The organism is Streptomyces sp. NPDC103540 (assembly GCF_055584445.1).
Genome location: NZ_JBVJMA010000003.1, coordinates 279684 through 619773, shown reverse-complemented (window position 1 = coordinate 619773; position 340090 = coordinate 279684). Strand labels below are relative to the sequence as shown.

Here is a 340090-nt window from a genome sequence, read left to right as displayed (position 1 = left end):
GTGTCGTCACGACGGAAACCACCACGGTCACCACCGCGGTCGTCACGACGGTCACCACCGGAACGGAAACCACCCGACGGACGGTCGTCGCGACGGAAACCACCACGGTCGCCACCACGGTCGTCACGGCTGAAGCCACCCGACGGACGGTCGTCACGACGGAAACCACCACGGTCACCACCGCGGTCGTCACGACGGTCACCACCGGAACGGAAACCACCCGACGGACGGTCGTCGCGACGGAACCCACCACGGTCGCCGCCACGGTCGTCACGGCGGTTGTCGCGACGCTCGTAGTTGCCGCGGTCGTCACGGCGCTCGAAGGTGCGCTCCTGGACGACGGGCTCGGCCGCGACGGCGGCGGCGAGCTCGGCCTCGGCGGCCTCCACGACCTCGGCGACGGCGGCCTCCGGGTCCTCGCCGCGCTCACGGGCGGAGCGGGCGACGAGGCGGTCGGCCTCCTCGCGCAGCTCGGCGGCGCGACGGGTCGCGCGCTCCAGCTGCTTGGTGAGGTCGGCGACGTCGCGCTCGGCCTGCTTGGCGGCGTTGTTCGCCGAGTCGGCCTGGACCTCGGTGAGCGAACGCGCACCGGTGATCTCGGCGACCTCCGGGTCGAAGGCGCCGGCGCCCTGGACGATGTGGCGCGAGGCGTCGACGCCCGCGTCCTCCATCAGGCGGAAGATCTGGCGGCGCTGGTGCGGCAGGGCCAGGGAGACCACGACGCCCGACTTGCCGGCGCGGGCGGTACGGCCCGAGCGGTGCAGGTAGTCCTTGTGGTCGCCGGCCGGGTCCACGTTCAGGACCAGGTCGATGCCGTCGACGTGGATGCCGCGGGCGGCGACGTCGGTGGCGACGAGCGCGTTGACGTAGCCGTCCTTGAAGTCCGCGAGGACGCGGGTACGGGCGCCCTGGGTCATGCCGCCGTGCAGCGCGTCGGCCTTCACGCCGGCCTCGACGAGCTGCTCGGCGATGCGGTCGGCGCCCAGCTGGGTGCGGACGAAGATGATGGTGCGGCCCTTGCGGGCGGCGATGGCGGCCGTGACGGGCGCCTTGTCCTTCGGCTTCACGACGAGGACGTGGTGCGTCATGGTCGTGACGTTGCCCTGGGCGCTGTCGACCTCGTGGCTGACCGGGTTGGTCAGGTAACGCTTGACCAGCGTGCCGATCTCGTTCTCCATGGTCGCGGAGAAGAGCATGCGCTGACCGCCGGCCGGGACCTGGTCGAGCAGCTCGGTGACCTCGGGCAGGAAGCCCAGGTCGGCCATCTGGTCGGCCTCGTCGAGGACGGCGACCTCGACGTTCTCCAGGGAGCAGGCGCCGCGGTTGATGATGTCGCGCAGGCGGCCCGGGGTGGCGACGAGGATGTCGACGCCGCGCTCCAGGGCGTAGATCTGGTTGCCCATGGACGTACCGCCGCAGACGACCTTCATCTTCAGGCCGAGCACGTCGCCGTAGGGCTGGAGGGCGTCCGCGACCTGCATCGCGAGCTCGCGGGTCGGGGTGAGGATGACCGCGCGGGGCTTCTTCTTGTCGGTGTGGCCGCCGGCGAGGCGCGCCAGGGTCGGCAGACCGAAGGAGAGGGTCTTGCCGGAGCCGGTGCGGCCGCGGCCGAGGATGTCCTTGCCGGCCAGGGCGTCCGGGATGGTCGCCGCCTGGATCGGGAAGGGGGTGGTGACGCCGTTCTGCGCGAGCTTGCGCACGACGCCCTCGGGCAGACCGAGGTCCGCGAAGGTCACCGTGGGCTCGGCGTCGGCGTCGCCGTCTTCGTCGTTCGCGTCGCCGGAGACATCGGCCTCGAGGGCCTCGATGATCTCGTCCGCCTCGATGGCCTCCATGGCCTCGGTGACCGCGAGGGTCTCGGCGTCGACGATGTCGTTGGTGTCGTTCTCGGGCATGACGGAACGGTCAGAACTGGAAATGGACATGCGAAATGCGAAACCTTCCGGAGTCTCGGCACGCGCCCAAACTCCGTGAATCGCAAATCGACCGCCTCAATGCGGTCAGCCACGGCTAGGGAGAGTACGCGCCACACGGCGCTCTTCGGATTCGGCGCCGGGCAATGGGATCAAACGATCTATAACCATACGCACCCTCCTGGGGGTCTGGCAAGTTCCACTCGGCCAAACCCCCCTGAGCTGCGCAAACGTTCCGCCCACGAGGGCGGGGCCGGCGGGAGGAACCGGCACGAACCCGTCCGGACTAGACGGTCGCCCCCTGCCCGGCGGTCGGTTCCGGGCCCGGCGGAGTCGGCTCGGGCGGAGTGGGTTCCGTCACAGCCGGGGTCGGCTCCACCACCGGCGGAGTGGTGGCCGAGCCTCCGGATCCACCCGATCCGGATCCCGAGCCCGCGCCCCCGCCGGAACCCGACCCGGACCCCGAGCCCGATCCCGACCCGGAGCCCGAACCGGACCCCGACCCCGAGCCGGAACCCGAGCCGCCGGACCCCGAACCTCCACCGGAACCCGAGCCGCCACCGGACGGCGCCTGCCCCTGCCCGCCGGCCCCGCCGCCGGGGCCCGCCGAGGGCGAGGGCTGCCCGGGCCTGCCCACCGGGGCGCCGGGGCTGGGAGAGGCCCCGGTCGCGCCGGAGGCCCGGCCCGGCTCACCGGCCTTGCCCTCCTGGTTGCCCGTCGCGTCCTTGAGCCCCTGCCCGTTGCCGTGGATCCCCGAGCCGCGCCCGACGGCCGCTCCGCCACCCGCGGCGGCCCCCTTGCCGCCCGCCGAACTCGCCGGCGCCGGCTTCGCGGCGTCCTCGCCGACGCTCATGCAGCCCGCGGTGGCCGCGACCGCGAGGGCGGAGACGGCGAGTCTGAGGGAAGCGGACAAAGGGCGCACGGGGTACCTCCGGGGACACGGCGGCGGGGTCCGCGATGGGCGGGTCAATGAGCCCAACTCCCTTTACCCCGTAAGAGACACGCCCTTACCCGAACAGCTGCCGCGCCACCCGCGCACCGAGGTGCACGGCTCCCAGCCCGACCAGCACCGACGCCAGCACGTTCGCCGCGGCGAGGAAACCCCGACCGCGCTCGGCCAGCCGCAGGGTCTCGTAGGAGAACGTCGAGTACGTGCTCAGCGCCCCGCACAGGCCGGTGCCGATCAGCAGGCCCGCCGTAGAGGGGCCCCCGGCGCCCGCGCCGCCCGCCAGGCCGGCCCCGGCCAGGCCCCCCAGCAGCAGGCAGGCGAAGGCGTTCACCGTGAAGGTCCCCCAGGGGAAGAGGGAGTCGGCGCGGGCCTGCACCGCCCGGTCGGTCAGGTAGCGCAGCGGGGCCCCGACCGCCGCCCCGGCGAGCACCAGCAGCCAGTTCACCGCGGACCGCCCCCGCCGGCTCCCGGCGCCGGACCGGCCGGGGGCGCCGACCCGACCGCCCGGCGGGTCAGCGTCGCCGCCGCCCATACGGCGCCCAGCGCGCCGACGACGGTGAGCGCGGCGTAGGCCAGGGCGCGGCCCGCCGCGCCGTCGTCGAGCAGCCGCGAGAAGTCGAGCGCGTAGGCGGAGAAGGTGGTGAAGCCGCCGAGCACCCCGGTCCCGGCGAAGGGGCGCACCAGGGGGTGGGCCCGCCGGTCGCCCTCGGCGACCAGCACCATGAGCACGCCGATGAGCGCGCAGCCGACGACGTTGATCCACAGGGTCGTCCACGGGAAGGCCCCGGGGCCCTCCGCGGGCCACAGCAGCCCCGCCCCGTAGCGGGCGGCGGCGCCCACCGCGCCGCCCGCCGCGACGGCGGCGAGCACCGGGGCGCGCGGCTCGGCGCGCTGCGCGGGCACGCACAGGTCGACGTCGGGGTCGACGGGTCCCTCGGTGGGCCCCTCGGCGGGTCCCTCGGCGGGTACCTCCGGGGGGCCTTCCACCGGCCCCTCCGCGGGCCCGCCGGACGGGCCGGGGCTCACCCGTAGCCCAGCGCGTGCAGCCGCTCGTCGTCGATGCCGAAGTGGTGGGCGATCTCGTGCACCACCGTCACCTCCGTCTCGGCGACCACGCTCTCCCGGTCCTCGCACATCCGCAACGTGGGGTTCCGGTAGATCGTGATGCGGTCCGGGAGGACGCCGGCGTACCACTCGCCGCGTTCGGTGAGCGGAGTCCCCTCGTACAGCCCGAGCAGCTCGGGGTCGTCGGCCGGGGGTTCGTCCTCGACGAACACCGCGACGTTGTCCATCAGCCGCGTGAGCTCCGGCGGGATCCGGTCCAGGGCCTCTGCGACGAGCTCCTCGAACTCCTCGCGCGTCATCTCCAGCACCCGGCCATTGTCGCTCCGGGGGAAACCGTTTTGGCGATACCTCCTCCGATCCCATATGCTTCTCACGTCCCCGACGCGCTGAAAAGTGCCCGGCGGGCCTTTAGCCCTCATCGTCTAGTGGCCCAGGACGCCGCCCTTTCAAGGCGGTAGCACGGGTTCGAATCCCGTTGGGGGTACGCAACACCATGTGCAAGACTTGCTCTTGCACAAACCAGGTCCTGTGGAGCAGTTGGTTAGCTCGCCACCCTGTCAAGGTGGAGGTCGCGGGTTCAAGTCCCGTCAGGATCGCTGAGGCTGGAAACAGTCTCGTGGCTGGGTAGCTCAGTTGGTACGAGCGATCGCCTGAAAAGCGATAGGTCGCCGGTTCGACCCCGGCCCCAGCCACAAAAGGAAGGCCCCGTCCATCGGACGGGGCCTTCCGCGTTCACCCGCCCGCTTCGGTCCCCCGCTCGGCGCGGACCGCGCGCCGCCACCGGCCCAGGCCGAAGGCCAGGGCGCCGGCGGCGATCAGGGCGAGCAGCGCCCAGTCCGGTACGGCGTCCGCGAAGGAGCCCACCCAGCGCTCGACGGCGTACGAGTCGTCCACGTCCAGCAGGCCCGGCAGGGCGCTCGCTCCGTCGTACGCCAGGAACAGCGCGCCCAGGGTGATGAAGAAGAGCCCGGACAGCAGCGAGGTGGTGTGCAGTTCGAGGCGGCCCAGGCGCAGCGGGCGGCCGCGCAGCCAGCGCCTGCGGCCCAGGTCGAAGCGCTCCCACAGCAGGGCCAGGACGAACAGCGGTACGGCCATGCCCAGGGCGTACGCCGCGAGCAGCAGGCCGCCGTAGACGGGGCTCCCGCTGACCGCCGCGACCGTGAGGACGCTGCCTAGGATCGGGCCCGCGCAGAAGCCGGCGAGGCCGTAGACGGCGCCGAGGGCGTACACGGACAGGGCGGTGGTCGGGCGGATCCGGCCGGAGGCCTCGGACAGGCGGCGGGAGGCGAAGCCGAGGCCGAGGATCTGGGCGAGGCCGAGGGCGATGATCAGCCAGCCGCCGACGAGGACGAGGGCCTCGCGGTTGCCGTGGAAGAAGCGGCCCGCGTACGAGCCCGCCGCGCCCAGGGGCACGAGGGTGGTGGCGAGGCCCGCGTAGAAGATCCCGGTACGGGCCAGGAGGCGGGAGCGGGAGTCGATCGAGTACGCGAAGAAGGCGGGCAGCAGCAGGGCGCTGCACGGGCTGAGCAGGGCGAGGAGGCCGCCCATGAGGGCGGCGAGGTAGCCGATGCCGGTCACGGGCGGGCCGCCCCCTTCGCGCCGGCCTCGGCCTTCGCGCGCTCGATGGCGGCGGTGAAGGTCTCCAGGGGCTGGGCGCCGGCGACGGGGCGGCCGTCCACGAGGAAGGAGGGGGTGGAGCGGACGCCGATGCGGTAGCCCTCGTCCTGGTCCTTCTTGAGGGCGGCGGTGGCGGCCTCGCCGGTGAGGTCGGCCTTGAACCGCTCCAGGTCGGGGACGCCGGCCTGGCGGGCGAGTTCGACGAGGCGTTCCTCGCCGAAGCCCTTCTCCTTGGCTCCCTCGGCGTACGCGGCTTCGTGGAAGGCGCTGAACCTGTCCTGCTGCCCGGCCGCCCAGGCGGCCTTGGCGGCGGCCTCGGACTCGGCGCCGAAGATCGGGAAGTTGCGCCACTCGATGCGCAGGGTGCCGTCCTCGACGTACTTCCTCACCAGTGCGGGTTCGGTGTCGCGGGCGAACTTGGCGCAGTAGCCGCAGCGGAAGTCGGAGTACTCGATGAGGACGACGGGGGCGTCGGCGCGGCCCACGGCGAGCTTGTCGCCCGCTTCGCGGCGGGCGAGGGCCTTCAGCTCGGCGGCGGGGCCGCTGTCGGACCCGGCGGCGGCCGAGGAACCGGCGGAGGTGTCGGTGCGCCGCTCTTCGGGGGCGGTGGCCTGCCAGGAGACGAGGCCGAGGGTGACGGCGGCGAGCGCGACCCCGGCGGAGACGAGCAGGGGCTTGCGGGTGGAGGAGGGCATGCGGGGGCTCCGGTGCTGTGGAGGAGGGAAGAGGGGTACGGCGGTGCGGGGCCGTACTCCTAGACCCGCAGCACGGACAGCTCCAGGGGGCCGGGCGCGGGACGTACGGGTCCGCGTACGAGGACCCGTACGGGCTGCGTCGGCTGCGGGCGCTGCGCCTCGGGGGCGGGGCGGGCGGCCGGGAGCGGCGCGTGGTCGTGGCCGGCGCGGGGCGGGACGGCGGGGGTGTGGTCGCGGGCGGGGGAGCCGGGTGCGCAGGCGGGCCCCTGCCCGACGCCCGCGAAGGCCGGCGCGAAGCCGAAGCCCGGCGCGGGAGCCGGGGTGGAGGCGGGGGCCGGGGTGGAGCCGGGGCTCGGCGCGGCGGCCGGGACCCGAGGGGCCTTGGGGGCCCGCGCGACCTCCGGGACCCCCGAGGCCCGCGCGACCTCCGGGACGTCCCTGGTCTCGACGGCCACCGGGAGCACCGGGGCCACCGGGAACGCCACGTCCCTCGGGGCCGGTGCGACCACCGTGGCCGGTGCGGCCACCGGGAACACCGCGGCCACCGTGGCCAGAGCGGCCGGTGCGGCCACTGGGGCCGGTGCGGCCGCTGGGGCGCGGGGGGCGGCGCTCGGGGGCAGCGTGCCCAGCAGCACCGCGAGGACGGCCGCCAGTAGGCAGCACACGGAGCGGCGGCGGGACAAGGTGGGCTGCCTCTCACTGGCGCATCGGGGGGACTCGTCCCGAAATGGTACGGGGAGGGACACAAATGCGTTCGCCACCCACAGCACCCAGGTGAGATCCTCGATCAGGTATGTCTACTTCCTTCGCCGCCCTGCAGACGCTTCTCGGTGAGATCTCCCTCCGTGACGCGCACCGCCTCGGCCGCCGCCTCGAAGGCGCCCGCCGCATCCGCAAGCCCGAGGCCAAGCAGGCCGTGCTCGACGAGATCGCAGCGGAGGCCGAGAAGGCCGCCGCGCGACTGGCCGGCCGTGCCTCGCGGATGCCGGAGGTCACGTATCCCGAGAACCTGCCCGTCAGCCAGAAGAAGGACGAGATCGCCGAGGCGATACGCGACCACCAGGTCGTGATCGTCGCGGGCGAGACCGGCTCCGGCAAGACCACGCAGATCCCCAAGATCTGCATGGAGCTGGGGCGCGGTGTCCGGGGCATGATCGGGCACACCCAGCCCCGCCGGATCGCGGCCCGCACCGTCGCGGAGCGGATCGCGGAGGAGCTGAAGTCGGAGATCGGCCAGACGGTCGGCTGGAAGGTCCGGTTCACCGACCAGGTGGACCAGGACGCGACCTTCGTGAAGCTGATGACGGACGGCATCCTGCTCGCCGAGATCCAGACGGACCGCGAGCTGCGCGCCTACGACACGATCATCATCGACGAGGCGCACGAGCGGTCGCTGAACATCGACTTCCTGCTGGGCTACCTGGCGACGCTGCTGCCCAAGCGCCCGGACCTGAAGGTGGTCATCACCTCCGCGACGATCGACCCGGAGCGCTTCTCCCGGCATTTCGGGGACGCCCCGATCGTCGAGGTCAGCGGCCGGACGTATCCGGTGGAGGTGCGCTACCGGCCGCTGCTGGAGGAGGACTCCGAGGAGAGCGACCGCGACCAGATCACGGCGATCTGCGACGCCGTCGACGAGCTCCAGGGCGAGGGCGCCGGCGACATCCTGGTCTTCCTCTCCGGCGAGCGGGAGATCCGGGACACCGCGGACGCGCTGGAGAAGAGGAAACTGCGCTTCACCGAGGTGCTCCCCCTGTACGCGCGGCTCTCCCACGCCGAGCAGCACCGGGTGTTCCAGCAGCACACGGGTCGGCGGATCGTGCTGGCGACGAACGTCGCCGAGACCTCCCTGACCGTCCCGGGCATCAAGTACGTGATCGACCCGGGCACGGCCCGCATCTCCCGCTACAGCCACCGCACGAAGGTGCAGCGGCTGCCGATCGAGCGGATCAGCCAGGCCAGCGCCAACCAGCGCAAGGGCCGCTGTGGTCGTACGAGCGACGGCATCTGCATCCGGCTGTACTCCGAGGACGACTTCAACGCCCGTCCGGAGTTCACGGACGCGGAGATCCTGCGGACGAACCTGGCCTCCGTCATCCTCCAGATGACCGCCGCGGGGCTGGGGGAGATCGAGAAGTTCCCCTTCATCGACCCGCCGGACCACCGCAACATCCGCGACGGCGTGCAGCTGCTCCAGGAGCTGGGCGCGCTGGACCCGTCCGAGAAGGACCACCGCAAGCGGCTCACCCCGATGGGACGGCAGCTGTCGCAGCTGCCGGTGGACCCCCGGCTGGCCCGCATGGTGGTGGAGGCGGACAAGAACAACTGCGTGCGCGAGGTCATGGTCATCGCGGCGGCGCTGTCCATCCAGGACCCGCGCGAGCGGCCCTCGGACAAGCAGACGCAGGCCGACCAGAACCACGCCCGCTTCAAGGACGAGACCAGCGACTTCCTGTCGTTCCTGAACATGTGGCGCTACGTCCGCGAGCAGCAGAAGGAGCGGGGTTCCTCCTCCTTCCGCCGGATGTGCAAGCAGGAGTACCTGAACTTCCTGCGGATCCGCGAGTGGCAGGACATCTACTCGCAGCTGCGCACGGTCGCCAAGACCATGGGCATCCACGTCAACGAGGCCGACGGCGCCGAGCAGAACATCCACGTCTCGCTGCTGGCCGGTCTGCTGTCGCACATCGGTCTGAAGGACACCGACAAGAACGAGTACCTCGGTGCCCGGTCGGCGAAGTTCGCGATCTTCCCGGGTTCCTCGCTGTTCAAGAAGCAGCCGAAGTTCCTGATGTCGGCCGAGCTGGTGGAGACCTCGCGGCTGTGGGCGCGGGTGAACGCCAAGGTGGAGCCCGAGTGGGTGGAGCCGCTCGCCCAGCACCTGATCAAGCGCACGTACAGCGAGCCGCACTGGGAGAAGGACCAGGCGGCCGTGATGGCGTACGAGAAGGTGACCCTGTACGGGGTGCCGATCGTCGCCCAGCGGAAGATCAACTACGGGCGGATCGACCCGGAGGTGTCGCGGGAGCTGTTCATCCGCAACGCCCTGGTCGAGGGCGACTGGCGTACGCACCACAAGTTCTACGCCGACAACCGCAAGCTCCTGACCGAGGTCGAGGAGCTGGAGAACCGGGCCCGGCGCCGGGACATCGTGGTCGACGACGAGACCCTCTTCGACTTCTACGACCAGCGCATCCCGGAACACGTCGTGTCGGGGGCGCACTTCGACTCCTGGTGGAAGCACAAGAAGCGCGAGGAGCCCGAACTCCTCGACTTCGAGCGCGAGATGCTGCTCACCGAGAAGGCGGCCGGGGTCACCAAGGCCGACTACCCGGACAGCTGGCGCCAGGGGCAGCTGAAGTTCCGGGTGACCTACCAGTTCGAGCCGGGCACGGACGCGGACGGCGTGACCGTGCACGTCCCGCTCCAGGTGCTGAACCAGGTCACCGACGAGGGCTTCGACTGGCAGATCCCGGGCCTGCGGGAAGAAGTGGTGACGGAGCTGATCCGTTCGCTGCCCAAGCCGATCCGCCGGCACTACGTACCCGCCCCGAACTACGCGACCCGCTTCCTGGCGACGTCCCACCCGCTCCAGGAGCCGCTGACGGTGACGCTCGCCCGCGAGCTGCACCGAATGGTCGGGGTCCCGGTGACGGCCGAGGACTTCGACACCACCCGGATCCCCGAACACCTGAAGATCACCTTCCGGATCGTCGACGAGCGGCGCCGGACGCTCGCCGAGGACAAGGACCTGGAGAGCCTGCGGCTGTCGCTGAAGCCGAAGGCCCGCCAGGCCCTGTCCAAGGCCGCCGCGGCCACCGCCGAGCGCTCGGGCGGGGAGTCGTTGGAGCGCACGGGGCTGACGGACTGGACCATCGGCTCACTGACGAAGGTCTTCGAGACCCGGCGCGCCGGCCAGCCCGTGAAGGCCTACCCGGCGCTGGTGGACGAGGGGACGAGCGTCTCCGTACGCCTCTTCGACACGGAGGTCGAGCAGCAGCGGGCGATGTGGCTGGGCACGCGCAGGCTGATCCTCCTCAACATCCCGGTGAACCCGGCGAAGTTCGCCTCGGACAAGCTCACCAACCAGCAGAAGCTGGCCCTGTCGCGGAACCCGCACGGTTCCATCCAGGCCCTCTTCGACGACTGCGCGACGGCCGCGACCGACCGGCTGATCGCCGACCACGGCGGGCCGGCCTGGGACGAGGCGGGCTTCCGTCGGCTCTACGAGGCGGTGCGCGCCGACCTGGTGGACACGACGGTGCGGACGGTGGGCCAGGTCCAGCAGGTGCTGGCCGCCTGGCAGGCCTGCGAGCGGCGGCTGAAGGCGACCAACAGCCTGGCGCTGATGGCGAACGTCGCGGACGTGAAGCAGCAGCTGGCGGCGCTGATGCCGGCGGGCTTCGTGACGCTGACCGGACTGCGCCGGCTGCCGGACCTGATGCGGTACCTGGTGGCCGCCGACCGGCGCCTCCAGCAGATGCCGACGGGCGCCCAGCGGGACACGACGCGCATGCAGAAGGTCCACGAGATGCGGGACGAGTACCTGTGGCTGCTGGAGCAGTTGCCGCAGGGGCGGCCGGTGCCGGAGACGGTGACGGACATCCGCTGGATGATCGAGGAACTGCGGGTCAGCTACTTCGCGCACGCGCTCGGGACGGCGTACCCGATCTCCGACAAGCGGATCGTGAAGGCGGTGGACGCGGCGGCGCCGTGATCCGGTTCGACTGCACCCCCTGAGCTGGGGTACAGTCTGATTCGCAGCCGCCGAGCGGCCGCAAATCAAGGACCTGTGGAGCAGTTGGTTAGCTCGCCACCCTGTCAAGGTGGAGGTCGCGGGTTCAAGTCCCGTCAGGTTCGCAGAAACGTCAGGGCCCGCATCCACCAGGGATGCGGGCCCTGACGCGTTGTCGGACGTCACCGGACGTCACCGGACGTCGCCGGACGTCACCGAGCACCGGGGCCGGCGCGGGGCTTCCCCGTCGGGCGGCCCGGGGCTCCGTCGGGCGACGCCGGCGGCGACCCGACCCGATCATGATCACCGGCGGATGCGGCGAGGGCCCTGAAGGGGCCCCAGGGGGCCTGTCGCGCCGGCCACCCATCAGAGGTGCCCCGTCCGACCGTTCGGCCCCCAGCGGGCCGCCGGCGGGGCCGGGGCCCGGGGTGGTCCCGTACCGGGAAAATCCCCCGTTCGCACGAGTCGCTCTGCACCGAGCCATCCCCTTACGGGGTGCAATGCCGGATGTACAAGAGTTATCAGCTGTGACGGGAGTCACCACACGAGTTTTTGAGATGCGCACGTTTATCGGACTCATACGCCCGCTCGATTTAATATGTGCAATGGCACCCTGCCCGGCGACCTCCGCGCGGCACCCCTGCGGGCCCCCGTCCGGGCATAAAAAAAGATCGCGCTGGACCCGGCGGAGTCCAGCGCGATCGAACGGCAATGAGCCTGTTGGGGCAGGACCAGCCGTTTGAAGCCTTTGGGTTTCATCGGATTGGGGGACCCGCTTCGAACCCGTTTAAAACTGTGGTGCTACGCGACCTCAGGCCTCGCTGCGCTGCTGCGGAATTCCCGCGAGCAGTGCGCGAACCTCGGCCTCGCGGTAACGGCGGTGTCCACCCAGGGTGCGGATGGACGTGAGCTTGCCAGCCTTGGCCCAGCGGGTGACCGTCTTCGGGTCCACGCGGAACATCGTGGCAACCTCAGCCGGGGTCAGCAGCGGCTCGGCATCAGGGGTGCGAGCGGTCATGAGCGGCCTCCTCGGGAGAACCGAACCATCTCGGTTCTTTCCTCTAAATTCTGCACCTTGGCCCACGTTGCCCGAAATGGACATACGCAGGCCGAGTCGGTTATAGGACGAACGGCTTGTCCTCGGCACTACAACTACACCATCCGTCCAGCCTCGACGGCCAAACCGATGGAATTGCCCTCCGAGGTGTTCATCAGCGGCGGAAGCCGATGGACCGTCCCATAACGGACAGTCACCCCACTGTAACGATCAGTCACAGAGCGATCAGGAGTCGTCAGACCCCCCATAGAGTGCAATACCGAGCATTCCGCCCTTAGTTGGACGGAAGGAACCCTCCCCGGACTCCTTGTCCTATTTTGGCACGAGGGTAGGGGAAGGGCGCAAGGGTGTAGATAGTGCGGTCCGTCACGCTTGGGCCAATGGCCCGTATCGGGACGTAGGTCCTGGAACTAAGACCCCAATGTCGCGATCAGGCCTCTGATCTGCGCTTTATGGCTGTTGTGAAGATACGGCCGATACGGGCGATACGCTCCGTGCCCGCTCCGTCACCCGTCTCCATCCGTCCCCACCCCGCCCGCAAGGACATCCGTACGGGTGCCCGCGGGTGTCGTGTGGACCGCGTCCGGGCCGTCGCCCGGGCCGCGTCCCGGACCACGGCCCTAGTTCGCGAACAGTCTCTCCCGAACCGCCCGCCAACGGAGCGCCAGATCGGCATGGATTTCCGCGGCCTTTTCGACGTCGCCCGCGCGCAGGGCCTCCAGCGCGCGCCCCAGGTCACGTGCCGAGCGGTCCGCCGCGAGACCGTCAGCCGGCAGCGCGTGCGGCAGCCCCCCGTAGTCCAGTTCGACCATCGAGCGCGGATGGAACTCCTCCAGCCAGCTGCCGACCTCCACCAGCCCCTCCGCCATCGCCCCGTACCCCTCCGCCGCCCGCAGCGTGCGCAGGCCCCGCGCCAGCCGGCGCCGGGCCTGGACCATCGGCGTGCGGTAGCGCAGCCGTTCGCCCGGCAGGTACTCCCGCTCGTCGTCCGCCACCAGCACGAACCAGCGCAACGGCACCTGCCACACCGCCGTGCGGATCCACGGCCGCGCGTCGGGATGGCCCTCCCGCCACCGCTCGTACTCCTCGTGCGCCCGCCGCCGGACCGTCGGCGGCAGCGCCGCGTCCAACACCGGGCGCGGGAACTCCGCCACCAGCTCCCGCAGCGCCAGCCACCCGCGCAGCCGGGTCCGCCACGGACACACCACCAGGGTCCCGTTCAGCCGCGCCGTGAAGGCGTCGGCGCTCTCCCGCTCCGGGACCCCCACCACGGGGACCCGGACCAAGTCGGAGAGCGAACGGCGCAGTTCGTCCTGGGCCGTCGGGCTCGCCCCGCGCCGGGCGTAGTCCGCCCAGTGGGTGCGCTCCGGCTCGGCGAAGGCAGCGAGCGGCTCGTAGACGCGCAGGTAGGAGGCGTACGGGACATTCGGCGCGGGCCGCGCCGAAGCCGGTCGCCGCTCGGGGGATGCGTTCACCCCCACCTCCTCCCCACCCCGGGGCCTCCGTTCACCTCCCCGGGGCCCCGACACGCCGCGGATCGGGGCCCGTGACACGGGAGTGTTCCGATCCCCGGACAGGGGTCACCGGCGCGCCCCTCAGGTCTTACCCTGCTTCCAGCGCGCCCTCCCCCCACCCGCAGGGCGGGCGTCATTCCGCCGCATCTCTTCCATGGGAGTCACCACCGTGACCGAAATGACCGACGGCGTCCTGCACACCCTGTTCCGCACGGAACAGGGCGGCCACGAGCAAGTCGTGCTGTGCCAGGACCGCGCCACCGGCCTGAAGGCCGTCATCGCCATCCACTCCACCGCCCTGGGCCCGGCCCTCGGCGGCACGCGCTTCCACGCGTACGCCTCCGACGAGGAGGCCGTCCTCGACGCGCTGAACCTCGCGCGCGGCATGTCGTACAAGAACGCGCTCGCCGGCCTCGACCTCGGCGGCGGCAAGGCCGTGATCATCGGCGACCCGGGCGTGCTGAAGTCCGAGGAACTGCTGCTGGCCTACGGCCGGTTCGTGGAGTCCCTCGGCGGCCGCTACGTCACCGCCTGCGACGTCGGCACCTACGTGGCGGACATGGACGTCGTCGCCCGCGAGACCCGCTGGGCCACCGGCCGCTCGCCCGAGAACGGCGGCGCCGGCGACTCCTCGGTCCTCACCGCGTTCGGCGTGTTCCAGGGCATGCGCGCCAGCGCCCAGCACCTGTGGGGCGACCCGACGCTGCGCGGCCGCAAGGTCGGCGTCGCTGGCGTCGGCAAGGTCGGCAAGCACCTGGTGCGCCACCTCCTGGAGGACGGCGCCGAGGTCGTGATCACGGACGTCCGCGAGGAGTCCGTCCGCGAGATCATCGAGCTCAACCCCGACGCGAAGATCGGCTCCGTCGCCGACACCGAGGCCCTGATCCGCGTGGAGGGCCTCGACATCTACGCCCCCTGCGCGCTCGGCGGCGCCCTGAACGACGACTCGGTGCCGGTGCTGACCGCGAAGGTGGTCTGCGGCGCGGCCAACAACCAGCTCGCCCACCCGGGTGTGGAGAAGGACCTCGCCGACCGCGGGATCCTCTACGCCCCCGACTACGTCGTGAACGCGGGCGGTGTCATCCAGGTCGCCGACGAGCTGCACGGCTTCGACTTCGACCGCTGCAAGGTCAAGGCGTCGAAGATCTTCGACACCACGCTGGCCATATTCGCACGTGCGAAGGCCGACGGGATCCCGCCGGCCGCCGCGGCCGACCGGATCGCCGAGCAGCGGATGGCGGACGCGCTCGCCGCCCGCGCCGCGGCGCGCAAGGCCTAGCCTCCGGGGACCCGCCGGGGTGCGGCGAGACGGAACTCACTGCGCTTCGGCGGGTCGCGGGCCAGGAAAGCGTTAAAATCGCAGCTGACCAGCGAGTACGGGGTGTCCCGCTGGTTCTGTGACGAGGCGCGTCATGCGGGCGGCGTACCGTATGGCCACGGAAGCAGGTACCGTTAAACCCCTACGGACGGTCTCTCCACGGAGAGCCCGCTCCGAACCATGAACGCGTGTCAGACTCTGGGGCCGTCGAGCCCCGTCACCGAGGGGGTCGAGCCATGGGGCGCGGCCGGGCCAAGGCCAAGCAGACAAAGGTCGCCCGCCAGCTGAAGTACAACAGCGGCGGGACTGACCTCTCGCGTCTGGCCAATGAGCTGGGCGCATCGCCGACGGAGCCGCTGCCTATCAGCGCGCCGGTCGAAGTCGATGACGATCTGGACGACGACGACGACCCGTACGCCAAGTACGCGGATCTCTACAACGATGACGACGACGACGAGGACGAAGAGTCCGGTCCGTCGGCGCACCGCCGCGGGGCTTGACGCGCAGTCTCTGCACGCCGTCCGCACAGCTGACACTCTTCACAGCTGACATAACGCCGAAACCCGGTCCGGGGCCTCGCCCCGGACCGGGTTTCAGTGCTGCTCAGACCGCGTAGGAACCGGTCAGGGTCGCGCCCTCGGCGTGGTCGCCCCGGTCGAGGATCTCGCCGGCGACCCAGGCGTCGACGCCCCGGTCGGCCAGGGCGGTCAGGGCCACGTCCACCGAGTCCTGCGGGACGACGGCCATCATGCCGACACCCATGTTCAGGGTCTTCTCCAGCTCCAGGCGCTCCACCGAGCCGGCCTTGCCGACCAGGTCGAAGACGGCTCCGGGAGTCCACGTGGAACGGTCGACCGTGGCGTGCAGGTGGTCCGGGATGACCCGGGCCAGGTTCGCCGCCAGGCCACCGCCGGTGATGTGCGAGTACGCGTGGACCTCGGTCGTCCGGGTGAGGGCGAGGCAGTCCAGGGAGTAGATCTTGGTGGGCTCCAGCAGCTCCTCGCCGAGGGTCCGGCCGAGCTCCTCGACGTGGCTGTCGAGGGACATCCCGGCCCGGTCGAAGAGGACGTGCCGGACGAGCGAGTACCCGTTCGAGTGAAGGCCCGAGGAAGCCATCGCGATGACGGCGTCACCCGTACGGATGCGATCGGCGCCCAGCAGGGCGTCGTACTCGACGACGCCCGTGCCCGCGCCCGCGACGTCGAAGTCGTCCGGGCCCAGCAGGCCCGGGTGTTCGGCCGTCTCGCCGCCCACCAGGGCGCAGCCGGCGAGGACGCAGCCCTCGGCGATGCCCTTGACGATGGCGGCGACGCGCTCCGGGTGGACCTTGCCGACGCAGATGTAGTCCGTCATGAAGAGCGGCTCGGCCCCGCAGACGACGATGTCGTCCATGACCATCGCGACGAGGTCGTGGCCGATCGTGTCGTACACGCCCATCTGGCGGGCGATGTCCACCTTGGTGCCGACCCCGTCGGTGGCCGAGGCCAGCAGGGGGCGCTCGTAGCGCTTGAGGGCGGAGGCGTCGAAGAGGCCGGCGAAACCGCCGAGGCCGCCGAGGACCTCGGGACGCCGCGTCTTCTTCACCCACTCCTTCATCAGCTCGACGGCGCGGTCGCCCGCTTCGATGTCCACGCCTGCGGCTGCGTAGCTGGCACCGGTGGTCTTCTCTGTCATGACAGGGAGAGCTTTCGTGTCGTTACTGCGGGTGATGCAGGGCCCCGGGAAAAGCTTCGAAGACGGGGCCCGGCGCAGGTGGAGCGGCGATCAGGGGCGGCGGAGCGCGTCGGCGGCGTCGGTACCGCCCGCGAGCTCGGTCTCCAGGAGCTGCTTGCCGAGGAGCTGCGGGTCGGGCAGTTCCATCGGGTACTCGCCGTCGAAGCAGGCACGGCAGAGGTTCGGCTTCTGGATGGTGGTCGCCTCGATCATCGCGTCGAGCGAGATGTACGAGAGCGAGTCCGCCCCCAGCGACGTGGCGATCTCGTCGACCGTCATGCCGTTGGCGATCAGCTCGGCCCGGGTGGCGAAGTCGATGCCGAAGAAGCACGGCCACTTCACCGGCGGGGAGGAGATCCGGATGTGGACCTCGGCCGCACCGGCCTCGCGGAGCATCTTGACGAGCGCGCGCTGGGTGTTGCCGCGGACGATCGAGTCGTCGACGACCACCAGGCGCTTGCCCCGGATGACTTCCTTGAGGGGGTTGAGCTTGAGACGGATGCCGAGCTGGCGGATCGTCTGCGAGGGCTGGATGAAGGTCCGGCCGACGTAGGCGTTCTTGACCAGGCCGGAGCCGTACGGGATGCCGCTGGCCTCGGCGTAGCCGACGGCGGCGGGCGTACCCGATTCCGGCGTCGCTATCACCAGGTCGGCGTCGACCGGGGCCTCCTTGGCGAGGCGCCGGCCCATCTCGACGCGCGAGAGGTAGACGTTGCGTCCGGCGATGTCCGTGTCCGGGCGGGCCAGGTACACGTACTCGAAGACGCAGCCCTTCGGCTTCGCTTCCGCGAATCGCGAGGTGCGCAGGCCGTTCTCGTCGATCGCGATGAGCTCGCCCGGTTCGACCTCGCGGACGAAGCTGGCGCCGCAGATGTCGAGGGCGGCGGTCTCGCTCGCGACCACCCAGCCGCGCTCCAGGCGGCCGAGGACCAGCGGGCGGATGCCCTGCGGGTCACGGGCGGTGTACAGGGTTCCCTCGTCCATGAAGACCAGGGAGAAGGCGCCCTTGACCTGCGGGAGGACCTTGGCGGCCGACTCCTCGATGGTCAGGGGCTTCCCGTCGTCGTCCGTCTGGCCGGCCAGGAGGGCGGTGACCAGGTCGGTGTCGTTGGTGGCCGCCACCTGGGTGGCGCGGCCGTCCTGACGGGGCAGGTCGGCGACCATCTCGGCGAGCTCGGCGGTGTTCACCAGGTTGCCGTTGTGACCCAGGGCGATCGAGCCGTGGGCGGTCGCCCGGAAGGTGGGCTGAGCGTTCTCCCAGACGGAGGCTCCGGTGGTCGAGTAGCGGGCGTGACCGACCGCGATATGACCTTGGAGCGAGCCGAGAGAGGTTTCGTCGAAGACCTGGGAAACGAGGCCCATGTCCTTGAAGACGAGGATCTGGGAACCGTTGCTCACAGCGATGCCCGCGGACTCTTGTCCACGGTGCTGTAGCGCATACAGTCCGAAGTAGGTGAGCTTGGCGACCTCTTCACCCGGAGCCCAGACACCGAAGACGCCGCAAGCGTCCTGGGGGCCCTTCTCGCCGGGGAGCAGGTCGTGGTTGAGTCGTCCATCACCACGAGGCACGCCACCGAGTGTAGGCGAGATCGACCACTGGTCCGAATTGGGGACGGCCGGGAAAAGTCACAGTGCGGACAGTCCGGCTACCCGTGCGGAGGGTTACCGGAAAGGCCGTCTCGGCATCCGGAATGCACCGGTTGACAGGGGCCTGTGGGTTCGTACAGGCTTCCGGCTCATGCAGCCCCTCGGTGACCGAGCCGTCACCCTCGTCGAGCGCCGACACGTGGACCTGGTCCGTGTCGCGAGCGCCATCTGTCGTCGCTGCCCCGCTTAAGCGCAACTCTTCTTCCCCTTTTCACATTTCCGCTCCGCCGTGCCCCGCTCCGCCGTGCCGCGCGCCTCCGTGCGCCCCGCCCGGGGCGGGCGGCGAGCCGCGCCTTGGAGTACCTGTGTCTTCACACGAGAGCAAGCTGTCCCGTCGTGCCTTCGGGGGTGCCGTGGGAGCCACCGCGGCCGTCGCCGCGGCGGGCCTGGGAGCGGCCCCGGCCCATGCCGCCGACGCCCGGGAGAACACCTCCCCGGCGGCCCCCGAGGAGCGCGAGTTCCGGGCCTCGCGGGGGCGCTCGTCGCGCCGTCCGAACATCCTGTTCATCCTCGGCGACGACCTCGGCTGGGCCGACCTCTCCTCGTACGGGTCCCCGCACATCAAGACCCCGAACCTGGACCGGCTGGCCCGCCAGGGGGTCCGCTTCACCGACGCCTACTCGGGCTCCGCGACCTGCTCCCCGACCCGCTTCAGCCTCTACACCGGGCGCTACCCGGCCCGCACCAAGGGCGGTCTCGCGGAGCCGATAGCCGACAAGTCGGTGGGTCTGGAGCCGACCCACCCGACGCTGGCCTCGCTGCTGAAGGACGCCGGGTACTCCACCGCGCTCATCGGCAAGTGGCACGCGGGATACCTGCCCGACTACAGCCCGACCAGGTCGGGTTGGGAGGAGTTCTTCGGGAACTTCGGCGGGGCCCTGGAGTACTACTCCAAGTTGGGCCTCGGCGGCGAGTACGACCTCTACGAGGGGGACGCCGAGTACAAGGACCTGCGCTACTACACGCGGATCATCACGGAGCGGGCGAGCGAGTACGTCTCCCGGGACCACCGCGGCAAGCCGTGGTTGCTGAACCTCAACTTCACCACCCCGCACTGGCCGTGGATCGCCGAGGGCGACACCGCGGAGAGCGCCGAGATCGTCCGGCGGATCAAGGCGGGCGACGGACGGGCGCTGTGGCACCAGGACGGCGGCTCGGTGGAGAAGTACAAGCAGATGGTCGAGGACCTGGACCGGTCGGTCGGCGAGGTCCTGAAGGCCCTGAAGCGCTCCGGCCAGGAGGACGACACGATCGTGGTGTTCTCCAGCGACAACGGCGGCGAGCGGTTCTCGTACAACTGGCCGCTGTCGGGCAACAAGGCCTCCCTCCAGGAGGGCGGCATCCGCGTCCCGAACATCCTGCGCTGGCCGGCGCGGGTCGACGGCGGCCAGGTCAGCCGGGTGCCGGTGTTCAGCCCCGACTGGACGGCGACGCTGCTGGAGCTGGCCGGTACCCGCCCGCACCGCGCGTACCCGCTGGACGGCACGAGCCTGGCCGGGTACCTGCTGCGGGGCGAGAGGCCCGCCGAGCGGGACCTCTTCTGGCGGGTGCGCGGGGAGCGGGCGCTGCGCCGGGGCGACTGGAAGTACTACCGCGGCAAGTCGGGCCGTGACCAGCTGTTCAACCTGGCGAAGGACCAGCGGGAGCAGGCCGACAAGGCGGCGGTGGACCCGACCCGGCTGGCCGAGCTGCGGGCGTCCTGGGAGAGGACCGACCGCGGCCTGCTGCCCTACCCGGGCTGACGGGGCCGCGGCCGGGGCGGGTCGCCGCTGGGGGGCGCCGCTACTCGACCGCCGAGGTCGCCTTCGCCGTGAGGCCCGTACCGTCCTGGGCGGTGAGCGCGAGGGTCCCGCCCTGGATCCGCACGGTGAGCGGGCCGGCGGCGAACAGCTTCGTCAGCGCGCGTTCGACCTCGCCCGTCGGCCCCTCGCAGGCCATCCGGGTCGAGGTGACCGGCCCGAAGGTGACGGTGGAGCCGGCGGGGGCCGCGGGGTCGGAGAGGGTGACCGGAGCGGTGAACCGGTTGCAGCCGAGGTTGCCGCTCGCCCCGCCGTCGGCGGCGAGGGCGAAGCGGGCCTTCGCCGCCGCCTCGGCGGGTACGGAGGCGGCCGTCCCGCCGCTGACCAGGGAGTCGACGACCCACTGGGTGGCGGTGAGCGGGGCGTCGGGGTCCCGGGGGCGCGCGGTCAGGGCGATCGTGCTCCCGTCGGCGGTCTTCAGGGTGAGCCGGTCGGGGCCGCGGTCGATGGTGAGCCGGCCCTTGAACAGCCGGGCGAACGCGGTCTCGAAGTCCGTGTTCTCGCAGGCCATGGTGGTGCTCGCGCCGGGCGTGACCGTCACGGCGGAGGTGTCCGTGAAGGCCACCTCGGCCGTGAAGCCGTTGCAGCCGTAGTTGCCCTTGGCCTCGGTCGCCCCGATGTCGACGCGGGCGGCGGGCGGCGCGTGCAGGGTGCGGTCCCCGGTGGTCAGGGACTCGACGGCCCAGTGGCCCTGGGGGTCGGGGAGGGGTGCGCTCCCGCCGTCCTCGGACCGGGCGCAGCCGGTGAGGGCGAGGGCGAGGACGAGGGCCGAAGCCCATCCGGTCGACAGGTGCCTGAGGGTACGCATGCCCCTGGGACGGGGCGGACGGCCGGACGGTTCCCCGCGCCCGGGTCGTCGTCAGCCCATCAGCGGCAGCAGTGCGGACAGATCGGCCCGTTCGCCGCTCGCCCGTACGAGGGCCCCGTCGAGGGCGGTCGCCCAGTCGGTCCGGCCCGTGGCGAGGCGGATCCAGGTCAGCGGATCGGTCTCCACCACGTTCGGCGGGGTGCCGCGGGTGTGGCGGGGGCCCTCCACGCACTGGACCACCGCGAAGGGCGGGACGCGGACCTCGACCGAACCACCGGGTGCCTTCACGGCGAGGGCGTCGGCGAGGAGCCGGGTGCAGGCGGCCAGGGCCTGCCGGTCGAGCGGGACGTCCAGTCCGGGCACGGCCCGGTTCAGGTCGTCGGTGTGGACGATCAGTTCGACTGTCCGGGTGACCAGGAAGTCGGCGAGGGTCATGTCGCCGATCCACAGGTCCAGCACCCGGCTGCCCGGGTTCGTCGCCAACCCCTCGGCCAGGGCGGTCGAGGCCTGCTCGTAGAGCTCGGGCAGCGGGGCGCCCGTCAGGGTCTCGCGGGCCGCCTCGCTGATCCTCCCGGCGAGGGAGGCGGTGGCGAAGGGCCACTCGACGGCGGCCAGCTCGGGCACGGCGGCGGGGGGCTTGGCCAGGCCGCGGGCCAGGGAATCGGCGATCCACGCGAGGTGCGCGGCGAGTTCGGCGACGCTCCACTCCCCGAGGCCCGAGGGCCGCGCGAGCTGTTCGGGGGTCAGGTCGCGCACCGCGACGGCGACGTGCCCGAACTGCGCGGTGACGGCCGCGCGGATCTTCGCCGGGTCGTAGCTGCGCGGCTTCTTCTTGGCAGGCGGCATGCCCCGACCCTACTCGCGCTCGGGCCACCCGCGGCGGTACGGCCGAACCCCCGGCCGGAAGGCTTCGGGCCGGGGGTTCGGGCGCGTACGGAAAGGGCGTACGAGGAGGGCGTACGGGAAGGCGTACGGCCTCCCCGTGCGGCCTCCCCGTACGGTCGGCGATCAGACCAGCAGGGCCGGGATCGTCGCCTCGTGGGCCTCGCGGAGCTCGGCCAGCGGGATGGTGAACTCGCCCTGGACCTCGATCTCCTCGCCGTCCACCACACCGATGCGGGCCACGGGCAGGCCGCGGGCGCCGCACATGTCGGTGAAGCGGAGCTCCTCGCTGCGCGGGACGGCCACGACGGCGCGGCCCGCGGACTCGGAGAACAGGAAGGTGAAGGCGTCCAGGCCCTCGGGGACCACGACCCGCGCACCGTTGCCGCCCTTGAGGCAGGACTCGGTGAGCGCCTGGATCAGGCCGCCGTCGGACAGGTCGTGCGCGGCGTCGATCATGCCGTCGCGCGAGGCGGAGATCAGGATCTCGCCGAGGAGCTTCTCGCGGCCCAGGTCCACCTTGGGCGGCAGGCCGCCGAGGTGGTTGTGGACGACCTGCGACCAGGCGGAGCCGCCGAACTCCTCGGCGGTGTCGCCGAGCAGGTACAGCAGCTGGCCGGCCTCCGCGAACGCCATCGGCGTGCGGCGGTTGACGTCGTCGATCACGCCGAGCACGGCCACGACCGGGGTCGGGTGGATCGCCACGTCGCCGGTCTGGTTGTACAGCGAGACGTTGCCGCCGGTGACCGGGGTGCCCAGCTCCAGGCAGCCGTCCGCCAGACCGCGGGTGGCCTCGGCGAACTGCCACATGACGTCCGGGTCCTCGGGGGAGCCGAAGTTCAGGCAGTTGGAGATCGCCAGGGGCTTCGCGCCGGTCGCGGCGACGTTGCGGTAGGACTCCGCCAGGGCCAGCTGGGCGCCCGCGTACGGGTCGAGCTTGGCGTAGCGGCCGTTGCCGTCGGTGGCCATGGCCACGCCGAGGTTGGACTCCTCGTCGATGCGGACCATGCCCGCGTCCTCGGGCTGCGACAGCACGGTGTTGCCCTGCACGAAGCGGTCGTACTGGTCGGTGACCCAGGACTTGGAGGCCTGGTTCGGGGAGGAGACCAGGGCCAGGACCTGCGCGCGCAGTTCCTCGGCGGTCCGCGGGCGGGCCAGCGCGCCGGCGTCGTCGGCCTGGAGGGCGTCCTGCCAGGAGGGGCGGGCGTAGGGGCGCTCGTAGACCGGGCCCTCGTGGGCCACGGTGCCCGGGGGCACGTCCACGATCTGCTCGCCGTGCCAGAAGATCTCCAGGCGCTCGCCGTCGGTCACCTCACCGATGACGGTGGCGATGACGTCCCACTTCTCGCAGATCTCCATGAACCGCTCGACGTACTGCGGCTCGACGATCGCGCACATGCGCTCCTGCGACTCGCTCATGAGGATCTCCTCGGGCGAGAGCGTCGCGTCGCGCAGCGGCACGGTGTCGAGCTCGACGCGCATGCCGCCGGAGCCGGCGGAGGCCAGCTCGGAGGTGGCGCAGGAGAGCCCGGCGCCGCCGAGGTCCTGGATGCCCGCGACCAGCTTCTCCTTGAAGATCTCCAGGGTGCACTCGATGAGGAGCTTCTCCTGGAAGGGGTCGCCGACCTGGACGGCGGGGCGCTTCTTGGGCTTGCCCGTGCCATCGGCACCGTCGGACGCGGCGTCGAAGGTCTCGGACGCGAGGACCGAGACGCCGCCGATGCCGTCGCCGCCGGTGCGGGCGCCGTAGAGGATGACCTTGTTGCCGGGGCCGGAGGCCTTGGCGAGGTGGATGTCCTCGTGCTTCATGACGCCGATGCAGCCGGCGTTGACCAGGGGGTTGCCCTGGTAGCACTCGTCGAAGACGACCTCGCCGCCGATGTTGGCCAGGCCCAGGCAGTTGCCGTAGCCGCCGATGCCCGCGACGACGCCCGGCAGGACGCGCTTGGTGTCGGGGTGGTCGGCGGCGCCGAAGCGCAGCGGGTCGACGACGGCGACCGGGCGGGCGCCCATCGCGAGGATGTCGCGGACGATGCCGCCGATGCCGGTGGCCGCGCCCTGGTAGGGCTCGATGTAGCTGGGGTGGTTGTGCGACTCCACCTTGAAGGTGACCGCGTAGCCCTGGCCGACGTCGACGACGCCGGCGTTCTCGCCGATCCCGACGAGCATGGCGTCGTTCTGCGGGACCTTCTCGCCGAACTGGCGCAGGTGGACCTTGCTGCTCTTGTAGGAGCAGTGCTCGGACCACATGACCGAGTACATGGCGAGCTCGGCGCCGGTCGGGCGGCGGCCGAGGATCTCGCGGATCCGGGCGTACTCGTCCTCCTTGAGGCCGAGTTCCTTCCAGGGCTGGGAGGCGTCCGGGGTTTCGGTGGCGTTCTTGACCGTGTCGAGGCTCATGCGGAGACCAGCTTCTTCAGGACCGACGTGAAGAACGGGAGGCCGTCGGTGCGGCCCGTCCCGATCAGCGGCTCGACCGCGTGCTCGGGGTGCGGCATGAGGCCGACGACGTTGCCCGCGGCGTTGGTGATGCCGGCGATGTCGCGCAGCGAACCGTTCGGGTTGACGTCGAGGTACCGGAAGGCCACGCGGCCCTCGGCCTCCAGTTCGTCGAGCGTGCGCTCGTCGGCGACGTAGCGGCCGTCCATGTTCTTGAGCGGTACGGAGATCTCCTGGCCGGCGGTGTAGTCGCCGGTCCACGCGGTCTCCGCGTTCTCCACCCGCAGCTTCTGGTCGCGGCAGATGAAGTGGAGGTGGTTGTTGCGGAGCATCGCCCCCGGCAGCAGGTGGGCCTCGGTGAGGACCTGGAAGCCGTTGCAGATGCCGAGGACGGGCATGCCGGCCCTGGCCTGCTCGATGATGGTCTCCATCACCGGCGAGAAGCGGGAGATGGCCCCGGCGCGCAGGTAGTCCCCGTAGGAGAAGCCGCCCGCGAGGACGACCGCGTCGACCTGGTGCAGGTCCTTGTCGCGGTGCCAGAGCGAGACCGGCTCGGCCCCCGCGAGGCGGACGGCGCGCAGCGAGTCACGGTCGTCGAGCGTTCCGGGGAACGTGACGACTCCGATGCGTGTGGTCACCGTCAGGCCTCGACCTTCACGGTGAAGTCTTCGATGACGGTGTTGGCGAGGAACGTTTCGGCCATCTTGTGGATGCGGTCGAGGGCGGCCTGGTCGACCGGTCCCTCCACCTCCAGTTCGAAACGCTTCCCCTGGCGGACGTCGGCGATCCCTTCGAAGCCCAGGCGCGGCAGTGCACGCTGCACCGCCTGGCCCTGGGGGTCGAGGATCTCCGGCTTGAGCATGACGTCGACTACGACGCGTGCCACTGGCACTCCCGATGAGGTGGTTGGTGCGAAGGCGGTTCCCTCAGCGTACCCGGCCAAAATTTCTACGCGGGTAGATATCGGATGGCCTCGCGAGAGCGGCGGTTTCGGCTTCACCAACGCTTCGCAAAATCCGCCGGAAAACCGCGCGCCCGGGATTGCGGCGGGACACGCGGGGATAATTAACTGGGCTTCGCAATTCAATGAGAATCGCGGTACAAAGGAATCAGCCGGGATTCCGACGGTTTGACGGATTCCCCCGAAACATCCACACAGGCGACATCACCGCACGTCAGCGGGCGGCGACGGCGCACGAAGGGACCGATATCCGTGGCGCAGCGCGTAGTAGTCACGATCTCCGACGACATCGATGGCGGAGAAGCGGCGGAAACGGTCACGTTCGCCCTCGACGGTAAGTCGTACGAGATCGACCTCAATGCGGCCAACGCAAAGAAACTGCGGAAGGGCCTCGCGCCCTTCGTGGCCGCCGGGCGCCGGCAGTCCCGTTCGGGCAAGGCCTTCAAGCACACCGCGGTGGCCCCCGACCCGGCGGTGGTCCGGGCCTGGGCGCGGGCGAACCAGCAGGACGTGCCCCCGCGCGGCCGCATCCCGAAGCGGGTCTACGAGGCCTACGACGAAGCCCACTGAGGGCGACCCGGGGGCAAGCCGGGGGCGGACCGAGGGTGGACCGGGGACGGACCGGGGACGGATTTGCCATCCACCCCCAGGGATCGGCTAGTGTGTGGATCACGCCGAGGGGCCAAGCCGAAAGGCCGAAGCCCCCGAGTCGTGCGGGTGTAGTTCAGTAGCAGAACACCCCCCTTCCAGGGGGGAGGCGCAGTGTGCAATCCCTGTCACCCGCTCTGCACGCTTTACCGATCACGGTTGTGGATCAGGTAGAGTGATGCTCGCATCGCGAGGACATTCGTGTCCGAGCAGCATGCGGACGTAGCTCAGTTGGTAGAGCACCACCTTGCCAAGGTGGATGTCGCGCGTTCGAGTCGCGTCGTCCGCTCAGAGAACGAAGGCCCCGATCGGAATCCGATCGGGGCCTTCTTCTTTCCCCCGTTCCTCCCGTTCCTCCCCTTCCTCCCCTTCCTTCCTCCCTTTTCGCGACGCGCGGCTTTTGTGGTCCGCGTCACACGCGATGACAAATGTCATGGGGGGTCATGACAGCGCGCACTGCTCCGGCCCTCCGGCCGACGCGAGGCTTGTGCCATGACCGACACCGAGACCCCCGCCACGACCGGCGCCGACGCCGGGACCGAGACGTCGACCACGACCGACACCGCGACCGACGTCGCGACCGACACCGTGATCCGGGCCGAAGGGCTGCGCCGCGCCTACAGCGGCGGCTTCGAAGCCGTCCGCGGCGTCTCCTTCTCCGTGCGCCGCGGCGAGGTCTTCGCCCTGCTCGGCACCAACGGCGCCGGCAAGACCTCGACGGTCGAGCTGCTGGAGGGCCTGGCCGCGCCGACCGGCGGGCGGGTCCGCGTCTTCGGCCTCGACCCCCACGCCCGACGCGACAGCGTCCGGCCGCGCACCGGGGTCATGCTCCAGGAGGGCGGGTTCCCCTCGGACCTGTCGGTCGCCGAAACCGTCCGCATGTGGGGCGGGCTCACCACCGGCGCCCGCCCGGCGGCCGAGGCGCTGGAGCTCGTCGGGCTGACCGCGCGGGCCGGCGTACGCGTCAAGCAGCTGTCCGGCGGCGAACGGCGGCGCCTGGACCTGGCCCTGGCCCTGCTCGGACGGCCCGAGGTGCTGTTCCTGGACGAGCCCACCACCGGCATGGACCCCGAGGGCCGGCGCGACACCTGGGACCTCGTACGGGAACTGCGGGAGCGGGGCACCACCGTCCTGCTGACCACGCACTACCTGGAGGAGGCCGAGGCCCTCGCGGACCGGCTGGCGATCCTGCACGAGGGGGAGATCGTCCTGACGGGCACCCCCTCCGAGGTCACCGCCACCCACCCGGCCCGGATCCGCTTCGTCCTGCCCGCCGCGGTGCCCGCGAGCCGGCTCCCGCTGGAGCTGCGCGCCGCCGCCGACGGCCCGCGCGTGGAGATCCGTACCGAACGCCTCCAGGACGACCTCGGACGCCTGCTGCGCTGGGCCCACGACGCCGGCGTGGAACTGTCCGGTCTCGACGCCCGCTCCGCCTCCCTCGAAGAGGCCTTCCTCGACATCGCCCAGGGCCGTCGCGCCCACGACGACACCACGGTGGGGACCCGATGAACGCACCGACCCTCAACCCCGGCCGGCTGGCCGCCCTCGGCCGCAGCGAGCTGACGCTCCTCGTCCGCAACCGCGCCACCCTCGGCGTCGCCCTGATGATGCCCGCGGCGATGGTGGTCGTCCTGCGCTCCTCCGTCCCCGGGGACAGCGCCGCCGCGCTCGCCGAGGCCACCCTGACCGGCGGGATCGGCATGATCCTGATCCTCGTCGTCTACATGAACCTGGTCTCCGCCTACGTCGCCCGCCGCGAGGAGCTGGTCCTCAAGCGGCTGCGCACCGGCGAGGCCCGCGACCTGGAGATCCTCACCGGAACCGCGCTGCCGGCCGCGTTCATCGCCGCCGCGCAGATCCTCGTCCTCTCGGTGGGCGGCGCGGCCGTACTGGGCGCCCCGATGCCCGCCAACCCGCTCGTGGTGGCCTTGGCCGTGGTCGCCGCCGTGCCGATGCTCGCCGGACTGGCCGCCGTGACCAGCGCCTTCACCCGCAACGTGGAGAGCGCGGGGCTCACCACGCTGCCGCTGTTCCTGCTCACGGCCATGGGCTCGGGGATGTTCGTACCGGTCGACAAGATGCCCGACGCCCTCGCCTCGGCCTGCGAACTGCTGCCGCTCAGCGGTGTGATGGCCTTCGTACGGGCCGGCTGGTCCGGGGACGCGGCCGGCGCGGACCTCACGGTCGCCGCCCTCACCACACTGGCCTGGATCATGGTCACCGTGTTTGCTGTCCGGAAGTGGTTCCGCTGGGAACCGCGCCGCTAGGCCGCCGCGTTCGACGCGTCGGGGCTTGGGCAAGAGGAACAACCGGGGGGACGTGGAACCGTGTCGAAGCTGACCGGGTGGTGGAAGAACCGCAGCAGCGCGGGGAAGGTCGAGCTGTACACGCGCTGGTCCTTCCACTTCTTCGTGCTCATAGAGATCGGCTCCTTCGGGCTGATGGCCTTCGTGCCCCCGGAGAACGACACCTCGCCGCCCGTGGCGAGCGCCGTCTTCCTGATGGTCCTCGTGCACGGCCTGCTCTTCGGGGTCCTCTCCTCGAAGGCACTGGGCTGGGTCTCCGGCCGCCGTGCGCGGCCCGGGCGGCTCGCGGTGGTCGTCACCCTCGTCACCGTCGTCACCGCCGTGACCTTCCTGGTGCTGCGCCGCCTCGACCGGCTCGACGAGTCCGCGGCGCCCGCCCTGGTGACCGGGGTGGTCTCCTTCGGCTGCGGGGCCCTCGTCCTGGCGCTGGAACGCGTGCGCCACATGCGGTACGTGCCCGTGGCCGCGGCGATCGGCGTCGCGGGGACCGCGGCCGTGCTGGGCCTGCCCGTGACCGAGATCATCGGCTACTTCGTCTCCATCCTGATCACGACCGCCTTCCTCGCCTTCACCTGCGGATTCTCCGGGTGGCTGCTGAGGACGGTCTACGAACTCGACCACGCCCGGGAGCTCCAGGCCCGGCTGGCCGTCGCCGAGGAACGGCTGCGCTTCGGGCGGGACCTGCACGACGTCATGGGCCGCAACCTCGCGGTGATCGCCCTCAAGAGCGAGCTGGCGGTGCAACTGGCCCGACGCGAACGCCCGGAGGCGGTGGACCAGATGATCGAGGTGCAGCGGATCGCCCGGGAGTCCCAGCGGGAGGTGCGCGACGTGGTCCGCGGCTACCGGGAGGCCGACCTCGCGGTGGAGTTGGAGGGCGCGCGCGGTGTGCTGAGCGCCGCCGGGATGGACTGCCGGGTGGAGTTCCGTACGGACGCGGTGCGGACGCTGCCGTCCGAGGTGCAGTCGGCGCTCGGCTGGGTGGTGCGCGAGGCCACCACGAACGTACTGCGGCACGGGGACGCCCGGAGCTGCCTGATCCGGGTGACGGCCGGCGAGCCCAGGGGCTGCGTGACCCTGCTGGTCGAGAACGACGGGGTGCCCGACACCCCGGCCGGATCCCCCGGGTCCGGGCTCGCGGGGCTGCGGGAACGCCTCGCGGCGGTGGAGGGAACCCTGACGGCGGGGCCGGCCGAGGGCGGCCGGTTCCGGCTGCGGGCCGAAGTGACGGGACGGCGCGTGCGCACGATGGAGGTGGGGGCGTGAACCCCGTACGAGTACTGCTGGCGGACGACGAACACCTGATCCGGGGCGCGCTGGCCGCGCTGCTGGCGCTGGAGGACGACCTGGTCGTCGTCGCCGAGGCGGCCTCGGGTCCCGAGGCCCTGGCCATGGCACGGGCCCACCGGCCCGACGTGGCGGTGCTGGACCTCCAGATGCCGGGGGCGGACGGTGTGAGCGTCGCCACATCGCTGCGGGCCGAACTCCCGGACTGCAAGGCCATGATCGTGACCAGTCACGGTCGCCCCGGCCACCTGAAGCGGGCCCTCGCGGCCGGCGTACGGGCCTTCGCGCCGAAGACGGTCTCGGCGCAGCGGCTCGCCGAGCTGATCCGGACCGTGCACGCCGGAGGGCGGTACGTGGACCCGGAGTTGGCGGCCGACGCCATCAGCGCCGGGGACTCCCCGCTCACCGCGCGGGAGGCCGAGGTGCTGGAGCTCGCGGCGGACGGGGCGCCCATCGCGGAGATCGCGGAACGGGCCTCGCTCTCGCAGGGGACGGTGCGCAACTACCTGTCCTCGGCGGCGACGAAGCTGGGCGCCGAGAACCGGCACACGGCAGTGCGTCTCGCACGGTCCCGAGGTTGGGTATAGTGGTTCTCGCGCTACGGCGCACCTGCGGACATAGCTCAGTTGGTAGAGCACCACCTTGCCAAGGTGGATGTCGCGCGTTCGAGTCGCGTTGTCCGCTCAGCGAGAGAAGCCCCCCGGTCCTGGACCGGGGGGCTTCTTCGTTTCCGCGACCGGTTCCCCTCGCGGGGCGTCGCCGCCGGCCGGGAGGTGGTCCCGGCCGGCGGTGGGGCGGTTCAGCTCCAGGTCTGGCCGGTGAGGCGCTCGTAGGCCTCCACGTACTTGGCGCGGGTCCGCTCGACGACGTCCCGCGGCAGCGGGGGCGGCGGGAGTTCGCCCTTCGAGTCCCAGCCGGAGGCCGGGGAGGCCAGCCAGTCGCGGACGTACTGCTTGTCGAAGGAGGGCTGCGCGTGGCCCGGCTCCCACAGGTCGGCCGGCCAGAAGCGGGAGGAGTCCGGGGTGAGGACCTCGTCGGCGGCGACCAGGGCGCCGTCGGCGTCGAAGCCGAACTCGAACTTGGTGTCCGCCAGGATGATGCCGCGCTCACGGGCGATGTCACGGGCCCGGGAGTACACGGCGAGGGTGGTCTGGCGCAGGAGCGCCGCCGTCTCGGCGCCGGTGGTGCGCGCGACCTCCTCGTAGGAGACGTTCTCGTCGTGGTCCCCGACCTCCGCCTTCGCGGCCGGGGTGAAGATCGGCGCGGGCAGTTCGGAGCCGTCGACCAGCCCCTCCGGCAGGGCGAGGCCGCAGACCGTACGGGTCTTGCGGTACTCGGCGAGGCCGGAGCCGGTCAGGTAGCCGCGCGCGACGCACTCGACCGGGACCATGTCGAGGGCCTTGCACACGAGCGTGCGCCCGGCCCAGTCGGCGGGGGCACCGGCGGGCAGCTCCGTGGACAGGACGTGGTGGGGGACCAGGTCCGCGAGCTGGTCGAACCACCACAGGGAGAGCTGGGTGAGGATGCGGCCCTTGTCCGGGATCTCGGTGGGCAGCACCCAGTCGGCGGCGGAGATGCGGTCGCTGGCGACCATGACGAGCCGGCCGTCCTCGTCGCGGTAGAGGTCGCGGACCTTGCCGGTGTGGAGGTGGACGAGGCCGGGCACCTGGACCGGCTCGGGCTTTTCGACGAATCCGGGCACGGGGTCTCCCTGTGGTTCTGTACGAGCGCACGCCCATTCTCCCCCACCGGGTGCCGTGCCCGACCCGTGGGGGTGTCCGGGCGGGGCGGGGCTCAGTCCCGCTTGCAGATCCGGTCGAGGAGGTTCGCGGTGGCCCGCCGGACGCGTTCGTCCACGTGCCCGGGGCGGTCGAGGGCCGGCGACCAGGCGAAGGTGCCGGAGGCGAAGACGAGGGCGCCGCTGGGGGCGCGGTAGAGGGAGGTCTCCTGGTGGCGCCTGACCCCCTCGCCGTCGAGGTACGGGGAGTGCGCGAGCAGGATCCGGTCCTGGTGCGGCGGCAGCTGGGTGCGCGGGAAGTAGCGGTCGGCCTCGCCGGCGACGAGGCCGTCCAGCTCGTCGTTCTCGGCGGCGCCGGTGGAGTCCCACAGCCAGTGCGTGGCGTTGCGCACGACCAGCGGGGCCGGCTCGGGAACGCGCCCGGCGTACTGGATGCCGAGCAACTGCTGCTCGGGGCGGTCGATCTCGCGCCACAGGGTGGGGCGGCCGGGGCCGCGGCGTTTTCGGCAGGTGAGGAGGCGGTCGGGGACCCCGGAGGGGGAGGGGGCCAGTTCGACCTGCCAGTACATGGTGTTGGCGGAGAGGAAGACGAGCGAGGTGCCGTGGTCGCGGGCCCGCTCGACGGTGCGGCGCATCGGGACCGACCAGTACTCGTCGTGGCCCGGGAAGACCAGGCCCCGGTAGCGGGTCGGGTCGACGCGGCCGGCGTGGAGGTCGCGGGTGTCGGCGTAGGCGAGGTCGTAGCCGTAGCGCTCGGCCCAGCGGATGAAGTCGTAGGCGTGGCCGACGTGCAGCGGCAGGCCGGCGCCCGCGTAGGGGCGGTCGAAGGAGACGGTGATGGCGGCGTCCCGTTCGCCGAGGAGGCGGCCCTCCTCGTCCCACGCGTGGTAGAGGCTGGCGCCGGTGCGGCCGTCCTCGGGATAGAGGTTGTAGGCCTGCCAGGTGACGTCGGGGAGCAGGAGCAGCAGGTCGGCGGGGTGCTCGTCGCGCACCGTGAAGGGGATGTGCGAGCGGTAGCCGTCGGCGGTGGTGAGGACGGCCACGTAGGCGCCGACGGACCAGTACGAGGGCACCTGGAGCCGCCAGGACTGCCACCAGTGGTGGCAGGAGACGGTCCGGTCGGCGGTGAGCGGGGGCGGCTGGACGATGCCGGAAAGCCGGGGGCTCGTGGTGATCTTGGAGGCGCCGTCGCCGCCGTAGTGGCCGATGCGGTAGACGTCGACCGAGAACTGCTGGGGCGGGTCGACCGTGATGTGGAAGTCGATCGCCTCGCCGGGGGTGACGGCCCCGGTGGAGGTGAACCCCTTGATCTGGCGGTGCACGTCGTCGGCGGTGCGGGGGCCGCCCCCCGAGCCGCCCGGGGAGCCGTGGGTGCGCGGCAGGGTGCCGGGGGTGGCGGTCGGGTCCACGTACCAGGGCACGACCTGGCCGGTGTCGCCGAAATACAGCTCGCTGCCCCGGAACCAGGGCAGGGGGCCCTGGCCGAAGGGGTCGTTCACCGCGTGCGCGAGCGCACCTGACTCCCACCGCCGGATCTGGTCCGCACCCATACCGCTCCCCTCCCTCGCTCCCCCGAACGCGTTTTCGTCGTCTTGGTGCGCGGCGGGTTTCGGACACCTCCGTGCGACCGATCCCAGCACATCACATAACGCACGCAGTCCGTCACCGTTCGTCGCGAATTGACGTGAACGGAAGGCGGGCCACCGCTTGGCCCCGGGCACGCGAGGCCTCGACCCCGGGCCTCGCCCCTCGGCCTCGCCCCGGCCTGCCGGGACGCGGGCCGGACGGTTCAGACGAGGCGGACCGGCTTCTCCGGGCGCACCCCGACCTCGGCCAGCCACTCCCGCAGCGGCCCCGGGTCCCCGTCCTCGACGAGGGCCAGCACGTGCGGCGCGAGGTCCGAGCGGCGCTCGCCGCCGACCAGCAGGACCGGACCGTCGAGCCAGTCCAGGCCCGGGCCGGCGCCCGCGTAGTCCACCGCCGCGCAGCAGACCAGGGCGGTCACGTGGTCGGCCAGCAGGTCCCGGCCGCTGCGCGGGGGCTGGAGCGGGAAGAGCGGCATCGTGTCGGCCCCCCGGGCCCGGTCCGCCGCCACGCGGGAATCGGCGGCGCGTTCCTCCCGGGCCAGGTCCCCGCTGAGGCGTCCGGCGAGGGCCTCGCCGGCGAGGCAGTCCCCGGCCGGATCGGTGAGGTAACCGAGCACCCGCTCCAGGGTGGGGCCGCCGAGCCCGCCGGGTCCTTCGGTGGGCGGGGAGAGGGAGACCCGCGCCGCCCGATCGGCCCGATCGGCCCGATCGGCCCGGGCCGGGGGCGCGGTGGCGGTGGGCGCGGTGGCCGGGGGCGCCGCCGTCGGGGTGCCGGGGACGGCGAGGGCGTCCAGGGCGGCGTGCAGTCGGGCCGCCTCCGTACGCCACTTGCGGTCGACGACCTCCTGCGGATACTCCGCCCAGTCCACCGGGGACCAGTCCGGCCCGGTCTCGGCGGGGCCCCCGTGGAAGAGCCGCGCGGCCAACAGGGAGGCCGCCTCGTCGAGCACCCCGGGCTGCTCCAGCAGGTCGCAGGCCGGGCGCTCGCCCAGGCGCGTGGTGAATCCGTCGGCCAGGCGGTCCCGGCGGGACAGCTCGGTCAGCGCGGAGACCACCCCGGCGTCGAGGTGCGCGGGCCAGCGGCCCATCCGCCAGGCGGGCAGCGCGACCCGGGTCAGCAGCCGGTCCCAGCCCGCGTAGGCGAGGCCGACCTGCTCCTGGGCCGTGATGCGCAGCGCGTAGTCCACGTCGTGGGCGCGGTCCGAGGCGGCGGCGGCGACGCCGCGCTCCATCTCGGCGGCGTCCGTCCGGCACAGCCTCAGCAGCAGCCGGGCGGGTCCGGCGATCCAGCCGAGGCCGGGGCGCCCGCCGATGTCCACGGCCGCGTCGAGTCCGCGGACGAAGCCGCGCGCGTCGGCTATGTCGGGGTGCGCCGAGGGGCCGGTGCCGGCGATCACGGGCGCGAGGACCGCCCGGAGCTCCGCGACCCGCATCCACCACAGGAACGGCGAACCGATGACCAGCACGGGGGCCGCGCCGGGCTCCGCCTCGGGCCCCGCGGATATGCCGCCGCCGCGCCGGTGCGCGGGGTGCGCGCGGTCCTCCAGCCAGCTGTCGCAGTCCGGGGTGAGGGCTATCGCGGAGGGCGCGGGGACGTCCATCCGGTCGGCCAGGTCCCGTACGAGCCGGTAGAGGTCCGGCGCGGCGCTCTCGGGCAGCGGCACCGTGGGCGTCACGGCGGGGCCCGCCCGCAGCACGACGGCCCCGAACACCCCTCCGACCAGCAGGACCGACGCGGCGACCACGCACACGACCAGGGTCACCACCGGCCAGGGATCACCGGCGAGCCGGCCCGTCATCCGGGCGGCGACGAGGACCACCGCGAAGGCGGCGGGCAGGAGCAGGACGGCGAGCGCCCTGCTGCGCACCCGCAGTACGGCGAGGGCGCGTGAACGTGCGGACGGCACGTCCGCGTCTGCGATCGAACCCGTTCCGGACACGACCGGACCTCACCCCCTCTGCCCTGCGACGGTGTTGCTCACTCCCCCACTGTGACACCCGCCACCGACATCGCAATGCCGGTGGGCCATGTGCCGGAATGCTTGCGCCGCACCCTAGTTGGGGAGCGGCCGGACGTCAGGCAGACCGGGTGTCCATCACCCGATGGAATGGCTTTGGGTAAAGGTGGGTGCGTTCGAACGCGGCCGGATGCACTCGTACGCGGACATGCGCGCGGGCCCGGTGCGCGTCCGCGCGCCCCGGGCCCGTGTTGTGACCGCCGTGCAGGTCAGCGGCCTTCCGCCGCCTTCGCGGCGATGTCCGTACGGTGCTGGGAGCCGTCCAGGCGGATCCGTCCGACGGCCTTATACGCCTTCTCGCGGGCCTGGGCCAGATCGGAACCGGTCGCCGTCACCGACAGCACCCGACCGCCCGCGCTGACGATCGCCCCGCCCTCGCGCCGGGTCCCGGCGTGCAGCACGTAGGCGTCGGGGCCGTCCTCGGCCGCCACCTCGGCGAGGCCCTCGATCGGGTCGCCGGTGCGCGGGGTGTCCGGGTAGTTGTGGGAGGCGATCACGACCGTGACGGCCGCGTCGTCGCGCCAGCTGAGCGGCGGCTCGTCGGCCAGCGTGCCCTTCGCCGCGTGCAGCAGCACGCCCGCCAGCGGGGTGCGCAGCCGGGCCAGGACCACCTGGGTCTCGGGGTCGCCGAAGCGGGCGTTGAACTCGATGACGCGGGTGCCGCGGCCGGTCAGGGCGAGACCGGCGTAGAGCAGCCCGGAGAAGGGCGTGCCGCGGTGGCGGAGCTCGTCGACGGTGGGCTGGAGGACCAGCTCCATGACCTCGTCGACCAGCTTGGGGTCGGCCCACGGGAGCGGGGAGTAGGCGCCCATGCCGCCGGTGTTGGGGCCCGCGTCGCCGTCCAGCGCGCGCTTGAAGTCCTGCGCGGGCTGGAGCGGGACGACGGTGACGCCGTCGGTGATGGCGAAGAGGGAGACCTCGGGGCCGTCGAGGTACTCCTCGATGACGACGCGGTCGCAGGCCAGCGCGTGGGCTCGGGCGAGGGCGCGGTCCTCGGTGACCACGACGCCCTTGCCGGCGGCGAGGCCGTCGTCCTTGACGACCCAGGGGGCGCCGGGGGTGCTGAAGGCGTCGAGGGCCGCGTCGACCTCTTCGGGGGTGACGCAGACGTAGCTGCGGGCCGTCGGGACGCCGGCCGCGGCCATCACGTCCTTGGCGAAGGCCTTGGAGCCTTCCAGTCGGGCGGCCTCGGCGGACGGGCCGAAGACGGGGATGCCGGCCGCGCGGACGGCGTCGGAGACCCCGGCGACCAGGGGCGCCTCCGGGCCGACGACGACCAGGTCGGCGCCGAGCTCGCCGGCGAGGGCGGCGACCGCGTCGCCGTCGAGGGCGTCGACCGGACGCAGCTCCGCCACCTCGGCGATGCCGGCGTTGCCGGGGGCGCAGTAGAGCGCGGAGACGTCGGGGTCGAGGGACAGAGAGCGGCACAGGGCGTGTTCGCGGGCGCCGCCGCCGATGACGAGGACCTTCACGCCGCCCAGGGTAGCCCGGACGGCGTGGCGGGTTTCGTGCGGCCACCCAACTACGAGGGGCTACTCATTCGTGTATTCCTCCACAACGGTGGCTCCGAGCTCGCGCACGATCAGGTCGTGTCCGGTCAACGCGCTCTCCACCAGGTCCGGGTCGTCCGCCTCCGCCACGTCGTCCTCGGGGGCGACCGGCGGGGGCGCCTGCTGCGCGACGGGCCGCGGCGCCTCCTGCTGCGGGGCCTGCGGCCGGTACGCCTGCCGGTCCGCGGGCGCCGGGGGCTGCCGGTCCGCGGCCGGCGGCTCGTACGCGGGCGCGGAGGGGGCCGGGGCCGGGGCGACGGGCGCCTGCGGGGCGGCGTAGGACGAGTGCCGGTCCGGAGCCGGGCCGCCGCCGCCCACCACGGCGTCGATCTTCCAGTTGACCTGGAACTGCTCGGCGAGCACCGCCTTCAGGACGTCCTCGCTGCCGCTGCTCGCGAAGTTGTCGCGGGCGCCGGGGTTGGGGAAGCCGAGCTGGAGGGTCGTGCCGTCGAAGCCGGTGACCTGGGCGTTCTGGCTGAGCAGGATCCAGGTGAAGCGGCGGCGGTTCTTGACTGCCTCCAGGACGCCGGGCCACATCGCCTGGACCTGCCCGGCGCCGGCGGCCATGCCGGGCGAGGGCGTCGACGGGGCCGCGGCGGGGGTGGGGGCGGGAGCCGGGGCGACGGGAGCCGGGGCGGCCGGGGCGGCCGGGGCGGGGACGCCGCTGCCGGGGGCGGCGGCACTGGGCCAGGCGCCGGGGGCGGTGGCGGTGGGCGCGGTGGGCGCGGCCGGGGTGGCGGTGCCCGGCCAGGCGCCGGGAGCGCCGCTGCCGGGCTGCGCGGCGCCGGGCCACGCGCCCGGGGCGGGTGCGGCGGCCGGGGCGGGTGCGGCGGCCGGGGCCTGGGCGGCGGGGGCCGGCGCGGGCGGATGTACGGCGACGGGCTCCGGGGCGGGGGCCGCCGCCGACGGGGCTTCGGGGGCCCGTACGGCGGCCCGCGCGGCGGCGACACCGCCGGCCGGGCCGGCCGGGGCCATGCCGTGCGCCTCGGGGCCGGGGACGTAGCCCAGCGCGGGCGCGGCGGCGGCCGGGGCGGCGTAGGACACGCCGGCGGGCGGGCCGCTGCGCTCCAGGCGGTCGAGGCGGGCCTGGAAGGACCGCTCGTCGTCGAAGGCGGCGGGCAGCAGCACCCGGGCGCAGATCAGCTCCAGCTGGAGCCGGGGCGAGGTCGCGCCCCGCATCTCCGTGAGCCCCGCGTTGACCAGGTCGGCGGCGCGCGACAGCTCGGCGGCGCCGAACACCGACGCCTGGGCCTGCATCCGCTCCACGACATCGGCCGGGGCGTCGATGAGGCCCTTCTCCCCGGCGTCCGGCACGGCGGCGAGGATCACCAGGTCGCGCAGCCGCTCCAGCAGGTCGGCGACGAACCGGCGGGGGTCGTTGCCGCCCTCGACCACCCGGTCGACGACCTCGAAGGCGGCGGCGCCGTCACCGGCGGCGAACGCGTCCACGACGGAGTCGAGCAGCGAGCCCTCGGTGTACCCGAGGAGGGAGGTGGCCATGGTGTACGTCACGCCCTCCTCGCCGGCGCCGGCGAGGAGCTGGTCCATGACGGACATCGAGTCGCGCACGGAGCCGGCCCCGGCCCGCACGACGAGCGGCAGCACGCCGTCCTCGACCACGGACCCCTCGCGGCCGCAGACCTCGCCGAGGTAGTCCCGCAGCGTGCCGGGCGGCACCAGGCGGAAGGGGTAGTGGTGGGTACGGGAGCGGATGGTCCCGATGACCTTCTCGGGCTCGGTCGTGGCGAAGATGAACTTGAGGTGCTCCGGCGGCTCCTCGACCACCTTCAGCAGGGCGTTGAAGCCCGCCGAGGTGACCATGTGGGCCTCGTCGATGATGTAGATCTTGTACCGGCTGGAGGCGGGCCCGAAGAAGGCCTTCTCGCGCAGGTCGCGGGCGTCGTCCACACCACCGTGGGAGGCGGCGTCGATCTCGATGACGTCGATCGACCCCGGGCCGTTGCGGGCCAGGTCGCGGCAGGACTGGCACTCGCCGCACGGGTCGGGGGTGGGACCCTGCTCACAGTTGAGGCAGCGCGCCAGGATGCGCGCGCTGGTCGTCTTGCCGCAGCCGCGCGGGCCGCTGAACAGGTACGCGTGATTGACCCGGTTGTTCCGCAGGGCCTGCATCAGCGGGACCGTGACATGGTCCTGCCCGATGACCTCGGCGAACGACTCGGGGCGGTAGCGGCGGTACAGCGCAAGGGACGACACGTCTACGAGGTTATCCGGGCCCACCGACAACAGCGGCCCCACGCCGCCCCGGAACGCAAAGCGCCCCCCACGCACCCGCCAGAGCCCACTTACCCTTGCTGCCTTCCGGCCCTGGGGGAGTTGGGTGAGATAGCGCCACGTGAGGGGCTGGGCCCCACCCTAGCGGATACCGGGCCCGAGAATCGAGCCGCCCCGGCTCCCGGTCCCGACCGGCACCCTCTCCGACCCCAAGATCGGGATCGTGTTCGCGAGCACCCCTCAACGTCTTGTATTGTTTGCGGCGGAGGATTCGCCTAGAGGCCTAGGGCGCACGCTTGGAAAGCGTGTTGGGGGCAACCCCTCACGAGTTCGAATCTCGTATCCTCCGCCGGATCAGAGGGCCGGACCGCGTCAGCGGTCCGGCCCTCTGGCGTTTCCCGTCTCGGTTTCCGTCCCACGCGCGGCGCAGCGATGAACCTTCGGAGATATACTCACCTCCATACTTGATATCAAGGAGGTGCACCATGAGTCGCACGGTGATCGACCTCGATGACGAGCTGGTCGCGGACGTGGCCAAGGCGCTGGGGACCAGCACCAAGAAGGAGACGGTCAACACGGCCCTCCGCGAGGTACTGGAGAGCAGGCGGCGCGCGCTGGCCCTGACCCGCTTGCGCGCCGCCTCCGACGAAGGCGCGTTCGACCTGACGCTGTTCGAGGAAAAGAGGAACTACCGACGGTGAACGCCGCTCTCTACCTGATCGACACCAGCGCTCTCGCCCGCTTCCTGCACGGTGACGCGGAGCAGTACGGCTGGGACCAGGCAGCGGCGGCCGGCCTGATCGCCACGTGCCCCATCACCGAGCTGGAGTTCTTCTACAGCGCCCGATCGGCCGCCGACAGAGCGCGGGGCATCGAGGACATCAGGCTGATCTTCGGCTGGGTCCCGGTCGACGACCGCGCCTACGACCGGGCCTGGCAGGTCCAGGAGGCCCTCACCCAGCAGGGCAAGCACCGCAGCGCCGGTGCGATCGACCTCGTCGTCGCGGCGACCGCCGAACTGCAGGGCCTCACCCTCCTGCACCGGGACCACGACTTCGAGTGCATCGCCTCGGTCACCGGCCAGCCCCTCCAGTGGTACGGCCCGGCGGACCACAAGTAGTCGGACAGCGGTTGCGGTTGGGGTTGCGGTCGCATTCGCCTTCCTCCGCCGGATCAGAGGGCCGGACCCCGTCAGCGGTCCGGCCCTCTGGCGTTTCCCCGTCTCGGGTTCCGTCGCGGTCCGATCCGCGAAAGCCCTCGCGGCTATGCTGCGCGCGTGCCGTCGTATTCGATCGGGCAGGCCGCCGGCCTGCTGGGCGTGAGCTCCGAAACCGTCCGCCGCTGGGCCGACGCGGGGCGGCTGGACGCCCCGCGCGGGCCCGACGGGAACCGCGCGGTGGACGGGGCGGTGCTGGCCGCGTTCGCCAAGGAGCGGGCGGCCGGGATGCACCCGCTGCCCGAGGGCGCCCCCGTCACCTCCGTACGCAACGCCTTCGCCGGGATCGTCACGGCGGTACGGCTCGACGAGGTGGCGGCCCAGGTGGAGATCCAGTCCGGGCCGCACCGCATCGTCTCGGTGGTGACCCGGGAGTCCGTGGAGGAGCTCGGGATCGCGGTCGGGGTGCGCGTCACCGCCCGGGTGAAGTCGACGGACGTGCACGTCGACGTGCCCTGAGCGAGCGGGCCGTACGGACGGTTCAGGCGCAGCGCAGCGCCGCGTAGAGGTCCAGCTTGTGGTCCAGGCGGGACAGGTCGCGGCCCGTCAGGGCCTCCACCCGCTCGATCCGGTAGTGCACGGTGTTGACGTGCAGGTGCAGGGCCTCCGCCGTGCGGGCCCACGAGCAGTTGTTGGCCAGGAAGACCTCCAGGGTCTCGCGGAGCATGCCGTCGCCCAGCGGGCCGAGCGTGCGCGTCCCGAAGACGGATCGCACCTCCGGCGGCACCCCGCCGAGGAGTTCGGCCAGGGTGTCCAGCTGCTCGACTCCCCGCACCGGGGCGTCCTCGTCGGTCGCCGTCAACGCGAAGGCGGCCTGGTTGAGGGAGGCCCGCAGCCCTTCGGGGCCCGCCGTCCGCGCGCCCGCGCCGAGCCGCGGCTCGGACCCCTGCGGCGCGCACGCCCGCAGCAGCGGCCACAATCCGCGCAGCTCCGCCACGACGTCGAGCCGCCCGCTCGGGTCCTCGTGGAGCACCGCCGCGGTGTCGCCGGCCGTCCACGCGAGGCCCTCCAGGTGCCCGAGGGCCTCGGCCAGGGCCTCGCCCGAGGTGGCCGTCAGCACCCGGTACAGGCCGGTCGTGGGCAGTCCGGCGGCGGTCAGCGCCTCCTCCAGCGCGGCCGGATCGGCCTCGCGGGACAGCAGCGCGATCAGCTCCTGCCCGGCCGCGCGCTCGGCGGCGGTGCGGCGGGCCCCGCGGTCGCGGTACTGGGCGAACACCTCGGCGATCTCGTGGAGCACCCGCGGCGGCGCCGCGTCCGCGTCCGGCAGGTGCAGCCGCCAGGCGTCGTACGGGGATCCGTCGGCCTCGACGCGCAGCGAGAGCCCGTCGCGCGCGACGGCGGCCCGCCGGGCGGGCAGCGGCGGCGCGGAGGGCGTACGGGCCACCGTGCGCCCGCTCGCGGTCAGCACGTAGCAGCTGATCCTGCCCAGGTGGGCGCAGGCGCGGTCGAGCAGTTCGGCGGGGCCCGCGCCGCTCTCCAGGAGCCGGCTCAGCTCGCCGCGCACGTTCTCGGGGAGGGCGAAGATCCGGGTCGGACGGCGGCTGAGGTCGCCCCACTGGCGCAGGTACACGGCCTCGGTGACCGACCGGAAGCTGGTCCGCGCCGGGACGGCCACCACCGGCACCCGGTGGGCGCGGCAGGCGGCGATCAGCTCGTCCGGGACCCGGCCGTGGGTCTCCTCGCCGGCCAGCAGGGCGGTGGCCCCGGCCTCGGCGAGGGCGGAGACGAAGCGGTCGGTCTTCGCCGGGTCGGCGTCCGACCACCACACGAGACCGCTGAGCACGAGCTCGCCGGGGCCCAGGAACCGGCCCGGGTCCTCCAGGTCGGTGGCGGTGACGCCGCTGACCTCCTGGCCGAGAAGGGCTTCCTCGCCCCAGAGCAGGGTGAGGCCGAGGTTGTCGGACTGGAGGAGGTCGAGGACGTGCATGGCAGGGACTCCTTGCGGTGGGGGTGACCCACATTCGCCAGGTGAATACGAGAAACCACATCGTAAATGCAAGGGCAACGCGCGTATACGGGTCTTGGTTGATCCACCAAGGCGAACCGTCCCGAGTTGGCTGCTTTCCGTGGCCGAGACCAGTCGTTTCCGCCCGTCGGCGGTTGCTTCACTGAAGCGAAACCCCGGGATCAGGAAGGCTGGTGGCGCGAATTGGACCTCAACACCGTGCTCGACGTGCGCGACGCCCGCCGCCGCGAACCCTGGCGTCCCGGTGACGCCTGGCTCGGCGGCGGCACGTACCTCTTCTCCGAGCCCCAGCACCACATCCGCCGCCTCTTCGACCTCTCCCGCATGGGCTGGCCGCCCCTGTCGTGGCAGCCCGACGGCTCCCTCGACATCGCCGCCACCTGCACCATCACCGAACTGTCCCGCTTCGGCCGCACCCTGCCCGCCGCCGCGGCACCGCTCGTCGAGCAGTGCTGCCGCGCCTTCCTGGCGAGCTTCAAGATCTGGAACATGGCCACCGTCGGCGGGAACCTCTGCAACGGCCTCCCGGCCGGCCCGATGATCTCCCTGACCGCCGCCCTCGACTCCACCGTCCTGCTCCAGGGCCAGGACGGCGCCACCCGCCGGCTCCCCGTCACCGACTTCGTTCGCGGCGCCGGCGTCAAGGACCTGGGCGACGGCGAGCTGCTGCGTTCGGTGCGGATCCCCGCGTACGCCCTGGACACCCGTACGGCCTTCCGGCAGGCCTCGCTGTACGGGCTGGGCCGCTCCGGCGCCCTGGTGATCGGCGCGCTCGACCCGCGCGACGGATCCCTGGCCGTCACCGTCTCCGCGGCCACGACGCGCCCGTTCCGCTTCTGGTTCGCGCTGCCGCCCACCGCCGGCGAACTGCGCGCCGCGATCGACGACGGCGTACGCCCCGACGAGTGGTTCGACGACATCCACGGCCTGCCCGACTGGCGGCGGCACATGGCCCTGCACCTGGCCGAGGAGATCCGCCGCGAGCTGACCGACGCGACCGGGCGACGACCCGGCGCACCTCAGGAGGGTTCCCGATGAGCTACGGCATCGAGATCAACGAGCAGCGCTTCGAGGACGAGCCCCGCCCGGGCCAGTGCCTGCGCACCTACCTGCGCGAACGCGGCTGGTTCGGCGTGAAGAAGGGCTGCGACCAGGGCGACTGCGGGGCCTGCACCGTCCACGTCGACGGGCAGCCCGTCCACAGCTGCCTCTACCCGGCGGTCCGGGCCGAGGGCCGCTCCGTCACCACCGTCGAGGGCCTCGCCCGACCCGGCGGCGAACTGCACCCGGCGCAGCGACAGTTCCTCGACGCCCAGGGCTTCCAGTGCGGCTTCTGCACCGCCGGGTTCCTGATGACCACCGCCGCCCTCCAGGCCGAGGAGGGCACCGCCCACGACGACGGGAAGCTGGACGACCTCCCGCGCGCCTTCAAGGGCAACATCTGCCGCTGCACCGGCTACCGCGCCATCGAGGACGCGGTGCGCGGGGTCAGGCACATCGAGGAGCCCGAGGCCGGTCAGGCCGTCGGCCGCAGCCCCGGGGCCCCCGCGGGCCCGCAGGTGGTCACCGGCACCGCCCGCTACACCTTCGACGTCGAGGTGCCCGGCCTGCTCCACATGAAGCTGCTGCGCTCCCCGCACCCGCACGCCCGGATCGTCGACATCGACACCCGCGAGGCGCTGCGGGTCCCCGGCGTCCACGCCGTCCTGACCCACCACGACGCCCCGGACCGGCTGTACTCCTCGGCCCGCCACGAGCACCCCACCGAGGACCCGATGGACACCCGGGTCCTGGACGACGTCGTCCGCTTCGTCGGCCAGCGCGTGGCGGCCGTCGTCGCCGACAGCGAGCAGGCCGCGGAGGAGGGCTGCCGGCGCGTGGTCGTCACGTACGAGGAGCTGCCCCACGTCACCGACCCGGAGGAGGCCATGCTGCCGGGCGCGCCCGTGCTGCACCCCAAGGGCCCCGAGTCGGGGATCTTCCGGGCCGAGAACAACGTGTGCGGCGAGGTCCACGCCACCATCGGCGACATGGACAGGGGCTACGCCGAGGCGGACGTGGTCCTGGAGGAGACCTTCCGGACCCAGCGGGTTCAGCACGCCAGCCTGGAGACCCACGGCAGCGTCGCGTACTTCGAGCCCAAGGAGGACGGGCAGGGCGAGCGCGTCACCGTCCGCTCCTCCACCCAGGCCCCGTTCCTGACCCGACGGGCGCTGTGCGCCCTGTACGACCTGAACGAGGACGAGGTCCGCGTGGTCGCGGGCCGGGTGGGCGGCGGGTTCGGCGGCAAGCAGGAGATGCTGACCGAGGACATCGTGGTGCTCGCCGCCCTGAAGCTGAGGCGCCCGGTGAAGCTCGAGTTCACCCGCGCCGAGCAGTTCTACGGGGCCACCACCCGCCACCCCTTCAAGATCACCATCAAGATGGGGGCCAAGGCCGACGGCACCCTCACCGCCCTGCGCATCCGCGTGCTCGCCAACACCGGCGCCTACGGCAACCACGGCCCGGCGGTCATGTTCCACAGCGTCGGGGAGTCCTTCGCCGTCTACAAGGCGCCGAACAAGGAGGTCGAGGCGTACTCCGTCTACACCAACGGGGTGCCGGCGGGCGCCTTCCGCGGCTACGGCCTCGGCCAGGTCCTCTTCGCCCTCGAATCGATGATGGACGAACTCGCGGTCGCGCTCGGGATGGACCCGCTCGTGCTGCGCGAGAAGAACGTCATCGGCGCGGGCGACCACCTCGTCACCCCGATCGGCCACGAGGAGGACCTGTTCATCGCCTCCTACGGGATGCGGCAGTGCATGGACGTCGTACGCCGGGCCATCGCCGACGACCGCAGCCACGAGGACGTCCCCGAGGGTTGGCTCACCGGCACCGGATCGGCCGTCGCGATGATCGCCACGGGCCCCCCGGGCGGCCACTTCGCCGACGCCACGGTCAGCCTGCTGTCCGACGGCACGTACGACATCGCGGTCGGCACGGCCGAGTTCGGCAACGGCACCACCACCGTCCACAAGCAGATCACCGCGGGCGCGCTGAACACCACCGTCGACCGGATCACGGTCCGCCAGTCGGACACCGACGTGGTGCGCCACGACACCGGCGCCTTCGGCTCGGCCGGCACGGTGGTCGCGGGCAAGGCGGTGATGCTGGCGGCGAACTCGCTCGCGGAGCGGCTGCGGACCTTCGCTGCCCGCCACACCGGCGTGGCCCGGCACCTGTGCAGGCTGGAGGCGGAGGCCTTCGACTGCGCGGGCCGCGTCGTCACGCTGAAGGAGCTCCACGAGGCCGCGTACGAGCGGGGCCGGCCGGAGGAGGTCTCGGCGGACGGCCACTGGGGCGGCTCGCCTCGCTCGGTCGCCTTCAACGCCCAGTGGTTCCGCCTCGCGGTGGACCCGGACACGGGCGAGATGCGCATCCTGCGCAGCGTGCACGCGGCGGACGCCGGCAAGGTCATGAACCCGGTGCAGTGCCGGGGGCAGGTCGAGGGCGGCGTGGCCCAGGCCCTGGGGGCGACCCTGTTCGAGACCGTACGGGTGGACGAGCGCGGGGAGGTCACCACGGCCGCCTTCCGCCGCTACCGCCTGCCGCAGTACGCGGACGTCCCGCGCACCGAGGTCCACTTCATGGAGACCTCGGACGCGATCGGGCCCCTCGGCGCCAAGTCCATGTCCGAGAGCCCCTTCAACCCGGTCGGCCCGGCCTTCGCGAACGCCCTGCGGGACGCGACGGGCATCCGCTTCACGGAGATGCCGCTGACCCGGGACGTCGTCTGGCGGCGGATCCACCGGAAGATGCAGGGTGAATCCGCTGAATCATGACCCGTATGCGACTCGTATATCCCCATGAACCTTGCACATGAGGTTCCAGCGGGACACGAGTCGGGCATGACATCCGCATGGCCTCCTTCCTGCTGCACGGCGAACTCGACCGTCCCGCGACCCTGAGCGTCGCCGACCTGCGGGCCTGGCCGCAGCACCGCGCGGAGGTCACCTTCGACTGCGCGACGAACGGCCCGCAGCGGCACGTCTTCAAGGGCGTGCTGCTGCGGGACGTCGTCACCGGGGCCGGGCCGGTCTTCGACGCCCGGCGCCGCAAGGACCGCGGCCGCTACGTCCTCGCGGTCGGCGGCGGCGACGGCCACCACACCGTCCTGTCGTGGGCGGAGCTGGACCCGGACTTCCGCGACTGTCCGGTCCTGCTGGCCACCCGCCTCGACGGCGAGGAGCTCGACGGGGCCGGCAGCCAGCTGGTGGTGCCGTCGGACCGCTGCGGGGCGCGGTACGTCAGCGCCGTCACCCACGTCTGGTTCGGGGCCCTGCGGGTCCCGGCCCTGACCCCCGCCTAGGCGGTCCTCAGGCGGTCTCCTGCGCGAGCGCCCTTACCGCGTCGGCCAGTTTGCGGGCCGTGGGGTCGGCGGGGGCCACCAGCCGGGTGTGGACGAAGGCGAACGACAGGCCCCGCGCGCGGTCCGCGAAGGCGAGGGAGCCGCCGCTGCCGTGGTGGCCGAAGGTGGTGGGCTCGCCGCCCATCGGGGTCATGCCGACGAACCAGCCCAACCCCTTGGCGTACCGGACGAGCAGCATCCGGTCCCGCCCGTCCACCGCCGTCCGCGCGGCGGCCTCGACCCGGTCGGGCGACAACAGCCGTACACCGTCCACCTCGCCCAGCAGCGCCGCGTACATCCGGGCCGCGGCGCGGGCGGTCAAGGTGGCGCAGGCGGGCAGGTCGGCGAGGAGGTAGCCGGGTCGGCCGGCGAGGCCGGCGGTGGTCCACAGGCCGCGGTGGGGCGCGATGAGCCGGGTGAAGGGGGCCTGCGCCGGCAGCCCGGCCAGGTACGCCTCCCAGCCGCCCTCCACCAGCGGTGCCACCCGGGGCAGTTCGGAGGCGGGCAGCCCGAAGTACAGCTCGTCGGCGATCCCGAGGGGTTCGGCCACGTACTCCCGCAGCGCCTGCCCGGGGGTGAGGCCGGTGACCCGTCGCACGGTCTCGCCGAGGATCCAGCCGAAGGTCCAGCCGTGGTAGCCGCTGTCGGTGCCCGGCTCCCACAGCGGGCGCAGGTCGGCGACGACCTCGCACATGTGGTCCCAGTCGCACAGCTCGGCGACGGTCAGGGAGCGCGGCAGGTGGGGGATCCCGGCGGAGTGGGTCAGGGCGTGCCGGACGGTGACGCCGGCCTTGCCGTGGGCCGCGAACCGGGGCCAGTAGCGGGCGATCGGGGCCTCGTAGTCGAGCAGCCCGCGCGCGGCGAGGACGTGCACGAGGGTGGCGGTGCAGCCCTTGCCGGTGGAGAAGCCGTGGATCAGGGTGTCGGGGCCGGCGACACCCGCGTACGCCTCCACCAGCGGGCGGCCGTCGCGGTACGCGGCCACCTGGACGCCGCTCTCGGCCCCGGACGCGACCAGCGCGTCCAGGCGCTCCTGGAGTTCCACGCGCCCCTCCTTCACCACCGCACGCCGTGTCACCTTGAGTAGCGACACCCTACCGTCGGTGACGACAGAGGTTCGGGAATCGGGAAGTGAAAGAGGTGGGCGCGGGATGCGCGAGACACGACGCGCGGCGCGGGTGCTCGGGGCGTGCGCGGCGGCGGTGACGCTGGCGCTGGCGACGCCGGGGTCGGCGCAGGCGGCCGACGGGGTGCTGTTCATCGACCGGGCCGCGATCCACGACCCGTCCGGCTGCTACCCGTTGGGCGACTTCGTGCCCTCGGAGGTCGCCAACTTCACCGACGAGACGGCCGCCGTGTGGTCGGGCCCCCACTGCGACGGGCGCGTGACGGCCTTCGTCCTGCCGGGGCAAGTCGTCCGACCCGCCCCGGGCATGAGCCTGTTCATCCAGTAATGGGGCCCGGTGCGGCGCCGGTCGCCCCCGCGTGGCGGGAGGCGACCGGCGCGGCGCACGGCTCGGAGCGCGCGGCCGTCACGCGGCCTGGAGGGAGACCTCGGTCGCCTTGATCAGCGCGACGACCGGGGAACCGGCGGCCAGGCCGAGGGCCTCGACGGCGTCGGCGGTGATGGCGGCGGTCAGGCCGCCCCCGTTCACGTCGACCTTGACGGAGGCCATGGCCGGACCGGTGGCCACGTCGACGACGGTGCCGGCGATCCGGTTGCGGATGGACAGCCCCTCGACGGGACCGGTCGCCAGGGCCACCTCCGTCGCCTTGACCAGGGCCTTCACCGGGGAACCGGCGACAAGGCCCAGCTCCTTGACCGCGTCGACCGTGATCGCGGCGGTGATGTCCTGGCCACCGTCGAGGCGGACCTTGACCGTGGCCATCGCCTCTCCGGCGGTGACGGCGGTGACGGTGCCGGCGATCTGGTTGCGGATGCTCAGGCTCATGACTGTTCGACCTCTTGCGCTAGGAAACACGTGCGTCCGGGAAGGACCGCACGCAACCGAAACTAGGCCGTTCCACTTTGACCCGTGTTCAACCCCTCGCATCCGCCACCCGAATCCACCCGTACGGCTCGCCCCTGCGCCCAACCTGCCTGTGACCAGGCCTTTCATGAGACACGGCGTCGGCGCGGGGGCCTGCGCGGGGCCTGCGCGGGGGCCCGCGCGGGGCGCTCAGGTGAACTCCGGCATCTCCCCGACCGTCGTCGTCAGGTCGATCACCGCGAAGGCCGCGCCCTGCGGGTCCGCGAGGGCCGCGAACCGCCCGAACGGGCTGTCCATCGGGCCGAAGTGCAGCGTCCCGCCGCGGGCCCTGGTCTTCTCCACCGCCTCGTCGCAGTTCGGGACGGCGAAGTAGACCTGGATGTACGAAGGCACCTCCGGCGGGAACTCCTCGCCCATCCGCATCCGGCCGAGCACCGGGTTCTCCGGGCCGCCGACGCCGAAGACCTTGAAGTCCATCCCCTCTTCCTCGGGGTCGTCGCCCGCCTCCATCTGTTGGGCGCTGTAGGAGAACACGCGGGTGAGGAACGCGTCCGCCTTCTCCGGCTCCCGGGTGAAGACCTCCGCCCAGGCGTACGCCCCGGACTCCCCCGTCTTCTCGAAGCCCCTGTGCTCGCCGGGCTGCCAGAGGCCGAAGACGGCGCCGCTCGGTTCCCTGGCGATGGCCATCGTGCCGAAGGAACCGACCCGCATGGGCTCCATCACCACGTCGCCGCCCGCCTCCTGGATCCTCCGGGCGGTGGCGGCCGCGTCGGGCGAGGCGAAGTACAGGCACCACTGCGAGGGCGCGTCCGCCCCCGGCATCGGCGGTACGACGGCCGCGACCGCCTTGCCGTCGGAGTAGGCCTGCGTGTAGCTCCCGTACTCGGTGCTCGCCTCGCCGAAGGTCCAGCCCAGCACGTCACCGTAGAACTCCTTGGCCGCCGCCACGTCGGTGAACATCGCGTCCACCCAGCACGGGGCGCCCTCCTCGAACTCAGCCATGGTCGATCGACTCCTGTGTGTCGTCCTCTGTCCCTGTCCCTGTACCTGTCTGCGTGCGTGTCCGTCGTCTCCACGCTAGGCGGGGGGCCGGACATCCGCGCGACGGCCGCGACGGCGGGCTCACCGCGCGGCGGGCGGGTCGTCGGGGGAGGCTGGAGGGCATGGACGACATCACCATCCGGCTCGCCCAGCAACCCGAGGCCGACGCCCTCCTCGCCCGCAGCCCGCTCGCCGCCCTCACCGGCATGCTGCTCGACCAGCAGGTACCGATGGAGTGGGCGTTCTCGGGGCCCTGGACGATCGCGCGGCGCCTGGGCTCCGACGACCTCGACGCGCACGCCATCGCCGCCTACGACCCGGAGGCCTTCGCCGAGCTGCTCTCGCGCAAGCCCGCCGTGCACCGCTATCCGGGGTCGATGGCGAAGCGGATCCAGCAGCTGTGCGCGTACCTGGTGGAGCACTACGACGGGGACGCGGCGGCGATCTGGGCGGACGCCGCCACCGGAGCCGAGCTGCTGGAGCGGCTGAAGGCGCTGCCCGGTTACGGGGAGCAGAAGGCGCAGATCTTCCTCGCCCTGCTGGGGAAGCGCTTCGGCGTGCGCCCCAAGGGCTGGCGGGAGGCCGCGGGCGGCTACGGGCCGGCGGGCGTGCACCGTTCGGCGGCGGACATCACCGGCCCGGAGTCACTGGCGAAGGTCCGGGAGTACAAGCAGGCGCAGAAGGCCGCCGCCAAGCAGGCGAAGTAGGCGGAGCGGGGGAAGCGGGCGGAGCGGGGCAAGCGGCGCGGGTCGAGGTGACGGACCGGGGCGGGCGGCGCCGGCGGGGCGCGGGGCAGGTCGTAGGGTCGGTTCCATGATCGAGAACCTGACCCGCGCCACGAGCGCCGAGTCCATCACCGACGGCCCCGGCAGCGTCATCACGCTGCTCACCGATACCCCCGAACTCACCTGCAACACCGCGAGCTTCGAGGTCGGCGCGGCCGGCGCCCCGGTGCACTTCCACACCAAGGCGACCGAGTTCTTCCACGTCACCGACGGGGTCCTCGACGTCCTCGTCGGCGACGAGGTCCACACCCTGACCAAGGGCGACTTCATCAGCGTCGCGCCCGGCGTGAAGCACGCCTTCGCCCCGGCCGCGGGCCACACGGCCGAGGTGTTCGTCGGCTTCACCCCGGGCATGGCCCGCTTCGACTACTACCGCCTCCTGGGACGGGTTCGCGCGGGCGAGGCCACCGTGCAGGACATCATCGACAGCCAGCCCGTCTACGACAACCACTACGCGGAGAGCGAGGCCTGGGCCGGGCGTCCGCGCAGCGCCGAGGCGTAGACCTCGTCGGCGTCGAGCCGGCGCAGCTCCTCCGCGATCAGCTCGGCGTCGCTGCGGATCTTCAGGGCCACCCTGCGGTCGGGCCATCCGGGCAGCACCAGCGTGGCCAGCACCCCCGCCGGCCGGTCCACCCTTATCTCCCCGGCCTCGGTCTCCAGCCGGACCCGGGTGATGACCGGCCCGTCGGTGACCACCCGGCGCACCTGCACCTTCAGCCGGTCCTCCAGCCAGCGCGCGAGCAGTTCGGCGCTGGCGTTGTCCGCCTCGCTCTCCACCGCCGCGCCGGTCACCGGGAGCGGCTTCTGGTCGAGGGCCGCCGCCAGGAGCGAACGCCACGGCGTCAGTCGGGTCCAGGCCAGGTCGGTGTCGCCGGGGGCGTACGCGGCGGCCCGACCGTCGAGCGCCGCGACCGGGTCCGGGGCCTCCTGGGCGTCGGTGATGCGTCGCTGCGCCAGTGCGCCCAGCTCGTCGCGGGCCGGGTCGGCGGGGGCGTCCGCCGGCCACCACGCCACGACGGGCGCGTCCGGAACCAGCAGCGGGAGCACCACGGAGCCGGCCTGCGAGGTGAGCTCTCCGTGCAGGCGCAGCAGGACGATCTCCCCGGAGCCGGCGTCGGAGCCGACGCGCAGTTCGGCGTCGAGGCGGCTCTGGCGCAGGCGCTGCGGGCCGCGCCCGCTGCGCTTGATCACCGCGATGATGCGGCACGGGTGCTCGCGCGAGGCCTCGGAGGCCGCGCGTACCGCGTCGTAGGCGTTCTCCTCGTCGGTGACGACGACGAGCGTCAGCACCAGTCCCATGGTGGGGCTGCCGACGGCTCGGCGGGCTTCGAGCAGGGCCCGGTCGACCTTGTTGGACGTGGTGTCGGTGAGTTCGGTCCGCATGCCCCGAGTCTGTCAGCGCCCACCGCACCCCCGACAACCGGTTCGCTTGATTCCGCCTGGAGGACGCGCGTGCTCGCGCGGGCCGCTCCCGCCCGCTCCTACCGTCTGCGGCGGGCCGTGCCGAAGATCGAACGGGAGATCTCCCGGCCGAGTTGGGTTCCGATCGAGCGGGCCAGCGAGCGGAACAGACCGCTGCCCACCACCTGTTCGGCCAGCGAGGGGTCCGGCTTCGGGGCCGTGCGCGCCGCGCGCGCCGCCTCCTTCTCGGCCGCCTTGGCCTGCTTCTCCGCCTCCGCGGCCGCTGCCGCCGCCTCCGCCGCGGCCTCGGCCGCCGCCTGTTCGGCGCTGATCTTCTCGTACGCCGACTCGCGGTCGACGGGCTCCGCGTAACGCGAGTACAGCAGCGAGGCCTTGACCGCGCCCTCCAGGGTCGCCGCGTCGACGGGACCCATCAGCGACCGCGGCGCGCGCAGCCGCGTCGCGGCGACGGGGGTCGGGGAGCCGCCCTCGCTCAGCACGGTGATCACGGCCTCTCCGGTGCCGAGGCCGGTGAGCAGTTCCTCCAGGTCGTACGCGGAGTTGGGGAAGGTCTTCACCGTCGCCTTCAGCGCCTTCGCGTCGTCGGGGGTGAAGGCGCGCAGCGCGTGCTGGACCCGGTTGCCGAGCTGCGCCAGCACGTCGCCGGGCACGTCCTTGGGGGTCTGGGTCACGAAGAAGACGCCGACGCCCTTGGACCGGATCAGCCGCACCGTCTGGGTGATCGACTCCAGGAAGGCCTTCGAGGCGCCGTTGAACAACAGGTGCGCCTCGTCGAAGAAGAAGACCAGCTTGGGCCGGTCCAGGTCGCCGACCTCGGGCAGGTCCGTGTAGAGGTCGGCCAGCAGCCACATCAGGAAGGTGGAGAACAGCTGCGGTTTGTCCTGCACCGCCGGGAGTTCCAGGACGGACACCGTGCCGCGGCCGTCGGCGGCGGTGCGCAGGAACTCGCTCGTGTCGAACTCGGGCTCGCCGAAGAATTCGGTCGCCCCCTGCTGTTCGAAGGCGGTCAGCGCCCGCAGGATCACCCCGGCGGTGACGGTGGACAGGCCGCCGATGCCCTTGAGTTCGGGTTTGCCCTGGTCGGAGACGAGGAAGGCGACCACGGCCCGCAGGTCCTTGAGGTCGATCAGCTCCAGGCCCTTGGTGTCGGCGTAGTGGAAGATCAGGCCGAGGGACTGCTCCTGCGTCTGGTTGAGCTGGAGCACCTTGGACATCAGGACGGGGCCGAAGGCGGTCACGGTGGCCCGCACGGGGATGCCGGTGCCGATGCCGCCGAGCGCGTAGAACTCGGCGGGGCAGCCGGCGGGGTCCCATTCCTGGCCGACGTCGGCGGCCCGTTGGCGGACCTTCTCGTTGTCGGTGCCGGGCGCGGAGATGCCGGAGACGTCGCCCTTGATGTCGGCGAGGAAGACGGGGACCCCGTTCGCGGAGAGCTGCTCGGCGATGAGCTGGAGGGTCTTGGTCTTTCCGGTGCCGGTCGCGCCCGCGACGAGCCCGTGGCGGTTGAGCATCGACAGCGGGATGCGGATCTGGCGGTCCGGCAGGACGACGCCGTCCCACAGCAGGGCGCCGAGGTCGAGGGCGGGTCCGGTGAAGGCGTACCCGTCGGCGATCCGCGCGGCGGGGCCGTCGGAGGCCGGGGCGGGGGCCGCGACGGCGGCCGCGGCGGCGGCGGGCGCGGGGGGCGGCGCGGCCGGGTCCCCGGCGGGGTCGAGCGGAACGGAAGGGTCCGCGTGCTGGCTCATGCATCACTCCCGAGCTCCCGGACTGCGGGTTCCGGACTCCCGTAGTCACCCATTCATACCCTCTGCCACTTTTGCACCACCCGCACGAGGCTGCGCCCGGAGGCGCGGGCCCGGTAGGCTTTCCGTGTGATCTTCAAGCGCATCGGAAGCGGCCGGCCGTACCCCGACCACGGCAGGGAAACGACCCGGCAGTGGGCGGACGTCGCCCCGCGCCCGGTCCGGCTCGACCAGCTCGTGACGACCAAGGGACAGCTGGACCTCGAAACCCTGCTCGCCGAGGACTCGACCTTCTACGGCGACCTCTTCGCGCACGTCGTGAAGTGGCAGGGCGACCTCTACCTGGAGGACGGGCTGCACCGCGCCGTCCGCGCGGCCCTCCAGCAGCGCCAGGTTCTGCACGCGCGCGTCCTGGAAATGGACTGATTGCGCCTTTCGGGTCAGCCTTGCCCGATCAATAGATCATTTAGTAGGCATCGTCCCGACGCGGCACTACGCTGCGCCCATGAGCATGCTCACTCCCCCCGGCATGGGCGGAAAGTACCGCGTCACGGGAGCTGCCTACCCCCGCATGAGCCGTCCCCGGCGCCGCCGGAGGCTGGTCTTCACCGTGCTCGGCTCGGCCCTCGCGCTGGCCCTGCTCGGATACGGGTCCCTGCAGCTCATCGATGTGTTCCGCGGTGGCGACACCGGCAAGCGGACCACCGCGGCCGGCAAGCCCTGCCCCTCGGCCTCCACCGGAAAGGCCGGGGCCGCCGCCAAGCCCGTCTCGGCCCCGAACGCGGCGGCGAGCGCCTCCGCGTCCCCCGCCGCCGCGCTGCCCCAGCCCGGCCAGATCACGGTCAACGTCTACAACGCGACCCCCCGCGCGGGCCTCGCCAAGGCCGTCGGCGACGAGCTGCGCAACCGCGGCTTCGCCGTCGGGCAGGTCGGCAACGCCCCCGCCGACTTCGACAAGAAGGTCCCCGGGCCCGGGATACTGCTCGGCTCCCCCCGGACCGACAAGGCGGCCTACTCCGTACTCGCCACCCAACTCGACGGAGTGACCCAGCAGACCGACGCGCGCGAGGGCGCGGACATCGACCTGATCCTGGGTGACGCCTTCAAGGAACTGAAGCCCAAGGCGGACGCGGACAAGGCGCTGGCCATCCTGGCCAACCCCGTGCCCACGCCCACCGCGAAGTGCTGATCACCCCTCCGGCCGGACCGCCGGACCCGGGAGCTCCCCGACGGTCCGGCGGCCGAACGGCCCGGGCCCTGCCCTATTCGGCCGAGCCGTACATGCGGTCGCCCGCGTCGCCCAGGCCCGGCACGATGTAGCCGTGCTCGTTGAGGCGCTCGTCCACGGCGGCCGTCACCACCGTCACCGGCGTGCCCGCCAGCTCGCGCTCCATGATCTCGACGCCCTCGGGCGCGGCCAGCAGCACCACGGCGGTCACGTCGTCGGCGCCGCGCTTGATGAGCTCCTGGATCGCGGCGACCAGCGTGCCGCCGGTGGCCAGCATCGGGTCGACGACGTAGACCTGACGGCCGGAGAGGTCCTCGGGCATGCGCGTCGCGTACGTGGAGGCCTCCAGGGTCTCCTCGTTGCGGACCATGCCCAGGAAGCCCACCTCGGCGGTCGGCAGCAGGCGGACCATGCCGTCGAGCATGCCGAGGCCGGCACGCAGGATCGGCACGACCAGCGGACGCGGGTACGACAGCTTGACGCCGGTGGTCGGGCCGACCGGGGTCTCGATGTCGGACGCCTCGGTGCGCACGTCGCGCGTGGCCTCGTAGGCGAGGAGGGTCACCAGCTCGTCGGCGAGGCGACGGAAGGTGGGGGAGTCGGTGCGCTTGTCGCGCAGGGTGGTGAGTTTGTGCGCCACCAAGGGGTGATCGACGACCTGCAAACGCACAACATCCTCCAAGACAAGACTCAGCCGGGTTTCGACCTGTGACCTGTGACCCTGCTACCTGCGAACACGGCCGCACGTCGCGACCCGCACCAAAAGGCTACGCGGTGGTACGACCCCGACGCGTCCCCACCACGGCCCCGCCGCGTCCCGGCCGCCTCGAAGCCGTCTCGAAGCCGCCTCGAAGTCCTCCCGAAGTCCTCCCGAGGCCGTCGCGCGGTCCGTCGGCGCCGGTCCGGGACGCGGTCCGGCGCGGTCCGGCGCGGTCCGGCGGCGTCCGAGATGCGGTCCGGGCCCGTCGCGACCACCCTTGACGGATGAGCGTCGGACTGGTGATCGCGGCCGTGGACGGATCCGAGCACAGCCTGCGGGCCCTGGAGTGGGCCCGGCTGGCCGCCCTGCGCCACGACGCCGCCCTCATGGTGGCCCACGTGCTGCCCGACGTCTCCCAGCTCTACGCGGGCCGCCGCTCGGCCCTGCACGACCCGAACGAGCCCGAGGAGTACCCCGACCCGGTCGGCGACCACGTGCGCGGCGTCCTCGAAGCCGCCCCCGAGCTGCCCCGCGAGGTGCACTACGAGGCCCTGGAGGGCTCCGTACCGGAGGCGCTGCGGGCCGTCGGCGCCGAGAGCGCGCCGCTGATGCTGGTGATGGGCTCCCGGGGACGCGGCGGGTTCGCGAGCCTGCTCCTCGGATCCAGCAGCCGGGCCGTCGCCACCACCGCCTCCTGCCCCGTGGTGGTGGTCCCGCACGCCGAGCGCGACGCGCGGGCCGCCGCCGCGGATCCCTCCGCCGGGCGGGTGGTCCTCGGGCTGCACGCCGCCGAGACCCCCGAGGACGTACTGGCCTTCGCGTTCGCGGAGGCCGCCGCGCGGGGGACCACCGTCCAGGTGGTCTCGGCGTACGCGATCCCGCCCGGTCCGACGATGGTGATCGACAGCCCCTTCGCCGTGATCCCGCCCGAGGCCCTCGCCGACGGGGGCGACGCGGTACCGGCCGAACGGGAGATGCTGCGGTCCCAGACCGAGCGGCTCGCCCCGCTGCGGGCCCGGTACCCGGACGTGCCCGTGGAGCAGGCGGCCGTGCCGGGGGACGCGGCGGGGCGCCTGGTGACGGCGTCCCGGGCCGCGGCGCTGGTCGTGGTCGGCCGCCACCATCCGCGCCGCCGCGGGCTGCTGATGGGCTCGGTGGCCACCGCCCTGCTCCAGCACGCGCACGGCCCGGTGGCCGTCGTACCGACGCTGCCCGACGGGGCCGAGGACGCCTGAGCCCCGCCGATCCGGCCCGTCCGGTCGCCCCTGCGGTCCCCACCGGCCACACGGGCCCTTCTGACCTGGGTCGATCCGCGTGGGGGTGGCATCAATCGGGCCGGCCGGGGGAAGGTGGAGGCGAGGGGGGTCTGCTTCGCGCCGGCGGAGGAGGACGACCGGACCAGCCCGGGGTGGTGGCCGATGCCCGAGGTTCAGCAGAGCGGTACGACGACGACGGACGGGAGCGAACCGGACGCGCCGCCGGAGACGGCGGCGCAGCGCAGGGCGCGACGCGCCCAGTTCCTGCGCGATCTGAACGAGGCCCGGGAGCTGCGTGACCGGGTACAGCCCCGGCGCGCCCGAGCGGCCCGCATGCGCCAGCAAATGCGGATGCGCACCTTCCGCTGGTGACCGGCGCCGCGACACGGCCGCCGCGCGGAAGACCTCTCGCAAAGCCGCTGTTTCTGCCACGATGCCGATTGGGCGGGGCACGCGCCGGTGAGCACCACGACCGTCGCACCCCAACCTCCGGCCGGGGGGACCTCCAACCGGCACGCCTATGACCAGTGGGAGAGTCACGGTGTATTTCGCCGCACTGCTCGCGCGCACCGAAGACGGGTGGGAAGCGAGCGACCTGGAACTCGACGACGTCGAGTCCCTCAGTGATCTGATCGATCTCGCCCGATCCGCCGCTGTCGACGACGACACGGTGGTCGCCCTCATCGAGCAGGAGGACGCCTGGTTCGGCGTCATCCGCGTGGACGGCGAGGAGGACCCCCGGTACTTCGTATCGAACGCCTCCGCCGCCGACCGCAGCTCCTACGGCTCGATGCTGACCAAAGAGCTGCTGGGCAGCGACGAGGAGGACGACGATCTCGACGAACTGGACCTGGACGGCACCGAGGACGGCGAGGAGACACCCCTCACCGCTTTCACGGACGAGGAGGACGACGAGGACGACACGTCCCGACCCGGCACCGAACCGGTGACGGCCGGCCCGCTCGGCGACCCGAGGCTGCTCGACGACCTCGGCGTCGGCCACAAGGAACTCATGTCCCTCGACGGAGACGCCCTCACGGAGATCGCCGACGCGCTCGGCGCCACCGACGTACTGGAGGCCGTCCGCTAGTGACCGCCGCGCACGACATCACGTACGACCCCGATCCCGTACGGGATCCCTGGCTGGACTCCATGCGCCTGGCGCTGGAGCAGGCCGCCCTGGCGGTACCGGCCGGCGACGTGCCGGTCGGTGCCGTCGTGCTCGGCCCGCACGGCGACCTCCTCGCCGTCGGGCACAACGAGCGGGAGGCCACCGGCGACCCCACGGCGCACGCCGAGGTGCTGGCGCTGCGCCGGGCGGCCGCCCGGCTCGGGGAATGGCGTCTGACGGGGTGCACGCTGGTGGTGACCCTGGAGCCGTGCGTGATGTGCGCGGGCGCGCTCGTGCAGTCCCGGGTGGCCCGGGTGGTCTTCGGCGCGGGGGACGAGAAGGCGGGCGCGACGGGGTCCCTGTGGGACCTCGTGCGGGACCGCCGGCTCAACCACCGCCCGGAGGTCGTCCGCGGGGTGCTGGAGGACGAGTGCGCACGCCTGCTGACGGACTTCTTCCGGGACCGGTGAGGAGCCGGTGAGGAGCCGCCGAGGGGGCCCCGGGGCGGGCCGCGCACGGCGGATTTGCAAAGCACTCCCCACCGTAGGCTAGGATCTCTCTCGGTAGTGTGTCCGAGTGGCCGAAGGAGCTCGCCTCGAAAGCGAGTATGGGGCAACCCATCGGGGGTTCAAATCCCTCCACTACCGCTCTTGATCGAGAGCCCCGGTTCGTACGAACCGGGGCTCTCGCGTTCGCCCGCGTGACCGCCCGCCCGTTCGGCCGTTGTCACGGCATGACCAAGACCCAGCGCATGCTCGCCGCCTTCGCCCTCGCGGGGGCCGCCGCGGGCCTCGCCGCACCCGCCGCCTCCGCGGCGCCCCTCGCCCCGCTGACCCTCCCGGACCTGCCGTCGCCGGCGGCGGACATGCCGCCGGGCGCCCAGCCCCGTTCGGTCCAGGAGATCGGCGGGAAGCTCAGCCAGGGGGCCAACCAGCTCAACCAGCTGATGACCCTCCCGGACCAGCTCGCCCCCGTGATCGCGCCCGTCCAGCCGATCGTCGAGCTCGCCGGGGCCATCGAGTAGGAGCGCACGCGAAGAAGGCCCCGACCGGAGTCGGGACCTTCATCGTGGGACGGGGGAAGTGGCATCGGGGGGACAAGCCACTTCCCCCGTGGAGGACGGAACCTGCCAGTCCGGGCCGCAGTCAGGGGGGAAGCTTGCGGCTCGGACCCCGCAGTGAGGTCCTGTCCCTCACCCACCGATTTCCTGCCAGAACCGGTGGGCTCGTGTTCAATCCTGCGCCTCTCACGACCGGACACCCACCGGCAAAGGGCCCGGATCAACGGGTCATTGGTCCATAAAGGGCGGGTGAGTGTCCAAACTCGAACAGTTAGACTCACCCGACTTCGCAGGACCGGTTGGGGAGGCCGACACCGTTCATGGACACCAAGAAGCTCATCACGGGCGTCCTCACCGTGTTCGTCCTCTTCGTGATCATCACCCAGCCCAAGCGGGCGGCCGAGATGGTCGGAATAGGCTTCCAAGGCATATCGGATGCCGCCTCCGGCATCGGCGAGTTCATCACCGAACTGGTGAACTGAACCCGTACGCTGAAGCGGATTCCAGGCTTTCCGGCCCCCCACTCCGACGGGTGGGGGGCTTTTCGCGTTCCCGATCGCCACACCGAATGCCCCATATGCCCAACTTGCCCTCAACACGGCGATATACGGTGCTTGCACACAGTCCACATCTCTTGTGATGCTATGACCGCTTTTGACGGATGAGTTGAACGAAGGGGTGGCGTGACCGTGCCGGCCAGTACTGCGCCTCAGGTGCCTCCCCAGCAAGAGCTCCGCCACCACCGGGAGCAGGCCCGTACGGAGGGGCGCGCGGAGGCCCGTACGGAGGCGCCCCGGGGGGCGCGTACGGGCACGCGAGAGCAGGAGCGCGCGCAGGCGCGCGAAGAGGCGCGCGCCGATGCGGAGGAGCCGCCGGAGGACCTTCCGGCGGCGACCCGGACGGAGGCTCCCGCCGCCGCCTCGGCGGACGTCCGGGAGGACGCCCGGGAGCACCCGCGCGAGGAAGTCCGGGAGGAGGCGCCCCCCGCCCCCAGGACGTCGAGCCGGGGCGCCGACACCCGGGCCCTGACCCAGGTGCTCTTCGGGGAGCTGAAGGGCCTGGAACCGGGCACCAGCGAGCACCACCGGGTGCGCGGGGCCCTCATCGAGGCGAACCTCCCGCTCGTGCGGTACGCGGCGGCTCGCTTCCGCAGCCGCAACGAGCCGATGGAGGACGTCGTCCAGGTCGGCACCATCGGCCTGATCAACGCGATCGACCGCTTCGACCCGGAACGCGGTGTGCAGTTCCCGACCTTCGCCATGCCGACCGTCGTGGGCGAGATCAAGCGCTACTTCCGCGACAACGTCCGCACCGTCCACGTCCCGCGCCGGCTCCACGAGCTGTGGGTGCAGGTCAACGCCGCCACCGAGGACCTCACCACCCTCCACGGCCGCACCCCCACCACCCCCGAGATCGCCGAGCGGCTGCGCATCAGCGAGGACGAGGTGCTCTCCTGCATCGAGGCCGGCCGCAGCTACCACGCGACCTCGCTCGAAGCCGCCCAGGAGGGCGACGGCATGCCCGGCCTGCTCGACCGGCTCGGCTACGAGGACCCCGAACTGGCCGGGGTCGAACACCGGGACCTCGTACGCCACCTGCTGGTCCAGCTCCCCGAGCGCGAGCAACGCATCCTGCTCCTGCGGTACTACAACAACCTGACGCAGTCGCAGATCAGCGCCGAACTCGGCGTCTCGCAGATGCACGTCTCCCGGCTGCTCGCGAGGAGCTTCGCCCGTCTGAGATCCGCAAACAGGATCGAGGCCTAACCGGATCGGGTGGAGGGATTTCAGCGTTTCCCTACAGAACCGGCTCATTCCGCTCGGCCGGTGCTCTGTCACTGGAGATACTTGTCGACATGACGCTACAGCGTGTTGCCGACATGTGACATTCTGCTGGAACCGCGTTTGCCGCAGCCCCGCCTCCGGTATTCAGGTGGAGGCTGCGTTCCTCCGACGGGCGCGCCCATACGCGACCGTCCGCGACCTCAAGGGGGTGGCATGTCCGTAGACCAGGGCAGCTCCAAGGTGCTCACGCTCGTCAAGCGTGAAGAGCCCGCCGTGTCCGACCGCTCGGAAGCCATCGACACCCGCACCCTCTCCCGCTCCCTCTTCCAGCGCCTGGCGACCCTGGACGCGGACAGCCCCGAACGGGCCTACGTACGCGACACCCTGATCGAGCTGAACCTGCCCCTCGTGCGCTACGCGGCGGCCCGCTTCCGCAGCCGCAACGAGCCGATGGAGGACATCGTCCAGGTCGGCACCATCGGCCTGATCAAGGCGATCGACCGCTTCGACTGCGAACGCGGCGTGGAGTTCCCGACGTTCGCGATGCCGACCGTCGTGGGCGAGATCAAACGATTCTTTCGGGACACCTCCTGGTCCGTCCGCGTCCCGCGCCGGCTCCAGGAGCTGCGCCTCGCGCTGACCAAGGCCAGTGACGAGCTCGCCCAGAAGCTGGACCGCTCGCCCACCGTGCCGGAGCTCGCGGCCGTGCTCGGGGTCTCCGAGGAGGAGGTCGTCGACGGTCTCGCCGTCGGCAACGCGTACACCGCCTCCTCCCTGGACTCGCCCTCCCCCGAGGACGAGGGCGGCGAGGGTTCGCTCGCGGACCGGCTCGGCTACGAGGACACCGCGCTCGAAGGGGTCGAGTACCGGGAGTCCCTGAAGCCGCTCCTGGCCAAACTCCCGCCCCGGGAACGGCAGATCATCATGCTGCGGTTCTTCGCCAACATGACCCAGTCGCAGATCGGCGAGGAGGTCGGCATCTCCCAGATGCACGTCTCCCGGCTGCTGACGCGCACCCTGGCCCAGCTCCGCGCCGGGCTGATCGGCGAGTAGTCCTCGGCCGACGGCCGGCGAACGCCGCTTTCGGGGTTCTCATTTGACGTCGCGTCAGGAAAACTGGCGCGATGCGAAGGGGACCCCGTACGGCGCTCACCCTCACCGTCGCCGCGTGCTGCGCGGCCGCCGCCGCCCTGACCGGCTGCGGCGGCCCGGGACGGGACGGCTACGCCGCCGTGGGAGCGGTGGCCCCCGGGCCCGAGCGGGGCGCGGGGGAGAACGTCGCACCCCGGGGCGGCCTGGAGTTCCAGTCGCTGCCCGCTCCGACGCCTCCCGCCGCCCCCGAGTCCGCCACCGCCCCTACGTCGCCCGGCTCCGCGGGGTTCCCGGCGCCCGGTCGCTCCGCCGGGGGCGGAGCGACCGCCGCCGACCCCGGTGGCTCCGTACCGCCGCCCGGCACCCCCCGGGACCCGGCGGGACCACCCCCGCAGACCGGCACCGGGGGCGCGGGCGGCACGGGGGGCTCCGGCGGCTCGGGGGCTTCCGGCGGATCGGGGGGCTCCGGCGGATCGGGCTCCTCCGGCGGCTCCGGGAACCCGCCCGGCACACCGCCCACCTCCCCGCCCGGCACCGGACCGGGAACGAGGCCTCCCAGCACCACGCCGCCGCCACCCGCGAGCCCGGCGCGGGTGACCGTCGGCGCCCCGATCCGCGCGGCGGCGTCCGAGCGCCGGTGCGAGCGCGTCACCGTGACCTTCACCAACACCGGCGGCACCGCGGTCCGTTCGGGCACCGTGTCCTTCGCCACGCACATCATCGGCGCGCTCGGCATCGACTGGGCCACCGTCACCACCACGCAGCCCCTGCCCGCCCCCCTCGCCGGCGGCGCCTCGAAGACGCAGACCTACACGGTGTGCGTGGAGGCCTGGCGGGTCCCCCTGGGCATGCGCGTCGAGACCCGCGCCGTCACGGCCGGCTGGAGCTGACGGACCCCTCCGCGACTCTGCCGCGGCACCGCCACCACCCTGCGGCGAGTCCTCCGGGGCCCGCCGCGGGGTTTTCCGATTCCTTTACCGCCCCACCCCCCGAATTCATTTGCCTGTAGCAACCATCCGCTTCTATCGTTGCCCTAAGCAACGAGATGGGGGGGTGGTCCCGTGACCACGCAGACGCCGACGCAGACGCCGACGCCGACGCCGACGGCACGGGGCACCCGCTACGAGGAGCTGGCCCGCCGGCTCACCGGGATCGGCGCGGTCAAGAGGGACCTCGCCCGGACCCTGCCCGCCGACTGCCCGCCCGGAGCCGCCGCCGTACTGACCGTGCTCGACCGGCACGGCCCGATGCGGCTCAGCAGGCTGTCCGAGCTGATGGCCGTCGACATCTCGGTCTCCAGCAGACACGTCGCCCACGTGGCGGAACGCGGCTGGATCGACCGGGAGACCGACCCCGGCGACGGACGCTGCCGGATCCTGCGCCTGACCCCGGCGGGCCGTGACCTGCTCGCCGAACTCGGCGCCCGCTACACGGTCGCGCTGGAGAAGGCGCTCGCCGACTGGTCGGCCGAGGACATCGACACGCTCAACACCCTGCTGGCCCGACTCCGATCGAGCTTCTAGACCAAAGGAACCACATGGCTACGACCACACCCTCCGGTGTGCGGGAAGGCGGCCGGTCGAAGGCCTCGTCCGACGGCGCACCCATGACCCACCCCCAGATCATGAAGGCGCTGTCCGGGCTCATGCTCGGCATGTTCGTGGCGATCCTGTCCTCCACGATCGTCTCCAACGCCCTGCCGCAGATCATCAGCGACCTCGGCGGCACCCAGTCCTCGTACACCTGGGTCGTCACCGCCGCCCTGCTGTCGATGACGGCCGCCACCCCCCTGTGGGGCAAGCTGTCCGACCTCTTCAGCAAGAAGCTGCTCGTCCAGATATCCCTGGTGATCTACGTCCTCGGCTCCGTCGTGGCCGGCCTCTCCCAGAACACCGGCATGCTGATCGCCTGCCGCGTGGTCCAGGGCATCGGCGTCGGCGGCCTCTCCGCCCTCGCCCAGATCGTGATGGCCGCGATGATCTCCCCGCGCGAGCGCGGCCGCTACAGCGGCTACCTCGGCGCGGTCTTCGCCGTCGCCACCGTCGGCGGCCCGCTGCTCGGCGGCGTGATCACCGACACCGACTGGCTCGGCTGGCGCTGGTGCTTCTACGTCGGCGTCCCCTTCGCGATCATCGCGCTGATCGTCCTCCAGCGGACCCTGCACCTGCCGGTCGTCCGCCGCGACGTCAAGGTCGACTGGCTCGGCGCCTTCCTCATCAGCGCCGCGGTGTCCCTGCTGCTGATCTGGGTCACCCAGGCCGGCGACTCCTACGCCTGGATGTCCTGGACCACCCTGGCGATGACCGGCGGCGCGCTCGTGCTCGGCCTGCTCTTCCTGCTCGTCGAGTCCCGCGCGAGCGACCCGATCATCCCCCTGCGCCTGTTCCGCAACAAGACCATCAGCCTGGCCTCCGCGGCCTCGCTCTTCGTCGGCATCGCGATGTTCTCCGGCACGGTCTTCTTCAGCCAGTACTTCCAGCTGGCCCGGAACGAGTCCCCTACCATGTCGGGCGTCCTGACCATCCCCATGATCGGCGGCCTCTTCGTCTCCTCGACGGTCTCCGGCCAGATCATCACCAAGACCGGCAAGTGGAAGGCGTGGCTGGTCTCCGGCGGCGTCCTGCTGACCGCCGGACTCGGCCTCCTGGGCACCCTGCGCTACGACACCGCGTACTGGCAGATCGCCTGTTTCATGGCGCTGACCGGCCTCGGCCTCGGCATGATGATGCAGAACCTGGTCCTCGCCACCCAGAACCAGGTCGCCCCGGAGGACCTCGGCGCGGCCAGCTCCGTCGTCACCTTCTTCCGGTCCCTGGGCGGTGCCATGGGCGTCTCCGCGCTCGGTGCCGTCATGGCCACCCGGGTCACCCACTACGTCCAGGACGGCCTCACCGCGCTCGGCCCGAAGGCCGCCGCGATGGGCCACGGCGGCACCGGCGGGGGCGGGATCCCCGACCTCGACAAGCTGCCCGCGCCGATCCGCACCGTCATCGAGTCCGCGTACGGGCACGGCGTCGGCGACGTCTTCCTCTACGCCGCCCCCTTCGCGCTGCTGTCGCTGGTGCTGTGCCTCTTCATCAAGGAGGTCGCGCTGAAGTCGAAGCCGTCCGCCACGACCCCGGCCGCCGAGGGCACCACCCGGATCCCCGTCCCGGCCCCGACCGGCGAGGCACGGGCCACCGCTTCCGCGCAGGCCGCTCCGGCCCCGATCGGGTCCGCCGGGTCCGCCGGGTCCGCGAGCGTCGACCGGCCGTAGGCTCCGCGCCCCGACCCACCGGTGCCCCGTCACCCCCGCCCGGGGGCGACGGGGCACCGGCCGTTCGGGGGAGGGCGGGTCCCGGCGGGCGCGGGCCCATGGTCCCGACACCGGTGACCTCGGGCCCGGCGCCCCGCGCGGCCCGGGCGCCCATGCTGGAAGCCGTGCCCGGCGTACGACCGACCCGGGCGCGCAACGGCCCCGGCGAGGAACAGCATGTCCATCCGCACCACCCTCACGACCCTCGCCCGGCGGCTGCGCCGCCCCGAACACCCGGACGCGGCGGTGCTCCCGGACGCCGCCCACCTGTTGGTCCGCGCCCCGCGGCACGGGGCGCGCTGGCCGCACGGCAGCCCGCAACAGGTCGTCTGGCAGCTCGCGGGAGTCCTCGGACACCCCCTCGACGTCCGTCTCGTCACCATCGAGGTCGGTCTGGCCCGCACCGTGGCCGTCCTGGCCGAGGGCCTGGAGCCGGGGGAGGCATGCACCGCGATCACCGTGCCCGAGGTTCCCGCCGGCACCTACCGCGTCCTGGTCACCTCGGCCGGCGCGCCCGACGCGTACAGCGCGGAGATCACCGTCACGGAGGCCTGAGGGGACGGGCGCCGGTCCACCCGCCGGCCCGCGACCGTCGGCCCGGTCCGTCAGCCGCCGGCTTGACGGGCGGCCTGCGCCTCGATGCCCGCGATCAGGACGTCGACGGCGAGGTCGAACTCAGCCTCGGGGGCGCGCCGTACGTCCGCCCCACACCCCTTGAGGAACCGCGACACGGCCAGGTGGGCGCCCGTCCGGCCGGGGTCCACCAGGTCGGCGGCGTCCAACAGCCGGTGCAGGGCGGCGTCGAAGGCCCGCGCGTGCGGCCCGATGTTCGGGTAAGCCGTGCTCAGCGGGGCCACCCACGGGTGCTCCACCAGCAGGCGCCGGTAGTCATGGGCCAACGCCCGCAGCCCGACGGGCCAGGGCTCCCCCGGAGACGGACCGGCCGGCGGCGACTGCCGGCCCAGCGCGCTGTCCAGGGCGAGTTCGAGCAGATCGTGCTTGGTGTCGACGTACCAGTACAGGGACATCGCCGTGACCCCCAGCTCGGCCGCCAGCCTGCGCATCGAGAAGCGGGCCAGCCCCTGCGCGTCGAGCAACCGGACGGTGGCGGCCGTGATCCGGTCCCGGTCCAGGGCCGAAGGCGCCTCACCGCGCCGCCGGGCCGGGGTGACGGGTCCGGCGGCCAGCCACACACTGGCCCTGGCCTCGCCCGGATCGGCCTCGGTCACCATGGAGGCACCCTCCTCACCACAAGGGGATCAGCCCGGAATGCCCGGTCCGCCCTCTTGATGCTAGGGGGTGATGCCTGGATCCTGACCTGACCGGGGCCGGATCCAGGCGGGTTGACGGCGGGTTGACGGCGGGTCGGCGGCGGGTTCGCGGTAGGTCGGCGGGCGGGGCGCCGGCGGACGCGACCCCCCGCCCGCGTCAGGACGTACCGGACACCGGGGACGTGAGGTCGTAGAAGGTGGCCCCGCCGACGGTGGTCGCCCGGAAGTTCGCCCGGACCCAACCGTCGATGGCGTTGCCCGCGGCCCCACCGGGACCACCGGCGCGGGCGCCGCCCGGTGCCGCGGCGCCGGCACCCTCGCCGCCCGGCTCGCCCTGGAGCGTGCCGGAACCGATGAACCAGTGGATCCGGCCCTCCTTCACGTACGCCTGGAACCGCTCCAGGGTCGGGGAGGGGTCACTGCCGTTGAACCCGCCGATCGCCATCACCGGCTCCCCGGAGGCCAGCTGGTAGCTCGCCGCGTTCTGGGAGCCGACGGTCGCGGCGGCCCAGGTGTGGCGGGAGGCGCCGTCGCGCAGCGCGGCCTTCGCCTCGTCACCGACCCTGGTCCCGCCCAGCAGCCCACCGGGACCGCCCCCCTGACCCCCGGGGCGGGCCCGGCCGGCCTGACCGCCGGGACGGGCTTGGCCGGCGCGGTCCGTGGCACCGCCGTCGGGTGCTCCCGTGCCGTCCGCGGCGGTACCCGGACCGCCGGGACCCCCGCCCGGGGCCCCGCCCGGACCGCCACCCGAGGCCCCGCCCTGGGCACCGCCCGGGAAGCCTCCGGCCGCTCCGCCCGGGAAGCCGCCCCGCATGCCGCCCTGCGGGAGGGCTTCGCCGCCCGCGCCGAACCGCGCCGGCGCGCCCCCGGGGCCTCCCGCTCCGCCCGGTCCGCCCCGGGCACCGGCCACCGCCGGACCCGCGGTCACGATGGAACCCGTGTGCCCCGTGCTCACCGTCGTCAGGCAGTACGCCAACGGCCCGGCCAGCGCCGCGCCCAGCCCGACCGCCACCACCACGGGCACCGCCCGACGGCCCAGCCGCGCGGCGAAGGGCAGCGCGAGCGCCGCGCCCACGCCCGCCACCAGGACCGTCCAACGCAGCCACGGCAGGTACCCGGTCGCGCGGCCGAGCAGGACGAAGGCCCAGCAAGCGGTCAGCGCGAGGGTCCCGGACAGGGTCAGCGCGGCGGGCCACGCCCCCCGCTCCTCCCACAGGACGGCCGCCCCCATGCCCACCAGCGCGGCCACGAAGGGTGCCAACGCGACCGTGTAGTACTCGTGGAAGATGCCCTGCATCCAGCTGAACACCACGGCCGTGATCAGCAGGCCGCCGCCCCAGGCCAGGAAGGCGGCGCGGGCCATGCCCTCCAGGGAGTCGGTGGTCCGGCGGGCCCGCCAGGTGATGACCAGGCCGGCCACGAGCAGCACCAGGGCCGCGGGCAGCAGCCAGGAGATCTGACCGCCGATGTTGGCCGAGAACAGCCGGTCCACGCCGGTCTCGCCCCAGCCCCCGCCGCCCGGACCCCCGGAGCGGCCTCCGCCGCCGACGCTGCCCGTCTCGTTGCCGTTGATGCGGCCGAGGCCGTTGTAGCCGAGGGTCAGTTCCAGGAACGAGTTGTTCTGCGAGCCGCCGATGTACGGGCGGGACGCGGCGGGCCACAGCTCCACGATCGCCGTCCACCAGCCGCCGGCCGCCACCATCGCGAGCCCGGCGAGCGACAACTGCCGCAGGCGTCGCAGCGGGCGGGTCGGCGCGCAGAACGCGTAGAGGAGGACGAGGGGCGGCAGGATGACGAACGCCTGGAGGGTCTTGGTCAGGAAGGCGAACCCGACCGCGACCCCCGCCCACACCAGCCACCGGGTGCGCGCCCCGTCCAGGGCGCGCAGGACGCAGTGGACGGTGATGGTCAACAGCAGCGTGAGCAGCGCGTCGGGGTTGTTGAAACGGAACATCAGCGCGGCGACGGGCGTCAGTGCGAAGGCCGCGCCGGCGATCAGGCCGGCCGCCGGTCCGAACCAGCGGCGCACGGAGGCGTACAGCACGGCGGTCGTGGCGACGCCCATCAGGGCCTGCGGGGCGAGGATCTGCCAGGAGCCGAGCCCGAAGAGCCGTACGGACAGGGCCATCGGCCACAGCGCGGCCGGGGGCTTGTCGACGGTGATGGAGTTCCCCGCGTCGGAGGAGCCGAAGAAGAAGGCCTTCCAGCTCTCGGAACCGGCCTGGACGGCCGCGGAGTAGAAGGAGTTGGCGTAGCCGGAGGCCGCGAGGTTCCACAGCAGCAGGAGGGCCGTGGCGAGCAGCAGGGCGGCGAGGGCGGGCCGTTCCCACCGGGGGCGGGCGGCGGCGTACCGGGTGGTGGCGGAACCGGCCGTCGCCCCGGAGGGGGGTGCGGGCTCGGTGGGCGGGAAGAGCGGCGGCGCGGCCGTGGTCACGGGCCCTCCTTCGTGGTGGTCGGGGTGTGGACGGCGGTGTCGGGTCGAGGGGTCGGACGCGGCTCGGGGCGGGGCTCGGGCCGGGGTACGGGGCGTGGTACGGGCCGGGGTTCGGGGAAGATCCAGGCCCGGAAGAGCAGGAAGCGGATCACGGTGGCGGCGAGGTTCGCGGTGATCAGGACGGCCAGCTCCGTGCCGTGCCCCGGTCGGGAGCCGGCCGCCGCGAGGGCGGCGAGCGAGCCGCTGGTCAGGGCGAGGCCGATGCCGAACACCACGAGTCCCTGGGCCTGGTGACGGACCGCCCGGGCCCGGCCGCGTACGCCGAAGGTCAGCCGCCGGTTGGCGGCGGTGTTGGCGACGGCGCACAGCAGCAGCGCCGCCGCGTTGGCGCCCTGCGGCCCGGCCAGGGCGCGCAGCGCGGAGTAGAGCACCAGGTAGAGCAGGGTGCTGAGCACGCCGACCACGCAGAAGCCGAGGAGTTGGCGGGCCAGCCCGCGCGGTACCCCGGGCAGGGCCGTCCGGTCGCGCGGGTCGTCGCCGAAGGGGCGGGCGAGCCGGTCGAGCGGGAGCGCGCCGACGGCCAGCGCCCGGCCGACCCGCCAGACGCCCTTGAGGTCCTCGGTGGCGGTCCGGACGAGGTGGACGGTGGAGTCGGGGTCGTCGACCCAGTCCACGGGGACCTCGTGGATGCGCAGTCCGGCCCGTTCGGCCAGCACCAGCAGCTCGGTGTCGAAGAACCAGCCGGAGTCCTCCACGAGCGGCAGCAGCCGTTCGGCGACCTCGCGCCGGATGGCCTTGAACCCGCACTGGGCGTCGCTGAACCGGGCGGCGAGCGAGGAGCGCAGCAGCAGGTTGTAGGCGCGGGAGATGAACTCCCGTTTCGCCCCGCGCACCACGCGCGAGGAACGGGCGAGGCGGGTGCCGATGGCGAGGTCGGAGTGGCCGGAGATCAGCGGCGCGACGAGCGGCAGCAGCGCGTTGAGGTCGGTCGACAGGTCCACGTCCATGTACGCGAGGACGGGTGCCTCGGAGGCGGACCACACGGTGCGCAGCGCCCGACCGCGGCCCTTCTCCTCCAGCCGCGTGCTGCGCACCCCCTCGATCTCGGCCGCGAGGGCGGCAGCGACCCGCGGGGTGCGGTCGGTGCTCGCGTTGTCGGCGATGGTGATGCGGAAGGGGTACGGGAAGGACCGGGTGAGGTGCGCGTGCAGTCGGCGCACGCACGGGCCGAGGTCCTTCTCCTCGTTGAAGACCGGGATCACCACGTCGAGTACGGGCAGCCCCGGCAGCGGCGCGAGCGGCGTCCGTGCGGGCAGGGCCCCGGGAGAGGTGTCGGTTGGCATGCTCCGACCCTCGCGGGGCGCGCTGTCACCGGTGTGTGCTCAGGCTGTGACCCGTCTGTGAGTGCGCGGCGCCGGCCGCGAGGGGGAGTTCGACGTCGAAGGCGGTCCGTCCCGGCTCGCTGCGCACGCCGACCTCGCCGCCGTGCGCGGCCACCACGGCCTGGACGATGGCGAGGCCGAGGCCGGTGGATCCGGCGGCGCGGGAGCGGGAGGCGTCTCCGCGGGCGAAGCGTTCGAAGACGTGGGGCAGCAGGGCGGGCGGGATCCCGGGGCCGTCGTCCTCGATCCGGAGCCGGACGGCGGATGTTTCACGTGAAACACGGGCCGTGACGGTGGTGCCGGGCGGGGTGTGGGTCCGGGCGTTGGCCAGGAGGTTCACCAGCACCTGTTGGATCCGGGCCGCGTCGGCCCGTACGGGCGCGGGCTCGTCGGGGAGGTCGAGCCTCCAGTGGTGGTCCGGGCCGGCGGCGCGGGCGTCGCTGACGGCGTCCACGACGAGCGGGGCGAGGTCGATCCCGTCGTCGCCCTCGTCCCCGGTGTCGAGCGGGCGGCCGGCGTCGAGACGGGCCAACAGCAGCAGGTCCTCGACCAGCCCGGTCATCCGGGTGGCCTCGGACTCGATGCGGGACAGTGCGTGGCGGGTATCGGGTCCGGTCTCCTCCCGACCCCGGCGGGTCAGTTCGGCGTAGCCGCGGATGGAGGCCAGGGGGGTGCGCAGTTCGTGGCTCGCGTCGGCGACGAACTGGCGGACCCGCATCTCGCTGTGTTGGCGGGCGGTGAGCGCGGAGGAGACGTGGCCCAGCATCCGGTTGAGGGCGGCGCCGACCTGGCCGACCTCGGTGCGGGGGTCGGCCTCGGCGTCGGGCACCCGCTCGTGCAGGGCGGGTTCACCGCTGTGCAGGGGGAGTTCGGAGACCCGGGTGGCGGTGGCGGCGACCCTGCGCAGGGGGCGCAGGGCGGCTCCGACCAGGGCCTGGCCGGCGAGGGAGGCGGCGATGAGTCCGGCCGCGGTGACGGAGACCTCGGCGGCCACCAGGATCCGTACGGTGGAGTCGACCTCGCGCAGCGGGAGGCCGAGGACGAGACGTCCGTCGGGGGCGGTACGGACCCGGTAGGCGCCCAGTTCGGGTACGTCGAGGTCGACCGTGCCCGAGCCGGCCCGGGCCGCCGCGCGGGCGGCCTCGGTGAAGGCCCGCGTCTGGGCCTCGGTGAGGGGCTGCACGTGGTCGACGGACTCCTGGCCGGCGGGGGTGCTGCGCGCGGTGGCGAGCACCTTGCCGAAGGGGTCGAGACGGACGCCGGCGGTGCCGGAGGGGTTTCCGGGGGCCAGGACGAAGCCGACGCTGTTCTCCCGCGCCGCCTTCCCGCCCCCGGGGCCCCGGGTGGCCATCTCCAGGGAGACCCGCAGCTGCTCGTCGAGCCGGTCGACGAGGTACGAGCGCAGGGCGAGGGTGGTAACGGTGCCGATGGCCGCCCCCACGACGGCGATCAGGACCACCGCCGAGACGACGAGCCGGGTCCGCAGGGACCAGGGCCGCCGGCGCGGGCCGCGACCCGCCCGTCGGCCGCCCCCGAAGCGGCGCGGACGCGGGCCCCCGCCCGCCGGACCGGTCACGATGGAGCCGGTCGACGCGGAGGCGGTCGCGATGGAGCCGGTCGACGCGGACCCGGTTCCGGAGAAGCCGGGCGACGCGGACCCGGACCCGGTTCCGGTGGAGCCGGGCGCCACTACTCGGCCGGCTTGATCAGGTATCCGGCGCCGCGCCGGGTGTGGATCATCGGGGGCAGTCCGGTGCCCGCTTCCAGCTTCCGACGCAGGTAGGAGATGTAGAGCTCGACCACGTTGGCCTGGCCGCCGAAGTCGTAGGACCACACCCGGTCCAGGATCTGCGCCTTGCTCAGCACCCGACGCGGGTTGCGCATCAGGTAGCGCAGCAGCTCGAACTCGGTGGCGGTCAGCCGGACCTCACGACCGCCCCGAACCACCTCGTGGCTGTCCTCGTCCAGGAGCAGGTCGCCGACGGCGAGCACCGAGCCGCCGCGCGCGGCCTGCGCGGCGCCCGAACGCCGGACCAGCCCGCGCAGCCGTGCCACGACCTCCTCCAGGCTGAAGGGCTTGGTGACGTAGTCGTCCCCGCCGGCCGTCAGGCCCGCGATGCGGTCCTCGACCGAGTCCTTCGCGGTCAGGAACAGCACCGGGACCTGCGGGATCTCCCGGCGCAGCCGACCGAGCACGGTCAGCCCGTCCATGTCGGGGAGCATGATGTCGAGGACCACCACGTCCGGCCGGAACTCCCGGGCCGCCCGGACGGCGCCCGCGCCGTCACCGGCGCTGCGGACCTCGCAGCCCTCGTAGCGCAGGGCCATGGACAGCAGCTCGGAGAGCGAGGCCTCGTCGTCGACGACGAGGACCCGGCAGGGTCCCCCGTCGGGGCGTACGAGGGCCGTCGGGGTGCCGGTGGACGGGGACGCGTGGGAGGTGGTCGTCGCTGTCATGGCCCCAGGCTGGCCGGCGCCCCTGAGAGCGTTCTTGCCGGTTCCTGTGAATCTCCTGAGAAAGGCGGGCCGCCGGGCGGCGGGCCCCTCAGCCGAGCGAGAAGAGGCGGGCGCCGTTGTCGTGGCAGACCGCGCGCAGCCAGGCGTCGCCCAGGCCCAGCCGTTCCAGGGCCGCCAACTGGTGCTCGTAGGGGTAGGGGATGTTCGGGAAGTCCGTGCCCAGCAGGATCCTGTCCCCGAGGTCGGCGAGCCGGCCGAGCCGGTCGGCGGGGAAGGCGGCGAGCCGCTCGGAGAAGTCGGTGAAGGCCATGGTCGTGTCGAGCCGCACCTCGCGGTGGCGCGCGGCGAGGTCGAGGAATTCGGCGTACTCGGGCATCCCCATGTGCGCCACGATCAAGGGCAGGCGGGGGTGACGGGCCAGCAGCCGGGCGATGGGCCCGGGCCCGGTGTGCCTGCCGGGGACCGGTCCCGAACCGCAGTGGACGACGACGGGGATCCCCGCCTCGGCCAACAGCCCCCACACCGGCTCCAGGCGTTCGTCGTTCGGGTCGTACCCGCCGACCTGGAGGTGCGCCTTGAAGACCCTGGCCCCGCGTTCCACGGCCTGCCGTACGTACGTCTCGACGCCCTCCTCCGGGAAGAACGTGGCGGTGTGCAGGCAGTCGGGGGTGCGGGCGGCGAACTCCGCGGCCCAGGAGTTGAGCCAGGCCGCCATCGCCGGCTTGTGCGGGTAGAGCATCGCGGTGAAGGCCCGGACGCCGAACTCCCGCAACAGGGCGACCCGCCGCTCCTCCTCGTGCCGGTACGTGATCGGCCACGCGACGCCCGTCAGGGGACCGACCGAGTCGAAGTAGCCCCAGACCTTGTCCAGGACCCGTTCGGGCATGAAGTGCGTGTGTACGTCGACCAGGGCCGGTACGGCGAGCCGCTCCCGGAAGGCGCGGACCGCCTCGGCCGTCGCCGCCGCCCCGGCCCGGTCCTGCCCGGCCGTATCAGCCGTATCAGGCGTTGCGGACATGCCCGTGGCTCCGCTCCACGGTCCCGACGTGCAGCGTGTAGCTCTCGTACCAGTGGGCGCGACCGTGCTTCATGGCCGCCTGGTGCTCCGCGTCCTTGCGCCAGGCGGCCAGCGACTCGTGGTCGCGGAAGTAGGCGACGGTGATGCCGAGACCTCCGGGGGTGCGGGCGGACTCGTAGCCGAGCAGTCCCGGGTTCTCCGAGACGATCTCGACCATCCGGGCCTCGGTATCGGGAAAACCCGTCTCGTCGGGGGTGCGCACATTGCTGAACACAGCCATGACGTAAGGGGGTTCGAAGGCGGGAACAGGATCGATCTTCATGCCCTCCACCCTCCGTGGCGACCCCCGGGCATGTCCACAGCAATCCGGCCCGGGAGGCCAAAGGGATCCAAGTTTTGACCTTCGCCCCCACGAGGGGCGCGGGCCACGATCAGAAGAGGCCGTCCTGTTCGACCGGGGGCGCCGGCGGGGCGATGTCCACCAGCGGCGCATCGGTGACCGCGCCCTCGGGGGCCGGCGCCAGATCCCACCCCGTCAGCAGCCGGGTGTCGAGGACGAGCCCGTCCGCGAAGTGCAGGTCCGGACCGGCGGCGGCCACGAGGCGCCCCACGACGGCGGCGCCGGACAGCAGCTGCGACGGCGACCGCGCGGGGGGCGGCAGCGCGGCCAGGTGGAACGGCCCGGCGTGGTCGACGACCTCGCACTCCAGCCGCTCCAGGGACTCCGGCCACCCCTCCAGCGCCGCCGCGCGGGCGTGCAGCCGCGCCACCTCCAGGGCCCGCTCGGGCTCGGGCGGCAGTGCGGCGCGCGCGGCACGCTTGCGGGAGTAGGCGATCCGGTCCGGGACCCCGAGGGCGGCCCGCAGCAGCTCCTCGGTACGGCGCGCGGCCATCAGGGGGCCCCGCCCCAGCCAGGCCCAGGTCACCGCGCCCTGCTCCAGGAGCCGGGTGGAGCCCCGCTCCTCGGCGGTGATCCCGACCTTGACCATGCCCGGCCCGAACCACGCCAGGTAGACGCGGTAGGTGCGCGGATCGGCGACGTTCGTGTCGGCGGCCACCGAGAAGGACCGGTCCAGGCGGGCGCATACGGGGCACTGGGCGTTCCCGGCCCGCCCGGGCACGACCGCCTCGCGCGGGCACGGCGTACGCCGGCCGGCCCGCCACACGCCCGGGCAACGCCGCTCGCCGCGCGCGACGAAGGCCAGCACCCGCCCGGGCACGAGCGGGCTGTCGCGCTCCGCGCCCCCGGGCCCGTACCAGGCGATGGCGGGGCGCCCACCCGTCCACCGCATTCCGGCGCACTGCCAGGTCACAGCGGCAGCGGCCGTTCGAAGAAGGTGTCCAGGACCACCGTGGCCTGCGTCCCGCTGACCCCGTCGATCGCGTAGAGGCGGCGCAGGACGTCCTGGAGCTGCCCGGTGGAGGCCGCGCGCACCTTGACCAGCACCGAGGCGCTGCCGGCGATGACGTGCGCCTCCTGGATCTCGGGGATCGCGGCGAAGGCGGCGCCCGAGTCGCCCATCCAGGCGTCGGAGTCGACCATGACGTAGGCCAGCACCCCGCTGCCGACGGCGGCCGGGTCCACGTCGATGGTCGTCCGCCGGATGACCCCGCGCTCCCTCAGCTTGCGGACGCGCTCGTGGGTCGCGCCGGCGGAAAGCCCGACGGCGGTGCCCAGGGCGGCGTACGACTGGCCCGCGTCCTGCTGCAGGCGCAGGACCAGCGCCCGATCGATGTCGTCCACGCGATCTTCCTCCCGGATACCCCTCGACTCTTGCGGAGACGGTACCGGATCCTGCAATCTCAGCATCACGCCGAACAAGATTCGGCGAATCACCTCCGGGGGCAGATTGTGTCTGGCATTGCCGACCTCAACTTGTACGAGATTCTGGACGAACGCTTCCGTACGGGGCGCTGCGCCAACGGCGACGCCCGCCTGGAGCGGCTCCACGACGACTGCCGCTGGGCCGAGGGCCCCCTGTACCTGCCGGCCTGGCGCCAGCTGGTGTGGAGCGACATACCCAACGACCGGATGCTGCGCTGGGACGAGGCGACCGGCGCGGTCTCCGTCTTCCGCGAGCGGGCCGGACACCCCAACGGCAACACCCTCGACCGTGAAGGCCGCCTGATCACCTGTGAGCAGGGCAACCGGCGCGTCACCCGCACCGAACCCGACGGCACCCTCACCGTCATCGCCGACCGCTGGAACGGCAAGCGGCTCAACAGCCCGAACGACGCCGTGGTGCGCTCCGACGGCTCGGTGTGGTTCTCGGACCCGGACTTCGGCATCACCAGCGACTACGAGGGCTACCGCGCGCCGAGCGAGATCGGGGCCTGCAACCTCTACCGGGCCGACCCGACCACCGGCGAGGTCCGTCTCGTCGCGGACGGCTTCCTCGGCCCGAACGGCCTGGTCTTCTCCCCCGACGAGAGCGAGCTGTACGCGGCCGACACCCGCGCGGGCCACATCCGGGCCTTCAAGGTCGGCGAGGACGGCACCCTGAGCGGCGACCGGGTCTTCGCCGACTGCCCCGGCGTGGACAACATCCGCTTCGACGACCAGGGCCGGCTGTGGGCGGCCGCGATGGCATCGGGCGTCCTGTGCCACGCGGCGGACGGGGACCTCATCGGCCGCCTGCGCGTCCCCGAGCCGGTCTCCAACATCGCCTTCGGCGGACCGAAGAACAACCGCCTGTTCATCACCGCCACCACCTCGCTGTACTCGCTGGTGCTGTCGGTCACCGGACTGCCCCGCGTCCACCCCGACGCCCGACCCCAGGACGGGCCGGGCATCGGGCGACGGGCGTGAGGCCTCAGCGCGCGACGAACTGGGTGAGGATCGCCTGCACCTCGTAGATGTCGACCCCCTTGGTGAAGGTCTTCTCGATCGGCGTGGCGCTGCCCGATATCCAGATCTTCAGCTCGGCGTCGAGATCGAAGTGACCGGCGGTCTCCACGGCGAAGTGCGTGATGCTCCGGTACGGGATGGAGTGGTACTCCACCTTCTTCCCGGTGATGCCCTGCTTGTCGACCAGCACCAGGCGCCGGTCGGTGAACAGGATCGTGTCCCGGATCAGCAGGTACGCGGCGTGAACCTGCTCCCCGTTGCCCAGCAGGCGCGCGAAGTCGCGCTGCGCCGAAACCGGATCGACCGTGTGCGCGTTTCCGAACAGTCCCATGGGATCCCCCTCAGTCCTCGTCTTCGACCGTTCGCGAACGTCTGCGAACGTCTTCGAAAACCTTATGCAGGGGGCGGCCTGGTCCACGTCCCCCGCCGGAGCCATCTCGACCCTCGGTACTTCAGGGGGATCTCCGGGGGAACCTCGTCCTGGAGGACTGTTTCCCGCCGGAGCCCGCACCCGTCCCCCCGCACACCAACGCATGTGCCCACATACGACCAGAGGCCCTCAGGATTTCTCCTGAGGGCCTCTGGCCTGCTGTGCACTCGGCAGGATTCGAACCTGCAACCTTCTGATCCGTAGTCAGATGCTCTATCCGTTAAGCTACGAGTGCTTGGGCTTCCCGGGTTTTTTTCGCCCCGTTGGCCTTGCGAGAACAACAATACATGGACCTCGCCGGGACGCGAAATCCATTAGCCAAAGGGCCTCTGACCTGCGGAAACGTCCCAGACGAAGATCGTCGGGCCGGATCCGCGCGACACCCGCCGGGCCCTCCGGTTCCCCTCGGGGGTCGTCCGAAACACCCCCGTGGCGCCTCCAAGCCCTGAACGGACTCCCGGACCCACGCCACGCTCCCGCCGGCCCCGCGCCATCCCGGGCCCTCCGACGGCGGACGCCCGCAGAACTCCTCCGACACGCCCCCGAACGCATCGAAGCCCCGGTCCGTGAGGACCGGGGCTTCGATGAAGCGCGGAGGCGGAGGGATTTGAACCCTCGATGGGTGGTAAGACCCAAACCGCATTAGCAGTGCGGCGCCATAGACCGGACTAGGCGACGCCTCCAGCACACCCCACGCGTACGAGGGTGCGTGCAGATGATGACACAGCCGCGGGGCCGGTCACCAATCCGCTGCCAACGGTACAAGGAGCCGGGCCCACAGGGCAAAGGCTTAAGACCACTCGTACACCCGCGGCACAGGTGTCCGCCCCCGCCGCGCGGCGGGACGGACGCAACGTCGGAGCGGGCCCGTCGTTGGTGAGGCGTACGACGTACGGACGACCTGGAGTGACCCCATGCTGCGTCTCGCCGCCCTCGCCGTCACCTCGGCCCTGGCCGCCGCCGCCGTCGGCCCGCTGCCGCCGCTGCCCCTCGCGCGGCTGCTGGCGACGCCGGACCGGCTCACCGTCAACATCTCGCACACCGGCAACCCCGCCCTCGACGGCGAGTACCGGCTGGAATGCCGGCCCGTGGGCGGCGACCACCCCGAGGCGGAGAAGGCCTGCGCCCTCCTCGACCGCTTCCACAAGGACGGCGAGGACCCCTTCGCACCCGAACCCAAGCGGCAGATGTGCACCTTCCAGGACGGCGGTCCCGCCACCGCCCGCGTCGCGGGAACGTGGCGCGGCGAGAAGGTGAATGCCACGTTCCGCCGCAAGGACGGGTGCGACATCGCCCGGTGGAACGCCCTGGAACCTCTGCTTCCGACTGCGCGTTCCTGACCAGGGAGGATGCGGCGGATGCACGTTTTCCCCCGTCCATCCGCCACCTCGCCGCGGGACGGTGCCCTTAGACTCCTCCCGTGACATGCCGGTAGTCGTGGTCAGGGAGGAAGCTCGTCGTGAGCAGCAGGCCATCCCGAGGCGCTGCTCGCCTCGCAGCAATACTCGACGCGCTCCCGGACGCGCTGTTGCTCGTCAACGCCAACGGCACGGTCGTCAACGCGAATTCGATCGCGCTCGAAGTCATGGAGAGCCCCGGGACCGGTCTCGTCGGCCGGGGCGTCCTGGACCTCTTCCCGGACTTCGACTCCAAACTGATCCCCGGCTCGATGCGTCGTCCCGGCGACGACGTGACCGGTCGGACCGCGCCGCGCCGGATGACCGCGCGCCGTACCGACGGCAGCGAGTTCCCCGTCGAGCTCACCAGCGCCCACCTCGACGGCCGTGACGCCTACCGCGAGCCCCAGCCCGCCTACACCGGTGACGAACTGCTGATGCTCGTCGTCCGCGACCTCTCCGAGACCGTGGACACCGAGGCCGAGCTGGCCCGCTCGCAGCGGCAGACCGAGATGATCCTGCGCGCCGCCGCCGAGGGCGTCGTCGGCACGGACACCGAGGGCCGCGTCGTCCTCGTCAACCCCGCCGCCGCGCAGATCCTCGGGTACCGCGCCACCGACCTCGGCAACCGCGAACTGCACGGGCTGATCCAGCACTCCCGCGCCGACGGCTCGCCGTTCCCCTTCGACGAGTCCCCGCTCGCCGACACCCTGCGCAGCGGACGCAAGCACCGCGTCCGCGGGCAGGTGCTGTGGAACAAGGCCGGTCAGCCGGTCGCCGTCGACCTGACGACCTCCCCCGTGCGCGACGGCGAGGTCCTCGTCGGCGCGGTGATGACCTTCACCGACCGGCGCCCCTACGACGCCCTCGCCGCACGCCACGCCCAGCTGCTGGCCGTGCTCGGCGAGTCCCTGCGCGGCCCCCTGGAGGAGCTGCGCGGGGAACTGGCCACCCTGGCCGCCGACGACGGCGGGCAGCTGTGGCCCGAGGCCAACCAGCTGCTGCACCATCTGGCCGCCGGCTACTCGCGGATGACCACCCTGGTCGACAACGTCCTCGGCTACCAGCGCCTGGACGCGGGCAGCGAGAAGCTGAAGAAGAAGAACGTCCTGATCAACACGGTCGTCGCGGCCGGCATCGACGGCGCCGTCGAGCTGATCGGCCCCGGACGCGCCCAGTTCGCGGTCCACGCCCCGACCATCGAAGCCGAGGTGGACGAGCGGCACATCGCGACCGCCCTCGCGCACCTCGTCGCGGACGTCGCCGGGGTGGACGCGACCGGCAAGACGGCCCAGGGCAGCGGGTACGGGGACTCCACGATCGTGGTGGCCGCCGCGCAGCGCGGTGACGTCGTACGGATCGAGGTGCGCGGCCCCTACGAGGGCGGCGACCCGGTCCACGAGCCGATCGTGCGGGGCATCGTCGCCGCGCACGGCGGTGTGTTGCAGACGGTGGAGGTTCCGGGCGCCCCCGGCGGGGCGTACGTGCTGGAGCTGCCGCTGGGTTCCGGGGCCGGGACGGTGACCCTGCCGGAGCCGGCGGAGGAGCCCGCGGCGCAGGCGGCGGCCCAGACGTCCGACGGAGCCGACGGCACCGGTGGCCCGGCGACGGTGTCCGGTGGCCGGCGCGGTCGGCGCGGGGTGGACGCCTTCCTGGAGGACGACGCGGACGAAGCCCGGTCCCCCGAGGCCCGCGAGGGCGGGGGCGCGCTCGCGTTGCCGTCCGGGCGGCGCCGCGCGGACGGCAACGCCGCCGAACCGGGTGCCCCCGGCCCCGAACTCGCCCAGTCCCCCGTGAACCCGGCCGGGCTCGGTACGGGACGCCGGCGCGGCCGTGCGGGCGACGACGGGGACGACCCCGGCCGGCCCGGAGCCGTACGGCCCGTTCCCCCGCAGGGGACCGCCCTGCCCGCGCTGCCGCCCGTCCCGGCCGTGCCCCCCGTCCCGGTGACGGAGCACCCGGCCGGACGCCGCCGCACCCTGGGCCCCGCCGGGCAGCCCGGTGGTCCCGTGCCGGCGGCCGGCCTCACCCCGCCCGCCGCGCCCCGACCCGTCGCCCCCGAGGGGGGGTTCGCCCTGCCCGCCGGCCCGACCCCGGCCGCCGGACCGCAGGCGCCGCAGGCCCCCGCGATGGCCGGTGCGGCTCCCGCGCCCGCCGACGCCGAGTCCGAGGCCCCGGGCGGACGGCGCGGCCGTCGCGTGCTCGGCGCGCCCGCCGGCGCACCCGCCGAGCCCGAGCCGCAGGACGGTCCCGCCGAGGACACCGCCCACCCGACCGGGCGGCGGCGCGCGCTCCCGGCGACCCCGGCCTGGCCCGTTCCCGCGGCCCGTACCGCCGCCGAGGACACCGACGGGGCGGGGCAGGTCGCCGTACCCGGAGCGCGGCAGCCCGGGGACGCCCCGGGTGCCGGGCAGCCGATCAGCGTGCGCGCGCTCGGCACCCTGGGTCAGGGCGTCTCCGTGGACCCCGGCCGGACGGCGGGCGGCTCCGGCTCCGGCCGGCGGCGCCGGCTCTCCGAACCGACCCCGCAGGGGCGGGCCTTCGCCATAGGGGCCCCCGAGGCGGGCGCCGCCGAGGGTCCCGAGCCGCTGGACGGTCCCGGTGGGGCCGTGGAGGTGGTCAACCGGCCCGTTCCGCAGCCCGTGGACGACGAGCTGCCGCCCGAGCCGCTGGACAACCCGCGCCGGCTGTTGGTGTGGCCGGCGCCCGACGCGCAGACGCAGCAGGCGCTCAGCGACCGGGGCTACCGCCCGGTGATCGTGCACTCCCGTGAGGAGGTGGACGCGCAGATCGCGGCCTTCCCCGCCGCGCTGTTCGTCGACCCGCTGACCGGTCCGATCACCCGCACCGCACTGCAGTCGCTGCGTCAGGCCGCGGTGGCCGCCGAGGTGCCCGTGCTGGTGACGGCCGGGCTGGGGCACGCCACGCGCGAGGCGGCGTACGGGGCCGATCCCGCCGTGCTGCTGAAGGCGCTCGCGCCGCGCGACAGCGAGCAGCACCCGTCCCGGGTGTTGTTGATCGAGGAGCACGACGAGATCGCCACCGCGCTGACCGCCGCGCTGGAGCGGCGCGGCCTCCAGGTCGGTCGGGCCGGTGCCGACACCGACGCGGTGGAGCTGGCGTCCCGGATGCGGCCCAACCTGGTCGTCATGGACCTGATGCTGGTGCGGCGTCGGCGGGCCGGGATCGTGGACTGGTTGCGGGCCAACGGGCAGCTGACGCGCACCCCCCTGGTCGTGTACACCACGGCCGGCATCGAGCCGGGCGATCTGCCGAGGCTGGCGTCGGGGGAGAGCGTGCTGTTCCTCGCGGAGCGGGCGACCACGACGGACGTGCAGGGTCGGATCGTGGACCTGCTGGCCAAGATCGGCACCAACTAGCCATCCTGGGCCGATGGCCATCACCGATACGACCGAGCACAGTGTCCCCGCCGACAACGGGGAGGTGAGCCTGCTCATCGCGCGGCAGGTGGAGCCGGGTTACGAGGAGGCCTTCGAGACGTGGGCGCGCGGGATCCTGGAGACCGCGGCCGGCTTCCCGGACCACCTCGGCTACGGGCTGTTCCGTCCGGCGGCGGAGGGGGCCCCGTGGTTCCTGGTGCACCGCTTCCGTGACCAGGCCGCCTTCCAGCGGTGGCAGGACTCGCCGGAGCGGGCCCGTTGGTTCGCGCGCTGTGAGGGCCACCACCACACCGAGATAGCCCGGCGCGAACTGCACGGCATGGAGACCTGGTTCGCGAAGCCGGGTACGACCCGGCCCGCGCCGCCGCGGTGGAAGATGGCGATCAGCTCGGGGCTGGCCATCTTCCCGATCTCGCTGGCGGGCAACGCGGTGCTCGGGCCGTACCTGGTCGACGTGCACTTCGTGCTGCGGACGGCCGCGTTCGCCGTCGTCTTCAGCACCCTGATGACCTACGTGGCCATGCCCGCCGTCAGCAGGCTGCTGCGGCCATGGCTCACGAAGGGCTGATGCCCGGGGCGGCGCCGGGCGCCGCCGCGGACCCGCTCAGTCCAGGTGCGTGACGTCCAGCTCGCCCTCGGCGTACTGGCGGCGGATCACCTTCTTGTCGAACTTGCCGACGCTCGTCTTCGGGACCGCCTCGACGAGCGCCCAGCGCTCGGGCAGCTGCCACTTGGCGATCGTCCCGCCGAGGAACGAGCGCAGTCCGGCGTAGTCCACCGTGGCGCCGTCCGTGAGGACGACGGTGGCCAGGGGGCGCTCGCCCCACTTCTCGTCGGGGACGGCGACGACCGCCGCCTCCGCCACCTCCGGGTGGGCCATCAGGGCGTTCTCCAACTCGACGCTGGAGATCCATTCCCCGCCGGACTTGATGACGTCCTTGGCCCGGTCGGTGAGCGTGAGGAACCCGTCCGGGCTGATCACGCCGACGTCGCCGGTCTTCAGCCAGCCGTCCGCGCTGAACTTGTCCTCGGGGCGTACGGGTTCGCCGGACACCCCGCCGAAGTAGGAGGAGGCGATCCAGTTGCCGCGCACCTCCAGCTCGCCGGCGGACTCTCCGTCCCAGGGCAGCAGGTCCCCGGCGGGGCCGACGAGGCGCCCCTCGACGCCCGCGGGGAAACGGCCCTGGGTGACGCGGTAGGGCCACTCCTCCTCGGGGCTCAGCCCGGCGGGCGGGTGCGCCATGGTGCCGAGCGGGGAGGTCTCCGTCATGCCCCAGGCGTGGCACAGGCGTACGCCGAGCCTGTCGTAGGCCTCCATCAGGGAGGGCGGGCAGGCCGCGCCGCCGATGGTGACCTGCTTCATCGAGCTCAGGTCGCGCGGGTTGGCGGTGACCTCGGCGAGCAGCCCCTGCCAGATGGTGGGGACCGCCGCGGCGTGGGTGGGCTTCTCCCGCTCGATCATCTCGGCGAGCGGCGCCGGCTGGAGGAAGCGGTCCGGCATCAGCATGTTGATGCCGGTCATGAAGGTGGCGTGGGGCAGCCCCCAGGCGTTCACGTGGAACTGCGGGACGACGACGAGGCTGGTGTCCCTGTCGGTCAGGCCCATCGACTCGGTCATGTTGACCTGCATGGAGTGCAGGTAGACGGACCGGTGGGAGTAGACGACGCCCTTGGGGTCCCCGGTGGTGCCCGAGGTGTAACACATGGCCGCGGCCTGGCGTTCGTCCAGCTCGGGCCAGTCGTAGTGGTCGGGGCGACCCTCGAGGAGCTCCTCGTACTCGTGGACGCGCACCGCGAGGCCCTCCAGGACCGAGCGGTCGCCGATGCCGGAGACCACGACGTGCTCGACGGTGGGCAGGTGCGGCAGCAGGGGCGCCAGGAGCGGCAGGAGGGTGCCGTTGACCAGGACGACCTTGTCCACCGCGTGGTTGACGATGAAGACCAGCTGCTCGGGGGGCAGACGCAGGTTCAGGGTGTGCAGTACGGCGCCCATGGAAGGGATCGCGAAGTACGCCTCGACGTGTTCGGCGTTGTTCCACATCAGGGTGGCGACGCGGTCGTCCTGCCGGACCCCCAGCTCGTCCCGCAGGGCGTTGGCGAGGCGGGTGGCGCGGGTACCGATCTCGGCGAAGCTGCGGCGATGCGGCTCTGCCTCCCCGGTCCAGGTCGTGACCTGGGACTTCCCGTGGATCGTCATCCCGTGTCGGAGTATGCGGGTGACGAGGAGCGGTACGTCCTGCATGGTGCTCAGCAAAGCGTCCTCCCGGTGAGCGCTGCGGCGCTGCGGCGGCTTACGGATGCTGCGATTCTGCGCACGTACCGGTCGGCATGTCACTACCCGGGAGTACAAACGGAAGTGTCGATCACCGGGCGCGCGGCTCCCGGACGGATGTTTCACGTGAAACACGGGCCGGGGGCGGTCGGTCGCGGCCGGTGTTTCACGTGAAACGTCGGCCCCGCCGGCTCGGCCTCAGCGCACGGGGGTGAGTTCGGGGTCCTCGCGGAGCTTGCCCAGGGCCCGGGAGACGGCGCTCTTGACCGTGCCCACCGAGACGCCGAGCAGTTCGGCGGTCTGCGCCTCGCTGAGGTCCTCGTAGTACCGCAGGACGACCATGGCCCGCTGCCGGTCGGGCAGCCGGGTGACCGCGCGCCACATCGCGTCGCGCAGGGCCTGCGCCTCGGCGGGGTCGACGCCCGGGGGCTCCTCGCGTTCCGGGATCTCGTCGCAGACGAACTCGTCGACCTTGCGCTTGCGCCACTGCGAGGTGCGGGTGTTGACCAGGGCCCGCCGGACGTAGCCGTCCAGGGCCCGGTGGTCCTCGATCCGGTCCCAGGCGACGTAGGTCTTGGTGAGGGCCGTCTGGAGCAGGTCCTCGGCGTCGCAGGGGTTGGCGGTGAGCGAACGCGCCGTACGCATCAGGACCGAGCCGCGGGTCCGGACGTACGCCGAGAACGACGGGTACGGCGTCGGATTCGAGGCGAGCGTGCACACAGGCGTGGTCATGGCTCCACGCTAGGAGCGCGCGCCGGCCCTGGAATCGGCCGCAGGTGCCGAAGCCGGGTCCGTCTCAGGTTGTAGGACGGGCCCCCGCCCCACCTCCTGAAGGTGGAGGGGGCGGGGGCCGATGGGCGGGGTGGATCAGCCGTCGGCTCCGAGGACCAGGCCCGACGTCGGTACCCCGGTCCCGGCCGTGACCAGGGCGTGGGCGGCCCCCGGGACCTGGTTGACGGAGGTGCCGCGGATCTGGCGGACGGCTTCGGCGATGCCGTTCATGCCGTGCAGGTACGCCTCGCCGAGCTGGCCGCCGTGGGTGTTCAGCGGCAGCGCGTCGGCCGCGACGAAGTCCGCCGCCTCGCCCGGCCCGCAGAAGCCGAACTCCTCCAGCTGCATCAGCACGAAGGGGGTGAAGTGGTCGTACAGGATCCCCACGTCGATGTCGCCGGGCCGCAGCCCACTGGTCCGCCACAGCTGGCGGGCCACCACGCCCATCTCCGGGAGCCCGGTGAGGTCGTCGCGGTAGAAGGAGGTCATCCCCTCCTGACGCCGGCCGGCGCCCTGCGCCGCGGCCGTGATCACGGCGGGCTTGCGCCGCAGGTCACGGGCCCGCTCGGTGGTGGTGACGACGAGCGCCTGCCCGCCGTCGGTCTCCTGGCAGCAGTCCAGCAGGCGCAGCGGTTCCACGATCCATCGCGAGGCGGCGTGGTCGGCGAGGGTGATCGGCTTGCCGTGGAACCAGGCGGCGGGGTTGTTCGCGGCGTGCCGGCGGCCGGTGACCGCGACGTGCCCGAAGGCCTCCGGGGTCAGCCCGTACGCGTGCAGGTAACGCTGGGCGGTCATGGCGACCCAGGACGCCGGGGTCAGCAGCCCCCAGGGCAGCGACCACCCCAGCGCCGCCCCCTCCGCCGAGGGTTCGCGCTGCTGGACGCCCGAGCCGAAACGGCGCCCGGAACGCTCGTTGAAGGCCCGGTAGCAGACCACGACCTCCGCGACCCCGGTGGCGACGGCCAGGGCGGCCTGTTGGACGGTGGCGCAGGCCGCGCCGCCGCCGTAGTGGACGCGGGAGAAGAAGGACAGGTCCCCGATGCCGGCCGCCTGGGCGACGGTGATCTCGGGGCTGGTGTCCATGGTGAAGGTGACCATGCCGTCGACGTCGGCCGGGGCGAGCCCGGCGTCGTCCAGGGCCGCGTGCACGGCCTCGACGGCCAGCTTCAGCTCGCTGCGACCGGAGTCCTTGGAGAACTCGGTGGCCCCGATCCCGACGACGGCGGCCCGTCCGCCCAGCTCGTCCCTGCTCCGCACGCTCATGCCGCACCCCCCGCGCGCTCCGAGCCCGCCGCGACGGACGCGCCGGGCGGGCCGTCCGCGTCCGCCACGGTCACCGTGACCGTGCCCGTGACGTGGTGGCCGATGCCGTTGGCGCCCACGATCCGGATCTCGGCGGTGTCCCCGTCGACGGCGGTGACGGTGCCGCTCAGCGTCATCGTGTCCCCCGGATGGTTGGGGGCGCCGAGCCGGATGGCGACCCTTCGCAGCACGCAGCGTGGTCCGAGGTGGTCGGTGACGTACCGCCCGACCAGGCCGTTGGTGGTGAGGATGTTCATGAAGATGTCCGGGGATCCCTTGTCACGGGCGCTCCGCGCGTCGTGGTGGACGTCCTGGTAGTCGCGGGAGGCCATGGCTCCCGCGACGATCAGGGTGCGGGTCACCGGGATCTCCAGTGGCGGCAGCGCGTCGCCGACGTTCATGCGGGTTCCTCCTCCGCGATCGACTCCCTGTCCATCGATGCGCCCAGTTCCTCCAGGAGTTCGCCGCCGCAGCCCAGGTAGGCGTCCAGTTGGCGGCCCCACAGGAAGTGGCGGTGGACCGGATGGTCCAGGTCGGCACCCATGCCCCCGTGCAGGTGCTGGCCCGCGTGCACGACCCGTTTGCCGGCCTCCGAGGCCCACCAGGCCGCCGTCAGCACGTGTTCGCGCGCCGCGAGCCCCTCGTCGAGGCGCCAGGCGGCCTCGTAGGCGGTGACGCGGATCGCCTCGGTGTCCATGTACGCGTCGGCCGCGCGCAGCATCACGCCCTGGTTCGTGGACAGCGGTCGCCCGAACTGTTCGCGGGTGGAGGTGTACTCCACGGCGCGCGCGAGCGAGCCGGCGCAGACGCCCGCCTGGAGGCCGGCGAACGCGGTGCGGGCGACGGCCAGGGTGGCCTCGTAGGCGCCCTCCCCGCCGAGGCGCTCCGCCGGGGCGCCGGTGAGGGTGAGCCGGCCCGCCGCCCAGGGGGCGGTGGTCTCCACGGGCTCCGTGACCGCCCCGGGGGCGTCCGTCCGTACGATCCACAGCGCCCGATCGGCGTCGGGCACGAGGACGTGCGTGGCGTCGCGCAGCCAGGGCACGACGGGCGCGACGCCGGTGAGGCGTCCGTCCGCGGCCGCGGTGACACGACCGCGGGCCGGGAAGGCGCCGGTGGCGACCGCTTCGCCGCTGCCCAGCGCGGGCAGGAGTCGGGTCCGCTGTGCGTCGGTGCCGTGCGCGGCGACGGGGAGGATCCCGTAGGCGCAGGTGGCGGCGTACGGGACCTGCGCGGTGGTGCGGCCCTGCTCCTCCAGCAGCAGTACCAGGCCGAGCAGTCCGAGGTCCTCCACCGCCGCGGTGAGCCCGGCGGTGGTGAGCGCCTTCCACAGTTCGGCGTCGCTCGCGCTGCCGGCGGCGGCGAGGCGTTCGTGGGTGGCGAGGTCGCGGAAGATCCGGGCGGCGAGGGCGACGGCCTCGGCCTGTTCCTCGGTGGGGTGGAAGTCCATGTCAGCCCGTTCCTCCTCGGAAGACGGGGAGTTCGAGCGTGTCGTCGACGCGCAGGAACTCCAGGCGGACGGGCAGGCCGATGCGGACCTTGTCGTAGGGGACGCCGGTGATGTTGGTGATGATCCGCACGCCCTCCGCCAGCTCGACGAGGGCCACCGCGTACGGGGGGTCGAAGGCGGGGAAGGGCGGGTGGTGCATGACGACGTACGAGTAGACCGTGCCGGAGCCGCTCGCCTCGACGGTGTCCCAGTCGGGGGAGGAGCAGGCGTTGCAGCCGGGGAGCCAGGGCAGGCGCAGGGTCCGGCAGGCGGTACAGCGCTGGATCAGCAGTCGGTGTTCGCGCACCCCGTCCCAGAAGCCCTGGTTGTCGCGGTTGATCACGGGGCGCGGGCGGGCGGCGGGTGCGGGCGCGGGCGCGGGCGGTGGGGAGGCGGGGCGCGGGCGGGCGGCCGGGGCGTACTTGAGGATGCGGAAGCGGTGCGTTCCCGCGGGTTCGCCGTTCGCGTGGACGTCCATCCGGGTGGTCACGAAGTGCCCGGTGCCCAGTTTGGTGGTCTTGCGGGGCGAGACCGACTCGATGACGGCGTCGAAGGTGACCTCGTCGCCGGGGCGCAGGGGGCGCAGGTACTCCTGCTCGCAGTCGGTGGCGACCACGGAGGTGCAGCCCGCGCCGTCGAGGAGCCCGAACAGTTCCTCGTAGGCGGAGGAGCGGTCGGTGTGGCCCGAGAGCCCGCCCATCGTCCAGGCCTGGAGCATGGTGGGCGGGGCGATGGCGTCGGGGCCGGTGTAGGCCGGGTTGGTGTCGCCCATCGCCTCGCACCAGTGCCGGATCATCGGCGCGTTCACCGGGTCCTTGGCCCGGCCGGCGGTGGCGGCGGGGCGGCCCTCGAAGGTCCGGAGCAGGGCGTGGAACCGCGCCTGCGCGGCCTCGGGCCCGTCGTGCGGCCCGCCGGAACCGCCGGGGTCGTGGGGGCCGCCGGAACCGCCGGGGTCGTGGGGGCCCTGGGAGTCGTGGGGTCCGTGGGAGTCGTGGGGTCCGTGGGGTGCGTCCGCTGGTGTCGTGGTCATCGCTTCCTCCCCTTCATGCCGAGGCGCATCATGGCGACGATCTCCCGTTGGACCTCGCTCACCCCTCCGCCGAAGGTGTTGATCTGGGCGGCGCGGTTCATCCGCTCCAGCTCACCGCCGGCGAAGGCCGCGACACCCCTGACCAGGGCTTCCTCGCCGACGGCCTCCTGACAGATGCGGTAGACCTCGACGGTGGACTCGGTACCGAGGAACTTGACTCCGCTGGCGTCGCCGGGCGCCAGGGTGCCGGCCCCGACGTCCTGGACGAGGCGCCAGTTGAGCAGGCGTACGGCGGCCAACCGGGCGTGCGCCTCGGCGAGCCGGGACCGCACCCAGGGACGGTCGAGCGGGCGCTCGCCGGTGTCGGGGTCGGGGGTGCGGGCGTGGGCGAGGGCAGCCTCGTAGAAGTCCTCGGCCTGCATGCCGATGGCGGCGAGGGCGACGCGCTCGTGGTTGAGCTGGTTGGTGATCAGGCCCCAGCCGCCGTTCTCGGGCCCGACGAGGTTGCCGGCCGGGACGCGGATGTCGTCGTAGTACGTCGCCGTGGTGGTGAGCCCGCCGACGGTGTCGATCGGGGTCCAGGAGAATCCGGGGCTGTCGGTGGGGACGAGGACGATCGAAATGCCCCGGTGCTTGGGGGCGTTCGGGTCGGTGCGGCAGGCCAGCCAGATCCAGTCGGCGTTCTGGGCGTTCGAGGTGAAGACCTTCTGCCCGTCGATCCGCCAGTGGCCGGGAGCGCCGTCGGCGCCCCGCTCGCGGACGGCGCGGGTGCGGAGGGCGGCGAGATCGGTGCCCGCCTCGGGCTCCGAGTAGCCGATGGCGAAGACGACCTCCCCCGCGAGGATGCGGGGCAGGAAGTAGGCCCTCTGCTCCGGCGTCCCGTACTTCATGAGGGTGGGGCCGACGGTGTTGAGCGTGACCATGGAGACCGGGGCCCCGGCCCGGTAGGCCTCGTCGAAGAAGACGAACTGCTCGTCGGGGCCGCGGCCTTGGCCACCGTACTCGACGGGCCAGCCGAGACCGAGCAGACCGTCGGCGCCGATCCGGCGCAGCAGGGTCCGCTGCGCGGCCGGGTCCTCGGGCACCCCGTCGGGGAGCAGTTCCCGGAAGTACGCGCGCAGTTCGGCACGGAGCCGCGACTGGGCTTCGGACGGGGCGAGGTGCACGGCTCTGACCTCCCGGAGACACGCGTCTGCGAATGGACCTGACTGTCCGTCAGATTCACCGCCCGTGTCAAGGTCGGCAGGAGGTCGGAACGCCCCGGCACGCACCGGGCACGCACCGGGCAGGCACCGGGCAGGCACCGGGCACGCGCGAGGGCGCCCGCGCGACCGGACCCCAGCCGGTCCGGTCGTACGAGCGCCCTCCTGGGTCGGCGCGGCTCAGCGAGCGGCTACCACCAGGGGTGGAAGTTGACGGCGACGTTCGTGTTGGACTGCTGGATCGCCGTGTAGGCCGAGCCGTTGACCTGCGCGGTGTTGTTCTGGTTGGACGCGCCCGAGCCGGTGGCCACCTGCTGGGAGGTGGAGGAGTTCCCGCTGTTGTTGCCGCCGACGCCGCTGCCGACGATGCCGGCCACGCTCGCATTCGATCCGTCGTTCGCCAGGGCGCCGTTGTCGGCCGTGGCCACTCCGCCGAAGAGGGCGACGGCGAGGGGGAGAGCGGCGACGGCGGCGATGACGCGGGCGGTACGGATGCTTGCCATGTCTTGATCCTCCATGAGACCGAAGTGGGGTGTTTTCCGGAGCGGTTGGCCGACCGCCCTGGTCGCTTGCGTGGTGCCGGTTCGTGTTGCTGACGACGTCGCGACACCAGAGTTGCCCACCGAATCCCCGGCGAACCAGCCCACGGCCTGCTATTCCCCCGCAAGCATGACCAACATCGGATAAACCCCATTCACGTCCACGACGCCCCCGCTCAACACCCCCGAACAGGCCGAGATCCGTGCCGGGCAAGGGAGGAAGCGTTCCTCCAAACCCACCGGCCCCGGACATGCCAAAGCGGGCCGCACCGTCCGGGAACCCCACCGTCTCCCGGGCCCGCGGCCCTGCGATACCAAGCCTCACGCCCCCCGTGCGCCCCTGGCGTCCGCCGGAGCGATCCCCCTGTGCCCCACTCCCGGGGGCACCGTACGGCGCGATCCACGACCGGGAACGGTCGGGCTCCAGCGCCTGTGGTCGTACGTTCCTGCCCGACCGCCCCCTACGCGGCGAGTGCCACCCGCGCCTGCTCCACAGCCGTGTCCACCCGGTCGGAAGCCAGTGCCGCGGCGGTGGTCGAGCGTCGGACGGAAGGGCTCTTGCCGTGCGCCTCGGCACGGATCCGCTGCTTGATGGTGGGCGGGAGGGAACCTCCCCGCATCATCGCCCGCCAGGTCCGCCGCGCCACGGCGACGGGCCGACGCACCGCCGGCGCCGAGGGGGCGGCCACCGCGGCGGCGGCGACCGGGGCCGGCTTGGCAGCGAGGCCGAGGGCCGCCAGGAGCGCGACGAGGGCCGCGAGGACGGAGGTCCAGATCGAGGTGACGGTGCTGCGGTAGGTCATGACGAACGCCTCATTTCGCGATGTTCCGACGGGCGGATCTGAATACATTCGCCATGATGTGGTCGCAACCGGACGGCCTCCGCGACGCGCGCCGATCTTCCGACAAACACCACCCGGAAGGCGCAGCGGCCCCTCGAATCCCCACCGGAGACCCCTGGATCTCCGCCGTATACCTGCCCGGCGCCACCCTTGTGCGGCCCGGCCGTGCGCGGATGAAGGCGGGTGACATGCGGAAGGGGCGCCCCGCAATCCGGGGCGCCCCTTCCGGCCGGCGCGTTCGCCGACCTGGTGCGGTGGGTGTGGGATTTGAACCCACGGTGACTCGCGCCACGACGGTTTTCAAGACCGTTCCCTTAGGCCGCTCGGGCAACCCACCTGGCCGGTACAGAGTACCGGGATGTGGAGGCCGGTGCGGTGGGTGTTTCCCGTGACGCCGGGGGTGTGGCCGCTCAGGAGGTCTGGGCCTTGTCGTAGGCCGCCTTGGCCTCGTTGCCGAAGTAGGGGCCGAACATGCGGTTCGGGAGGAAGTTGTAGCCGAAGCTGTTCACCGACACCTGCGTGCCCAGGCCCGTCGCCTCGTTGAAGTCCTGGAACCAGGGGCCGCCGCTGGAACCGCCGGTCATGTTGCAGCCCAGGCTGTGGTCCTTGGTCAGCAGGAAGTCCTTGCCGCTGTTGCCGCTGCAGTAGACGAGCTTCTTGCCGTCGTAGGGCGCCGCCGCGGGGAAGCCGAAGGAGTACATCTTCTTGTTGTAGCCGCCGTTGAAGAGGAGGCCCTGGGCCCCGACGACCTGGCTCAGCTTCTGTCCGCCCAGCGGGGCGACCACGGCCAGGCCGACGTCCATGTTCATGTCCTCGCTCGCGGCCCACTGGTCGGTGGCGAAGGTCTTGGTCGCCGACCACTGGCCGTAGGGCGCGTTGCCGTTGTCGTAGGCCGGCACGAACACCCAGTTGGTGTGCCAGGCGCCCTGGTACTTCACGCAGTGCCCGGCCGTGATGACGGTGCTGCCGTTGGCGCTCGTGACGGAGTCACCGGAACAGGAGGCCGTCCGGTCGCCCATCGTGAAGAAGACCCGGCCCGAGGTCTTCACCACCGCTCCGCCACCCGTCCAGGCGCCGCCGGCCTGCGGGAACGCCGTGGGCGAGGCCTGGGCCGAAGTCGGGGCGGAGGCCGGCGTCGGAGCCACCAGCGTGGGTCGGTCGGCGGGTGAGGGCGCCTGCCGGGCGCCCGTGGGGGCGCCCGTGATGTCGAGCGGGGTCGCCTGGCGCATCCGCTCCGCCGTCCAGAAGCCCGGGGTCTGCGAGGGCCGGAAGGAGGCGGGCGGCGCGGAGGCCCCCGAGGGCGAGGCCGCGGAGGGGGAGGCCGCCGTCAGGGCCCCCGCGACGAGGGCTCCTGCGGCGAGGAGGACGGACGCCGTGCGATGACGATTCACGCAGACTCCTTCTGCCGTGCCCGGACCGGTCGGGCCCGAGCAGGGTGGGGGTGAAGAGCTGTCGGTGCGGATCGGCCGTTCGCTTGCGGGGGCAGGGTCGCACGGGGGTCACGAGATGTCAGGGGCGGTCCGGACGTTCGGTCGGTTCCGGCCAGGAAATGGCCAACTCGCCCTGCTGCGAAACGTCATACGGTGAGCAGGACGCCGAGGTACGCCACCCCGGCCACCACCACCCAGGACCCGAGCCCCAGCACGGCGGCCCGCCCACCGGTACGGGCCAGCGTCGGCAGGTGCACCGCGCTCCCCAGGCCGAACAGGGCCGCCGCCAGCAGGCCCTCCTGCGCCGTGTGCGCCCACTCCAGCGCCGCCGGCGGCAGGATCCCCGTGGCCCGCAGCGCCGCCGCCGCGAGGAACCCGGCGACGAACAGCGGCACCGGCGCGGGGCGCCTGCCCGAGACCGTCCGCAGACCGCGCCGCCGGTCCCGCAGCGCGAAGGCGACCGCCGCCACCAGCGGGGCCAGCATCGCCACCCGCATCAGCTTGACGAGCACCGCCTCGCCGAGCGCGCCGGGTCCGGCGGTCTGCGCCGTGGCCACCACCTGGCCGACGTCGTGGACGCTCGCGCCGACCCAGCGCCCGAAGGCCAGGTCCGAGAGGCCCAACGGGCCCTGGAGGAGCGGGAGGACCGCGATGGCCAGGGTGCCGCAGAGGGTGACCAGCGCCACCGAGGAGGCCACGTCCTCCTCGTCGCTGCCCGACACCTCGCTGACCGCGCCGATGGCCGAGGCCCCGCAGATCGAGTACCCCGTGGCGATCAACAGCGGTTGATCGCCCGGCAGTCCGAGACGACGGCCGAGCCAGATCGTGCCGAAGAAGGTCGCGGCGACCACCGCGCCCACCATCACAACCGTGGCCCAGCCCAGCCGGACCACCTGGTCCAGGCCGAGGCCGAGGCCGAGCAGCACGATGCCGATCCGCATGAGCCTGCGGCCCGCCAGCGACAGGCCGGGGCGGGCGGCGCCCCGCACGAAGAGACGTAGACCGGGGACGTGCGCCGCGGTGATGCCGAGGACCACCGAGGCCGTCAGCATCGGCACCGCGGGGATCAGCAGGTGGACGCACCACGCCAGGAGCGCTCCCAGGACCGCGAAGGCCAACCCGGGCCGCGCAGAGGCCTTTCGGGGTGATGTTTCACGTGAAACGGCCCGACGGACCGACGGACGCGGGGGTTTGGGCGTGGTGCGGTTGAGGAGGGCCATCAGCCGGTCGGTTCCGGGTAGACGCGGCGCACGCTGCTGCCCAGGCGGGCCACGTCGGCTCCGTAGACGTGCAGGGATATCGCCGTCGTACGACAGGAGTTGCGGACCTTGTGGATGTCTCCGGGCGGGGCGAACCCGCAGACCTCGCCCTGCGCGTTGACGACCTCCTCGGTGGCCACCAGCCGGGCCGTGGACTCCGGGGCGACGGCGGGGGCGAGCCGGTAGCGGATCTCGCTCTCCGTCCCCTCGTGCACGCCGGCCACGCACCAGGAGACGTGGTCGTGGATGGAGGTCTCCTGGCCGGGCAGCCACACCAGAGCAACCACGGAGAAGCTTCCGTCCGCCTCGGAGTGCAGGATGTGTTGGCGGTAGCGGTCGAGATGCCCCTCACGCTGTTCGGGAGTGAGCAGATCCTCGGCTCCCAGGTGCGGGGCGAGGCGCTCCCCGACGAGGTAGGCCGTCAGGTCGGGGGCGAGACCCCGGTCCACGACGCTGCGGATCTCATCGACGAGGGCGGCCATCCTCGTGGTCGTACGGGCCGGCGTGGTGGTGGTCATGTCTTGCAGCGTCCGCCGGACGTTCCATCACGTCCAACGACAGTTCTGCCCTGAAATCCCAAGCGGCGCTTATGGATCGGGACCCGGTGGAGCGGCGCCGGCGTCAGCAGCCGACGCGGTTGGCCGCCACCCGCTTCAGCTCGTCGAGCACCACGGCCGTCGCCGGGATCCGCAGATGGTCGCGGTAGACGTACGCGGCGATGTGGCGGCGGGGGGCCGGTTGGAGCGCCCGTCCGCAGACCCGGGTGAGGGAGAGCGAGGGCAACACCAGCGCGGGCATCATCGCGACGCCCAGGCCCTGCGCCACCATGCTCTGCACGACGAGGTTGTCGTCGGTGGCGAACCGGATGTCGGGTACGAAGCCCAGTTCGGCGCACTCGTGCAGCAGGTTCGCCCGGCACCGCGGGCAGCCGGCGATCCACCGCTCCTCGGCGAGGTCGGCGAGGTGCACGGCCCGGCGCCGTGCCAGCGGGTGGCCGGTCGGCAGGAGCACCGTCAGCTGGTCCTCCAACAGCCTGACCTCGGCGACGTCCTCGGGAACGTCCTCGAGCAGGCCGGGATAGGTGAAGGCGAGGGTGATGTCGCACTCGCCCCGCCGCAGCCGGTGCAGGGACTCCGGAGGCTCCCCCTCCAGCAGCTCGACCTGTATCCCGGGATGGTCCTTGGCGAGCCTGCTGAGGGCCTCGGGGACGAGCGAGACGTTGGCGCTGGGGAACCCGCACACGCGGACCCTCCCGGTGCGCAACCGGGCGTACGCCTTGAGCTGGGCCTCCGCGGCCGACAGGCTGCCGAGGATGGACTCGGCGTGCCGGGCCAGGGACTCACCGGCCTCGGTGAGCTTCATCTTGCGGCCCACGCGCGTGAACAGCGGGGTGCCGACGGCGCGTTCGAGCGCCTTCATCTGCTGGGTGACGGCGGGCTGGGTGTAGCCCAGGACGCGAGCGGCCGCCGTGTAGGACCCCGCGGCGACCACTTCATGGAATGTCCGTATGTGCCGTGAATCGAACACGACCGAAGCATAAGCAGATGTTGGGAGGGGCCGTAAGCGCAATCGCGCCCACGGCCCCTCCCATCAAGCCACCGTCGAGGGTCCGGTGCCCGGGCTACTTGCCGTCCGGGCTACTTGTCGCCGACGCGCGAGCCGAGCGTGATGTCGACCGTGTTGGGCTTGCCGTCCCGCAGGAAGGTCAGCTTCACCGTGTCGCCGGGCTTGTACGTCCAGATCAGGCTGATCAGCGTCGGGCCGCTGTCGACGGACCTGCCGCCGAACTCCGTGATGACGTCGCCGGGCTTGAGGCCCGCCTTGCCGGCCGGACCGTTGGGGTCGACCAGGTCGTTGGCGGCCGCGCCCTGCTCGGAGATCTTGGCGCCGTCGACCTTCGACTGGAGGTCGACGGAGACGGAGATCACCGGGTAGACGGGCTTGCCCGTCTTGATCAGGGACTCGGCGACGTTCTTCGCCTGGTTGATCGGGATGGCGAATCCGAGGCCGATCGAGCCGGCCTGCCCGCCGCCGAACCCGCCGTTGCCCGCGGACTGGATGGCCGAGTTGATGCCGATGACCGCGCCGCGGCCGTCGAGGAGCGGACCGCCGGAGTTGCCCGGGTTGATCGAGGCGTCCGTCTGGAGGGCGCTCATGTACGAGTTCTTGCCGCCGGAGCCGTCCCCGGAGGCCACCGGGCGGTTCTTGGCACTGACGATGCCGGTGGTGACGGTGTTGGACAGGCCGAAGGGGGCGCCGATCGCGATGGTCGGGTCGCCGACCGCGACCTTGTCGGAGTCGCCGAGCGCCAGGGGCTTGAGGCCCGCCGGCGGGTTCTTCAGCTTGAGCACGGCCACGTCGTAGCCCTGGGCGCGGCCGATCACCTCGGCCTCGTACTTCTTGCCGTCGGAGAAGGTCGCGGAGAGCTTGCCGCCGTTCGCGGCGGAGGCGACCACGTGGTTGTTCGTGAGGATGTGGCCCTGCTGGTCGTAGACGAAGCCGGTGCCGGTGCCGCCCTCGCCGTCACCCGCGGAGGCCTCGATGGTCACGACGCTGGGCAGCGCGGAGGAGGCGAGGCCCGCGATCGAGCCGGCGTCGCGCTTGAGGTCCTTCGGGGTGTTGGCCGCGCTGATCGTGGTCGAGCCGGAGCCGTTGTCGGTGCGCTGGGCCGCCCAGTAGCCGACCCCTCCGCCGATGCCTCCGGCGAGGAGGGCCGCCACGAGGACGCTCGCGATCAGGCCGCCCCGGCCCTTCGGCTTGGCAGGCGGGGTGCCGTCGGCGGGGAACGCCGCGCCCCAGCCCGCGCCGCCGTGGCCGCCGTGGCCGTCCTGACCGTACGCGGGCACGGTCGGCGGGGGCGGCGGCCAGCCCTCGGCGCCGTACGCCGCCGTGGCGGGCGGCTGCTGCGGGGGCGTGACCGGCGGCTGCCCGTGGGCGGGGGGCTGACCGTAGACGGGCGGCTGACCGTAGGCCGGGGCCTGAGCGTGGCCCTGGGCGTGGTCCGGGTGGGCGACGTGGTCCGGGTGCGGGGGGCCCGCCGGGGTCGGCGGGAGCTGCTGGGTGGCCTCGGCGCCGGGCACCGGAGCCTGCCGCGCGGTCGGGGCGTCCACCGGAGCGGGCGGGGTGGGCGGGGTGACCGGGGCCGGATGGGCCGGGGGAGCCTCCGCGGCCGGCTCTGCGGCGGGGGCGGCGGGGCCGGGGGTGGGCGCGGCCGCCGGCGCGGGGGGTACGGACGGGGCCGCCGGGGGCATCGGGGCCGGGGTGCCCTCGTTCTCGGTGCTCACAGCGCTCTCTCCTCGTCACACACGACTTCTACGACTTACACGGCCGGACACTGGTGCTGAAAACCTGGCGGCGGCGAACCTCCTCGATCCGACGCCGGCCCGACTAAACGTTCGACGCGCCGTACAAGTTCCAGGTCACAGCTTTTCCCATGTCCCGTCAGAGCACTGTAAGCCGGACCTGTGCGTCTCCCCCCATCCTTTATCTCCGACATTTCAGGCGCATCCTCAAGACTCCCCCCGACGCGGGAAGCCCCCTCGATGGCACCATGACCGGGTGACCCACGCACTGCCGCGCCAGATCCAGGTCGTCGCCCACCGGGGCGCCTCGGAGGATGCCCCCGAGCACACCCTCGCCGCCTACCGGAAGGCCATCGAGGACGGCGCCGACGCGCTCGAATGCGATGTCCGCCTGACCGCGGACGGCCATCTCGTCCTGGTGCACGACCGCCGGGTGAACCGCACGTCGAACGGCCGCGGCGCCGTCTCCGCGCTGGAGCTGGCCGACCTCGCCGCCCTCGACTTCGGCTCCTGGAAGGACCGCGAGGAGTCCCCCGACTGGGACGCGGACCCCGAGCGCACCTCCGTGCTCACCCTGGAGCGGCTGCTGGAACTGGTGTCCGACGCCGGACGCCCCGTACAGCTCGCGATCGAGACGAAGCACCCCACCCGCTGGGCCGGACAGGTGGAGGAGCGCCTCCTCTTCCTCCTCAAGCGCTTCGGGCTGGACGCCCCGCCCGTCGAGGGCCCGCACCCCGTCCGGGTCATGAGCTTCTCGGCCCGCTCCCTGCACCGCGTCCGCTCGGCCGCCCCGACGATCCCGACCGTGTACCTGATGCAGTTCATCTCGCCCCGGATGCGTGACGGCCGGCTGCCCGCCGGGGTGCGGATCGCGGGGCCGGGCATGCGCATCGTCCGCAACCACCCGGGGTTCATCCGCAAGCTCCAGGCCGCGGGGCACTCCGTACACGTATGGACCGTGAACGATCCGGAAGACGTTCAGCTGTGCGCTGATCTGGGTGTGGAAGCGATCATCACGAACAGACCCCGTCAGGTTCTGTCACAACTGGGGCGCTGACGTCCGGATTTGCCCACCCGTCACACCCGCACCGTCCGTAACGGGGTGTGCTCCGGCGCATCCGCTCCGCGTTCGATGGTCATGAATGCGTCAGAGGGGCCCCGGACGGCGGTTTCCGGTCCAGGCCAACGGGGCATCCAGACCATGGCGTGGGGCTAAGGAGGTTCCGGGGGTGGCATTGATGATGGCACAGGAAGTGCCCACGTCGTCGTGCATGGACGTACGCCATGGTCCTGCGGGCGTGGGCGAGGCGAGGCACCGGATGCGCGAACAACTGCGCGTCAGCGGACTGTCCGAATCGGTCGTGGACGATGCCGTTCTGATCCTTTCCGAACTGCTCAGCAACGCGTGTCGACACGGCAGGCCGCTCGGCGCGCGCGAGGTCGGGGACGGGGAGATCCGCGCCGCGTGGTGCGTCGACATGGCGGGGCGCCTCACCGTCGAGGTCACGGACGGCGGCGGCCCGACGCGCCCGGTTCCGGCCACGCCGTCGGTCACCGCGCACGGCGGTCGGGGGCTCAACATCATCAGCGCCCTGGCCCAGGACTGGGGCGTACGGGACGGGGCTTCGGGCGAGGTCACCGTATGGGTGATAGTCGCCCGCGGGACCCGTCACGACGATTTCGCTACGCGCGTCGCTCCCCCCGCCATCGACCTCGTATCGGCCTTCGAAGACCTGGAGCTGTGACCGGTTCCGCGACGCGGAACCCCACGGGCACCACCGTCCCTCCGTACGGGCGGCCGTCCGGGAGCGCACGCCGACCGCGCTCCCGGCCGCACCCCACCGGTTCCGGCGGTACGAACGGCTAGGCTCGCGCCCTGAGACACCGCCGTACCGCCGCAACCGGGAGACACCCAAGATGGCCAAGAAGCGCCCCGCCGCGAAGACCGCGAAGCCGCAGCTCACCAACGGGGAGATCCCCGTCGTCGGCGCTCGCGAGCCCTGCCCCTGCGGATCCGGGCGCCGCTACAAGGCCTGTCACGGCGCGGCCGCCGCCCACGCCGTCACCGAGCACGTCCGCCGCCCCTTCGAGGGCCTGCCCGGCGAGTGCGACTGGGTCGCGCTGCGCGAGCTCGTCCCCGCGGCCACCATCCCGCTGACCCTCAAGGGCGGCCTGCCCGAGGGCGTTCCGTCCGTCACCCTCGTGACCGTCCTGCCGATGGCGTGGCCGGCCCTGCGCCGCGAGGACGGCTCCGTCCTGCTCGGCCTCCAGAACGAGTCCACCACCGGGGACCTCGCCCGCGACATGGCCGACACCCTGGAGCGCGCGCTCGTCGCCGAGCCGGGCACCCCGGTCGCGGCCCGTCGCGTTCCGGCCGAGGGTCCGCGACTTCAGGATCTCCTCGACCTGGACGGCGTTTTCGAGCCGGTTGTGCACAGCGGGTTCGAATTCTGGATTCCGGAAGCGGAAAGCGCGCAGAACGCCTCGCCGGAGATCGCCGCTTCGCTGGAGCGCGCGAACGCGGCGGCCATCCCGACCGTGAAGCTGACGGGCGTGGACTCGGCCTACTGGTGCGAGACGCCGGACAAGAACCACCTGCGCTGGGTCATGCCGCACCCCGAGGAGAAGCTGCTCGACGCCCTCGCGCGGCTGCACGCGGCGGGCACCTCCTCCCTCGGCGAGGGCACGAAGCTCGTCGGCTCCTTCCGCGCCCACGGCCTGGTCGTTCCGGTCTGGGACCTCCCCACCGGCGTCTCCGCCGAGGACGTGGAGAAGCCGGCCGCCGAACTCGCCGAGCGGCTGGCCGCGGCCCTGGCCACCGACGCCCCGCTGACCACGGAAGAGCGCCGGGCGCGCGGCGGCCTCACCAACCGTCAGGTGACCCTCAGCTGACGTCACCGGAGCGCGCGGAGTCGGTGACCCGAGTCACAACTCCCGCTAATCGCCTGCAAATCGATGTCTGAATATCAGAGATCGAATTTGCGAACAGGCGATCTCTTGTTACCGTTCTTGTAGCCCGGTCGCTGGTGCATCCCCCGTCGCCAGCGACCGGGCCCTTCCATTTCCTTCGGTCCTCAACCGTCGGTGGGTGCCGGTGAGTTGCTCCCGGACCTCAGGAGCAGTCGCCCCTCATCATCCGGAACGGCAAATTCCGCAATGGCCGAGTAGTCGTTCCGCTTCCCCGCCGAATCCGCCCGCGGCGTCTCGCACAGCCCCGGTTCGTCGCCCGCGTCCACGACGCAGCCGATCTGCACCGTGCGGCCGGCCGGGCCCATGACCGTCAACACCGCGTCCAGGGCTTGACCGCTCGTGTTGCGGTAGTAGGTGCGGCCCCACGTCCGCCCCTCGCTCTCCAGGACGCAGGTCTGCGCCTCCAGCCCGTGGGGCGAGGTGAGTTCGGGTCCGCACCTGGACTCCGTACGCGGCTGCCGCTGCGGCCCGGGTCGCGCGGCGGCTGACGGAGCCGAACGCGCCGCCCCGCCCGACGCGCCTTCCGGCGTACCGGAGGAGGACTCCGTAAGGCCGAGGGAGGAGAGCAACCCCCCGCGTTTCCCGTCGTCCTGACCGACGAAATCCGGCCCGGCGATCGCTCCGGCCAGGGGGAGCGACAAGATGATCAACACACCGGCGCCGATACCGATCAGGCGGAGATTCATTCGCCGAAGATAGCGACGCGGGAATGGGGCGCGGAGATGCCCGCGCCCAATTCCCCTGGAAACCCGCCCCGCGGGCACCCGTACGAGTGATGCGCCGGCCGTCGGGATCCCCCGCTGCCTCCCGGACGTTCACTCGACGGACGCCCACTCGACGGATGCTCGGCGGGCGGTCGCTCAGTAGGCGAGCCGGCTGCCGCCGCCGGGGGCACCGCTGCCTGCCTCCACGAGCGCGTCCACGACCGAGCCGACCTCGGGCAGCCAGAGCCCCCCGGGGCCGGTGCCCGGTTCCCGCTCCCAGCGGACCTGCCCGCCGCCGGACGCCTGGGAGGGGGGCAGGAGCAGGTAGCCGCCCTCGCCGTGGAAGCGCACCGAGGAGGGCACGTGGTCCTTGGCGTAGAGGAGTTCGCCGAGCCGTTCCAACGAGTACGGCGCCACGAGCAGCGACCAGCGCGTGGGCGTCGCCACGATCGGGCCGAGGCGCGCGCCCTGCGCGTCCAGCCGTGCGACGGCACGGGCGGCGGCACCCGCCGGCAGGCTCACCGCGCACGGCGCGGCGCCACCGGTGGCCAGCAGGACGGGGGCCGAGGGCCGCCTCGCCCACCACCAGGACACCATCCGGGCGTCCGTCGTGGCGGCGAGCAGACCGGGGTCGAAGGGGTGGGCTCCCGGGACCACGCAGTCCGGATCGGGACAGGCGCAGCGCGTGCTGTCCGACCCGGCCCGGCCCACGCCCGGCAGTACGGGCCATCCCCAGGCGGTCGCGCAGGTCAACGCGCCGTCGAGAAGGGAGGGGAGCGGGGCGTCCGCGACCGGGACGCGTCCCGGGACGACCCCGGACATCAGGCGGGATACGGAGTCGGACACCGCGCGGGAGACGGAGCGCGGGTGGTTCAAGCGATCGCGGAGCCGCTGGAGACGCCTTCCGAGGATCTCGCGCATGAGCGCTCGTTCCTTTCCGTTGAACGCCGAAGGGCCACATCACACCATGTAAGCCGTGTTGCACCACACGTACACGTTTCGCGTCACTGTCCGCTTGAAGCAGGTTCACACGGTTCGTGCAGTTCGTGCAGGTTTCTTACAGGTTCATCCAAGGTCCATCACACGTCCCGCGAGGGCCCGGCGCGAGCGGTCCGGGTGGCCCGCACCGGTTCGGGTGCCGCCATCGGAACCGGCTGCCGCCGCTAAGGACGACGACCCGCGCCGGGTGGTTCCCGAAGGTTCCGGGAGCTCTCAACTGGCCCCGGGTACCAACGATTACGTACCCGGACCCCCCACGAGGCCCGTCCAGTCGATCGCAAAAACCGTCCGACTGCCGCTTTTTCCGGCCAAGTTTTACCCCTGGCTGGACAGTGAGTCGCCGTCCCACGGACACCAGGATTCCCGCCTGGGCAATGCTGGACATCGCTCCTCGTCTGCGTGTAGATGTGGATCCATTGATGGCGGCGCAGCACGATCTGGGGGTTTGCGATGCTATATGGCGAATCGCACCAGGTGGAAAGGCGGACGCCATGAGCGCGCCGCATCTGCCGAAAGTGGCTGGAATCGATCCAGCAGTTACAGCGTCAGCGCACACTAACGCGCCCACACCGGCGGCCACGGCCGCTCCCACCGCCCCGCGCACCACCCCGGCCCAGGCCTCCCCGGCCGCCGCGAGCAGCGTCATCCAGGACCGGCTCGCGGGCATGGTCTCCGACCTCACCACCCTCCACGAACTCACCGAGCGCCTCACCCGCTCCGAAGACCTGGAGTCATCCCTCAGCGAGTTCCTGCGCGCCGGAGCCGCGCTCGTCGGCGCCCGCCGGGGACTCGTGGTCCTGGAACCCTCCGACGGTCTCGGCCCCAGCACCACCATCGGCCTCGGCCTCGGCCGCGCGGACCTCGGTCACATCGAGACGGTGCCGCGCAGCGCCACCTCCTACGGCCGCATCCTCGACGGCCTCCCGGACGCCCACGGCGGCTCCGAGGTGCTCCCCGACCCGGACGCGCACGCCGCGCCGTCCGGCGCCGCCGGGCACGAGACCCCCGTCGACCCCCGCCACCGCGAGGTCGCGGCCCGCCTCGGCTACGCCGCCAGCTACGCGCTGCCGCTCACCGCCGACGCCACCGGTCGGCTGGGCGCGGCCGTGTGGCTCTACGACGAGCAGGCCGAGCCGAACGAACGCCAGCGCGACCTGGTCGGCCTCTACGCCCGGCACGCCGCCGAGCACCTGGCGCGGATGCTGGAGGTGGATCGTTCCCGCACCCGCCTCGCCACCGTCGCCGAGGAACTGCTGCCCAGCCGGCTGCCCCGGATCCCCGGGGTGCGGCTCGCGGCCCGGCACCACACCGGGCCGCGCGGCGGCGGCGACTGGTACGACGCGCTGCCCCTGCCCGAGGGGGCCATGGGGCTGGCCGTGGGCTCCGTCACCGGGTCCGGGCCGAGCGCCGTCGCCGCGATGGGCCGGCTTCGGGCCTCGCTGCGCGCGTACGCGGTCATGGAGGGGGAGGACCCCGTCGCGGTCCTGTCCGACCTGGAGCTGCTGATGCGGCTGACCGAGCCCGCGCGCTCGGCGACCGCCCTCTTCGCCTACTGCGAACCCGCCGCCCGGAAGATCATCCTGGCCGGCGCCGGACACACTCCGCCCCTGCTCATCGGCGAGCGGCGCACCGAGTACGTGGAGACCTCCCTCTCCGCGCCGCTGGGGATGCTCGCCTGCTGGGAGGCCCCGAGCGTGGAGATCGAGCCCGCGGCCGGAGAAACGGTGCTGCTCTACACGGACGGGCTGCTGCGTCGTACCGGCGACACGATGGACCGGGCCTACGCCCGGCTGCACGCCGCCGCCGCCGGGGTTCCCCGCGGCGCCCGCGAGGACCCGGCCGCCCTGTGCGACCACATCCTGCGCACGGTCCTGCCGGACGCGGATCCGGCCGATCCCTCGGCGGACCCGGCCGAGGACGTCGTCCTGCTGGCGGCGCGCTTCGACTGAGGCGCGACGGCCGAGACGCGCTTCGGCCTGGGCGCGCTTCGGCCTGGGCGCGCTTCGGCCTGGGTGCGCTTCGGCCTGGGTGCGCTTCGGCCTGGGTGCGCTTCGGCCTGGGTGCGCGGCTTCCCGTCGCGCGACGACCGGCCCGCCACCGCCCGGTATGACTGGTTTGTCACATGTCATGCCGGACTCCTTCCCCTCGCACATACGATGGATGAGGTCCGCACCCGGTGACCGCATGTCGTAGCAGCTGAGGAGATGACGTGGCTGACGAGCTCAACCCGGAGACCCCGGAAGAAGAGCAGCCCCAGAAGAAGCACAAGCAGCGCAAGAACGGGCTGTACCCGGGCGTCAGCGAGGAACTCGCCGAGAGCATGCGCACCGGCTGGGCCGACACCGAACTGCACGGGCTGGAGCCCATCGCCCAGGCCGGCCACACGGCCGACCGCCGCGCCGCGCTGTCCGCGCGCTTCCCCGGTGAGCGCCTGGTGATCCCGGCGGGCCGGCTGAAGACCCGCTCGAACGACACGGAGTACCCCTTCCGCGCGTCGACCGAGTACGCGTACCTCACCGGTGACCAGACCGAGAACGGCGTCCTGGTCCTGGAGCCCTCGGGCGACGGCGGGCACACCGCCACGATCTACCTGCTGCCCCGCTCCGAGCGGGAGAACGGCGAGTTCTGGCTCTCCGGCCAGGGCGAGCTGTGGGTCGGCCGCCGCCACTCGCTGACCGAGGCCGAGCAGCTGCTGGGCATCCCCGCCCGGGACGTCCGCAAGCTCGCGGACGAGCTGGCCGAGGCCGAGGGCCCGGTGCGCGGCGTCCGCGGCCACGACCACGTCATCGAGAAGGCCCTGACGGACAAGGTCACGGCCGAGCGCGACGAGGAACTGCGCGTGTACCTCTCCGAGGCCCGCGCCGTGAAGGACGCCTTCGAGGTCGGCGAGCTGCAGAAGGCCGTCGACTCCACCGTCCGCGGCTTCGAGGACGTCGTGAAGGTCCTGGACAAGGCCGAGGCCACGTCCGAGCGCTACATCGAGGGCACCTTCTTCCTGCGCGCCCGCGTCGAGGGCAACGACGTCGGCTACGGCTCCATCTGCGCCGCCGGCCCGCACGCCTGCACCCTGCACTGGGTCCGCAACGACGGCGCCGTCCGCTCGGGCGACCTGCTGCTGCTCGACGCCGGCGTGGAGACGCACTCCCTCTACACCGCCGACGTCACGCGCACGCTGCCGATCAACGGCACGTACACGGACATCCAGCGCAAGATCTACGACGCGGTCTACGAGTCCCAGGAAGCCGGCATCGCCGCCGTCCGCCCGGGCGCGAAGTTCCGCGACTTCCACGACGCCGCGCAGCACGTGCTCGCCGAGAAGCTCGTCGAGTGGGGTCTGCTCGAAGGCCCGGTCGAGCGGGTCCTGGAGCTCGGCCTCCAGCGCCGCTGGACGCTGCACGGCACCGGCCACATGCTCGGCATGGACGTCCACGACTGCGCCGCCGCGCGCACCGAGGCGTACGTCGACGGCACCCTGGAGCCCGGCATGTGCCTGACGGTCGAGCCCGGTCTGTACTTCCAGGCCGACGACCTGACCGTGCCGGAGGAGTACCGGGGCATCGGCGTCCGGATCGAGGACGACATCCTCGTCACCGAGGACGGCAACCGGAACCTGTCCGCCGGCCTGCCCCGCACCTCGGTCGAGGTCGAGGCCTGGATGGCGCGCCTCAAGGGCTGACCCACGCCCTCCACAGGCACCGCCTACGGGCGGGATCCCCACCCGGGATCCCGCCCGTAGGCGTTCGCACGGCTACGACACCGGTCTACGACACCTTCAGCAGCGCGTCGTCGCGCCACTTCAGCATCTTGTCGAAGCTGACCACGGCGCCCCGGCCCGGCCGGTTGCGGAAGCGGACGTGGTCGGCGAGCTCCTCGATCAGGTGCAGGCCCCGACCGTGCTCGGCCAGCGAGGGTCTGTGCCGGGCGACCGTCGCGGCCGGGAACCCCGGTCCCGAGTCGGCCACCTCGATGCGACAGCGATCGCCGTCCAGATAGGCCGTGACGTGGAACGCCCCGGTCTCGTCCGGGACCTCGCGGGCAGGGGCGCGACCACCGTGCTCGACCGCGTTCGCGCACGCCTCGCTCAGCGCCACCGACAGGTCGAAGGAGATGTCGGGGTCCACCCCCGCGGTCTCCATCGTCCCGAGCAGCAGTCGCCGGGCGAGCGGCACGCTCGCGGCTTCGCGCCTCAAGTGGAGAGACCACCAGATGCTCATACGGATACCTATTGCCGCCCGCGGTGAGCCGTAAGCCCCCGAGCGCCGGCGCAGCCCTCATTCGGCCGATGTGGCTCGCCGGGGAGTCGGTGTACCGGTCGTCGGGTAAAGCGAGCGCGGGCCGTGCCGTGCGGGGTGCCGTCCGGGGTGCGCTGACGGCCGTGCCGTGCGGGGCGCGGGGCCGCGGGCGGAACCCGGGCGGGGGAAACATGGCGAGGTGGGGCTCTTGCGGAGGGACGCACGGGACGTTCCGGACCTGCCGTATGCACGCCCCGGGCGCAGTGCGATGATGACCCGGCCATGACTGCCCCCCACACGACGCACGCCGGAGCGGGCCTCCGGATGACCCGGGCCGCGGTGTTCACCGCGGTCTGCGTCGTGCTGTCCGCGGCCGGTCACGCCGTCGCCTCGTGTGCCACGGTGCCGTGGTGGGCGCTCTGCGTCGCCTTCGTCTCCGTGTTCGCGGTCGCCGCTCCCCTCGCGGGGCGCCGGCGCTCCCTGCCCGGGATCGCCGCCGGGCTCGCCGTGTGCCAGCTCGCCCTGCACACGCTCTTCGGCCTCGGCCAACACGGAGCCGCCGCCGGGCGGGCGGCCGCCGGCTCCGCCGACGCGTCCGCCGACGCCTCGCTCGCGGCGCTCGCCGCGCAGCTGGTCTGCGGTGGCAACTCCGTACCGATCGGCCCGGCCGACGCGCGGCGGATCCTGGAGAGCGCCGGACTGGATCCGGACGCCCTCGCCGCCCAGGGGCACCTGGCGCACGGGCACCTCTCGGACACCGCCGGAGCCCCGGTCGTGGGTCTGTTCAGCCCCGCCATGATGATCGGGCACCTGCTGGCCGCGCTCGCGGCCGGTTGGCTCCTCGGCCGTGGCGACGCCGCGCTGTTCCGGCTCCTCGAACTGTCCCGGACCGCCGGCCCCACCGATCCCGTACGTCCGCTGCGCGCCGCGCTGAGCTTCGTACGCGCCCTCGTGGCCGGACTTCCCGACGCGCCCGAGGCGGGCCCGCGGACCCTCCGGACCGGCGGCGCTCCCGCCGTCGCGACCGGGCGGGAGGCACTCCAGCACACGGTGATCAGGCGCGGGCCGCCCACGGCGCTCGCCCTCGCAGCCTGACGCGGCACCTCTCCTCCCCGGGACACACGGCGGGGGCCACCGGTGCCGCGAACTCCGCGCGCGCCCGTGCGCGGAGCAACCGTCACCACCGCTTCCGTGGAGTGTTTCTGCCATGAAGACCTCGCGCGTCTCCCTCGCCGCCGCCCTCGCCGCCGGCACCGTCCTCGTCCTGTCCGGGCCGGCCTTCGCACACGTGAGCGTGCAGCCGGGTGAAGCCACCAAGGGTGGCTACGCGACGATCGAGTTCAAGGTCCCCAACGAGCGGGACAACGCCTCGACGACGCAGCTGGAGGTCAACTTCCCGGTCGACCAGCCGCTGACCTCGGTCATGCCCCAGGACATCCCCGGCTGGACCGTGAAGGTCGAGAAGACCAAGCTCGACAAGCCGCTCACCGTCCACGGCAAGCAGATCAACGAGGCCGTCACCAAGGTGACGTGGTCCGGCGGCAAGATCGAGCCCGGAAAGTTCCAGCAGTTCCCGGTGTCCGTCGGCAAGCTCCCGGAGAACGCCGACAAGATGGTCTTCAAGGCGATCCAGACGTACGACAACAACGAGGTCGTCCGCTGGATCGAGGAGCCCAAGGAGGGCGCGGCCGAGCCGCAGACCCCGGCCCCGGTGCTGAAGCTGACGGCCGCCAAGGGCGACGACCACCACGACGCCGGCGCCAAGACCGAGGACGCGAAGGACGACAAGAAGGCCACGGACGCCAAGGACGGGCAGCACGACGAGGCCGCCTCCAAGACCTCCAAGACCTCCGACACGACCGCGCGGGCCCTCGGCATCACGGGCATCGTGATCGGCCTCGGTGGCGTCGCCTTCGGCATCGCCTCGCGCCGTCGCACGTCCTGACCCCGTACACCCGCACCATCCCAGATCCCAGGGACATCTCTTCATGCGCACCACACGTGTGACGGTCGCCGCCCTCGCGGTGGCGGCCGCTCTCACTCTCACCGCCTGCGGTGGCGAGAGTGCCAAGACCACCGGTTCGGTCACCCAGATCAGCGGCCAGAAGAAGGCCGGAGCATCGACCGTCCTGGACCGCCCCTTCGACAAGCCCGACCTCGTCCTCACGGACACCACCGGCAAGCCGTGGAGTCTGCGCGAGCAGACCAAGGGCCGGCCGACGCTCATCTACTTCGGCTACACCAACTGCCCCGACGTGTGCCCGCTGACGATGAGCAACGTCGCCGTCGCCAAGAAGGCGCTGCCCAAGGAGGACCAGGACAAGCTCCAGGTCGTCTTCGTCACCACGGACCCCGAACGGGACACCCCCGAATCCCTCGGCGCGTGGCTCAAGGCCCAGGACCCGTCCTTCGTCGGACTGACCGGGGACTTCGCCAAGATCCAGGCCGCCGCCCGATCGCTCGGCATCGGTATCGAGGCCGCCAAGAAGGAGGCCGACGGCAGCGTCGTCTCCATGCACGGCGCCCAGGTCATCGCGTTCTCGCCCAAGACCGAAGAGGGCTACGTCCTCTACGGCGAGGGCACGACCGTCGACGACTACACCAAGGACCTGCCGAAGATCATCAAGGGAGAGAACCCGTGAACGCCCGCACCACCCGCACCCTCGCCGCCGCCCTCTCCCTGACGGCAGCGCTCGCCATATCCGGCTGTTCCTCCTCCGACCCGGACTCCGGGTCGGAGGCGGCCAAGCCCGCTCCCACGGTCAGCGGCGCCTACATGCCGGAACCGGTCAACGACAAGATGGCCGGTGCTTTCATGGTCATCAAGAACGACTCGAAGACCGCCGACAAGCTGACCGGCGTCACCAGCCCGCTCTCGGACGATCTCCAGATCCACGAGACCAAGGACCAGAAGATGCAGCAGGTCGCGTCCATGGACGTGCCCGCGGGCGGCGAGCTGAAGCTCGAGCGCGGCGGCAACCACATCATGTTCATGGGGCTCAAGAACAAGCCGAAGGTCGGTGACAAGATCACCGTCGAGCTGCGTTTCGAGAAGGCCGACCCGGTCAAGGTCGAGCTGGACGTCAAGGAACGGACGTACAACGCACAGAACTCCAACGCCCACTGACGGACCGAGGAACTGACACGCCATGACGGCCACCGCCCCCGCTCCTCTCCCGGCCCGCGCCCGGCCGGCGGCACTCCTGCCGCGCCTCGCGCTGGTCCTCGCGGCACTGCTGGCAACCCTGTTCACCGCGGCCGGCCCGGCCTCGGCACACGCCGCGCTCACCGCGAGCGACCCCAAGGACGGGGCGGTGGTCGCCACGGCACCCGCCCAGGTCACCCTCTCCTTCTCGGAGCAGGTCGCCATGGGCGACGACTCCATCCGCGTCATGGACCCCCAGGGCAAACGCGTCGACACCGGCGAGCTGCGCGACATGTGCAGCGGATCCACCATCCGCTACGGCACCGCCCTGCACTCGGGGCTGCCCAACGGCACCTACACGGTGGCGTGGCAGGCCGTCTCCGCCGACAGCCACCCGATCTCGGGCGCCTTCACCTTCTCCGTCGGCGCCCCCTCCGCCACCACCGTGGCCCTCCCGGAGCAGCAGGCGGGGGGCGGACCCGTCGGGATCGCGTACGGGATCGCCCGCTACGTCGCCTACGCCGGGTTCACCGTCCTCGTCGGCGGGGCCGCCTTCATCCTGGTCTGCTGGCGCCGGGGCTCGGCGGAACGGTCGTTGCAGAAGCTGGTGCTGCGCGCCTGGGTCACGCTGACCGCCGCCACACTGGCGATGCTGGCCCTGCGCACCCCGTACACCGGCTCGGGGAAGTTCGCCGACGTCTTCGACCTCGACGGGCTCAGGGCCGTCCTGGAGACCAAGACGGGTGCCTCGTTCGTCTCGCGCCTGCTGCTGCTCGGCGCGGCCGCGCTGTTCGTCGCGGTGCTCTTCGGTGCCTACGCGCGCCGCCAGAAGGCGCCGGAGACGGACGGGGCGACCCCCGGGGAGGCCTCGGGGAAGTCCTCGGAGACGTCCGCCGGGAAGTCCGCCGGGAAGGCGACCGGGAAGGCGACCGGGCGGGTGGGCGGGGGAACCGCGGAGACCGCGGAGACCGCGTCCGAACGGAAGAAGGAGACGAGCGACCTCGCCTTCGGGCTCGGCATCGGCGGTGCGGTCGTGGCCGCCGGCCTCGCCGCCACCTGGTCCCTGTCCGAACACGCCTCCACCGGCATCCAGCCGGGAATCGCGATGCCGGTCGACATCCTGCACCTGCTGGGCGTGGCGACCTGGCTCGGTGGGCTCGCGGCCCTGCTGGTCGCCCTCCACACGGTCCCGGACCTCGAACGGGAAGCCGTCCGGCGGTTCTCCCGCGTCGCCTTCATCAGCGTCCTCGTCGTCACGGCCACCGGCATCTACCAGTCGTGGCGCCAGCTCGGCACCTGGTCCGCGTTGACCGGCACCAGTTACGGACGGCTCCTCATCATCAAGGTCGGCCTCGTCGCCGTCCTCGTCGGCATCGCCTACGTCTCCCGCAAGTGGACCGCACGGCTCGCGCAGGCTCCGGCCCGCACGCCCGCCGCGGAACCGGCCGAGGTGCTCGTGGGCGGCGATGTTTCACGTGAAACGTCGACCACCACGCCGGCCGTTTCACGTGAAACATCGCCCCCGGCCGACCGGGAGGAGGGGGAGCCCGCCGAGGAGGGCGCCTCCGTCGATCCCCGACGTGCCGCCCAGCTCGCCCGCCAGAACGCCGCACGGGCCAAGGCGCGGGAGCGGCAGGTCCGCGACGCGGATCCGGACCGCGCCGGCCTGCGTCGCTCCGTCCTCGCCGAGGCCGGCGTGGCCGTGGTCCTGCTGGCCGTCACCACGGTGCTGACCAGCACCGAACCGGGACGCGCGGCGGAGCAGGAGACCGGGCGCGGCCCGGCGGCCTCCACCGCGGTGCCCAACCGGGCCGTCAAGATCACCCTGCCCTTCGACACCGGTGGCCAGAACGGCCAGGGCAACGTGCGGCTGGAGCTGGACCCGGGCCGGGTCGGGGCCAACACCCTCCACGTGTGGGCCGACGGGCCCGACGGTCAGCCCCTCGACCTGCCCGAGGTCAAGGTCGCCTTCACCCTCCCGGCCAAGGAGATCGGCCCGCTGCCGGTCCAGCCCGACCGGGCCTCGGCCGGGCACTGGACCGCGTCCGGGGTCCAGCTTCCGCTCGTGGGCGAATGGCGCATCGACGTGACCGTGCGCACCTCCGACATCGACCAGACGACCGTCCAGAAGAACGTCAAGATCGGCTGAACAGCGTGACCGAAAGCAGCGGGGGCAACCCCGACATCGAGATCTCCCGGCGGCGGCTGCTGGGGACCGTGGGCGCGGCGGGCGCCGCGGGCCTCGCGCTCGGCGCCACGGGTGGCGCCCTCGTCCACTCCGCGGTCGCCGATTCGCCGGCCGGCTCGGCGGGCGCGGGCGGGGCGCTCAGTTCCGTCGGTGCCACCCGGGTCGCCTTCCACGGCGAGCGTCAGGCCGGGATCACCACTCCGCTCCAGGCCAAGGGGCACGTCCTCGCCTTCGACCTGGCACCGGGTGCGGGGCGCACGGAGGCCGCGGCCCTGATGCGCCGCTGGTCGGACACCGCGCGGCGGCTGATGGCGGGCGAGACGGCTCCGACCGGCGACAGCGGGATCGCCCTGGACGCGGGTCCGTCGTCCCTGACCCTCACCTTCGGCTTCGGTCACTCCTTCTTCGAGCGTACGGGCCTCACCGCGCGTCGCCCCGTCGCGCTGGACCCGCTGCCGGACTTCTCCGCAGACCGGCTCGACGGCCGGCGGAGCAACGGCGACCTGTGGGTGCAGATCGGCGCCGACGACGCGCTGGTGGCCTTCCACGCCCTGCGGGCGGTGCAGAAGGACGCCGGAGAGGCCGCGCGGGTGCGGTGGCAGATGAACGGCTTCAACCGGTCCCCGGGCGCCACCGGCACCCCGATGACCGCCCGCAACCTGATGGGCCAGGTGGACGGCACCGCCAACCCGAAGCCCGCCGAGCCGGACTTCGACAAGCGGATCTTCGTGCCTGCCGCCGGGCCCGGTCCCGCCGAGCACGCCTGGATGGCGGGCGGCTCGTACGCCGTCGTCCGGCGGATCCGGATGCTCCTCGACGACTGGGACAAGCAGTCCCTGGCCCAGCAGGAGCAGGTCATCGGCCGGAACAAGGCGACGGGAGCCCCCCTGACCGGCGGCACCGAGACCACGGAGCCGGCCCTGGACAAGCTGGGCGCCGACGGCAAGCCGGTCATCGCCGCGAACGCCCACGCCCGGATCTCCGCCCCCGAGCAGAACGGCGGGGCCGCGATGCTGCGGCGGCCGTTCTCCTTCCACGACGGCATCGGCCCGGACGGCGGCCCGGACGCCGGTCTGCTGTTCATCTGCTGGCAGGCCGACCCGCTGCGGGGATTCGTGCCCGTGCAGCGCAAGCTCGACCGGGGGGACGCCCTGTCGGCGTTCATCCGCCACGAGTCCTCCGGGCTGTACGCGGTTCCGCCCGGTCCGGGCGACGGGGAGTACGTCGGGCAGCGGCTGCTCGAAGGGTGAACAGCCCCGCGGGGGCGGCCGGCCCGGCATTAGGCTGATCGCATGTCGGCCACCCGCTTCACGTATCTCGGTCCCGAAGGCACCTTCACGGAAGCCGCCCTGCGCACGCTGCCGGAGGCCGCCACCCGGGAGCTGGTCCCGATGGTGTCGGTGCCGGCGGCCCTGGACGCCGTCCGCAACGGCGAGGCGGCGGCCGCCTTGGTGCCGATCGAGAACTCGGTGGAGGGCGGGGTCACCGCCACCCTCGACGAGCTGGCCTCCGGCGAGCCGCTGATGATCTACCGCGAGGTGCTGCTGCCGATCGCGTTCGCGCTGCTGGTGCGGCCCGGGACCAAGCTGTCGGACGTCAAGACCGTGACCGGGCACCCCGTGGCGCAGCCTCAGGTGCGCAACTGGCTGCGGACGCACCTGCCGGACGCGGTGTGGGAGTCGGCGGCCTCCAACGCCGACGGTGCCCGGCTGGTGCAGGAGGGCCGCTTCGACGCCGCCTTCGCCGGTGAGTTCGCCGCCGCCACCTACGGGCTGGAGGCGCTGGTCACCGAGATCCACGACGCGCAGAACGCGGAGACGCGGTTCGTGCTCGTCGGGCGGCCCGCCCGGCCGGCCGCGCCCACCGGCGCCGACAAGACCTCCCTGGTGCTGTGGCTCGGGGACGACCACCCCGGTGCGCTGCTGGAGCTGCTCCAGGAGTTCGCCATCCGGGGGGTGAACCTGATGCTGATCCAGTCCCGCCCCACGGGCGAGGGCATCGGCAATTACTGCTTCGCCGTCGACGCGGAGGGCCACATCTCCGACCGTCGGGTGAGCGAGGCCCTGATGGGTCTGCGGCGTACGTGTCCCCAGGTCCGGTTCCTCGGCTCCTACCCGCGGGCGGGTGTCGCTCTCAGTGAGGTGCGCGAGGCGCGGCCGGGCACCTCGGACGAGGACTTCACGGAGGCGTCCGACTGGCTGACTCGCTGCCTCGACGGGCGGGCGTAGGCGCCGTCCACTTGTCCACAGAGTTATCCACAGGGCGAGATGAAGACCTGGGGACAAGTCGACAGGGCGGCGCGACAAGGTCGACATATCGGCCCGGCGGCCCAGGTTTCGCTCCGGCGAGCGGCAGGTGAACGGCGTCACCCCTGTATCACCGATCAACTCTTTGGAGCGAGTCATTCCCACCCGAATGAGTGTGTGAGGGTGGTTTGAACCCTGACCGGGGCCGAACGGTCCCGGATGCCTATTGATCTAATTCGATGTCCACAGACGCCGCACACAGCCTGTGGATAAGGCGCCTCCGGTGGAAATGCCTGTGGACAAGGAACCCGCTGCCGCACAGCTCAGGGCGCACCCGACGCCCGCCGCGATGCCCCTTTTCGGGGAATGGAAGCGCATTTATCAAGCCATCCGGAGCACCCACGACGGACGCCCGGGGCGAAGTTTTGCATTCCCCTCAATTGGGACATAGCGACACGCAGCGTGATATCGGTGTGATCCCAGGAAGCCCCGCCCGGTAGCCTGGAGGGGTGATTGACCTTCGGCTGCTCCGTGAAGACCCTGACCGTGTCCGCGCCTCGCAGCGCGCCCGTGGAGAGGACGTCGACCTCGTCGACGCGCTCCTTTCCGCCGACGAGCGCCGCAGGTCCTCAGGCATGCGCTTCGACGAACTGCGCAACGAGCAGAAGTCGCTCGGCAAGCTCATCCCCAAGGCCTCTCCCGAGGAGCGGGCCGAGCTGCTGACCAAGGCCGAGCAGCTCAAGCAGGACGTCAAAGCCGCCGAGGCGGAGCAGAACGAGGCCGACGAGGCCGCCAAGAAGCTCCTCCTGCGGCTCGGCAACATCGTCCACAGCGACGTCCCGGTCGGCGGCGAGGAGGACTTCACCGTCCTGGAGACGCACGGCACCATCCGCGACTTCGCCGCCGAGGGCTTCGAGCCCAAGGACCACCTGGAGCTCGGCGAGGCCCTGGGCGCCATCGACGTCGAACGCGGCGCCAAGGTGTCGGGCTCGCGCTTCTACTACCTCACCGGCGTCGGCGCCCTGCTGGAGCTGGCCCTGGTCAACGCGGCGATCGCGCAGGCCACCGAGGCCGGCTTCATCCCGATGCTGACCCCGGCGCTGGTCCGCCCGCGCGCCATGGAGGGCACCGGCTTCCTCGGCCAGGCCGCGGAGAACGTGTACCACCTGGAGAAGGACGACTACTACCTGGTCGGCACCTCCGAGGTCCCCCTCGCCGCGTACCACATGGACGAGATCATCGACGCCGAGAAGCTGCCGCTGCGCTACGCCGGCTTCTCGCCGTGCTTCCGCCGCGAGGCGGGCACGTACGGCAAGGACACCCGCGGCATCTTCCGCGTCCACCAGTTCGACAAGGTCGAGATGTTCTCGTACGTCGCGCCGGAGGACGCCGAGGCCGAGCACCAGCGCCTCCTGGAGTGGGAGAAGCAGTGGCTGACGAGCCTGGAGCTGCCGTTCCAGGTCATCGACGTGGCCACCGGCGACCTGGGCTCCTCCGCCTCGCGCAAGTTCGACTGCGAGGCCTGGATCCCGACCCAGGGCAAGTACCGCGAGCTGACCTCCGCCTCGAACTGTGACGGCTTCCAGGCCCGCCGCCTGTCGATCCGCTACCGCGACGGCAAGAAGACCGCGCCGCTGTCCACGCTGAACGGCACCCTGTGCGCCGTACCGCGCACGATCGTCGCGATCCTGGAGAACCACCAGCAGCCCGACGGATCGGTGCGGGTTCCGGCCGCGCTCCGTCCGTACCTGGGCGGCCGCGAGGTCCTGGAGCCGATCGCCAAGTGAGCACGGCCGCCCCGTTCCCGTACAAGCTCGTCGCCACGGACCTCGACGGCACGCTGCTGCGTGACGACGACACCGTCTCGGAGCGCACCCGTGAGGCGCTCGCCGCGGCCACCGCGGCGGGTGCGGCGCACATCATCGTCACCGGCAGGGCCGTCCCCTGGACCCGGCACGTACTGGACGACCTCGGCTACCGGGGCATCGCCGTGTGCGGGCAGGGCGCGCAGGTGTACGACGCGGGGAGCCACCGCCTGCTGACCTCGGTCACCCTCGACCGGCAGCTGGCGGCGCTGGCCCTGTCGAAGATAGAGGCCGAGGTCGGTCCGGTGGCGCTCGCCGCCAGCCGCGACGGGGTGGACGGCGAGGTGCTGTTCGGGCCCGGCTACCAGGTGCAGGAGGGCCTCCCGGCGCTCTACCTGGACGACACCGCCGCGGTCTGGACCGCGCCGCTGAACAAGCTCTACATCCAGCACCCGGACATGAGCGAGGACGAGCTGGTCAGGGCGGCCCGGGCGATCGTCGGCAACCTGGTCGACATCGTCATGGCCGGTCCGGGCATAGTGGAGATCCTGCCGCTGGGCCTGAGCAAGGCCACCGGCCTGTCGCTGGCCGCCCGTCGGCTGGGCGTCAAGGCGGCCGAGACGATCGCCTTCGGCGACATGCCCAACGACATCCCGATGTTCGGCTGGGCGGCGCACGGCGTCGCCATGGCCAACGCCCACGCGGAGCTGAAGGCGGTGGCCGACGAGGTGACGACCTCCAACCAGGAGGACGGCATCGCGGTGGTGCTGGAGCGCCTGCTGGGCGCCGCGTAACAGCGGGACCGACGTACGAGAGGTCCGGGACGGCCCGCGCCGAAAGGCGCGCTCGAAGTGGCCGTCCCGGACCTTTTGTTGCTCCCCGCACCTCTCACTGTGCCCCTGTCACACGGCCCTTACCAGCGAATTTCCCCCGCCCGCCCCGCGTACGGCGGCGGTGGCGGTACCCGCCGGCGGCGTCACGGGCGCCAGGCCCCCTTCCGCACCCCGCCGGACACCGTCGGCCGATCGGCAGGCCGTGGCGTCGGCGCCCCAACCCACCTCTGCCGAACGGCGGATGGCCCGGTCCGGGTCGCGCTCGTAGGGTCGCCGCATGACCAGCCATCCGCGATTCCCGTACGCCCCCGCCCTGGTGGGCACCGCCGCGCTGTCCGCCCTCGGTTCGCTGACCGGGACGGGCGGTACGTGGTCCATGGCCGGCACGGTCCCGCTGCTCGTGCTGCTGGGGCTGGTGGCGCGGTGGTCGCCGATGCTCCCCGGTGCCATCGCGGCCGCCCTGGGGGTCGGCGCGGTGGCCCTGTGGCCGGCGGCCCTGGTGTGGGATCAGGGGTCGTGGCTGGAGGCCTGTGGCGCGGGGGCCTTCTGGGCCATCCCCGCGCTGGGCGCCGCCGGGGTGGGCCTCCACCTGCGCCGGCAGGCCTCGCGGACCCGGCGGGCCGTCCGGGACGCTCGGCGCGACCAACAGCTCGAACTGGCCCGGGACCTGCACGACTTCGTCGCCCACGACGTGAGCGCCATCGTCGTCCAGGCACAGGCGGCCCGGTTCGTCGCGGGCTCCGACCCCCGTCAGGCCCTGCGCGCCCTGGAGCGCATCGAGGCGGCGGGGCTGAGCGCGCTGGCCTCGATGGACCGGACGGTGCACGCGCTGCGCGAGGCGGGCGGCGGGGACGCGACCTCGGCCCCGGGGCTCTCGGAGCTGGCGGGGGTCGTGGACCGGTTCGAGGGGGGTGTGTGGGAAGCGGACCCGGGGGCGCCGGCGGGGCTGTCCCGGGAGGCGGACACCGCCGCCTACCGGGTCGCGGTGGAGGCGCTGACGAACGTACGACGGCACGCGCCCGGCGCGCACACCGTACGGGTGACCCTGCGCCGGGCTCCGGGCGGGATCGAGCTGGCCGTGGCCAACACGGCGCCCGCGCGCACCGCACGGGGGCGCGCGGCCAGACGGCGGCCCACCGGCGGCTCGGGGCTCGTCGGGCTGCGGGAGCGGGTGGAGGCCGCGCGGGGGACGTTCGGGGCGGGCCCGACCGATGACGGGGGATGGCGGGTTTCGGCGGTCTTCCCGGCGGAGGGGACCGGTCAGGGGTGATCATGGCGCGGTGACCACGCGCATCCTGATAGCCGACGACCAAGAGGACATCCGCAGCGGGTTCAGGCTGGTCCTCGACTCGCAGCCCGACATGACGGTGGTCGGGGAGGCGGCCGACGGTCGGACCGCGGTGTCCCTGGCCCGGGAACTCGACCCCGACCTCGTCTTGACGGACATCCGCATGCCCCGCCTCGACGGGCTGGAGGTGACCCAGCTGTTGGCCCCCCGGACCCGGGTCGTGGTGGTGACCACCTTCGACCTCGACGAGTACGTGCACGGCGCGCTGCGGGCCGGGGCCTGCGGGTTCCTCCTGAAGCGGTCCGGTCCGGCGTTGTTGATCGAGGGGGTCCGGGCGGCGATGGCCGGGGACACGTTGATCAGCCCCCAGATCACGGTGCGGCTGCTGAGTCGGCTGTCGGCCCCCGAGCCGAGGACGTCGACGCCCGGCACGGGGGTGCTGACGGGGCGCGAGCTCGACATCGTGCGGCTGGTGGCCCGGGGGCGGACGAACGCGGAGATCGGGGCGGAGCTGTTCATCACCGCGGGGACGGCCAAGACGCACATCGCGAACGTGCAGGGCAAGGTCGGGGCCCGGAACCGGGTGGGCATCGCGGCGTGGGCCTGGGAGCACGGGGTGGTGGGCCCGGAGTAGGGCCGCAGAGCGCCACGGGCTCGTGTTCCACGAGGGATCCGGCTCATGTTTCACGTGAAACATGAGCCGGCAGACGGTCCGTGTACGGCTGGGGGTGCAGCGTCAGGGGCCAGGCCAGCAGCCCCACGGCGAGGGACACGGCGTGACCGAAGTCGGTGAACGTGCCCCCGGTGAGGAGCGGGATCCCGAAGAAGGCGACGGCTCCGGCGAGGTAGAGCCATCTCCAGGGGTCGGGGAGGCGGTAGGTCAACACGCCGACCGACGCGGCGATCCCGTAGCTGACTCCGATGTCGACGACGTGCGTCATGCTGTGCGGCGCGCGGTGGTCCTGGATGGCCATGAGCAGGAGCTTCTGGCTGGCGAGCGTGGCGACCACGTGGGCGGTGGCGACGATCAGGAGCCAGCGCAGGGTGCCGAGCCAGCGTTCGACGGGGGCGTGGAAGACCTCGAAGAGCAGGGCGTAGAGGGGGAGCGACGCCGGGTTCTCGATCCAGAAGGCGCTGCCGATCAGGGCGCGTATCGGGTACTGGTCGAGCTGGTGGATGTTGCTGCTGTTGCGGTGGAACAGGGCGTGGTCGACCCGGTCCGGGGCGATCGCGACGACGATGCCGGTCACCGCGATGATCAGGAGCCAGACGTGCGTACCGGGCGAGGAGCGTATCCAGGACCGCAGCGGCCTGGACGGCTCGGGCTCGGTGTGCTCGATCATGCACCGATGATCCCGCGTACGACGGTGCCCCGCCCGGCCGGTGGGCCGGGCGGGGCACTTTCCCCGTGGAGCGGGGCGCTTCCCCCGTGAGGGCGTCGGCGGGGGCCGGTCCTACTCCTCGCCGGCCAGGGTGAGCCGGCGCAGCTTCTGGCCCGCGTAGGCCGTGGCCCCGACGGTGACCGCGACGAGCAGGATCACCGCGGTGGGCAGGCCGACGGTCGCGTCGACGTAGCCCTCCCCGGCGACCTTCTCGGCGAGGGAGAGCGCCCACTGCTGGACGCTGAGGGTCTTCGCGCCGGAGACCAGGCTGCCGAAGAGCGACTCCCAGATCAGCGCGTAGACGAGGCCGAAGACGACCGCGTGCCGGCTGACGGTGCCCAGCAGGAGGAAGAGCGCGCTGTAGGCGATCGAGGCGACGAGCGCCGCGACGGTGTAGGCGACGGCGATCTGCTGGCCGTTGCCGTTGAGGATGAATCCGGCGATGAGGGTGGGGATCGCGGAGAAGGCCATCGTGACGGCGATCGCGACGGTCAGCTTCGTCATGATGATCGTCGGGCGGCTCACCGGCTTGGAGAGCAGGTAGACGATCGAGCCGTCGTCGATCTCGGGGCCGATGGCTCCGGTGCCGGCGATGACGCCGATCAGCGGGACCATCGTCGCGAGGGCGAAGCCGCCGAGGAGGTCGGCCGCCACCTTGTCGTCGACGCCCGTCAGGAGACGCACGGCGAGCGAGATGGCGATCAGCAGGGCGGGGAGCGCGAAGAGGATCGCGGCGCGGCGGCGGCCGAGCAGGGCCCGGTAGGTGAGCCGGGCGACGGTGGGGTTGTACATGGGTGCCAGCTCCTTCAGGCCGCGACGAGGTAGGAGAAGACCGATTCGAGGGACTCGTCGGAGGGCGAGACCGTCAGCAGTCGGATGCCGTGCGCGCGGGCGACCTGCGGCAGCAGGGTCGTGAAGCGGCCGAAGTCGACGGCCTGGATGCGCAGGGCCCCCTCCTTCAGGTCGACTTCGATGCCGGCCGTCGACGGGTCGGCGATCAGGGCCGCGGCGAGGGCCCGGTCGTCGGAGGAACGGACCAGGTAGCGGTGCGGGCGGTCCGTCATCAGGCGCCGGATCCGGCGGAAGTCGCCGGAGGCGGCGTGCCGGCCGGCGACGACGACCTCGATGTGCGAGGCGAGCTGCTCGACCTCCTCCAGGATGTGGGAGGAGAACAGGACGGTGCGGCCCTCGGCGCCCATCCGCCGCAGCAGGTCCATCAGCTGCATGCGCTGGCGCGGGTCCATGCCGTTGAAGGGCTCGTCCAGGAGCAGGACGGACGGGTCGTGGACGAGGGCCGAGGCCATCTTCACGCGCTGGCGCATGCCCTTGGAGTACGTGGAGATCTTGCGGTCCTGGGCGTACTCCATCTCGACGGTCGCGAGGGCCCGCTGGGCCGCCGCGTCGTCGAGGCCGTGGAGCTCGGCGTTGGCGACGACGAACTCCCGGCCGGTGAGGAAGTCGTACATGGCCTCGCGCTCGGGCACGACGCCGATCTGCTTGTAGACCTGCTCGTTGCGCCAGATCGGGGCGCCGTCGAGGGTGACGGTGCCCGTGGAGGGCGCGAGGAAGCCGCCCATCATGTTGATCAGGGTCGACTTCCCGGCGCCGTTGGGGCCGAGGAGGCCGGTGACGCCGGGACCGATGCGCATGGTCACGTCGTTGACGGCGACGACGTTCCCGAACCAGCGGGAGGTGTGGTCGATGTCGATGATGGTCACAGCCCGGCCTTCCGGTAGCGGGCCATCAGAGCGGCGTAGGAGCCGACGATGAGGGCGAGGACGACGATCAGGTAGACGACGCCGACACCGGCCGCGGGGCCCTCGCCGCCGGGGAAGGCGGAGGTCGCGCCGAGGAAGGCGGTCTGGACCCCGTCGATCAGGGTGATCGGGGACAGCAGGCCGAGCCAGTCGATGGCGCCGGTGTTGCCGGTCGAGTAGGCGACGGCCTGCACGGTGGAGACGGCGCCGTAGGGGATGAGCAGCAGACCGATGACGGCCGCGACACCGAACCCGCGGCGCGGGGTGAGGGCGGCCATGACCAGGCCGAGTCCCGCGAACAGCAGCGACAGGAGCGTGACGGACACCATTCCCTGCGCGAATCCCTTGGTCTGGTCGCCGAAGTCGAACTTCGCCAGCAGCGAGCCGATCCACATGATCAGCAGCGGGGTGGCGGTGAGGATGAAGAGGGCCGAGGCCATGGCCGCGTACTTGGCGACGACGTAGTCGACGCGCTCGATGGGCCGGGAGAAGTACAACGGCACCGTCTTGAAACGCAGGTCCCGGGAGACCGACTGAGGTGCCTGGGAGGCGAGGTAGAGGCCGATGACCACCTGGGTGGTCAGGGCGTACGTCGTGTACTTGATCGGCAGGTCGGTGGAGCCCGGGACGGCGATGGCCACCGCGACGATGATCAGCGCGGGAACGCACATCACCGCGAAGAGGATCATCGGGAGGACCTTGGACTTGGCGGACCGGCCGAGTCCGTAGGCTCCGCGCAGGGACTGCGAGAAGAGCGACTTCCGGGCGTACGCGCGGCCGAGCCGGGCGCCGTCGTAGGACCGGTAGCCGATGTTGTGGATCTGGGTCGAGGTGTCAGGCGCCATCGGTACCGGCTCCCTTCTGCCGGCTGGACGGGGCTTGCCGGTCGTTGTCGCGGAAGACCTCCGCGATGTGGTGGCGGCGCTGTTCCATGCGGACCAGACCGAGGCCGAGGTCGGCGACGGTGTCGCGGACCGTGTCGTACGTGTGCTCGCCCTTGGCCTCCACGAGGAGGATGTGACCGGCGCCGGGCAGGCCCTGCTCCTCGCCCGCGTGCAGGGCGATGCCGGCGGCGGTGAGCGCCTCGCGCAGGGCGGCGGTGCCGTCCGGGTGGGCGTCGGAGTCGGTCACCTCGACGGCGAGGGTCGTCGTGGTCTGGGTGAAGTCACTGGTGGAGCTGGAGCGCAGCAGCTTGCCGCCGTCGACGACGACCACGTGGTCGCAGGTCCGCTCCAGCTCGCCGAGGAGGTGGGAGGTGACCAGGACCGAGATGCCGAAGTCGGTGTACACGCGGCGGATCAGGCCGAGCATCTCGTCGCGGCCGACCGGGTCGAGACCGTTGGTCGGCTCGTCGAGCAGGACCAACTGCGGGTCGTGGACGAGGGCCTGCGCCAGCTTGACGCGCTGCTTCATGCCGGTGGAGTACCCGCCGATGGGGCGGTAGCGCTCCTCGTACAGGCCGACGTGGCGCAGCGTGTCGGCGGTCCGCTCGCGGGCGGCGGCCGGCGGCAGGCCCGACATGCGTGCCATGTGGACGACGAACTCGGTGGCCGAGACGTCGGGGGGCAGGCAGTCGTGTTCGGGCATGTAGCCGACGCGCTCACGGATGGCACTGCCATGCGTGGCGACGTCGAGTCCGAGCACGGCGGCGCGGCCCTCGGTGGCGGGGGACAGTCCGAGCAGGATCTTGATCAGCGTGGACTTGCCGGCTCCGTTGGCGCCCACGAGGCCGGTCACTCCGGGCCCGATGTCCAGGGAGAGCCGGTCGAGGGCGGTCACTCGGGGGTACCGCTTGCTCAGGCTTTCGGTCGCGATGACAGTCACGCGATCGACGTTAGTGCCGCGCGGTCGGCGGATCGTCAGACCTGGAGCGGGATCCGGTCTCAGCCTTGAGGACTACACGGGCGGACGGAAGGTTGATGGCCGGCGGGGTGGGGGCACCGGTGGGGGTGCTGTCGCGAGCGTGTTCCGTCCGGGTTCGGACCGTGATCGGACCGGATTCGGACCGGATTCCGGCCGGGTTGTCCACAGGTCCGCGCACGACCCTTGACGTGATCTCCGGTCATTGTCACATTCATCAGTGTCAAGTTTCGGGCGCGCAGGGCTACAGGGACGGACGGCAGGCATGGCTGGGCACACCGAGCAACGCACCGCGTACGGGTCCGGACGGCTCTCGGCCGAGCTGCGCGGCTTCAGAGAGGTACAGCGCCTCGCCTACGAGTGCGCCGAGGCCGTGGCGGCGCAGCTGCGGCCGGGGGTGACCGAGCGCGAGGCGGCGCGGATGCAGCGGGACTGGCTGCGCGAGCGCGGGGTGCGGGACTGGTTCCACCTGCCCTTCGCCTGGTTCGGGGACCGTACGGCCTTCGCGAACTTCAAGGTTCCCCTCCAGTTCTTCCCGACGGGCCGGAGGCTGGAGCCGGGGATGCCGTTCATCCTCGACATGGCGCCCGTCCACCGGGGCTACGCGGCCGACATCGGGTACTCGGGCAGCCTCGGTCTCCATCCGGTGCAGGACCGCTTGATGTCGGACCTGAGGCCGCACCGCGAACTGATCCTGGAGCAGGTGCGCGAACGCCGCTCGCTGCGCGAGATCTACGAGAACGTCGAGCGGCTGATGACCCGCCAGGGGTACGCCAACCGGCACCGCGCCTACCCCTTCGGCGTCATCGCGCACAAAATAGACCGCGTCAAGGAGCGCCGCTGGTCCCCGACCGCCTTCGGGTTCGGCACCCGATCCCTGCGGGGGCTGGCCTCGGACGCGTTGCACGGGCACCGCGAGGGGTGGTCCCCGTTGTGGAGTCCGTACCACTTCTCCGATCATCCGCCGCAGCCCGGTCTGTGGGCGGTGGAGCCGCACCTGGGGTTCCGGGGGACCGGCGCCAAGTTCGAGGAGATCCTGGTCGTCACCGACTCCCGGGATCCCGAGGAAAGCGCGTTCTGGCTGGACGACGACCTGCCGCACGTGCGGCGCTGGGCTGAGGAGAAGACGGCATGAGCGAGGCGAGCGGGACGAGCGGCACCGGCCGTACGGCGGCGGGGGCCCTGGCGGGCGGGCGCGAGCGCCGGGTGGCCACCGGCGGGATCGAGCTGTGCGTCGTGGAACTCGGTGACCCCGACCGGCCGACGGTCGTGCTGGTGCACGGCTACCCGGACAGCAAGGAGGTGTGGTCGGAGGTCGCGCAGCGGCTCGCCTCCCGCTTCCACGTGGTGTTGTACGACGTCCGGGGCCACGGGCGTTCCTCCGCGCCGGTGCCGCTGCGCGGCGGGTTCACCCTGGAGAAGCTGACCGACGACTTCCTGGCCGTGGCGGACGCCGTCAGCCCGGACCGTCCGGTGCACCTGGTGGGGCACGACTGGGGCTCCGTCCAGGGCTGGGAGTTCGCGACGGTGGCCCGGACCGAGGGGCGCATCGCCTCCTTCACCTCGATGTCGGGCCCCTCCCTGGACCACTTCGGGCACTGGATCAAGAAGCGGCTGGCGCGGCCCACCCCGGGCCGGACCGCCCAGCTCCTCAAGCAGGGGTCGAAGTCCTGGTACGTCGGCATGCTGCACGCGCCGGCGCTGCCGGAGCTGGCCTGGCGCGGACCGCTCGGCAAGCAGTGGCCGAAGATCCTCGAACGGGTGGAGAAGGTCCCGGCCGGCGCCTACCCGACGGCCTCGCTCGTCTCGGACGCCGCGCACGGCGCCTGGCTCTACCGCGACAACGTACGGGGCCGGATGCGCAGGCCGCGCGCCGACGCGTACGCGCACGTGCCGGTGCAGCTGATCGTCCCGACCGAGGACGCCTTCCTGTCGCCGCGGCTCTACGACGACCTGGAGCTGTGGGCTCCCGACCTGGTGCGGCGGACCCTGCCCGCCCAGCACTGGATCCCGCGCACGCGGCCCGACCAGGTGTCGGCGTGGATCTCGGAGTTCGTCACGGCGCGCGAGGAGCCGGCGGCCCGGGCTCCCGAGCAGAAGGCACCCGGCCGGTACGCCGACCGCTTCGGCGGGCAGCTCGTCCTGGTCACGGGCGCCGCCAGCGGCATCGGCCGGGCCACCGCCTTCGCGTTCGCCGAGGCCGGGGCGCGGGTGGTGGCCGTGGACCGGGACTTTGAGGGCGCGGCCCGCACCGCCGAGATGGCCCGCCTCGTGGGCGCCCCCGAAGCCTGGGGCGAGTGCGTGGACGTCAGCGACGAACAGGCGATGGAGAAGCTCGCGGCGAAGGTCGCCGCCGAGTACGGGATCGTGGACGTCCTGGTCAACAACGCCGGGATCGGGCTCTCGGGTTCCTTCCTGGACACCAGCGCCGAGGACTGGAAGAAGGTCCTCGACGTGAACCTGTGGGGGGTCATCCACGGCTGCCGGATCTTCGGTCGGCAGATGGCCGAACGCGGGCAGGGCGGCCACATCGTCAACACAGCCTCCGCCGCCGCCTACCTTCCCTCGCGGACCCTGCCCGCCTACAGCACCTCGAAGGCCGCGGTGCTGATGCTGAGCGAGTGCCTGCGCGCGGAGCTGGCCTCCCGGTCCATCGGCGTCTCGGCGATCTGCCCCGGCATCGTCAACACCAACATCACCGCCACCTCCCGTTTCGCCGGGGTGGACGAGGCCGAGGAGAAGCGGCGCCAGGAGCGGTCCTCCCGGTTGTACGGGCTGCGCAACTTCCCGCCGGAGAAGGTCGCCGACGCGATCCTGCTCGCCGTCGTGAAGAACCAGGCCGTGGTGCCGGTGACCCCGGAGTCCAAGGGCGCCCTGTGGCTGTCGCGGTTCGCGCCGCGCACGCTGCGGCGGATCGCGAAGCTGGAGCCCCGGCTGTGACCCCGCCGGGGAGGCCGACCCCGCGCACCGGGCCCGGCACGGGCATACCCCCCTACTTCCGGCGGTCGTACCATCCCTCGCAGGAGGGCTCGTCGCGCGGTGCGGTCGAGTTCCTGGCGGCGTCACCTGCCGCCCGGGCCGCGGCGGGCGCGGTCGGCCGAGCCGCCATGTCGTAGGGAGCCGGGATTGTCCGATCAGGCGGTAGCCGAGTACCGGATCGAGGATCTGGCGCACCACAGCGGGGCGACGGTGCGCACGATCCGCGCGTACCAGGACCGCGGTCTGCTGCCGAAGCCGGAGCGCCGCGGCCGGTCCAACGTCTACCGGGACACCCATCTGGCCCGGCTGCGTCAGATCGCCGACCTGCTGGACCGGGGCTACACCCTGGCCTCCATCAAGGAGTTGTTGGAGGCCTGGGACGCGGGCCGCGGCCTGGGCGGCGTACTGGGACTGGTCGCGGAGGTGCACGGGCCGTGGACCGACGAGGAGGCGGCCCGGATCACCCGGGCCGACCTCGACGAGCGGTTCGGCGGCCTGCCCGACGACGACGCGGTGGGAGAGGCCTGCGAGCTGGGGGTGTTGGAGCGGATCCCGGGACGGCCGGACGAGTTCCTGGTGCCCTCGCCCCAGGAACTGGCGGTCGCGGCCGAGCTGTACGCGGCCGGGGTGCCGCTGTCGGCGATCACCGGGCACCTGCGCGAGCTGCGGGGCCAGGTCGAGCACATCGCTTCGCGCTTCCTGGACTTCACCACCGAGCACGTCTTCGCGCGCTACCTCGGTGAGGTGCCGCCGACGGACGCGGACGCGGCGGAGGCGGCGACGATGGTCCGCCGGCTGCGCCCGCTCGCCCAACAGTCGGTGGACGCGGAGCTCGCGCGGGCGATGCGGCTGTTCGCGACCCGGCACCTCCAGCAACACCTGGGCACGGCCGGGGCGGCGCAGCCGTCGGGCCCCTCACCCGTGGCCCTGCCGGCCGAGACGGTGCGGGCGGTGCAGGAGCTGGTGGGGCCCGATCACGTGGCGGAGTTCGTCCGGGCCGCGACGGAGCGGGAGCTCCAGGCCCGGACGATGAACGATCTGGCGCGCAGGGGCGGCCGATAGTGCTCGATCAGCAGTCCACAGGGCGAATCGCATCCTTGTCCCCGAAACCATCCGAAACGGCTGTGGACAAGTGCCGTTTTCCTGTGGGCAACGCGCTCTGATCCTCAGACGGCGGTCTCGAACGCGCCGCCCCCGCGCGCGATATCGGCCACGCCCGGTCCGGTTTTCTCCGGCTTCTCCGCCTCCTCCGCCGAGGCCGTCTCGGCCGGCACGATCTCCGTCGGCACGGCCGCCGACGGTACGGTCTCCGCCGCCACGACCTCTTCCGCCACGGCGTCCGTCGGCACGACCGTCACCGGTATGACGTCCGTCGGCAGGACGGCCACCGGTGCGACCGTCACCGGTACGACATCCGCCGGCAGGACGGCCACCGGTGCGACCGTCGCCGGGTCCTGGGCACGGCCCCGGCGCTCGCGCCCGTAGAGCAGGGTGGCGAGGGCGAGGCCGAGGACGCCGCCCACCAGCTGCGCCGCGACGAATCCGGGCAGCGACTGCGGAGCGATGCCGGTGAAGGAGTCGCTGAAGGCGCGTCCGACGGAGCCGGCCGGGTTGGCGAAGGAGCCGGAGGAGGTGAACCAGATCGCGGCGCCGATGTACGCGGCGACCGCGGCCGGGATCAGCTTCGCCCGGCCGATGCGGCCCAGGCCCTGGATGACCAGGATCAGCCCGGCGGTGGCGACGATCTCCCCGATGAGCAGGTGCCCGCCGTCGCGGACCTGGGTGGAGAGGACGCCGGGGGTACGGCCGAACATCGCCTCGGCCACGGCGGCGCCCGCGACGGCGCCTGCCGTCTGGGCCGCGGCGTAGGACAGGGCCTCACGGCCGCCGAGCCCCTCACCGCCGGTGCGGCGGGCCCACCAGGCGGTCAGGGTGACGACGGGGTTCAGGTGCGCGCCGGACAGCGGCCCGAGGAGGGTGATGATCAGTCCGAGGCCGATGGCGGACGCGAGGGAGTTCGCGACGAGGGCGACGCCCGTGTCGGGGCTGAGGGCGGAGGCCTGGATCCCGGAGCCGATCACCACCACGAGCAGACTCGCGGTGCCGATGAACTCGGCCGTCGCGCGTCGCAGCAGTGAAGCCTGTTCTGTCATGAATTCTCCCTCTGGGCAGCAGTCCAGTGGAAAATGTATTCCGTATCTCGGAATCATGATAGAGGTGTCCACCCTGTGACGGGCGGCGAAAAATCCCTGCCGGAGCCCCGCCCGACCCGGCAGGCTGGGGGAATGGACGACAAACGCACCGTGAAGGTGTCCAAATACGTCTCGAAACACCTGCGCCATCAGCCGGAACGCATCGGACTGACGCTCGATCCCCGGGGATGGGTGGAGATCGACGACCTCCTGGCCGCCGCCGCGGCCCACGGATTCCCCCTCACCCGCCAGGAGCTCGACCACGTGGTCGCCTCCAACGACAAGCAGCGCTTCGCCATCGACGGCACCCGCATCCGGGCCAACCAGGGCCACACGGTCGCGGTCGACCTGGACCTCCCCGAGGCCGAACCGCCCGCCTGGCTCTACCACGGCACCGTCGCCCGGGCCCTGGAGGCGATCCGCGCCGAGGGCCTGCGTCCGATGGCCCGCCACCACGTGCACCTCTCGCCCGACCGCGAGACCGCGACCCGGGTGGGCGCGCGCCGGGGCCGGCCGATCGTGCTGGCCGTCGACGCCGGCGCGATGCGCGCGGCCGGTCACGTCTTCCGCGTCAGCGCGAACGGCGTGTGGCTGACCGAGGCCGTACCACCGCGGTTCCTGCGCCTCCCGTAGCCGGACCGGCCCGGAATTCGAGGGTGGATTGTCGGATCATCCCCCTACCCTGTTGCTCACTCCGGGATACGTGAGGGGGGGTACCTCGCGATCGCCGAAACTCCCACACGCGCATGCGAGGTGACGCCCCATGACGTCCACATCCCCTTCCCCGACCCCCTCCCCTTCCTCCCCCGGAGCGGAGGCCGCCGAGGTCAACAGCTTCCAGGTCGACCTGCGCGGTCTGGTCGACCTGCTCTCCCACCACCTCTACTCCAGCCCGCGCGTCTACGTCCGCGAGCTGCTGCAGAACGCCGTCGACGCCATCACCGCCCGCCACGCGCACGAACCCGGCGCGCGGGTGCGCATCCGCCTGTCCGCCTCCGCCGGCGGCGTCACCATCGAGGACTCCGGCATCGGCCTGACCGCCGAGGAGGCCCACTCCCTCCTGGCCACCATCGGCCGCAGCTCGAAGCGGGGAGGCGACGACACCGCCGACACCGTCCGGGGACTGGAAACCACCCGCCAGGAGTTCCTGGGACAGTTCGGCATCGGCCTGCTCGCCTGCTTCGTCGTCGCGCGACAGATCCGCGTCGTCACCCGCTCCGCCCGCCGGCCCGACGCCGCCCCCGTGGAGTGGCTCGCCACCGACGACGGCTCCTACACCGTCCGCGAACTCCCGCACGAGGCCCGCCCGGAGCCCGGCACCACCGTCCACCTCCAGGCCCGTCCGGGCGCCGAGGAGTGGACCGCCCCCGCCAAGGTCGAGCAGCTCGCCCGCGACTACGGCTCCCTGCTGCCCCACGAGATCACCTTCGACGACGGCACCGGCGGCGAACCCCGCCCGATCACCGACCGACCCGCCGTGTGGGACCGCGCCTTCCCCACCCCGGCCGCCCGCCGCGTCGCGCTCGCCGGACACTGCGCGGCCCTGTTCGGCTTCACCCCGCTCGACAGCATCGACCTCGACCTGCCCGTCGCCGGCGTGCGCGGGGTCGCGTACGTCCTGCCCGAGCCGACCAGCCCCGCCCACCGGTCCGGACACCGCGTCCACCTCAAGGGCATGCTGCTCACCGACCAGGCCGACAACCTGCTGCCCGACTGGGCCTTCTTCGTCCGCGTCGTCCTCGACACCGACACGCTGCGGCCCACCGCCTCCCGCGAGAACCTCTACGACGACGAGACCCTGGCCGCCGTGCGCGAGGCCCTGGGGAGCCGCGTACGGTCCTGGCTCGCCGAACTCGCCGCGAGCGAGCCCGAGCGCCTGGCGGCGTTCCTCGGCGTCCACCACCTCGGCGTGAAGTCCCTGGCCCGGCACGACGCCGAACTGCTCGGCCTGATGTTGCCGTGGCTGCCGTTCGAGACGAGCGACGGCGCCATGAGCCTGGAGGAGTTCGCCGCCGCCCACAGCGACATCCACTTCACCCGCACCGTCGAGGAGTTCCGCCAGATCGCCCCGATCGCGGCCGCCCACGGCCTCGGCGTCATCAACGCCGGCTACACCTACGACGCGGACCTGCTGGCCCTGCTGCCCGCCGTCCGCCCGGAACTCAAGGTCACCGAACTCGACGCGGGCGCCGTCACCGAGCGCCTGGACCCCGTACCCACCGGCGTCGAACTCGCCCTCGCCTCCTTCCTGGCCACGGCCCGCACCCGACTGGAACCGCAGAGCTGCGACGTCGTGCTGCGCGCGTTCCAGCCCGTGTCCGTCCCGGCGCTCTACCTCGACGACCGCCAGGCCCGGCAGGAGCGCGACCGCACCGCCGCCCTGGAGAGCGCCGACTCCCTGTGGAGCGGCATCCTCGGCTCCCTGCGCGGCACGGGGCCGCGCGCCCGCCTGGTGCTGAACCACAACAACCCGCTGATCCGGCGCATCGCCGACCTGCCCGACCCCGCCCTGGCCGGCACCGCCATCGAATCGCTCTACGGACAGGCGCTGTTGATGTCCCAGCGGCCACTGCGCCCGGCCGACACCACCCTGCTCAACCGGGCCTTCCTCGGGCTCCTGGAATGGGCCACCCACTCCGTCGAAATCCAGGAGGACCCGAAGTGACGTCCCTGTCCCCCGAAGAAATCCGGCACGGCCTGATGGAGAACCGCCGGGCGCCCAACGGTTCGGCGCGCAACGCCCACGCCGAGGCCCTGGCCTCGGCCGCGGAAGTGAGCGGCGACGGCGCCCTGTTCCGCGAGGCCCTCGACAACCTGATCAACTCCTACCTGTACAGCGCCGAGTCCTCCAGGATGCTGGTGCCCTTCTCCCGGCTGCTCCAGGAGTACGACAAGGACCCCGCGGCCTTCTCCCACTGGGACACCCACTCCCTGTTCTGGCAGTTCAAGTGGGTGGCGACGGCCATCGGCGACTCGCCCGAGGTTCCGGTGGAATCCGCCACCGGCTGGCTCGACGAGATGGAGCGCCGCTACCGCCTCGCCGGCTACAGCGAACGGCCCGTCCGCGAGTCCGAACTGTGGCTGGCCGACGCCATCGGCGACGACGACCGGGCCGAGCGCGCCTTCACCCGCTGGCTCGCCGCCGAGCGCGACGACATGAGCGACTGCGTGGCCTGCGAGCTCAACGGCCAGGGCCAGTACGCCGTCCTGCGCGGCGACGACGCGAAGGCCCTCGACCTCTGGAAGCCGGTGCTCGACGGCGACCAGACCTGCGCCGAGGAGCCCCACCGGGTCCTCGCGACCTCCCTGCTGCCCCTGCTGCGCCTCGGGCGCGTCGACGAGGCCCGCTCGAACCACCTGCGCGGATACCGCCTGGTCCGGGGCGACGAGAGCCTGCTGCCCTCGGTCGGCAAGCACATCGAGTTCTGCGCCCTCACCGGCAACGAGTCCCGCGGCCTGGAGATCCTGGCCGACCACGCCGCCCACGTGGGCCCCCTCGCCAACGTCGACGACCAGATCGCCTTCCACGGCGGCATCCTCGTCCTGCTGCGCCGACTGCGGGAACTGGGGCACGGGGACAGCCCCGCCGTCCCCTACGAGGGCGTGCCCCGCACCGTCTCCGAACTCCACGGGCTGCTGTCCGAGGGCGCCCTCGCCGTCGCCCGCCGCTTCGACGCGCGCAACGGCACCACCCGTGTGTCCGACCGGTTCCGCACCCGGATCGAGCGGGGACCGCTGATCGACGTCCTGCCGCTCGGCGTGCGCAGCGCGGCGCTCCCGCAGGCCGCCCGGACCACCCCGCCGGCCGCGCCCACGGCGGACGCGGCGACCGCGCGGGGCATCTCCGACCTGGTGGAACGGGCCCGCGAGGCCCGCGACACGGGCCGACCGGGCGCCGCGGCGCTCTGGGAGCACCTGGCCGTACGGGTCGGCGCGCTCCCGGCGTCCGAGGTGGACCCGCTGCTCGCGGCGGACATCGCCGACCACCGGGCCCTCGCCGCCGCGCGGGCGGGAGCCGAGGACGCGGCCCGCCTGCTGACGGCCGCCCGGGACGGATACCGGGACCTGGGCCGGGCGGACCGCGCCGCCGTGGCGCAGCTGCGCCTGGCGACCGTGGCGGCCCGGGACGGGGCGGCGCCGGGGGAGGTGCGGGAGCTGTTGGCCGCCGGACTGGGGGCCGCCGAGGCCCTGGAGCCGGCCGAGCCGGCGCGGGAGCGGCGGATCGCGGTCGCGCGACTGTCGGCACTCCGCCTGGAGCCGTACTTGCTCTCGATCGAGGGCGTGCACGAACACGGGGACCACGAGGGGCACGACGGGCACGACCACGCGGGGCACGACGGGCACGGGGCTCTGGCCGACGCGCTGGACTCCTTCGTCTCCTCCTACGGGAAGACCGTGCCCGACCTGGCCGCCGAGGCCGAGGAACTGCTGGGGCGCCTCGCCCTCGAGCGGGGCGACACGGAACACGCGCTCGCGCTGCTCGCCGCCTCCGCGACCCGGTCCATCGAGGCCGACCGGCCCTGGCAGGCGGTCGACGCCCTCGTCATGCGGGCCGGCGTCCTCATGTCGTCGGGGCGGGCGCAGGAGGCCGAGGAGGCCGCACGGTCCGCGCTGGAGCACTCCGAGGAGATCGTCGACCCCGAGGAGCAGGCCGTCGTACGGCTCACCCTCGCCGACATCCTGGTGCGGCGTCGGGAGACGGCGTCGGAGGCGGCCGAGCACGCCCTGACGGCGACCCACTGGTTCGACCAGGCCGGGCTGAGCGCCGACGGCGGCGCCCAGGCGCGGCTGGTCCTGGCGCGCGCCCACGCGGGGGAGGGCAGGACGGCCGACGCCGCTGAGGTACTGCGGTCGGCGCTGCCGGACCTGCTGGAACACGGCGAGGGGCAGGCGGTGTCGGCGCGGGAGTTCCTCGGCGACCTGCTGGGCGCGCTGCGCGACTCGCGGGCCGCCGCCGAGCAGTACCTGCTGGCGGCGGAACTGACGAAGGACTGGGAGGACCCGCGTCCACAGGCGAGCCTCGCGCAGTCGGCCGCGGACCACCTCTCCGAGGCGGGGCTGGTCGAGGAGGCGGTGGCCGCCTACGAGCGGGCCCTCGAACTGCACCGCGCCGCCGGCGGCGCGGTGATCGCCGAGGTACGGATCCTGCGTTCGCTGGCCTGGCTGGGCCTGCGTCAGGGCGCCACCACCTCGACGGTGGCGACGGCCCGGAGCCGGATGGACGAGGCCGCCGGGGTGCTGGAGACGGCCTTGGCCGCCGAGCCGGACGCCCCGGCGTCGGCCGGCCTCCGCTCGGAGCTGGCCCAGACCTGGCACCAGCTGGCCCAGGTGCTCGACCGCCTCGTCACCGCGCAGGAATCGGACGACGACGAGGACGACGAGGACGACGACGAGGACGGCGAGGACGGCGACGCGGACCGGAACGAGAACGGAGCCGAGAGCGGCGCCGACGGCGAGCGGGCCGACGGACCGGACCGGCGGCTGGACGCCTCGGAGATCGAGGCCCTGCGCCTGGAGGAGATCCTCTTGTGGGACCGGGCCGCCGCGCTCTACGCCGACCTCGGGCCCGCCCATGTCCAGGACCGCTTCCAGTGCCTGAACAACGCCGCCTGGACCGATCAGGAACTGGGCCGTCCGGAGGTGGGCGCCGCCCGCGTCTCGGCCCTGATCGAGGAGGTCGAGGCCTGGCCCGAGGACAGCCTCCCCGAGTGGCTGCTTCCCGAGGCGCGTCGGGTCCACGGCAACCTGACGGCGTGACGCCATGACGCCGTGACGTCCTGACGGCGATGCCGCTCCGGCCCCGCGACACAGCGGGGCCGGGGCGGCGACTCGCGGGCCCGGGGGCTCCGCGTCCGACCGGACCGGTCAGCCGTCCAGCTGGCCGAGCGCCTCCGTGGCGATCCGCTCGAAGACGGTGTCGTCGGCGGCGAAGTCGGAGTCGGCGATCGGCATGTGGACGACCAGCTCGGTGAAGCCCAGCTCACGGTGGCGACCGGCGAAGTCCACGAACGCGTCCACCGATTCCAGCATCGTGGCGCGTTCCGGGGTGAAGCCCGTCAGCAGGACCCGCTCGATGGTCGCGCTGTCCCGCCCGATCTCCGACAGGGCCTTGTCGAGCTTCAGGTGCTGGCCGCGCAGGGCCTCCAGGGACTGCTCGGGAGTGCCCTCGAAGACCTTCGGGTCCCCGGCGGTCACCCAGGCCTGGCCGTGGCGCGCGGCGAGCTTCACTCCGCGCGGCCCGGTCGCCGCCACGGCGAAGGGCAGACGGGGCCGCTGCACGCAGCCGGGGATGTTGCGGGCTTCGACGGCCGAGTAGTACGTGCCGTGCTCGGTCACCGCGGGTTCGGTCAGCAGCCGGTCCAGCAGCGGGACGAACTCGGCGAAGCGGTCCGCCCGCTCCCGCGGGCTCCACTCGTCCTGACCGAGCGCGGTCGCGTCGAAGCCGTTGCCGCCTGCGCCGATACCGAGGGTGAGGCGTCCGCCGGAGATGTCGTCCAGCGTCATGAGGTCCTTGGCCAGCGTCACCGGGTGCCGGAAGTTCGGCGAGGTGACCAGGGTGCCCAGTCGCATGCGGTCGGTGACGGCGGCGGCCGCGGTCAGCGTGGGCACCGCTCCGTACCAGGGGCCGTCGCGGAAGGTCCGCCACGACAGGTGGTCGTAGGTGTAGGCGGTGTGGAAGCCGAGCCGCTCGGCCCTCTGCCACTCGTCACGGCCACCCTGGTGCCACGGGCGGTACGGCAGGATCACGGTGCTCAGACGCAGACTCATGCGAGCGAGCCTACGACGTTCCCACCGCGCCCCTCGTGTTCCCCGCCGCCCCCTCGGCCCCCCTCGGCCCCCTCCGCGCGATGTTTCACGTGAAACACGCCACCCAGGCGACGTTTCACGTGAAACATCACCCCCATGATCATGATCATGGGCGACGAGCCCCTACCCATGAGTGAAGATGGAGCGGTGACCTCGGCTCCCCAGCGCCCGGACGGGCCAACCCCCGCACCCCGGCTCATCGCCACCGACCTCGACGGCACCCTGCTGCGCGACGACAAATCCGTCTCGCTCCGCACCGTCGCCGCACTCGCCGCCGCCGAGGAGGCCGGCATCGAGGTCTTCTTCGTGACCGGCCGCCCGGCCCGCTGGATGGACGTGGTCGCCGATCACGTCCACGGCCACGGTCTGGCGATCTGCGCCAACGGCGCGGCCGTCGTCGACCTGCACGCCGGTCGGGAGTTCGTCCAGGTCAGGGAACTGCCCCGCGGCACGGCGCTCGATGTCGTCGAGGCCCTGCGCGCCGCCGCGCCCGGCACCTCCTTCGCAGTCGAGCGGACCACCGGGATCAACTACGAGCCGGACTACCCGCCCTTCTTCCAGGACCCCGGCGCCACCATCGCCACCGTGGAGAAGCTGCTCCAGGAGGACCTGGACGACGGCACCGCACCCGTCCTGAAGCTCCTCGCGCACCACGGCGAACTCTCCCCGGACGCCTTCCTGGAACTGGCCCGCACGGCCGCCGGCCAGTACGCCTCCATCACCCGCTCCAGCCCGACCGCCCTGCTGGAGGTCAGCGGGCTCGGCGTCTCCAAGGCCAGCACCCTGGCCCTGTGCTGCGCGGAGCGCGGCATCTCCCCCGAGGAGGTCGTCGCCTTCGGGGACATGCCGAACGACGTGGAGATGCTCAGCTGGGCCGGCACCTCGTACGCCATGGGCAACGCGCACCCCGACGTGATCGCGGCCGCCTCGGGTCAGACGGTCGCCAACAACGAGGACGGGGTGGCCATCGTCATCGAGGCGATCCTCGCCGACCGCGCGGCCCGCGCCTAGGCGGGCCGACAAGACCTAGGTGTGTTGTCCGGACAACACACCTAGAGCGGGGCCTCCCACACCAGGGTGGTCCCGCCGCCGTCCTCGCCGATGCCCTGCCCGTACCAGCTCGCCCCTCCCAGGGACTCGGCCCTGCGGCGCAGGTTGCGCAGTCCGCTGCGCCGGCCGCCCTCCGGGATCCCCACCCCGTCGTCCGCGACCTCCAGCCGGACCCCGGGCCGGCCGTCGGCCAGGGTGACGGTGGAGTCCAGCACCACCTCGATCCGCGAGGCGTCCGCGTGCCGGAAGGCGTTCGAGAGGGCCTCGCGCAGGGCCGCGATCAGGTTCTTGCCGACGAGCTCGCCCACGACCGCGTCGATCGGCCCGAGGAAGCGGTGCGCGGGCTTGAAACCCAGGGGCACGGCGGCCATGTTGATCTCCCGCAGTACGCGGGTGCGCAGTCCGGACGGGGCCTCGGCCGGTCCCTGCTGGAGTGCGAAGATCGCGGTGCGGATCTCCTGGATCGTCACGTCCAGCTCGTCCACGGCCTTGCCGACCCCGTCGCGGACCTCCGGGACGATGGAGCGGCGCTGCGCGCCCTCCAGCATCATCCCCGTCGCGAACAGCCTCTGGATGACGAGGTCGTGCAGGTCCCGCGCGATCCGGTCGCGGTCCTCGAAGACCGCGAGGCGTTCCCGGTCCCGCTGGGCCTCGGCCATCATCAGGGCGAGGGCCGCCTGCGAGGCGAACTGCGTGGCGAGGGTCCGCTCCGCCTCGCTGAAGGGCCGCTTGCCACGGGCCCTCGGGGTGACGAGGGCGCCCAGCACCCGTCCGCCGCTGTGCAGGGGCAGCATCATGCAGGGGCCGTACTGGCTGGTGAGCTTGCTGATCATGCGGGGGTCCGCGGCGGCGTCGTCCACGAACACCGGCTCCCCCTCCAGCAACCGGCCCACCACCGGGCTCTCGGCGGGGATCACGACGCCGAGCGAGCTGGCCGGGTTGTCGGCGGAGACCGCGACGATCTCCATGCCGCCCTCCTCCGCCGGCAGCAGGACGATCCCGGCGGCGGAGTCGGCGAGCCTGCGCGCCTGTTCGGCGACCACCGCGAGGGCGTCGTCCGCGTCCCCGCCCGACAGCAGGGCGGTGGTCACGGCCACCGAGCCGTCGATCCAGCGTTCGCGCTGCGTGGCCGCCTCGTACAGGCGGGCGTTGCCGATGGCGATCCCCGCCTCGGTGGCCAGGACGCGGACCATGTGGACGTCGTAGTCGTTGAACTCGCCGCCGCCGTTCTTCTCGGCGAGGTAGAGGTTGCCGAAGATCTCGCCCTGCACCCGGATCGGGACGCCCAGGAAGGTCTTCATCGGCGGGTGGTGCGTGGGGAACCCGGCCGAGCGGGGGTCCTTCGTCAGGTCGGCGAGCCGAACCGTGTCGGGGTGGGAGATCAGCGCGCCGAGCAGCCCCCTCTTGCCGTCCGGCCGGTGGCCGATCTTGCGCGCCAGGGCGGGGCTGACTCCGAAGGTGACGAAGTCGGAGAGCCCGGGGCCTTCCGTGTCGACGACGCCGATCGCCGCGTAGCGGGCGTCCGCCAGTTCGGCGGCGGTCTCGCAGATGCGGTCGAGCGTGGAGTGCAGTTCGAGACCGGTGCCGACCGAGCGCATGGCCTCCAGCAGTTGCGGGACCCGAGCGGTCAGCTCGGTGGACAGCCCCTGCAGACTCCGGGTGGCCTGGGTGGCGGCCTCCAACGGGTCCGGTGTTTCCCGGTTCGGCTCCGGTGATTCCTGAGACTCCTGCAGTGACATGCCCTTGAGACTAGTTAGTCCCGATTAGTGGGGAAAGTCGACATGGGTCAGGCCGGCCTGAGACCGTCCCGCCCGGGCGAGATCGGCCGAAAAGCCACCGGCCTGCCGCTCCCGTTCCAGCAGCCCCCGCAGGGGTCCGTCCACCGCGGCCAGTTCCGCGTACGGTCCGCGCTGCACGACCGTCCCGCCGTCCAGTACGAGCACCTCGTCGACCGCCTCCAGTCCGGCCAACCGGTGGGTGATCAGCACGGTGGTCCGGCCTTCCGTCGCGGCCAGCAGGTCCGCCGTCAGCGCGTCGGCCGTGGCCAGGTCCAGGTGCTCCGCCGGCTCGTCCAGGACCAGCACCGGGAAGTCCGCGAGCAGCGCCCGGGCCAGGGCCAAGCGCTGGCGCTGACCGCCCGAGATCCGCTGTCCGTGCTCACCGACCAGGGTGTCCAGCCCCTCCGGCAGGCCGTCGGCCCACTCCAGGAGCCGGGCCGCGGCGAGCGCCTCGCGCAGTTCGGCCTCGCTCGCGCCGGTGCGGGCCAGCCGCAGGTTCTCCCGCACCGAGCTGTCGAAGATGTGGGCGTCCTGGGCGCACAGGCCCACGGTGCGGCGTACCTCGTCGCCGTCGAGGAGGCGGGCGTCGGTCCCGCCCAGCGTGTAGGCGCCCTCGGCCGGGTCGAGGAAGCGCAGCAGGACCTGGGCCAGGGTGGTCTTGCCCGAGCCGGAGGGGCCCACGACCGCGACGCGCCGGCCCGCCTCCAGCGTCAGGTCCATGCCGCGCAGCGCGTACGCGTCCTGCCCGGGGTGGCGTGCGGCCAGGGCCGTCAGCCTCAGGGGGAAGGCCGAGTCCGGCGCGGGGAGGGGAGCGGCCGGCTCGACCACCGGCGCCGGCGCGTCCACGACCTCGTGGATCCGCTCGGCGCTGCGCCGTACCCGCTGCCGGTACCGGACGGCCAGGGGCAGACCGTTCACCGCCTCGAACGCGGCGAGCGGGGTCAGCACGACCACGGCCAGCGCCACCCCCCTCAGCCGCCCGTCGGCCAGGGCGTTCGCGCCGACCAGCGCCGCGCCCACCACCGTGAGCCCGCACACCAGGGCGGACAGCCCGCCACCGACACCACCCGCGGCGGCCCCGCGCGAGGCGATCCGGGTGAGCACCCCGTCGCTCTCGCGCACCCGGCGCTTGCGGTCGGCCAGGGCCCCGGCCACCGTCAGTTCGGCGGTCCCGGTCAGCAGGTCGGCCACGCGGGTCGACAGCTCGCCCCGCGCGGGCGCCAGCCGCCGTTCGGCTCCGCGTGCGCAGGCCGCGCCGACCAGGGGCACCGCGACCCCGGCCACCAGCAGGCCCACGGCGAGCACGGCCCCGGCTTCGGGCAGCAGCCAGGCGGTGAAGGCCACCGACCCCGTGCCGACGAGCACCGCGGTGCCGACCGGCAGCAGCCAGCGCAGCCAGTAGTCCTGGAGGGCGTCCGCGTCGGCCACCAGCCGGGACAGCAGGTCCCCGCGCCGCTGCGCGCGCAACCCGGCGGGCGCGATCCGTTCCAGTCGCCGGTACACCGAGACCCGCAGCTCGGCGAGCATGCGCAGGACCGCGTCGTGCGAGACGAGCCGCTCGGCGTAGCGGAACGCGGCCCGGCCGATGCCGAAGGCCCGGGTCGCCGTGGCGGCCAACGCCAGGTACATCACCGGCGGCTGCTCCGAAGCCCGGGAGATCAGCCAGCCGGACACGGCCATCAGGCCGACGCCGCACCCGACGGCCAGCGCGCCCAGGAGCAGACCGACCCGGAAGCGTCCCTGCCAGGGGGAGGCCACCTCCCGGACCCGGCGCAGCGGATCGCCCGAGCCCGTCACGGCCCCGGGGAGGACCTCCTCCCGCTCGGTCGCGGTGCCGAGGATCCACTCCCCGGGGTCGGCCATCCCGGCCGACCCCCGCCGCGCGCCGGCGGGGGCGGCGGGGGCGGCGGGGGCGGCGGGGGCGGCGGCGGTGCCGTCCGGTCCCCGGCCCTCGACCACACCGCCCACGACGCCCTCGACGCCCGCGACGCCCGCGACGCCCGCGGTCATCGGACCCTCCGGGCCCTCCGTCACGGTCACCACCCGGTCGGCGACCGCAAGCAGTGCCGGCCGGTGCACCACGAGCAGCACCGTCCGCCCGACCGCGAGGCGCCGTACGGCCTCCACCACCGCGGCCTCGGTCTCTCCGTCGAGGGCGGCGGTCGGCTCGTCCAGCAACAGCACGGGCCGGTCCGCCAGGAAGGCCCTGGCCAACGCCAGCCTCTGCCGCTGTCCTGCGGAGAGCCCGATCCCGCCCTCGCCGAGCGGGGTCGACGCCCCCTGCGGCAGGGCGGCGACGAACTCCCAGGCCCCGGCGTCCCGCAGGGCGGCCCGGACCTCCTCGTCGCGGGCTTCGGGTCGGGCCAGCCGTACGTTCTCCGCGATGGTCCCCGCGAACAGGTGCGGCCGCTGCGGCACCCACGCGATCCGCTCCCGCCACTGCTCCAGGGAGAGTTCGGCGAGGTCGGTGTCACCGACGCGGACCCGGCCGCCCGTCGGGGTCACGAAGCCCAGCAACACGCCCAGCAACGTCGACTTGCCCGAGCCGCTCGGCCCGGTGAGGGCCACGCACTCGCCCGGCTCGACGACGAGGGACACGGGGCCGGGTGAGCTCGCACCCCGGCCCTCGTGGCGCACCTCGACCGCGTCGAGGGCGATCCGCAGGCCGCCGGTCGGCACGTCGGCCCCGCCGGAGGAGGCAGGGGCGGGGGTCTCCAGGACCTCGAAGATCTCCTCGGCGGCGGCCAGGCCCTCGGCGGCCGCGTGGTACTGCGCCCCCACCTGCCGCAGGGGCAGGTAGGCCTCCGGCGCCAGGATCAGGATGACCAATCCGGTGTAGAGGTCCAGGCCGCCGTGGACGAGCCGCATGCCGATCGTCACCGCGACCAGCGCCACCGACAGGGTGGCGAGCAGCTCCAGCGCGAAGGAGGACAGGAAGGCGATGCGCAGCGTGCGCATCGTGGCCTGCCGGTACTCGTCGGTGATCTTCCTGATGGACTCGGCCTGCGCCTTGGCCCGGCCGAACACCTTCAGCGTGGGCAGCCCCGCCACCACGTCGAGGAAGTGGCCCGAGAGCCGTGACAACAGCCGCCACTGGCGGTCCATCCGGGACTGGGTGGCCATGCCGATGAGGATCATGAACAGCGGGATCAGCGGCAGGGTGACCACGATGATCGCCGCCGACACCCAGTCCTCGGTGACGACCCTGGCGAGCACCGCCACCGGGACGACCACCGCGAGCCCCAGCTGGGGCAGGTAACGGGAGAAGTAATCGTCGAGCGCGTCCACTCCTCGGGTGGCCAGGGCCACGAGGGATCCGGTCCGCTGCCCGCCCAGCCATCCCGGCCCCAGGTCGGCGGCCCGGTCCAGCAGCCGCACGCGCAGCTCCGACTTGACCGCCGCGCCGGCGCGGTGTGCCGCCAGCTCGGTGAGCCAGGCCACCAGGGCGCGGCCCACCGCCACCGCCGCGAGCAGCAGCAGCGGGGTCCGCAACCGCGAGCCGTCGAGACCGTCCTCGAAGGCACCGACCACGATCTCGGCGATGAGCATCGCCTGACCGACGACCAGCGCCGCCCCGGCCAGCCCGAGGGCCACGACCGCCCCCAGGAAGCGGCGGGTGGAGCGGGCGTACCGCAGCAGACGCGGGTCGATCGGTTTCACGTGAAACATCCCCTCGGCAGGGTCAGGCGGGAGACTCGTCGGCGCGCCGGCACGCGTGGGGCGCGGGAAGCCACCGGCGCGCCGGGGCGCGTGAGGCGCCGGGGCGCGTCAGTGCGCGTCGGCGATGTGCTGGGTACCGATGCGCTTGCGGAACACCCAGTAGGTCCAGCCCTGGTAGAGCAGGACGAGCGGCGTGGCCACTCCCGCGCACCAGGTCATGATCTTCAGGGTGTACGCGCTGGACGAGGCGTTGGTGACCGTGAGGTTCCAGGCACTGTCCAGCGAGGACGGCATCACGTTCGGGAACAGCGTCAGGAAGAGCATCGCGACGGCCGCCGCGATGGTGATCCCGGACAGGGCGAACGACCAGCCCTCACGGCCCCTGAGGTTGCAGCCCAGGGCCGCGACGAGCGCCACCGCGGCGACGGCCATGGCGATCATGCTCCAGCGGTCGCCGCGCGAGACCTGGGTCCAGATCAGGAAGACCAGGGCCAGGACGGCCGTCACCACGCCGAGCCGCGTCGCCAGCGCGCGCGAGCGGTCCCGGATCTCACCGACGGTCTTCAGCGAGGTGAAGACCGCGCCGTGGAAGGTGAACAGGGTGAGGGTGACCAGACCGCCCAGGATCGAGTAGACGTTCAGCAGGTCGAAGAGGGTGCCGACGTACTCCATGTCCCGGTCGATCTTCACGCCGCGCACGATGTTGGCGAAGGCCACGCCCCACAGGAACGCGGGGATCAGCGAGGTCCAGAAGATCGCGTGTTCCCAGTTGGTCTGCCACTTGTCCTCGGGCCGCTTGTGGCGGTACTCGAAGGCGACGCCGCGGATGATCAGGCAGATCAGGATGAGCAGCAGGGGCAGGTAGAACCCGGAGAAGAGGGTGGCGTACCACTCGGGGAAGGCGGCGAAGGTCGCGCCGCCGGCCGTGAGCAGCCAGACCTCGTTGCCGTCCCAGACCGGTCCGATCGTATTGATCAGGACCCGCTTCTCCGTGCGGTCTCGGGCGAGGAGCTTGGTGAGGACGCCGACTCCGAAGTCGAAGCCCTCCAGGAAGAAGTAGCCGATCCACAGGACGGCGATGAGTACGAACCAGACGTCGTGGAGTTGCATCGTGCGGTCTCCTCAGCCTCAGTACGAGAAGGCCATGGGCCGGTCGGCGTTCTTGTCGTCGCCGCCGATCCTGGTGGGCGGGTTGAGGTCTGCTTCGGTCAGCTCGGGCGGGCCGAGCTTGACGTACTTCACGAGGAGCCGGACCTCGATGACGGCGAGCACGGCGTAGAGCAGGGTGAAGCCGATCATCGAGGTGAGCACCTCCGCCTGGCTGACACCGGGCGAGACGGCGTCGCGGGTCCGCAGGACTCCGTAGACGACCCAGGGCTGGCGGCCCATCTCGGTGAAGATCCAGCCCCAGGAGTTGGCGATCAGCGGGAAGCCCATGGTCCAGAGGGCGACGATCCAGTAGAGCCGGGTGAACTTCGGGTTCAGCGCCGTCTTGAAGAGGACCAGGTGCGGCACCTCGTCCTCACCGGTGCGCAGGGCCGGCGGCAGCAGGAACTTCCGGCGGGTCAGCCACAGGCCCAGGGCGCCCACGCTCAGGGAGGCCATGCCGAAGCCGATCATCCAGCGGAAGCCCCAGTAGGCGACGGGGATGTTGGGCCGGTAGTCACCGGGGCCGAACTTCTCCTGCTCCGCCTTGTTGACGTCGTTGATGCCGGGGACGAAGGAGGTGAAGTCGTCGTTGGCCAGGAAGGACAGCAGGCCGGGGATCTCGATGGCGACCTTGTTGTGGCCCTTGTCCACGTCCCCGTAGGCGAAGACGGAGAACGGCGCGGGCGCCTCACCGTCCCACAGGGCTTCGGCGGCGGCCATCTTCATCGGCTGCTGCTTGAACATGACCTTGCCGAGGAGGTCACCGCTGATGGCGGTGCCCATGCCGGCGATGACCATGACGACCAGGCCGACGCGCAGCGAGCTGCGCATCACGGGGATGTGCTTCTTGCGGGCGAGGTGGAAGGCGGAGATGCCGACCATGAACGCGCCGCCGACCAGGAAGGCGGCCGTGATGGTGTGGAAGAACTGGGTCAGCGCGGTGTTCTGCGTGAGCACCAGCCAGAAGTCGGTGAGCTCGGCGCGTCCGCGTTCCTCGTTGATGCGGTAGCCGACCGGGTGCTGCATCCAGGAGTTGGCCGCCAGGATGAAGTACGCCGAGAGGATGGTGCCGATGGAGACCATCCATATGCAGGCGAGGTGGATCTTCTTGGGGAGCTTGTCCCAGCCGAAGATCCACAGGCCGATGAAGGTCGACTCGAAGAAGAAGGCGATCAGGGCCTCGAAGGCCAGCGGGGCGCCGAAGATGTCACCGACGAACCGCGAGTAGTCGGACCAGTTCATGCCGAACTGGAACTCCTGCACGATGCCCGTGACCACACCCATCGCGATGTTGATCAGGAAGAGCTTTCCCCAGAACTTCGTGGCCTTGAGGTACTTCTCCTTCTCGGAACGCACCCAGGCGGTCTGCATGCCGGCCGTGAGGGCGGCGAGCGAGATCGTCAGCGGGACGAACAGGAAGTGGTAGACGGTGGTGATGCCGAACTGCCATCGCGCCAGCGTTTCCGGCGCCAAAGCTAGGTCCACGCCCTCTTCTCCTTCGGGTCGCCGTGGTCACAGCCGCACTTTGACTGGTATGTCCCACTCAATCCCGGAGGAAGCGGGACACGCTTGTGAACGCGTTCACATTCACAAGCATTATGTCGTACCGCTGCCGGCGACTTTCAGCCGGGGTCCCCTCTAGCCAATGTCTTCAACAAATTGTTGAATGCGGCTCATGCAGATTCGAATCTCCTGGCCCGCGGGCCAGCTCACCGCGACCCTCGACGACACGCCGACGGTCAAGGCCCTCGTCGACGCCCTGCCCATATCGGCCTCGGCCAACACGTGGGGCGAAGAGGTCTACTTCGACACCGGCGTCTCCGTGGCCCTGGAGTCCGACGCCCGACAGGTCGTCGACCCGGGCACGGTCGCCTTCTGGACCGAGGGCGACGCGCTCGCGCTGCCCTACGGCCCCACCCCCATATCGCGCGGAGGCGAGAGCCGCCTCGCGAGCCCGTGCAACGTGCTCGGCTCGTTCGACGGCGACCCCCGCCTGTTGGCCACCATCCGCGAAGGCGACCCCGTCCGCGTGGAACTGGCGTGACCCCACCGGGGGCCACGCGCTCCCGACGGCCCCGACCCGGGGCTACATCTCCTTGAAGAACGCCTCCGCCGTGCGCAGGAAGAGGTCGTTCGCCTCGGTCTCACCGATCGTGACCCGCAGGCCCTCGCCCGCGAAGGGCCGGACCACCACACCGGCCTTCTCGCAGGCCTCCGCGAACTCGGCCGTCCGCTCCCCCAGCCGCATCCAGACGAAGTTCGCCTGGGTCTCGGGAACGACGGTCCAGCCCTGCGCGATCAGCGCGCCGTAGACCCGGGCCCGCTCGCCCACGAGGGACCCGACCCGGCCCATCAGCTCGTCCTCGGCGCGCAGCGAGGCGACCGCCGCGTCCTGCGCGAGCTGGCTCACGCCGAAGGGCACCGCGGTCTTGCGCAGCGCGGCGGCCACCGGCTCGTGCGCCACCGCGAAGCCGACGCGCAGCCCCGCGAGCCCGTACGCCTTGGAGAACGTACGCAGCACGCACACGTTGGGGCGGTCGCGGTACAGCTCGATGCCGTCCGGCACGTCCGCGTCACGGACGAACTCGCGGTAGGCCTCGTCCAGCACCACCAGGATGTCCGAGGGCACCCGGTCCAGGAACCGCTCCAGCTCGGCCCGGCGCACGGCGGTGCCGGTGGGGTTGTTGGGGTTGCAGACGAAGATCAGGCGCGTCCGGTCGGTGATGGCCTCGGCCATCGCGTCCAGGTCGTGCACGTCACCGTCGGTCAGCGGCACCTTCACCGACGTCGCGCCCGAGATCTGGGTGATGATCGGGTACGCCTCGAAGGAGCGCCAGGCGTAGATCACCTCGTCGCCCGGACCGGCCGTCGACTGGATCAGCGACTGCGCCACGCCCACCGATCCGGTGCCGGTGGCGATGTGCTCGACCGGGACCCCGAACCGCTCCGCGAGCTCGTTCACCAGGCCGGTGCAGGCCATGTCCGGGTAGCGGTTGAACCGGTGCGCGGCCTCGACCGCGCTCTCCAGCACCCCCGGAAGCGGCGGATACGGGTTCTCGTTCGAGGAAAGCTTGAACGCGACGGGCCCGCCCGCGGCGGCGGGCTTGCCGGGCTTGTAGGTGGGGATGCCGTCCAGCTCGGCGCGCAGCTTCGGGCTCTTCTCGCTCACCGCAGGTCCTCCTCGACCGTCCCGTCGACGACCGTCGACTCAATACTGCTCACCTTATGAGGATTCCGCCGATCCGAGAATGGTGGGCGCCAGGATCACTGGGGGAGCGCGCGCATATATGCGTGCGCCGGTGGCCTGCGCCGTGGCGCGCGTCCCTCGTGCAGGTGAGTTGCGACCGGCCGCAAACGGCTCCGTTTTGGCATGCTCGTACCCGCCGACAAGCTCCACCGTTACCCATAGCGACGAAATCCCTGCGATTCCAAGGTCATTGGGGGTGGCGAACCATGCAGAATCGTGCCTGTCAACGCGTGCATATGCACCCGGACCACCCACCCCACCGAGCCCTACTATCGGCTCGCCATGACAGCAGCAGGGAAGCATCAGGTGAGCCGGGCCGAGACCACCCGGCGGGTCGGCGGCCGAGCGGGCCGGGCCGGCATCAGAGACGTGGCCGCCGCGGCGGGCGTCTCCATCACGACCGTCTCCGACGCGCTCAATGGCAAGGGGCGACTGCCCGACGCCACCCGACGTCACGTCCGCGAGGTGGCCGACCGGCTGGGCTACCGCCCCTCCGCCGCCGCCCGCACCCTCCGTACCGGCAAGTCCGGCCTCATCGGCCTGACCGTGACCACGTACGGGGATGAACCTTTCACCTTCACCGAGTTCGCGTACTTCGCCGAGATGGCACGGGCCGCCACCTCCGCCGCGCTCGCCCGCGGCTACGCCCTCGTCATCCTCCCCGCCACCTCACGACACGACGTCTGGTCCAACGTGGCCCTGGACGGCACCGTCGTCATCGACCCCTCCGACCACGATCCGGTCGTCAGCGAACTGGTCCGTCAGGGCCTGCCCGTGGTCTCCGACGGCCGCCCGGCCGGCACCCTCCCCGTCACCGCCTGGGTGGACAACGACCACGAAGCCGCCGTCCTGGGCCTGCTCGACCACCTCGCCGCCGCCGGCGCCCGCCGCATCGGGCTGCTGACCGGCACCACCACCGACACCTACACCCGGCTCTCCACCACCGCCTACCTCAACTGGTGCGAGCGCGTCGGCCAGGATCCGGTCTACGAGTCCTACCCGGCCCACGACCCGTGCGCGGGCGCCGTCGCCGCCGATCGGCTGCTCGCCCGACCCGACCGACCCGACGCCGTCTACGGCCTCTTCGACCCGAACGGCACCGACCTGCTGGCCGCCGCCCGCCGCTACGGCCTGCGGGTGCCCGAGGACCTGCTCCTCGTGTGCTGCAGCGAGTCGACCGTGTACGCCAACACCGAACCGCCCATCACCACGCTGTCCCTCAAACCGCGTCGGATCGGCACCGCCGTCGTGCAGTTGCTGATCGACGCGATCGAAGGGGTCGACACCGGGCGCCCCGTCGAACAGGTCGTCCCGACCGAGCTGATCATCCGTACGTCCTCGCAGCGCAGGACCCCCCGGACGACCGTCAGCCCACCCCGTTCACCCGCCCAGGACTGACCTCCACGCCGCCGTATCGGCGGGGCCGACGGCCCCGCCGAAGATTCACCTACACCGATATCGGGCGAAACCACCAGGAAGGGGCGGCTCCGGCCAGGATTCACCACCCCTGGTGCGTCACAGAGCGCGAGCCGCATTCCTATGATGGGCGCACGACATCACGGACCCTCCGCCCCGGCGGCACGGGGGTCCGCAGGTGTACGGCAGCGCGACGGTGGTGGAGGGGTCGATGACTCAGGGGGCCGGTCAGGGACCCGCGATGCGGACGGACACGCTGCGGGACTTCCGGGTGCCGGTCAACGAACCCGGGCCGTACGCCCCGCCCGCCGACAGAACCGCCGAACGCGCCTCCGATCGCCCCGGCGAAGCCGACGGCTACGGCGACTACCCCGTCTACTTCGACGACCACGTCCCGGCGCAGCCGCACCCCGCGCACGCCGTGCACCCCGCGTACGCCTCCAAGCCGTCCGGGCACCCGCTCGCCGGCCCCGGCGCACCGACCGGCTACCCGGACCCGCAGACCGTGCCCCGGCAGCGGACCGCCACCGCCCACGCGGACGACCAGCCGGACGACCGCGCGGTGGACCACGCGGTCGACCACCCGCTCGAACCCGACGACGGCTACACGCCCACGCAGCGCGACCTGCCCGTCATCGGCCGCGTCGCCCCGATCGGCGGCCCCGGCGACACCGTGCAGGTCCACTACGTCCCCGAGGAGCAGGCGCCCGCCGGCCCCGGCCCGCTGTACGTCGTGGGAGACGTCCACGGATACCTCGACGAGCTCGTCACCGAGCTGCACGCACAGCGGCTCATCGACGCGGACGGCCACTGGTCCGCCGGCAACGCCCGGCTCTGGTTCCTCGGCGACTTCACCGACCGGGGCCCCGACGGCATCGGCGTCATCGATCTCGTCATGCGGCTGTCCGCCGAGGCCGCCGCCGCCGGCGGCTACTGCAAGGCGCTCATGGGCAACCACGAGCTGCTCCTCATCGGAGCCAAGCGCTTCGGCGACACCCCCATCCACTCCAACGCCGGCACCGCCACCTTCCAGGCCGCCTGGCTCCTCAACGGCGGACAGCGCACCGACATGGAGCGCCTGGAGGACGTCCACCTCCAGTGGATGTCCCGGCTGGACGCGGCCACCCTGGAGGACGGGCACCTGCTCCTGCACTCCGACACCACGGCGTACCTGGACTACGGCGACTCCATCGAGGATGTCAACGACACCATCCACGAGCTCCTCAACCGCAACGACGCCGACATCACCTGGGACCTGTTCCGCAAGTTCACCAAGCGGTTCGCCTTCCGGGACGAGGGGGGCCCGCAGGCCGTGCGGGAGCTGCTCGACACCTACGGCGGCGCACGCGTCGTGCACGGCCACAGCCCCATTCCGTACCTGCTAGGCGAGGTGGGCGCCGAGGACGGCGACGAGTCCCGCGGCCCGGAGGCCGTCGACGGCCCCCACGTGTACGCGGAGGGCCTGGCGATCGCGATGGACGGCGGCGTGACGATGGCGGGCAAACTCCTGGTCGTACAACTGCCTCTGAGTGACTGAGCGTTGTCGGAGCGGGGTATTTCCCGAAAGCCCCTGTCACGGCGTGGCCGGGGCGCTCTACCATCGCTCTATCCGTAGCAGGCTCTCCTCCGTTCGGGCCGGCGCCCGGGTCTACGCGGGCATACCGGCTCCACCCACGGAGCATCGGGGGATGCACATGACCAGCGCTCCGCACCTGCTCACCGAAGACCGACCCGAGTTCGATCGGCTCCTCGACGAGGCACTGCGCACCGCGGACGAACGGCCCGAGCTCGCCACTCTCGGCGAACGTCTGAACGCCGAACAACTGCGCACGATGGCCCTGAGCGCCCGGGCGCTCCTGAGCGCCGCCGCGGCGGCGGAGTACGACCACTTCGTGAAGGTCCGGGAGGAACTGCGCGACGTCGCCCTCTCCACTCCGAGCGGCGCGGCCGAGAACGACTCCGGTCAGGACGAGGACGACGGGGCCGGGGCCTTCGCCGTGGTCGCGGTCCTGGCACCCGTCCTGGCGGGCACCGCGATGCTGATCTTCCTGCTGGTGGGCTACAGCCTGAAGATGATCGATCCCGAACCGGCCTTCGCGCGCACGATGTTGACCGCGGGCTGGCTGTTCGGCGCCCTCACGGTGGCGGCGCTGCTGTTCGCCGTGGTGGGGCTGCTGGTGGCCGCCGTCCGCAACAGTTCCACCGAGGTGGCGGCCGAGGAGAGCGTCCCGGTCCCCGACGAGCTGTCCCGCGCCCGGGAGGCCTGGCGCAACGCCCTGTTGGAGCGGGGGATCATGCCGTTCCTGCGCGACGCCCTGGCCGATCCGAGCGCGGTCTCGGGCTATCCGGTGCCCCGTACGCCAGGGGCCGGGCGCATCCCCGATCTGGGGTACACCCGGCCCGACTTCACCAGTCCCGGGGCCCCCTCACAGGGGACCCGGCCCGGCTACTCGTCCCCGGACTTCACGAGCCCGGACTTCGGCGGGCCGGAGACCGGCCCGGAGTGAGACCTACCTGCCGTTGGCCCGCAGGTAGTTGATGTCCGCGGGGTCGATGGTGTGGCGGAACTTGCCGCGCAGGGTGGCGGTGCTGACCGGGTTCACCTGGCTCCAGGTCTTGGTGCAGGCCAGGACGGGTGTGCCCATGTTGGTGCCCGGATTGCAGGTGGTCTCGAAGAGCAGATTGTTGGTGGTCAGGACCTCGATGGAGATCAGGTTCGCCTGGGCGCCGATGGAGATCGCGCAGGCGTTGGCCGGGAAGCTGCCCGGAGGCGTGCCACCGTTGGTCAGGTCGTACCAGAGGAAGGGGGAGATGGTCGGCGTGTTGCTGCGGATGCCGACGTACGCCTTGCCCCCGGTGAGCACGGCGTTCAGCTGGGTCGCCGCGTTCGGGTTGTAGGAGTCGACGTCACTGCACGGGCCGCCGGGGCCCGTCAGGCCCTGGGGGCCGGTCACGCCCTGTGGACCGGTCAGACCCTGCGGGCCGGTGAGACCCTGCGGACCGGTGAGACCCTGCGGACCGGTCAGGCCCTGGGGGCCGGTCAGACCCTGCGGACCGGTCAGACCCTGCGGGCCGGTGAGACCCTGCGGACCGGTCAGGCCCTGCGGGCCGGTGACGCCCTGCGGACCGGTGAGACCCTGGGCGCCCGCCGGGCCCGTCGGGCCCGTGGCTCCGGTGTGGCCCCGGTGACCGCGCGGACCCCGCGGGCCCGTCGGGCCCACCTTGCAGTTGTCCTTGCGCGGGTTCGCCTTCTGGGCCTTCGCCTCGTCCTCGTCGTCCTCCCGCGACTTCGACGGCCTACAGTCGTCGCCACCACCGGCCTGCTGGACGGTCTGCGTGCCCGCGGCCTGGGATCCGGCCGACGCGGCGGGAGCCGCGATCCCCGCCAGAACCAGAGCCACGGACGCCAGGGTGCCACCCGCCAGCCAGCCGGCACGACGGGGCAGCGGCCCCAGGAAAGTACGGGACCTGTCCTCAGAACTCATTTACCGCTCCTCGCGCACACCGAGTTGGATGCTTCTGCGAAATCCGGAAATGTGACCGGACGTCGCCGCGTCATCCTGAGGAGCCGCACCCCGCACGCCACCGAGGCTCGCCACCCTGTCAGCGGAATGGCCCAGCCCACGCAGCCACTTGGACGCTCGCGACAGGGCCACCCGGGGACTCGCCCCGGCGAGCCGCCCGGAACGGGCTCCCGCCCGTTCCTAGGGTCATCGGGCGTGAAGCCGACCATTTGCCTCTGCATGATCGTCAAGAACGAGGCCGCCGTCATCGAGCGTTGCCTGGACTCGGTACGGGACCTCATCGACACCTGGGTCATCTCCGACACGGGATCCACGGACGGCACCCAGGACCTGATCCGCGCCGCCCTGCGCGGCATCCCCGGCGAGCTCCACGAAGAACCGTGGCGGGACTTCGGCCACAACCGGAGCCTGAACATCGCGCACGCCCACGGCAAGGCGGACTACCTGCTCCTGCTCGACGCCGACCTCGTGCTGCGGCGCACCGACGCGCTGCCCCCGCTCACCGCGGACTCGTACATGCTCCGCCACGAGGGAGCCACCGAGTACCGCATCAAACGACTGGTCCGCGGCGATCTGCCCTGGCGGTACGAAGGGGTCACCCACGAGTACCTGACCTGCGACCGCCGCGACGAGAACGACCAGCGACCCGGCCTCCAGGAGAACCTCGACGCGCTGTCCATCGAGGACCACGCCGACGGCGGATCGCGCCACGACAAGTTCGAGCGGGACGCCCGCCTGCTCGGTGCGGAGCTGCAAAGGGACCCGTCCAACCCCCGGACCGTGTTCTACCTCGCCCAGACCATGCGCGACATGGGCGACACCGGAGCCTCCATCAACCTCTACGAGCGACGCGCGAGCATGGGTGGCTGGGCGGAGGAGGTCTACTACTCCCTCCTCCAGGTCGGTGTCCTGCACGGCGAGGCCGGGGAGTGGCCCGCCGCGATGGACGCCCTCTCACGGGCCTGGGACTTCCGCCCCGAGCGGCTGGAGGCCTGCTACGAACTGGCCTGCCGGCTGAGGCTGCTGGGCCGACACCACACGGCGCACGCCGTCACCTCGGCCGTCCTCGACCGGCCCGCCCCGGACGACCTGCTCTTCGTCCAACCCTGGGTGTACCGGTGGGGGCTGCTCTTCGAGCATTCCATCACCGCGTACTGGATCGGGGACGCGGTCACGTCGGTCGCGCTCTGCGACCGGCTGCTGGCGCTGCCCGATCTACCGGAGGCGTACCGCCGGCAGACCGAGAAGAACCGCGCGTTCGCGGTGGCCGCGCTCGCCCCGTCCGTTCCTGTTTCACGTGAAACATCGACCGACGCCACCGATGTTTCACGTGAAACACCGCTCACGAACCCGGTACGGGTCTAGGTTCGGGCCCCTGCCCGCGGCCCGGTCGTTCGGTGCCCACCGCCACTGGGTGGCGGCGTCGAGAACGGGCGGACACGACCGGCCGACGACTCCCCCCATGTCGCCGTCGGCCGGTCGCGCCGTCCGTCCGTCAAACCGCCGGTCCGGCAGCCCTGGGTACGTCAGTCCGCCAGCGGCAGGTAGACGCGGCTGCCCGAGGCGGCGAACTCGGCGGACTTCTCCGCCATGCCCGCCTGGATCTCCTCGGCCTTCAGGTCACCGCCGTGCTCACGGCGGATGTCCTGGGAGATCTTCATGGAGCAGAACTTCGGACCGCACATCGAGCAGAAGTGCGCGGTCTTGGCGGGCTCGGCCGGGAGCGTCTCGTCGTGGAACTCACGGGCCGTGTCAGGGTCGAGGGCCAGGTTGAACTGGTCCTCCCACCGGAACTCGAACCGCGCGTCCGACAGGGCGTCGTCCCACTCCTGGGCGCCCGGGTGGCCCTTGGCCAGGTCGGCCGCGTGCGCGGCGATCTTGTACGTGATGACGCCGGTCTTCACGTCGTCCCGGTTCGGCAGGCCCAGGTGCTCCTTGGGCGTGACGTAGCAGAGCATCGCGGTGCCCCACCAGGCGATCATCGCGGCGCCGATGCCCGAGGTGATGTGGTCGTAGGCAGGCGCGACGTCCGTGGTCAGCGGGCCGAGCGTGTAGAACGGCGCCTCCTCGCAGATCTCCTGCTGGAGGTCGATGTTCTCCTTGATCTTGTGCATCGGGACGTGACCCGGGCCCTCGATCATGGTCTGCACGTTGTGGCGCTTGGCGATCGTGTTCAGCTCGCCCAGCGTCTTCAGCTCGGCGAACTGCGCCGCGTCGTTGGCGTCCGCGATGGAGCCCGGACGCAGGCCGTCGCCGAGGGAGTACGTGACGTCGTAGGTCGCGAGGATCTCGCAGAGCTCCTCGAAGTTCGTGTAGAGGAAGTTCTCCTTGTGGTGCGCGAGGCACCACGCGGCCATGATCGAGCCACCGCGCGAGACGATGCCGGTCTTGCGGCGGGCGGTCAGCGGCACGTACGGCAGGAGCACGCCGGCGTGGACCGTCATGTAGTCGACGCCCTGCTCGGCCTGCTCGATGACCGTGTCCTTGTAGATCTCCCAGGTCAGCTCCTCGGCACGGCCGTCGACCTTCTCCAGCGCCTGGTAGAGCGGCACGGTGCCGATCGGCACGGGGGAGTTGCGCAGGACCCACTCTCGCGTGGTGTGGATGTTGCGCCCGGTCGAGAGGTCCATGACCGTGTCGGCGCCCCACTTGGTCGCCCAGGTCATCTTGTCGACCTCCTCCTCGATGGAGGAGGTGACGGCGGAGTTGCCGATGTTGGCGTTGACCTTCACCAGGAACCGCTTTCCGATGATCATCGGCTCGATCTCGGGGTGGTTCACGTTCGCGGGCAGCACGGCGCGGCCTGCGGCGATCTCCTCGCGGACGACCTCGGGGGAGACGTTCTCGCGGATCGCGACGTACTCCATCTCCGGGGTGATCTCACCGCGGCGGGCGTACGCGAGCTGGGTGACGGCGGCGCCGCCGCGGCCCCGGCGGGGCAGGCGCGGCCGACCGGGGAAGACCGCGTCGAGGTTCTTGAGGCCACCGCGCGGCGAGGTGTGCTTGATGCCGTCGTCCTCGGGGCGCACGGGGCGTCCCGCGTACTCCTCGGTGTCACCGCGCCCGATGATCCAGTTCTCGCGCAGCGGCGCGAGCCCCCGGCGGACGTCGGTGTCGATCTGCGGATCGGTGTACGGACCGGACGTGTCGTAGAGCGTCACGTCCTTGCCGTTGGTGAGGTGGACCTGGCGGACCGGCACCCGGATGTCGGGGCGGGAGCCCGCCAGGTATCCCTTGTGCCAGCCGGGCTGGCGCTCGGTCTGGCCGTCGGTGTCCTGGCTGACGGCAGGCGTGCGTGCGTCCTGAATGGTCATGAGACCTGATCTCCCTACGCCGGCATTACCCGGTAACAGGTTCGGCGGTCGACGCAGCCTCTTCCCGTACGCATGTCCTGCGCGTACGGTGATCAGCGCCCTCTCAGCCCGGTGCTCCGAGCTCCCGCGTTGTGCAAAGGTGCCCCCACGCTAGCGTCATCTGTGGCGTGCTGAACAGTGGGCCCCCTCATCTCTTGCGATGATCAGCCGGTGACGTCCTCGCCGCAGCCCCCACACGAGCCCACAGATCCCCTGGGCCCCGCCGGCCACGAGCACGCCTCGCCGGGGCCGGCGGCCGGTTCCCACCACGGCCCTTCCCACGGTCATCCACACGACCCGTCGCACGGCCACGCGCCCGGCGACCACGACCACGGCCACGCACCCGCACCCGCACCCGCACCCGGCGGTCACGGTCACGGTCACGGCGGTCACGGTCACGGCGGTCACGGCCACAGTCACGGCCACGGTCCGGCCGCGCCCGTATCCCTGCACCTGCGCAAGGTCATCGCCGCCGTACTGATCCCCTTCGCGGTCGCCGTCTTCGTCGGCATGGCCGTCCTCTGGCCCGGGGGCGCGCCGGCGCACGAGCGCACCGGGGTGGGCTTCGACCGTCAGACCCAGCAGGGCAAGGTCGTCGCTCTGGTGAACGTCGACTGCAAATCCGTCAACGCCGCGCAGGTGCCTCCGACCGGCGACACCTCCACCCCCGAGGGGCGCGAGGCCGTGGCCTCGCAGACCGGCGACTGCAAGAAGGCCACCATCGAGGTCGGCACCGGGCCGGACAAGGGACGCGCCTTCTTCGAGATCGTCCAGCCGGGCGCGCCACGGCAGTTGGCGAACGGTCAGGAGGTGGTCGTCGCCTACGCCCCCAACGCGCCGCGCGACCTCCAGTACTCCGTGGTCGACCTGAACCGTAAGTTCCCGATGGCCCTGCTGGCCGGCATCTTCGCCGTCGCGGTCGTCGTCGTGGGCCGCATGCGCGGGCTGTTCGCCCTGATCGCGCTCGTGGTGAGCTTCGCGATCCTGACCCTCTTCATCCTCCCGGCGATCCTCCAGGGATCGAACCCCCTGCTGGTCGCGGTGGTCGGGGCCAGCGCGATCATGCTGATCGCCCTCTACATGTGCCACGGCCTGACGGCGCGCACCTCGGTGGCCGTCCTCGGCACCCTGGTCTCGCTGCTGTTGATCGGGCTGCTGGGCTCGCTGTTCATCGACTGGGCGTTCCTCAGCGGCAACACGGACGACAACACCGGCCTGATCCACGGGCTGTACCCGCACATCGACATGAGCGGTTTGCTGCTCGCGGGCGTGATCATCGGTTCGCTCGGCGTGCTCGACGACGTGACCGTCACCCAGACCTCGGCCGTGTGGGAGCTGCACCAGGCCGACTCGGAGATGGGGCCCCGCGCCCTGTACCGGGCGGCCATCCGGATCGGCCGCGACCACATCGCGTCGGTGGTCAACACCCTGGTCCTGGCCTACGCGGGCGCCGCGCTGCCGCTGCTGCTGCTGTTCTCGATCGCGAACAGCAGCATGGGTTCGGTGGCCAACAGCGAGCTGGTCGCGGAGGAGATCGTACGGACCCTCGTGGGCTCGATCGGACTGGTCGCCTCGGTCCCGGTGACCACGGCCCTCGCCGCCCTGGTGGTGTCCGCGGACCGGCCGACGCCCACCGGATCGACGTCGACCGGATCGGTGTCCGCCGGTTCCGCGTCCGCCCCCTCCCGGGCCGCCGCCCGGGCCGGTCGGGGACGGGGACGGCGCCGCAAGCGCTGACGGGCCGGGGCGACGGGCACTGCCGCCCGTCGCCCCGGCCCGCCGGCCGGTCCGAACCGCCCCGCGGCTCAGCCCGCGTTCTGCTCGTTCTGCCGCGCCTCGGCGAGGATCCTGTCCAATTCCTCGTCGAGGCTCTCCTCGAAGTCACCGAGAGTGCGCTCCTGACCGAGCGGAACGAGCCGGTCGGTCCGGTCGAGGAAAGCGACGAGAGGTGCCGCGCCGGCGCGGAACAGTGCCCGCTCCCCCGCGACCTGGAGTCGGATGTGCACGTCCGACAGCTCCTCCGGGTGCGTGGGAGAGATGCGCACGTCGCCGTCACCGCAGGGCTTGTTGATCCCGTCGAGCAGCAGTTCCCGGCCGAACGCCCAGGTCACGGGCGCGTCTCCGGGCAGGTGGAAGGTCAGGCGCACCGCGTAGGGATCACACGCCTCGTACCGAAGCTCCACCGGAATCCGGAACGAGAGCTCCTCAGAGACGAGGAAGCTCATCATGACCTCTGCCTGTACCGACTCGCGCATTGCCTACCCCGCTGTTGTGGAAGTGGCCAGGAATGATCCCTAAAGACCCTCTTGACAAGGGTGGTGGAAGGGCAGGCAGATCACAAGGAGTGAGTTTTCAGATACTGATAGAGAAGGAGAGGGTGCTCAGCAGCGCGCCTACTTCACTCCGCAGTCGATCGACTACTGAGAGCAATCTCGCTTCCTGGTGCGAGGGGAGAGAAATGGCCATCGTCGCGGCCGTGTCGCCTGCGGTGATGGGGATGGCCGCGCACACCGTGCCCAGCGTGTACTCCTGACGCTCGATCACGGGCTGCATCCGCTCCAGGGACCCGATGCGGTCCTCCAGGGCGCGCAGGTCGCGCACGGTGTGGGGGGTGACGCTCTGCACCGGGTGCCGGGCGTAGTGGTCCCTGCGCGTCTTCTCGTCGAGCTGCCCCAGCAGGCACTGGCCGATGGCGTGCGCGTGTCCGGTCGCGCGGAAGTCGGCCCATTCCTCGCAGGCGGGGTGGGCCGGGGTGTCCGAGACGCCCACGACCTCGATCTCGCCCTCGCGGTAGACCGCGAAGTAGACGGGCGCCCCGACCGCGTCGCGGAAGTGCGCGAGGGAGTCGAGGATCATGCTGCGACGTTTCTGCTGAAGTCCACCACGGGCCAGCCGACCGGCCGCTTCACCGAGGACGAAGACTCCGCTCACCCTGCGCAGATATCCCTCGTGGGTCAGGGTCCGCAGCAGGTGGTACGCGGTGGGGAGCGGGAGCCCGGCCTCGCGCGCCAGTTGTTTCGCCGGGGCTCCCCCGCTATGGGAGCCCGCCGCTTCGAGCAGTCTCAGCGCCCGCTGCACCGAACCGATCAGGGTCGGCACACCGGCGTTGTGGACGGAAGACAATGCTCACCCCCAGGCCTGGCCGCGGACGCCGGGGCCCGCGCCGCGGGGGCCGCCCCCGCGCGTGTCGTTCCCGGGGTCGTGCTCGGCGGCCGACGTCACCGCCTGTTCCAAGCGGAGGTGTTGGCTGTCGGTGCCCGGGTGACCACACGAGTTGGCACTGTATCCATCGGCTCCCGACGCGCGAGGGGTTTGGGGCCCCACGTTCCCCCGCCTGGGTCAATCACCGTCACACGGGACGCGCGGGGCCTACCACTCACCGGCGGAGGACTTGGAGGCGTCGCCGCGGAACTTCTTGACCAGGAAGATCAGTCCGGCGACCAGACCCGCGAACAGCAGCACCTTGAAGACGATCGAGATCAGCGCACCGAGGATGCTCGTGATCACACCGCCGAAGACGAAGAGCGCCAGCAGCGGCACCGCGATCCACTTCACCCACCAGGGCATACCCGCGAACAGCGCCCGGATCCCGTCCATGTCCCTACCTCTTCCTCGTCCGTGACTTCCTGCTGAAATGCTAGGAGCCCGCGGCCGCGCACGGGGGCCCGAGAGCCCCCGGAACCCCCTGATCCGCCCCCTAGGGGGTTCGGGGTCGCGACCCTCAGGCCTCGGGCGGCGAGAACACCACCATCACCTTCAGCGGCTCGGTGATGTGGTGGAACCGGTGCGGCACTCCGGCCGGCACGTAGACGACGCTGCCGTTCGCGACCATCGTCGTCTCCTCCCCGACCGTGATCGCGGCGCGACCGCTCACCACGAAGTACACCTCGTCCTGGCGGTGCGGCTGCTGCGGGTCGAGTTGGCCGGCGTCGAGCGCGTACAGCCCCACCGACATGTGCCGCTCCTTCAGGAACTGCAGGTAGGCGCCGTCGTTGGCCGCCCGCTCCCTTTCGAGCTCGTCCAGCCGGAAGGCCTTCATCGTCGTTCTGCCCCTTGCCCTTGCTCGGTGGTGCCGTGGGATCCGCTGATGTGCCGATGTCCCACCGGGATCTTCTCTGCCACGATCAGACACATGACGAATTTCGTAGTCAAGACGCTGGCCAACGCGGCCGCCCTGGCGGTCGCCGTCTGGCTGCTGTCGGGCATCACGCTCGACGACGGCAGCGGCACCGGCCGCCGCGCGCTCACCCTGATCCTGGTCGCGCTCGTGTTCGGCCTGGTGAACCTGATCGTCAAGCCCGTGGTGAAGCTGCTCTCGCTGCCGCTGTTCATCCTGACCCTCGGCCTGTTCACCCTCGTCGTGAACGCCCTGATGCTGTTGCTGACGTCGTGGCTGGCCAAGCAGTTCGACCTCAGCTTCCACGTCGACGGCTTCTGGACGGCCATCCTCGGCGGCCTGATCATCTCCATCGTCTCGTGGGCCGTGAACATGGTCCTCCCCGACAAGAACTGAGCGACGCACCGTGGACCACCTCTCCGACCGGCGACCGTACGGCGACGGGACCAGGGCCGTCCGTGCGGGCCTGCCGGAACCCGTCAAGAACGAACCGACCCTGCCGGGACCGGTCTTCGCCGCCCACTTCCACCTCCCCGGCGACGTCAGCGGCCCGTACACCTACGGGCGCGACACGAACCCCACCTGGACCCTGCTGGAACGGGCCATCGGGGAACTGGAGGCACCGGGGCACCCGGACGTGGACACGGTCGTCTTCGCCTCCGGCATGGCGGCGATCTCCGCCGTCCTGCTCTCCCAGGCGCGCACGGGCGACACCGTCGTCCTGCCCGACGACGGCTACCAGGCCCTGCCCCTGCTCCGGGAACAGCTGGAGGCGTACGGGATCCACGTCCGCACCGCGCCGACCGGCGAGGAGGCACAGCTGGAGGTCCTCGACGGGGCGCGGCTGCTGTGGATCGAGACCCCCTCCAACCCGGGCCTCGACGTGTGCGACGTACGGCGCCTCGTGGCGGCCGCGCACGCCGGCGGCACCCTGGTCGCCGTCGACAACACCCTCGCCACGCCACTCGGACAGCGACCGCTGGAACTCGGGGCGGACTTCTCCGTCGCCAGCGGCACCAAGGGGCTGACCGGCCACGGGGACCTGCTCCTCGGCTACGTGGTGTGCCGCGACGCGGAGCTCGCCGCGGGCATCCGACGCTGGCGCAAGATCATCGGAGCCATTCCGGGCCCGATGGAGGCCTGGCTCGCGCACCGCTCCCTGGCCACCATCGACCTGCGCGCCCGGCGCCAGTGGGACAACGCGCTGGCCGTGGCGGAGGCCCTGCTCGACCGCGCCGAGGTCACCGACCTGCGCTACCCGGGCCTGCCCTCGGACCCGTCCCACAAGACGGCCGCCCGGCAGATGAGCGGATTCGGCTCGGTGGTCTCCTTCACCCTGCCGGACCGCGAACACGCGGAACGCTTCATGGCGGCCCTGCGGCTGGTCGAGGACGCCACGAGCTTCGGCGGAGTACGGTCCACCGCGGAGCGGCGCCGACGCTGGGGCGGAGACGCCGTCCCGGAGGGCTTCATCCGCTTCTCGGCGGGCGCCGAAGACCCTGCGGACCTGGTCGCCGACGTGCTGCGGGCCCTGGACAGCGCTGGTCCGGGGGCCTGAACCGGACAGGGAAAGGCGGTCCGAGCCTCCCCCCTGGTGGCTCGGACCGCCCGGTTCCCCTCGCACAAGAACCTCGTCGACAAGGCTAGTTGACCGTGCGTCAGAGTCCAATCACGGTAACGACAGGGGCCTATCGGCATATTTATAGTTGAAGGCCCCCACCGAGAGGGGCCGAAAAATGGACCTGGCCCTGCTGCGCACTTTCGTCGCCGTGCACCGGGCGGGCTCGTTCACCCGGGCCGCCACACTCCTCGGGCTGTCCCAGCCCGCCGTCACCTCCCAGATCCGCACCCTCGAACGCCAAATGGGCCGGCCCCTGTTCCACCGCCGGGCCCGAGGGGTCACCCCCACCGCCGTGGGGGACGAGCTGGCCCACAAGGCCGCGCCGCACCTCGACGCCCTGCTGCGGATCGCCGAGACCGAGCGGGAGGTCGCCGGCACCCTGCGGACCCTGCACCTCGCCGGCCCGCCGGAGTTCCTGTCGCTGCGGGTGCTGCCCGCCCTCGCCCCCCTCGTCGGCCAGGGCCAGACCCTGCGCACCGCCTTCACCTCCGACGCGGAGCAGGCCCTGGACGGGCTGGCCGCCGGGCAGCACGACCTGGTCGTCACCACCTCCCGGCCCCGCGGCGGCCTGTTCTCCGCGAGCCCCCTGTGCGACGAGGACCAGGTCCTGGTGGCCGCGCCGTACTGGGCCGCCCTGGTCGATCAGGCGGAGCTGCGCGACAAGGGACCCCTCGCCCTCGACGGGATCCCCGTCGTCGAGGTCCACGAGAGCCTGCCCCTCGTCACCCGCTACTGGGGCTCCGTCTTCGACCGCGTGCCCGAGTGCGCGGCCACCGTCGTCGCCCCCGACCTGCGGGCCGTCCTGGAGTGCGTGCGGGCCGGCGCCGGCCTCGCCGTACTGCCGCGCTACCTGTGCGGGGACGATCTCGCGGCGGGCCGGATCGTGGCCCTGCTGGATCCCGACGTGCCCCCGCTGCGCACCTGGTTCCTCGCCGTCCGCGCCGGCAGCCTCGGTCTGGCGCACCTCGCGCGGGCCCACGACCGCCTGCTGCGCGCCGCCGTGCGCTGGTGACGGTCGCGGTTTCGGCCCCGTGGCGCGTTTCAGAAGGGGAGCCGCGGGCCACTCTTCTCCCATGACCGAACGACCGGTGGTCAAACGCACCGCCCGCGCGATCCTGCTCGACGGCGACGACCTGATCCTCATCAAGCGCACCAAGCCCGGCGTCGATCCGTACTGGCTCACTCCCGGCGGGGGAGTGGAGCCCTCGGACGCCACCGTCGTCGACGCCCTGCACCGGGAGATCCACGAGGAACTCGGCGCCAAGATCACCGACGTGGTGCCCTGCTTCGTGGACACGGTCGAGCACATCGCCTCCGGTGGGGTCACCGGTGTGAAGGTGCAGCACTTCTTCGTCTGCCACCTCGCCTCGATGGACCCCTCCCTGCGCCACGGCCCGGAGGTCGACGAGCCCGAGGGCGAGTACGAGATCGTCCGCGTGCCCTTCAGCCGCGTCGGCATCGCCGCGGTCCACCTCGTCCCGCTCTCCCTGCGCCACTACCTCGACGGGAACATCGAGGGCGTGCGCGCCATGCACGCCCCGGACCTGGGCTGAGTCGGACGGGGAGCGGGCGGGCGAAGGGCTGAGTCCGGCGGGCCGAGGGCTGAATCCCGCGGGCCGAGGGCTGAGACCGGTGCGCCGAGGCCGGCGGGCCGGTCTCAGCCGGCCACGCCCGCCAGCTCCTCGACCTCGTCGTGGCGGATCCGCTCGCCGGGGATCCCGATCCGCTTCAACGCGTCGACCCCGCTGCGGATCATCGCGGGAGGCCCCGAGATGAAGGCGTCGTACGAGCTCCAGGGCCCGTGTTCCCCCACGGCCTGTGGCAGCTGGCCCGCCAGCCCCTCGCCCACCACCGGGCGCACCGACAGCCACGGGTGGGAGCGCTGGAGCCCGAGCAGGGTGTCCTTGTCGTAGAGGTCGCTGTCGCTGCGCGCCCCGAAGAAGACCTCCATCCGGCGCCGCTCGCCGTGCTCGGCCACGTCCTCGATCAGGGCCTTGATCGGGGCGATCCCGGTCCCGCCGCCCAGGCACAGCATGCCGTTGTCCGTGCTGTGGTCCACCACCATCGACCCGGCGGGCGGGCCCAGCCTCAGGACGTCCCCCGGTCGGGCGTGGCGCACGAGGGCGTTGGACACCCAGCCCGCGGGGACCGCCTTGACGTGGAAGGACAGCAGGCCGTCCGCGCGCGGCGCCGAGGCGAAGGAGTAGTGCCGCCAGACCCGGGGCCACCACGGGGTCTCCAGGCTCGTGTACTGGCCCGCGAGGAAGGGGTAGGGCTGGTCGGGCCGGACGGTGACCACCGCGATGTCGGGGGTGCGCAGCTCGTGGGAGACCACCTCCGCGTGCCACCAGGCCGGCGCCCTCGCCTCGTCCTCGGCGGCGGCGTCGATCATGATCTGGGAGATGGCGGTGTACGCCCGCACCCACGCCGCCTGCGTCTCCGGCCCCCAGCTGAACTCCGAGTAGCGGCTCAGCGCACCGATCAGCGCCTCGCCCACGGCCGGGTAGTGCGCCGCCATGGTGCCGTACTTGCGGTGGCCGGTGCCCAGCCGGCGCAGGTACGGGGTGAGGACCTCGGGGTCGTCGATGTGTTCGGCGGCTGTCAGCAGCGCCTTGAGCAGCCGGTCGCGCTGCACGTCCATGGCCGCGGGGAACAGTCCCCGCACGTCGGGGTGGCCCGTGAAGACCAGGGCGTAGAAGTAGGAGGTGACCTTGTCGGCGACCGGTGCGATCTCCGCGAGCGTCCGGCGGATGAGCACGGCGTCCGGGGAAGGCTCTTTCGCGTCCTCGGAGGGTATCCGGCCCGTCGGTCTTGCCGCTCTGGTGGGCGGAGCGTCCATGTGGTGCCTCGCTTCGAGCATCTCGGTCGGGTCTGCACACGCCACGGCCTCGAATCCGAGGTTCCGGGTTTCACAGCGTGCCGGCCGACCGGGGGCCCGGCGGGGGAATGGGGAAAATCCGCGTTTCGAACCCACCTTCCCCTTAAGATGCGTCGACTTCCGGGCGTGCCGCGCCCACGAGCTGGTATGCCTCGCGCAGGTCACGGCCCTGATAGACGTGCGTCGCCCGCTCCGCCAGATACGGTCGGGCGTTCACCGCCACCGATCGCGGAACCGCCTCGAAGAGGACGGCATCGGTCATCGAGTCCCCGTACGCGACACAGTCGACGCGCCCCACCCCGAACCGCTCGCAGAGCCGGTCCGCGACGTCCACCTTGGCCTCGGGCGTCAGGATCCCGGCCGCTTCGACGGGCCGGGTGAAGGGCACCTCCGGGAACACCGAGCCGTGCGCGGCGTGGGCCCCCCACTCCAGCAGCAGCTCGACGAAGAAGGACGGGGACAGGGAGATCACGGCGCAGTAGTCGCCGCGCTCGCGGATCTCCGTCCAGACGTCCCGGATGCCCGCCAGCCAGGGGGATCCGTCGAAGGCCGCCCGCACGTGGTCCGTCGTCAGCTCCGACCACAGTTCGCGGGCGGCCATCGAGAACTGGTGCGGTCCGATCTCTCGCGCGGCGAAGGCCCGCTCCAACTTTGCGATCTCCTCGCCCACGCCCAGCTGCCGGGAGATCTCCACCGGCGCCGCCGAGCCGTACATGAGGGTTCCGTCGAGATCGAAGAGGTGCAGGAGCGTCATAGCTGTCGAGGCTAGCCGTTGTGTTTCACGTGAAACAGCGCGTTTCACGTGAAACACCCCCCGGTTCGCCGTGAAACGGGGCCCTGTTTCACGTGAAACATCGCCCCCTCGGTCTCCCAAATCCTCTGGACGCGCCCTGATCGATGATCCAGTCTGGGCCGGTGACACCATCACCGCTGACCGACCTGCCCATTCGCGCGCTGAGGTTGGACGACCTCCTTCCCTGCGCCGACCTGTCCGAGGATCGTGGCTGGCCACGCGAGGAGAACAGGTGGGGACTGCTGCTCGCCGCCGGGGACGGCTACGGGATCGACGCCCCCGACGGCCAGGGGCTCGCGGCCGTCTGTGTCGTCACCCGTTACGGGGACCACCGGGGCAAGCCCGACCTCGCCGCCATCGGGATGGTCCTCGTCGCCGACCGATACGCCCGCAAGGGGCTGGGGCGCCGTCTGATGACCCACGTGTGCGACGAGGTGCTCGCCGGCATCCCGCTCACCCTGCACGCCACGCCCTTCGGCCGACCGCTCTACGAGCAGCTCGGCTTCGATGCCACGGGACGCGTGGAGATGGTCCGGGGCCACTTCCGCCCCGCCCCCGAGGAGCCCACCACCCCTGACGCCGCCGTCGGCGCCGCTCCCGTCTCCGCTGCGGCCGCCGCCCCGGTCTCCGTACGGGCCGCCACGGCCGAGGACCTCACCGGGATCATCCGGCTGGACAACGAGGTCTTCGGCACCGACCGGACCCACATGATCACGCGGATGCCCGCCTACGCGGACCGCCTGCTGGTGGCCGAGGACCCCTCCGGCACCCTCGTCGGGTACGCGTCCGTCTGGCCCAGCATGGACACGCACATCGTCGGCCCGCTGATCGCCCGGGACGACGCGACGGCCCGCGCCCTGGTGACCGAGGCCGCCGCCGGCACCGAACGCCCCCTGCGCACCGACGTCGACGTACGCCACGAGGAGCTCCTCGCGTGGCTGAAGGAGCGCGGCCTCGCCTCGCTGACCTTCAACGACGTCATGGTCCGCGACGTACCCGGACTTCCCGGCGACTGGACCCGGCGCTGGGCACCCTTCACCCTGGCCACCGGCTGACCCGGCGGGCCGTCCTCGCCACGTCCCACCGCGTCCCCTCGGGGACGGATCGAACAGACAAGGACCACCGCACCGTGACCCGTTCCACCGACCTCGACATCCGTCCCGCCACCGAGGCCGACCTGCCGGAGATCGTCGCGATGCTCGCCGACGACCCGCTGGGCGCCGGCCGCGAGTCCCCGGACGACCTCGCCCCGTACCGCGCGGCCCTCAAGCGCCTGACGGACGACCCCCACCAGCACGTGGTGGTCGCCGTCCGCGACGGACGCGTCGTCGGCACCCTCCAGCTGACGTTCGTCCCCGGACTGTCCCGCAAGGGCGCCACCCGCTCCATCATCGAGGGGGTACGGGTCCACGCGGACGAACGCGGCAGCGGGCTGGGCACCCTCTTCATCGAGTGGGCCGTCGAGCGGTCCCGCCAGGAGAACTGCTCGCTCGTGCAGCTCACCTCCGACGCCACCCGCACCGATGCCCACCGCTTCTACGAGCGGCTCGGCTTCACCGCCTCGCACGTCGGGTTCAAGCTCCAGCTCTGAGGTCAGCCGATGCCCCGCCAGCCCCGCGGGTCGACTCCGCCGGGCACCGGGGCGCCCTCGTCGTAGGGCTCGCGGGTGAAGACGAACGAGCCGAGGTCCAGGTGGCTCACGGTGCCGTCGCCACGCCGCACGGCGCGCAGCGTCTCACCCGCGTAGTAACCCGTCAGGCCCGTCCACGTGCCGTCGTCCTCGGCGCGGAAGCGGGCCGTGCGGCCCACCGCCCCCGCCGGGCCGAGCTCCAGGGAACCGTCCGACCGCAGGCGCAGCACCTGGGCCGCGGTGCCCCAGTACCAGGTTCCGCACAGCTCCAGCGGCACGCGGGCGTCCTCGGTGAACGGGCGCCAGGGTTCCGGGAAGCGCGGCTCCGCGTCGGCGACGATCCCGATGAGGTCCGCCGCCACCGTGCCGGTCGCCACCCCGGAGGTGCAGTTCGCCAGGACCACCGCCGCCAGATCGTCGGCCTCGCTCATCCACAGCCCGGCCACGAACCCGGGCAGGGATCCGTTGTGCCCGACGAGGCGCCGCCCCGCGGCCTCGGAGAGCTGGAGGCCCAATCCGTAGCCGAGGTCGGCGAACCCGGGCTCGCCCGGCGCGGAGGGGGCGCGCATCTCCCGTACGCTCGCGGCGCTCAGCACCCGCTCGTCCCCGCGTGCCAGGAAGACCGCGAAGCGGGCCAGGTCGGTGGTCGTGGACCACAACTGCCCTGCGGGGGCCATCAGTCCGAGGTCCTCGGCGGGCTCCGGCATCATCACGTCCGCCCACGGGTGCACGGCCCAGCCCCCGGCGTGCGGCGCCCGCGGCAGGCCGCTCGTGCGGTGCAGGCCCAGCGGTTCCAGCACCTCGGCGCGCAGCACCTCCTCCCAGGGCCGGCCGCGCAGGGCCTCGACGAGCGAACCCAGCAGCGTGTAGCCGGGGTTGGAGTAGTGGAACCTGCGCCCCGGGGCGTGCTTGAACGGCTCCTCGCCCAGCACCTCGGCGAGCGTCGGCCGCAGCTCCGCGGACGAGCGCTCCCACCACTGCCCGGGGGTCTCGGCGGCCAAACCTCCGGTGTGCGCCAGCAGTTGGGCGATGGTCACCTCGTCCGCGCCGCTCCCGGGCAGGTGCTTGCCCAGGGGGTCGGAGAGGTCCAGCAGGCCCTCGTCACGCAGTCGCATGACCAGAACGGCCGTGAACGTCTTGGTGATCGAGCCGATGCGGTACTGGACGTCGCCGTCCGGCCCGTGGCCCTCGACCGAGGTGCGGGAGCCCTCCCAGACCACCCGCCCGCCCCGCACGACGGCCGCCACCAGGGAGGGGGCGCGCCCCTCGCTCTGTGCGACGGCGATCCGGTGACGCAGCGCGCGCCGGGTGGAGGGGAGCGGTTCGAGGTCTTCGGAAAGGGCGTCCATGCCCGGATGCTACGTGTTGGCCATGTCCACGAACCGCGAATAATGCCCCTGGAAGGCCACGGTGATGGTCGCGGTGGGACCGTTTCGGTGCTTGGCGACGATCAGGTCGGCCTCGCCCGCGCGCGGGGACTCCTTCTCGTAGGCGTCCTCTCGGTGCAGCAGGATCACCATGTCGGCGTCCTGCTCGATGGAACCGGATTCACGCAGGTCGGAGACCATCGGCTTCTTGTCGGTGCGCTGTTCGGGGCCACGGTTCAGCTGGGAGAGCGCGATCACCGGGACCTCCAGCTCCTTGGCCAGCAGCTTGAGGTTTCGGGACATGTCCGAGACTTCCTGCTGGCGGCTCTCGGGCCGGCGCGAGCCGCCGGACTGCATCAGCTGGAGGTAGTCGATGACGACGAGCGACAGATCGTTGCGCTGCTTGAGGCGCCGGCACTTGGCCCGGATCTCCATCATCGACAGGTTCGGCGAGTCGTCGATGTAGAGGGGGGCGGCCGAGACGTCGGGCATGCGGCGGGCGAGCCGGGTCCAGTCGTCGTCGGTCATGGTGCCCGAACGCATGTGGTGCAGGGCAACGCGGGCCTCCGCCGAGAGGAGGCGCATCGCGATCTCGTTGCGGCCCATTTCGAGGGAGAAGATCACGCTCGGCAGGTTGCTCTTGATGGAGCAGGCGCGCGCGAAGTCCAGCGCGAGCGTCGACTTGCCCATGGCGGGACGCGCGGCGATGACGATCATCTGGCCGGGGTGCAGGCCGTTGGTCAGCGAGTCGAGGTCCGTGAACCCGGTGGGGACGCCCGACATCTGCCCGCTGCGCGAGCCGATCGCCTCGATCTCGTCGAGCGCGCCCTCCATGATGTCGCCGAGCGGCAGGTAGTCCTCCGAGGTCCGCTGCTCGGTGACGGCGTAGATCTCGGCCTGGGCGCTGTTGACGATCTCGTCGACGTCGCCGTCCGCCGCGTAGCCCATCTGCGTGATCTTCGTACCGGCGGCGACCAGGCGGCGCAGGACGGCACGCTCGTGGACGATCTCCGCGTAGTACTCGGCGTTGGCCGCCGTGGGGACGGACTGCACGAGGGTGTGCAGGTACGAGGCCCCGCCGACCTTGGAGATCTCGCCGCGCCGGGTCAGCTCCGCGCCGACGGTGATCGGGTCGGCGGGCTCTCCCTTGGCGTACAGGTCGAGGATGGCCTGGTAGATCGTCTCGTGGGAGGGCCGGTAGAAGTCGTGGCCCTTGAGGACCTCGACGACGTCGGCGATCGCGTCCTTGGAGAGCAGCATGCCGCCGAGGACCGACTGCTCGGCGTCGAGGTCCTGCGGGGGGACCCGCTCGAAGCCGCCGCCACCACCGTCCCAGGAGCCGCCCTCGCGGCCCTGGTCGTCCTGGTCGTCACGACGGCCGCGGCCCTCGCCGTTCCGGCGCGGACGGGCGGGCAGACGGTCACTGGGACCGCTGTCGGCCCAGGGGTCGTCCATGGGCTCGGGCATGCTCACCGGGCCACCTCCTCCCGTCCGCAACGCGGACCTCGCCGTGTCACTCTTTCTACGACACGGCTCTGACATTTGGGGCGCCCGGAACGGCTGTCGGCGCGTCGGGCAACGCCCAACGGTAGGGCCGCGAGCGGCGTCAGCCAATCTTGTTATCCACAGGCTGTGTGGATGAGATGTGGACGACGGTCCCAATGCTGTGGGTAACTCGCCCGAAGCTGTGCACGGACCGGGGGACGGTGCTGTGGACAAAATCACCCGACCCACCCCCACACCCTATCTGACCTGCACTTTCGACACCTTCGGGCTGTGCAGGAGAAAAATCTTCGCCACTGTCTCAAGATCGCCTCCAACGAGGCGGGAAGAACGCCCAAGTCAGAGACTCTGTAAGGATTGCAACACCCTTGCATCCATTACCTGTGGAAGATTAGATTGGGCACATGACACAGGCGCCCACAGCTGCGAAGACCGCCCCGAGACGGCACGACCGCGAGATCCTCGCCCTGGCCGTGCCGGCCTTCGGCGCCCTCGTCGCCGAACCCCTCTTCGTGATGGCCGACAGCGCCATCGTGGGCCACCTCGGCACCCCCCAGCTGGCCGGGCTCGGCGTCGCCGCCGCCCTCCTCACCACCGCCGTGAGCGTCTTCGTCTTCCTCGCCTACGCCACCACCGCGGCCGTCGCCCGCAGGGTCGGCGCGGGCGACCTCCCGGCCGCCATACGCCAGGGCATGGACGGCATCTGGCTGGCCCTGCTGCTCGGCGCCGCCGTCGTGGCCGTCGTCCTGCCCACCGCGCCCTCGCTCATCTCCCTGTTCGGCGCCTCGGACACCGTGGCCCCCTTCGCGATCACCTACCTGCGGATCTCCGCCCTCGGCATCCCCGCGATGCTCGTGGTGCTCGCCGCCACCGGCGTCATCCGCGGCCTCCAGGACACCCGTACGCCGCTCTACGTGGCCATCGGCGGCTTCGCCCTCAACGGCGTCCTGAACGTCGCCCTGGTCTACGGGGCGGACCTCGGCATCGCCGGCTCCGCCTGGGGCACCGTCATCGCCCAGTGCGCCATGGCCGCCGTCTACCTCGTCGTGGTCATCCGGGGGGCCCGCCGCCACGGCGCCTCCCTGCGCCCCGACGCGGCCGGCATCCGGGCCTGCGCCCAGGCCGGCGTCCCGCTGCTGGTCCGCACCCTGTCCCTGCGCGCCATCCTGATGATCGCCACCGCCGTGGCCGCCCGGCTCGGGGACGCCGACATCGCCGCCCACCAGATCCTGCTGTCCCTGTGGAGCCTGCTCGCGTTCGCGCTGGACGCCATCGCCATCGCCGGTCAGGCCATCATCGGCCGCTACCTGGGAGCCGGCGACACCGAGGGCGCCCGCGACGTCTGCCGGCGCATGGTGCGGTGGGGCATCGGCTCCGGCATCGTGCTCGGACTGCTGGTGGTCCTGGCCCGCCCGGTCTTCATCCCGCTGTTCACCAGCGACCCGGTGGTGGAGGACGCCCTGCTGCCCGCCCTGCTCGTCGTCGCGCTGTCCCAGCCGGTCTCCGGGGTCGTCTTCGTCCTGGACGGCGTGCTGATGGGCGCCGGCGACGGCCCCTACCTCGCCCGGGCCATGCTGCTGACCCTCGCCGTGTTCGCCCCCGCGGCCCTGCTCGTCCCCGCCCTCGGCGGCGGTCTGACCGCCCTGTGGTGGGCCATGACCCTGATGATGCTGGTCCGGATGGTCACCCTCCAGCTGCGGGCCCGTTCCGGACGCTGGCTGGTCGCGGGCGCCACCCGCTGACGCACGCAGGCCGCGCACCTGCCCCCGCCGTCACGCTCGGAGCCCCGAAGCCCCGGCCCCCGGCCCCGTGTTTCACGTGAAACACGGGGATCGGTCGCGTTTCACGTGAAACATCACCGCCGGCCCCGCCGCCCCGGAGGACCTCGGAAGCACCGGAAGACCCCGGGAACGACGAAGGGCCGCACCCCGAGGGGTGCGGCCCTTCATGCGCTGCCCTTAGGCGGCGACGACCTCGATGCCCACGTTCGCGGCGACCTCGGCGTGCAGACGCACGGAGACCTGGTACGAACCGAGGGTCTTGATCGGGGAGCCCAGCTCCACGCGACGCTTGTCGACCTTCGGGCCACCGGACGCCTCGATCGCCGTGGCGATGTCGGACGGCGTCACGGAGCCGAAGAGACGACCGGCGTCACCCGCGCGGGTGGCCAGACGGACCTTGACACCCTCGAGACGGGCCTTGACCTCGTTGGCCTGCTCGATGGTCGCGATCTCGTGGATCTTGCGGGCGCGGCGGATCTGCGCCACGTCCTTCTCGCCACCCTTGGTCCAGCGGATCGCGAAACCACGCGGGACCAGGTAGTTGCGAGCGTAACCGTCCTTGACGTCGACGACATCGCCGGCGGTGCCGAGGCCAGAGACCTCGTGGGTCAGGATGATCTTCATTAGTCGGTCACCCTTTCCTTATCGCGCGGTGGACGTGTAGGGCAGCAGCGCCATCTCACGGCTGTTCTTCACGGCCGTGGCGACGTCACGCTGGTGCTGCGTGCAGTTGCCGGTAACGCGGCGGGCACGGATCTTGCCGCGGTCGGAAATGAACTTCCGCAGCATGTTCGTGTCCTTGTAGTCCACGTACGCGGTCTTGTCCTTGCAGAACGCGCAGACCTTCTTCTTAGGCTTGCGCACAGGCGGCTTCGCCATTGTGTCTCTCCTGTGTGATCAAGAAGTGGGGATACGGGCTGCCCTAGAAGGGCGGCTCGTCCGAGTAGCCACCGCCGGAGCCGCCGGAGCTTCCGCCCCAGCCGCCCCCGCCGCCCTGCTGCTGACCGCCGGCCGGCGCGCTGGACGCCCACGGGTCGTCGGAGGGAGCTCCGCCGCCCTGCGGGGCGCCGCCGCCGCTGGGGGCTCCGCCCCAGCCGCCGCCGCCACCCTGCTGCTGACCGCCGCCGCCGTAACCACCCTGGCCGCCGCGACCCGTGGTCTTGGCGACCTTGGCCGTGGCGTTCTTCAGGCTGGGGCCGACTTCCTCGACGTCCAGCTCGTAGACCGTGCGCTTGACACCCTCACGGTCCTCGTACGACCGCTGCCTCAGCCGGCCCTGCACGATGACGCGCATGCCCCGCTGGAGGGACTCGGCGACGTTCTCCGCCGCCTGCCGCCACACCGAGCAGGTCAGGAACAGGCTCTCGCCGTCCTTCCACTCGTTGGTCTGACGGTCGAAGGTGCGGGGGGTGGACGCGACACGGAACTTCGCGACCGCCGCACCCGAGGGGGTGAAGCGCAGCTCGGGGTCGTCGACGAGATTGCCGACGACCGTGATGACGGTCTCGCCTGCCATGGATGAACCTCTCGGCGGGGATTGCTGCTGGGGCTGCTGTGCTACTCGATCCCGATTACCGCTGAACCGAGGTTCAGTGGGTCTCGGGGCGAAGGACCTTGGTCCGGAGAACCGACTCGTTCAGGTTCATCTGGCGGTCGAGCTCCTTGACGACCGCAGGCTCGGCCTGCAGGTCGATGACCGAGTAGATGCCCTCGGGCTTCTTCTTGATCTCGTAAGCGAGACGACGACGGCCCCAGGTGTCGACCTTCTCGACCTTTCCGTTGCCCTCACGGACGACGGAGAGGAAGTTCTCGATCAGCGGGGAGACAGCGCGCTCCTCGAGATCGGGGTCGAGGATGACCATCACTTCGTAGTGACGCATGTGGAACCCACCTCCTTTGGACTCAGCGGCCACGGTCGTTCCGTGGCAGGAGGGTCGTGATGCGTGCGCACGGCGTCCGAGAGCAGACACCGCGCAGACCGTACAGAGTACCCGCTCGCCTCCTTCCGGTTGAAATCCGGCGGTGACCGGCCGCAATCTGTACTCATCGGGTGTGCTCGGTGCTACGCCCCGACCCCCGTCGGGACGGCCCCGCAGCACCGCTCTGCGTCAGCCAGGAGGTGCCTTCCGATGGCACAGGCAATGCACGGCCAGTCCCCCTCCGCCTCGCCCCCGGCGATCTCCCTGCTCGCCACCGACGGCAAGCCCCATCCGCTCCAGGACACCCTGATGGCCGTCACGCTGGCCCTCGGTGCCGTGGCGTTCGTCACTGCGTTCTTCCACAACCTGCACCTGCTGACCTCGTGGGCCGGACTGATCGGAATCGCGACCGGGGCCTACGGGCAGTTCATCTCCGAAACGACACGCGAGCGCTTCGCACTGATCATCGGCCTTGGCGCGTCTGCCCTCGGCTTCTTCCTCGGCATGGCCCACGGCGGCCTCTTCGGCGGCTGGCTGGGCTGACCGGGGGACCTCCTCGACGGGGCGCCGGCGGACCTCCGCCCCGGCCTACGGCCCGTCCCCCAGATGGGTGGCGCCCCCGTCGCAGTAGGCTTCGCGCCATAGCCAGCGAAGCCGCCGAGGAGACGCCCCGCATGAGCCTGTCCCTGAGGACCATCAGCCGAGAGCAGCATCTGGGTTACCTCCAGAGCCTGCCGTCGGCGAGCCACTGCCAGGTCCCGGCGTGGGCCGACGTCAAGAACGAGTGGCGTTCGGAGAACCTCGGTTGGTTCGACGCCCACGGTGAACTCGTCGGCGCCGCGCTCGTGTTGTACCGGCAGCTGCCCAAGGTGAAGCGCTACCTCGCGTACCTCCCCGAGGGGCCCGTCATCAACTGGTTCGCCCCGAATCTGGAGGAATGGCTCCAGCCGATGCTGGCGCACCTCAAGCAGCAGGGCGCCTTCACCGTGAAGATGGGTCCGCCCGTCGTCATCCGGCGCTGGAACGCCGCCGCGATCAAGTCCGGCATCCAGGACCCGGACGTCAAGCGCCTGCGCGACGTGGAGGCTTCGGTCATCGAGCCCCGCGCCTTCGAGGTGTCCGACAAGCTGCGCCGCATGGGCTGGCAGCAGGCCGAGGACGGCGGCGCCGGCTTCGGCGACGTACAGCCGCGCTACGTCTTCCAGGTGCCGCTGGCGAACCGCTCGCTGGACGACGTCCTCAAGGGCTTCAACCAGCTGTGGCGCCGCAACATCAAGAAGGCCGAGAAGGCCGGCGTCGAGGTCGTCCAGGGCGGCTACGAGGACCTGCCGACCTGGCAGCACCTCTACGAGATCACCGCCGAGCGCGACAAGTTCCGCCCCCGCCCGCTCAGTTACTTCCAGCGCCAGTGGACGGCCCTCAACTCCGAGGACCCGAACCGGATGCGGCTGTACATCGCGACGCACGAGGGGGAGCCGCTGGCCGCCGCCACGATGCTCACCGTCGGCCAGCACGTCTGGTACTCCTACGGCGCCTCCGCCAACCACAAGCGCGAGGTCCGCCCCTCCAACGCGATGCAGTGGCGCATGCTGCGCGATTCCTACGCGCTCGGCGCCAGCGTCTACGACCTGCGCGGCATCAGTGACACCCTGGACGAGAACGACCACCTGTTCGGTCTCATCCAGTTCAAGGTGGGTACCGGCGGCGAGGCCGTCGAGTACGTCGGCGAGTGGGACTTCCCGCTCAACAAGATGCTGCACAAGGCGCTCGACATCTACATGTCGCGCCGCTGACCCCCCGCTCCACCCCACCCCACACACACCGCACCGGCTGCACCACGCAGCCTTCCGAGAGAGGCTCCGGACGGGCATGGCGCTCACGCTCTACGTCGACACCGCGCGCTGGCGTGCGCACCAGAAGCAGATCATCGACCAGTTCCCCGGACTGATCCCGGTCTGCAAGGGCAACGGCTACGGCTTCGGCCACGAGCGGCTGTGCGAGGAGGCGACCCGGATGGGCGCCGACATCCTGGCCGTGGGCACGACGTACGAGGCGGCCAAAATCAAGGACTGGTTCGGCGGTGACCTGCTCGTCCTCACCCCGTTCCGGCGCGGCGAGGAACCGGTGCCGCTGCCGGACCGGGTGATCCGTTCGGTCTCCTCGGTGGACGGGGTCCGCGGTCTGGTCGGCGCCCGCGTGGTCATCGAGTGCATGAGCTCGATGCGCCGCCACGGCATCTCCGAGCAGGACCTGGGCCTGCTCCAGTCGGCGATCGAGGACGTGCGGCTGGAGGGCTTCGCCCTCCACCTGCCGCTGGACCGCCCGGACGGCTCGGACGCCGTCGAGGAGGTCATCGGCTGGATGGACCGGCTGCGCGCGGCCCGGCTGCCGCTGCACACCATGTTCGTCAGCCACCTGCGGGCCGAGGAGCTGGCGCGCCTCCAGCAGCAGTTCCCGCAGACCCGCTTCCGGGCCCGCATCGGCACCCGGCTGTGGCTCGGCGACCACGAGGCGACGCAGTACCGCGGCTCGGTCCTGGACGTCACCCGCGTCGGCAAGGGGGACCGCTTCGGCTACCGGCAGCAGAAGGCCGCCTCGGACGGCTGGCTGGTCGTCGTCGCGGGCGGCACCTCGCACGGTGTGGGCCTGGAGGCCCCCAAGGCCCTGCACGGGGTGATGCCGCGTGCCAAGGGCGTCGCCCGGGCCGGTCTGGCCACGGTCAACCGCAACCTGTCGCCCTTCGTGTGGGCGGGCAAGCAGCGGTGGTTCGCGGAGCCGCCGCACATGCAGGTGTCGATCCTGTTCGTGCCCTCGGACGCCACCGAGCCGAAGGTGGGCGACGAGCTGGTCGCGCACCTGCGGCACACCACCACCCAGTTCGACCGGGTGCTCGACGCCTGAGCCCCGCCTGACGGGCCCCGCCGGGCCCGTCAGCGACCGGGGTCCGTGCCCCAGTCGACCCGCTGTCCCACGGAAGGCGCCGCGTCCCGCGGCGCCTTCCGTGCTTCCCTCAGGGTGAACACGTCCTCGGCGCCGTCCAGGACGCCGCCGGAGGGGTCGTCGGCGCCGTCGCGCCGTACGACGTCGTGTTCGGGCAGCAGGATGTCGCGCACCACCACGGCGCACAGGTAGATCGTCGCCAGCAGGTGGGCGGCGATGGCCAGCTGGTAGCCCTCCACGGGCAGGCCCTGGTGCTTGTCGCCGCTGGAGGTGTAGGCGAGGTAGAACCAGATCCCGAGGTAGTAGAGGACCTCGCCGGCCTGCCAGATCAGGAAGTCCCGCCAGCGGGGCCGGGCGAGCGCGGCGAGCGGGATGAGCCACAGCACGTACTGCGGCGAGTAGACCTTGTTGGCGAGGATGAACGCCGCCACCACCAGGAAGGCCAGCTGGGCGAAGCGGGGCCGGCGCGGGGCCGTCAGGGTGAGCAGCCCGATGGACAGGCACAGCAGCAGCGTGAGGCCCGTCGCGTAGGTGTTGGCCCCGTCCAGGGGGTTGCCGGTGCGCTGCGAGATCAGCAGCCAGACGGAGCCGAAGTCGATGGGCCGCTCCTGGCTGAAGACGTAGAAGCGCTTCCAGCCGTCCCAGGCGACGTACATGACGGGAACGTTGACGGCGAGCCATGCGGCGACGGCCGCGAGGGTGGCCGCGCCGAAGGCCCGCCACCTGCCCGCCCGCCAGCAGAGCACGAACAGGACCCCGAGCAGCAGGACGGGGTAGAGCTTGGCGGCGGTGGCCAGGCCGATGGCGACACCGGCGAGGGCGGGCCGGCCGCGCGACCACATCAGCATGGCGACGGCGGTCAGGGCGACGGCCGGCAGGTCCCAGTTGATGGTGGCCGTGAGCGCGAAGGCGGGGGCCAGGGCGAGCAGCAGGGCGTCCCAGGGCCGGTTGCGGTGGGTGCGGGCGACGCAGACGGCGATGACCGCGGCGCAGATCATCAGCATGCCCGCGTTGACCATCCAGTACATCTGCTCGCGGTGCTGGATGCTGCCGGCGGTGGGCGTGAGCCAGGAGGCGACCTGCATGAAGGCCCCGGTGAGCACCGGGTACTCCAGGTACTCCATGCCGCCGAACTTCGGGTCCGTGGCGATGTCGGGGAACTTGTCGACGTACGGCGTGAGCCCCTCGGCGAAGCCCCGGGCGGAGTACAGGTGCGGGATGTCCGAGTAGCAGGCGTGCGTGTACTGGGAGGCCGCTCCGCGGAACCAGGCCCAGTCGTAGCAGGGCGCCTTCTGCGCCATGCCGAGCGCGAACATGCCGAGCATGACGAGGGCCACGACGCGTACGGGGTTCAGCCAGTGGCCACCGAGGCGGGCGCGGCGGCCGATCGGGCCGCCGATGAGCTCGCTGCCGGCCGCCGCGACCTCGTCCTGCTGCGTGGGCAGTACGGGCCGGTCCTCGTGCACCTGGGTCATGCGCTCATCCTGCCGTACCGCACCGGACACGGGCGAGGGCCGTCGCGGCGGTGCGACGGCCCTCTGGTGGTGCGGTGGTGCGGTCGTGCGTGGTGCGGTGGTGCGTGGTGCGGTGGTGCGTGGTGCGGGTGGGTGCGGTCACCGGCCGGGGAGCGGCGGGTGGTCGACCCGGATCGATCGGGGGGTCAGCCGCCGATGCCCATGTTGGCTCCCCAGTTGGTCGTACCGCCGGGACGGCCGGGCCGGCCCGTGTACGTCGGGGAGGGCTCGCCGCCGCCGGCGCCCCCGTCGTTGCCGCCGGTGGGCAGTCCGCCGTTGGTGGTGCCGCCCCGGCCGCCGTTGCCTCCGCCGGGGCCGTTGCCGCCGTTGCCCCCGTTGCCCGCGCCGCCGGTGTTCGTCGGGTCGCACAGGTTCCACGGGCCGGGACGGCAGCTCGGCTTGCCGTCGTCGGACGGGGAGGGCGAGACCGTCGACGGGGAGGTCGAGGGGGAGGTGGAGGGGGAGACCGACGGCGACGGGGACGCCGCCGGGGTCGGGGTGGGCGCGCCGGCCGCGTCCGCGGTGACGCCGATGTCCTCGGCCTCGGGGAACTGCTTGACCGGGGTGTCCTTGAGGGCCTCGCGCATGTACTCGGTCCAGATCACGGCCGGGATGTCACCACCGTGGATGGAGTCGACACCGCCCACGTGGTTCATGGACAGCAGCTTGCGGTCCTTGCCCTTGGCGTTCGGGTCGTTGCGGAAGAGGGTCACCGAGGTGGACAGCTGCGGGGTGTAGCCGACGAACCAGGCCGACTTGTTCTGGTCGGTGGTGCCGGTCTTGCCGGCGGCCGGCCGGCCCAGCTTCTTCGCCTTGGTGCCGGTGCCGTTCTCGACGACGTTGCGGAGCACCTTGGTGATGTTGTCGGCGATGTCGTCGTCCATGGCCCGGGCCTCCTTCGGGGGCTCGAACCCGGGCAGCTCCTTGCCTCCCTTGACGACCGACTGCACCGAGTAGGGCTCGCGGTGGGTGCCGGAGGCGGCGAAGGTCGCGTAGGAGTCGGCCATGCGGATGGCGCTGGGCGTCGAGGTGCCGAGGGCGAAGGAGGCGTTGTTGTTCGCGTCCATCGACTCCTCCAGGATGCCCGTGGACTTGGCCACCGAGCGGACCTTGCTGTGGCCGACGTCGAAGACGAGCTGGGCGAAGGGCACGTTGATCGACTGGCGCATCGCCTCGTTGAGGGTCACGTAGCCGTGGGCCTCGGGGCTCTCGTTCTTCTGGCGGAAGGGCTGTCCGTTGGAGCCGAGCAGCGGCTTGCCCTCGCGGTTGTTGATCACCGCGAGGTCGTCGCCGTTGTACTTGCTGTCGATCGAGATGCCCGAGCCCTTGGAGTTCTGCGTGCCGTACTGCATGGCCGCGGCCAGGACGTAGGGCTTCCAGGTCGAGCCGACGGGGACGCCGGAGGTGTTGGCGTTGTTGCTGAAGTGCTTCTGGTCGAAGCCGGGGCCGCCGTACAGGGCGACGATCGCTCCCGTCTTCACGTCCACCGAGGCGGCTCCGACCTGCACGAACGTGTCGTACTCGGGGCGCTTCTTCACGTCGAGGAAGTCGTTGCGGGTGTCCTCGACGGCCTTCACTAGGGCGTCGACCCGGGGCTTCTCGAAGGTGGTGCGGATCGTGTAGCCGCCCATCGCCAGCTTCTCCGCGGTGATGTCGCCGGTCTTCATCACGTAGGCCTTGGCCACGTCGACGAGGTAGCCGGTCTGCCCGCCCATGCCACGGGCCTGCTCGGACTCCACGCGGGCCGGGAAGTCGGAGTCCTTGTACTTGTCGCGCTCGGCCTTCGTCATCCGGCCGACGGCGACCTCGCGGTCCAGGACCCAGGCCCAGCGGGCGCGGGCGCGCTTCTCGTTGGCCTCGGGGGTGGCGGCGGTGCCGATGCCGCCGTCCGGGTTGTAGAGGTTCGGACCCTTGAGCAGGGAGGCGAGGAAGGCGCTCTCGGACGGGTTGAGGTCCTTGCAGTCCTTGCCGAAGTAGGCGCGGGCGGCGGCCTGGATCCCGTAGGCGTCCCGACCGTAGTAGGCGGTGTTCAGGTAGCCGGCGAGGACGACGTCCTTCTCCTCCGTCATGCCCAGGCGCAGCGCGATGAACAGCTCGGTGGCCTTGCGCTTGAGGGTCTGCTCGGAGTCCAGGTACGTGTTCTTCACGTACTGCTGGGTGATGGTCGAGCCGCCCTGGGTGGAGCCGCCGGTGGCCATGTTCACCACGGCGCGGGCGATGCCCATCGGGTCGACGCCCTTGTCCGTCTCGAAGGACTCGTTCTCCGCGGCGATCACGGCGTTCCGCATCGACACGGGGATCTGATCGATGCTGACGATCTGGCGGTTCGTGGAACCGCCCGTGGCGACCATCTGCGTGCCGTCGGCCCACTGGAAGACGTTGTTCTGCGCCTCCGCCGCCTTGTTGGCGTCGGGCGTGCCCACGCTGGCGATGCCGATGCCGGCGCCCGCCACGATGACGGCGAAGAAGCCGAGGAAGGTGCCGCCGACCAGCTTCCAGGAGGGGACGAAGCGCTTCCAACCGGCCTTGCCCGCGCGGGGGTAGTCGATGAACCGGCTTCCGCCCCGATCCCCCCCGCCCGCGGGGCGTCCGCGGCCGGGGGCCGCGCGGCGGTCGGCCCGGCGGGCGTCGGCGCGACCGCCGTACGGGGCCTGGCCGCCCGGCGGGCCGGCGGGGGAGCCGGGGGGTACCTCCCGCCCGGGACCGGCGCCCCGTCCCGGGCGCTGCTGGGCAGCCCGGCGGGAGGCGGCGCGGCCGCCGCCCTGGGACTGCGGCGGTTTGCGGCGGTGCTCGCTCATCGAACGACTACTCCTCGGGCAGGCGAGTGGCCTGGAAGCGGCAAACGGATTCCGGTTAGCGCGGTTTCTGCCCGCACAGACTACGCACGGTCAAAACCCGACCAGTGCCGAAGTTCACCCCAAATCAGGCACTTCACGTCGTACGAATTGGTGATGTGACGCCGGTCACCACGCCACCACTTGTAGCCGGAGTCCACCCGTTCTATCGTCTGGATGTATCGAGCCGATACATCAGCTCGACATAAACTCAGAGGCAGAGAGAGGCAGGCGGATGAGCAGACGCTCCGGCATCCTCGAGTTCGCCGTCCTCGGCCTGCTTCGCGAATCCCCCATGCACGGTTACGAGCTGCGCAAGCGGCTCAACACCTCGCTGGGGGTCTTCAGGGCGTTCAGCTACGGGACCCTCTATCCCTGCCTCAAGACGCTGGTCGCCAACGGCTGGTTGATCGAGGAGCCGGGCAGCGCCCCGGAGGACGCACTCGCCGCTTCACTCGCAGGGCGCCGCGCCAAGATCGTCTACCGGTTGACGGCCGCGGGCAAGGAGCACTTCGAGGAGCTCCTGTCCCACACCGGCCCCGACACCTGGGAAGACGAGTCCTTCGCCGCTCGCTTCGCCTTCTTCGGCCAGACCGAACGAGACGTGCGGATGCGCGTGCTGGAAGGCCGCCGCAGCCGGCTGGAGGAGCGCCTCGAAAAGATGCGCGCCTCCCTCGCCCGGACCCGGGAGCGTCTCGACGACTACACGCTCGAACTGCAACGCCACGGAATGGAATCCGTGGAGCGGGAAGTGCGCTGGCTGAACGAGCTCATCGAGAGCGAGCGGGCGGGACGGGATCGCAGACGACCCGGCCCGCCCGACCACACTGCAAAGTGAGGCCTGCATCTCGCAGGCCTCGTTCCGAGAACAAACAGGGAGCAACCGGAATGGGTTCGGTTCGCGTAGCCATCGTCGGCGTGGGCAACTGCGCCGCCTCGCTGGTGCAGGGCGTCGAGTACTACAAGGACGCCGACCCGGCGTCCAAGGTCCCCGGGCTGATGCACGTCCAGTTCGGCGACTACCACGTGCGCGACATCGAGTTCGTCGCCGCGTTCGACGTCGACGCGAAGAAGGTCGGCCTCGACCTCTCCGACGCCATCGGCGCCAGCGAGAACAACACCATCAAGATCTGCGACGTCCCGAACTCCGGCGTGACCGTCCAGCGCGGCCACACCCTGGACGGCCTGGGCAAGTACTACCGCCTGACGATCGAGGAGTCCGCCGAGGCCCCCGTCGACGTCGTCCAGATCCTCAAGGACCGTCAGGTCGACGTCCTGATCTGCTACCTGCCCGTCGGTTCCGAGGACGCGGCGAAGTTCTACGCCCAGTGCGCCATCGACGCCAAGGTCGCCTTCGTCAACGCCCTCCCGGTCTTCATCGCCGGCACCAAGGAGTGGGCCGACAAGTTCACCGAGGCCGGTGTCCCGATCGTCGGCGACGACATCAAGTCCCAGGTCGGCGCCACCATCACGCACCGCGTGATGGCGAAGCTGTTCGAGGACCGCGGTGTCCGTCTCGAGCGCACCATGCAGCTCAACGTCGGCGGCAACATGGACTTCAAGAACATGCTCGAGCGCGACCGCCTCGAGTCGAAGAAGATCTCCAAGACGCAGGCCGTCACCTCGCAGATCCCCGACCGTGAGCTCGGCGAGAAGAACGTCCACATCGGCCCGTCCGACTACGTGGCGTGGCTCGACGACCGCAAGTGGGCCTACGTCCGCCTCGAGGGTCGCGCCTTCGGCGACGTCCCGCTGAACCTCGAGTACAAGCTCGAGGTGTGGGACTCCCCGAACTCCGCCGGTGTCATCATCGACGCCCTGCGCGCCGCGAAGATCGCCAAGGACCGCGGCGTCGGTGGCCCGATCCTGTCGGCGTCCAGCTACTTCATGAAGTCCCCGCCGGTCCAGTACTTCGACGACGAGGCCTACGCGAACGTCGAGAAGTTCATCAAGGGCGAGGTCGAGCGCTAGTCGCCGCGAGGATCCGCGCGTCCCTTCGGGACACCCGGTCTTCGACTGATCTTCCGCCGTGGGTCCCCGGACAATGTGTCCGGGGACCCACGGCGTATGTGACCCTTGCCCTCATGCCTGTCGTACGTGATCTGCGCGTACTCCTGCGCCTGAGGGACTTCCGCAACCTGCTCGCCGTACGGCTGCTCTCGCAGGCCGCCGACGGTGTCTACCAGGTCGCGCTCGCCACCTACGTGGTGTTCTCCCCGGAGAAGCAGGCCTCGCCCGCGGCCATCGCCTCGGCCATGGCCGTCCTGTTGCTGCCCTACTCGGTGATCGGCCCCTTCGCCGGGGTCCTGCTCGACCGCTGGCGCCGTCGCCAGGTCTTCCTCTACGGCAACCTGCTGCGGGCCTTCCTCGCCTGCGTGACCGGCATGCTGATCGTGGCCCACGTACCGGACTGGCTCTTCTACGCCTCCGCCCTGTCCGTGACCGCCGTGAACCGCTTCGTCCTCGCCGGCCTCGCCGCTTCCCTGCCCCGCGTCGTCGACCCCGCCCTGCTGGTCACGGCGAACGCCCTCTCGCCCACCGCCGGGACCCTCGCGGCCGTCGCCGGCGGCGGCCTGGCCTTCCTCGTGCGGCTCCTGGGCTCGGGCTCCAACGCCGTGGTGGTGCTGCTGGGCGCCGCCCTCTACCTGGGCGCGGCCCTCGTCGCCCTGCGCCTGGCCGTCGACCTGCTGGGGCCCGACCATCCGCCCGGCAGGGTCCACCCCTCTCCGCTGGAGGGGGTCGCGCTCACCGCCCGCGGCATGGTCGAGGGCCTGCGGCACTTGGCCGAGCGGCGCGAGGCCGCCCTGGCGCTCACCGCGATGACCCTGATGCGGTTCTGCTACGGGGCGCTCACGGTGATGCTGCTGATGCTCTGCCGCTACTCCTGGTCGGACAACGAGTCGGACGGCCTGGCCCTGCTGGGCATCGCCGTCGGGGTCTCCGGTGCCGGGTTCTTCGCGGCGGCCGTGATCACGCCCTGGCTCGTGACCCGGCTGGGCCCCGCTGCCTGGATCGGCTGCTGCGCCGCCGGCTCGGCCGTGCTGGTCCCGGCGCTGGGGCTGTTCTTCGCCCCCGGGCCGATGCTCGTGGCCGCGTTCGTCCTCGGTCTGGCCACGCAGGGCGCGAAGATCTCCACCGACACGGTCGTGCAGTCCCGGGTGGACGACGACTTCCGGGGCCGGGTCTTCTCGGTCTACGACGTGCTGTTCAACGTCGCCTTCGTCGGGGCCGCCGCGGTCTCCGCGCTGATGCTCCCCGTCGACGGCCGGTCCGTCGCGCTGATCATCGGCGTGGCCCTGATCTACGGCGGCACGGCCGCGCTCCTGCGCCGACAGGGGCAGACCTCGCTCCGCGAGGGGCGCCCGCGACGTTTCACGTGAAACATCGCGCACCGGACGCAGCGCCCGGGCCTCCGCGTCGACGGCTGTCGATGTTGTCGCTGTTTCACGTGAAACAGCGACGGCCCTCGACGAACATCGACGCGGAGGATCACACGTCAGGCGCCCGGGGTCGCCGTGGTCTGCGCGGCCCACCACTCCTTGAGGGCGGCGACGGCGGCGTCGCGCGCCATCGGGCCGTTCTCCAGACGCAGGTCCAGCAGGAAGGCGTAGGCCTTGCCCACCGCGGGGCCCGGCTTGATCTCCAGGATCTGCTGGATCTCGTTGCCGTCCAGGTCGGGGCGGATCGCGTCCAGCTCCTCCTGCTCCTGGAGCTGGGCGATCCGCTCCTCCAGCCCGTCGTAGGTACGGGAGAGGGCGTTGGCCTTGCGCTTGTTGCGCGTGGTGCAGTCCGACCGGGTCAGCTTGTGCAGGCGGTCGAGCAGCGGACCGGCGTCGCGGACGTAGCGCCGCACCGCCGAGTCGGTCCACTCCCCGTCCCCGTAGCCGTGGAAGCGCAGGTGCAGCTCCACCAGCCGGGACACGTCCTTGACCATGTCGTTCGAGTACTTCAGCGCCGTCATGCGCTTCTTGGTCATCTTCGCGCCCACCACCTCGTGGTGGTGGAAGGAGACCCGACCGTCGCTCTCGAAGCGGCGGGTGCGGGGCTTGCCGATGTCGTGCAGCAGGGCCGCGAGCCGCAGCACCAGGTCGGGACCGTCCTCCTCCAGCGCGATCGCCTGCTCCAGCACGATCAGCGAGTGGTCGTAGACGTCCTTGTGGCGGTGGTGCTCGTCGCTCTCCAGTCGCAGCGCGGGCAGCTCCGGCAGCACCCGGTCCGCGAGCCCGGTGTCCACGAGCAGCCCCAGGCCCTTGCGGGGGTGCGCGGACAGCAGGAGCTTGTTCAGCTCGCCCTGGATCCGCTCCGCCGAGACGATCTCGATCCGGTCCGACATCTCCTTCATCGCGGTCACCACCTCGGGCGCCACCTCGAAGTCCAGCTGCGCGGCGAAACGGGCCGCGCGCAGCATGCGCAGCGGATCGTCGGAGAAGGACTCCTCGGGGGTGCCGGGCGTGCGCAGCACCCCGGCGGCGAGGTCCTCCAGGCCACCGTGGGGGTCCACGAACTCCTGCTCGGGCAGGGCCAGCGCCATGGCGTTGACGGTGAAGTCGCGCCGGACGAGGTCTTCCTCGATCGAGTCGCCGTAGGAGACCTCGGGCTTGCGGGAGGTGCGGTCGTACGCCTCGGAGCGGTACGTGGTCACCTCGATCTGGAAGCTCCGCTCGGCGTCCCCGACGCGGGCCGCCTTCTGGGCGCCGATCGTGCCGAAGGCGATGCCGATGTCCCACACCGAGTCGGCCCACGGCCGCACGATCTTGAGGACGTCCTCGGGACGCGCGTCGGTGGTGAAGTCGAGGTCGTTGCCGAGACGCCCGAGCAACGCGTCACGGACGGAGCCTCCGACCAGGGCGAGGCGGAAGCCCGCCTCCTGGAAGCGGCGGCCGAGCTCGTCGGCGACGGGCGCGACCCGCAGCAGTTCACTGACCGCGCGGCGCTGCACCTGACTCAGGGCACTGGGGTTGTCTTCATTGGCGTTCGGCACAACAGAAAAGGGTACGTGGCCCGCCCGGTCCGGGCTCCCCCGTTTCCGCAGGCCCCGCCATCCCGCACCCCCTGCGGTCCCGATCATGTGGAGCAAGCCGCGGCACTCGCGCACAGCGCGCCTCGTTACCATGCGTGGACGCACAACCGACGACCACTGACACTTCGAGGGACGGGCGAGCGCGTGGCCGAGGCGGCAGAGAACCACGGGGCGTCGCCCGCCCCTGCCCGGCGCCGGTGGCTGCGACGGGCGGCCGTCCTGCTCACCGGGACGCCGGTGCTCGCCGCGTTGATCTACGCCCCCGCCCCGCCGGCGCAGGCGGCCGATTCCGCCGTCGACGTGCAGCTGACCGAGGTGGCGCCCAGCGCGCCGGTCAAGAGCGACACGCTGACGATCTCGGGAACGGTGGTCAACAACGGCCGCGAGACGATCAAGAACGCCCACGTCGGTCTGCGCGTCGGCCCCCGGCTGGGCGACCGGTCGGCCATCGACGAGGTCGCCGACCGCAAGGGGTTCCGGCCCGGGGTGGATCCGGGGGAGATCGACCAGGCCTTCTCCGTGAAGATCGACTCGCTGCCCTCCAAGGTCGACCAGCAGTTCACGATCAAGGTCCCGGTCAACCGGCTCGACCTGGGCGCGGACGGCGTCTACCAGCTCGGGGTCTCCCTGTCCGGGGCCACCGACAGCCGACCGAACGAGCAGGTCCTCGGGATCCAGCGGACGTTCCTGCCCTGGCAGCCCGATCCGGCCGCCAAGCGCTCCTCCCTGACCTACGTGTGGCCGCTGGTCTCCACCACCCACGTCACGGCGGAAACGGGCTCGGACGAGCTCCAGACCCCCGTGTTCCTCGACGACTCGCTCGCGGACGAGCTGCGGCCCGGCGGCCGACTGGAGCGCATGGTCTCGCTCGGCAAGGACCTGCCGATCACCTGGGTCATCGACCCCGACCTGCTCACCACCGTCGACGCCATGACGAAGGGCTACCGCGTCCGCAGCCCCGAACCGGGCGGCAAGCCCGTCCAGGGGCGGAACAAGGCCGTCGCCGAGCAGTGGCTGAACTCCCTGGAGAGCGCCGTCCAGGGCAAGAAGGTCGTCGCCCTGCCCTTCGCCGACCCGGACCTGGCCTCCCTCGCCCACCACGGCAAGGACGTCTCGGGCACCCTGGGCCAGCTCCGGCCCGCGACCGACAAGGCGAGGGACACCGTCGAGACGGTGCTCCACGTCACGCCGTCGACCGACTTCTCCTGGCCCGTGGACGGCGCGATCGACCCGTCGATCGTCAACGTCGCCACCTCGGCCGGCGCGCACAACGTCCTGACCCGCAGCGACAGCCTCCAGGAGACCGGCGCCCTCGGCTACACCCCGACGGCCGCGCGCCCCATCGGCGCCGGCACGACCGCCGTGGTCGCGGACGCGGAGCTCTCCACCGCCTTCGAGGGCGACATGGCCCGCGCGGGCGGCTCCACCCTGGCCGTGCAGCAGTTCCTGGCCCACAGCCTCGCCCTGAACCTGCACGACAGCCCGGAGCCGCGCAGCTACGTGGTGACCCCCCAGCGCAGGCCCACGGCCACCCAGGCGGAGTCGATGGCGACCGCCCTGCGCGGGCTCCAGGGCGCCCGCTGGACGCAGCCCTCCGACCTGGAGGCGGCGGCCGCGGCCAAGCCCGACCCGGGGGCCGCGACGCAGGTGCCCGGCGCCGGCCAGTACCCGGAGTCGCTCGCCAAGGAGGAGCTTCCCGTCTCGGCCTTCGAGCAGATCCGCACCACGCAGAACACCCTCGACCACTTCAAGGTCATCCTGACGGCCCCGGACCGGGTCGAGATCCCCTTCGGGAACACCACCAACCGGGAGATGTCGACCTCCTGGCGCGGTCGCCCCGACCAGGCCCGCGAGTACCGCGACCAGGTCCAGGAGTACCTGCTGGGACTGACCGAGAAGGTCAAGGTCGTCCCGAAGTCGGACGCCACCCTGTCCGGACACAGCGCGACGATCCCGGTCAGCGTCCAGAACAGTCTGGTGCAGGACGTCCACAACCTCGTGCTCCGCGTGAAGTCCGCCAATCCCACGCGTCTGATGTTCGGCGACAGCGGCGAAGCGGAACAGGAAGTCACCGTCCAGGGCGGGCACAGCCAGACGGTAAAGTTCACCGCCAACGCCACTGCGAGCGGTCCCGTCGAGGTCACCGCACGTCTCTTCACCAAGGACGGCGTGCCGTACGGCAAGGAACGGAAGTTCACCGTCGAGGCAACCGAGATCACCCCCACCGTCATGCTCGTCATCGCCGGCGGTGTTCTCCTGCTGGTCCTGGCAGGCATCAAGATGTACGCCAGCCGCAAGCGCGTCGCCGCGCGTGCGGTCGCCGAGGACAGCACGCAGCCGAGTGACGAGTCCCCGGACACCGAACCGCAAAGCGCGGAGGGGTCCGGCACGGGTGAGACAGTGGACCGTTGAGCAATGCCGTGGCCGGTCGGCCTGGGGACGATGAGGTGGGGTTGCGATGAACGCGCCGTACGACGGTGACCGAGCGCAGGGCACTGGTGGGCCGACGCCCTCCCAGGGCACTGCCCCGGGCACTCCGGTGCCCGGACAGGTTCCGGCGCCCGCGCCCGCGCCGGAACACGACCCCTACGTCCACGACCCCTACGTCCAGGACGCCTACGACCACGACCCCTACCGGGGCCAGGACCTGTCGGCCCAGGACCCCGTGGCCGAGGTGCTCTACGACCGCGCCTCCCACCCCCCGCCGCCGCCGGGCACCTACCAGGAGGCAGGCCCGCTCTACGCGGCCCCGCAGGCCCACTCCCACGGCCCCGACCCCCGCGTCTGGGCGCAGACCCCGCCCCCCGAACCGGACGGCCCCTCCCGCCACCTCCCCTACGGCGACCACGCGACGACGACGCAGTTCGTCGGAGTGGACTCCCTGGTGACCAGCGCCGCGGAGGAGCAGCAGGAGCCGGACGCCTTCACCCACCTCTACCGCGACCAGCAGGCGGTGCCGCGTCCCCCGGTGGAGGAGGCGCCCGTGGCGGCCCCCGCCCCGACGAAGCCCGCCGGGCGGGCCGCCGGCCTGATGAAGTCCAGCGCCCTGATGGCCGCGGGCACGATCGTCTCCCGCATCACCGGCTTCGCGCGCACGCTGGTGATCGCCGGCGCCATCGGCGTCGCCTCCCTCAACGACAGCTACCAGGTCGCCAACACCCTCCCGACGATGATCTACGTGCTCGTCGGCGGCGGCGCCCTCAACGCGGTCTTCATCCCGCAGCTCGTCCGGGCCATGAAGAACGACGAGGACGGCGGCGAGGCGTACGCCAACCGCCTGCTCACCCTGGTCGTGGTGCTGCTGGGCGCGGTGACCACCATCTGCGTGTTCGCGGCACCGCTGTTCATCGCGATGATGTCGCAGAAGATCGCCGACAGTCCGGAACGCATGGACATCGCGGTGGCCTTCGCGCACTACTGCCTGCCCACCATGTTCTTCATGGGCGTGCACGTGGTGCTCGGTCAGATCCTCAACGCCCGCGGCCGGTTCGGCGCGATGATGTGGACCCCGGTCCTCAACAACATCGTCGTCATCGCCACCTTCGGCGCCTTCATCTGGGCCTTCGGCGGTTTCACCAGCACCGGCGTCACCGAGGCGACCATCACCCCCGAGGGCGTCCGCCTGTTGGGCATCGGCACCCTGCTCGGCCTCGCCGTCCAGTCCCTCGCGATGCTCCCCTACCTCCGCGACGCCGGCTTCCGGCCGCGCCTGCGCTTCGACTGGAAGGGCCACGGCCTCGGCAAGGCCGCGGGCCTGGCCAAGTGGACCTTCTTCTTCGTCCTCGCCAACCAGATCGGTCTGGTCGTCGTCACCCAGCTCGCCACCTGGGCGGGTGAGGTCGCCGACAAGCAGGGCCACGGCGGTACCGGCATCACCGGCTACAACTACGCCCTGCTCCTGTGGCAGATGCCGCAGGCCATCATCACCGTCTCCGTCATGACGGCCGTGCTGCCCCGCATCTCGCGCTCCGCCCACGACGGCGACGCCGCCGCCGTCCGCGACGACATCTCCTACGGCCTGCGCACCTCGGCCGTGGCGATCGTCCCCTGCGCCTTCGCCTTCCTCGCGCTCGGCGTACCGATGTCCACGCTGCTGTACGCGAGCACCGGCGCCGACGACGCCACCAACATCGGCTTCATCCTGATGGCGTTCGGCCTCGGCCTGATCCCGTACTCCGTGCAGTACGTGGTCCTGCGCGGCTTCTACGCCTACGAGGACACCCGGACCCCCTTCTACAACACGGTCATCGTCGCCGCGGTCAACGCGAGCGTCTCCGCCCTCGCCTTCTTCGTGCTGCCGGCCCGCTGGGCCGTCGTCGGCATGGGAGCCGCCTACGGCCTCGGCTACGCGGTCGGAGTCGGCGTGGCCTGGCGCCGCCTGAAGAACCGTCTGGGCGGCGACCTCGACGGCGCCCACGTCATGCGCACCTACACCCGCCTGATCGGCGCCTGCGTCCCGGCCGCGGCCGTCGCCGGGGCCGTGGCCTACGGGGTCACCCTCTGGCTGGGCAACGGGGCGCTCGGCTCCCTGGCGGCCCTCGTGGCGGGCGCCGCGGCCCTGGGCGCGGTGTTCCTCGTCGCCGCGAAGCGGATGCGGATCGAAGAGCTCAACGCCATGGTCGGGATGGTCCGCGGACGTCTGGGACGCTGATGCGTCCACCCGCCCCCGATTCGAGACCTCTTCGCGTGTCGTGCGGAGCGCCGGACTGTGGGCACAATTGGCATGGCTTCGCAGACTGGCCGACAGCGCGCAACGGATGGGGAGGCAGGGACGACGGTGGCGGAACGTAGCACGGCTGCCGTCGACGTGGCCGACAACAGCGGCGAGCAGCCGCCGGCCGCGCACGCGGCCAAGGCCACGGCCGACGGGGTGGACACCCAGAACGGACGAGCCGCGGACGGATCCATGCCCGAAAAGGACGGCGAACGCGCCGGTGCGGCACCCGCGACCGCGCCCGAACTCCACAGCGGCCACAAGCTCGCGAGGCGCTACCGCCTCGAGGAGTGCGTCACCCGTCTGGACGGATTCAGCAGCTGGCGCGCGATGGACGAGAAGCTGCGCCGCGCGGTGGGGGTCCACCTGCTGCCCGCGGACCACCCGCGGGCCCGCACCGTCCTGGCCGCCGCCCGCTCCTCCGCGCTGCTCGGCGACCCCCGGTTCGTCCAGGTCCTCGACGCCGTCGAGGAGAACGACCTCGTCTACGTGGTCCACGAGTGGCTGCCGGACGCCACGGAACTCACCGCCGTCCTCGCCGCCGGACCGCTGGAGCCCCACGAGGCCTACCAGCTCGTCAGCCAGGTCTCCCAGGCCATGGCGGCGGCGCACCGGGAGGGCCTCGCCCACCTGCGCCTGACCCCGAGCGCGATACTGCGGACGTCGAGCGGCCAGTACCGCATCCGCGGTCTCGCCGTGAACGCCGCCCTGCGCGGCATCACGAGCGACACCCCACAGCGGGCCGACACCGAGGCCATCGGCGCCCTGCTGTACGCCGCCCTCACCCAGCGGTGGCCCTACGAGACCGACGCCTACGGGCTGGCCGGCCTGCCCAAGGGCATCGGGCTGATCGCCCCCGACCAGGTCCGCGCCGGCGTGCACCGGGGACTGGGCGAGCTGGCCATGCGCGCCCTCGCCAACGACGGCGCCACCGCGTCCCGCCAGGAGCCCGCCTGCACCACCCCGGAGGAGCTCTCCAAGGCGGTCGCCGCGATGCCGCGCATCCGGCCGCCGGAGCCCGCCTTCACGGCGCCCCCGGAGTACCAGCACACCACCTACCAGCAGGGCAGCTACGGCCGTCCCCTGGCCACCGGCATGACCACGGCCCAGTCCGTCGTGGTCGGCCCCCCGCCGCCCCCGCTCCAGAGCCGGACCGGCCGTGCGCTCAAGTGGGGCGTGGCCGCGCTGCTCATCGCCGCCCTCGGCCTGGGCAGCTGGCAGCTCGCCGACTCCCTGCTCGACCACAACAAGCAGAACGGCGACACCAACCAGACGACGCAGCAGGGCCCCGACGGCACCGCGGAGAAGAAGGACCCCGTCCCCCTCGCCATCAAGGGCGCCGCCGAGTACTACCCGGACGGCAAGGCACAGAACGCCGACGGGGTCTCCAAGACCTTCGACGCGGACAGCTCCAGCTACTGGCGCACGAAGAGCTACAACGAGGGCCCCAAGTTCGAGATCAAGTCCGGCGTCGGGATCATCTACGACCTCGGCTCCGAGCAGGAGGTCAGGGCCGCCTCGATAGCGTTGAAGCACGCGGGCGACCACACCACCCTGGCGCTGTACGCGGCCGACTCCATGCACCCGAAGAACTCGGTCGACGGCATGAAGAAGATCGTGGGGGCGACGACCAAGGACTCCAGCGTGAACCTGACCGTCGAGACTCCGGTCAAGGCGCGCTACGTCCTGCTGTGGATCACCGAAGTCCCCTACGCGGGCTACGACGACTTCAGCCAGGCCGGTTACAAGCAGGGCATCACGGATGTGAAGTTCAAGGGCTGACGCACACAGGGGGAGGGGCTCACCGTTGGACCAAGCCGCCGCCGGCGACCGCAGCGACCGGGAACTCCTGGAGCTGCACGTGGCCGGCGATCCCGACGCCTTCGGTGAGCTCGTACGCCGCCACCGCGACCGCCTCTGGGCCGTCGCGCTGCGCACCCTCGGGGACCGGGAGGAGGCCGCCGACGCCGTCCAGGACGCCCTGGTCTCCGCCTACCGGGCCGCCCACACCTTCCGCGGCGAATCCGCCGTCACCACCTGGCTGCACCGCATCACCGTGAACGCCTGCCTCGACCGCGCCCGCAAGGCCGCCTCCCGACGGACCTCGCCGCTCGACGACACGGACCGCCTGGAGCGCCTCCTGGAGCCCCACGAGTCCGCCGAGGCACCCGCGGAGCGCCAGGACCTCCACCGGCAGCTGCTGGCCGCCCTCGCCACCCTCCCGGCCGATCAGCGGGCCGCGCTCGTCCTCGTCGACATGCAGGGATACCCCGTCGCCGAGGCCGCGCGGATCCTCGACGTCCCCACCGGGACCGTCAAGAGCCGGTGCGCGCGCGGCCGGGCGAAGCTCCTCCCGATGCTCACTCATCTGCGCACGAATGCCGGGGATAACACCGCCACCGAGCGGGGAAGGAACCGGACGCCGGGAGCAGCCGTCCCACCGGCGACGCAACCCAGGCATCCCGATCCAGATCCAGACGCCGTGAAGGGCGGAGGTGGACGACCGTGACCCCCACGACCGGCAAGACCGGCACGATCCGGCACCCGGAGGTCTCGGAGATCTCCGACCTCACCGAGGGAGTGCTCTCCCCCTCCCGCACGGCCGAGGTGCGGCGACACCTGGGCGGCTGCGCCCTGTGCGCCGACGTACGCGACTCCCTGGAGGAGATCCGCTCCCTGCTGGGCACCCTCCCGGGGCCGCCGCGGATGCCCTCCTCCGTCGCCGGACGCATCGACGCCGCCCTCGCCGCCGAGGCCCTGCTCGAATCCAACAGCTCCCGGGCCACGGCCGAGGCCGAAGCCGAGGCCGCGGCACTCGCCGGCACCGGCGACGGCAGCGGCGACAGCGGCGGCAGCGGCAGCGGCAGCGGCAGCGGCAGCGGCAGCGGCGATGTTTCACGTGAAACGTCGACCGGGCCCGTCCACCGCGCCACGCCGGGGCGGCCCTCCGGTCACCCGTCCGGCCCCAACGGACCCGGCCGACGTCGCGCACGCCGCCGCATCGCCGTGCTCGCCGGCCTCGCCGGGGCGGGGGTCTGCGCCTTCGCGGTCTTCCTGTTCAACGGCTCCGGCGGCCCCGCCCCCTCGGACAGCAGCGCCCGCGCCACCGCCTCCCAGGCCCCCACGGAGGGCTCCGACCGCTCCTCGGAGGCCGGCGGATACACCGCCCAGGGCCTCGGGGGCCAGGTCCGGCAGCTCCTGGCGGCGGGCAGCGGAACCAACAAGACCATGGGCCTGGACTCCGCACCGCCCGGCGTCGCCCCCTCCGACCGGCAGGCGTCCCCGGAGGTCGCGGGCGCGCCCTCCTGCGTCCGGGCCGCCACCGGACGTACGGAGCCCCCGCTCGCGACGGAGCTCGGCAGCTACCGGGGCACGGCCGCCTACCTCGTCGTCCTCCCCCACGTCGGCGACGCCGCCCTCGTGGACGCCTACCTCGTCGACGCCTCCTGCGCGGACGATCCGGCGAAGACCCCGGGCGGTCCCCTGCTGACCGGCACCTATCCACGAACCTGACATGGCCGGGAAAGGACCTGACACGTTCGGGGCCGGGCTGGCAGAAGTAGGGAATGCAAGCGCCGTAGGATCCGTTGGGTGGGGTGAGAGTCCGCACCGGCCCCCGGTAGGCAACGAAGTCCGCAGAGACGAGGAAGAAACCCGTGAGCGACGTACGAAACGTGATCATCATCGGCTCCGGGCCGGCCGGTTACACGGCCGCCCTGTACACCGCACGCGCTTCGCTCAACCCGCTGGTCTTCGAGGGCGCCGTCACCGCCGGTGGCGCCCTGATGAACACCACCGAGGTCGAGAACTTCCCCGGCTTCCAGGACGGCATCATGGGCCCGGACCTCATGGACAACATGCGCGGCCAGGCGGAGCGCTTCGGTGCCGAGCTCGTCCCGGACGACGTCGTCGCCGTGGACCTCACCGGTGAGATCAAGACGGTCACCGACACCGCCGGCACCGTGCACCGCGCGAAGGCCGTCATCGTCACGACCGGCTCCCAGCACCGCAAGCTCGGCCTGCCCAACGAGGACACCCTCTCCGGCCGCGGTGTCTCCTGGTGCGCCACCTGCGACGGGTTCTTCTTCAAGGACCAGGACATCGCCGTGGTCGGCGGCGGCGACACCGCGATGGAGGAGGCGACCTTCCTCTCCCGGTTCGCCAAGACCGTGACGATCGTGCACCGCCGTGACAGCCTGCGCGCCTCCAAGGCCATGCAGGACCGCGCCTTCGCCGACCCGAAGATCCGCTTCGCCTGGGACAGCGAGGTCGCCGAGATCCACGGCGAGCAGAAGCTCTCCGGCCTCACCCTGCGCAACACGAAGACCGGTGAGACCTCCGAGCTGCCCGTGACCGGCCTGTTCATCGCCGTCGGACACGACCCGCGCACCGAGCTGTTCACCGGCCAGCTGGACCTGGACGACGAGGGCTACCTGAAGGTCGACGCGCCCTCCACGCGCACCAACCTCACCGGTGTCTTCGGCGCGGGCGACGTCGTGGACCACACCTACCGTCAGGCCATCACCGCCGCCGGCACCGGCTGCTCCGCCGCCCTGGACGCCGAGCGCTACCTCGCCGCCCTCGCGGACGCCGAGCACGCCCACGCGGCCGTCTGACCCCTTTCACCCCACACCCCACACCCCGCAGGAAAGAAGGAGGCCGCTGTGGCCGGCACCCTGAAGAACGTGACCGACGCCGATTTCGACGAGGTGGTCCTGGCCAGCGACAAGCCGGTTCTGGTGGACTTCTGGGCCGAGTGGTGCGGCCCGTGCCGTCAGATCGCGCCGTCGCTGGAGGCCATCGCGGCCGAGCACGGCGAGGAGATCCAGATCGTCAAGCTCAACATCGACCAGAACCCGGCCACGGCCGCCAAGTACGGCGTCATGTCCATCCCCACCCTGAACGTCTACCAGGGTGGCGAGGTCGTCAAGACCATCGTCGGTGCCAAGCCGAAGGCCGCGATCCTGCGTGACCTCTCCGACTTCGTCGAGGTCAAGGCCTGACCCACCGCCCTGCGCGGCAGGTGGTCGGTGACCACGTGAAACGGGGCCGCCCCCTTCGAGGGGGCGGCCCCGTTCGCATGACCGCGTGGGCACTTCGCACGACCACGTACTCACAAGGGACGCAGCGCCGGCTCCTTGCGGGCCCTCGCACCGCTCAGCAAGCGGTCCAGGGCCAGCTCCACGTCTTCCTTCCACGACAGCGTCGTACGCAGCTCCAACCGCAGCCGGGGATGGACCGGATGGGGGCGCACCGTCTTGAAGCCCACCGAGAGCAGGTGATCGGCGGGCAGCAGACACGCCGGCCGCTCCCAGCGGGCGTCGCCGAAGGCCTCGATCGCCTTGAACCCCCGCCGCAGCAGGTCCTTCGCGACCGTCTGCACCATCACCCGGCCCAGCCCCTGGCCCTGGTAGCCCGGCATGATCCAGGCCGTGATCAGCTGCACGGCGTCCGGGGAGACCGGACTGGTCGGGAAGGAGGCGGCACGCGGGACGTAGGCGGGCGGCGCGTACAGCACGAAACCCACCGGGACCTCGTCGACGTACACCACCCGGCCGCAGGACCCCCAGTCCAACAGGACGGCGGAGATCCAGGCCTCCTTCTCCAGCTCCGGAGTACCGGCCTTGACGGCCGCCTCACCGCTGACGGGATCGAGCTCCCAGAAGACGCAGCCTCGGCAACGCCCGGGAAGATCCTGGAGGTTGTCCAGCGTGAGCGGTACCAGCCGACGACCCATGACCGCATCGTAACCACTGCCCCCCGCATCTTCGAGTGAGTACGTCCCTCGGCGCGGCAGGGGGCGGCGGCGGTGGAACTACTCCCCGGACAGGCCCTGTTCCAGGACCCGGCCCTCGCCCGGAGCCAGCGTCCCCAGGATCCTTTCGAGGTCCTCCATGGAGGCGAACTCGACCGTGATCTTCCCCTTCTTCTGCCCCAGGTCCACCTTCACCCGGGTCTCGAAGCGGTCCGAAAGCCGGGTCGCCAGCTCGCTGAGCGCCGGGGCCACACGGGTCCCCGCCCTCGGGCCCTTCGGCTTCACCGCGGGCGAGGCCTCCGAGGCCATCAGCTGGATGATCTCCTCGACCGCACGCACCGACAGTCCCTCGGCCACGATGCGGTGCGCCAGACGGTCCTGCTCCTCGGCGTCAGCCACCGAGAGCAGCGCCCTCGCGTGACCCGCCGACAGCACGCCCGCGGCCACCCGTCGCTGCACCGGCGGCGAGAGCTTCAGCAGCCGCAGGGTATTGGAGACCTGCGGACGCGAACGTCCGATCCGGTCGGCCAGCTGGTCGTGCGTGCAGCTGAAGTCCTGGAGCAGCTGGTCGTAGGCGGCCGCCTCCTCCAGGGGGTTCAGCTGCGCCCGGTGCAGGTTCTCCAGCAGCGCGTCCAGCAGCAGCTTCTCGTCGTCCGTGGCGCGCACGATCGCGGGGATGCGCTCCAGACCCGCCTCACGGCAGGCCCGCCAGCGACGCTCGCCCATGATCAGCTCATAGCGCCCCGCCGAGGACTGCCGCACGATGACCGGCTGGAGCAGACCCACCTCCTGGATGGAGGTGACCAGCTCGGCCAGCGCGTCCTCGTCGAACACCACGCGCGGCTGCCGCGGGTTCGGGATGATCGCGTCGATCGGCAGCTCTGCGAAGGTCGCTCCGACCTCCGCCTCCTGCGAGCCCGTCGGCGCCGGTACCGATGTTTCACGTGAAACATCGGCCTGCGCCAGCGAAGCGAGCTTCGCCGCGGCGATGCCCCGCTCCGACGTCAGCGCGGGCACCGCCGACGGAGACGTCGACCCGCCCACCGTGGCCGGCGCCTTCTCCTGGGGAGCCGCGGGAATCAGCGCGCCGAGCCCCCGCCCCAGACCCCTACGTCGCTCGCTCACTGGATCCCCTCCGCCACACTCTGCGTGCTGTTCGTGCCCGCGCCCTGGTGGGCGTACTGGGCGTCGTCATGAATGCCGGCCCCGCGCAACGCGATCTCCCGCGCCGCCTCCAGGTAGGAGAGGGCACCGCTGGAGCCCGGATCGTACGTGAGGACCGTCTGTCCGTAACTCGGGGCCTCCGAGATGCGCACCGACCGCGGGATGCTGGTGCGCAGCACCTCGTTGCCGAAGTGGGTGCGCACCTCGTCCGCCACCTGCGAGGCCAGCCGCGTCCTGCCGTCGTACATGGTCAGCAGGATCGTCGACACGTGCAGGCTCGGGTTCAGGTGGGCCCGCACCAGGTCCACGTTGCGCAGCAGCTGGCCCAGTCCCTCCAGCGCGTAGTACTCGCACTGGATCGGGATCAACACTTCGGCGCCGGCCACCATCGCGTTCACGGTGAGCAGGCCAAGCGAGGGCGGGCAGTCGATCAGGATGTAGTCGAGCGGCTGCTCGTACGCCTGGATCGCGCGCTGGAGGCGGCTCTCACGGGCCACGAGCGAGACGAGCTCGATCTCCGCGCCCGCGAGGTCGATGGTGGCCGGGGCACAGAACAGCCCTTCCACGTCCACCACCGGCTGGACGACCTCCAGCAGGGGCCGGCTGTCCACGAGCACGTCGTAGATGGACGGCACCTCGGCGTGATGGTCGATGCCCAGGGCCGTGGAGGCGTTGCCCTGCGGGTCGAGGTCGATCACGAGGACCCGCGCGCCGTGCAGGGCCAGGGAGGCCGCCAGGTTCACGGTCGTCGTGGTCTTGCCCACGCCGCCCTTCTGGTTCGCGACCACCATGATCCGCGTCTGCGCGGGCCGCGGCAGACGCGAACCCGACCGCCCGAGCGCCTCGACCGCCAGCTGGGCGGCACGACCGATGGGCGTGTCCTCGTTCCCGTCGTTGTCGACGAGGGGCGGAGGCGATGTTTCACGTGAAACATCCTCGCCCGGCGATTCAGAGCGGGGACCGGGGACCGGATCGGTCATCGGCCCCGCGAGGTTGGCGTCGGACCGCACGGTGTCACTCTCCTCGGCAGCGGGCTCGCGATGAACAGAGCCTGCCATGCCACCTGGCTCGTGAACCAGCGGGCCCCGTACTCCTGTGGATGAATCCACCGTTGTGGACAACTCCGTACCCCCCGCGTCATCGCGGTGACGGGGGGCCGCAGCAGCACGGCCGCGGCTGATGATTCCGTGCAGCAGAGAGCGACGTTTCACGTGAAACACGATGCCCGGACGGACTCTTCAGGCCTCTACGACACTCCGAAATCCGTACCTATAGGGCGCAACACCCGCGAAAACGGGAAGATCAACGACGTCGACGCACCCGGCTGACGCGCGCCGCCTTCGCCCGCTTGGCCGCGAACCTCACCCCACCGGGGCTCTCGCCGCACTCCACGCGGACCACCGTCGACAGGGGGTCGACGACGCCCTCGCCCACCTGGAGCACCGAGGTCTTCACCACACCGAGCTTGGTGAGCGCGACCTTCGCCGCCACCAGCTCCTCCTCCGCCGTGTCGCCCTTCAGCGCCAGCATCTCGCCGTAGGGACGCAGCAGCGGCACACCCCAACCGGCCAGCCGGTCCAGCGGAGCCACCGCCCGGGCCGTCACCACGTGCACCGGCTGGAGCTTGCCGAGCATCTCCTCGGCGCGCCCACGCACCACCGTGACGTGATCGAGCCCCAGCAGCTCCACGGCCTCCTGGAGGAAGTTCGTCCGGCGCAGCAGCGGCTCCAACAGCGTGATCTTCAGATCACGCCGGACCAGCGCCAACGGGATGCCGGGCAGACCGGCGCCCGAGCCCACGTCGCACACGGTGACGCCCTCGGGCACCACCTCCGAGAGCACCGCGCAGTTCAGCAGGTGCCGCTCCCAGAGGCGGGGCACCTCGCGCGGGCCGATCAGACCACGCTTGACCCCCGCGTCCGCAAGCAGCTCCGCGTACCGCACAGCTTCCGGGAAAAACTCACCGAACACCGCGCGCGCCTCTTCAGGCGCCGGGGGGAGCTCCGCTGCCTCCGTCACGGGGACCGTCCTTCCGTACAGAACCGCTAAGACCGTGTCGTTCCACTGTCAGGCTTACAAACATCGGCCCCGCCTGCGACACAGACGGGGCCGACCAATCAACGTCCCGGTCAGGCCGGGAGCACAACGACGAAGCGCTGCGGCTCCTCGCCCTCGGACTCGCTCTTCAGACCGGCGGCCGCCACGGCGTCGTGGACGACCTTGCGCTCGAACGGCGTCATCGGGGCGAGCTTCAGGGGCTCTCCCGAGGCCTTCACGTCCGCGGCGGCCTGCGCGCCCAGGGCCGCCAGCTCCTCGCGCTTCTTGGCGCGGAACCCGGCGATGTCGAGCATCAGCCGGCTGCGGTCCCCGGTCTCGCGGTGCACCGCGAGGCGGGTGAGCTCCTGGAGGGCCTCCAGGACCTCGCCGTCGCGGCCCACGAGCTTCTGCAGATCGCGGCCGGAGGAGTCGCTGACGATCGACACCGCGGCACGGTCGGCCTCGACGTCCATGTCGATGTCGCCGTCCAGGTCGGCGATGTCCAGCAGACCCTCAAGGTAGTCGGCCGCGATCTCACCCTCCTGCTCGAGGCGGGTCAGGGTGTCGCCACTCTCAGCGGCGGCGGTGGTGGTGCCTTCCGTCACGGGAGGGACTCCTTCTTACTTCTTGGAGGGCTTGCTGGGGGGCGTCTGGCGCTTCGACTTCGTCTGCCGCTTGGGCTGCTGTCGCTTCGTGGCGACACCACCGCTCGCCGCGTCCGCGTCGGCGGTGGCTTCGGAACTCTTGATCACCGTGCCGTCCGCCTGGGCGGCCATGCCCTGCTTGGTCAGAGCGGTGATGAACTTGCGCTCGTTGTCGTTGCGGTCCGGGCCCTTGGCGACGATGGCCGCGACGATCTTCTTCTTGCTCCGGCCCTTGACGACACCGTGGGCGGTGACCTGCTTCAGCAGGCGGGTCAGGTACTGGTCCTGCGCCTTGCTGCCCGGGGTCGGGTTCTGGTTGATCACGTACATCTGCTGGCCCATGGTCCACACGTTGGTGGTCAGCCAGTAGACGAGGACACCCACGGGGAAGTTGATGCCCATGACGGCGAAGATCACCGGGAAGATGTACATCAGCATCTTCTGCTGCTGCATGAACGGGGTCTTCACCGAGAGGTCGACGTTCTTCTGCATCAGCTGGCGCTGCGTGTAGAACTGCGACAGCGACATCAGGACGATCATGACCGCGGTCACGATGCGGACGTCGGTGATCGAGGCGTTCAGGCTCGCGACCTTCTCGGCGCTGTCCGTGAACTTGGCGGCGAGGGGGGCACCGAAGATGTGGGCCTGACGGGCGCTCTCCAGCAGCGACTGGTTGATGACACCGATCGTCTGCCCGTTGGCGATGCTCGCGAGCACGTGGTACAGCGCGAAGAAGAACGGGGACTGCGCCAGGATGGGAAGGCACGAGGAGAGCGGGTTGGTACCCGTCTCCTTGTACAGCTTCATCATCTCTTCGGACTGACGCTGCTTGTCGTTCTTGTAGCGCTCCTGGATCGCCTTCATCTTCGGCTGGAGCGCCTGCATGCCACGCGTCGCCTTGATCTGCTTCACGAAGAGCGGGATCAGGCAGATACGGATCAGGATCACCAGGGACACGATGGACAGGCCCCAGGCCCATCCACTGTCCGCACCGAAGATCGCCCCGTACAGCGAGTGGAACTGGACGATGATCCACGACACGGGTGTGGTGATAAAGCTGAACAGACTGGCAATCGTGTCCACTAATCAGGCTCCTTGAGCATTGCGAGATCTACGCAACGCACTGCGCAGCTGCTCGTGCCAACGCGGGCGTTTCCGGGGTGGGACATGATCCACACCGCCCGGGGACCACGGATTGCACCGCAGGATCCGCCAGGCGGTCAGAACCGTCCCCTTCACCGCACCATGCCGGTCGATGGCCGTGAACCCGTAGTGCGAACACGACGGGTAATAGCGGCACACCGGCCCGAGCAGCGGACTGATGGTCCACTGGTACAGCTTGATCAAAGCGAGCAGCGGGTACTTCATCGAGCCACGCCTCCCAGCAGCCGCGCCAGGGCGGCATCCAGGTCACGGGCCAACTCGTCGACGCCGGCGTCACCCGCTCCGGGCAGAGCCCGTACCACCACCAGGCTACCGGCGGGCAGCAGAGCCAGCCGATCGCGCACGAGATGGCGCAGCCGGCGCTTGACCCGGTTACGGACGACGGCTATGCCGACGGCCTTGCTGACGACGAAACCCGCACGCGGCGAGGGAACTGTCTCCCCCGGCTCGTGCGGGTCCGTTGCACCGCTTGTACGTAGGTGGACGACGAGGAGCGGGCGTCCGGCCCGCCTGCCTCGGCGCACCGCGCTCGCGAAGTCCTCACGCCGCCTCAGCCGATTTTCGGGAGACAGCACGACGTCACGACCTGCGCGTTGTTACGCGGAGAGGGCGGCGCGGCCCTTGCTGCGGCGGTTCGCCAGGATGGCGCGACCGGCACGGGTACGCATCCGCAGGCGGAAGCCGTGGGTCTTGGCACGACGGCGGTTGTTCGGCTGGAAGGTGCGCTTGCTCACTCGGGGGCTCCAGAGAATGAATCGTTGTGGCGGTACATCGCCTGGCTGTCACCGTGCGCCCACGAGGAACTCGCGTGTTCGCCCGAGTGGACACCGCTAAATGATCACAATCAGTGATCTTCGCCCATCGGTAGGCAGGCGGCAGCAGCCATCGACAACTCGACCTCGTTACGGTACGCGCGGCTACGCCATCCGGTCAAACCGAGCCCGCCTGGCCCCACACTGTGCACAGGCTGTGGACAACGACTTGAACCCTACCCACCGGCCTGACTACCGTTGCCTGATCCCTGTTTTTTGTCCCGACCGTCCCAAAGAACCACACATTCGTGGGACGGGACCTGTGAGAGAGCGTGCCCTGTGGCTGACGTACCCGCCGATCTTGCCGCAGTGTGGCCACGCGTGCTCGAGAAGCTGCTCGGCGAGGGTCAGCAAGGTATCGAGTCCAAGGACAAGCAGTGGGTCGAACGATGCCAGCCCCTGGCCCTGGTCGCCGACACCGCTCTGCTCGCCGTCCCCAATGAATGGGGCAAGCGGGTCCTCGAAGGCCGCCTGGCGCCGCTCATCAGCGACGCCCTCAGCCGGGAGTGCGGCCGGCCCATCCGGATCGCCATCACCGTCGACGACTCCGCCGGCGAGCCCGCGCCCGCCTCGCCGCCCTCCCCGGGCCGCGAGGGCTACGAGCCCTACGGCGGCCAGCGGCCCGGCGGCCACACCGGCCCCGGCGACGACCAGCTCCCCACCGCCCGGCCCGCCTACCCGGACTACCAGCAGCCGCGCCCCGAGCCCGGCGCCTGGCCCCGCGGCGGGCAGGACGACTACGGCTGGCAGCAGCCGCGCCTCGGCGGCTTCCCGGATCGAGACCCGTACGCCTCCCCGCAGCCCGGCTACCTCCAGCAGCCCGACCCGGGCGGCTACGACCAGGGTTCCTACGAGCAGCCGCCGTACGAGCCGGGGAAGTACGAGCAGTCCCCGTACGAGCAGCAGAAGTACGAACCGCAGCCGTACGAGGACCGGCCCTACGAGCAGCAGTCGTACGAGCAGCCGGCCGCGCGCCCGGCGCCCGGCCGGCCGGCGCCGCCGCCGGCCCCGTCCGGCGGTTCGACGTCGGGCCCGTTGGAGCCGACGGCCCGACTGAACCCGAAGTACCTCTTCGACACCTTCGTCATCGGTGCCTCCAACCGCTTCGCGCACGCCGCCGCGGTGGCCGTCGCCGAGGCGCCGGCGAAGGCGTACAACCCCCTCTTCGTCTACGGGGAGTCGGGACTCGGCAAGACGCACCTGCTGCACGCGATCGGGCACTACGCGCGGAGCCTCTACCCGGGCACCCGCGTGCGGTACGTGAGCTCCGAGGAGTTCACCAACGAGTTCATCAACTCCATCCGCGACGGCAAGGGCGACGCCTTCCGCAAGCGGTACCGCGAGATGGACATCCTGCTGGTCGACGACATCCAGTTCCTGGCGAGCAAGGAGTCGACGCAGGAGGAGTTCTTCCACACCTTCAACACGCTCCACAACGCCAACAAGCAGATCGTGCTGTCCTCCGACCGGCCGCCCAAGCAGCTCGTCACCCTGGAGGACCGGCTGCGCAACCGCTTCGAGTGGGGCCTGATCACCGACGTCCAGCCGCCCGAGCTGGAGACGCGCATCGCGATCCTGCGCAAGAAGGCCGTCCAGGAGCAGCTCAACGCCCCGCCGGAGGTACTGGAGTTCATCGCTTCCCGCATCTCGCGCAACATCCGCGAGCTGGAGGGCGCGCTGATCCGGGTCACGGCCTTCGCGAGCCTCAACCGGCAGCCGGTGGACCTCGGTCTGACCGAGGACGTCCTCAAGAACCTCATCCCGGGCGGGGAGGACACCGCGCCCGAGATCACGGCCTCCGACATCATGGCGGCCACCGCGGACTACTTCGGGCTGACCGTGGACGACCTGTGCGGCTCCTCGCGCAGCCGGGTGCTGGTGACCGCCCGCCAGATCGCCATGTACCTGTGCCGTGAGCTCACGGACCTGTCCCTGCCGAAGATCGGGGCCCAGTTCGGCGGGCGCGACCACACGACCGTCATGCACGCGGACCGCAAGATCCGCGCGCTGATGGCGGAACGACGCTCCATCTACAACCAGGTAACGGAGCTCACGAACCGCATCAAGAACGGCTGAGGGCGGCCCCGGGCGGCCGTGCCGGGGGCCTCGCACCCCCACCGCAAACCCACCGCCAGGGCGCTTCCGGATCGAACCGGGGGCGCCCTTCTTCGTCCGCGCGCCCCTGCTCTGTTCGAATACGCCCCCTGGAGGGACGGTCATCCACAGATTGCTCGACTTTCTTCCGTCCACAGCCTGAGGACAGTTCTCCTCACCCACAATCTGTCCACAGGAGTGCAGGTTGAGCCACCATCAGGCCTGGTCACGAGCCTGGGGATTTGTGAACAAGCGCTGTCCACAGCCTGTGGACAGAAATTTCGTCCACAGGCTCATCCACTTCTCTGTCCACCGCCGACCCACAGGTTCCCGCATCCTGTGCACAGGAACCGAGGGGTTCTCCACACCGTTGTCCACTGTTCGGCAACCTGGCCCCTCCTGTCACCGCCCCGAGTGAAAGGCGTCACACGGATGTCGACGTTTGCTCTGTGGACCACTGGGGAAAAGCTGGGGACGCAGCTGTGGAGTACTCCGGGTCACCTGGGGACGGACTGTGCAGAACTTTCTGTTCTCCACAGACACCCCCTGTTGTCCACCGGTGCCGTACACAGGGTGTGGGGATAAAAAACGAGGGCTGACCTGCGAGAACGGGCTTATCCACCGTTTCCACAGGCCCTACTACTACCCCCATGGAGAGTTAGGCCGGTTTCGGTTTTCAAGCGGGTCCTGTGCACAACTCGTCGAGCGGCCGTCCCGACACCTCGCTCCCGACTTGACCGCCGGCCGCGACGACTGTCGGCGCCGTACGTCAGACTGGTCCCCGGCATCGGTCGAGGCATCGACGAGCCGACGACGAAGGCCGGCAGACGAGCGAGCAACAGCAGGAGGCGGTTCCGGTGAAGATCCGGGTGGAGCGCGACGTACTCGCGGAGGCGGTGGCCTGGGCCGCACGCAGCCTCCCGGCCCGGCCGCCGGTGCCCGTGCTCGCGGGCCTGCTGCTGAAGGCCGAGGAGGGCACGCTGTCCCTCTCCGGCTTCGACTACGAGGTCTCGGCCCGCGTCTCCGTCGAGGCGGACGTCGAGGAGGACGGCACCGTCCTCGTCTCCGGCCGGCTCCTCGCCGACATCTGCCGCGCCCTCCCCAACCGCCCGGTGGAGATTTCCACAGACGGTGTACGGGCGACCGTGGTCTGTGGATCCTCGCGGTTCACGCTCCACACCCTGCCCGTGGAGGAGTACCCGGCGCTCCCGCAGATGCCGACCGCGACCGGCACCGTGCCCGGCGAGGTCTTCGCCTCCGCCGCCGCCCAGGTCGCCATCGCCGCCGGCCGCGACGACACGCTGCCCGTGCTGACCGGTGTCCGCATCGAGATCGAGGGCGACCGCGTCACCCTCGCCTCCACCGACCGCTACCGCTTCGCGGTCCGCGAGTTCCTGTGGAAGCCGGAGAACCCCGAGGCCTCGGCCGTGGCCCTGGTGCCCGCCAAGACCCTCCTGGACACCGCCAAGTCCCTGACCAGCGGTGACACCGTGACCCTGGCGCTCTCCGGCTCCGGCCAGGGCGAGGGCCTGATCGGCTTCGAGGGCGCCGGCCGGCGCACCACCACCCGCCTGCTCGAAGGCGACCTGCCGAAGTACCGCACGCTGTTCCCGACGGAGTTCAACTCCATCGCCGTGATCGAGACCGCCCCGTTCGTCGAGGCCGTCAAGCGCGTGGCCCTCGTCGCCGAGCGCAACACCCCGGTGCGGCTGAGCTTCGAGCAGGGCGTGCTGATCCTGGAGGCCGGTTCCTCCGACGACGCACAGGCTGTGGAACGTGTGGACGCCAAGCTGGAGGGCGACGACATCTCGATCGCCTTCAACCCCACCTTCCTGCTGGACGGCCTGAGCGCGATCGACTCCCCGGCCGCGCAGCTGTCCTTCACCACGTCCACGAAGCCGGCGCTGCTCAGCGGTCGCCCGGCCGTCGACGCGGAGGCCGACGAGGCCTACAAGTACCTGATCATGCCGGTGCGCCTGTCCGGCTGACGCCGTCCACAGGTCTCGCGCTCTCCCGGTACGCCGGCGTACGGGCCCGGTCTCGCCGACGGTGAGACCGGGCCCGACCCGTTTGCCCCGACCCGTTTGCCCCGACCCGTTCGCCCGGCCCGTTCGCGCCGGCCCCTCCGCAGGCTCCCGCCGCGACGCGACGGCGCCCGTGGGGCCCCGCGCCACGGCCCGGCGTAGGCTCGGATCCGGTGGGCGACCCCGGGGACCACGAGAACCGGGCCGCCCCGGCAAAGACGGCCACAACGCTTAAGGAACCACCTGATGGAGCTTGGTCTCGTCGGTCTCGGCAAGATGGGCGGCAACATGCGCGAGCGCATCCGCCGCGCAGGCCACACCGTCATCGGATACGACCGCAACCCGGACCTCGCCGATGTCCACAGCCTGCGGGAACTTGTGGACAGCCTGCAGGCCCCCCGCGTGGTGTGGGTGATGGTCCCGGCAGGCGCGGCGACGCAGTCCACCGTCGACGAGTTGGCGGAGCTGCTGTCCCCCGGCGACATCGTCGTCGACGGCGGCAACTCCCGCTGGACCGACGACGAGAAGCACGCCGAGGAGCTGAAGGCCAAGGGCGTCGGCTTCGTCGACTGCGGTGTCTCCGGCGGCGTCTGGGGCCTGGAGAACGGCTACGCCCTCATGTACGGCGGCGACAAGGAGCACGTCGCGGCCGTCCAGCCGATCTTCGACGCCCTCAAGCCCGAGGGCGAGTTCGGCGCTGTGCACGCCGGCAAGGTCGGTGCGGGCCACTTCGCGAAGATGGTCCACAACGGCATCGAGTACGCCATGATGCAGGCCTACGCCGAGGGCTGGGAGCTGCTGGAGAAGGTGGACTCGGTCACCGACGTCCGCGAGGTCTTCCGGTCCTGGCAGGAAGGGACGGTCATCCGTTCCTGGCTGCTCGACCTCGCCGTGAACGCGCTGGACGAGGACGAGCACCTGGAGCAGCTGCGCGGCTACGCGCAGGACTCCGGCGAGGGCCGCTGGACGGTCGAGGCCGCGATCGACAACGCCGTGCCGCTGCCGGCGATCACGGCTTCGCTCTTCGCCCGCTTCGCGTCCCGTCAGGACGACTCCCCGCAGATGAAGATGATCGCCGCGCTGCGCAACCAGTTCGGCGGCCACGCGGTCGAGAAGAAGTAGCCCGCCCGGCGGCGGCGGGTGCGGCCCGCCGCCGCGCGGGGCGCGCAGGGCGCCGAAGGGCGCTCGGGGCGCCGTAGGACGAGCAGCACCGCGGCGGCACGGAAGTGCCGCCGCACAGGAGCAGAGCAGCAGGAAGCCGGGGGAGGTCGGCGCCGCATGCACGTTTCGCATCTCTCTTTGGCCGACTTCCGCTCGTACGCCCGGGCCGAGGTCCCCCTCACCCCGGGCGTCACGGCCTTCGTGGGCCCCAACGGCCAGGGCAAGACGAACCTCGTCGAGGCCATCGGCTACCTGGCGAGCCTCGGCAGCCACCGGGTCTCCTCGGACGCCCCGCTCGTGCGGATGGGCGCGGACCGGGCGGTCATCCGCGCGGCCGTCACCCAGGGCGAGCGTCAGCAGCTCGTGGAACTGGAGCTGAACCCGGGGCGGGCGAACCGGGCCCGGATCAACCGGTCCTCGCAGGTCAGGCCGCGGGACGTGCTGGGGATCGTACGGACCGTGCTGTTCGCGCCCGAGGACCTGGCCCTCGTCAAGGGCGATCCGGGCGAACGCCGGCGGTTCCTGGACGAGCTGGTGACGGCCCGCTCCCCGCGGATGGCGGCCGTCCGCTCCGACTACGAGCGGGTCCTCAAACAGCGCAACACCCTGCTGAAGTCCGCGGCGATGGCCCGCCGGCACGGCGGGCGGTCCATGGACCTGTCCACCCTCGACGTGTGGGACCAGCACCTCGCGCGGGCCGGCGCCGAGCTCCTCGCGCAGCGGCTCGACCTGCTCGCCACCCTGCTCCCGCTCGCGGACAAGGCCTACGAGCAGCTCGCGCCCGGTGGCGGGCCGCTCGGCCTGGCGTACCGCTCCTCCGCCGGCGAGCCCGTGGACAGTGGCGCGGCGCGCTCCCGCGAGGAGCTCCACTCGGTGCTGCTGGCGGCGCTCGCCGAGGTGCGCAAGCAGGAGATCGAACGCGGGGTGACGCTCGTGGGCCCGCACCGGGACGACGTGCTGCTGCGCCTGGGCGAGCTGCCCGCCAAGGGGTACGCGAGCCACGGCGAGTCCTGGTCGTACGCGCTGGCGCTGCGGCTGGCCTCGTACGAGCTGCTGCGCTCGGAGGGCGCCGAGCCGGTGCTGATCCTCGACGACGTCTTCGCCGAGCTGGACGCGCGCCGCCGGGAGCGGCTCGCGGAACTGGTGGCGGGGGGCGAGCAGGTGTTGGTGACGGCGGCTGTGGACGATGACGTTCCGGGCGTGCTGGCGGGGACGCGGTTCGGGGTGTCCGGCGGTGAGGTGACCCGACTGTGAACGACGGCGAGGCGGGACGGGACGGACGCAGGGCCCCGGAGCCCTCCGGGGTGGACCTGGCGCGGCAGGCGCTGGCCGCCGCGCGGGAGCAGGCGCGGGCGCGGGGCAACGCCGTGGGCGGGCGCAAGCGGCAGCAGCAGGGGCTGCGCTCGGGTGCCCGCGCGGACGGGCGCGACCCGATGCCGTTGATGGCGGCGCTGGACCGGCTGCGCACCGAGCGGGGCTGGGAGATGCCGATCGCGGTGGCCGGGGTGATGGAGCGGTGGGCGGAGATCGTCGGCCCGGAGATCGCCGCGCACTGCGTGCCGGAGAAGTACGAGGAGCGGGAGCTCCTGGTGCGGTGCGACTCCTCGGCGTGGGCGGCGCAGCTGAAGCTGTTGGCGCCGCAGCTGGTGGCCCGGCTGAACGCGGACCTGGGGCAGGGCACGGTCCGGCTGATCAAGGTGCAGGGTCCGGGCGGTCGCCCGAAGCGGTACGGGCCGTGGCGCGCTCCGGGCAGCACGGGCCCGGGGGACACGTACGGCTGACCCCGTACGGCCGACCCCGTACGGCCGACCCGGTGCGTCGGGGCCCGTACGTCGGCCCCGGGACGGCACACCCTTCACGTCGCGTCGCCCCTCGGGGGCGGTGCGTGCCCGGACCGTAGGCCGATCCGCCCGTCGCCCGGCCCCGACCGCGGCCCCGACCGCGTCGCCCCCCGCCCGGGATCGGGGCGGCCGGTGGTCTTCGGCCGTGCGCCGGCCGCGGTCGGCGTTCCGGGCCGGGCGGGTGCCGGGTCTCGTTGGTCCCCTCCGTCCCACCCGTTCGTACGGGCTTGCGACGGGCGGGTTCCGCTTGTCCGCGCTCCGGGTGGAACCAGCCCCTCCGAATGAGCGTGGGACTCAGTGTCGGAGCGGGTCGGCGCGGGGTGCCCGGACCCTTCGCGGCCGGTCGGCGCCAGGGTCGCCGCATTCCGGACCGCGGTGTTCGCGGGTGGCGTCCCTCACGGTAGCGACGGGTTGACAGCCCGAAGCGCTGGACGCCCGCGTGAGCCACTTTGAGCCCCTCCCCGGATATGGGGAGTCGGAGAGAGGAGGTTCAGGACGGCACATGCGGACTCAGGGGCCGGCAAACCCCCATTCATGTCAGTGGTACCGGTAGACTGGAGACAATCCCGCCCGATTAGCGGGGGGACACTCGACAACGCAGACAACGCAGACAACGCAGATCGACGCGGCCGCTCCCGCCGGCGCACTCGCTGGTCCGGAGTACGGGCTGCGCTGTGCCAGAAAGGGCGCTTCGTGGCCGATTCCGGCGACTCCAACGAGAAGAATTACGACGCCAGTGCGATCCAGGTCCTCGAGGGCCTGGACGCGGTCCGCAAGCGGCCGGGTATGTACATCGGCTCTACGGGCGAGCGTGGTCTGCACCACCTCGTCTACGAGGTCGTCGACAACTCGGTCGACGAGGCGCTGGCCGGACACGCGGACACCATCGACGTGACGATCCTCGCCGACGGCGGGGTGCGCGTGGTCGACAACGGCCGCGGCATCCCGGTCGGCATCGTCCCGTCCGAGGGCAAGCCGGCCGTCGAGGTCGTCCTGACGGTCCTGCACGCGGGCGGCAAGTTCGGCGGCGGCGGCTACGCCGTCTCCGGTGGTCTGCACGGCGTCGGCGTCTCCGTCGTGAACGCCCTGTCGACCAAGGTCGCGGTCGAGGTCAAGACGGACGGCCACCGCTGGACCCAGGACTACAAGCTGGGCGTCCCGACGGCCCCGCTGGCCAAGAACGAGGAGACCGACGAGCACGGCACGTCGGTGACGTTCTGGGCCGACGGCGACATCTTCGAGACCACCGAGTACTCCTTCGAGACGCTCTCGCGGCGCTTCCAGGAGATGGCCTTCCTCAACAAGGGCCTGACCCTGACGCTGACCGACGAGCGCGAGTCGGCGAAGGCGACGGCCGGCGCCGACGACCCGGACGCGGACACGGCCGAGCCCCAGGCGCGCACCGTGAAGTACTACTACGAGGGCGGCATCGTCGACTTCGTGAAGTACCTCAACTCGCGCAAGGGCGAGCTGATCCACCCGACCGTCATCGACGTCGAGGCCGAGGACAAGGAGCGCATGCTCTCGGTCGAGATCGCGATGCAGTGGAACTCGCAGTACACCGAGGGCGTGTACTCCTTCGCGAACACGATCCACACGCACGAGGGCGGCACCCACGAAGAGGGCTTCCGCGCCGCGCTGACGGGCCTGGTCAACCGCTACGCGCGCGACAAGAAGCTGCTGCGGGAGAAGGACGACAACCTCGCCGGCGAGGACATCCGCGAGGGTCTGACGGCGATCATCTCGGTCAAGCTGGGCGAGCCCCAGTTCGAGGGCCAGACGAAGACCAAGCTGGGCAACACGGAGGCCAAGACCTTCGTGCAGAAGGTCGTCCACGAGCACCTCAACGACTGGTTCGACCGCAACCCGGTCGAGGCCGCGGACATCGTCCGCAAGTCGATCCAGGCCGCCACCGCGCGCGTCGCGGCCCGCAAGGCCCGCGACCTCACCCGCCGCAAGGGTCTGCTGGAGAGCGCCTCGCTCCCCGGCAAGCTGTCCGACTGCCAGTCGAACGACCCGACCAAGTGCGAGATCTTCATCGTCGAGGGCGACTCCGCCGGCGGTTCGGCCAAGTCCGGCCGCAACCCGATGTACCAGGCCATCCTGCCCATCCGCGGCAAGATCCTGAACGTCGAGAAGGCGCGCATCGACAAGATCCTCCAGAACACCGAGGTCCAGGCGCTCATCAGCGCCTTCGGCACGGGCGTGCACGAGGACTTCGACATCGAGAAGCTCCGCTATCACAAGATCATCCTGATGGCGGACGCCGACGTCGACGGCCAGCACATCAACACCCTGCTGCTGACCTTCCTGTTCCGCTTCATGCGTCCGCTGGTCGAGGCCGGCCACGTGTACCTGTCCCGTCCCCCGCTCTACAAGATCAAGTGGGGTCGCGACGACTTCGAGTACGCGTACTCGGACCGCGAGCGCGACGCCCTGGTGGAGCTCGGCAAGCAGAACGGCAAGCGCATCAAGGAAGACTCGATCCAGCGCTTCAAGGGTCTGGGCGAGATGAACGCCGAGGAACTGCGCGTCACCACCATGGACGTCGACCACCGCGTGCTCGGCCAGGTCACCCTCGACGACGCGGCGCAGGCCGACGACCTGTTCTCGGTGCTGATGGGTGAGGACGTCGAGGCCCGACGCTCCTTCATCCAGCGCAACGCCAAGGACGTCCGCTTCCTCGACATCTGAGTCGGCCCGACGCTGACCGCCCGAAAGGACTTCTGACCGGCAATGGCCGACGAAACCACCCCCACCGCAGAGAATCCCGCGGAGGAGCAGCCCGTGCTGCGCATCGAGCCCGTCGGGCTCGAGACGGAGATGCAGCGCTCCTACCTCGACTACGCGATGTCCGTCATCGTCTCGCGCGCGCTGCCCGACGTACGGGACGGCCTCAAGCCCGTCCACCGTCGTGTGCTGTACGCGATGTACGACGGCGGCTACCGGCCCGAGAAGGGCTTCTACAAGTGCGCCCGCGTCGTCGGTGACGTCATGGGCACGTACCACCCGCACGGCGACAGCTCCATCTACGACGCGCTGGTCCGTCTGGCCCAGCCGTGGTCGATGCGCATGCCGCTGGTGGACTCCAACGGCAACTTCGGCTCCCCGGGCAACGACCCGGCGGCCGCGATGCGCTACACCGAGTGCAAGCTCATGCCGCTGGCCATGGAGATGCTCCGGGACATCGACGAGGAGACCGTCGACTTCACGGACAACTACGACGGCCGCAACCAGGAGCCCACGGTCCTGCCGGCCCGCTTCCCGAACCTGCTGATCAACGGCAGCGCCGGCATCGCGGTCGGCATGGCGACCAACATCCCGCCGCACAACCTGCGCGAGGTCGCGGCCGGCGCCCAGTGGGCACTGGAGCACCCGGAGGCCTCGCACGAGGAGCTGCTGGACGCGCTCCTGGAACGCATCAAGGGCCCGGACTTCCCGACCGGTGCCCTGGTCGTGGGCCGCAAGGGCATCGAGGAGGCGTACCGCACCGGTCGCGGCTCCATCACGATGCGCGCCGTGGTCGAGGTCGAGGAGATCCAGAACCGCCAGTGCCTGGTGGTCACGGAACTCCCGTACCAGACCAACCCGGACAACCTGGCGCAGAAGATCGCCGACCTGGTGAAGGACGGGAAGATCGGCGGCATCGCCGACGTCCGTGACGAGACCTCCTCGCGCACCGGTCAGCGCCTGGTGATCGTGCTCAAGCGCGACGCCGTCGCCAAGGTCGTGCTGAACAACCTCTACAAGCACACCGACCTCCAGACGAACTTCGGCGCGAACATGCTGGCGCTGGTGGACGGGGTGCCGCGCACCCTGTCGATCGACGCGTTCATCCGCCACTGGGTGCAGCACCAGATCGAGGTCATCGTCCGGCGGACCAGGTTCCGTCTGCGCAAGGCCGAGGAGCGGGCGCACATCCTGCGCGGCCTGCTGAAGGCCCTGGACGCCATCGACGAGGTCATCGCCCTCATCCGGCGCAGCAACACCGTCGAGATCGCGCGCGAGGGCCTCATGGGCCTCCTGGAGATCGACGAGATCCAGGCCAACGCGATCCTGGAGATGCAGCTGCGGCGCCTGGCGGCCCTGGAGCGGCAGAAGATCGTCGCCGAGCACGACGAGCTCCAGGCGAAGATCAACGAGTACAACGCGATCCTGGCCTCGCCGGAGAAGCAGCGCTCGATCGTCAGCGAGGAACTGGCGGCGATCGTCGAGAAGTACGGCGACGACCGGCGTTCCAAGCTGGTGCCCTTCGACGGCGACATGTCCATGGAGGACCTGATCGCCGAAGAGGACATCGTCGTCACGATCACGCACGGCGGCTACGTCAAGCGGACCAAGACCGAGGACTACCGTTCGCAGAAGCGCGGCGGCAAGGGCGTACGCGGCACGAAGCTGAAGCAGGACGACCTCGTCGACCACTTCTTCGTGTCCACGACCCACCACTGGCTGCTGTTCTTCACGAACAAGGGCCGCGTCTACCGTTCCAAGGCCTACGAGCTGCCGGACGCCGGTCGCGACGCCCGCGGGCAGCACGTCGCGAACCTGCTGGCCTTCCAGCCGGACGAGAAGATCGCGCAGATCCTCGCCATCCGCGACTACGAGGCGGCGCCCTACCTGATCCTGGCCACCAAGGGCGGCCTGGTGAAGAAGACGGCGCTCAAGGACTACGACTCGCCCCGAGCGGGCGGCGTGATCGCCATCAACCTCCGGGAGACCGAGGCGGGCGGCGACGACGAGCTGATCGGCGCCGAGTTGGTGTCCGCCGAGGACGACCTGCTGCTCATCAGCAAGAAGGCGCAGTCGATCCGCTTCACGGCGACCGACGACGCGCTGCGTCCGATGGGACGCGCCACCTCGGGCGTGAAGGGCATGAGTTTCCGCGAAGGGGACGAGCTGCTTTCCATGAGCGTGGTGAGGCCGGGTACTTTCGTCTTCACCGCGACGGACGGTGGTTACGCCAAGCGGACGGCCGTGGACGAGTACCGCGTCCAGGGACGTGGTGGTCTGGGCATCAAGGCCGCCAAGATCGTGGAGGACCGCGGGTCGCTCGTCGGCGCGCTGGTGGTCGACGAGACGGACGAGATTCTCGCCATCACGCTCAGCGGTGGTGTGATCCGTACGCGCGTCAACGAAGTCAGGGAGACCGGCCGTGACACCATGGGCGTCCAGCTGATCAACCTGGGCAAGCGCGATGCCGTGGTCGGCATCGCTCGTAACGCCGAGGCCGGTCAGGAAGCTGACGAGGCCGACGAGATCGAGTCAGGGATCGAGGCCGGGGCAGCCGAAGGACAGGCCGCCGAGGCAGCCGAGGGCACGGAGTCCTCGGCAGGGGAGCACGAGGAGTAAGCGTGAGTGGAGCCACGGGCGCCGGACCGGCCAAGACTGGAGCGAACGGTGCCCGTGGCCCCGCCGCGGACTCCCAGGGGGGAACCGTGACGGACACCCGAGAACCGAAGCCCAAGTCCCAGGCGCAGGCGCCGGCGACGGACAAGTCGAAGTCCAAGCCGAAGCAGCCGGAGGCCGCGGCGCCCGCCGCCGCTGCCGCGGGCACCACGACGACCGCCGCCGCCGGTGGTGGTCAGGAGCGGGCCGCACAGCCCTACCAGCCCCCGCAGGCCTACACGGCCCCCAAGGGACCGGGTGCGCAGCGGACGGCCCGTACGGGCGTCCGTACGGCCCCCAGGACGCGCAAGGCGCGGCTGCGGGTGGCCAAGGCCGACCCGTGGTCGGTGATGAAGGTCAGCTTCCTGCTGTCGATCGCGCTGGGTCTGTGCACGATCGTCGCCGCCGCGGTGCTGTGGATGGTCATGGACGCCATGGGCATCTTCTCGACGGTCGGCGGCACGATCAGCGAGGCGACCGGTTCGAACGAGAGCAACGGGTTCGACCTCCAGTCGTTCCTGTCGCTGCCGCGCGTCCTGATCTTCACGTCGGTGATCGCGGTCATCGACGTCGTCCTGATGACCGCGCTCGCGACGCTGGGCTCGTTCATCTACAACCTGTCGGCGGGATTCGTGGGCGGTGTGGAGCTCACGCTCGCCGAGGACGAGTGACCTGCGGGGACGCCCCGCGGGAAGCGATTTTGGCTCGACCGCGTCTGTGCGCTAATCTTCAGGAGTCAGCGCGCAGCGCGGATGGGGCTATAGCTCAGTTGGTTAGAGCGCATCCCTGATAAGGATGAGGCCACAGGTTCAAATCCTGTTAGCCCCACAGTGTCGAAGACCCCCAGGCCCACGGGCCTGGGGGTCTTCGCGTTGGGCCGCTCGGGGGGTTCCCAGGTAACCGATCGGTATCGGTCGGTGTGTATTGTTGGCCGCCAGAAGTCCCCAACGTCAACGAAAGACGAGGTCGCGCGGTGAAGAAGCTGCTCCTGGTCGCACTGGCCGCCATCGGCGGGCTCCTCGTGTACCGCCAGATCCAGGCGGATCGCGCCGAGCAGGACCTGTGGACGGAGGCAACCGACTCCGTGCCCTCTGGTTCCGGTGTGTGAGACCCACGATTGATCTCATGGAGCCCCGGTCGCCGCTGCGGCCGGGGCTTCGTGCTGCCCCGTGACAACCAGTTCCGTTATGCGAAGAGTTGGGTTGCGTCCGCGAATTCGGGTGCCGAAGGCGTCGTGCGGCGTCGTGCGGCGGCGTGCGCGGGGGTCGCCGTACCGGGTCGCGAGGATGTCGCACCGGTCCGGTGGGCGGCGTTCGCCCCGGTAAGGGCCCCCCGCGCCCCTGTGGCGGCCTTGGACCGGATCCGGGCGTCCCGGGACCGGAGCGGGTGCGCCACGGCGTTCCGCGGGGGCGCGGGGGCGTCTTCCGGGGCGGCGGGTCCGCCCCCGCGGCGGGTACGGGCGACGGGTCCGACGGCGTACGGGCCGACGCCGAAGTCCGGTGCGGAGCGGCGCGGTTGCCCGGGACGCCGAAGTCGGACAGCCGCGGGTGCGGCCGTCCGGTTCCCGGCGGGAGCCGGAGCGCGTACGGAGACGGCGGTGGTTCCGGGCCCGTCGCACGGCGCCCTCGCCGGCCGGCGAGGACCTCGGCCCCCGCCGTGCCCGTCCCCCGTGTCAGTTCTGGTGGGCCTCGTAGTGGGCCACCGCTTCGGCGGTACGACCCGCGCCGTACACCCGGAGGAACTCGGCCAGTTCCGGATGGCCGGCGGCGAGGGTGTCCGCCGCGTCGATGATGTCGCCGGCCGCGGCGACCGAGCGCAGCAGCGACTGGATCTCCCGGACGACCCGCTTGACGGTGGGCGCGCCGGAACCGGTTCCGCCCTGGCCGTTGTTGCTGAGGACGGAGCCCCCCTGGGTGTTCTTGATCTCGTCCATCCGGTCGGCGGCCTCGGCGGCGCTGACGCTGCCGGCCGCGACCTGACCGGCCAGGTCCTGGAGCGCCTGGACCCGCTGCACCACGGCCGGGTTGCCGATCTTGGCCCGCTGTCCGCTCATCAGCTGGGACAGCATCGGTGCCGAGAGTCCGAGGACGGCGGCGAGGCGGGCCTGGTTCAGCCCGAGGTCGTCTATGAGTCGTCGGAACAGCGCGCCCAGCGGCTCCCCGTACCAACTGCGCTGAAGCTCACGGGCTCTGGCCGTGGCCTCCTGCTGTACTGCGTCCACTCTTGCTACTCCCCTTCGCTGGTGCGAACCTCGCGAGCATCTTACGGAGCGTGGTCGCGGAGGGGGAGTCCCTATCATTTTGCGGGATGAGGGGGTACACCGGGTACTCTGTCCTGCGGAACGGTCACTCCCCTGTGGGGAGGGGTCCTGTCCGGTTGCTCGGGGCCTTAGCTCAGTTGGTAGAGCGCTGCCTTTGCAAGGCAGATGTCAGGAGTTCGAATCTCCTAGGCTCCACACGATAAAACCCCTCTGACCTGCGGAAACGTTGGTTTGGAGGGGTTTTTTGGTGCGCACGTGTGCGCACGTAGTCGTTTGGCTGCCGGTTGCTGCTCCCTGCTCCCTGCTCCCGGCTTCCAGTGGGGCTGCCCGCCAGGCGGCTGGCATCACGCTTGCATTGATGAAACTATCTTTGATGCAAGTCTCTGATGTGATCCAGCGGAGGTGGTTGCCATGAACGGGTTCATCGGTCGTCGTAACGAACTCGGTCTCTTGGAGGACCTGCTGTCGCCCGTGCGGACTGGTGGGCGAACCGGTCGGCCCGGGCGAGCGGTGCTGATCCGGGGGCGCCGGCGAGTGGGCAAGTCCCGTCTGGTCGAAGAGTTCGTGGAACGTGCCGGCATCGCACACCTCTTCTTCACTGCGGTTGGCGGTTCGAGGGAAGAGGACCTGGCGGGATTCACGGCGGAAGTCGCTGCTTCCAGCCTCCCCGACGCCGACCGCTTCGCAGACTTCGCGGCCCCGCAGACCTGGGACGCCGCCCTGGCCCTGCTTGCCTCTGCCCTGCCGACGGATGCGCCCAGCATCGTGGTCATGGACGAGATGCCCTACTTGGTGCGCGAGGACCCGAGTTTCGAGGGGGCTCTGCAGAAGGCCTTCGACCGGACCTTGTCCAAGTTGCCGGTACTCCTTGTGCTGATCGGCTCCGACATCGCCATGATGGAGCAGCTGAACACCTACGGCCGACCCTTCTACCAGCGAGGCACGGAGATGGTCGTCCCCCCGCTGACCCCGGCGGACGTTGCGCGCATGCTGGACATGCCGCCGGCGGACGCCTTCGATGCCTATCTCGTCAGCGGCGGGCTCCCGCTGATCCTGGAGGAATGGCCCCAGGGAGCGAGCCTTTGGGAATATCTGGGCCTCGCTCTGCGCCGACCCACTTCGGCGCTGTTGGTGAGCGGAGAACGCACGCTGGCGGCAGAGTTCCCCACGGAGGCGCAGGCGCGGACCGTACTCGGTGCCATCGGCCACGGCGAACGCACCTTCACGCTGATCGGCCGGGCTGCGGGTGGCCTCAACCCCGGATCGGTGTCGCGTTCGCTGGATCTCCTCACCGGTCGCCGCATGGTCGCCGCCGATCTGCCCCTGTCGACGAGGCCCAGCCGCGAGACCCGCTACCGGATCGACGATCCGTACCTGCGCTTCTGGCTCTCCTTCATCGGTCCTGGCATCCCGGCTGTCGAGCGGGGTCGCGGTGACCGCGTCCTGGACACGATCCGCGCGGGCTGGACCTCCTGGCGCGGCAGGGCCGTCGAACCGGTCGTCCGCGAGAGCCTGTGGCGTCTGGCCGATGACCGGCTCCCCGAGGGCACCGACACCGTCGGCGGCTACTGGACCCGTACCAACGACCCGGAGATCGACATCATCGGCGCCGACCGGGCACCCATCGCCAAGAAGATCACTGTCGTGGGGTCGATCAAGTGGCTTGAGAACAAGCCCTTCGACCACCGTGACCTGGCGCGGTTGATCAACCATCGCGCCCAACTCCCGGGCGCAGACGAGGACACCCCGCTCCTCGCGGTCGCCCGCAGCGGCTGTACTGCCGAAGGCATCGACCATCTTCTGCCCGAGGACCTGATCCAGGCATGGACTTCAGACTGATGCAGACGTCGCCCAGGAATGCCCGCGCGGGTGCGACTCCGAGGTAGCAGTCGGCGCGGGTGGACGCGTACGGGGTGGGTCGGGTCGCCGGGCGTCCGGTGGCCGGTGGCCGGTGTGCGTCGTCCGTGGTCCGTCGGCCGGGGTGGGGGCGCGGGGGTCGGAGGGGGGTGACCAAGGCACCTCGCGGCCAGACAGCAACCTGCCAGGCATTTCCCTTGGAGCGGCGCGGGCCTACCGCGCAGTATTTCGAGTGCGGCGGGGCCGAATTAGCACCGGATCCCCGCAGCCAGAGAAACCAGTTCCACGGGGGAGTCGAAATGAAGTTTCTGATCCGCGTTGCCGCCGCCCTTTCCGCCGCCGTCGCCGTCGTGGCGCTGGGCACCACCGCCGCGAACGCCGCAGGGGAAACCGCGGCCGCTCCGGCGCCGGTCGCCAACGTCTCGGAAAGCCTCAACTGGGACTGACGCGTCTCCCTGGAGAGCAAATAACAGACAGAACGGCCGGGTTGGAGTGAAATGAACGTCTTGGTGTGCCGGTGGGACCGGGTGACCCTCGAAGAGCTGCTCGACCGGGGGGCGTCCGTGACCCTGGTCTTCGACGAATGGGAGGCGGCCAACCGGGCGATCGACCCGGAGCTGATCGCCCGCGTGGACCGTCACTACGTGATCCGCAGCTTCGACGCGCTCGACGAGATGGCGCAGCTCGCCGTGGAGATCCGCTCCACCGGGGTCAAGATCGACCGGGTGCTGAGCCTCTCCGAGTTCAGCCAGTTCAGCGCCGCCTACCTGGCCACCCTGCTCGGTCTGCCGCAGCCGGCGATCGAGAAGTCCGTCCTGATGCGCGACAAGCGGGCCATGAAGGAGCGCGCCGCGCTGTCCGGGATCGCCTGCGCCCGCTACGTGTCCCTGTCCACGGCGGACGTCGAGGGCTCGGTGCGCCGGGTGGAGGAGGAGCTGGGCTTCCCGGTCATCGTGAAGCCGGCGGCGGGCCTCGGCTCGGTCGACACCGGCAAGGTGGAGGGGGCCGAGGAGCTGGCCGCGCTCCTGCGCCGGGCGGGTCGCGAGACCGTCGCGCAGTTCCTGCTCGCGGAGGAGCCGATCGACGGCGACGAGTACCACGTCGACGCGGTCTGGGAGGACGGCAAGGCGCAGATCCTGGGCGTCAGCCGCTACCTGAGGCCGCGGATGCTGGTGGAGACGCCGGGTCGGGACAACGGCTCGATCCTGCTGCCGCGCGAGCGCGAGGCCGCGCTGTACGCGGAGGTCGAGGAGCTGCACGAGCGGATCAACACGGCGTTCGACATCACCGACGACATCACGCACCTGGAGCTCTTCCGCCGCGCCGACGGCCGGCTGTGGTTCTCCGAGATCGCCACCCGGTTCGCCGGCGGGGCCATCCCCGAGAGCTTCGGGCCGCTGGGCGCGGACCTGCGCCGGCTGTGGGTCGAGGCCATCATGGGCGCCGGGCGCGAGCCGCTGAAGCTCCAGGAGCCGCCGTACCCGTACGTGGGCTGGATCAACCTGGCCCCGGCCGAGGCGGGGACGATCCTGCGCGACCCCACCGACGAGGAGGTCAAGGCCTTCCCGTACGTGCTGGACATCGTCCGGTCCCGGGGGGTCGGCTTCGGGATCGGCGAGCTGCACCCCTCCGTGTGGTGCCTGCTGCTGGTGATCGGCGCGGACAGCGAGGAGCAGTTCCGGGAGCGGGCCGCGGAGCTGGAGGCCGCGCTGCTGCCGCTGTACGAGATGGGCGGCGGGGAGTGACGGCCGTCGCGGAGGCGCCGGCCGGTTCTGCGGCGGGGGCGCCCGCGGGGGCGCCGGCGACGGTGGCGAAGCTGGGCTTCGGGGCGCGTTTCACCGCGCACATGGTCCTCTCCCGCTGGTCGCAGGGGTCGGGTTGGACTCCGTCGGAGCTGGTGGAGCACCGCGCGCTGGAGCTGTCGCCGGCCGCGATGGCGCTGCACTACGGGCAGGCGATCTTCGAGGGGCTCAAGGCGTACCCGCGCCCGGGCGGCGCTCCGGCGTTGTTCCGGCCGGGGGTCAACGCCGAGCGTTTCAACCGCAGCGCGGTGCGCCTGGCGATGCCGGAGCTGCCGGTGGAGCTGTTCACCGAGGCCTGTGAGCGGCTGGTGCGGGCGGACGCGGCGGAGGTGCCGACCGGTCCGGGGCAGAGCCTTTACCTGCGGCCCTTCATGATCGCGGTGGAGCCGAGCCTGGGGGTGCGGCCCGCGTCGGAGTATCTGTTCGCGGTGATCGCCTCGCCCGTGGACCACTTCTTCGCCGACGGCTACCAGGCCATCGACGTGTGGTGTCCGCCGGACCAGATCCGGGCCGCCCCGGGCGGTACGGGCGCCGCCAAGTGCGCCGGCAACTACGCGGCGAGCCTGTCGGCCAAGGCGCAGGCGTTGGCGAACGGTTGCCACGAGGTGCTGTGGCTGGACGCGCAGGAGCACCGCTGGGTCGAGGAACTCGGCGCGATGAACTTCTTCGCCGTCACGCGCGACGGGGCGGGGGCGCCGCTGCTGGTCACGCCGGAGCTGTCCGGCACGATCCTGGCGGGCAACACCCGGGGCAGCCTCATCGAGCTGGCCGCCTCCCTCGGCATCCGTACCGTGCAGCGCAGGGTGGAGCTGGCCGAACTCACCGCGCCGGACGGACCGTTCGAGGAGGCCTTCGCCTGCGGTACCGCCGCCTCGGTGGTGCCGATCGGCGCGGTCACCGCCGCCGGGGGGCGGCAGGTGATCGGCGACGGTCTGCCGGGTTCCGTCACCACCCGGCTGCGGGACGAATTGGCCGCGATCCAGTACGGGCACGGCCCCGACCGTTTCGGATGGATGCATTCCGTCTAGCCGCTTCCACATGCGGTGGAAAGGCCGTTGTCACCGGATTCCTCCGGGGGCAACGGCCTTTTCGCGTGCCCGCGTTCGGAAGGGCCGGGCAGGAGAATGCCAGGCATCCTCGTGCCGGCGGAAAGTGCTGATTCCGCGGGCCGTACCGGACAGGATGGAACCACCGAATCCCAGCAGGCCCGGGGGAATTGCCGCGGTGAGATCTCGACTCCCGCCGGCGCCGGCCTGCTTCTGCCTCGGGCGCGCACCGCGCCACTTCCAAAGGGGAAAACATTGGCTACGCCCACGTACACGCACGGCGGCTGGCGTCCGTCCGCCGACCGCTTCCTGGAGATCGTCGACCAGCCGCTGTACCGCACGCTGGTGGACCTCCAGGACCTCGTGACGGTGCAGACGGCCGTCTTCTGGAGCGAGCGCGGGGTCAAGTCGGTCCACCTGCCGATCACGACCAACAGCATCTCCAGCCCGATGGGCCTGGGCAGTGACTCGCTGCCCGTCGAGATCGACCTCTTCGGCCAGCGCACCTTCCTCGCCGACTCGATGCAGTTCATGCTGGAGTACGGCTGCCGGCTGAGCCCGACGGGCAGCTGGTACCTGATGCCGAGCTTCCGCGGCGAGGACTGCGACGAGACCCACCTGAACCAGTTCTTCCACAGCGAGGCCGAGCTCCCGGGCGGGCTCGACACGTGCATCGCGGCCGTTGACGACTACATGCGCGCCCTCGCCAAGGCCGTCCTGGACCGCTACGCCGACGACGTCCGCGCCATCGCGGGCACGACGGAGCACCTGGAGCAGATGGCCGCGCTGGGCTCCTTCCCGCGCATCACCTTCGAGGAGGCCGTGGCGCACCTGGGCGACGACGCGGACGCGGTCGAGGACCACGGCGGCTGGCGCACCCTGACCCGCCACGGCGAGCGCCGCCTGATGGCGGAGATCAGCCCCATCCTGTGGGTCACGCACTACGACCACCTGTCGGTGCCCTTCTACCAGGCCTACGGGGACGCCGAGGGCCGTACCGCCCTCAACGGCGACCTGCTGTTCGGCATCGGCGAGACGGTCGGCTGCGGCGAGCGCCACGTGGACGGCGAGCAGGCCCGCAAGGCGCTGGCCCACCACCAGGTGCCGGAGGAGGACTACGACTGGTACGTCCGCATGAAGGACGCGACCCCGCAGCACACCTCCGGTTTCGGTCTCGGCATCGAGCGCTGGCTGATGTGGGTGCTCCAGCAGAAGGACATCCGCGAGCTCCAGCTGGCGCCGCGCCTGAACGGGGTCACCGTGACCCCGTGACGCTCATCGCCGGGTCCCGTCCCCCGGGGCCCGGCGAGCCGTCACCGGCTCCGTCCCCGCCCGCGCCGCCCGTTCGGCCTGCCTGCCCGGGCTCTCCGGCTCTCCGGCTCTGCGGCTTCTGCGGCTTCCACCCCTCGCCACATCCGACCCACTGGACACACCATGCCCTTGCACACCGGCGCCCCCACGGCGACGGCCGAGACCGCGCTGGTCCGGCGTGAGTACGCCCCCGCGGGCCACTACATCCTCGAAGGCGCGGCGCTGGAGCGGTTGCGGGAATCGCAGCGGCTCGTCGAACGCCGGCTGGAGGCCGTGGCCGTACGGCGGACCCACCTGCCGGTGCTGGTGCCCCCGGTGTTGGTGTCGCCCGTGGAGGCCCTGCTGCGGCCCGACCTGCGCCGTACCGCGCTGACCACCCACGACTCCGAACGCCCCAAGGGCTGGTACCCGACGGCGGGTCTGTGCCTGCGCGGGCTGCCGCTCATCGCCAAGCAGCGCTTCAGCTGGCGGGAACTGCCGGTGGGCTACTGGACGGGCGGCCCCGCCGTCGCCCCCGTGGCGGGCGCGGGCCCCGACGCGGAGGACCTCGTGTGCGCGGACGGACTGCTGGCGCAGCCCGAGGAACGCCCCGTGGACCTCGTCCCGCTGATCACCGACCTGCTGCGGGAGCTGGACGTCCCCGCCGAGCCGGCCGCCGAACCCTGGGCGCTCCAGGGTGACGGGGCGTCGGTCTGGCGGCACGAGGGGCGGGTCACCGCCTCGCTCCAGGAGCTGCCCGCCGAGGCCGCCAAGCGCTACGGCGCCTGCTACATGGACGCGGACAACCGGCTCCGGCCGCTGGCCGTCTCCTTCTTCCACATCGCCCAGTTCGCGCTGCTGCGCGGGACGGAGGACGCCCGGTGAGCACCGCCTGGGCCGGGGACGCCGCCGCACTCCAGCGGTCCCACATCATCAACGCCAAGTACCCGGTCTCCGGGGCCAGCGGCTGGCTCCCGCACGGGTACGCGCTCTGCTCGAACGTCCTCGACGCCTTCCGCGCCCACTTCGCCTCCGGCGGGTACGGGGAACTGGGGCTGCCCTCGGCGGTGCCGTTGGCCTCCCTGGAACTCCAGGCCGGCTCGATCAAGAGCTTCCTGGACCGCGTCTACCTGCTGCGCGACCCCGACGGGCGGGACGAGCCCGTCGCCCTCGCCTCCACCATCGAGGCACAGATCTCCACCGTGATGGCCGCCTGGCTGCGCGAGGGCCGCCGGGCCCCCTTCCGGGTCACCTCGGTGCGCACGGTCGGCCGCCACGAGGGCCACGGGATGCGTCCGCTGTGGATGGAGCGGTTCGTGTGGCCGTTCTTCGAGGCGCAGGCCGCCTTCACCGGCGACGGGGACGCCGAGGTGGCGTTCATGCTGCACGGGCCGGGCGCGGTCGCGGCCTCGTTCGGACTGCCCACGGTCGCCGTCGAACGCCTCAAGGAGCCCGGCGCGGCCGGTGCCTACGCCGATCGCCGCCACGAGCTGGTCACGCTGCTGCCCGACGGCACCTCGACCACGCTCACCTCCGTCTACGAGCTCGGCACCCGCTTCAGCGAGACCTTCGGCGTGCGCGACGCCGACGGGGTCGCGCTGTCGATGCTCAACTTCGGTTTCTCCGCCCGCCTCGTGCTGGCGCTGCTGGTGCACGCGCACTCCGAGCCGGACCGGCCGGTGTACCACCCCTCGATCGCTCCCGTGCAGGTGGCCGTCGTACCCGCCGTCACCGAGGGCGCCGGGCGGGCCGCCGAGCTGGCCGCCCTGCTGGAGGGGGCCGGGATCCGGGCGCGGGTCTTCGACGACCACCGGGGCTACCGGGCCAGGGTCGGGCGGGCGCGCAGCCACGGGGCGCCGCTCCTGCTCACGGTGGAGGGGCCCGAGCGGGGCGGGGAGCTGCTGCTGGGCCGTGACGCCGGGCTGGGCGAGTCCGTCCGGCCCGACGGGTTGGCCGCGCTGGTCGGCGTACGGCTGCGCGAGCTCGGGGAGCGCCTGGTGTGGGACCGGGCCGCGGAGCACCGGGCCCGGATCGCCGACCTCGACGGGTTCCCGTCGTCGCAGGCGGCGGCGGCGCTGCCGGGCGCGGCCCGGGTCCCGCTGTGCGCGGCGGACGACTGCGTCCGCGCGGCGCTCGCGGACCAGGCCCTCGACGTGATCGGCCGGCCCACCGGTGAGAACGGTGCCGTGTGCGACGCGGCCGCCGCTCCCGCCCGCCCCTGCGCGCACTGCGCCCGCCCGACCGGCTCGTCGGTGCTGCTGGGACGCAAGTTCCGCGGCGAGAAGTGACGCCAGGAGACAGAGAGATGAATCGTTTCACCGAACAGGTCCTCACCACCGAGCGCCTCGTGCTGCGTCCCTTCGCCGAGCGCGACGTCCCCGCCGTCCGGGCTGCCTGCGACGATCCCACCACCCAGCGCTGGCTGCCGCTGCCGCGCCCCTACACGGAGGCGCACGCCCGCTGGTGGTGCACCGAGGGCGCCCCGGCGTCCCTGACCGGCGGCGACGGCGTCCAGTTCGCCGCCGAGGACGCGCGGACCGGTGAACTGGTCGGCTGCTTCGGCCTGAAGTCCACGAACTGGACCGAACTGACCACCGAGATCGGCTACTGGACCGTCCCCGGGGCGCGCGGTCGCGGCTTCGCCCCCGAGGCCGTCCGCGCCGTCGCGCGGTGGGCCCTGACCGAGACCCCGGTGCGCCGGATCACCCTGCTGGCCGCCACCGGGAACACCGCCTCCCAGCGGGTGGCCCTGAAGTCCGGCTTCACCCGGGAGGGCGTGCTGCGCGGCGCGGGCACCACCCACGACGGGCGCGTCGACCACGTCGTCTTCGGCCTGATCCCCGGCGACCTGCCGGCGCCGGTCGCCGACGAGCCGCCCGCCGGCGAGGTACCGGTGATGGGCGACGTACCGGTGGTGGGCGAAGGCGTACGCGACCGGGTGCGCGCCCTGCTCACCGAGGCGGCCACGGCCCCCGAGGGCACCCGGACCGCGCTGATCAGCGCCCACGAGCACACCGGCGCCGAACTGATCTTCCACAGCGAGGAGTCCCAGCACACCTACCGCCAGTCGGTCGAGGAGCTGATGGAACTGCTGACCTCCCTCGGCCGGGACCTGCTGCCCGAGCCGCCGTCGGTCGTCGGCGCCCTGGTGCTGCCCATGCCGTACTACCGGCGCTTCAAGCCGGAGGGGACGCCCGTCGACCCCGACACGTGCGGCCGCGTCATCCGCCACCGCAACCTCGAACTCCTCGACAACTGCGCCCGTTTCCGCAAGGACAACCCGCCGGCCGCCGGCCTGCCCATGACCGCCCTGATGGCCGACCCCTTCCGGGACGCCGACGACTTCGCCGCGGACTACGAGGGCCGCCTCGACGAGGTGTTCGCCCTCAAGTGGCACCCGCCGGCCGCCGAGACCCCGATCTCCGAGTACGTCGCGCGCGGCTACCTGGACCTGGCCGCCCGCTGGGACGTGCCGACCGTCCTGCACTGCTCGCCCGAGGGCCGCCTCGGCGACCTCGCCGAGATCCGCGAACACGCCGTGCCCGCCGCCGTGCGGGCGGGCGCCCGGATCAGCCTCGCGCACCTCGGCTTCAACAACCCGGGCCTGGTCGACGTACTGGAACAGCCCGGGGTCCACGCCGACCTCGGGCCCTGGGAGGCCGTCTGCGAGCGGACCGTCGGCGACCCCGGACCGATCGACTCCGACACCCGCCTCGCCGCCCTGATCGCCGAGTGCGGCCCCCGCCTGATGTTCTCCCTGGACACGCCCTGGCACCTCCAGCCCTGGGACGACGGCCGGGTGCTGGGTGCCGGCACCTCCGAGGCCGTGCGCCGCATCCTCGGCTCGCTCGGACTGAGCGGCGCCGACGCGCGGGCCCTGCTCGCGGGCAACGCCCTGCGCTACCTGTTCGGGGCGGCGTGAGCACCGCCCCGGGATCGCCCGCCGGCGCGCTCCCGCCCCGCCTGGCACCCGGCTCCGTCGTCGGGGTCGTCGCCACCAGCGCCTACGCCGCCGGCCGCTTCCCGGAGCGCACCCGCCGGGCCGTCGCCGCGCTGGAGGCCGAACTGGACTGCACCGTCCGCTTCGCCCCCGAGGGCCGCTACGCCGGCTCCATCGCCGGAACCGGCCGCGAACGGGCCCGCGCGCTCCTGGAGCTCTACGCGGACCCCGAGGTCGGCGCCGTGTTCACCACCATCGGCGGCAACAACTCCAACGACCTCCTCGAACACCTCGACCCGCTCGCCGCGCTGCCGCCGAAGATCCTCGTCGGCTACAGCGACAACACCGCGCTGCTGCTCGGCTGCCAGGCCCTCACCGGCACCACCGTCTTCTACGGGCCCGCGCTGCTGCCGCAGTTCGGCGAATGGCCGCGCCCCCACGCCGAGACCACAAGCCACCTGCGGAGCACCCTGTCCGGCGCGTCCGCCCCGGGCGCGGCCTGGCCGCTGCCCGACTGGTGGACCCAGCCCGGCGGGGACTGGGCGGGCGCCGACGAGCAGGAGCGGCCCCGCTTCCCGGGAGCCCCGTACGTCCTGCGCCCCGGCACCGCCGAAGGCGTCCTGTTCGGCGGCAACGTCCCCACCCTCGGCTTCCTCGCCGGGACCCGTTGGCTGCGCCCCCCGGACGGGCCGCTCGTGCTGTGCCTGGAGGGCACCGCGGACGGCGCGGCCGTACCGGCGTTCCAGCGCAGCCTGACGCAGTTGCGCCACCTCGGCATCGCGGGGCGGGCCGCCGCCGTGCTCGTCGGCCGGACCCCGGGGGGCCCGCACGGCGCCGAGCACACCGAGGCGCTGCACCGGATCCTGCTCGACGCCTTCCCGTCGGACGTGCCGATCGTGCTGGACCTGCCCTTCGGGCACACCGACCCGATGCTCACCGTCCCGCTGGGCGCGAGCGCGCGCGTGGAGGCCCACGAGGGCCGGCCCGTCGTACGGACGCTCAGCGCGGCAGTCGGACCCGTCGCCGCCACCACCCCGCGGAAGGAGGGTCCGTCGTGTCCCTGCTGAAGGATCTGCGCGCCCTGCCGCGCCCGGCCAAGACGCTGCTCGCGCTCGGCGCGGCCAACAACGTCGGCTCGGGCCTGGTCCTGCCGTTCCTCGTCGTCTACATCCACCAGATCAACGGGCTCGGGCTGACCACCGCCATGCACGCCGTGTCGGTGACCTCCGTCGCCGTCATCCTGGGCGGGCTCCACGCCGGCCGGCTCGCCGACCGGATCGGCGCCCGGCGGGCCGCCGCCGCGCACATGCTGCTGAGCGCGGTCGGCGTCGCCGGTTACGCCTTCGCCTCCGAGGCCTGGCACTTCCTGCTCGCCGCGGCGGTGTGGGGCCTGGGCCTGGGCGGCTCGTCCGCGTGGAACACGCTGCTGGCCGGCTCGGTCCCGGCGGAGTCCCACCCGGTGGTCTTCGGGTCCAGCTTCACCCTGGCCAACGCGGCCATGGGCATCGGCGGGCTGCTGGGCGGCACGCTGGCGACCGTCTCGCACCCGCTGTCCTTCCGCCTGCTCTACGGGGCGGACGCGCTCAGCTACCTGGGCATCGCCGTCGCGATGTTCCTGCTGCGCGGCCTGGACGCGGCCGAACCGACCGCCTCCGGCGGCGGGCGCGGGGCCGGCGGCGCGGCCGGATACCGCAGGGTGCTGTCGAACGGGCCGTTCCTGCTGGTGATGGGATTGGGCACCGCGCTCTACTTCGCCTCCTACGGCCAGCTGGAGGCGGGCCTGCCCGCCGTGGTGCTGACCAGCACCGACGTGGACTCCGGCGGACTGGCCGTGCTGTTCGCGGTGAACACCGCGGGCGTCATCGGGGCGCAGCTGGCGCTGCACGAGCTGATCAAGCGCTGGCGGCACACCCGGACCGTGGCCGTGGCGGCGCTCGCCTGGGCCCTGAACTGGGCGCTGGTGCTGTGCGCGGTGGCCGTGGACGGCCGGGGCGCGCAGCTCGGCGTGCTCATCGCCGCGATGGCGCTGTTCGCCGTCGCCGAGACCCTGTACGCGGCCGGCATGCCGTCGCTGGTGAACTCCCTGGCCGCGCCGGAACTGCGCGGACGCTTCAACGCCGCCTACGGATCGGCCACTTCGGTGGGCTTCGTGACGGGTCCGCTGGCCGCGGGCGTGCTCGTGGCGGGCGGCTCGGGTCCGGCCTTCGTCGTGGGTCTGGCGGTGGTGTGCGCCCTGATCCCGCCGATCCTGCTGGCCGCGACCCCCCTCCTGCGCCGCGCGGAGGTTGCCGAGCCGGTGGCGGAGCGGGACGCGGAGCCGGACGCCGAGCCGGTCGCGGAGCGGGACGCGGAGCCGGTCTCCGGGCCCGTCTCCGAGTCGGCTTCCGGTGCCGGTGCGGGTCCCGAGCCGGCCGCGGAACCGGATCGCGGCGGGTTCGATTGCGGTGCCCGCGCGTCGTCCCGTGCCGCGTCGGGATCCGCCGGGGCGGCCGTGCCCGGTGCGGACGCGGACGCCGCGCCGCAGGCGGCGGGAGCCGGACGTGTCTGAGCTGCGCATCCACGAGTCGACCAGAGGAGTCGCCATGCTGTCCTCCAGCCAACTCCCCGCAGAGCTGCGGTGGTTCACGGGCACCGAGCCCGACGACGTCGTCACCCTCGGCTACCTCGCGACCGGCGCCGACCGCGTCGACCCGGACCGGCTCGCCGCCGCCCTGGCCCGACTCGCCGAGCGGCACCCCGCGCTGCGGGGCGGCCGGGAACCGGAGGGCGTCGCCGTGCACGCCACCCCCGGCGAGGGCTGGGACGCCGTCGACCACGCGCTGAGCGCCGCCGAGTCCCGCTCCGGGCGCCCCTTCGACCTCGACGGCGGACCGCTGCTGCGGGCCGAGCTGTACCGCTGGACGCGGGGCGCGCTGCTCGTCGTCCAGGTGCACCGCTCGGCCATCGACGGCCCCTCGGTGCCCGCGCTGGAGGCCGAACTGGAACGCCTCTACGACGCCGAGGCCGAGGTCGAGGACGACGGGGCCCCGTCGGGCACGGCCGCGGCGGGCGCGCCCGACCCCGACGGGGACGAGGCCCTGCGCGCCGCGTGGGCCGCGCACCTGGCCGGCGTCGGGGCGCTGACCTGGCCCGTGGCCCCGCCGGGGGTCGGCCCCGTACAGCGGCGGCTGTCCTTGGCCCGGCCGGTGCTCGACCGGCTCCTGGCCCGCTCCGGGGACCCCATCGCCACGCCCGCGCTCGCCCTGCTCGCGGTGTACGGGCTCGCCCTGGCCCGCTTCACCGGCCGGCGGGACTTCTGCGTGGGCCTGCCCGTGCCCGCCCGGCCCGGCGACGGGGCCGCCCCGCCGATCGGACCCCGGGCGGGGCTGGTTCCCGTACGGATCCGGACCGGCGCGGACGCGGGCCCGGCCGGGGCGGTGGCCGACTTCCGCCGCGTCCTCGGCTCCGCCGCCTTCGCCCTGCGCCACCAGCGGCTCGGCTACGCGGAGATCCGCGAGGCCTGCGCCACAGCCGCCCCCGGCCCCCTGGTGCGGACCCTCTTCTCGGACTGGCCGCGCTGCGCCTCGCGCTCCCTGCTCCTGGACGGCACCGCCTTCGCCCCCGCCCGACTCATCCCGCGCTCCAGCCCCTTCGACCTCACCGCCGAGACCGTCGACCCCGCCCACCCCGACGGGCGCCTGTACCTCGACCTGACCGCCGACCCGGCCGTCCTCGACGAGGGCGCCCTGCGCGCGCTGGGCGACGCGATCACCCGGACCGCCGACGAGATCGCCGGGCCCGACACCACCCAGGAGGTGCCCTAGATGACCATGACCACGACCACGACCGCGCCGGCCCTCCCCGTCGCGCCGGCCTTCGACCCGCGGGAGATCCTCTCCGCCGAGGTGGCCCTCGACCCGGCCGCCTTCTTCGCCCGGCTGCGCGCCCACGAGCCCGTCCACTGGAACGAGCCGACCCGCAGCTGGTACGTCACCCGGCACGCGGACGTCGAGGCGCTGCTGATGGAGGGCGCCCTGGGGGCCCGCGACAAGACCGAGATGCTCGCCGCGATGACCGAGGACATGCGGGCGGCGTTCGCGCCCGTCGAGGAGTTCCTCGGCAAGTGGCTGGTCTTCGCCGACCCGCCCTACCAGCTGAAGGCCCGCAAGGCGCTCCAGCGGGCGTTCACCCCGCGCAGCCTCGCCCCGTTCACCGACACCGTCCGGGTGGCCGCCGAGGAGGCCGCCGCCCGCCTGGAACCCGGCGAGGGAGACCTCTTCCGGCAGGTGGCGCGCCCGTACGCGCTCACCGCCATCTGCGCCTTCCTCGGCATCGAGGACGCCGAACGCGACGACGTCCTGCGCTGGTCGGACGCCCTGATCGGCTACCTGAGCATGCCGGTGCTGGACAAGGGGACCGCGTTGGCCGCCGGCCGGGCCGTCCGCGAGCTGACCGCCTACGTCACCGGCACGGTGCTGCCCCGCGGCTCCGGCCCGATGGCCGCCCTGCTCGGCGGCCTGTACGCGGACGGCTCCCTGGACGACCGCGAGGTCACGGCCCTCTTCGCGCAGCTGCTGACGGGCGGCGCCGAACCGGTGGCCACCGCCGCCGCCGTCGGGATGGCCGAGCTGCTGGCCGACCCGGAACAGCACCGGGCGCTGCGCACGGGCGAGGTCCCGTACGCGGCGGCCGTGGAGGAGGCCCTGCGCCACTCCTCGCCGTTCCACTTCGCGCCCCGCACCGCCCTGCGGGACTTCGAGTACGCCGGTCACCGCATCGCGAAGGGGCAGCGGGTCGTGCTGGTCCTGGCGGCGGCCGACCGGGACCCGGAGGTCTTCGAGGACCCCGACCGCTTCGACGTGCGGCGCACCGGGGGCCGGCACGTGGCCTTCGGCCGGGGCGGCCACTTCTGCCTCGGCGCGGCCCTGGCCCGGATGGAGGTCGAGGCCCTGTTCCGGGCCCTGGACGCACGCCACCCGGGGCTGCGGGGCGGTACCCCGGCCCTGGTGCGCGAACCGGCCTTCGGGGTCACGTCCGTGTCGTCGATCCCCTGCCTGGTCTGACGGGGGCGCCCCCGAGACCCCCGGAGCCACGGCCCGCCGCCGCGCCGGCCGCACCGCCCCGCCCCCACGCTTCCGCAGTTCCGTACCGAGGTGATCCCGTGCAGTCCCAGCAGATCCGTTCCACCTTCATCGACTTCTTCACCGATCGCGGCCACGAGCACGTCCGCTCCAGCCCGCTGGTCCCCGACGACCCGACGCTCCTCCTCGCCAACGCGGGCATGAACCAGTTCAAGCCCTACTACCTGGGCGAGACCCCGCCGCCCTTCCCGCGCGCCGTCTCGGTCCAGAAGTGCGCCCGCACCTCCGACATCGAGAACGTGGGCCGCACGGCCCGCCACGGCACCTTCTTCGAGATGCTCGGCAACTTCTCCTTCGGCGACTACTTCAAGTCCGAGACCATCGCCTACGCCTACGAGCTGGTGACCAAGGGCTACGGCCTCGACCCCGAGCGGCTGTGGGCGACGGTCTACCTCGACGACGACGAGTCGATCCGCATGTGGGAGCGGGTGGGCATCCCCGCGGAGCGCGTCCAGCGGCTGGGCAAGGAGGACAACTTCTGGTCCATGGGCGTGCCCGGGCCCTGCGGCCCCAACTCCGAGCTGTACTACGACCGCGGCCCGGCCTTCGGCCCCGAGGGCGGCCCGGCCGTCAACGACGAGCGGTACATGGAGATCTGGAACCTGGTCTTCATGCAGTTCGGGCGCGGCGAGGGCGAGGGCAAGACCGACTACCCCATCCTCGGCGAACTGCCGATGAAGGGCATCGACACCGGCATGGGCCTGGAACGCCTCGCGGTGATCCTCCAGGACGTCGAGAACGTCTGCCAGACCGACCTGTTGGCCCCCACCCTGCACACCGTGCAGGAACTCGCGGGCCGCGGCTACCCGGGCAGCGGCGCCGAGAAGGTCTCCTTCCAGGTGGTCACCGAGCACGCCCGGGCGATGGCCTTCCTCATCGCCGACGGCGTCATGCCCTCCAACGAGGGCCGCGGCTACATCCTGCGCCGCCTGATGCGCCGCGCCGTGCGCCACGGACGCCTGCTGGGGGTCGAGGGCCCGCTGCTGCCCGCCGTCACCGGCAGCGTGATCGCGAACCTCGGCACCGCCTGGCCCGAACTGGTCGAGCACGCCCACCTGATCGAGCAGGTCACCCACGCCGAGGAGGAGTCCTTCGGCCGCACCCTGCGCCAGGGCGCCAAGCTGCTGGACGCCGCCGTGCGCCGCGCCAAGGAGCAGGACGCGGGAACCCTCTCCGGCGAGACCGCCTTCGAGCTCCACGACACCTTCGGCTTCCCCGTCGAGCTGACGCTGGAGGCCGCGCACGACGCCGGCCTGGACGTCGACGAGGACCGCTTCGCCGCCCTCCTCACCGCCCAGCAGCAGCGCGCCAAGAGCGGTGGCAAGGCCAAGACGGCCGCCGCCCTGCGCCGCCAGGAGGCGTACCGCGACCTGGTGGCCCGGCACGGGCGCACCGACTTCCTCGGTTACGAGCGGCTCAGCGCCGAGTCCACCGTCCTCGCCCTCCTCGACGAGGGCGAGCCGGTGGCCGCCGCGGGCGCGGGCCAAAAGGTCGAACTGGTCCTGGCGGCCACCCCGTTCTACGCCGAGGGCGGCGGCCAGGTCGGCGACACCGGCGTGCTGCGCACGGCGGGCGGCGCGGTCCTGGAGATCACCGACACCCGGCGGGGGCTGCCCGGCTTCCACGTCCACACCGCCCGGGTGACCGAGGGGGAGATCCGCGCCGGGGAGGCGGCCGAGGCGGTCGTCGACGCCCGGCGCCGGGCCGCGGTGGCCCGCTCGCACTCCGCCACGCACGTGCTGCACGCCGTCGTCCGCGAACTCCTCGGCAACCACGCCGCGCAGCACGGTTCGCTGGTCGACGACGGCCGGCTGCGCTTCGACTTCGTGCACTTCTCCGCCCTGTCGGCGGGGCAGTTGGGCGAGCTGGAGGCCCGCGTCAACGAGCGGCTGCTGGCCGACCCCGAGGTTCGCGTCTGGTACGCCGACCGGGCGGAGGCCGAACAGGCGGGCGCGCTCGCCCTGTTCGGGGAGAAGTACGAGGACACGGTCCGCATCGTCGACATCGGCGACTTCTCGCGCGAGCTGTGCGGCGGCACCCACGTGACGCACGGCTCGCAGGTCGGCGGGCTGCGCATCGCGGGCGAGTCCTCCGTGGGCTCCAACCTGCGCCGCATCGAGGCCTGGACGGGGTACGAGGCGCTGCTGTCCGCCGACCGCGAGCGCACCCTGCTGCGGGAGCTGTCGGGGCTGCTGGGGGCCCGTCCCGAGGACGCCGCCGATGCCCTGCGCAAGCGGCTGGACCTGCTGGCGAACGCCCAGGCCGACGTGGAGCGGATGCGCAGCGCCGAGCTGGCGGCGCTGGCCGGCACCCTCGCGGAGAAGGCCGAGGCGATGCCGGGCGGCATGCTGGTGGCCACCCGGGTCGACGGGGTGGACGCGCAGGAGCTGCGCCGACTGGCCTCCACCGTCGCCCAGCGGCTGGCCTCGGGCGTCGGGGTGGTCGTGCTGGGCACCCCGCACGAGGGCAAGGCCCTGCTGGCGTCCGCGGTGGGCAGCCGGCTGCGCGAGCAGGGCATCGAGGCCCGCGAGGTGCTGGCCGAGGCGGCCGCCGCGATCGGTGGCGGCGCGGGCGGCAAGGGGGCCCTGGCCAGCGCGGGCGGCCGGCACGTCGAGAAGCTGGGCGACGCCCTGTCGCTGGCGCGGGCGAGCGCGGCCGGTGTCCTGAGCCGGAGCGCGCGGTGACGGCCCCGGCCGGGCCGGCGACCCTGACCCGGCCGGTCCCCGCGGCGGTGGAGCGTACGAGCGCCCCGGTGGGTTCCGTGGACGTGCACCGGACGCTGGCGGCGCTGTTCCGCGCCGCCGGCGCGCGGCACCGGTTCATCGCGCACCCGCCGGAGGGGCGGACGGACGTGGCGAGCGCGCTGCGCGGGCACCCCCTGGACCGGGCCGCCAAGTCGATCGTGCTGCGGGTGGCCCTCGGCAAGCGGAGCCGGCGCTACGTGCTCGCCGTCGTGCCGGGCGACCGCAGGGTGGACCTGTCCGCCGTCGCCGAGCTGATGGGCGGCACCGAGGCCTCGTTCGCGGTGCGGGAGGTGGCGGAGCGGTTGACGGGCTGCGTCAGCGGCTCCATCGTCCCCTTCGCGCTGGGCCCGGAGGCCGCCGGGCTGGAGGTCCTCGTGGACGAGGAGCTGACCGGGCGGCCGACGGTGTACTTCAACACCGGACGGCTCGACATGTCGGTGGAGCTGGCGGTGGCGGACTACCTGGAGCTGGCCCGCCCGGCGGTGGCCCGGATCGCGCGGTGAGCCGCCCTCACAGCCAGCCCCGCTCGGTGGCCCGGACGCCCGCCTCGAACCGGCTGCGGGCGTCCAGGCGGGTCATGATGTCGGACATCAGCCGGCGGACGCTGCGCACGGAGATGGCCAGTTGTTTGCCCGCGGCCTCGTCGGTCATGCCGGAGGCCAGCAGGCGCAGCAGTTCCCGTTCCTGGGGGCTGAGGCCGAGGTCGTCGGGGACCTCGGCGGTGCCGAGCGGGCGGGCCGCGTCCCAGATCTTCGCGAAGAGGGCGAGCAGGGCCACCACCACGCTCGGCTCGCGGACCACCAGTGCCCCCTTGCCCGAGTTCTCGGGGTCGAGGGGGAGGACGGCGGTGCTCCGGTCGACCAGGATGGTGCGCATCGGCAGGACCGGATGGGTGCGCACCTCGCCGCCACACGAATTGAGCCAGGCCGCGTAGCGGCGGGTCGCGGGATGGTTCCGGACGCTGTCGAGATAAACGGTGCGGATGTCGACGCCGCGCTTCGCGAGTTTCTCGTCGAGGGCTTTGCTGGCGGTCATGCTGTCGGCCGTGAGCGAGGCCTTGGGGATCAGCGCGAGGACCTCCGAAGAGGCCTCTTCAGAAATCTCCTCCAGATAGTTGCGCACCGAATCCATGCCGTGCAGGTATTCGATGCTGCCGCCGTTCCCGCCCTGGGCCCGGTCGAAATCGGCGAATTCCGCGACGAGGTCGGCCATGGCGGCACGGCCTTCTTCGAGCCGCTGCTGGCGCTCCAGGATTTCCTTCTGCTGGGTGGAGATCAGACCGGCGAGAGCGACGCTGGGCTTGACCGGGACGATCGTTCCCGGCTCCTCCCAGGAGGGGCGGACCAGAGCGGATCCGGCGAGCTCGTCGAGGCCCTCCCGGACCTCCGCTTCGGTCATGCCCAGTTCCCCGGCCAGGTCGGCGACACCCGACTGGTGGTTCCTGATCATGGCCCGGTACACCGCCTCGGCCCGTTCGCCGATGCCGAGGCAGGCGAGCGAGGAGTCCGAAGTCCCCTTGGCGCCCAGAGATCCAGTCATATCGCCCCGTCCTTGACCCGCCCGCGAGAATCACGAGGGATATCGCCGTGTATGCAACCCTGCTGAAACTGGAGGGTGACGTGCGGAACCTGCACGACGCGGTCCGGCGCATCCGGGAAATGACATCGAGGGTCGACGTCGGAGAGAATTTGCAGCACACCACCGCCTCCCCCGTGGTCGGCGGGTTCGACGTCGTGCTCTTCTTCAATTCGCCGGACCTGGACGAAGCGTTGCGGCAGACCCGTCACATCGTCGAGGCAATTCACGAGGAACTGCCCCCCTCCGAGGATCGCTGGAGATTGTACTCTTCGGTGGCTGAAATCCGCCCGCCGGCCGTGTGGTGAGGGTCACCCGGAGTCGGGGTTTGCCCCTCGGAACGTCCCCCGTTCGGCCGTGTCGTGGGGACGGGTGGGGGTAGGTGGACGACAGTGGAGGAGGCACACCAGTGCGGGGGCGACATCACGCCGGAGGCGTACTGACATGGGACTCTTCGATTTCCTGAAGTCCGAGAAGAAGAAGGAACACGAGGCCGCCGAGAAGGCCGCGGAGCAGGTCGAGCAGCAGGGCCGGGCGGCGCCCGCCGCGCCGAACGCGCCCGTGGACATCGGCGGCAAGTACGTCGACGCCGCCGCGGCCACGAAGGCCGCGGCGGAGCGTATGGCGGCGACCGCCCCGCCCAAGGCGGCGCCGGTCCCGCCCAAGGCGGCGCCGGTCCCCCCGAAGCCCCAGGACAGGCCCATGGCGGGGCGGGCGCCGGGGGCCGCGACGCCGACGCCCTCGTCGGCCGCGCACAAGGCCGTCCCGGTGCCGCCGACCCCGAGGCCGACGCCGAAGCCGGCCGCGGCCGCCAAGAAGCGTACGTACACGGTCAGGTCCGGGGACTCGCTGTCGGCGATCGCCCGCCGCGAGCTGGGCAACGAGGGCCGCTGGCGGGAGTTGTACGCCATGAACCGGGGCGTCGTCGGATCCAACCCCGACCTGATCCGTCCGGGCATGGTGCTGACCCTGCCCCAGTAGCCGACCCTGCCCCAGTAGGGGCCCGGTAGCGGCCCCGAAGAGGCCCCGGTAGAGACGGTGAGGGCCCGGATCCACACGATGCCGTGGATCCGGGCCCTCACCGTTTCGCGCCGCTCACCGTTTCGCGCCGCTCGCCTCGAAGGGCTCCTGCCGTCGGACGTCAGATCTTCTTGTCCTCGGCGGACTGCTCGCGCTCCTTCTCCGCCAGTTCGTCGTCGAAGCTCGCCGGCTGCGACTCGCGCGACGACGGCTCGGTCGCGGCCGGGGGCTCGACCAGCCAGTCCGGGTTCGACTGCTGGTCCCACCACTTCCACGCCGCGAAGGCGGCCCCCGCCAGGAGTCCGACCAGGGCGGCGCCCTTGAGCACGCGGCCCGCGCGGGCCCGCCGCTCGTGGCGGCGCACCAGTCGGTGCACCTCCTTCGCCGACACCTGGCCGCGCAGCGCCGCCAGGGCCGCCGTCGACCGGGACGCGGCCTCCTCGGCGACCGGGGTCGCCGCGGCGATGGCGCTCTCGATGCGCGGCTGCGTGTAGTCGGCGGCGTGCCGCGCGGCGGCGCAGGTCTTGCGGTAGGCCTGGGTCGCGGCGCGGTCCACGTTCGGCGGGACGTGCGTACGGGCCGCCCTCATCCGGGGATGGAGGTGGGCGTCGTAGGCCGTGCGGGCCTGCCGGGACGCCTCCTCGGCCATGTGCGAGATCTTGGGCGCCAGCAGCTCGTTCGCCTCGTGCGCGTAGTGCGTCGCGGCGTCCTTGGCGGTCTCCGCGTACGGCGCCACCACTTCCGCCGCGTGCCTCACGGTGTCCCGGGCGCTCTCGGCGGCCAGGCGCACGCTGTCCTTGCGGGTCACAGGATCCTCCTCCTCGGTGGCGGACACAGTTCACCTTTCCACCCTTTGTCGGATCATGCCTGCCATAGCGCCGCCCGGCATGCGTGACAGGGCAGAAGAGTGGACGATTTCCGTGCGGTACCGCCCTGCGTGGGAGGATCTGGACCGACAGTGATGACTATGGAAGGCAGACCCGTGGCCGAGAAGCTCTACGCCACCCTGAAGACCAACCACGGCGACATCGAGATCGAGCTGCTGGAGAACTTCGCCCCGAAGACCGTCCGCAACTTCGTGGAGCTGGCCACCGGCGCCCGCGAGTGGACGCGTCCCACGGACGGCCAGAAGACCACGGCCCCGCTCTACGACGGCACCGTCTTCCACCGCGTCATCAGCGGCTTCATGATCCAGGGCGGCGACCCCCTCGGCAACGGCACCGGCGGCCCCGGCTACGCCTTCGCCGACGAGTTCCACCCCGACCTGGCCTTCACCAAGCCCTACCTGCTCGCCATGGCCAACGCCGGCCCGGGCACCAACGGCTCCCAGTTCTTCATCACCGTCGCCCCCACCGCCTGGCTGACCCGCAAGCACACGATCTTCGGCGAGGTCACCTCGCTCGCGAGCCGGATCGTCGTCAACGAGATCGCCTCCGCCTCGACCAACCCGCGCACCGAGCGGCCCCTGGAGGACGTGATCATCCAGTCGGTCTCCGTCGAGCGGCGCTGACGCGGGGAACCTTTGTGCCCCGCCCGTCCGTCCTGGTTACGTATCCGTCCTGGTTACGCACCGGACCGGCGGGGCGTGCGCCCCGCACCGCGCCGTCGAACGAGGGGACCGATGGACACCGACCGTCTGCCGGGCTGCTACCGCCACCCGGACCGCGACACGGGAATCCGCTGTACGCGCTGTGAGCGGCCGATCTGCCCGGAGTGCATGATCAGCGCCTCGGTGGGCTTCCAGTGCCCCGAGTGCGTCCGGGAGGGCTCGGGAACCGGGCACGCCGCGAGCGCCAACGCCCCGCGCACGCTCGCGGGCGGCCTCGTCTCGGCCGACCCCCAGCTCGTCACCAAGATCCTGATCGGGTTGAACGTCGCCGTGTTCCTCGCGGCGTACGCGATGCCGGGGCTGGCGGTGCAGCTGGAGCTGCTCGGCCGCTACGTCCAGTACTACGGGGCGCCCGTCGAGGGCGTGTCCACCGGCCAGTACCACCGGCTGCTGACCTCGGTGTTCCTGCACGTCGAGTGGTGGCACATCTTCGGCAACATGCTGGCCCTGTGGGTGATCGGCGGCCCGCTGGAGGCGGCCCTCGGCCGCGCCCGCTACCTGGCCCTCTACCTGCTGTCGGGCCTCGGCGGCAGCGCCCTCGTCTACCTGTTGACCGCGCCGAACACCCCGACGCTCGGCGCCTCGGGCGCCATCTGCGGGCTGCTGGGCGCCACCGTGGTCCTGGCCCGCAGGATGCGCTGGGAGATGCGGCCCGTCCTGGTCACGCTGGGGCTGATGCTGCTGGTGACCTTCGTGCCCTTCGGGGGCAGCTGGTCGGTGTCCTGGCAGGCCCACATCGGTGGTCTGGTGACGGGCGCCCTCATCGCACTGGGCTTCTTCGCGCAGACCGCCGGCAGGAAGCGCACACTGGTCCAGGTGGGTACCTGTGTGGTGGTGTTCCTGCTGGCGGCGGCGGTGATCCTGGTGCGGACGGCCGAACTCACCTGATCACACCGGCGTCAACTCTCCACAGAGTTATCCACAGATCTTCTGTCTTTTCCTCAGGTGTGGATGACGCTGTGGATAACTCCTGGGGAGAGCTTGCGCCGCTGCTGTGGAGGCACTACTTCCACTGTGTGGAGACGCCGAAGCCGGCCGCGATGAACCCGAAACCGACGACGATGTTCCAGTTGCCCAGCGCCTCGACGGGCAGCTGGGTGTCGGTCACGTAGAAGACGACGATCCACGCCAGACCGATGAGGAAGAAGGCGAGCATGACCGGGGCGACCCAGCTGCGGCTCGTCAGCCTGATCGACTGAGGCTGCTTCGCCGGCGGCGGCGTGTAGTCGTCCTTCTTGCGGATACGTGACTTCGGCACGAGGGGCTCTCCTGTCGATGCGCTGGGGGACCTTGCCTGCCCCGGGCGTCCGTTAGCGTAGTGGACCTGTGGCGTTGAAGGAGAAGGGTACGTTGAGCAATTCCGACGACTCCTCCGCGGGTCCCCGTCGCCGGGCCAGGCCGGTCCGGTTGCTGACGGCCGCCGTGTTCGCCCTCGCGGGCCTCATCTTCGTCACCAGCTTCAACACCTCCAAGGGTACGAACATCCGGACGGACGCCTCCCTCCTGAAGCTGTCCGACCTCATCCACGAGCGCAGCGCCGACAACGCCGAGCTGGAGAAGAGCGCCGCGGTCCTGCGCCGGCAGGTGGACGCCCTCGCCGACCGCGACGACCGCAGCACCAAGGCCGAGGACGCCCGTCTGGCCGCCCTGCGTACAGCCTCCGGCACCGAGGAACTCTCCGGCAAGGGCCTGACCGTCACCCTCAACGACGCCCCGCCGAACGCCACGGCCCGCGTCCCCGGCGTGCCCGAACCGCAGCCCAACGACCTCGTGATCCACCAGCAGGACCTCCAGGCCGTCGTGAACGCCCTGTGGCAGGGCGGAGCCCAGGGCATCGAGGTCATGGGCCAGCGCCTGATCTCCACCAGCGCCGTGCGCTGCGTGGGCAACACCCTGATCCTCCAGGGCCGCGTCTACTCGCCCCCCTACACGGTCTCGGCGGTCGGCGACCCGGGCGCGTTGCGCAAGGCCCTCGACGCCTCGCCCGCCCTCCAGAACTACCAGCTGTACGTCAACGCCTACGGACTCGGCTGGAAAGTCGACGAGCACAAGAGGCTGACACTCCCCGGCTACTCCGGCACAGTGGACCTCCACTATGCGAAGCCGCTGGAGCCCGCCGCGTCCTGACGTCGTACTGCGCCTGGTGGTACGCACGCTCAGCGAGGTCTGCCTGACGGCGGGGACGCTCATCGTGCTGTTCGTGGCCTACGTGCTGCTGTGGACCGGCGTGAAGGCCGACCGGGCCATGGAGGAGGAGCGGGACCGGCTGCGCGACCACTGGGCGGCGGCGGCCCCTGCGGCGGCCCCCTCCGCGGCCCCCTCCGCGGCCCCCGATACCGCGCCCGCGGCGGCCCCGGCCCCCGCGCCCCCGCCCGCCGGGCGGCCCTTCGCCGAGATGTACGTCCCGCGCTTCGGGGCGGACTGGAGCAAACCCGTCCTGGAGGGCACCGACCCCGAACTCCTGAAGAAGGGCCTCGGCCACTACCCGGGCACCGCCGGCCCCGGGGGCAACGGGAACTTCGCCGTCGCCGGCCACCGGCGCACGTACGGGGACCCCTTCAAGGACATCCCCCGGCTGCGCCCCGGGGACACCGTGATCGTCCGCGACGCCACCGGCCGGTACACGTACACCGTCCGGGCCGAGCCGCTGCGCACCCTGCCCACCGAGGTCGGGGTGGTCGACCCGGTCCCCCGCCGGTCCCCCTTCACCACCCCCGGCAAGTACCTGACGCTGACCACCTGCGATCCCGAATGGGGCCACAGCCACCGCCTGGTCGTCTGGGCCGAACTGACCGGAACCCGACCCGCCGAACCGGGCCGGACGGAGGGATTGCCCAGGTGACCCACCCCGCGAGGCCGCTGCCTTTAGGCTGTTGCGGTACCGCCCCCGCGGTGCGAGCAACGATCGTGGACGAAGAGGGAAACGGACGCAATGTACGGCTGGATCTGGCGGCACCTGCCGGGAAACGCGTGGGTACGCGCGCTGATCTCTCTCGTACTGGTCCTGGCGGTGGTGTTCGTGCTGTTCCAGTACGTCTTCCCGTGGGCCGAGCCGCTCCTCCCCTTCAACGACGTGACGGTGGACGAGGGATCGGGAGCCACTCCGTGAGCGCGCGCATTCTGGTTGTCGACAACTACGACAGCTTTGTCTTCAATCTGGTCCAGTACCTCTACCAGCTCGGCGCCGAATGCGAGGTGCTGCGCAACGACGAGGTCGAACTCGCCCACGCCCAGGACGGCTTCGACGGCGTCCTGCTCTCGCCGGGACCGGGCACGCCGGAGGAGGCGGGCGTCTGCGTCGACATGGTCCGCCACTGCGCGAAGACGGGCGTCCCCGTCTTCGGGGTCTGCCTCGGCATGCAGTCGATGGCGGTGGCCTACGGCGGCGTCGTGGACCGGGCCCCCGAGCTGCTCCACGGCAAGACCTCGCCGGTGGTCCACGAGGGCCTCGGCGTCTTCGCCGGCCTGCCCTCGCCCTTCACCGCCACCCGCTACCACTCCCTCGCGGCCGAACCCGGGAGCCTGCCGGACGCGCTGGAGGTCACCGCGCGGACCGAGGACGGGATCATCATGGGCCTGCGCCACCGGGAGCACGACGTCGAGGGCGTGCAGTTCCACCCCGAGTCGGTGCTCACCGAATGGGGCCACCGGATGCTCGCGAACTGGCTCGTGCGCTGCGGTGACGCAGGGGCCGTCGAGCGGTCGGTGGGACTGGCCCCGGTGGTGGGCAAGGCCGTCGCGTGACGACGGTCGCGCCGTCCGCGCCCACCGAGGGGCGGGCCGCGCGGCGCAAGGCGGCGCAGGCCGCCGCGAAGCGCTCCCACGCGCGGACGCGCAGGCGCGGCGGCCGGGGCCGTCGGCGCGGCCGTCCGCGCTCCGGCGGCCCGGTGGTGGTGCTGAGCCGGGCGCTCGGGGAGCTGTTCATCACCGTCGGCCTGGTGATGCTGCTGTTCGTCACCTACCAGCTCTGGTACACCAACCTGCTCGCCGAGCGGACCGCGGACGGGGCGGCGGGCTCCCTCAGGCAGACCTGGGAACGGAGCCCGGACGCGGCCGCGGCACCGCCGGTCGCCGCCTTCGAGCCGGGACAGGGCTTCGCCATCCTCCACATCCCCAAGCTGGACGTGAAGGTGCCCGTCGCCGAGGGCATCAGCAAGCCCAAGGTGCTCGACCGGGGGATGGTCGGCCACTACGGCGAGGGCGCGCTCAAGACCGCCATGCCGGCCGACAAGCAGGGCAACTTCGCGGTGGCCGGACACCGCAACACCCATGGGGAGCCGTTCCGGTACATCAACCGGCTGGTGCCCGGGGACCCGATCGTCGTCGAGACCCGGGACGCCTTCTACACGTACGAGATGACCTCGGTGCTGCCGCAGACCTCCCCGGCGAACGTCGCGGTGATCAAGCCGGTGCCGGAGGGTTCCGGATTCACCGGGCCCGGCCGCTACATCACGCTCACGACCTGCACTCCCGAGTTCACGAGCACCTACCGGATGATCGTATGGGGCAGGATGATCGAGGAACGCCCCCGCAGTCAGGGCGCTCCGCCCGCGTTGAACAGCCCGTAAGGACGAATCCGCAGTGTCCCGTGCCCGCCGCCGCTCCGCACCGCCGCCCGCCGATCGCAGCGTGATCGCCGGCTTCCTGAGCCTGCTGGGGGAGTTGCTGATCACGGTGGGCCTGGTCCTCGGCCTGTTCGTGGCCTACTCCCTGTGGTGGACGAACGTCCTCGCCGACCGGCAGGCCTCCGCGCGCGGCGACGAGGTCCGTCAGCGGTGGCTGAGCCCCTCCCCCGCCGCGAGCGCCCCCGCCCAGCCCGGCGCGCTCGACACCAAGGACGGCATCGGCTTCCTCCACGTACCGGCGATGAAGAACGGCGAGGTGCTGGTCAAGCGGGGCACCGCGCCGGACGTCCTCAACGACGGCGTGGCCGGGTACTACACGGAGCCGGTGAAATCGGCCCTGCCCTCGGACGCCCAGGGCAACTTCGCCCTGGCCGCGCACCGCGACGGGCACGGCGCGAAGTTCCACAACATCGACAAGGTGAAGAACGGCGACGCGATCGTCTTCGAGACCCGCGACACCTGGTACGTCTACAAGGTCTTCGCGGAGCTGCGCCAGACCTCGAAGTACAACGTGGACGTCATCAACCCCGTCCCGAAGGAGTCGGGCAAGACCGCTCCGGGGCGCTACATCACCCTGACGACCTGCACGCCGGTCTACACCTCGAAGTTCCGCTACATCGTGTGGGGCGAACTGGTGCGCACGGAGAAGGTGGACGACAAGCGCACCCTGCCGGCGGAGCTGCGCTGAGGCGGACCCCGCGGCCTTCCGGGGCTTCCCGGAGCCCCCGCGGGTCCCGGGAACCCCGCGGCTCCCCCCGAGCCCCCAGCGGCTCCCCGCAGCCCCTCAGGCCCCACGCAACAGGCCCGGTCCCCTCTCGGGGACCGGGCCTGTTTCACGTGAAACGTGACGACGCCGTGGGGCGGGCGGGCCGCCGGATCAGCGGCGACCGCCGGTGAGGCCGCCGAACCAGCCGCCCCCGTCGTTGCCGCCACCCTGCTGGCCGCCCTGCTGACCACCCTGCTGGCCACCGGAGCCCGGCTGCGTGGTGACGTTGACGACGGTGCCCGCCGCCAGCGGGGTACCGACCCCGGGGTCGGAGGCGACCACGACGGCGCTGTCGTCGGTCGGGCCCGACAGGACCGCGCCGAAGTTCAGGTTGACCCGCTTGAGGTCGTCCTTGGCCTGGGCGACGGTCCGTCCGGCCAGCAGCGGAACCGCCGTCGGCGCGGCCGAGGCCTTGGCGATGCTGACGTTGACCGCCGTGTCCTTGGCGAGCTCCGTGCCCGCCGGGTACTGCTGGGCCACGATCGTCTTCGGCGCCGCCCCGGGCTGGTCCACCTCGGTGGTGCTGCCCAGCTTCAGCTTGGCTTCCTGGAGGAGCTTGACGGCCTGTTCCTTGGTCTTGCCGCTGAGCTCCGGCACGACGCCCTTGGCGGGCTCCTTGGCCACGCTGACGACGACGGTCGAGCCCTGCTCGGCCTCGGTGCCGCTGCGCGGGCTCTGGTCGATGACCGTGCCCGGGGTCGCGTCGGCGGACTCGACGAGCTTCTTCTCGACCTGGAACTTCTTGTTCTTGAGCTCGGCCTCGGCGGAGTCGAACTTCAGCCGCATCACGTCGGGCACCGCCGCCTTGGGAGCGCCCGAGGAGACCTTGACCTCGATCGTGGAGTTCTCGTCGACCTTGGTGTCCGGTTCGGGGGTCTGCGAGCAGATCCGACCCTTGGGCTGGTCCGCGCACGGCTCGTCCGCGACCTTCGTCACCTTCAGGTTGACCCTCTTGCCGGTCTCCTGCGCCGCCTCCAGCGTCTGTCCGACGAGTCTGGGCGCGTTGGGCCGGTTGTCGGGGGTCTTGTCGAAGAGGGTGCGACCGATCAGGATCGCGCCGACCAGCACGAGGACGCCCGCGAGGACCAGCAGCACCGTCGAGGCGCGGCTCTTCTTCTGCCGGCCCCGCCCGTGGCCCTGGTCGTAGCCCCCGCCGTGGCCCTGGTCCCCGTAGCCGTAACCGCCGTCGCCGCCGGGCGGCATCGGCGGGAGCATCGAGGTCTGGCCGGCGTCGGGGGACCGCAGGGCGGTGGTGGGCTGGTCGTAGCCCTGGTGTCCGTAGCCGCCCTGGTCGGGGTAGCCGTAGCCGGCGGCGCCCATGGAGGCGGCGGCCGCGACCGGCTGGCCCTCCAGGCAGGCCTCGATGTCGGCCCGCATCTCGTCCGCGGACTGGTAGCGGTAGTCGGGGTCCTTGACCAGCGCCTTGAGGACGATGGCGTCCATCGTCGGCGTGATCTCGGGGTCGAAGTTCGACGGCGGCTGGGGCTCCTCGCGGACGTGCTGGTACGCGACGGCCACCGGGGAGTCCCCGACGAACGGCGGGCGCACGCAGAGCAGCTCGTAGAGCAGGCAGCCCGCGGAGTAGAGGTCGGAGCGCGCGTCGACCTGCTCGCCCTTGGCCTGCTCCGGGGAGAGGTACTGGGCGGTGCCGATGACGGCCGCCGTCTGGGTCATCGTCATGCCGGAGTCGCCCATGGCGCGGGCGATGCCGAAGTCCATGACCTTGACCTGGCCGGTCCGGGTGAGCATCACGTTGGCGGGCTTGATGTCACGGTGGACGATGCCGGCGCGATGCGAGTACTCCAGGGCCTGGAGGATGCCGATGCACATCTCCAGGGTGCGCTCGGGCAGCAGCTTGCGACCCGAGTGCAGCAGCTCACGCAGGGTCGAGCCGTCGACGTACTCCATCACGATGTACGGGATGGAGATGTTGTCGACGTAGTCCTCGCCGGTGTCGTACACCGCGACGATCGCCGGGTGGTTGAGCGACGCGGCCGACTGGGCCTCGCGGCGGAACCGGGCCTGGAAAGACGGGTCGCGGGCGAGGTCGGCCCGCAGGGTCTTGACGGCTACGGTACGGCCGAGCCGGGTGTCGTGACCGAGGTACACCTCGGCCATGCCACCACGGCCGAGCACGTGGCTCAGCTCGTACCGGCCGCCGAGGCGACGCGGCTCTTCCATAACGTTGCAGCCCTCTCCGTCAGTCCCGACCGCACCCGTGTGTGGTCCGGCGGTGTGCTGTTCGCGGCAAGGCTACCGGCCGATCGACGGTGATCGGTTCGTGACCACAGGCTGATATCGGACCGGTACCGAGCGCTCGGTTCCCGCCTCGGCTTCTCACTTCTTGCCCTTCAGAACGGCTTCCATGACGGACTTCGCGACCGGCGCCGCGAGGCCGCCGCCGCTGATGTCCTCACGGTCCGCGCCGCTGTCCTCGATGACGACGGCCACGGCGACCGGGCTGGTTCCGTCCGGGGTCTCCGCGTAGGAGATGAACCAGGCGTAGGGGCGCTTGGCGTTCTTCTCGCCGTGCTGGGCGGTGCCCGTCTTGCCGCCGACGACGAAGTCCTTGATCTTGGCGTTGCCGCCGGTGCCCTTCTCGACGACGTTGACCATCATCTGCTGGAGCTTCTGGGCGTTCGCGGCGGAGAGCGGGCGGCTCATCTCCTGCGGCTCGTGCTTCTCGATCACGTCGAGGTTCGGCGCGGTCAGCTCGTCGACCATGTACGGCTTCATCAGCTTGCCGTCGTTGGCGATGGCCGCGGAGACCATGGCCATCTGGAGCGGGGTGGCGGCGGTGTTGAACTGGCCGATGGAGCTCTGCGCGTTGCCGTCCCGGCTCATCGTCTTGTCGTAGACGCTGGCGAAGGCGCGCACCGGGGTGTCGACGGTGTTGTTGAAGCCGAACTTCTCGGCGGTCTGCACCATCTTGTCGCGGGTGACCTTGTCGCCGAGGCTTGCGAAGACGGAGTTGCAGGAGACCTGGAGGGCGAAGTTGAGGGTGGCCTTCTCGCAGCCGCCCGCGTGGTTGACCATCGGCGTGCGGGTGCCCGGCAGGATGTACGGCTCGGGGGTGTCGGTCGGCGCGTTGATGTCGCTGACGACGCCGTTCTCCAGCGCCGCGGCGGCGGTGACCACCTTGAAGGTGGAGCCGGGCGGGTAGGTCTCGCGCAGGGCGCGGTTGACCAGGTTCTTGTCCGGGCTGGCGTTCAGGTCGGCCCAGGCCTTGCCGTCGGCGTCGGAGAAGCCGGCGAAGCTGGAGGGATCGTAGGACGGGGTGCTCGCCAGGGCCAGGATCGCGCCGGTGCGCGGGTCGATGGCGGCGACGGCGCCCTTGCGGTTGCCGAGACCGGTGAAGGCCGCCTTCTGGGCGGCGGCGTTCAGGGTGGTGATGACGTTGCCGCCCTGCTTCTTCTCCCCGGTGAACATGCCGATGGTGCGGTCGAAGAACAGCCGGTCGTCGTTGCCGGTGAGGATGCCGTCGTCGATGTTCTCCAGCTGGGTGGAGCCGAAGACCTGCGAGGCGTAGCCGGTGACGGGCGCCCACAGGGGGCCGTCGGTGTAGGTCCGCTTGAACTTGAAGTCGCTGCCGTCGGTCTCGGCGGAGCCGGTGATGGGCTGGCCCTCGACGATGATGTTGCCGCGTTCGGTGGCGTACTGGGCGATCAGGACCCGGCGGTTCTCCTTGCGGGTGCTCAGTTCCTCGGCCTGGACGTACTGGAGCCAGTTCGTGCGGACCAGCAGGGCGAGGACGAGCAGCCCGCAGAACAGCGAGATGCGGCGCAGGGGCTTGTTCATGACGGGCGGACCACCTGGGTCATCTCGGAGTCGGGGGACGGGGCGGGGGCCGGGGCAGGTCGGCGTGCGGTGTCGCTGATCCGGATGAGGATGGCGATGAGGACCCAGTTCGCGAGGACGGAGGAACCGCCGGAGGCGAGGAAGGGCATGGTCATGCCGGTGAGGGGGATGAGGCCCATGACTCCGCCGGCGACCACGAAGATCTGCAGGGCGAAGGCGCCGGAGAGCCCGATGGCGAACAGCTTGCCGAAGGGGTCGCGGGCGGCGAGGGCGGTGCGGACGCCGCGCTCGATGATCAGGCCGTAGAGGAGCAGGAAGGCCATGACGCCGGTGAGGCCGAGTTCCTCGCCGACGGTGGAGAAGATGAAGTCGGAGTTGGCGGCGAAGCCGATGAGGTCGGAGTTGCCCTGGCCCCAACCGGTGCCGAGGACGCCGCCGGAGCCGAAGCTCATGATCGACTGTCCGACCTGTTCGCAGGCGCCGGACTTCGTGTAGCAGCCGAAGGGGTCGAGCCAGGCGTTCACGCGGGCCTGGACGTGGCTGGCGAAGGAGGCGACGACCACGGCGCCGCCGACCGACATGAGCAGGCCGATGACGATCCAGCTGGTCCGCTCGGTGGCCACGTACAGCATGATCACGAACATGCCGAAGAACAGCAGTGAGGTGCCGAGGTCGTTCTCGAAGACGAGGACGAGCAGGCTCATCGCCCAGATCATCAGGATCGGGCCGAGGTCGCGGCCGCGCGGCAGGTAGAGGCCCATGAAGCGGCGGCTGGCCAGGGCCAGGGCGTCGCGCTTGACCATGAGGTAGCCCGCGAAGAAGACCGCGATGACGATCTTGGCGAACTCGCCGGGCTGGATGGAGAACCCGCCGACGCTGATCCAGATCTTCGCGCCGAACACGTCCGCGCCCAGACCCGGGATCACGGGGAGGATCAGCAGGACCAGGGCTCCGGCCATGGAGATGTACGTGAACCGCTGGAGCACGCGGTGGTCCTTGAGGACCAGCAGCACCACGGCGAACAGCGCGATGGCGAGCGCCGTGTACAGCATCTGGCGCGGCGCGGACTCCGAGAAGGCGCCGAAGCTGCGCTTGGCGAGCTTCTGCAACCGCTCGGACTGGTCCAGGCGCCAGATCAGGACCAGGCCCAGGCCGTTGAGCAGGGTGGCGATCGGCAGCAGCAGCGGGTCGGCGTACTTGGCGTAGCGGCGCACGACGAAGTGGGCGATGCCGGCGAGCACGCCGAGGCCGAGTCCGTAGGTGAGCATGCCGGGGGGCAGCTCGCCGTGGATCGACAGGCCCACGTTGGCGTAGGCGAAGATCGGGATGACCACGGCGAAGGCGAGCAGCAGGAGCTCGGTGTTCCGCCGGCTCGGCGCCTCGATGGCGCCGATGGTGGTCGTGTTGGTGACTACGCTCATGATGTGGCGGGCCCCCTGCGCCCGCTTCTCTCTACTGCTTTTCGCACTGGCCGACGACGGCTTGTTCCGCCGGAGTCAGGACGGGGCCGGGCGTCTGGTTGTTCTGCGCTTCGGCGGCGCGGCGGGCCTCGTCCTGCCGACAGGCGGAGACCTGGGTGCCGAGCTCCTCGAGCTTCTTGAGGGCGCCGTCGAGGCTGCTTTCGCTGATGGTGGCCTCGACCTGCTTCCGCTTGAAGGACGGCAGGTACTTCAGTTCGATTTCGGGGTGATCCGCCTCGACCTCGGACAGATGGATCCAGGCCAGGTTCTGACTGATGCCGCGGTACAGCGCGACGTGGTCACCCTTGACCCCGAGGTAGTACTGGGTCTGCGTCCAGCGGTGCGCCGCGTAGAGCCCGCCGCCGACGACACCGGCGACGAGCAGCAGGATCAGGGTGCGCGTGGTCCACTTGCGCCCTTTGCCGCGGCGCTTGCGCGGGTGGTCGTACGTGTCGTCGTACTCCGCGTCGGGCTCGTAGCCGCTCTCGGCCTCGCCGAAGGAGCCGTACGCGCCGGGGGTCCCGGGCTGGTCGGGGTAGCCGTAGCCGGGGTTCTCGCCGCTTCCGGGGGGCCCGAAGGAGCCCGCGGGCGGCGGGGCCTGGCGGCCGAGCCCGGAGGCGCGGCCGGCCGGGGTCTGCATGGCGTTGCCGCCGTCGAACAGCTGGTGCTGGTTCTCGGCGACCGCGCCGACGACCACCGGGGTGTCGCTGACCTGCGCGGCGAGGGTGTCGCCGCTGTCGGTGTCGAGGACGTCCGCGACGATGCAGGTGATGTTGTCGGGACCGCCCCCGCGCAGCGCGAGCTGGATGAGCGACTGCACCGTGGCGCTGGGGCCGTGGTAGTCGGCGAGGGTCTCCTCCAGGGTCTGGTGGGAGACGACGCCGGACAGTCCGTCGGAACAGATCAGGTAGCGGTCGCCGGCACGGACCTCGCGGATGGAGAGGTCGGGCTCGACGATGTCCCCGCTGCCCAGCGCGCGCATCAGCAGGGAGCGCTGCGGGTGGGTGGTGGCTTCCTCTTCGGTGATGCGGCCCTCGTCGACGAGGCGCTGCACCCAGGTGTGGTCCTGGGTGATCTGCGTGAGGACGCCGTCGCGCAGGAGGTAGGCGCGCGAGTCGCCGACGTGCACGAGGCCGAGGCGCTGACCGGTCCACAGCAGGGCGGTCAGGGTCGTGCCCATGCCTTCGAGCTGGGGGTCCTCCTCGACCATGACGCGCAGCTGGTCGTTGGCGCGCTGCACGGCCGTGGCGAGCGAGGTGAGGATGTCGGAGCCCGGGACGTCGTCGTCGAGCTGCACCAGGGTGGAGATCACCTCGGAGCTGGCGACCTCGCCCGCGGCCTGGCCGCCCATGCCGTCGGCGATGGCGAGGAGGCGCGGGCCGGCGTAGCCGGAGTCCTCGTTCCCCTCGCGGATCATGCCCTTGTGAGATCCGGCGGCGAATCGCAGGGACAGACTCATGCGCACCTCGCCGGTCGGCTCCGGGTACAACCGGTCTCGAGCCACACTGCCCACCCTCCGGTCGGGAGCGCGCGGGTGTCCGTGTCCTCGGTGGGACGGATCGCCGCCGCGCGCTCGCTCCGCTCGCTCATTCTCGTACTACTTCCGCAGCTCGATGACGGTCTTGCCGATGCGGATCGGGGCGCCCGGCGGAATGGGCGTCGGAGTGGTCAGCCGGGTCCGGTCGAGATACGTGCCGTTGGTGGACCCGAGATCCTCGACGATCCACTGGCCGTCACGGTCGGGGTAGATCCTGGCATGCCGGCTGGAGGCGTAGTCGTCGTCCAGCACGATCGTGGAGTCGTGGGCCCGGCCCAGCGTGATCGTCTGGCCGGCGAGGGCCACGGTCGTGCCGGTGAGGGTGCCCTCGGACACGACGAGCTTGGTCGGCGCACCGCGGCGCTGGCGCTGCTGGGGCGGAGCGGCCTGGCGGCCGCTCTGCTGCGGAGCTCCGGTCGCGCCGCCGCGGCGCGAGCCGCGTTGTGTGACGCGCGTACCGAAGAGGTCGCTGCGGATGACCTGAACGGCCACGATGACGAACAGCCACAGAACGGCCAGGAAACCCAACCGCATGACCGTCAGGGTCAGCTCTGACATTGCCCCCGCTTCACCCTTCGGCTTGCCGGTAAATGATGGTGGTGCTGCCCACGACGATCCGCGAGCCGTCGCGGAGCGTAGCGCGCGTGGTGTGTTGTCCGTCCACCACGATGCCGTTGGTGGACCCGAGATCCTGGATCGTCGGGGGTGTTCCGGTCCGGATCTCACAGTGCCGGCGCGAGACGCCGGGGTCGTCGATCCGCACGTCGGCCTCGGTGCTCCGGCCGAGTACGAGGGTGGGGCGCGAGATCTGGTGGCGGGTGCCGTTGATCTCGATCCAGCGGCGCGTGGTGCCCGAGCCGCCGGGGGCCGCGGGCGCGCCGGCGCCGGGCGCACCCGGGGGCGGGCCCTGCGGCATGGGCGGGGCGCCGACGGGCGGGTACCCGTAGCCCCCCTGCTGTTGCTGCCGGCCCTGGGAGGACGCCGGCTGCTCCTGGGAGGTGCTGGAGGCCAGGGTGCGACTGCGGACCCGGTAGAGACCGGTGTCGAGGTCGTCGGCCTTCTCCAGGTGGACCTTGATGGGGCCCATGAAGCTGTAGCGCTGCTGCTTGGCGTAGTCGCGGACGAGGCCCGCGAGCTCGTCGCCGAGCTGGCCGGAGTAGGGACTCAGCCGCTCGTAGTCGCCGGTGCTGAGCTCCACGATGAAGTCGTTGGGGACGACTGTCCGCTCGCGGTTCCAGATGGTGGCGTTGTTGTCGCACTCCCGCTGGAGGGCTCCGGCGATCTCCACCGGCTGGACCTCGGACTTGAACACCTTGGCGAAGGTGCCGTTCACCAGACCTTCGAGTCGCTGCTCGAACCGCTTCAGAACTCCCATGGGGCACCTCCTCCGTCGTTGTCGCCCTGTACTGCTTACTGATCGTATCCACGCGTGGCGGATTCGGCTGGTTCCCCTTCGGTCCCGTGCACAGGAGTGTTGGTGCTCACAAGGGATCGTAGGGGTGCTCCGGACACAGTGTCCCGCACGCGGAGCGGAGTGCGGGAGGGACAGTCGGGACCCGGTCCCCGAGGGGCCCGAAAGGGATTTCAATCCACCCCGTCTGACGTGCTACTGTTTCGACGTCGCCAGGGGAACGGCCCGAAAGGGAAGATCCACTGGAGAGCTGCTCGGGCGAGTGGCGGAACGGCAGACGCGCTGGCTTCAGGTGCCAGTGTCCTTCGGGACGTGGGGGTTCAAATCCCCCCTCGCCCACATCGAGGAAGCCCCGATCCGGGAACGGATCGGGGCTTCCTGGTTTTCCGGGGGCGTTCGGGATCGGCGACGGGACCCGGGCGGGTCCCGTCCGGCATTCCGCGCGGTGTCCGGTCCGGTGTCCCGTGCGGTGTCTTGTGCGGTGTTCCGTCCGGGCGACTTTCGTCGCGGGGGACGCGACGAAAGAGAGCGGACGGGTGCGGCCGAGGATGTCTAGGGTCGGTCCGGTGGATGCCAAGTCGAGGTTGCGCGCGGGCTGGGAGTGGCTGAAGGGGCCCGAGGAATGGTCTCGGGGCGCCCTGGTCGGAGACCTGACGATCGCGGCCGTACTGGCCCTGCTGGGTCTGGGCGTCGACGAACTGAGCGACTCCTCCGGCGTGAAGATGGCCCTCGGGGCCGTGTCCGTGGTGACGCTCGTCCTGCTGCGGCGCCGGCTGCCGGCGGCCACGTTGGTGCTGGGCGGGGCGGCGAGCGCCTTCCTGCCCGGTGTGTTCCTCGTGACGATCGTCCTCGGCTGGTCGGCGGGCCGCCGGATCGTCGGGGTCGGCCGTGCGCTGGGCGCCTTCGTGCTGGCCTTCGTCGCCGAGGTCGGCCTGATGCTGTTCGACCAGTGGTCGCAGATGCGGCCCCTGCTGGTCGTCGTCTTCTCCACGCTGATGTTCCTCGCGGCCACCGCCATGCCCGGCCTGGCGGCCCGCTACTGGTCGCAGCGCCGGACCCTGCTGAGCGCGATGACCGAGCGCAACGAGCAACTGCTGCGCGAGCGGAACATGGTGGCGGGTCAGGCCCGACTGCGGGAGCGGCAACGGATCGCGCAGGACATGCACGACAGCCTCGGCCACCGCCTCGCGCTGATCTCGGTGCACACCGGGGCGCTGGAGGTGGACCCGCAGTTGACCGACCGGCAGCGGGAGGTGGTCGGGGTGCTGCGGCAGGCCTCGGTGGAGGCCATGCACGAGCTGCGCGAGGTCGTCGGGATCCTGCGCGACGGCGTGGAGGCGCCGCCGGTGCCCGTGGAGGAGGCGCACCAGGCCGCGCGGGGCGTGGCCGGGATCGCGGGCATCGTGGAGGCGTCGCGGCGGGCGGGGACCGACGTACGGCTCACCACGACGGGCCGGCCCCGACCGCTGGTCGCCGCCTGCGACCACGCGGCGTTCCGGATCGCGCAGGAGGGGCTGACGAACGCCTACAAGCACGCGCCGGGCTCGGCGATCACCGTGGAACTGCGCTACGAGGACGACGCGCTGGTCGTCGAGATCGCCAACGGCCCGGCGGTCGGCCCCGGAGCGGGCGAGGTGGTCTCGGGCGGGCAGGGGCTGACGGGGCTGCGGGAGCGGGCCCGGTTGGTCGGCGGCATGGTGCACGCGGGCGCCGTCGAGGGCGGCGGCTTCCGCGTGGCCGGCGTCCTGCCGTACGGGACGGAGCCGGCCGGGGCGGCCGAGCAGCCGGTCGACGACTTCGGGCAGCGGCCCCAGGCCCGCGCGACGGTGCCCACGGACTGGGCGGCGGTCGACCGCGAGCTGTCCGCCCCCCTGCGCAGCCGCCCCGGGGGCGTGGCGATGGGGTGCGGGATCGCCGTCGCCGCGCTGGTGCTGCTGATCATCGTGATGGGGGCCGGGATCGCCCTGATCGTCAGCTCGGCGAGCGACGCCATGATCAGCCGGGAAACGTTCGACGAGGTCCACGTGGGCCAGTCGGAACGAGCGGTCCGCGAGCGGCTGCCGGACGGCGAGAGCATGCTGACCACGGGTCTGGACCGCAAGGGTCCGCCGCGCCCCGAGGGGGCGGACTGTCTGGCGCTGCTGTCGACCGAGAGCACCGACGAGTTGACCACCGACGCCGTTTTCCGGTTCTGCTTCAAGGACGGCAAGCTCGTCGAGAAGCAGGCATACGAGGTCAAGCAGTAGGAGCGCGGGTGACAGCCAAGGTGATCAGAGTCGTGATCGCTGACGACGAGCCGCTGATCCGGGCCGGGATCAGGATGATCCTGACCTCGGCGCCGGACATCGAGGTCGTCGCGGAGGGGGCCGACGGCCGGGAGGCGGTGGAGCTGGTGCGTTCGCACGCCCCGGACGTGGTCCTGCTGGACATCCAGATGCCGGTCATGGACGGGCTGACGGCCCTGGGCGAGCTGGGCCGCGTGGCGCCGGGGGCGCGGGCGCTGATCCTGACCACCTTCGGGGAGCGGGAGAACGTGCTGCGGGCGCTGAGCGAGGGCGGCGCGGGCTTCCTGCTGAAGGACTCGGCGCCCGGCGAGTTGATCGGCGCGGTCCGGGCGGCCGCGGCCGGCGACGCCTACCTGTCGCCCGCGGCGACCCGGCACGTGGTGGACCAGCTGGCGACCGGTCGGGCCGTCGGGCGCGGTGAGCAGGCCCGGCGCCGGGTGGCGGCCCTGAGCGAACGGGAGCGGGGTGTGCTGGCCCTGCTGGGCGAGGGCCTGTCCAACGCGGACGCGGGCCGCCGGCTGCACATGAGCGAGGCGACGGTGAAGACGTACGTCAGCCGGATCCTCGCGAAGCTGGAGTGCGAGAACCGGGTCCAGGCGGCCCTGCTGGCCAGGGACGCCGGGCTCTAGGTACGGTCGGCCGGAGTTGACCGGCCGCGGCGGCCGGTCGGGGCACGACACGTGCGGGGGCGGCGCAGATGGTGACGGTACCGAGGCAGGGCGCGGACGAGACGGCCGACCGGCCGGCGGGCACGGCCCGGCGGGTCCTGGCGGACGCGGTCGCGGGTGTGGTGGCGGCGGCCGTGGAGCGGGCCGCCTCGACGGGCGAGGGCTCCGACGGGTCCCCGGACGCGCGGGGCCGTGACACCGCCGCGGACGTCGCGGGCATCCTCGCGGACCTCGACGGGGTGCGGATACCGGGCGTCGAGGGCTTTGCGCCCCGGGCGGTGCCCGGCTCGGCCAAGGAGGCCGGCAAGGCCCTGCGGATGCGCGTGCCGCGTGCCGCGCACGCCTGGTTCGAGGCCCCCGCCGGACGTCCCGACGCGGTGCGCGCGGTGGAGGAGTCCAACGTCGGCCGGGTCGACGGGCTGACCCCGATCCGGGTCGGCCGGATGGCGGCGAACCCCTTCGCGTTCCTGCGCGGGGCGGCCGGCCTGATGGCGCACGACCTGTCGGGCGGCCCGGTGACCGGGGTGGGCGCCCAGATCTGCGGCGACGCCCACGCTGCCAACTTCGGCCTGTACGGGGACGCGCGCGGCCGTCTCGTCATCGACCTCAACGACTTCGACGAGACCGTGTTCGGTCCGTGGGAGTGGGACCTGAAGCGGCTGGCGACCTCGCTGGTGCTGGCCGGCCGGGTGGCGGGCGCCGACGAGGACACCTGCCGGGCGGCCGCCCGGGACGCCGCCGGCGCCTACCGGCGGACGATGCGACTGCTGGCCAGGCTGCCCGCGCTGGACGCGTGGAACGCCATCGCCGACGAGGAGCTGGTCTCCCACACCGACGCCCGGGACCTGCTGGGCACCCTGGAACGGGTCTCCGCGAAGGCCCGCAACAACACCTCCGCCCGGTTCGCGGCGAAGTCGACGGAGGCGGGCGAGGACGGCGGGCGCCGCTTCGTGGACGCCCTGCCGGTGTTGCGCCGGGTCGGGGACGGGGAGGCGGCGGCCGTGGCGGCCTCGCTGGGCCCGTACCTGAAGACCCTGCCGGGGGACCGGCTGCCGCTGCTGGCCCGGTACGCCATCCACGACGTGGCCTTCCGGGTGGTCGGCACCGGAAGCGTCGGCACCCGTTCGTACGTGGTCCTGCTGCTGGACCACCGGGGCGAGCCGCTGGTCCTCCAGGTGAAGGAGGCGCGTCCCTCCGTCCTGCTGCCCCACCTGCCCGGTCTGGGCTTCCACACGCCCGTCGAGGAGCACGAGGGCCGTCGGGTGGTGGCCGGGCAGAAGCGGATGCAGGTGGTCTCCGACATCCTGCTGGGCTGGACCACGGTCGAGGGCAGGCCCTTCCAGGTGCGCCAGTTCCGCAACCGCAAGGGCAGCGTCGATCCGGCGGCGCTCGCCGTCGAGCAGATCGACGACTACGGCCGCATGACGGGCGCCCTGCTGGCGCGGGCGCACGCGCACAGCGCCGACCCGCGGCTGCTGGCCGGGTACTGCGGGAAGAACGAGGAGCTGGACGAGGCCGTCGCGACGTTCGCCGTGGCCTACGCCGACCGGAGCGAGGCCGACCACGCCGACCTGGTGGCGGCGATCCGCAGCGGCCGGATCGCGGCGGAGGAGGGCGTCTGAGCCGCCGCGGCCGAAGAGCGGCGGCCGGTTCGCGGCCGCGGTGGTCGTGAGCGGCCGCGAGGAGGCGTGACGAGTCGTGACGGGTCGTGGGGGTCTGTGCGGAGGTGCCCGATGTTTCACGTGAAACACGGTGCACCGGGCGGGCCGTAGGCTGGCCGGGTGAGCGAGCAGAGCGAACAGACCGTCCCCGAAGAGCCCGCCGCCTCCGGTGACGAGCGTCCCGAGGCACGGCTCGACCGTGCCGTGCGGGCCGCCGAACAGGCGCTGATCGAGTTCGAGATCGCGGTGGAGACCTTCCGGGTGGAGGTCGAGAACTTCTCCCGGCTGCACCACCAGAAGCTGGGCCCGATGTACTCGCGGCTCGACGAGCTGGACGCGCTGATCGCGGAGGCGCGGGCGGCCCGCAGCGGGGATCCGGAGGATCTGCGGCGGGCGCGCGAGGCGCGTTCGTTGGTCATGCCGATGCCCGGGGTGGACGAGCTGTTCCACGACTGGCTGGACTCGGACGGGATCTCCGACGACGCGGCCGCGATGCTCACCGAGCGGTCCGTGCGCCCGCCGGAGCGCGTGCGGCCCACGGAGGAGGTCCGCCGGCTGTACCGGGAGCTGGTCCGTCGGGCGCACCCCGACCTGGCCCAGGACGAGACCGAGCGGGCGCGGCGCGACGCGTTCATCGCGCGGGTCAACGCCGCGTACGGGCGGGGCGAGGAGCAGCTGCTGCGCGAGCTGGCCGAGGAGTGGGAGGCCGGTCCGGCGCCGCAGGAGGCGCGGCCGAGCGAGAGCGAGGAGCTGTACGCCCGGCTGGAGTGGCTGGCGCGGCGCAAGGAGCTGCTCGCGCTGGTGGCGCGGGAGCTGGAGGACAGCGCGATCGGGTCGATGCTGCGGATGGCGCCGGACGACCCGGACCGGCTGCTGGAGGAGATCGCCGAGCAGCTGCTGGCGCAGGTCTCCGAGCGGGAGTCGGAGCTGGCGGAGCTGACCGGACCGGCGTAGCGGGCTCAGGGGCGCGTCGGGGGTCTTCGGGCCCCTCAGGGCGGTGAAGGCGGCCGTCGGTGCCCCGGGTGTCGTCGGTGGGCCTCGCCGGGTTCCGGCGGTCGGGGGCGGGCGGTGTCCCGGTCGAGGCCCGGGGGCCCGTGGGCCGGGTCGGATAGGTTGGCAGCCGTATCCGTGTAGAGAGAAGGCGACAGCTATGAACCTCGGACCGCTTCCCTCGGTGGCCGCCGCGGCGGTGCCCGCCGAAGGCTTTGTCCTGGACGTCCGTGAGGACGACGAATGGGCGGCCGGGCACGTCGAGGGCGCGTTGCACATCCCGATGAGCGACTTCGTCGCCCGCTACGGCGAGCTGACCGAGGCCCTCGCGGAGAAGGACGGCCGGGTGTACGTGATGTGCCGCGTCGGCGGTCGTTCGGCGCAGGTGACCCAGTACCTGGTGCGCCAGGAGATCGACGCCGTGAACATCGACGGCGGGATGCAGGCCTGGGACGGTGCCGGGCGCCCGATGGTGACGGACAACGGGAGCCCGGCCTTCGTGCTGTAGCCCCGGTTCAGGCGAGGGGGTGGGCGGCCAGCAGGTCGCCCAGCGCCTCCTCGTGGGCCGCCGCCGGCCCGAGTTGGAGCTCCAGCTGCTTGGCCCAGGCGTGGTAGCGGTGGAGCGGGTAGTCGGTGTCGGCGCCGAAGCCGCCGTGCAGGTGTTGGGCGGTCTGCACGACGCGGCGCACGCCCTCCGAGGCCCAGATCTTGGCCACCGCGACGTCCCCGGCGACGGGCAGCGGACCTCCGGCGCCCTCGCCGGCCGCGTCGAGCCGCCAGGCGGCCTGCCAGAGGGTGGCCTCCATGGCGCGCAGGTCGATGTACCGGTCGGCGGCCTGGACGGCGACCGCCTGGAAGGTGGCCACCGGGAAACCGAACTGCTCGCGCTTGGCGGTGTACCGGCTGGTCATGTCGAGGACGTTCTCGCCCAGTCCGAGCGCGAGGGCGCAGGTCCCGGTGGCCAGGACCTGGCGGAGCCGCTCCCACGCGGCGGGGTCCTCGACGAGGTGCGAGGCCGGTACGCGCACGCCGTCCAGGGTGAGTTCGGCGAGGCGCTCGCCGCTGGTCGAGAACTGTTCGGCGAGGGTCAGCCCCCCGGCGGAGCGGGCGACGAGGGCGAGGACGGCGCCGCCCTCCCCGGTGTGGGCCGGTACGGCGATCCAGTCGGCGCAGTGCGCCCAGGCGACGGATGTCTGGAGCCCGTCCAGGACCCAACCGGCTTCCTCGCGACGGGCGGTGACGGCGAGTTCGGCCGGGTCGTGGCCGGTGCGGCCGTGCGCGGCGGCGGTGAGGACCAGCCGGCCGCTTCCGGCGTCGGGCAGCAGGGCGGTGAGTTCGGGGCCGCCGTGGGCCTGGAGGGCCATGGCGGTGGCGCAGTGCTCCAGCAGGGGCACCCGGGCCAGGACCCTCGCCGCCTCGCGCAGCACCAGGCACAGGGCGATGGTGTCCAGGCCCGCCCCGCCGTGCTCCTCGGCCAGGACCAGGCTCAGCAGGTCGGATCCGGCGAGCGTGGCCCACAGCGGCCGGTCCAGGTCCTGCGCGACGGCGCCGGGAGTGAGGGCCGGACTGGGCACGCGGTCGGGGGCCACGTCCGCGAACACGGCCTTCGCCGCCTCGACGGCCGCCCGCTGTTCCTCGGTGAAGGTGAAGTCCACTGCCTGTCCTCCCGCGCGCACCGGATCGATCTGGTCTGACGGTGCGTCAAGATAGAACAGGTTCTCGTAAATGCACAGGGGCGGGCCACCGGTACGTGCCCCACGTCCCGGTGGCCGCGCCCCGTGCTTCGCGTCGCGTGCTTCGCGGCCGGTGCCTCAGCGGTCGAAGTCGATCTCCACGTCCTCCGTGACGGAGTGCGACTGGCAGGCCAGTACGAACCCGGCCTCCGTCTCGTCCTCCTCCAGCGCGAAGTTGCGCTCCATCCGCACCTCGCCGGAGACCACGAAGGCCCGGCAGGTGCCGCACACGCCGCCCTTGCAGGCGTACGGGGCGTCCGCGCGGCCCCGCAGCACGGCGTCGAGCAACGACTCCCCGTCCCGGACCGGCCAGGTGCCGGAGCGGCCGTCGAGGCGGGCGGTGACCCGGGCGTGCGTCGGCGCGTCCGCGCGGGCGGGGGCCGGCGCGGCGGTGCCGTCGACGTGGAAGATCTCCTGGTGCACCCGGGTCCGTACGACGCCCAGGGAGCCCAGGGCCCGCTCCGCGCCCTCCACCAGCCCGAACGGCCCGCACAGGAACCAGCCCGTCACCTCGGTGACCGGCAGCAGCGCGGGCAGCAGGGTCGCCAGCCGTGCCTCGTCGAGCCGGCCGGACGGCAGGCCGGCCTCCTGCTCCTCGCGGGAGAGGACGGTGACCAGCTGGAAGCGGTCCGGGTAGCGGTCCTTGAGGTCGGCCACCTCCTCCAGGAACATCGTGGAGGAGGCGCTGCGGTCGCCGCGCACCAGACAGAACCGGGCGTCGGGACGGGCGGCCAGCAGCGAGGCGGCGATCGACAGCACCGGGGTGATGCCGCTGCCGCCGACGATCGCCGCGTAGTGCGCGGCGGCCGGGGCGGCGGCCGGGTCCAGGACGAAGCGGCCGGCCGGGACCATCACGTCCAGCTCGTCCCCGGCGGCGATCTCCTTGTGGGCGAAGGTGGAGAACTCGCCGCCCTCCACCAGGCGGACGCCCACCCGCAGCAGGGCGGGACCCGGGCCGTCGGCGGCCGGGGCCGGGGAGCAGATCGAGTAGGAGCGGCGCACCTCGGTACCGTCGGGGCCGCCGCGGCGCAGCGTCAGGTGCTGGCCGGGGGCGTGCAGGTACTCGGAGCGCAGCTCCTCGGGAACGGCCAGGGTCAGGGCCACCGAGTCGTCGGTGAGCCGGTCGACCGCCGCCACCGTCAGCCGGTGGAACGCGCCGTGGCGTGCGGGGCGCGAGCCGGCCGAAGGCGCCTGGGGCACGGGGACGGCCATCTACAGCTCCTTGAAGTGGTCGAACGGTTCGCGGCAGGCCACGCAGCGGCGCAGCGCCTTGCACGCGGTGGAGGAGAACCGGCTCAGCAGCTCGGTGTCGGTGGATCCGCAGTGGGGGCAGCGGACCGACAGGGTGAGCGGAACCGGTCCGCCGGCGGAGTGCGGACGGGGCGGGGCGATGCCGAACTCGGCCAGCTTGCGGCGGCCCTCGGCGGTGATGTCGTCGGTGGACCAGGCGGGGGCCAGCACGGTCGTGACGCGGACCCGCGGTATGCCGTGCCCGACGAGGGCCTTCTCGATGTCGGCGGACATGGCTTCGATGGCCGGGCAGCCGGTGTAGGTGGGTGTGAGGGTGACCTCGGCGTGCCCGTCCTCGTGCATCCGCACCCCGCGTACGACGCCCAGCTCGGCCAGGGTCAGCACGGGCAGCTCCGGGTCGGGGACGGAGCCCGCCAGCGCGGCCAGCTCCGCCTCCAGCCGGCTGCCGGCCGCGGCCGGGGTGTCGGTGGCGCTCACCACGACGCTCCCGGGTGGCTGCGGTGCAGGTGCTGCATCTCGGCGAGCATCCGCCCGAAGGACTCGGTGTGCAGGCCCTCACGGCCCGCTCCGGCGGCCCAGGCGCCCTTGCGCGGTCCCTCGGGCAGGTCCAGGCCGGCCCGTTCCAGCAGGGCGCCCAGCGCGGTCAGCCAACGCCGCTCCAGGGCGGCCATGGTCTCCGGGCCCAGGCCCAGTCCCTCGACGGGACGGAACAGCTCGCCGGTGAACCTCCACAGCGCGTCCAGCGCGGCGCGCATCCGCCGGCGGCTCTCCTCGGTGCCGTCGCCGAGGCGCAGCGTCCACTGCTCGGCGTGGTCGCGGTGGTAGGCGGTCTCCTTCACGGCCTTGGCGGCGAGCGGGGCGAACGGGCCGTCCCCGGCGGCCAGTTCGGTGTACAGCTCGTGTTGGTGGAGGGAGAAGTAGAGCTGGCGGGCGATGGTGTGGGCGAAGTCGCCGTTGGGCTGCTCGACCAGCTGGAGGTTGCGGAAGGACCGCTCCTCGCGCAGGTAGGCGAGCTCGTCCTCGTCCCCGGCCATGGACAGCAGGACGCGGGCCTGGCCGAGGAGGTCGAGCGCGATGTTGGCGAGGGCGAGCTCCTCCTCCAGGACGGGGGCGTGCCCGGCCCACTCGCCGAGGCGGTGGGAGAGGATCAGCGCGTCGTCGCCGAGGGCGACGGCCGCGGCCGCGGTGGCGGCGTCGATCCCGGTGGTGGTCGCGTCGACGGTGGTGGCGGTGGCGGCGGTGTCGCTCACAGGTGACGCACCCCCTCGGGGATCTCGTAGAAGGTGGGGTGGCGGTAGGGCTTGTCGGCGGACGGCTCGAAGAACGGGTCCCGCTCGTCGGGCGAGGAGGCGATGATCTCCGTGCTGGGCACCACCCAGATCGAGATGCCCTCGCCGCGCCGGGTGTAGAGGTCGCGGGCGTTGCGCAGGGCCATCTCCGCGTCCGGGGCGTGGAGGCTGCCCGCGTGCGTGTGCGAGAGGCCGCGGCGCGAGCGCACGAACACCTCCCACAGGGGCCAGTTCCGCGTCATGCCTGTACCTCTCGTCCTGTGCCGGTGTGCTTCTTCGCGTACGCCGCGGCCGCGTCGCGTACCCAGGCGCCTTCCTCGTGGGCCCGGCGCCGCTGGTCGATGCGCTGTTCGTTGCAGGGGCCGTTGCCCTTGAGCACGTCCCAGAACTCGGCCCAGTCGATGGCGCCGAAGTCGTGGTGGCCGCGCTCCTCGTTCCACTTGATGTCCGGGTCGGGCAGGGTCAGGCCGAGGGACTCGGCCTGGGGGACGGCGATGTCGACGAAGCGCTGGCGCAGCTCGTCGTTCGAGTGCCGCTTGATGCGCCAGGCCATGGCCTGCGCGCTGTGGACCGACTCGTCGTCCGGGGGACCGAACATCATCAGGGAGGGCCACCACCAGCGGTCCACGGCGTCCTGGGCCATCGCGTGCTGGGCCTCGGTGCCGCGGGAGAGCGCGAGCAGCAGCTCGTACCCCTGGCGCTGGTGGAAGGACTCCTCCTTGCAGATCCGGACCATGGCGCGGGCGTAGGGACCGTAGGAGCAGCGGCAGATCGGAACCTGGTTGGTGATCGCCGCGCCGTCCACGAGCCAGCCGATCGCGCCGACGTCGGCCCAGGTCAGGGTGGGGTAGTTGAAGATCGACGAGTACTTCTGCCGGCCCGTGTGGAGCTTGTCGAGCAGCTCGTCGCGGCTGGTGCCGAGGGTCTCGGCGGCGCTGTAGAGGTAGAGGCCGTGGCCCGCCTCGTCCTGCACCTTGGCCATCAGGATCGCCTTGCGGCGCAGGGAGGGCGCCCGGGTGATCCAGTTGGCCTCGGGCTGCATGCCGATGATCTCGGAGTGCGCGTGCTGGGCCATCTGGCGGACCAGGGAGGCGCGGTACTCGTCGGGCATCCAGTCGCGCGGCTCCACGCGCTCGTCCGCCGCCACGGCGGCGTCGAAGGCGGCCAGCAACTGCGCGCCCAGGTCGGTGTCGGCACCGAGGTCCGACCCGAGGTCGGCCGTGCGTGCCCCGACCGCGCCCGTCGCCGGTGCCGTGTTCTTGCTCGGGCCCGTTTCCGGGGTCACTGCGACCATCCCGGTCCCCTGTCCTGAGTCTGCCGTCCGCCCGACCGACCGATCGTTCGGTTCATTCGCTTCAATGGTGAGACGGCGGCCCGTAGGGTGTCAACCTCTGTGGGCAAGCCTGTGGACGACGGATGATCGGGGCGGGATGGATTCGAACGAGCACGAGGCCTCGGAAGGAGCCCTTCCGTCGATCGATCCGCCGCCGTCGCCGCCCGTGCCGCAGGCACCGCCGGCGCCCCGCGCGCCCGGGATCGCGGGCCTCTCGGCCCCCTACCGGGTCGTGGCGGCGTTCGCCCTGGCCGTCGTGGCCGTGGCCGCCTGCGCGCACCTGGCCCTGGTCTTCCTGCACGTGGCCCCGTCCAACACGGTCAGCAAGCGCCACGCCGACGTGATCGACGGATGGATCTACCCCGAGTTCGAACAGAACTGGAAGCTGTTCGCGCCGAACCCGCTCCAGCAGAACATCGCCGTCGAGGTCCGGGCCCAGGTCCGCGGCACCGACGGCGAACTGGTCACCGAACCGTGGCGCGACCTGTCCGCCGAGGACGGCGCGGCCATCCGCCACAGCCTCCTGCCGAGCCACACGGAGCAGAACGAGCTCCGCCGGGCCTGGGACTTCTTCACCGGCTCCCACGACGAGGAGAACCGACCGAACGGCGAGCGCGGCGAGCTGTCCGAGCAGTACCTGCGACGGATCGCCCTGAACCGGCTGACCCCCTCCTACGGGGACGGGGAGCGGATCGTACGGATCCAGCTGCGCTCGGCGACGCGGGCCGTCCCGGCGCCGGCCTGGAGCGAGGAGAAGACCGACACCCAGACCTACTTCCGGGAGCTGCCGTGGTGGAACGTCTGAGGGCGACGGAACACCTGCGCACGGCGCTCGCGCAGGTCACCGGCCGGCCCCTCGGCCCGTACCAGAGCGCCGTGGTCCGCATCGGCTTCGCCGGCACCTGGCTGTTCTTCCTGCTGCGCGAGTTCCCCAACCGCCACGAGCTGTACGGCCCCGACGGGCCGTGGAGCTGGGAGCTGGCCCGCCGGCTCGTCGAGACGAACCGTGCCTTCACGGTGCTGCTGTGGTCCGACTCCACGCTCTGGTTCGAGACCGTCTACGCGGTGTCCGTGCTGGCGAGCCTGCTGCTCCTGCTCGGCTGGCGGACGCGGGGCACCTCGGTCGTCTTCATGGTCGGGGTGCTCTCGCTCCAGAACCGCAGCGTCTTCATGGGCGACGGCGGCGACAACGTCATCCACCTGATGGCGATCTACCTGGTGCTGACGCGCTGCGCGCGGGTGTGGTCGCTGGACGCCCGCCGGATCCGGCTGCGCGGGTCCGCGGCGGCCGGGGCGGCGGGGCCGGTGCTGTGGGCGGTGCTCGGCGGTCTCCTCGTGTACGGGGTCTTCGCCGGCGGGTTCGGCGCGGGCTGGACGGCTGCCTTCGTGGCGCTGTGGGTGGGCGCCGGCCTGTGGTGGCTGGTCGAGCGGTACGACGATCCCGCGGGCGGCGGCGAGCGGCGGGCGCTCCTCGACGTGCTCGCGAACCTGCTGCACAACGCCGGAATGCTGGTGATCATGGCGGAGGTGTGCCTGATCTACGCCACCGCCGGCTGGTACAAGATCCAGGGCTCGCGGTGGCAGGACGGCACCGCCCTGTACTACCCGCTCGGCCTCGACTACTTCACCCCGTGGCCGGGGCTGTCGGAGGTGCTCGCGGGCAGCGGGACGCTGGTGATGCTGCTGACCTACGGGACGGTCGCGGTGCAGGTCGCGTTCCCGTTCGCGCTGTTCAACCGCCGGGTCAAGAACGTGCTGCTGGCCGTGATGATGCTGGAGCACCTGGGGATCGCGGTGCTGCTGGGGCTGCCGTTCTTCTCGCTGGCGATGATCGCCGCCGACGCGGTGTTCCTGCCGACCGCCGCGCTGGTCTGGGCGGGTGCGCGGGCCGGCGCGGTGGCGGGGGTCGCCGCCGGGTGGTGGGGACCGCGCGGGACCGGACCCGCGCCGGCCGCCGTCGCGGCGGAGCCGGAGGCCGGGGCGCGGGCGGGGGCCGGGGCGCGTTGAGGCCGCTCGCCCGCGGGCGCGCGGCCGGCAGGTCGTAGGGTCGGGGCCATGAGCGAGCAGTGGGGTCCCGACGAAGGTGCGCGGCAGTGGCGGGAGAGCGTCGGCGGGGACGGGGTGATCGTCCTCGACGGGTTCCACGCGCTGAAACACGCCCTGCGCTTCGGGGCCGAGGTGCTGGTGGCCGTCGCCGACGACCCGGGCGCCGTGCGGGCGCTCGCCGCCGGGCTGGCCCCCGACGTGGCCCCGGCCGTGGAACGGCTGGTGCGCCCGGGAGCGCTGAGGGAACTCCTGCCCCGCGTCCACCCCACCGGGGTCGCCGCGCTCGCCCTGCGCCCCGACCGGGCGGCGGGCCTGGCCGCACTGGCCCGGACACCCCGCACCGCGCCGATCGTGCTGCTCGACAATCCCCGCAACCTCGGCAACGTCGGGGCCGTCGTCCGCCTCGCCGCCGGCTTCGGCGCCACCGGTGTGGTGACCCGGGGGGAACTCGACCCCTGGCACCAGAACGTCGTCCGCGCCGGCGCGGGACTGCACTACGCCACCACCGTGGACCGGCTCGCGCTGGACGAGCTGCCGGCGGGCCCCGTCTACGCGCTCGACCCGGAGGGCGAGGACATCCGCGCCCTCACCCTCCCGGACGACGCCCTGCTGGCCTTCGGCTCGGAACGCCACGGGATCTCGCCCGAGCTGCGCGCCCGCGCCGACCACCTGGTGTCCCTGCCGATGCGCCCGCAGGTGTCCAGCTACAACCTGGCCACCAGCGTGGCCATGACCCTCTTCCACTGGGGCGGCCCCCGGGACGAGACGACCTAGCCCTGGCGGCGGACCTCCACCACGCGGAAGCGGTTCGAGACGAACGCGCCGTCGCACAGCGCGGCGTTCGCCGCCGGGTTGCCGCCCGAGCCGTGGAAGTCGGAGAAGGCCGCGGTCTGGTTCACGTAGACCCCGCCCGTCAGGTTCAGCGACAGCTGCGCCGACTCCTCCAGACAGACCTCCTCCAGGGCCCGCTCGGTGTCGGGGGAGGTGGTGTACGCGCCGACCGTCATGGCGCCCTTCTCCCGCACCGTCCGGCGCAGCAGCTCCAGCGCGTCCGCCGTGGAGTCGACGGCCACCGCGAAGGAGACCGGGCCGAAGCACTCCGACAGGTACGCCGCCTCCGGGTCCGGCTTGGAGGCGTCCAGCTTCACCATCACCGGGGTGCGCACGACGGCGTCCGGGAACTCCGGATTGACGACCTCGCGGGAGGCCAGCGCCACCTCGCCGAGCCCGGCGGCCGCCTCCAGGCGGGCCTTCACGTCCGGGTTGACCAGCGCGCCCAGCAGGGCGTTGGCGCGGGCGTCGTCGCCGAGCAGCCCGCCGACGGAGGCCGCGAGGTCCGCGACGACCTCGTCGTAGCCCTTGTGGCCGGCGTCCGTCTCGATGCCGTCGCGGGGGATCAGCAGGTTCTGCGGGGTCGTGCACATCTGGCCGCTGTACAGGGACAGCGAGAAGGCCAGGTTGGACAGCATCCCCTTGTAGTCGGACGTCGAGTCGATGACGACGGTGTTGACGCCCGCCTTCTCCGTGTAGACCTGCGCCTGGCGGGCGTTGGTCTCCAGCCAGTCGCCGAACTCAGTGGACCCGGTGTAGTCGATCAGCCTGATCTCGGGGCGCAGGGCGAGGGTCTTGGCGATGCCCTCGCCCGGACGCTCGACGGCCAGGGCCACCAGGTTCGGGTCGAACCCGGCCTCGGCCAGGACCTCGCGCGCCACCCGCACCGTCAGCGCGAGCGGCAGCACGGCGCGCGGGTGCGGCTTGACGAGGACCGGATTGCCGGTGGCGAGGGAGGCGAACAGGCCCGGGTAGCCGTTCCAGGTGGGGAAGGTGTTGCAGCCGATCATCAGCGCGATGCCGCGCGGGACGGCGGTGAAGGTCTTGCCCAGCTCCAACGGGTCCCGCTTGCCCTGCGGCTTCGACCAGTCCGCCCGGACCGGGACGCGGGTCTGCTCCTCGTAGGCGTACGCCACGGCCTCCAGGCCGCGGTCCTGCGCGTGGGGGCCGCCCGCCTGGAACGCCATCATGAAGGCCTGGCCGCTGGTGTGCATGACCGCGTGCGCGAACTCGTGCGTGCGCGCGCCGATCCGCGCCAGGATCTCGACGCAGACCAGGGCCCGGGTCTCGGGCCCGGCGTCCCGCCAGGCGCCCATGCCGGCCCGCATCGCGGGCAGCAGCACGTCCGGGTCGACGTGCGGGTACTCCACGCCGAGCTCCGGGCCGTACGGGGAGACCTCGCCGCCGACCCAGCCGTCGGTGCCGGGCTGCCCGAGGTCGAACCGGGTGCCGCGCACGGCCTCGAAGGCGGCCAGGCCGTCGGCCGGGGCGGTCTCGCCGTAGGCCTTGGGGTGTTCGGGATGCGGCGACCAGTAGGCGCGGCTGCGCATGGCAGCCAGCGCCTGGTCCAGGGTGGACCGGTGCTTCTCGGTCAGCCGGGGAAGGGTGAGCTCGGCGGCCATCAGGGACCAACTCCTCGTTGAGCCGGGCAAGATCAGGCTGGTTCGCAGACTGGGATCAGGCGGGGGCGGGTGAAGAAGAGCAGACTGGAGTTAGAGTAACCGAACGATCGGTCGGTACAAGAGGGCCCGGCGGACCTGTGGACAACCCGGTGCGGGAGGATCAGCACATGACAGCAATCGAGCGGTCCCGCACAGTGGCGGTCGTCGGCGCGGGCACCATGGGGCAGGGCATCGCCCAGGTCGCCCTCCTCGCGGGTCACCGCGTGCTGATCCACGACATCGACGCCCCGGCCGCCGCCGCCGCGGTGGCCGCCGTACGCGACCGCGTCGAACGGCTGGTCACCAAGGGCCGCCTGGACCGGGCCGAGGCCGATGACGCGGCCGGGCGGATCGCCGCGGCCGGCGTCCCGGCCGAGCTGGCGGACGCCGCGCTCGTGATCGAGGCCGTCGTCGAGGACACCGCCGTCAAGCGCCGGCTCTTCGAAACCCTCGAAGGGGTCGTGGCCCCGGACTGTCTCCTGGCCACCAACACCTCCTCCCTCTCCGTCACCGAACTCGCCGCCGGCCTCGCGCACCCCGGCCGCTTCCTCGGCCTGCACTTCTTCAACCCGGCCCCGCTGCTCCCCCTCGTCGAGGTGGTGAGCGGCTTCGCCACCGACCCGGCCGCCGCCGACCGCGCGTACGCCACCGTCCTCGGCTGGGGCAAGAGCCCCGTCCGCTGCGCCGACACCCCCGGCTTCATCGTCAACCGGATCGCCCGCCCCTTCTACGCCGAGGCCTTCGCGGTGTACGAGGAGCGGGGCGCCGACCCGGCGACCATCGACGCCGTGCTGCGCGAGAGCGGCGGCTTCCGGATGGGACCGTTCGAGCTGACCGACCTGATCGGCCAGGACGTCAACGAGGCCGTGACCCGCTCCGTGTGGGAGTCCTTCTTCCGCAGCCCCAAGTTCACCCCCTCCCTCGCCCAGCGCCGCCTCGTGCAGTCGGGCCGCCTGGGCCGCAAGTCCGGGCGGGGCTGGTTCCCGTACGGCGACGAGGCGACGCGCCCCGAGCCGCACACCGCGGACCCCGAACGGGCACCGGACAAGGTCACCGTCGTCGGCGACCTCGGTCCGGCGGCGGCGCTCGCGGAGCTGATGGAGGAGGCCGGGATCGCGGTCACCGCCGTCGGGCACGGCGGCCCGTACATCCAGCTCCCCGGCGAGGGCCAGCTCGTCCTCGCGGACGGCAAGACCTCGGTGGAGTTCACGGACGTCGTCTACTTCGACCTCGCGCTCGACTACCGCGAGGCGGGCCGGATCGCCCTCTCCGCGGGCGAGGACACCAGCGAGCGCACCCTGGCCGAGGCCGTGGGCCTCTTCCAGGCGCTCGGCAAGAAGGTCTCCGTCATCGGCGACGTGCCCGGCATGATCGTCGCCCGGACGGTCGCCATGCTGATCGACCTCACCGCCGACGCCGTCGCCCGCGGCGCGGCCTCGGCCGAGGACGTCGACACCGCGATGCGGCTCGGCGTCAACTACCCGCTCGGCCCGACCGAATGGCACGGGCGGGTCGGCCGCGACTGGGCGTACGACCTGCTCCACCACCTCGACGAACGCTGTCCCGGAGGCCGCTACGCGCCCTCGCTGGCCCTGTTCAAGCTGGGCTACGCCGGGGACGACGCGGCCGAAGGGGACCTCGACGACGACGTCGACGACGCGGACGAGACGGACCGGGGCGAGGGGGAGGCGCGATGACGACCGTCAGGCGCGACACCTACACCCCCGAGACCCTGCTCTCCGTTGCCGTCCAGGTCTTCAACGAGCGCGGTTACGACGGCACCTCCATGGAGCACCTGTCGAAGGCCGCCGGCATCTCCAAGTCCTCGATCTACCACCACGTCGCGGGCAAGGAGGAGCTGCTCCTGCGCGCCGTCAGCCGCGCGCTGGACGGCCTCTTCGCCGTCCTGGAGGAGCCGGACGCGGTACGCGGTCGCGCGGTCGCGCGCGTCGAGCACGTCACCCGGCGCACCGTGGAGGTCCTGGTCGCGGAGCTCCCGTACGTCACCCTGCTGCTGCGGGTGCGCGGCAACACCCGCACCGAGCGCTGGGCGCTGGAGCGCCGCCGCGAGTTCGACCACCGGGTGGCGGAGCTGCTGGGGTCGGCCGCGGCCGAGGGGGACCTGCGGGCGGACGTGGACATCCGGCTCGCCACGCGCCTGCTGTTCGGCATGGTGAACTCCCTGGTCGAGTGGTACCGCCCGCACCCGGGCACCACCCCCGACCAGCTCGCGGACGCGGTGGTCAGCATGGCCCTGGACGGTCTGCGCGCGACCCGGCCGCAGACCACGGAGTAGCGCCGCGGGTGACGGCGTGGCGCCGCGGGCCGGCGCGGCGCCCCGGGGCCCGTCGGGTCCCGTCGGGTCCGGTCAGGAGGTCTCCTCCGCGAGCGCTCCGGCGACGCGGTCGGTTCCCGGGTCCAGCAGGTCCGTTTCCTCGAACACCAGCAACGTGCGCGTGGAGAGCACCTCCGGGATGGCCTGGAGCCGGGTCAGCACCAGTTCGCGCAGGGTCCGGTTGTCCGGCGTGTGGACCAGCAGGAGGACGTCGAAGTCCCCGCTGACCAGCGCGATGTGCGCGGCGCCGGGCAGCTCGCGCAGTTTCTCCCGGACCGTCCGCCACGAGTTCTGGACGATCTTCAGGGTGATGTACGCCGAGGCTCCCTGCCCGGCCCGTTCGTGGTCGACCCGGGCGGTGAACCCGCGGATCACCCCGTCGTCGATCAGCCGGTTGATGCGGGCGTAGGCGTTCGCCCGGGACACGTGCACCTGCTCGGCCACGGAGCGTATCGACGCGCGGCCGTCCGCCTGGAGCAATCGCATGATCGAGCGGTCGATCGGATCCAGGGGCCTGGGCGCGACGGCCGGTACCGGTGGGACTCCCGGGGTTTTCCCCGGTGCGACCGGTGCGGAGCCCGCTCCGGCCATTTGTTCATCCGGCATTGCCCACTGCCTCCCTCTCCTGGACGTCCTGCACCCATCCCACGGCCCCGCCGCCACTTTGTCCACAGCCTGGAGCCGCCTGTAGCCAAATTGCGCCAACGACCGAACAATCGGTAGGTGAGGCGCCTCACACCCGAGACGTCCCTGCCCGCTTCCCACGAGGAGGTGTACGCCGCCATGACGGTCCAAGAGCTGCCCGGTGCCGGTGCGTCGCACCGTGTCACCCCGCCGCCCGCCTGGAGGCCCCGTACGGAGGCCGCCCCGCTGCTTCCGGACCCGGAGCCGTACCGGGTCCTGGGCACACCGGCGGCCGACCGCCTCGACCCCGCGCTGATGCGCCGGTACTACGCCGAGCTCGTCCGCGGCCGCAGGTACAACGCCCAGGCCACCGCGCTCACCCGGCAGGGCCGTCTCGCCGTGTACCCCTCCACCGTCGGGCAGGAGGCGGCCGAGATCGCCGCCGCGCTCGTCCTGGAGGAGCAGGACTGGCTCTTCCCGAGCTACCGCGACACCCTCGCGGCCGTGGCCCGCGGACTGGACCCCGTACAGGCGCTGACGCTGCTGCGCGGCGACTGGCACACCGGCTACGACCCGCGCGAACACCGGATAGCCCCGCTGTCCACCCCGCTCGCCACCCAGCTGCCGCACGCGGTGGGCCTGGCGCACGCGGCGCGCCTGCGCGGCGACGAGGTCGTGGCGCTCGCCATGGTCGGCGACGGCGGAACCAGCGAGGGCGACTTCCACGAGGCGCTCAACTTCGCGGCCGTCTGGCAGGCCCCGGTGGTCTTCCTCGTCCAGAACAACGGCTTCGCGATCTCCGTCCCGCTGGCCAAGCAGACGGCCGCCCCGACCCTGGCCCACAAGGCCGTCGGGTACGGCATGCCGGGCCGGCTGGTCGACGGCAACGACGTGGCCGCCATGCACGAGGTCCTCACCGAGGCCGTCCAGCGCGCCCGCTCCGGCGGCGGCCCGACCCTGATCGAGGCCGTCACCTACCGGATGGAGGCCCACACGAACGCCGACGACGCCACCCGCTACCGCTCGGACTCCGAGGTGGAGGCCTGGAAGGCGCACGACCCGGTGCTGCTCCTGGAGCGCGAGCTGACCGCGCGCGGGATCCTCGACGACGCCGGCATCCAGGAGGCGCGCGACGCCGCCGAGGCCATGGCGGCCACCCTGCGCGAGCGGATGAACGCCGACCCGGTGGTGAACCCCATGGACCTCTTCGCGCACGTCTACGCGGAGCAGACCGGGGTCCTGCGCGAGCAGGCGGAACTGCTGCGCGCCGAACTGGAAGCCGAGGGACAGGCATGAGCACGGTGGCCGAGCGGACCGATCGGGCGGTGAAGCCGGCGACAATGGCGCAGGCGCTCACCCGGGCCATGCGCGACGCGATGGCCGAGGACCCGACGGTCCACGTCATGGGCGAGGACGTCGGCACCCTGGGCGGCGTCTTCCGGATCACGGACGGCCTCGCCAAGGAGTTCGGCGAGGACCGCGTGACGGACACCCCGCTCGCCGAGGCCGGCATCCTCGGCACCGCGGTCGGCATGGCCATGTACGGGCTGCGGCCGGTCGTGGAGATGCAGTTCGACGCCTTCGCGTACCCCGCCTTCGAGCAGCTGATCTCGCACGTGGCGAAGATGCGCAACCGCACCCGCGGCGCCATGCCCCTGCCGATCACCATCCGCGTTCCCTACGGCGGCGGCATCGGCGGCGTCGAACACCACTGCGACTCCTCCGAGGCCTACTACGTGGCCACCCCCGGCCTCACCGTCGTCACCCCGGCGACCGTCGAGGACGCGTACGGGCTGCTGCGCGCCTCCATCGCCAGCGACGACCCGGTGGTCTTCCTGGAGCCCAAGCGGCTGTACTGGTCGAAGGCCGACTGGTCGCCGCAGGCCCCCGCGGCCGTCCCGGGCATCGGCAGGGCGCTCGTGCGGCGACAGGGCACCGGCGCCACCCTCATCACCTACGGCCCCTCGCTCCCGATCTGCCTGGAGGCGGCCGAGGCGGCCCGCGAGGAGGGCTGGGACCTGGAGGTCGTGGACCTGCGCTCGCTGGTCCCCTTCGACGAGGAGACCGTCGTCGCCTCCGTACGCCGCACCGGGCGCGCGGTCGTGGTCCACGAGGCCGGCGGCTTCGGCGGACCGGGCGCGGAGATCGCCGCCCGCGTGACGGAGCGCTGCTTCCACCACCTGGAGGCTCCCGTGCTGCGCGTGACGGGCTTCGACATCCCCTACCCGCCGCCGATGCTGGAGAAGCACCACCTGCCCGGAGTGGACCGGATCCTGGACGCCGTGGCCCGCCTGCAGTGGGAGAACTGATGCCGCAGGTACTGGAGTTCAAGCTGCCCGACCTCGGGGAGGGGTTGACCGAGGCGGAGATCGTGCGGTGGCTGGTGGCCGTCGGCGACGTCGTCGAGATCGACCAGCCCGTCGTCGAGGTGGAGACCGCCAAGGCGATGGTCGAGGTGCCGTGCCCGTACGGGGGCGTGGTCACCGCGCGCTTCGGCGAGGAGGGCACGGAGCTGCCCGTCGGCGCCCCGCTGATCACCGTGGCGGTCGGGTCGGCGACGGCTCCCGCCGACGGGTCCGACGCGGGCCCCGGCGAGGCGGAGGGCTCCGAGAACTCGCCCCGGCCCCTGATCGGTTACGGCTCGGACCACTCGCGCCCGGCGCGTCGGCGACGGGTGCGACCCGTCACCGCCGCGGTGTCGGCGCCGGTCGCGGCCCCGGCTCCGGTCGTCGCGGCCCCGGCCCCGGCCCCCGTCGCGGTGGCTCCGGCCGCGGCGGCTCCCGAGGTCGTCGCCGGCCCGGTGGCGGTCATCTCGCCGCTGGTGCGCAAGCTGGCCAAGGACAACGGGCTGGACCTGCGGGCCCTGCACGGCTCCGGGCCGCAGGGCCTGATCCTGCGGGCCGACGTCGAGGCGGCCCTGGCCGCGCTCCGGGCCCCCGCGCCCGCGCCGACCCCCGCCCCCGCGGCGGCGGCGGCGCAGGGCGAACGGATCCCGCTCAAGGGACTGCGGGGGGCCGTCGCGGAGAAGCTGTCGCGCAGCCGCCGGGAGATCCCCGAGGCCACCTGCTGGGTGGACGCGGACGCCACCGAGCTGATGGCGGCGCGGGCCGCGATGAACGCCGTCGACGGCCCGAAGATCTCCGTGCTCGCGCTGCTGGCCCGGATCTGCACGGCCGCGCTCGCCCGGTACCCGGAGCTCAACTCCACCGTGGACCTGGCCGCGAAGGAGATCGTCCGGCTCCCGGCCGTCCACCTGGGCTTCGCCGCGCAGACCGAGCGGGGCCTGATGGTGCCCGTCGTCCGGGACGCGCAGACCCGCAGCCCGGAGTCCCTGTCGGCGGAGTTCGCCCGGCTGACGGAGCTCGCCCGGGCGGGCAAGCTCGCCCCGTCCGACCTCACGGGCGGCACGTTCACCCTCAACAACTACGGGGTGTTCGGGGTCGACGGCTCCACGCCGATCATCAACCACCCCGAGGCGGCGATGCTCGGCGTCGGACGGATCATCCCGAAGCCGTGGGTGCACCGCGGGGAGCTGGCCGTTCGGCAGGTCGTACAGCTGTCGCTGACCTTCGACCACCGGGTGTGCGACGGCGGTACGGCGGGCGGGTTCCTGCGCTACGTCGCCGACTGCGTCGAGAACCCGGCGGTGCTGCTGCGGGGGCTGTAGCCGCCCCGGCGGTGCGCCGCCCCGACCCCACGCCGGCGGGGTCGGGGCGGCGCACCCGACGCTCAGGGGGTGAGGAGGATCTTGCCCACGTGCGCGCTCGACTCCAGGACGCGGTGCGCCTGCGCCGCGTCCGCCATCGGGTACGTGGCGTGCACGACCGGACGCACGCGCCCCGCCGTGATCAGGGGCCACACGTGTTCCCGTACGGCCGCCACGATCGCGGCCTTCTCCTCCAGCGGGCGGGCCCGCAGCGAGGTCGCGGTGATCGCCGCCCGCTTGGCGAGCAGCGCGCCCAGGTTCAGCTCGGCCTTCACCCCGCCCTGGAGGCCGATGACCGCGAGGCGGCCGTTGACCGCCAGCGCGTCCACGTTCCGGGCCAGGTACTTCGCGCCCATGATGTCCAGGATCACGTCCGCCCCGGCTCCGCCGGTGGCGGCCCGCAGCTCTTCCACGAAGTCCTGCTCGCGGTAGTCGATGAGGACGTCCGCGCCCAGTTCCGCGCAGCGGGACAGCTTGCCGGCGCCGCCCGCCGTGACCGCGACCCGCGCGCCCACCGCCTTGCCGAGCTGGATCGCCATCGTGCCGATGCCGCTCGCGCCGCCGTGGACCAGGAGGGTCTCGCCGGGGCGCAGCCCCGCGACCATGAAGACGTTCGACCAGACCGTCGCCACCACCTCGGGCAGAGCGGCGGCCGACACCAGGTCCACCCCGGCCGGGACCGGCAGCAGCTGTCCCGCCGGTACGGCGACCCGCTGCGCGTACCCGCCGCCGGCCAGCAGCGCGCACACCTCGTCGCCCACCGCCCAGCCGGACACGCCCGGTCCGACGGCGACGACGCGCCCGGAACACTCCAGGCCGGGGTGGCGCGAGGCGCCCGGCGGAGGATCGTAGAACCCCTGGCGCTGAAGGACGTCGGCGCGGTTCACGGCGCTCGCCGCGACCTCGACGAGCACCTCCCCCTGGCCCGCCACCGGATCGGGTACCTCGGCCCAGACGAGGGCCTCGGGGCCGCCGGGCTGCTCGATGGTGATCGCATGCATGGGGCGGAATCTACTCCGGTGCGCCGAAGGTGACCTGAGGGCCCGTCGGGGGCACGGCCCGGACGATGGTGATCACCCGGTCCGTCGCCTGGAGCGGGCTCGCGTGCGGGTCGTCGTAGGCGAGCAGGCGGTGTCCGCGCAGGACGCTGATGACGAGGTCCTCCGTCTCGCGCACCCCGCGCCCGACCTCCGCCTTGCTGACGGGACGCTCGATGAGGTCCAGGCCGCTGCCCTGCTGGATCAGGTCCTCCATCACGGTCCCGGCGCTCGGGCTGAGCACGGACAGGCCCAGGAGCCGTCCGGCCGCGCTCGCGCTCGTGATGACCGCGTCCGCGCCGGACTGCTTCAGCAGCGGCGCGTTCTCCTCCTCGCGGACGGCGGCCACGATCTTCGCGCCCCGGTTGAGCTGGCGGGCCGTCAGGGTCACCAGCACGGCCGTGTCGTCGCGCTGGGTGGCGATGACGACCTGGCGGGCCTTCTGGAGTTCGGCCCGCAGGAGCACGTCGGAGCGCGTGGCGTCGCCGACGACCCCGGTGAAGCCCTCCGCGTTGGCCGTGTCGATCACCTTGGCGCTGGGGTCGACGATGACGACCTGCTCCTTGGGGAGGCCGGTGGCCAGCAGCGTCTGGAGGGCCGAGCGGCCCTTCGTGCCGAAGCCCACGACGACCGTGTGCTCACGCAAGTTGTTCCTCCAGCGGTTCAGCCGCCACTCCTCCCTGGTGCGCTCGGTGAGCACCTCCAGGGTGGTGCCGACCAGGATGATCAGGAACAGCACGCGCAGGGGGGTGATCAGCAGGACGTTGACCAGCCGCGCGCTGTCGCTGTACGGGACGATGTCGCCGTAGCCCGTCGTCGACAGGGTCACGGTCGCGTAGTAGACGCAGTCGAGGAGATCGACCTGCTTGTTGGCGTTGTCGTGGTAGCCCTCGCGGTCCAGCCAGACGATCAGGACCGTGAGGCACAGCACGAACAGGGCCATCAACAGCCGTCGGGTGACCTGCCGCAGCGGTTTCTCGACCACGCGCTTGGGGAGCTTGACGCGGCGCGAGACGAGTTTCTCGTCGGCACCCCGCGCCATGGCGTCCTGGCCGTGCAGTTTCACGTGAAACATCCCCCTGAGGCCCACGGCAGGTCCAGGATCTCCAGCTCCTGCCCGGATCGTGCGCCGTGCGCCGGTACGACGGCCAGCGCGTCGGCGGCCGCGACCCCGCGCAGCATCGCCGGGCCGTTGTACCGCAGCGGTACGGCGTGTTCGTCGGTCAGCAGTACCGGCACCAGCCGGGTGTCGTGCGGGTGGCCGGGCACGTCGCCCTCGACCGGCACCGTGTAGCGCGGGCGCTGGCGGCGGCCGGCGAGGGCGCGCAGCAGCGGTTCGCCGAGGGTCAGCAGCCCGGACACGGCGGCGAGGGGGTTGCCGGGCAGCCCGACCAGGTGGCGGCCGTCGGCCGGGTCGCCGAGGCGGGCCAGCAGCATCGGGTGCCCGGGGCGGACGGTGACCCCGTCGACGAGCAGTTCGGCTCCGGCGCGCTCCAGCACGGGGTGGACGTGGTCGACGGGGCCGGAGGCGGTGCCGCCGGTGGTGACGATCACGTCGGCGGTGGAGGAGGTGACCGCCCGTAGGAGGGCTTCGGCGCCCGCCGGGTCGTCGCCGAGCCAGCGCGTGCCGATGACCTCGGCGCCGGCGCGGGCGAGCCAGGGTCCGAGCATGGGGCTGAGGGCGTCGCGGATCAGGCCGTCGTGCGGGAGGCCCTCGGTGAGCAGTTCGTCGCCGAGGACGAGGATCTCCACGCGGGGCCGGGGCCGGGTGACCAGCTCGTCGTAGCCGGCGGCGGCGGCGAGGCCGAGGACGGCGGGCGTGACGAGGGAGCCGACGGGCAGCAGCAGGTCGCCCGAGCGGCACTCCTGGCCGCGCGGGCGGATGTCCTGGCCGGTGTTCACGGTGCGCCGGGCGTGGAGCTGGCTGCCGGTCTCGCGGGCGTGCTCGCTGCGGATCACGGCGGTGGTGTCGGCGGGGACCCGGGCGCCGGTGGCGATGCGCACGGCCTCGCCGTCCGCGAGGGGCGCGGGCGGTTCGGCGCCGGCCAGGACGTCGCCGCCGGGGCGGACGGTCCAGGGGCCGGGTCCGGCGACGGCCCAGCCGTCCATGGCGGAGGTGTCGAAGGAGGGCAGGTCCCCGAGGGCGTCGAGGGGGGCGGCGAGGACCTCGCCGAGCCCGTCGGCGAGCGGCACGCGGTGGGTGCGGCCCCGGACTCCCGAACCGGCGCGCACGGCGTTCTCGCGGGCGCGCAGCCAGGGTGTGGCGCGCCGGTCGCCGCCCTCGGCGGTGTTCGGGGAGCTTCGGCTGACCAGGGCGAGGGCCTCGTCGAGGTCGCCGTCGGCGTCGGTACGGGTCATCCGGAGCCGGTCTCCTCGGGCTGGGTGGTGCCGGTGGGCGTGCCGGGCCGCGTCGTGTCGGACTCGGCGGCCCAACGCAGGGCCAGGTCGGCGGCCTTGCGGGAGGCCTCCGCGACGGCGCGGGCGGGGTCGGCGCCGGTGGCCTCGGCGCGGGCGGCCGCGTAGCCGACGAGGAAGGTCGTCAGCGGAGCGGCGGGTCGGGCGACGCCGTGGGCGGCGTCACGGGCGAGGTCGAGCAGGGTCTTGGTGTCGACGTCGAGGTCGATCCCCAGTTCGTTCTTGGCGGCGGTGATCCATTGCTCCAGCACGTCCCCATGCTCCCTGATCCGGGCGCGGGCCGCCGCCAGGTCCTCCCAGGTGTCGCAGTCGAAGGAGGCGAGCGGGGCGGCGGCGGTGACCGGGGTGAGGGCCAACTCGGCGGTGAGGGCGCGCAGGGGGAGGTTGCGCAGGTCGCCGTGTTCGGTGGCGAGCAGGGCGAGTTCGCGGCGCAGGGGCTCGGCGCGGTAGGCGGCGACGAGGGGCTGGTCGCGGCCCTCGGGGTCGCGGAGCAAGGCCCCGTCCGGGCTGCTCGTCCCGTCCGGGCCGTCCGTCGCCGCCGTCAGCAGGGCGTGGACGGTGTCCCGGTCGAGGAAGGGCAGGTCGGCGGAGAGTACGAGGACCAGTCCGGCGGAACAGCGGCGCACCCCGGCGTCCAGCGCGGCGACCGGGCCGCCGCCGGGCGGGTCCTCCAGGGCCCAGTCGACCGGGCGCGAGGTGGCCCTGCGGGTGCCGACCACGACGGTGGTGCGGGCGTCCGCGCAGGCGTCCAGGACCCGGTCGAGGAGGGCGCGGCCACCGACCGGGAGGGCGGGCTTGTCGGCCCCGCCGAGGCGGCGGGCGGCCCCGCCGGCCAGGACGATCGCGTCGTAGCTCATGCCCCGAGTATGCGGGGCCGAAGGCGCCGTCGGGGGGCGCCGCTTACCGGATCCTTACCGGCCGCGCGGGCGTCCGCCGACCGACACCGGACCGACACCGGATCGATGCCGGAACCGGAGCCGGACTTCTACCGGACCGACGCCGACCGGAGCCGGATCGCAGCCGGATCGGCTGCGCGGGGCGTCGGCGGGGCGGGGCGTCGGCGGGGCGGAGCCGGCAGGGGCCGGGCCGCCGGGTCGGGCGGGAACGCGCGCGCCCCGCCGGAGCGGGGCGCGAGCGGAGGTGGATCGGGGCTCCGGGGACCCTCGGGCCCCGCGGCCCGCGCACGGACCCCGACGGGCCGGGGCCGTCTCGCCGGGCCGCCCTTCCGGACCGCCCGACCGGCCCCACCGGGCGCCGCCCGGCCCCGTCTTCGCGGTGGCGCGGAGCCACGGGCCACCGACCCCGGCGGCGATCCCGCACCCCGGTGGGATCCCCGGTGGGATCCCCGGAGGGACTCCTAGAGGTACGGGCCGGAGCGGACCGCCCCGTGCGGGCCGTCCTCGTCGTCCTCGTGCGAGCCGCCGGGCGGCAGCGCGCGGCGCATCTGTTCCAACTGGGCCCGCGCCGCCATCTGCTGCGCGAACAGGGCCGTCTGGATGCCGTGGAACAGGCCCTCCAGCCATCCCACCAACTGGGCCTGCGCGATGCGCAGTTCCGCCTCGGAGGGGATGGCCTCCTCGGTGAACGGCAGGGAGAGGCGCTCCAGTTCCTCCACCAGCTCCGGCGCCAGGCCGTCTTCCAGTTCCTTCACCGACGCCGCGTGGATGTCCTTCAGACGGACCCGGCTGGCCTCGTCCAGAGGAGCGGCGCGCACCTCTTCCAGAAGTTGCTTGATCATGCTGCCGATCCGCATGACCTTGGCGGGCTGTTCGACCATGTCCGTCACCGGAACCTCGCGCGACTCGTCATCGGCGCCGCCGACCGCCGTCCCGTCCTGTCCCACGATCAGGACGTGCGGGGGACTGTCCTGCGACCGTTCACTCCTCGGCATCTCCATGCCGACATTCTCTCGCACACCTTCGTCCTCACACGGTGTGCCCCCGTTCGGGCGTGATCCACCCTGTACGGGGGCGCCGACATCGGCGGTTCGCGCGCGGCGGCCCGCGGACCCTCAGCGGCCCCGGCGCAGCCGCACGCCCATGTAGCCGAGCCCGAGGCCCATCAGGGTCAGTCCGGTGCCCAGCGGCAGCATGTGCGCGGCGAGGTCGGCGGCGCGTTCGTTGGGCGCGGTGCCGAGCGCGGTGACGTTCTCCGGCGGGCCCGAGGGCGGGCCCGAGGGCCGGCCCGACGCCGTGCCCGACGCCGTGTCCGACGCACCGCTCGGCGCGACGCCCGGCGCCGTGGCCGTCGCCGCGGGCGCGGACGGCTCCGGCCGGGTGCGCGGCGGCGTGTGCGGGTAGGGGCGCAGCGGGCGGGAGGCGGTGACCATCTCGGGGTCGGCGGGTTCGCCGGCGGCCCGTCCGGGGCGCTCCCGGCCGACGCCCGCCGCGCTGCCGGCGAGCTCCTCGTAGGCCTCTTCGGGTACGTCGGCCACCGCGACGGCGCCCGCGGGCGCGGCGGGGCCGGGGGCGCGGGCGGGGCTCGCGCTCGCGGGCGCGGAGAGCAGCAGCGCGGCCAGCGCCAGCGCGGGCCAGGCGGCCCGGCAGGACGCGCGGAGGCATGCGGTCACGGGGAGCCCTCCCGTTCCCGGCGCCCGCTGCGTAGGTGCCGAGGTTCCGGGGTACCGCGCTGTCGAGGTACCGAGGTGTCGGGGAGCCGCCCCACCGGGGCGTGGCGGTGCCGCGACGAGCTCAGGTTCACATAACGGGGCAAACGCGGCATCTCGGGCCGCGCGAAGGAGGGTACGCACCACCCGCCCGGGTGCGGGGCGGCGGGTCAGCGCACCCGGCCGTCGACCGGCGCGGGGTCGGGGTCGGGGGCGTCGGTGGCCCAGGCCAGCAGCATCCGCAGGGCGTCGTGCGAGGGGCTGCCCGGCTCGGCGGCGTACGTGATCAGGGACTGTTCGGGGTCGTCCGTGGCGCGCAGGGTCTCGTAGGCCAGTTCCACGTCGCCCACCACCGGATGGCGAAACCGCTTGGTGCCCGAGGCCTTGTCCTGCACGGGGTGCTCGGCCCACCAGCGCCGGAAGTCCGCACTCCGCATCGACAGTTCCCCGATCAGGCTCGCCAACCGGGGGTCGTCGGGGTGCCGGCCCGCGTCCAGGTGCAGGTAGGCGACGTTCTCCCGGGCGCAGGAGTCCCAGTCCGCGTACAGCTCCCGGGAGGCCCCGTCGAGGAAGGTGATCCGGGCGACGTTGCGCTCCGCCGGTTCCAGGGCCCCGTAGTCGCCGAAGAGGGCGACCGCCGCCGCGTTCCAGGCCAGGACGTCCATGCGACGGCCCATCACCAACGCCGGCATGTCCACCAGATCGTCCAACAGCCGCCGGAACATGGGGCGCACGCGCTGCGGCGGATCGGGGCGCCGCGGGGCCTGCCGGCCGGAGGGTCGCGGCCGGGCGAGACGGTGCAGGTGCCGCGTGGCGTCCCCGTCCAGCCGCAGGGCGCGGGCGAGGGCGTCGAGCACCGCGTCCGAGGGGTTGGACACGCGGCCCTGCTCCATCCGCGTGTAGTAGTCGACGCTCACCCCGGCCAGCTGGGCGATCTCCTCGCGGCGCAGGCCCGCGACCCGGCGCCGGCCCCCGAAGTCCGGCAGGGCGACGTCCCGGAGGTTCAGCAGGGCGCGGCGGGAGCGGAGGAACTCGCCCATGGCGATCGCTGTGCTCATACGAGGATTGTGGCCGGCCGCGGCGGTTCGATCCTGGCCCTGCCGGGGCCAGGCGACCGCGCCCGTCGGGCCGCCCCCCCCGCAGCCCCCCGCGGCCGGGGCCCCGCACACGGGCGCGCCGCCGCGCACCGGGATTCCCCCGGTCCGCGACGGCGCGCCGGCCGTACGACCGTTACTGCGGGTCGCCCGTGGAGACGATCAGGGTGAACTCGGTGTCCGCCTTGGCCACGTCCGTCCCCGAGGCCGGCAGCTGCTCCAGGACGGTGTCCTCGCCGTAGACCGCCTCGTCACGCTTCTGGATCTCGAAGCGCCAGCCCGCGGCCTGGATGCACTCCTTGACCGAGCGCAGGTTCTTGTACCGGAAGTCCGGCGCCACGACCTTGTTCGCGTCCTTGTAGGACTTGGAGGCGTTCTTGCACTTCTCCGGGTCGATCGTGCGCGTCGGGTCCGGACCCTTGTGGCCCGGCACCGCCGACCCGGACGCGGACGCCGAGGTGGACGGCGAGGCCGTGTCGTCCTTGTCGCCCTTGTCCCCGCCCATGTTGACGACCGCGATCAGACCGCCGACGGCCAGCAGCGCCACCACGATCGCCCCGACGACGACCGGCGTGTTCCGCTTCCCGCCGGACGCCCCGCCGCCCGACGGGGCGGAGGGCGAGATGTTGAACGTCGGCGGGGTCTGCGCCGCGTACGGCTGCTGCGGCAGCGGCGCCGTGCCGTGCCCGGCCGGCTGCGGGTAGGCGTAACCGCCCTGCTGCGGCGGGGGCGTCGGCGCGTACGGGGACGGCGGCGGCGTCTGCGGGGCCTGGTACGGCTGCTGGAGCGACTGCGGGACGCTCTGGTAGCCGGAGTCCACCGGCGGGAACACGGCCGAGCCGACGCCCGCCCCGCTGCCGCCCGTCGCGGCGCCGGGCACGATCACCGGGGCGCCCGTCCCACCGGCCGACATGATCCGCAGGACCTCGTCGCGCATGGCCGCGGCCGTGGGGAAGCGCTCGTTCGGGTTCTTCTTCAGGGCCCGCGCCACGAGGGCGTCCATCGCCGGGGTGACGGAACGGTTGACGCTCGACGGGGCGACCGGCTCCTCCTGGACGTGCGCGTACGCGATCGCCAGCGGGGAGTCCGCGTCGAAGGGGATCCGGCCCGTCAGCAGCTGGAACAGCATGATGCCGACCGAATACAGGTCGGAACGGGCGTCCACGCCGCGCCCGAGCGCCTGCTCCGGCGACAGGTACTGCGGGGTGCCGACGACCATGCCGGTCTGCGTCATCGAGGTGACCCCGGACTGCATCGCGCGCGCGATGCCGAAGTCCATCACCTTGACCACGTCGCGCTTGGTCATCATCACGTTGCCGGGCTTGATGTCACGGTGGACCAGGCCCATCTCGTGACTGGTCTCCAGCGCGGCCAGCACGTCGGCCGTCACCTTCAGCGCCTTCTCGGCCGGCATCGCGCCGTACTGGCGGACGTCCGCCTCCAGGACGGAGCCCAGCGGCCGGCCCTCGACGTACTCCATGACGATGTACGGCATGACCGTGTTGTCCCCGGCGGCGCCGCCGAAGGACACCTCGCCCTCGCCGGTGTCGAAGACCGAGACGATATTGGTGTGCGACAGTTTGGCAACAGCCTGCGCCTCGCGCCGGAAGCGCTCGCGGAAGGACGCCTCGCGCCCGAGCTCGCTGTGCAGTGTCTTGATGGCGACCTGTCGGTCGAGGGCGGAGTCGTACGCGAGGTAGACGGAGGCCATGCCCCCCTCGCCCAGCAAATCCCTTAGCTGGTAACGGCCACCGGCCAGGGAGCCGCCTGCGTACCGGCCCTGCGTGCCGTCCTGGCTCATGACTGTTGCTTCCCCTCGGGCTGTGTCCCTACGCGTCCGGCTGAGCGCATGTGGCGCCCAGTCTGCCGGAGGGCAAGCACACGTCAAGCCAGGTCCCCGTTCCGTGACCGTGCTGCTACGGGGTGCCTTTGTCCGAACGGTGACCGGTGTGGAGGCTGTAGCGTTCATCGGAGCACCCGATGAGGACCCACCGCTAGAGCGGACGAGAGAGACGACGGCGAGGACTGATGGCACCCGAACCCGAGGGAAACGGCGCCGGGATGGCCGAAGGTCCGGAGCACTGGGGCGCGGGCGGCCTCGTGGGCGACGGCCGGTACCGCCTGACGCACCGGCTGGGCCGCGGCGGCATGGCGGAGGTCTTCGCCGCCGAGGACGTGCGACTGGGCCGCACCGTCGCCGTGAAGCTGCTGCGCGCCGACCTCGCCGAGGACCCGGTGTCCAAGGCCCGCTTCACCCGTGAGGCACAGTCGGTCGCGGGGCTGAACCACCACGCGGTCGTCGCCGTGTACGACTCGGGCGAGGACCGGGTCGGCCCGAACGTCGTCCCGTACATCGTGATGGAGCTGGTCGAGGGCCGCACCATCCGCGATCTGCTGATCAGCGCCGAGGCCCCGGGGCCCGAGCAGGCGCTCATCATCGTGTCGGGCGTCCTCGAAGCGCTCGCCTACTCCCACCAGCACGGCATCGTGCACCGCGACATCAAGCCCGCGAACGTCATCATCACCCACGCCGGCGCGGTCAAGGTGATGGACTTCGGCATCGCCCGCGCCCTGCACGGCGCGCAGTCGACGATGACGCAGACCGGCATGGTCATGGGCACCCCGCAGTACCTGTCGCCAGAACAGGCCCTCGGCAAGGCCGTGGACCACCGAAGCGACCTGTACGCGACCGGCTGCCTCCTCTACGAACTCCTCGCGCTGCGGCCCCCCTTCACCGGGGAGACCCCGCTGTCGGTGGTCTACCAGCACGTCCAGGACATCCCGGTGCCGCCCTCGCGGCTCCCCGAGGGCGCCGACATCCCGGCGGAACTCGACGGTCTCGTCATGCGGTCCCTCGCCAAGGACCCCGACGACCGCTTCCAGAGCGCCGAGGAGATGCGCGGGCTCGTCCAGTACGCGCTCCAGATGCTCCAGGACCAGGGGCCGAACACCGGCACCTGGAACACCGGTCCGGTCACCATGGCGCTGCCGCACGGCCAGCCCGGCGCCGCCCCGACCGCGGCGATGCCCGCCGCGAACGGGGGCCAGTACCCCGCGCACGCGACGACCTCGCAGTTCCAGCAGCCGATGGTGCCCCCGCTGAACCCGGACGACGGATCCGCCTTCCCGGGCGGCGGCGGACGCGGTCACGGCGGCAACGGCGGCGGCAACGGCGGTCACGGCGGCTACGGCGGCTACGACGACCGCCCGAGCGGCGGCGGACGCTGGAAGGTGCTGCTCTTCGCACTGCTCGCGGTCCTCGCGATCGCCGGCGGTGTGGCGTACGCGGTGAAGACCGTGGGCGGCGGCAGCGGCGGTGGCGACGGCGGGAAGCCCTCCAGCAGCCAGAGCACCCCGAGCGGCGGCCAGAGCAGCCCGGACTCCACCGAGGAGACCCCCTCCTCGCAGCCGAGCACCCCCTCGGGCGGCACGCGCGAGGAGACGTACGTCCCGACGCCGAGCCGCAGCAAGTACACGCCGTCGACCAACCCGACTCCTTCGACGCCGAGCACCTCGCCGGACCCGAAGACCTCGCCGGCGACGCAGCCCCCGACCAAGGAGCCTCCGACGAAGGAGCCTCCGACACCGCCGACGAAGGAGCCGAGCGTGCCCACCGGCGGCCAGACGCCGCCCTAGTCGGTCGTCACACGAAAGAGGGGCCCGACGGAATCAATTCCGCCGGGCCCTTCCTTTTGTCGACACTTCGTTGAAAACCGCTGATCAGAGCGCGTGGTGGTACTGCCTGTCGTGTTGGTTCAGATTTCCGGCGAGCGTGTGCACGGTGACGAGCTGGGGTTCGATTCGCATGTACACCGGGTCGAAGACGGAGCCGTCGACGAAATGCGGTCCGGGACCGAAAAGCTCCAGCTCGGCGGTGGTCGGTTCGACGATCCGCGCGGTTCCGGTGAACTGGACGGACCACAGCGTCGGGTCCTGGGAATTGAAGTTGTCCGCCCCGTAGGCGACGACGCTCCCGTTGCAGGCCTGGTGGTAGCCGAACCCGGAGTGCATTCTCAGCACGACCCTGCCGTCCACCACGATGTGGCGGGCGAGGGCGAGGAAGGGCAGCGCGCGCATGCTGGTGGCGACTCGGCCGTAGGGCACCTGGCGCAGCAGTTCGATGGCGTGGAGTTCCTCAGGGGACATGGGACCACTGTCCACCGGCGCCCGGCGCCCGGGGAAGGGGATCCCGCCCCCATGATCAGGGACGTTGGTCCCGAATTGAACCGTGTGTCGTGTGGAACCGCGCGACCACGGTGGGCGACGGAGCGCGGCCCGAGGATCACCGGAGCGCGGCCGGAGAGGAGCCGGATCGCGGCCGGATCGCGGCCGGAGTCGGCTCGCGCGGGCCTGGAGCGGGGCCGGAGCCGGGTCGAGCGGGCCCGGAGTCGGCTCGCGGGCGCCCGGAGCGGCGCCGGAGCCACCCGGGCGGGCGGCCGGCGCCGTGCTCCGGCGCGGCTAGCGCTTCTCGGCCTGGAGGCGCGCCACGTAGGCCGCGGCCTGGGAGCGGCGCTCCATGCCCAGCTTCGACAGCAGGCTGGAGACGTAGTTCTTGATGGTCTTCTCGGCGAGGTGCAGGCGCTCCCCGATGACCCGGTTCGTCAGGCCCTCGCCGATCAGGTCGAGGATCTTGCGCTCCTGGTCGGTGAGGTTCGCGAGGCGGTCGTCGCCCTTGCCGTTCTTGCCGTCACGCAGGCGCTCCAGCACCCGCGCGGTGGCCACCGGGTCCAGCAGCGACTTGCCGGCCGCGACGTCCCGCACGGCGCTGAGCAGCTCGTTCCCGCGGATCGCCTTGAGGACGTACCCCGAGGCACCCGCCATGATCGCGTCGAAGAGCGCCTCGTCGTCGGCGAACGAGGTGAGCATCAGGCACTTGATGTCCTCGTTCTGGGAACGGACCTCGCGGCACACCTCGACCCCGCTGCCGTCCGGCAGGCGCACGTCGAGGACGGCCACGTCCGGGCGGGTGGCCGGGATGCGCACGAGCGCGTCCGCCGCCGTACCGGCCTCGCCGACGATCTCGATGTCGTCCTCGACCGACAGGAGCTCATGGACACCCCGACGTACCACTTCGTGGTCGTCCAGGAGGAATACCGTGATTTTTCCGGTTTCACGCATGGAGTCAGTTTCACATACTCACCCCTTCCCTGGCGGAGTTACCCGGGATAACGTGCCGTTGTTCCGGCCCCCTGCAAGGCTGTGACCAGTGGTTGTTCCCGCAACCCTCGATTTAGTTGGATATCCAAGCAAAATCGCAGGTCAAACGGGGTTTCGCAGTTATGCGACGCACTGGGTAACGTGCTTTGCGCAGGGCACTCGCCGGGGCACCTGTCACGCCTGAATCCCAACGCGCCGCGCACCCACCCCGTGCGCGGGAACCGGATACAGGTGAGCCGCACTGGTCCCCGGAGAACCCGGGTGCCGGACCGACGGAGGAGCACACGTGACCGTGGAGAGCACTGCCGCGCGCAAGCCGCGACGCAGCAGCGGCACCAAGCGGGCGGCAGGCGCGGCGAGCGCCCGCAAGACCGCCGCTGCCACCGCACAGCCGCACGACGCCGAGCCTCAGCTCGTACAACTGCTGACGCCCGAGGGCGAACGCGTCGAGGTCAAGGACAATCCCGACCTCGCGGAGTTCGCGCCCTTCGTCGCGGACATCACCACCGAGGACCTGCGCGGGCTCTACCGCGACATGGTCCTGACCCGCCGCTTCGACGGAGAGGCCACCGCCCTCCAGCGTCAGGGCGAGCTGGGCCTGTGGGCCTCGCTGCTGGGCCAGGAGGCCGCGCAGATCGGCTCCGGCCGGGCCCTGCGCGACGACGACTACGTCTTCCCGACCTACCGCGAGCACGGCGTGGCCTGGTGCCGCGGGGTCGACCCGACGAACCTCCTCGGCATGTTCCGCGGCGTCAACCACGGTGGTTGGGACCCCTCCACCAACAACTTCCACCTGTACACGATCGTCATCGGCTCGCAGACCCTGCACGCCACCGGCTACGCCATGGGCGTCGCCAAGGACGGCGCGGACTCGGCGGTCATCGCCTACTTCGGCGACGGCGCCTCCAGCCAGGGCGACGTGGCCGAGGCGTTCACCTTCTCGGCGGTCTACAACTCCCCCGTGGTGTTCTTCTGCCAGAACAACCAGTGGGCCATCTCCGAGCCCACCGAGCGCCAGATGCGCGTCCCGCTGTACCAGCGCGCCCAGGGCTTCGGCTTCCCGGGCGTCCGCGTCGACGGCAACGACGTCCTGGCCTGCCTCGCGGTCACCCGCTGGGCGCTCGACCGGGCCCGCCGGGGCGAGGGCCCGACCCTCGTCGAGGCGTTCACGTACCGCATGGGCGCGCACACCACCTCGGACGACCCGACGAAGTACCGGCGCGACGAGGAGACCGCGGCCTGGGAGGCGAAGGACCCGATCCTGCGCCTGAAGGCCCACCTGCTGGCGAGCGGGGGCGCCGACGAGGCGTTCTTCGAGCAGCTGGAGGCGGAGAGCGAGACCCTGGGCAAGCGGGTGCGCGAGGTCGTGCGCGCCATGCCCGACCCCGACACCATGGCGATCTTCGAGAACGTCTACGCGGACGGGCACGCGCTCGTCGACGAGGAGCGCGCCCAGTTCGCCGCCTACCTCGCGTCCTTCGAGGAGGGCCACTGATGGCTGTCGAAAAGATGTCGATCGCGAAGGCGCTCAACGAGTCGCTGCGCAAGGCCCTGGAGACCGACCCCAAGGTCCTGATCATGGGTGAGGACGTCGGCAAGCTCGGCGGCGTCTTCCGCATCACCGACGGGCTCCAGAAGGACTTCGGCGAGGAGCGGGTCATCGACACCCCGCTCGCCGAGTCGGGCATCGTCGGCACCGCCATCGGCCTGGCCCTGCGCGGCTACCGGCCGGTCGTGGAGATCCAGTTCGACGGGTTCGTCTTCCCCGCCTACGACCAGATCGTCACGCAGCTCGCGAAGATGCACGCCCGCGCGCTCGGCAAGATCAAGCTGCCGGTCGTCGTGCGCATCCCCTACGCGGGCGGCATCGGCGCCGTCGAGCACCACAGCGAGTCCCCCGAGGCGCTCTTCGCGCACGTTCCGGGCCTCAAGGTGGTCTCGCCGTCCAACGCCTCCGACGCGTACTGGATGCTCCAGCAGGCCATCCTCAGCGACGACCCGGTGATCTTCTTCGAGCCGAAGCGCCGCTACTGGGACAAGGCCGAGGTCGACGTCGAGGCCATCCCCGGCGAGCTGCACAAGGCGCGCGTCGCCCGCTCCGGCACCGACCTCACCCTGGCCGCGTACGGCCCGATGGTGAAGGTCTGCCTGGAGGCGGCGGCCGCGGCGGCCGAGGAGGGCAAGTCGGTGGAGGTCGTCGACCTGCGCTCGATGTCCCCGGTCGACTTCGACGGGCTCCAGGCCTCCGTCGAGCGCACCCGCCGGCTCGTGGTGGTCCACGAGGCGCCGGTGTTCCTCGGCGTGGGCGCGGAGATCGCCGCCCGCATCACGGAGCGGTGCTTCTACCACCTGGAGGCGCCGGTCCTGCGCGTCGGCGGCTTCCACGCCCCCTACCCGCCGGCCCGCCTGGAGGACGAGTACCTGCCCGGCCTGGACCGGGTGCTCGACGCCGTCGACCGCTCGCTGGCGTACTAGGAGACCCGCGTCATGACGATCCGCGAATTCAAGATGCCCGACGTGGGCGAGGGCCTCACCGAGGCCGAGATCCTCAAGTGGTACGTCCAGCCGGGTGACACCGTCACCGACGGCCAGGTCGTCTGCGAGGTCGAGACGGCGAAGGCGGCCGTGGAGCTGCCCATCCCCTTCGACGGGGTGGTGCACGCGCTGCTGTTCGACGAGGGCGTCACGGTCGACGTCGGCCAGGTGATCATCTCCGTACGGACGGGTCCCGCCGGCGACGAGGACGCGGCCCCGGCCGCGCAGGCCGTCGTCGAAGCGGCCGCGCCCGCCGCGCCGGCCCCGGCCGCCCCGGCCGTCGAAGAGCCGGTCGCCGAGGGTCGCCAGCCGGTCCTGGTGGGCTACGGGGTCTCCCAGGCGTCCACCAAGCGCCGGCCGCGCAAGGCCGTCGAGGGCGCCGCCCCCGTGGTCCCGGCGCAGCAGCCGGCCCCGGCGGCCGCGCCGGTCGCCGCCCCGGCCGCGGCCCCCGCGACCGCCGTGCTCAACGGCAACGGGCACGTCGCCGGCGAGCGCCCGCTGGCCAAGCCGCCGGTGCGCAAGCTCGCCAAGGACCTCGGCATCGACCTGGCCGCGGTGGTCCCCACCGGTGACGGCGGGGTCGTGACCCGCGAGGACGTGCACGCGGCCGCCGCCGCGGCGCTCGCCCCGCAGGCCGCCCCGGTCGCCGAGGCCCCGGCCGCCGCGCCGGCGCCCGTCGCCGCTCCGGTCGCCGCCGCCGCGGTCTCCGCGCCGTCCGAGGGGACGGCCCGCGAGACCCGGATCCCCGTCAAGGGCGTCCGCAAGGTCACCGCGCAGGCCATGGTCACCTCGGCCTTCACCGCGCCGCACGTCACCGAGTTCATCACCCTCGACGTGACCCGCACGATGAAGCTCGTCCAGGAGCTGAAGGACGACCCGGACCTCGCGGGGCTGCGGATCAACCCGCTGCTGCTGATCGCCAAGGCCGTCCTGATCGCCATCCGCCGCAACCCGGACGTCAACGCGTCCTGGGACGAGGCGGCCCAGGAGATCGTGCTCAAGCACTACGTCAACCTGGGCATCGCGGCCGCCACCCCCCGCGGGCTGATCGTGCCGAACATCAAGGACGCGCACGCCAAGACCCTCGGCGAGCTGTCGACGGGCCTGTCCGAGCTGGTCGCCACGGCCCGCGAGGGCAAGACCTCCCCGGCCGACATGCAGAACGGCACCATCACCATCACCAACGTCGGCGTCTTCGGCGTCGACACCGGTACGCCCATCCTGAACCCCGGCGAGTCCGCGATCCTCGCGGTCGGCGCGATCAAGCTCCAGCCGTGGGTCCACAAGGGCAAGGTCAAGCCGCGCCAGGTCACCACGCTGGCGCTGTCCTTCGACCACCGCCTCATCGACGGAGAGCTCGGCTCGAAGTTCCTGGCCGACATCGCCGCCGTCCTGGAGCACCCGCGCCGACTGGTCACCTGGTCCTGACCCGGTAGTCGCCGCACCCGAGGGCCGGTCCCCCGCACGCGCGGGGGACCGGCCCCCGTGCGTGCGGGGCACCCCGGTGCCCCGCACGGGCCGGCGCCGACGGAACACGAAATCCCTGGCCGGAGGCGTTGTTCGGTGTGATCATCGGCCCATGCGATTCCGCCCTGCCACCGCAGACCCCAACGACCTCGACCGCGCCCTGGCCCACCCGGCCGACGGCCCCGTCGAGGCCCTCCCCGCCGACCGGATCCGCGAGGAGCTCGCCGAGAACCGCCTCCGCCCCGAGTGGACCTGGTTCGCCGAGGACGAGGACGGCGACGTGCTCGCCCGCGCCCTGTGGTGGGGCCGCGCCGACAGCGAACGCCCCCTCGCCCTCGACTGCCTCCAGGTCCGCGCCGGCGTCACCGACCCGGCCGCCGTCGCCGGCGCCCTGCTCGCCGCCGGACACGAGGCCTTCGGCAAGCGCCCCGGCTACAACCTCTCCCTTCCCCGGGGCTGGCGCGAGGACGCCGCCCTGGCCGCCGCGGTGGCCTGGCGCCAGGAGGCCGCGCACCGCACCGGCCTGACCCGCGAGATCGAGCGCCTGCGCTACGAGTGGACCCCCGCCGCCGGCACCACCGCCCCCACCGGCGCGCTCGTCTTCCGCGAGGGCACCGACGAGGAGTTCCTCGACGCCTTCGTCCGGCTCTCGCGCGGCAGCCTCGACCTCGCCACCCGCCACGAACTCGCCTCCATGACCGAGGAGGAACTCGCCCGCGAGGACTTCGAGTTCTACCGCGACTGCCCCGGCGAACGCTCCTGGTGGCGCCTGGCCCACCTGCCCGACGGCACCCTCGCCGGGATGGCGATCCCCTCCGCGACCCCCTACCACCGCAACGTCGGCTACCTGGGTGTCGTCCCCGAACTGCGCGGCCGGGGCCTGATCGACGAGATCCTCGCCGAGATCACCCGCTTCCACGCCGCCGAGGGCGCCGAACGCGTCACCGCGACCACCGACACCGTCAACCTCCCGATGGCCGCCGCCTTCGACCGGGCCGGCTACGAGGTCACCGAGATCCGTCTCGTCCTGGAGGCCCCGCCCGGGCCCTGACGCGCGGTAGCCTCCCGGCATGCCGATCGCCGAGCTTCAGGTGTACGCCGTGGAGGAGTCCGACGCCGACGGCGGGGTCTGCCTCGTACGGTGCGTCGGCGGCGTGGCGCGCACCGGACAGGTGTACGCGGCCGGGGAGTACCGGGTCTGGCTCCGCGCCATGGAGCGCCACGGTCGCACCGTCGACTTCTTCGACGCCGGCCACACCGCCAGGGTCCGCCTCGCCGGCCCCGTGGTCGCGCTGCTCAGCAGGGGCCAGGTGCTCACCTCCGTGCCGCCCGACGGGCACACCCTCCCCGAGCTGGAGGCCTGGCTGGCGACCGACCCGCCGCTGCGCGACGAGCCGCGCCCCCGGACCCTGCGCGGCCTCGCCGTCGCCGGGATGCGCGACGAGCGGCTGCCGCAGGAGGTGCGGCTGCGCTGGGGCCGGATCGCGCTGGAGGCGGCGGACCGCTGCGCCCGGTGGGAGGACGCCTCCGCGCCGGTGCGCGGCATCGAGCTCGCCTTCGTACGGGGCTACCTGCTGCGGGAGTTCGGCCCCGGACCGGGCGGCGATCCGGCCGAACTGTGCCGGGAGGTGCTCGCCCTGATCGACCTCACCCCGCGGGAGGCGGCCGAGCAGGCCCGCGCCTGGCGGGACCTGCCCCGGCCGCGGATCGTGCACCTGCGCCGCATCAAGGGGCTGCTGCGGTGGACGGACGCCGCCCGGCCGCACCTGCCGGAGGGGGACGCGCTGACCGAGACCGTCGACGCCTGGGCACGGGTGCGCGCGGGGCTGCCGTAGCCGACCCCGGCCCCGACCCGTTCCGCGCCGTCCCGCTCCGCGTCGTCCCGCCGGATCAGGCCTTGGCGGCGCTGCCGAGCACCTTGGTCGGGGTGATGCGCACGACCACGCGTACGGCCCCGTCCGAGGTGTCCTGGTACTCCTTGGCGGCCTCCGCCCCGACGTACTCGGTGGCGATGCGGGCGGCGACGGTCCGGTCCACGTCCTCCGTGAGCGTCGCCGCGCCGCGGATCTCCGCGTAGAGGTAGGGGTCGGCCAGGTCGAAGACCGTCAGCCCGACCCGGCCGTCGCGGGCGATGTTGCGGGCCTTGGCGCGGTCGCGCTCGGTGGAGATCAGCAGCTCGTCGCCGTCCCGGCTCACCCAGATCACCGAACTCTGCGGGCTGCCGTCGGGGTTGAGGGTGGTCAACACCGCCGGGTGGGGGGTGTCCAGCAGTCGGCGCACGGAGTCGTTCAGCACAAGGGTCATGCGGCCGAGGGTAGTTCGGGCCGGAGCCCGACACCGCTCGTTTCGAGCCGGCCCCGAGGGGGGCGGAAGTCCGCTACCGCCAGGGGATGTTGCGCCACGGGCCGGCGGGGTCGGTGGTCAGCGTCAGGTGGGTGGCGAGGGCGCCGGTGTACCACTCCCCGAACGCCTCCTCGTCGAAGTGCAGGCACCGGCCCAGGGCGTACCCGGCGGAGAACTCCTCCCACGACCGGTACGTGCGCCGCGCCGCCTCCCCGGCGCGCAGCACCCCGCGCTCCGCCTCCTCCAGGTCGCCGTAGCGGGCGCCGAGTCCCCAGCGGGCCATCTGCGAGGCCCGCCCGATGTCCCAGGCCTCCACCGAACGCACCCAGCCGTCCTCGGGGAGCAGCCCGTCGGCCCGGAAGCGCTGCTCGTAGCGGGCGATGCGGCCGATCAGCCGGCGCACCCCGGCGATCTCGCCCTCCACCTCGGCGCCGGGGCGCGGCCGGGCGAGGGTGACCCCGTCGGGGGTGAGCCGCGGTTCCGCGGACAGCTCCGCGCTGCGGCGCAGGCCCGCCTCGGCGGCGTGCCTCCAGTGCTCGGTGTCCACGGGCCCGGCGAAGTCGGAGGCCAGGACGCGGCGCACGCGCAGGGCGTACTCCCAGACCGGGCTGACGACGCGGGCGGTCAGCAGCTGCTCCAGGGTGTGGAGCCAGCCCTCGCGGTCGGTGATGTCCCAGCTGTCGCGCAGGCGGGCGCGCTGCCGGCCGTAGCCGTTGCCGTGGTAGGCGAGGGCGTTCCAGAACTCCCCGTTGGACACGGAGAGATGGGCTCCCACCGCCAGGCCGTGCGCGACCGCCCCGTGCAGGGGGCCGCCGGTGAACAGGGCGTGGACGCCGCCCGGCGGCAGTCCGAGGGAGGGCGCGGCCTCGGCGTGCGCGCGCCAGCGGGCCAGGTCGGCGGGGGTGGTGGTGAGGTAGGCCTCGCAGGGCGTGCCCGGGTTCACCGCGAGGTGGGCGGGGTCGGCGGGGGTCCACACCTTCGCGAACCAGCCCAGGCCCTGGGACTCGTAGACCGTCTCGGGGGTCGGCGCGGGCAGCGTCCCGGCGGTCTGGACGACGAGGGCGCCCCGCGGGGTCGGGAAGAAGCGGACGCTGCCGGGCTCGGCGTCGGCCCGCGCGCGGGGCTGGGCGAGGAAGAGCCGGGCCCGCGCGAGCGCGTCCAGGTACGCGCCCCAGTCGCCGCGGCACTTCGCCTCGTACAGCTCTCGCTCGATCGCGCTCGGCGCCGTCCAGCCATCCATACGGGGACCCTACCGGGACGCTCCGGGGGCTCGGTCCGGCCGCCCGCCCGCCGGTCCTGTCTCCCGGCCGCGGTGTACGACCCCCGTGTTCCCGTGCGACCGTACGGACCCCCTTGACGGGCTCCGGTGACGGGGAGACGCTCCCGTGGCGCACGACCGAGTGGGGGGCACGGTATGCCGGAGGAGCACGTCCGGACGGTGGGGGAGTTGCGGGCGCGGCTCGCGGAGCGCGGGGCGAGGTGGTCGGTCGCCGAGCACCTCGCGGACGGGGATCCGCTGCCGAGACCGGCGCTGGGCCTGGACCCGGGGGCGAACCTGACGCCCGCCGCCAAGGCGGGCCTCGTCGACCTGCGGGCGCTGATCGGCGCGGAGAGCGGCAACCCGCACCTGAACCGCCGCAGGGCCGCGCACGGGCTGCTCGCCGCCGGGCCGGCGGTGTCGGGGCCGGCGGTGTCCGGGCCGGCGGTGTCCGGGACGGCCCGACCCGCCGCCGTGGACTGGCGCGAGCGCTTCGGGTGGCCGTGGCTGACGAAGGTCAAGGACCAGAACCCCTGCGGTACCTCCTGGGCGTTCGGGGCGGTCGGGCTCGTTGAGTCGATGGCCCGGATCGAGCACGACGTGTGGGCGGAGCGTTCCGAGGGCGACGTCCGCGACGGGCTCCGGCTCGCGTGCGGGCAGGGCGGCGACCCGGAGACGGCCCTCGACTGGATCGTGTTCAACGGGGGTCTCGCCGACCCGGACTGCTGGCCGTACGGCACCCCGCCGGCGGGCCTGCCCGTCCGGCGCCGCAAGGCCTGGCGGGCGGAGTACACGCCGAGTTGGGACCGCTCGGGCCGGACGGTGCGCATCAGCGACTTCGTCCGGCTCGGGGACGTGGAGCAGCAGAAGGTGTGGCTGGACACGGTCGGGCCGCTGACGGCCTGCTTCGACGTCCACGAGGACTTCTTCGCGCTCGGCTCGGGCGTCTACCACCGCACCGTCGACCGGCTCGCGGGCGGCCACTGCGTGCTGGTCGTCGGCTACGACGACGCGGCGGGATGCTGGCTGTTCAAGAACTCCTGGGGGCCGGAGCACCACGTGGGCGGCTACGGCCGGATCGCCTACGGCGAGGCCAACATCGACCACTGGGCCAAGTGCGGGCTGCTCGGCACGAACATCGACCCGTGGAGCAAGCGCCGGCTGCACACGGGCAACGTGTACGAGAGCGGCAACGGTCGGGCCCACCGCAACTTCGAGCTGGCGGCGACGGCGGGCGGCGGCCGGCTGCGGCACTGGTGGCGCGAGGGCGAGCCGCCCTTCGCCTGGACGCCGGAGGCGACCTTCGCCGGGGACGCGTCGGGCCTGCCGGCCTTCACCGGCACCACCTACAACCGGAACATGGAGTCGCTGCACGTCACCACGGGCGGCCGGTTGCGCCACTGGTACTACGAGCAGGCGGTCGGGGTGTGGCGCGACGGCGGCGCGTTCGGGCCGGGGGACGCGGCCGTCGGCTCGACGCCGGCGTTCATCCAGAGCGACTACGGCAAGCCCGGCAACTTCGAGGTGGTGGTCCGCACCGCGGACGGCCGGCTCAACCACTGGTGGCGGATCAACGGCGCCCCCTGGACCTGGAACGACGGCGGTCGTTTCGCCTCCGGCATCGCCCACTACGGGCCCGCCCTGGTGCAGACGCGGGCCCGTCACCTCGACCTGGTCGCGGCCCGGACGGACGGCCGGATGCAGCTGTGGTGGCGCGACGACGCGAACGGGTTCGTGTGGCGGCCGGGGGAGGTCTTCGGGGGCGGCGTCACCTCGGCGCCCTGCATGATCGAGGGCCAGTACGGGGCGGCGGACGAGGACACCGCCGGGAACTACGAGCTGTGCGTGGCGGTCGGGGACGGGCGGGTCGAGCACTGGTGGCGGGGCAACGCCTCCGGGGCGCCGTGGACACGCTCGGCGACCTTCGGCCGCGACGTCCTGGCCGTCACCGGGATGCTCCAGGGCAGCTTCGGGTTCAACCTGGAAGTCGTCGTCCTGCGCACCGACCGCCTGCTCCAGCACCACTGGCGCGACGGCGCGGGCTGGCACGAGGGGTCGGTGATCGGCCCCGCCTGAGCCGGGAGGTCCTCGCGGGTGGAAGTGCGCACGATCGCCCTGGCCGCCGGTGGCTCGTACGAGCTGAGGCTCACCGGTCGGGGCGCGCGCGGGTACGTGTGGACCTGGCAGGTGTCCGGCGACGCGGACGCGGTCACGGTGGGCGAGGCCGCGTCCGCGCCGGGCGAGGGGGCGGCGTCGGGGGAGCCTGTGGCGCCGGGGGAGCCGGTGGAGCGGACCTGGGTGGTGCGCGGCCGGCGTGCGGGCGGGCGGGCCCGGATCCGCTTCGCGCAGGTCCGGCCGCCCTTCCCGCAGGAGGCCCCGTACGACGAGTTCGTCCTGGAGGTGGTGGTCACCGCCGGCGACGGGGGCTGAGCGCCAGGTGCTGGACGGCCTCCAGCGGTCCCCGGTCGAAGCGGGCGAGCCACAGCCGGGCGCAGAGCACCAGGGTGAGGGAGACGCCGGCCCACAGGCCCATGACCCACCAGGGGCCGGTGTCGCCGAAGCGGTCGGCGAGGCCCAGGCCGAAGCCGTAGCAGAGCAGGGCGCAGAGCAGGTTCTGGCCGACGTAGGCGGACAGGGCGGTGCGGCCGACGGCGCCGAGGGAGCGGGCGCCGGGGAGGCGGAACCGGTCGAGGACGACGCCGATCAGGCCGATGTAGCCGACGGCGACCAGCGGGGCGATGCCGTAGCGGCCCAGCACGAAGAAGTCGGATCCGCCGAGGTCGGCGGCGATGCCGAGGGGCAGGCCGAGGCCCAGTCCCCAGGCGGCCATGCGGACGCGGATCCGGCGGCCGGTGTCGGTCGGGGCGAAGGCGCCGGCGCGGTGCAGCCGTACGCCGAGCAGGAAGAGGAAGACGAGCAGGCCGAAGGAGAAGACGGGCTCGATGCGCAGGGCGAGGGCGTTGTCCAGGCGGAAGCGGATCTGGTCGCCCCAGCCGCCGTGGGCGTAGAGCGCGACGGCGTCCGGGTCGGGGGCCTCGGGGCCCTCGTCGGGGTCGGCGAGCGCGGCGAGGGTGATCAGGCCGACCAGGGTCAGGTGCAGGCCGGCGGCGGTCCACAGGGCGATGCTCCGCACCCGCTCGGAGCGGGCCAGCAACCAGGCGACGAGCAGCGCGGTGACGGCGTACCCCATGAGCACGTCCCAGGCGAAGATCAGGACGAAGTGGACGGTCCCCTCCAGGAAGAGGAACGCCGCCCGGCGCGGGTAGCGGCCCGGCCAGGGTTCGCCGCGGCGCTTCGCGGAGTCGTACTGGATGGCGAGCCCGACGCCGAAGAGGATGGTCAGCAGGGCGAGGAACTTGCCGTCGGCGAGGAAGCGGAAGACGGCCTCGGCGATGGTGGAGGCCCGGGGGTCGGCGAGCGGGTCGGGCACGTCCAGGCCGCCCTGGAGCACGGCCCACTCGGAACCGGGCGAGGCGAAGATCCACACGTTGGTCATGAGCGTGCCGAGGATGGCGGCGCCGCGCAGGACGTCGAGGAGCGGGATCCGGGAGCCGGACGGGGAGCGGTTCGGGTCGGCGGAGGGGGCGGTCGTGGACCCGGGCGCGGACGCGGGAGCGGAGGCGTGGGCGTCGGGCGGGGCGTTGTGGGCCATGGAACAAGCGTCCCGGCGGGGGCGGCCCGAATCCTCCTGCCGGTGGACGAAGGCCGCGTACACCCTTCGATGCAGGGGCCGGGCCGGCGCGTCCACATCCCGGACGGGACCCGCCTTGCACCCTTCTTGTATCTATGCTGTGCGCATGCTCGCCTCCGCGCCGCCGGCGCCCCCCGCCCCCACCGCGGCCGAACGCGTCTACCAGCACGTCAAGGAGGGCGTCCTCGACCGGCGCTACGAGGGCGGCACGCTGCTGACCGAGGGCGGTCTGGCGGACGCCGTCGGCGTCTCGCGCACCCCGGTCCGCGAGGCGCTGCTGCGGCTGGAGACCGAGGGGCTGCTCAAGCTGTACCCGAAGAAGGGCGCCCTGGTCCTGCCGGTCTCCGCGCAGGAGATCACCGACGTGATCGAAACCCGGCTGCTGGTCGAGGAGTTCACCGCCACGCGGGCCGTGCCCGCACCGCCCGCGCTGCTGGAGCGGCTGGAGGAACTCCTCGCGCTCCAGCGCCGGCACGCCGCCGAGGGGGACCTGGCCGCGATGATGACCGCCGACCGGTGCTTCCACGCCGAGATCGTGCGCAACGCCGGCAACCAGATCCTGTGCCGGCTCTACGACCAGCTGCGCGACCGGCAGTTGCGGATGGGCGTGGCCCTGCTCCACGCGCACCCCGAGCGGGTGGAGCGGACGCTGGCCGACCACGCCGAGATCCTGCGCGCCCTGCGCGCCGGGGACGCCACCACGGTGGCCGAGGCGGTACGCGGACACGTGATCCGGGTCGGCGAGATGGTGCGGGGGCCGGTCAGGTGACCGCCGCCTCCGGCGCCTCCGCCGCCTCTCCCTCCCCCTCCGCCTCCGCCTCCCCCTCCGCCTCCCCCGGCGCCGCGTCCGCCTCCGGGCCCGGCGTCCACGCGGATCCGCCGGGCGGGCGGCGGGCCGTCGCCGTCTGGTCCATCGGCGTCGCCGTCTACTTCGTCGCCGTCATCTTCCGCACCAGCCTGGGCGTGGCCGGCCTGGACGCCGCCGACCGCTTCCAGGTCAACGCCTCCGCCCTGGCCGCCTTCTCCCTCCTGCAACTGCTGGTCTACGCGGGCATGCAGATACCCGTGGGCCTGATGGTGGACCGCCTCGGCACCAAGAAGGTCCTCACCCTGGGCGTCGTGCTGTTCACCGCCGGGCAGATCGGCTTCGCCCTCTCCCCGTCCTACGGCATGGCCCTGGCCGCCCGCGCCCTGCTGGGCTGCGGCGACGCGATGACCTTCATCTCCGTGCTGCGGCTCGGCACCCGCTGGTTCCCGGCCCGGCGCGGGCCCCTGATGGCGCAGCTCGCCGGGCTGGTCGGCATGGCGGGCAACCTCGTCTCCACCCTCGTCCTGGCGCCCGTCCTGCACGGGGTCGGCTGGGTGCCCGCCTTCGCGGGCAGCGCGGTGGCCGGTCTGGTGGTCCTCGTACCGCTGGTGCTGTTCCTGCGCGACCACCCCGAGGGGTACGGGCCGCCGCCCGTGACCCGCGGCGGGGGCGGCTACGTGCGCCGCCAGATCGCCGACTCGTGGCGCGAGCCCGGCACCCGGCTCGGGCTGTGGGTGCACTTCACCACGCAGTTCCCCGCGATGGTGTTCCTCCTGCTGTGGGGCATGCCGTTCCTCGTCGAGGCGCAGGGCCTGTCCCGGACCACCGCGGGCGGGCTGCTGACCCTGGTCGTCGCCTCGAACATGGCCTTCGGGCTGGTCTACGGCCACGTCGTGGGCCGCCGCCAGGCCTCCCGGATCCCGCTCGCCCTCACCACCGTCGCCGTGACCGCCGCGCTGTGGGGCGCCGTCCTCGCCTACCCGGGCGGCCGGGCACCGATGTGGCTGCTGATCACCCTGTGCGTGGTCCTCGGCACCTGCGGGCCCGCCTCGATGATCGGCTTCGACTTCGCCCGGCCCGCGAACCCGCCCGAGCGCCAGGGCACCGCCTCCGGCATCACCAACATGGGCGGTTTCCTCGCGTCCATGACCACCCTGCTGGCCGTCGGCGTCCTGCTCGACGCCACCGGCGACGACTACCGGATCGCCTTCTCGGCGGTGTTCGTCCTGGAGGCCCTGGGCGTGGCGAACATCCTGCGGCTGCGCGGCCGGGCGCTGGACCGCGAACGGGAACGGGACCGCGAGCGGGCGAGGGAGCGCGGGCATGCCGTCCCCCGCGAGCGCGCCGAGGCCCAGGCGCCCGCGCCGGCCCCCACCACCCGACCCGCCGGGGTCTGAGGGCCCCGCGCCGAGGTCGTCGCGGGCCCTACGGGGTCACCGCGAACGCCGCCAGCAGCGCCTCGGCCAGCTGCGGATCGCCCTCCACCCTCAGCCGCTCGGGCGCCACCGACCGCGCCCGGACCCGGCCCGCGGCGAGGCGTACGTACGTCTCCCAGTCCATGGTCAGCGTCACCGCCGGGCCGAGCGACGGGGTCTCCTCCAGGGTCGCGCGGCCCGTCGCGTCCACCCGGACCGTCCGCATGAACTCCACCGGCCCGTGCACGTCCACCACGACCGCCGAGTTCGCGGGCGCCCCCGCCCCCTTCGCCACGGCCTTCGGCAGCCCCGCCAGCAGGAGGTCCCGCGCCACGAACGCGCCCGGCGAGTCCCAGTTCCCGGGCGCTCCCAGCGCCGCCCGCAGGTCCTGCTCGTGGACCCATACGTCGAAGGCCCGCATCCGCAGCGCCTGTTCCAACGTCACCTGGTCGCCCAGCGGACCGCGCACCAGGGCGGACGGGTCCCGCTTCTCGTTGCGCAGTTGGCGCGCCCGGCGGATGACCGTGTACTCCAGCTCCGAGGTCATCTCCGGCGCCGTGTGGTGGCGCCGGACGTCAACCTGTACCTCCATGTACCGGGTGAACTCGTCCACCACGTGGCGCAGGTCGCGCGGCAGCGTGTGGATCGGACGCGGGTCCCCGAGCTGCTCGCACTCGATCCCGATGATGTGCGAGACGACGTCCCGGACGGACCAGCCGGGGCACGGGGTGGGGAGGTTCCACTGGCCCTCGGTGAGGGGGAGGACCAGCTCGGATATCGCCTCGATGGAATGCGTCCACGCGTCGGCATAGGGCTCAAGGCTGGGATGGACGGTCAACGGGACCCCTCGCGTGCTGTTCAGTGGCGCGTTGTGGACTGTGCCCAAAACTACGCTGCCCAGGAGCACACCGGCAGTGCTTTCGTGTGACGATCGTAGGCCCGAGTCGACGGCTGACAAGCCAGGACGGTGGTAATGTGCGCGCCTCGCTGATCCAAATCGCGGTGAACGAAGGGGAGTCGGTCGCCTCCCGACGGTCCCGAGCGGCCGATCTCGTACGGGAACAGGCCGATTCCGACCTTGTCGTGCTGCCCGAGCTGTGGACGGTGGGCGCCTTCGCCTACGAGCAGTTCGAGACCGAGGCGGAGCCGTTGGACGGCCCGACCTACGAGGCCATGTCCAAGGCGGCCCGGGACGCCGGGGTCTGGTTGCACGCCGGCTCCCTCGTGGAACGCGCCGGCGACGGCTCCCTCTACAACACCGCCCTCGTGCTCTCCCCGACGGGCGAACTGGCCGCGACGTACCGCAAGATCCACCGCTTCGGCTTCGACCAGGGCGAGGCGGTGCTGATGTCGCCCGGCGATTCCCTGACGACGGTCACCCTGCCGGAGCAGACCCTCGGCCTCGCCACCTGCTACGACCTGCGCTTCCCCGAGCTGTTCCGGGGCCTGGTCGACGCGGGCGCCACCACGATGGTCGTGGCCGCCGGCTGGCCGGCCCGCAGGCGGTCCCACTGGACGCTGCTGAACCGGGCGCGGGCCGTGGAGGACCAGTCGTACGTCCTGGCGTGCGCGCTCGCCGGCACGCACGCGGGCGTCGAGCAGTCCGGACACAGCCTGGTGGTGGACCCGTGGGGCGAGGTGCTGGCGGAGGCCGGACCCGGCGAGGACGTCCTGACCGTCGAACTGGACCCGGCGAAGGTGCCCGACACCCGCGAGCAGTTCCCGGCGCTCAAGGACCGCGCCCTGGGCCTGCGCACCCCCGGCGGCGCGCGGTGACCGGACCCGGCGAGCCCGCGCGGCCCGGTACCGACGCCGGTACCGGCGCCGAGGTCGACGCCGGGGCGGTGGAGGCCGCGCAGGAGCCGCACGACCCCGCCCCCGGGGAACGCGAGGCCCTCGACCGGGTCCGCGCCGAGGCCGCGGGCATGCGCCACCACGAGGCCGAGGAGGCGCTGGAGGCCGCCACCGACGCCGGGGCGGACCCCGCCGTCGTGGCGGAGTGGCAGCGCCTCACCGACCACCTCGCCGTCCACGGCGGCCCGTACGCCCCGGAGTCCGATCCCTTCGTCCAGGGCCAACTCGCCGCCCGCGCCCACCACGCCGAGGACGACGCGGAGGCCGGCGGCGACCCGGAGGACGACGCCGACACGGACCGGTGACGCCGCCGCGGACGGGAGACGCCGCCGCGGACCGGTGACGCCGCCGCGGGCCGGTCAGGCCTGGACGGCGGCCTCCCGCTCCTTCTCCGCCATCCGCACCACGCACACCGCGACCGCGATGAGCAGTGCCGGATCCGCGTCCTCGCGGACCACCTCAACCGCGTAGGTCTCGCGGATCCGGTACCACTGGCGGGAGATCAGCGCGAGCAGCTCCCCCGCGTAGTCGATCTTGAACTCGCGGTCCGCGATCCGGCCGCTGACGTCCAGTTCGGTGCCGTCCGCGAGGGTCACGCGGAAGTGGTTGCGCAGCAGCGAGAGCCGCTTGCGCCGGATGACCGCGAGCCGCAGCTCGTCGCGCTCCAGGGTCATCGCGTCGCGCAGGCCGAAGAGCTTCTCCCGCAGGGTGATCAGGATCCGCCCCTGCGGGTCCTTCAGCTCCAGGGTGTCCCGGAAGCGCAGCGCCTTCCCGTCGACGAGGAAGGCGTGCCGGCCGTCCTCGTCCTCGATGAGGTAGTCATCGCCGACGGCAAGCATTTTGTCCCGAACCAGGTATTTCATACCGTGATCGCTGCCCGCGATAGGTTGCCGTCATGCGCCTTCTCTACGTGACCGACCTGGCCTACCCGGCCCGCGGACGCCGCTACTGCGACGAGGACATATTCCTCACCGACCGGTTGCGCGAGCACTTCCCGCTGGCCCTGTGCCACCCCCTCGACGCCCGCGCCCTGATGTTCGGCTTCGACGCCGTCGTCGTCCGCAACAGCGGCCCCGTCCTGCACTACCGGCAGGCCTGGGAGGAGTTCCGGGCCGCCGCGCTCGCCACCGGGACCCGCGTCTACAACCCCCTCACCGGACGCGGGGACATGGCCGGGAAGCAGTACCTGCTCGACCTGACGGCAGCCGGCCACCCGGTCATCCCGACCGTCGACGACCCCGCCGACCTGCACCTGCTGCCCGAGGCGGCCGAGTACGCCGTCAAGCCCAAGCAGGGCGCCGACTCCATCGGCCTCGTCTTCACCGACCGCCCGAGCGGCGTCCCCGGCGAGATCCTGATCCAACCGCGCGTCGACTTCGCCTACGAGGTGTCCTTCTACTTCGTCGACGACGCCTTCCAGTACGCCCTCCACGCCCCGGACCCGGCACGCCGCTGGGAACTGGTCCCCTACGAGCCCGACGCGGCCGACCTCGCCTTCGCCCGCCGCTTCGTGGACTGGAACACCCTCGACCACGGCATCCAGCGCGTGGACGCCTGCCGCGCCCCGTCCGGGGAACTGCTGCTGGTCGAACTGGAGGACCTCAACCCGTACCTGTCGCTCGACCTGCTCCCCGAGGAGGTCAGGGAGTCCTTCGTGACGGCACTGGTGGGGTCTTTGACGTCGTTCCTGGACGGGAAGTAGCCGGACCCCGCCGCCAGGACCGCAGCAGCAGCCGGCGGCCGGGCAGCTCGACCCACGTGTGCAGGGCCCAGGCGAGGGCGAGGGAGACGGAGAAGGCCGCCGCCAGCGCCCACAGGCCGCCGTCCCACATCGGGAGCTTGGGGTGCCCCCCGAAGAGGCTCTCGCCGGCCCGGATCACCAGGATGTGGACCATGTAGAAGGCGAAGGACACCTCGCCGAGCCTGACGCTGATCCGGCCCCGCCACGGGGACGGCTCCCCGCGCAGGTCGGCCTGGGCGGCGGCGGCGATCAGGGTGGAGAACCCGACGATGGTGCAGGCGACGGTGCGGAAGGCGTAGTCGGCCTGGTAGCCGAGGAAGTACCCGGCCATCGTCAGGGCGAGGGAGACGGTCAGACCCGGTCCGCGCCAGCGGCCCGCGCGCACCAGCTCGGCCAGGGTGATGCCGAGGACGAACTCGGGGAGCCGGTAGAGGGGGAAGAAGTAGTTCGCCCAGACCTGGCCGTCGGCGACGCCGGTCAGCTCCCACACCGTCGGGATCGCCACGATCACGGCCAGGCACGCGCCCGCGACGACGACCGGCGCGTGCCGGCCCAGCCGGCGCAGCGGGCCGATCATCAGCGGGAAGGCGGCGTAGAAGAACGCCTCGACGGCCAGCGACCAACTGACCGGGTTCAACCCCTGGAAGTAGGGGACCTGCGGGAACCAGGACTGGATCAGCCCGAGGTTCGCGCCGAGGCTCCCCGGCGTGGGCCGCTCGCCGGCCCCGAGGAAGTACACGAGGGCGAGGGCCGCCACGACGGTGACCAGGTGCAGCGGATAGATCCGGGCGAGGCGGCGCCGCCAGAACCGGACGATGCCCCGACCGGCGGGCGAGGAGGGCGTCGACCAGGCGAGCACGAAGCCGGAGAGGACGAAGAAGAACGAGACCCCGGTGCTGCCCATCCCGAAGGCGAAGGTGACCAGGTCGTTCGCGCGTCCGCCGAAGTACTCCACGATGTGCACGTGGTACAGGAACACCATCAGGGCGGCGGTCCAGCGCAGCCCGGTGAGCGACGGCAGCGCCACGGGGCGGTCCGCCGCCGCCCCACGCTCCGTCGACTGCGCCCCACTGCGGATTCCGGATATCAGCTGGTTGCTCGACACGGCCCGAAACCTTACACGCGCGTACCGTTCCGCTTCAGTTCCGCTACCACCCGGTTACCGGGAGTGGGCGCGGGTGCTCGGGCGGGCCCTTCGGGGGCGGCGCCGCACGCGTGTGATCTCGCGTTCACGGGCGGATGGCAAGCTTGAACCATGAACGATGCAGCCCCGGCGCCCACCCCCGCGCCCGCGCCCCGCCGTGCCCGTGTCCGTGCCCCCGAGCTGGTCGGGAAGGGGGGCTGGCTGAACACCGGTGGCAAGGAGCTGACCCTCGCCGACCTGCGAGGTCGCATCACGATCCTCGACTTCTGGACCTTCTGCTGCATCAACTGCCTCCACGTCCTGGACGAACTCCGGGAGCTGGAGGAGAAGCACCGCGACACCGTGGTGATCATCGGGGTGCACTCGCCGAAGTTCGTCCACGAGGCCGACCACGCGGCCGTCGTCGACGCCGTCGAGCGCTACGAGGTGCACCACCCGGTCCTCGACGACCCCGAGCTCACGACCTGGAAGCAGTACGCCGTCCGCGCCTGGCCCACGCTCGTGGTGATCGACCCCGAGGGGTACGTCGTCGCCCAGCACGCCGGCGAGGGGCACGCGCACGCCATCGCGCGCCTCGTCGAGGAGCTGGAGGCCGAGCACGAGGCCAAGGGCACCCTGCGGCGCGGTGACGGCCCCTACGTGGCCCCCGAGCCCGTCGCGACCGACCTGCGCTTCCCCGGGAAGGCGCTCGCGCTGCCCTCCGGGAACCTCCTGGTGTCCGACTCCACCCGGCACCAGCTGGTGGAGCTGGCCCCGGACGGGGAGAGCGTCGTGCGCCGCGTCGGCGGCGGTGAGCGCGGATTCGGTCCGGACGCCTTCAGCGAGCCCCAAGGCCTCGCGCTGCTGCCCGACGGCCGCGTCGTGGTCGCCGACACCGTCAACCACGCCCTGCGCGTCCTCGACCCGACCGACGGGAGCGTCGAGACGGTCGCGGGGACCGGCCGGCAGTGGTGGCAGGGTTCGCCCACCTCGGGGCCCGCCCTGGAGGTGGACCTGTCCTCCCCGTGGGACGTCGCCTGGTGGCGGGGCCGGGTGTGGATCGCCATGGCCGGCGTGCACCAGCTGTGGACCTGGGACCCCGAGGCGGGCACCGTCCAGGTCGCCGCCGGCACCACCAACGAGGGCCTCGTCGACGGACCCGCCGCCGAGGCCTGGTTCGCGCAGCCGTCCGGGCTCGCCGCGGCCGGGGACGACCGGCTGTGGGTCGCGGACTCCGAGACCAGCGCCCTGCGCTGGGTGGAGCCCGACGGCGACGGCTACGCCGTTCGGACGGCCGTCGGCACCGGCCTGTTCGACTTCGGGCACCGCGACGGCGACGCCGCGCAGGCGCTGCTCCAGCACCCGCTCGGGGTGACCGCCCTGCCGGACGGCTCGGTCGCGGTCTGCGACACGTACAACCACGCGCTGCGCCGCTACGACCCGGCCTCCGGGCAGGTCTCGACGCTCGCCACCGATCTGCGCGAGCCGAGCGACGCGGTACTGGTCGGCGAGGACATCGTGGTGGTCGAGTCGGCCCGGCACCGGCTGACGCGGCTGCGGCTGCCCGAGGAGGCCGTACGGGTCGACGCGGTCGCCCACCGCACGCAGCGGGCGGCCACCGAGGTCGCCCCGGGCACGCTCCGCCTCGACGTGGTCTTCCAGGCGCCCGCCGGGCAGAAGCTGGACACCCGCTACGGGCCCTCGACGCGGCTGCTGGTCTCCTCGACCCCGCCGGAGCTCCTCGCGGCGGGCGAGGGCCCGGGTACGGACCTGTTCCGGGAGCTGGTGTTGAACCCGGAGGTCACCGAGGGCGTGCTGCACGTCTCGGCGATGGCCGCGTCCTGCGACGACGACCCGGCCAACGAGTACCCGGCCTGCCACGTCCACCAGCAGGACTGGGGCGTCCCGGTGGTCGTCGCCGAGGGCGGCGCGGCCCGGCTGCCGCTGGTCCTGGCCGGCCTGGACGCGTAGCGGCGGTCCGTCCCGCGCCCCCGTGACCGCGCCCCGGACGAGGTGTCCGGGGCGCGGGACGGCCGCTCAGCCCTCCAGGAAGGACAGGAGGGCGTTGGCCAGCAGGTAGGGGTCGTCGGAGCCGCACAGTTCGCGGGCGCTGTGCATCGAGAGGATCGCGACGCCGATGTCGACGGTCCGGATGCCGTGGCGGGCGGCCGTGATGGGGCCGATCGTGGTGCCGCAGGGCATGGAGTTGTTGGAGACGAAGGTCTGCCACGGCACTCCGGCCCGCTCGCAGGCGCCGGCGAACACCGCGCGACCGCTGCCGTCGGTGGCGTAGCGCTGGTTGACGTTGACCTTCAGGATGGGGCCGCCGTTGACGCGCGGGTGGTGCGAAGGGTCGTGCCGCTCGGCGTAGTTGGGGTGCACGGCGTGGCCGGTGTCGGAGGACAGGCACACGGTTTCGGCGAAGGAACGGGCCCGGTCCTCGTAGCTGCCGCCCCGTGAGAAGACTGAACGTTCCAGCACGTTGCCCAGCAGCGGGCCGTCGGCGCCGGTGTCGGACTGGGAGCCGTTCTCCTCGTGGTCGAAGGCCGCGAGCACCGGGATGTGGTCCAGGGCGGCACCGGAGGTGGCGACGGCGGCCAGCGCGGCGACGCCCGCGTGGACGGACAGGAGGTTGTCCATCCGCGGCCCGGCGAGGAGTTCGCGGTCCCGGCCGAGGTAGGCGGGCGGCTCGATGGAGTGGACCATCAGGTCCCAGCCGGCCACCGAGCCCTGGGGCAGGCCCTCCTCCTCTTCGAGGAAGGCGATGAGGTCGCCCTCGCGCGCGTCGCCCAGGCCCCAGATCGGCTGCATGTGGCGCTGCTTGTCGAGCTTGAGCCCGTCGGTGTTGACGGAGCGGTCGAGGTGCACGGCGAGCTGGGGGACGCGCAGCAGGGCGCGGTCGACGTTCACCAGTCGCTCGGTGCCGTCGCGCAGCGTCAGCCGGCCGGCGAGGCCGAGGTCGCGGTCGAGCCAGGTGTTGAGCAGGGTGCCGCCGTAGATCTCGACGGCGACCTGGCGCCAGCCCTGGGAGCCCGTGTCGGGGAGGGGCTTGACGCGGAGGTTGGGGGAGTCGGTGTGCGCGCCGATGATGCGGAAGGGGGTGTGCGCCGCCGCGCCCTCGGGGACGTACCAGGCGATGATCGCGCCGCCGCGCAGGACGAAGCGGCCTCCGGTGCCCGAGTCCCAGGCGTCCGATTCCGACAACTGCCTGAAGCCTGCCTTCTCCAGCCGCTCCGCCGCGTTGGCGACGGCGTGGTACGGCGACGGGCTGGCCGTCAGAAAGGTCATCAGGTCGTCGGTGTGGCCGCGGTCGAAGCGGGCGGGAGAACTCATGTGTGTCACCTTAACGACGGTCGTGTACGCCTTGGCCGGACTGCGGCGGATAGCCGAAGGGGTTGGGGGACGCGGGGGGTTTGGCCCGTGACCCCGGCATTTTCAGCCCGGCGGACGCTCGAAACGGCGCTGGAGCTGCCTGCGCTCGCCCCGGCGGATGCGCGGGAGCATCTCGGGGGTCTGCGGCGGGCGCTGCGCGCGTCTTTTGCGTCCGGCGCAGAAGATACAGGCCTCGCCGGGAGGGGCATCGGGGTCGATGGGCGCGCCGGGGTGTTCGGAGCATCCCGAGGCGTTGCGCGGCCGGGACAGTTCGCGGGCCACGATGAAGGCCCGGTGGAGGTCGTCGGCGAGGCGTACGAAGTCCTGGTCGGGGGAGCCGAGGGTGAGGTGGAAGCGCTGTTCGTCGATGGTGCGCAGGAAGCGGCGCAGGACGTCCAGGGTGTAGGGGCCCTCGGGGACGGGGTAGCCGAGGCGGCGCTGTTCGCCGGGGACGGCGGGGGCGGGGCCGGCCTGTCGGCCGCCCTGGAGCCGGCGGCCGAGGCGGCGCCGGTCGTTGCAGATGAGGCAGCGGCCCCAGCCTTCGGGGGCCTCGGGGTCGAGGGCGCCGTTGGGGTGTTCGGGGCAGCCGGTGTAGCTCTTGGCGGGGGCGAGGCCGGCGGCGGTCTGGAAGGCCACGTAGAGGGCGTCGGCCACCGGGTCGTACTCGGTGGGGTGGGCGCCGTCGTAGAGGTCCTTGATCCGGTCGCCGAGGGCGCCCACGTTGGCCTGGAGCTCCTTGAGGGCGTACGGCCTCCCGGTGGGGACGGAATACCCCCTGCTGTGGTTCTGCTCCTGTGGGCTCATGTCTACGAGCGTGCCACGAACGGCCGACAACAGTGGCCGGACCCCCGACAGGGTGGGTCCGGCCACGTTGCGTACGTACACCGCGTACGTGCGATTCGGCGAGGGCGTGGTGCCTAGAAGGCGGCCTCGTCGAGGTCCATGAGGGAGTTGTCGACGGACTCGGCCAGCGCGCGCTGGACGGAGACGCCGGGCAGGACCTGGGCGGCGAAGAACTTCGCGGCCGCGATCTTGCCGGTGTAGAAGGCGACGTCCTTCGCGGAGGCGCCGGCGAGCTTCTCGGCGGCCACGGCCGCGCCCTTGAGCAGCAGGTATCCGACGACGACGTCACCGGAGGCCATGAGCAGGCGGGTGGTGTTCTGGCCGACCTTGTAGATGTTCTTGACGTCCTCGCCGGTGGCGGTGAGGTCGACGATCATCTGGCCGACGATGGCCTCCAGGTCCACGGCGGCCTTGGCGAGGGCGTCGCGGGAGGGGGCGAGGTCCTCGCCGCCGGGGCCTTCGGCGAGGAACTTCTTGATCGTCTCGGAGAGGATGTTCAGGGACGCGCCCTGGTCGCGGACGATCTTCCGGAAGAAGAAGTCCTGGCCCTGGATGGCCGTGGTGCCCTCGTAGAGGGTGTCGATCTTGGCGTCCCGGATGTACTGCTCGATCGGGTATTCCTGGAGGTAACCGGAACCGCCGAAGGTCTGCAGGGACTGGGCGAGCTGCTCATAGGACTTCTCGGAGCCGTAGCCCTTGACGATCGGCAGGAGCAGGTCGTTGAGGCCGATCTCGGCGGAGGCGTCCTCGCCGGCGGCCTGCTTCAGCTGGATCGCGTCCTGGACGGAGGCGGTGTACAGCACGAGGGCGCGCATGCCCTCGGCGTAGGCCTTCTGCGTCATGAGGGAGCGGCGCACGTCGGGGTGGTGCGTGATGGTGACCTTGGGCGCGGTCTTGTCCATGAAGTTCGCCAGGTCCGGGCCCTGCACGCGCTCCTTGGCGTACTCCAGCGCGTTGAGGTAGCCGGTGGAGAGGGTGGCGATGGCCTTCGTGCCGACCATCATCCGGGCGAACTCGATGATCATGAACATCTGGCGGATGCCGTCGTGCTTGTCGCCGATCAGCCAGCCCTTGGCGGGGTGGCGGTCGCCGAAGGTCATCTCGCACGTGTTGGAGGCCTTGAGGCCCATCTTGTGCTCGACGTTCGTCGCGTAGACGCCGTTGCGCTCGCCCAGCTCGCCGGTCTCCCAGTCGAAGTGGAACTTCGGGACGAGGAAGAGGGACAGGCCCTTGGTGCCGGGGCCGTGGCCCTCGGGGCGGGCGAGGACGTAGTGGAGGATGTTCTCCTCCATGTCGTGCTCACCGGACGTGATGAAGCGCTTGACGCCCTCGATGTGCCAGGAGCCGTCGGCCTGCTGGACGGCCTTGGTGCGGCCGGCGCCGACGTCCGAGCCCGCGTCGGGCTCGGTCAGGACCATGGTGGAGCCCCAGCGCTTCTCGACGGCGATCTGCGCGACCTTCTTCTGCGCCTCGTTGCCCTCTTCGAAGAGGATGCCGGCGAACGCCGGGCCGGAGGAGTACATCCAGATGGCCGGGTTCGAGCCGAGCAGCAGCTCCGCGTACGCCCAGATGAGCGAACGGGGCGAGGTGGTGCCGCCGATCTCCTCGGGCAGGCCCAGGCGCCAGTACTCCGAGTCCATGAAGGCTTCGTAGCTCTTCTTGAAGGAGGCCGGCACCGGGGCGGTGTTGGTGGCCGGGTCGAAGACCGGCGGGTTGCGGTCGGCGTCGGTGAAGGATTCGGCGAGCTCGTTCTCGGCGAGGCGGGTCAGCTCGGAGAGGACGCTCTTGGCGGTCTCGGTGTCCATCTCCTCGAAGGGACCGGTGCCGTACAGCTTGTCGCGGCCGAGCACCTCGAAGAGGTTGAACTCGATGTCGCGGAGATTCGACTTGTAGTGCCCCATGGCGACGGCTCCGTTAAGGCTCGGGGAGACAGGTTCCTCGTACATACCAATCGGTAACGTCATGATGCTACCCGTGGGTAATAAGAATCAACCCTTCGCTGACGACTGTGACCAGGGTCAAGCCAGGAACGCTCGACGGTCACTGGACCGGGGCGGCGCGGACGGCGCCTCCAGCTCGCACCACACCGTCTTGCCGCCGCCCGGCGCTGGACTCACCCCCCACCGCAGCGACACCGCCTCCAGCAGGGCGAGCCCCCGCCCGGACTCGTCCGTGTCGGCCGCCCGGCGCGGTACGGGCCACGCCCGCGGATCGGGATCGGTGAGCTCGACCCGGGTACGGGTTGCCCTTCCGTCGCCGGTGATCCGCAGGGTGACGGGGGTGCCCTCGCCGAGGTGGGTGATCACGTTGGTCAGCAGCTCGCTGACGCACAGCTCCGCCTCGGGGCAGGCGCCCGGCCCGAGGTGCTCGCGCACGGCGTGCCGCAGGACGGCGGCGGCCCGGGGCAGGGCGAGCAGCCGGATGGTGAGTTCGTTCACCGGCCGCCGCCGCCGACGGTCAGGGCCTCGGCGAGGAGCCGCGCGGTGGTCACGTTGCAGTTGCCGAGGGCGATGAGGGGCGGGGTGGAGTAGCTGCCCGCGTAGGACGGAAGGTGCAGGTCGAGGGAGGGGAGGGTGATGCCGCGCGCGGCGAGCGCGGCGCGCAGCGCGTCGAGGGCCGCGAACGCCTCGCGGTCGTGGGGGTGGTCGCTCATGAGGAACCCTTTCGTGGCGGACTGTGACGAAGCCCTCACAGGCTGGCGCCCGGTTGCCTACCGTGGGAAGGGATTTCGGTTGCGCTGGGCAAGTGGCAAATGGGGTGGCGGTCGTGCCTGCTCGCAAGGATCCCGACGCGTCGGCGAACGTGCCGTCCTTCTACGGTGCGGAGCTGCGCTACAAGCGGGAAGTCGCAGGTCTCACGCTCGAACAGCTGGCGGAGGGGAGCTTTCGCGGGGTCCCGTTCCTGAGCCAGATCGAGCGCGGCGAGCGGCGCATGCCGCTCGACCTCGCCCGGCACGTGGACGCGAAGCTCGGGACGGACGGCTTTTTCGAGCGCCGCTGTGAAGACGCGCGCCGCGCGAGGCAGTCGGGGCACGCGGAGTACTTCGCGGACGTCGCGGAGATGGAACCGTTCGCCGAGACCATCGAGGAATGGGCCCCGATGCTCGTGCCGGGGCTGCTCCAGACCCCCGAGTACGCGTGGGCGATCAGTCGTGCGGCCATGCCCCGGGCGACCGACGGGACGATCGAGAAGCAGGTGGCCGCCCGGATGGGGCGGGCGAAGCTGTTCGACGCGGCGTGCCCGCCCGACTTCTGGGCCGTGCTGGACGAGTCGGTCATCCGTCGCCCGGCCCTGCCCGCGCCGCAGATGGCGGAGTTGTTGGAGCACATCGCGGCCGTGGTCCGCCGGACCAGGTCCGTTTTGCAGGTCGTCCCGGAAACGACGGGCGCGCACGCCCTCATGATGGGCATGGCGAAGTTCATGACCTTCTCGGACGCGCCGCCCGTCGTCTACGTGGAGAGCCTGCACAGCGGCCAACTCATCGACTTTCCGGCCCTCGTGAAGGAGTACCGCAGGTCTTACGATCTGTTGAGGGCCGCCGCCTTGCCGCCGGAGGCGTCCCTGGCCCTCCTCGACGCAGCGGCAGAGGACTACCGAAATGGCAAGCAACGGAATTGACCTGAGCACCGCGGCCTGGCGCAAGAGCAGCCACAGCAACGGCACCGGCGGGGAGTGCGTCGAGGTCGCCGAAGGCTTTCAAGGGGCTGCCCGGTGGCGCAAGAGCAGCTACAGCAACGGAACGGGCGGCGATTGCGTCGAGGTGGCCGACGGAGTCGCGGGGCTGGTCCCCGTGCGGGACTCCAAGGTGACGGGCGGGCCCGTGCTCGTGGTCTCGGCGGCGGCCTGGGTGCCGTTCGTCGAGGGCGTCAAGGCCTCCTGACCGGAACTCGGCCTCCCCGCACCCCGGGGCATCGGTAGGCTTCGGCCCATGTACGGCTACGACCAGAACCCGGGTGCCCAGCAGGGCTACGCGCAGCAGCCCCCGCAGGGCTACGCGCAACAGGCGCCGCCGCTGTACCCGGAGCCGTCCCCGCCCTCCCTCGCGGACGCCGTCCGGGCCTTCACCACCGGGTCGCTGTCCGCCGAGGACTTCCAGCAGATCTTCGCGACCTCGAAGGTCTACTGCCCGCGCGGCGACACCCCCGGGTTCCTGGCCCTGCACAACACGCAGCAGCCGGTCATCCCGATGTTCACCACGCTCAAGGAGCTCCGCCGGTACGCCGGCAAGGAGTCCAAGTACTTCGTGATCACCGGCGCCGAGGTGATCGACCTCCTGCCCACCGGATACGGCTTCGTCCTCGACATGGAGGGCGACCACCGGATGGTCTTCGACGCGAAGGCCGTCGAGCAGATGGTCGACTTCGCGATGCGTCGCATGTACGGCTAGCGAGGCGGGCGGGGGGCGGGCGTTTGCTGAGGGTGCACTTCACGGCGGAGGACCTGTTCGACGTCACCTTCGCCCCCGAACCGCTGCCGCTCGTCGAGCTGGCCATGACGCTCGTCGCCGCCCAGCGCACCGACGAACGGGCCGTCTTCGGACGCTGGCGCACCCGTGTCGGCCGTGAACTGCCCGGCGCCGTCCGCCCGCTGCTGGACCTCCTGAGGCCCGACGGCCAGAACCCCCAGTTCGTCGAACCGTACGCGCGCGACCTGGAAGAGGGCCTCGCCGCCGTACGGCGGGCCGGCGCCCGCCTCACCCCCGACCAGTGGCACGCCACCGCCGGACGGGCCCCCGGCGGCCCCGGATGGGTACGGGCCCTGCGCGACGGCGACCGCGAGGCCTGGGACCACCTCGACGCGGCGCTGCGCACCGCCCACGCGGTGCTCGTCGCCCCGCACTGGCCCCGGATACGGCAGGCCTTCCGGGCCGACGTCGCCTGGCGCACCCGACTCCTGGCCGCCCACGGCATCAAGGCCTGCCTGGCCGGCACCCACCCGTCGGCCCGCTGGACGGGCACGGTGCTGGAGTTCGACGGCCCGCCCGCCTACGACGTCCGCCTGGGGGGCCGCGGCCTGCGGCTGATGCCCTCGCCCTTCTGGACCGGCCGACCGCTGCTCGCCGAGGGCCCCGACGGGCCGGACGGCGCGCCCCTGCTGCTGTACCCGGCGCTGACGCCGCTGCCACTGGTCGAGCCGGGTACGGCGGGCGCCGCGCTGGACGCGCTGCTGGGGCGCACGCGCGCGGCGCTGCTCCAGGCGCTGGTGGGCGGGCGTACGACGAGCGAACTCGCGCGGGACCTGGACATCAGCCTGCCGTCCGTCTCCGAGCACACCCGCACCCTGCGCGCGGCCGGGCTGATCACCACGCGGCGCGACGGCAAGGCGGTCCTCCACGCGGCGACGGGCCTGGGGGTCGACCTGCTGCGCAGCGGCGGCTGAGGCGGGCGGGGGGCCGGCCGGCGTGGGAGCGGCGGCCGAAGCTTTCGGGCACGGCCGAAAGGATCGCGGCCCGGGCGGCGCGCGGCGCAGTATCGCCGGGGCGGGGGATCCACGGGGGAATCCTCCGCCCACCTACCGAGGAGGCAGTGATGGCCCGTACGTCGTCCACGTCATCGATCCGTACGAGGGTCGCCGCCCTGGCGGCCGGCGCGACGCTGGTGCTGGGCACGGGGATCCTGGCGGCGGCTCCCGCGCAGGCCGCCGATTCGTTCGGCTGCCCGTCGGGGGCGGTCTGCTTCTACCCGGGCACGAACTGGTACCAGGCGCCGTCGAAGACGTTCTGGAGCCGGGGCGTCCACCGGATCTACGGCTGGGAGGGGCAGCACATCGTCTACAACAACCAGACGGCCGGCTGGACGGTGGCGCTGTGCCGCAACTCCAACGGCACCGACTGCCTGCCGAAGATGCGTCCGGGGGACGGTTGGCCGGAGAACCTCTCGCCGATCAACTCGATCGTCATCGCCGACCGGTAGCCCCGGTGCGGCGCCGTCGCCACCGGGCGATGCCCGCCGCCCCGAGGGCCAGGACGGCCAGGCCGTACGCGTAGAGGAGCACCGGGTCGGGGTGGTGGGCCAGGGAGAGGCGGACGCCGGCGAAGCCGGGGAGGGCGACGAGCCCCCAGCGGCCGTCGTGGTCGATCCCGTGGGTCGCCCACTGGAGCAGCAGGGCGGCGAGGAAGGTCAGGACCGCCCAGGCCGTCAGCCAGGGCCAGGGCGAGCCGGGCAGGGGTTCCATCGGCAGGCCGGTGGAGGCCCAGCGGTCGGCCGCGTACCCGGCGGCCGTCATCCCGGCGGCGGCCAGGCCGGCCCGGCCGACGGCGACCACCGCGGCGGGCGCCCGCCGCGGACGGTCGTCGGGGGTCTCGGTGGCTTCGGGGGTGTGGGTCTCCTCCATGCCGGGGAAGACCGCGCCGGACCCCATCTGGTTGACGCGTACGTCTCAACACAACGGAACATGGCCGAAAACGCCTGGTCACAGGCGCGTCGCGGCCCACGCACCCGCTCGGGAATCGCCCGGGCGGGTGCGCTGTTGTGTGGGTGTGGCAGAAAGTTCGAGTTTCAACTAAACTCGAACCGAGAAGGAGGTCCTGACCATGCCCGCAGTGACTGTTGAGAACCCGTTGGCCCTTCCGCGCGTGGCCGCGCCGGCCGAGGCCGTGTCCCGCCCCGTGCTGGCCGTCACGACCGCGCCGACCGGCTTCGAGGGCGAGGGTTTCCCCGTGCGCCGGGCGTTCGCGGGGATCAACTACCAGCACCTGGACCCGTTCATCATGATGGACCAGATGGGTGAGGTGGAGTACGCGCCGGGTGAGCCGAAGGGCACCCCCTGGCACCCGCACCGCGGCTTCGAGACCGTCACGTACATCATCGACGGGATCTTCGACCACCAGGACTCCAACGGTGGCGGCGGCACCATCACCAACGGCGACACCCAGTGGATGACCGCGGGCTCCGGCCTCCTGCACATCGAGGCGCCGCCCGAGCACCTCGTCGTCTCGGGCGGTCTCTTCCACGGCCTCCAGCTGTGGGTGAACCTGCCGGCCAAGGACAAGATGATGGCGCCGCGCTACCAGGACATCCGCGGCGGCTCCGTCCAGTTGCTCACCTCCCCCGACGGCGGCGCGCTCCTGCGCGTCATCGCCGGTGAGCTCGACGGACACCAGGGCCCCGGCGTCACGCACACGCCGATCACCATGGTCCACGCGACGCTGGCGCCCGGCGCGGAGATCACGCTGCCCTGGCGCGAGGACTTCAACGGCCTGGCCTACGTGCTGGCGGGCAAGGGCTCGGTCGGCGCGGAGCGCCGTCCGATCCACCTCGGCCAGACCGCCGTCTTCGGCGCCGGCGGCTCGCTGACCGTCCGGGCGGACGAGCGGCAGGACTCCCACACCCCGGACCTGGAGGTCGTCCTCCTCGGCGGGCAGCCGATCCGCGAGCCGATGGCCCACTACGGCCCGTTCGTCATGAACACCCGCGAGGAACTCCAGCAGGCGTTCGAGGACTTCCAGAAGGGCCGGCTCGGCACGGTCCCGGCCGTGCACGGGATGACCGAGGGCGGGCTGTAAGTCCGTCAGGGGCCCGTCAGGGCACCGCAGGAGGCCGTCGATCGGGGGATCGACGGCCCGGCGCGGGGTGGTCAGGAGTGGTGGGGGGCCGGGGCCGGCGGTGTTGTGGGGGGCGGGGGCGCGTAGCGGCCCCGGAGTTCCGACACCACCCCGAACCCGGCCGCCGCCAGCGGCACCGCGAGCAGCATCCCCAGGATCCCGGCGACGCTCGCCCCGGCCGTGATCGCCAGCATCACCACCGCCGGGTGCATCTGCACGGTGCGGCTCTGCACCATCGGCTGGAGGACGTACCCCTCGATCATCTGCACCGCCACCACCAGGCCCAGCGCCCACAGGCCGATGATCCACCCCCGGTCGGCGAGGGCGACGAGCACCGCCACCGCGCCGGAGAGGAAGGCGCCGAGGTAGGGGATGTAGGCGGTCACGAACACCAGGGCCGCCAGGCCCAGCGCACCCGGTACGCGCAGCACGAGCAGCCCCGCCCCGATCAGTACGGCGTCGACGAGGGCCACGAAGGTGGTGCCGCGCATGAAGCCCTCGACGGCCTCGAAGCCCCGCCGGCCCATCGCCTCCATCAGGTCCCCCGACCGGCTCGGGACGATCGCCCGCAGCGTGCCCACGGCCCGGTCGGAGTCCCGTAGGAAGAAGAAGATCAGTACGAGGGCCAGCAGCGCGGTCGCGATCATGCTGCCGACCACGCTGATCCCGGCGACCACGCCGGAGGCGGCCGTACCGCCGAACTTCGCCAGCAGCTCCTTGGAGTTGGCGGCCAGGTCCTCCAGGGAGGTGCCCGCCGCCCCGAAGTGCTCCGCGAGGCTCGCGCCGGCCCGCGTCAGCGAGGCGATGATCTGGTCCCCGGTCTCGATCAGCGCGAGGGTGACCACGTAGACGGCCCCGCCGACGACGGCGATCACCGCGAGGCAGGTGATCGCGGCGGCGAGCGACCGGCCGACCCCCATGCGCACCAGCCGCCGGTGCAACGGACCGAGCAGCGCGGTGCCGAGGACGGCCACCAGGACGGGCGTCACGACGCTCTTGAAGACCACGCACAGCCAGACGCCGACGGCGAGGACGCCGCCGGCCAGCAGCAGCACCGCGCACCAGGCCGCCGCGCGCCGTACCGGCTCGGGCAGCAGAGGGGTCGTCATGGCCGCGTCCACCTACCTTTCGGGCTTGCCGGATGCGGAACGCGGTATGCCGGATGCATCCGCGTTCCGCGGGGCCGCTACGTCGTGACGTCGTCCGTCCCGTCGTCCGTCTCGATGTCCGTCTCGATCGGTTTGGAGCGCTCGTGCAGCTCGAACCAGATCGACTTCCCCTCGCCGCGCGGGTCGACGCCCCAGGTGTCGGCGAGCATCTCCATGAGCAGCACCCCGCGCCCGCTCGACGCCATCTCGCCCGGGTGGCGCTTGTGCGGGAGCTCGTCGCTGCCGTCGGCGACCTCCACCCGCAGCCGGCGCGCGCCCAGCTCGCCCACGGCCTCCGCCATCAGCAGGGCGTCGCCGTCGGTGTGCACGAGGACGTTGGTGACCATCTCGGAGACCATCAGCACCGCCGCGTCCACCTGCTCCGGGTCGGCCCAGTCGTGCAGCAGCTCCCCGACCTGCCGGCGGGCGCCCGCGATCCGCTCCGGTTCGGCCTGCGCCACCGTCAGCATGGTGCGCCGGGCGGGCCGGGTCGCGTGCGGGGTCCGGTCGCCGCGGCCGCGGTCCGGGGCCTCGCGGCGCAGCAGCACCACGGCTATGTCGTCCTCGCGGCGGTCCGCGAGGGGGCCGGTGGTGTGGTGCGAGGAGGGGCCGTGGACGGCCTGGACCAGCAGGTCCGCGAGGCGTTCGAGGCGCGCCGCGTCCCGGGCGGCGGCGCCCGGCCCGTGGTCGTGGCCCTCGGGGGCGGTGGTGTCGCCGGGCCCGCCGGCGGGGTCGGGGACCTCCGTCTCCAGGATCGCGCGCAGCCGCGCCCAGCCCGTGTCGAGGTCGTGGCCGCCCGTCTCGATGAGCCCGTCGGTGCACAGCATCATCGTCTCGCCGGGCTCCAGCGTGAACCGGGTCGTCGGGTAGTCGGTGTCGGGGACGATGCCGAGCGGCAGTCCGCCGGCCGTCGGCCGCATCAGGACGGTGCCGTCGGCCATCCGCACCGCCGGATCGGGGTGCCCGGCGCGCGCCACCTCCAGCAGGCCGGTCCGCGGGTCGCACTCCACGTAGAGGCAGGTCGCGAAGCGCGGGCTGTGGAAGTCCGGGTCGTCCTCCCCGTCCGGCGCCCCCGCGCCGCCGCCCGCCCCCGTGCCGGGGCGCGGGCCGGTGCCGTCCTGGGAGGCGCCCAGCCCGGCCAGGAAGCGGGAGGCCCGCGACAGGACGGCGTCGGGCCGGTGGCCCTCGGAGGCGTACGCGCGGACGGCGATCCGCAGCTGCCCCATGAGGCCGGCGGCCCGGACGTCGTGCCCCTGGACGTCGCCGATCACCAGCGCGAAGCGGCCCGACGGCAGCGGGATCATGTCGTACCAGTCGCCGCCGACCTGGAGCCCGCCGCCGGTGGGGACGTAGCGGGCGGCGATCGTCATCCCGGGGATCTCGGGCCCGAGCTGCGGCATCATCGACCGCTGGAGGCCCGTGGTGAGTTCCCGTTCGGATTCGGCCACCCCCGCCCGCTGGAGGGCCTGCGCCAGCATCCGGGCGACGGTGGTCAGGACGGACCGCTCGTCGGGGGAGAAGGTCACGGGATGCCTGAACGCGGCCATCCAGGCGCCCATGGTGCGCCCGGCGACGATCAGCGGCAGGAAGGCCCAGGAGCTGCGGCCGAAGCGCTGGGCGAGCGGCCAGGTGGCCGGGAAGCGCCGCTTGTAGTCCTCGGGCGTGGGCAGGTAGATCGCCCGTCCGGTCCGGACGACCTCCGCCGCCGGGTAGTCGGTGTCCACGCCCATGCTGGCGAAGGGGCCCTCGTCCCCGGGGCCGTGCCCGTGGTGGCCGATGACCGACAGGCGTTCGCCCGCCATGCCGAAGACGGCGAGCCCGTCCGGGTTGAAGCCCGGCATGGACAGCGAGGCCGCCACCCGCAGCACCTCCGCCGTGGAGCGGGCCTCGGCCAGGGCCCGGCCCGCGTCCAGCAGGAAGGCCTCGCGGGAGCGCCGCCAGTCGCCGGTGATGGGGGTGTGCGCGGCGGTGGTGCCCGGCTGGGGTTCGGCGATCTCCTGGATGGTGCCGATCAGCTCGTAGTCGACCCGGCCGTCCGGGGTGCGGTTCTCCACCGGCTTCGAGCGGCTGCGCACCGTGCGCAGGACCCGCCCGTCCACGTCCATGATCCGCAGGCGGGCCTCGGCGAGGGTGCCCTCGGCGACCGCGAGGGTGACGATGCCGTTGATCTCGTTCCAGTCCACCGGGTGGAAGCGCGAGCGGACCGCGACCTCGGGCAGGGTCACGGGCTCGGGGGGCAGCCCGAGCAACCGGGCGGCCTCACCGTCGAGGGTGACCTTCCCGGAGGCGTTGTCCCATCGCCACAGACCCGTCGCGATGGCGGCCAGGACGTCCTCGGTGCGCACGTGGTCATCTTTACAGGTCAACCGTCGGAGCTGCCTGTTCACCGGCCCGTGCGGGCGCGCCCGCACGGTGCCGCGCCCGGACGGTAACCTTGGGACGGTTGAATCCACCCTGGTATCGCGTAGAACTGGATGACTGATGCATCGGTACAGGTCCCACACGTGCGGCGAGCTCCGTGCCTCCGACGTCGCCTCCGACGTCCGGCTGAGCGGCTGGCTGCACAATCGTCGAGACCTGGGCGGCATCCTCTTCATCGATCTGCGTGACCACTACGGCATCACGCAGCTCGTCGCCCGCCCCGGCACCGCCGCCGCCGCCGTCCTGGACAAGCTGTCCAAGGAGACGGTCGTACGGGTCGACGGCAAGGTCGTCTCCCGCGGCGCCGAGAACGTCAACCCCGACCTGCCCACCGGCGAGATCGAGATCGAGGCCGTCGAGGTCGAGGTGCTCGGCGCGGCCGCCCCGCTGCCCTTCACGATCAACACCGACGACGGTGTGAACGAGGAGCGGCGCCTGGAGTACCGCTTCCTCGACCTGCGCCGCGAGCGCATGCACCGCAACATCATGCTGCGCTCGGCGGTCATCGCGTCGATCCGCTCGAAGATGGTGGCCCTCGGCTTCAACGAGATGGCGACCCCGATCCTCACCGCGACCTCCCCCGAGGGCGCCCGTGACTTCGTCGTCCCCTCCCGCCTGAACCCGGGCAAGTTCTACGCCCTGCCGCAGGCGCCGCAGCAGTTCAAGCAGCTGCTGATGATCTCCGGCTTCGACCGCTACTTCCAGATCGCGCCCTGCTTCCGCGACGAGGACGCCCGCGCCGACCGTTCGCCGGGCGAGTTCTACCAGCTCGACGTCGAGATGTCCTTCGTCGAGCAGGAGGACGTCTTCCAGCCGATCGAGCGCCTGATGACCGAGCTCTTCACCGAGTTCGGCAACGGCCGCGAGGTCACCTCCCCCTTCCCGCGGATCCCGTTCCGCGAGTCGATGCTGAAGTACGGCAACGACAAGCCCGACCTGCGCGCCAAGCTGGAGCTCGTCGACATCACCGACGTGTTCGAGGGCTCGGAGTTCAAGGCGTTCGCCGGCAAGCACGTGCGGGCCCTGGCCGTCCCGGACACCGCCGCCCAGCCGCGCAAGTTCTTCGACGGCCTCGGCGAGTACGCGATCTCGCTCGGCGCGAAGGGCCTGGCCTGGGTCCGCGTCGGCGAGGACGGCGCCCTGACCGGCCCGATCGCCAAGTTCCTCACCGAGGAGAACGTCAAGGTCCTCACCGAGCGTCTGGGCCTGGCGGCCGGGCACGCGGTGTTCTTCGGCGCCGGTGAGTTCGACGAGGTCTCCAAGATCATGGGCCCGGTCCGGGTCGAGGCCGCCAAGCGCGCCGGCCAGTTCGAGGAGAACGTCTTCCGCTTCTGCTGGATCGTCGACTTCCCGATGTACGAGAAGGACGAGGAGACCGGCCGGATCGACTTCTCCCACAACCCCTTCTCGATGCCGCAGGGCGGCATGAAGGACCTGGAGGAGAAGGACCCGCTCGACATCCTGGCCTGGCAGTACGACATCGTCTGCAACGGCATCGAGCTGTCCTCCGGCGCCATCCGCAACCACGAGCCCGAGGTCATGCTGAAGGCCTTCGAGATCGCCGGTTACGAGGCCGAGACCGTCGAGCGCGAGTTCGCGGGCATGCTCCGCGCCTTCCGCCTCGGCGCCCCGCCGCACGGTGGCATCGCCCCGGGCGTCGACCGCATCGTGATGCTGCTGGCCGACGAGCCGAACATCCGCGAGACCATCGCCTTCCCGCTCAACGGCAACGCCCAGGACCTCATGATGGGCGCCCCGACGGTGCTGGAGGAGACCCGCCTGCGCGAGCTGAACATCGCGCTGCGCAAGCCGGTCGAGACGAAGGCCGCCGCCTCCGAGCGTCCGGTGTCGGACGCGGTCACGCCGGACGCGGGTTCGCCGCGCGGCTGACCCGTCGGTCGGGCAGTTCCTGAACGCCGAAGGCGGCGTCCCCTCCGGGTGGAGGGGACGCCGCCTTCGGCGTTGGCGGGGTTGCCGCGTACGGGCTCAGAACCGCTGGAGGAGGCCCTTGGCGAGCGCGGCGGAGGTCAGCTCGGTGGGGGTGGGTCCGGCGTGGAAGAAGCCGGCGTTCGCGGCGTCGAGCTTGCGCAGGAAGTCGAAGGCCTTGGCGTCGTCGTCGCCGAACGCGACGAACTGCCAGAACACCTCCGGCGCCGAGGTCTCGGCGTCCGCGAGGGCCTGGCGGGCGGGCTGACGGTTGTCGGGGGCGCCGTCCGTCTGGAAGACGACCAGGGCCGGGCCCGTGCCGCCGTCCTCGCGGTAGCGCTCCAGGACCGCCTCGACGGCCACGTGGTAGCTGGTGCGGCCCATCCGGCCGAGTTCGCCGTGGCGGGCCTCGACCCAGGTCGCGTCGTGCGCGTCCAGGGTCAGTTCGGCGGCGCCGTCCACCTCCGTGGAGAAGAACACCGTGTGGACGGTGGCCTCCTCGTCCAGGTGCGCGGCCAGGCCGAGCGCGTGGTCGGCGAGGTGCTGGGCACTGCCGTCCTTGTAGAAGCCGCGCATCGAACCGGACCGGTCGAGGACCAGGTACACCTTCGCGCGGGCCCCGGCCCGGCCCTTGGTGCGGAGCACCTGGCCGGCGGCCTTGTACGCGGACGACACCCCGGGCGCCCGGCGCCGGACCGCCGCCGCGGCGAGGGCGGGCCCCTGCGGCGCGCCCGCGTCGGCGTCGACCTCGACCTCGGGGGCCTCGGGGGCCTCGGGGGCCGCCTCCGCCGTGGCGGCGGGTTCCACGACGACCTCGGGGGCCGTCACGGCCTCCGGCTCGGCGACGGCCTCGGGGGCGGCCTCGGGGGCGGTCTCGGCCTCCGGCTCGGGCTCGGCGGCGACCTCGGCGGCGGCTTCCGGCTGCGGCGCGGCTGCGGGCTCGGCCTCCGGCTCGGTGGCGGCTTCGGCGGCGGGCTCCGCCGGGGCGGCGGGCTCGGCGGCGGCTTCCGGCTGCGGCGCGGCTGCGGGCTCGGCCTCCGGCTCGGTGGCGGCTTCGGCGGCGGGCTCCGCCTTGGTGGGCTCCGCCGGGGCGGCGGCGGGCTCCGCAACGGCCCCGGCGGCAGCCTCGGGCTCGGATGCCACGACGGCCTCGGCAGTGGGCTCCGCGACGGGCTCGGCGGCGGCCTCGGGGGCAGTGGGCTCCGCGACGGGCTCGGCGGCGGCCTCGGGGGCAGTGGGCTCCGCGACGGGCTCGGCGGCGGCCTCGGGGGCTGCGGGCGCGGCTTCCGGCTCCACGACGGCCTCGGCGGCGGGCTCCGCGACGGGCTCCGCGACGGGCTCGGGCGCTGCCTCGGCGGTCGTCGCCTCGACCTCCACCGGGGCCTGCGCGGCGGGAGCGGCATCCGTAACGGGCTCGGCCTCGGCCGGCACCTCGGTATCGACGGCCGCCTCGGCGGGACCCGCTGCCGGGGGTTCGGTTTCGGCCACCGGAGCGGGTGCCGGCTCGGCGGGCCGGGCGGCCGCAGGCGTGGCCCGGCCGGAGGTCTCGGCCGCCGCCGGCGTCACGGGGCGACGGGCCTCGGGGACCGTGGGGTCCGAGGTGGTCGCGGGGGCGGTGAGCAACGTCCCCGGCTCGCGGTCGCGCGGAGCGGACTGCGGCGGAACGGTCGGGTTGTCGAAAGATGCCGCCACCAGCTCGGCCGCCGCGTCCAGGGGGGTGCGTTCCGCCTGGTTCGGTACGGCCGCAGTAGAGGCGTCGGACGTCTCGGGTACCGGTTCCGATGACCGGCCGAACACCTTGCGCAACAAGCTCCGAATACCCATGGGCCAGGCCTTTCGCATGAGTGCGTGCGTCATTTGTCCGTGCTGCGCGGTTGATCCCTGCCCAGAGTGGACACGTAAGGTTATCGGCCCCTTGGCTGGAACTTCGGCAGGGGCGCCTTTCGTGGCGCCCGGCCCCCCAGGCAACCGGTACGGCCAGGTGAACTGCCCCTCCGCCGTGCCGGGTTCATCCAGCGTTCATCCCCGCGCCGCCGCATCGGCGCAACCCGGCCCTAGCGTCGCGGCTGGATTCCTACCGACACGTTGTCGGCGCCGTGCACTTACCGGAGGACACCTCGTGCGCAAGCTCCTGCCGCTTCTCGGCAACCCGCATGGGAGCGGCCGTTCCGCTCTCACCTGCCGCTACCGCTGTGGAGACGCCTGCTTCCACGAGGTGCCCAACACCAGCGACAACGAGTACGCCGGCGACGTCATCGCCCGCGCCTACTCCCGCCGCTCGATGCTGCGCTCCGCCGCCGTCGTCACCGTCGCGACCGCCGCCGGCACCGCGGTCACCCTCGGCGCGGGCGGCGCCCCGAGCGCCACCGCCGCGCCGGCCGACCCGGTCGACGCCGCGAAGCGCGGTTCCGGCGAGGCCGCCCGCGGCCTGCGTTTCAAGGCGGTGGCGCCGAACACCGACGACAAGGTGACCGTCCCCGAGGGCCACGAGCAGAACGTGGTCATCCGCTGGGGCGAGCCGATCGTCAAGGGCGCCCCGGCCTTCAACGCGGACCGGCAGACCGCCGCCGCGCAGGCGGGCCAGTTCGGCTACAACAACGACTTCCTGAGCCTCCTCCCGCTCGGCGGGGACTACGAGCGCCGGCAGCTGCTCGTGGCCAACCACGAGTACACGGACGAGAACCTCATGTTCAAGGGGTACGACCCGGCCAACCCGACCCGCGAGCAGGTCGAGATCGCCTGGGCCGCGCACGGCCTGTCCGTGGTCGTCGTCCAGGAGGACCACCGCAGCGGCCGGCTGACCGCCGTCACCCGCCACCGGCTCAACCGGCGCCTGCACACCAAGAGCGAGTTCCGGATGACCGGTCCGGCCGCCGGCGGCGCCCTGCTGAAGACCTCCGTCGACCCGTCCGGCACGAAGGTGTTCGGCACCCTCAACAACTGCGCCGGCGGCACCACCCCGTGGGGCACCACCCTCCACGGCGAGGAGAACTTCAACCAGTACTTCGCCAACGCCGGCCAGGTCACCGACCCCGTGCAGGCCGCCCGTCTGAAGCGCTACGGCGTGACCTCGGGCGCCACCGAGCGCAAGTGGGAGCGGTTCGACAAGCGCTTCGACGTGGCGCAGGAGCCCAACGAGTCGCACCGCTTCGGCTGGGTCGTCGAGCTGGACCCCTACGACCCCGACTCGGTCCCGCGCAAGCGCACCGCGCTCGGCCGCTTCAAGCACGAGGCCGCGCAGCCCCGGCTGACCGAGGACGGCCGTCCGGTCGTCTACATGGGCGACGACGAGCGCTTCGACTACTTCTACAAGTTCGTCTCCTCGAAGCGGATGAAGAGGGGCGACTCCCGCGCGGCCAAGGAGCACAACCTCACGCTGCTCGACGAGGGCACCCTCTACGTCGCCAAGCTCACCGGTGACGCCCCCGCCGCCGAGATCGACGGCTCCGGCAAGCTGCCCTCGGACGGCGAGTTCGACGGTTCCGGCGTCTGGATCAAGCTCGCCACCGGCAACGTCTCGCACGTCGAGGGCATGACCGCCGAGGAGGTGTACGTCTTCACGCGCCAGGCCGCCGACAAGGTGGGCGCCACGAAGATGGACCGCCCCGAGGACGTCGAGCCGTCGCCGCGCACCGGCCGGGTCTACGTCGCGCTGACGAACAACACCGACCGCGGCAAGCCGGGCAAGGAGGGCGCGACCGAGCCCAACCCGCGCAACCTGAACAAGCACGGGCAGATCCTGGAGCTCGCCGAGAACTTCGACGACCCGGCCGGTGACGGTTTCGCGTGGAGGCTGTTCCTGGTCGCCGGTGACCCGAACGACCCGGCCACCTACTTCGCGGGCTTCCCGAAGGACCGGGTCAGCCCGATCTCCTGCCCGGACAACGTGGCCTTCGACCCGCACGGCAACCTGTGGATCTCCACGGACGGCAACCAGCTCGGCTCCCACGACGGCCTGTTCGGCGTCGCGACCGCCGGTGACCGGCGCGGTGAGCTGAAGCAGTTCCTGACGGTGCCGCGCGGCGCCGAGACCTGCGGTCCGCTGATCCAGGACCGGCGGGTGCTGGTGTCGGTGCAGCACCCGGGCGAGATCGACGGGGCCTCCGTCGAGAAGCCGCAGTCGGTGTGGCCCGACGGTCCGGGCAAGCTCGTGCGCCCGGCGGTCGTGTCGGTGTGGCGCAAGGACGGCAAGAACATCGGCGTCTGATCCGACAGGCATCCGGCGTCCGGCGTCCGGCGTCCGGCACCCGTCGCGCGGGTGCCGGGCGCCGCGTCATGTGCCGGGCGCCGCGTCAGGCGTCGTCGTCCGTCAGGCGTCCGACGGGCAGGCGCAGGGTCGTCACCGCGCCCCCGTCCGGGGCGTTGGAGAAGACCGGCTCGATGCCCAGGACGGCGGCCTGGCCCATGACGATCGTCAGGCCCAGGCCGTGTCCCCGGCCGCGGCCGGGATCGCCGGTGCGAAACCGCTTCGGGCCCTGTTCGATCAGCTCGGCGGGGTAGCCCGGCCCGTGGTCGCGCAGCACGACCACCGGGCCCTCCACCGTCACCTCGACGGGTGGTCGGCCGTGCTTGTGGGCGTTGACGAGCAGGTTGGCCAGGATCCGGTCCAGGCGCCGGCGGTCGGTCAGCACGACGAGGTCCCGCACCACCCGGACCTCTGCCGGCAGCCGGGTCGCGGCCACGGCCCGGCGTACGACGCGGCCCAGTTCCACCCGGGCGAGGTCGGCGCGTTCCACGCCGGAGTCCAGCCGGGAGATCTCCAACAGGTCCTCGGTGAGCAGGTGCAGGGCCTTCAACCGGTCGTTGATCATCTCCTTGGGTCGGCCCTCGGGCAGCAGGGCGGCGGCGGCCAGCGATCCCGTCAGCGGGGTGCGCAGCTCGTGCGCGACGTCCGCCGTGAACCGTTTCTCGGCCTCCAGCCGTTGCTGGAGCGAGGCGGCCATCGAGTCCAGGGCCTGGGCGACGTCGCGCACCTCGTCGCGGTAGCGGCGCGGACCGGGGCCGTCGCCGGAGGCGGGCAGGCCGATGCGGGCGTCCAGGTCGCCGGCGGTGATGCGGCGGGCCACGGCGGCCGTGGTGGCGAGCCTGCGGCTGATCCGGTTGGCGAGGAAGAGGCCCGCCAGGGCGACCACACCGGCCGCGAGGACGGAGGAGGCCAGGATGGCGGCGTCGATGTCGCGCAGCCGGGTGCGGGTGTTCTCGTAGGGGATCCAGACCGCGAGGGCGTGCCGGTCGGCGGGGCCGGCGGCCCACATCACGGGCTCGCCGTCGTGGACGCCGACCATGCTGCCGGTGCGTCCGCGCGCGACGAGGGCCTTCAGGGGCGGGGGCAGGCCGGGCGGGTCCAGGGCGACGTTCACGTCCCCGTGCGCGGTGCCGTACTCGTAGTGGCCGAGGGCGTGGTCGAGGTCGCGGTCGGCGTCCTTGCGGACCTCCCCGACGATCTGCCGGGCGGCCACGTTGTGCACGAGGATGCCGAGGGCCGCGGCCACCAGGCAGCACACCAGGGTGGTGGTGAGGGAGATCTTCCAGCGCAGGCCGCTCATCGGGCGCATCGCGACCGGTCCGGGCTCAGGGGGGTGTCGGAGAGGACGAGGCACTCGTCGAGGGTGAGCTGGGACAGGTTCATGATCCCGGCCTCGGGGTCCCAGACGTAGTCGGAGACGGAGATGTAGCGGGGGTTCGAGGTGGGTTCGCGGACCGCGAGGTGTTCGGCGGCGACCTCCACGCCCTCCAGGACCCCGCGCCGGGACAGGATCCGGGTGACGGCGCCGTCGGCCCGGACGGTGTAGACGCGCAGTTCGCTGATCCGGCCGTCGACGTCGAGGGCGGTGATCAGTTCGGCCTTGCCGTCGCCCGTCACGTCGTGCAGGGCCGCGGGGCGCACCGGGCAGTCGGGGCCGCCGTCGGGGGCGTCGGTGCACAGGGCGAGGCGTTGGACGGCCCGGGGGTCGACGAGGCGTCCGGTGCCGCCGTCCTGCTCCGCGGCGGAGGTGATGTCGGCGCGTACGACGGCGAGCGCGTCGACGCCGCGCATGTCCCCGCCCGTCACCTTGGGCAGGCCGGGGACCACGGCGGCCGTGCCCGATTCCTGGCCGGGGGGCGGGGCGGAGGGGCGGACGTCCTTCCACAGGGTCTGGGGGGCGTGGGCGGTGCCCAGGTCGCCGTCGTCCTTGAGGCCCTCGACGTCGGCGCACCCGGCCGTCGCCCCCGCCACTACGGCGGCGAGGACCATCACGGCCGAGGCGCGGTGCATGTACCGATGCTCACCCGCCGGCGGCGCCCCGGCCCGGCCCGTGGGCCGTTCGGGCGACGGGGCGGACGGGCCCGGGGCTCGGGGCCGGGTCGGACCGGTGGCCGGCGCCGGGCGGGCAGCCGACGGGGACGCCAGGGGCACCGGACGGGCTCGGGGCGCCGGGCGGGCTCGGGGCGCCGGGCGGGCCCGGGGCGTCGGGCGGGCTCAGGGCTCGGGGCGGGAGATGGCGCGGGCCGCCGCCACCTCCTGGTGGACGGGGGCGAGGACGCTCGACGGGTCCTCGGGGGGCTCCACCTCGACCCGTACCGGGGTGGTGCTGGTCCGTACGCCGGCCGCGAGCCCGCGCAGCTCGCGCGTGATCCGTTCGACCTCCGCCTGCGCGGGCGGCTCGGCGCCGTGGTTGACCCGGACCCGGGCGGCCGTGGTGGCGTCCACGACGCGTTCCACCGCCACCACCAGCGGCCACCAGGCGGCCGCGCGGGCCCCAGTCGGCGGGGGCTCGGTCAGGGCCCGCTGGAACTCGCTGCGCACCCCGGACAGGTCGCGGTAGATCCTGCGGCGGGCCTGGAGGCGGGCCAGCCGGGCTGCCTTCAGCTCCGCCTCGTCCGCCACGGGGGCGAAGGCCCGCTCCACGTAGCGGGCGGCGTCGTCCACGGTGTCGGCGAGCCGGGCGCCGATGCGGGTGCGCCAGCTCTCGGGCCACAGCAGGTAGCCGGCGATCAGGGTGATCGCGCAGCCGATCAGGCTGTCCAGCAGCCGGGGCCGGATGAGGTCGAAGCCCTGGTGGTTGAGCTGGTCGGACAGGAGCAGGATCACCGGGGTGATCGCCGCGGTCTGGAAGGCGTACCCCTTGGCGGAGAACACCGGGATCAGCGCGCCGAGTACCACCATCACGGGGACGGACCACCAGCCGCGCGGCACCTCGGCGAGGACGGCGGCGGCCAGGACCAGCCCGCCCGCCGTGCCCAGGGCGCGCAGCAGGGCGCGGGAGAACACCGAGCCGAAGTCCGGTTTGATGACGAAGGTGACGGTCAGCGCCACCCAGTAGGAACGCTCCACGGGGATGAGGGAGACCAGGGACTGCGCGAGTCCGATGCACAGGGCGAGGCGCAGTCCGTAGCGCCAGGAGGAGCCGGACAGCATCATGTCGCGCACCCCGCGCCGGGCCCGGACCCGCAGGGCGGCGGGCCGGCCGAGGCGGTCGTCGACGTTGTACGGGTCCGGCTCGGGCAGGTGCACGATCTTCGCGGCGTGCCGCAGCGCGGCGTCCATGGCCCGCTCGGCCGGGGTGTGCGGCGGGGGCAGGACCAGGGAGGGGGTGCCGGTGCGACCGCTCTCGACGGCGTCGGCCAGGTCCCGTACGGCGGCGGGGATCGCGGCGGGCAGCGGGCGGCCCCGCAGGTGCGCGGCGGGGGCGGCCTCGACCAGCGGGATCAGCACGTTGAGCTGGGCGAGCATCCGCACCAGGGTGGGGCTGCGCCCGTGGACCCGGGCGCGGCGGCCCAGGATGAGGTCGTAGGCCTGGTTGAGGGCCTGCGTCACCCGTTGCCGGTGTTCCTCGTAGCGCGCGGCCGGCCCGCCGGCGGCTTCGAGGGCGTCGGCCAGGGCCCGGTAGCAGGAGGCCACGGCGACCCGTTCGGGCCGTCGTCCGCGCAGCGGCCATCCCAGCAGGGTCAGGAGGAGGACGAACAGGCCGCCGGCGGTGAGCAACAGCGGGGCCGTCCACCAGGGTCGGGGCATCGGCAGTCCGGCGCCGACGACGGCGTTCAGCAGGAGCAGCAGCCCGGACACGGAGGCGACCGTGCCGATCGAGGAGATCATGCCGGAGACGAGGGCGACCAGGGTGAGGACGCCGACGGCGAGCCAGCCGTGTCCGAAGACCAGGGTGCCGAGGGCCACGCCGACCGCGCCGAACAGCTGCGGGACTCCGATGTTCAGGACCCGCATCCGGTAGGCGTCGGCGGTGTCGCCGATCACCCCGGACAGGGCGCCCATGGAGACCAGCGCCCCGTACTCGGGCTCGTCGAGGGCGAAGCCGACGGCGAGGGGCGCGGCGAGCGCGACGCCGGCGCGGACGGCCGCCGCCCAGGGGACCGGGGCTCCCGTCGGGCGCAGGCCCGCGAGCAGCCAGGAGGGCGGTGCCGGCGTCCGGGGCCGGGGCCGCCCGGACGGTATGTGCTCGGTGCGTCGTTCGGTGGTCATTCCGCTTCCGTGTCACCGGCTTCCGTGTCACCGCTCGCGAATCGGTCGTTCCGGGAGCTAGGCGGAGGATGGGTACGTTCCGAGCTTATGGGGTGTTGCGCAGTCGTCCCGTCAGCCAGGCCACCGAAGCGGCGGCGAGCCCGACGGCGAGGACCAGCCAGGCGGTGCTCCGCAGGAACGCGGTGAGCGCGTCGTAGACGGCGGCGGCGGCCTGGCGGTCGACGTCGGCGGGCAGGTCGTCCAGGGTGAGGCGGCGGCACAGGGCGATCGCGACCCACAGCAGGACGGCGCCGACGGCCAGCCCGAGACCGGTGGCCACGACGGCCCGCCGGCGGCGGACGGCGACGGCGACGGCCGCCGCGGCGAGCAGCACGGTCAGGGCGGGGAGCCAGACACCGGCGATCTGGAGCATGCGGAACGCCTTCCGGAGCGAGCCGAGGTCGTCGTACTCCATGACCTTCACGGACAGGTGGGTCTCGGGGATGCGGTCGGCGAACGGCACCCCGCCCGTCACCAGTTCCTCCTTGACCCGGGCGATCACCGGCGCGAGGTCGAGGGTGACGGCGTCGCCGTCACCGGTGGTGAGCGCGTGCAGGAACGCCGCGTGGGCGGCGCGGTTGGCGGCGTCCCAGGCCGTGCGGTAGGCCGGGGTGCCGGCGAAGGACCGCAGGGCCTCGTCGACCAGGGCCTCGACGCCGCCCTGGAAGGGCCCGGCGTCGATCTGCCCGGCCAGGGCTCGACCGGCCTGCGTGACGACCACGTTCTGCACGGCGGGGTCGGAGGCGAGGGGGGACATGGCGGCGGTGTAGCGGTCGACGTCGCCCAGCTCGCGGTCGGCCCAGTACGCGACCGCGCTCGCGGGCACGAGGAGAGCCACGAGCACGATGAGGGCGGCCGAGAGGTAGGTGCGCACGTCACCAGGGAAAGGCGTCGTCACCGCCGGCGCCGGCGGGGGTGCTGCGTACGGGTGCGGTGCGTACGGGTGGCGTCCGGGCGGGTGATCCACTTGCCGCTCCCCTGCGGTGGGTGTGCTCTGGAGGGTGGAAGAGAGGAGCCCGCCATGGCACACGCGGCACCCACCGTCCGGCGGCACCGTCCGGCGGCATCCGTGAACGCTGACCACACCGACCGCAACCGCCTGGTCCGCGCGCTCTTGCTCGGCCTCGTCTACGGGGTCTGGGCGGCCTTCATCAAGCGTCAGATGGGCCCGGTCGACGCGGGCAACGTCTTCTACGGGATCCTGTGCGGCGCGCTCTTCGCCGCGATCATGTTCACCCTCGCCAAGGTCGGGCCCCGGCTCAAGCGCGAGGTGCACGCCGCCGCGTACGGCGTGTTCGGCGGCATCGCGGCGGGCTACCTGCACAGCCTCACCAACGAGTCCGTGCTGCGCGGCGCCACCGTCGGCCTCTTCGTCGGCCTGGGCGTCGGGATCGCCGCGTTCTACCGCTACTACACGCGGGAGGACTGACCGGAGCCGACCCGGACTCCGGCCGGGACATCGGCCGGGCAACGACCGCGGGGCGCCGGCCCCCGCCCCGTTCCGCGGGGCGGGGGCCGGGTGCCGGTGATCCGGGTCCGGGGGGACCGCGCCGCCGGCCTACGCGGCCGGGTCGACGGGCGCCTGCGCCTTCGCCTGCGCCTGCGGGGACTCACCCCCCGGCTCGGCGTCGGCGGGCACGGTCTGCACCGCGGCCGCCTGCTGCGGCAGGGGCTGGGGCCCGCTCTGTTCGGCCGGTTCGGTGCGCCGGGCCGGCGGGGCGAAGCGGGTGGCCTCGGCGCGGAGCATGGCGTTCAGGGCGGCGTAGGGGTCGATGGGCATGGCGGAACCTCACGGTGTTCGGGGGTGTGGGGGGTCGCTCTGCTGCTCGGCCCGCTCAGCAGCGCAGGACCACGCTCCGCACCGTCCGCCCGGACGGGACCGGCCCGCCGGGCCCGTAGGACCCCACCCGGGCGTACGGGCCCGGGTGTTCCACGTGAAACGTCCTCGGCGGCAGCCGCCGTACGGTCGGTGCCCCGCGGACGACGGTCCTCGCCGTGGCCCGTCCGGCGGGCTCGGTGCCCGTCTCGCCCTGGCCCTCGCCGGGTTCGGTCGGTGCCGACGGACGCGACTCCGCGGCCGTCACCGGCGTCGCGGCGATCACCGCAGAGGGGCCGGCACCGAACAGGCACAGCAGGGCGACGCAGACCACCGTCAGGACCCTTGCCGGCACGGTCCGTGCCTTCCGCGCACCGCTCATGGGGGATTGCATGCCCCGGTGTCCCAGGCGACTCCCGGGCCACGCCCGAGAAGCCCCCGACCGGGGGACGAAGACACCCCTGTCGGCTCAGGCCCGCCGGCCGTACGGACTACAGGGGGCGCTCCGGCCAGTCCAGGAGCCGGGCTCCGATCACGGCGGTCTGGAGGGTGTAGCGCTGCACGGGATCGCCCGCGTCGGCTCCCGTCAGCCGGTGGATCCGCTCCAGACGGTACGTCAGGGCCCGTACGCTCAGGCTCAGTCGTCGTGCCGCCTCCGCCGCCACGCACCCCGAGTCGAAGTACGCCGTCAGCGTGTCGAGCAGCGGGCCGGGGCCTCCGCGGCCGGCCCGCAGGGGTCCGAGCACGGTCAGCACCAGGTCGGCCATCGCGGCCCGGTCCCGGGTCAGTACGGGGTAGACCAGCAGGTCGGCGGCGTGCAGCACCGGTCCCGTGAAGCCGAGCCGGTCCGCGAGGTCGAGCGCGGCGAGGGCCTCCTCGTACGAGGTGACCACGCCGCCCGGGCCGGGATGGGGGCGGCCGACGGCCGCGAGCCCCTGCGCGGTGCCGGCCGCCGCACCGGCTCCCGTGCCTCCCGTGCCCGCCGCGGCGTCGATGCCGACGGCCAGGCGGGCGAAGTGGGCGAGGACCTCGCCGGTGTCGCCCGGGGACACGCAGACGAGGTGGCCGTCCTTCGTCGAGAGGAGGAAGGTGCGGCTGTCGAACCGGGCGCGGAGCGCGGCCTCCACCCGTCGGATCGCCGCGCCCGTGTCCTCGTAGGGTTCGGCGGCCCGGGCGACGGCCACGGCGTGCGCGTGCGCCAGGTGCAGGCCGAAGCGGGCGGCGCGTTCGCTGAGTCGGCCGAGGTCGCTGCGCCCGAGCAGCAGGTCGTCGACGAACTCCCGTCGCGCGGCCTCCTCCTGGCGGACCGCCAGCCGCTGGGCCCGCTCGTAGCCCTCGGTGAAGGCGTCCACGCACTGTTCGACGGCGGCCATCACGTGGTCGGGGGTGACGCGGCCGGCGAGCGCGGTGCGGGTGGCGGAGAGGTGCGCGCCGACGAGGGTGCGCAGCGCGTAGCCGGCCTCGGCGGCCTGCTCGCCGAGGGCGCGTCGGGCGTCCAGTTCCTCCCGGCGCGGTCTGCGGCCGGTGGCCGCCGCGGCCGTCAGGATCCGTGCGTACCCGACCAGGTACTCCTCGGGTATGTCCCGCCCAGATGTCACGCCGGTCCCTCCGGTTCGTAGCAAACCGTCATTCTCCCCCGAGGACGGCGCGCGGTCGGAACGGGCGGCGAGGGCCGTGAGGGCGGCGGCCGGGGCGGCGGCGGTCGAGGCGGCGGCGGGCGGAGGGGCGGGGTCAGACCACGACGAACGCGACCGCCGCCGCCCCCATGAGGGCGGCGGCGAGGTGCATCGCGGGGTGGCCGTAGTCGCCGAACCAGAGGTGGCGGGCCAGTCCGCCGAGGGCGGCCAGGGCCCCGACCACGCCGATCTGCGCGAGCAGGGTCACGGCGGCGAACGGGGTGACGACCAGCAGGAGCGCGTTCAGCCAGAAGGGTGCGGCACCGGTCCAGCCCCGCCATGCCCAGATCGCGGACTGCATGTCCCGGCTCCCACCCTCAACACCCGCAACAGGTGTAACACGCTCAACTCGTCGGCTGTACAGCCTCCTTGGGTGTGAGGGCGGGGGCAATAGCGCGTTCGGCTAGATATCCGAAGATCAGGCCGAAAGTCGTCCACAGCGTGGCCTGGATGGCCAGCGAGGCGAGTCGGAACTGCCAGAGGAGCGCCGCCGGGAAGCCGGCGGGCACCTCGTCGACGGCGGGCAGGAAGGCGTACGAGAGGCCGATCGCGGCCACGAAGGCGAGCGCGGCGACGACCGAGGCGTTCCCGTTCCCGAGCCTCGGCGCGAGGCGACGGCCGAGGACCAGCGCCGCGGCGGCGAGCAGCGCGCCCAGCGCGATCATCAGGAGGTAGAGGGCGGTCCGGCGGGCGGCCGTCTCCGGGTCCCCGACGGCGGGCGGGTTGGCGGGGTACTTGAAGAACGGCACCAGGGTCACGGTGACGAACAGGGCGCCGGTCACCAGGGCCGCCGTGGCGCGGGGGCCGAAGCGCCCGACGCGGCCCAGGGCGAAGCAGAAGGCGAGCGCGGCGATGCCGCCGAGCGCGACCCCGTAGAGCACGACGCCGGTGCCCAGGCCGGCGGTGGCCTGGAGGGCGCGGCTGACCGGGGGTTCGTCGCCGTGGTCGTGGCCGGCGACGGCGGCTCCGGCCTCCTCGAGGGCGATGGCGGCGTCCACCTTCGACTCGCCGAGGAGGTAGGCGACCAGGAAGGCGGCGACACCGGCCAGGAGGCCGGCGAGCATGCCCCGGAGCAGCAGGACGCGGGGGGAGAGGTTCACGTGGGTGTCCCTTGCGTGATCGGGCTGGAGCGGCAGGGATCAGTGGCAGGGGAAACCGAGCAGGTGGCGGCCGTCGTGCAGCCATTCGTGGACGCCCTCGCCCTGGAAGACGGCGGTGGCGCCCTGTTCGATGCCGACGAAGTACAGCAGCACGAGGGTGACGACGGCGGCGAACGCCGCCCACGGGGCCAGGGCGGAGAGGGAGAGGGGGGTGATCGCGGCGGGGGCGGAGCTGGGCGCGGCGGAGTGGGCCATGGCAGAACCTCCAGGGGGAACACGCGTCCCGGTCAGTGGTGCTGTCGAGGAAGGGGGGCGGGTCTGACTTCCCTCCCCGGGTGCCGCGGGAGGTCTCACAGTGGCGCGACCGTGCCGGATTCACACCGGTACTTCCGCCGTCCCTTCGTCATGTCGTCCGCGACCGTACCGCGCGCGTGGCTTGAACACCACGGCGTGCGGACGCCGCCCCGCGCCCCCCCGCGCACGCTCTACGCTCCTGGTCATGCCGCCTTCCGCGCCTCTCGCCGCGCCCGTCCCGCCGGGCTCCGTACGCCTCTTCCTGGCCACGCCTCCGCTCGATCCCGATGCCCGTCGGGGCCGCTTCGGGCGCGGGGAACCCTGCCCCGGACACCCGGGTCTGGCGGGCCCCGCCACCGGCCGTTGGGCGGGACGGGAGCTGGAGGAGGTCGCCGCCGAGGACCCCGAGGGCATCCGGCGCTGGCTCACGGACCCGGCGTACGAGCCCCCGGGCGGCGGGGAGTCGGTGGCCGCGCTGATCACCCGTACGGGCGCCCACCTCCTGGGTCTCGCGCCGGGCCGGCACCACGCCGAGGTCGAACCGAGCGTCGTGCGGGCGGTGGTCGTGGCCGCTCTGGAGCTGCCGGCCGAGACCTTCTGGCGGCTCGACGTACGACCGTCCACCGTGACCACCCTCACCGGGCGCTCGGGCCGCTGGAACCTCCTCCTCGGCGGGCCCGGCGGGCCCGGCCGGCCCGGCGGGCGCTGACGCGCCGGACGCCCCGGCGGGCCCGGACAGCAGGACGGCCCGGACCCCGCGACGCGGTCCGGGCCGAACTGTGGTGCGCGAGGATCAGGCGACGATCCAGTCGGAGGTCGCGATCACCGGCTGCACGCCCTCACGGTGGACGGTGCCCTCGATCAGGCCGTACATGCGGTCCGCGGCGAAGTAGACCTCGTTGTCGTTCTTGAGGCCGAAGGGCTCCAGGTCGACGAGGAAGTGGTGCTTGTTGGGGAGGTTGAGGCGGACCTCGTTGACCCGCGGGCAGTTGTCGAGCACCCGCTCGGCCATCTGGTTGAGGGTCTGCTGGAGGGAGTAGGAGTACGTCTCCGCGAAGGCCTCCAGCATGTGCTTGCGGACCTTCTTGTACGACTGGTCCCAGTCGAACTCCGGGTCGTCGGCGGCCAGCGCCGAGTGCGCCCAACGGGAGGTGACCTTGGTCGCCAGGATGCGGTCGTACGCCTCCTGGAGGGTGGTGTACCGATCCTTGATGTAGCCGTGGAACTCGGAGTTGGTCGAGTTCATGACCGTCAGGTCCTTCAGACCCGAGATCACCTGGAGACCGGTGGTCTCGCTGTAGGTGATCTGCGCGGTGCGCACCTCCTGGCCCTTGCGGACGAAGGAGTGCTGCTCCTTGCGCGTCGGGACGGGGATCCGGTCCCAGGCGTACTCCTCAATGCGGATCTGCGCCTCGCGGATCGGCGACTGGGAGGAGACGAAGTGCTTGGCGAGGAGGATGCCGAAGGCCTCGGGGGAGGCGATGCCGTGTTCCTTGCCGAAGGCGTACACCGTGTTCTTGGTGGTGTCGGTCGGCAGGCAGTTGGCGTTGTCACCGGTCAGGTGCACGTCGCGGAACTCGCCGCGCAGGGCCACCGACACGTTGAGGTCGCGGATCTCGCTCCAGGAACCGTCGCTGCCCTTGCGGGTCACCTTCACGATGCGGTTCTCGGCCTTGCCGTACTGGTTCTGGCCCAGGACGTGCTTGCTCATGCTGTCTTCCTTCGGGTACTCGGGAACACGGAGTCCGGTCGTCTGGATCCCGTACGCCCGGCGTCCAGCGCCCGCCCCAACCGAAGACGTGCCGCTCCCCGCCGTTCGACCCCGTGGGGCCGCCCCGGGACTGACGTGCATCCCGGTCCGTAGGTGCTGAGTGGTACTGAAGAAGTACTGCTCGGATTGCACCATGTGTACGGCGGGTGAACCACCGCACGGATCATCCGAACACCAGCACCCACGGATTGGGCGTCCGTACAGCCCCGCAGGTCAGGCCATGTGCGCGTCCGCGACGGTCAGGGCCTCGTCGAGGATCGCGAGCCCCTTGGCCACGTCGTCGGCCGAGATGTTGCAGGGCGGCGCGACGTGGATGCGGTTGCCGGCGAGGAGCGGCCACAGGCCGCCCTTCTTCAGGGCCGCGCCGAAGGCCGCCATCGGCGCGGCCTCCGCGCCGGCGGCGTTGTAGGGCACCAGCGGCTCGCGCGTCGCCGGGTCGCGTACGAGCTCCAGGGCCCAGAAGGTGCCCAGACCGCGCACCTCGCCGACGGACGGGTGCCGCTCGGCGACGGCCCGCAGCCCCGGGCCCAGCAGTTCGGCGCCGGTGCGCGCGGACTGCTCGACGATGCCCTCCTCGGCCATGGTCTCGACGGTGGCGACGGCCGCCGCGCAGGCCAGCACGTGCCCGGAGTAGGTGAGCCCGCCCGGGTAGGGGCGGCGGGCGAAGGTCTCGGCGATGGCGGCGGAGATCGCCACGCCGCCGAGCGGTACGTAGCCGCTGGTGATGCCCTTGGCGAAGCAGAGCAGGTCGGGGGTGACGTCCCAGTGCTCGGCGGCGAACCAGGTGCCGGTGCGGCCGAAGCCCACCATGACCTCGTCGAGGATGAAGACGATGCCGTACCGGTCGCACAGCGCCCGGACGCCCGCGAGGTAGCCGGCCGGGGGCACCAGGACGCCGGGGGCGCCGCCGACGGTCTCCAGGATGATCGCGGCGATCGACTGCGGGCCCTCGAAGACGATCGTGTCCTCCAGGTGGCGCAGCGCGCGCTCGCACTCCTCGGCCTCGGTCGTCGCGTGGAACGGCGAGCGGTACAGGAACGGGCCCCAGAAGTGCACGACGCCGGCGGTCGCGCTGTCGTTGCCGAAACGACGGGCGTCACCGGTGAGGTTGATCGCCGTCGACGTGGCCCCGTGGTACGAGCGGTATGCGGACATCACCTTGGGTCGGCCGGTGTGCAGCCGGGCCATGCGCACGGCGTTCTCCACGGCCTCGGCGCCCGCGTTGGTGAAGAAGATCTTGTCCAGGTCGCCGGGGGTGCGCTCCGCGATGAGGCGCGCGGCCTCGGAGCGGACGTCCACGGCGAAGCCGGGCGCGACGGTGCAGAGCTTCGCCGCCTGCTCCGCGATGGCGGCGGCCACCTTCGGGTGCTGGTAGCCGATGTTGGTGTAGACGAGCGCGCTGGAGAAGTCGAGGAAGCGGTTCCCGTCGTAGTCCCAGAAGTACGAGCCCTCGGCGCCGGCCACGGCCAGGGGGTCGATGAGCTCCTGCGCCGACCAGGAATGGAAGACGTGTTGGCGGTCGGCGCTTTTCACGGCGTCTTTCACGGCGGCGAGGTGCTCGGCTTCTGCGTTCATGTCCCGAGGGTAGTTGTCCAGGATGTGGACCCCGGGGTGCCTCCGGCGGGGCGCGACCGAACGCCGACCTGACGGACCGGGAGGGCCCTCCTCGACGGGCCCGGCGGGCCCGGCCTACCGTCGTCGTGACCTGCCGCCGCTCCACGGGGGAGACCGGCGGGACGTCCGGGGCGCCGCCTCCGCGCCGGCCCCCGGCGGCGCGGAGGGCCCCTGCCGCGAGGCCGCCCGGCCGCCCGGCCGTCGGTCCGGCGCCGGTACGCCGCCGGCCGCGGCGGGCGCGCGCCCACTGCCCGCCCCCCGGGCGGCGCGGCCCTCGGCCACGTGGCCGAACGTACGGATTCGGCCTTCTCCGCCGGGGGTAGGTGCGCCGCCGAGGGGACGGGCGGCGCGGAGACGGGAGAGCCTGTGGCCGAGCAGACGCGGAGGCTGGTCCTGGCCGGCGGCGTCGTGACCGGGGTCGTCACCCGCTGCCGCGACTTCACCCGGGGCGCGCTGGCCGACTGGCGGTGGCCGTCGGACGCGGAGGAGACCGAGGACGTCCTGCTGCTCGTATCGGAGCTGGTCACCAACGCCTGCCTGCACGCGGGCGGCCCGCGCGAGCTGGTCCTGCGCCACGCCCCCGGGCTGCTGCGCCTGGAGGTCCGCGACGACAGCCCCGAACCGCCCCGGCGGCGGCCCGCGGGGCAACGGGGGCGCCCGGGCGGGCACGGCCTGGTCCTGCTGGACCGGCTCACCGTCGGCTGGGGCGTCGAGGCGGCGGACCCCTCCGGCAAGACCGTCTGGGCGGCCGTGCGGCCACCGGGGTCGGACGGTCCGCGGCGCCCCGATCCCGCATAGGCTGCGCCGCATGGAGACGTACACGATCGGTCAGGCAGCCCGGCTCCTCGGCGTCAGCAGCGACACCGCCCGGCGGTGGGCGGACGCCGGGCGCTTCCCGACGCGGCGCGAGGGGACCCGCCGGATCGTCGAGGGCACGGACCTGGCGGCGTTCTGCGTCGAGGTCGCCCAGGAGGGCGGGGAGGACGCCGACGCCCCGTACACCTCGGCGCGCAACGCCTTCCCCGGCATCGTGACCGGCATCAAGCTGGGCAGCGTCGGGGCCCAGGTGGAGATCCAGGCCGGTCCGCACCGCGTGGTGTCGCTGCTGACCCGGGAGGCGGTGGAGGAACTGGGCCTGGTGGTGGGCATGCGGGCCACCGCCCGGGTGAAGTCCACCAGCGTCTTCGTGGACCGCGTCTGAGGCGCGCGGCCCCCCGGCACCTCAGGTGAAGACCCCCGCGCGGGCCGCCTCGTAGGCGGACCGCGCCGCGCGCCGCGCCGTGGCCTCGTCCAGGGGCAGCGCGCTGGTCAGGAACCGGTAGTACAGCGGCGCGGACACGGCGCGGACGACCTCGGCGGGGTCGGTGCCCGCCGGCAGTTCCCCCCGCTCCACGGCCGACGCCGCGCAGGGCGCCCATTCCGCGACCCGGACCTCGTAGAAGCGGTGGAGGGCCTCGGCCGTGCGGGCGTCCCCCGTGGCGGCGGCGATCACGGCCTTGAACAGGGCTCCCTGGCGCGGGTCGGCCAGGGTTCGGCGGACGAGTTCGGCGTTGGCCGTCAGGTCCTCCAGCAGCGAGCCCGTGTCGGTGCGCGGCAGTGACTGTTCGGCCATGTCCGTCAGCAGGTCGGCGACGAGTGCGGCCACCGTGCCCCAGCGCCGGTAGACGGTGGTCTTGCCGACCTGCGCGCGGCGGGCCACCTCGGCGAGGTCCAGCCCGTGGAAGCCCTGCTCGGCGAGGGTGTCCCCGGCCGCCTCCAGAACGGCCGCCCGTACGCGCGCCGTCCGCCCCCCGGGGCGCAGCGTCCCGGGCTCGGGTTCGGGTTCGGGTTCGGGTTCGGGCGCGGGTTCGGGCTCGACGGGATCGTTCGACAACTTCATAACGGGTCTCCGGTTCCATTAGTGGCGCACGGCTGCTACTTTGGGATCACCTTAACGGGTCTGCGGTCCCGTTATCGTCCATCCGTCGAAGCCGAAGGGAACCGTCATGGAAGCCACGGAAGCCATGGAGTACAGGCAGCTCGGATCGTCCGGACTCAAGGTCCCCGCGCTCAGCTTCGGAGCCGCCACCTTCGGCGGCAGCGGCCCCCTCTTCGGCGCCTGGGGCACCACCGACACCGAGGAGGCCCGCCGCCTCGTCGACATCTGCCTCGAAGCCGGCATCAACCTCTTCGACACCGCCGACGTCTACTCCGCCGGCGCCTCGGAGGAGGTGCTCGGGCAGGCGCTCAAGGGCCGCCGCGACCGGGTCCTGATCTCCACCAAGGCCGGACTGCCCACCGGCGACGGCCCCCTGGACGCGGGCACCTCCCGCTCCCGCCTGATCAAGGCCACCGAGGACGCCCTGCGCCGCCTCGACACCGACTACATCGACCTCTTCCAGCTCCACGCCTTCGACGCCGCGACCCCCGTCGAGGAGGTGCTCTCCACCCTCGACCGACTCGTGCGCGACGGCAAGATCCGCTACGTCGGCGTCTCCAACTTCGCCGGCTGGCAGCTCATGAAGTCCCTGTCCGCCGCCGAACGACACGGCCTGCCCCGCTACGTCGCCCACCAGGTCCACTACTCCCTCGTCGGCCGCGACTACGAGTGGGACCTGATGCCCCTGGGCCACGACCAGGGCGTCGGCGCCCTCGTGTGGAGCCCGCTCGGCTGGGGCCGGCTCACCGGCCGACTGCGCCGCGGCCTGCCCCTGCCCGCCGGCAGCCGGCTCCACGCGACCGCCGACTACGGCCCGCCCGTCGACGACGAACTCCTCTACGACGTGGTCGACGTCCTCGACGCGGTGGCCGAGGAGACCGGCCGCACGATCCCGCAGGTCGCCATCAACTGGCTGCTGCGCCGCCCCACCGTGGCCTCCGTCATCATCGGCGCCCGCAACGAGGAACAACTGCGCCAGAACATCGGGGCCGTCGGCTGGAGCCTGACGCCCGACCAGGTGGCCCGCCTCGACGCGGTGAGCCGGCGCCCGGCCCCGTACCCCCACTTCCCCTACGAGCGCCAGGAGGGCTTCGCCCGCCTGAACCCCCCGCTCGTCTGATCCGGGGTCGGACGGGCGCGCGCCCTGCGCGCCGCGCCCCGATCGTCCGTCATGGTGGGCGGAGAAGGGCGGCCGGGACCGCCCGCGAGCGCGTCCCCGAGGAGCCGTCACGTGAGCGAACAGGACAACGGGGTGCGCCGGCTGCCGCTGCCCGGATGGATGCGCCGGCACACCCCGCTGCTGAGCCGGGTGCTGGACCAGTTCCGCAGCGTACGGATCCTCGACTGCGCGACCCGGCTCGCCGCCCAGGCCTTCCTCGGCGGGGTGCCCGCGCTGTTCGTGATCGCCGCCCTCGCCCCCGACTGGCTCAAGG

General features: G+C 72.4%; 307 protein-coding genes, 15 tRNA genes, 1 other RNA gene and 4 pseudogenes (1 of these 327 running past the window's edge). 174 read left to right on the top strand and 153 right to left on the bottom strand.

Going from position 1 to position 340090, the window contains the following annotated elements; all coding sequences use genetic code 11:
* The 4 genes from ACZ6ZI_RS10910 to ACZ6ZI_RS10895 all read right to left on the bottom strand — a co-directional run.
* A partial coding sequence (locus ACZ6ZI_RS10910; protein ID WP_469518607.1) for a DEAD/DEAH box helicase occupies positions 1-1895 on the bottom strand: 1895 nt, incomplete at its 3' end.
* Positions 1896-2920: 1025 nt separating this feature from the next.
* Positions 2921-3307 carry a fluoride efflux transporter FluC gene (locus ACZ6ZI_RS10905; RefSeq protein WP_469518605.1) on the bottom strand — a complete coding sequence of 129 codons (387 nt, stop codon included), beginning with the start codon at positions 3305-3307 and terminating at the stop codon, positions 2921-2923.
* Complete coding sequence (locus ACZ6ZI_RS10900; RefSeq protein ID WP_469518603.1) at positions 3304-3849, bottom strand: fluoride efflux transporter FluC; 546 nt, start codon at positions 3847-3849, stop codon at positions 3304-3306. The genes ACZ6ZI_RS10905 and ACZ6ZI_RS10900 overlap by 4 nt, the downstream gene beginning before the upstream one ends.
* Before the next feature lie 35 nt (positions 3850-3884).
* On the bottom strand, positions 3885-4235 hold the full coding sequence (locus ACZ6ZI_RS10895; RefSeq protein ID WP_030225620.1) for a metallopeptidase family protein: 351 nt from the start codon (positions 4233-4235) through the stop codon (positions 3885-3887).
* A gap of 103 nt (positions 4236-4338) precedes the next feature.
* Between ACZ6ZI_RS10895 and ACZ6ZI_RS10890 the strand changes: the two genes are divergently transcribed.
* The 3 genes from ACZ6ZI_RS10890 to ACZ6ZI_RS10880 all read left to right on the top strand — a co-directional run bounded on the left by ACZ6ZI_RS10890 (position 4339) and on the right by ACZ6ZI_RS10880 (position 4619).
* Positions 4339-4411 (top strand) — tRNA-Glu (locus ACZ6ZI_RS10890).
* A gap of 38 nt (positions 4412-4449) precedes the next feature.
* Positions 4450-4523: transfer RNA gene (locus ACZ6ZI_RS10885), tRNA-Asp, on the top strand.
* A gap of 22 nt (positions 4524-4545) precedes the next feature.
* Positions 4546-4619, top strand: a tRNA-Phe gene (locus tag ACZ6ZI_RS10880).
* Between the two features lie 40 nt (positions 4620-4659).
* Here ACZ6ZI_RS10880 and ACZ6ZI_RS10875 read toward each other — a convergent pair.
* From ACZ6ZI_RS10875 to ACZ6ZI_RS10865, 3 genes are read right to left on the bottom strand one after another with little or no spacing between them, the layout of a single operon-like run.
* Positions 4660-5475, bottom strand: a complete 816-nt coding sequence (locus ACZ6ZI_RS10875; RefSeq protein ID WP_469518683.1) for a cytochrome c biogenesis CcdA family protein — start codon at positions 5473-5475, stop codon at positions 4660-4662.
* Positions 5476-5501: 26 nt separating this feature from the next.
* Positions 5502-6239: a DsbA family protein gene (locus tag ACZ6ZI_RS10870; protein WP_469518601.1), complete on the bottom strand. Its 738-nt coding sequence runs from the start codon at positions 6237-6239 to the stop codon at positions 5502-5504.
* Between the two features lie 59 nt (positions 6240-6298).
* On the bottom strand, positions 6299-6922 hold the full coding sequence (locus ACZ6ZI_RS10865; protein ID WP_469518599.1) for a hypothetical protein: 624 nt from the start codon (positions 6920-6922) through the stop codon (positions 6299-6301).
* A 110-nt stretch (positions 6923-7032) separates the two neighbouring features.
* On the opposite strand from ACZ6ZI_RS10865, the gene hrpA reads away from it, so the two are divergent.
* Both hrpA and ACZ6ZI_RS10855 read left to right on the top strand, forming a co-directional pair.
* Positions 7033-10956 (top strand): ATP-dependent RNA helicase HrpA, encoded by a 3924-nt coding sequence (gene hrpA, locus ACZ6ZI_RS10860; protein ID WP_469518597.1) that lies wholly within the window; start codon positions 7033-7035, stop codon positions 10954-10956.
* Positions 10957-11025: 69 nt separating this feature from the next.
* Positions 11026-11099, top strand: a tRNA-Asp gene (locus ACZ6ZI_RS10855).
* A 686-nt stretch (positions 11100-11785) separates the two neighbouring features.
* Here the strand turns inward: ACZ6ZI_RS10855 and bldC are convergent.
* Together bldC and ACZ6ZI_RS10845 are read right to left on the bottom strand one after the other, a co-directional pair.
* Positions 11786-11992 carry a developmental transcriptional regulator BldC gene (gene bldC, locus ACZ6ZI_RS10850; protein WP_003949541.1) on the bottom strand — a complete coding sequence of 69 codons (207 nt, stop codon included), beginning with the start codon at positions 11990-11992 and terminating at the stop codon, positions 11786-11788.
* A gap of 659 nt (positions 11993-12651) precedes the next feature.
* On the bottom strand, positions 12652-13506 hold the full coding sequence (locus ACZ6ZI_RS10845) for a DUF8083 family protein (RefSeq protein WP_469518595.1): 855 nt from the start codon (positions 13504-13506) through the stop codon (positions 12652-12654).
* A 208-nt stretch (positions 13507-13714) separates the two neighbouring features.
* On the opposite strand from ACZ6ZI_RS10845, the gene ACZ6ZI_RS10840 reads away from it, so the two are divergent.
* Positions 13715-14824, top strand: a complete 1110-nt coding sequence (locus tag ACZ6ZI_RS10840; RefSeq protein WP_469518593.1) for a Leu/Phe/Val dehydrogenase — start codon at positions 13715-13717, stop codon at positions 14822-14824.
* 275 nt (positions 14825-15099) lie between these two features.
* Positions 15100-15363, top strand: a complete 264-nt coding sequence (locus ACZ6ZI_RS10835) for a DUF3073 domain-containing protein (RefSeq protein ID WP_363059450.1) — start codon at positions 15100-15102, stop codon at positions 15361-15363.
* A 103-nt stretch (positions 15364-15466) separates the two neighbouring features.
* Here ACZ6ZI_RS10835 and purM read toward each other — a convergent pair whose 3' ends face one another.
* Positions 15467-16537 (bottom strand): phosphoribosylformylglycinamidine cyclo-ligase, encoded by a 1071-nt coding sequence (gene purM, locus ACZ6ZI_RS10830; RefSeq protein ID WP_469518591.1) that lies wholly within the window; start codon positions 16535-16537, stop codon positions 15467-15469.
* 90 nt (positions 16538-16627) lie between these two features.
* Complete coding sequence (purF, locus tag ACZ6ZI_RS10825; RefSeq protein ID WP_363059454.1) at positions 16628-18145, bottom strand: amidophosphoribosyltransferase; 1518 nt, start codon at positions 18143-18145, stop codon at positions 16628-16630.
* A 169-nt stretch (positions 18146-18314) separates the two neighbouring features.
* Between purF and ACZ6ZI_RS10820 the strand changes: the two genes are divergently transcribed.
* Both ACZ6ZI_RS10820 and ACZ6ZI_RS10815 read left to right on the top strand, forming a co-directional pair.
* Entirely contained in the window at positions 18315-18413 is a 99-nt protein-coding gene (locus tag ACZ6ZI_RS10820; RefSeq protein ID WP_363059456.1) for a putative leader peptide, read from the top strand.
* Between the two features lie 115 nt (positions 18414-18528).
* Positions 18529-19965: a sulfatase-like hydrolase/transferase gene (locus tag ACZ6ZI_RS10815; RefSeq protein WP_469518588.1), complete on the top strand. Its 1437-nt coding sequence runs from the start codon at positions 18529-18531 to the stop codon at positions 19963-19965.
* 40 nt (positions 19966-20005) lie between these two features.
* Here ACZ6ZI_RS10815 and ACZ6ZI_RS10810 read toward each other — a convergent pair whose 3' ends face one another.
* From ACZ6ZI_RS10810 to purS, 5 genes are all read right to left on the bottom strand, one after another.
* Positions 20006-20830, bottom strand: a complete 825-nt coding sequence (locus ACZ6ZI_RS10810) for an META domain-containing protein (protein ID WP_469518586.1) — start codon at positions 20828-20830, stop codon at positions 20006-20008.
* Between the two features lie 51 nt (positions 20831-20881).
* Positions 20882-21676: a maleylpyruvate isomerase family mycothiol-dependent enzyme gene (locus ACZ6ZI_RS10805; protein ID WP_469518584.1), complete on the bottom strand. Its 795-nt coding sequence runs from the start codon at positions 21674-21676 to the stop codon at positions 20882-20884.
* 162 nt (positions 21677-21838) lie between these two features.
* Positions 21839-24112: a phosphoribosylformylglycinamidine synthase subunit PurL gene (purL, locus tag ACZ6ZI_RS10800; protein ID WP_469518582.1), complete on the bottom strand. Its 2274-nt coding sequence runs from the start codon at positions 24110-24112 to the stop codon at positions 21839-21841.
* Positions 24109-24789, bottom strand: coding sequence for a phosphoribosylformylglycinamidine synthase subunit PurQ (gene purQ / locus ACZ6ZI_RS10795; protein WP_363059466.1), 681 nt, complete (start codon positions 24787-24789; stop codon positions 24109-24111). The genes purL and purQ overlap by 4 nt, the downstream gene beginning before the upstream one ends.
* A 2-nt stretch (positions 24790-24791) precedes the next feature.
* Positions 24792-25043: a phosphoribosylformylglycinamidine synthase subunit PurS gene (gene purS, locus ACZ6ZI_RS10790; protein WP_008740952.1), complete on the bottom strand. Its 252-nt coding sequence runs from the start codon at positions 25041-25043 to the stop codon at positions 24792-24794.
* A 321-nt stretch (positions 25044-25364) separates the two neighbouring features.
* Here purS and ACZ6ZI_RS10785 point away from each other — a divergent pair, with 321 nt between their 5' ends.
* From ACZ6ZI_RS10785 to ACZ6ZI_RS10750, 8 genes are all read left to right on the top strand, one after another.
* A complete protein-coding gene (locus tag ACZ6ZI_RS10785) occupies positions 25365-25682 on the top strand; it encodes a histone-like nucleoid-structuring protein Lsr2 (RefSeq protein WP_363059468.1) in 318 nt (105 codons plus the stop codon).
* Between the two features lie 143 nt (positions 25683-25825).
* Positions 25826-25897, top strand: a tRNA-Gly gene (locus ACZ6ZI_RS10780).
* Between the two features lie 79 nt (positions 25898-25976).
* Positions 25977-26049: transfer RNA gene (locus ACZ6ZI_RS10775), tRNA-Gly, on the top strand.
* 203 nt (positions 26050-26252) lie between these two features.
* Complete coding sequence (locus tag ACZ6ZI_RS10770) at positions 26253-27269, top strand: ABC transporter ATP-binding protein (protein WP_469518579.1); 1017 nt, start codon at positions 26253-26255, stop codon at positions 27267-27269.
* Positions 27266-28027, top strand: coding sequence for an ABC transporter permease (locus ACZ6ZI_RS10765; RefSeq protein WP_469518577.1), 762 nt, complete (start codon positions 27266-27268; stop codon positions 28025-28027). The genes ACZ6ZI_RS10770 and ACZ6ZI_RS10765 overlap by 4 nt, the downstream gene beginning before the upstream one ends.
* 60 nt (positions 28028-28087) lie before the next feature.
* Positions 28088-29332: a sensor histidine kinase gene (locus tag ACZ6ZI_RS10760; protein ID WP_469518575.1), complete on the top strand. Its 1245-nt coding sequence runs from the start codon at positions 28088-28090 to the stop codon at positions 29330-29332.
* Positions 29329-29940: a response regulator transcription factor gene (locus tag ACZ6ZI_RS10755; RefSeq protein ID WP_363059476.1), complete on the top strand. Its 612-nt coding sequence runs from the start codon at positions 29329-29331 to the stop codon at positions 29938-29940. Before ACZ6ZI_RS10760 ends, ACZ6ZI_RS10755 begins: the two co-directional genes overlap by 4 nt.
* A gap of 24 nt (positions 29941-29964) precedes the next feature.
* A tRNA-Gly gene (locus ACZ6ZI_RS10750) sits at positions 29965-30037 on the top strand.
* A 115-nt stretch (positions 30038-30152) separates the two neighbouring features.
* Here ACZ6ZI_RS10750 and ACZ6ZI_RS10745 read toward each other — a convergent pair.
* The 6 genes from ACZ6ZI_RS10745 to ffs all read right to left on the bottom strand — a co-directional run bounded on the left by ACZ6ZI_RS10745 (position 30153) and on the right by ffs (position 38611).
* Positions 30153-31055, bottom strand: coding sequence for a phosphoribosylaminoimidazolesuccinocarboxamide synthase (locus ACZ6ZI_RS10745; protein WP_469518572.1), 903 nt, complete (start codon positions 31053-31055; stop codon positions 30153-30155).
* Between the two features lie 92 nt (positions 31056-31147).
* Entirely contained in the window at positions 31148-32641 is a 1494-nt protein-coding gene (locus tag ACZ6ZI_RS10740) for a N,N-dimethylformamidase beta subunit family domain-containing protein (protein ID WP_469518570.1), read from the bottom strand.
* A gap of 239 nt (positions 32642-32880) precedes the next feature.
* Complete coding sequence (locus tag ACZ6ZI_RS10735; protein ID WP_469518567.1) at positions 32881-34617, bottom strand: M48 family metalloprotease; 1737 nt, start codon at positions 34615-34617, stop codon at positions 32881-32883.
* A 287-nt stretch (positions 34618-34904) separates the two neighbouring features.
* The gene (gene purD, locus ACZ6ZI_RS10730) at positions 34905-36167 is read right to left on the bottom strand and encodes a phosphoribosylamine--glycine ligase (protein ID WP_363059484.1); all 1263 of its coding nucleotides are present in this window, start codon (positions 36165-36167) and stop codon (positions 34905-34907) included.
* 60 nt (positions 36168-36227) lie between these two features.
* Positions 36228-38459 (bottom strand): DNA polymerase III subunit gamma and tau, encoded by a 2232-nt coding sequence (locus ACZ6ZI_RS10725; RefSeq protein WP_469518565.1) that lies wholly within the window; start codon positions 38457-38459, stop codon positions 36228-36230.
* A gap of 53 nt (positions 38460-38512) precedes the next feature.
* Positions 38513-38611: signal recognition particle sRNA small type (gene ffs / locus ACZ6ZI_RS10720), an RNA gene on the bottom strand.
* Between the two features lie 130 nt (positions 38612-38741).
* Between ffs and ACZ6ZI_RS10715 the strand changes: the two genes are divergently transcribed.
* The 4 genes from ACZ6ZI_RS10715 to ACZ6ZI_RS10700 all read left to right on the top strand — a co-directional run bounded on the left by ACZ6ZI_RS10715 (position 38742) and on the right by ACZ6ZI_RS10700 (position 40152).
* Positions 38742-38826, top strand: a tRNA-Ser gene (locus ACZ6ZI_RS10715).
* 136 nt (positions 38827-38962) lie between these two features.
* Positions 38963-39178, top strand: coding sequence for a type II toxin-antitoxin system VapB family antitoxin (locus tag ACZ6ZI_RS10710; protein ID WP_469518563.1), 216 nt, complete (start codon positions 38963-38965; stop codon positions 39176-39178).
* The gene (locus tag ACZ6ZI_RS10705) at positions 39175-39597 is read left to right on the top strand and encodes a PIN domain-containing protein (RefSeq protein WP_469518560.1); all 423 of its coding nucleotides are present in this window, start codon (positions 39175-39177) and stop codon (positions 39595-39597) included. Before ACZ6ZI_RS10710 ends, ACZ6ZI_RS10705 begins: the two co-directional genes overlap by 4 nt.
* A 156-nt stretch (positions 39598-39753) precedes the next feature.
* A complete protein-coding gene (locus ACZ6ZI_RS10700) occupies positions 39754-40152 on the top strand; it encodes a TOBE domain-containing protein (protein ID WP_469518558.1) in 399 nt (132 codons plus the stop codon).
* Between the two features lie 22 nt (positions 40153-40174).
* Here the strand turns inward: ACZ6ZI_RS10700 and ACZ6ZI_RS10695 are convergent, their stop codons facing one another.
* A complete protein-coding gene (locus ACZ6ZI_RS10695; RefSeq protein ID WP_469518556.1) occupies positions 40175-41620 on the bottom strand; it encodes a PucR family transcriptional regulator in 1446 nt (481 codons plus the stop codon).
* A 222-nt stretch (positions 41621-41842) separates the two neighbouring features.
* Here ACZ6ZI_RS10695 and ACZ6ZI_RS10690 point away from each other — a divergent pair, with 222 nt between their 5' ends.
* The 3 genes from ACZ6ZI_RS10690 to ACZ6ZI_RS10680 all read left to right on the top strand — a co-directional run bounded on the left by ACZ6ZI_RS10690 (position 41843) and on the right by ACZ6ZI_RS10680 (position 46007).
* The gene (locus ACZ6ZI_RS10690; RefSeq protein WP_469518554.1) at positions 41843-42697 is read left to right on the top strand and encodes an FAD binding domain-containing protein; all 855 of its coding nucleotides are present in this window, start codon (positions 41843-41845) and stop codon (positions 42695-42697) included.
* Positions 42694-45480 (top strand): molybdopterin-dependent oxidoreductase, encoded by a 2787-nt coding sequence (locus ACZ6ZI_RS10685; RefSeq protein WP_469518552.1) that lies wholly within the window; start codon positions 42694-42696, stop codon positions 45478-45480. The genes ACZ6ZI_RS10690 and ACZ6ZI_RS10685 overlap by 4 nt, the downstream gene beginning before the upstream one ends.
* A gap of 77 nt (positions 45481-45557) precedes the next feature.
* On the top strand, positions 45558-46007 hold the full coding sequence (locus ACZ6ZI_RS10680) for a molybdopterin-dependent oxidoreductase (protein WP_363059498.1): 450 nt from the start codon (positions 45558-45560) through the stop codon (positions 46005-46007).
* A gap of 7 nt (positions 46008-46014) precedes the next feature.
* Here the strand turns inward: ACZ6ZI_RS10680 and ACZ6ZI_RS10675 are convergent, their stop codons facing one another.
* The gene (locus tag ACZ6ZI_RS10675) at positions 46015-47091 is read right to left on the bottom strand and encodes a serine hydrolase domain-containing protein (RefSeq protein ID WP_469518549.1); all 1077 of its coding nucleotides are present in this window, start codon (positions 47089-47091) and stop codon (positions 46015-46017) included.
* 106 nt (positions 47092-47197) lie between these two features.
* On the opposite strand from ACZ6ZI_RS10675, the gene ACZ6ZI_RS10670 reads away from it, so the two are divergent.
* A complete protein-coding gene (locus ACZ6ZI_RS10670) occupies positions 47198-47500 on the top strand; it encodes a hypothetical protein (RefSeq protein ID WP_469518547.1) in 303 nt (100 codons plus the stop codon).
* Between the two features lie 78 nt (positions 47501-47578).
* Here ACZ6ZI_RS10670 and ACZ6ZI_RS10665 read toward each other — a convergent pair whose 3' ends face one another.
* Both ACZ6ZI_RS10665 and ACZ6ZI_RS10660 read right to left on the bottom strand, forming a co-directional pair.
* Positions 47579-47998 carry a TOBE domain-containing protein gene (locus tag ACZ6ZI_RS10665; protein ID WP_469518545.1) on the bottom strand — a complete coding sequence of 140 codons (420 nt, stop codon included), beginning with the start codon at positions 47996-47998 and terminating at the stop codon, positions 47579-47581.
* Positions 47999-48226: 228 nt separating this feature from the next.
* Positions 48227-49039, bottom strand: a complete 813-nt coding sequence (locus ACZ6ZI_RS10660; protein ID WP_469518543.1) for a VOC family protein — start codon at positions 49037-49039, stop codon at positions 48227-48229.
* 161 nt (positions 49040-49200) lie between these two features.
* Here ACZ6ZI_RS10660 and ACZ6ZI_RS10655 point away from each other — a divergent pair, with 161 nt between their 5' ends.
* Both ACZ6ZI_RS10655 and ACZ6ZI_RS10650 read left to right on the top strand, forming a co-directional pair.
* Positions 49201-49785, top strand: a complete 585-nt coding sequence (locus ACZ6ZI_RS10655) for an HhH-GPD-type base excision DNA repair protein (RefSeq protein WP_363059508.1) — start codon at positions 49201-49203, stop codon at positions 49783-49785.
* A 106-nt stretch (positions 49786-49891) separates the two neighbouring features.
* Positions 49892-50365 carry a cupin domain-containing protein gene (locus ACZ6ZI_RS10650; protein WP_469518540.1) on the top strand — a complete coding sequence of 158 codons (474 nt, stop codon included), beginning with the start codon at positions 49892-49894 and terminating at the stop codon, positions 50363-50365.
* Here the strand turns inward: ACZ6ZI_RS10650 and opcA are convergent.
* Both opcA and ACZ6ZI_RS10640 read right to left on the bottom strand, forming a co-directional pair.
* On the bottom strand, positions 50314-51246 hold the full coding sequence (gene opcA, locus ACZ6ZI_RS10645) for a glucose-6-phosphate dehydrogenase assembly protein OpcA (protein WP_363059512.1): 933 nt from the start codon (positions 51244-51246) through the stop codon (positions 50314-50316). The two genes, ACZ6ZI_RS10650 and opcA, sit on opposite strands and share 52 nt — an antisense overlap.
* Positions 51247-51344: 98 nt before the next feature.
* Positions 51345-53030 carry a helicase HerA-like domain-containing protein gene (locus tag ACZ6ZI_RS10640; protein WP_469518537.1) on the bottom strand — a complete coding sequence of 562 codons (1686 nt, stop codon included), beginning with the start codon at positions 53028-53030 and terminating at the stop codon, positions 51345-51347.
* A gap of 126 nt (positions 53031-53156) precedes the next feature.
* Here ACZ6ZI_RS10640 and ACZ6ZI_RS10635 point away from each other — a divergent pair, with 126 nt between their 5' ends.
* Together ACZ6ZI_RS10635 and ACZ6ZI_RS10630 are read left to right on the top strand one after the other, a co-directional pair.
* On the top strand, positions 53157-53453 hold the full coding sequence (locus ACZ6ZI_RS10635) for a type II toxin-antitoxin system VapB family antitoxin (protein ID WP_008740979.1): 297 nt from the start codon (positions 53157-53159) through the stop codon (positions 53451-53453).
* Between the two features lie 79 nt (positions 53454-53532).
* The gene (locus tag ACZ6ZI_RS10630) at positions 53533-54216 is read left to right on the top strand and encodes a LytR C-terminal domain-containing protein (RefSeq protein ID WP_363059516.1); all 684 of its coding nucleotides are present in this window, start codon (positions 53533-53535) and stop codon (positions 54214-54216) included.
* Positions 54217-54289: 73 nt separating this feature from the next.
* Here ACZ6ZI_RS10630 and upp read toward each other — a convergent pair whose 3' ends face one another.
* Entirely contained in the window at positions 54290-54925 is a 636-nt protein-coding gene (gene upp / locus ACZ6ZI_RS10625; RefSeq protein ID WP_363059518.1) for a uracil phosphoribosyltransferase, read from the bottom strand.
* A gap of 314 nt (positions 54926-55239) precedes the next feature.
* On the opposite strand from upp, the gene ACZ6ZI_RS10620 reads away from it, so the two are divergent.
* The 13 genes from ACZ6ZI_RS10620 (at position 55240) to ACZ6ZI_RS10560 (ending at position 65108) form a co-directional block, all read left to right on the top strand.
* Positions 55240-56190 carry a universal stress protein gene (locus ACZ6ZI_RS10620; protein WP_469518533.1) on the top strand — a complete coding sequence of 317 codons (951 nt, stop codon included), beginning with the start codon at positions 55240-55242 and terminating at the stop codon, positions 56188-56190.
* A gap of 183 nt (positions 56191-56373) precedes the next feature.
* On the top strand, positions 56374-56583 hold the full coding sequence (locus ACZ6ZI_RS10615) for a hypothetical protein (protein WP_363059521.1): 210 nt from the start codon (positions 56374-56376) through the stop codon (positions 56581-56583).
* Between the two features lie 169 nt (positions 56584-56752).
* Positions 56753-57301 (top strand): tRNA adenosine deaminase-associated protein, encoded by a 549-nt coding sequence (locus ACZ6ZI_RS10610; RefSeq protein ID WP_363059523.1) that lies wholly within the window; start codon positions 56753-56755, stop codon positions 57299-57301.
* A 62-nt stretch (positions 57302-57363) separates the two neighbouring features.
* Entirely contained in the window at positions 57364-57792 is a 429-nt protein-coding gene (gene tadA / locus ACZ6ZI_RS10605) for a tRNA adenosine(34) deaminase TadA (RefSeq protein ID WP_469518682.1), read from the top strand.
* A gap of 92 nt (positions 57793-57884) precedes the next feature.
* Positions 57885-57969, top strand: a tRNA-Ser gene (locus ACZ6ZI_RS10600).
* Between the two features lie 86 nt (positions 57970-58055).
* Entirely contained in the window at positions 58056-58346 is a 291-nt protein-coding gene (locus tag ACZ6ZI_RS10595; protein WP_363059524.1) for a hypothetical protein, read from the top strand.
* Between the two features lie 356 nt (positions 58347-58702).
* A complete protein-coding gene (locus ACZ6ZI_RS10590) occupies positions 58703-58864 on the top strand; it encodes a hypothetical protein (RefSeq protein ID WP_164720920.1) in 162 nt (53 codons plus the stop codon).
* A 231-nt stretch (positions 58865-59095) separates the two neighbouring features.
* Complete coding sequence (locus ACZ6ZI_RS10585; protein WP_469518530.1) at positions 59096-60148, top strand: RNA polymerase sigma factor SigF; 1053 nt, start codon at positions 59096-59098, stop codon at positions 60146-60148.
* 231 nt (positions 60149-60379) lie between these two features.
* The gene (locus ACZ6ZI_RS10580) at positions 60380-61219 is read left to right on the top strand and encodes an RNA polymerase sigma factor SigF (RefSeq protein WP_363059528.1); all 840 of its coding nucleotides are present in this window, start codon (positions 60380-60382) and stop codon (positions 61217-61219) included.
* Between the two features lie 71 nt (positions 61220-61290).
* On the top strand, positions 61291-62148 hold the full coding sequence (locus ACZ6ZI_RS10575; RefSeq protein ID WP_469518527.1) for a hypothetical protein: 858 nt from the start codon (positions 61291-61293) through the stop codon (positions 62146-62148).
* A 171-nt stretch (positions 62149-62319) separates the two neighbouring features.
* A complete protein-coding gene (locus tag ACZ6ZI_RS10570; protein ID WP_469518525.1) occupies positions 62320-62781 on the top strand; it encodes a MarR family winged helix-turn-helix transcriptional regulator in 462 nt (153 codons plus the stop codon).
* 83 nt (positions 62782-62864) lie between these two features.
* A complete protein-coding gene (locus ACZ6ZI_RS10565) occupies positions 62865-64514 on the top strand; it encodes an MDR family MFS transporter (protein WP_469518679.1) in 1650 nt (549 codons plus the stop codon).
* Positions 64515-64730: 216 nt separating this feature from the next.
* A complete protein-coding gene (locus ACZ6ZI_RS10560) occupies positions 64731-65108 on the top strand; it encodes a hypothetical protein (protein WP_469518523.1) in 378 nt (125 codons plus the stop codon).
* 50 nt (positions 65109-65158) lie between these two features.
* Here the strand turns inward: ACZ6ZI_RS10560 and ACZ6ZI_RS10555 are convergent, their stop codons facing one another.
* The 9 genes from ACZ6ZI_RS10555 to ACZ6ZI_RS10515 all read right to left on the bottom strand — a co-directional run bounded on the left by ACZ6ZI_RS10555 (position 65159) and on the right by ACZ6ZI_RS10515 (position 74859).
* The gene (locus ACZ6ZI_RS10555; protein ID WP_469518521.1) at positions 65159-65785 is read right to left on the bottom strand and encodes a TetR/AcrR family transcriptional regulator; all 627 of its coding nucleotides are present in this window, start codon (positions 65783-65785) and stop codon (positions 65159-65161) included.
* A gap of 196 nt (positions 65786-65981) precedes the next feature.
* Positions 65982-68258 (bottom strand): ArnT family glycosyltransferase, encoded by a 2277-nt coding sequence (locus ACZ6ZI_RS10550; protein ID WP_469518518.1) that lies wholly within the window; start codon positions 68256-68258, stop codon positions 65982-65984.
* Complete coding sequence (locus ACZ6ZI_RS10545; RefSeq protein WP_469518517.1) at positions 68255-69601, bottom strand: bifunctional glycosyltransferase family 2/GtrA family protein; 1347 nt, start codon at positions 69599-69601, stop codon at positions 68255-68257. Before ACZ6ZI_RS10545 ends, ACZ6ZI_RS10550 begins: the two co-directional genes overlap by 4 nt.
* Before the next feature lie 25 nt (positions 69602-69626).
* Positions 69627-71126 carry a sensor histidine kinase gene (locus ACZ6ZI_RS10540; RefSeq protein WP_469518677.1) on the bottom strand — a complete coding sequence of 500 codons (1500 nt, stop codon included), beginning with the start codon at positions 71124-71126 and terminating at the stop codon, positions 69627-69629.
* Positions 71127-71329: 203 nt separating this feature from the next.
* Positions 71330-72097 carry a response regulator transcription factor gene (locus ACZ6ZI_RS10535; protein WP_363059542.1) on the bottom strand — a complete coding sequence of 256 codons (768 nt, stop codon included), beginning with the start codon at positions 72095-72097 and terminating at the stop codon, positions 71330-71332.
* A gap of 88 nt (positions 72098-72185) precedes the next feature.
* Positions 72186-73115, bottom strand: coding sequence for an amidohydrolase family protein (locus ACZ6ZI_RS10530; protein ID WP_469518514.1), 930 nt, complete (start codon positions 73113-73115; stop codon positions 72186-72188).
* Positions 73099-73437: an antibiotic biosynthesis monooxygenase family protein gene (locus ACZ6ZI_RS10525; RefSeq protein WP_469518512.1), complete on the bottom strand. Its 339-nt coding sequence runs from the start codon at positions 73435-73437 to the stop codon at positions 73099-73101. Before ACZ6ZI_RS10525 ends, ACZ6ZI_RS10530 begins: the two co-directional genes overlap by 17 nt.
* A gap of 109 nt (positions 73438-73546) precedes the next feature.
* A complete protein-coding gene (locus ACZ6ZI_RS10520; protein WP_469518675.1) occupies positions 73547-74407 on the bottom strand; it encodes a DUF2797 domain-containing protein in 861 nt (286 codons plus the stop codon).
* 17 nt (positions 74408-74424) lie between these two features.
* Positions 74425-74859, bottom strand: coding sequence for an Lrp/AsnC family transcriptional regulator (locus ACZ6ZI_RS10515; RefSeq protein WP_363059548.1), 435 nt, complete (start codon positions 74857-74859; stop codon positions 74425-74427).
* A 132-nt stretch (positions 74860-74991) separates the two neighbouring features.
* Between ACZ6ZI_RS10515 and ACZ6ZI_RS10510 the strand changes: the two genes are divergently transcribed.
* Positions 74992-75924 (top strand): SMP-30/gluconolactonase/LRE family protein, encoded by a 933-nt coding sequence (locus ACZ6ZI_RS10510; protein WP_469518510.1) that lies wholly within the window; start codon positions 74992-74994, stop codon positions 75922-75924.
* Between the two features lie 4 nt (positions 75925-75928).
* On the opposite strand, the gene ACZ6ZI_RS10505 is transcribed toward ACZ6ZI_RS10510, so the two are convergent.
* The 3 genes from ACZ6ZI_RS10505 to ACZ6ZI_RS10495 form a co-directional block, all read right to left on the bottom strand.
* Entirely contained in the window at positions 75929-76294 is a 366-nt protein-coding gene (locus ACZ6ZI_RS10505; RefSeq protein WP_363059552.1) for a PH domain-containing protein, read from the bottom strand.
* A gap of 261 nt (positions 76295-76555) precedes the next feature.
* Positions 76556-76628, bottom strand: a tRNA-Arg gene (locus ACZ6ZI_RS10500).
* 357 nt (positions 76629-76985) lie between these two features.
* Positions 76986-77076 (bottom strand) — tRNA-Ser (locus tag ACZ6ZI_RS10495).
* Between the two features lie 231 nt (positions 77077-77307).
* Between ACZ6ZI_RS10495 and ACZ6ZI_RS10490 the strand changes: the two genes are divergently transcribed.
* The 3 genes from ACZ6ZI_RS10490 (at position 77308) to ACZ6ZI_RS10480 (ending at position 81759) form a co-directional block, all read left to right on the top strand.
* On the top strand, positions 77308-77733 hold the full coding sequence (locus ACZ6ZI_RS10490) for an SSI family serine proteinase inhibitor (RefSeq protein ID WP_469518507.1): 426 nt from the start codon (positions 77308-77310) through the stop codon (positions 77731-77733).
* A gap of 119 nt (positions 77734-77852) precedes the next feature.
* On the top strand, positions 77853-81170 hold the full coding sequence (locus tag ACZ6ZI_RS10485; RefSeq protein WP_469518505.1) for a response regulator: 3318 nt from the start codon (positions 77853-77855) through the stop codon (positions 81168-81170).
* Positions 81171-81183: 13 nt separating this feature from the next.
* The gene (locus ACZ6ZI_RS10480; RefSeq protein ID WP_469518503.1) at positions 81184-81759 is read left to right on the top strand and encodes an antibiotic biosynthesis monooxygenase; all 576 of its coding nucleotides are present in this window, start codon (positions 81184-81186) and stop codon (positions 81757-81759) included.
* 36 nt (positions 81760-81795) lie between these two features.
* Here the strand turns inward: ACZ6ZI_RS10480 and ACZ6ZI_RS10475 are convergent, their stop codons facing one another.
* From ACZ6ZI_RS10475 to ACZ6ZI_RS10405, 15 genes are all read right to left on the bottom strand, one after another.
* Complete coding sequence (locus ACZ6ZI_RS10475; protein ID WP_469518501.1) at positions 81796-83445, bottom strand: long-chain fatty acid--CoA ligase; 1650 nt, start codon at positions 83443-83445, stop codon at positions 81796-81798.
* Positions 83446-83661: 216 nt separating this feature from the next.
* Entirely contained in the window at positions 83662-84195 is a 534-nt protein-coding gene (locus ACZ6ZI_RS10470) for a SigE family RNA polymerase sigma factor (RefSeq protein ID WP_363059562.1), read from the bottom strand.
* 135 nt (positions 84196-84330) lie between these two features.
* A complete protein-coding gene (locus ACZ6ZI_RS10465; protein ID WP_363059564.1) occupies positions 84331-85497 on the bottom strand; it encodes a lipid-transfer protein in 1167 nt (388 codons plus the stop codon).
* Positions 85494-85937, bottom strand: a complete 444-nt coding sequence (locus ACZ6ZI_RS10460; protein ID WP_469518496.1) for a MaoC family dehydratase — start codon at positions 85935-85937, stop codon at positions 85494-85496. The genes ACZ6ZI_RS10465 and ACZ6ZI_RS10460 overlap by 4 nt, the downstream gene beginning before the upstream one ends.
* Positions 85934-86983: an acyl-CoA dehydrogenase family protein gene (locus ACZ6ZI_RS10455; RefSeq protein WP_469518494.1), complete on the bottom strand. Its 1050-nt coding sequence runs from the start codon at positions 86981-86983 to the stop codon at positions 85934-85936. Before ACZ6ZI_RS10455 ends, ACZ6ZI_RS10460 begins: the two co-directional genes overlap by 4 nt.
* 1 nt (position 86984) lies before the next feature.
* Positions 86985-88052, bottom strand: a complete 1068-nt coding sequence (locus tag ACZ6ZI_RS10450; protein WP_469518491.1) for a bifunctional MaoC family dehydratase N-terminal/OB-fold nucleic acid binding domain-containing protein — start codon at positions 88050-88052, stop codon at positions 86985-86987.
* Positions 88049-89218: an acyl-CoA dehydrogenase family protein gene (locus ACZ6ZI_RS10445; RefSeq protein ID WP_469518489.1), complete on the bottom strand. Its 1170-nt coding sequence runs from the start codon at positions 89216-89218 to the stop codon at positions 88049-88051. Before ACZ6ZI_RS10445 ends, ACZ6ZI_RS10450 begins: the two co-directional genes overlap by 4 nt.
* Before the next feature lie 227 nt (positions 89219-89445).
* On the bottom strand, positions 89446-89757 hold the full coding sequence (locus ACZ6ZI_RS10440) for a hypothetical protein (protein ID WP_469518487.1): 312 nt from the start codon (positions 89755-89757) through the stop codon (positions 89446-89448).
* 497 nt (positions 89758-90254) lie between these two features.
* Positions 90255-90596, bottom strand: a complete 342-nt coding sequence (locus ACZ6ZI_RS10435; RefSeq protein WP_469518485.1) for a DUF6344 domain-containing protein — start codon at positions 90594-90596, stop codon at positions 90255-90257.
* Positions 90597-90887: 291 nt separating this feature from the next.
* Positions 90888-90972, bottom strand: a tRNA-Ser gene (locus tag ACZ6ZI_RS10430).
* Positions 90973-91045: 73 nt separating this feature from the next.
* Positions 91046-92026: a trypsin-like serine peptidase gene (locus ACZ6ZI_RS10425; RefSeq protein WP_469518483.1), complete on the bottom strand. Its 981-nt coding sequence runs from the start codon at positions 92024-92026 to the stop codon at positions 91046-91048.
* A 185-nt stretch (positions 92027-92211) separates the two neighbouring features.
* On the bottom strand, positions 92212-93285 hold the full coding sequence (locus tag ACZ6ZI_RS10420; RefSeq protein ID WP_469518481.1) for a YeiH family protein: 1074 nt from the start codon (positions 93283-93285) through the stop codon (positions 92212-92214).
* Positions 93285-93842 carry a cysteine dioxygenase family protein gene (locus ACZ6ZI_RS10415; RefSeq protein ID WP_469518479.1) on the bottom strand — a complete coding sequence of 186 codons (558 nt, stop codon included), beginning with the start codon at positions 93840-93842 and terminating at the stop codon, positions 93285-93287. Before ACZ6ZI_RS10415 ends, ACZ6ZI_RS10420 begins: the two co-directional genes overlap by 1 nt.
* A gap of 103 nt (positions 93843-93945) precedes the next feature.
* The gene (locus ACZ6ZI_RS10410; protein ID WP_469518477.1) at positions 93946-94851 is read right to left on the bottom strand and encodes a LysR family transcriptional regulator; all 906 of its coding nucleotides are present in this window, start codon (positions 94849-94851) and stop codon (positions 93946-93948) included.
* 110 nt (positions 94852-94961) lie between these two features.
* A complete protein-coding gene (locus ACZ6ZI_RS10405; protein WP_469518672.1) occupies positions 94962-96575 on the bottom strand; it encodes a S1C family serine protease in 1614 nt (537 codons plus the stop codon).
* Between the two features lie 307 nt (positions 96576-96882).
* Between ACZ6ZI_RS10405 and ACZ6ZI_RS10400 the strand changes: the two genes are divergently transcribed.
* The 3 genes from ACZ6ZI_RS10400 to ACZ6ZI_RS10390 all read left to right on the top strand — a co-directional run bounded on the left by ACZ6ZI_RS10400 (position 96883) and on the right by ACZ6ZI_RS10390 (position 99518).
* Positions 96883-97683: a glycerophosphodiester phosphodiesterase gene (locus ACZ6ZI_RS10400; RefSeq protein WP_363053460.1), complete on the top strand. Its 801-nt coding sequence runs from the start codon at positions 96883-96885 to the stop codon at positions 97681-97683.
* 85 nt (positions 97684-97768) lie between these two features.
* On the top strand, positions 97769-98371 hold the full coding sequence (locus ACZ6ZI_RS10395; RefSeq protein WP_469518474.1) for an ATP-binding protein: 603 nt from the start codon (positions 97769-97771) through the stop codon (positions 98369-98371).
* Between the two features lie 172 nt (positions 98372-98543).
* The gene (locus ACZ6ZI_RS10390; RefSeq protein WP_469518472.1) at positions 98544-99518 is read left to right on the top strand and encodes a DUF5926 family protein; all 975 of its coding nucleotides are present in this window, start codon (positions 98544-98546) and stop codon (positions 99516-99518) included.
* A gap of 182 nt (positions 99519-99700) precedes the next feature.
* Here the strand turns inward: ACZ6ZI_RS10390 and ACZ6ZI_RS10385 are convergent, their stop codons facing one another.
* Both ACZ6ZI_RS10385 and ACZ6ZI_RS10380 read right to left on the bottom strand, forming a co-directional pair.
* A complete protein-coding gene (locus tag ACZ6ZI_RS10385) occupies positions 99701-100282 on the bottom strand; it encodes a hypothetical protein (RefSeq protein ID WP_469518470.1) in 582 nt (193 codons plus the stop codon).
* A gap of 174 nt (positions 100283-100456) precedes the next feature.
* Positions 100457-101221: a bifunctional DNA primase/polymerase gene (locus tag ACZ6ZI_RS10380; RefSeq protein WP_469518467.1), complete on the bottom strand. Its 765-nt coding sequence runs from the start codon at positions 101219-101221 to the stop codon at positions 100457-100459.
* Between the two features lie 452 nt (positions 101222-101673).
* Between ACZ6ZI_RS10380 and ACZ6ZI_RS10375 the strand changes: the two genes are divergently transcribed.
* Positions 101674-103248, top strand: a complete 1575-nt coding sequence (locus ACZ6ZI_RS10375) for a PP2C family protein-serine/threonine phosphatase (protein WP_469518465.1) — start codon at positions 101674-101676, stop codon at positions 103246-103248.
* A 260-nt stretch (positions 103249-103508) separates the two neighbouring features.
* The gene (locus ACZ6ZI_RS10370) at positions 103509-104975 is read left to right on the top strand and encodes an aminopeptidase P family protein (protein ID WP_469518463.1); all 1467 of its coding nucleotides are present in this window, start codon (positions 103509-103511) and stop codon (positions 104973-104975) included.
* Positions 104976-105060: 85 nt separating this feature from the next.
* On the opposite strand, the gene ACZ6ZI_RS10365 is transcribed toward ACZ6ZI_RS10370, so the two are convergent.
* Positions 105061-105513 carry an ATP-binding protein gene (locus tag ACZ6ZI_RS10365; RefSeq protein ID WP_469518460.1) on the bottom strand — a complete coding sequence of 151 codons (453 nt, stop codon included), beginning with the start codon at positions 105511-105513 and terminating at the stop codon, positions 105061-105063.
* Between the two features lie 300 nt (positions 105514-105813).
* Here ACZ6ZI_RS10365 and ACZ6ZI_RS10360 point away from each other — a divergent pair, with 300 nt between their 5' ends.
* The 11 genes from ACZ6ZI_RS10360 to ACZ6ZI_RS10310 all read left to right on the top strand — a co-directional run bounded on the left by ACZ6ZI_RS10360 (position 105814) and on the right by ACZ6ZI_RS10310 (position 117670).
* Positions 105814-106626 carry a hypothetical protein gene (locus tag ACZ6ZI_RS10360; protein WP_469518458.1) on the top strand — a complete coding sequence of 271 codons (813 nt, stop codon included), beginning with the start codon at positions 105814-105816 and terminating at the stop codon, positions 106624-106626.
* 112 nt (positions 106627-106738) lie between these two features.
* Complete coding sequence (locus ACZ6ZI_RS10355) at positions 106739-107476, top strand: YcnI family copper-binding membrane protein (RefSeq protein ID WP_363053468.1); 738 nt, start codon at positions 106739-106741, stop codon at positions 107474-107476.
* Between the two features lie 43 nt (positions 107477-107519).
* Positions 107520-108173: an SCO family protein gene (locus ACZ6ZI_RS10350; RefSeq protein ID WP_363053469.1), complete on the top strand. Its 654-nt coding sequence runs from the start codon at positions 107520-107522 to the stop codon at positions 108171-108173.
* Positions 108170-108658, top strand: a complete 489-nt coding sequence (locus tag ACZ6ZI_RS10345) for a copper chaperone PCu(A)C (protein WP_469518455.1) — start codon at positions 108170-108172, stop codon at positions 108656-108658. The genes ACZ6ZI_RS10350 and ACZ6ZI_RS10345 overlap by 4 nt, the downstream gene beginning before the upstream one ends.
* Before the next feature lie 22 nt (positions 108659-108680).
* Positions 108681-110825, top strand: coding sequence for a copper resistance CopC/CopD family protein (locus ACZ6ZI_RS10340; protein ID WP_469518453.1), 2145 nt, complete (start codon positions 108681-108683; stop codon positions 110823-110825).
* Positions 110750-112114 (top strand): iron uptake transporter deferrochelatase/peroxidase subunit, encoded by a 1365-nt coding sequence (efeB, locus tag ACZ6ZI_RS10335; RefSeq protein WP_469518450.1) that lies wholly within the window; start codon positions 110750-110752, stop codon positions 112112-112114. Before ACZ6ZI_RS10340 ends, efeB begins: the two co-directional genes overlap by 76 nt.
* 42 nt (positions 112115-112156) lie before the next feature.
* On the top strand, positions 112157-113092 hold the full coding sequence (gene pheA / locus ACZ6ZI_RS10330) for a prephenate dehydratase (protein WP_363053473.1): 936 nt from the start codon (positions 112157-112159) through the stop codon (positions 113090-113092).
* 527 nt (positions 113093-113619) lie between these two features.
* Complete coding sequence (serS, locus tag ACZ6ZI_RS10325) at positions 113620-114897, top strand: serine--tRNA ligase (RefSeq protein ID WP_363053474.1); 1278 nt, start codon at positions 113620-113622, stop codon at positions 114895-114897.
* Positions 114894-115709: an HAD family hydrolase gene (locus ACZ6ZI_RS10320; protein WP_363053475.1), complete on the top strand. Its 816-nt coding sequence runs from the start codon at positions 114894-114896 to the stop codon at positions 115707-115709. Before serS ends, ACZ6ZI_RS10320 begins: the two co-directional genes overlap by 4 nt.
* Before the next feature lie 316 nt (positions 115710-116025).
* Complete coding sequence (locus ACZ6ZI_RS10315; protein WP_469518446.1) at positions 116026-117018, top strand: sensor histidine kinase; 993 nt, start codon at positions 116026-116028, stop codon at positions 117016-117018.
* Positions 117019-117028: 10 nt separating this feature from the next.
* Entirely contained in the window at positions 117029-117670 is a 642-nt protein-coding gene (locus ACZ6ZI_RS10310) for a response regulator (RefSeq protein ID WP_469518444.1), read from the top strand.
* Between the two features lie 43 nt (positions 117671-117713).
* On the opposite strand, the gene ACZ6ZI_RS10305 is transcribed toward ACZ6ZI_RS10310, so the two are convergent.
* The 5 genes from ACZ6ZI_RS10305 to ACZ6ZI_RS10285 all read right to left on the bottom strand — a co-directional run bounded on the left by ACZ6ZI_RS10305 (position 117714) and on the right by ACZ6ZI_RS10285 (position 121999).
* Complete coding sequence (locus ACZ6ZI_RS10305; protein ID WP_469518442.1) at positions 117714-118379, bottom strand: rhomboid-like protein; 666 nt, start codon at positions 118377-118379, stop codon at positions 117714-117716.
* 111 nt (positions 118380-118490) lie between these two features.
* Positions 118491-119210: an ABC transporter permease gene (locus tag ACZ6ZI_RS10300; RefSeq protein ID WP_363053479.1), complete on the bottom strand. Its 720-nt coding sequence runs from the start codon at positions 119208-119210 to the stop codon at positions 118491-118493.
* A 14-nt stretch (positions 119211-119224) separates the two neighbouring features.
* Positions 119225-120136: an ABC transporter ATP-binding protein gene (locus ACZ6ZI_RS10295; RefSeq protein ID WP_363053480.1), complete on the bottom strand. Its 912-nt coding sequence runs from the start codon at positions 120134-120136 to the stop codon at positions 119225-119227.
* Entirely contained in the window at positions 120133-121020 is an 888-nt protein-coding gene (locus ACZ6ZI_RS10290; protein ID WP_363053481.1) for an ABC transporter permease, read from the bottom strand. Before ACZ6ZI_RS10290 ends, ACZ6ZI_RS10295 begins: the two co-directional genes overlap by 4 nt.
* Positions 121010-121999 (bottom strand): ABC transporter ATP-binding protein, encoded by a 990-nt coding sequence (locus ACZ6ZI_RS10285; RefSeq protein WP_363053482.1) that lies wholly within the window; start codon positions 121997-121999, stop codon positions 121010-121012. The genes ACZ6ZI_RS10290 and ACZ6ZI_RS10285 overlap by 11 nt, the downstream gene beginning before the upstream one ends.
* A gap of 301 nt (positions 122000-122300) precedes the next feature.
* Here ACZ6ZI_RS10285 and ACZ6ZI_RS10280 point away from each other — a divergent pair, with 301 nt between their 5' ends.
* From ACZ6ZI_RS10280 to ACZ6ZI_RS10265, 4 genes and pseudogenes are all read left to right on the top strand, one after another.
* Positions 122301-123170, top strand: coding sequence for a M24 family metallopeptidase (locus tag ACZ6ZI_RS10280; RefSeq protein WP_469518438.1), 870 nt, complete (start codon positions 122301-122303; stop codon positions 123168-123170).
* On the top strand, positions 123167-124975 hold the full coding sequence (locus ACZ6ZI_RS10275) for an SDR family oxidoreductase (protein WP_469518436.1): 1809 nt from the start codon (positions 123167-123169) through the stop codon (positions 124973-124975). The genes ACZ6ZI_RS10280 and ACZ6ZI_RS10275 overlap by 4 nt, the downstream gene beginning before the upstream one ends.
* Before the next feature lie 35 nt (positions 124976-125010).
* Positions 125011-125151: pseudogene (locus ACZ6ZI_RS10270) on the top strand (metal-dependent hydrolase); the annotation flags it as partial.
* 10 nt (positions 125152-125161) lie between these two features.
* A complete protein-coding gene (locus ACZ6ZI_RS10265) occupies positions 125162-126076 on the top strand; it encodes a MerR family transcriptional regulator (protein ID WP_363053485.1) in 915 nt (304 codons plus the stop codon).
* Positions 126077-126180: 104 nt separating this feature from the next.
* On the opposite strand, the gene ACZ6ZI_RS10260 is transcribed toward ACZ6ZI_RS10265, so the two are convergent.
* Positions 126181-127167, bottom strand: coding sequence for an aquaporin (locus ACZ6ZI_RS10260; protein WP_469518434.1), 987 nt, complete (start codon positions 127165-127167; stop codon positions 126181-126183).
* 132 nt (positions 127168-127299) lie between these two features.
* On the opposite strand from ACZ6ZI_RS10260, the gene ACZ6ZI_RS10255 reads away from it, so the two are divergent.
* The 3 genes from ACZ6ZI_RS10255 to ACZ6ZI_RS10245 all read left to right on the top strand — a co-directional run bounded on the left by ACZ6ZI_RS10255 (position 127300) and on the right by ACZ6ZI_RS10245 (position 132963).
* Positions 127300-127839, top strand: a complete 540-nt coding sequence (locus ACZ6ZI_RS10255) for an RNA 2'-phosphotransferase (RefSeq protein ID WP_469518432.1) — start codon at positions 127300-127302, stop codon at positions 127837-127839.
* Between the two features lie 130 nt (positions 127840-127969).
* On the top strand, positions 127970-129871 hold the full coding sequence (locus tag ACZ6ZI_RS10250; RefSeq protein ID WP_469518430.1) for an HSP90 family protein: 1902 nt from the start codon (positions 127970-127972) through the stop codon (positions 129869-129871).
* On the top strand, positions 129868-132963 hold the full coding sequence (locus ACZ6ZI_RS10245) for a tetratricopeptide repeat protein (protein ID WP_469518428.1): 3096 nt from the start codon (positions 129868-129870) through the stop codon (positions 132961-132963). The genes ACZ6ZI_RS10250 and ACZ6ZI_RS10245 overlap by 4 nt, the downstream gene beginning before the upstream one ends.
* 108 nt (positions 132964-133071) lie before the next feature.
* Here the strand turns inward: ACZ6ZI_RS10245 and ACZ6ZI_RS10240 are convergent, their stop codons facing one another.
* Positions 133072-133974 (bottom strand): LLM class flavin-dependent oxidoreductase, encoded by a 903-nt coding sequence (locus ACZ6ZI_RS10240; RefSeq protein ID WP_469518426.1) that lies wholly within the window; start codon positions 133972-133974, stop codon positions 133072-133074.
* Positions 133975-134142: 168 nt separating this feature from the next.
* Between ACZ6ZI_RS10240 and ACZ6ZI_RS10235 the strand changes: the two genes are divergently transcribed.
* Positions 134143-135024, top strand: a complete 882-nt coding sequence (locus ACZ6ZI_RS10235; RefSeq protein WP_469518424.1) for a Cof-type HAD-IIB family hydrolase — start codon at positions 134143-134145, stop codon at positions 135022-135024.
* A gap of 41 nt (positions 135025-135065) precedes the next feature.
* Here ACZ6ZI_RS10235 and ACZ6ZI_RS10230 read toward each other — a convergent pair whose 3' ends face one another.
* From ACZ6ZI_RS10230 to ACZ6ZI_RS10215, 4 genes are all read right to left on the bottom strand, one after another.
* Positions 135066-136802 (bottom strand): sensor histidine kinase, encoded by a 1737-nt coding sequence (locus ACZ6ZI_RS10230; protein ID WP_469518421.1) that lies wholly within the window; start codon positions 136800-136802, stop codon positions 135066-135068.
* Between the two features lie 24 nt (positions 136803-136826).
* A complete protein-coding gene (gene cydD / locus ACZ6ZI_RS10225) occupies positions 136827-140501 on the bottom strand; it encodes a thiol reductant ABC exporter subunit CydD (RefSeq protein ID WP_469518419.1) in 3675 nt (1224 codons plus the stop codon).
* Between the two features lie 108 nt (positions 140502-140609).
* Positions 140610-141611 carry a cytochrome d ubiquinol oxidase subunit II gene (gene cydB / locus ACZ6ZI_RS10220; RefSeq protein ID WP_469518417.1) on the bottom strand — a complete coding sequence of 334 codons (1002 nt, stop codon included), beginning with the start codon at positions 141609-141611 and terminating at the stop codon, positions 140610-140612.
* Between the two features lie 18 nt (positions 141612-141629).
* A complete protein-coding gene (locus tag ACZ6ZI_RS10215) occupies positions 141630-143135 on the bottom strand; it encodes a cytochrome ubiquinol oxidase subunit I (RefSeq protein WP_363053496.1) in 1506 nt (501 codons plus the stop codon).
* A 190-nt stretch (positions 143136-143325) separates the two neighbouring features.
* Here ACZ6ZI_RS10215 and ACZ6ZI_RS10210 point away from each other — a divergent pair, with 190 nt between their 5' ends.
* The gene (locus ACZ6ZI_RS10210) at positions 143326-143694 is read left to right on the top strand and encodes a cyclophilin-like fold protein (RefSeq protein ID WP_363053497.1); all 369 of its coding nucleotides are present in this window, start codon (positions 143326-143328) and stop codon (positions 143692-143694) included.
* Between the two features lie 42 nt (positions 143695-143736).
* Here ACZ6ZI_RS10210 and hisC read toward each other — a convergent pair whose 3' ends face one another.
* Positions 143737-144819 (bottom strand): histidinol-phosphate transaminase, encoded by a 1083-nt coding sequence (hisC, locus tag ACZ6ZI_RS10205; protein ID WP_469518414.1) that lies wholly within the window; start codon positions 144817-144819, stop codon positions 143737-143739.
* 360 nt (positions 144820-145179) lie between these two features.
* Between hisC and ACZ6ZI_RS10200 the strand changes: the two genes are divergently transcribed.
* From ACZ6ZI_RS10200 to ACZ6ZI_RS10190, 3 genes are all read left to right on the top strand, one after another.
* The gene (locus tag ACZ6ZI_RS10200; protein WP_363053499.1) at positions 145180-146295 is read left to right on the top strand and encodes a LacI family DNA-binding transcriptional regulator; all 1116 of its coding nucleotides are present in this window, start codon (positions 145180-145182) and stop codon (positions 146293-146295) included.
* A 214-nt stretch (positions 146296-146509) separates the two neighbouring features.
* On the top strand, positions 146510-147850 hold the full coding sequence (locus tag ACZ6ZI_RS10195; protein ID WP_469518670.1) for a metallophosphoesterase: 1341 nt from the start codon (positions 146510-146512) through the stop codon (positions 147848-147850).
* A gap of 151 nt (positions 147851-148001) precedes the next feature.
* Entirely contained in the window at positions 148002-148820 is an 819-nt protein-coding gene (locus tag ACZ6ZI_RS10190) for a hypothetical protein (protein WP_469518411.1), read from the top strand.
* Between the two features lie 3 nt (positions 148821-148823).
* On the opposite strand, the gene ACZ6ZI_RS10185 is transcribed toward ACZ6ZI_RS10190, so the two are convergent.
* On the bottom strand, positions 148824-149798 hold the full coding sequence (locus ACZ6ZI_RS10185) for a hypothetical protein (RefSeq protein ID WP_469518409.1): 975 nt from the start codon (positions 149796-149798) through the stop codon (positions 148824-148826).
* 234 nt (positions 149799-150032) lie between these two features.
* On the opposite strand from ACZ6ZI_RS10185, the gene ACZ6ZI_RS10180 reads away from it, so the two are divergent.
* Positions 150033-151202 carry a tetratricopeptide repeat protein gene (locus ACZ6ZI_RS10180; protein WP_469518407.1) on the top strand — a complete coding sequence of 390 codons (1170 nt, stop codon included), beginning with the start codon at positions 150033-150035 and terminating at the stop codon, positions 151200-151202.
* A 161-nt stretch (positions 151203-151363) separates the two neighbouring features.
* Here ACZ6ZI_RS10180 and thiC read toward each other — a convergent pair whose 3' ends face one another.
* Positions 151364-153151, bottom strand: coding sequence for a phosphomethylpyrimidine synthase ThiC (gene thiC, locus ACZ6ZI_RS10175; RefSeq protein ID WP_363053504.1), 1788 nt, complete (start codon positions 153149-153151; stop codon positions 151364-151366).
* 210 nt (positions 153152-153361) lie between these two features.
* On the opposite strand from thiC, the gene ACZ6ZI_RS10170 reads away from it, so the two are divergent.
* On the top strand, positions 153362-154927 hold the full coding sequence (locus ACZ6ZI_RS10170) for a YibE/F family protein (RefSeq protein WP_469518404.1): 1566 nt from the start codon (positions 153362-153364) through the stop codon (positions 154925-154927).
* Between the two features lie 68 nt (positions 154928-154995).
* On the opposite strand, the gene ACZ6ZI_RS10165 is transcribed toward ACZ6ZI_RS10170, so the two are convergent.
* The 4 genes from ACZ6ZI_RS10165 to ACZ6ZI_RS10150 all read right to left on the bottom strand — a co-directional run bounded on the left by ACZ6ZI_RS10165 (position 154996) and on the right by ACZ6ZI_RS10150 (position 157229).
* Complete coding sequence (locus ACZ6ZI_RS10165; protein WP_363053506.1) at positions 154996-155445, bottom strand: SsgA family sporulation/cell division regulator; 450 nt, start codon at positions 155443-155445, stop codon at positions 154996-154998.
* A 97-nt stretch (positions 155446-155542) separates the two neighbouring features.
* Positions 155543-156289: an IclR family transcriptional regulator gene (locus ACZ6ZI_RS10160; protein WP_469518401.1), complete on the bottom strand. Its 747-nt coding sequence runs from the start codon at positions 156287-156289 to the stop codon at positions 155543-155545.
* A 270-nt stretch (positions 156290-156559) separates the two neighbouring features.
* Positions 156560-156787, bottom strand: coding sequence for a DUF5326 family protein (locus tag ACZ6ZI_RS10155; protein ID WP_363053508.1), 228 nt, complete (start codon positions 156785-156787; stop codon positions 156560-156562).
* Positions 156788-156911: 124 nt separating this feature from the next.
* Complete coding sequence (locus tag ACZ6ZI_RS10150; protein WP_363053509.1) at positions 156912-157229, bottom strand: cupin domain-containing protein; 318 nt, start codon at positions 157227-157229, stop codon at positions 156912-156914.
* Between the two features lie 93 nt (positions 157230-157322).
* On the opposite strand from ACZ6ZI_RS10150, the gene ACZ6ZI_RS10145 reads away from it, so the two are divergent.
* The 4 genes from ACZ6ZI_RS10145 (at position 157323) to ACZ6ZI_RS10130 (ending at position 160481) form a co-directional block, all read left to right on the top strand.
* A complete protein-coding gene (locus ACZ6ZI_RS10145) occupies positions 157323-157703 on the top strand; it encodes a phage holin family protein (RefSeq protein WP_469518398.1) in 381 nt (126 codons plus the stop codon).
* A gap of 10 nt (positions 157704-157713) precedes the next feature.
* On the top strand, positions 157714-158865 hold the full coding sequence (locus tag ACZ6ZI_RS10140) for a cystathionine gamma-lyase (protein ID WP_469518396.1): 1152 nt from the start codon (positions 157714-157716) through the stop codon (positions 158863-158865).
* Between the two features lie 178 nt (positions 158866-159043).
* Positions 159044-159940: a LysR family transcriptional regulator gene (locus ACZ6ZI_RS10135; protein WP_469518394.1), complete on the top strand. Its 897-nt coding sequence runs from the start codon at positions 159044-159046 to the stop codon at positions 159938-159940.
* A 61-nt stretch (positions 159941-160001) separates the two neighbouring features.
* On the top strand, positions 160002-160481 hold the full coding sequence (locus tag ACZ6ZI_RS10130) for an NUDIX hydrolase (RefSeq protein WP_363053513.1): 480 nt from the start codon (positions 160002-160004) through the stop codon (positions 160479-160481).
* A 104-nt stretch (positions 160482-160585) separates the two neighbouring features.
* On the opposite strand, the gene ACZ6ZI_RS10125 is transcribed toward ACZ6ZI_RS10130, so the two are convergent.
* Both ACZ6ZI_RS10125 and ACZ6ZI_RS10120 read right to left on the bottom strand, forming a co-directional pair.
* Positions 160586-162007: a globin domain-containing protein gene (locus tag ACZ6ZI_RS10125; RefSeq protein ID WP_469518668.1), complete on the bottom strand. Its 1422-nt coding sequence runs from the start codon at positions 162005-162007 to the stop codon at positions 160586-160588.
* Entirely contained in the window at positions 161910-162560 is a 651-nt protein-coding gene (locus ACZ6ZI_RS10120; RefSeq protein WP_469518391.1) for an HAD family hydrolase, read from the bottom strand. The genes ACZ6ZI_RS10125 and ACZ6ZI_RS10120 overlap by 98 nt, the downstream gene beginning before the upstream one ends.
* 143 nt (positions 162561-162703) lie before the next feature.
* Here ACZ6ZI_RS10120 and ACZ6ZI_RS10115 point away from each other — a divergent pair, with 143 nt between their 5' ends.
* The gene (locus tag ACZ6ZI_RS10115) at positions 162704-163654 is read left to right on the top strand and encodes a GNAT family N-acetyltransferase (RefSeq protein ID WP_469518388.1); all 951 of its coding nucleotides are present in this window, start codon (positions 162704-162706) and stop codon (positions 163652-163654) included.
* Positions 163655-163728: 74 nt separating this feature from the next.
* Positions 163729-164190, top strand: coding sequence for a GNAT family N-acetyltransferase (locus tag ACZ6ZI_RS10110; RefSeq protein ID WP_469518386.1), 462 nt, complete (start codon positions 163729-163731; stop codon positions 164188-164190).
* A 2-nt stretch (positions 164191-164192) separates the two neighbouring features.
* Here the strand turns inward: ACZ6ZI_RS10110 and ACZ6ZI_RS10105 are convergent, their stop codons facing one another.
* Positions 164193-165578 carry a serine hydrolase domain-containing protein gene (locus tag ACZ6ZI_RS10105; protein WP_469518384.1) on the bottom strand — a complete coding sequence of 462 codons (1386 nt, stop codon included), beginning with the start codon at positions 165576-165578 and terminating at the stop codon, positions 164193-164195.
* A gap of 9 nt (positions 165579-165587) precedes the next feature.
* The gene (gene dnaB / locus ACZ6ZI_RS10100; protein WP_363053734.1) at positions 165588-167051 is read right to left on the bottom strand and encodes a replicative DNA helicase; all 1464 of its coding nucleotides are present in this window, start codon (positions 167049-167051) and stop codon (positions 165588-165590) included.
* Between the two features lie 452 nt (positions 167052-167503).
* On the opposite strand from dnaB, the gene ACZ6ZI_RS10095 reads away from it, so the two are divergent.
* Complete coding sequence (locus ACZ6ZI_RS10095) at positions 167504-168841, top strand: MATE family efflux transporter (protein WP_469518382.1); 1338 nt, start codon at positions 167504-167506, stop codon at positions 168839-168841.
* A 216-nt stretch (positions 168842-169057) separates the two neighbouring features.
* On the opposite strand, the gene rplI is transcribed toward ACZ6ZI_RS10095, so the two are convergent.
* The 4 genes from rplI to rpsF form a co-directional block, all read right to left on the bottom strand.
* Positions 169058-169504, bottom strand: coding sequence for a 50S ribosomal protein L9 (gene rplI, locus ACZ6ZI_RS10090; protein ID WP_363053520.1), 447 nt, complete (start codon positions 169502-169504; stop codon positions 169058-169060).
* A gap of 18 nt (positions 169505-169522) precedes the next feature.
* On the bottom strand, positions 169523-169759 hold the full coding sequence (gene rpsR, locus ACZ6ZI_RS10085; RefSeq protein ID WP_005315025.1) for a 30S ribosomal protein S18: 237 nt from the start codon (positions 169757-169759) through the stop codon (positions 169523-169525).
* Between the two features lie 43 nt (positions 169760-169802).
* Complete coding sequence (locus ACZ6ZI_RS10080; RefSeq protein WP_469518380.1) at positions 169803-170396, bottom strand: single-stranded DNA-binding protein; 594 nt, start codon at positions 170394-170396, stop codon at positions 169803-169805.
* Between the two features lie 73 nt (positions 170397-170469).
* Positions 170470-170760: a 30S ribosomal protein S6 gene (rpsF, locus tag ACZ6ZI_RS10075; RefSeq protein WP_004950685.1), complete on the bottom strand. Its 291-nt coding sequence runs from the start codon at positions 170758-170760 to the stop codon at positions 170470-170472.
* Between the two features lie 249 nt (positions 170761-171009).
* On the opposite strand from rpsF, the gene ACZ6ZI_RS10070 reads away from it, so the two are divergent.
* The 3 genes from ACZ6ZI_RS10070 to ACZ6ZI_RS10060 all read left to right on the top strand — a co-directional run bounded on the left by ACZ6ZI_RS10070 (position 171010) and on the right by ACZ6ZI_RS10060 (position 173700).
* Complete coding sequence (locus tag ACZ6ZI_RS10070) at positions 171010-171342, top strand: hypothetical protein (protein WP_469518377.1); 333 nt, start codon at positions 171010-171012, stop codon at positions 171340-171342.
* A 131-nt stretch (positions 171343-171473) separates the two neighbouring features.
* Complete coding sequence (locus ACZ6ZI_RS10065; RefSeq protein ID WP_363053523.1) at positions 171474-172592, top strand: lipid II:glycine glycyltransferase FemX; 1119 nt, start codon at positions 171474-171476, stop codon at positions 172590-172592.
* Between the two features lie 76 nt (positions 172593-172668).
* Positions 172669-173700 (top strand): alanine racemase, encoded by a 1032-nt coding sequence (locus ACZ6ZI_RS10060; protein ID WP_469518375.1) that lies wholly within the window; start codon positions 172669-172671, stop codon positions 173698-173700.
* A 29-nt stretch (positions 173701-173729) separates the two neighbouring features.
* On the opposite strand, the gene ACZ6ZI_RS10055 is transcribed toward ACZ6ZI_RS10060, so the two are convergent.
* Positions 173730-175214, bottom strand: a complete 1485-nt coding sequence (locus ACZ6ZI_RS10055) for a glycosyltransferase family 87 protein (RefSeq protein ID WP_469518373.1) — start codon at positions 175212-175214, stop codon at positions 173730-173732.
* Between the two features lie 185 nt (positions 175215-175399).
* Positions 175400-178051, bottom strand: coding sequence for a transglycosylase domain-containing protein (locus ACZ6ZI_RS10050; RefSeq protein ID WP_469518371.1), 2652 nt, complete (start codon positions 178049-178051; stop codon positions 175400-175402).
* A gap of 271 nt (positions 178052-178322) precedes the next feature.
* Between ACZ6ZI_RS10050 and ACZ6ZI_RS10045 the strand changes: the two genes are divergently transcribed.
* From ACZ6ZI_RS10045 to ACZ6ZI_RS10035, 3 genes are all read left to right on the top strand, one after another.
* A complete protein-coding gene (locus tag ACZ6ZI_RS10045; protein ID WP_363053527.1) occupies positions 178323-178925 on the top strand; it encodes a PadR family transcriptional regulator in 603 nt (200 codons plus the stop codon).
* 50 nt (positions 178926-178975) lie between these two features.
* Entirely contained in the window at positions 178976-180058 is a 1083-nt protein-coding gene (locus tag ACZ6ZI_RS10040) for an inositol-3-phosphate synthase (protein WP_363053528.1), read from the top strand.
* Positions 180059-180171: 113 nt separating this feature from the next.
* On the top strand, positions 180172-181467 hold the full coding sequence (locus tag ACZ6ZI_RS10035; RefSeq protein ID WP_469518367.1) for an MFS transporter: 1296 nt from the start codon (positions 180172-180174) through the stop codon (positions 181465-181467).
* Positions 181468-181583: 116 nt separating this feature from the next.
* Here ACZ6ZI_RS10035 and ACZ6ZI_RS10030 read toward each other — a convergent pair whose 3' ends face one another.
* Positions 181584-183068, bottom strand: a complete 1485-nt coding sequence (locus tag ACZ6ZI_RS10030) for a CCA tRNA nucleotidyltransferase (protein ID WP_469518364.1) — start codon at positions 183066-183068, stop codon at positions 181584-181586.
* A 183-nt stretch (positions 183069-183251) separates the two neighbouring features.
* Here ACZ6ZI_RS10030 and ACZ6ZI_RS10025 point away from each other — a divergent pair, with 183 nt between their 5' ends.
* The 7 genes from ACZ6ZI_RS10025 (at position 183252) to trxA (ending at position 192824) form a co-directional block, all read left to right on the top strand.
* Complete coding sequence (locus tag ACZ6ZI_RS10025) at positions 183252-185519, top strand: DUF6049 family protein (RefSeq protein WP_469518362.1); 2268 nt, start codon at positions 183252-183254, stop codon at positions 185517-185519.
* A gap of 46 nt (positions 185520-185565) precedes the next feature.
* Positions 185566-187758 (top strand): murein biosynthesis integral membrane protein MurJ, encoded by a 2193-nt coding sequence (murJ, locus tag ACZ6ZI_RS10020; protein ID WP_363053532.1) that lies wholly within the window; start codon positions 185566-185568, stop codon positions 187756-187758.
* Positions 187759-187884: 126 nt separating this feature from the next.
* Positions 187885-189603, top strand: coding sequence for a protein kinase family protein (locus ACZ6ZI_RS10015; RefSeq protein WP_469518359.1), 1719 nt, complete (start codon positions 187885-187887; stop codon positions 189601-189603).
* Positions 189604-189628: 25 nt separating this feature from the next.
* Positions 189629-190330, top strand: a complete 702-nt coding sequence (sigM, locus tag ACZ6ZI_RS10010; RefSeq protein WP_469518357.1) for an RNA polymerase sigma factor SigM — start codon at positions 189629-189631, stop codon at positions 190328-190330.
* Positions 190327-191334 carry an anti-sigma factor gene (locus ACZ6ZI_RS10005; RefSeq protein WP_469518355.1) on the top strand — a complete coding sequence of 336 codons (1008 nt, stop codon included), beginning with the start codon at positions 190327-190329 and terminating at the stop codon, positions 191332-191334. Before sigM ends, ACZ6ZI_RS10005 begins: the two co-directional genes overlap by 4 nt.
* Positions 191335-191477: 143 nt before the next feature.
* Entirely contained in the window at positions 191478-192437 is a 960-nt protein-coding gene (trxB, locus tag ACZ6ZI_RS10000; protein ID WP_363053536.1) for a thioredoxin-disulfide reductase, read from the top strand.
* A gap of 48 nt (positions 192438-192485) precedes the next feature.
* The gene (trxA, locus tag ACZ6ZI_RS09995; RefSeq protein ID WP_363053537.1) at positions 192486-192824 is read left to right on the top strand and encodes a thioredoxin; all 339 of its coding nucleotides are present in this window, start codon (positions 192486-192488) and stop codon (positions 192822-192824) included.
* A 110-nt stretch (positions 192825-192934) separates the two neighbouring features.
* Here trxA and ACZ6ZI_RS09990 read toward each other — a convergent pair whose 3' ends face one another.
* From ACZ6ZI_RS09990 to rpmH, 9 genes are all read right to left on the bottom strand, one after another.
* Positions 192935-193558, bottom strand: coding sequence for a GNAT family N-acetyltransferase (locus ACZ6ZI_RS09990; RefSeq protein WP_469518352.1), 624 nt, complete (start codon positions 193556-193558; stop codon positions 192935-192937).
* 78 nt (positions 193559-193636) lie between these two features.
* Entirely contained in the window at positions 193637-194701 is a 1065-nt protein-coding gene (locus ACZ6ZI_RS09985) for a ParB/RepB/Spo0J family partition protein (RefSeq protein WP_469518350.1), read from the bottom strand.
* Positions 194698-195798, bottom strand: coding sequence for a ParA family protein (locus ACZ6ZI_RS09980; protein WP_469518348.1), 1101 nt, complete (start codon positions 195796-195798; stop codon positions 194698-194700). Before ACZ6ZI_RS09980 ends, ACZ6ZI_RS09985 begins: the two co-directional genes overlap by 4 nt.
* A 244-nt stretch (positions 195799-196042) precedes the next feature.
* Positions 196043-196759, bottom strand: a complete 717-nt coding sequence (rsmG, locus tag ACZ6ZI_RS09975) for a 16S rRNA (guanine(527)-N(7))-methyltransferase RsmG (RefSeq protein WP_363053541.1) — start codon at positions 196757-196759, stop codon at positions 196043-196045.
* A 110-nt stretch (positions 196760-196869) separates the two neighbouring features.
* Entirely contained in the window at positions 196870-197382 is a 513-nt protein-coding gene (locus tag ACZ6ZI_RS09970) for a Jag family protein (RefSeq protein ID WP_048476030.1), read from the bottom strand.
* A 15-nt stretch (positions 197383-197397) separates the two neighbouring features.
* A complete protein-coding gene (gene yidC, locus ACZ6ZI_RS09965) occupies positions 197398-198504 on the bottom strand; it encodes a membrane protein insertase YidC (RefSeq protein WP_469518344.1) in 1107 nt (368 codons plus the stop codon).
* Positions 198505-198507: 3 nt separating this feature from the next.
* Positions 198508-198789 (bottom strand): membrane protein insertion efficiency factor YidD, encoded by a 282-nt coding sequence (gene yidD, locus ACZ6ZI_RS09960; RefSeq protein WP_078950077.1) that lies wholly within the window; start codon positions 198787-198789, stop codon positions 198508-198510.
* Entirely contained in the window at positions 198786-199160 is a 375-nt protein-coding gene (gene rnpA / locus ACZ6ZI_RS09955) for a ribonuclease P protein component (RefSeq protein ID WP_363053543.1), read from the bottom strand. The genes yidD and rnpA overlap by 4 nt, the downstream gene beginning before the upstream one ends.
* Before the next feature lie 21 nt (positions 199161-199181).
* The gene (rpmH, locus tag ACZ6ZI_RS09950; protein ID WP_018547628.1) at positions 199182-199319 is read right to left on the bottom strand and encodes a 50S ribosomal protein L34; all 138 of its coding nucleotides are present in this window, start codon (positions 199317-199319) and stop codon (positions 199182-199184) included.
* Between the two features lie 357 nt (positions 199320-199676).
* On the opposite strand from rpmH, the pseudogene dnaA (ACZ6ZI_RS09945) reads away from it, so the two are divergent.
* The 11 genes and pseudogenes from dnaA (ACZ6ZI_RS09945) to ACZ6ZI_RS09895 all read left to right on the top strand — a co-directional run.
* Positions 199677-199967: pseudogene (gene dnaA, locus ACZ6ZI_RS09945) on the top strand (chromosomal replication initiator protein DnaA); the annotation flags it as partial.
* 339 nt (positions 199968-200306) lie between these two features.
* Positions 200307-201473, top strand: a pseudogene (gene dnaA / locus ACZ6ZI_RS09940) (chromosomal replication initiator protein DnaA); the annotation flags it as partial.
* An 875-nt stretch (positions 201474-202348) separates the two neighbouring features.
* The gene (dnaN, locus tag ACZ6ZI_RS09935) at positions 202349-203479 is read left to right on the top strand and encodes a DNA polymerase III subunit beta (protein WP_363053546.1); all 1131 of its coding nucleotides are present in this window, start codon (positions 202349-202351) and stop codon (positions 203477-203479) included.
* Positions 203480-203761: 282 nt separating this feature from the next.
* Positions 203762-204637, top strand: a complete 876-nt coding sequence (gene gnd, locus ACZ6ZI_RS09930) for a phosphogluconate dehydrogenase (NAD(+)-dependent, decarboxylating) (RefSeq protein WP_363053547.1) — start codon at positions 203762-203764, stop codon at positions 204635-204637.
* Positions 204638-204793: 156 nt separating this feature from the next.
* Complete coding sequence (gene recF, locus ACZ6ZI_RS09925) at positions 204794-205930, top strand: DNA replication/repair protein RecF (protein ID WP_469518341.1); 1137 nt, start codon at positions 204794-204796, stop codon at positions 205928-205930.
* Positions 205927-206457: a DciA family protein gene (locus ACZ6ZI_RS09920; protein WP_363053549.1), complete on the top strand. Its 531-nt coding sequence runs from the start codon at positions 205927-205929 to the stop codon at positions 206455-206457. The genes recF and ACZ6ZI_RS09920 overlap by 4 nt, the downstream gene beginning before the upstream one ends.
* A 732-nt stretch (positions 206458-207189) precedes the next feature.
* Complete coding sequence (gene gyrB / locus ACZ6ZI_RS09915) at positions 207190-209211, top strand: DNA topoisomerase (ATP-hydrolyzing) subunit B (protein ID WP_363053735.1); 2022 nt, start codon at positions 207190-207192, stop codon at positions 209209-209211.
* Positions 209212-209253: 42 nt separating this feature from the next.
* Positions 209254-211866 carry a DNA gyrase subunit A gene (gene gyrA, locus ACZ6ZI_RS09910; RefSeq protein WP_469518340.1) on the top strand — a complete coding sequence of 871 codons (2613 nt, stop codon included), beginning with the start codon at positions 209254-209256 and terminating at the stop codon, positions 211864-211866.
* Positions 211867-211868: 2 nt separating this feature from the next.
* Positions 211869-212573, top strand: coding sequence for a DUF3566 domain-containing protein (locus ACZ6ZI_RS09905; RefSeq protein ID WP_469518339.1), 705 nt, complete (start codon positions 211869-211871; stop codon positions 212571-212573).
* An 83-nt stretch (positions 212574-212656) separates the two neighbouring features.
* Positions 212657-212730: transfer RNA gene (locus tag ACZ6ZI_RS09900), tRNA-Ile, on the top strand.
* A 145-nt stretch (positions 212731-212875) separates the two neighbouring features.
* A complete protein-coding gene (locus ACZ6ZI_RS09895; protein WP_208809277.1) occupies positions 212876-213010 on the top strand; it encodes a DLW-39 family protein in 135 nt (44 codons plus the stop codon).
* Between the two features lie 564 nt (positions 213011-213574).
* Here ACZ6ZI_RS09895 and ACZ6ZI_RS09890 read toward each other — a convergent pair.
* The gene (locus tag ACZ6ZI_RS09890) at positions 213575-214123 is read right to left on the bottom strand and encodes a helix-turn-helix domain-containing protein (protein ID WP_363053552.1); all 549 of its coding nucleotides are present in this window, start codon (positions 214121-214123) and stop codon (positions 213575-213577) included.
* Between the two features lie 161 nt (positions 214124-214284).
* Here ACZ6ZI_RS09890 and ACZ6ZI_RS09885 point away from each other — a divergent pair.
* The 15 genes from ACZ6ZI_RS09885 to ACZ6ZI_RS09815 all read left to right on the top strand — a co-directional run bounded on the left by ACZ6ZI_RS09885 (position 214285) and on the right by ACZ6ZI_RS09815 (position 232464).
* Positions 214285-214357: transfer RNA gene (locus ACZ6ZI_RS09885), tRNA-Ala, on the top strand.
* A gap of 216 nt (positions 214358-214573) precedes the next feature.
* The gene (locus ACZ6ZI_RS09880) at positions 214574-216001 is read left to right on the top strand and encodes an ATP-binding protein (RefSeq protein WP_469518338.1); all 1428 of its coding nucleotides are present in this window, start codon (positions 214574-214576) and stop codon (positions 215999-216001) included.
* Positions 216002-216318: 317 nt separating this feature from the next.
* Positions 216319-216465, top strand: a complete 147-nt coding sequence (locus tag ACZ6ZI_RS09875) for a hypothetical protein (RefSeq protein ID WP_469518337.1) — start codon at positions 216319-216321, stop codon at positions 216463-216465.
* A 51-nt stretch (positions 216466-216516) separates the two neighbouring features.
* Positions 216517-217764 carry an ATP-grasp domain-containing protein gene (locus ACZ6ZI_RS09870; RefSeq protein ID WP_469518334.1) on the top strand — a complete coding sequence of 416 codons (1248 nt, stop codon included), beginning with the start codon at positions 216517-216519 and terminating at the stop codon, positions 217762-217764.
* Entirely contained in the window at positions 217761-218849 is a 1089-nt protein-coding gene (locus ACZ6ZI_RS09865) for a branched-chain amino acid aminotransferase (protein ID WP_469518333.1), read from the top strand. The genes ACZ6ZI_RS09870 and ACZ6ZI_RS09865 overlap by 4 nt, the downstream gene beginning before the upstream one ends.
* Positions 218850-219122: 273 nt before the next feature.
* Positions 219123-220139, top strand: a complete 1017-nt coding sequence (locus ACZ6ZI_RS09860) for an amino acid--tRNA ligase-related protein (protein WP_469518331.1) — start codon at positions 219123-219125, stop codon at positions 220137-220139.
* 162 nt (positions 220140-220301) lie between these two features.
* Positions 220302-221042 carry a hypothetical protein gene (locus ACZ6ZI_RS09855; protein ID WP_363053557.1) on the top strand — a complete coding sequence of 247 codons (741 nt, stop codon included), beginning with the start codon at positions 220302-220304 and terminating at the stop codon, positions 221040-221042.
* A complete protein-coding gene (locus ACZ6ZI_RS09850) occupies positions 221039-222445 on the top strand; it encodes a class-II aminoacyl-tRNA synthetase family protein (RefSeq protein WP_469518328.1) in 1407 nt (468 codons plus the stop codon). Before ACZ6ZI_RS09855 ends, ACZ6ZI_RS09850 begins: the two co-directional genes overlap by 4 nt.
* A gap of 17 nt (positions 222446-222462) precedes the next feature.
* Positions 222463-224079 carry a GNAT family N-acetyltransferase gene (locus ACZ6ZI_RS09845; RefSeq protein WP_469518326.1) on the top strand — a complete coding sequence of 539 codons (1617 nt, stop codon included), beginning with the start codon at positions 222463-222465 and terminating at the stop codon, positions 224077-224079.
* Positions 224076-225164: a S66 family peptidase gene (locus ACZ6ZI_RS09840; RefSeq protein ID WP_469518324.1), complete on the top strand. Its 1089-nt coding sequence runs from the start codon at positions 224076-224078 to the stop codon at positions 225162-225164. The genes ACZ6ZI_RS09845 and ACZ6ZI_RS09840 overlap by 4 nt, the downstream gene beginning before the upstream one ends.
* The gene (locus tag ACZ6ZI_RS09835) at positions 225152-226645 is read left to right on the top strand and encodes an MFS transporter (RefSeq protein WP_469518322.1); all 1494 of its coding nucleotides are present in this window, start codon (positions 225152-225154) and stop codon (positions 226643-226645) included. Before ACZ6ZI_RS09840 ends, ACZ6ZI_RS09835 begins: the two co-directional genes overlap by 13 nt.
* A complete protein-coding gene (locus ACZ6ZI_RS09830; RefSeq protein ID WP_469518320.1) occupies positions 226638-227900 on the top strand; it encodes a condensation domain-containing protein in 1263 nt (420 codons plus the stop codon). Before ACZ6ZI_RS09835 ends, ACZ6ZI_RS09830 begins: the two co-directional genes overlap by 8 nt.
* Positions 227901-229139 (top strand): cytochrome P450, encoded by a 1239-nt coding sequence (locus ACZ6ZI_RS09825; protein ID WP_469518318.1) that lies wholly within the window; start codon positions 227901-227903, stop codon positions 229137-229139.
* 98 nt (positions 229140-229237) lie between these two features.
* A complete protein-coding gene (gene alaS / locus ACZ6ZI_RS09820; RefSeq protein ID WP_469518316.1) occupies positions 229238-231901 on the top strand; it encodes an alanine--tRNA ligase in 2664 nt (887 codons plus the stop codon).
* A 68-nt stretch (positions 231902-231969) separates the two neighbouring features.
* Positions 231970-232464, top strand: a complete 495-nt coding sequence (locus tag ACZ6ZI_RS09815; RefSeq protein ID WP_469518314.1) for a YbaK/EbsC family protein — start codon at positions 231970-231972, stop codon at positions 232462-232464.
* Between the two features lie 7 nt (positions 232465-232471).
* On the opposite strand, the gene ACZ6ZI_RS09810 is transcribed toward ACZ6ZI_RS09815, so the two are convergent.
* Entirely contained in the window at positions 232472-233500 is a 1029-nt protein-coding gene (locus ACZ6ZI_RS09810) for a LuxR C-terminal-related transcriptional regulator (protein ID WP_469518312.1), read from the bottom strand.
* Between the two features lie 47 nt (positions 233501-233547).
* Here ACZ6ZI_RS09810 and ACZ6ZI_RS09805 point away from each other — a divergent pair, with 47 nt between their 5' ends.
* Positions 233548-233844 (top strand): hypothetical protein, encoded by a 297-nt coding sequence (locus tag ACZ6ZI_RS09805; protein ID WP_363053567.1) that lies wholly within the window; start codon positions 233548-233550, stop codon positions 233842-233844.
* Between the two features lie 136 nt (positions 233845-233980).
* Positions 233981-234517, top strand: a complete 537-nt coding sequence (locus ACZ6ZI_RS09800) for a LysM peptidoglycan-binding domain-containing protein (RefSeq protein WP_469518310.1) — start codon at positions 233981-233983, stop codon at positions 234515-234517.
* 160 nt (positions 234518-234677) lie between these two features.
* Here ACZ6ZI_RS09800 and ACZ6ZI_RS09795 read toward each other — a convergent pair whose 3' ends face one another.
* The gene (locus ACZ6ZI_RS09795) at positions 234678-235364 is read right to left on the bottom strand and encodes a DUF5324 family protein (RefSeq protein ID WP_469518308.1); all 687 of its coding nucleotides are present in this window, start codon (positions 235362-235364) and stop codon (positions 234678-234680) included.
* A 174-nt stretch (positions 235365-235538) separates the two neighbouring features.
* Between ACZ6ZI_RS09795 and ACZ6ZI_RS09790 the strand changes: the two genes are divergently transcribed.
* Complete coding sequence (locus ACZ6ZI_RS09790) at positions 235539-236066, top strand: peptidylprolyl isomerase (RefSeq protein ID WP_469518665.1); 528 nt, start codon at positions 235539-235541, stop codon at positions 236064-236066.
* A gap of 111 nt (positions 236067-236177) precedes the next feature.
* Positions 236178-237053 (top strand): rhomboid family intramembrane serine protease, encoded by an 876-nt coding sequence (locus tag ACZ6ZI_RS09785; protein ID WP_363053570.1) that lies wholly within the window; start codon positions 236178-236180, stop codon positions 237051-237053.
* A 115-nt stretch (positions 237054-237168) separates the two neighbouring features.
* Here the strand turns inward: ACZ6ZI_RS09785 and crgA are convergent, their stop codons facing one another.
* On the bottom strand, positions 237169-237423 hold the full coding sequence (gene crgA, locus ACZ6ZI_RS09780; protein ID WP_363053571.1) for a cell division protein CrgA: 255 nt from the start codon (positions 237421-237423) through the stop codon (positions 237169-237171).
* Positions 237424-237515: 92 nt separating this feature from the next.
* Between crgA and ACZ6ZI_RS09775 the strand changes: the two genes are divergently transcribed.
* The 6 genes and pseudogenes from ACZ6ZI_RS09775 (at position 237516) to ACZ6ZI_RS09750 (ending at position 241478) form a co-directional block, all read left to right on the top strand.
* A complete protein-coding gene (locus tag ACZ6ZI_RS09775; protein WP_363053572.1) occupies positions 237516-238292 on the top strand; it encodes a DUF881 domain-containing protein in 777 nt (258 codons plus the stop codon).
* A complete protein-coding gene (locus ACZ6ZI_RS09770; RefSeq protein WP_469518305.1) occupies positions 238261-239007 on the top strand; it encodes a class E sortase in 747 nt (248 codons plus the stop codon). Before ACZ6ZI_RS09775 ends, ACZ6ZI_RS09770 begins: the two co-directional genes overlap by 32 nt.
* Positions 239008-239097: 90 nt before the next feature.
* A complete protein-coding gene (locus ACZ6ZI_RS09765; protein ID WP_030011120.1) occupies positions 239098-239274 on the top strand; it encodes a hypothetical protein in 177 nt (58 codons plus the stop codon).
* The gene (locus ACZ6ZI_RS09760) at positions 239271-239909 is read left to right on the top strand and encodes an aminodeoxychorismate/anthranilate synthase component II (protein WP_363053574.1); all 639 of its coding nucleotides are present in this window, start codon (positions 239271-239273) and stop codon (positions 239907-239909) included. Before ACZ6ZI_RS09765 ends, ACZ6ZI_RS09760 begins: the two co-directional genes overlap by 4 nt.
* A gap of 146 nt (positions 239910-240055) precedes the next feature.
* A pseudogene (locus tag ACZ6ZI_RS09755) lies at positions 240056-240733 on the top strand (class E sortase); the annotation flags it as partial.
* Positions 240734-240746: 13 nt separating this feature from the next.
* On the top strand, positions 240747-241478 hold the full coding sequence (locus ACZ6ZI_RS09750) for a class E sortase (RefSeq protein ID WP_469518302.1): 732 nt from the start codon (positions 240747-240749) through the stop codon (positions 241476-241478).
* A gap of 189 nt (positions 241479-241667) precedes the next feature.
* Here the strand turns inward: ACZ6ZI_RS09750 and pknB are convergent, their stop codons facing one another.
* The 6 genes from pknB to ACZ6ZI_RS09720 form a co-directional block, all read right to left on the bottom strand.
* Entirely contained in the window at positions 241668-243737 is a 2070-nt protein-coding gene (gene pknB / locus ACZ6ZI_RS09745; protein ID WP_469518300.1) for a Stk1 family PASTA domain-containing Ser/Thr kinase, read from the bottom strand.
* A gap of 156 nt (positions 243738-243893) precedes the next feature.
* On the bottom strand, positions 243894-245354 hold the full coding sequence (locus tag ACZ6ZI_RS09740) for a peptidoglycan D,D-transpeptidase FtsI family protein (protein WP_469518298.1): 1461 nt from the start codon (positions 245352-245354) through the stop codon (positions 243894-243896).
* Positions 245351-246775: an FtsW/RodA/SpoVE family cell cycle protein gene (locus tag ACZ6ZI_RS09735; RefSeq protein WP_363053578.1), complete on the bottom strand. Its 1425-nt coding sequence runs from the start codon at positions 246773-246775 to the stop codon at positions 245351-245353. Before ACZ6ZI_RS09735 ends, ACZ6ZI_RS09740 begins: the two co-directional genes overlap by 4 nt.
* A gap of 31 nt (positions 246776-246806) precedes the next feature.
* Positions 246807-248318: a PP2C family protein-serine/threonine phosphatase gene (locus ACZ6ZI_RS09730; protein WP_469518295.1), complete on the bottom strand. Its 1512-nt coding sequence runs from the start codon at positions 248316-248318 to the stop codon at positions 246807-246809.
* Positions 248319-248411: 93 nt separating this feature from the next.
* Positions 248412-248909: an FHA domain-containing protein FhaB/FipA gene (locus tag ACZ6ZI_RS09725; protein WP_249766829.1), complete on the bottom strand. Its 498-nt coding sequence runs from the start codon at positions 248907-248909 to the stop codon at positions 248412-248414.
* Between the two features lie 10 nt (positions 248910-248919).
* Positions 248920-249726, bottom strand: a complete 807-nt coding sequence (locus tag ACZ6ZI_RS09720) for a DUF3662 and FHA domain-containing protein (RefSeq protein WP_363053580.1) — start codon at positions 249724-249726, stop codon at positions 248920-248922.
* 292 nt (positions 249727-250018) lie between these two features.
* Here ACZ6ZI_RS09720 and ACZ6ZI_RS09715 point away from each other — a divergent pair.
* The 6 genes from ACZ6ZI_RS09715 to ACZ6ZI_RS09690 all read left to right on the top strand — a co-directional run bounded on the left by ACZ6ZI_RS09715 (position 250019) and on the right by ACZ6ZI_RS09690 (position 255874).
* Positions 250019-250101, top strand: a tRNA-Leu gene (locus ACZ6ZI_RS09715).
* Positions 250102-250310: 209 nt separating this feature from the next.
* On the top strand, positions 250311-252008 hold the full coding sequence (locus tag ACZ6ZI_RS09710) for a sensor histidine kinase (protein ID WP_469518293.1): 1698 nt from the start codon (positions 250311-250313) through the stop codon (positions 252006-252008).
* A 20-nt stretch (positions 252009-252028) separates the two neighbouring features.
* On the top strand, positions 252029-252676 hold the full coding sequence (locus ACZ6ZI_RS09705; RefSeq protein ID WP_363053737.1) for a response regulator transcription factor: 648 nt from the start codon (positions 252029-252031) through the stop codon (positions 252674-252676).
* 68 nt (positions 252677-252744) lie between these two features.
* Positions 252745-254337: a DUF2252 domain-containing protein gene (locus tag ACZ6ZI_RS09700; RefSeq protein WP_469518290.1), complete on the top strand. Its 1593-nt coding sequence runs from the start codon at positions 252745-252747 to the stop codon at positions 254335-254337.
* Positions 254338-254496: 159 nt separating this feature from the next.
* Positions 254497-255330, top strand: coding sequence for a hypothetical protein (locus tag ACZ6ZI_RS09695; protein WP_469518288.1), 834 nt, complete (start codon positions 254497-254499; stop codon positions 255328-255330).
* 196 nt (positions 255331-255526) lie between these two features.
* Positions 255527-255874 (top strand): rhodanese-like domain-containing protein, encoded by a 348-nt coding sequence (locus tag ACZ6ZI_RS09690; RefSeq protein ID WP_469518286.1) that lies wholly within the window; start codon positions 255527-255529, stop codon positions 255872-255874.
* Positions 255875-255881: 7 nt separating this feature from the next.
* On the opposite strand, the gene ACZ6ZI_RS09685 is transcribed toward ACZ6ZI_RS09690, so the two are convergent.
* The 6 genes from ACZ6ZI_RS09685 to paaA form a co-directional block, all read right to left on the bottom strand.
* The gene (locus tag ACZ6ZI_RS09685) at positions 255882-257021 is read right to left on the bottom strand and encodes an acyl-CoA dehydrogenase family protein (RefSeq protein ID WP_469518283.1); all 1140 of its coding nucleotides are present in this window, start codon (positions 257019-257021) and stop codon (positions 255882-255884) included.
* A gap of 156 nt (positions 257022-257177) precedes the next feature.
* A complete protein-coding gene (locus ACZ6ZI_RS09680; protein ID WP_469518282.1) occupies positions 257178-258311 on the bottom strand; it encodes a 2Fe-2S iron-sulfur cluster-binding protein in 1134 nt (377 codons plus the stop codon).
* Positions 258312-258827 carry a 1,2-phenylacetyl-CoA epoxidase subunit PaaD gene (gene paaD, locus ACZ6ZI_RS09675; protein WP_363053587.1) on the bottom strand — a complete coding sequence of 172 codons (516 nt, stop codon included), beginning with the start codon at positions 258825-258827 and terminating at the stop codon, positions 258312-258314.
* Positions 258824-259600 carry a 1,2-phenylacetyl-CoA epoxidase subunit PaaC gene (gene paaC, locus ACZ6ZI_RS09670; RefSeq protein ID WP_469518278.1) on the bottom strand — a complete coding sequence of 259 codons (777 nt, stop codon included), beginning with the start codon at positions 259598-259600 and terminating at the stop codon, positions 258824-258826. The genes paaD and paaC overlap by 4 nt, the downstream gene beginning before the upstream one ends.
* The gene (gene paaB, locus ACZ6ZI_RS09665) at positions 259597-259881 is read right to left on the bottom strand and encodes a 1,2-phenylacetyl-CoA epoxidase subunit PaaB (protein ID WP_363053588.1); all 285 of its coding nucleotides are present in this window, start codon (positions 259879-259881) and stop codon (positions 259597-259599) included. The genes paaC and paaB overlap by 4 nt, the downstream gene beginning before the upstream one ends.
* Positions 259878-260933 carry a 1,2-phenylacetyl-CoA epoxidase subunit PaaA gene (gene paaA / locus ACZ6ZI_RS09660; RefSeq protein WP_363053589.1) on the bottom strand — a complete coding sequence of 352 codons (1056 nt, stop codon included), beginning with the start codon at positions 260931-260933 and terminating at the stop codon, positions 259878-259880. The genes paaB and paaA overlap by 4 nt, the downstream gene beginning before the upstream one ends.
* Positions 260934-261069: 136 nt before the next feature.
* Between paaA and ACZ6ZI_RS09655 the strand changes: the two genes are divergently transcribed.
* Genes ACZ6ZI_RS09655 through ACZ6ZI_RS09645 form a run of 3 tightly spaced genes read left to right on the top strand, consistent with a single transcriptional unit; the run spans position 261070 to position 263792 of the window.
* Positions 261070-261777, top strand: coding sequence for a DUF5819 family protein (locus ACZ6ZI_RS09655; RefSeq protein WP_469518276.1), 708 nt, complete (start codon positions 261070-261072; stop codon positions 261775-261777).
* A complete protein-coding gene (locus tag ACZ6ZI_RS09650) occupies positions 261762-262979 on the top strand; it encodes an HTTM domain-containing protein (RefSeq protein WP_469518273.1) in 1218 nt (405 codons plus the stop codon). The genes ACZ6ZI_RS09655 and ACZ6ZI_RS09650 overlap by 16 nt, the downstream gene beginning before the upstream one ends.
* Positions 262980-263027: 48 nt before the next feature.
* A complete protein-coding gene (locus ACZ6ZI_RS09645; protein WP_469518271.1) occupies positions 263028-263792 on the top strand; it encodes a TrmH family RNA methyltransferase in 765 nt (254 codons plus the stop codon).
* Here the strand turns inward: ACZ6ZI_RS09645 and paaN are convergent.
* A complete protein-coding gene (gene paaN, locus ACZ6ZI_RS09640) occupies positions 263789-265471 on the bottom strand; it encodes a phenylacetic acid degradation protein PaaN (protein WP_469518269.1) in 1683 nt (560 codons plus the stop codon). The genes ACZ6ZI_RS09645 and paaN overlap by 4 nt on opposite strands.
* Before the next feature lie 167 nt (positions 265472-265638).
* Here paaN and ACZ6ZI_RS09635 point away from each other — a divergent pair, with 167 nt between their 5' ends.
* Together ACZ6ZI_RS09635 and ACZ6ZI_RS09630 are read left to right on the top strand one after the other, a co-directional pair.
* Positions 265639-267207 (top strand): 3-hydroxyacyl-CoA dehydrogenase, encoded by a 1569-nt coding sequence (locus ACZ6ZI_RS09635; RefSeq protein ID WP_469518265.1) that lies wholly within the window; start codon positions 265639-265641, stop codon positions 267205-267207.
* Positions 267204-267806 carry a TetR/AcrR family transcriptional regulator gene (locus ACZ6ZI_RS09630; RefSeq protein WP_469518263.1) on the top strand — a complete coding sequence of 201 codons (603 nt, stop codon included), beginning with the start codon at positions 267204-267206 and terminating at the stop codon, positions 267804-267806. The genes ACZ6ZI_RS09635 and ACZ6ZI_RS09630 overlap by 4 nt, the downstream gene beginning before the upstream one ends.
* A 72-nt stretch (positions 267807-267878) precedes the next feature.
* On the opposite strand, the gene ACZ6ZI_RS09625 is transcribed toward ACZ6ZI_RS09630, so the two are convergent.
* Positions 267879-268451 carry an Lrp/AsnC family transcriptional regulator gene (locus tag ACZ6ZI_RS09625; protein ID WP_469518261.1) on the bottom strand — a complete coding sequence of 191 codons (573 nt, stop codon included), beginning with the start codon at positions 268449-268451 and terminating at the stop codon, positions 267879-267881.
* Positions 268452-268628: 177 nt separating this feature from the next.
* Between ACZ6ZI_RS09625 and pdhA (ACZ6ZI_RS09620) the strand changes: the two genes are divergently transcribed.
* From pdhA (ACZ6ZI_RS09620) to ACZ6ZI_RS09610, 3 genes are read left to right on the top strand one after another with little or no spacing between them, the layout of a single operon-like run.
* Complete coding sequence (gene pdhA / locus ACZ6ZI_RS09620) at positions 268629-269765, top strand: pyruvate dehydrogenase (acetyl-transferring) E1 component subunit alpha (RefSeq protein WP_363053740.1); 1137 nt, start codon at positions 268629-268631, stop codon at positions 269763-269765.
* Entirely contained in the window at positions 269762-270778 is a 1017-nt protein-coding gene (locus ACZ6ZI_RS09615; protein ID WP_363053596.1) for an alpha-ketoacid dehydrogenase subunit beta, read from the top strand. Before pdhA (ACZ6ZI_RS09620) ends, ACZ6ZI_RS09615 begins: the two co-directional genes overlap by 4 nt.
* Complete coding sequence (locus ACZ6ZI_RS09610) at positions 270778-272136, top strand: dihydrolipoamide acetyltransferase family protein (RefSeq protein ID WP_469518259.1); 1359 nt, start codon at positions 270778-270780, stop codon at positions 272134-272136. Before ACZ6ZI_RS09615 ends, ACZ6ZI_RS09610 begins: the two co-directional genes overlap by 1 nt.
* A 62-nt stretch (positions 272137-272198) precedes the next feature.
* On the opposite strand, the gene ACZ6ZI_RS09605 is transcribed toward ACZ6ZI_RS09610, so the two are convergent.
* The 8 genes from ACZ6ZI_RS09605 to ACZ6ZI_RS09570 form a co-directional block, all read right to left on the bottom strand.
* Entirely contained in the window at positions 272199-273176 is a 978-nt protein-coding gene (locus tag ACZ6ZI_RS09605; protein ID WP_469518257.1) for an NAD(P)H-quinone oxidoreductase, read from the bottom strand.
* Positions 273177-273186: 10 nt separating this feature from the next.
* Positions 273187-274287, bottom strand: a complete 1101-nt coding sequence (locus ACZ6ZI_RS09600) for a potassium channel family protein (RefSeq protein ID WP_363053599.1) — start codon at positions 274285-274287, stop codon at positions 273187-273189.
* Positions 274275-275570 (bottom strand): molybdopterin molybdotransferase MoeA, encoded by a 1296-nt coding sequence (locus ACZ6ZI_RS09595; protein ID WP_469518254.1) that lies wholly within the window; start codon positions 275568-275570, stop codon positions 274275-274277. Before ACZ6ZI_RS09595 ends, ACZ6ZI_RS09600 begins: the two co-directional genes overlap by 13 nt.
* The gene (locus ACZ6ZI_RS09590; protein WP_469518252.1) at positions 275567-276484 is read right to left on the bottom strand and encodes an NTP transferase domain-containing protein; all 918 of its coding nucleotides are present in this window, start codon (positions 276482-276484) and stop codon (positions 275567-275569) included. Before ACZ6ZI_RS09590 ends, ACZ6ZI_RS09595 begins: the two co-directional genes overlap by 4 nt.
* Positions 276485-276984: 500 nt before the next feature.
* Entirely contained in the window at positions 276985-277524 is a 540-nt protein-coding gene (locus ACZ6ZI_RS09585) for a bacterial proteasome activator family protein (RefSeq protein WP_363053602.1), read from the bottom strand.
* A 114-nt stretch (positions 277525-277638) separates the two neighbouring features.
* Entirely contained in the window at positions 277639-278196 is a 558-nt protein-coding gene (locus ACZ6ZI_RS09580; RefSeq protein ID WP_469518250.1) for a hypothetical protein, read from the bottom strand.
* A 206-nt stretch (positions 278197-278402) separates the two neighbouring features.
* Positions 278403-279290, bottom strand: a complete 888-nt coding sequence (locus tag ACZ6ZI_RS09575; protein ID WP_469518248.1) for a helix-turn-helix transcriptional regulator — start codon at positions 279288-279290, stop codon at positions 278403-278405.
* A gap of 172 nt (positions 279291-279462) precedes the next feature.
* Positions 279463-281127 carry a protein kinase domain-containing protein gene (locus ACZ6ZI_RS09570; RefSeq protein WP_469518246.1) on the bottom strand — a complete coding sequence of 555 codons (1665 nt, stop codon included), beginning with the start codon at positions 281125-281127 and terminating at the stop codon, positions 279463-279465.
* A gap of 227 nt (positions 281128-281354) precedes the next feature.
* Between ACZ6ZI_RS09570 and ACZ6ZI_RS09565 the strand changes: the two genes are divergently transcribed.
* Entirely contained in the window at positions 281355-282962 is a 1608-nt protein-coding gene (locus tag ACZ6ZI_RS09565) for a protein kinase domain-containing protein (RefSeq protein WP_363053606.1), read from the top strand.
* An 84-nt stretch (positions 282963-283046) separates the two neighbouring features.
* On the opposite strand, the gene ACZ6ZI_RS09560 is transcribed toward ACZ6ZI_RS09565, so the two are convergent.
* Both ACZ6ZI_RS09560 and ACZ6ZI_RS09555 read right to left on the bottom strand, forming a co-directional pair.
* Positions 283047-283472 (bottom strand): pyridoxamine 5'-phosphate oxidase family protein, encoded by a 426-nt coding sequence (locus ACZ6ZI_RS09560; RefSeq protein ID WP_363053607.1) that lies wholly within the window; start codon positions 283470-283472, stop codon positions 283047-283049.
* A gap of 312 nt (positions 283473-283784) precedes the next feature.
* Positions 283785-284444, bottom strand: a complete 660-nt coding sequence (locus ACZ6ZI_RS09555) for a response regulator transcription factor (protein ID WP_363053608.1) — start codon at positions 284442-284444, stop codon at positions 283785-283787.
* A 325-nt stretch (positions 284445-284769) separates the two neighbouring features.
* Between ACZ6ZI_RS09555 and pdhA (ACZ6ZI_RS09550) the strand changes: the two genes are divergently transcribed.
* The 5 genes from pdhA (ACZ6ZI_RS09550) to ACZ6ZI_RS09530 all read left to right on the top strand — a co-directional run bounded on the left by pdhA (ACZ6ZI_RS09550) (position 284770) and on the right by ACZ6ZI_RS09530 (position 290320).
* Positions 284770-285978: a pyruvate dehydrogenase (acetyl-transferring) E1 component subunit alpha gene (gene pdhA, locus ACZ6ZI_RS09550; RefSeq protein ID WP_363053609.1), complete on the top strand. Its 1209-nt coding sequence runs from the start codon at positions 284770-284772 to the stop codon at positions 285976-285978.
* Entirely contained in the window at positions 285978-286958 is a 981-nt protein-coding gene (locus ACZ6ZI_RS09545; RefSeq protein ID WP_363053610.1) for an alpha-ketoacid dehydrogenase subunit beta, read from the top strand. Before pdhA (ACZ6ZI_RS09550) ends, ACZ6ZI_RS09545 begins: the two co-directional genes overlap by 1 nt.
* Positions 286959-286970: 12 nt before the next feature.
* On the top strand, positions 286971-288446 hold the full coding sequence (locus ACZ6ZI_RS09540) for a dihydrolipoamide acetyltransferase family protein (RefSeq protein ID WP_469518241.1): 1476 nt from the start codon (positions 286971-286973) through the stop codon (positions 288444-288446).
* A gap of 151 nt (positions 288447-288597) precedes the next feature.
* Positions 288598-289536, top strand: a complete 939-nt coding sequence (locus ACZ6ZI_RS09535) for a GNAT family N-acetyltransferase (protein ID WP_469518240.1) — start codon at positions 288598-288600, stop codon at positions 289534-289536.
* 19 nt (positions 289537-289555) lie between these two features.
* On the top strand, positions 289556-290320 hold the full coding sequence (locus tag ACZ6ZI_RS09530; protein WP_469518238.1) for a hypothetical protein: 765 nt from the start codon (positions 289556-289558) through the stop codon (positions 290318-290320).
* A 55-nt stretch (positions 290321-290375) separates the two neighbouring features.
* Here ACZ6ZI_RS09530 and ACZ6ZI_RS09525 read toward each other — a convergent pair whose 3' ends face one another.
* Positions 290376-290789 carry a PPOX class F420-dependent oxidoreductase gene (locus ACZ6ZI_RS09525; RefSeq protein WP_469518236.1) on the bottom strand — a complete coding sequence of 138 codons (414 nt, stop codon included), beginning with the start codon at positions 290787-290789 and terminating at the stop codon, positions 290376-290378.
* Positions 290790-290862: 73 nt separating this feature from the next.
* Complete coding sequence (locus ACZ6ZI_RS09520; RefSeq protein ID WP_469518234.1) at positions 290863-292068, bottom strand: DUF1266 domain-containing protein; 1206 nt, start codon at positions 292066-292068, stop codon at positions 290863-290865.
* Positions 292069-292242: 174 nt separating this feature from the next.
* Here ACZ6ZI_RS09520 and ACZ6ZI_RS09515 point away from each other — a divergent pair, with 174 nt between their 5' ends.
* Positions 292243-294162: a C1 family peptidase gene (locus tag ACZ6ZI_RS09515; protein ID WP_469518232.1), complete on the top strand. Its 1920-nt coding sequence runs from the start codon at positions 292243-292245 to the stop codon at positions 294160-294162.
* A gap of 18 nt (positions 294163-294180) precedes the next feature.
* Positions 294181-294516, top strand: a complete 336-nt coding sequence (locus ACZ6ZI_RS09510; protein ID WP_363053619.1) for a protease inhibitor I42 family protein — start codon at positions 294181-294183, stop codon at positions 294514-294516.
* Here the strand turns inward: ACZ6ZI_RS09510 and ACZ6ZI_RS09505 are convergent.
* Positions 294494-295738 (bottom strand): DUF418 domain-containing protein, encoded by a 1245-nt coding sequence (locus ACZ6ZI_RS09505; protein WP_469518229.1) that lies wholly within the window; start codon positions 295736-295738, stop codon positions 294494-294496. The two genes, ACZ6ZI_RS09510 and ACZ6ZI_RS09505, sit on opposite strands and share 23 nt — an antisense overlap.
* A 145-nt stretch (positions 295739-295883) precedes the next feature.
* Here ACZ6ZI_RS09505 and ACZ6ZI_RS09500 point away from each other — a divergent pair, with 145 nt between their 5' ends.
* Both ACZ6ZI_RS09500 and ACZ6ZI_RS09495 read left to right on the top strand, forming a co-directional pair.
* Entirely contained in the window at positions 295884-296546 is a 663-nt protein-coding gene (locus ACZ6ZI_RS09500; RefSeq protein WP_469518227.1) for a GntR family transcriptional regulator, read from the top strand.
* A 143-nt stretch (positions 296547-296689) separates the two neighbouring features.
* A complete protein-coding gene (locus ACZ6ZI_RS09495; RefSeq protein ID WP_469518662.1) occupies positions 296690-297982 on the top strand; it encodes an MFS transporter in 1293 nt (430 codons plus the stop codon).
* A gap of 28 nt (positions 297983-298010) precedes the next feature.
* Here the strand turns inward: ACZ6ZI_RS09495 and ACZ6ZI_RS09490 are convergent, their stop codons facing one another.
* Positions 298011-298838 (bottom strand): maleylpyruvate isomerase family mycothiol-dependent enzyme, encoded by an 828-nt coding sequence (locus ACZ6ZI_RS09490; protein ID WP_469518225.1) that lies wholly within the window; start codon positions 298836-298838, stop codon positions 298011-298013.
* Between the two features lie 137 nt (positions 298839-298975).
* On the opposite strand from ACZ6ZI_RS09490, the gene ACZ6ZI_RS09485 reads away from it, so the two are divergent.
* Both ACZ6ZI_RS09485 and ACZ6ZI_RS09480 read left to right on the top strand, forming a co-directional pair.
* Positions 298976-299776 carry a carbon-nitrogen family hydrolase gene (locus tag ACZ6ZI_RS09485; RefSeq protein ID WP_469518223.1) on the top strand — a complete coding sequence of 267 codons (801 nt, stop codon included), beginning with the start codon at positions 298976-298978 and terminating at the stop codon, positions 299774-299776.
* Complete coding sequence (locus ACZ6ZI_RS09480; RefSeq protein ID WP_469518220.1) at positions 299773-300159, top strand: hypothetical protein; 387 nt, start codon at positions 299773-299775, stop codon at positions 300157-300159. Before ACZ6ZI_RS09485 ends, ACZ6ZI_RS09480 begins: the two co-directional genes overlap by 4 nt.
* A 54-nt stretch (positions 300160-300213) precedes the next feature.
* Here ACZ6ZI_RS09480 and ACZ6ZI_RS09475 read toward each other — a convergent pair whose 3' ends face one another.
* Positions 300214-300717, bottom strand: a complete 504-nt coding sequence (locus tag ACZ6ZI_RS09475) for an LURP-one-related/scramblase family protein (RefSeq protein ID WP_469518219.1) — start codon at positions 300715-300717, stop codon at positions 300214-300216.
* A 32-nt stretch (positions 300718-300749) separates the two neighbouring features.
* Between ACZ6ZI_RS09475 and ACZ6ZI_RS09470 the strand changes: the two genes are divergently transcribed.
* The gene (locus ACZ6ZI_RS09470; protein WP_469518217.1) at positions 300750-301556 is read left to right on the top strand and encodes an ATP-grasp domain-containing protein; all 807 of its coding nucleotides are present in this window, start codon (positions 300750-300752) and stop codon (positions 301554-301556) included.
* On the opposite strand, the gene ACZ6ZI_RS09465 is transcribed toward ACZ6ZI_RS09470, so the two are convergent.
* The gene (locus tag ACZ6ZI_RS09465) at positions 301495-302700 is read right to left on the bottom strand and encodes an acyltransferase family protein (RefSeq protein WP_469518215.1); all 1206 of its coding nucleotides are present in this window, start codon (positions 302698-302700) and stop codon (positions 301495-301497) included. The two genes, ACZ6ZI_RS09470 and ACZ6ZI_RS09465, sit on opposite strands and share 62 nt — an antisense overlap.
* A gap of 150 nt (positions 302701-302850) precedes the next feature.
* On the opposite strand from ACZ6ZI_RS09465, the gene ACZ6ZI_RS09460 reads away from it, so the two are divergent.
* A complete protein-coding gene (locus tag ACZ6ZI_RS09460; RefSeq protein WP_469518213.1) occupies positions 302851-304689 on the top strand; it encodes an NHL domain-containing thioredoxin family protein in 1839 nt (612 codons plus the stop codon).
* Positions 304690-304755: 66 nt separating this feature from the next.
* On the opposite strand, the gene ACZ6ZI_RS09455 is transcribed toward ACZ6ZI_RS09460, so the two are convergent.
* The 5 genes from ACZ6ZI_RS09455 to ACZ6ZI_RS09435 all read right to left on the bottom strand — a co-directional run bounded on the left by ACZ6ZI_RS09455 (position 304756) and on the right by ACZ6ZI_RS09435 (position 309586).
* The gene (locus ACZ6ZI_RS09455) at positions 304756-306051 is read right to left on the bottom strand and encodes a M18 family aminopeptidase (protein WP_469518211.1); all 1296 of its coding nucleotides are present in this window, start codon (positions 306049-306051) and stop codon (positions 304756-304758) included.
* Between the two features lie 102 nt (positions 306052-306153).
* Positions 306154-306894: a hypothetical protein gene (locus ACZ6ZI_RS09450; protein WP_363053635.1), complete on the bottom strand. Its 741-nt coding sequence runs from the start codon at positions 306892-306894 to the stop codon at positions 306154-306156.
* A gap of 113 nt (positions 306895-307007) precedes the next feature.
* A complete protein-coding gene (locus ACZ6ZI_RS09445) occupies positions 307008-308834 on the bottom strand; it encodes an acyl-CoA dehydrogenase (RefSeq protein WP_469518660.1) in 1827 nt (608 codons plus the stop codon).
* Positions 308835-308951: 117 nt separating this feature from the next.
* Positions 308952-309371: an ATP-binding protein gene (locus ACZ6ZI_RS09440; protein ID WP_469518208.1), complete on the bottom strand. Its 420-nt coding sequence runs from the start codon at positions 309369-309371 to the stop codon at positions 308952-308954.
* Positions 309368-309586, bottom strand: coding sequence for a hypothetical protein (locus ACZ6ZI_RS09435; RefSeq protein ID WP_469518206.1), 219 nt, complete (start codon positions 309584-309586; stop codon positions 309368-309370). Before ACZ6ZI_RS09435 ends, ACZ6ZI_RS09440 begins: the two co-directional genes overlap by 4 nt.
* Positions 309587-309699: 113 nt before the next feature.
* Here ACZ6ZI_RS09435 and ACZ6ZI_RS09430 point away from each other — a divergent pair, with 113 nt between their 5' ends.
* From ACZ6ZI_RS09430 to ACZ6ZI_RS09410, 5 genes are all read left to right on the top strand, one after another.
* Complete coding sequence (locus ACZ6ZI_RS09430; protein WP_469518657.1) at positions 309700-310551, top strand: helix-turn-helix domain-containing protein; 852 nt, start codon at positions 309700-309702, stop codon at positions 310549-310551.
* Complete coding sequence (locus ACZ6ZI_RS09425; protein WP_469518204.1) at positions 310532-310813, top strand: DUF397 domain-containing protein; 282 nt, start codon at positions 310532-310534, stop codon at positions 310811-310813. The genes ACZ6ZI_RS09430 and ACZ6ZI_RS09425 overlap by 20 nt, the downstream gene beginning before the upstream one ends.
* Before the next feature lie 48 nt (positions 310814-310861).
* The gene (locus tag ACZ6ZI_RS09420; RefSeq protein ID WP_266840166.1) at positions 310862-311320 is read left to right on the top strand and encodes an SseB family protein; all 459 of its coding nucleotides are present in this window, start codon (positions 310862-310864) and stop codon (positions 311318-311320) included.
* Positions 311321-311352: 32 nt separating this feature from the next.
* Positions 311353-312312: an ArsR/SmtB family transcription factor gene (locus ACZ6ZI_RS09415; protein WP_469518655.1), complete on the top strand. Its 960-nt coding sequence runs from the start codon at positions 311353-311355 to the stop codon at positions 312310-312312.
* A 149-nt stretch (positions 312313-312461) separates the two neighbouring features.
* Complete coding sequence (locus ACZ6ZI_RS09410) at positions 312462-312845, top strand: hypothetical protein (protein WP_363053641.1); 384 nt, start codon at positions 312462-312464, stop codon at positions 312843-312845.
* Here the strand turns inward: ACZ6ZI_RS09410 and ACZ6ZI_RS09405 are convergent.
* A complete protein-coding gene (locus ACZ6ZI_RS09405) occupies positions 312829-313293 on the bottom strand; it encodes a hypothetical protein (protein WP_469518201.1) in 465 nt (154 codons plus the stop codon). The genes ACZ6ZI_RS09410 and ACZ6ZI_RS09405 overlap by 17 nt on opposite strands.
* Before the next feature lie 172 nt (positions 313294-313465).
* Here ACZ6ZI_RS09405 and ACZ6ZI_RS09400 point away from each other — a divergent pair, with 172 nt between their 5' ends.
* Complete coding sequence (locus ACZ6ZI_RS09400; protein ID WP_469518199.1) at positions 313466-314437, top strand: pirin family protein; 972 nt, start codon at positions 313466-313468, stop codon at positions 314435-314437.
* A 71-nt stretch (positions 314438-314508) separates the two neighbouring features.
* Here ACZ6ZI_RS09400 and ACZ6ZI_RS09395 read toward each other — a convergent pair whose 3' ends face one another.
* Both ACZ6ZI_RS09395 and ACZ6ZI_RS09390 read right to left on the bottom strand, forming a co-directional pair.
* Positions 314509-315585 (bottom strand): AI-2E family transporter, encoded by a 1077-nt coding sequence (locus ACZ6ZI_RS09395; protein WP_469518198.1) that lies wholly within the window; start codon positions 315583-315585, stop codon positions 314509-314511.
* 77 nt (positions 315586-315662) lie between these two features.
* The gene (locus ACZ6ZI_RS09390; RefSeq protein ID WP_469518195.1) at positions 315663-317969 is read right to left on the bottom strand and encodes a SpoIIE family protein phosphatase; all 2307 of its coding nucleotides are present in this window, start codon (positions 317967-317969) and stop codon (positions 315663-315665) included.
* Between the two features lie 136 nt (positions 317970-318105).
* On the opposite strand from ACZ6ZI_RS09390, the gene aspS reads away from it, so the two are divergent.
* Complete coding sequence (gene aspS, locus ACZ6ZI_RS09385; RefSeq protein WP_363053647.1) at positions 318106-319935, top strand: aspartate--tRNA ligase; 1830 nt, start codon at positions 318106-318108, stop codon at positions 319933-319935.
* Between the two features lie 96 nt (positions 319936-320031).
* Here the strand turns inward: aspS and ACZ6ZI_RS09380 are convergent, their stop codons facing one another.
* Positions 320032-321795, bottom strand: a complete 1764-nt coding sequence (locus ACZ6ZI_RS09380; RefSeq protein WP_469518193.1) for a VWA domain-containing protein — start codon at positions 321793-321795, stop codon at positions 320032-320034.
* A 295-nt stretch (positions 321796-322090) separates the two neighbouring features.
* Here ACZ6ZI_RS09380 and ACZ6ZI_RS09375 point away from each other — a divergent pair, with 295 nt between their 5' ends.
* On the top strand, positions 322091-324178 hold the full coding sequence (locus ACZ6ZI_RS09375) for a PhoX family protein (protein ID WP_469518191.1): 2088 nt from the start codon (positions 322091-322093) through the stop codon (positions 324176-324178).
* A gap of 85 nt (positions 324179-324263) precedes the next feature.
* Here ACZ6ZI_RS09375 and ACZ6ZI_RS09370 read toward each other — a convergent pair whose 3' ends face one another.
* The 4 genes from ACZ6ZI_RS09370 to ACZ6ZI_RS09355 form a co-directional block, all read right to left on the bottom strand.
* Complete coding sequence (locus ACZ6ZI_RS09370) at positions 324264-325526, bottom strand: sensor histidine kinase (protein ID WP_469518189.1); 1263 nt, start codon at positions 325524-325526, stop codon at positions 324264-324266.
* The gene (locus ACZ6ZI_RS09365) at positions 325514-326227 is read right to left on the bottom strand and encodes a hypothetical protein (RefSeq protein WP_469518187.1); all 714 of its coding nucleotides are present in this window, start codon (positions 326225-326227) and stop codon (positions 325514-325516) included. Before ACZ6ZI_RS09365 ends, ACZ6ZI_RS09370 begins: the two co-directional genes overlap by 13 nt.
* A 204-nt stretch (positions 326228-326431) precedes the next feature.
* Positions 326432-328429 carry an FUSC family protein gene (locus ACZ6ZI_RS09360; protein WP_469518185.1) on the bottom strand — a complete coding sequence of 666 codons (1998 nt, stop codon included), beginning with the start codon at positions 328427-328429 and terminating at the stop codon, positions 326432-326434.
* Positions 328430-328514: 85 nt separating this feature from the next.
* A complete protein-coding gene (locus ACZ6ZI_RS09355; RefSeq protein ID WP_469518183.1) occupies positions 328515-329342 on the bottom strand; it encodes a hypothetical protein in 828 nt (275 codons plus the stop codon).
* A gap of 195 nt (positions 329343-329537) precedes the next feature.
* Here ACZ6ZI_RS09355 and ACZ6ZI_RS09350 point away from each other — a divergent pair, with 195 nt between their 5' ends.
* Positions 329538-329897: a hypothetical protein gene (locus ACZ6ZI_RS09350; RefSeq protein ID WP_469518181.1), complete on the top strand. Its 360-nt coding sequence runs from the start codon at positions 329538-329540 to the stop codon at positions 329895-329897.
* 129 nt (positions 329898-330026) lie between these two features.
* On the opposite strand, the gene ACZ6ZI_RS09345 is transcribed toward ACZ6ZI_RS09350, so the two are convergent.
* The 6 genes from ACZ6ZI_RS09345 to ACZ6ZI_RS09320 form a co-directional block, all read right to left on the bottom strand.
* Complete coding sequence (locus ACZ6ZI_RS09345) at positions 330027-330248, bottom strand: hypothetical protein (protein ID WP_363053655.1); 222 nt, start codon at positions 330246-330248, stop codon at positions 330027-330029.
* 55 nt (positions 330249-330303) lie between these two features.
* Positions 330304-330639: a hypothetical protein gene (locus tag ACZ6ZI_RS09340; protein ID WP_469518178.1), complete on the bottom strand. Its 336-nt coding sequence runs from the start codon at positions 330637-330639 to the stop codon at positions 330304-330306.
* Positions 330640-330775: 136 nt separating this feature from the next.
* Positions 330776-331882 (bottom strand): PucR family transcriptional regulator, encoded by a 1107-nt coding sequence (locus ACZ6ZI_RS09335; protein ID WP_469518176.1) that lies wholly within the window; start codon positions 331880-331882, stop codon positions 330776-330778.
* Between the two features lie 133 nt (positions 331883-332015).
* Positions 332016-332261 (bottom strand): hypothetical protein, encoded by a 246-nt coding sequence (locus tag ACZ6ZI_RS09330; RefSeq protein ID WP_469518174.1) that lies wholly within the window; start codon positions 332259-332261, stop codon positions 332016-332018.
* 43 nt (positions 332262-332304) lie between these two features.
* Complete coding sequence (locus tag ACZ6ZI_RS09325; protein WP_469518172.1) at positions 332305-333060, bottom strand: CbtA family protein; 756 nt, start codon at positions 333058-333060, stop codon at positions 332305-332307.
* A 39-nt stretch (positions 333061-333099) separates the two neighbouring features.
* Entirely contained in the window at positions 333100-333315 is a 216-nt protein-coding gene (locus ACZ6ZI_RS09320; RefSeq protein ID WP_363053660.1) for a CbtB domain-containing protein, read from the bottom strand.
* Between the two features lie 244 nt (positions 333316-333559).
* Here ACZ6ZI_RS09320 and ACZ6ZI_RS09315 point away from each other — a divergent pair, with 244 nt between their 5' ends.
* Positions 333560-334063, top strand: a complete 504-nt coding sequence (locus tag ACZ6ZI_RS09315) for a histidine phosphatase family protein (RefSeq protein WP_469518170.1) — start codon at positions 333560-333562, stop codon at positions 334061-334063.
* An 84-nt stretch (positions 334064-334147) separates the two neighbouring features.
* Here the strand turns inward: ACZ6ZI_RS09315 and pucL are convergent, their stop codons facing one another.
* Together pucL and ACZ6ZI_RS09305 are read right to left on the bottom strand one after the other, a co-directional pair.
* Positions 334148-335065 carry a factor-independent urate hydroxylase gene (gene pucL, locus ACZ6ZI_RS09310; protein ID WP_469518167.1) on the bottom strand — a complete coding sequence of 306 codons (918 nt, stop codon included), beginning with the start codon at positions 335063-335065 and terminating at the stop codon, positions 334148-334150.
* A gap of 273 nt (positions 335066-335338) precedes the next feature.
* Entirely contained in the window at positions 335339-336700 is a 1362-nt protein-coding gene (locus ACZ6ZI_RS09305; protein ID WP_469518165.1) for an aminotransferase class III-fold pyridoxal phosphate-dependent enzyme, read from the bottom strand.
* Positions 336701-337105: 405 nt separating this feature from the next.
* On the opposite strand from ACZ6ZI_RS09305, the gene ACZ6ZI_RS09300 reads away from it, so the two are divergent.
* Both ACZ6ZI_RS09300 and ACZ6ZI_RS09295 read left to right on the top strand, forming a co-directional pair.
* Entirely contained in the window at positions 337106-337537 is a 432-nt protein-coding gene (locus tag ACZ6ZI_RS09300; RefSeq protein ID WP_469518163.1) for an ATP-binding protein, read from the top strand.
* Positions 337538-337547: 10 nt separating this feature from the next.
* On the top strand, positions 337548-337940 hold the full coding sequence (locus ACZ6ZI_RS09295) for a TOBE domain-containing protein (RefSeq protein ID WP_363053665.1): 393 nt from the start codon (positions 337548-337550) through the stop codon (positions 337938-337940).
* 21 nt (positions 337941-337961) lie between these two features.
* Here ACZ6ZI_RS09295 and ACZ6ZI_RS09290 read toward each other — a convergent pair whose 3' ends face one another.
* Entirely contained in the window at positions 337962-338618 is a 657-nt protein-coding gene (locus tag ACZ6ZI_RS09290; RefSeq protein ID WP_469518160.1) for a TetR/AcrR family transcriptional regulator, read from the bottom strand.
* A 124-nt stretch (positions 338619-338742) separates the two neighbouring features.
* On the opposite strand from ACZ6ZI_RS09290, the gene ACZ6ZI_RS09285 reads away from it, so the two are divergent.
* On the top strand, positions 338743-339777 hold the full coding sequence (locus ACZ6ZI_RS09285) for an aldo/keto reductase (protein WP_469518653.1): 1035 nt from the start codon (positions 338743-338745) through the stop codon (positions 339775-339777).
* A 111-nt stretch (positions 339778-339888) separates the two neighbouring features.
* Positions 339889-340090: the beginning of a YhjD/YihY/BrkB family envelope integrity protein gene (locus ACZ6ZI_RS09280; protein ID WP_469518158.1), read on the top strand. Its footprint extends 647 nt past the window's final position; 202 of the gene's 849 nt are visible here — the first part of the coding sequence; the start codon lies at positions 339889-339891; its stop codon lies beyond the right edge, outside the window.

Bases quoted from the DNA above. Each gene is read 5' to 3' on its own strand.
- ACZ6ZI_RS10875 (WP_469518683.1), bottom strand. From the start codon at position 5,475: ATGGGCGGCCTCCTCGCCCTGCTCAGCCCGTGCAGCGCCCTGCTGCTG.
- ACZ6ZI_RS10870 (WP_469518601.1), bottom strand. From the start codon at position 6,239: ATGCCCTCCTCCACCCGCAAGCCCCTGCTCGTCTCCGCCGGGGTCGCG.
- hrpA (WP_469518597.1), top strand. From the start codon at position 7,033: ATGTCTACTTCCTTCGCCGCCCTGCAGACGCTTCTCGGTGAGATCTCC.
- bldC (WP_003949541.1), bottom strand. From the start codon at position 11,992: ATGACCGCTCGCACCCCTGATGCCGAGCCGCTGCTGACCCCGGCTGAG.
- ACZ6ZI_RS10835 (WP_363059450.1), top strand. From the start codon at position 15,100: ATGGGGCGCGGCCGGGCCAAGGCCAAGCAGACAAAGGTCGCCCGCCAG.
- purM (WP_469518591.1), bottom strand. From the start codon at position 16,537: ATGACAGAGAAGACCACCGGTGCCAGCTACGCAGCCGCAGGCGTGGAC.
- ACZ6ZI_RS10820 (WP_363059456.1), top strand. From the start codon at position 18,315: ATGCAGCCCCTCGGTGACCGAGCCGTCACCCTCGTCGAGCGCCGACAC.
- ACZ6ZI_RS10810 (WP_469518586.1), bottom strand. From the start codon at position 20,830: ATGCGTACCCTCAGGCACCTGTCGACCGGATGGGCTTCGGCCCTCGTC.
- ACZ6ZI_RS10805 (WP_469518584.1), bottom strand. From the start codon at position 21,676: ATGCCGCCTGCCAAGAAGAAGCCGCGCAGCTACGACCCGGCGAAGATC.
- purL (WP_469518582.1), bottom strand. From the start codon at position 24,112: ATGAGCCTCGACACGGTCAAGAACGCCACCGAAACCCCGGACGCCTCC.
- ACZ6ZI_RS10770 (WP_469518579.1), top strand. From the start codon at position 26,253: ATGACCGACACCGAGACCCCCGCCACGACCGGCGCCGACGCCGGGACC.
- ACZ6ZI_RS10765 (WP_469518577.1), top strand. From the start codon at position 27,266: ATGAACGCACCGACCCTCAACCCCGGCCGGCTGGCCGCCCTCGGCCGC.
- ACZ6ZI_RS10740 (WP_469518570.1), bottom strand. From the start codon at position 32,641: ATGGGTGCGGACCAGATCCGGCGGTGGGAGTCAGGTGCGCTCGCGCAC.
- ACZ6ZI_RS10710 (WP_469518563.1), top strand. From the start codon at position 38,963: ATGAGTCGCACGGTGATCGACCTCGATGACGAGCTGGTCGCGGACGTG.
- ACZ6ZI_RS10695 (WP_469518556.1), bottom strand. From the start codon at position 41,620: ATGCACGTCCTCGACCTCCTCCAGTCCGACAACCTCGGCCTCACCCTG.
- ACZ6ZI_RS10685 (WP_469518552.1), top strand. From the start codon at position 42,694: ATGAGCTACGGCATCGAGATCAACGAGCAGCGCTTCGAGGACGAGCCC.
- ACZ6ZI_RS10680 (WP_363059498.1), top strand. From the start codon at position 45,558: ATGGCCTCCTTCCTGCTGCACGGCGAACTCGACCGTCCCGCGACCCTG.
- ACZ6ZI_RS10670 (WP_469518547.1), top strand. From the start codon at position 47,198: ATGCGCGAGACACGACGCGCGGCGCGGGTGCTCGGGGCGTGCGCGGCG.
- ACZ6ZI_RS10665 (WP_469518545.1), bottom strand. From the start codon at position 47,998: ATGAGCCTGAGCATCCGCAACCAGATCGCCGGCACCGTCACCGCCGTC.
- ACZ6ZI_RS10660 (WP_469518543.1), bottom strand. From the start codon at position 49,039: ATGGCTGAGTTCGAGGAGGGCGCCCCGTGCTGGGTGGACGCGATGTTC.
- ACZ6ZI_RS10655 (WP_363059508.1), top strand. From the start codon at position 49,201: ATGGACGACATCACCATCCGGCTCGCCCAGCAACCCGAGGCCGACGCC.
- ACZ6ZI_RS10650 (WP_469518540.1), top strand. From the start codon at position 49,892: ATGATCGAGAACCTGACCCGCGCCACGAGCGCCGAGTCCATCACCGAC.
- opcA (WP_363059512.1), bottom strand. From the start codon at position 51,246: ATGCGGACCGAACTCACCGACACCACGTCCAACAAGGTCGACCGGGCC.
- ACZ6ZI_RS10640 (WP_469518537.1), bottom strand. From the start codon at position 53,030: ATGAGCCAGCACGCGGACCCTTCCGTTCCGCTCGACCCCGCCGGGGAC.
- ACZ6ZI_RS10630 (WP_363059516.1), top strand. From the start codon at position 53,533: ATGAGCATGCTCACTCCCCCCGGCATGGGCGGAAAGTACCGCGTCACG.
- ACZ6ZI_RS10620 (WP_469518533.1), top strand. From the start codon at position 55,240: ATGAGCGTCGGACTGGTGATCGCGGCCGTGGACGGATCCGAGCACAGC.
- ACZ6ZI_RS10615 (WP_363059521.1), top strand. From the start codon at position 56,374: ATGCCCGAGGTTCAGCAGAGCGGTACGACGACGACGGACGGGAGCGAA.
- tadA (WP_469518682.1), top strand. From the start codon at position 57,364: ATGCGCCTGGCGCTGGAGCAGGCCGCCCTGGCGGTACCGGCCGGCGAC.
- ACZ6ZI_RS10595 (WP_363059524.1), top strand. From the start codon at position 58,056: ATGACCAAGACCCAGCGCATGCTCGCCGCCTTCGCCCTCGCGGGGGCC.
- ACZ6ZI_RS10590 (WP_164720920.1), top strand. From the start codon at position 58,703: ATGGACACCAAGAAGCTCATCACGGGCGTCCTCACCGTGTTCGTCCTC.
- ACZ6ZI_RS10580 (WP_363059528.1), top strand. From the start codon at position 60,380: ATGTCCGTAGACCAGGGCAGCTCCAAGGTGCTCACGCTCGTCAAGCGT.
- ACZ6ZI_RS10575 (WP_469518527.1), top strand. From the start codon at position 61,291: ATGCGAAGGGGACCCCGTACGGCGCTCACCCTCACCGTCGCCGCGTGC.
- ACZ6ZI_RS10565 (WP_469518679.1), top strand. From the start codon at position 62,865: ATGACCCACCCCCAGATCATGAAGGCGCTGTCCGGGCTCATGCTCGGC.
- ACZ6ZI_RS10560 (WP_469518523.1), top strand. From the start codon at position 64,731: ATGTCCATCCGCACCACCCTCACGACCCTCGCCCGGCGGCTGCGCCGC.
- ACZ6ZI_RS10555 (WP_469518521.1), bottom strand. From the start codon at position 65,785: ATGGTGACCGAGGCCGATCCGGGCGAGGCCAGGGCCAGTGTGTGGCTG.
- ACZ6ZI_RS10545 (WP_469518517.1), bottom strand. From the start codon at position 69,601: ATGCCAACCGACACCTCTCCCGGGGCCCTGCCCGCACGGACGCCGCTC.
- ACZ6ZI_RS10535 (WP_363059542.1), bottom strand. From the start codon at position 72,097: ATGACAGCGACGACCACCTCCCACGCGTCCCCGTCCACCGGCACCCCG.
- ACZ6ZI_RS10530 (WP_469518514.1), bottom strand. From the start codon at position 73,115: ATGTCCGCAACGCCTGATACGGCTGATACGGCCGGGCAGGACCGGGCC.
- ACZ6ZI_RS10525 (WP_469518512.1), bottom strand. From the start codon at position 73,437: ATGAAGATCGATCCTGTTCCCGCCTTCGAACCCCCTTACGTCATGGCT.
- ACZ6ZI_RS10520 (WP_469518675.1), bottom strand. From the start codon at position 74,407: ATGCGGTGGACGGGTGGGCGCCCCGCCATCGCCTGGTACGGGCCCGGG.
- ACZ6ZI_RS10505 (WP_363059552.1), bottom strand. From the start codon at position 76,294: ATGGGACTGTTCGGAAACGCGCACACGGTCGATCCGGTTTCGGCGCAG.
- ACZ6ZI_RS10490 (WP_469518507.1), top strand. From the start codon at position 77,308: ATGCTGCGTCTCGCCGCCCTCGCCGTCACCTCGGCCCTGGCCGCCGCC.
- ACZ6ZI_RS10480 (WP_469518503.1), top strand. From the start codon at position 81,184: ATGGCCATCACCGATACGACCGAGCACAGTGTCCCCGCCGACAACGGG.
- ACZ6ZI_RS10470 (WP_363059562.1), bottom strand. From the start codon at position 84,195: ATGACCACGCCTGTGTGCACGCTCGCCTCGAATCCGACGCCGTACCCG.
- ACZ6ZI_RS10465 (WP_363059564.1), bottom strand. From the start codon at position 85,497: ATGAGCGTGCGGAGCAGGGACGAGCTGGGCGGACGGGCCGCCGTCGTC.
- ACZ6ZI_RS10460 (WP_469518496.1), bottom strand. From the start codon at position 85,937: ATGAACGTCGGCGACGCGCTGCCGCCACTGGAGATCCCGGTGACCCGC.
- ACZ6ZI_RS10455 (WP_469518494.1), bottom strand. From the start codon at position 86,983: ATGGACTTCCACCCCACCGAGGAACAGGCCGAGGCCGTCGCCCTCGCC.
- ACZ6ZI_RS10450 (WP_469518491.1), bottom strand. From the start codon at position 88,052: ATGACCACGACACCAGCGGACGCACCCCACGGACCCCACGACTCCCAC.
- ACZ6ZI_RS10440 (WP_469518487.1), bottom strand. From the start codon at position 89,757: ATGGCAAGCATCCGTACCGCCCGCGTCATCGCCGCCGTCGCCGCTCTC.
- ACZ6ZI_RS10435 (WP_469518485.1), bottom strand. From the start codon at position 90,596: ATGACCTACCGCAGCACCGTCACCTCGATCTGGACCTCCGTCCTCGCG.
- ACZ6ZI_RS10420 (WP_469518481.1), bottom strand. From the start codon at position 93,285: ATGGCCCTCCTCAACCGCACCACGCCCAAACCCCCGCGTCCGTCGGTC.
- ACZ6ZI_RS10415 (WP_469518479.1), bottom strand. From the start codon at position 93,842: ATGACCACCACCACGCCGGCCCGTACGACCACGAGGATGGCCGCCCTC.
- ACZ6ZI_RS10405 (WP_469518672.1), bottom strand. From the start codon at position 96,575: ATGCCCCCGGCGGCCCCGTCCGTACCCCCCGCGCCGGCGGCCGCGCCC.
- ACZ6ZI_RS10395 (WP_469518474.1), top strand. From the start codon at position 97,769: ATGCGTCAGAGGGGCCCCGGACGGCGGTTTCCGGTCCAGGCCAACGGG.
- ACZ6ZI_RS10390 (WP_469518472.1), top strand. From the start codon at position 98,544: ATGGCCAAGAAGCGCCCCGCCGCGAAGACCGCGAAGCCGCAGCTCACC.
- ACZ6ZI_RS10385 (WP_469518470.1), bottom strand. From the start codon at position 100,282: ATGAATCTCCGCCTGATCGGTATCGGCGCCGGTGTGTTGATCATCTTG.
- ACZ6ZI_RS10380 (WP_469518467.1), bottom strand. From the start codon at position 101,221: ATGCGCGAGATCCTCGGAAGGCGTCTCCAGCGGCTCCGCGATCGCTTG.
- ACZ6ZI_RS10375 (WP_469518465.1), top strand. From the start codon at position 101,674: ATGCTGGACATCGCTCCTCGTCTGCGTGTAGATGTGGATCCATTGATG.
- ACZ6ZI_RS10365 (WP_469518460.1), bottom strand. From the start codon at position 105,513: ATGAGCATCTGGTGGTCTCTCCACTTGAGGCGCGAAGCCGCGAGCGTG.
- ACZ6ZI_RS10360 (WP_469518458.1), top strand. From the start codon at position 105,814: ATGACTGCCCCCCACACGACGCACGCCGGAGCGGGCCTCCGGATGACC.
- ACZ6ZI_RS10355 (WP_363053468.1), top strand. From the start codon at position 106,739: ATGAAGACCTCGCGCGTCTCCCTCGCCGCCGCCCTCGCCGCCGGCACC.
- ACZ6ZI_RS10350 (WP_363053469.1), top strand. From the start codon at position 107,520: ATGCGCACCACACGTGTGACGGTCGCCGCCCTCGCGGTGGCGGCCGCT.
- ACZ6ZI_RS10340 (WP_469518453.1), top strand. From the start codon at position 108,681: ATGACGGCCACCGCCCCCGCTCCTCTCCCGGCCCGCGCCCGGCCGGCG.
- efeB (WP_469518450.1), top strand. From the start codon at position 110,750: ATGGCGCATCGACGTGACCGTGCGCACCTCCGACATCGACCAGACGAC.
- pheA (WP_363053473.1), top strand. From the start codon at position 112,157: ATGTCGGCCACCCGCTTCACGTATCTCGGTCCCGAAGGCACCTTCACG.
- ACZ6ZI_RS10315 (WP_469518446.1), top strand. From the start codon at position 116,026: ATGACCAGCCATCCGCGATTCCCGTACGCCCCCGCCCTGGTGGGCACC.
- ACZ6ZI_RS10305 (WP_469518442.1), bottom strand. From the start codon at position 118,379: ATGATCGAGCACACCGAGCCCGAGCCGTCCAGGCCGCTGCGGTCCTGG.
- ACZ6ZI_RS10300 (WP_363053479.1), bottom strand. From the start codon at position 119,210: ATGTACAACCCCACCGTCGCCCGGCTCACCTACCGGGCCCTGCTCGGC.
- ACZ6ZI_RS10290 (WP_363053481.1), bottom strand. From the start codon at position 121,020: ATGGCGCCTGACACCTCGACCCAGATCCACAACATCGGCTACCGGTCC.
- ACZ6ZI_RS10280 (WP_469518438.1), top strand. From the start codon at position 122,301: ATGGCTGGGCACACCGAGCAACGCACCGCGTACGGGTCCGGACGGCTC.
- ACZ6ZI_RS10275 (WP_469518436.1), top strand. From the start codon at position 123,167: ATGAGCGAGGCGAGCGGGACGAGCGGCACCGGCCGTACGGCGGCGGGG.
- ACZ6ZI_RS10260 (WP_469518434.1), bottom strand. From the start codon at position 127,167: ATGACAGAACAGGCTTCACTGCTGCGACGCGCGACGGCCGAGTTCATC.
- ACZ6ZI_RS10255 (WP_469518432.1), top strand. From the start codon at position 127,300: ATGGACGACAAACGCACCGTGAAGGTGTCCAAATACGTCTCGAAACAC.
- ACZ6ZI_RS10250 (WP_469518430.1), top strand. From the start codon at position 127,970: ATGACGTCCACATCCCCTTCCCCGACCCCCTCCCCTTCCTCCCCCGGA.
- ACZ6ZI_RS10240 (WP_469518426.1), bottom strand. From the start codon at position 133,974: ATGAGTCTGCGTCTGAGCACCGTGATCCTGCCGTACCGCCCGTGGCAC.
- ACZ6ZI_RS10235 (WP_469518424.1), top strand. From the start codon at position 134,143: ATGAGTGAAGATGGAGCGGTGACCTCGGCTCCCCAGCGCCCGGACGGG.
- ACZ6ZI_RS10230 (WP_469518421.1), bottom strand. From the start codon at position 136,802: ATGTCACTGCAGGAGTCTCAGGAATCACCGGAGCCGAACCGGGAAACA.
- cydB (WP_469518417.1), bottom strand. From the start codon at position 141,611: ATGCAACTCCACGACGTCTGGTTCGTACTCATCGCCGTCCTGTGGATC.
- ACZ6ZI_RS10210 (WP_363053497.1), top strand. From the start codon at position 143,326: ATGCAGATTCGAATCTCCTGGCCCGCGGGCCAGCTCACCGCGACCCTC.
- ACZ6ZI_RS10200 (WP_363053499.1), top strand. From the start codon at position 145,180: ATGACAGCAGCAGGGAAGCATCAGGTGAGCCGGGCCGAGACCACCCGG.
- ACZ6ZI_RS10190 (WP_469518411.1), top strand. From the start codon at position 148,002: ATGCACATGACCAGCGCTCCGCACCTGCTCACCGAAGACCGACCCGAG.
- ACZ6ZI_RS10185 (WP_469518409.1), bottom strand. From the start codon at position 149,798: ATGAGTTCTGAGGACAGGTCCCGTACTTTCCTGGGGCCGCTGCCCCGT.
- thiC (WP_363053504.1), bottom strand. From the start codon at position 153,151: ATGACCATTCAGGACGCACGCACGCCTGCCGTCAGCCAGGACACCGAC.
- ACZ6ZI_RS10165 (WP_363053506.1), bottom strand. From the start codon at position 155,445: ATGCGCGAGTCGGTACAGGCAGAGGTCATGATGAGCTTCCTCGTCTCT.
- ACZ6ZI_RS10155 (WP_363053508.1), bottom strand. From the start codon at position 156,787: ATGGACGGGATCCGGGCGCTGTTCGCGGGTATGCCCTGGTGGGTGAAG.
- ACZ6ZI_RS10150 (WP_363053509.1), bottom strand. From the start codon at position 157,229: ATGAAGGCCTTCCGGCTGGACGAGCTCGAAAGGGAGCGGGCGGCCAAC.
- ACZ6ZI_RS10145 (WP_469518398.1), top strand. From the start codon at position 157,323: ATGACGAATTTCGTAGTCAAGACGCTGGCCAACGCGGCCGCCCTGGCG.
- ACZ6ZI_RS10135 (WP_469518394.1), top strand. From the start codon at position 159,044: ATGGACCTGGCCCTGCTGCGCACTTTCGTCGCCGTGCACCGGGCGGGC.
- ACZ6ZI_RS10130 (WP_363053513.1), top strand. From the start codon at position 160,002: ATGACCGAACGACCGGTGGTCAAACGCACCGCCCGCGCGATCCTGCTC.
- ACZ6ZI_RS10120 (WP_469518391.1), bottom strand. From the start codon at position 162,560: ATGACGCTCCTGCACCTCTTCGATCTCGACGGAACCCTCATGTACGGC.
- ACZ6ZI_RS10115 (WP_469518388.1), top strand. From the start codon at position 162,704: ATGATCCAGTCTGGGCCGGTGACACCATCACCGCTGACCGACCTGCCC.
- ACZ6ZI_RS10105 (WP_469518384.1), bottom strand. From the start codon at position 165,578: ATGGACGCCCTTTCCGAAGACCTCGAACCGCTCCCCTCCACCCGGCGC.
- dnaB (WP_363053734.1), bottom strand. From the start codon at position 167,051: ATGGACGACCCCTGGGCCGACAGCGGTCCCAGTGACCGTCTGCCCGCC.
- ACZ6ZI_RS10095 (WP_469518382.1), top strand. From the start codon at position 167,504: ATGACACAGGCGCCCACAGCTGCGAAGACCGCCCCGAGACGGCACGAC.
- rplI (WP_363053520.1), bottom strand. From the start codon at position 169,504: ATGAAGATCATCCTGACCCACGAGGTCTCTGGCCTCGGCACCGCCGGC.
- rpsR (WP_005315025.1), bottom strand. From the start codon at position 169,759: ATGGCGAAGCCGCCTGTGCGCAAGCCTAAGAAGAAGGTCTGCGCGTTC.
- ACZ6ZI_RS10080 (WP_469518380.1), bottom strand. From the start codon at position 170,396: ATGGCAGGCGAGACCGTCATCACGGTCGTCGGCAATCTCGTCGACGAC.
- rpsF (WP_004950685.1), bottom strand. From the start codon at position 170,760: ATGCGTCACTACGAAGTGATGGTCATCCTCGACCCCGATCTCGAGGAG.
- ACZ6ZI_RS10070 (WP_469518377.1), top strand. From the start codon at position 171,010: ATGGCACAGGCAATGCACGGCCAGTCCCCCTCCGCCTCGCCCCCGGCG.
- ACZ6ZI_RS10065 (WP_363053523.1), top strand. From the start codon at position 171,474: ATGAGCCTGTCCCTGAGGACCATCAGCCGAGAGCAGCATCTGGGTTAC.
- ACZ6ZI_RS10060 (WP_469518375.1), top strand. From the start codon at position 172,669: ATGGCGCTCACGCTCTACGTCGACACCGCGCGCTGGCGTGCGCACCAG.
- ACZ6ZI_RS10055 (WP_469518373.1), bottom strand. From the start codon at position 175,214: ATGACCCAGGTGCACGAGGACCGGCCCGTACTGCCCACGCAGCAGGAC.
- ACZ6ZI_RS10050 (WP_469518371.1), bottom strand. From the start codon at position 178,051: ATGAGCGAGCACCGCCGCAAACCGCCGCAGTCCCAGGGCGGCGGCCGC.
- ACZ6ZI_RS10045 (WP_363053527.1), top strand. From the start codon at position 178,323: ATGAGCAGACGCTCCGGCATCCTCGAGTTCGCCGTCCTCGGCCTGCTT.
- ACZ6ZI_RS10040 (WP_363053528.1), top strand. From the start codon at position 178,976: ATGGGTTCGGTTCGCGTAGCCATCGTCGGCGTGGGCAACTGCGCCGCC.
- ACZ6ZI_RS10035 (WP_469518367.1), top strand. From the start codon at position 180,172: ATGCCTGTCGTACGTGATCTGCGCGTACTCCTGCGCCTGAGGGACTTC.
- murJ (WP_363053532.1), top strand. From the start codon at position 185,566: ATGAACGCGCCGTACGACGGTGACCGAGCGCAGGGCACTGGTGGGCCG.
- ACZ6ZI_RS09990 (WP_469518352.1), bottom strand. From the start codon at position 193,558: ATGGGTCGTCGGCTGGTACCGCTCACGCTGGACAACCTCCAGGATCTT.
- ACZ6ZI_RS09980 (WP_469518348.1), bottom strand. From the start codon at position 195,798: ATGGCAGGCTCTGTTCATCGCGAGCCCGCTGCCGAGGAGAGTGACACC.
- yidD (WP_078950077.1), bottom strand. From the start codon at position 198,789: ATGAAGTACCCGCTGCTCGCTTTGATCAAGCTGTACCAGTGGACCATC.
- gnd (WP_363053547.1), top strand. From the start codon at position 203,762: ATGGAGCTTGGTCTCGTCGGTCTCGGCAAGATGGGCGGCAACATGCGC.
- recF (WP_469518341.1), top strand. From the start codon at position 204,794: ATGCACGTTTCGCATCTCTCTTTGGCCGACTTCCGCTCGTACGCCCGG.
- gyrA (WP_469518340.1), top strand. From the start codon at position 209,254: ATGGCCGACGAAACCACCCCCACCGCAGAGAATCCCGCGGAGGAGCAG.
- ACZ6ZI_RS09880 (WP_469518338.1), top strand. From the start codon at position 214,574: ATGAACGGGTTCATCGGTCGTCGTAACGAACTCGGTCTCTTGGAGGAC.
- ACZ6ZI_RS09875 (WP_469518337.1), top strand. From the start codon at position 216,319: ATGAAGTTTCTGATCCGCGTTGCCGCCGCCCTTTCCGCCGCCGTCGCC.
- ACZ6ZI_RS09870 (WP_469518334.1), top strand. From the start codon at position 216,517: ATGAACGTCTTGGTGTGCCGGTGGGACCGGGTGACCCTCGAAGAGCTG.
- ACZ6ZI_RS09855 (WP_363053557.1), top strand. From the start codon at position 220,302: ATGCCCTTGCACACCGGCGCCCCCACGGCGACGGCCGAGACCGCGCTG.
- ACZ6ZI_RS09845 (WP_469518326.1), top strand. From the start codon at position 222,463: ATGAATCGTTTCACCGAACAGGTCCTCACCACCGAGCGCCTCGTGCTG.
- ACZ6ZI_RS09825 (WP_469518318.1), top strand. From the start codon at position 227,901: ATGACCATGACCACGACCACGACCGCGCCGGCCCTCCCCGTCGCGCCG.
- ACZ6ZI_RS09810 (WP_469518312.1), bottom strand. From the start codon at position 233,500: ATGACTGGATCTCTGGGCGCCAAGGGGACTTCGGACTCCTCGCTCGCC.
- ACZ6ZI_RS09800 (WP_469518310.1), top strand. From the start codon at position 233,981: ATGGGACTCTTCGATTTCCTGAAGTCCGAGAAGAAGAAGGAACACGAG.
- ACZ6ZI_RS09785 (WP_363053570.1), top strand. From the start codon at position 236,178: ATGGACACCGACCGTCTGCCGGGCTGCTACCGCCACCCGGACCGCGAC.
- ACZ6ZI_RS09770 (WP_469518305.1), top strand. From the start codon at position 238,261: ATGCGAAGCCGCTGGAGCCCGCCGCGTCCTGACGTCGTACTGCGCCTG.
- ACZ6ZI_RS09765 (WP_030011120.1), top strand. From the start codon at position 239,098: ATGTACGGCTGGATCTGGCGGCACCTGCCGGGAAACGCGTGGGTACGC.
- pknB (WP_469518300.1), bottom strand. From the start codon at position 243,737: ATGGAAGAGCCGCGTCGCCTCGGCGGCCGGTACGAGCTGAGCCACGTG.
- ACZ6ZI_RS09740 (WP_469518298.1), bottom strand. From the start codon at position 245,354: ATGAACAAGCCCCTGCGCCGCATCTCGCTGTTCTGCGGGCTGCTCGTC.
- ACZ6ZI_RS09735 (WP_363053578.1), bottom strand. From the start codon at position 246,775: ATGAGCGTAGTCACCAACACGACCACCATCGGCGCCATCGAGGCGCCG.
- ACZ6ZI_RS09725 (WP_249766829.1), bottom strand. From the start codon at position 248,909: ATGTCAGAGCTGACCCTGACGGTCATGCGGTTGGGTTTCCTGGCCGTT.
- ACZ6ZI_RS09720 (WP_363053580.1), bottom strand. From the start codon at position 249,726: ATGGGAGTTCTGAAGCGGTTCGAGCAGCGACTCGAAGGTCTGGTGAAC.
- ACZ6ZI_RS09710 (WP_469518293.1), top strand. From the start codon at position 250,311: ATGTCTAGGGTCGGTCCGGTGGATGCCAAGTCGAGGTTGCGCGCGGGC.
- ACZ6ZI_RS09700 (WP_469518290.1), top strand. From the start codon at position 252,745: ATGGTGACGGTACCGAGGCAGGGCGCGGACGAGACGGCCGACCGGCCG.
- ACZ6ZI_RS09690 (WP_469518286.1), top strand. From the start codon at position 255,527: ATGAACCTCGGACCGCTTCCCTCGGTGGCCGCCGCGGCGGTGCCCGCC.
- ACZ6ZI_RS09680 (WP_469518282.1), bottom strand. From the start codon at position 258,311: ATGGCCGTCCCCGTGCCCCAGGCGCCTTCGGCCGGCTCGCGCCCCGCA.
- paaB (WP_363053588.1), bottom strand. From the start codon at position 259,881: ATGACGCGGAACTGGCCCCTGTGGGAGGTGTTCGTGCGCTCGCGCCGC.
- paaA (WP_363053589.1), bottom strand. From the start codon at position 260,933: ATGGTCGCAGTGACCCCGGAAACGGGCCCGAGCAAGAACACGGCACCG.
- ACZ6ZI_RS09655 (WP_469518276.1), top strand. From the start codon at position 261,070: ATGGATTCGAACGAGCACGAGGCCTCGGAAGGAGCCCTTCCGTCGATC.
- ACZ6ZI_RS09645 (WP_469518271.1), top strand. From the start codon at position 263,028: ATGAGCGAGCAGTGGGGTCCCGACGAAGGTGCGCGGCAGTGGCGGGAG.
- paaN (WP_469518269.1), bottom strand. From the start codon at position 265,471: ATGGCCGCCGAGCTCACCCTTCCCCGGCTGACCGAGAAGCACCGGTCC.
- ACZ6ZI_RS09635 (WP_469518265.1), top strand. From the start codon at position 265,639: ATGACAGCAATCGAGCGGTCCCGCACAGTGGCGGTCGTCGGCGCGGGC.
- ACZ6ZI_RS09630 (WP_469518263.1), top strand. From the start codon at position 267,204: ATGACGACCGTCAGGCGCGACACCTACACCCCCGAGACCCTGCTCTCC.
- ACZ6ZI_RS09625 (WP_469518261.1), bottom strand. From the start codon at position 268,451: ATGCCGGATGAACAAATGGCCGGAGCGGGCTCCGCACCGGTCGCACCG.
- pdhA (WP_363053740.1), top strand. From the start codon at position 268,629: ATGACGGTCCAAGAGCTGCCCGGTGCCGGTGCGTCGCACCGTGTCACC.
- ACZ6ZI_RS09615 (WP_363053596.1), top strand. From the start codon at position 269,762: ATGAGCACGGTGGCCGAGCGGACCGATCGGGCGGTGAAGCCGGCGACA.
- ACZ6ZI_RS09610 (WP_469518259.1), top strand. From the start codon at position 270,778: ATGCCGCAGGTACTGGAGTTCAAGCTGCCCGACCTCGGGGAGGGGTTG.
- ACZ6ZI_RS09605 (WP_469518257.1), bottom strand. From the start codon at position 273,176: ATGCATGCGATCACCATCGAGCAGCCCGGCGGCCCCGAGGCCCTCGTC.
- ACZ6ZI_RS09600 (WP_363053599.1), bottom strand. From the start codon at position 274,287: ATGTTTCACGTGAAACTGCACGGCCAGGACGCCATGGCGCGGGGTGCC.
- ACZ6ZI_RS09595 (WP_469518254.1), bottom strand. From the start codon at position 275,570: ATGACCCGTACCGACGCCGACGGCGACCTCGACGAGGCCCTCGCCCTG.
- ACZ6ZI_RS09590 (WP_469518252.1), bottom strand. From the start codon at position 276,484: ATGAGCTACGACGCGATCGTCCTGGCCGGCGGGGCCGCCCGCCGCCTC.
- ACZ6ZI_RS09585 (WP_363053602.1), bottom strand. From the start codon at position 277,524: ATGGAGATGCCGAGGAGTGAACGGTCGCAGGACAGTCCCCCGCACGTC.
- ACZ6ZI_RS09575 (WP_469518248.1), bottom strand. From the start codon at position 279,290: ATGAGCACAGCGATCGCCATGGGCGAGTTCCTCCGCTCCCGCCGCGCC.
- ACZ6ZI_RS09570 (WP_469518246.1), bottom strand. From the start codon at position 281,127: ATGAGCCAGGACGGCACGCAGGGCCGGTACGCAGGCGGCTCCCTGGCC.
- ACZ6ZI_RS09565 (WP_363053606.1), top strand. From the start codon at position 281,355: ATGGCACCCGAACCCGAGGGAAACGGCGCCGGGATGGCCGAAGGTCCG.
- ACZ6ZI_RS09560 (WP_363053607.1), bottom strand. From the start codon at position 283,472: ATGTCCCCTGAGGAACTCCACGCCATCGAACTGCTGCGCCAGGTGCCC.
- ACZ6ZI_RS09555 (WP_363053608.1), bottom strand. From the start codon at position 284,444: ATGCGTGAAACCGGAAAAATCACGGTATTCCTCCTGGACGACCACGAA.
- ACZ6ZI_RS09545 (WP_363053610.1), top strand. From the start codon at position 285,978: ATGGCTGTCGAAAAGATGTCGATCGCGAAGGCGCTCAACGAGTCGCTG.
- ACZ6ZI_RS09540 (WP_469518241.1), top strand. From the start codon at position 286,971: ATGACGATCCGCGAATTCAAGATGCCCGACGTGGGCGAGGGCCTCACC.
- ACZ6ZI_RS09535 (WP_469518240.1), top strand. From the start codon at position 288,598: ATGCGATTCCGCCCTGCCACCGCAGACCCCAACGACCTCGACCGCGCC.
- ACZ6ZI_RS09530 (WP_469518238.1), top strand. From the start codon at position 289,556: ATGCCGATCGCCGAGCTTCAGGTGTACGCCGTGGAGGAGTCCGACGCC.
- ACZ6ZI_RS09525 (WP_469518236.1), bottom strand. From the start codon at position 290,789: ATGACCCTTGTGCTGAACGACTCCGTGCGCCGACTGCTGGACACCCCC.
- ACZ6ZI_RS09520 (WP_469518234.1), bottom strand. From the start codon at position 292,068: ATGGATGGCTGGACGGCGCCGAGCGCGATCGAGCGAGAGCTGTACGAG.
- ACZ6ZI_RS09515 (WP_469518232.1), top strand. From the start codon at position 292,243: ATGCCGGAGGAGCACGTCCGGACGGTGGGGGAGTTGCGGGCGCGGCTC.
- ACZ6ZI_RS09505 (WP_469518229.1), bottom strand. From the start codon at position 295,738: ATGGCCCACAACGCCCCGCCCGACGCCCACGCCTCCGCTCCCGCGTCC.
- ACZ6ZI_RS09500 (WP_469518227.1), top strand. From the start codon at position 295,884: ATGCTCGCCTCCGCGCCGCCGGCGCCCCCCGCCCCCACCGCGGCCGAA.
- ACZ6ZI_RS09475 (WP_469518219.1), bottom strand. From the start codon at position 300,717: ATGAAATACCTGGTTCGGGACAAAATGCTTGCCGTCGGCGATGACTAC.
- ACZ6ZI_RS09470 (WP_469518217.1), top strand. From the start codon at position 300,750: ATGCGCCTTCTCTACGTGACCGACCTGGCCTACCCGGCCCGCGGACGC.
- ACZ6ZI_RS09460 (WP_469518213.1), top strand. From the start codon at position 302,851: ATGAACGATGCAGCCCCGGCGCCCACCCCCGCGCCCGCGCCCCGCCGT.
- ACZ6ZI_RS09455 (WP_469518211.1), bottom strand. From the start codon at position 306,051: ATGAGTTCTCCCGCCCGCTTCGACCGCGGCCACACCGACGACCTGATG.
- ACZ6ZI_RS09450 (WP_363053635.1), bottom strand. From the start codon at position 306,894: ATGAGCCCACAGGAGCAGAACCACAGCAGGGGGTATTCCGTCCCCACC.
- ACZ6ZI_RS09445 (WP_469518660.1), bottom strand. From the start codon at position 308,834: ATGGGGCACTACAAGTCGAATCTCCGCGACATCGAGTTCAACCTCTTC.
- ACZ6ZI_RS09435 (WP_469518206.1), bottom strand. From the start codon at position 309,586: ATGAGCGACCACCCCCACGACCGCGAGGCGTTCGCGGCCCTCGACGCG.
- ACZ6ZI_RS09425 (WP_469518204.1), top strand. From the start codon at position 310,532: ATGGCAAGCAACGGAATTGACCTGAGCACCGCGGCCTGGCGCAAGAGC.
- ACZ6ZI_RS09420 (WP_266840166.1), top strand. From the start codon at position 310,862: ATGTACGGCTACGACCAGAACCCGGGTGCCCAGCAGGGCTACGCGCAG.
- ACZ6ZI_RS09410 (WP_363053641.1), top strand. From the start codon at position 312,462: ATGGCCCGTACGTCGTCCACGTCATCGATCCGTACGAGGGTCGCCGCC.
- ACZ6ZI_RS09405 (WP_469518201.1), bottom strand. From the start codon at position 313,293: ATGGGGTCCGGCGCGGTCTTCCCCGGCATGGAGGAGACCCACACCCCC.
- ACZ6ZI_RS09400 (WP_469518199.1), top strand. From the start codon at position 313,466: ATGCCCGCAGTGACTGTTGAGAACCCGTTGGCCCTTCCGCGCGTGGCC.
- ACZ6ZI_RS09395 (WP_469518198.1), bottom strand. From the start codon at position 315,585: ATGACGACCCCTCTGCTGCCCGAGCCGGTACGGCGCGCGGCGGCCTGG.
- aspS (WP_363053647.1), top strand. From the start codon at position 318,106: ATGCATCGGTACAGGTCCCACACGTGCGGCGAGCTCCGTGCCTCCGAC.
- ACZ6ZI_RS09380 (WP_469518193.1), bottom strand. From the start codon at position 321,795: ATGGGTATTCGGAGCTTGTTGCGCAAGGTGTTCGGCCGGTCATCGGAA.
- ACZ6ZI_RS09370 (WP_469518189.1), bottom strand. From the start codon at position 325,526: ATGCGCCCGATGAGCGGCCTGCGCTGGAAGATCTCCCTCACCACCACC.
- ACZ6ZI_RS09365 (WP_469518187.1), bottom strand. From the start codon at position 326,227: ATGCACCGCGCCTCGGCCGTGATGGTCCTCGCCGCCGTAGTGGCGGGG.
- ACZ6ZI_RS09360 (WP_469518185.1), bottom strand. From the start codon at position 328,429: ATGACCACCGAACGACGCACCGAGCACATACCGTCCGGGCGGCCCCGG.
- ACZ6ZI_RS09345 (WP_363053655.1), bottom strand. From the start codon at position 330,248: ATGCCCATCGACCCCTACGCCGCCCTGAACGCCATGCTCCGCGCCGAG.
- ACZ6ZI_RS09330 (WP_469518174.1), bottom strand. From the start codon at position 332,261: ATGCAGTCCGCGATCTGGGCATGGCGGGGCTGGACCGGTGCCGCACCC.
- ACZ6ZI_RS09320 (WP_363053660.1), bottom strand. From the start codon at position 333,315: ATGGCCCACTCCGCCGCGCCCAGCTCCGCCCCCGCCGCGATCACCCCC.
- ACZ6ZI_RS09315 (WP_469518170.1), top strand. From the start codon at position 333,560: ATGCCGCCTTCCGCGCCTCTCGCCGCGCCCGTCCCGCCGGGCTCCGTA.
- pucL (WP_469518167.1), bottom strand. From the start codon at position 335,065: ATGAGCAAGCACGTCCTGGGCCAGAACCAGTACGGCAAGGCCGAGAAC.
- ACZ6ZI_RS09305 (WP_469518165.1), bottom strand. From the start codon at position 336,700: ATGAACGCAGAAGCCGAGCACCTCGCCGCCGTGAAAGACGCCGTGAAA.
- ACZ6ZI_RS09295 (WP_363053665.1), top strand. From the start codon at position 337,548: ATGGAGACGTACACGATCGGTCAGGCAGCCCGGCTCCTCGGCGTCAGC.
- ACZ6ZI_RS09290 (WP_469518160.1), bottom strand. From the start codon at position 338,618: ATGAAGTTGTCGAACGATCCCGTCGAGCCCGAACCCGCGCCCGAACCC.
- ACZ6ZI_RS09285 (WP_469518653.1), top strand. From the start codon at position 338,743: ATGGAGTACAGGCAGCTCGGATCGTCCGGACTCAAGGTCCCCGCGCTC.